This window comes from Stenotrophomonas sp. ESTM1D_MKCIP4_1 (assembly GCF_003086895.1).
Classification (GTDB): Bacteria; Pseudomonadota; Gammaproteobacteria; order Xanthomonadales; family Xanthomonadaceae; genus Stenotrophomonas.
The window spans coordinates 1,846,903-2,301,729 of sequence record NZ_CP026004.1 but is presented as its reverse complement, the minus strand read 5'-3'; the positions used below and the strand labels follow the sequence as shown (position 1 = coordinate 2,301,729).

410 protein-coding genes, 1 tRNA gene and 5 pseudogenes (2 of these 416 cut by a window edge) are annotated in these 454,827 nt (G+C 66.2%); 207 read left to right on the top strand and 209 right to left on the bottom strand.

Translation table 11 applies throughout. The features are described 5' to 3' along the window. Positions 1–768 carry the 3' portion of a crosslink repair DNA glycosylase YcaQ family protein gene (locus tag C1924_RS10625; RefSeq protein ID WP_108765265.1) on the top strand. 342 nt of this gene lie to the left of the window's left edge, so the window shows 768 of its 1,110 coding nt (coding positions 343–1,110); its start codon lies beyond the left edge, outside the window; it ends in the stop codon at positions 766–768. Between the two features lie 15 nt (positions 769–783). On the opposite strand, the gene C1924_RS10620 is transcribed toward C1924_RS10625, so the two are convergent. From C1924_RS10620 to C1924_RS10530, 18 genes are all read right to left on the bottom strand, one after another. Further along, a complete protein-coding gene (locus C1924_RS10620; RefSeq protein ID WP_254051110.1) occupies positions 784–1,077 on the bottom strand; it encodes a hypothetical protein in 294 nt (97 codons plus the stop codon). Between the two features lie 67 nt (positions 1,078–1,144). Next, a complete protein-coding gene (locus tag C1924_RS10615) occupies positions 1,145–2,890 on the bottom strand; it encodes a PAS domain S-box protein (RefSeq protein WP_108765264.1) in 1,746 nt (581 codons plus the stop codon). A gap of 114 nt (positions 2,891–3,004) precedes the next feature. Next, positions 3,005–3,955 (bottom strand): cation diffusion facilitator family transporter, encoded by a 951-nt coding sequence (locus C1924_RS10610; protein WP_108765263.1) that lies wholly within the window; start codon positions 3,953–3,955, stop codon positions 3,005–3,007. Positions 3,956–4,024: 69 nt separating this feature from the next. Further along, entirely contained in the window at positions 4,025–4,657 is a 633-nt protein-coding gene (locus C1924_RS10605; protein WP_108765262.1) for an AprI/Inh family metalloprotease inhibitor, read from the bottom strand. A gap of 380 nt (positions 4,658–5,037) precedes the next feature. Continuing rightward, positions 5,038–7,833, bottom strand: a complete 2,796-nt coding sequence (locus tag C1924_RS10595; protein WP_254051109.1) for a PAS domain-containing protein — start codon at positions 7,831–7,833, stop codon at positions 5,038–5,040. 103 nt (positions 7,834–7,936) lie between these two features. After that, the gene (locus C1924_RS10590) at positions 7,937–8,197 is read right to left on the bottom strand and encodes a hypothetical protein (protein WP_108765261.1); all 261 of its coding nucleotides are present in this window, start codon (positions 8,195–8,197) and stop codon (positions 7,937–7,939) included. Continuing rightward, positions 8,194–9,546, bottom strand: a complete 1,353-nt coding sequence (locus tag C1924_RS10585; RefSeq protein ID WP_108765260.1) for a hypothetical protein — start codon at positions 9,544–9,546, stop codon at positions 8,194–8,196. Before C1924_RS10585 ends, C1924_RS10590 begins: the two co-directional genes overlap by 4 nt. 21 nt (positions 9,547–9,567) lie before the next feature. After that, positions 9,568–10,707, bottom strand: a complete 1,140-nt coding sequence (locus C1924_RS10580) for an SPFH domain-containing protein (RefSeq protein ID WP_108765259.1) — start codon at positions 10,705–10,707, stop codon at positions 9,568–9,570. A 135-nt stretch (positions 10,708–10,842) separates the two neighbouring features. Continuing rightward, complete coding sequence (locus C1924_RS10575; protein WP_108765258.1) at positions 10,843–11,106, bottom strand: CD225/dispanin family protein; 264 nt, start codon at positions 11,104–11,106, stop codon at positions 10,843–10,845. Positions 11,107–11,179: 73 nt separating this feature from the next. Beyond that, positions 11,180–11,713 carry a lipocalin family protein gene (locus C1924_RS10570; protein ID WP_108765257.1) on the bottom strand — a complete coding sequence of 178 codons (534 nt, stop codon included), beginning with the start codon at positions 11,711–11,713 and terminating at the stop codon, positions 11,180–11,182. A gap of 13 nt (positions 11,714–11,726) precedes the next feature. Further along, positions 11,727–12,800 (bottom strand): class I SAM-dependent methyltransferase, encoded by a 1,074-nt coding sequence (locus C1924_RS10565; protein ID WP_108765256.1) that lies wholly within the window; start codon positions 12,798–12,800, stop codon positions 11,727–11,729. Further along, positions 12,797–13,585 (bottom strand): DUF1295 domain-containing protein, encoded by a 789-nt coding sequence (locus tag C1924_RS10560; protein ID WP_108765255.1) that lies wholly within the window; start codon positions 13,583–13,585, stop codon positions 12,797–12,799. The genes C1924_RS10565 and C1924_RS10560 overlap by 4 nt, the downstream gene beginning before the upstream one ends. Then, positions 13,582–14,127 (bottom strand): DUF2878 domain-containing protein, encoded by a 546-nt coding sequence (locus tag C1924_RS10555; protein WP_108765254.1) that lies wholly within the window; start codon positions 14,125–14,127, stop codon positions 13,582–13,584. Before C1924_RS10555 ends, C1924_RS10560 begins: the two co-directional genes overlap by 4 nt. A gap of 1 nt (position 14,128) precedes the next feature. Further along, the gene (locus C1924_RS10550) at positions 14,129–15,388 is read right to left on the bottom strand and encodes a cyclopropane-fatty-acyl-phospholipid synthase family protein (protein WP_108765253.1); all 1,260 of its coding nucleotides are present in this window, start codon (positions 15,386–15,388) and stop codon (positions 14,129–14,131) included. Next, a complete protein-coding gene (locus C1924_RS10545) occupies positions 15,385–16,152 on the bottom strand; it encodes a DUF1365 domain-containing protein (protein ID WP_108765252.1) in 768 nt (255 codons plus the stop codon). The genes C1924_RS10550 and C1924_RS10545 overlap by 4 nt, the downstream gene beginning before the upstream one ends. Beyond that, positions 16,149–17,426 (bottom strand): FAD-dependent oxidoreductase, encoded by a 1,278-nt coding sequence (locus C1924_RS10540; RefSeq protein WP_108765251.1) that lies wholly within the window; start codon positions 17,424–17,426, stop codon positions 16,149–16,151. The genes C1924_RS10545 and C1924_RS10540 overlap by 4 nt, the downstream gene beginning before the upstream one ends. 2 nt (positions 17,427–17,428) lie before the next feature. Then, on the bottom strand, positions 17,429–18,388 hold the full coding sequence (locus C1924_RS10535; protein WP_108765250.1) for an acyl-CoA desaturase: 960 nt from the start codon (positions 18,386–18,388) through the stop codon (positions 17,429–17,431). A gap of 83 nt (positions 18,389–18,471) precedes the next feature. After that, positions 18,472–19,239 (bottom strand): hypothetical protein, encoded by a 768-nt coding sequence (locus tag C1924_RS10530; protein ID WP_108765249.1) that lies wholly within the window; start codon positions 19,237–19,239, stop codon positions 18,472–18,474. Positions 19,240–19,386: 147 nt separating this feature from the next. Between C1924_RS10530 and C1924_RS10525 the strand changes: the two genes are divergently transcribed. Genes C1924_RS10525 through C1924_RS10515 form a run of 3 tightly spaced genes read left to right on the top strand, consistent with a single transcriptional unit; the run spans position 19,387 to position 21,396 of the window. Next, complete coding sequence (locus C1924_RS10525; RefSeq protein WP_108765248.1) at positions 19,387–20,010, top strand: sigma-70 family RNA polymerase sigma factor; 624 nt, start codon at positions 19,387–19,389, stop codon at positions 20,008–20,010. Beyond that, complete coding sequence (locus C1924_RS10520; protein ID WP_108765247.1) at positions 20,007–20,690, top strand: ChrR family anti-sigma-E factor; 684 nt, start codon at positions 20,007–20,009, stop codon at positions 20,688–20,690. Before C1924_RS10525 ends, C1924_RS10520 begins: the two co-directional genes overlap by 4 nt. 19 nt (positions 20,691–20,709) lie before the next feature. Further along, entirely contained in the window at positions 20,710–21,396 is a 687-nt protein-coding gene (locus tag C1924_RS10515) for an NAD(P)H-binding protein (protein WP_108765246.1), read from the top strand. On the opposite strand, the gene C1924_RS10510 is transcribed toward C1924_RS10515, so the two are convergent. From C1924_RS10510 to C1924_RS10500, 3 genes are read right to left on the bottom strand one after another with little or no spacing between them, the layout of a single operon-like run. Beyond that, positions 21,362–23,767: a response regulator gene (locus C1924_RS10510; protein ID WP_108765245.1), complete on the bottom strand. Its 2,406-nt coding sequence runs from the start codon at positions 23,765–23,767 to the stop codon at positions 21,362–21,364. The two genes, C1924_RS10515 and C1924_RS10510, sit on opposite strands and share 35 nt — an antisense overlap. Beyond that, positions 23,760–24,227, bottom strand: a complete 468-nt coding sequence (locus C1924_RS10505; protein ID WP_108765244.1) for a response regulator — start codon at positions 24,225–24,227, stop codon at positions 23,760–23,762. Before C1924_RS10505 ends, C1924_RS10510 begins: the two co-directional genes overlap by 8 nt. Beyond that, entirely contained in the window at positions 24,224–26,461 is a 2,238-nt protein-coding gene (locus tag C1924_RS10500; protein ID WP_108765243.1) for an ATP-binding protein, read from the bottom strand. The genes C1924_RS10505 and C1924_RS10500 overlap by 4 nt, the downstream gene beginning before the upstream one ends. A 279-nt stretch (positions 26,462–26,740) precedes the next feature. Here C1924_RS10500 and C1924_RS10495 point away from each other — a divergent pair, with 279 nt between their 5' ends. Then, complete coding sequence (locus C1924_RS10495) at positions 26,741–27,040, top strand: hypothetical protein (protein WP_108765242.1); 300 nt, start codon at positions 26,741–26,743, stop codon at positions 27,038–27,040. A gap of 6 nt (positions 27,041–27,046) precedes the next feature. On the opposite strand, the gene C1924_RS10490 is transcribed toward C1924_RS10495, so the two are convergent. Beyond that, positions 27,047–27,532: a TspO/MBR family protein gene (locus C1924_RS10490; RefSeq protein WP_108765241.1), complete on the bottom strand. Its 486-nt coding sequence runs from the start codon at positions 27,530–27,532 to the stop codon at positions 27,047–27,049. 77 nt (positions 27,533–27,609) lie between these two features. Further along, on the bottom strand, positions 27,610–29,796 hold the full coding sequence (locus C1924_RS10485; RefSeq protein ID WP_108765240.1) for a hypothetical protein: 2,187 nt from the start codon (positions 29,794–29,796) through the stop codon (positions 27,610–27,612). Between the two features lie 215 nt (positions 29,797–30,011). Here C1924_RS10485 and C1924_RS10480 point away from each other — a divergent pair, with 215 nt between their 5' ends. Genes C1924_RS10480 through C1924_RS10455 form a run of 6 tightly spaced genes read left to right on the top strand, consistent with a single transcriptional unit; the run spans position 30,012 to position 35,423 of the window. Further along, positions 30,012–30,872, top strand: a complete 861-nt coding sequence (locus C1924_RS10480; protein ID WP_108765239.1) for an STAS domain-containing protein — start codon at positions 30,012–30,014, stop codon at positions 30,870–30,872. After that, positions 30,872–31,234, top strand: coding sequence for an STAS domain-containing protein (locus C1924_RS10475; protein ID WP_108765238.1), 363 nt, complete (start codon positions 30,872–30,874; stop codon positions 31,232–31,234). Before C1924_RS10480 ends, C1924_RS10475 begins: the two co-directional genes overlap by 1 nt. Continuing rightward, positions 31,231–31,632, top strand: a complete 402-nt coding sequence (locus C1924_RS10470) for an anti-sigma regulatory factor (protein WP_108765237.1) — start codon at positions 31,231–31,233, stop codon at positions 31,630–31,632. The genes C1924_RS10475 and C1924_RS10470 overlap by 4 nt, the downstream gene beginning before the upstream one ends. After that, positions 31,623–32,636, top strand: a complete 1,014-nt coding sequence (locus tag C1924_RS10465) for an ATP-binding protein (RefSeq protein WP_108765236.1) — start codon at positions 31,623–31,625, stop codon at positions 32,634–32,636. The genes C1924_RS10470 and C1924_RS10465 overlap by 10 nt, the downstream gene beginning before the upstream one ends. Further along, positions 32,636–33,505: an ATP-binding protein gene (locus tag C1924_RS10460; RefSeq protein WP_108765235.1), complete on the top strand. Its 870-nt coding sequence runs from the start codon at positions 32,636–32,638 to the stop codon at positions 33,503–33,505. The genes C1924_RS10465 and C1924_RS10460 overlap by 1 nt, the downstream gene beginning before the upstream one ends. After that, complete coding sequence (locus C1924_RS10455; protein WP_108765234.1) at positions 33,492–35,423, top strand: response regulator; 1,932 nt, start codon at positions 33,492–33,494, stop codon at positions 35,421–35,423. The genes C1924_RS10460 and C1924_RS10455 overlap by 14 nt, the downstream gene beginning before the upstream one ends. A gap of 31 nt (positions 35,424–35,454) precedes the next feature. Here C1924_RS10455 and C1924_RS10450 read toward each other — a convergent pair whose 3' ends face one another. Further along, the gene (locus C1924_RS10450) at positions 35,455–35,733 is read right to left on the bottom strand and encodes a hypothetical protein (protein ID WP_108765233.1); all 279 of its coding nucleotides are present in this window, start codon (positions 35,731–35,733) and stop codon (positions 35,455–35,457) included. A 227-nt stretch (positions 35,734–35,960) separates the two neighbouring features. Between C1924_RS10450 and C1924_RS10445 the strand changes: the two genes are divergently transcribed. Next, entirely contained in the window at positions 35,961–38,195 is a 2,235-nt protein-coding gene (locus tag C1924_RS10445) for a TonB-dependent siderophore receptor (protein WP_254051108.1), read from the top strand. Positions 38,196–38,240: 45 nt separating this feature from the next. Here C1924_RS10445 and C1924_RS10440 read toward each other — a convergent pair whose 3' ends face one another. Continuing rightward, the gene (locus C1924_RS10440) at positions 38,241–38,936 is read right to left on the bottom strand and encodes an HAD family phosphatase (RefSeq protein WP_108765231.1); all 696 of its coding nucleotides are present in this window, start codon (positions 38,934–38,936) and stop codon (positions 38,241–38,243) included. A gap of 157 nt (positions 38,937–39,093) precedes the next feature. Further along, a complete protein-coding gene (locus C1924_RS10435; protein WP_108765230.1) occupies positions 39,094–39,918 on the bottom strand; it encodes a helix-turn-helix transcriptional regulator in 825 nt (274 codons plus the stop codon). 102 nt (positions 39,919–40,020) lie between these two features. On the opposite strand from C1924_RS10435, the gene C1924_RS10430 reads away from it, so the two are divergent. The 6 genes from C1924_RS10430 to C1924_RS10405 all read left to right on the top strand — a co-directional run bounded on the left by C1924_RS10430 (position 40,021) and on the right by C1924_RS10405 (position 44,883). Next, positions 40,021–40,917 carry an SDR family oxidoreductase gene (locus C1924_RS10430; RefSeq protein ID WP_108765229.1) on the top strand — a complete coding sequence of 299 codons (897 nt, stop codon included), beginning with the start codon at positions 40,021–40,023 and terminating at the stop codon, positions 40,915–40,917. Positions 40,918–41,008: 91 nt separating this feature from the next. Next, on the top strand, positions 41,009–41,800 hold the full coding sequence (gene xth, locus C1924_RS10425; RefSeq protein ID WP_108765228.1) for an exodeoxyribonuclease III: 792 nt from the start codon (positions 41,009–41,011) through the stop codon (positions 41,798–41,800). A gap of 194 nt (positions 41,801–41,994) precedes the next feature. Next, the gene (locus C1924_RS10420) at positions 41,995–42,873 is read left to right on the top strand and encodes an acyl-CoA dehydrogenase (protein WP_254051107.1); all 879 of its coding nucleotides are present in this window, start codon (positions 41,995–41,997) and stop codon (positions 42,871–42,873) included. Positions 42,874–42,986: 113 nt separating this feature from the next. Then, positions 42,987–43,613: a PIG-L family deacetylase gene (locus C1924_RS10415; protein ID WP_254051106.1), complete on the top strand. Its 627-nt coding sequence runs from the start codon at positions 42,987–42,989 to the stop codon at positions 43,611–43,613. Beyond that, a complete protein-coding gene (locus C1924_RS10410) occupies positions 43,610–44,197 on the top strand; it encodes an SAM-dependent methyltransferase (protein WP_108765225.1) in 588 nt (195 codons plus the stop codon). The genes C1924_RS10415 and C1924_RS10410 overlap by 4 nt, the downstream gene beginning before the upstream one ends. Beyond that, positions 44,194–44,883, top strand: coding sequence for a glycosyltransferase family 2 protein (locus C1924_RS10405; RefSeq protein WP_108765224.1), 690 nt, complete (start codon positions 44,194–44,196; stop codon positions 44,881–44,883). The genes C1924_RS10410 and C1924_RS10405 overlap by 4 nt, the downstream gene beginning before the upstream one ends. A 28-nt stretch (positions 44,884–44,911) precedes the next feature. Here C1924_RS10405 and C1924_RS10400 read toward each other — a convergent pair whose 3' ends face one another. Then, positions 44,912–45,778, bottom strand: coding sequence for an SDR family oxidoreductase (locus C1924_RS10400; RefSeq protein ID WP_108765223.1), 867 nt, complete (start codon positions 45,776–45,778; stop codon positions 44,912–44,914). 238 nt (positions 45,779–46,016) lie between these two features. Here C1924_RS10400 and cho point away from each other — a divergent pair. From cho to C1924_RS20465, 4 genes and pseudogenes are all read left to right on the top strand, one after another. Beyond that, a pseudogene (gene cho / locus C1924_RS20705) lies at positions 46,017–46,874 on the top strand (excinuclease Cho). 81 nt (positions 46,875–46,955) lie between these two features. After that, positions 46,956–47,432 (top strand): YetF domain-containing protein, encoded by a 477-nt coding sequence (locus C1924_RS10390; RefSeq protein ID WP_108765222.1) that lies wholly within the window; start codon positions 46,956–46,958, stop codon positions 47,430–47,432. Positions 47,433–47,616: 184 nt separating this feature from the next. Then, positions 47,617–48,780, top strand: coding sequence for a zinc-dependent alcohol dehydrogenase (locus C1924_RS10385; RefSeq protein WP_108765221.1), 1,164 nt, complete (start codon positions 47,617–47,619; stop codon positions 48,778–48,780). A 32-nt stretch (positions 48,781–48,812) separates the two neighbouring features. Beyond that, positions 48,813–49,135, top strand: a pseudogene (locus C1924_RS20465) (hypothetical protein). 24 nt (positions 49,136–49,159) lie between these two features. Here C1924_RS20465 and C1924_RS10375 read toward each other — a convergent pair. Together C1924_RS10375 and C1924_RS10370 are read right to left on the bottom strand one after the other, a co-directional pair. Then, on the bottom strand, positions 49,160–49,348 hold the full coding sequence (locus tag C1924_RS10375) for a hypothetical protein (protein WP_108765220.1): 189 nt from the start codon (positions 49,346–49,348) through the stop codon (positions 49,160–49,162). Between the two features lie 26 nt (positions 49,349–49,374). Beyond that, entirely contained in the window at positions 49,375–49,767 is a 393-nt protein-coding gene (locus C1924_RS10370; protein ID WP_108765219.1) for a response regulator, read from the bottom strand. Positions 49,768–49,922: 155 nt separating this feature from the next. Between C1924_RS10370 and C1924_RS10365 the strand changes: the two genes are divergently transcribed. Next, complete coding sequence (locus C1924_RS10365; protein ID WP_108765218.1) at positions 49,923–50,696, top strand: DUF72 domain-containing protein; 774 nt, start codon at positions 49,923–49,925, stop codon at positions 50,694–50,696. A gap of 160 nt (positions 50,697–50,856) precedes the next feature. Next, positions 50,857–51,279, top strand: a complete 423-nt coding sequence (locus C1924_RS10360) for a BLUF domain-containing protein (protein WP_108765217.1) — start codon at positions 50,857–50,859, stop codon at positions 51,277–51,279. A gap of 18 nt (positions 51,280–51,297) precedes the next feature. Here the strand turns inward: C1924_RS10360 and C1924_RS10355 are convergent, their stop codons facing one another. Both C1924_RS10355 and C1924_RS10350 read right to left on the bottom strand, forming a co-directional pair. Further along, positions 51,298–51,855 carry an isochorismatase family cysteine hydrolase gene (locus tag C1924_RS10355; RefSeq protein ID WP_108765216.1) on the bottom strand — a complete coding sequence of 186 codons (558 nt, stop codon included), beginning with the start codon at positions 51,853–51,855 and terminating at the stop codon, positions 51,298–51,300. Between the two features lie 27 nt (positions 51,856–51,882). Next, complete coding sequence (locus C1924_RS10350) at positions 51,883–52,161, bottom strand: hypothetical protein (protein ID WP_108765215.1); 279 nt, start codon at positions 52,159–52,161, stop codon at positions 51,883–51,885. Positions 52,162–52,327: 166 nt separating this feature from the next. Between C1924_RS10350 and C1924_RS20550 the strand changes: the two genes are divergently transcribed. The 3 genes from C1924_RS20550 (at position 52,328) to C1924_RS10340 (ending at position 53,496) form a co-directional block, all read left to right on the top strand. Next, the gene (locus C1924_RS20550) at positions 52,328–52,450 is read left to right on the top strand and encodes an NAD-dependent epimerase/dehydratase family protein (protein ID WP_254051293.1); all 123 of its coding nucleotides are present in this window, start codon (positions 52,328–52,330) and stop codon (positions 52,448–52,450) included. Continuing rightward, positions 52,417–52,977, top strand: a complete 561-nt coding sequence (locus tag C1924_RS10345) for an NAD(P)H-binding protein (RefSeq protein ID WP_254051272.1) — start codon at positions 52,417–52,419, stop codon at positions 52,975–52,977. The genes C1924_RS20550 and C1924_RS10345 overlap by 34 nt, the downstream gene beginning before the upstream one ends. Positions 52,978–53,058: 81 nt before the next feature. After that, complete coding sequence (locus C1924_RS10340) at positions 53,059–53,496, top strand: hypothetical protein (protein WP_108765214.1); 438 nt, start codon at positions 53,059–53,061, stop codon at positions 53,494–53,496. A 14-nt stretch (positions 53,497–53,510) separates the two neighbouring features. Here C1924_RS10340 and C1924_RS10335 read toward each other — a convergent pair whose 3' ends face one another. Then, positions 53,511–54,434 (bottom strand): GAF domain-containing protein, encoded by a 924-nt coding sequence (locus C1924_RS10335; protein WP_108765213.1) that lies wholly within the window; start codon positions 54,432–54,434, stop codon positions 53,511–53,513. A gap of 225 nt (positions 54,435–54,659) precedes the next feature. On the opposite strand from C1924_RS10335, the gene C1924_RS10330 reads away from it, so the two are divergent. Further along, the gene (locus tag C1924_RS10330; RefSeq protein WP_254051103.1) at positions 54,660–55,088 is read left to right on the top strand and encodes a hypothetical protein; all 429 of its coding nucleotides are present in this window, start codon (positions 54,660–54,662) and stop codon (positions 55,086–55,088) included. Between the two features lie 108 nt (positions 55,089–55,196). Here C1924_RS10330 and C1924_RS10325 read toward each other — a convergent pair whose 3' ends face one another. The 3 genes from C1924_RS10325 to C1924_RS10315 all read right to left on the bottom strand — a co-directional run bounded on the left by C1924_RS10325 (position 55,197) and on the right by C1924_RS10315 (position 57,084). Then, the gene (locus C1924_RS10325) at positions 55,197–55,592 is read right to left on the bottom strand and encodes a hypothetical protein (RefSeq protein ID WP_108765212.1); all 396 of its coding nucleotides are present in this window, start codon (positions 55,590–55,592) and stop codon (positions 55,197–55,199) included. Positions 55,593–55,696: 104 nt separating this feature from the next. Next, positions 55,697–56,380, bottom strand: a complete 684-nt coding sequence (locus C1924_RS10320; protein WP_108765211.1) for a type 1 glutamine amidotransferase domain-containing protein — start codon at positions 56,378–56,380, stop codon at positions 55,697–55,699. 98 nt (positions 56,381–56,478) lie between these two features. Further along, positions 56,479–57,084, bottom strand: a complete 606-nt coding sequence (locus C1924_RS10315; protein WP_108765210.1) for a TetR/AcrR family transcriptional regulator — start codon at positions 57,082–57,084, stop codon at positions 56,479–56,481. Between the two features lie 126 nt (positions 57,085–57,210). On the opposite strand from C1924_RS10315, the gene C1924_RS10310 reads away from it, so the two are divergent. The 5 genes from C1924_RS10310 (at position 57,211) to C1924_RS10290 (ending at position 64,334) form a co-directional block, all read left to right on the top strand. After that, on the top strand, positions 57,211–58,392 hold the full coding sequence (locus C1924_RS10310) for a YbfB/YjiJ family MFS transporter (RefSeq protein WP_108765209.1): 1,182 nt from the start codon (positions 57,211–57,213) through the stop codon (positions 58,390–58,392). 149 nt (positions 58,393–58,541) lie between these two features. Continuing rightward, positions 58,542–59,339, top strand: a complete 798-nt coding sequence (locus C1924_RS10305; RefSeq protein ID WP_108765208.1) for a DUF4198 domain-containing protein — start codon at positions 58,542–58,544, stop codon at positions 59,337–59,339. Between the two features lie 30 nt (positions 59,340–59,369). Next, positions 59,370–60,275 carry a hypothetical protein gene (locus C1924_RS10300; RefSeq protein WP_108765207.1) on the top strand — a complete coding sequence of 302 codons (906 nt, stop codon included), beginning with the start codon at positions 59,370–59,372 and terminating at the stop codon, positions 60,273–60,275. Positions 60,276–60,387: 112 nt separating this feature from the next. Beyond that, positions 60,388–61,839, top strand: coding sequence for a DUF2271 domain-containing protein (locus C1924_RS10295; RefSeq protein WP_159094783.1), 1,452 nt, complete (start codon positions 60,388–60,390; stop codon positions 61,837–61,839). A gap of 125 nt (positions 61,840–61,964) precedes the next feature. Continuing rightward, a complete protein-coding gene (locus tag C1924_RS10290; protein WP_108765205.1) occupies positions 61,965–64,334 on the top strand; it encodes a TonB-dependent hemoglobin/transferrin/lactoferrin family receptor in 2,370 nt (789 codons plus the stop codon). Positions 64,335–64,428: 94 nt separating this feature from the next. Here the strand turns inward: C1924_RS10290 and C1924_RS10285 are convergent, their stop codons facing one another. Beyond that, positions 64,429–66,600 (bottom strand): TonB-dependent receptor, encoded by a 2,172-nt coding sequence (locus C1924_RS10285; protein ID WP_108765204.1) that lies wholly within the window; start codon positions 66,598–66,600, stop codon positions 64,429–64,431. A 218-nt stretch (positions 66,601–66,818) separates the two neighbouring features. Then, positions 66,819–68,462: a fatty acid--CoA ligase gene (locus C1924_RS10280; RefSeq protein WP_108765203.1), complete on the bottom strand. Its 1,644-nt coding sequence runs from the start codon at positions 68,460–68,462 to the stop codon at positions 66,819–66,821. Between the two features lie 129 nt (positions 68,463–68,591). Between C1924_RS10280 and C1924_RS10275 the strand changes: the two genes are divergently transcribed. Further along, positions 68,592–69,266, top strand: a complete 675-nt coding sequence (locus C1924_RS10275) for a response regulator transcription factor (RefSeq protein WP_108765202.1) — start codon at positions 68,592–68,594, stop codon at positions 69,264–69,266. 134 nt (positions 69,267–69,400) lie between these two features. Here the strand turns inward: C1924_RS10275 and C1924_RS10270 are convergent, their stop codons facing one another. From C1924_RS10270 to C1924_RS10255, 4 genes are read right to left on the bottom strand one after another with little or no spacing between them, the layout of a single operon-like run. Next, positions 69,401–72,742, bottom strand: a complete 3,342-nt coding sequence (locus C1924_RS10270; RefSeq protein ID WP_108765201.1) for a PAS-domain containing protein — start codon at positions 72,740–72,742, stop codon at positions 69,401–69,403. Positions 72,743–72,793: 51 nt separating this feature from the next. Next, positions 72,794–73,279, bottom strand: coding sequence for a MaoC family dehydratase (locus tag C1924_RS10265; RefSeq protein WP_108765200.1), 486 nt, complete (start codon positions 73,277–73,279; stop codon positions 72,794–72,796). Continuing rightward, positions 73,276–74,154, bottom strand: a complete 879-nt coding sequence (locus C1924_RS10260; RefSeq protein WP_108765199.1) for an alpha/beta hydrolase — start codon at positions 74,152–74,154, stop codon at positions 73,276–73,278. The genes C1924_RS10265 and C1924_RS10260 overlap by 4 nt, the downstream gene beginning before the upstream one ends. Before the next feature lie 11 nt (positions 74,155–74,165). After that, on the bottom strand, positions 74,166–76,337 hold the full coding sequence (locus C1924_RS10255) for a TonB-dependent receptor (RefSeq protein WP_108767025.1): 2,172 nt from the start codon (positions 76,335–76,337) through the stop codon (positions 74,166–74,168). A 237-nt stretch (positions 76,338–76,574) separates the two neighbouring features. Between C1924_RS10255 and C1924_RS10250 the strand changes: the two genes are divergently transcribed. Next, positions 76,575–77,579, top strand: coding sequence for a PHB depolymerase family esterase (locus tag C1924_RS10250; protein WP_108765198.1), 1,005 nt, complete (start codon positions 76,575–76,577; stop codon positions 77,577–77,579). Positions 77,580–77,710: 131 nt separating this feature from the next. On the opposite strand, the gene C1924_RS10245 is transcribed toward C1924_RS10250, so the two are convergent. Further along, positions 77,711–78,478: a hypothetical protein gene (locus C1924_RS10245; protein ID WP_108765197.1), complete on the bottom strand. Its 768-nt coding sequence runs from the start codon at positions 78,476–78,478 to the stop codon at positions 77,711–77,713. Between the two features lie 172 nt (positions 78,479–78,650). Between C1924_RS10245 and C1924_RS10240 the strand changes: the two genes are divergently transcribed. Beyond that, positions 78,651–79,163 (top strand): hypothetical protein, encoded by a 513-nt coding sequence (locus tag C1924_RS10240; protein WP_108765196.1) that lies wholly within the window; start codon positions 78,651–78,653, stop codon positions 79,161–79,163. Between the two features lie 57 nt (positions 79,164–79,220). On the opposite strand, the gene C1924_RS10235 is transcribed toward C1924_RS10240, so the two are convergent. After that, complete coding sequence (locus C1924_RS10235; RefSeq protein WP_108765195.1) at positions 79,221–80,390, bottom strand: Fic family protein; 1,170 nt, start codon at positions 80,388–80,390, stop codon at positions 79,221–79,223. A gap of 217 nt (positions 80,391–80,607) precedes the next feature. Here C1924_RS10235 and C1924_RS10230 point away from each other — a divergent pair, with 217 nt between their 5' ends. Next, positions 80,608–81,561 (top strand): alpha/beta hydrolase, encoded by a 954-nt coding sequence (locus C1924_RS10230; RefSeq protein WP_108765194.1) that lies wholly within the window; start codon positions 80,608–80,610, stop codon positions 81,559–81,561. Between the two features lie 51 nt (positions 81,562–81,612). Here C1924_RS10230 and C1924_RS10225 read toward each other — a convergent pair whose 3' ends face one another. Genes C1924_RS10225 through C1924_RS10215 form a run of 3 tightly spaced genes read right to left on the bottom strand, consistent with a single transcriptional unit; the run spans position 81,613 to position 85,520 of the window. Then, positions 81,613–83,001, bottom strand: coding sequence for a c-type cytochrome (locus C1924_RS10225; RefSeq protein ID WP_108765193.1), 1,389 nt, complete (start codon positions 82,999–83,001; stop codon positions 81,613–81,615). 10 nt (positions 83,002–83,011) lie between these two features. Continuing rightward, positions 83,012–84,787: a GMC family oxidoreductase gene (locus C1924_RS10220; RefSeq protein ID WP_108765192.1), complete on the bottom strand. Its 1,776-nt coding sequence runs from the start codon at positions 84,785–84,787 to the stop codon at positions 83,012–83,014. Positions 84,788–84,791: 4 nt separating this feature from the next. Further along, a complete protein-coding gene (locus C1924_RS10215; protein WP_108765191.1) occupies positions 84,792–85,520 on the bottom strand; it encodes a gluconate 2-dehydrogenase subunit 3 family protein in 729 nt (242 codons plus the stop codon). A gap of 187 nt (positions 85,521–85,707) precedes the next feature. On the opposite strand from C1924_RS10215, the gene C1924_RS10210 reads away from it, so the two are divergent. Further along, complete coding sequence (locus C1924_RS10210) at positions 85,708–86,637, top strand: LysR family transcriptional regulator (protein WP_216821591.1); 930 nt, start codon at positions 85,708–85,710, stop codon at positions 86,635–86,637. Positions 86,638–86,712: 75 nt separating this feature from the next. On the opposite strand, the gene C1924_RS10205 is transcribed toward C1924_RS10210, so the two are convergent. Continuing rightward, the gene (locus tag C1924_RS10205) at positions 86,713–87,612 is read right to left on the bottom strand and encodes a LysR family transcriptional regulator (protein WP_108765189.1); all 900 of its coding nucleotides are present in this window, start codon (positions 87,610–87,612) and stop codon (positions 86,713–86,715) included. A 124-nt stretch (positions 87,613–87,736) separates the two neighbouring features. Between C1924_RS10205 and C1924_RS10200 the strand changes: the two genes are divergently transcribed. From C1924_RS10200 to C1924_RS10175, 6 genes are all read left to right on the top strand, one after another. After that, a complete protein-coding gene (locus tag C1924_RS10200; RefSeq protein ID WP_108765188.1) occupies positions 87,737–88,792 on the top strand; it encodes an NAD(P)-dependent alcohol dehydrogenase in 1,056 nt (351 codons plus the stop codon). A gap of 12 nt (positions 88,793–88,804) precedes the next feature. Beyond that, positions 88,805–89,842 (top strand): alpha/beta hydrolase, encoded by a 1,038-nt coding sequence (locus C1924_RS10195; protein ID WP_108765187.1) that lies wholly within the window; start codon positions 88,805–88,807, stop codon positions 89,840–89,842. Beyond that, on the top strand, positions 89,839–91,050 hold the full coding sequence (locus C1924_RS10190; protein WP_108765186.1) for an MFS transporter: 1,212 nt from the start codon (positions 89,839–89,841) through the stop codon (positions 91,048–91,050). The genes C1924_RS10195 and C1924_RS10190 overlap by 4 nt, the downstream gene beginning before the upstream one ends. Positions 91,051–91,086: 36 nt before the next feature. After that, the gene (locus C1924_RS10185; RefSeq protein ID WP_108765185.1) at positions 91,087–91,566 is read left to right on the top strand and encodes a cupin domain-containing protein; all 480 of its coding nucleotides are present in this window, start codon (positions 91,087–91,089) and stop codon (positions 91,564–91,566) included. A 76-nt stretch (positions 91,567–91,642) separates the two neighbouring features. Then, positions 91,643–92,308, top strand: a complete 666-nt coding sequence (locus C1924_RS10180) for a carboxymuconolactone decarboxylase family protein (protein ID WP_108765184.1) — start codon at positions 91,643–91,645, stop codon at positions 92,306–92,308. A gap of 46 nt (positions 92,309–92,354) precedes the next feature. After that, positions 92,355–92,783, top strand: coding sequence for a hypothetical protein (locus C1924_RS10175; protein ID WP_108765183.1), 429 nt, complete (start codon positions 92,355–92,357; stop codon positions 92,781–92,783). 20 nt (positions 92,784–92,803) lie between these two features. On the opposite strand, the gene C1924_RS10170 is transcribed toward C1924_RS10175, so the two are convergent. Beyond that, the gene (locus tag C1924_RS10170) at positions 92,804–93,364 is read right to left on the bottom strand and encodes a fasciclin domain-containing protein (protein WP_108767024.1); all 561 of its coding nucleotides are present in this window, start codon (positions 93,362–93,364) and stop codon (positions 92,804–92,806) included. A gap of 300 nt (positions 93,365–93,664) precedes the next feature. On the opposite strand from C1924_RS10170, the gene C1924_RS10165 reads away from it, so the two are divergent. Then, positions 93,665–95,038 (top strand): EAL domain-containing protein, encoded by a 1,374-nt coding sequence (locus C1924_RS10165; protein ID WP_108765182.1) that lies wholly within the window; start codon positions 93,665–93,667, stop codon positions 95,036–95,038. 55 nt (positions 95,039–95,093) lie between these two features. Here C1924_RS10165 and C1924_RS10160 read toward each other — a convergent pair whose 3' ends face one another. Continuing rightward, a complete protein-coding gene (locus C1924_RS10160; RefSeq protein WP_159094781.1) occupies positions 95,094–95,501 on the bottom strand; it encodes a BLUF domain-containing protein in 408 nt (135 codons plus the stop codon). 628 nt (positions 95,502–96,129) lie between these two features. Between C1924_RS10160 and glgX the strand changes: the two genes are divergently transcribed. Continuing rightward, the gene (gene glgX, locus C1924_RS10155; RefSeq protein ID WP_108765180.1) at positions 96,130–98,274 is read left to right on the top strand and encodes a glycogen debranching protein GlgX; all 2,145 of its coding nucleotides are present in this window, start codon (positions 96,130–96,132) and stop codon (positions 98,272–98,274) included. A gap of 40 nt (positions 98,275–98,314) precedes the next feature. Here the strand turns inward: glgX and C1924_RS10150 are convergent, their stop codons facing one another. From C1924_RS10150 to C1924_RS10135, 4 genes are all read right to left on the bottom strand, one after another. After that, positions 98,315–98,848 carry a hypothetical protein gene (locus C1924_RS10150; protein ID WP_216821590.1) on the bottom strand — a complete coding sequence of 178 codons (534 nt, stop codon included), beginning with the start codon at positions 98,846–98,848 and terminating at the stop codon, positions 98,315–98,317. A 69-nt stretch (positions 98,849–98,917) separates the two neighbouring features. After that, entirely contained in the window at positions 98,918–100,480 is a 1,563-nt protein-coding gene (locus C1924_RS10145; RefSeq protein WP_254051271.1) for a histidine kinase famiy protein, read from the bottom strand. 260 nt (positions 100,481–100,740) lie between these two features. Beyond that, a complete protein-coding gene (locus C1924_RS10140; RefSeq protein ID WP_108765177.1) occupies positions 100,741–101,634 on the bottom strand; it encodes an SDR family oxidoreductase in 894 nt (297 codons plus the stop codon). Between the two features lie 38 nt (positions 101,635–101,672). Beyond that, positions 101,673–103,514 carry a glycoside hydrolase family 15 protein gene (locus C1924_RS10135; protein ID WP_108765176.1) on the bottom strand — a complete coding sequence of 614 codons (1,842 nt, stop codon included), beginning with the start codon at positions 103,512–103,514 and terminating at the stop codon, positions 101,673–101,675. Between the two features lie 221 nt (positions 103,515–103,735). On the opposite strand from C1924_RS10135, the gene C1924_RS10130 reads away from it, so the two are divergent. The 4 genes and pseudogenes from C1924_RS10130 to C1924_RS10115 all read left to right on the top strand — a co-directional run bounded on the left by C1924_RS10130 (position 103,736) and on the right by C1924_RS10115 (position 107,948). Continuing rightward, positions 103,736–105,079, top strand: coding sequence for an alpha/beta hydrolase (locus tag C1924_RS10130; RefSeq protein ID WP_108765175.1), 1,344 nt, complete (start codon positions 103,736–103,738; stop codon positions 105,077–105,079). Then, positions 105,079–106,605: pseudogene (locus C1924_RS10125) on the top strand (GMC family oxidoreductase); the annotation flags it as partial. The gene C1924_RS10130 and the pseudogene C1924_RS10125, both read left to right, overlap by 1 nt. Before the next feature lie 50 nt (positions 106,606–106,655). Continuing rightward, positions 106,656–107,459, top strand: a complete 804-nt coding sequence (locus tag C1924_RS10120; protein WP_108765173.1) for an SDR family oxidoreductase — start codon at positions 106,656–106,658, stop codon at positions 107,457–107,459. A gap of 69 nt (positions 107,460–107,528) precedes the next feature. Beyond that, the gene (locus C1924_RS10115; RefSeq protein ID WP_108765172.1) at positions 107,529–107,948 is read left to right on the top strand and encodes a hypothetical protein; all 420 of its coding nucleotides are present in this window, start codon (positions 107,529–107,531) and stop codon (positions 107,946–107,948) included. Between the two features lie 29 nt (positions 107,949–107,977). On the opposite strand, the gene C1924_RS10110 is transcribed toward C1924_RS10115, so the two are convergent. The 4 genes from C1924_RS10110 to C1924_RS10095 form a co-directional block, all read right to left on the bottom strand. Then, positions 107,978–109,225 carry an arsenic transporter gene (locus C1924_RS10110; RefSeq protein WP_108765171.1) on the bottom strand — a complete coding sequence of 416 codons (1,248 nt, stop codon included), beginning with the start codon at positions 109,223–109,225 and terminating at the stop codon, positions 107,978–107,980. 15 nt (positions 109,226–109,240) lie between these two features. Next, positions 109,241–110,473, bottom strand: a complete 1,233-nt coding sequence (locus C1924_RS10105) for an MFS transporter (RefSeq protein ID WP_216821589.1) — start codon at positions 110,471–110,473, stop codon at positions 109,241–109,243. A 110-nt stretch (positions 110,474–110,583) separates the two neighbouring features. Continuing rightward, on the bottom strand, positions 110,584–111,834 hold the full coding sequence (locus tag C1924_RS10100) for a DUF2254 domain-containing protein (RefSeq protein ID WP_108765170.1): 1,251 nt from the start codon (positions 111,832–111,834) through the stop codon (positions 110,584–110,586). Positions 111,835–111,883: 49 nt separating this feature from the next. Further along, positions 111,884–112,648: an EAL domain-containing protein gene (locus C1924_RS10095; protein WP_108765169.1), complete on the bottom strand. Its 765-nt coding sequence runs from the start codon at positions 112,646–112,648 to the stop codon at positions 111,884–111,886. Positions 112,649–112,853: 205 nt separating this feature from the next. Here C1924_RS10095 and C1924_RS10090 point away from each other — a divergent pair, with 205 nt between their 5' ends. Further along, positions 112,854–113,582 (top strand): hypothetical protein, encoded by a 729-nt coding sequence (locus tag C1924_RS10090; RefSeq protein ID WP_254051251.1) that lies wholly within the window; start codon positions 112,854–112,856, stop codon positions 113,580–113,582. Positions 113,583–113,648: 66 nt separating this feature from the next. On the opposite strand, the gene C1924_RS10085 is transcribed toward C1924_RS10090, so the two are convergent. Both C1924_RS10085 and C1924_RS10080 read right to left on the bottom strand, forming a co-directional pair. Then, positions 113,649–113,990 carry a hypothetical protein gene (locus C1924_RS10085; RefSeq protein ID WP_108765168.1) on the bottom strand — a complete coding sequence of 114 codons (342 nt, stop codon included), beginning with the start codon at positions 113,988–113,990 and terminating at the stop codon, positions 113,649–113,651. 246 nt (positions 113,991–114,236) lie between these two features. After that, positions 114,237–114,593 (bottom strand): hypothetical protein, encoded by a 357-nt coding sequence (locus C1924_RS10080; RefSeq protein ID WP_108765167.1) that lies wholly within the window; start codon positions 114,591–114,593, stop codon positions 114,237–114,239. A 706-nt stretch (positions 114,594–115,299) separates the two neighbouring features. On the opposite strand from C1924_RS10080, the gene C1924_RS10075 reads away from it, so the two are divergent. After that, positions 115,300–115,674 carry a hypothetical protein gene (locus tag C1924_RS10075; protein WP_108765166.1) on the top strand — a complete coding sequence of 125 codons (375 nt, stop codon included), beginning with the start codon at positions 115,300–115,302 and terminating at the stop codon, positions 115,672–115,674. Positions 115,675–115,799: 125 nt separating this feature from the next. Then, the gene (locus C1924_RS10070; protein WP_108765165.1) at positions 115,800–116,318 is read left to right on the top strand and encodes a nuclear transport factor 2 family protein; all 519 of its coding nucleotides are present in this window, start codon (positions 115,800–115,802) and stop codon (positions 116,316–116,318) included. Positions 116,319–116,462: 144 nt separating this feature from the next. On the opposite strand, the gene C1924_RS10065 is transcribed toward C1924_RS10070, so the two are convergent. Further along, the gene (locus C1924_RS10065; RefSeq protein WP_108765164.1) at positions 116,463–117,041 is read right to left on the bottom strand and encodes a histidine phosphatase family protein; all 579 of its coding nucleotides are present in this window, start codon (positions 117,039–117,041) and stop codon (positions 116,463–116,465) included. Between the two features lie 208 nt (positions 117,042–117,249). Between C1924_RS10065 and C1924_RS10060 the strand changes: the two genes are divergently transcribed. The 3 genes from C1924_RS10060 (at position 117,250) to C1924_RS10050 (ending at position 121,599) form a co-directional block, all read left to right on the top strand. Next, complete coding sequence (locus C1924_RS10060) at positions 117,250–117,960, top strand: hypothetical protein (RefSeq protein ID WP_108765163.1); 711 nt, start codon at positions 117,250–117,252, stop codon at positions 117,958–117,960. 658 nt (positions 117,961–118,618) lie between these two features. Then, on the top strand, positions 118,619–119,287 hold the full coding sequence (locus tag C1924_RS10055; protein ID WP_343125676.1) for a response regulator transcription factor: 669 nt from the start codon (positions 118,619–118,621) through the stop codon (positions 119,285–119,287). Continuing rightward, on the top strand, positions 119,284–121,599 hold the full coding sequence (locus C1924_RS10050) for an ATP-binding protein (protein ID WP_343125675.1): 2,316 nt from the start codon (positions 119,284–119,286) through the stop codon (positions 121,597–121,599). Before C1924_RS10055 ends, C1924_RS10050 begins: the two co-directional genes overlap by 4 nt. 1 nt (position 121,600) lies before the next feature. Here C1924_RS10050 and C1924_RS10045 read toward each other — a convergent pair whose 3' ends face one another. The 14 genes from C1924_RS10045 to C1924_RS09980 all read right to left on the bottom strand — a co-directional run bounded on the left by C1924_RS10045 (position 121,601) and on the right by C1924_RS09980 (position 139,206). Continuing rightward, positions 121,601–122,356, bottom strand: coding sequence for a SapC family protein (locus C1924_RS10045; protein ID WP_108767020.1), 756 nt, complete (start codon positions 122,354–122,356; stop codon positions 121,601–121,603). Between the two features lie 111 nt (positions 122,357–122,467). Then, the gene (locus C1924_RS10040) at positions 122,468–122,740 is read right to left on the bottom strand and encodes a hypothetical protein (protein WP_079221882.1); all 273 of its coding nucleotides are present in this window, start codon (positions 122,738–122,740) and stop codon (positions 122,468–122,470) included. A gap of 204 nt (positions 122,741–122,944) precedes the next feature. Then, entirely contained in the window at positions 122,945–124,981 is a 2,037-nt protein-coding gene (gene fusA / locus C1924_RS10035; protein ID WP_108765161.1) for an elongation factor G, read from the bottom strand. 583 nt (positions 124,982–125,564) lie between these two features. Then, entirely contained in the window at positions 125,565–126,314 is a 750-nt protein-coding gene (locus tag C1924_RS10030; protein ID WP_108765160.1) for a hypothetical protein, read from the bottom strand. 126 nt (positions 126,315–126,440) lie between these two features. Next, positions 126,441–127,202, bottom strand: a complete 762-nt coding sequence (locus tag C1924_RS10025; RefSeq protein WP_108765159.1) for a heme ABC transporter ATP-binding protein — start codon at positions 127,200–127,202, stop codon at positions 126,441–126,443. Positions 127,203–127,215: 13 nt separating this feature from the next. Then, positions 127,216–128,259: an iron ABC transporter permease gene (locus tag C1924_RS10020; RefSeq protein WP_108765158.1), complete on the bottom strand. Its 1,044-nt coding sequence runs from the start codon at positions 128,257–128,259 to the stop codon at positions 127,216–127,218. Continuing rightward, positions 128,256–129,308 carry an ABC transporter substrate-binding protein gene (locus C1924_RS10015; protein ID WP_108765157.1) on the bottom strand — a complete coding sequence of 351 codons (1,053 nt, stop codon included), beginning with the start codon at positions 129,306–129,308 and terminating at the stop codon, positions 128,256–128,258. Before C1924_RS10015 ends, C1924_RS10020 begins: the two co-directional genes overlap by 4 nt. Before the next feature lie 53 nt (positions 129,309–129,361). Beyond that, positions 129,362–130,741 carry a YncE family protein gene (locus C1924_RS10010; protein WP_108767019.1) on the bottom strand — a complete coding sequence of 460 codons (1,380 nt, stop codon included), beginning with the start codon at positions 130,739–130,741 and terminating at the stop codon, positions 129,362–129,364. Between the two features lie 121 nt (positions 130,742–130,862). Next, on the bottom strand, positions 130,863–131,873 hold the full coding sequence (locus tag C1924_RS10005) for an alpha/beta hydrolase-fold protein (protein WP_108765156.1): 1,011 nt from the start codon (positions 131,871–131,873) through the stop codon (positions 130,863–130,865). A 162-nt stretch (positions 131,874–132,035) separates the two neighbouring features. Further along, positions 132,036–132,410: a DUF805 domain-containing protein gene (locus tag C1924_RS10000; RefSeq protein ID WP_108765155.1), complete on the bottom strand. Its 375-nt coding sequence runs from the start codon at positions 132,408–132,410 to the stop codon at positions 132,036–132,038. Positions 132,411–132,552: 142 nt separating this feature from the next. Continuing rightward, positions 132,553–133,830 carry a replication-associated recombination protein A gene (locus C1924_RS09995; protein WP_254051250.1) on the bottom strand — a complete coding sequence of 426 codons (1,278 nt, stop codon included), beginning with the start codon at positions 133,828–133,830 and terminating at the stop codon, positions 132,553–132,555. A gap of 291 nt (positions 133,831–134,121) precedes the next feature. After that, a complete protein-coding gene (lolA, locus tag C1924_RS09990) occupies positions 134,122–134,760 on the bottom strand; it encodes an outer membrane lipoprotein chaperone LolA (protein WP_108765153.1) in 639 nt (212 codons plus the stop codon). Between the two features lie 111 nt (positions 134,761–134,871). After that, positions 134,872–136,809: a DUF3857 domain-containing transglutaminase family protein gene (locus C1924_RS09985; protein WP_108765152.1), complete on the bottom strand. Its 1,938-nt coding sequence runs from the start codon at positions 136,807–136,809 to the stop codon at positions 134,872–134,874. A gap of 36 nt (positions 136,810–136,845) precedes the next feature. After that, positions 136,846–139,206, bottom strand: coding sequence for a DNA translocase FtsK (locus tag C1924_RS09980; RefSeq protein ID WP_108765151.1), 2,361 nt, complete (start codon positions 139,204–139,206; stop codon positions 136,846–136,848). 233 nt (positions 139,207–139,439) lie between these two features. Between C1924_RS09980 and trxB the strand changes: the two genes are divergently transcribed. Continuing rightward, on the top strand, positions 139,440–140,411 hold the full coding sequence (gene trxB / locus C1924_RS09975) for a thioredoxin-disulfide reductase (RefSeq protein WP_108765150.1): 972 nt from the start codon (positions 139,440–139,442) through the stop codon (positions 140,409–140,411). Here trxB and C1924_RS09970 read toward each other — a convergent pair. Further along, positions 140,381–141,352 (bottom strand): N-acetylmuramoyl-L-alanine amidase, encoded by a 972-nt coding sequence (locus C1924_RS09970; protein WP_108765149.1) that lies wholly within the window; start codon positions 141,350–141,352, stop codon positions 140,381–140,383. The genes trxB and C1924_RS09970 overlap by 31 nt on opposite strands. 3 nt (positions 141,353–141,355) lie before the next feature. Further along, a complete protein-coding gene (locus tag C1924_RS09965; protein ID WP_108765148.1) occupies positions 141,356–142,051 on the bottom strand; it encodes a hypothetical protein in 696 nt (231 codons plus the stop codon). Between the two features lie 169 nt (positions 142,052–142,220). Between C1924_RS09965 and C1924_RS09960 the strand changes: the two genes are divergently transcribed. From C1924_RS09960 to C1924_RS09945, 4 genes are all read left to right on the top strand, one after another. After that, positions 142,221–143,345 carry a GNAT family N-acetyltransferase gene (locus C1924_RS09960; RefSeq protein WP_108765147.1) on the top strand — a complete coding sequence of 375 codons (1,125 nt, stop codon included), beginning with the start codon at positions 142,221–142,223 and terminating at the stop codon, positions 143,343–143,345. Positions 143,346–143,455: 110 nt separating this feature from the next. Then, positions 143,456–144,196 carry a leucyl/phenylalanyl-tRNA--protein transferase gene (gene aat, locus C1924_RS09955; RefSeq protein WP_108767018.1) on the top strand — a complete coding sequence of 247 codons (741 nt, stop codon included), beginning with the start codon at positions 143,456–143,458 and terminating at the stop codon, positions 144,194–144,196. A gap of 86 nt (positions 144,197–144,282) precedes the next feature. Beyond that, complete coding sequence (infA, locus tag C1924_RS09950; protein WP_005409596.1) at positions 144,283–144,501, top strand: translation initiation factor IF-1; 219 nt, start codon at positions 144,283–144,285, stop codon at positions 144,499–144,501. A gap of 202 nt (positions 144,502–144,703) precedes the next feature. After that, positions 144,704–145,096 carry a hypothetical protein gene (locus C1924_RS09945; RefSeq protein ID WP_108765146.1) on the top strand — a complete coding sequence of 131 codons (393 nt, stop codon included), beginning with the start codon at positions 144,704–144,706 and terminating at the stop codon, positions 145,094–145,096. Positions 145,097–145,172: 76 nt separating this feature from the next. On the opposite strand, the gene clpA is transcribed toward C1924_RS09945, so the two are convergent. Both clpA and clpS read right to left on the bottom strand, forming a co-directional pair. Next, positions 145,173–147,455 carry an ATP-dependent Clp protease ATP-binding subunit ClpA gene (gene clpA, locus C1924_RS09940; protein ID WP_108765145.1) on the bottom strand — a complete coding sequence of 761 codons (2,283 nt, stop codon included), beginning with the start codon at positions 147,453–147,455 and terminating at the stop codon, positions 145,173–145,175. A gap of 240 nt (positions 147,456–147,695) precedes the next feature. Further along, positions 147,696–148,022, bottom strand: coding sequence for an ATP-dependent Clp protease adapter ClpS (clpS, locus tag C1924_RS09935; RefSeq protein ID WP_079221861.1), 327 nt, complete (start codon positions 148,020–148,022; stop codon positions 147,696–147,698). Between the two features lie 109 nt (positions 148,023–148,131). Here clpS and C1924_RS09930 point away from each other — a divergent pair, with 109 nt between their 5' ends. The 6 genes from C1924_RS09930 (at position 148,132) to C1924_RS09905 (ending at position 152,549) form a co-directional block, all read left to right on the top strand. Further along, a complete protein-coding gene (locus C1924_RS09930) occupies positions 148,132–148,620 on the top strand; it encodes a hypothetical protein (protein WP_108765144.1) in 489 nt (162 codons plus the stop codon). A 1-nt stretch (position 148,621) separates the two neighbouring features. Further along, on the top strand, positions 148,622–149,083 hold the full coding sequence (locus tag C1924_RS09925; RefSeq protein WP_108765143.1) for an NUDIX hydrolase: 462 nt from the start codon (positions 148,622–148,624) through the stop codon (positions 149,081–149,083). Further along, on the top strand, positions 149,080–150,222 hold the full coding sequence (gene mnmA, locus C1924_RS09920; RefSeq protein ID WP_108765142.1) for a tRNA 2-thiouridine(34) synthase MnmA: 1,143 nt from the start codon (positions 149,080–149,082) through the stop codon (positions 150,220–150,222). Before C1924_RS09925 ends, mnmA begins: the two co-directional genes overlap by 4 nt. Continuing rightward, on the top strand, positions 150,219–150,833 hold the full coding sequence (gene hflD / locus C1924_RS09915; RefSeq protein WP_108765141.1) for a high frequency lysogenization protein HflD: 615 nt from the start codon (positions 150,219–150,221) through the stop codon (positions 150,831–150,833). Before mnmA ends, hflD begins: the two co-directional genes overlap by 4 nt. 214 nt (positions 150,834–151,047) lie before the next feature. After that, positions 151,048–152,238: a methyl-accepting chemotaxis protein gene (locus C1924_RS09910; protein ID WP_108765140.1), complete on the top strand. Its 1,191-nt coding sequence runs from the start codon at positions 151,048–151,050 to the stop codon at positions 152,236–152,238. A gap of 98 nt (positions 152,239–152,336) precedes the next feature. Further along, on the top strand, positions 152,337–152,549 hold the full coding sequence (locus C1924_RS09905) for a hypothetical protein (RefSeq protein WP_108765139.1): 213 nt from the start codon (positions 152,337–152,339) through the stop codon (positions 152,547–152,549). A gap of 294 nt (positions 152,550–152,843) precedes the next feature. On the opposite strand, the gene C1924_RS09900 is transcribed toward C1924_RS09905, so the two are convergent. Beyond that, entirely contained in the window at positions 152,844–155,582 is a 2,739-nt protein-coding gene (locus C1924_RS09900; protein WP_108765138.1) for a GGDEF domain-containing phosphodiesterase, read from the bottom strand. Positions 155,583–155,714: 132 nt separating this feature from the next. Here C1924_RS09900 and C1924_RS09895 point away from each other — a divergent pair, with 132 nt between their 5' ends. Beyond that, positions 155,715–157,817, top strand: a complete 2,103-nt coding sequence (locus C1924_RS09895; protein WP_108765137.1) for a PAS domain-containing sensor histidine kinase — start codon at positions 155,715–155,717, stop codon at positions 157,815–157,817. Between the two features lie 3 nt (positions 157,818–157,820). Next, a complete protein-coding gene (locus C1924_RS09890) occupies positions 157,821–159,596 on the top strand; it encodes an EAL domain-containing protein (protein ID WP_108765136.1) in 1,776 nt (591 codons plus the stop codon). Positions 159,597–159,768: 172 nt separating this feature from the next. On the opposite strand, the gene C1924_RS09885 is transcribed toward C1924_RS09890, so the two are convergent. The 4 genes from C1924_RS09885 to flgA form a co-directional block, all read right to left on the bottom strand. Next, positions 159,769–160,986 carry an ATP-binding protein gene (locus C1924_RS09885; RefSeq protein ID WP_108765135.1) on the bottom strand — a complete coding sequence of 406 codons (1,218 nt, stop codon included), beginning with the start codon at positions 160,984–160,986 and terminating at the stop codon, positions 159,769–159,771. Positions 160,987–161,080: 94 nt separating this feature from the next. After that, the gene (locus C1924_RS09880; RefSeq protein WP_108765134.1) at positions 161,081–161,419 is read right to left on the bottom strand and encodes a flagellar protein FlgN; all 339 of its coding nucleotides are present in this window, start codon (positions 161,417–161,419) and stop codon (positions 161,081–161,083) included. Further along, positions 161,416–161,721 (bottom strand): flagellar biosynthesis anti-sigma factor FlgM, encoded by a 306-nt coding sequence (gene flgM, locus C1924_RS09875; RefSeq protein ID WP_108765133.1) that lies wholly within the window; start codon positions 161,719–161,721, stop codon positions 161,416–161,418. Before flgM ends, C1924_RS09880 begins: the two co-directional genes overlap by 4 nt. A 75-nt stretch (positions 161,722–161,796) precedes the next feature. Continuing rightward, on the bottom strand, positions 161,797–162,453 hold the full coding sequence (gene flgA / locus C1924_RS09870; RefSeq protein ID WP_108765132.1) for a flagellar basal body P-ring formation chaperone FlgA: 657 nt from the start codon (positions 162,451–162,453) through the stop codon (positions 161,797–161,799). 231 nt (positions 162,454–162,684) lie between these two features. Between flgA and C1924_RS09865 the strand changes: the two genes are divergently transcribed. The 67 genes and pseudogenes from C1924_RS09865 (at position 162,685) to C1924_RS09535 (ending at position 239,038) form a co-directional block, all read left to right on the top strand. Next, positions 162,685–163,629 carry a chemotaxis protein gene (locus C1924_RS09865; protein ID WP_108765131.1) on the top strand — a complete coding sequence of 315 codons (945 nt, stop codon included), beginning with the start codon at positions 162,685–162,687 and terminating at the stop codon, positions 163,627–163,629. A gap of 276 nt (positions 163,630–163,905) precedes the next feature. Beyond that, positions 163,906–164,301: a flagellar basal body rod protein FlgB gene (flgB, locus tag C1924_RS09860; protein WP_108765130.1), complete on the top strand. Its 396-nt coding sequence runs from the start codon at positions 163,906–163,908 to the stop codon at positions 164,299–164,301. A 3-nt stretch (positions 164,302–164,304) separates the two neighbouring features. Beyond that, entirely contained in the window at positions 164,305–164,712 is a 408-nt protein-coding gene (flgC, locus tag C1924_RS09855; RefSeq protein ID WP_079221843.1) for a flagellar basal body rod protein FlgC, read from the top strand. 23 nt (positions 164,713–164,735) lie between these two features. Continuing rightward, positions 164,736–165,416 carry a flagellar hook capping FlgD N-terminal domain-containing protein gene (locus C1924_RS09850; protein ID WP_108765129.1) on the top strand — a complete coding sequence of 227 codons (681 nt, stop codon included), beginning with the start codon at positions 164,736–164,738 and terminating at the stop codon, positions 165,414–165,416. A 32-nt stretch (positions 165,417–165,448) separates the two neighbouring features. Then, positions 165,449–166,672, top strand: a complete 1,224-nt coding sequence (gene flgE / locus C1924_RS09845; RefSeq protein ID WP_108765128.1) for a flagellar hook protein FlgE — start codon at positions 165,449–165,451, stop codon at positions 166,670–166,672. A gap of 32 nt (positions 166,673–166,704) precedes the next feature. Then, positions 166,705–167,454 carry a flagellar basal body rod protein FlgF gene (locus tag C1924_RS09840; RefSeq protein ID WP_108765127.1) on the top strand — a complete coding sequence of 250 codons (750 nt, stop codon included), beginning with the start codon at positions 166,705–166,707 and terminating at the stop codon, positions 167,452–167,454. Between the two features lie 102 nt (positions 167,455–167,556). Then, complete coding sequence (gene flgG, locus C1924_RS09835; RefSeq protein ID WP_108765126.1) at positions 167,557–168,342, top strand: flagellar basal-body rod protein FlgG; 786 nt, start codon at positions 167,557–167,559, stop codon at positions 168,340–168,342. Between the two features lie 22 nt (positions 168,343–168,364). Then, entirely contained in the window at positions 168,365–169,057 is a 693-nt protein-coding gene (flgH, locus tag C1924_RS09830; RefSeq protein WP_108765125.1) for a flagellar basal body L-ring protein FlgH, read from the top strand. A gap of 2 nt (positions 169,058–169,059) precedes the next feature. Further along, positions 169,060–170,202, top strand: coding sequence for a flagellar basal body P-ring protein FlgI (locus C1924_RS09825; RefSeq protein WP_108765124.1), 1,143 nt, complete (start codon positions 169,060–169,062; stop codon positions 170,200–170,202). Position 170,203: 1 nt separating this feature from the next. After that, positions 170,204–171,424: a flagellar assembly peptidoglycan hydrolase FlgJ gene (gene flgJ / locus C1924_RS09820; RefSeq protein ID WP_108765123.1), complete on the top strand. Its 1,221-nt coding sequence runs from the start codon at positions 170,204–170,206 to the stop codon at positions 171,422–171,424. 8 nt (positions 171,425–171,432) lie between these two features. Next, the gene (gene flgK, locus C1924_RS09815; RefSeq protein ID WP_108765122.1) at positions 171,433–173,313 is read left to right on the top strand and encodes a flagellar hook-associated protein FlgK; all 1,881 of its coding nucleotides are present in this window, start codon (positions 171,433–171,435) and stop codon (positions 173,311–173,313) included. Next, positions 173,310–174,512 carry a flagellar hook-associated protein FlgL gene (flgL, locus tag C1924_RS09810; protein WP_108765121.1) on the top strand — a complete coding sequence of 401 codons (1,203 nt, stop codon included), beginning with the start codon at positions 173,310–173,312 and terminating at the stop codon, positions 174,510–174,512. Before flgK ends, flgL begins: the two co-directional genes overlap by 4 nt. A 99-nt stretch (positions 174,513–174,611) precedes the next feature. Beyond that, positions 174,612–176,018, top strand: coding sequence for a flagellin (locus C1924_RS09805; RefSeq protein ID WP_108765120.1), 1,407 nt, complete (start codon positions 174,612–174,614; stop codon positions 176,016–176,018). Positions 176,019–176,246: 228 nt separating this feature from the next. Next, entirely contained in the window at positions 176,247–177,656 is a 1,410-nt protein-coding gene (locus C1924_RS09800) for a flagellin (protein ID WP_108765119.1), read from the top strand. 181 nt (positions 177,657–177,837) lie between these two features. After that, complete coding sequence (gene fliD, locus C1924_RS09795; protein ID WP_108765118.1) at positions 177,838–179,202, top strand: flagellar filament capping protein FliD; 1,365 nt, start codon at positions 177,838–177,840, stop codon at positions 179,200–179,202. Positions 179,203–179,345: 143 nt separating this feature from the next. Beyond that, a complete protein-coding gene (fliS, locus tag C1924_RS09790; protein ID WP_108765117.1) occupies positions 179,346–179,765 on the top strand; it encodes a flagellar export chaperone FliS in 420 nt (139 codons plus the stop codon). A gap of 3 nt (positions 179,766–179,768) precedes the next feature. Then, on the top strand, positions 179,769–180,074 hold the full coding sequence (locus C1924_RS09785) for a hypothetical protein (RefSeq protein ID WP_108765116.1): 306 nt from the start codon (positions 179,769–179,771) through the stop codon (positions 180,072–180,074). Beyond that, the gene (locus tag C1924_RS09780; RefSeq protein ID WP_108765115.1) at positions 180,071–180,649 is read left to right on the top strand and encodes a PilZ domain-containing protein; all 579 of its coding nucleotides are present in this window, start codon (positions 180,071–180,073) and stop codon (positions 180,647–180,649) included. The genes C1924_RS09785 and C1924_RS09780 overlap by 4 nt, the downstream gene beginning before the upstream one ends. A 91-nt stretch (positions 180,650–180,740) precedes the next feature. Next, positions 180,741–181,373 carry a response regulator transcription factor gene (locus C1924_RS09775; protein ID WP_025879002.1) on the top strand — a complete coding sequence of 211 codons (633 nt, stop codon included), beginning with the start codon at positions 180,741–180,743 and terminating at the stop codon, positions 181,371–181,373. Positions 181,374–181,790: 417 nt separating this feature from the next. Continuing rightward, positions 181,791–183,200 carry an RNA polymerase factor sigma-54 gene (gene rpoN / locus C1924_RS09770; RefSeq protein ID WP_108765114.1) on the top strand — a complete coding sequence of 470 codons (1,410 nt, stop codon included), beginning with the start codon at positions 181,791–181,793 and terminating at the stop codon, positions 183,198–183,200. Between the two features lie 14 nt (positions 183,201–183,214). Further along, complete coding sequence (locus tag C1924_RS09765) at positions 183,215–183,592, top strand: response regulator transcription factor (protein ID WP_108765113.1); 378 nt, start codon at positions 183,215–183,217, stop codon at positions 183,590–183,592. Further along, positions 183,589–185,094, top strand: coding sequence for a sigma-54 dependent transcriptional regulator (locus C1924_RS09760; RefSeq protein WP_108765112.1), 1,506 nt, complete (start codon positions 183,589–183,591; stop codon positions 185,092–185,094). Before C1924_RS09765 ends, C1924_RS09760 begins: the two co-directional genes overlap by 4 nt. A gap of 179 nt (positions 185,095–185,273) precedes the next feature. Then, positions 185,274–185,690 (top strand): hypothetical protein, encoded by a 417-nt coding sequence (locus C1924_RS09755; protein WP_108765111.1) that lies wholly within the window; start codon positions 185,274–185,276, stop codon positions 185,688–185,690. A 221-nt stretch (positions 185,691–185,911) separates the two neighbouring features. Then, a complete protein-coding gene (gene fliE / locus C1924_RS09750; protein WP_108746650.1) occupies positions 185,912–186,280 on the top strand; it encodes a flagellar hook-basal body complex protein FliE in 369 nt (122 codons plus the stop codon). Between the two features lie 13 nt (positions 186,281–186,293). Then, positions 186,294–187,940: a flagellar basal-body MS-ring/collar protein FliF gene (fliF, locus tag C1924_RS09745; protein ID WP_108765110.1), complete on the top strand. Its 1,647-nt coding sequence runs from the start codon at positions 186,294–186,296 to the stop codon at positions 187,938–187,940. 7 nt (positions 187,941–187,947) lie between these two features. Next, on the top strand, positions 187,948–188,934 hold the full coding sequence (gene fliG / locus C1924_RS09740) for a flagellar motor switch protein FliG (protein ID WP_108767017.1): 987 nt from the start codon (positions 187,948–187,950) through the stop codon (positions 188,932–188,934). A gap of 29 nt (positions 188,935–188,963) precedes the next feature. After that, positions 188,964–189,572: a FliH/SctL family protein gene (locus C1924_RS09735; protein ID WP_174208989.1), complete on the top strand. Its 609-nt coding sequence runs from the start codon at positions 188,964–188,966 to the stop codon at positions 189,570–189,572. Continuing rightward, positions 189,569–190,945, top strand: a complete 1,377-nt coding sequence (locus C1924_RS09730) for a FliI/YscN family ATPase (RefSeq protein WP_108765108.1) — start codon at positions 189,569–189,571, stop codon at positions 190,943–190,945. The genes C1924_RS09735 and C1924_RS09730 overlap by 4 nt, the downstream gene beginning before the upstream one ends. 12 nt (positions 190,946–190,957) lie before the next feature. After that, positions 190,958–191,425: a flagellar export protein FliJ gene (gene fliJ / locus C1924_RS09725; RefSeq protein WP_108765107.1), complete on the top strand. Its 468-nt coding sequence runs from the start codon at positions 190,958–190,960 to the stop codon at positions 191,423–191,425. Next, positions 191,425–192,573 (top strand): flagellar hook-length control protein FliK, encoded by a 1,149-nt coding sequence (locus C1924_RS09720; RefSeq protein ID WP_108765106.1) that lies wholly within the window; start codon positions 191,425–191,427, stop codon positions 192,571–192,573. Before fliJ ends, C1924_RS09720 begins: the two co-directional genes overlap by 1 nt. Before the next feature lie 127 nt (positions 192,574–192,700). Next, on the top strand, positions 192,701–193,216 hold the full coding sequence (locus tag C1924_RS09715; RefSeq protein WP_108765105.1) for a flagellar basal body-associated FliL family protein: 516 nt from the start codon (positions 192,701–192,703) through the stop codon (positions 193,214–193,216). Between the two features lie 12 nt (positions 193,217–193,228). After that, positions 193,229–194,233, top strand: a complete 1,005-nt coding sequence (gene fliM / locus C1924_RS09710; RefSeq protein WP_108765104.1) for a flagellar motor switch protein FliM — start codon at positions 193,229–193,231, stop codon at positions 194,231–194,233. After that, complete coding sequence (gene fliN, locus C1924_RS09705; protein WP_108765103.1) at positions 194,230–194,565, top strand: flagellar motor switch protein FliN; 336 nt, start codon at positions 194,230–194,232, stop codon at positions 194,563–194,565. Before fliM ends, fliN begins: the two co-directional genes overlap by 4 nt. Continuing rightward, positions 194,562–194,969: a flagellar biosynthetic protein FliO gene (gene fliO / locus C1924_RS09700; protein WP_108765102.1), complete on the top strand. Its 408-nt coding sequence runs from the start codon at positions 194,562–194,564 to the stop codon at positions 194,967–194,969. Before fliN ends, fliO begins: the two co-directional genes overlap by 4 nt. Position 194,970: 1 nt before the next feature. Then, on the top strand, positions 194,971–195,747 hold the full coding sequence (fliP, locus tag C1924_RS09695) for a flagellar type III secretion system pore protein FliP (protein ID WP_108765101.1): 777 nt from the start codon (positions 194,971–194,973) through the stop codon (positions 195,745–195,747). Positions 195,748–195,817: 70 nt separating this feature from the next. Then, positions 195,818–196,087: a flagellar biosynthetic protein FliQ gene (locus C1924_RS09690; RefSeq protein WP_005413254.1), complete on the top strand. Its 270-nt coding sequence runs from the start codon at positions 195,818–195,820 to the stop codon at positions 196,085–196,087. 13 nt (positions 196,088–196,100) lie between these two features. After that, entirely contained in the window at positions 196,101–196,892 is a 792-nt protein-coding gene (fliR, locus tag C1924_RS09685) for a flagellar biosynthetic protein FliR (protein ID WP_108765100.1), read from the top strand. 178 nt (positions 196,893–197,070) lie between these two features. Continuing rightward, the gene (locus tag C1924_RS09680) at positions 197,071–199,200 is read left to right on the top strand and encodes a bifunctional diguanylate cyclase/phosphodiesterase (RefSeq protein ID WP_108765099.1); all 2,130 of its coding nucleotides are present in this window, start codon (positions 197,071–197,073) and stop codon (positions 199,198–199,200) included. Positions 199,201–199,307: 107 nt separating this feature from the next. After that, complete coding sequence (locus C1924_RS09675) at positions 199,308–201,140, top strand: AAA family ATPase (protein ID WP_108765098.1); 1,833 nt, start codon at positions 199,308–199,310, stop codon at positions 201,138–201,140. 2 nt (positions 201,141–201,142) lie between these two features. Beyond that, the gene (locus C1924_RS09670; protein WP_108765097.1) at positions 201,143–201,796 is read left to right on the top strand and encodes a 4Fe-4S single cluster domain-containing protein; all 654 of its coding nucleotides are present in this window, start codon (positions 201,143–201,145) and stop codon (positions 201,794–201,796) included. Then, positions 201,768–208,130, top strand: coding sequence for an AAA domain-containing protein (locus C1924_RS09665; RefSeq protein WP_254051269.1), 6,363 nt, complete (start codon positions 201,768–201,770; stop codon positions 208,128–208,130). The genes C1924_RS09670 and C1924_RS09665 overlap by 29 nt, the downstream gene beginning before the upstream one ends. After that, the gene (locus C1924_RS09660) at positions 208,127–209,485 is read left to right on the top strand and encodes a hypothetical protein (protein WP_216821588.1); all 1,359 of its coding nucleotides are present in this window, start codon (positions 208,127–208,129) and stop codon (positions 209,483–209,485) included. The genes C1924_RS09665 and C1924_RS09660 overlap by 4 nt, the downstream gene beginning before the upstream one ends. Before the next feature lie 101 nt (positions 209,486–209,586). Next, the gene (flhB, locus tag C1924_RS09655) at positions 209,587–210,717 is read left to right on the top strand and encodes a flagellar biosynthesis protein FlhB (protein WP_108765095.1); all 1,131 of its coding nucleotides are present in this window, start codon (positions 209,587–209,589) and stop codon (positions 210,715–210,717) included. Further along, complete coding sequence (gene flhA / locus C1924_RS09650; protein ID WP_108765094.1) at positions 210,714–212,819, top strand: flagellar biosynthesis protein FlhA; 2,106 nt, start codon at positions 210,714–210,716, stop codon at positions 212,817–212,819. The genes flhB and flhA overlap by 4 nt, the downstream gene beginning before the upstream one ends. A 145-nt stretch (positions 212,820–212,964) precedes the next feature. Continuing rightward, positions 212,965–214,650: a flagellar biosynthesis protein FlhF gene (gene flhF / locus C1924_RS09645; RefSeq protein WP_108765093.1), complete on the top strand. Its 1,686-nt coding sequence runs from the start codon at positions 212,965–212,967 to the stop codon at positions 214,648–214,650. Then, positions 214,637–215,524 carry a MinD/ParA family protein gene (locus tag C1924_RS09640; protein WP_108765092.1) on the top strand — a complete coding sequence of 296 codons (888 nt, stop codon included), beginning with the start codon at positions 214,637–214,639 and terminating at the stop codon, positions 215,522–215,524. The genes flhF and C1924_RS09640 overlap by 14 nt, the downstream gene beginning before the upstream one ends. Next, positions 215,521–216,264, top strand: a complete 744-nt coding sequence (locus tag C1924_RS09635; protein ID WP_108765091.1) for an RNA polymerase sigma factor FliA — start codon at positions 215,521–215,523, stop codon at positions 216,262–216,264. Before C1924_RS09640 ends, C1924_RS09635 begins: the two co-directional genes overlap by 4 nt. Positions 216,265–216,321: 57 nt before the next feature. Continuing rightward, entirely contained in the window at positions 216,322–216,714 is a 393-nt protein-coding gene (cheY, locus tag C1924_RS09630) for a chemotaxis response regulator CheY (protein WP_053520063.1), read from the top strand. Continuing rightward, on the top strand, positions 216,714–217,319 hold the full coding sequence (locus C1924_RS09625; RefSeq protein ID WP_108765090.1) for a protein phosphatase CheZ: 606 nt from the start codon (positions 216,714–216,716) through the stop codon (positions 217,317–217,319). Before cheY ends, C1924_RS09625 begins: the two co-directional genes overlap by 1 nt. 2 nt (positions 217,320–217,321) lie before the next feature. Continuing rightward, positions 217,322–219,157: a chemotaxis protein CheA gene (locus tag C1924_RS09620; protein WP_108765089.1), complete on the top strand. Its 1,836-nt coding sequence runs from the start codon at positions 217,322–217,324 to the stop codon at positions 219,155–219,157. 101 nt (positions 219,158–219,258) lie between these two features. After that, on the top strand, positions 219,259–219,999 hold the full coding sequence (locus C1924_RS09615) for a flagellar motor protein (RefSeq protein ID WP_108765088.1): 741 nt from the start codon (positions 219,259–219,261) through the stop codon (positions 219,997–219,999). Between the two features lies 1 nt (position 220,000). Then, a pseudogene (motD, locus tag C1924_RS09610) lies at positions 220,001–220,879 on the top strand (flagellar motor protein MotD); the annotation flags it as partial. Between the two features lie 145 nt (positions 220,880–221,024). Beyond that, the gene (locus C1924_RS09605; RefSeq protein ID WP_108765086.1) at positions 221,025–221,807 is read left to right on the top strand and encodes a ParA family protein; all 783 of its coding nucleotides are present in this window, start codon (positions 221,025–221,027) and stop codon (positions 221,805–221,807) included. Then, positions 221,804–223,018, top strand: coding sequence for a chemotaxis protein CheW (locus tag C1924_RS09600; protein WP_108765085.1), 1,215 nt, complete (start codon positions 221,804–221,806; stop codon positions 223,016–223,018). Before C1924_RS09605 ends, C1924_RS09600 begins: the two co-directional genes overlap by 4 nt. 362 nt (positions 223,019–223,380) lie before the next feature. Then, positions 223,381–223,689: an STAS domain-containing protein gene (locus C1924_RS09595; RefSeq protein ID WP_108765084.1), complete on the top strand. Its 309-nt coding sequence runs from the start codon at positions 223,381–223,383 to the stop codon at positions 223,687–223,689. Continuing rightward, a complete protein-coding gene (locus C1924_RS09590) occupies positions 223,686–224,051 on the top strand; it encodes a response regulator (protein WP_070207889.1) in 366 nt (121 codons plus the stop codon). The genes C1924_RS09595 and C1924_RS09590 overlap by 4 nt, the downstream gene beginning before the upstream one ends. A gap of 51 nt (positions 224,052–224,102) precedes the next feature. After that, complete coding sequence (locus C1924_RS09585) at positions 224,103–226,103, top strand: chemotaxis protein CheA (protein ID WP_108765083.1); 2,001 nt, start codon at positions 224,103–224,105, stop codon at positions 226,101–226,103. A gap of 382 nt (positions 226,104–226,485) precedes the next feature. Continuing rightward, positions 226,486–228,726 carry a methyl-accepting chemotaxis protein gene (locus tag C1924_RS09580; protein ID WP_108765082.1) on the top strand — a complete coding sequence of 747 codons (2,241 nt, stop codon included), beginning with the start codon at positions 226,486–226,488 and terminating at the stop codon, positions 228,724–228,726. 180 nt (positions 228,727–228,906) lie between these two features. Further along, positions 228,907–229,680, top strand: a complete 774-nt coding sequence (locus C1924_RS09575) for a flagellar brake protein (protein ID WP_108765081.1) — start codon at positions 228,907–228,909, stop codon at positions 229,678–229,680. A 372-nt stretch (positions 229,681–230,052) separates the two neighbouring features. Continuing rightward, on the top strand, positions 230,053–230,544 hold the full coding sequence (locus tag C1924_RS09565) for a chemotaxis protein CheW (RefSeq protein WP_108765080.1): 492 nt from the start codon (positions 230,053–230,055) through the stop codon (positions 230,542–230,544). Between the two features lie 138 nt (positions 230,545–230,682). Continuing rightward, entirely contained in the window at positions 230,683–231,066 is a 384-nt protein-coding gene (locus C1924_RS09560) for a hypothetical protein (RefSeq protein ID WP_108765079.1), read from the top strand. 96 nt (positions 231,067–231,162) lie between these two features. Beyond that, the gene (locus C1924_RS09555; RefSeq protein ID WP_108765078.1) at positions 231,163–233,529 is read left to right on the top strand and encodes a methyl-accepting chemotaxis protein; all 2,367 of its coding nucleotides are present in this window, start codon (positions 231,163–231,165) and stop codon (positions 233,527–233,529) included. A gap of 307 nt (positions 233,530–233,836) precedes the next feature. Beyond that, positions 233,837–234,103, top strand: a complete 267-nt coding sequence (locus C1924_RS20310; protein ID WP_159094780.1) for a hypothetical protein — start codon at positions 233,837–233,839, stop codon at positions 234,101–234,103. A 101-nt stretch (positions 234,104–234,204) separates the two neighbouring features. Then, positions 234,205–236,472 carry a methyl-accepting chemotaxis protein gene (locus C1924_RS09550; RefSeq protein ID WP_108765077.1) on the top strand — a complete coding sequence of 756 codons (2,268 nt, stop codon included), beginning with the start codon at positions 234,205–234,207 and terminating at the stop codon, positions 236,470–236,472. A gap of 33 nt (positions 236,473–236,505) precedes the next feature. Further along, a complete protein-coding gene (locus tag C1924_RS09545; protein WP_108765076.1) occupies positions 236,506–237,375 on the top strand; it encodes a CheR family methyltransferase in 870 nt (289 codons plus the stop codon). After that, entirely contained in the window at positions 237,372–237,968 is a 597-nt protein-coding gene (gene cheD, locus C1924_RS09540) for a chemoreceptor glutamine deamidase CheD (RefSeq protein ID WP_108765075.1), read from the top strand. The genes C1924_RS09545 and cheD overlap by 4 nt, the downstream gene beginning before the upstream one ends. Further along, the gene (locus C1924_RS09535; RefSeq protein ID WP_108765074.1) at positions 237,965–239,038 is read left to right on the top strand and encodes a chemotaxis response regulator protein-glutamate methylesterase; all 1,074 of its coding nucleotides are present in this window, start codon (positions 237,965–237,967) and stop codon (positions 239,036–239,038) included. Before cheD ends, C1924_RS09535 begins: the two co-directional genes overlap by 4 nt. Positions 239,039–239,121: 83 nt before the next feature. Here C1924_RS09535 and C1924_RS09530 read toward each other — a convergent pair whose 3' ends face one another. The 6 genes from C1924_RS09530 to C1924_RS09505 form a co-directional block, all read right to left on the bottom strand. Next, the gene (locus tag C1924_RS09530; RefSeq protein ID WP_108765073.1) at positions 239,122–240,012 is read right to left on the bottom strand and encodes an amidohydrolase family protein; all 891 of its coding nucleotides are present in this window, start codon (positions 240,010–240,012) and stop codon (positions 239,122–239,124) included. Beyond that, on the bottom strand, positions 240,012–241,034 hold the full coding sequence (locus tag C1924_RS09525; RefSeq protein WP_108765072.1) for an amidohydrolase family protein: 1,023 nt from the start codon (positions 241,032–241,034) through the stop codon (positions 240,012–240,014). Before C1924_RS09525 ends, C1924_RS09530 begins: the two co-directional genes overlap by 1 nt. Positions 241,035–241,058: 24 nt before the next feature. Further along, positions 241,059–242,342, bottom strand: coding sequence for a carbohydrate porin (locus tag C1924_RS09520; RefSeq protein ID WP_108765071.1), 1,284 nt, complete (start codon positions 242,340–242,342; stop codon positions 241,059–241,061). Between the two features lie 88 nt (positions 242,343–242,430). Next, positions 242,431–243,744 carry a C4-dicarboxylate transporter DctA gene (dctA, locus tag C1924_RS09515; RefSeq protein WP_108765070.1) on the bottom strand — a complete coding sequence of 438 codons (1,314 nt, stop codon included), beginning with the start codon at positions 243,742–243,744 and terminating at the stop codon, positions 242,431–242,433. 43 nt (positions 243,745–243,787) lie between these two features. Next, positions 243,788–244,843, bottom strand: a complete 1,056-nt coding sequence (locus tag C1924_RS09510; protein WP_108765069.1) for a 4-oxalomesaconate tautomerase — start codon at positions 244,841–244,843, stop codon at positions 243,788–243,790. Further along, entirely contained in the window at positions 244,836–245,507 is a 672-nt protein-coding gene (locus C1924_RS09505) for a 4-carboxy-4-hydroxy-2-oxoadipate aldolase/oxaloacetate decarboxylase (protein ID WP_108765068.1), read from the bottom strand. Before C1924_RS09505 ends, C1924_RS09510 begins: the two co-directional genes overlap by 8 nt. Before the next feature lie 100 nt (positions 245,508–245,607). Between C1924_RS09505 and C1924_RS09500 the strand changes: the two genes are divergently transcribed. Next, positions 245,608–246,855: a LysR family transcriptional regulator gene (locus C1924_RS09500; protein ID WP_108765067.1), complete on the top strand. Its 1,248-nt coding sequence runs from the start codon at positions 245,608–245,610 to the stop codon at positions 246,853–246,855. Positions 246,856–246,976: 121 nt separating this feature from the next. On the opposite strand, the gene acnB is transcribed toward C1924_RS09500, so the two are convergent. The 8 genes from acnB to C1924_RS09460 all read right to left on the bottom strand — a co-directional run bounded on the left by acnB (position 246,977) and on the right by C1924_RS09460 (position 255,707). Next, entirely contained in the window at positions 246,977–249,568 is a 2,592-nt protein-coding gene (acnB, locus tag C1924_RS09495) for a bifunctional aconitate hydratase 2/2-methylisocitrate dehydratase (protein WP_108765066.1), read from the bottom strand. A 43-nt stretch (positions 249,569–249,611) separates the two neighbouring features. Beyond that, entirely contained in the window at positions 249,612–250,010 is a 399-nt protein-coding gene (locus tag C1924_RS09490; protein ID WP_108765065.1) for a type II toxin-antitoxin system VapC family toxin, read from the bottom strand. Positions 250,011–250,016: 6 nt separating this feature from the next. Further along, positions 250,017–250,241, bottom strand: a complete 225-nt coding sequence (locus tag C1924_RS09485) for an AbrB/MazE/SpoVT family DNA-binding domain-containing protein (RefSeq protein WP_108759291.1) — start codon at positions 250,239–250,241, stop codon at positions 250,017–250,019. Between the two features lie 65 nt (positions 250,242–250,306). After that, the gene (locus tag C1924_RS09480) at positions 250,307–251,719 is read right to left on the bottom strand and encodes a porin (protein WP_108765064.1); all 1,413 of its coding nucleotides are present in this window, start codon (positions 251,717–251,719) and stop codon (positions 250,307–250,309) included. Positions 251,720–251,839: 120 nt separating this feature from the next. Further along, entirely contained in the window at positions 251,840–252,616 is a 777-nt protein-coding gene (locus C1924_RS09475; protein ID WP_108765063.1) for an ABC transporter permease, read from the bottom strand. Beyond that, entirely contained in the window at positions 252,600–253,433 is an 834-nt protein-coding gene (locus tag C1924_RS09470) for an ABC transporter ATP-binding protein (protein WP_108765062.1), read from the bottom strand. Before C1924_RS09470 ends, C1924_RS09475 begins: the two co-directional genes overlap by 17 nt. A gap of 14 nt (positions 253,434–253,447) precedes the next feature. Next, positions 253,448–254,509 carry an ABC transporter substrate-binding protein gene (locus C1924_RS09465; protein WP_108767016.1) on the bottom strand — a complete coding sequence of 354 codons (1,062 nt, stop codon included), beginning with the start codon at positions 254,507–254,509 and terminating at the stop codon, positions 253,448–253,450. Positions 254,510–254,585: 76 nt separating this feature from the next. Then, positions 254,586–255,707 carry a 4-oxalomesaconate tautomerase gene (locus C1924_RS09460; protein WP_108765061.1) on the bottom strand — a complete coding sequence of 374 codons (1,122 nt, stop codon included), beginning with the start codon at positions 255,705–255,707 and terminating at the stop codon, positions 254,586–254,588. A gap of 108 nt (positions 255,708–255,815) precedes the next feature. Here C1924_RS09460 and C1924_RS09455 point away from each other — a divergent pair, with 108 nt between their 5' ends. The 9 genes from C1924_RS09455 (at position 255,816) to C1924_RS09415 (ending at position 268,062) form a co-directional block, all read left to right on the top strand. Beyond that, a complete protein-coding gene (locus tag C1924_RS09455) occupies positions 255,816–256,718 on the top strand; it encodes a LysR family transcriptional regulator (RefSeq protein ID WP_049455867.1) in 903 nt (300 codons plus the stop codon). A 171-nt stretch (positions 256,719–256,889) separates the two neighbouring features. After that, positions 256,890–259,643 (top strand): aconitate hydratase AcnA, encoded by a 2,754-nt coding sequence (gene acnA / locus C1924_RS09450; protein ID WP_108765060.1) that lies wholly within the window; start codon positions 256,890–256,892, stop codon positions 259,641–259,643. 398 nt (positions 259,644–260,041) lie between these two features. Further along, positions 260,042–260,416: a type II toxin-antitoxin system Phd/YefM family antitoxin gene (locus tag C1924_RS09445; RefSeq protein ID WP_108765059.1), complete on the top strand. Its 375-nt coding sequence runs from the start codon at positions 260,042–260,044 to the stop codon at positions 260,414–260,416. Then, entirely contained in the window at positions 260,416–261,048 is a 633-nt protein-coding gene (locus C1924_RS09440) for a hypothetical protein (protein ID WP_108765058.1), read from the top strand. Before C1924_RS09445 ends, C1924_RS09440 begins: the two co-directional genes overlap by 1 nt. Before the next feature lie 219 nt (positions 261,049–261,267). Next, a complete protein-coding gene (betI, locus tag C1924_RS09435; RefSeq protein ID WP_108765057.1) occupies positions 261,268–261,858 on the top strand; it encodes a transcriptional regulator BetI in 591 nt (196 codons plus the stop codon). Between the two features lie 43 nt (positions 261,859–261,901). Beyond that, the gene (gene betB / locus C1924_RS09430) at positions 261,902–263,374 is read left to right on the top strand and encodes a betaine-aldehyde dehydrogenase (protein WP_108765056.1); all 1,473 of its coding nucleotides are present in this window, start codon (positions 261,902–261,904) and stop codon (positions 263,372–263,374) included. A 104-nt stretch (positions 263,375–263,478) separates the two neighbouring features. Continuing rightward, on the top strand, positions 263,479–265,161 hold the full coding sequence (betA, locus tag C1924_RS09425) for a choline dehydrogenase (RefSeq protein ID WP_108765055.1): 1,683 nt from the start codon (positions 263,479–263,481) through the stop codon (positions 265,159–265,161). 191 nt (positions 265,162–265,352) lie between these two features. Then, positions 265,353–267,029, top strand: a complete 1,677-nt coding sequence (locus tag C1924_RS09420) for a long-chain fatty acid--CoA ligase (protein WP_108765054.1) — start codon at positions 265,353–265,355, stop codon at positions 267,027–267,029. 160 nt (positions 267,030–267,189) lie between these two features. Then, positions 267,190–268,062, top strand: coding sequence for a crotonase/enoyl-CoA hydratase family protein (locus C1924_RS09415; protein WP_108765053.1), 873 nt, complete (start codon positions 267,190–267,192; stop codon positions 268,060–268,062). A 113-nt stretch (positions 268,063–268,175) separates the two neighbouring features. Here the strand turns inward: C1924_RS09415 and C1924_RS09410 are convergent, their stop codons facing one another. The 7 genes from C1924_RS09410 to prfB all read right to left on the bottom strand — a co-directional run bounded on the left by C1924_RS09410 (position 268,176) and on the right by prfB (position 279,077). Further along, the gene (locus C1924_RS09410) at positions 268,176–270,347 is read right to left on the bottom strand and encodes a response regulator (protein ID WP_108765052.1); all 2,172 of its coding nucleotides are present in this window, start codon (positions 270,345–270,347) and stop codon (positions 268,176–268,178) included. Continuing rightward, complete coding sequence (locus C1924_RS09405; protein WP_108765051.1) at positions 270,344–271,489, bottom strand: two-component system response regulator; 1,146 nt, start codon at positions 271,487–271,489, stop codon at positions 270,344–270,346. Before C1924_RS09405 ends, C1924_RS09410 begins: the two co-directional genes overlap by 4 nt. Before the next feature lie 201 nt (positions 271,490–271,690). Further along, the gene (gene lysS / locus C1924_RS09400; protein WP_108765050.1) at positions 271,691–273,202 is read right to left on the bottom strand and encodes a lysine--tRNA ligase; all 1,512 of its coding nucleotides are present in this window, start codon (positions 273,200–273,202) and stop codon (positions 271,691–271,693) included. Positions 273,203–273,381: 179 nt separating this feature from the next. Then, positions 273,382–275,022 (bottom strand): acetolactate synthase large subunit, encoded by a 1,641-nt coding sequence (locus C1924_RS09395; protein WP_108765049.1) that lies wholly within the window; start codon positions 275,020–275,022, stop codon positions 273,382–273,384. Positions 275,023–275,085: 63 nt separating this feature from the next. Further along, positions 275,086–276,471 (bottom strand): NAD-dependent succinate-semialdehyde dehydrogenase, encoded by a 1,386-nt coding sequence (locus tag C1924_RS09390; RefSeq protein ID WP_108765048.1) that lies wholly within the window; start codon positions 276,469–276,471, stop codon positions 275,086–275,088. 652 nt (positions 276,472–277,123) lie between these two features. Beyond that, positions 277,124–277,906 carry a helix-turn-helix transcriptional regulator gene (locus C1924_RS09385; protein ID WP_108765047.1) on the bottom strand — a complete coding sequence of 261 codons (783 nt, stop codon included), beginning with the start codon at positions 277,904–277,906 and terminating at the stop codon, positions 277,124–277,126. Between the two features lie 45 nt (positions 277,907–277,951). Beyond that, a protein-coding gene (gene prfB / locus C1924_RS09380) for a peptide chain release factor 2 (RefSeq protein ID WP_108765046.1) occupies positions 277,952–279,077 on the bottom strand; the annotation gives its coding sequence in 2 pieces (ribosomal slippage) (positions 277,952–279,001 and positions 279,003–279,077; 1,125 coding nt in all). A gap of 180 nt (positions 279,078–279,257) precedes the next feature. Between prfB and C1924_RS09375 the strand changes: the two genes are divergently transcribed. Then, the gene (locus tag C1924_RS09375) at positions 279,258–279,998 is read left to right on the top strand and encodes a M48 family metallopeptidase (protein ID WP_108765045.1); all 741 of its coding nucleotides are present in this window, start codon (positions 279,258–279,260) and stop codon (positions 279,996–279,998) included. 33 nt (positions 279,999–280,031) lie between these two features. On the opposite strand, the gene C1924_RS09370 is transcribed toward C1924_RS09375, so the two are convergent. Continuing rightward, complete coding sequence (locus tag C1924_RS09370) at positions 280,032–280,934, bottom strand: LytTR family DNA-binding domain-containing protein (protein ID WP_108765044.1); 903 nt, start codon at positions 280,932–280,934, stop codon at positions 280,032–280,034. A 135-nt stretch (positions 280,935–281,069) separates the two neighbouring features. On the opposite strand from C1924_RS09370, the gene C1924_RS09365 reads away from it, so the two are divergent. From C1924_RS09365 to imm45, 3 genes are all read left to right on the top strand, one after another. After that, positions 281,070–282,275, top strand: a complete 1,206-nt coding sequence (locus tag C1924_RS09365) for an acyltransferase family protein (RefSeq protein ID WP_108765043.1) — start codon at positions 281,070–281,072, stop codon at positions 282,273–282,275. 91 nt (positions 282,276–282,366) lie between these two features. After that, complete coding sequence (locus tag C1924_RS09360) at positions 282,367–283,347, top strand: phosphatase PAP2 family protein (protein WP_108765042.1); 981 nt, start codon at positions 282,367–282,369, stop codon at positions 283,345–283,347. Beyond that, positions 283,344–283,586 (top strand): Imm45 family immunity protein, encoded by a 243-nt coding sequence (imm45, locus tag C1924_RS09355; RefSeq protein WP_216821587.1) that lies wholly within the window; start codon positions 283,344–283,346, stop codon positions 283,584–283,586. The genes C1924_RS09360 and imm45 overlap by 4 nt, the downstream gene beginning before the upstream one ends. 181 nt (positions 283,587–283,767) lie before the next feature. On the opposite strand, the gene C1924_RS09350 is transcribed toward imm45, so the two are convergent. The 3 genes and pseudogenes from C1924_RS09350 to C1924_RS09345 all read right to left on the bottom strand — a co-directional run. Then, positions 283,768–286,677 (bottom strand): VIT domain-containing protein, encoded by a 2,910-nt coding sequence (locus C1924_RS09350; protein ID WP_108765041.1) that lies wholly within the window; start codon positions 286,675–286,677, stop codon positions 283,768–283,770. Between the two features lie 314 nt (positions 286,678–286,991). After that, complete coding sequence (locus tag C1924_RS20305) at positions 286,992–287,417, bottom strand: hypothetical protein (RefSeq protein ID WP_159094779.1); 426 nt, start codon at positions 287,415–287,417, stop codon at positions 286,992–286,994. A 56-nt stretch (positions 287,418–287,473) separates the two neighbouring features. Beyond that, positions 287,474–287,662 (bottom strand): annotated as a pseudogene (locus tag C1924_RS09345) (IS3 family transposase); the annotation flags it as partial. A gap of 461 nt (positions 287,663–288,123) precedes the next feature. Here C1924_RS09345 and C1924_RS09340 point away from each other — a divergent pair. Beyond that, positions 288,124–288,480, top strand: a complete 357-nt coding sequence (locus C1924_RS09340; protein ID WP_108765040.1) for a hypothetical protein — start codon at positions 288,124–288,126, stop codon at positions 288,478–288,480. A 75-nt stretch (positions 288,481–288,555) separates the two neighbouring features. Further along, positions 288,556–288,897, top strand: coding sequence for a hypothetical protein (locus C1924_RS09335; protein WP_159094778.1), 342 nt, complete (start codon positions 288,556–288,558; stop codon positions 288,895–288,897). Positions 288,898–289,073: 176 nt separating this feature from the next. On the opposite strand, the gene C1924_RS09330 is transcribed toward C1924_RS09335, so the two are convergent. The 15 genes from C1924_RS09330 to tssI all read right to left on the bottom strand — a co-directional run bounded on the left by C1924_RS09330 (position 289,074) and on the right by tssI (position 305,271). After that, positions 289,074–289,583: a hypothetical protein gene (locus tag C1924_RS09330; RefSeq protein WP_108765038.1), complete on the bottom strand. Its 510-nt coding sequence runs from the start codon at positions 289,581–289,583 to the stop codon at positions 289,074–289,076. Further along, on the bottom strand, positions 289,576–290,184 hold the full coding sequence (locus C1924_RS09325; RefSeq protein WP_216821586.1) for a pentapeptide repeat-containing protein: 609 nt from the start codon (positions 290,182–290,184) through the stop codon (positions 289,576–289,578). Before C1924_RS09325 ends, C1924_RS09330 begins: the two co-directional genes overlap by 8 nt. Before the next feature lie 106 nt (positions 290,185–290,290). After that, positions 290,291–290,971, bottom strand: a complete 681-nt coding sequence (locus C1924_RS09320) for a hypothetical protein (RefSeq protein ID WP_159094777.1) — start codon at positions 290,969–290,971, stop codon at positions 290,291–290,293. Positions 290,972–291,056: 85 nt separating this feature from the next. Next, a complete protein-coding gene (locus C1924_RS09315; protein ID WP_108765036.1) occupies positions 291,057–291,899 on the bottom strand; it encodes a hypothetical protein in 843 nt (280 codons plus the stop codon). Positions 291,900–292,076: 177 nt separating this feature from the next. Then, positions 292,077–292,547 (bottom strand): SMI1/KNR4 family protein, encoded by a 471-nt coding sequence (locus C1924_RS09310; protein WP_108765035.1) that lies wholly within the window; start codon positions 292,545–292,547, stop codon positions 292,077–292,079. Beyond that, on the bottom strand, positions 292,544–292,963 hold the full coding sequence (locus C1924_RS09305) for an Imm12 family immunity protein (RefSeq protein ID WP_159094776.1): 420 nt from the start codon (positions 292,961–292,963) through the stop codon (positions 292,544–292,546). Before C1924_RS09305 ends, C1924_RS09310 begins: the two co-directional genes overlap by 4 nt. 32 nt (positions 292,964–292,995) lie before the next feature. Beyond that, positions 292,996–293,664: a hypothetical protein gene (locus C1924_RS09300; protein WP_216821585.1), complete on the bottom strand. Its 669-nt coding sequence runs from the start codon at positions 293,662–293,664 to the stop codon at positions 292,996–292,998. Between the two features lie 214 nt (positions 293,665–293,878). Further along, positions 293,879–294,310: an Imm26 family immunity protein gene (locus C1924_RS09295; RefSeq protein ID WP_108765032.1), complete on the bottom strand. Its 432-nt coding sequence runs from the start codon at positions 294,308–294,310 to the stop codon at positions 293,879–293,881. A gap of 451 nt (positions 294,311–294,761) precedes the next feature. After that, positions 294,762–295,208: an SMI1/KNR4 family protein gene (locus tag C1924_RS09290; protein ID WP_108765031.1), complete on the bottom strand. Its 447-nt coding sequence runs from the start codon at positions 295,206–295,208 to the stop codon at positions 294,762–294,764. Between the two features lie 294 nt (positions 295,209–295,502). Beyond that, a complete protein-coding gene (locus C1924_RS09285) occupies positions 295,503–295,892 on the bottom strand; it encodes a hypothetical protein (protein ID WP_159094775.1) in 390 nt (129 codons plus the stop codon). A gap of 423 nt (positions 295,893–296,315) precedes the next feature. Then, positions 296,316–296,714 carry an Imm12 family immunity protein gene (locus C1924_RS09280; protein WP_108765029.1) on the bottom strand — a complete coding sequence of 133 codons (399 nt, stop codon included), beginning with the start codon at positions 296,712–296,714 and terminating at the stop codon, positions 296,316–296,318. 15 nt (positions 296,715–296,729) lie between these two features. Beyond that, positions 296,730–301,247, bottom strand: a complete 4,518-nt coding sequence (locus tag C1924_RS09275) for an RHS repeat-associated core domain-containing protein (protein WP_254051248.1) — start codon at positions 301,245–301,247, stop codon at positions 296,730–296,732. A gap of 19 nt (positions 301,248–301,266) precedes the next feature. After that, positions 301,267–301,395 carry a hypothetical protein gene (locus C1924_RS20665; RefSeq protein WP_301554019.1) on the bottom strand — a complete coding sequence of 43 codons (129 nt, stop codon included), beginning with the start codon at positions 301,393–301,395 and terminating at the stop codon, positions 301,267–301,269. Continuing rightward, positions 301,392–303,008, bottom strand: a complete 1,617-nt coding sequence (locus C1924_RS09270; protein WP_108765028.1) for a hypothetical protein — start codon at positions 303,006–303,008, stop codon at positions 301,392–301,394. The genes C1924_RS20665 and C1924_RS09270 overlap by 4 nt, the downstream gene beginning before the upstream one ends. Positions 303,009–303,027: 19 nt before the next feature. Continuing rightward, positions 303,028–305,271 (bottom strand): type VI secretion system tip protein TssI/VgrG, encoded by a 2,244-nt coding sequence (gene tssI / locus C1924_RS09265; RefSeq protein ID WP_108765027.1) that lies wholly within the window; start codon positions 305,269–305,271, stop codon positions 303,028–303,030. Positions 305,272–305,491: 220 nt separating this feature from the next. On the opposite strand from tssI, the gene C1924_RS09260 reads away from it, so the two are divergent. Next, the gene (locus C1924_RS09260; RefSeq protein WP_108765026.1) at positions 305,492–306,547 is read left to right on the top strand and encodes a DUF1176 domain-containing protein; all 1,056 of its coding nucleotides are present in this window, start codon (positions 305,492–305,494) and stop codon (positions 306,545–306,547) included. A gap of 53 nt (positions 306,548–306,600) precedes the next feature. Here C1924_RS09260 and recJ read toward each other — a convergent pair whose 3' ends face one another. The 6 genes from recJ to dapB form a co-directional block, all read right to left on the bottom strand. Further along, entirely contained in the window at positions 306,601–308,358 is a 1,758-nt protein-coding gene (gene recJ / locus C1924_RS09255) for a single-stranded-DNA-specific exonuclease RecJ (protein ID WP_108767014.1), read from the bottom strand. A 94-nt stretch (positions 308,359–308,452) separates the two neighbouring features. Beyond that, positions 308,453–309,370, bottom strand: coding sequence for a phosphoglycerate mutase (locus C1924_RS09250; protein WP_108765025.1), 918 nt, complete (start codon positions 309,368–309,370; stop codon positions 308,453–308,455). Between the two features lie 4 nt (positions 309,371–309,374). Beyond that, positions 309,375–309,839, bottom strand: coding sequence for a transcription elongation factor GreA (gene greA / locus C1924_RS09245; RefSeq protein ID WP_174208988.1), 465 nt, complete (start codon positions 309,837–309,839; stop codon positions 309,375–309,377). A gap of 8 nt (positions 309,840–309,847) precedes the next feature. Then, the gene (gene carB / locus C1924_RS09240; protein ID WP_108765023.1) at positions 309,848–313,090 is read right to left on the bottom strand and encodes a carbamoyl-phosphate synthase large subunit; all 3,243 of its coding nucleotides are present in this window, start codon (positions 313,088–313,090) and stop codon (positions 309,848–309,850) included. 149 nt (positions 313,091–313,239) lie between these two features. Continuing rightward, on the bottom strand, positions 313,240–314,367 hold the full coding sequence (gene carA, locus C1924_RS09235) for a glutamine-hydrolyzing carbamoyl-phosphate synthase small subunit (RefSeq protein ID WP_108765022.1): 1,128 nt from the start codon (positions 314,365–314,367) through the stop codon (positions 313,240–313,242). A gap of 329 nt (positions 314,368–314,696) precedes the next feature. Then, positions 314,697–315,428 (bottom strand): 4-hydroxy-tetrahydrodipicolinate reductase, encoded by a 732-nt coding sequence (dapB, locus tag C1924_RS09230; protein ID WP_108765021.1) that lies wholly within the window; start codon positions 315,426–315,428, stop codon positions 314,697–314,699. Positions 315,429–315,500: 72 nt separating this feature from the next. Here dapB and C1924_RS09225 point away from each other — a divergent pair, with 72 nt between their 5' ends. Together C1924_RS09225 and C1924_RS09220 are read left to right on the top strand one after the other, a co-directional pair. Continuing rightward, complete coding sequence (locus C1924_RS09225; RefSeq protein ID WP_108765020.1) at positions 315,501–316,280, top strand: 3-oxoacyl-ACP reductase; 780 nt, start codon at positions 315,501–315,503, stop codon at positions 316,278–316,280. 130 nt (positions 316,281–316,410) lie between these two features. Next, positions 316,411–316,872 carry a DUF4304 domain-containing protein gene (locus C1924_RS09220; protein ID WP_108767013.1) on the top strand — a complete coding sequence of 154 codons (462 nt, stop codon included), beginning with the start codon at positions 316,411–316,413 and terminating at the stop codon, positions 316,870–316,872. Positions 316,873–316,925: 53 nt separating this feature from the next. Here C1924_RS09220 and C1924_RS09215 read toward each other — a convergent pair whose 3' ends face one another. Genes C1924_RS09215 through C1924_RS09205 form a run of 3 tightly spaced genes read right to left on the bottom strand, consistent with a single transcriptional unit; the run spans position 316,926 to position 319,284 of the window. After that, on the bottom strand, positions 316,926–317,171 hold the full coding sequence (locus C1924_RS09215; RefSeq protein WP_108765019.1) for a DUF6587 family protein: 246 nt from the start codon (positions 317,169–317,171) through the stop codon (positions 316,926–316,928). Beyond that, a complete protein-coding gene (feoB, locus tag C1924_RS09210) occupies positions 317,171–319,033 on the bottom strand; it encodes a ferrous iron transport protein B (RefSeq protein WP_108765018.1) in 1,863 nt (620 codons plus the stop codon). Before feoB ends, C1924_RS09215 begins: the two co-directional genes overlap by 1 nt. After that, positions 319,030–319,284, bottom strand: coding sequence for a FeoA family protein (locus tag C1924_RS09205; RefSeq protein WP_108765017.1), 255 nt, complete (start codon positions 319,282–319,284; stop codon positions 319,030–319,032). The genes feoB and C1924_RS09205 overlap by 4 nt, the downstream gene beginning before the upstream one ends. 119 nt (positions 319,285–319,403) lie before the next feature. Between C1924_RS09205 and C1924_RS09200 the strand changes: the two genes are divergently transcribed. The 6 genes from C1924_RS09200 to C1924_RS09175 all read left to right on the top strand — a co-directional run bounded on the left by C1924_RS09200 (position 319,404) and on the right by C1924_RS09175 (position 325,936). After that, positions 319,404–320,192: an enoyl-CoA hydratase/isomerase family protein gene (locus tag C1924_RS09200; RefSeq protein WP_108765016.1), complete on the top strand. Its 789-nt coding sequence runs from the start codon at positions 319,404–319,406 to the stop codon at positions 320,190–320,192. A gap of 177 nt (positions 320,193–320,369) precedes the next feature. Then, positions 320,370–321,263, top strand: coding sequence for a hydroxymethylglutaryl-CoA lyase (locus C1924_RS09195; RefSeq protein WP_108765015.1), 894 nt, complete (start codon positions 320,370–320,372; stop codon positions 321,261–321,263). Then, positions 321,260–323,824 carry an EAL domain-containing protein gene (locus tag C1924_RS09190; RefSeq protein WP_108765014.1) on the top strand — a complete coding sequence of 855 codons (2,565 nt, stop codon included), beginning with the start codon at positions 321,260–321,262 and terminating at the stop codon, positions 323,822–323,824. Before C1924_RS09195 ends, C1924_RS09190 begins: the two co-directional genes overlap by 4 nt. A 200-nt stretch (positions 323,825–324,024) precedes the next feature. After that, on the top strand, positions 324,025–324,795 hold the full coding sequence (locus C1924_RS09185) for an SDR family oxidoreductase (protein ID WP_108765013.1): 771 nt from the start codon (positions 324,025–324,027) through the stop codon (positions 324,793–324,795). 48 nt (positions 324,796–324,843) lie between these two features. Further along, positions 324,844–325,410, top strand: coding sequence for an elongation factor P-like protein YeiP (gene yeiP / locus C1924_RS09180; protein WP_079221730.1), 567 nt, complete (start codon positions 324,844–324,846; stop codon positions 325,408–325,410). Further along, a complete protein-coding gene (locus C1924_RS09175) occupies positions 325,400–325,936 on the top strand; it encodes a hypothetical protein (protein WP_108765012.1) in 537 nt (178 codons plus the stop codon). Before yeiP ends, C1924_RS09175 begins: the two co-directional genes overlap by 11 nt. Positions 325,937–326,074: 138 nt before the next feature. Here the strand turns inward: C1924_RS09175 and C1924_RS09170 are convergent, their stop codons facing one another. The 4 genes from C1924_RS09170 to C1924_RS09155 form a co-directional block, all read right to left on the bottom strand. Beyond that, positions 326,075–326,536 carry a hypothetical protein gene (locus C1924_RS09170; protein ID WP_108765011.1) on the bottom strand — a complete coding sequence of 154 codons (462 nt, stop codon included), beginning with the start codon at positions 326,534–326,536 and terminating at the stop codon, positions 326,075–326,077. Positions 326,537–326,636: 100 nt separating this feature from the next. After that, the gene (locus C1924_RS09165) at positions 326,637–328,433 is read right to left on the bottom strand and encodes a DUF4105 domain-containing protein (RefSeq protein WP_108765010.1); all 1,797 of its coding nucleotides are present in this window, start codon (positions 328,431–328,433) and stop codon (positions 326,637–326,639) included. Positions 328,434–328,473: 40 nt separating this feature from the next. Beyond that, positions 328,474–328,773 carry a DUF2388 domain-containing protein gene (locus C1924_RS09160; RefSeq protein WP_108765009.1) on the bottom strand — a complete coding sequence of 100 codons (300 nt, stop codon included), beginning with the start codon at positions 328,771–328,773 and terminating at the stop codon, positions 328,474–328,476. A gap of 62 nt (positions 328,774–328,835) precedes the next feature. After that, complete coding sequence (locus C1924_RS09155; RefSeq protein WP_108765008.1) at positions 328,836–330,224, bottom strand: FAD-binding oxidoreductase; 1,389 nt, start codon at positions 330,222–330,224, stop codon at positions 328,836–328,838. Positions 330,225–330,395: 171 nt separating this feature from the next. Between C1924_RS09155 and serA the strand changes: the two genes are divergently transcribed. Then, on the top strand, positions 330,396–331,637 hold the full coding sequence (gene serA, locus C1924_RS09150; protein ID WP_108765007.1) for a phosphoglycerate dehydrogenase: 1,242 nt from the start codon (positions 330,396–330,398) through the stop codon (positions 331,635–331,637). A gap of 107 nt (positions 331,638–331,744) precedes the next feature. On the opposite strand, the gene C1924_RS09145 is transcribed toward serA, so the two are convergent. After that, positions 331,745–332,359: an NUDIX hydrolase gene (locus tag C1924_RS09145; RefSeq protein WP_108765006.1), complete on the bottom strand. Its 615-nt coding sequence runs from the start codon at positions 332,357–332,359 to the stop codon at positions 331,745–331,747. A 130-nt stretch (positions 332,360–332,489) separates the two neighbouring features. Here C1924_RS09145 and C1924_RS09140 point away from each other — a divergent pair, with 130 nt between their 5' ends. From C1924_RS09140 to mtnC, 5 genes are all read left to right on the top strand, one after another. After that, a complete protein-coding gene (locus C1924_RS09140) occupies positions 332,490–333,962 on the top strand; it encodes an amino acid permease (RefSeq protein ID WP_108765005.1) in 1,473 nt (490 codons plus the stop codon). Positions 333,963–334,046: 84 nt separating this feature from the next. Continuing rightward, positions 334,047–335,474: an amino acid permease gene (locus C1924_RS09135; protein ID WP_108765004.1), complete on the top strand. Its 1,428-nt coding sequence runs from the start codon at positions 334,047–334,049 to the stop codon at positions 335,472–335,474. A gap of 585 nt (positions 335,475–336,059) precedes the next feature. Continuing rightward, positions 336,060–336,701, top strand: a complete 642-nt coding sequence (locus C1924_RS09130) for a methylthioribulose 1-phosphate dehydratase (RefSeq protein ID WP_108765003.1) — start codon at positions 336,060–336,062, stop codon at positions 336,699–336,701. Between the two features lie 91 nt (positions 336,702–336,792). Then, the gene (locus tag C1924_RS09125; protein WP_108765002.1) at positions 336,793–337,350 is read left to right on the top strand and encodes an acireductone dioxygenase; all 558 of its coding nucleotides are present in this window, start codon (positions 336,793–336,795) and stop codon (positions 337,348–337,350) included. Between the two features lie 3 nt (positions 337,351–337,353). Continuing rightward, positions 337,354–338,049, top strand: a complete 696-nt coding sequence (gene mtnC, locus C1924_RS09120; RefSeq protein ID WP_108765001.1) for an acireductone synthase — start codon at positions 337,354–337,356, stop codon at positions 338,047–338,049. A gap of 119 nt (positions 338,050–338,168) precedes the next feature. On the opposite strand, the gene C1924_RS09115 is transcribed toward mtnC, so the two are convergent. The 6 genes from C1924_RS09115 to C1924_RS09090 form a co-directional block, all read right to left on the bottom strand. Beyond that, complete coding sequence (locus C1924_RS09115) at positions 338,169–340,787, bottom strand: glycoside hydrolase family 2 protein (protein WP_108765000.1); 2,619 nt, start codon at positions 340,785–340,787, stop codon at positions 338,169–338,171. A gap of 57 nt (positions 340,788–340,844) precedes the next feature. Then, positions 340,845–342,071, bottom strand: coding sequence for an AGE family epimerase/isomerase (locus C1924_RS09110; RefSeq protein WP_108764999.1), 1,227 nt, complete (start codon positions 342,069–342,071; stop codon positions 340,845–340,847). Further along, positions 342,068–343,063 carry a carbohydrate kinase gene (locus C1924_RS09105; protein ID WP_108764998.1) on the bottom strand — a complete coding sequence of 332 codons (996 nt, stop codon included), beginning with the start codon at positions 343,061–343,063 and terminating at the stop codon, positions 342,068–342,070. The genes C1924_RS09110 and C1924_RS09105 overlap by 4 nt, the downstream gene beginning before the upstream one ends. A 7-nt stretch (positions 343,064–343,070) precedes the next feature. Next, positions 343,071–344,384 (bottom strand): L-fucose:H+ symporter permease, encoded by a 1,314-nt coding sequence (fucP, locus tag C1924_RS09100; RefSeq protein WP_108764997.1) that lies wholly within the window; start codon positions 344,382–344,384, stop codon positions 343,071–343,073. A 63-nt stretch (positions 344,385–344,447) separates the two neighbouring features. Beyond that, positions 344,448–345,497, bottom strand: coding sequence for a LacI family DNA-binding transcriptional regulator (locus C1924_RS09095; protein ID WP_108764996.1), 1,050 nt, complete (start codon positions 345,495–345,497; stop codon positions 344,448–344,450). A 96-nt stretch (positions 345,498–345,593) separates the two neighbouring features. After that, the gene (locus C1924_RS09090) at positions 345,594–348,137 is read right to left on the bottom strand and encodes a GH92 family glycosyl hydrolase (RefSeq protein WP_254051247.1); all 2,544 of its coding nucleotides are present in this window, start codon (positions 348,135–348,137) and stop codon (positions 345,594–345,596) included. A gap of 930 nt (positions 348,138–349,067) precedes the next feature. On the opposite strand from C1924_RS09090, the gene C1924_RS09080 reads away from it, so the two are divergent. Beyond that, positions 349,068–352,154 carry a TonB-dependent receptor gene (locus tag C1924_RS09080; protein WP_108764994.1) on the top strand — a complete coding sequence of 1,029 codons (3,087 nt, stop codon included), beginning with the start codon at positions 349,068–349,070 and terminating at the stop codon, positions 352,152–352,154. Between the two features lie 217 nt (positions 352,155–352,371). On the opposite strand, the gene C1924_RS09075 is transcribed toward C1924_RS09080, so the two are convergent. The 14 genes from C1924_RS09075 to hisS all read right to left on the bottom strand — a co-directional run bounded on the left by C1924_RS09075 (position 352,372) and on the right by hisS (position 365,969). Next, positions 352,372–353,109 (bottom strand): copper homeostasis protein CutC, encoded by a 738-nt coding sequence (locus C1924_RS09075; RefSeq protein ID WP_108764993.1) that lies wholly within the window; start codon positions 353,107–353,109, stop codon positions 352,372–352,374. Next, a complete protein-coding gene (locus C1924_RS09070) occupies positions 353,106–354,104 on the bottom strand; it encodes a N(4)-(beta-N-acetylglucosaminyl)-L-asparaginase (RefSeq protein ID WP_108764992.1) in 999 nt (332 codons plus the stop codon). The genes C1924_RS09075 and C1924_RS09070 overlap by 4 nt, the downstream gene beginning before the upstream one ends. A gap of 56 nt (positions 354,105–354,160) precedes the next feature. Continuing rightward, entirely contained in the window at positions 354,161–355,204 is a 1,044-nt protein-coding gene (locus C1924_RS09065) for a glucokinase (protein WP_108764991.1), read from the bottom strand. A gap of 107 nt (positions 355,205–355,311) precedes the next feature. Further along, complete coding sequence (locus C1924_RS09060; RefSeq protein WP_108764990.1) at positions 355,312–356,901, bottom strand: calcineurin-like phosphoesterase family protein; 1,590 nt, start codon at positions 356,899–356,901, stop codon at positions 355,312–355,314. 64 nt (positions 356,902–356,965) lie between these two features. Next, entirely contained in the window at positions 356,966–357,586 is a 621-nt protein-coding gene (gene hisIE, locus C1924_RS09055) for a bifunctional phosphoribosyl-AMP cyclohydrolase/phosphoribosyl-ATP diphosphatase HisIE (RefSeq protein WP_108764989.1), read from the bottom strand. Continuing rightward, positions 357,576–358,352 carry an imidazole glycerol phosphate synthase subunit HisF gene (gene hisF / locus C1924_RS09050; protein ID WP_108764988.1) on the bottom strand — a complete coding sequence of 259 codons (777 nt, stop codon included), beginning with the start codon at positions 358,350–358,352 and terminating at the stop codon, positions 357,576–357,578. The genes hisIE and hisF overlap by 11 nt, the downstream gene beginning before the upstream one ends. Next, on the bottom strand, positions 358,346–359,080 hold the full coding sequence (gene hisA, locus C1924_RS09045) for a 1-(5-phosphoribosyl)-5-[(5-phosphoribosylamino)methylideneamino]imidazole-4-carboxamide isomerase (RefSeq protein WP_108764987.1): 735 nt from the start codon (positions 359,078–359,080) through the stop codon (positions 358,346–358,348). The genes hisF and hisA overlap by 7 nt, the downstream gene beginning before the upstream one ends. Beyond that, on the bottom strand, positions 359,077–359,679 hold the full coding sequence (hisH, locus tag C1924_RS09040) for an imidazole glycerol phosphate synthase subunit HisH (protein WP_108764986.1): 603 nt from the start codon (positions 359,677–359,679) through the stop codon (positions 359,077–359,079). Before hisH ends, hisA begins: the two co-directional genes overlap by 4 nt. After that, the gene (gene hisB, locus C1924_RS09035; RefSeq protein WP_108764985.1) at positions 359,676–360,749 is read right to left on the bottom strand and encodes a bifunctional histidinol-phosphatase/imidazoleglycerol-phosphate dehydratase HisB; all 1,074 of its coding nucleotides are present in this window, start codon (positions 360,747–360,749) and stop codon (positions 359,676–359,678) included. Before hisB ends, hisH begins: the two co-directional genes overlap by 4 nt. Next, positions 360,746–361,840, bottom strand: coding sequence for a histidinol-phosphate transaminase (hisC, locus tag C1924_RS09030; RefSeq protein ID WP_108764984.1), 1,095 nt, complete (start codon positions 361,838–361,840; stop codon positions 360,746–360,748). Before hisC ends, hisB begins: the two co-directional genes overlap by 4 nt. Further along, positions 361,837–363,132, bottom strand: coding sequence for a histidinol dehydrogenase (gene hisD / locus C1924_RS09025; protein WP_108764983.1), 1,296 nt, complete (start codon positions 363,130–363,132; stop codon positions 361,837–361,839). Before hisD ends, hisC begins: the two co-directional genes overlap by 4 nt. Then, a complete protein-coding gene (hisG, locus tag C1924_RS09020; protein WP_108764982.1) occupies positions 363,129–364,040 on the bottom strand; it encodes an ATP phosphoribosyltransferase in 912 nt (303 codons plus the stop codon). The genes hisD and hisG overlap by 4 nt, the downstream gene beginning before the upstream one ends. A 35-nt stretch (positions 364,041–364,075) precedes the next feature. Next, positions 364,076–364,384, bottom strand: a complete 309-nt coding sequence (locus C1924_RS09015; protein WP_108764981.1) for a YerC/YecD family TrpR-related protein — start codon at positions 364,382–364,384, stop codon at positions 364,076–364,078. Positions 364,385–364,574: 190 nt separating this feature from the next. Next, on the bottom strand, positions 364,575–365,969 hold the full coding sequence (hisS, locus tag C1924_RS09010) for a histidine--tRNA ligase (protein ID WP_108764980.1): 1,395 nt from the start codon (positions 365,967–365,969) through the stop codon (positions 364,575–364,577). Between the two features lie 138 nt (positions 365,970–366,107). Between hisS and C1924_RS09005 the strand changes: the two genes are divergently transcribed. Beyond that, positions 366,108–366,860 (top strand): helix-turn-helix domain-containing protein, encoded by a 753-nt coding sequence (locus tag C1924_RS09005; protein ID WP_108764979.1) that lies wholly within the window; start codon positions 366,108–366,110, stop codon positions 366,858–366,860. A 124-nt stretch (positions 366,861–366,984) separates the two neighbouring features. Here the strand turns inward: C1924_RS09005 and thrC are convergent, their stop codons facing one another. From thrC to thrA, 3 genes are read right to left on the bottom strand one after another with little or no spacing between them, the layout of a single operon-like run. Next, positions 366,985–368,274, bottom strand: a complete 1,290-nt coding sequence (gene thrC, locus C1924_RS09000; protein ID WP_108764978.1) for a threonine synthase — start codon at positions 368,272–368,274, stop codon at positions 366,985–366,987. 29 nt (positions 368,275–368,303) lie between these two features. Beyond that, on the bottom strand, positions 368,304–369,218 hold the full coding sequence (locus tag C1924_RS08995) for a homoserine kinase (RefSeq protein WP_108764977.1): 915 nt from the start codon (positions 369,216–369,218) through the stop codon (positions 368,304–368,306). Continuing rightward, positions 369,215–371,719 carry a bifunctional aspartate kinase/homoserine dehydrogenase I gene (thrA, locus tag C1924_RS08990; RefSeq protein ID WP_108764976.1) on the bottom strand — a complete coding sequence of 835 codons (2,505 nt, stop codon included), beginning with the start codon at positions 371,717–371,719 and terminating at the stop codon, positions 369,215–369,217. Before thrA ends, C1924_RS08995 begins: the two co-directional genes overlap by 4 nt. 27 nt (positions 371,720–371,746) lie before the next feature. Here thrA and C1924_RS20300 point away from each other — a divergent pair, with 27 nt between their 5' ends. Continuing rightward, the gene (locus tag C1924_RS20300) at positions 371,747–372,070 is read left to right on the top strand and encodes a hypothetical protein (RefSeq protein ID WP_159094774.1); all 324 of its coding nucleotides are present in this window, start codon (positions 371,747–371,749) and stop codon (positions 372,068–372,070) included. 9 nt (positions 372,071–372,079) lie between these two features. On the opposite strand, the gene C1924_RS08985 is transcribed toward C1924_RS20300, so the two are convergent. Next, positions 372,080–373,030, bottom strand: coding sequence for a DMT family transporter (locus C1924_RS08985; RefSeq protein WP_108764975.1), 951 nt, complete (start codon positions 373,028–373,030; stop codon positions 372,080–372,082). Positions 373,031–373,182: 152 nt separating this feature from the next. Continuing rightward, entirely contained in the window at positions 373,183–373,884 is a 702-nt protein-coding gene (locus tag C1924_RS08980) for an AraC family transcriptional regulator (RefSeq protein WP_108764974.1), read from the bottom strand. A gap of 101 nt (positions 373,885–373,985) precedes the next feature. On the opposite strand from C1924_RS08980, the gene C1924_RS08975 reads away from it, so the two are divergent. Then, on the top strand, positions 373,986–374,771 hold the full coding sequence (locus C1924_RS08975) for a hypothetical protein (protein ID WP_108764973.1): 786 nt from the start codon (positions 373,986–373,988) through the stop codon (positions 374,769–374,771). Here the strand turns inward: C1924_RS08975 and C1924_RS08970 are convergent. The 6 genes from C1924_RS08970 to C1924_RS08945 form a co-directional block, all read right to left on the bottom strand. Further along, entirely contained in the window at positions 374,768–375,820 is a 1,053-nt protein-coding gene (locus C1924_RS08970; RefSeq protein WP_108764972.1) for a linear amide C-N hydrolase, read from the bottom strand. The two genes, C1924_RS08975 and C1924_RS08970, sit on opposite strands and share 4 nt — an antisense overlap. Before the next feature lie 111 nt (positions 375,821–375,931). After that, positions 375,932–376,360, bottom strand: a complete 429-nt coding sequence (locus tag C1924_RS08965; RefSeq protein WP_108764971.1) for a BLUF domain-containing protein — start codon at positions 376,358–376,360, stop codon at positions 375,932–375,934. Between the two features lie 83 nt (positions 376,361–376,443). Continuing rightward, the gene (locus C1924_RS08960) at positions 376,444–377,583 is read right to left on the bottom strand and encodes a hybrid sensor histidine kinase/response regulator (protein WP_108764970.1); all 1,140 of its coding nucleotides are present in this window, start codon (positions 377,581–377,583) and stop codon (positions 376,444–376,446) included. Next, complete coding sequence (locus C1924_RS08955; RefSeq protein ID WP_174208955.1) at positions 377,580–378,152, bottom strand: chemotaxis protein CheB; 573 nt, start codon at positions 378,150–378,152, stop codon at positions 377,580–377,582. The genes C1924_RS08960 and C1924_RS08955 overlap by 4 nt, the downstream gene beginning before the upstream one ends. Beyond that, positions 378,152–378,976 (bottom strand): CheR family methyltransferase, encoded by an 825-nt coding sequence (locus C1924_RS08950; RefSeq protein ID WP_108764968.1) that lies wholly within the window; start codon positions 378,974–378,976, stop codon positions 378,152–378,154. Before C1924_RS08950 ends, C1924_RS08955 begins: the two co-directional genes overlap by 1 nt. Continuing rightward, positions 378,973–382,071, bottom strand: coding sequence for a response regulator (locus C1924_RS08945; RefSeq protein WP_108764967.1), 3,099 nt, complete (start codon positions 382,069–382,071; stop codon positions 378,973–378,975). The genes C1924_RS08950 and C1924_RS08945 overlap by 4 nt, the downstream gene beginning before the upstream one ends. A gap of 151 nt (positions 382,072–382,222) precedes the next feature. Here C1924_RS08945 and C1924_RS08940 point away from each other — a divergent pair, with 151 nt between their 5' ends. Further along, positions 382,223–383,380, top strand: coding sequence for a PAS domain-containing sensor histidine kinase (locus C1924_RS08940; protein WP_254051245.1), 1,158 nt, complete (start codon positions 382,223–382,225; stop codon positions 383,378–383,380). Beyond that, positions 383,373–383,732, top strand: a complete 360-nt coding sequence (locus C1924_RS08935) for a response regulator (RefSeq protein ID WP_108764965.1) — start codon at positions 383,373–383,375, stop codon at positions 383,730–383,732. The genes C1924_RS08940 and C1924_RS08935 overlap by 8 nt, the downstream gene beginning before the upstream one ends. 79 nt (positions 383,733–383,811) lie before the next feature. On the opposite strand, the gene C1924_RS08930 is transcribed toward C1924_RS08935, so the two are convergent. From C1924_RS08930 to C1924_RS20660, 3 genes are all read right to left on the bottom strand, one after another. Then, the gene (locus C1924_RS08930) at positions 383,812–384,501 is read right to left on the bottom strand and encodes a MarC family protein (protein WP_108764964.1); all 690 of its coding nucleotides are present in this window, start codon (positions 384,499–384,501) and stop codon (positions 383,812–383,814) included. A gap of 103 nt (positions 384,502–384,604) precedes the next feature. Continuing rightward, a complete protein-coding gene (locus C1924_RS20460; protein WP_216821584.1) occupies positions 384,605–384,715 on the bottom strand; it encodes a DUF3827 domain-containing protein in 111 nt (36 codons plus the stop codon). A gap of 88 nt (positions 384,716–384,803) precedes the next feature. After that, positions 384,804–384,938, bottom strand: coding sequence for a hypothetical protein (locus C1924_RS20660; RefSeq protein ID WP_301554017.1), 135 nt, complete (start codon positions 384,936–384,938; stop codon positions 384,804–384,806). A 633-nt stretch (positions 384,939–385,571) separates the two neighbouring features. On the opposite strand from C1924_RS20660, the gene umuD reads away from it, so the two are divergent. Together umuD and C1924_RS08910 are read left to right on the top strand one after the other, a co-directional pair. After that, complete coding sequence (umuD, locus tag C1924_RS08915; protein WP_108764962.1) at positions 385,572–386,054, top strand: translesion error-prone DNA polymerase V autoproteolytic subunit; 483 nt, start codon at positions 385,572–385,574, stop codon at positions 386,052–386,054. Next, positions 386,038–387,288, top strand: coding sequence for a Y-family DNA polymerase (locus C1924_RS08910; protein WP_108764961.1), 1,251 nt, complete (start codon positions 386,038–386,040; stop codon positions 387,286–387,288). Before umuD ends, C1924_RS08910 begins: the two co-directional genes overlap by 17 nt. 21 nt (positions 387,289–387,309) lie before the next feature. Here C1924_RS08910 and C1924_RS08905 read toward each other — a convergent pair whose 3' ends face one another. Next, positions 387,310–388,488: an ATP-binding protein gene (locus C1924_RS08905; RefSeq protein WP_108764960.1), complete on the bottom strand. Its 1,179-nt coding sequence runs from the start codon at positions 388,486–388,488 to the stop codon at positions 387,310–387,312. A gap of 67 nt (positions 388,489–388,555) precedes the next feature. On the opposite strand from C1924_RS08905, the gene C1924_RS20295 reads away from it, so the two are divergent. Further along, a complete protein-coding gene (locus tag C1924_RS20295) occupies positions 388,556–388,711 on the top strand; it encodes a hypothetical protein (RefSeq protein ID WP_159094773.1) in 156 nt (51 codons plus the stop codon). A gap of 474 nt (positions 388,712–389,185) precedes the next feature. On the opposite strand, the gene C1924_RS08900 is transcribed toward C1924_RS20295, so the two are convergent. From C1924_RS08900 to C1924_RS08885, 4 genes are read right to left on the bottom strand one after another with little or no spacing between them, the layout of a single operon-like run. Next, on the bottom strand, positions 389,186–389,959 hold the full coding sequence (locus C1924_RS08900; RefSeq protein WP_108764959.1) for a hypothetical protein: 774 nt from the start codon (positions 389,957–389,959) through the stop codon (positions 389,186–389,188). Positions 389,960–389,962: 3 nt separating this feature from the next. Next, the gene (locus C1924_RS08895; RefSeq protein ID WP_159094772.1) at positions 389,963–392,125 is read right to left on the bottom strand and encodes a hypothetical protein; all 2,163 of its coding nucleotides are present in this window, start codon (positions 392,123–392,125) and stop codon (positions 389,963–389,965) included. Positions 392,126–392,134: 9 nt separating this feature from the next. After that, the gene (locus tag C1924_RS08890; protein WP_108764957.1) at positions 392,135–392,521 is read right to left on the bottom strand and encodes a hypothetical protein; all 387 of its coding nucleotides are present in this window, start codon (positions 392,519–392,521) and stop codon (positions 392,135–392,137) included. After that, entirely contained in the window at positions 392,518–393,168 is a 651-nt protein-coding gene (locus C1924_RS08885; RefSeq protein ID WP_108764956.1) for a hypothetical protein, read from the bottom strand. Before C1924_RS08885 ends, C1924_RS08890 begins: the two co-directional genes overlap by 4 nt. Before the next feature lie 147 nt (positions 393,169–393,315). On the opposite strand from C1924_RS08885, the gene C1924_RS08880 reads away from it, so the two are divergent. From C1924_RS08880 to C1924_RS08870, 3 genes are read left to right on the top strand one after another with little or no spacing between them, the layout of a single operon-like run. Next, positions 393,316–394,782, top strand: coding sequence for a DNA cytosine methyltransferase (locus C1924_RS08880; protein ID WP_254051244.1), 1,467 nt, complete (start codon positions 393,316–393,318; stop codon positions 394,780–394,782). Then, entirely contained in the window at positions 394,769–395,104 is a 336-nt protein-coding gene (locus C1924_RS20545; protein WP_254051243.1) for a hypothetical protein, read from the top strand. The genes C1924_RS08880 and C1924_RS20545 overlap by 14 nt, the downstream gene beginning before the upstream one ends. 17 nt (positions 395,105–395,121) lie before the next feature. Then, positions 395,122–395,952 (top strand): site-specific integrase, encoded by an 831-nt coding sequence (locus tag C1924_RS08870; RefSeq protein WP_254051242.1) that lies wholly within the window; start codon positions 395,122–395,124, stop codon positions 395,950–395,952. Here the strand turns inward: C1924_RS08870 and C1924_RS08865 are convergent. From C1924_RS08865 to C1924_RS08855, 3 genes are all read right to left on the bottom strand, one after another. Continuing rightward, positions 395,935–396,735 (bottom strand): HIRAN domain-containing protein, encoded by an 801-nt coding sequence (locus C1924_RS08865; protein WP_108764954.1) that lies wholly within the window; start codon positions 396,733–396,735, stop codon positions 395,935–395,937. The genes C1924_RS08870 and C1924_RS08865 overlap by 18 nt on opposite strands. Further along, positions 396,732–397,670, bottom strand: a complete 939-nt coding sequence (locus C1924_RS08860; protein WP_108764953.1) for a hypothetical protein — start codon at positions 397,668–397,670, stop codon at positions 396,732–396,734. Before C1924_RS08860 ends, C1924_RS08865 begins: the two co-directional genes overlap by 4 nt. Positions 397,671–397,803: 133 nt before the next feature. Further along, positions 397,804–397,880, bottom strand: a tRNA-Arg gene (locus C1924_RS08855). A 115-nt stretch (positions 397,881–397,995) separates the two neighbouring features. Between C1924_RS08855 and C1924_RS08850 the strand changes: the two genes are divergently transcribed. The 6 genes from C1924_RS08850 to C1924_RS08825 all read left to right on the top strand — a co-directional run bounded on the left by C1924_RS08850 (position 397,996) and on the right by C1924_RS08825 (position 403,894). Then, the gene (locus C1924_RS08850) at positions 397,996–398,634 is read left to right on the top strand and encodes a phosphatase PAP2 family protein (protein ID WP_108764952.1); all 639 of its coding nucleotides are present in this window, start codon (positions 397,996–397,998) and stop codon (positions 398,632–398,634) included. 83 nt (positions 398,635–398,717) lie between these two features. Beyond that, positions 398,718–399,080, top strand: a complete 363-nt coding sequence (locus C1924_RS08845) for a hypothetical protein (protein WP_108764951.1) — start codon at positions 398,718–398,720, stop codon at positions 399,078–399,080. An 80-nt stretch (positions 399,081–399,160) separates the two neighbouring features. Then, entirely contained in the window at positions 399,161–400,270 is a 1,110-nt protein-coding gene (locus C1924_RS08840) for a polysaccharide biosynthesis/export family protein (RefSeq protein ID WP_108764950.1), read from the top strand. Positions 400,271–400,280: 10 nt separating this feature from the next. Next, positions 400,281–400,949 (top strand): YjbF family lipoprotein, encoded by a 669-nt coding sequence (locus tag C1924_RS08835; RefSeq protein WP_254051241.1) that lies wholly within the window; start codon positions 400,281–400,283, stop codon positions 400,947–400,949. A gap of 3 nt (positions 400,950–400,952) precedes the next feature. After that, positions 400,953–401,705, top strand: coding sequence for a capsule biosynthesis GfcC family protein (locus tag C1924_RS08830; protein WP_108764949.1), 753 nt, complete (start codon positions 400,953–400,955; stop codon positions 401,703–401,705). Beyond that, on the top strand, positions 401,705–403,894 hold the full coding sequence (locus C1924_RS08825; RefSeq protein WP_108764948.1) for a YjbH domain-containing protein: 2,190 nt from the start codon (positions 401,705–401,707) through the stop codon (positions 403,892–403,894). Before C1924_RS08830 ends, C1924_RS08825 begins: the two co-directional genes overlap by 1 nt. A gap of 67 nt (positions 403,895–403,961) precedes the next feature. Here C1924_RS08825 and C1924_RS08820 read toward each other — a convergent pair whose 3' ends face one another. Further along, positions 403,962–404,396 carry a low molecular weight protein-tyrosine-phosphatase gene (locus C1924_RS08820; RefSeq protein ID WP_108764947.1) on the bottom strand — a complete coding sequence of 145 codons (435 nt, stop codon included), beginning with the start codon at positions 404,394–404,396 and terminating at the stop codon, positions 403,962–403,964. 115 nt (positions 404,397–404,511) lie between these two features. Next, positions 404,512–405,969: an undecaprenyl-phosphate glucose phosphotransferase gene (locus C1924_RS08815; RefSeq protein WP_108764946.1), complete on the bottom strand. Its 1,458-nt coding sequence runs from the start codon at positions 405,967–405,969 to the stop codon at positions 404,512–404,514. Positions 405,970–406,351: 382 nt separating this feature from the next. Here C1924_RS08815 and C1924_RS08810 point away from each other — a divergent pair, with 382 nt between their 5' ends. The 7 genes from C1924_RS08810 to C1924_RS08780 all read left to right on the top strand — a co-directional run bounded on the left by C1924_RS08810 (position 406,352) and on the right by C1924_RS08780 (position 413,051). Then, the gene (locus C1924_RS08810; RefSeq protein ID WP_108764945.1) at positions 406,352–407,884 is read left to right on the top strand and encodes an aldehyde dehydrogenase family protein; all 1,533 of its coding nucleotides are present in this window, start codon (positions 406,352–406,354) and stop codon (positions 407,882–407,884) included. Then, on the top strand, positions 407,884–408,717 hold the full coding sequence (locus tag C1924_RS08805; RefSeq protein WP_108764944.1) for an SDR family oxidoreductase: 834 nt from the start codon (positions 407,884–407,886) through the stop codon (positions 408,715–408,717). Before C1924_RS08810 ends, C1924_RS08805 begins: the two co-directional genes overlap by 1 nt. Before the next feature lie 216 nt (positions 408,718–408,933). Then, positions 408,934–409,218 (top strand): DUF4190 domain-containing protein, encoded by a 285-nt coding sequence (locus tag C1924_RS08800; RefSeq protein ID WP_108764943.1) that lies wholly within the window; start codon positions 408,934–408,936, stop codon positions 409,216–409,218. A gap of 5 nt (positions 409,219–409,223) precedes the next feature. Beyond that, positions 409,224–409,994, top strand: coding sequence for a class I SAM-dependent methyltransferase (locus tag C1924_RS08795; protein ID WP_108764942.1), 771 nt, complete (start codon positions 409,224–409,226; stop codon positions 409,992–409,994). Between the two features lie 8 nt (positions 409,995–410,002). After that, the gene (locus C1924_RS08790; protein WP_108764941.1) at positions 410,003–411,058 is read left to right on the top strand and encodes a quinone-dependent dihydroorotate dehydrogenase; all 1,056 of its coding nucleotides are present in this window, start codon (positions 410,003–410,005) and stop codon (positions 411,056–411,058) included. Between the two features lie 8 nt (positions 411,059–411,066). Then, a complete protein-coding gene (murB, locus tag C1924_RS08785) occupies positions 411,067–412,131 on the top strand; it encodes a UDP-N-acetylmuramate dehydrogenase (protein ID WP_108764940.1) in 1,065 nt (354 codons plus the stop codon). Positions 412,132–412,181: 50 nt separating this feature from the next. Beyond that, entirely contained in the window at positions 412,182–413,051 is an 870-nt protein-coding gene (locus C1924_RS08780) for a DMT family transporter (RefSeq protein ID WP_108767011.1), read from the top strand. 36 nt (positions 413,052–413,087) lie between these two features. On the opposite strand, the gene C1924_RS08775 is transcribed toward C1924_RS08780, so the two are convergent. Both C1924_RS08775 and C1924_RS08770 read right to left on the bottom strand, forming a co-directional pair. Continuing rightward, positions 413,088–414,095: an aminoglycoside phosphotransferase family protein gene (locus C1924_RS08775; protein WP_108764939.1), complete on the bottom strand. Its 1,008-nt coding sequence runs from the start codon at positions 414,093–414,095 to the stop codon at positions 413,088–413,090. Positions 414,096–414,221: 126 nt separating this feature from the next. Next, positions 414,222–414,833, bottom strand: a complete 612-nt coding sequence (locus C1924_RS08770; protein ID WP_108764938.1) for a TetR/AcrR family transcriptional regulator — start codon at positions 414,831–414,833, stop codon at positions 414,222–414,224. Between the two features lie 103 nt (positions 414,834–414,936). Here C1924_RS08770 and C1924_RS08765 point away from each other — a divergent pair, with 103 nt between their 5' ends. Then, the gene (locus tag C1924_RS08765) at positions 414,937–416,013 is read left to right on the top strand and encodes an MBL fold metallo-hydrolase (protein WP_108764937.1); all 1,077 of its coding nucleotides are present in this window, start codon (positions 414,937–414,939) and stop codon (positions 416,011–416,013) included. Positions 416,014–416,034: 21 nt separating this feature from the next. On the opposite strand, the gene C1924_RS08760 is transcribed toward C1924_RS08765, so the two are convergent. The 3 genes from C1924_RS08760 to C1924_RS08750 form a co-directional block, all read right to left on the bottom strand. Further along, entirely contained in the window at positions 416,035–416,535 is a 501-nt protein-coding gene (locus C1924_RS08760; RefSeq protein WP_108767010.1) for a DNA-binding protein, read from the bottom strand. A gap of 31 nt (positions 416,536–416,566) precedes the next feature. After that, positions 416,567–416,809, bottom strand: coding sequence for a hypothetical protein (locus C1924_RS20540; protein ID WP_108764936.1), 243 nt, complete (start codon positions 416,807–416,809; stop codon positions 416,567–416,569). Between the two features lie 184 nt (positions 416,810–416,993). Then, entirely contained in the window at positions 416,994–417,773 is a 780-nt protein-coding gene (locus tag C1924_RS08750) for an NAD(P)H-dependent oxidoreductase (RefSeq protein WP_108764935.1), read from the bottom strand. An 84-nt stretch (positions 417,774–417,857) separates the two neighbouring features. Here C1924_RS08750 and C1924_RS08745 point away from each other — a divergent pair, with 84 nt between their 5' ends. Then, the gene (locus tag C1924_RS08745) at positions 417,858–418,754 is read left to right on the top strand and encodes a LysR family transcriptional regulator (protein WP_108764934.1); all 897 of its coding nucleotides are present in this window, start codon (positions 417,858–417,860) and stop codon (positions 418,752–418,754) included. Between the two features lie 114 nt (positions 418,755–418,868). On the opposite strand, the gene C1924_RS08740 is transcribed toward C1924_RS08745, so the two are convergent. The 9 genes from C1924_RS08740 to C1924_RS08700 form a co-directional block, all read right to left on the bottom strand. After that, on the bottom strand, positions 418,869–419,840 hold the full coding sequence (locus tag C1924_RS08740) for an ABC transporter substrate-binding protein (protein WP_108764933.1): 972 nt from the start codon (positions 419,838–419,840) through the stop codon (positions 418,869–418,871). A gap of 16 nt (positions 419,841–419,856) precedes the next feature. Further along, entirely contained in the window at positions 419,857–421,608 is a 1,752-nt protein-coding gene (locus tag C1924_RS20700; RefSeq protein ID WP_108764932.1) for an amino acid ABC transporter permease/ATP-binding protein, read from the bottom strand. Next, on the bottom strand, positions 421,605–422,165 hold the full coding sequence (locus C1924_RS08730) for a GNAT family N-acetyltransferase (protein WP_108764931.1): 561 nt from the start codon (positions 422,163–422,165) through the stop codon (positions 421,605–421,607). The genes C1924_RS20700 and C1924_RS08730 overlap by 4 nt, the downstream gene beginning before the upstream one ends. Then, on the bottom strand, positions 422,162–423,382 hold the full coding sequence (locus C1924_RS08725; RefSeq protein WP_108764930.1) for a M20 aminoacylase family protein: 1,221 nt from the start codon (positions 423,380–423,382) through the stop codon (positions 422,162–422,164). Before C1924_RS08725 ends, C1924_RS08730 begins: the two co-directional genes overlap by 4 nt. A 4-nt stretch (positions 423,383–423,386) precedes the next feature. Then, positions 423,387–424,730, bottom strand: a complete 1,344-nt coding sequence (locus C1924_RS08720) for an LLM class flavin-dependent oxidoreductase (RefSeq protein ID WP_108764929.1) — start codon at positions 424,728–424,730, stop codon at positions 423,387–423,389. A gap of 16 nt (positions 424,731–424,746) precedes the next feature. After that, complete coding sequence (locus tag C1924_RS08715; RefSeq protein WP_108764928.1) at positions 424,747–425,724, bottom strand: MsnO8 family LLM class oxidoreductase; 978 nt, start codon at positions 425,722–425,724, stop codon at positions 424,747–424,749. A 14-nt stretch (positions 425,725–425,738) separates the two neighbouring features. Next, positions 425,739–426,101, bottom strand: a complete 363-nt coding sequence (locus tag C1924_RS08710; protein ID WP_108764927.1) for a DUF3088 family protein — start codon at positions 426,099–426,101, stop codon at positions 425,739–425,741. Positions 426,102–426,269: 168 nt separating this feature from the next. After that, the gene (gene msuE / locus C1924_RS08705) at positions 426,270–426,851 is read right to left on the bottom strand and encodes an FMN reductase (RefSeq protein ID WP_108764926.1); all 582 of its coding nucleotides are present in this window, start codon (positions 426,849–426,851) and stop codon (positions 426,270–426,272) included. A gap of 50 nt (positions 426,852–426,901) precedes the next feature. Further along, positions 426,902–429,481: a TonB-dependent receptor gene (locus C1924_RS08700; RefSeq protein WP_108764925.1), complete on the bottom strand. Its 2,580-nt coding sequence runs from the start codon at positions 429,479–429,481 to the stop codon at positions 426,902–426,904. 331 nt (positions 429,482–429,812) lie between these two features. Here C1924_RS08700 and C1924_RS08695 point away from each other — a divergent pair, with 331 nt between their 5' ends. From C1924_RS08695 to C1924_RS08685, 3 genes are all read left to right on the top strand, one after another. Then, a complete protein-coding gene (locus C1924_RS08695; RefSeq protein ID WP_108764924.1) occupies positions 429,813–430,805 on the top strand; it encodes a helix-turn-helix domain-containing protein in 993 nt (330 codons plus the stop codon). 159 nt (positions 430,806–430,964) lie between these two features. Further along, positions 430,965–431,249, top strand: a complete 285-nt coding sequence (locus C1924_RS08690) for a hypothetical protein (protein ID WP_108764923.1) — start codon at positions 430,965–430,967, stop codon at positions 431,247–431,249. Next, the gene (locus tag C1924_RS08685; protein ID WP_108764922.1) at positions 431,246–431,530 is read left to right on the top strand and encodes a type II toxin-antitoxin system RelE/ParE family toxin; all 285 of its coding nucleotides are present in this window, start codon (positions 431,246–431,248) and stop codon (positions 431,528–431,530) included. The genes C1924_RS08690 and C1924_RS08685 overlap by 4 nt, the downstream gene beginning before the upstream one ends. Positions 431,531–431,581: 51 nt before the next feature. On the opposite strand, the gene C1924_RS08680 is transcribed toward C1924_RS08685, so the two are convergent. From C1924_RS08680 to C1924_RS08670, 3 genes are all read right to left on the bottom strand, one after another. After that, complete coding sequence (locus C1924_RS08680; RefSeq protein WP_108764921.1) at positions 431,582–432,067, bottom strand: hypothetical protein; 486 nt, start codon at positions 432,065–432,067, stop codon at positions 431,582–431,584. 91 nt (positions 432,068–432,158) lie between these two features. Further along, complete coding sequence (locus C1924_RS08675) at positions 432,159–432,746, bottom strand: TetR/AcrR family transcriptional regulator (RefSeq protein WP_108764920.1); 588 nt, start codon at positions 432,744–432,746, stop codon at positions 432,159–432,161. A 183-nt stretch (positions 432,747–432,929) separates the two neighbouring features. Beyond that, positions 432,930–433,865, bottom strand: a complete 936-nt coding sequence (locus tag C1924_RS08670; RefSeq protein WP_216821583.1) for an AraC family transcriptional regulator — start codon at positions 433,863–433,865, stop codon at positions 432,930–432,932. A 96-nt stretch (positions 433,866–433,961) separates the two neighbouring features. Here C1924_RS08670 and C1924_RS08665 point away from each other — a divergent pair, with 96 nt between their 5' ends. The 5 genes from C1924_RS08665 to C1924_RS08645 all read left to right on the top strand — a co-directional run bounded on the left by C1924_RS08665 (position 433,962) and on the right by C1924_RS08645 (position 439,431). Continuing rightward, positions 433,962–434,795, top strand: coding sequence for an oxidoreductase (locus C1924_RS08665; RefSeq protein WP_108764919.1), 834 nt, complete (start codon positions 433,962–433,964; stop codon positions 434,793–434,795). 116 nt (positions 434,796–434,911) lie between these two features. Further along, the gene (locus C1924_RS08660; RefSeq protein WP_254051238.1) at positions 434,912–436,504 is read left to right on the top strand and encodes a sensor domain-containing diguanylate cyclase; all 1,593 of its coding nucleotides are present in this window, start codon (positions 434,912–434,914) and stop codon (positions 436,502–436,504) included. A gap of 123 nt (positions 436,505–436,627) precedes the next feature. Next, on the top strand, positions 436,628–438,394 hold the full coding sequence (locus C1924_RS08655; protein WP_254051237.1) for an EAL domain-containing protein: 1,767 nt from the start codon (positions 436,628–436,630) through the stop codon (positions 438,392–438,394). Further along, a complete protein-coding gene (locus C1924_RS20645; RefSeq protein WP_108764918.1) occupies positions 438,309–438,959 on the top strand; it encodes a chemotaxis protein CheW in 651 nt (216 codons plus the stop codon). The genes C1924_RS08655 and C1924_RS20645 overlap by 86 nt, the downstream gene beginning before the upstream one ends. A 172-nt stretch (positions 438,960–439,131) precedes the next feature. Continuing rightward, positions 439,132–439,431 (top strand): hypothetical protein, encoded by a 300-nt coding sequence (locus C1924_RS08645; protein WP_108764917.1) that lies wholly within the window; start codon positions 439,132–439,134, stop codon positions 439,429–439,431. Between the two features lie 25 nt (positions 439,432–439,456). Here the strand turns inward: C1924_RS08645 and C1924_RS08640 are convergent, their stop codons facing one another. Genes C1924_RS08640 through C1924_RS08630 form a run of 3 tightly spaced genes read right to left on the bottom strand, consistent with a single transcriptional unit; the run spans position 439,457 to position 440,976 of the window. Next, complete coding sequence (locus C1924_RS08640) at positions 439,457–439,804, bottom strand: nuclear transport factor 2 family protein (protein WP_254051236.1); 348 nt, start codon at positions 439,802–439,804, stop codon at positions 439,457–439,459. A 5-nt stretch (positions 439,805–439,809) separates the two neighbouring features. After that, on the bottom strand, positions 439,810–440,211 hold the full coding sequence (locus C1924_RS08635; RefSeq protein ID WP_108764916.1) for a VOC family protein: 402 nt from the start codon (positions 440,209–440,211) through the stop codon (positions 439,810–439,812). 21 nt (positions 440,212–440,232) lie between these two features. Further along, positions 440,233–440,976: an SDR family oxidoreductase gene (locus tag C1924_RS08630; RefSeq protein WP_108764915.1), complete on the bottom strand. Its 744-nt coding sequence runs from the start codon at positions 440,974–440,976 to the stop codon at positions 440,233–440,235. Positions 440,977–441,109: 133 nt separating this feature from the next. Between C1924_RS08630 and C1924_RS08625 the strand changes: the two genes are divergently transcribed. The 4 genes from C1924_RS08625 (at position 441,110) to C1924_RS08610 (ending at position 444,534) form a co-directional block, all read left to right on the top strand. After that, complete coding sequence (locus tag C1924_RS08625; RefSeq protein ID WP_108764914.1) at positions 441,110–441,997, top strand: AraC family transcriptional regulator; 888 nt, start codon at positions 441,110–441,112, stop codon at positions 441,995–441,997. A 152-nt stretch (positions 441,998–442,149) separates the two neighbouring features. Further along, a complete protein-coding gene (locus C1924_RS08620) occupies positions 442,150–443,226 on the top strand; it encodes a Shedu immune nuclease family protein (protein ID WP_108764913.1) in 1,077 nt (358 codons plus the stop codon). A 560-nt stretch (positions 443,227–443,786) separates the two neighbouring features. Beyond that, positions 443,787–444,146 (top strand): hypothetical protein, encoded by a 360-nt coding sequence (locus tag C1924_RS08615; protein ID WP_108764912.1) that lies wholly within the window; start codon positions 443,787–443,789, stop codon positions 444,144–444,146. A 46-nt stretch (positions 444,147–444,192) separates the two neighbouring features. Continuing rightward, entirely contained in the window at positions 444,193–444,534 is a 342-nt protein-coding gene (locus tag C1924_RS08610; RefSeq protein WP_108764911.1) for a hypothetical protein, read from the top strand. Positions 444,535–444,588: 54 nt separating this feature from the next. Here the strand turns inward: C1924_RS08610 and C1924_RS08605 are convergent, their stop codons facing one another. Both C1924_RS08605 and C1924_RS08600 read right to left on the bottom strand, forming a co-directional pair. Then, the gene (locus C1924_RS08605) at positions 444,589–445,371 is read right to left on the bottom strand and encodes a 3-hydroxybutyrate dehydrogenase (RefSeq protein ID WP_108764910.1); all 783 of its coding nucleotides are present in this window, start codon (positions 445,369–445,371) and stop codon (positions 444,589–444,591) included. A 75-nt stretch (positions 445,372–445,446) separates the two neighbouring features. After that, positions 445,447–445,758, bottom strand: a complete 312-nt coding sequence (locus C1924_RS08600) for a hypothetical protein (protein WP_108764909.1) — start codon at positions 445,756–445,758, stop codon at positions 445,447–445,449. Positions 445,759–446,159: 401 nt separating this feature from the next. Here C1924_RS08600 and C1924_RS20285 point away from each other — a divergent pair, with 401 nt between their 5' ends. Beyond that, on the top strand, positions 446,160–447,038 hold the full coding sequence (locus C1924_RS20285) for a Swt1 family HEPN domain-containing protein (RefSeq protein ID WP_159094770.1): 879 nt from the start codon (positions 446,160–446,162) through the stop codon (positions 447,036–447,038). 269 nt (positions 447,039–447,307) lie between these two features. On the opposite strand, the gene C1924_RS08595 is transcribed toward C1924_RS20285, so the two are convergent. The 6 genes from C1924_RS08595 to C1924_RS08570 form a co-directional block, all read right to left on the bottom strand. After that, positions 447,308–448,816 (bottom strand): class I SAM-dependent methyltransferase, encoded by a 1,509-nt coding sequence (locus tag C1924_RS08595; RefSeq protein WP_216821582.1) that lies wholly within the window; start codon positions 448,814–448,816, stop codon positions 447,308–447,310. Continuing rightward, complete coding sequence (locus C1924_RS08590) at positions 448,813–449,472, bottom strand: restriction endonuclease (RefSeq protein WP_108764908.1); 660 nt, start codon at positions 449,470–449,472, stop codon at positions 448,813–448,815. The genes C1924_RS08595 and C1924_RS08590 overlap by 4 nt, the downstream gene beginning before the upstream one ends. A gap of 199 nt (positions 449,473–449,671) precedes the next feature. Next, the gene (gene guaA, locus C1924_RS08585; RefSeq protein ID WP_054171531.1) at positions 449,672–451,237 is read right to left on the bottom strand and encodes a glutamine-hydrolyzing GMP synthase; all 1,566 of its coding nucleotides are present in this window, start codon (positions 451,235–451,237) and stop codon (positions 449,672–449,674) included. A 102-nt stretch (positions 451,238–451,339) separates the two neighbouring features. Then, positions 451,340–452,797: an IMP dehydrogenase gene (gene guaB / locus C1924_RS08580; protein WP_079225191.1), complete on the bottom strand. Its 1,458-nt coding sequence runs from the start codon at positions 452,795–452,797 to the stop codon at positions 451,340–451,342. A gap of 268 nt (positions 452,798–453,065) precedes the next feature. Further along, positions 453,066–453,941 carry a bifunctional methylenetetrahydrofolate dehydrogenase/methenyltetrahydrofolate cyclohydrolase FolD gene (folD, locus tag C1924_RS08575; RefSeq protein ID WP_108764907.1) on the bottom strand — a complete coding sequence of 292 codons (876 nt, stop codon included), beginning with the start codon at positions 453,939–453,941 and terminating at the stop codon, positions 453,066–453,068. Positions 453,942–454,214: 273 nt separating this feature from the next. Continuing rightward, a protein-coding gene (locus tag C1924_RS08570) for a monovalent cation:proton antiporter-2 (CPA2) family protein (protein WP_108764906.1) crosses the window boundary here: on the bottom strand, positions 454,215–454,827 show its final stretch. Its footprint extends 1,223 nt past the window's final position; only the last 613 of its 1,836 coding nucleotides appear in the window; the start codon falls outside the window, past its right edge — the gene reads right to left on this strand; its stop codon occupies positions 454,215–454,217.

Here is a 454,827-nt window from a genome sequence, read left to right as displayed (position 1 = left end):
GTGCAGGCGCGCGGCAGCGTGCATCCGCGCGAGGTGGACCAGGCCTTCGCTCATGGCCGGGTGACCAACTACTGGGGCGGCACCAGCAATGCCAGCACACACCTGCTCGACGGCATGCATTACCGCGGCATGCTGCGCGTGCAGCGGCGCGACAGCGGTACCCGCATCTACAGTGTGGCGGCCCATGCCGAAGCCGAAACGGGCACGGCGGCGCAGGCACAACGCGCCTCGGCCCTGATTGATCTGGTGGTGGGTACCTACGCGCCACTGCCCGCTGCCAGCCTGACCTACCTGGTGCGCCTGCTGGGCTATGGCGCCCCGCATCTGGCCGTGCCGCTGCAGCAGGCGCTGCGTGATGCACGGAACACGCTGGCCAGCGCCACGGTGGATGGCATGACCTGGTACTGGCCGGTAGAAGAGAACCCGCGTTCGCGGCGCTTCCTGTCGCAGGAACGCGTGCGGTTGCTGGCCCCGTTTGATCCGGTGGTCTGGGACCGCCGACGCTTTGAGCGGCTGTGGGGCTGGGTGTACAAGTTCGAGGCTTATACCCCTGCGGCGAAGCGCCAGTTCGGCTACTACGCGCTGCCCTTGCTGTGGCGCGACCAGGTGATCGGCTGGGCCAACATCAGTGCGCGCAATGGCAGCCTGCAGACGGACGTTGGCTATGCCAAAGGCAAACCACCGCGCGAGGTCGCCTTCCGCACTGCGCTGGAGGATGAGCTGCAGCGTATGAGCGCGTTCCTGTTCGGGCCCAGCGACGCGCCCTGAACGACGCGGCGACGGTCAGCTGCGCCTGCGTCCGGGCAATGGCATGCGACCCGCGCTGACCGGTGCGGCAGTGGCCATTACGTGATCGCACTCCTGCAGCCGCGCATTGGCCACCGCCTGGGTGGCGCCGCACTGGGCGCAGGACAGGATGGTGCCGCCATTCAAGCGGGCGATCTGAGCACCCTCGGAACGGGTGACCTCGCCACAGGCCTCGCAGCGCAGGGCCATTGAACGGACATCGACAATGGCGCCTGCCGGATCCCTGTCGGCGTCGAGGGCCAGTACGAAGAATCGACCGGTATTGGGCATGGGGGTATCTCCGTGAAGCCTGGTGACAGAGTGCCCGCAGCGCGGGATGCGTGGCGTGATGGACGGCTCAATCCGGTGTGGACGCGGTCGTATCAGGCGCCCCCGCGCCGGCATCGCGGTTGCCCCGGCGGACCCGCTCGCGGGTGCTGTAGAGGCCATTGTCGGCCCGGTGGATGGTGTCGGCCACGGCCTCGCCGCGTGCGTGCGTGGCTGCCCCCATGGAAAACGCGATGGGGGCCAGCCCGGCGTTGGATCCGTACCAGTCCAGCAGCGCCTGCAGGCGCTCCGGTGCGGGCTGCACCAGCACGACCATGAACTCGTCCCCGCCCAACCTGATTTCGTTCTCGCCCGCGCCCAGGGGGGAACGTAAGAATGAGGCAAACTCGACCAGGATGGCGTCGCCGCGGCGATGGCCCTGGGTGTCATTGACCTGTTTGAAGTGGTCCAGATCGAACACCACGCAGGCCCAGGATTCGGTTTCCAGCTGTTCCAGCCGATGCAGGAAGCGGCGGTTGTGGCACAGCGTCAGCGGGTCGCGCAGGGACAGTTCACGCAGGCGCTCTTCCTGCTGGCGCAGCGCGGTGACGTCCTGCGCGTGGCCCAGCACGAACGGCGGGTGGGCTTCGCTGTCCAGCACGTTGTTGTACGCCCAGTAGCGCCGGCTGCCGTCGGCCGCCATCAGTTCAATGACGCCGGCATCGGTGTGGTTGGTCGCGATGCGTGCCAGATAGGCCTTGAAGGCATCGCGCTTCTCCGGCGGCATCAGGTCGCACAGGCTGCGGCCCACCATCTGGCTTTCAGGAAAGCCCAGCGACTGCACCGCCGCCGGGTTCACCGAGGTGAGGGTGCCATCAAGGGTATGCGTGCAGATCAGGCCCAGGCTGTAGTGGAACAGGCGCCGGTAGCGCACTTCGCTGGCTTCCAGCGCGTCCAGTACGGCGCGTTCTTCGGTGATGTCCTGGATGGCCCCGACCAGGCGTGGCCGCCCCTCGATCTGCTGCCGGCTGCCGACCACGCGGGTCCAGATCGCGCGTCCGTCGGCGGTGGTCATCGGCAGCTGCACCTCCCACGGTGTGCCCATCTCGATGCAGCGCTGCACCGAGGCCTGGATGATGGCGCGGCTGTCCTGGCGGTAGAAAGACAGGGCACTGTCCAGTGTCGGCTGGTAGCTGGAACGGACGCCGTGGATCTGCTTGGTTTCGCGGGTCCAGCGCACCTCGTTGCTGGTCAGGTCCAGTTCCCAGCCGCCCACCCTGGCAGCGGTATTGGTGCGTTCGAGAAAATCCTCGCTACGCTTGAGATCATCGTGCAGATGCTGCGCCTGCTCGACTTTCTGCAGCAGCGCGGCGCGCTGTTCCAGTACCTGCGTGGTGACCCGGCCAAGATGCACCATCAGCTCGCGCTGTGAGGGCGAGAGCACGCCAGGCAGCGTATCGAGCAGGCAAAGCGTGCCGATGCGGGCGCCGTGCGCCGTGCCCAAGGGGATGCCGGCGTAGTGGCGGATGCGGGGGCCACCGGTGACCAGCGGGTTGGTGGCGAACAGCGGGTCCTGGTGCGCATCGGGGATTTCCATCAGCGCATCGCGTTGGATGGCGTGGGTGCAGAAGGAAATGTCGCGGGGGGTTTCCGTGGTGCCGGGCAGGCCGATGTTGGACTTGAACCACTGCCGATGCTGGTCAACGATGGAGATCAGCCCCATCGGCATGCCTGTGGCAGCTTGGGCGGCGGCGACGATGGCATCGAAGACCGGTTCGGAAGGCGTGTCGAGCACGCCCAGTCGGTTGATTTCGCAGAGTCGGAAAGCTTCATCCATGGCTGGCGCGCGGGCTTCAGTCGGGAAGAGCGGGGCAGGCCCCACGCTAAAGAGGGGGGTGTTAGCATTCCGCGTTTTCGGGTGACGCCCGCGTGAGTCTGGTCGGCGCGGGTGTCAGGTGGTTCTTCTCAGCGCTGCCAGCCGAGCGGCGAACACTTCCGGAGTCTGCGGTTTGACGAACAGTGCCACCAGTTCGGGAAATTCGTCCTTGACCGCCGTCTCGATACGGGTGATGCAGGCTTCGATCTGTGGTGTGCGCCGATCATCCTCGAATTCGGCGCTGAGCATGGCCACGACCTGTTCCGGCCCCATCTGCATGGTGGTCACGCCATTGGCACGCAGCAGGTCGGGATCGGTTTCCGCCACCGCCATGATCCGCTGGGCCACCGCAGGATGTGCCGGCTCTCCCACCAGCAGCCCCTTGGTTTCGCGTGCCAGCAGGAACGCGGTGACGGCGAGGACGGCGGCGATGCACAGCGATGCGACGCCGTCGAGCATCGGCATGTCCAGCAACTGCGCCGCCAGCAGGCCGGCGAGGGCAAACCCCAGGCCCAGCAGCCCGGCGCTGTCTTCCAGCAGGACGGTGAAGGTGGAGGGATCCTTGCTGCGCCTGAACGCCTCGAAATAGCCCATGCGCCCCTTGCTGCGGCGGAACTCGCGCAGCGCGATGTACCACGAGGTGCCCTCGAACAGCAGCGAGACCCCCAGCACCGTGTAGCTCAGCACGTGGTGCGTGGCCGGCTCCGGGTGGCGGATATGCTGGATGCCTTCGTAGGCCGATACGCCCGCACCCGCGGCAAACACCAGCAGGGCGACGATGAAGCTCCAGAAGTACAGCTCGCGCCCATAGCCGAAGGGGTGCAGCGTGTCGGGCGATTTCTCCGCGCGGTGCAGACCGTACAGCAGGAGGATCTCGTTGAGCGTGTCGACCAGCGAATGCACGCCTTCGCTGAGCATGGCCGAACTGCCGGAAATACCGGCGGCAATGAACTTGGCGATGGCAATGGCGAGATTGCCGAGCAGTGCGGCGTAGACGACCAGGCGCGAGCCTGTGGGAGCGGCCATGTCAGGTTGCGAAGGGAACGGACGGCCCATGGTGCGGTGCGCGGCGTCCGTGCCGCGTGTACAGCAGGGTCAGCGCCGCGCGGGGTTAAGGTAGAGGCGGGCGCCGTCCGATTCGCGGTGGCCGGACCAGCGTCCGCCACCGCTGGAACGGAAGCGCCCGATGACCTGGTTGTTGGTATCGGTCAGCAGCAGCTGGTTGCCTGACAGCAGCCAGCGGTTGACCGCGAAGAAGCCGTCGGGACAGCCGGCCGGCACCCACGCGCCGTAGCCGCCGAACCACGGGCTGTCCTTCAGGGTGATGGTGCAGCTGCTGCCGTTTTCCTGGCCCAGCGTCCAGTCACCAAACAGATAGTCTTCGCGCGACGGCATGCGGCCGTGGCGGCGATCACCGTCCAGGTCATCGTCATCCTCCCTGTGGTAGCCGATATCCAGTTCGACGCTGCTGTTGTCGCTGCGCGAGCTCGAACGCGAGTTGCCTGTGGTTGTGGTTTCGGTCGTGATCGCGTTGCCGCTGCCGACAGCGGATTGCGGTGGGTCGCTGGCCGTGGTCGAGCGAACGGTTTCGCTGGTGCTGGACGTGCTGGACGAGTGCGTGGTGCTGGCCTGGACAACGCCGGAAGCAGCATCCTGCGCCCCGGCAATGACAGGCATGGCAAGGCCGCACAGTGCCAGCAGCCTTGGATACGGAAAGCGCGTGGCCATCGTTGAATCCTCGTTGGGGCAGCATTGCAGCCGCCTTGGCGCATGCAGGGAGGCAAGGCCCTGCAGGGCAGAGGATAGTGCCGGGCAGGCCGGGTCGATGTGAGGATGGACGACGGCGGGTCGCCCCAACCACCGCACATGGCCCGGCGCTGCGCTAAAGGTCAGCTGCGCGGGCGCAGGTGCAGGGCCATGGCCACCACCAGCACCCCGGCGGCCACGCTGGTGTGGCCGGAAAACTGCGCCAGGCCCAGGCCAGGACCCTGCCTGGCGATACACACGGCCAGTATGACGCAGCGGCAGCGACGGCTGAATTCGAGCTGGGCATGCTGGCGCTGATCCGGGGCGCGGTGGCCATGCTGCCCGAGCTGCCGCGCTGAGACTCAGTGCTCCGCCGACAGCACCGCGCGCACGCGTGTAGCCAGTTCACCGATGGTGAAGGGCTTGCCGATCAACTGTACGTGCGCATCCAGCACCCCGTCGTCCACCAGCGCATTGCGGCTGTTGCCGGTGGCGAACAGCACCTTCAGGTGCGGGTGCCGTGCCAGCGCCTGGTCCGCCAGCTGCCGGCCGTTGACTCCCGGCATCACTACGTCGGTGAACAGCAGGGCGATGCCGGGATGGGCCTGCAGCAGGAGCAGGGCGCTGGCAGCGCCGTCGGCCGACAGTACCTGGTAGCCCAGTTCGGACAGGGCGTCCACCGAAAAGGCACGCACCGCCGCATCATCATCAACCACCAGGATCTGTTCGGCGCCACCACCCGACAGCGGCGCCGCGTCGGTGGCGGGCATGGGCAGCGCATCCACCTCGGCCAACAGCCTCGGCAGGTAGACCAGCACCGTGGTGCCGGCGCCGGGGGTGGACAGCAGGCGGACGTGGCCATTGGACTGCTGCACGAAGCCATAGACCTGCGACAGGCCCAGGCCGGTGCCCTGGCCGACCGGCTTGGTGGTGAAGAACGGATCGAACGCGCGTGCCACCACCTCGGCCGGCATGCCGCTGCCGGTGTCGGTGACCGCGATGCGTACGTAGTCGCCGGCCGGAATGCCGCCGTGCTCGGCCACATCGGCCAGGTCGATCTTGCGGTTGCTGGTCTGCAGGGTCAGGCGGCCGCCGCCGGGCATCGCATCACGCGCGTTCACGGCCAGGTTGAGGATGACGTTCTCCAGCTGGTTGGCATCGGCGTGGGTCCACCACTTGCCACCGCCAAGCACGGTTTCCAGGATGACGCTGCTGCCGAGTGAGTGCACCAGCAGGTCGGTCATGCCGGCCACCAGGTGGTTCACATCCAGCGCAACCGGCTGCAGCGGTTGCTGGCGCGAGAAGGCCAGCAGCCGCTGGGTCAGCTGGGCGGCACGCTGGGCGCCGTCCAGGGCCATTTCGATGTAGCGCACCGCGCGTGCATCGCTGTCGCCGATGCGCAGGGCCAGCAGGTCCAGCGGGCCGATCACCGTGGCCAGCATGTTGTTGAAATCGTGAGCAATGCCACCGCTGAGCTGGCCGACCGCTTCCATCTTGCGGCTCTGCCGCAGCACGTCCTCAACGCGCATGCGCTCGGCCACTTCGGCGCGTACCCGCGCCTCCAGCTGTTCGTTCAGCTCGTGCAGGCGCGCATCGGCGGCCTTGCGCGCGGTGATGTCGATGGCCACGCCCAGCATGCGTACGCAGCGGCCCGCCTCGAAAATGCCGCGACCCTTGGCCGCCACCCAGCGCACGATGCCGTCTTCCTTGCCGACGGTGCGGTATTCCACATCGTAGTTGGCGCGCCGCTGCGGATCGGCCGATGCGTCGAGCGCGGCAAGGGTCGCCGCGCGGTCATCCGGGTGCAGGCCCGCGCGGAAATCCTCGATCGTCACGTCCGCATCGGATGAGATGCCGAACATCGCCTTGGTGCGCGGTGGCCAGAGCAGGATGTTCTGCACCAGATCCAGATCCCAGAGCCCGAGTTCGCCGGCCTCGGTGGCCAGGCGCAGGCGCTCCTCGCCCTCGGCCAACGCGGCTTCGGCCGCCTTGCGCCCGGACAGGTCGAGCATGGCGCCGATCATGCGCAACGGGCGCCCGTCGGCATCACGCAGCACTGCGCCACGGTCGAGCACGGCGGCATAACTGCCATCGGCGCGGCGGAAGCGGTACTCGCCAGTCCACGTGGTGCCATCACTTTCGATGACGCCGTGGATGTTGTGGTCGATGCGGTCACGGTCCTCGGGATGGATATGGTCCAGCCACCACTGCGCGCTGGTTTCCATCAGGTTGTGGTCGAACAGGCTGGACAGCGCCTCGTTCCAGACCACGTGGCCGTCGGCCATGCGCCAGTCCCACACGGCATCATTGGTGGCCTGCGCGGCCAGCCGGTAGCGCTCCTCGATATCGAGGCGCTCGGCCTCGGCGGACTTGCGGTCGGTGATGTCCAGCGAGGTGCCGACCAGGCCGATCACTTCGCCCTCACCGTTGCGCAGCGGCGCCTTGGTCGACAGCCACCAGGCGCGGCGTCCATCGGCGAAATTGATTTCCTCTTCGAGCTGTTCGCTGCGGCCGCTGGCCATGATGCGCTCATCGGTGGCCATGACCGCCGCGGCCTGCGCCGCATCGCCCAGCAGCTCGGCATCGGTGCGCCCGACGTACTCGGAGGGCGGCCGGCCGATCAGTTCGGTGGCGCCGTTGTTGCCGATCAGCAGGCGGCCCTGGCGGTCCTTGGCGTACATGACGCCCGGCGCGGCTTCCACGAACGACCGCAGCAGGGCCTGGGCTTCGTCGCGCTCGGCCTGCACCCGCAGTCGTTCGCTGATGTCGATCAGGACCCCGGGAAAGCCGGTGGCCCGGCCGTGCTCATCCAGATCGACGCGGCCGATGCTTTCCAGCCAGTGATAGCCGCCCTCGGCATCCTGTGTGCGGTACTGGTGCGCGAAGCGACCGCCGTGCTGCACCGCGTGCTCGATGGCGGCCACAAGGCCGGGCAGATCGTCCGGATGCACCGCGCCCAGCACGTCGTGCAGCTGCAGCCGGCGATGCGCCAGGGCAGGGTCGAGGCCGAACGCGCGGGCCAGCGCTTCGTCAACGGTCAGGTGGTCGTTGGGAACATCCCAGAACCAGGTGCCGACGATGGCGCCGGCCGCCAGCGCCATGTTCACGCTGTCGGTGGCATGGGTTTCGTGCGGCGGGGAAGCAGGAGGCTGGTTCACGGACGATCTCGAACGGCGGGCCACTGCCTGCCCCGGTCAGGGGCAGGCAGATTCAGGGCCGCCAGTCTAGATCACGACCGCGTCACGGCCGCGTGGTGCCGCTTCAGTTGTCGTCGGGCTTCACCCGTGCCACGCGCCGTCGATAGTCGTAGACATTGTCACCGTCGATCCGCGTGGCTTCGGTGCCACGCACCTGGCCCACCTTCTTGTTGGAGCCGGTGACCGGTTTCGCCTTGACCTCGGTCTCGTGCTCGAAGGAATGCGATTTGTCGGTGTTGCGGTAATAGCGGTACAACGCCCAGTACAGCGCCGTAGCGCCGGCCGGGCCGGCCGCCAACAACCAGAGACCACTGTCGTCACTCATGTTGTCGCCACCAGGAAGGCAATTGCGAGGGCTTCGATGACGGTGCCGGTGGCCAGCGCCGCCAGCAGCATCTTCCATTGCTGCACGGGCACGCTGCCCATGGTTTCGCCGGTACGGCCGTTCACCGCGATGTAGTGCAGCATGCCGCCGTTGGCGCCGGGCTGGTGGTAGGAATACAGCCATACCGGCAGGTACATCGACACCCAGCGGGTGCCATGCACCTCCAGCTGTTCCTGTTCCCAGCGCACGCCGCGGTTGTAGCCACGTACCGAAGCCTCCACCTGTGAACGCGCGATGGACAGCAACTGGTCCTCCAGCCGTGGGCGCAGCTTTTCCACATCCAGGTTGCGCTTCTCGGAGGTGAAGCCGGCCAGGTACGATGCGTTCCACTTCACTGCGTTCTTGGTGTCGAACGGCTGGATGGTGTTGATGATGTTGTTGGTGTTGGCGCGGACGTCGAGGTTGCCGCGTTCGGCCGAGGATTCCAGCGGCAGGTCGTCAACGGTGAAGTCGACCTGGCGGTCGATCGCGTAGATGTCAGCGTCATACACGGTGCGCTTGTTCTTTTCGCTGCCTACCGTGTATTGGCGGGTCTGGATCTCGCCCTTGCCGGCCACGGCCGCGCTGACATTGCTGTCCACGATCATGTACGGCAGATACACACCCACCACATTTTCCGGGGTGAACTGGTCCTTGAACGCCTTCAGCGCGAACATCCGCCGCTTGTCCACGAACTGGCGGATGCGTGCCACCGCATCGTCCTTGCGGATATGGAAGGGCAGCACCGCATCGGGCACCGCGCCATTGCTGATCTGCTCGTTCACGCCAAACACATGCCGGCACCAGTGGCAGCGTGCGGTCATCGTGCTTTCGGTGTTCACGGTGACTTCGGCGCCACACCCGGTGCACTTGAAGGTCATCAGTGCCGAGGTGTCGGCATCGATGTCGCGCGCGCCGGAAGCGATGATCGTGCCATGCAGCTGGTCCAGCGCATCGCCCAGCCCGAATTCCTCTTCCACCCGCGCGCCATGCCATTCGTGACGGCAGTACAGGCAGACCAGGATGTCGGTGCCGAGCTTGGGCCGGATGTCGGTGGCGCCGCACTTCGGGCAGCGGTTCAGGCCGTCCTTGAGTTCCGTGGCCGAAGTGTCGATGGCCAACGGGTCGGGCGCTTCCACTTCATCGCGGATGGCCTGCGGCAGCGTGCTGGTATCCAGCGGGAAGCTGCCGGGCAGGGGCGGGACATCCTGCGGCGAGCCCGGGCCGTCCAGCTTCGCCGCCGGCACGGGCGGGGGCGAAGCGGGCGTCGGCTGGGGCAGCGGCGGAGGGCCGTTTCTGGGGTCTGACATGGTGTCTGCGCGTCCTGCGTCTTACAGCCCCAGCGCCTTGGCCTTCAATGCGTCGTAATCGCTCTGGGTAATCAGGCCCAGATCCAGCATTTCCTTGGCCTTCTTCAGCTTGGCCACCGGATCATCGGCGGCCGGCGCAGTCGGCTGCTGCAGGTTGCCCGTGCCGAACATGCCCGAGGCCATGCCCACGCCGACCAGGCCCGCCGCGCCTCCGTTCTCGCCGGCCGACTGGATGCCCTGGGCCACGCTGGCCTGCAGGTTGGAATTGCCACGCGAACCGGACAGCGCATCGGCGCGCTGCACGGTCTTAAGCAGCTCGCGGGTGTTGGCGTCATATTCAATGGAAACGATGGCGGTCTTGACGATGGCCAAGCCACGGTCGGACTGCCACTGGTAGGCCTGCTCGACCGCCGCCGACAGGCTCTGCGCGAAGCCGATCGAATCCTGCTGCAGCTTGGTGATGCGGTTGCCCTTGGCCGGGTCGTTGGTATACAGGCTGAAGGCCGGTGCCAGCGAACCCACCACTTCGTTGAACAGCTGCGTGGCAGCGGCATTGTCGAGGTCGGTGAAGTCGAACACCTGGCCCGGCTGCAGGTAGCTGGCCGGCACGAAGTTCTTCACGAACAGGATCGGGTCGACGATCTTCAAGGTGTACGAGCCACGCGTCACCGCGCCGACTTGGGTATTGAGGAAGCCGTCGTCCCAGTAGATTTCCGACTGGGTACCGAAGCGGTTGTCCGGCAGTTCCTTCAGCGAGACGAAGAACGCGGCCTGCTGCGCGCCCGGCTGGCCGCCGAACTTGAAGCGTTCCCAGCTCTGCTTGATGAAGGTGCTGACCAGGCCGTCGCCGGCAAAGATCGACTGCGAGTTCAGATCGTCCGAACGCCACTCGTAGCCACCCGGTTCGGCCACGAAGGCGGTGATCGCGCCGTCCTGGAACAGCAGCAGGCCGTAGCCTTCGGGCACCACGATCTTCGAGCCGTTGGTGATGATGTTGGACGAGCCGTGGGTGTTGGAACCCCGGCCGGCATTGGTGCCCTGCGGGACGGCGGCAAACAGCGCCGCCGTCGACGGCAGGCCCGTCGGCACAGTGTAGAAGTCCTTCCACTGGTCGGCCAGAACACCGCCCACTGCACCCTTCACCGCCTGTACCAGACCCATGACCTGCTCCCTGTAATCAACCGGACAGGCACCATGCCTGTCGTGCTCGGCTGACTATAGAGGAGCGGGGCCATGCCCCGCTACCGGGGCGGCGGGCGCGTATTCATGCGGTGCACGCCGGGCCGCCCCGAACGCTTACGCCATGGCGCGATTGATCAGGCCGTAGCCGATGAGCACGGCCAGCAGGGCCGGCAGCGTCACGAACGAGGCGATCATCCAGCGCAGCGTCTTGCGCGAGGCGATGGACGCCGGGCCGGTCTGGCCGGCGGCGTTCAGCGACGAGGTCTTGTTGGCATACACGGTGGCGACGATGCCGAATGGCCAGAAGCCACAGAAGATGCTCAGGACGGCCAGGAACAGGTAGTCCTTGGGCGGAACAGTGGGTGCTGCGATCTCCATGAAAACGATTTCTCCTTGATGGGGGCGGGATTATGCCGCACCCCCATCGGGGACGCACAGCGTGCCGTGGCGATCAGCGCACCGATTGCGGCACCCGTCGCAGCTTGCTGGTGTCGTAGCCCATCGCAGCGATGCGGTCGACGGCCGCCTGGTAGTCCTGCGCGGACACCTGCGGCGTGCGCGCCATGTACCAGACATAGTCGCGCTTGCTGCGGCCCACGATCGTCTGCTGATAGCCGCTGTCCAGCCAGGCGATGATGTATTCGGCCTGGATGGGCCAGACGAACTGCATGCCCCAGACGGCGCCGTTGCCTTCCTTCTCCACCCGGCCGATGGGGTGCATGCTCTTGAACGGTGCATCGAAGCTGCCATTGCGGTAGGTGAAGGTGGTGCGGATGCGCCCGTCGGGCTGCAGGGCATAGCTTTCCACGGCATCGAAGGCTTCGCGCTCCGGCCAGGAAGGTATATGGGCAATGACGTACCAGTCGCCCATGAAGCGCGGTACGTCCACCGATGCCGCGCGTGGCAGCGGCCGGGTGTCCTGGCTGCTGCAGCCGCTGCCGAACAGGGCCACGGCAAGGAGTGAAAGCAGGGGCAGGGAGCGCATGGTGGTATCTCCTTCAGCGCGGGCGGAACAGATAGTGAGCGACCAGCCACTGCTGGCCGTCGTCATAGCCGAACAGTTCGGCGCAGGCCATCCAGAACATGCGCCAGCGCTGCCACCATATGCGTGCGGCGGCCTCGCCATAAGTCGTCTGCAGCACCGGCATCAACTGCGCGCGTGCCGCGTCCTGGTTGTCCAGCCAGTGGTTGGCGGTGCGCTGGTAATGGGTGCCGTCCAGCAACCAGCGCTGGTCCAGCTGCAGATGCTGCTGGAAGTGCAGCAGCGTATCGGCCGCCGGCATCAGGCCACCGGTAAAGAAGTGCCGCCCCATCCAGTTGTCGTCACCCTCGGTCTCGAACGGATACATCAGCGTGCGGTGGGCGAAGATGTGCACGAACAGCGCACCGTCGGGACGCAGCCAGCCGGCGATGCGCTGCAGCAGCTGCGCGTAGTTGCGCACATGCTCGAACATTTCCACCGACACGCAGCGGTCGAAACGGGCCGACGGCAGCTCCAGCAGGTTCACATCGCGGGTGAGTACCTCGACATTGCGCAGGCCGCGCGCCTGGCACTGGCCCATGATGTGCTCGCGCTGGCTGTGCGAATTGGACACCGCCGTGATGCGCGCATGCGGGAAACGTTCGGCCATCCAAAGGGTGAGCGAGCCCCAGCCGCAGCCCAGTTCGAGGATGTCCTGGCCGTCGTGCAGTCCAGCACGTTGCGCATACAGCTCCAGCATCGCGTCCTCGGCCTGGTCCAGGGTTTCGTGACCGGTGCGGTAGTAGCAGCTGCTGTACTTCAGCCGCTTGCCCAGGCAGGCCTGGAAGAAGGCGGCCGGCACTTCGTAGTGCTGGCGGTTGGCGGCATCCACATGCAGGGCGAGCGGGCTGCCGGCCAGTTCGGCAATACGCCGCTGGAAACGCACAGATTGCGCCGACTGGCCTCCGTCGGTTTCTTCCTGCAGGCGCTGCGCGCAGAGACGGCGGATGCCCGCGCGCAGGGCGATATCCGGAATCCAGCCGCGTTCGGCCCATCCGGTCAGGCCACCTTCGATCTCGACGGGCGGGTGCGGGGTGGTGATGGCGTTCATGGTGTGCGGTCCTGGGAAGGGGAGGTGCGGGGGAACCACGGGAAGAAGATCGGGGTGCTGCGCTGGTACGCGCGGTAGTCTTCGCCGCGGCTGCGCAGGGCCTGCTTTTCAGTGAAGGGCACGCCACTGAGGTAGCGCAGGAACAGGTACATCAGCACCGGGCCGGACCATGCCAGCCACCACAGTGGTGAACCGACCGCCAGCAGCACGTAGGTGAACCAGTGCAGCCACTCGAAGAAGTAGTTGGGATGCCGCGAGTAGCGCCACAGCCCCTGGCGGCAGGTCCTGCCCTTGTTTGACGGATCGGCGCGGAAGCGCGCGAGCTGGCGGTCGGACAGCGCTTCGCCCCCCACACTGAGCAGCCAGACCGCAACGGCAGCGGCGATCCAGCTGATGTTGCCGGATGGGTTGCGCGCCACGGCCAGGAACGGCAGCGCGAACAGCACCACCAGCAGGGCCTGGGCCATGAAGAAGCCGAAGATCTTGCCCTGGTGGCCCTTCCAGTGTTCGCGCAGGTAGCGGTAGCGGCCGTCCTCGTCTTCGCTGCGCACGCGGTGCCAGAGATGCAGGGCCAGCCGGCTGCCCCACAGCCCACCCAGCACTGCCAGCGCGATGCGTGGCTGCGGGGCACCATCGCCCAGCCAGGCCAGCAGCAGCGCGCCGGCCGCTACGCCCTTGGCCCAGAGCACGTCCACCACGCCGATGTTGCGATGGCGGCGCTGCCAGGCCCAGCCCCAGCACATCACCAGCACCGCATAGAGAAGAACCCAACCGAGCAGACTCATGTGCGTGCCCTCATGTGCGTGCCCTCATGCGTGTGTGCGCCCCGACGTGCCAGCGTGCACAGCAGGGGCAGGGCGATGCTCCAGCCCAGCCCCAGCAGCAGCACGCCCTGCCACATGGGTTCGGTGAAGTGCACCGCCTGGAAGCCGCGTGCCGCCGACAGATAGGCCAGCGGTGCCAGCAGCAGACCGAAGGCGACCGGCAGCAGGCGATGCCGTTGCAGGAAGGCCATCGACGCCGTCAGCGTCATGGCGAAGGATGCCCACAGGGCCATGATCCACGGCGGCGGTGCCCACCCCAGCGGCGCGGCGGCATAGCGCACGATGCCGCTGGCTGCCGCGACACCATCCACCAGCCAGGCGCAGGCCAGGGCGAGCAGCAGCAGTCGCAGGTCGACCCTGGGCACCGGGCTGGTCAGCAGTTGGCTGGCGATGTACAGCGCCGCCGCCAGCAGGGCCGGCCATTGCCAGCCGCGCCCCGCACCAGCCACAGCGCACAGCCACACCACTTGGTTGCCGAGCAGGTTGCCCCAGGTGCGCGCCATGTCAGGCCTCGGTGCCGGTGGCAAAAGGAGGGAGGTAACCGGGCCGGGCCAGCAGCAGGTGCGAGACACCGATGGAGCGCTCGAGGAAACCGCCCTCGCAATAGGCCAGATAGAAGTCCCACAGCCGGCAGAAGCGCGCATCGAAGCCCTGCGCCTGCACGGCGGCCTGCTGGGCCAGGAAGCGTTGGCGCCAGGCGCGCAGGGTGAGCGCGTAGGATAGGCCGAAGTCCTCCTGCGCCACCAGCTGCAGATCGCTGGCCCGGGTCTTGGCCGCCATGATGGCGTTGATGGAGGGAATGAAGCTGCCGGGGAAGACGAAGCGCTTGATGTAGTCCACGCTGCGCCGCGCCTGTTCGTAGCGGTGGTCCTCGATGGTGATGGCCTGCAGCAGGGCCAGGCCATCCGGTTTCAGCAGCCGCTGCAGGGTGCCCATGTAGGTGTCGAGGTATTCCGCACCAATGGCCTCGATCATCTCGATGGAGACCAGCTTGTCGAACTGCCCCTGCAGATCACGGTAATCCTGCATCAGCACGGTCACCCGGTCCTGCAGCCCGGCGTCCTGCACACGTTGCACGGCCAGCGCATGCTGTTCGGCGGAAATGGTGGTGGTGGTGACGTGGCAGCCATGATGGCGTGCGGCATGCAGCGCGAAGCCGCCCCAGCCGGTGCCGATCTCCACCACGCGATCACCCGGCTGCAGGCGCAGCCGCTGGCAGATGCGGTCCAGCTTGCGGGTGGAGGCCTGTTCCAGCGGTTCGTCGGGCCGGGCGAACAGGGCCGAGGAATACATCAGGTCCGGCGACAGGAACAGGGCGAAGAAATCGTTGCCCAGGTCATAGTGGGCGGCGATGTTGCGGCGGCTGCCCTCGCGGCTGTTGCGGCGCAGCCGGTTCCAGCCACGCAGCAGCCAGCCGGCGGCACGCGCGGGGCCGCGCTCCATGCCGTCCAGCAGATCGCGGTTGCGCACCAGCAGGCGCACCAGCGCCACCAGATCATCGCAGCGCCACTCCCCGTGGATGTAGCTTTCGCCGGCACCGACGCTGCCTTGTGCGGCCACCTTGCGGTAGAACGCGGGGTCGTCGATGGTCACCGTCGCCTGCAGCGGGCCCTTGCCATCGCCCAGCAGCACGTCGCCGAAGGCATCGCGTACGCGCAGCTGGGCATCGTGCAGCGGGGCCAGCTGGGCCAGCAGGCGGCGGCGCAGGAAGGCATCCAGTGTGCCGGCGCGGGGCAGGGCCACCGAAGGCGTCAGGTTGTTCATCGCGGTTTCTCGGCAAGGGAAGGGTGGTCGTGCACGGGGTTGCGCTTCAGCCACAGGCGCAGGGCCTGCCAGTGGATGGCCGCCACCACCTGCACGGTCATCAAGGGGTACGCCAGCAGCACCCGGGCCAGGCCGCGGCCGTCCAGCGGGCGGCGCTGCATGGTCTGGGTGGCATCGAACTGGCGAACGCCGTCGCGCCAGACCTCCATGTGCACGCGCAGCGCATCACCGGGGGCGTTGAAGCGCCAGTCGTAGCGGCAGTCCATCGGCATGAAGGGGGACACGTGGAAGCATTTGTCGAACTGCCAGCGCAGGCTGCCGCCACCGTGCTGTGCCTGCGCGACCGGCAGCACATAGGCATGCCGTTCCTTCCAGGGGGTGTTGGTGATGTCGGCGACGATGCAGTCCAGCGTGCTGCCGTCTTCGCGGTAGCAGTAGTAGAAGCTGACCGGATTGAAGACGTGGCCGCCAAAGCGCAGGTGAGTCAGCAGGCGGACGGGGCCGGCCGGGCGTCGGCCGAGTACGCTGGCCGCATGGTCGCGTACGGCGTCGGCCAGCGGTACCTCGGGCGCGCCCAGGTAATCGCTGCGGCGGAACTCGGCCAGGTTGCGGCGATTGACCGACCACAGCCAGCGGCCGGCAAACACCTGGTCCAGTTCGTCGAGGTCGAGCAGCAGCTGCGCCACCGGGTAGCGGAACGCGTGCGCATGCGGATGGTGCCGCCGGTGCTGCACATGGCCGAAATAGAGCGCGCTGGCCGTCATGCCACGATCTCGGTGGGGCGCATGGGTGAGGCGATGCCGGTGCGGGCCCGCAGGGCGTCGACCATGCGTCGAGCGCTGGCGATGCCATCTTCGTGGAAGCCCCAGCCCCAGTAGGCGCCGGCGAACCAGGTGTGGCGATGCCCTTGGATTTCGCCCCAGCGCCGCTGCGCACGCACGGCAGCATGGTCGTGCACGGGATGGGCATAGTGCAGGCGGCGCAGCACCTTGGACGGATCGATGGCATCGCTGCGGTTGAGGGTCACCACCAGCGGGGTGTCACCGGGCAGGCCCTGCAGCAGGTTCATGCAGTAGCTCACCGTGCAGGCGGCGCCCGGGTCCGCCGGCACATGTGCATTCCAGGCGGCCCAGGCCTTGCGGTTGCGCGGCAGCAGCGAGGCATCGGTGTGCAGCACCGCCTCGTTGGGCTGGTAACGGATGGCGCCCAGCACGGCATGTTCCACCGGGTCGGCATCGGCCAGCAGCGCCAGCGCCTGGTCACTGTGGCAGGCCAGGATCACCTCATCGAAGCCCTCGATGCCGGCTGCGCTGTGCACGCGCGCGCCCCATGGCATGCGTTCGACCGCCTGCACGGGGCACTCCAGCCGTTCGTGCACGCGCCAGCGGCGGCGCAGCGCATCCACGTACCGGGCCGAACCGCCCTTGACCACGCGCCAGGGCGGGCGGCCGGTCATCTGCAGCATCTGGTGGTTGGCCATGAACTGCACGAGGTAGCGTGCCGGGAAGTCGAGCACCGTGGCGGTCGGCGACGACCACAGGGCCGAGGCCATCGGCAGCAGATGCTCCTCCACGAACGCCTCACCGAAGCGCTGCTGCCGCAGGTACTGGCCCAGTGTCGGGCCTTCCGCCTCGGCCAGCAACCGCGGGGCATCGCGGTAGAAACGCCGCAGGTCGGCCAGCATGCCCCAGAAGCGCGGCGACAGCAGGTTGCGGCGCTGGCAGAACAGCCCATCCAGCGAGGTCGCGTTGTACTCCACGCCGCTGTGGTCGCTGTGCATCGAGAAGCTCATCGTGGTCGGTTGCGAGGCCACGCCCAGTTCGTCGAACAGCGCGCTGAGCAGCGGGTAGTGCTGCGGGTTGAACACGATGAAGCCGGTATCCACGGCCAGCTGACGTCCTCCCACCTCGACCTGATGGGTGTGGGTATGGCCGCCCAGATAATCGTTGGCCTCATACAGAGTGACTTCGTGCTCGCCATCCAGCCAGTACGCGCTGGCCAGCCCCGCAATGCCCGAACCGATGACCGCGATGCGCATGCTCAGTCCTTCGCCTTTGCTTTTGCCAGCACCCAGTCCGGTATCGGCTTGAGTCCGTGCACCAGCCCCATCGCGGCCAGCAGGCGCAGCCCGTACCAGGTCAGGTCCACCTCCCACCAGCGGAAGCCCTGCCGGACCGTGCCGGGAAAGAAATGATGGTTGTTGTGCCAGCCTTCGCCGAAGGTCAGCAGGGCCAGCCACAGGTTGTTGCGGCTGTCATCGCGGGTGTCGAAGCGGCGGCTGCCGAAGCGATGGGCCAGCGAATTTATGGTGACCGTGGCATGGAACAACACGACGGTGGAGATGAAGAAGCCCCACACCAGCAGCTGCGGGCCCGAGGTCTGCAGGCCGGGCGCCACGCGTTCCAGCACGGCGCCGAGGGCGTACAGGGCGGCGGCCAACAGCACGGGCACGGCAACATCGAACCGGTCCAGCCAGCGCAGTTCGCGGTAGCGGGCCAGATCGGGCACGCGCGCCAGATCGGTGGCGAAAGCTTCGCGGGTGAGGAACCAGCCCATGTGGCTGCGCCAGAACCCGCCTTCGTTCGGCGAATGCGGATCCTGCGGCTGGTCGGCGTGGCGATGGTGGTGGCGATGATGGGCTGCCCACCACAGCGGGCCACGCTGCACGCTGGCGGCACCGATCACCGCGAAGACGAACTGCACCGGCCGTGAGGCCTGGAACGTGCGATGGGAAAAATAACGGTGGTAGAACCGGGTGATGGCGAACATGCGTACGGCATACAGGGCCAGCGCCACCAGTACGGCGGTCCAGGATACGCCTACCCAGATCACGCCCAGGCAGGCCAGGTGCAGCAGCACGAAGGGCACGGCGCGCAGCCAGTCGATACGGCCGCGCTCGACAGGATCGCTCTGCGCGGCAGCGGCTTCGGTATCGAACCAGCGACGCAGGGTACGCAGCAGGCGCTCACGTCGGCGTGGGAGGGGCGCAGCTGCGGACATGGGCGGCTTCTCGAAGGCGTGTCTGACTACCTCTACGCGACAGCGTGTGGATTGGATGCAACGACGTCGCATTCCATCCGGCTTCACCCGCCGCTCACGCTGCATTGGGGGACCAGTGGCTGCGCCCATGCCTGTTGCCACTTCGCCATCGGCTGCGCGGTTGCAGGTGCTGCGAAACGGACGACGACGACCGGATACGCACCGCGGGCATCGCGCAGGTTGCTGGTGCCGCGGAATTCCAGCAGCCGGCGGTCATCGTCGGCATAGACCAGCGACAGCCGCGGCGCGACGGCGCCGTACCAGGTGGCCAGCCGTACCTCGATGACCTGGGCCGGAATGCCCCGCCAGTCGCGTGCGGCCGTGCGGCGTACCGTGACCGGGTAGAAGCGCTGCCGGCCCGGCACCAGAAAGGGCAGGCGGACCTCGCTGCCCTGCATCAGGGCCGGCCAATGCGCCCGCACCGCCGCGTCGAAGCCCGTGTCGATCACCGCATCGGCGGGAAGTGGCAATCGGGTACGGCGCGCTGCGTCCGCTGCGGCTTCCTTCCAGTCAATGCTGACCTGCCCGGCGGCCACTGCCACGTGGACGGTCTGGCCACTGCGTGCATCCTGCAGCTGGTAGCCGCGCGCCAGCGGCTGCCCGGTGGCGGGCAGTGTCTTGCGTGCGAACGGGCGGCCGTCCGGGCACAGGTACTGCACCCAGTGCTGCGCCCCTTCGGGCGCGCCGCGCCGCCAGTGCACCTCGCGGTAGGCCGGGCTGCCATCGGCCAGGCTGGCCACGCCCTCGCTGCGCAGCAACGGCGTGGTGCTGGCCACGGTGGAAAGGGAAAGCAGCAGCGCGGCGGTGTGCATGGCGATCCTGGCGGGTGGGCCTGCAGGAGATACGCGCCACAGGCCGGTCTGGATGCACGCTGGCGGGCTGCATCCGGCACTGCATCCAAATGGGCTCCTCCTGCGTACAGCACACAGACCCCCTTCACCTGCCTGATCGCCGCCCGGATGTACCCTGACGCCGCCAGCCCTCCCTTTGACTTCGACTCCGCGCGCATCGTGTCCAGTTCCCAGCAGCCGAGCAACGAGCCGACGAACTGGACCGGTGACATGGACGGTGTGGCACGCCTGCGTGACCGCACCTGTTTCATGCGCATCTACGATCATTTCATGCCGCGCCTGTGCGTTTACCTGCGCGGCCTGGGGGCGCCGGATGCGGTGGCCGAGGAACTTGCCCAGGAATGCCTGCTGCGCCTGTGGCTGCGCGCGGCCGACTACGATGCGGCGCAGGGCGCACTGAGCACCTGGCTGTACCGCATCGCGCGCAACCTGCAGATCGACCGGGTGCGCCATGAGCGCAGCTGGATGCAGGTTCAGGCCGCCGTGGAACAGGCTGCGCGCAGCGATGCCCCCGCGTACAGCAGCGCCGAGCAGTATGCCGACCAAGCGCGCCTGCGCCAGCGCATCAATGAACTGCCGGCCGTGCAGGCGCGGCTGGTGCGCATGTCCTATTTCGAGGCAAAGAGTCACGGCGAGATCGCCGAGGCGTTGGGAATGCCGCTGGGCACGGTGAAATCGCACCTGCGCCGGGCCTTCCTCCTGCTGCAGTCCAAGGTGGGGGGCGCGCCATGAACCCGCACCACCACCTGCATGAATCGACCCTGCTGAGTTATGCCGCAGGCGCATTGCCGGCGCCGCTGAGCGTGGTGGCAGGCACCCACCTTGAACAATGCGCCCTGTGCCGCCAGCGCCTGGGTGAGGCCGAGGCCATCGGTGCGGCGCTGATGGAACAGACCCAGCCCGTGGCCGTGGGGGCACGCAGCGAGGCGCTGCGTATCGCCATGCTGGCCGAGCTGGACCGCAGCGAACCGGCCGTGGCCGCCGTTGCCGTGGCCCGGCCTGCACCGCAGCCGGTGGATCGCCCCGAAGTGAGCGCGGACCATCTTCCCGCCTCCCTGCACCCGTATTTTGGTCCCTCGTTGGCGGCGCTGCGCTGGCGCTGGATCGCGCCGGGCGTGCATTGCATCCGCGCGGCGGACATGCCGTCGCTGATCATGCTGCGGATCGCGCCGGGCAAGTGCCTGCCGATGCACAGCCATGGACGCAGCGAACTGACCCAGATCCTGCGAGGCGCCTACAATGATGCGCTGGGTCTGTTCGCGCCGGGCGATGTGGCCGATCTGGACGAGGATGTGGAACACCAGCCGGTCACTGCACCGGGCGTGCCCTGCATCTGTGTGTCGGCGCTGGATGCCCCGCTGGTGTTCAGCGGTTGGCTGGCGCGGAAGATCCAGCGTTTCGTCAAACTCTAGAACGCTGGAGGCAAGGCCCATGGACAACGGCAAGGCATTGCGGGTGCTGGTGGTCGGCAGCACCGGCCTGGTCGGGCAGGGTGTGCTGCAGGCGTGCCTGCAGTCCGGCGCAGTGGCCCGCGTGGGTGCGCTGGTGCGGCAGCCGGGCAGCGTGCCGGGCAACGTCGATGAGATTGTCCTGCCTGACTTCCTGCAGGCGGCCACGCTGGGCCCGGCGCTTTCCGGATGGGATGCCTGTTTCTACTGCGCCGGCGCGCCGCCCGTGGGGACGCCCGAAGCCGAGTACCGTCAGGTGACCCTGCAGGTGACCCGCGCCGTGGCGGAGGCCTGGGCAGCGGCCAATCCCTCAGGCACCTTCCTCTATATATCCGGCGCACACGCCAATCCGCGCAGCGGCCTGATGCCATTGCGGGTGAAGGGTGAGACCGAGCAGGCGTTGGCGCAGCTGCCGGTGCGCGCGGTGATGCTGCGTCCGGCCGGCGTTCGTCCGGTATCCGGCACCGGCACGCGCCACGCGCTGCTCAAACCGTTCTATTGCGTGGCCCGACCGTTGATGGCCGTGGCCGAAGGGCTGCTGCCGGCGTTGGCCACCAGCAACCGCGCCATTGGCCAGGCCATGATCGCCCTGGCCCTGATGCCGGCACCGCCCGCTGTGGTCGAGTGCGCGCAGATCAACCGGCTGGCGCGTGATCCTTCAGTGCGCTGACCACTGACTCCGCCAGATCGCTGCGGGTAAAGGGCTTGGACAGCAGCGGCGCGGGGCGGCCCTTGGCGCCGGCCGCGTCGTGGTCGCGCGGGTAGCCGGAAGTGAACAGCACGGCCACGTGCGGCCAACGTTCGCGGACTTCGCGGCCCAGTTCCCAGCCGGACATGCCCGGCATCACGATATCGGAAAACAGAAGGTCGACGCGTGCGTCAGGCCGTTCCAGCAGGCGCAGCGCGGAGGGCCCATCGTGTGCTTCCAGCACCCGGTAGCCCAGCTGGCGCAGTGCTTCAACGGTATAGGCGCGCACATCGTCATTGTCTTCCGCAACCAGGATCGTTTCCTCGCGCGGTTCGTAGCTGGCGAACCCGCCCGCCGGTGCCGTCGTCTCGCTGGGCAGCGGCAGGGCAGAGCGCGGGAACATCATCGTGATGCGGGTACCGTCGCCTTCCACTGAATCGATCAGCACGTGCCCGCCGGACTGCTTGACGAAGCCGTGCACCATCGACAGGCCGAGGCCGGTGCCGCGGCCCACCTGCTTGGTGGTGAAGAACGGTTCAAAGACCTTGGCCAGGGTGTCGGGCGACATGCCATGGCCGTTGTCGCGCACACGCAGCATCACGTATTCGCCCGGCGTCGCATCGGGGAACAGCGCGGCGTAGTCGTGGTCCAGATGGCTGTTGTCGATCTCCACCACCAGGCGGCCACCGCCGGGCATGGCGTCGCGTGCGTTGACCGCCAGGTTCAGCACCGAAGCTTCCAGCTGGCTGAGGTCCAGTTCCACGCACCAGATACCGTCGGCGGTACGGATGTCCAGCTGCACCAGTTCGCCCAATGCGCGCTGCAGCATGTCCTGCATGCCCAGCAGGGCATCGTTGAGATCGACCGCCTGGCTGTGCAGCGGCTGCTTGCGGGCGAATGCGAGCAGGCGCTGGGTGAGGCTGGCCGCGCGGCCGACACCCTTCAGCGCGTTGTCCAGCGCACGCGCGGTGAGGTTGCCGCCCTGGCTGTCACGCTGGCTCATCAGCAGCGCGTGTTCGACGTTGCCGGCAATCACCGTGAGGATGTTGTTGAAATCGTGGGCGATACCACCGGTCAGCTGGCCGACCGCCTCGATCTTCTGTGCTTGCCGCAGAGCGTGCTCGGCGTGGATGCGCGCGGTGGTTTCCACGGCTTCGGAGACCACGGCGGTCACCGTGCCGTCCGCACCCTGCAGCGGGCGGAAGGAAAAATCGAAGCTGCGGCGCCCGGTGGGCAGCTCCAGTTCCATGGCGTGCAGGCTGGTGTTGCCCTCTGCGGCATCGGCCACGGCGCGCTGGACCTCGGGCGCGAGTTCCGGCGTGCCGGCGAACCAGGGCGAGCCACAGAACGCGTAGCCCACCACGTCGCTCTTCTCGGCCAGGACCGCTGCGAGCGAGGCGACGTTGGCATCGACGATGGCGCCCGTAGTTTCCAGCAGCACCTGGTGCTGGAAACTGGACTCGAAGATGGCCTGCAGGCGCCGCTTGCTGGCCTGCAGTTCGGCCGTACGCGCCTGCACCTGGCGTTCCAGTGATTCGTTGTCCTCGCGCAGCGCCAGTTCGGCACGCTTGAGCGTGGACACGTCGCTGCCGAGGCAGGTGTAGCCGGTCACGCGGCCATCGGCAGCGCGTTCGGGCACGCAGTCCATCTGCACGAAACGTGACTCGCCACTGCGGTGTGCCAGGGTGACCTCGAACCGCACCCGCTCGCCTGCAAGCACGTGCTGCAGGTGGGGCAGGGCATCGGCGAAGGCGTCGGTACCGCCAACCTCCGCCGCAGTACGCCCTAGGATGCCGTGCAGATCGGCGCCGTGCCAGTCGAGGAAGGCCTTGTTGGCAAAGCGGTAGCGGTGGTCGGTATCCAGGTGGGAAATCAGTGCCGGCACGGCATCGGTGATCTGCTGCAGCTGCGCCTGGCTTTGTTCCAACGCCGCCTCGGCCTGGGCAAGCTGGTTGCGCTCGCTGGCTTCCTGGCGCGCCCGGCGGATGGCATCGGGCAGCCGCTGCAGGCGCTGCTTCACTACATAGTCGCGCGCGCCACGGGTGAGTGCCTGCACGGCCAGCTCTTCGGTCAGCGTGCCCGAGACGAAGATGAAAGGAATCTGTGGTGCGCGCTCGCGCGCGAGTTCAAGCGCGGCATCGCCGTCGAAACCGGGCAGGACGTGGTCGGCCAGGATGACGTCGAAGGCGCCAGTGTCGATGGCATCGATGAACTTCTGGCGGGTCCACAGGCGCTCGACCTGGAAATCGAGCCCGGCCCGCTGCAGCTGCGACGTGATCAGTTCCGCGTCCAGCGCACTGTCCTCCAGCATGAGGATGCGCAGGCGGGGCGCGGACAGTGCTGCGTCACGCATCGCGTGGACCCTTGGCAGTGCTGCGGTGGGGCGGCGGCTGGTTGGTGATGCCCCAGAACATGCCGAGGCCCTGGATGGCATCGAAGAATTCCTTGAAATCCACCGGCTTGACCACGAAGGCATTGACGCCCAGCTGGTAGGCGCGCACCAGGTCGGGCTCCTCGCGGGAAGACGTGAGCATGACAACCGGCGTACTGCTCAGTTCCGCATCGCCGCGGACCTGTTCCAGCACTTCCAGGCCGTTGACCTTGGGCAGTTTCAGGTCGAGCAGCACCACCACCGGACCGCCATGCTGCGCGCCAGCGTAGGCGCCCTCGCAGCGCAGGTAATCCAGCGCTTCGGCACCATCACGCACGTGCACGACATCGTTGAGCAGCTGGCAGCGGGCCAGTGCTGCCATGGTCAGTTCGGCATCCTTGGGGCTGTCTTCAACCAGAAGGATGGGCCGCAGATCCCTCATGGGTGTTCTCCGTCTTGATGGGGCAGGGTGAAATGCAGGGTGGCGCCCTTGTCCAGCGCGCCTTCGGCCCAGGTACGGCCGCCATGGCGGCCGACGATGCGGCGCACATTGGCCAGGCCGATGCCGGTGCCTTCAAATTCCTCGACGTGGTGCAGGCGCTGGAACACGCCGAACAGCTTGTCGACGTAGCGCATGTCGAAACCACAGCCGTTGTCGCGCACGAAGAAGACGTCCTCCGTCTCTTCACGTTCGCAGCCCACCTCGATGACTGCGTGCGGCCGTTCGCGGGTGAACTTCACCGCATTGGACAGCAGGTTCTGCCAGACCAGGCGCATCATGGTCGGGTCGGCCTCGACTACCGGCAGCGGGCCCACCTTCCAGTCGATCTCCCGACCGGCGTAGTCGAATGCCAGCGTCCGGCGAACGTCGGTCACCAGTGCCGCCATGTCCACGCGCATCCGGCCCAGGGTCGAGCGGCCCATCTGCGAGAAGCTCAGCAGATCATCCACCAGTGTGCCGGCCGACTTGGCCGATTCAACGATGGTGTCCAGGAAGCGGCGCTCCGTATCGTTCAAGCGCTCGGCGGCCGAACTGCCCAGCAGTTCGGAATAGCCCACGATATGGCGGAACGGCGCGCGCAGGTCATGGCTGACCGAGTAGGAGAAAGCTTCCAGTTCCTTGTTGCTGCGCAGGAGCTGTTCGTTGAGTTCGGCCATTTCTTCGGCCTTGCGCAGCACGATGTCGACAATGGCGGCGCGCATTTCGTGCGCGGCATCGCGGTCGGCATCGGTCCACGGCAGGCTGCGCTGCTGCACGGTTTCCTTCCAGGCCTCGAACGAATGGCGTGGGGAAAGCACGCTGCCCGGCGCCACGGTCTTGCGCGGATCACCGCCCCAGCGCACGGTCCGCACGACTTCAGGACGGAACCACATCAGGAAACTGTCGTGCAGCTGCGAGATGGAGACGGCCAGCACCCCGCTGGCCACATCGCTCAGCGCGGCGCCCCGTTCCCATTCACTGGCAAGGTGGTCGGTGGCGTACACCTCATCCCCCGCATGCCCGTCGGCCAGCCAGTGGGCGATATCCAGCACGTCTTCGCGGGCCGGGCACTGGCCCACCCGCACGCAGTCGCCCTTGTGCACGATCGCAGCACCCTGCGCATTGGTCAGCGACATCAGGCTGCCCGGGTCCTGCCGAAGTGCCGCCATGAATTCTTCGTCGCCCGCCATGCGGCCCAGCAGCTTGACCAGCACCGAGCGGCGCTGGATGCGCTCTTCCACGGCATGTGCGCGCTGCTTGAGCGCAATCTGCAGCGACACGATCTGGCCCATGAACTCGCAGGCGGTGCGTACCGGGTACGGCAGGCGGCGTGCTTCGGCGCTGTGGCAGGACACCAGGCCCCAGAGCTGGCCTTCGTGCATCAGCGACACCGACATGGACGAACCGGTGCCCATGTTGCGCATGTACTGCAGGTGGACCGGGGAGACGCTGCGCAGCACCGACAGGCTGAGATCGGTAGGCGCTGCCTGCGCATGCGCCGGGTCGCGCACCAGCGGCACGGGCGTATACCGGGCATCGGCAATGAGGCGCACGCGGTTGCGGCGATAGAGCTCGCGCGCCTGCGCCGGGATATCCGACTCAGGGAAGCGCAGGTCCAGATAGGACGGCAGCACGCCATTGCCATCCTCGGCGAGGACGATGCCGTTCCAGCCGCTGTCGAACTGGTAGACCAGCGTCCGGTCGAAGCCGGTCATGGCGCGCATGTGCTCGGCAGCGATCTGGCAGAGTGCTTCGACCGTGCCCGCCGATTCGATGGCTGCCATCAGTTCGCGGATGGCCGGGTACAAGGCTTCCAGCGAGGTCGGCTGGCCGGGCACCGGGGATTCCAGTTCCAGCAGCAGCCCCTGCGCGGAACGGTGGGCCAGGATCTGATGCAGCCCATGGCCCGGCACATCGGTGGAGCCGACATGCGCGGAGCTGTCCATGGCCACGTGGCCGATCCGCTCGACGAAGCCCGCCAGAACGCCGCCCAGCACCGCATCCAAGGGGTGGCCGAGAGGATCACCGAAGCGTTCGAGCAGTGCCGGATCGCTCACGGCGCGCTCAAGCACCTTCAGTGACTCCGCATCAATGACCAGCAGCACGCCGCAAGGCTGGATGGCGCCCGGCGTGTGGATGGGCTCCTGCGCGCACAGATGCAGCGCCGCGTCCTGCGCGCGTTCAGTGGATGACATCAGCAGGGATGCTCGGAGTGCGGGAAGAGTTGGCAGCGCAGGACTGCGTGCCACGACGCAGCGCTGTGTCGGGAGAAAATGCCATGGCGACATGGTGAAGTAAAAACATGATTTCGCCTACCTCTGTTCATGCAGCCGTCGCTGCGTTGGCGTGCTGAACAATTCAGGTAACGCCAGGCGGGATGCGCCGCCGCCTTCGCAGGCAGTGCATCGGTGCTGCACACGTACTGCACGGCGCACCCCTTACCTTGCAGTGACCCTCCCCTCCGGCGATGCCACGTGGACCTGCAGACGTTCGTACCCCTGTCTTTCCCCCGCCGCGCGATGCCGGACAGCAGCCGCTTCGAGCTGCTGGATATCGATGCACTGCAGGATCCCTGCAGCGGGCGCATCGTGCATCTGTATGCTCTGGTAGCGCGCTGCATGACGTGCGAGACGGTGTTCCGGGCCGAAGAAGGGGCGGGACTGATCAGTACGGCCAACGCCCGCGTGCTGCGATGCCCATCGAATTGTGGCCAGCAGACGTTCACCGGGGCCGCACTGCGGCAGTGGCGATCCACCGCCGCGATCGTGGCCTGACGGCGCCTACAGCACTGCAGGATTGAGCTTCCAGACGGTGTAGCACAGCGCCGAAGCGAAGCTGACCCAGGCCAGATAGGGAAGCAGCAGCCACGCTGCCAGTGGGCGGCGTCGCGCAAAGGCAAGCATCGTGGCGACGATCAACGCAAGCAGCACCACGATATCGGCGAAGGCGGCCGCGCCCAGTTTCCAGGAGAAGAACAGCCAGCTCCACAGCACGTTGACCGCCAGTTGCGCGACAAAGAGGCCAAGGGCCGCACGATTGGCCCTCCATCCGCCTTGGCGCCAGACCAGCCATGCGCTGATCGCCATCAAGACATACAAGAGTGTCCACACCGGGCCGAACACACTGGCCGGTGGCGCCCAGCCTGGCTGGGTCAACTGGCCATAGAACGCCGCAGCCGTGATGGAGGCGCGGGCGCCGAGCGCCGCGGCGGCCAGGGTCAGCAGCAGCCAGCCCACCAGGCCGAACAGTTGTCGTCTCTGATTCATCTCTGTCCTTCTCCAACGTGTATCAATGCCGTGCGTATACGCCTGCGGTTGGCAATTGGATGCAACGCCGCTGCCTGTCAGTCCGCCGCTCCGGGCTGGCCGTCCGCAGGGAGCAGGGCGGGTCGTCCATCAAACCATTCACGCGCCCCGGCCAGATGCCATTGGCGTTGCTTGCCATCCAGTTCAATGCCGGCGCCGAGCAGGCCCCAGCGCAGATAGAGGTCGCCACGCTTGTTCTGGTCAACCAGGTCGAGCCGCGCCCGCAGGGACAAGCGCTCGTTCTCGGCCTGCAGGCCATCCAGCGTGAGGTGCCCCGCCTGCCAACGCAGCCGGGTGGAGGCATTCACCTGTCCGGCATCCAGCAACGACAGCACCCAGCGCGGGTAGTCGCCGCGCTCGGCGAACACGCCCAGCAGCGGCCCGGCATCGCTCATCGTGAGGTCGGCACTGGCATCCACCCGGAACGGGGCCTGCGCGTCGATGCGCCCCTGCTTGAACAGCACGCGCCCCTGCCAGGGCGCCTTGCGGTCCTGCTGGCCCACCTGCACATCGCGCAGCCGCACCGATGTGCCGGACAGGTCGAAATAGCGCTGCTTGAAATCGCCACGGCGCAGGGTGGCATCCACTTCCGCATTGCCGAACAGGTCCAGCCCGGCCACGCGCATGCGGGCGCCATTGCCGCGCAACGATGCCGTGCCATGTCCCACCCGGCCATCGGTATCCAGGGCCACATCACCGGTCAAGGTGCCGGTGCCGCCCAGCAGGCGCACCTGTTCCTTGCCCAGGTAACGGTTGTAGGCCGTCAGGTCGGGGATGATGGCGTTGTTGAAACGCAGGCGCGCGCGCATGTCCCTGCGGAACTCGCGCAGGCGACCGTCACCACTGAGCTGCAACGACAGATCGCGGCCATCGAACAGGGTGTCTCCCTTCGCCCCCCCGGCGCGGGCGTTGAAGCGCGGTACCCGTACATCCAGCGTGGCGCGGGTGGGGGTGCCGGGCTTCAGTTCGCCGTGTGCGCTGGCCGTACCGGTCATGCGCACGCCCGCCACCTCGGCGGTGGCCGCGGCTTCGGGAATGTCCACGGTGCTGCCCACCGCAAGCTCACCCTGTTTCAGCTGCAGATCGGCGCGCACCGTGCCGCCGCCGTCCAGCTGCAGCCAGGGCTCACGCAGGAACAGGGCAGGTACCCAGTCGAGCGAGGTGAATGTCCACTCGCCCTGCACCCGGCCGGAGGTGCGCTCGATCAGCTGGCCCGGTTCGCGGAAGGGGATCTTCCGCCCCGCGATGTGCAGGTCGGCATCCAGCGCGGCGCCGGTACCTTCGCGCGGCGGCAGGCGTGCCTGCAGGCGGATGTCGCGGGCGGCGTCCATCTGCAGGGCCAGCGTGCCGCGATCGGGCGCGCCTGCGCCGGCCTGCAGCGGCACGCGCCAGATCACCCGGCTGCCGGGCTGCAGGGTGCCGCCCGCGAGGGTCACGTCGGCCTGCAGCTGCCCGGTGCTGGGTGAGCTGGATACGGCCAGCGTGCGCGCATCGGTATCCACGCGGAGGCCATGGCTGCGCGCATCGACCTTCAATGCACCGTGGATGATCTCGAACTTGGCGATACCGGGGGCCTGGTCGCGGTAGTGCCAGGGGTAGCCGAAGCGCGCGTCCACGTTCAACGCATCCAGCAGCTGCACGCCGTCGTAGCTGGCGAGGGCGTTGTGGAAGGACACCTGCGAGTCATACAGTTCCGACGGGCCTCCGCGCAGCTGTTTGCGGAACCCGACCGTGCCACTGCCCTTGCCGATGATCAGCAGCTTGCCAAAGCGCGCGTGCTGGATGGAATCGGTGTGGATGGCATCAAAGCGCAGCGTCCAGCCCTGGTCGCCGCGCGGCGGCGGCGGCACGGCCTCCTCGACCCGGGTCACCTCGGCCGATACGCCGGTGGCCTGCAGGCGGGGCACGCGCACTTCCCGCCGGAACAGCGGCCACAGCGCCAGCCGCGCACTGGCCCGTTCGGCGTGCAGCACATACACGGTATGGTTGACATGCCCACGCATGTGCACGTTCCAGGCGATGACATGTCCCGGCAGCAGGGTGATGGCTGGCCCGGTGCGCATCACGAACTTGTGCGGCTTGTGGTTGGTCACCCGGTCGAACAGCGGCGTGTTGAGGAACACATTGCCCGCCAGCAGATACAGCGCGTACAGGCCGGCCACAGCCCATGCCAGCGCCCGCCAGGGGCGTGGCCATTGCTTGAATCGTGTGGAAAACGGCGGCATTCAGGCTCATCGCGGTGCAGGTCGTGCGTGACTATCCCGAAGCGGGCTGCGGCGTGGCGTGAATGCGCGGCGCCGGGCGCCTGCGGCACGACGAACGCGCATGCGAATCTTCACGTGGCGAGAACGTCTTCACGGTGCTTAATACGCTTTCTGACGAGTAGGGGGCTCGTCCTGCAGGTCGGCTCCCGGCGTTTCCTACTACCTGGACCGTACCCATGGCGGCTTTGCAGCAGCGCACCATCCAACTCATCCGCGAACACCAGGCGTCGCTCATCGCACAATGGCGCGACAACCTCAATGCCGCCGGCCAGAACGACGACAGCCGCATCGCGGCGCGCGATCTGGACATGCAGGTCAATGAGTTCTGGCAGTTGCTGCTGCCCGCGCTGTCCGCGGCCGACGCAGCGCAGCTGCACGGCGCCGAGTGGCAGGCCATCCGCCATTTCCTCGAAGACCTGTCACGCGACCGCGCGATCAAGGGCTTCACCTCGTCGGAAACCGCGACCTTCATCTTTTCCCTGAAGCGGCCGTTGTTCCAGTTGCTGCAGCAGCACCACAGCACCGACCCGCAGGCGCTGGGCGAGCAGCTGTGGTCGATTTCCGAACTGCTGGACGTGCTGGGCCTGCACACCGTCAAGGCTTTCCAGCGCACCCGCGAGGAAGTGATCCAGCGCCAGCAGGAGGAAATGCTGGAGCTTTCCACCCCGGTGGTGAAGCTGTGGGATGGCGTTCTGGCGCTGCCCATGATCGGCACGCTGGATTCGCAACGCACCCAGGTGGTGATGGAATCGCTGCTGCAGCGGATCGTCGATACCGGCTCGGAAATCGCCATCATCGACATCACCGGCGTGCCGACCGTCGATACCCTGGTCGCCCAGCACCTGCTGAAGACCGTCACTGCGATCCGCCTGATGGGCGCCGATGCCATCATCAGCGGCGTGCGCCCGCAGATCGCGCAGACCATCGTGCATCTGGGCCTGGATCTGCAGGGCATCGTGACCAAGGCCAACCTGGCCGATGCGCTGGCGCTGGCGCTCAAGCGCACCGGCCTGACCGTGACCCAGGCCAGCCGCTGATGGACCGCATCCCGATCCTTCAGATGGGGGACCTGCTGCTGGTCACCATCCAGGTGGACATGCACGACCAGCTGGCGCTGAATCTGCAGGACGACCTGAGCGAGCGCATCCGCCGCACCTCCGCGCGCGGCGTGCTGATCGACATCTCTTCGCTGGACATCGTCGATTCCTTCATCGGCCGCATGATCGCCACCATTTCCGCGCTGTCGCGGGTGATGGATGCCACCACCGTGGTGGTCGGCATGCAGCCTGCCGTGGCCATCACCCTGGTCGAACTTGGGCTCGACCTGAGTGGTGTGCGCACGGCATTGAACGTGGAGCGCGGCATGAAGCTGCTGCGCCGGAGTGATGAGCTGCCATGACCGAGCGCCAGGGGACGCTGCCGGTACGGGTCGAACAGGACGTGGTGCTGGCACGCCAGGCGGTGCGCCAGGCCGCCGTGGCCTGTGGCCTGCGCCTGGTCGACCAGACGAAACTGGTGACGGCCGCCAGTGAACTGGCCCGCAACACGGTCATCTATGGCGGTGGCGGGCAGATGGAGTGGCAGTTGCTGGAAGATGGCCTGCGCCGCGGCGTGCGCCTTGTGTTTTCCGACCAGGGGCCGGGCATCGCCAACATCGAGCAGGCGTTGACCGATGGCTGGTCGTCCGGCAAGGGCATGGGCCTGGGCCTTTCCGGCTCGCGCCGGCTGGTGGATGCCTTCGAGCTGGACAGTGCGCCAGGACAGGGAACGCGGGTCACCATCACCAAATGGACATGAATTTCAGCGGCCACGTCACCCGCGTCGTGGCCGTGGAGGAAGCGACCCAGGTCGGGCAGGTGCGGCGCGAGGCGCTTGCGCTGGCCGCGCGCAGCGGCTTTGACGAAACCGACAGTGGCCGCGTCGCCCTTGCGGCGAGCGAGTTGGCCAGCAATCTGCTGCGCCATGGAGGCGGCGGCAAGGTCCACCTGTCGGTCGTGCAGGGCCGGGGGCATCGCGGCATCGAGCTGTACACGGTCGATGCCGGCCCGGGGTTCGTACTGTCGCAATCGCTGGTGGAAGGCTATTCGACCGGCGGCAGCCAAGGGCTGGGGCTGGGCGCGGTGCGTCGCCAGGCCACCGTGCTCGACAGCTGGTCCGACGCGCGTGGCAGCATCGTGGTGGCGCGCATCTACCCCGAGCGCGCCGGCCCGCGTGTGGACGCGCCGTATGGCGCCCTGCGCCTGGCCATGCGCGGCGAAGAAGCGTGTGGTGACGCCTGGCATCTGTCCATCGCTGACGATCGGGCGACGCTGACCCTGATCGACGGGTTGGGTCATGGCCTGCCGGCCACGGATGCCGCGCAGGCGGGCGCCCGTGCCGCATCGGACGCTGGCACCGACATGCCGACGGCGGTCATCGAAGCCCTGCACCGGGCGATGGGTGGCACCCGCGGCGGGGCGGCGGCGGTGGCCACGCTGCCACTGGCAGGCGGCGAACTGGCGTTCGCAGGCATCGGCAACATCAATGCCGGCGTCGCCGATGCCACTGGTTTTCGTGGCCTGGCCTCCCTGCCGGGCATCGTGGGCGTGCAGTACCGCAAGGCCCAGGCATTCCACGTTCACGCCGCAGCGGGCACGCTGCTGATCATGCACAGCGATGGCCTGCAGTCACGCTGGCGGCTGCAGGACTATCCAGGCCTGGTGCATCGCCATCCCGCACTGGTGGTGGCGGTGCTGCAGCGGGATTTCGACCGCGGGCGCGATGATGCGAGCATCGTCGCCCTGCGCATGGGAGCGTGGTGATGGGCGAGCAGCCGATGCAGGAAGAGAATGCCCGCCTGGCGGCGGAAAACGCGGCGCTGCGGGCCGAGCTGGAAGAAACCAACCAGGGCGTGCTGGCGCTGTATGCCGAGCTCGACCAGCAGGCCGCGCAGCTGCGTGAGGTCTCCGACCTGAAGAGCCGGTTCCTGTCCTACATGAGCCATGAGTTCCGCACGCCGCTGGGTTCCATCCTGAGCATGACGCGGTTGCTGGAAGATGGTTTCGATGGGCCGCTCAACGATGAGCAGCTGCGCCAGGTGCGGTTTGTCAGCGCGTCGGCATCCGAACTGCGTGAAATGGTGGACGACCTGCTCGACCTGGCCAAGATCGAGGCCGGGCGCATCACCATCTCGCCGGCCTGGTTCGACCTGATGGACCTGTTTGCTGCCCTGCGCGGCATGTTCCGGCCGCTGGTGGACAGCAACCAGCGCATCGACCTGGTGTTCGAGGGGCCGGCACCGCTGCCGATGTTGTACACCGACGACAAGAAGCTGGCGCAGATCCTGCGCAACTACATTTCCAACGCCATCAAGTTCACCCCGGAAGGGCAGGTGGTGGTGTCGGCGGCGATGGAAAACGATACGGAGGTGCGCTTCACCGTGCGCGACACTGGCATCGGCATCGCACCGGAACTGCTGCCGGCGCTGTTCGAGGATTTCGTCCAGGTGGATTCCCCACTGCAGAAGCGCCTGCGCGGCACTGGCCTGGGCCTGTCGCTGTGCAAGCGCTTCGCTGAGCTGCTGGGCGGTCGCGTGGAAGTAGAAAGCCTGCCTGGCAAGGGTTCCGCCTTCCATGTCATTCTGCCGGTAGCGCTGCACGGGGCGACGGAGGCCGCCGATGCCACACTCTGATCATGTACTGGTAGTGGATGACAACGCCGCGACGCGCTATTCGGTGCGGCGCGTGCTGGAACACCACGGCTACACGGTGAGCGAAGCGGGCACCGGGCAGGAAGGCCTGGATCGGCTGGCCAGTGCAGATTTCGGTGCATTGGTGCTGGACGTCAATCTGCCGGACATGAGCGGGTTTGACGTGGTGCGCCAGCTGCGCGTGCAGTCCCGCACCCAGCTGCTGCCGGTGGTGCACGTATCTGCTGCGTCCATTGCGACCGGCGACATGATCACCGGGCTGGACAATGGCGCCGACGCGTACCTGATCCATCCGGTGGATCCCGATGTCCTGCTGGCGACGCTGCGCAGCCTGCTGCGTGCGCGGCGGGCCGAAGAGGCATTGCGTGATGCGGATGCGCGCTTCCAGGAGATCTTCAGCCAGGTCAATGCGCCCATCGCCGTGCTGGATGAGCAGCTGCAGGTGCGCGAGTCCAATTCTGCGTTCGAGCGGCTGCTCAGTGAGGGGGATGCCGACGGTTCGCTGTTTACCCTGCTGGGCGGTGACAAGGAATTCGTCCTGGACCTGCAGGATGCGCTGGCCCGGCAGGAACGCTGGCAGGGTGTGCTGGCCGTATCCAGCCGCAACGGCATACGCAATACGCAGTGGCGGCTGACCCCGGACCGTCGCACCGGCCATGGGCTGGTGGTCGTGGAAGACGTGACCGAGCACCACCAGCGCGCCCGCGAACAGCGCGCCGAACTCGAAACCGCCACGACGGAGCTGGCCCACCAGATCGCCGAGCGCACCCGCACCGAAGGTGAGCTTTTGCAGGCGCAGAAAATGGATTCGCTGGGCCAGCTGACCGGCGGCATCGCGCACGATTTCAACAACCTGCTGACCACCATCATTTCCGGGCTGGACATGATCGAGCTGGCTGTCGCCACGTCCAAGCTGGACAAGGTGCCCCAGTACAGCAGCATCGCCGCGGCCTCGGCACAGCGGGCCGCCGCGTTGACCCAGCGCATGCTGGCCTTCGCCCGCAAGCAGCCGCTGGATGCCAGGCCCTTCGACCTGGTGGCACGCACGCATTCGCTGGAAGACCTGCTGCGCCGCTCGATCGGGGAGAACATCGAACTGGAATTCGAGTTGGGCGATGCGCCGCTGATCGCCATCGCGGACGTCAACCAGTTCGAAAACGTGGTGTTGAACCTGGTGATCAACGCGCGCGATGCGCTGGCCGGCCGTGGCCTGGTCCGCCTGCGCGCCGAGGCCTGCACGCTGCAGCGCGAAAATGAGTTGGCGCCTGGCCGCTATATCAGCCTGAAGGTGATCGACAACGGCCCCGGCATTCCCCCGGCGCTGCTGGACAAGGTGTTCGAGCCGTTCTTCACCACCAAGCCGCAGGGCGAGGGCACGGGACTGGGCCTGTCGATGACCTACGGCTTTGCCCGCCAGTCCGGCGGTCTGGCGCGCATCGCCAGCGAGCCGGGCGAGGGCACCGAAGTCGAGCTGCTGTTGCCTGCGGGCGAGCCGGTGCATGCCGAAACAGCGGCGGAACTGGCGGCACCACCGCGCGGCCAGGCCGAGCGCATCCTGCTGGTGGACGATACCGATGCAGTGCGGATGATGGTGGGTGAGATGCTGTCGGAAGCCGGCTACCAGGTCACCCTGGCCGCCGATGCCCGGCAGGCGCTGCGCCACCTGCGGCAGGATCCCGGTTTCGACCTGCTGCTGTCCGATGTCGGCCTGCCCGGCATGGATGGCCGCGAACTGGCCGACGCCTCACGGGAGATCAACCCGGTGCTGCCGGTGCTGTTCATCACCGGCTACACCGAGCGGGCCGCAGTGCGCGAAACCTTCCTGGGCACGGGAATGAGCCTGCTGCCCAAGCCCTTCAGCCTGCTGGAACTGCTGGCGGCAGTGCGCGCGGCCCTGTAGGGCCGCGCGCACTGCGCCTGTATTGGACCTGTCAGCCGGGCAGCTCGCACTGCATCCTGCCGTCAACGTAATAGGGTTTCGGCACGTTCGGATTGTCGCTGGTCTTCTCGAAGACCACCTCGAACGACTCGGCTGCGGCCGTGCCTTTGCGGTCGGTGCAGGCGTCGGTGAGCTTCTTCTTCACGGCGGCAATGCCGGCTTCGCGGGTGGCGCCGTCGGCGCTGTTGGTCAGGTTCACCGTTTCGGCCAGGGCCAGCGGGCTGAGGGCCAGCAGGCTGGCGGTGACGATCAGGCGGTGCAGGTGGGTCATGCCATCTCCTTGTGCGTTCCATTGCGGATGCGCCACAGGCGCGCGGCGCGCAGCCAGAATAGGCATGGTTGGTTAAGGCACCGTGCTCGCCCGGTGATCCCGGCGGCCCGCGACCGATTGTCGCGCCGATGGTAGTGGGAACCATTCGCATCTGGTATGATTTAACGCGTCTTTAATCAGCGCCACTGCCGCCGCCCCCAGGCGCGCTCATTACCAGCAGGTCCCCCATGTCCACTCTCCGTTCCATTGCCCGCGCACCCATGCGCTCGCTGTTGACCGTGTCCGTCGCTTCGCTGCTTGCCCTGCCGCTGGGCGCGCTGGCGCAGGCCAATGCACCGGACGGCGCCACGCCCACCGATCTGGACGCGGTGCACGTCAATGCCTATCGCACGGTTACCCACAGCTCGGGCGCCACCAAAACCGACACTCCGGTGGCGGAGATGGCCAAGTCCGTCTCCGTGATTGCGCGTGAGGAACTGGATGCCCGCGGCGTGCAGACCCTCAACGATGCGATGCGCTATGTGGCCGGCGTGTCGCTGGAAAGCACCGGCATCGACAACCGCGTGGATGACTTCCGCATCCGCGGCTTCGATGCCGGCAGCTGGAGCAACAACGTCACCATCGATGGCATGCGGGCACCGCAGGGTGGGCAGTGGAACCGCACCATGATCGACAGCTGGAACCTGGACCGCGTGGAAGTGCTCAAGGGGCCTTCGGCGGTGATGTACGGCCAGGTGGCCCCGGGCGGCATGGTCAACCAGGTCAGCAAGACGCCCACCCCGGACCAGCAGCAGGTGCTGCAGTTCGGCGTGGATGGCAACGGCCAGTACAACGCGGCCTTCGACCTCGGCGCGGCAAGCACGGACAACCGCCATCTGGGCCGCCTGGTCGGCCTGTACCGCGAAGGCGACACGCAGATCAAGCACACCGATCAGGAGCACTGGTTCCTCGCCCCCAGCTACACCTTCCAGATGGCCGAACGCACCCGGGTGACCGTGCTGGGCCTGTACCAGCGCGACGATGGCGGTTCCACCTACCAGTTCCTGCCGATGGCCGGCACCCTGGTGGCCACGCCCTACGGCCACATGAAGAACAGCACCTTCATCGGCGAGCCGACCTGGAACACCTACGACCGCACCCTCTGGTCCGGCGGCTGGCTGTTCGAGCACGCCTTCAACGATCACTGGACGCTGAGCCAGAGCGCGCGCCGGCTGAACGTGGATTCGACCTTCCGCACCGTGGTGACCAACGGCGCGCTCAATGCCGATGGCCGTACGCAGAAGCGTCGCGCCACCTGGGGCGAGGGTGATTCGCGCGGCGACACCGCCGACACCCGCCTGACCGGCAAGTTCAGCACCGGCGCGGCCGAGCACACCCTGCTGCTGGGCGTGGACTGGCAGAAGGCCGACTGGACCGCCGCGCGTGGCGCGATGGGAACGGCCACCGATACGCCCACCGCCATCGACATCTTCAACCCGGTGTACAGCGGCTACATTCCGGCCACCACGTCGATCAGCTACTCCGGTGGCATCAACCGCCAGACCGGTGCCTACCTGCAGGACCAGATCGCGCTGGACAAGTGGCGTTTCACCGTGGGTGGCCGCTATGACTGGACCAAGGATGACACCTGGACCCAGGCCTACACAGTGGCCAGCAACCGCTACGGCGCACGCGCGCCCAGCCACATCAAGAGCGAGGCTTTCAGCGGCAACGCCGGCATACTGTACGTCGCCGACAACGGGCTGACCCCGTACCTGAGCTATGCCGAATCGTTCCAGCCGGCGGGCAGCACCGCCACGCAGTCGTTCGACCGCACACCGTTCGATCCGATCACCGGCAAGCAGTGGGAAGCGGGGTTGAAGTACCAGCCGGCCAGCTTCGATGGCCTGATCACCCTGTCGGCGTACGATCTTCGCCAGCAGAACGTGCTGACCGACGACCCGGACAGCAGCCACAACACCTGCGGCACCACCGGCACCAGCCAGTGCCAGGTGCAGGACGGCGAAGGCCGCGTGCGCGGCGTCGAGCTGGAAGGGCGCGTCACTCCGCTGGCAGGCTTCAGCGTGATCGGTGCCGCGTCGTGGATGGAATCGGAAGTCACCCGCAGCAACAACGGCTACGCCGGCAAGGAACTGGCGATGGTGCCGGACTGGACGGCCGCACTGTGGGGTGACTACACCTTCCAGGGCGGTGCGCTGGAAGGCCTGAGCCTGGCGGCCGGCATGCGCTACAACGGCAAGAGCTACGGCGACAGTGCCAACCTCTACCGCATTCCGTCGTACAGCCTGTGGGACGCCGCCATCCGTTACGACGTCGGCCACTACGGCGCGGTGGGCACGCAGTTGTCGTTGAATCTGAGCAATCTGGCGGACAAGCGTTACGTGTCGACCTGCACGGGCGTGTCGTCGTGCTATTACGGCAGCGGCCGCACCGTCACCGCGACGGCACGCTTCAGCTGGTGACGCCTTGCCACCGCCGCGCCTGTGCCGGCGCGGCGGCGGCAGTGATCAGGCGGCAGGGTCCGCCGTGTACGCCGCCAGCACGGCGGGCAGGTCAGCCATGGATTCGAAGATCACGTGGGCCCCGGCCGCACGCAGCGCCTCGGGCGAGCTGTGGTACTGGCCGCCCGGGCTGTAGCCGAACACCGTGGCGCCGGCAGCAACGCCCGCGGTGGCGCCGGTCACCGTATCTTCGATGACCGCACAGCGCGCCGGGTCGACGCCCAGCGCCGCAGCGGCCGCCAGATAGACATCCGGGTGCGGCTTGGTGCGCGGCTGGTCCTGGCCGCTGAAAATCTGCCCGGCAAAGGCATCGAGGATGCCGATCTTGCCCAGCTGCAGGCGCACCTTCAGCAGATCGGCACCGGACGCGCAGGCAATCCTGCCACCCGTGGCGGCCTGGATCGCACGCACGGCGGCGGGCGCACCGGGAATTTCGGTCAGATCGCGCTCCAGCGCCACGTTGCGCTGGTGGCGGAATTCGTCCAGCCACTCGTGGGTGAACGGCTTGCCGGTGCGCTCCTCGATCAGATCGGCCAGGCCGGCCACCGATTTACCGAGGAAGATCTCGCCGGCCTGTTGCTGGGTCAGCGGCCAGCCACGTTCGGTCAGCATCTCCGACAGCACACGGGCCACCAGAGGCTCGGAATCGACAAGGACGCCATCGCAGTCGAACAGCACGGCATCGAAGGGGAAGGGGGGCATCGGGTACTCCTTGCAACAGGTTGTGTAGCGTCGAGCTTGCTCGACTGAAGGCAATCCCCCAGTAGAGCCGAGCCCACGCTCGGCTGCTCTTCGCGAAATACTGAGCCGAGCATGGGCTCGGCTCTACAGGGGTGTGGGCAGTCGAACAAGACCGACCCTACGAAGCGCGCCGCGCGTCGATGAAAGCGGCAATCCGCTGCTGCGTCTGCGCATTGCCTGCGTTGTAGACAATCATCGACAGGTCCGGCCGCGCCTCCACGGCAAACGTCGAGAAGTCCAGCTCCAAAAGCCCCAGATCCGGGTGTTTCAGCCGCTTGCTGCCGTCGCCCTCGCTGGCCACATCATTGCTGCGCCAGAGCGCGGCGAACTCGGGACTGCTGGCCGAGAGCTCGGCCGCCAGCTGCGCAACCTCATTCTCGGCCCCGGCGCGGATCGCATCCGCGCGCAGGGAGGCCACCACGAAACAGGCGACACTGCTCCAGTCCTCCTGCGCGGCGCGCACCCGATGGTTGCTGAAGATGAAGCGCAGGATGTTGCGCTCATTGGCTGGCACCTGAGCGTAATCAGTCAGCAGCACCGTGGCAGCATGGTTCCAGGCGACCACGTCCCAGGTCGGGGTGCGGATCAGCGCGGGGCTGTAGGGCAGGGCATCCAGCACCCGCTGCAGCCGGGGCGAGATGCTGTCGCCGCTGCGGTATTTCACTTCGGGTGGGCGGCCAAGCCCCAGCATGTACACATGCTCGCGTTCGGCATCGGTCAAGCGCAGGGCGGAGGCGATGCGGTCCAGCACCTCGGCCGACGGTGCGCCACCACGCCCCTGTTCCAGCCACGTGTACCAGGTTGGGCTGATGCTTGCCCGTTGCGCCACTTCCTCGCGACGAAGGCCCGGCGTTCGCCGTCGGCCGCTTGGGAAGCCGAAACTGGCCGGATCCAGCCGTGCGCGCCGGCTCTTGAGGAATTCCCCGAGCGAGTGCTGATTCATGCCGATGCCTGCCTGTCAGTAGGTATACCTGTATAACCTCACTACTTTAACAGGATCGATACGGCTGGATACTGGGCCGACTTTCCAGCGGAGCGGTATCCCATGCGTGTATTCCTGACCGGTGCCACCGGCTTCATAGGCAGCCGCGTACGCGAGCAGTTGCAGGCAGCAGGCCACGAAGTCATTGGCCTGAGCCGATCGGAAGCGGGTGCGAAGGCGCTGCGCGCTGCAGGTGCCCAAGTGCAGCGCGGCGACCTGGGCGACCTGGCCAGCCTGCGTGCTGGCGCGGCGTCGGCCGATGCGGTGATCCACACCGCCTTCGACCATGACTTCAGCCGTTTCGCCGCCAACTGCGAGCGGGACGCGGCGGTGATCGGTGCGCTGGGCGCGGAACTGCGGGGTTCGCCGCGTCCGCTGCTGATCACCTCCGGCGTCGGCATGGGTGAGGTCGCGCGCGGCCAGCCGGCCCTGGAAACCGTGTTCAATCCTGGCCATGGCAACCCGCGCATCGCCTCTGAACGCGCGGGGACGGCACTGCTGGACGCTGGCGTGGATGTGCGGGTGATGCGCCTGCCGCAAGTGCACGATGCATACCGTCAGGGACTGATCAGCTACTACATCGATATCGCGCGCGAACAAGGCGTAGCCGCTTACGTGGGGGAGGGCGGGAACCGGTGGTCTGCCGCACACGTGGATGATGTGGCCTGTGCGTACCGCCTTGTGCTGGAACGCGGCCGCGCGGGGGAGCGTTACCATGCTGTGGCCGAGGAGGGCGTCGCCGCACGCCGCATTGCCGAGGTCGTGGGCGCGGGGCTGGGCGTAGCAGCGCGCAGCATTGCTGCAGAGGAGGCGGCAACGATGTTTGGCTGGTTCGCGCTGTTTGCTGCCATGGACCTGCCGGCATCAAGCGCACTGACGCAGCAGCGACTGGATTGGCATCCGGTGGGCCCGACGCTGCTGCAGGATCTTGAGCAGATGGACTACCGCGCCCCGCGCTGACGGTGGGTGAATGGCCCTGCACCGCGCCTGCATCCGGCGGCGTGGATACTGCAGGCCATGGATCCCTGTGCGGGGGTCGCCGAGGCCGCCCATGCCACGCCGCAAAGAACTGCGCATCGCCACCTTCAACGTCAACGGCATCGGCCCGCGCCTGTCGCATCTGCTGGGCTGGCTCGATCGCGAAGCGCCGGATGTGGTGGCCCTGCAGGAGCTGAAGGCGACCGATGCCGCCTTCCCGGCAGCCGAACTCGAACAGGCGGGATATGGCGCGATCTGGTGTGGGCAGGCGCGCTGGAACGGCGTAGCGATCCTCGCGCGGGACGCGATGCCGGTTGAAAGCCGTCGACGGCTGCCCGGTGAGCCGGAAGATGCCCAGAGCCGCTATCTGGAAGCGGCCGTGCACGGCATCGTCGTTGGCGCACTTTATCTGCCCAATGGCAACCCGCAGCCTGGCCCGAAGTTCGATTACAAACTTCGCTGGATGCAGCGCTTGCTGCGCCATGCCCGATCACTGGTCGATCTGCCGCACCCGGCGGTGCTGATGGGCGATTTCAATGTCATCCCCACCGACCTGGACGTGTACGACGCAAACGCGTGGAAGCGCGACGCGCTGTTGCAGCCCGCCGTGCGCGAGGCCTTCGAGCGCCTGCTCGCGCAGGGTTGGATCGATGGCCTGCGCAAGGTGCACGGAGAGAAGGTCATCTACACGTTCTGGGATTACTTCCGCCAGCACGCCGAGCGCGATCGCGGCCTGCGCATTGATCATCTGCTTTTGAATCCGGCATTGGCGCCGCGGCTGCAGGACGCTGGCGTTGACCGCTGGGTGAGGCTGCAGGAGAAGGCCAGTGACCACGCGCCGACCTGGATCACGGTCAGCACCTGAACGTTTCATCATCACGGCGGTGGGCGCCGTGAACATGCAGCGCCACAGCGTTCATGCAGCCGACACATCGGCAAGACAGCAACGTGATCGCGCAGCGCCTACGTTTCAGGTCCGTCCCCTGCGATTGCCTCCAGATGCTTGCGCCGGTATTGCCGCCCCCGTTGTCCAACCTTGCCCGGCAACGTCTGTTGCAGATGCCGGACCTTCCACTTCCCGGCCGCGGCCACACGCTGGAGCGTTGGCGGGCCCTGGCTGCCATGGGCCATGAAGACCTCTGCCTGGCCAAAGTGCTCGAGGCCCACCACGACGCCGTAGCGATCCTGCACGAACTGCGCGCGCCCGTCCCTGCGGAGCAGCTGATGGCAGTGTGGGCGGCCGAAGGCCCTGCCTGCACGCTGCGCGCCGACCACACCGGCCGCCTGCGCGGAGACAAGCCCTGGTGCTCGGGCAGCGATCTGGTCGATACCGCACTGGTGACGGTACGCACTGAATCCGGCCTGCAGTTGTACAAGGTTGATGCCTCGCAGTGGCATGGCATGGACAAGGAACCCTGGCCAGCCGCGGGCATGGCTGGAATACCCTCTACCACGGTGCGTTTCGATGATGCACAGGCCGAGGCGGTGGGGCCCGTCAACAGCTACCTCGAACGTCCTGGTTTCTGGCATGGCGGCGCAGGCATCGCCGCCGTGTGGTTCGGTGCGGCAACGGCTGTTGCCGAGCGCATGCAGCACGCGTGCAGCGAGGGGCTGCGCGCACGCCTGCTGGGCAAGGCCGATCTCGCCTTGGCACCGGCGGCCGCGCTGTTGCGCGAACTGGCCATTGCCATCGACGCCGCACCTCAGCTGACCCACCGGGTGCAGGTGGTGCGCGTGCGCAGTGTGGTCGAGCGCGCCGCTGCGCGGGTACTGGACCTTGCAGGGCGGGCACTTGGCCCCGCACCCATGTGCATGGAAGATGCCCACGCCAAGCGATGGGCCGATCTGACCGTCTTCATGCGCCAGAGCCATGCCGACAAGGACTGGGAATGGCTGGGAGAGCAGTGCGCCAGGCAGGTGATGCCATGGGCGCTGTAGCCACGATTCATGGAAAGGGTTCGGCGGAACACGCGTGGGAACACTGTGATTGGCTCTGGCAACAGCCTGAGACCGCACTCGACGACCTCATCGCCGGGGCTGGGCGGATCGTTGTGGTCGCGCCGCACCCGGATGACGAGGTGCTGGCCTGTGGTGGATTGATGTGTGCGGCCGCACGCCAAGGCATGGACGTTCTGGTGGTGGCGGTGACCGACGGCGAGGCGTGCTATCCAGGCGAATCCTGGTGGACGCCGCAGCGCCTGCGACAGGCGCGCCGCGAAGAACTGCGCAATGCGCTCGCCGAACTGGCCATCGGAGCCGGGGCCATCGTGCATCTGGGCATTGCCGATGGCGGGGTGAGCGCTCACGAATCGGGCCTGGAAGACTGGCTGTGGCAGAGCCTGCGTGAGGATGACCTGGTGCTGGCGCCGTGGCGCTTTGATGGCCATCCAGACCATGAGGCGGCGGGCCGTGCTGCCTGGCGCGCGGCGCGCGCCGCCGGATGCAAGCGTCTGGAGTATCCAGTCTGGGGCTGGCACTGGCTGGATCCAGGCTGCGCTCACATGGCCTGGGAGGCGCCGCGCCTGCTCGATATTTCGTCCGTCGCCGCACGCAAGCGCGAAGCCATCGCCCAGTTCCGCACCCAGACAGGCCATGTGCCCGGACTGCAGGCCGAGCCGATCCTGCCGGCGCATGTGCTCACCCGTTTCCATCGCACCCACGAGGTCTACTTCGCATGAGCGCCCAACCCTACTTTGACGAACTGCACGCCAATGATGATCCCTTCGGCTACCGCACGCGCTGGTACGAAGAGCGCAAGCGCGATCTGCTGATGGCCAGCCTGACCCGCCCAACTTTCCAGCGTGGCTGGGAGCTGGGGTGCTCGAACGGTGTCTTGACCGAACGACTTGCCGGGCGGTGTGAACGCCTGCTGGCCACCGATATCAGCCCACGCGCCGCCTTCCAGGCGCGCCGTGGACTTTCCCATCTGCCGCACGTGCAGGTGCATTGCGCGCAGCATCCGCAGCAGTGGCCCGCCGGGCGCTTCGATCTTATCGTCTGCGGTGAAATGGGCTATTACCTGGGGCCCGACGCGCTGGTGGAACTGCGCGGCGGGCTGCATGCTGCCATGAAGGACGACGGCCTGCTGGTCGCCTGCCACTGGCTCCCGTCGTTCCCTGGCCGCGCCAGTCGCAGTGCGTTGGTGCATGAGCGCCTGGGCCATGGACTGCAGGAGGCCTTCTGCTATCGCGACAGCGATTTCATCCTGCAGGGCTGGACGCGCATGCCGCTCTCCCTGGCCAGCAACGAGGGGCTGCGGTGATCGGCGTGCTGGTGCCGGCGCACAACGAAGCCGAGCACCTGGCGGCGTGCCTGCGCTCGCTGGCTGTCGCCGCTGCGCACCCGGGGCTGGCGGGCGAGGCCGTGCAGGTCATCGTTGCGCTGGATGCCTGCACGGACGGCAGTTCAGACGTCTGTTCCCGGTCTGGGGCGGAAACGGTCGACCTGCAGGCGCGCTGTGTGGGCGCCGCGCGCTCAGCGGCTGCAGGGTTGTTGATCGAACGCGGCGCCTCATGGCTGGCGAGCACCGATGCAGACAGCACGGTGCCCGCCGATTGGCTGGTTGCCCAGCGCAGCGCGGGCGCCGATGTCTTCTGTGGTGTTGTCGATCTGGGCGAAGTGCCGCCGCCGCAGGTGTGGCTGCGCAGTTGCTTCCGGCAGGGCGAGCGCTGGGGCGAGGGCCATGGCCGCGTCCACGGCGCCAACATGGGCGTCTCCACGGCAGCGTATCTGCGCGCGGGCGGATTTTCGGCCCTGCGATGTTCGGAAGACGTGGACCTGTTGCATCGGCTTCATGCGGACGGTGCATCGATCTGCTGGGCCGGGGCGCCCGTAGTGACGACCAGCGCTCGAATGGTGGGCCGTGCGGCGGGCGGCTTTGCAGACCATCTGGCGGCCCTGGCTGGGATGAAGGGTTCGACACGCCCTCGGCTGGCGATGGCCAGCTGAGGGCGTGGCAGCGATCAGCGGCGGCCGGTTACAGCGTAACGGCGCCACCGGACACGGTAAGCAGCGCGCCCGATGTGTAGCTGGCACTGTCAGCGGCCAGCATCACATAGGCTGAGGCGAGTTCGGCGGGCTGGCCGGGGCGACCAAACGGCGTCTGGCTGCCGAACTGTTCCACTTCCTCCGCAGCCATGCCTGCCGGAATGAACGGCGTCCAGATCGGGCCAGGCAGAACCGCGTTGACCCGGATGCCTTTTTCGGCCAACAGGCCGGCCAGGCCGATGGTGAGGTTGGCCACCGCGCCCTTGGTGGCGGAGTAGGGCAGTATGTTCGGGGTGGGCTTCTTTGAGTTGACCGAGGCGGTATTGATCACCGACCCACCGTCCTGCAGGTGGGGGACGCTCAGGCGCGTCAGGTTGAACAGGGCGTGGACATTGGTGTCGAACGTCTTGCGCCAATCGTCCATGGAGATTTCATCAAACGACTCGTAGTAGCGCTGGTAAGCCGCATTGTTCACGAGGATGTCCAACCCTCCGAGTTCATGCACCACCCGTTGGATCAGGTGCTCAGCCTGCGCCTCATCGCTGATGTCGCAGGGCACCAGTACCGCTTTCTGGCCCGCTTCCTGGATCAGCTTGCCGATCGCGGCAGCATCATCCTGTTCGCTCTCGAGAAAGGCGATGGCAACGTCGGCGCCTTCCCGCGCGTATGCAATGGCAACGGCTGCGCCTATACCGCTGTCCCCACCGGTGATCAGTGCCTTCTTGCCCTGCAGTTGGCGGTGGCCCTTATAGGTGTTTTCACCGTGGTCCGGCCTGGGGTCGAGCTTGCTGGTCTTGCCGGGAAAGGACTGCTGCTGTGCCTTGAACGGCGGCTTCGGGTAGTTGGGGACTGGCATGCGTGCGTGTTCCGTTTCGGTGGTTAGCCCCAACTCTGGACACCGGACAGTAAACACGGTGGCCTGGTGATGTCGGCACGACGTGGACGGGGCAGTTTGACGCAGGAGCCAGACATCACGCCGGGTGCGTGATGCTTCAACGTGAAGCATTCAGTCCGGTGAGCCACCGCGCATTGGCGTCCCTGCAGCGCGTGCCTATCATGCTGGGCTGGTTTCCTCCACGTGTCTGCCGCTTTCAATGCCTTCCAGCGCGCAGGCCGCGCGGCGTTCCGCCCGCGCCGCCGGGTATGTGTTTCCCGAACACCTGCGCGAGCAGGCCCAGGCGCTCCCCGGCCAACCCGGGGTCTATACCTTCGATGGGCGCGAGGGTGGCTTGCCGCTGTACATCGGCAAGAGCATCAATCTGCGCACACGCGTGCTGGATCATCTGCGTACGCCCGAAGAAGCGGCGATGCTGCGCCAGTCCGAGCGCATCAGCCATCTGCCGATGGCGGGTGATCTGGGCGCACGGCTGCTGGAAGCTGCGATGGTGAAAGCGGAGCGCCCGCTGTACAACCGTCTGCTGCGCAGGCTGCCGCGTCAGTTCAGCCTGCGCTTGTACCGGGGTGAGATAAGCGTGGTGAATTCGGCAGACGTGGATCTGACCTCCACCCCGATGCTGTACGGCGTCTTTTCCAGTGCCCGCGCTGCCCGCGAGTCGCTGCGCCGGGTGGCAGACGAGAATCGGCTCTGCTACGCGTTGCTGGGCCTGGAGCGTCTGCCGTAGGGGCGCCCCTGCTTCCGCTCGATGTTGCGCCAGTGTGCCGGTGCCTGCAGCGGCGCTGAAAGCCTGAGCGAGCACCAGCAACGCTTGGCCGATGCGCTGCTGTTGATGGAGATTGCCGAATGGCCCTACGCAGGGCCGGTTGCCATCGAGGAGCGTGGCGCGACCATGCGCCAGTTCCATGTGGTCGATAGCCGGTTCTACCATGGCAGCGCAAAGACCCTGGCCGCTGCCCGGCGTCTGCGTCGCAGTGATCCCGTGTTCGATCACGATGCGTACCGGATCCTGCGCAAGGGGCTTTCATCGGGCCAGTGGGCGCTGCACCCGCTGTAGAGCACCGCTTGGCTGCCAGGTCACACGACGTGGACGATCCCTCAGGTATCCCTCTGGTCACGCAATGCATGGGGTGAGAACATGACTGACCTGTTCGATCTGGGAATGCCGTGGTTCGAGTTCGTGCTGCGGGCCACCGCCGTGTATGTGGTAGTGCTGCTGATGACGCGCCTCAGTGGCAAGCGCTCGATCGGCCAGTCTGCACCGTTCGACATGCTGGTCATCGTACTGCTGGGTACGGCTGTGCAGAACTCCCTCATTGGCGAGGACACATCGCTGGCAGGCGGGCTCATCCTGGCCGCGACGCTGCTTGGACTGAACTGGCTGGTCGGTTTTGTGACTGCACGCAGCCGCCGCCTGCATCGATGGGTCGAGGGCGCTCCCGTCGTGCTGGTGCGCAATGGCAAGGTCTTCTGGGAGCAGCTCCGGCGCTGCAACGTCGCCCCGAAGGATCTTGATGTCGCCATGCGCAAGGCCGGCTGCGATGGACATCACGACATCGCTTTGGCGATGCTGGAAACGTCCGGCGAAATCAGCATCGACTCCCGCGGGCGCTGAAAGCAGTCCATATGCCGCTTGAAAGGTGGCGGACGCAACGCATTGCCGCAGGTTCCAGCGCGCCGCGCTGCAGCGATCGTTAACGGCTGCATGCAGCGTAGTGCACGCGCCGAACACTCCGGTGTCACCGGGCATGCAGCGGGGGCGTGCCACGCTGGTGCCATCTACCGGACGGAGAGCGACGATGCAGGCACTGACCTACCACGGCCGCAAGGATGTGCGCGTTGAAAGCGTGCCCGATCCGGTACTGGCTGCAGATGACGACCTGATCCTGCGCGTCACCGCAACGGCAATCTGCGGCTCCGATCTGCATCTGTACCGCGGAAAGATCCCTGATCTGCATACCGGCGACGTTCTGGGTCACGAGTTCATGGGCGTCGTCGAGGAGGTCGGCAAGGGTGTCACCCAGGTGCGACCGGGCGATCGGGTAGTCATTCCGTTCGTCATTGCCTGCGGCGAGTGCTTCCACTGCCAGCTGGCCGAGTATGCGGCCTGCGAGACAACCAATCCGGGCAAGGGTGCCGCACTGAACGGCAAGGGGCTGATGCCTCCGGCTGCTCTGTTCGGCTACAGCCATCTTTACGGCGGCGTAGCAGGGGGACAGGCCGAGTTCGTGCGCGTGCCCAAGGCCAATGTCGGCCCTCTACGCATCCCAGAGGGTGTGGCCGATGAACAGGTATTGTTCCTCTCCGACATCCTGCCCACCGGGTACCAGGCCGCCCTGAATGCCGGGGTGAAGCCGGGCTCGACCGTCGCCATCTTCGGCGCTGGCCCGGTTGGTCTGATGAGTGCGGCGTGCTGCCGACTGCTGGGCGCGGAGACTATCTTCATGGTCGACCATCTGCCCTACCGTCTGGACTTCGCCCAGCGGACCTACGGCGTGACACCCATCGACTTCAGCAAGGTTGATGACCCTGCCGACTATATCGTGAGCCAGACGAGTGGCCGTGGCGTGGATGCGTGCATTGAGGCGGTCGGCTTCGAGGCCGAGGGCAGTGCGCTTGAAAGTGCTCTTACTGCCGTGAAGCTGGAAGGTAGCAGCGGCGTGGCCATCCGCCAATGCATCGCTGCCGCGCGTCGCGGCGGCATAGTCAGCATTCCCGGGGTCTATGCCGGCTTCATCCACGGCTTCCTGCTCGGTGATGCCTTCGACAAGGGGTTGACCTTCAAGATGGGGCAGACGCACGTGCAGGGATTGATGCCGGAACTGCTGACCGCCATCCTCGAGGGCAAGCTTGATCCGGGCAACATCATTTCCCACCGGCTGACGCTGGCCCAAGCGTCGGACGCCTATGCCATGTTCGATGCCAAGGATGACGACTGCCGGAAGATCGTGCTGACCCCATGAGCGCAGCACGCATCAGGTCGAGCAGCGCTGACATGGACAGCGCCGGTGCACCGCCACTGACCCCGGATCGGCGTTACCTGGTGGTGCGCGGCCGTCTGTGGCGGGCCACCAATCCCAACCTCTCAGCCGTGGAACGGGCACGGTGGGTGGCAGCATTGATGGATGCACGGCGCGCCGTGCATTCGGCGATGCGCAGTGGGAATGACGCGGAACTTGGCAGGGCCCGGCGCGCAGTGGATGCGGCCAAGCGTGCCCCGGGGAACGGGGGCCGGCATGGTGGTCGGATGGCAGCAAGGACTACAACCGGCATCTGGTAAAGAACACGCCGTACGCTGAATGGTTCAACACACTTTGATCCTCGCGCCGGGCGCGTGCTGGATCAGTGCCGCGGCTTTCCACCGGTAGGGTCAGCGGGCGGCCGTTCGTAATCGTCCGGGTGCGCGGTTCCTTCCTGCTCCGGCATGTCCTTGCCTTTTTTCCAGCTCTGATCGGTGCGCACCTTGTCTGGCGTGTGGGCCTTGTCCTGGTCGCTGGCATCGCCTGTAGGATTGAATGGCAGCTTGCTCATGGAATTTCTCCTGGGGGCAGAGCGGGTCACGTTCGCCTGGCGTCAGACTGCGCCAGTGTCGCACTGACCGCTTCCTGCAGTTGCGGGATATGGAAAGGTTTGGCAATGAAGCGCGCTTTCTGATGTCGTGCGGGGACCACCTGGTCATAGACTGCCGATGCGAAGACAAACGGCACGCCCAGTTCCGCGAGGCGATCGGCAACCGGGAACACGACGCCGTCACCCAGCTCGATGTCGAGGATGGCTGCATCGAACGTTCCCTCCCGAAGCAGCGAAAGGGCCTCGAACACGCTGTCGGCGTGCGTGACCTTGCTGCCATCGTCGGCAAGCGCATCCTCGACCAGTTCTGCCAGGTCCAGCTGATCCTCCACCAACAACAAACAACGTTCCTTTGTTGGCTTACTTCCGTACGTCTGCATACCTGGCCGTGCTCTTCATCGGTTTGTTGTGGACACTGTGGTCCTGTCGGCATCAAGACAACGGATGCCCTCCGTGTGCAGCATGCGAAAAGCCTTCACGCGGAAGCCGCCCTCGGTTCACCGTGTACGTACCGGGGGCGGGCGAACGTGCATGAATGACAGCTGTGGGCACTCCGGGTATCGCCCCGCGTATCGAGCCAATTCACGTTGGCTGCGCTGGCTGGTCCCTGCCGGCCGCGCAGGCGGGCGGGTTTGGCGACGGGAACAGTGTGCTGCAGCGCTACGCAACGCGTTTCACTTGTGCAGAGATCAACTCATCGTTCTACCGTCCCCACAAGCCGGAAACCTACGCGCGATGGGCGGATGCGGTACCGGATGGATTCCGGTTCTCGGTGAAAATCCCGCGAACCATCAGTCATGAGTCTGGCCTGCGCGGTGCAGCGCCCTTGCTGGATCCGTTCCTGCGCGCGGTGCACCACCTGGGTGAGCGGCTGGGGCCGCTGCTGCTTCAGCTTCCTCCGGGACTGGCGTTCGATGCCCACGTGGCCTCCGCGTTCTTTCGGGCACTGCGGAACCGTACGAATGCCGCGGTTGCGTGCGAGCCTCGACACGAAAGCTGGTTCACTGCGCCAGCGGATGCATTGTTGAAGCGCCATGGCATCGCACGCGCGGCCGCAGATCCGGCACGCGTTCCCTCGGCCGGCGAGCCCGGCGGTTCGCTTCAGTGGACCTACTGGCGCTGGCACGGGCGGCCCCGGATGTATTACAGCCGATACGAGGAAGGCGATCTGCAGGCCTTGGCCACGGCCGCGACGGTTGCCGCACGGGATGGGCCAGCCTGGATCATCCTGGACAACACCGCGCATGGGCACGCCGTGCCGAACGCGCTCTGTCTGCAGGCGCTGGTGGAAACAATCCGGAATGGCTGACGCTGCATCCGTTGCCCTGCGGTGTGCAGGCCAGCGCGCTCCATGGACGGGCTGACGCTGCCAGGGAACGTGCCTTCACGAGAAGGCCAAGGCACGAAGACCCGGAGTTGACAGTGGGTAGGTAAAGTCGTGGATAAGGCAAACTCACTCTCTCGTATCCATGGCAAACCGCGCAATCGCTTACGCCAGCGAAGCTGTTCCCGACCTTCCCGAAGACCGCCTGGCCGCTCTGGTCGAGGATGCCGCACGATTCAACCGGGACGCGGGCATCACCGGCATCCTGCTGTTTGATGGGCAACGCTTTCTCCAGTACATCGAGGGGCCCGAGGACGCGTTGGGGGTAGCATACGGCCGCATCCTCGGCGCCGGCAGCCACCACGAGATCGTCGAGCTTGCGCGCGGGCGGGTTGGCCGGCGGATGTTTCCTTACTGGTCCATGCGGCTGCTGCCCACCGGCGCCCGCGAGCTCAGCCAGGCGGCCTATGCAGACTGGCGCGGCTTTGTGCGCAGGGCAGGGCGCGAGGGCCGTCCAGTGGCGGCGATGGACCATCTGGCGGCCGTGGTCGCCCCGCACCTGGGCTGATCAGGCGCAGGGCCCGTCTCAGCCGGCATCCAGCAGGGCGATCACCCCTCGATCATCCAGCACTTTGACGGCGCCGGAGCGTTGCAGCAGCCGCAGGGCGGCGTGGCGACGGTCAGGCAGGGATGCGGTGGCTTGCCAGGCAACAACGGTTTCATACTCGCGGGAATTGGCGTCAAGCGCGGTTGCAAGCACGCACGAATCCAGGGCCATGCCAGCAAGTACCAGCCGTTTGACGCAGAGCTTGGCCAGCAGCACAGGCAGCGGTGTGGCGAGGAATGCGGAGTGCTTGGGCTTGAGGATGAAGTAGTGATGGGGCTCCGGTGCCAGGATGGAGGCGATATGCGCTGCCGCACCTCCCTGCTCGCGGCAGGCATCCACCAGTGCAGGAAAGTCACGCTTCCACTGGCCAAAGTTGTCGTTGGCATGGATGACCGGAAGACCGCGCGCGTCAAAGGCGCTGCGCAGCTTCGCAGCCCGATCTGCAGCGTGGGCTGCAATGGGAGCCAGACGTGGTCCATCTGGAAAATCGAACAGGCTGAACAGGTCGATGATGATCAGGGCGGTAGGCGCGTCCATCGTCGTGCTCCATGAGATGTCTACCGGTCAGCACGGCGGAGGCGCCGGGTATCGGCGACGGCGGCGCCATGCCAGCACCTGGCCTGCCACTGCGGTCAACAACAGCAGGGCGTTGGTGACCACGAACACGGTCGACCCCAGCATCGCGCTGTACACGATGAAGAGCGCCGAAGCGGTCATCTGCCCAACGAACAACCACCGTGATACGACCTCCGGATGCGGCGATTGCCATTGTTTGATCATCTGCCGGATCAGCGTCGCCATCAGAATCACCGTGGCGCCCCAGCCAAGCACGTGCGGATGCATGAACGTCCTCCATGCGGATCGCGTTGAGTACGCCCCACCTTATTCCGCAGGTCGTTTGCCAGACTGCGGTGGCAGGTGAACGACCCATGCAGGTGCGCCCTGCGATCACGCTGCGTTGGAACGCCGCCCGCCACACTGGGCACCGCTCCCTCACACAGGATCCCCAATGAGCCAGATACTCATCGTCGGCGCCGCCGGCAACGTCGGCCGTGCATTGGTACAACAGGCCAGCGCACGCGGCCACCGCGTACTGGGCTGCACCGCGCACAGGAACAGGCTGCCGAACTGAACGCGCTGGGCGCGCGGCCGGTCCAGGGTGACCTGCTGGAACTGGATGTCGCTTCACTGGCGGCACACATGCAGGGCTGCGATGTGGTCGTTTTCACGGCGGGCGCGGGCGGCAAGGGTGGGGCGTCGATGACCGACGCCATCGATGGCCGCGGGCTGGAGCTGGCCGTCGCCGCGGCACAGGCGGCCGCCGTGCCGCGCTTCCTGCTGGTGTCGGCGTTCCCGGAAGCCGGGCGCGGAAAGCATCTCTCCGATACGTTTGAAAACTATATGGCGGTGAAGAAGCGCGCCGATGTGCACCTGGCGGAGAGTGCGCTGGACTGGGTGATCCTGCGCCCGGGCACGCTCACCGACGAACCGGGCACCGGCCGGGTACGCGCCGGCTTGGCCATTCCCTATGGCAGCATCGCCCGCGCCGATGTCGCGGCCACGCTGCTGGGCCTGATCGAACACCCGCAGGTGCGCCGCTGCATCATCGAACTCACCGAGGGCGAAACGCCCGTGTTCGATGCCCTGCAGGCGCTGTAACAGCCCTGAGTGCCTGCCGCCCACACCGTCCTGAGCCAATGCTGGGTAGACTCCACGCAACGGACACCGCCAGGAGGGCCGATGGACGCGATCATGATGGGCTGGAAAAGCGCGCGCACCCACGTACTGGTGCTGGTGGCGGCGCTCTCCGGCTGCAGCACCATGGGCGGCGGCGGCCGCTCCTCCGCATCCGCGCTGCAGCTGGTGAAACTGACGCCGGACGCCTCGATGGTCTGGCTGACCGCTTCGGCCACCGGCACGATCCAGCCGATGGGTGCGTGCGTCTACTTCGTTCCCGCTTCAGGCCGCCAGCAGCTGGCGCTCTGGCCCGCCGGCTTCGAGCTGGAATGGCAGGCCGGCGTGCCCATCGGCGTGCGCAGCACCCGCAGCGGCAACCGGGTGGGCTTCGGCGAGACGCACACCTTCGGCGGTGGCGCAATGGCGCTGTCGCCCGGCAACGTAGCCGGGCCCGTGCCTGAAACCTGCAGCGGGCCGGCCATGATGCTCTACTTCGAGTGAGGTGACCGAACGCCTCAGCGCAGTTCGTCCTTGCGCGCACTCAGTTCGCGGTCGGCGCGCAGGAACACCGCGCTGGTGCTCTCTTCGCCGGTTCCACCGGCAGCCCCCAGCAGCAGCGGCCGGGCCAGTCGCGAGGACGCCTCATCGGCCACCGCCTGCAGGGCGGCCACGGTTACGTTGGCCTGGTCGCTGCCCAGCACCGCGATGAACTCGCCGCTGCCGGTCACCCGGTTGATGCTGTCGCCGCGCTGCGTATCCAGGCAGTGCTCAAGCGCCACATCAAGCTGCTGCAGCTGGCGTTCCAGGCTGCGCTCGCCCATCTGGTCGGCCAGCGCCGCCATGTCCTGGAGCTCAAGAATGACCACCGTGCAGGCGGTTCCGGTGGCATGAGCGGCTTCCACCAGCGGGCTCTGCTCCAGAATCGTCGCCACTTCCTGCTGCCGCTCGCGGCTGCGCGCCTCCATCAGTGTCATGGTCAGGCGGGCCAGGGCCTGCAGGGCGTCGCGCTGTTCCTGGCTCAGCGAGCGCGGCGACAGATCCACCACGCAGACAGCACCGACGGCTGCGCCTTCGCGCGTGACCAGGGGCATGCCGGCGTAGAAGCGCGCGCCGATCTCGTTCAATACGGGGTTATCGACGAAGCGGCTGTCCTGTTTCAGGTCACCCACCTCCAGCAGCCGATCAGGCTGCCGGATCGTATGGTCACAGACCGCCACGTCGCGGTCGGTTTCGCTGCCCTCGACGCCGACCTTGGCCTTGAACCATTGGCGGTCGCGATCAATCAGCGTCACCAGTGCCATCGGCGTACCGCAGACGGCGGCGGCCACCTTCACGATGTCATCGTAGGCCGGCTCGGGCAGGCTGCCGACCACGTGCAGCGCGTCCAGCGCCTGCTGGCGTTCGGTTTCAGTGAATGCGGCAGCAGAATGATCCGTCATGGGTTTCCTGGGCAGTCAATGGGCATGGCCCATGCTAGAGCAGGGTTGTGTGGAATGGATGAACCACCGCCGCACTCATGCCGTACCCTGGCGCATGTCCGGCGCGTCGCACGGTCTCGGCAGCGCGGCCGGTTTCGGGCAGAATCGAAGGCATGCAGGGGGCATCACCGTGACGCGTCACGCGTAAAGACCTTTGCGGTTTCCACTTACGGAACGAGGCGCCACATGGATGTTCGCACGCTGCTGCTGGGCTGGCTGCTGGCCGCCGCACTTCCGGCGACCGCACAGCAGATCCACTCCGCGACCGGTCCTGCACGGAAGCCGTTGCCTGCTGCCCCGAAGGCGTCGTACAACTCGATGTCGAAGACGACCACGCCCTTCAACTGCGAACAATACGCGTGGCCTGACCACCCACACACGGGGATGAAAGCGTACTGCGCCAGCATCGAGGCGAGCACGCTGCAGAGCGAAGCCCGCCAGGCGGGCCGGCCGGGTCCGTCCAGTGAAGTGCGCGTGCTGCCGGCGCTGGGTTCGGCGGAAGCCAAACGCACTGGTACTGCCTGCATCGGCGGCCAAGCGTTCCGGCGGCTGGCCAATGGCTGGGAACAGGTGGCCTCGCCATCAGGCGGCTGGCTGCGCTGCCGCGAGCGCTAGAGCGTTTGACCCGGTACGGCTTTTGTTTCTGGTTGTGCCGTGCCAGTCGAGCAAGCTCGACTCTACAGTTGTGCCGTGCCAGTCGAGCAAGCTCGACTCTGCTAAAGCTCAGAGCCTGCCTTCGGCTTTGTAACGCGCCGCACCTGCGTCCACCAGCGTCTTCAACTGCGCCAGAAATTCGGCATCGAAGCGCTCAAAGTTGAAGCAGGATTTGCCCTGCATGCGCTTCTTCAAGGCCGGGCTGATGTCCGCCAGCAGCTCGGGAAAATCGTAGACGGGCATGAAGTGGAACGCATGCTTGCGACCAGACACTTTCACTGCGCCGAAAAAGTGCGGCTTGCCGTTCGCCGCAGGCGTGCGGCAGTTGGCGTAGACATGTTCCGGCGTATCGTGGACAACGCTCAGGCCATCGCGGTGGTGCAGCAGCAGCCGGCGCAAAGCATCGAACAGGTCCGGTGGCAGGGGGGTGTCTGCCGCAGTGGCGGTGGCCGGGGTGCGTTTCATGGAATCTGCCGATAGGAAGGAATCTGCACGCTGCCTCTGCCCGCACCGTAGCACGCATGCGGGTGCGATCCAGGCCTCCGACGCGGATCGCACCCCGTGTGCCCTCAGGTCGGGTCTACCGCCTGGATCAGTACGGCCGCGGCTTCGGCCGAGGAGCCCGGGTTCTGCCCGGTGATCAGCAGGCCGTCGCGCAGCACGTAGGAGCCCCAGTCCGGGCCCTTCGAGTAGTCGCCGCCCAGGTCCTTCAGCATCTCTTCCACCAGGAAGGGCACCACATTGGTCAGGCCCACGGCGTCTTCTTCGCTGTTGGCAAAACCGGTGACCTGCTTGCCCGCTACCAGCGGCCGGCCGTCGGGCGCCTTGACCTGGCGCAGCACGCCCGGTGCATGGCAGACCAGACCGACCGGCTTGCCGCTGGCAACGAACGATTCGATCAGCGCGATGGAATGGGTGTCGTTGGCCAGATCCCACAGCGGGCCGTGGCCGCCGGGGTAGAACACGGTATCGAAGTCGGCGGCATCCACGCTGTCCAGGCGGACGGTGGCGGCCAACTGCGCCTTGGCGTCGGCGTCGGCTTCAAAGCGGCGGGTCAGTTCCGTCTGGAACGCGGGCTCGTTGCTCTTCGGGTCCAGCGGCGGCTGGCCGCCCTTGGGCGAGGCCAGCACGATCTGCGCGCCCGCATCCTTGAAGGCGTAGTAGGGGGCGGCCAGTTCTTCCAGCCAGAACCCGGTCTTATGGCCGGTGTCGCCAAGCTGGTCGTGCGAGGTCAGAACGATGAGGACTTTCATGGGGATGCTCCGGTTGTAGAGGGCTAACAAGTAGACCGGTCGTCTAGATTCCGCTCAAAAAAACACGACGGGCAGAGTGTGCCGCAGGCACGGCTCGCTCAGCGTGAGGGGTGCAACATCTGCTGTGTGGTTGCCAGCGCGCTCTCGAAGGGCTGCGGGCCGCGCACGATCTTCACCATGATGCTGGCGCCCAGCCACAGCTGGTACAGGCTTTGTGCCAGCGCGTGTGCGGACCCGTTGCCGGCCACAGAACCCTCGGCCCGGCCGTCCTCGATCGCCTGCGCGAGGCGTTCGATGATGCCGGCAGTTCCGGTGCGCAGCGCCGCGCGCATGGCGGGCGATAGATCAGCCACCTCGGCACCCAGCTTCACCGCCAGGCACTTGCCCTGGCAGTCCTCGAAGGACTGGCTGTCCATCCACGCAGCGAAGTAGTGGTCCAGCTGTGTGGCCCGGGTCTGGCCGGGCGCACGGAATATCTGGTCCATTTCGCCCAGATATTCGTCGAAGTAGTCCTGCAGCAGAGCCTCGCCGAACGCGTCCTTCGAGCCGAAGTAGTGGTAGAACGAGCCCTTGGGTACGCCGGCCGAGTTCAGAACCTCGTTCAGGCCCACCGCCGAGAAACCCTTGCCGCCCATGGTGCGACGGCCGCTGGCCAGGATTCTCTGGCGGACGTCGGTGCCTGCGGTGTCGTGGGCAGTGTTCATTGGGTCAACAATACGCCTGATTAGACCGGTCGTCTAGTGCTCGCGTGCCCACTACTTTTGCGGCATGGCCCCGGCACGAATGCAGGTGATACGGTCCGGGAACGCTGGCACCCGCAACGGAAGACGATGACCCAGGTAGGAAGCGCGCCCCACGTCACGCCATATCGCGTGATCCTCGCCGGCATCTGCGCGCTGGTCCTCACCGTCGGGCTGGCCCGCTTCGCCTACACGCCGATGCTGCCGATCATGAAGGCGCAGGCGGGCCTGGGCTACGTGGCGGCCGGTTGGCTGGCGGCCATCAACTACGCCGGTTACATGGCCGGCACCCTGCTGGCCGCTACAGCCGGCACGCTGCATACGCGCTACGTGCTGTACCGCATCGGCCTGGTGGTGGCCGTGGCCAGTACCGTCGCCATGGGCCTGACCCGCGATCCGGTTGCCTGGGGTGTCCTGCGCTTTCTGTCCGGGCTGTCCAGCGTGGCGGGGCTGCTTCTGGCCTCCGGACTGGTACTGAACTGGCTGCTGCAGCACGGGCGTCGCCCGGATCTCGGCCTGCACTTCACTGGCATGGGACTGGGCATCGTGGTTTCCGGCGCGGCGGTGGTGCTGACGCTGCCGGCGCTGGCGTGGTCGGGACAGTGGATCGCATTGGGTGTGCTCGGGCTGGCGTTCTTCGTGCCGGCCTGGTGCTGGATGCCTGCCCCGGCGTCGCCCCCCGCTGCTGCCAATCCCCAGGCTTCGCCGTCAGCCGCAGCGTCGGGCGCGTGGATGCGTCTGCTCAGCGCGGCTTACCTGTGTGCAGGCTTTGGCTTTGTCATCGGCGCCACCTTCATTGTTGCCATTCTCGAAACGCTGCCCGTGCTGCAGGGCAGGGGAGGCTGGGTCTGGGTCATCGTCGGCGTGGCGGCGCTGCCCTCCACCTTCGTCTGGGACCGCATCGCCCGCCGCTCCGGTGCCACCCGCGCGTTGGCGGCGGCCTACGTGTTGCAGGGCGTCGGCATGCTGTTGCCGGCCGTTTCATCCAGCGCGGCCGTCAATCTGCTGTCGGCCGCGTTGTTCGGCTCCACCTTCGTCGGCATCGTCAGCCTCACCCTGGCGCTTGTGGGGCGGCACGCGCCGTCCAACCCGTCCAAGGGCATGGCCCGCATCACGCTGGGCTACGGCGTGGCACAGATCATCGGGCCGATCATCGCGGGGTACATGGCCAAAGCGACCGGCACCTACCAGGGGGCACTGGTGGCGACGGCGCTGTTGATGGGCTGCGGAGCGCTGCTGCTGTACGTCGCAGATCGCCAGGAACGGCGTTGAGCGTCGTGCAGTCGATACAGGCCGTGTGAGAGCGACACACGCCGAAGAATTTCACTAATTGATAACCAATCTCACTTAACTTAACATTCCGTCCGCCAGCCCCGGACCTCCGTCTCGCCAGCGCCCACGCTCACCGACACGAAGGTCCCATGAAGACGCATTCCCTGCTTGCCGCCGCCGCGCTGGCGCTGGCCGCATCCCTGCCGGCATACGCCCACACGCCTTACCTGGTCCCCAGCAGCTTCACGCCGCGGGCAGGGCAGACCATTGCCATGGACGCCTCGTTCGCCGAGACCTTCTTCGTACCGGAGACGGCGTTCGACGGCAGCCAGTTCACCGTGACCGGTCCGGACGGCAGCGAAGCGCCGCTGGCTGCGCAGGCCATGAAGACCCGTACCGTGGCGGAATACACGCTGCCGGCAGGCACCGGCACCTACCGCCTCAGCACCGGCCCGCGCCTCGGCGCGCTGTTCCGTACCTGGGAACAGAACGGCAAGCGCGCAAGCTCGCGCGACCCGGCGGTGAAGATTCCCGCTGGTTCCAAGGTCATCTCCGATTTCCAGTCGCTCACCCAGGCCGACAGCTACGTCACCGTGGGCAACCCCGATCACGCCGCGCTTGCGCCGCGCAACAAGGGCGTGGAACTGGTACCGGTCAGCCACCCCAGCGATCTGTACGTGGGCGAGACCTTCGATTTCATCGTGCAGTACGACGGCGCGCCGCTGGCCAACCAGGCCGTGGAGATCACCGAGGCGGTCTGGAGCTCGGACCGCACGCCGCAGGTCGTCACCCTGAAAAGTGATGCCGCCGGGCACGTGCGCATGCCGCTGTCTGCGGCCGGCACCTGGGTCGCGCTGACCCGCCACCGCACGGCCGCACCGGCGGGTGCGCAGGTTGCCGAGTACAGCAACAGCGTGACTCTCACGTTCCGCGTGCTGAATCCCTGATTTCCCAGTAACACCGCCTTCGAGGTCGACATGAAAACTACCGTGCTTGCCAGTGCGTGCGTTGCCGCGCTGCTGGTTTCCTCCGCTGCATCCGCACATACCGCCCCCGCCGCGCGACCGCTGGTTGGCGGCCACGGCAACAATGTGCAGGCGTTCATTGCCGAACATGACGACAACAACGATGGTCGCGTGACCTGGCAGGAATTCGAGACCTTCCGCCGCGCGCGCTTCGATGCCACCGATACCGACCGCAACGGCACCGTGGAAGAGGCCGAGTATGTGGCCGAGTTCGATGCCCGCGTGGCTGCGGAGATCGAGCGCGAACGCGCCGCGCAGGTGGAACAGACCAAGGCCCGCTTTGCCGCGCTGGATACCGACAGGAACGGCCTGGTCTCACGTGCCGAGTTCGATGCTGCCGGTGAGAAAACCTGGCAGGGTGGGCAGAAGGCACTGGCCAACAAGGCCACCGAAACCAAGGATGCGCCGAAGCACGAGGCCAGGACCGCAGCCGGTGCACAGCGCTTCGACAGCCGGCGCCGCAGCCGTCTGGGCATGCCCACCAGCCATACCGCGGCCGGCTTCCTGGAGCTGTACGACGAAAACGGTGATGGCAAGGTCGACCGCGCCGAGTACGATCGCGTGCGTGCGGCGCAGTTTGCCCGCACCGATGGCGATGCCGACGGCCAGCTCTCGCTGGATGAGTACCTGGCCGAATTCGAGACCCGGGTGGACCGCCGCATCGACGCGCTGGACCAGGGCGGCGACCGCCAGGTGCACGTGCGTTTCGGCGTGCTGGACGCCGACAAGAATGGCCACATGACCTTCGCCGAATACCAGGTGTCCGGCAAGCGCCTGTTCGACACCGCCGACCGCAACAAGGATGGCGTGGTCGACGCTGTCGACGCCACGCTGCCGCCGCCGCAGCCCCGTCGCTGATACATCGGGCCGCCCGTCTGCGGTGGCCCGGTGCTCCACCTTTTGTTCCGTCTACCGGCCGGGCCGCCTGCAATGGACCGGTCGGGCGGCCCTGTGCCTGATCGAGCCTTCGATGAAGCAATTTCCCCTCCTGCTGATGGTCGCCTGCATCATGCTGGGCGGCCTGCATGCCAGCACCGCCGCGGCAGCCGCGCTGCATCGCGATGATGTGCTGGGCACCTCGCTCGACCTGCGCATCGATGCGCCTGCTGCCCAGGTCGCGGCAGGCGAACGCGCGGCATTGGCAGAGATCGAGCGCCTGGATTCGGTGCTCAGCCGCTGGCGCGAAGACAGCGAACTGAGCCGTTTCAATGGCAGCACAGGACCGCAGGACCTGTCGCCGGATCTGCGTGCGGTGTTGGGACTGTGCGAACACTGGCGCGTGCGTACCGAAGGCCTTTTCAGCTGCCGGTTGGGCACGATGGCCGCGCGCTGGCGGCAGGCGCAGGCCAGTGGCACGCTGCCGGCGCGAGAGGAACTAAGGACGTTGGCCTCGGCAGCAGCGGCCGCTGAATTCAGTCTCGAACGCGACCAGCGCGTCACCCGTCCCGCAGCCATCGTGTTCGATGTGGATGCGCTGGCCAAGGGTTACATCATTGACCGTGCGGTGGACGCTGCGCGTGCAGCGGCACCGGCAGCGATTGCCATTGCCCTGGATATCGGGGGTGACGCGCGCCATTGGCAGGCCAGCGGGGCAGGGCAACCCTGGCAGGTGGGCGTGGCCGACGCGCGCGCACCGCGCGACAACCGGCCTGCGCTGGCAACGGTCGCACTTCGTTCGCAGGCCATCGCGGCCAGTGGCCATGCTACCCGTGGCTACACGGTGGGCCGCCGCCAGTACAGCCATCTGCTCGATCCCTGGTCGGGCTGGCCGATGCAGTTCGCGCCCTCGGCGACGGTCGTCGCCACCGATGCCAGCAGCGCCGATGCACTGGCCACGGCACTGTCGGTAATGCCGATCCGCGCCGGCCTGCAACTGGCCGACGCGACGGCCGGTGCGGCCGCATTGATCCTCAGCGATACCGGCACCGCTTTCGCCTCACAGCGCTGGCCCGCGCTGCTGGCAGCCGCCGACGGGCAGGCCATGGCCCCCGAGCAGCGGGTCATCGACTACCAGGTGCCCGCGCTGGACAGCGAGCGCTACCACGCGCCCTACCTGGCCCTGTGGATCGCGCGCGAAGATGGCAGCCCGGTGCGCCAGTTGCTGGTGCTGGGCGAGCGCTCGCGCTATCTGCAGGATCTGCCGCAGTGGTGGCGCCGTTATGGCCGCGATGATCTGCCGGCCATCCAGGGCATCGCGCGCCCCACCCGCATGCCAGGCCGCTATTCGGTCGCGTGGGATGGCCGCGACGACCGTGGCCAGGGCGTTCCGCCCGGCACCTACCAGCTGCAGGTCGAGGCGGCGCGGCAAGGAGGAGGTCACGAATTTCTCTCGCTGCCCATCACAACCGGGCAGGGCAGTGGCTTGCCCGTCCACGCACAGGGCCGCAGCGAAATCGGCACCGTGCAGATTTCCCGACCCTAGCCAGAACTCTTTCCAGACACCTCCCAGCAACGCAGACCGCGCCGTATCCCGGCGCTCCGCAGCCAGGAACGCCCCGGGTATCCCAGCCCGCGGCATCACCACCTTCCACAACTGCGGAGTCTCCGATGAAACTGCAACCCTCCCTGCTGGCTCTGGCCGTCGCCACCAGCCTCGCCCTGCCGACCCTCTCCCGCGCCGCCGCGCTTGATGCAGACAGCACCCTCGACACCATCCAGGTGACCGAGACGCGCAAGAAGTCCGACAACCAGAACGTCACCACGCTTTCGGCCAAGACCCTGCGCCAGCAGGGCGCGCAGAGCATGGAGGATGCCATCCGCTATGTGCCGGGTGTGGAGATGGTCGATCTCGGCCGCGCAGGCTTCAATGGCTTCAACATCCGCGGCCTGGAAGCCGACCGCGTTTCGATCACCCTGGACGGCCTGAGCTTCCCGCAGAGCATGGACCCGGGCACCTACCAGCCCTACGAGTTCTTCCGTTCGGGCCGCGGCAGCGTCGATCTGGAAGCGGTGAAGGCCGTTGAGATCATCAAGGGTGCCGACGCGATCACCGCCGGCAGCGGCGCGCTCAGTGGCGCGGTGATGTTCACCACCAAGGACCCGGCCGATTTCCTCAAGGCCAGCGGCAACGACAGCTTTGGTTCGGTGAAGTACGGCTACACCGGTTCCAGCGACGAGAACATGGGCTCGCTGACCCTGGCCAACCGCACGGGCAGGTTTGAATCGCTGCTGGTCTACACCAAGCGTGATGGCCACGAGACTGAATCCTGGTACGACACCACGGTCGACCGCCTCGGCCCGGGCCGCCGCACGCCGGACCCGGTCGACCGCGAAAGTGACAACCTGCTGTTCAAGGTCAACTTCCTGGCCACTGACACCCAGACCTTCGGCGTTGTGTACGAGCGCGCCCGCGCCACCAACGATGTCGACAACTGGACCCGCAGCGATGGCACCGGCTCGTACTTCTTCCGCAGCGCCGAGGACCGCAGCGACCGCGATCGCTACGGCCTGAAGTACACCTGGCGTGCCGGCAACGCGCTGTTCGACAGCATGGAAGCCACCGCCGATCACCAGAAGAACTACATCCAGGGCCAGACCAATGTGCTGGTGGCCAACGGCACCGCTGCCACCTACGGTACGCGCTGCTCGATCACCGATCCGTGCTCGCGCCAGGAAGACCGCTGGGATACCCAGAAGCGCAACCGCATCGCCCTGGACTTCGACAAGAGCGTCGAGGCCGGTGGCGTGCGCCACGATATCGTCTATGGCGCGGCGTGGCAGCAGGCGAAGATTCACTGGAATTCGGTGGATTCACGCTGGGGCAACGATGGCAGCCTGTTCACCCGTGACACCGATCCGTCGCTGTGGCCCGATACCCGCGAAACCGATCTGACCGCCTACGTGCGTGACCGCGTGCGCCTGCTCGATGACCGCCTGAGCCTGACCGGTGGCCTGCGCTACGACAGCTACAAGTACACCCCGGAAACCTCGGTCGGTGGCAACGGCCAATCCGGCTACGAAGACGGCGGTGGCAGCGTCGGCGTGTCGAAGTTCTCCTCCCCCACCTGGAACCTGGGTGCTGAATTCAAGTTCACCGACAGCCAGTCGCTGTGGGTGCAGGGCGGTCGTGGCTTCCGCGCGCCGGGCGTGAATGACATGTACGGCACCTCGTCCACCACCGAGGTCACCCGCGTGTCCGACGGCGCCACCGTCACCGTGCCCGATGGCAAGAGCAACCCGGACCTGGATGCCGAGCGCAGCCTCAACCTGGAACTGGGATGGCGCTACCAGAGCGACCGCCTGCGCCTGGGCGTTTCGCTGTTCCGTGACAAGTACAGCAACTTCATCGACACCGCGCAGTTCGTCGCCGACGCAGGCACCCAGTACAGCACCACCACCCGTGGCGTGACCACGGTGACCAACGGCTACACCTACACCATGCCGATCAACCGCGGCAACGTGGAAGTGAAGGGCGTGGAAGCCGAGGGCATGTGGCTGCTGGCCGACGACTGGCTGGCCCGCGTGGCCTACTCGTACAACGAGGGCACCGACAATGACGGCGAGCCGCTGGCCAGCATCATCCCGGCCAAGGCGGTGGGCGGCCTGACCTACAACGCCCCGTCGCGTCGCTGGAGCATCACCGCCAACGTCACCCACCAGCAGCGCAAGGACCCGTCCGACTACGGCAAGAGCATCACCAACGGCAGCTATGGCGTGGAAGTGGTGCCGTTCTACGCCTACAAGGCGCGCGAATACACCCTGCTGGATGTGTTCGGCAGCTATGCCATCACGCCGAAGATCAACCTGACCGCTGGTGTCTACAACGTGTTCGACAAGGAGTACTACCTGTGGAACCGCGTGCGCACCGCCGGTGCCGGCACGGCCATCTTCCAGGGCGCCACCAGCCCTGATGGCATCGGCCGCTGGTCGCAGCCGGGCCGCAACGTGCGCTTCACCCTCAGCTACGACTTCCTGTAAGCAGGGCAGGGGTCGGAGCCCTTTCCAGCTGGAAAGGGATCCGACCCCGATGGCGTGGATGAACTGCCGGGAATCATCCACGCATGGCGTGGATCTACAACTGCTTTTCGTACTGCAACCTGATGCCCAGCTTGCTGTCGCTGGCGTACCCGCGCGATACCTCGCCCTCCCCATCGCGATACACCACGCGCGAGGTCTGCCGCTGCTGCAGCAGGTTCGACAGCGCCACACTCACACGGCTGCCGGCGTCCAGCTTCCAGTCGGCAGCTACATCCAGCGTGCGCTCCGGGCTTGATGCCCGCGTCCATTCCGCGCTGAGCCGGTTCGTGCCACCCCCGCTGTAGCTGTAATCCACACGGGTCGAAAGGCGCTTTGAAACCTGCCAGTGCACACCCACGTTGCCGCTCAGAGGCGTCTGGTCGGCCAGCTGGTTGTCCGGCCCCGGCACGGAAGCGACCCGCGAATCGTTATACGTCACGTTGGCGGTGAACTGCAGGTCGCGGTCGGTCTGCATCAGATCGGCCAGCGCGAAACGCGCATCCAAGGTGAGCCCCTGCGTCGTCGCCCGGCCGGCGTTGTAAGGCGTGGTGACCCACAGCCCATCCTGTTCATGGAGCGCGCGCAGGATCACAGCATCAATGCGGCGTGCATACGCCCCCACACTGACCAGCCCGTCCTTGCCGAAGGAATGCTCGTACGCCGCATCCACACCCCAGGCCACCTCCGGCTGCAGCGCGGGATTGCCCTGCTGGTCCGGATTGGTCGGGCCGTTGCCGTTGTTCACCGAGTAACGGCGCGGCAGCAGTTGCCAGGGCTGTGGCGCACTGAACGTACGGGCCACCCCAAAGCGGAACTGATCCCGGCTCGCTGCGGAGGGTTTGAATACCCATTGCGCGATGGGGCTCAGCACGCTGGCGCGATTGTGCAGGGTGCCCGTGAGGCGGCTGCCCACGGCCGTATCCAGACCTTCCCAGCGCACGCCAAGATAAGTCTGCAGGCGCGACGACGTGCGCCACTGGTCCTGCGCATACAGCGCAATGCGCCGGATCCGGGCACCGTAATCGTCGTCGATCAATCCCAGCGAACGGCCATCGGCGGCCTGGTCGCGCTGCACGCGATGCTCGTCGCGATCGGTGTAAGCCCAGTCCCAGCCGAAGGCCAGATCATGCCGCTCGTTGACGCCGCTGATGTACTTGCCGGTACTGGAGTAGGCCGTGTGGGTTGCATGGGTGAGCACGCTGCGGTCCAGTGCGAAGTCGCCCGCAGGAGCGAAGCCCAGAAACGCGAAGTCGATATCGCGGCTGAAGTGCATCACCCCGAGCTTCATCTCCAGACGGTCGTGCTCGCCGATCTGCCGCTTCCATTGGCCATCGCTCCTGGCGGTCCAGGTACGCGAATCGTTGCTCCAGCGATTGCGAGGATAGTCGCTGGGGCCGCCGTCCAGCACGGTTTCGTTGCGATCACGGGTCCACGCCTCACGCCTGTACTGCAGCAGGCTCTGCCAGCTCACTTCGTCGCGATCGCCGAGTGTCCAGGTCAGCCGTGGCGCGAGGTTGAAGGTGGAGGTCTGGCCGTCATAGCGCTCACGCGTGCGACGGTCATGAAGCAGCGCGCCCTGCGGGTCGCTTGCCTGCTCGTCGATGACGGCGTCACGGCGCTCTTTCGGGGCCGAAGCGGTGGCGCTCAGGGACCACGCCAGGGCCTTTCGCTTCCCCGACAATAGCAGCGTAGCGGCGGGTGTGACACCTCCGCCCTGCTGCGCGGCGCTGAGTTTGAGGGTGCGCTGGCGCGCCTCGCTTTGGCGCCGCAGCACGATGTTGATCGTGCCTGCAATCGACCGCGTGCTGTACTCGGCAACGGCGGTGGGCAGGATTTCGATGCGTTCCACCAGCTCCGGTGCGATGGAGTCAATCGAAAATCCGGCCGGCGCCGGGTCACCATCGATCAGGATCTGCACGTAATCGCCGCCCAGCCCACGCATGCGGATGCCCTCGGCGGTGACCGTCACACCGGGAAGGCGCCGCAGCACACTGCCAAGCCGGTCATCAGGGTGGCGCAGGATGTCCTCGCGGCCGATGCTGATGCGCAGGGTGGGTTCCTCGCGTCGCAGCTCCGCCGCCGTGGGGCCGGTGACCTTGACGGCCTGCAGATCAGTCGGGCGAGGGTTCTGCGCGGGCGGATCGGCGGCCTGCGCGGGTCCGGCGATGGCCAGGGCCAGGCTCACGGCCAATACGTGCCGTTGCGGGCAGAGCAGGGGGTTTCGCACGCATCCATTCCTTCAGGGGGCGGGGGCATCCCAGCCCCAGCAACCCTATCCAGCCCGACCCGCGTGCAGAAGCGGAATGTTGTTGCAGCACCCATGAGCAGGATTCATGGCGAAGACACGTGCAGCGGGGTCAGAGCCCTCTCCTGCGGAGAGGGGTCCGACCCCGGCGCTGAGCGGTTCGGGCCCCCGTAGAGTCGAGCTTGCTCGACTGCTTTGCTCTACGCGGGGTCATGCATTCCGCGCAGCTTCTTCTTGTTGATCTTTCCCACGCTGGTCCGTTCCAATGATTCCACGAACGTGACGCGCTCTGGAATCGCATAGCGCGACAGATCGCCGGCCCGGCTGCGCGCGGCAATCAGCTCGATGATCTCGGCCTCGCTCACCTCGCTGTCGGCATGCCGCACCACCAGGGGCAGGGGGCGCTCGCCCCATTTCGCATCGGCGATGCCGATCACCGCCACTTCGTTCACCGCCGGGTGCAGCGCGATGATGTCTTCCAGCGCCAGCGAGGAAATCCATTCGCCCCCGGTCTTGATCACATCCTTGATGCGGTCCGTCACCCTCAGGTAGCCGCCGCCATCAATGTGGCCGATGTCACCGGTATGCAGGTAGCCCCCGGCCCACAGTGTGGTCGAGGCCACCGGGTCATGCAGATACCCCTGGGTCAACCAGGGCGCGCGGACTACCACCTCACCGGTCGCAACGCCGTCGTGAGGGACGTCCCGCATCTCCGCGTCGACGATGCGCAGGTCCACCAGCGGCACCGGAATGCCGGCCTTGGTCCGCAGCGAGAGGGCTTCATCGGCGTCGTCCAGCGTGTCCACATCAACCTGCGCCAGCGTCAGCAGCGGGCAGGTCTCGGACATGCCGTAGCCACCGAAGATGTCGACCCCCAACGACAGCGCCCGCTGCGCCAGCGCCCGGGGCAACGCCGCGCCACCGATGATCACCTTCCAGCGGCTCAGGTCGGTCTGCGCAGCGCTGGGATGTTCCAGCAGCATGTGCAGGATGGTCGGCACGCAGTGCGAGAAGGTCACCTGCTCACGCGCGATCAGCGCCAGCAGGTTGCCGGGCAGGTAGCGGCCGGGATAGACCTGTTTGATGCCCATCAAGGTGGCCACGTACGGTACGCCCCACGCATGCACATGGAACATCGGGGTGATCGGCATGTACACATCACCCCGGTGCATGCGGCCCTGCGTTGCAGGGCTGGCCAGCGCCGCCATGGCCGCCAGCGAGTGCAGCACCAGCTGCCGGTGGCTGAAGTACACGCCCTTGGGCAGGCCGGTGGTGCCGGTGGTGTAGAACAGGGTGGCGCGCGTGTTCTCATCGAAATCAGGGAACGCCGTGGTCGGTGCTGCTTCCCGCAGCCCCGCTTCATACTCGGTCACGAAACCCGGTGGCAGCGCGCCATCGGCATCGTCCAGCAGGATGCGCGTGCGCAGGTCCGGCAGGTGTTCCTCGATGCACTCCAGCAGCGGCAGGAAATCGCGGTTGGCCAGCAGCACGCGGGCGCCACTGTGGTTGAGCGTGTAGGCGATCTGGTCCGGTGCCAGGCGGATGTTCACCATCATCAGCACCGCACCGATCATCGGCACCGCGAAGTAGCTTTCCAGGTAGCGGTTGCTGTCCCAGTCCATCACCGCCACGGTATCGCCGGGCTTCACCCCCAGTGAGATCAACAGGCCCGCCAGCTGGCCGATGCGGGCCTGCAGGGTGCGGTAGTCGAAGCGGACCGTATCGCCGTAGACGATCTCCTGCCCGGGATTCACCGCCAGCGGCGTGTGCAGCAGCTGCTTGATCAGCAGCGGATAGGCGTTGGCATCGGCGGAGGAGGGGGCTGCAGCAGGGGCGGATGACATGGACGGTCCTTGTGGTCGGCGCATCGGCGGCCGTTCTTCATGCAGCCACACTAGCCATCGGTGCGTCGCGCACCAGCGTACCTAGGTACCTGTGCCTGGCCCCGGATGTTTTGCTAATCTCGCTTGAACATGCCCACCCTGCTCATCGCCGATGACCACCCCTTGTTCCGTGCCGCGCTGCATCGCGCGGCCGAAGAGGCGGTTGCCGACCTGCAGATCAGCGAAGCCGATTCGCTGGACAGCGTGCTGGAAATCCTGGAACGACACTCCATCGACCTGATGCTGCTGGACCTGCACATGCCGGGCAACCACGGCCTGGCGGGGCTGGCCACGCTGCGGGCGCTGCAGCCAGGGCTGGCAATCATCATCGTATCGGCCAATGAGGAACCGCAGGTGATCCGGCGTGCCATCGATCTGGGGGCTGCCGGTTACCTGCCGAAGAGCTCGGGCCTGAGCGAACTGCAGTTGGCCCTGCAATCCGTGCTGGAGGGCGAGCGCTGGATCCCGGCGATCCTGCGCGAACCGGTGGCGCGCATCGCGCCCTTCAGCAAGGATGCCGACCTGGCCGCGCGTCTGGCCAGCCTGTCCGCGCACCAGTACAAGGTGCTGGGGCTGGTGGCCGAAGGCCTGCTCAACAAACAGATCGCCGACCGACTGGGCGTGCAGCTGCGCACGGTGAAGGCACACATGACCCGTATCATGGAACGGCTGGGTGTGCGCAACCGCGCGCAGGCCATCCGCGTGCTGCACGAAATGGGCCTGAGCGATCCGTCGCGGCACATCGAGAATACGCAGGACGCGTGATGGCGCACGCGGGTTTGGCGCCAACCAAGGTTGGCAGCTACCAGAGCAGGGCACCACGCCGGTTATTGGTAGGTGTCGACCTTGGTCGACACACACAGCGCCAACCAAGGTTGGCGGCTACCAGAGCATGGCACCTACGCCTCCGTGCTGCGGGACTCCGCCGTCGCCAGCAGATGGTTGATCGCCCAGCGCAGCGCCAGCGGCTTGAACGGTTTGTTCAACAGCGAGAGCCCGGCGCCGCGCACCGCCTCGCGCGTCTCACTGCCGGTATCCGCGCTGAGCAGCACCGTCGGCCGCGGGCCGTGCGTGGCCACCAGGCGCTGCCAGAGCGCCACACCGGTATCGCCATCATCGAGGTGGTAGTCGAACAGCCACAGCGCGGCCTCCCCGGCAGCCGTGCCTACCGACGCAGCATCGGCCACCGCCACCACCTCGCAGCCCCAGGCCAGCAGCATCTGCCGCATGGCCTCCAACGCATCGGCATCGTTGTCGACCACCAGCACGCGCAGGCCCTTGATGGTGCTGCTTCCGCCGGCCATCGGTGCGCTGCGGGGTGACAGTGGTGGCGTTGCCCGCGCCACGCTGATCGAGAACACCGAACCGCGCCCCGGCACGCTGCGCAGCTGCAGCGGTGCATGCAGAAGATCTGCGATGCGGTGCGCAATGGTCAATCCCAGGCCCAACCCCTGGCCGTTGCTGCGGTCCACCCGGTGGAATTCCTCGAATACCACCGCCTGCTGCTCGGGCGCGATGCCCGGCCCACTGTCATGCACGCCGATCGACAGCCGATCGCCGCAGCGGCGCACGCCCAGCAGCACGCCGCCACTGCGGGTATAGCGGATGGCGTTGGCCAGGAAGTTCTGCAGCACCCGGCGCAGCAGCAGGGGATCGCTGTGCACCCACGCACGGGTGCCGACGTAGCCGAAGTGCAGGCCACGCGCCGCCGCCAGCACCGCGAACTCCTGCGCCAGCGGATCCAGCACGGTGGACAAGGCAAACGGGCGCGGGTCCGCCACCAGTCCCCCGGCTTCCAGCCGCGAGATGTCCAGCAGCCCCGAAAGCAGGTCATCGGTGGAATCCAGCGCGCCGCGGATCTGCCGCAGGAAACTGTCCAGGAACGCCGATTCAATGTGCTGGGACATCGCATCGGTCAGCAGCTGTGCTGCATGCAGCGGCTGGATCAGGTCGTGCCCCACCGCCGTCAGGAAGCGTGTCTTGGCCACGTTGGCCCGTTCGGCCTCATGCACCGCCTGTTCCAGCCGGGCCGTACGATCCTGCACGCGGCGCTCCAGCGTTTCGTTGCTGCGCTTGAGCGCATCCTCGGCGCGGCGGAACGCGGTCACGTCGGTGAAGGTCGCCACGTAGCCACCGCCGGGCATCGGATTGCCACGGATTTCAACGATGGTGTCGTCCGGGAATATGCGTTCGGACAGGTGCGGCGTGCCACGTCGCATGTGCACCACACGGCGCTGCAGTGCCTTCTCCGGGCTGTCGCCGGGCACATGGCCGATCCGCAGCTGGCCCAGCGCCCACGCGGTCAGATTCGCTACCGGCTGCCCGACCTGCAGCAGCTCGGGCGGGAACTTGAACAGCGCCGCATACCGGCTGTTCCAGGCCACCAGCTGCAACTGCGCGTCGACCACGCTGATGCCCTGGCTCATGTTTTCCAACGCGGCTTCCAGCAGGCGCTGGTTGAAGCGCAGCACCTGCGTGGCTTCACCCACCGCGCGGGTCACCGCATCCAGCGGCGCCGCACCGCCATCACGCGCCGCCTCCACCAGCAGGCGCGCCATGCCGGCACCGACCACGGCGGTCAGTTCGCGCTCGATGGCGGTCACCCGCTCATCATCCAGCACCTGCCCCGCGTGGCCATCCATCAGCTGTCGCGCCCGCTCCGGCCCCAGGAAGCGGCCCGCCGTCTTGCGCAGCGATACCGCTGCCACTGCGTCGCGCTGCCGTGGCAGCGGCGGCCGCACCGCGCGTGCCACCAGCACCACGGCCAGCAGGTTCGCCGCCAGGCTGGCGCCCATGCTGATGGCGATGTGGCCCGGCTGCAGCCGCACCGACAGCAGGGCCAGCCAATGCACCCCGTCGGTGTCCGTGCCGGGCGGCACGGCGGGCACGACCATCGGCAGCAGCACCAGCCACAGCCACACCAGCGACCCCACCACGATGCCGGCAATGATGGCCGGCGAAGGCGTGCGCGGACGGTACACCGCCAGCAGCACCGCAGGTGCCAACTGCGAAAGCGCGGTGAACGACATCAGGCCGAAATCACTGAGCGCTTCGGTATCGCTCATCGCCCGGCTGTACAGCCAGGCCATCAGGAACACCGCAAGAATGCCCGCACGGCGGAACGCCAGGACGCGCGGCCGCAGGTCGCTCCCCGCCACGCCGCCATCGATGCCACCCAGCAGGCGCGTGCCCACGCCATGGTTGCCCAGCATGATCGACAACGTCAGGCCGGACAGGATCATCATGCCGGTGGCGGCGCTCAGGCTTCCCAGGTAGGCCACCAGTGCCAGCAGGTGATGGCCACCGGCCAACGGCAGGGCCAGCACGTAAAGATCCGGCGATACCGACGCCGGCAGCTGCGAAGCGCCATACAGGGCCATCGGCACCGAGGGCAGGCCGATCAGCAGCAGGTACATCGGGAACAGCCAGCGTGCCGTCTTCAGGTCGGACGGCTGGCGCAGTTCCACCACACCCACGTGAAACTGGTGGGGCAGGGTGAACGCAGAGATCGCCCCCAGTGCCACCATCGTCAGGTAGTCCGGCACCACGGCCGGGGGCGGCAGCGTTGCCATCTTTTCCAGCAGCGGCGCGCCCGCATGCTGCACCGACAGCCCGGCATACAGGCCGATGGCCAGCAGCGCCACCAGCTTCAGCACCGATTCCAGGCCCAGCGCCACCACGATGCCCCGGTTATGTTCGGTGGCCGAGGCCTTGCGCGCGCCGAACAGCAGGGTGAACGCTGCCATCGTCAGCGCGAACCAGAACGACATGTCCAGCTGCCACCCGGCCGGCGTGAAGCGATCCCCCAGCAGCGCGCCCAGCCCTTGGCTCACCGCCTTCAACTGCAGGGCGATGTACGGAATGATGCCGAACAGCGCGACCACGGTGATGGTCACCCCCAACCCCTGGTCGGCCCGCAGCCGCGCTACCACCAGGTCGGCGATGGTGGCGCTGTTGTGCTGCTTGGCCAGGCGCCCCAGGCGAGCCAGGAAAGGAAGCCCGAACGCAAAGATCAGGGCCATGCCCACCAGCGTGGGCGGAATCGGGAAGCCCCACTGCACGCCCTGCGAGGCGGCGCCGTAGTACGTCCATGCCGTGCAGTGCACGGCCAGCGACAGCGCGTAGATCGCCGGCCACACGCGCGCGAGCCGGTGCCCGTGGCGCTCGCCCCACAGGGCCACGCCAAACAGCAGAACGGTCCACGCAATACAGGCGAACAGGACGATGGAAGGCGTCAACATCGCTCCAGTGTAGAGAGAACCGCGGCAGGCGTGCAGCGGGGCAGGGCGCGCTCAGCCGGCCAGCACCACCAGCGCCAGCTGCTCGGCCACCAAGGCCACGTCATCGCCGGGCACACGCTCGACGGTCTTGCGCTGGGTCAGCAGCCATTGGCCGGGCCCACGTGGTTCCAGTGCCACCAGTTGCGAACGCACCCGCACCTGTGTGCCACTGGGCACGGGGGCCAGGAACCGCACCTTGTTCAGGCCGTAGTTCAGTGCATGTGACACGCCGGCAAAACCGCTCAGCACGGCCACATCCTCGTCCACGGTCAACGACAGCAGCAGGAAGCCATGGGCGATGGTCCGCCCGCCCGGCAACTGCGCCTGCGCCCGCGCCGCATCGACATGGATCCAGTTGTGGTCGCCCGTGGCCTCGGCGAACGCATCGATGCGTGCCTGCGTGATGAGCGTGGGCGCGCCCAGACGCTCCGAAGCGGCCCACTGCTGCAGGGCATGCAGTGCATCGGGCAGCGCCGTGTTCGCGGCTGCCGCACTCATCGCACGCCATCCAGCAGCCCGAGGATGGCGCCACGCGCCTCTGGCTCGGACAGCATCGGCGCATGGCCGACGTCCGGCACTTCCACCAGCCGGGCGCTGGCCGAGCTCGCCGCCATCTGCCGTGCCACGTCGGCCGGCAGGATGTCCGACAACGCGCCGCGCACCACCAGCACCGGCACCCGCGCGGTCAGCCTGCGCACCGCACGCCACAGCACCGGGCGCAGCAGCCACAGTACCCACGGCCGCGTGGTGCGGATGATGGCCGGGTCGTAATCCAGTTCCATCAGTCCATCGCTGCGCTGGCGGAAGGTCCGCAGCGCCATGGCCTGCCAGTCCTCATGGGTATAGCGCGGAAACGCCGCCTTGCCGATGGTGCCCATGTAGGTCGCGGCCTGCTGCAGATCCATCGGCGGCACCGGCTTGCCGGCGTACTGGCCGATCCGCGCCAGCGCGGCGCGCGGTACCCGCGGACCGGCATCGTTGAGCACCGCCGCCAGCACCCGTTCCGGCGCGCGCGAGGCCACCGTCAGCGTCACCAGTACGCCCAGCGATGTGCCCACGAAGACCGCCGACGCGATGTTCTGCGCGCGCAGCAGCGCCACCATGTCATCGGCATAGGTGCGTGCGTTGTAGCTGGCCGGGTCACGCGCACGTTCCGATCCGGCACGGCCGCGCAGGTCCACCGCGATCACCCGCCAGCCGTCGTCCGTCAGCGTCTGCGCCAGGGCATCGAAATCGGCCGCATTACGGGTCAGGCCTGGGATGCACACCACCGTGCCGCGCGGCGCCAGCCCCACGGCGGGGGCGTGGTCGCGCGCGTGCAGGCGCAGGCCGTCATCACTGTTCCAGTACAGATCGTCGTAAGACTGCGTCATGCAGAAGCTTCCTAGAAATCGTAACGGGCACTGAGACTATACTGGCGCGGCGCACCGTAGAAACCGATCAGCGTGCCGACCGCGGGGATGTTGTAGCCGGTCGTGCGGTACTCTTTGTCGGCCAAGTTGGTGCCCTGCAGCGACAGCGTCCACGCATCGTCCACGCGCCAGACCACACCGGCATTCACCAACCCGTAGCCGCCCTGGCGGATCACCGGGCTCAGGTCGGTGGTCGGCCACACTTCGCTCTGGTAGCTGTAGCTCACCCGTGCGGACAGGTTGCCGCCGTTGGCCAGCGCGGTACGGTATTCCACGTTCAATGCACCGGAATACTCGGGCGCATTGGTGAACTTCATCTGCCTGGCCACGTTGATGCCGCGGTCCATGTATTCATCGTACTTGGCATCCAGCCAGGCCAGGTTGCCCGAGATCAGCCAATGCTGCGTGGGCAGGTACTGGTACTCGATTTCCAGGCCGTTCACCGTGCCCTTGCCGGCATTGGTGAAGTCACCGAAGAACGAATCGTCAACGCCGTCGCCATTGGTGTCGATGCCCGTGAACACCGACAGCTGGATGTCTTTGTACTTGTTGTGGAACGCCGACAGATTCAGGAACAGGCGCTGGTCGAAGAAGCCCATCTTGCTGCCGATCTCGAAGCTGTCCACGGCCTCGTCATCGAACGGCTCGGCCGAGCGCGGCACGGCCACCGCATTGGCGCGGATGTTGTAGCCACCCGACTTGAAGCCACGTGTGGCCAGGCCATACACCATGATGTCCGGGGTGATCTGGTAATCCAGCGAGACCTTGGGCGAAACGTTGCTGAAGTTGGTCTTCTTGTCGAAGTCCGCGGTCACCGCCACCGGACGGGTGAAGCCGGGGTCCGCATAGAGCCGGTTCAGCACGATCGCGCGCTTGTCCTCATCGGTGTAGCGCGCGCCCACGTCCAGCTTCAGCTTCTGGGTCAGGTCGAAGGTCCAGTCGGCATACAGCGCGATGCTGTCGGTCAGGACCTTGCCCTGGTTGTCGGCGAACTGCACGCTGAAGTAGTTGTTCTGGATCTGCCCACCGGCCTCGCCCTTGAACTGGTACAGGCCCACCACGCCCCGCACGCGGCCACCGGCATCGTAGTTCAGCTGCAGCTCGTTGCTCACCTGGTTGTCGTCATAGGTGCCGCTTACATCGGCCAGTTTCACCGGTGTGGTATCGAAATCAACGTTGCCCTGGCTGTCCGATTCGCGCTTGGCAATCACGTATTTCAGCGCGACATCCTCATTCGGCCGCCAGTTCACCGTGGCCGAAGCGCCCTTGCTCTCCACGTTGTTGAGGTTGCGCATGCCCGAACGGATGTCGTAACGGCTGTCCATCGGCGGGTAGCCGGGCAGGAACGGGTTGGGCGCCAGCATCTTCGATCCACGCATGCCGGACCGGTCGTCCGTCCAGTCCAGCGCGAACTGCACATCGAAATCATCGCCGGCATAGGCGCCCAGGTTGAAGCGCGCCGCGTTGATCTGCTTGTCGCTCACCGGCTGGCCGTTGAAGGTGTTCTCACCGAAGCCATCGTTGTTCATGCTGGCCACCGCCACGCGCGCGCGCAGGCCACTGTCTGCGCCGCCGATCGGGCCGCCGATGGCCGCCTTCGCATCCAGCTGGCTGTAATTGCCCACCGTGATCTGGGCGAAGCCCTCGGTTTCGGTGGGCAGGCCACGCGAGATGTACTTGATGGCACCGCCGATGGTGTTCTTGCCGTACAGCGTGCCCTGCGGGCCGCGCAGCACTTCGATGCGGGAGACATCGAACACGTCCAGCAGGGCACCCTGCGGCCGCGCGATGTAGACGTCATCCAGGTAGATGCCCACGCCCGGGTCGGACCCCCAGGTCGGGTCGGACTGGCCCACGCCGCGGATGTAGGCGGTCACCGTGCTGCTGGCGCCGCGTGCCGCGTAAATGGTCATGTTGGGCACCTGCGGGCCCAGCGCACTGATGTCCTGGACATTCAGCTTGTCCAGTGCCCCGGAGGTGAACGCGGTCACCGCCACCGGCACTTCCTGCAGGGTTTCCTCACGCTTGCGCGCGGTCACCTTGATGCTGTCCAGGTTGGTGGCCGAGACGGCCTTGCCGGCCGTCGATGCAGGCGGCGCCTCCTGTGCCAGCACCGGCCCGGACGCCAGCAGCACGCCGATCATCAGGCTCAAGCCATTCCGTTTCATTCATTCCCCCCCAAGGGCATGTCCATTGCAGATGGCCCATTGCCACCCATGGCGCCTAGGCTAGCCGCGCCCCGGCACCGGCTGCGAGTGGACCTAGGTCCAGTCGGCATGGCCGGGCAGATGCGGATACTGGCCCCATCCCCACACGACGGTGCCGAACGGCACCGCCTCCCGACACGACGTCTTCCACCACGCACGCATGAGGATCCGGGCATGAACGCTGCAATCACTTCAATCAGGACGTTGCTGCTTGGGCTGTGCACGTGGCTGGCGATGAGCGCCACGGCCGCTGCGGCCGATACGCCGGGGCACTGGGATTTCGGTGTCTACGGCAACGTCTACGGCGCCCGCGAGTACCAGGTGTGGGTGCCCGCCAACTACCAGCCCAGCCAGCCGCTGCCGTTGCTGCTGGTGCTGCACGGCTGCGTCACCGGCCCGAACCTGATGGGTGAGGCGTCCGGCTTCAACGATGTGGCCGATACCGAAGGCTTCATCGTCGTCTACCCGCGGCAGAACGTCACCGCCAATCCCATGCGCTGCTGGAACTTCCCGTTGCCGGTCAACCAGGCGCGCGGCAGTGGCGAGCCCTCCATCCTGGCCGGCATCGTGGATGAAGTGAAAGCCGGCTACGCCGTCGATCCGCGCCGGGTCTACGTCACCGGCATCTCTGCCGGCGGCGCGATGACCGCAACCATGCTGGCCTGCTATTCGGATGTGTTCGCGGCGGGCGCCATCCATGCCGGCGGCATGTACAAGGGCGCGACCACCGTGTCCGGCAGTGCGTATGCCCTGTTGGCCGGCAGCATCTACTCGCCGGACAGCAACGGGCGACTGGCGTGGCAGTGCTCCGGCTCGCCGAAGCCGCGGCCGTTGCCGGTGCTGGTCTTCCATGGCAGCGCCGATTCCACCGTCAACCCGATCAACGGCCAGCAGGCGGTGCGTCAGTTCCTGCAGACCAACGATCTGGCCGACGATGGCCTGGACAACGATTCGGTGAAGTACGTGCCCACCAGCACCTACCAGGGGCAGGTGCCGGGCGGCCGCAGCTACACCGTGGATACCTACGCCTACAACGGCAGGGTGCTGGCCCAGCATTACGTGGTGCAGGGCATGGGCCACGCCTGGAGCGGCAGCCAGACCGGCCTGCCGTTCACCGACGCACAGGGCCCGGACGCCACGCTGATCACCTGGTTGTTCCTGAAGGACAACCAGCGCTGACCTGGCGGGGTTGGATCATCCACGCATGGCGTGGATCTACTGGTAGTTGCCGACCGTTGGTCGGCACAAATGCAACCTGGTAGGTGCCGACCACCCAGACATGGTAGGTGCCGACCGTTGGTCGGCACGTCTCAGCGCACCCGCTCCAGCTCCTTCAGCTTCGCCTTGCTGCGGTCCAACCACGGCGCATTGTGGCTGCGCGTATGGCGCGACCAATGCTGGGCATCGTCCAGAATGCTCGCGAATACGCTTCGGCTTTTCTCACGGTCCGCCGCCCCCGGCTGGGCCAGCAGCCATTCGGCATACAGGCAGCGCGCCGCTGCATCGTTGCCACATTCCACGGCACGCTCGAACGCCGCTTCGGTGCCTGTCGCATGGGTGGCCGCCAGAGCCTGCGCGTACAGCAGGGTCTGCTCGGGCTTGCGGCGCACCTCCGGGTGGCGCGCAAACAGACCGTCAAGCGCCTCTGCGGCAAGAGCGGCGTGCCCGGATTCAAGGCGCGCACGCGCCAGCCCGGTCAGGATGTAAGGGTCGTCGCCAAGTGGCGAGCTCGCGGCCTGCTCAAACAGCGTTCTGGCCTCCTCGGCCTGGCCGGAAGCCAGCAGCTCCATGCCCAGGCGGACACGGTTCTGCACCGTCGGGGTGCGGGCCAGCTCGGCCCGCGCAGTGCGCACGTCCTTGCCCGGATCGATGAACTGCTTGGCCGAATGGACCACCTGGCGGGCGCCGCGGGAATGGCGGGCCTCCGGCAGATAGATCGCCACGAAATAGACCACGCTGCCCAGCAGCGGGAACGAGAACAGCAGGAGAAGCCAGTACAGGCTCTGGCCTGAGCGGATGGCGTGCACCGCGAAGTAGATCGCGGCGATGAAATGGAGTCCGATTCCAAGGTAGGGCATGGTGCGCCGACTGTTCCGTCTGAAGAGGGAAACTATAGAGGATCGAGCCCCTGCCGCCTCCCCTTCACCACGGACTGGCAATTCCCTACATTCCAACAAGCACTTTTCCTACGCTGCACTGTCCCGCAATCAGGCGCAGAATCCGCCCCATCTCCCGGCAAATGGCAACGCGATGACCAGGATGCTCACGGTGTTGTTCTCCGCCATCGCCTTGTCTGCATCGGCTGCAGCGGCGCCACCACCAGCCAAAGCCGACACCTGGGTGCCCGCCGACCTCGACCAGCTCAGGAAAGACCCGTGGCGCAGGGAGTCGGCCACTGCCTATGCCCGCGTCAAGCTCGACATGAACGGCGATGGCCTCAAGGACGATGCCATGCTCGTCACCAACCCCGTGCGCCACAGCTCTGCGTTGCGCATCTGCCTTGCCGCGAAGGACCCGCAGGCGACCCGCGCATGCCACATACTCGGCGAGGAGGATGACGAAACGGGCTACGAGGTGATGGGCCTGCAGGTGGAGGCGCCGGGCTGCTTCGACTACTTCGCGTTGAACGATAGCCCGGACATCGAGGGCAGGATCTGCACACGGGCCGACGTGCTGGATTACTTCAGGGAAGGCAGCTCGGCGTCCTACTACATCTACGACCGGAAGACCGGCACGTTCAATCGCTACTGGTACTCGGATTGATGCACGTGGTGTCCATGAAAGAGCGTAGTCGAGCGCGCTCGACGCTGCACGCCCCCTTCAGTCGACCGGGTCGTCGAGTGAGTCGCCAATGCCAGAGCGTACTTCATCGATTGCATAGCGCGTGTTCCGGCTCCCACCGGGCAACCGGCGCAGGCAGCCCTTCTCGACCAGATCGGCGAGATGACGGGTGGCCGTGGCCTTGGATACCTTGGCCACGGCCTGGTACTGGCTTGCGCTGATGCCTTGCTCGAAACCGCGCTCGCCGCCGTCGAGCATGCGGTTGAGAACCTTGATCTGCTCGGCCAAGAGCGCATGCTGGCGATGGCGTTGCCAGAAGCGCGCCTTGGCCAGCACGCGATCAATGCGCCGCAGGGCCTGGGAAAGACTGTCGTGCAGCGTGTGCAGGAACCACAGCAGCCACGCGGTAATGTCGAGGCCAGCTTTCTGGCTGTCCTCGAGGATCCGGTAGTAGCCGGCCCGATCGGCGAGGATGCTGGCCGACATCGCGTGGAAGCGGATGACCTGCGGCTGCGCCTGGGCAAGGGCGAGATCGGTCAGTGCACGGGTGAGGCGGCCGTTGCCGTCGTCGAAGGGGTGCAGCGTCACGAACCAGAAGTGCGCGATGGCAGCGCGGAGGAGTGGGTCGATGTCGCCATCATTGCCGCTGTCCGCAAACCACTGCAGGAAGGCGTCAACCTGGTGCTCGAGGCGTTCCCGAGGTGGCGCCTGGAAATGCACCGTCGGGTTGTCGATGCGGCCGGAGACAACCTGCATGGGCTCGGAGCCTCTCAGATCACCCACCCGGATCCGGTTCGGCAGCAGATCGTCGTCGGCTGCAAACAGCCAACGGTGCCATTGCAGAAGGCGGCCCAGGTCCAAGGGACGATCCGCATGCCGGGTAGCATCCAGCATCAGGTTGGCCAGGCCTTCCGCGCGCGCCGTTGCGCGGCGGCGGCCTTCTTCGGCGACGCCCAGCCTGCGCGCCAACGATGAGCGGACCGAGCCGACGTCCAGACGTTCCCCCTCGATGGCAGACGAGGTCACGATATTCGACAGCAGCGTATCCAGCGCATCTTCGGCCTGAAGCTCGCGGCTTTCTGCTGCCGCCATGCCCAACAGTTGGCCCTGCAGCAATTGGCAGGCGCGCAACGGGGCCGCGACCGCCTGCGCATTCCAGGCAAAGCGTGGCCAGTCGCTGTGTTGCCAGATCCAGTGAGGAGTGGACATCGGCTGATCTCCAGGTGAGCCGAATGGCCAGGTTATTCGGCTCATTCAGTGAGCCGAATAATAGCATTATTCGGCTCACGTCACCCCGAACCACCGCCCAGCCCCGATCCCGCACATCCATCCAAGACGATCAATCAAGTTTTGCGGACCATCCATCACCGATGCGCTCCGCCGTGGGCGCACAGTACGTCCCACCACCCAACGCGAGTTTCCCCCCATGAAAACCCTCACCCGCACCTTGGCCGCCACCGCGCTGGCCCTGTCCCTGCAGGCCGGCCTGTCCGCCCAGGCCGCTGAACCGGCCAAGCCGACCGCCGTCACCAGCATCGCCCGCACCGCCAGCTACATCACCACCGCCGACGGCGTGCAGCTGTACTACAAGGATTGGGGCCCGAAGGACGGTCCGGTCGTCACCTTCAGCCACGGCTGGCCGCTGAACTCGGACAGCTGGGAATCGCAGATGATCTTCTTGGCCAACCACGGCTACCGCGTCATCGCCCATGACCGTCGTGGCCACGGCCGTTCCAGCCAGCCCTGGGATGGCAACGACATGGATCATTACGCCGATGATCTGGCCACCGTCATCAACACCCTGGACCTGCACGACGTGACCCTGGTCGGCTTCTCCACCGGTGGCGGTGAAGTGGCGCGCTACATCGGCCGCCATGGCACCGGCCGGGTGAAGAAGGCGGTGCTGATCAGCTCGGTGCCGCCGTTCATGCTGAAGACCGCCGACAACCCCAACGGCCTGCCGATCGAAGTGTTCGACGGCATCCGCAAGGCGCAGATGGAAAACCGCGCACAGTTGTACAAGGATATTCCGTCGGGCCCGTTCTACGGCTTCAACCGCCCGGGCGCGAAGGTGTCGCAGGGTCTGATCGACGCGTGGTGGGCGCAGGGCATGCAGGGCGGCCACAAGAACACCTACGACTCGATCGCAGCGTTCTCGGCCACCGATTTCCGCGCGGACCTGAAGAAGTTCGACGTGCCGACCCTGGTCATCCACGGCGATGACGACCAGATCGTGCCGATCGACATCTCCGGCCGCCAGTCGGCAAAGCTCATCAAGGGCGCCAAGCTGATCGTGTACCCGGGTGCGCCGCACGGCCTGACCGACACCCACAAGGACAAGGTCAACCAGGACCTGCTGACCTTCCTGCAGGAAAAGTAAGCAACAGGAGCCCCGGCCGATGCCGGGGCTCTTTTCGTTGCGGGCCGTGCGTTACTTCGCGGAGGCTTCGTCCGCCGACGCATCGGTCGGGTCGTGCGCCACATCGTCATGGCGCCGTTCTTTTTCCAGCTGCGCCCTTACGTCCTTCGCCTGGCTGGCACGCACGGCCGAGGCGTGGTTGCCGAACTCCTGGCGTACGAACGTCGCCAGCTGCGCGATCTCTTCATCGCTGAGGCGGTCGGCAAACCCCGGCATGCCCAGGTTGGATGGGCGCTTGGCGGTGGAGGGCAGGGCGCTGCCGTGCAGCAGCAGGCGCACCAGGCTGACCGGATCATCCGCCAGCACCGTCGGGTTGCCGGCAATGGCCGGGAACACCTGCGCGTAGCCCTTGGCATCGGTGCGGTGGCACGCTGCGCAGTTGTCGGCATACAGCTCGGCGCCGCGGCTGTCGTTGATGCCGGCCTGCAGCTTGCGTGCCGTGGCATCGTCGGCCGTGTAGGACGACGGGTCATGCGCACTGGCGGGCAGGCTCTTCAGGTACACCGCCATGGCCTGCAGATCGGCCTCGGTCAGGTGCTGGGTGCTGTGCATCACCACGTCGGCCATCGGCGTGCCCACCACCGCGCTGTGCGCATTGCGGGCGGTGCGCAGGGTGTCCACGATGTCCCCGGTGCTCCAGCGGCCCAGGCCGTCGGCCGCGTTGCCGCGCAGGTTCACCGCATTCCAGCCGTCGATGATCTGGCCACCGGCCAGGTACGCACTGCCGCTCTCATCCAGTGCCTGCTCCTGCAGCGCAAACCCGCGCGGGGTGTGGCAGCTGCCGCAGTGGCCCAGCCCCTGCACCAGGTAGGCACCGCGGGCCAGTTCGGCACTGCCGTAGCGACTGGGATCAAACGTCACCGCATCCGCTTCAGGCGCGAAGGTCTTGCGCCAGATGGCCAGCGGCCAGCGCATCGACAACGGCCAGGGAATGTCCGCCGCGCGGTTGGGCTCCCTCACGGGCGCGATGTCGCCGTGCAGGAAATAGGCATGCAGCGCACGCACATCCTCGTCGGTCAGCCGCGCGTAGGAGGGGTAGGGCATGGCCGGGTACAGCGTGCGGCCATCGGGGGTGATGCCATGGCGCAGGGCACGGTCGAAGTCATCCAGCGAATAGCCGCCGATGCCGGTGTCTCTGTCCGGGGTGATGTTGGTGCTGTAGATGTTGCCCAGCGGCGAAGCCACGGCCAGACCGCCCGCGAAGGGCTGGCCGCCCGGCCGGGTGTGGCAGGCGGTGCAGTCGCCGGCCGCAGCCAGGTAGCGGCCGCGGTCGATCAGCGCGGCATCCGGTGCCGGGCCCTGGGCCAGCACGCGGGTGCGGGTGGGAAGGAAGGCGTAGGCCAGTGCCAGCAACAGCACGATCAGGGCCAGCGCCACACACCACAGGAGAAGCTTCTTCATCGGCGTCTCCTCAGGCCTGTACCAGCGGGCCCGGATCGGGCAGGTACTTTTCGCGGATGGCCGTGGCCGCCCAGTACGCCAGCCCACCCACCAGGCCGGTCGGGTTGTAGCCGTTGTTCTGCGGGAATGCGTTGGCGCCGATCACGAACACATTGGGCACATCCCAGCTCTGCAGGTAGCGGTTCAGCGCCGAGGTCTTGGGGTTGTCACCCATGATCGCGCCGCCGCAGGTGTGCGTGCTCTGGTATTTGGTGATGTTGTAGTGCTCGCCGTCCTTCTTGGCATCGCCGCTCATCGACAGCGGGTTGAGCGTACGGCTCATTTCCATCGCCTTGCCGACAAAGAACTGCGACGCCTTGATTTCGTTCGGATGCCAATCGAAGGTCATGCGCAGCAGCGGTCGCCCGAAGCTGTCCTTGTAGGTCGGGTCCAGGCTCAGGTAGTGCTGGCGGTAGGCCATGCACGCGCCCTGCACCTCGTAGTAGAAGTTGTGGCGGAAGTTGTCCGCCGCCGCCTTCTTCCACGCCGCACCCCAGCTGGGCGTGCCGCTGGGAACGTTGATGCCGCGCACCGGGCCTGCGCCCGGCTGCCGCGCCCACACCAGGCCGCCGCCGACGAAGCCCGCCTTGGCGTTGTCCAGCTGGTTGCCGTTGAGGTCGTCCATGGTGGTACCGGCACCACCGATGCCGATGAAACCGTTGGCCTGCACGTCCTTGTCGAAGAACAGCACCACCCGGTTGAGGTTCTGGTAGGAGTAGTTGCGGCCCACCGTGCCGGTGTTCGATTCCGGGTCGTACGGCGTGCCGATGCCGGACAGCAGCATCAGGTGCACGTTGTACAGCTGGAAGGCGCACAGCAGTACCAGATCGGCCGGCTGCTGCACTTCACGGCCCTGCGCATCCAGGTAGGTCACCCCGGTGGCCTTGCTGCCGGTGCTGTCCAGGTCCACCTTCAGCACCTGCGAATGCGTGCGCAGCTCGAACTTCGGGCGCTGCCGCAGCACCGGCAGGATGCAGGCATTGGGGCTGGCCTTGGAATAGTTCAGGCAGCCATAGTCGCTGCAGAACCCGCACGCATTGCACGGGCCCAGCTGGCAGCCATAGGGGTTCACATAGGGGCCCGAAGCGTTGGAAGCGGGAATGGGGTAGGGGTGCCAGCCCATTTCCTTGGCCGCCTTGTAGAACAACTCACCGCCCAGGTAGTTCGGGTTGGGGCCCAGCGGGTACTCGGCCGAGCGCGAACCCTCGAACGGATTGCCGCCGGCCTGCACCACCCCGTTGATGACACCGGCTTTGCCGGAGGTGCCACACACCAGCTCGAACATATGCAGGTGCGGTTCCAGCTCGGCATAGGTCACCGGGAAATCCTGGATGGTCATGTCGGCCGGAATGAACCCCTTGCCGTAGCGCTCTTCCACGTTCGTGCGCAGCTTCATGTCTTCCGGCAGCGGCCGGAAGTGCGCCCCCGACCAGTGGCTGCCCGCACCACCCACGCCGGTACCCGGCTTGAACGAGCCCATCTGCCGGTACGGCACGGCCGTATCGGACGGCGTGTGGCGGATGGTCACCGTCTCCTGCGAGAGGCTCTGCAGGTAGCGGCGGTGCACCGAACCTTCCAGTTCGTCCACCACGTTGGGGTAGGCGAAATCAGGCTGGGTATCGCGGTCGCCACCGCGCTCCAGCGCAACCACATGCAGACCGGCGTCGGTCAGTTCCTTGGCCAGGATCGCCCCGGTCCAGCCCATGCCGACAATCACCGCATCAACTTTCGGTTTCGTGATGGCCATGCGCTCAGCCCCTCCGCCCGGCCAGATCGACCGGCGGCAGCGGGTATGCCTTGTCGCGCACGCCAATCCAGTCCAGGTAGTCGGCACGCATGCCCGGGTAGCCGATCATTTTCCACGCGGCCATGCCCTTGTTGGCTCCGTACTTGGGGTCGGCGAAGTAACCGTTCTTGACCTCGCCCAAAAGATTGGAGAAGAACAGTTTGCTGGAAATGCCTTCCAGTTCCAGCTTCCCGCTCTCGGCGGCCTTCAGCAGCGTTTCCTGCTGCGCGTGGTCCAGCTGGGCGAAGGTTTTGCCCTGGAACTGCGCCCGGCATTGCGCATCAAAGGCGCCGATACCCACGCGCAGGATATCGCGCAGCGCCAGCTTGCCCTGGTAGCCGAACTCGCTCGGTGCTTCCAGGAAAGGGCCCTGCATGTACCAGATATCGCCCGCCGCGTACGGCGTCTGCATGTGCCGGTCGAGGAACTCGGGCACGCCGGATTCAACGGCGCCGGGGCCGGTCTCATCGGCCGGAATCAGCCGGTCGCAGGCCGCCTGGACGAAGGCCCACTCGGCCGCGTTGAAGAACTGCGGCGTGTAATTCGCTGCAGCTGGTGCGGTGCCGTGGTCCGCAGCGGGTGCGGCGGCAGGACCGCAGCCGGGCAGGGCGGCGGCTACCGGAATCAGTGTGAGGCCCTGGAAAAAGCGGCGGCGGGTCAGCGCCGGGGCGCCCTGGTCTGGTCCATCGGTCATGGGTCTGGCTACCTGAAGGGTGGCTAGGGCACAGCATGGCGCGCATCCCGTCGCGGCAGTGTGCGTAATGAAGTCATTGCGGCCCACATTCCCCGGTGGCCACCAAACGCCTCATTGTGTGGATGTACGACTGTTTCCGGAATGGCAATATGGGAAATGCACTCTTGCCAAACAAGAAACCATCACCGTGATCGAGGACCTCAACGAGCTGCGCACCTTCGACCGCATCGTGCACGGCGGCAGCCTCTCGGCAGCGGCGCGCGAGCTGGGCATCTCATTGGCGGTGGTCAGCAAGCGCCTGTCCGCGCTGGAACGGCGCCTGCAGGTGCGCCTGCTCAACCGCAGCACCCGACAAGCCTCGCTCACCGATGAAGGCCGGCTCTTCCTGCAGCACTGCCGCCATGTGCTGGACGCGGTGGAAGCTGCCGAAGCCGCACTCGAGCAACGGCAGGACGTCGTGGCCGGTGTGCTCACGCTCACCGCGCCCAATGGTTTCGGCCGCCGTCACGTCGTGCCGGCCGTACGCAGCTTCCAGCGGGCCCACCCCGGCGTGCGTGTGCACCTGAGCCTGCGCGATGAGATCGTGGATGTGGTGGGCGAGGGCATCGAACTGGCGCTGCGCTACGGCGCCCTCGATGATTCGCGGCTGGTGGCGCGCGAGCTGGCGCCCAACCGTCGCGTGCTCTGCGCATCCCCGGACTATCTGCGCGAGCGCGGCGTGCCGCGCAGCCTGGCCGATCTGCAGCAGCACGACTGCATTGCCAGTGGCAGCCCGCCGGTCAGTCACTGGCGGTTTGCCCAGGGCGACGGCACGGTGTCGGTGCCACTGGCCGCCACCACGCTGTGCGATGACGGCGAAGCGGCGCAGCAGCTGGCGGTGCAGGGTGCCGGCATTGCCCGCAAGTCCATCTGGGATGTGGCCGAAGATCTGCACGCCGGCCGCCTGGTGGAAGTGCTGGCTGACCACGTGTTGGCCACCTCGCCGCTGAGTGCCGTGCATGGCCCCGGCAAGCAGCTGGCACCACGGGTGCGCGTGTTTCTGGAACATCTGCTGCGGCACCTGCAGGGCACGGTGGCGTGGGGCTATGCGGTCGCTGGACCGTCCGCGCACCCATGACGTGCACGCATCAACGTCAGTGGCGCGCGCCTGCCGGAGGCCGCGTTGAAAATGACGGGCCGTTAATCCGCCGCGTCATCCTTGCCCCGTCACCCGCAGGGCCTCGATGACCAGGGCAAACGCAGGTGAGTGCTGCTTCCGGCTTGGGTAGTACAGGTGGTAGCCGGAGAAGGGCGGGCACCAGTCCTGCAGCGTACGCACCAGCTCCCCCTGTTCCAGGTAGGGCGCGAACTCCTCCTCCGGCAGGAAGGCGATGCCCAGCCCCTGCAGCGCGGCCAGCACGATGTGCGGTGAACTGTTGAAGGTGGCTTGCCCGTCCACCCGCACGTTCACCTGCCTGCCGCGTCGCTCGAATTCCCACACGTACAGGCCGCCCGTGGTGGGGAAGCGCATGTTGATGCAGTTGTGCGCAGTCAGGTCGGCCGGCACCTTGGGCGCGGGGTGCCGGCTGAAGTAGCCCGGCGTGGCCACCGCGGCCATGCGCAGCCGGGGGCCGATCGGCAGCGCGACCATGTCGCCGTCGATGCTCTCGCCCAGGCGCACGCCTGCGTCGAAGCGGTCGGCCACGATGTCGCGCAGGCCGTAGTTCACATCGAACTCGATGTTCACGTCGGGGTAGCGCTGCATCAGCGGCAGCAGCCGTGGCAACAGAACCGTGCGCAGGACATGGTCGCCGCAGGTAATCCGTACCGTGCCGGCCGGCTTGTCGCGCAATTCGGTCAACGCGTCCAGCTCGGCCTCGATCTCATCGAAGCGATTGCCGATGGCCTCGAGCAGGCGCTCGCCCGCAGGCGTTGCGGACACGCTGCGCGTGGTGCGGGTCAGCAGGCGGATCTGCAGGCGCTCTTCCAGCGCCTTGATGGCCTGGCTGAGCGCCGATTGGGAAACGCCCAGCACCGCCCCCGCACGGGTGAAGCTGCCCTCGCGGGCAACCGTCACGAAGGCAAGAAGATCATTGAGGTTGCGTCTGGCCATGGGCGAAGTGTGGCACGCCCCATTGATTAGCGCAGCTAATAGACCCTAAAAGGGTCCATTGGCTAATCAAGCCAATGTCGGCCCGGCAGAATGGCCCCACTTTCCCTTCCCGGATCACTCGGCCATGACCCTCTCCGTCAAAGCCTACGGCGCCCACGCCGGCGACCGCCCCCTCGAAGCCATCGACATCACCCGCCGGGCGCCGGGCGTGGACGATGTCCAGATTGCCATCGCCTATTGCGGCATCTGCCACTCGGATCTGCACCAGGCGCGCGCGGAGTGGGCCGGCACCCTGTTTCCCTGCGTACCCGGCCACGAGATTGTTGGCCGCGTGGTCGCTGTCGGCACCCAGGTGCAGGGCTTCACGCCGGGGGATCTGGTGGGCGTGGGCTGCATCGTCGACAGCTGCCGTCATTGCCAGGACTGCGGCGATGGCCTGGAAAACTACTGCGACGGCATGGTCGGCACGTACAACGGCGCCACCCGCGACGCACCGGGGCATACCCTGGGCGGCTACTCCGAACAGATCGTCGTGCACCAGCGCTACGTGCTGCGGGTACGCCACCCGGAAGAGCAACTGGCCGCAGTTGCACCGCTGCTGTGCGCCGGCATCACCACCTGGTCGCCCTTGAAGCACTGGAATGCCGGCCCCGGCAGCAAGGTAGGCATCGTGGGCATCGGCGGCCTGGGCCACATGGGGGTGAAGCTGGCCCATGCGCTGGGCGCACACGTCGTGGCCTTCACCACGTCGGAAAGCAAGCGCGAGGCAGCGTTGGCGCTGGGTGCCGATGAGGTGGTGGTGTCGCGTTCGCAGGAAGAGATGGCCGCGCACGCCGCATCGTTCGATCTGATCATCAACACCGTGGCCGCACCGCACGATCTTGACGCCTTCCTGGTGCTGCTCAAACGCGATGGCGGCATGGTGCTGGTGGGTGCGCCAGCAACGCCACACCCGTCACCGGCCGTGTTCAACCTGATCATGAAGCGCCGCACGCTCGCCGGCTCGATGATCGGCGGCATCGCCGAAACCCAGGAAATGCTTGATTTCTGCGCCACGCACAACGTGGTGGCCGACATCGAACTGATCCGCGCCGATGAGATCAACGCCGCCTACGAACGCATGCTCAAGGGCGATGTGAAGTACCGCTTCGTGATGGATACCACCACGCTTTCTGCCTGAAGGGGCCCGACCATGAAGAACCTCCTCCTGCTGGCCGGCCTGCTGGCCGGCTCCATCACCGCCTCCGCGCAGGATCTCAGCCACGGCGCCGACAACTTCTATCGCACCGAACGCGTCAACGTGCAGAAGGTGACCTTCCGCAACCAGTACCAGATGAAGGTGGTGGGCAATCTCTTCCTGCCCAAAGACCGCACGCCGGGCACGAAGTACCCGGCCATCGTGGTCGGCCACCCCATGGGCGCGGTGAAGGAACAGAGCTCCAACCTGTACGCACAGAAGCTGGCCGAGCAGGGCTTCATCACCCTGGCCATCGATCTTTCCTTCTGGGGGGAGAGCGAGGGGACGCCCGGCCACCTGGTCGCACCGGAGATCTACGCCGATGACATCAGTGCCGCCGTCGACTTCCTCGGCACGCAGTCGCTGGTGGATGCCAGCCGCATCGGCGCGCTGGGCATCTGCGGCAGTGGCAGCTTCGTCATCAGCGCCGCCAAGATCGATCCCCGCATCAAGGCCATCGCCACCGTCAGCATGTACGACATGGGCGCCGCCGCACGCAACGGACTGAACTCATCGCAGAGCCTGGCCCGGCGCAAGGCGATGATCCAGGCGGCCATCGAGCAGCGGCAGGCGGAATTCAGTGGCGCCGCACCGCGCTACGTGCCCGGCACTGTGACCGAGCTCAGTGCGGACACGCCGGACGTGCAGCGCGAATTCTTCGACTTCTACCGCACCCCGCGCGGCGCCTACGCCACGCCGGGACAGCCGGCGGACCAGACCACCATGCCGCTGTTCAGCAGCCTGGTGAAGTTCCTCAACTTCTATCCCTTCAGCGACATCGAGACCATCGCACCGCGGCCGATGCTGTTCATCAGCGGTGACCAGGCCCATTCGCGCGAGTTCAGCGAGGATGCCTATCGGCGTGCCGGCGAACCGAAGGAACTGTATTGGGTGAAGGGGGCAGGGCACGTCGACCTCTACGACCGCACGCAGCTGATTCCCTTTGCCAAGCTGACCGGTTTCTTCCAGAAGGGACTGGCGGCGCCGCGATGAGCGAGGTCCAGCCCGCGCCCGAACGCGCGCATTGGGGCGGCGTGTTCGCGATGACGCTGTGCGTGTTCGCCCTGATCGCTTCCGAGTTCATGCCGGTCAGCCTGCTCACACCGCTGGCCACCGACCTGCGGGTGAGCGAGGGCCTGGCCGGCTACGGCATCGCCATCTCCGGCGCATTCGCCGTCCTGACCAGCCTGTCCATCGCACGCCTTGCCGGGCGGCTGGACCGCAGAACGGTCCTGCTGCTGTTGACCGCGCTGATGGCAACCTCGGGCGTAGTGGTGGCCACCGCCGCAAACTACCCGATGTACATGGCCGGGCGCGCGCTCATCGGTGTGGTGGTCGGTGGGTTCTGGTCGCTGTCGGCCGCCACCGCCATGCGTCTGGTGCCAGCGGCACAGGTCCCGCGCGCGCTGGCCATCTTCAATGGCGGCAATGCGCTGGCCACCGTGGTCGCCGCGCCGCTGGGCAGCCATCTGGGCGGCATCATCGGTTGGCGGGGAGCGTTCTTGTGCCTGCTTCCGGTGGCCGCCATCGCCTTCGCCTGGCAGTGGGCCAGCCTGCCGCGCATGCCGGCGCGCAACGCCGCCACCCGAGGCACAGTGCTGGCCCTGCTGCAGCGGCGGCCGGTGCGGTGGGGCATGGCCGCCTGCGGCGCGTTCTTCATGGGCCAGTTCACGCTGTTCACCTATGTCCGGCCGTTCCTCGAAACGGTCACCCGCGCAGGCGCCACCACACTTTCGATGGTGCTGCTGGCCATCGGCGTATCCGGCTTCATCGGCACGGTCCTGGTGGGTCGCGCGCTGGCGGGCGGGCTGTACCGTACGCTGGTGGGCATCCCCCTGCTGATGGCGGCCATCGCGCTGTTGCTGGTGCCATTGGGCGCCCAGCTCTGGCCGGTCGCCGCGCTGCTTTCCGCATGGGGCCTGCTGGCGACGGCGGCCCCCGTGGGGTGGTGGAGCTGGCTGGCCGACACCTTCAAGGACGATGCCGAGGCCGGCGGCGGCCTGATGGTGGCCGCCGTGCAGTGCGCCATCGCCATCGGCTCCACGTTGGGTGGCGCGCTGTACGACCGCGGCGGCCACGGCAGCACCTTCATCGCCAGTGCCGCCGTGCTTGGCCTGGCGGCGGTGCTGGCGTGGCGCACGGCAGCAGGCCAGCAGCAGCCCCAACCGCATGTCACCCGTACGCAGTCCGAACCCGCCTGATCAGATCGGGCCGAACCTTCCACAGGAGCCATCCCCATGACTGTTTCCGTCCTCATGCTCGCCCTTGGCGCCACGGCACTGCCCACGCCGCAGGCCGACATCGCCGAACCGGGCCGACAGACCATCAGCCGCGCAGGCGAGCAGGCATCGCAGCCCGGGCCAGAGGCGTACTTCACCGGCCGCGTGCGCATCGACCCGGTCTGGCCGGCCGAGGGTGGCATCTCTGCCTCCGGCGGCCTGGTCACCTTCGAGCCGGGTGCGCGTTCGGCGTGGCATACCCATCCGGCGGGCCAGCGTCTGGTGGTCACCAGCGGGGTGGGGCTGGTGCAGGAATGGGGAAAGCCGGTGCAGATCATCCGCCCCGGTGATGTGGTCTGGTGCCCGCCCGGCGTGAAGCACTGGCACGGTGCCGCGCCGGATACCGCCATGACCCACCTTGCCGTGACCGGAACGGTTGATGGCCGCAACGTGGAATGGATGGAGAAGGTGGACGATGCACAGTACAGCGCCCGCTAGAACCACTGCGTGGCTGCTTGTGGCCACACTCATCCTGGCGGGCTGGCCCGCCGCGAACGCACGGCAGCCGCATTCCATGAACACCCCCACCCGTAACGAAACAACCTCGCTCACGTCGCTCAGCCCCCATCAGCAGGCACTCGCCCTGATCGCGGCGTTTGCCGCATCCGGCAACGCCGCGCGCTTGAAGCCCGCGCTGGAAGCCGGCCTCAATGCCGGCCTCAGCGTCAGCGACGTGCGCGAAGTGCTGCTGCAGCTCTATGCCTATGCAGGATTTCCGCGCAGCCTCAATGCACTGGGCGAGCTGATGGGCGCGGTCGAGGCACGCAAGGCGAGGGGCCTGCACGACGATCCGGGCCGGGCGCCCAGCACGCCGGCATTGCAGGGCGACGCGCTGCTGAAAGCGGGTACCGCCAACCAGACCTTGCTCGCAGGTGGGCCGGTGGCGGGTCCGCTGTTCGATTTCGCCCCCGACGCCAACACCTACCTGCGCACCCATCTGTTCGGCGACATCTTCCAGCGCGACAACCTGGACTGGCAGACCCGCGAAGTCGCGACCGTCAGCATGCTGTCCATGATCGAAGGCACCGATCCGCAACTGCAGGCGCACATCCGCATGAGCATGAACATCGGCGTGGGGCAGGGTGCCCTGCTTCAGCTGGCGGACGTGCTGGACGCCCACGTGGCGGACACAGCAGCGCAACGGGTCCGGAAAGCGCTGGAGGGAAAGGCGCAGCAGTAGTTCCGATGTCTCAGGCCGTGAGATCACCTTCCGTATCCTCATCGGCATGCGCCCTTCCTCTTCCTATCAAGACCTCCGCACCGCACCCATCCGCACCGGCTGGGTGCAGACCGGCGAACGCTGGGCGCTGTGGTGGAATGCCCGCGCAGTGGCCACCGTCGCCCCGGACGGCGCACCAGGCGTCCGTCTCTGGATGGAAGGACAGAAGATGTGGCACACCAAGGTTGCGCGTGCTGCCAGCATCCGCCAGGGCAAGCGCTTTGCCGAGCGCTGGTGCGCTGCCCGGCTGTACCCCGGCATGCCGCTGCGCGAGGCCGTGGAGCGGCTGGTGAATGCAGCGGCGCACCGCCCGGCACAAGCGCAGCTCAGCCCCTTGGAACAGCAGCAGGTGCGTCGCCTGGCCGATGCAGCCGACCAGGCCACCGCGCGCATCAAGGAAGCCCTGGATGCGCGCGGGCAGGCGAGGACGCACTGAGGCCGCTCAGCGGCCCCGCATCATTTCGGCATCAGGACGCTGTCCACCACGTGCACCACACCGTTGGACTGCATCACATCGGCCGTGGTCACCGCCGATTTGCCACCCTTGGCATCAATCACCCATACCTTGCCGTCCTGCAGTTTCACCGTCAGCGGCTCACCCTGCACGGTCTTCAACGTGCTGCTGCCGCCATGGCTGCGCGCCGCCGCCGTCAGCTGGGTGGATGTGTAGGTACCCGGCACCACGTGGTAGGTCAGCAACCCGGTCAGCTTGGCCTTGTTCTCAGGCTTCAGCAGGGTCTCCACGGTACCGGCCGGCAGCTTCTCGAACGCCTGGTTGGTCGGCGCGAACACCGTGAACGGCCCCTTGCCGCTGAGCGTTTCCACCAGGCCGGCCGCCTTCACGGCGGTCACCAGGGTGCTCAGGTTCGATGCGGTGGAAGCGTTCTGCACGATGGTTTTGTTGGCGTACATCGGCGCGCCGCCCACCATCGGGTTATCGGCGGCAAACGCGGCAGGGGCAGTACAGGCAACCGCAATGCCTGCAGCAAGGGCAAGACGCTGGATCTGGCTACGCATGTTCGTATCCTCGTTGGGCGAGGCCACCTCGGCCTCTTCATGAATGCAGGAAAGCCTGCGGAAAACGCGCCAACAGGTCGTCACCCAGCGCGTTGTCCCTCTCTCTACGTGCCATGCAGGGCGGTTGGATGCGCCGCATCGCAGCCGTCTCTTGAATGGTTCAACGAGGTTGATGTGGCGTGACGGTGGGGCAGAGCGTATGCCCTCAACGCGCCAGAAAATCGACACTATTTGGCTCCGGCGCAGCCTTTGCTACCCTTCCTCGGCAACGCAGGCACGTATGCCTGGCACGCCCACAGGATGCTTCGGCCGATGCCCCACAGAGCAACACGGAAATGGCAGGGCCTACCCAAGTTCCAGGAGGCACCGCGCCGCGCAAAAATCGGCACCATCCTGTCACTGGCAGGCGTTTCATGCGTGTTGCTGGGCGTTGCCTGGACGCTGTGCTATCTGTACTTCGGTCGCGCCGAACTGGCCGCGCCTTTCATCGGCGTGATGGCCGTAGGCGTGCTGGCGGTCATCCGCAGCCGCCGCGCCGATGCCACCTCCCTGCTGATCGTCGCCCACGGCGTGTTCCTGTCCGTGGTGGGCGTGGCCATCATCGATGCGCCCATTGCCTGGGTGCCACGGTCGGGCCATCTGTTCCTGCTGCCGCTTGCCGCAGGCGCTGCCTTTACCTTTGATGCCCGCGAACGCTACGGCTCGCTGGTGTTTCCGCTGGCCTGCCTCGCCACTTTTGCAGGGTTTGCCACAGGCGCGCTGGACTTCCTGGCGCCCGGCACCTCGCCGCCGCTGGAAGTGCGGGTGTGGGGCGCGCATTCCAATACCGTGCTGTCGATGATCCTGCTGGCGGCGATCTTTGCCATCTACCGCGCCGACATCGGCAACCGCCTGCGGCTGGAACGTGAGCTGGGCCGGGCCGTGCGCAACGGCGACATCGAAGTGCACTACCAGCCGCAGGTACGCGGCAACGGTGTGGTGACCGGGGTGGAAGCCCTGGCGCGCTGGCGGCGCCCCTCCGGAGAACTGCTGCCGCCGGGCGCCTTCATCGCGCAGGCGGAGGAGAGCGGGGCCATCCGTGATATCGGCCTGGAGGTGCTACGGCAAGCCTGCGATCTGCTGATTCAGTGGGCGGGCCAACCAGCCACGCGAAATCTGCGGGTGGCCGTCAACATCAGCCCCATCCAGTTGCTGGACCCCGGTTTCGTGGCCGCAGCCAGCGCTGTCATCCGCGATGCAGGTGTCAATCCTGCCTTGATCGAGTTGGAGCTGACCGAGTCGGCCCTGTCGGCGGAAACCGCCGAGACCATCGAAAAGATGGAAGCGCTGGAGCAGTTTGGCGTCACCTGGGCACTGGACGATTTCGGCACTGGCTTCTCCGGCCTATCCACGCTGCGCGCGCTGCCGGTGAGCAAGCTGAAGATCGACCGGAATTTCGTCGTCGAAGCCACCACCCAGGAGCGCGCGCAGCACCTGCTGGGCAAGATCGTGGAAATTTCCCAGGTAATGGGCATGAGCGCGCTGGCCGAAGGCGTTGAAACCAGCGCGCAGCGCGATCTGCTGGTTGGCCTGGGGTGCGATCACTTCCAGGGGTACCTGTTCGCACGGCCGATGCCGAAGGCAGAACTGGCTACCTGGCTGCAGACGCACTGCCTGCTGGCCGCATCCGGGTAGCGTCGAGCTTGCTCGACTGCCGTCGCTCTTCTGCGGCCGGCGCCGATAGCAGCTGTCAGCCCATCAACCGCCGAAGCAGCAGCACCCCCCCCACGGGGTCGCCGGCCTCATCAAGGGCATGATCCAGGCTTCCCCAGTGAGCGACGAACAGGCGGTCCAGCACCGTGTTCGGCTGCATGAGGCAACTCATGTCCCACGCCGGAAACCGGCGCGCGTCGATCCGGGCATCCCCCATCGTGTGGAGCCGGTCGTGGTCTTTGCTGGCCCTGATCCGCCCGATGGCGCCCTCGATACCATCGTCCGGCCCCTCGACGTACTGCAGGAAGCGCGAACCATCGAACAGCATCGCGCCGGTGACACCCGCCATGCGATTGAAGCGCTGCGCCCCCTGCACGATACGTTCAAGGCGCGCCGAATCCATTCCTGGAACGGCAACACTTCGATAGACAACAGCACGCAGCATGCGGCGACCCAGTAATGAATTCAGATCAGAATACCCCGTTGCGTGGAAAGACGCTTTACCCATTCCGTCCTGTGCGCCGCCTGCCCGCTTTCACACCAGGATCAACGACGCAGCACGTCCTGTTCTCCCTCGAGGGAGGATGCTCCCGCAGACCCCAACACTTGGATTCTGCATGTGCGAACACGATGGACATCACAGCTGCGGGGTGGCCGGCGAGACAGGCCGTTTTCGACTTCACCAGGTTGAACGTCGGAACTCCGATCCTGCGGGCGTTCGACAGATAGAGAGGGTTCACGCGCACTGTCACGCATGTGCCAGCGATTTCGTGGCAAGCGAGCCGCTTGGCCTCACGTTGGTTTGCGGCGGAGCTGTACTCAGCTGCACCCATTGCAATAACCGACAGGCCATCGGGCAAGGGGTTTTCGACAGCCTTCCGTCGCAGGACCCACCGCACAGTCACTCCATGGCAACGAGGATACGTCGCCCATGAACACCGGAAACCCAGGCATGCCGCCGCTGCCCGCCTGCAAATCCGCGTGATGCCACCGCCACACGGCCTCGACAAGCAGACCGTGATGCTCCCCGGTCAACGGCTGCACCCCCGCAACCGCTAAACCGAGCCTCCCCCATGCGCGACCAGGTCAGATCCTCCCGCTACACCTCCGCTTCCCGTGTCCGCGAGGGCCGCCCCTTCCCCCAAGGCGCTTCTTTTGATGGCCAAGGCACCAACTTCGCCCTGTTCAGCGCGCACGCCACCAAAGTCGAGCTGTGCCTGTTCGATGATGACGGCAACGAGCAGCGCATTGAACTGCCCGAGTACACCAACGAGATCTGGCACGGCTACCTGCCCGACGTAAAGCCCGGGCAGCGCTACGGCTATCGGGTGCATGGACCCTATGCCCCAACCGAAGGCCATCGCTTCAATCACCACAAGCTGCTGCTCGACCCATACGCGCGCGAAATCGATGGCGACCTGACCTGGGCCGATGAGCTTTATGGCTACACCATCGGCCATCCCGACGGCGACCTGAGCTTTGATGAACGTGACAGCGCACCGTTCATGCCCAAAGCCGTCGTGGTGGAAGACGCCTATGACTGGGAAGGGGACGAACGTCTGCTCACCCCCTGGAACCGCACGGTCGTCTACGAAACCCACGTGCGCGGCTACACCCAGCGCCATCCTGACGTCAGCGAGGAAATCCGCGGCACCTGCGCCGGCCTCGCCCAGCCTGGCGTGCTGGATTACATCCACGGCTTGGGCGTGACCGCCGTGGAGCTGTTGCCGGTCCATGCGTATCTGGACGACAACCATCTGCTCGAAAAGGGCCTGCGCAACTACTGGGGCTACAACACCTTGGCCTTCTTCGCGCCCAAGCGCCGCTATCTGGCCAGCGGCCACCGCGACGAGTTCCGCGACATGGTCAAGGCCATGCACCGGCAGGGGCTGGAGGTCTTCCTGGACGTGGTCTACAACCACACCGCCGAAGGCAACGAGCTCGGCCCTACGCTGTCATTCAAGGGCATCGACAATGCCAGCTACTACCGGCTGGCCGATGACAAGCGGTATTACATCAACGATACCGGCACCGGAAACACCTTCAACCTCAGCAATCTGCAGGCCATCCGCTTCGTCTGCGATTCCCTGCGCTACTGGGCGCATGACATGCACGTCGATGGCTTCCGCTTCGACCTTGCCACCATCCTGGGGCGCGAGCCGACCGGCTTCGACCAGCGCGGAGGCTTCCTCGATGCCGTCGGCCAGGATCCCCTGCTGAGCCAGGTGAAGCTGATTGCCGAACCCTGGGACTGTGGACCGGGTGGCTATCAGGTGGGGCACTTCCCGCCGGGCTGGGCAGAATGGAACGACAAATTCCGAGACACCGCCCGCAGCTTCTGGAAAGGCGACGAAGGCAAGCTGGCGGAGTTCGCCACGCGCCTGACCGGCTCGGCAGACCTGTTCGATCGCCGCGGCCGCCGCCCGTGGGCATCGGTCAACTTCATCACGGCACACGACGGGTTCACGCTGAACGATCTTGTCAGCTACAACGAAAAGCACAACGACGCCAACGGTGAAGACAACCAGGATGGATCCAACAACGATTCGTCCTGCAACTATGGCGTAGAGGGCCCGACAGACGATGCAGGCATCACCGCGCTGCGCGAGCAGCAGATGCGCAATCTGCTGGCCACGCTGCTGCTTTCACAGGGGACGCCGATGATGCTGGCCGGCGATGAGCGGGCGCAGACGCAGGGTGGCAACAACAACACGTACTGCCAGGACAACGAGACGGCCTGGATCGACTGGTCACGCGACAGCACCGAGGGCAGGCTGGCCCAGTTCGTGCGTGATCTGCTGTCGCTGCGCCAGCGCCATCCGATTCTCACCCGTGGCCGCTTCCTCAACGGCCAGTACAACGAACAGGCCGACGTGCGCGATCTCACCTGGCTGAACCCTGCAGGCCGGGAGATGACCGAGGACGACTGGAACGAAGCCGGCGCGCGCTCGGTCGGGCTGTTGCTGGAGGGCAGGGCACAGGTGTCGGGCGTGCGTGAGCATGCCAACGACGCCAGCGTGCTGGTCATCATCAATGCCTATCACGAAGGCGTTGACTTCGCGCTGCCTGATGATGAAGGCGCCGCGCTCAGCTGGTCGATGCTGCTCTCCACGGATGCAGGTCTTGCGACTGACGCTGCCCTGCAGAGCGGCGCTCAGTTCCTTGCCCCGCCGCGCAGTTTCACCGTCTTCAGGTGCGGGGCAGAAGCCGCGGGCTGAACGCTGCAAAGAAGCCCCGCTCACGCGGGGCTTCTGCTGTTTACGCGATATCCCACTTGTGGGCGGCAGCGGGCTTCTGCTTGTAGATCTCACCCGCGAAGTCCACGTGCAACTCCATCCAGCCGCCGTCCTTCTGGCGAGCCAGTATTTCAAAGTGCCTGGGGTGACGCTGCGGCTCACCCGCAGACCGCCATCCTGCCTGCTTCACGGCTGCCAGCGCTGCGGCGGGATCCGCGTCCGCATGCCTGCCGGCGTGATGCCCAGGCCCATGATGCGGCTTCTTGTGCACGATCAGCACCGGCTTGCCACCGGACCGGGCAATGCTGAGCACCTTGATCTCCGAGGGTCGGCGCTCGCCTTCCAGGTCGATCGCCAGACCGGGCTTGAGGGTAAAGGCATCGGCACCCTTGGGGCCAAGGTCGGCCAGGTAAGGCTGGCCATCTGCCAGCAGGGTGAAGCGATGGACGAACACGTGTTCGATGACGCCTGACAGCGCGATTTCTTCATGGTGCGGCATGTATTTCTCCTGAGAGCGCCCATGCTCGGGCGCAGATATCAGGTGGGTGCAGCGCATCACGCGCGCAATGACGCTGCGCGATGGGGTTCAGCCACGGTTGCCCGCCGCAGCAGGCCGGGGCAGCGCTCATCCAACGCCAGTGGGTCCCTCCAGAACCAGCCGCACTTTGCGCAGCAGCTGTTGCCGGTTGAACGGCTTGTTCAATACCTCGTATTCGGAACCGCCCGCGTCAGTGCGTTCCAGGCCCGCCTCCGCGTAGCCCGTGGTCAACAGGACCTTCAGCTTGGGCAGGCGACGCTTCGCCTCGCGTGCCAGCAGTACGCCGTTCATGCCGCCGGGCATGATCAGATCGGTGAACAGCAGGTCGAACACCTCGCCGCGCTCCAGAACGGCCAGTGCAGATGCCCCATCGCTGGCGACCTGCGTCTGGTAGCCGCCAGCTTCCAGCAACATCTGCGCAAGTTCCGCCACATCGTCGCGGTCCTCGACAATCAGGATGCGCTCACTGCCACCCCGGTCCATCGCCATTTTCGAGGGCGCGGCATCCCGGGTCAGCGCATCGGTGGTCGCAGGGAAGTAGAGGCTGACGGTCGTCCCCACACCCGGCTCGGACGCAATGCGCACGGTACCGCCGGACTGCTTGACGAAACCGTAGACCATCGACAAGCCCAGCCCTGTGCCTTCACCCTCATCCTTGGTAGTGAAGAAGGGATCCATTACCCGGCGCACGATGTCAGGCGACATGCCGCTACCGTTGTCCTGCACCGAAACACAGACCAGCCGCCCCGTCGGCAGGTGATCGAGATCCCCATCAGCCGCCGTCTGGGAAGCTTCCACATTGCGCGTGGCAAGGAGCACCCGCTGGTCCGGCCGGCCTTTCAGCGCGTCGCGCGCGTTGATGACCAGATTGAGGATGGCCACCTCGGCCTGGGTGGTATCGATCCTGCAGTTCCACAAAGACGGCGCCAGGTTCATCTGCAGATCCACGTCGGCACCCACGCGCTGCGCGGCCAGGTCCACCGTAGACGACACCAGGGCATTGAGATTGACCGTGCGGCCTTCCAGCTTCTGTCGCCGCGAGAACGCCAGCAGCTGCTGGGTCAGCACTGCCGCCTTGTTGGCTGCCGACTGCGCCTGCGTCGCCGCGCGCCGCACGAAGCTTCCAGGCGGAAGCTCTTGTTCGGAAGTGCCAGTAATCATCTCCAGATAGCCGGACATGACCTGCAGGAGATTGTTGAAATCGTGCGCGATGCCGCCCGTCAGCTGGCCGAGCGCCTCCATCTTCTGCGCCTGGCGCAGCGAGTCCTCTGCATCGCGCCGGCGCGACACGTCCAGCTGCGAACCAAAGAAATACACCAGCGCGCCGTCGTCATCGAACACAGGCGACACGAAAAGCGCATTCCAGAAGGTCGAACCATCCTTGCGGTAGTTCAATACCTCCGTCGCCGCCTCACGGGTCTCGGCAATGGCCTCGCGGATCTCGGCGATCGCATCGGCATCGGTGTCCGGCCCCTGCAGGAACCGGCAATTACGGCCAATCAGTTCATCGCGCTCGTAGCCGGTCATTTCCACGAATGCCCGGTTGGCAAAGATGATGGGATTATCGGGCTGGTGCGGGTCGGTGATGATCATCGGCATCCGCGTGGTTTCCACCGCGCTGAAAAAGATGTCGGACCGCTTGTCACCCACGCCGCCGTGCTGATGGCTTCTGACCGCAGGCGAGGGAAATCCCTTGAACTGATCGTTCGACACGCACTTCCTTTAACTGGCGGGGAACGGCTCCGCAAGACCCCTGGAGCTCGAAAGGCGAACACAATGCCACAGACGAAAGTTTGTAACTGCATTCATCATTAACAGTTCAGAAAAAGCGAAAGTCTCTTCACGGCAGTGCCACGTAATGCCAAGCAGACGCGACGGGCGCAGGCATTTACCTGCGCCCAGGTGCTGCGTCAGGCGATGCCCGCGCCACCGGTCACGCCGAACACCTCGCCGGTCAGATAGCTGCCTTCCTGGCTGGCCAGCAGCACGTAGACCGGTGCGATTTCGACCGGCTGTCCGGGGCGCTTCATCGGCACCTGCGTGCCGAACTTGGTCACCGCCTCGGTCGGTTGTCCACCCGAGGACTGCAGCGCCGTCCAGAACGGGCCGGGCGCCACTACATTGGCGCGGATTCCCTTTTCAACCAGCTGCGCCGACAGCGCCTTCGTATACGCCACGATGCCGGCCTTGGTCGTCGCGTAATCCAGCAGAATGGCAGACGGGTCGTAGGCCTGCACCGAGGCGGTGGTGATCACCGCTGCACCCGGCGGCAGGTGCGGGACGGCCGCCTGGCAGATCCAGTGCATGGCGTAGAGATTGGTCTTCATCGTCTTGTCGAAGTCCTCTGCACTCAGCTCGGCGATGCTGTCGCGGTACTGCTGGCGAGCCGCATTGACCACCAGGATGTCCAGGCCGCCAAAGGCCTCCACCGTGCGCTCGACCATCGCATTGCACCATTCCGGGTCGGTGATGTCACCCGGCAGCGCCAGCGCCTTGCGACCCTCGGCCTCGATCAGCGCAAAGACTTCTTCGGCATCAGACGCCTCGGATGGCAGGTAGGACAGCGCCACATCGGCGCCTTCGCGTGCGTAGGCAATGGCGGCAGCGCGGCCGATGCCACTGTCGGCACCAGTGATCAGCGCCCGGCGCCCAACCAGCTTGCCGGAACCCTGGTAGCTGGTTTCGCCGTGGTCCGGTACGGGATCCATAGCCGCAGCCTTGCCGGGCAGCGGCTGCGGCTGGGCGGGGAAGGGCGGCTGCGGATACTGAGTGCGCGGGTCCTGCATCTTCAGACGATCATTCATGGTCGATCCTTATCGTGGGTCGGGGGAGGGTGGGTTGCTCAAGGGCAACCCTGGGTATCTGCAATGGTGGCCATGGCCATCACCTGGGCCAGATGGCTCAGGCCTTGTGGGGTGTTGCCGAGGTAGTGGCCAGTCGCGGGGTCCACCATTTCGCTCAGCACGCCCTGGCAGCGGCCAAGGGCGCCGTTCAACGTGTCCACGCGCGTCCTGGCGTCCTCGACGAAGCCCAGCCGTGCGTATGCCTCGGCCATCCAGTAGGAACACGCGATGAAGCAGCCTTCTTCGGCGGGCATGCCCGAGTAGCGGTAGTGGAAGCCCGACTGGCCCAGCTCGCGGTCGATGGCCCGCAGGGTGGCCAGCAGCCGGTCCCGGCCGTCGAAGCGGAACCGCACAGCCAGCGCCAGCGCAGCGTCCAGTTTGTTGCTGCCGGGAAACATCTCGAACGCCTGCAGCGCATCGGACCAGCAATGGGTCTCGATCCAGTCGCTGATGCGATCGCGCTCGCGCTGCCATCGGTCACGGCACGTCGTAGGCAGCTGGCCCTGGTCGGCCAGTTCCACGGCCCGTGCCAGCGCCTGCCAGCAGCTGATCTTGGACATCGTGTAGTGCTCCAGCTCCGGCAGTTCCCAGATGCCGGAATCCTTGGCGCGCCAGTGGTCCGCGCACAGGTCGGCGATCTGCGAGAGCAACTCCGCACTGGCGCCGTCGAGGATGTTGCCTGCTGCCACGAAACAGAACGCGGTCTCGAAGATATCGCCGTAGATGCCATGCTGGTGCTGCTCGCCCGCCAGATTGCCTTTCACCACCGGCTGCGTATCGCGGTAGCCGCGCATCGGCAGTTCCTGCACCGGCTCCACCTTCCCGCCATCCAGCGTGAAGACCACCTTCGGGCCATGGCGGCGCAGCTGGCGCAGCAGCCAGGTGAACGCCGCCTTGGATTCCGCTTCCAGCCCAGCGGCCAGGAATGCCTGGATGGTGTAACCGGCGTCGCGGACCCACGCGTAGCGATAGTCGAAATTCTTGTCGCCACCGATGCGCTCCGGAAGCGAGGTCGTGGCAGCGGCCGCAATGGCGCCCGAGGGCGAGTACAGCAGCAGCTTCAATGCCAGCGTGCTGCGCACGAACGTGGCGCGATCCCAGCCGCCGTAGGAAACGTTGCGGGCCCAGGCTTTCCACTCGCGGTCGGTCAGGTCGATGCGGCCATCCACTTCCTCCACCGACGGCGCCACCAGTGGCTCATCCTCACCGACCACCAGCGCGACAGTGACACGCTCGCCTGCACCGACGGTGCACTCACCGCGTGCGCCCTCGTCAGTCCACTGCAGCTGCAAGGCGGGATGATGGATCACCACGCCCAGCAGCCGCTGCACATGAAACACGGTGTGCTCGCCAATGGAGGAACAGTAGGGACTGGCCGACTGCGCGCGGGTGCTGGGGTACATGCGTACCACGAAGGTCACTTCGCCCTCCAGGCCTTCGATGCGCCGCGCCAGCTCGCACCACGGCAGCCGGCCGGCGTTGCCGCTGTTCAGTGATTCGGTCAGCGATGCACGGCCGGACGCGGTGGTAAACACCGTTTCCAGCACATTGCTTTCAGTGCGGTAACGGCGCTCGACGGTACAGGGTTCGGTGGGCGCGATACTGAAATACCCGCCATTGCTCCCATCCAGCAGACGATCAAACAACGGCGGGCTGTCCATGTTGGGCGCACACCACCAGTCGATCGAACCATCGCAGCCGGTCAGGGCAACGGATCGGCCTTCGCCCAGCGCCGAGTATTGTTCGATGGGTAACGCGCCGTCGCCCCTCCGTTCAATCGCAACCGGCGCTTCGTCGCGGGCGCTCTTCCCGGGGGAGACAGCTTCGGGCAACGTCGACATCAACGCATCTTCCGGCAAGCATGCAAAGCTGCCGGAACAGCAGTAAGGGTGCACATGATGAACATCCAGACGTGGGGTGCAACGAACCTAGACAGCGCCATGCACATACAGGGTGAGGCAGAGTTCAACAGCACGTGATCATTGCGCTGCGTTGACACCGCCTTGCACGCCCTGTGGACAGCCGGACGACCATGCTCGCGCCGCTACACGTCGAGGTCGCGATGCAACGTCCCACTCTTTTTCTGCTGCACAGCCTGGGCGCAAGCCGCCGCGAATGGAGCGGCCTGAGCTACGCCCTGGGCAACCGGTTCGACTGCGTCGCGCTGGATATCCCTGGGTTTGGCGGCACCGCCGCCGGCAGCGCTACCCATCTCGATGGGCTGGTGGACTGGCTCCAGCAGGAGGTCACCGCCCACGCACCGGCCTGCTGGTTCGTGGTGGGCCACAGCATGGGCGGCAAGATCGCGTCACTGCTGGCCGCCCGCAGCCGCGATGGGGTGCAGGGTCTGGCCGGCCTGGCCGGCGTTGTGCTGGTCGCCGCCTCGCCGCCTTGCCCGGAACCCATGCAGGAATCCCGCCGCGAAACCATGCTTGAGTGGTTCAGCGCAGGCGGCCCTGAACGCGCGGATGCTGAAGCATTCATTGATGCAAACACCCATCGGCCACTGCAGGGGGCCGACAGGGAAATGGCCATTTTCGATGTACTGCGCACCGATCCCATCGCGTGGCGCGCCTGGCTGGAGCAGGGCAGTCGCGAACACCGACAGGCGGAGGTCGCACGCCTGCGGCTGCCAGCGCTGATTCTGGCCGGCGCTGAAGATGGCGATCTGGGGCAGGCGGCGCAGCGCGCATTGAACGCCCCACACTATCCGCACGCAACCTTCGATGTTGTACCCGATGCCGCGCACCTGATCCCGCTCGAGCAGCCGCAGTGGCTCGCGCAGCGCATTGCCGCGTGGGCATCGCCACTGGCCGCACGCGCCTTGCCGCCGGCATTCATCAGGCTGCTCAATGCGGCGCGCGTCGCACCGCGCATGCGCGCACGTCTGCTGGCACGACATGCCACACCGCTGCCCGTGCCGGAGTCGGCGCTGTGCACACGCCATCTGGACCTGCTGGCCGCGTTGGCAGCGTGCCTGGTTCCCTGCACCGACGCGCATGATCTGGCGTTGCGCGTCGGTCACGCGCTGATCAATGGCGAGGGTGATGGCTGGCGCTTCGCCAATCTGCCCACTGACATGGTCGCGTGGTGCCAGGCCATGGATCAGCTGGATGACGCTGCCGGCGGATTCAGCGCCTTGGATGCTGACGCGCAGCACCAACTGCTTGAGCAGCTTCAGCAGGGCCGCGCCACCTTGCCCGGCAATGCGACGCTGGACTCAGCCCAATGGGCCCACTGGTTTGAAGATGCAAGAGCGCTGTTTGCCCGGACCTGGATGAGCCTGCCATCCACCTGGGCAGCCATTGACTATGACGGCTTCGCGGTCGGCGGCAAGGGCGCGCGAAGCCCCGGCTACGAGCACACTGAAGCGGGCACCGTCGACAGTTGGCAGCTCCCATGCTGATGCACTCCGCGCAGAAGCACGAAGCGGACGAGACCGTGGATGCCGTCATCATCGGCAGCGGTGCTGGCGGCGCGCCCTTGGCCGCGCGCCTGGCAGAAGCCGGCGTGTCGGTGCTGGTGCTGGAAGCGGGGCGCTCGTTCGCGCCCGATGATCACCTTGCCGACGAATTGGCCACCGATATCTATTGGATGGAAGAGCGCCTGAGCGGCGGCCAGACGCCCACGGCCTTCGGCGCCAACAACTCCGGGCAGGGAGTGGGCGGCTCCACGCTCCACTGGGGCGCGTTCTGCCCACGGCCCGACGCGCGTGACCTGCGCCTGCGCTCGCTGACAGGGCAGGGCGCCGATTGGCCCATCGCGGAAGCCGAACTGCTGCACTACGTACAGCGCGTGGAAGGCTTCATCGGCGTATCTGGTCCCGATCACTACCCATGGGATTCCATGCGGAAGTATGACTACCCCCCGGTCGCGCGCAATGCATCGGCGCAGGCCATGCAGCGCGGGTGCGAGTCTCTGGGCGTCCGCGCCACCGATGCACCTGCCGCTTTGGTGAGCCAAGCAAGGCAGCAGCCCCACTGGGGGCTCCGGCAGCCGTGCAACCACTGCGGCGCCTGCCACCAGGGGTGCAGCAATGCAGCCAAAGCCAGCATGGATACCTCATGGCTGCCCTGGGCCACGGCGCACGGTGCGCGCATCCGCGATGAAAGCCGGGTGGTGGACCTGGAGCGCGATGCTCTTGGCCGCATCAGCGCCGTGGTCTACCAACGTGGCCACCGCCTGCACCGCGTGAAGTGCTCGGCCGCCTTCCTGTGTGCGGGCGGCGTGGAAACCCCGCGCCTGCTGCTCAACCTCGGGCTGGCCAACAGCAGCGGGCAGGTCGGGCGGAACTTCATGGCGCACGTCGCAACCCAGGTCTGGGGTTCGTTCGAGGCGGACATGTGCATGAACCGCGGTTACCCGTCTTCGCTCATTACTGAGGATTTCGTTCGCCCGCGCGATGCTTCGTTCGTTGGCGGCTATCTGGTGCAGAGCCTGGGCGTGCAGCCGGTCACCCTGGCCAACACACTGGCCCGTGGCGCAGGTCTCTGGGGCCGGCCGTTGGTGGATGCATTGGCGTCGTACCGGCATCTGGCCGGTATCGGCATCAATGGCGAGTGCCTGCCGCAGGAGGGCAACCAGCTCACCCTCAGCGATGAAAAGGACGCCTTCGGCATGCGCCGTGCACGGGTCGATTTCAGCTATGGCCCCAACGAAAAGGCGCTCGACGCCCACGCGCAGGCCCAGCTACGCCGCATCTGGGAGGCCGCTGGCGCGCGCGGCATCTTCGCCGCCGCGCGCTCTGCCCACACCCTGGGGACCTGCCGCATGGGCGATTCGGCAGACACCGCCGTGGTGGACGCGGACGGCCGCAGCTTCGACATCCCCAATCTCTTCATCTGCGACAACTCCATCTTCCCCAGCGCACTGGCCGCCAACCCCGCCCTGACCCAGATGGCGCTGGGCCTGCGCACCGCCGAGCGGTTCCTGCAGACGCTTCCGCCGCGCGGCACCACATCCTCCCCGCAAAAGGACACATCATGGATCTCGGAATAAAAGGGCGCATCGCGCTGGTCAGCGGTGCCGATTCGGGCATGGGCAAGCAAACCGCACGCGAGCTGCTGCAGGCCGGCGCACGCGTCGCCATCACCGACCTGCCCGATGGAACGCTCGACCAGGCGCTGCAGGAACTGACACCACTCGGCGAGGTGATGGCTGTGGCCGGTGATGTCACCCAAGCCAACGATGTCGAGCACATCTGGGCCGCGGTGCGCAGCACCCTGGGCGATCCGGATATCTACGTCAACGCGGCAGGCGTCACCGGTGCCACCGGAGACTTCCTCGACGTGGACGACGATGGCTGGCTGCGCACCCTGGATATCAACCTGATGGGTGCGGTGCGCATGTGTCGCCAGGCCATCCCCGCCATGCGTGACAAGGGCTGGGGCCGCATCGTGCTGTTTGCCTCTGAAGATGCCGTACAGCCCTACACCGACGAACTGCCGTACTGCGCGTCCAAGGCGGGCGTGCTGAGCCTGGCCAAGGGGCTGTCGAAGGAGTACGGCAAGCACAATGTCATGGTCAACACCGTGTCCCCGGCCTTCATCCATACCCCGATGACCGACGCGATGATGCACAAGCGCGCCAAGGAAAAGGGCATGTCCTTCGAGGAGGCCATCCGCACATTCCTCGACGAGGAACGCCCCGGCATGGTGCTCAAGCGCCGTGGCCGCCCTGAAGAAGTGGCCGCCGCCGTGCTTCTGCTCTGTTCGGAGCGCGCCAGCTTCATCAACGGCGCCAACATCCGCGTCGACTCCGGCTCGGTCTTCACCCTGGCCGGGTAGAGCCGGCCGCTGGCCGGGCACCCCCTTCGGGGGACTACAATGCCCGGCGCCCCACGCCGCACTGAACCCATGACGCACCCCATCGCCACCGCCGCCGACTGGAAGAACGCACCGTTGCCCGCCCGCCACGTTGCGCTGAAACTAGACTTCTGGCTCGATGCCGTGGACTCAGCCTGTGTGCGTCGTGGGCTCATCCCCCTGGAAATGGAGGACAAGTGGTTCCTCTACTGCGCAGGCAACACACTGTATCTGCATCGCAGCTGGACCGGGCTGTGCATCGCCCGCGTGCATTTCGTACCCGATGGGGAAGGGTTGCGAGCGGTCAGCGCGGAGGTCAACCGCGATCCGGAGCAGTACGCCGGCACTGACGACGCAGCGGATGTCGCGCTCATCGAAGGCATGGTGCGCGGCCTTGGTGCGTCCCAGCAGTACCGGGCCGCAAGACTGGCCAGGGAGCACGGGTGGCTGACCATTACGCCTCCGGAGTGACGGCAACCAGACCAGCCGTCTGCGGGCGGTCACAACAGCAGCAACGCTCCCAGCAACGCGGGGGGCATCACCAGCACGCCTGTCCGCAGGAAGTCCAGCCCGCTTACATTCTCGCCCTCGCGCCGCAGCGCCACCAGCCAGAGCAGGGTGGCCAGGGAGCCGGTCGCCGACAGGTTCGGGCCAAGGTCAACGCCGACCAACAGTGCTGCACGCACCTGAGCCGGCAGATCTGCCGCCTGCGACAGCGAACCTGCCACCAGCCCTACCGGCAGGTTGTTGGCCACGTTGCTCAACAGGGCCGCGCCAATGCCGGCGGCCCAGCTGGCCTGGCCTGAAGACGTGCGCGCCATTCCTTCCAGGGCGGCGGCCACCTGCTGGATCACCCCTGTCTGTGCGACCGCCTCCACCAGTACGAACAAGCCGGCGACCAGCGGCAACACACTCCACGAAACATGGCGTAGCAACGGCACCGGGTTGCGCCGCTGCGACAGCGCAACCACGGCAGCGCTGAGCAGGCCCGCGCAGAAAGTCATCAGGCCCAGCGGACCGTTGAGCGCCGAAGTCAGCACCAGAACGATCCCGGTGAACACGACGCCCGCCGCCGCAAGCCGACCACCGCGCGACAGCGGCTGCTGTGGTGGCGAGACCCGCAGCGGCTGAGTGATCTGGCGCCGGTACAGCAGCCTCAACACCACGTAAGTGGCAGCGATGGCAACCAGCGAGGGAAGCGCGAACTGCTTCAGCCAGGCCAGCAACGGTGGCATGTGCGCGCCGAATACCACCAGATTGGCAGGGTTGGAAATGGGCAGAACGAAGCTGGCAGCGTTGGCGATGAACGCGCAGACGAACAGATAGGGCAGGGGAGCGACCCCGGCCGCTCTGCATGCCGCATAGACCGCAGGCGTGAGCACCACGGCCGTGGCATCGTTCGACAGAAGGACCGTCACCACCGTACCGACCAGAAAAACCAGATCGAACAAACGCCGCCCCGAGCCAGCCGCATGCTGCACCGCGTACATCGCCAACCAGTCGAACACACCTTCGCGACGCGACAGCTCGGCCAGCACCATCATGCCCACCAGGAACAGGTAGACATCGTAGCCTTCGGCCACTGCACTCACGAACGTGGCAACGGACAGGGCTCCGGACAGCGGCAAAAGCAGCGCCGCCCCAAGCGCCCACACGTATTCGGGTATACGGAAGGGGCGGAACAGCAGGCCGGCGATGGTGACGCCTACCGCCGCCCAGATGATGGCCGCTGATGGATCCAGATGCATGTACTGCCCAATGTCTCAGTTACGTGTGGTTGCAGGGATGCTGCGCGTCTCCGGAACCTGCCAGGCCAGCAGCACGGCCGCAGCTGCAATGACCGCCAGGGTCAGGAACGCGGCATCATAGCCTGCGCGCTGCACGATGACGCCCGCCAGCGCGGGGCTGAGCGCGCCGCCCACTCCAAACACCGTGGATACCGCACCCAGCGTGACGTTGAAGCGTCCCGTGCCTTCGCTCAGGTCACTTACTATGATGGGAATGAGCGCACCGAAGATGCCCGCGCCGATGCCATCCAGCAGCTGCACGCCCAGCAGCCAGGCGGGTGCGTCGGACAGGGGGTACAGCGCGGCCCGGATGGGCAGGATCAGAAACCCCGCCAGCAGCAGCGGGCGCCGCCCCCAGCGATCGGCGCGCGCACCGACCAGCCACGCCATGGGAATCATCACCAGTTGCGCGGCCACGATGCACCCGGCCGTCATGGTGGTGGCCAGGGCCGGGCTGCTCAACGAGAGCTTCTGGCCCACCAGGGGCAGCATCGCCGCGTTGGCCAGGTGGAACAGGCAGCTGCACGCCGCCAGCAGCAACAGCCGGCGGTCACGCAGCAGCAGCCGCCCGGAAGAGGGCGCGGCAGCTCCCGCTGCCTCGGCCACCGAGCCGCGCGCTCGCGCATCATCGATGGCTGCCGCCGGGATCACACCGGTGGCCACTACACTGGCCACTGTCATTACCGCCATCAGGTAGAACACCACCGTTGGCCCCCACAGGTAGGCCAGCCCACCGGCCAGCAGTGCTGCCACCACGTTCCCCGCATGATTGAACGTCTCGTTGCGCCCCATGCGCCGGGCAAAGGCGCGCGGACCACTGACGCCCAGCGAGATGGCCGCAATGGCCGGGGCAATCACCGACGCCGCCACCGCGCTGAGTGCCTGGGTTGAAGCCACCACCGCAAAGCCCTGCGTCCACGGCAGCAGCAGGCAGCTGGCCGTTACCACGATGGCCGCGATGGCCAGTGTCAGCCGCTTGGCATGGACGCGGTCCATGAACGCGCCTGCAGGCGTCTGGGTCAGCAGCCCAATGATGGCGGCCACGGTCATGACCACGCCGATGCTGGCGGGTTGCCAGTGGTGCACCGAAAGCAGATAGATGGCCAGATAGGGTCCCAGGCCGTCGCGCACGTCCGCCAGGAAGAAATTCAATCCATCCAGGCCGCGCTCGGCGCGGTTCTGGTCACGGGAATGTGCGCGTGCGGTCACGGGGTACGGCCAAAGATATAGAGAGGGCGACCAGCGCCAGCCGCCGTGTTATGCGCGAGATGCCGTGATGATGGCGTCGCGCCGACCTGCGGCCTTCAAGCGCGCCCGTCTCAGGGTGGCGGAATCACCGCCGATGCCCGAAGTGCCTCGCGGTCCGCCGCGAAGGACAGCCGCTCCAGGGCCCGCGCCAAGGCCACCTGCGCATGCCGGCGCGCCTCTCCTGCAATGGCAGGGTCGGGCGCCTGCAACAGGGCCGCGAACCCCTTCTGCAGGCGGATGTTGACCTCCAGCGAACCGGCTGCATCGCGGGCAATGGGCGTGAACACATCCTCGAACAGATCGCTGGCCTGCAGCGGGGCGACATGTACATTCGGGTAGCGCACCTCAGCGGCCGCTGCACCCGTGCTGTGTTCGGCCCAGCGATGCAGCAGCCGCACGCAGGTGCCGATGACATCAATGCAGGTACCGGGGTCATTGATGGCCGAGGACATGGAGCGCTGCCCGATCTCGGACAGGATGACCAGGCCGTAGCGCGGGTCATTATCGATGGCGCGGGCATCGCTGCAGCTCAATGCCTCCAGCAGATGGGCACGTGTTTCATCACTGACCACACCCTCCACCTCCATCACTGGCCGGGCCGGCGTCGCGAACGTGCCGATCTGGCATTGCAGATGGATACGCAGATCCTTTTCCTCGGCCACTGACTGCAGACGGCCCATGTCGATATGGTCAACATAGGCAATGCGCTCATCCGTCAGGGCGACAGCACCAGGCGCCGCCTGCCGTGGCGCAGCCCCGCCCAGCAGCGGATCGGCAGCGCGACGCTTCATGGCCGCCTGCGTAGCGCGCTCCACCAGGTCGATGGTTTCGCCCAGCCGCCCGAACCTGGAAAACTGCTCGATGGCGCGCAGCAACGTCACGGTAATCACCACGATCACGCCCACTGTCGCGCCGAACAGCACCAGCCGGCCACTGTCGCCGTACAGCCCGGTGCTCAGGGCAATCAGACCCACAATGGAGAACAGGAACGCGCCGATGAACGTGGCCAGCGCCCCCTGCGCCCGACTGTCCTCGATCAGCAGGCGCGCAGCACGCGGGGTCGCGCTGTTGGAGGCCGAGCCATACGCCGACACCATGGTCGACAGCGAAAACGTAGTCACCGTCAGCATCGACGCGGCCAGGATGCCGAGAATGTTGCCGACCGAATCGGCACCGATCCGGGTTGCCAGCCCCGCTGGAATGAGAAATTTCAGGAAGGCGCCCGCCAAAGCGGTAGCCACGCCCATCCCGCCGTACAGGGTGGAACGGAACCACATCCGTCGGGTCAGGCGGCCCAGTTGCAGCTTCCATCGGGTCAGCATCGCATGCGCTCCAGAGGATCAGTCAGCGTGGCGGGGAAGGGGCCGTATATCAGGTCAGCCACGGGACACTGCTCTCCCGCACGAGCCCCTCGAACACAGGTCGGCCAAACAGGTAGCCCTGCATAAGCCTGATCCCCAGATCGGCCAGGCACCGCGCCTCCTCAGCCGTTTCGATGCCTTCGGCGATGACATCAATGGAAAGCTCGGCGCACATGGCCACCACCCCAGCCACGATGGCCCTGCGCGAGGGGCTTTGATCGACATTGCGGACCAGCGCCATGTCCAGCTTGACGATATCCGGCTGGAAATCCGCCAGCAGGTTCAGCCCGGCGAAGCCCGCACCAAAATCATCAATGGCCGTCTTGAATCCGATGCGCTGGTATTCGCGCATGATTTCCGCCAGCCACCTGCCATCGCTCACCTGTTCGCCTTCCACTGTCTCGAAAATGATGCGTTCCAATGGGAAGCCATGGCGTTGCGCCGCCTGCAGCGTCGAGCGGATACACACTTCAGGCCGGTAGATGGCGTTCGGGTAGAAATTGATGGAAAGGTACGATTCCATCTGCAGACGTGCCGCAATCTGGATGGCCTTTTCCCGGCACGCCTGGTCGAAGGTATAGCGGTTCCGGTCGGTGATGCGCGACAGCACCGTAGCCGCACCTTCACCCGCCGTGCCGCGCACCAGCGCCTCATGCGCGAACACCGTTCGTGCGGTTACATCCACGATAGGCTGGAAGGCATAGCTGAAATCGAATCCCAGCGGCTGCGCATCCCGGCACAGGGCGCACCCGGCACGGCTCTCGGGGCTGGGCATACAGGGCGCTCTCTGGCTGGCTGGGGGCCCCAGCGTAGCCACCGCCGCGCCAAGGCCAGGTGCAGAACCCGACCATCCCGCCCCGCCCGCCGCCCCGTAGAGTCGAGCTTGCTCGACTGCGCCTCCCCCTTACACTCGAACCCGCTCAACCAAACGCCCCCAGAAAGCGCCATCATCCACCCACACGCACGGACCGCCACTACCCATGGGCAACGCAATGGACACGCAATACCTGGATGTCACTCCAGCCACGCCGCAGCTCCGGGAAGAGGCGCTGAGTTTCCACTGGCTGTACAAGCGTGTGCAGGACCTCGCCAGCACAACCATCTACACCAAAGCCGGCCCCGTCGAAAAATGGGCGTACCGCGTGGGTGCAGCGGCAGCACTCATCGGCCTGGCAGGCGGGCTCCTGCTGGATCGCTGGATACCCGGCCACGTCCTGCTCCTACTGGCGCTGGCCTGCCTGGCCATCGAAATTGTGGGCTTCCTGGTGGGTGGCTTGCTGACGCTGCGAAGGGAGTACCGGCAGTACATGCAGCCCCGGCTCTCCCACGCCATGGAAATGGACAACGATTTCCTGCAATGGGCAACCGTCATCGCCGAACTCCGTCAGTTTCCGAAAGACATTAGGGAACAGCGCCTGCGATTTGTAAGCGCGCTGCGAACCCGGATGACCGAGCGCATGGGCATCATGTACGGGGGACTTCAGCGTCTTGGTCCATTCCCCGTGCTGATCGCGCTGTACCTGCAGTTCCGTGATTGGCGCTGGGGTGATTGGACCGGCGTGTTCGATATCGGCTGGGCGGGGGCCATCCTCATCTTTGCCGTGGTTCTGCTTTACCTACTCGGCTGGCTGCTCATCGCACAGAGATCTCGCCTTGATAGCTATGTGTCCCTGCTCGAAGCCTCCCTGCAGGAACCCGCCACCCCGTAGAGTCGAGCTTGCTCGACTGCTCTACCATGGCCACCGCCGAATCCCGGTAAATTCATTGGGGCTCGACTACTCCTCCACCGAAGGCCCCGAATGCACCACCCATATCCGGAAATGCTCACGCAACCGTAGAACATCCGGCGCCAGCGGCTCCGCCCCCGCCGGCACCCGAATCACCAGCCCATCCGCCGCGTTCTCGGCCACCAATACAGCCCGCCCGCGATGGCGAATCTGGAACCATGCCTCCGGTGTTCCGCCTGTTTCCAGCGCATACCCCTCATACGCTTTCGCACTGACGAACGCTTGTGCATGGCTCTGCAGAATCTCGAACTCCCTGGGGTGCAGAATCCGCATCGTCTCAACCTGCGCAGACGCAGGCCGGGCATCAACAGACGGCAAGGGCAGCAACATCACCAACCCCAGCAGTACGGTCGAGCAAGTTCGACCGCACCTACCCGGTAGAGTCGAGCTTGCTCGACTGAGCCTTCCCCGTAGAGTCGAGCTTGCTCGACTGCGCCTTCCCCGTAGAGTCGAGCTTGCTCGACTGAGCCTTCCCCGTAGAGTCGAGCTTGCTCGACTGAGCCTTCCCCGTAGAGTCGAGCTTGCTCGACTGCGCTTTCCCAGTAGATTTCCTCGCCAGCTCATACCATCACCTCCTCAGGCAGCCGGCCACACGCGTTCCTGGATGAAAACAGTCAACGCAAGGCACGCCATCGCCAGGCCCTCCATCACCCGATCACCCACATACTGATCCGGATCACCATTCTGGCGGGCGCGCTCTGCAGCCAGCAGAATCTCCTGCACCACACGCTGGCCCGCCAGCGCGCAATCGGCATCTGCCAAGGCAATCCTCCGTCCCGGCACCAACTGGCGCTCAGGCCAGGGTCGGCCATCGGACGCACCACCGGCACCAATGCTGTGCAGGATGGCAATGAGACTGGTGGGATCGAGGACGGGTTCAGAAGCGGCCGCTTCACCGATGGACGTGCGGGCAGCGGAGTAGGGCTTGCTCATGGTGTGGCTCCTAACGTGCAGGCAGAAGCCGCCACCGATAAAGGTGGCGGACGATGCGTGGCTCGAAACCCGGTGTTCGCTAGACCGGCAGGCACAAGGCCTCCACGCACCGCCCGCCATAGCCGGCCGACGGATTGCCAGCCGGCACCACACAGGGTGATGCCGGCTGGCAAGCGTTTACTTCAGCGAACTACCGGGGTTTCGAGTCCCGACCACCCGTTTTCGGTGGCGTGGCTAGGATTACGCCCGGTTGTGCGCTGTAGCTAGGGGTTGGGGTCAAATCCGCCAACTTCCATGACACTTTTAGCATTGTCGCATAGGCGGGAAATTGGCCGTCAGCCTTGCTGCGCTTGGGTTGGGGCGCCTTTCAGGATCGCAGGTAAAAACCAGCCCTGGCTGTGAGGAAAGGTGCCTGTGGCAGGCCAAACGCGACAGCCGCACGAACCTCACCTGCATACCACCGGATACCCCAGCTCGCGGACGTCCCCCGTAGCAAAATCGACCGCCGACGAGCAATTGGCGTTAATGGCCTTCATCGCGGCTCTTACGAGGAGCATCATAAGAGAACCCTAGAAGACGTTATGCTCACCCTGAACCAAGCGCGTGATTTACTGAGGATGCTTGAATCACCCAACCTTCCTAACCTGAAAGCACACGAAAAGTACGTCCAACTAACCAGCAGCACGGATTCCACCAAGGGAGTTACATGCTCATCCAAAAGCTGCTGATAGTGACAGTGCTAACCATCGCCGCTGCAAGCTGCCAGATTTCCCTTGCGAAGCCTGCCGAAAATGCAAAGGAAACGCTGATGGAGGTCGAAGGTGTCATGGAAGTCTTCCCCGGAGGGCATGGACTGGGCTACGTCACCCTGGATGACGGCAAGTGCTATGACCTCGCACTTCCTGCCAAAGTGCTGAAGAGAAGCAAGCACTGGGATGCGAGACGGGTCCAGATCATCGGATCGCTTCAGTTCCGGCCAAGAATGGAGGAAATGATGTGGTTTGACGTCAAAGATCGAAAGATCGAAGGGTTCGGCTGCTCGGAAGATGTAATCTACGTGGAATCGATCAGAATGTTGTAAGCAACTCATTTACCCCGTCAGGAATCGCACTTGGGACGGAGCGTGCCAGCCAGCACCTTTAAATGGCCCAACCCGGGAGCTAGCCTCGCTGCTATCGACGCCACCCTCTCCGAGGACTCCTGCCGATGCTCTCAGCCAGCCCGCCCGCCTCCAACGTGTTCCGTCGCGCATCGCGCGCCTGGTGTGTCGTCGCACTGCTGGTCGCGGGCAGCGCGAGCGCCGCACAGCCCGCCGTGGACGCCCGTACCGCGCCGTCATGCACCACGGCACAGGCAGAGCAGAACCGGCGGATCGTGCTGGAATTCCAGCAGACGTTCTTCAACGACCATGACCTTGGCGCCGCTGACCGACTGGTTGCGCCCGGCTATGTGCAGCACAACCCTGGCTACCCCGACGGCCGCAAGGCACTTGTAGACGCCTTTGCCAAGGTGTTCCAGCAATACCCGCTGGCCCGCGCGGAAGTCATCCGCTCTGCCGTCGATGGCGATCTGGTATTCGTCCATGTTCATTCCCGCCTGTCTCCGGACGACCGCGGGCGCGCCATCGTGAACATTTTCCGGGTGGCGGACGGGCATATCGTCGAGCATTGGGACGTCATCCAGAACGTTCCGGAACACGCGGCCAACGACAACACGATGTTCTAGTGATGAGGGGCGGGCGAGGGCGACGCCCCCCAAGCCCTTTTTTAGTAGTACAGCGAGCAGCCAGCGCTGGCAACCCCGAAGCAGAGTAGGGCGTACGACCCGGCAACCTGTCGGGTAGAAGACAGCCGCAAGGAAGCGCGTGGCTCACCCAGCAACGAGCTGATATTGCTGGCAGTGCTTGACTTGCCGCTCCAGATCCATTGCCCTGAAGTGGCGCATTGATTCGGAATCGACCGGCCGCGCCGGCTCTTCCTGAAGCCAGCGCACCATCTGCATGAACTGGCCATGGCAGAAGACGATGACATTCCCAGAGCTGCGCGAACCCGCACTGACCAGGAAGCCCCTGGCCCGTTCAACAAACTCACGGAACGTTTCAGCGCCGGGGCCGTCGCGGAGATCGGGATCGCTTAGATCCCAATACTCCAGCACCCACGCACGCCTGGACGCAGCGGTCGTTCCAATACACTTCGACGGAGAGAGATAGGTAAATTCCTGCACGGACGCCGTCTCCACCGGCAGGTCGAATCGCCGAGCAAGCGGTTCTGCCGTTTGCATCGCCCTCAGAAATGGGGAGCTGACAATCGCCGATGGTCGAACAGCCCATTCCTTTGCGAAGTCACCAGCCTGCCGCTCACCCAATGCGGTGAGGGCAATGCCATCAGGGCTATCAGTGGGCAGCCCAGCGTTGGCTGCACTCTCAGCATGTCGTACCAGAATGATCATTTCCCAACTCTAGCGGCATCAATCGGCAAGGACCAGCCAGCGCTTCCAATCTGCAGGAGCTGACCGATGCCGCGCCTTGGATCGAGTGCGTAACGTAGGCGATTGAGGGCAGGGGAGCAGGGCGTGCCTCTAAGAGGCATCCTGCTGATTCTGACCATTACAATCGGCTATCGGCGGGACTTATCGGCCATCCACTGGAAGGAAATGCATGGAACGTGCAGAAAGAGAGTTTACGCTGGCCAGCGTCGCCGGATGGGGCTCCGCTCTTGCCACCTTCGGTCTTGTTCAAGGCTCGCTCTATCTGAAGTCCTTCTGGGGACGTTTTGGCTTGGACCCATTCCAGTTCGTTGCAGTAAGCGAGTTGACGCTGGCGGGACTGGCAGCCATGGGTGTCGCCTTGTTCCTGATGGCCATGGCAATGCTGCTGGGCGGATGGATTGAGGCGCGACTGACAGAGGAGACCACCAAGGGGCCGCTTCGCGCGTGGCTGTCTCCGGTTGCTTTCTTTGGCGCACTGGGCGCGCTCATCTGGTGGGCCAATGCGTGGCCCATCTTGATTGGAATGGTCTTGACCATTGCGTGCGCCGTGGCGGTACAGCTCTCGCCTGTAGTTCCGCGCGCGGTGAAGGAATCGCCGTGGCTGATTTACTTTCTGGTGATGGCGGTCTATGTGTCAATCGCCTCCGGCTGGCTTGGCTACGAGCGCGCAGGAAAGATCGCCAATGGTGGCGGAACGTACACGGCAACCGTCAGCACAGAAGCTGGCGCTCGTGGTGGGCTGAATCTGATCGGGCGACTTGGAGACACTTACGCGCTCTGGGACCCTGGCCAGAAGGCCACGACCCTGGTTCCGGCTGGCGACGTCAAGACAATCGAGATCAAGCGAAAAGCAGCTACAGAAGCGAAAGTGGCAAAGTAGCTGGACGGTGCAGCAGGCCTGAGAGCAGGCAAGCTGAAACGAATCCATCATTTCGCATAATGTATATTATGTTCAATAAAGGACAGCTGGGACTCACCCGACAGGCTTCCGATCCGTTCAACACAGATGATGCCCTCTGAGCACCCACAGTCTCGATCGTCTGGTCGTAGATGTATCCCCCGCATCTTCCCCGGCATTCCGGCCTGCGGTCGAAACCTCAGCGGTCCATCCAGCGCGGCGCGTCGGCCACCCCAGCGTTCCCGTCGCTTCTCGATGGCATCGGGCTACGCCGTGCCAATCCAATGCACCGGCCATCCGTCAGCCGGACCGAGCCCAGCGCTCGGCCAGCCAGGCACCTGGCTTCGAGCCTGCAGATCCCGCTGGCCCAGCCAACCTCATTCCACCAGCAGCCGTGCACAACAGCCATCGCGGACCAGCACCCACCGCCAGACGCCAACACAGTCCATTCCGGCGTGACGCGTCACGTTAATGACCTGAATTTGCTTGAATTCTGACCGCCCATGCAGGGCCTTGACCCTCAGATTTCAAGACTCAGGACGCGCCACCATCAACCCAGCCCGTCGCATCCGAGTCCATCGCATAGGAATAATCGCAAAAATCGTACAAATTCGATGCACGCCGCGACGGCGGCGCCAGAATGGGTGTCACGCCCCTGTGGGCGAAGATCACCTCACCGCGCATGGATGGACTCCCAGCACTGCCTCCGCTCCGGTTGGCGCTGCTCGACGATCATGACGTTGTCCGACGCGGTGTCGAGCTGCACCTTGGCGCAGACCCGCGCTTCCAGATCGTCGCCAGCCACGGCCACAGCGAACCGCTGCTGCAGCACCTGGCGCACAACCCCGTGGATGTGGCCATCATCGACATCACTCTGGGCTTGGATGACCTGTCCGGCCCGGAACTGGTTGTGAAACTGCGCGAATGTGCACCACTGGTTTCGCTGCTGGCGTTCGCCGGGCAGTCGTCGAATGCCAGCATCCACGTGCTGCTCGATGCCGGCATCAGCGGCTTTGTCCACAAAAGCGAGCTACTGGCGGAACTCTCCGACGCCGTCATCCGGGTCTCACAGGGACTCTGGCGGCTGCCGCCCGGCTGCAAGGTACCCACAACGCGCGAACCCCTCAGCCGCAACGAGCGCGAAGTACTGCATCTGCTGCTGGAAGGAAAAACGGTGTCGGAAATTGCGCTGCAGCGCCACCGAAGCATCAAGACGGTCAGTACGCAGAAGAGCTCCGCACTGCGAAAGCTCGGGCTGCGCAACGACGCAGAGTTCTACGCAATGCGCACCCAACTGGAGGTGCTATGACCTGTATGAGGTGGGCGCGCCTGGCCACTGCAGCGCTGTCCCTGTGCCTGCTGGCCAGCGCCACGATCGAGGCGCCCCAGTCGCAACCCTGGCACGAAGGGCGCGGGGTGCGTGTCGCAACTGGCCCGGTGCTGCGACCGTTCCCCGATCAGGCACATCCCGATACGCCGCCGACCATTGCCCATCGTTATGCGAAATTGGTGACGCAGCATTCCGGCCTGTCCTTCATCGAGCTGCCACACGACAGCACACTGGCTGCCACCACTGCCGTCTGTGCAGGCCAGGCCGACCTGGTGCTGGTGCAGGGTTCGACCAGCGATGTGCCTCTGCCCTGCCCCGGCCTGATTCAATCACGCCCATTCCGCGGCGGCGACACCGTATTGGCCGGGCGGATGGACAGCACCCTGCCCCACGATGCGGGCAACCTGCGCAATCTGGCGCTGGTGGCCGTGGATGGTGGCCCCTACCCCGCCTGGATGGCCGAGCGCCATCCGGACGTAAAGATTCTGGCTGCGCCCAACATGCACGCTGCACTGGCCATGGTTGAAGCGGGCGCGGCAGACGCGGCCATTGGCCTGGAAGCGAGCCTGCGCCCGGTGTTCCGGCGCGACTACCGATCCAGCCTGCGGCTGCAGGCGATGCGTGGCCAGTTCCCCCAGGAGCTTCACCTGCTGGCCCGGCACACGGACCAGCACCTGCTCGACCGCATCGAACTGGCCCTGCAGCAGATCAGCATTGAAGAGCATGCGGCGCTGCTGCAGCACTGGGCCCGGCAGACACTGAGCGATGGCCTCCAGGGCACCGCATCCATCTCGGCCCGCTGGCTGGTGCCAGCAGTAGTGGCCGCCGCGTCGGCCCTGCTTGTGCTGATGCACCTGGCCCGACATAAGCGCCGGCGCGCGCGGGCCCGCAAGCGCGAGCAGGCCCATGCCTCGAGCATGGTCAATCATGAAGTGCGCAATGCGGCGCAGGCCATGGTGACGGCGGTCGACCTGCTGTGCCAATCAGCCCTTCCTGCCGGTGCGCAGGAGCTGGCATCGATCGCCGCAACGGCTGGACAGAGCCTGCGCCGGCTGCTCAATCGCGCCCTGGATTTTTCGCGACTGGCCAGCGGCACTTTCCAGCCGCGGCCGGAACCGTGCGCTGTGGCTGCGATGTGCACGCAGGCGCTGAACACGGCCATGCCACAGGCCCAGCAGAAGCGCCTCAGTCTGCGGTTGCATTGCAAGGACACCCTGCCGCCGGTTCTGATCGATCCGGAGTGCCTGCGTCAGATTCTGGACAATCTGCTGGGCAACGCTCTCAAGTTCACCGACGTTGGCGGCGTGGACCTTCGCGTTGAACTGGACGCGGCCGCCGAGCCCGCTCAGCTGCAGATCGAGGTGGTTGATAGTGGCATCGGCATTCCCCCTGCACAGATGGCCGGGCTGTTCTCGCCTTATCGGCAGGCTGATGGTGGTCGTGAGCGCGGCGGTAGTGGCCTGGGTCTGTCGATCTGCCGCCAGCTGGCACAGGCGATGGGCGGCAAGCTGGACGCGCACAGCGTGCACGGACGCGGTAGCCGCTTCACCCTGCGCGTGCCGGTACGGATGCTGGATGACGATGTACTTGAGGATGGGCGGGCGGATGCGCTGGCACCCCTGAGCGGATTGCGGGTGCTGCTGGTGGAGGATCATGCACTCAATCGCAAGGTGATCGCCGAACGACTGCTGCTGCTGGGCGCCCAGGTGCAGGAGGCCGACGGCCCCGCTGCGGCACTCGCTCGCCAGGCGGCCTCGCCGGCCTCGGTCGTGTTGCTGGATATACAGCTGGACGCGATGGATGGCTATGCGCTGGCCGCGCAGCTGCGCGAACTGGAAGGCATGCAGGCCCATCGCACACGCTTGTTTGCACTGTCGGCACACAGTGGCGATGACCATCTGGAACGCTGCCGGCATGCGGGATTCGACCAGGTACTGACCAAGCCACTGCAGATAGAGCAGCTGCTGGCCGCGCTGGAAAGAACCGACGCCGGCTTGCCAACAGCTGGCCAACTGCCGCCGCAGTTGTTGGCCGATTACGAAGAGGATATCCGTGCCGGGCTGGCGCAGTTGCAGGCGGCGGTGGATGGGGAGGATGCGCAGCTGCTGCGGCATCACGCGCACCGCCTGCAGGGCGTGCTGCAGATGCGCGGCATGGCGGCCATGCAGGACGTGGCGGGGGAATTGTGGGGCGTGGGCAACGCCGCCGTGCCGGACTGGTCCGAGGCACGGCGGCTGCTGCGGGTGCTGCTGGTCTGGCGCGGTGCGCTGGGCGCCGCGCCAGAGCTGTGACTCAGGCGGCGTTACGCTCGGCCTGGCGACGGGTCAGATCGTTGAAGCGACCCAGCGACATCAGGTGCTGGTGGATCAGGGCCAGCCAACCGCTGCGGTGCCATTCGACCACCGTGGCATCCGGCAGGGCGACGAACTTCTCCACGTCCACCACGAAGAAACCATTGAGGTTGAACTCGCGGCCGTCCGGCAGGCGGATGGTGGCATTGCGTTCGACCAGCAGGTCGTTTTCCAGCAGTGCCTTGGAGAACGCACGGGTCTGTTCGTGTTCGCGGGTGAACTGGCCGCAGAACTCCAGCGCCTGCTGCACGATGTCGGTGGCCTTGCCATCGACGAACAGCGGCTGGCCTTCGTCGCCGCCACGCACGATGCGCGGGCTTTCTTCGTCGATGCCCAGCAGGAAGTCGTTGTCCGCGCCGGTATCGATGAAGATGAAGGGGTGACGACGCAGATAGGCCGGGATGTAGGCTTCATCCGACCACAGGCCATCGGTGATGAACAGATTTTCGGTGGTGATGCCGACAGCGGCCATCGGCACGGCGGTCGGGCCAGCGAACAGGATCGGGAAGTGATGCAGCGCCAGCGAGAATTCGCCGAGCACCAGCGGGATCGAGTTGCTGCTGGCAGCGAACTCCAGCTTGCCCGGCAGGATGCGCACATCGGCATGCACATCGGCCTGCAGCGGCACCGGGCGGGTGTAGAACAGGGGTGCGCCGCTCTGTGCAGCTTCGGTGGTGGTGTCGCTGGTGGTGGTCATCGTCAAAGCCATGTCGAACATGCACGCCTGCCATCCCGGGCGCGCCAGCGGGAACAACCTGAATCCCGCATTATCAACAAGCCGGGTGGCAAGAGCCACCCTGACACTGAATTATTTGAGCTGCAGCGGGTAACGCTGCCACAGAACGTGCACCAGGAAGCCGGCCAGTTCGGTGTCGCGGGCACTGACGGCCGCGCGGATCTTGTCCAGCAGCACCATGTCGCTGCACGAGCGCACATCGGCATGGTTCGCCTGCCCTGCCCTGCGTGCACGGTAACGTGCAGCGCGCTGCGCATCGCTCATGGCGTACCCGAACTTGGGCGGCCGACCGCGCTTGCGCGGCAGGGTCAGCTCCAGGGTTCCGGGGTCATTGTCATCACGCATGGCGGGTGCGGTCGGCGGCAAATCAACTGGGGGTGCGCAATTTATCGTGAGGCATCACTTTAATCCAGCTTTTTCTGCAGTTTTGTTGCATTGCAACGCGCAAAAACCCATCCACCCCCATCTCCGGTAGATCCACGCCATGCGTGGATACGCCTTCCCAAAAAGCAAAAAAGGGAGCCCGCGAACGGGCTCCCCCTCGATGCATCACGCAGCGCGCACCGGCTCATACCCGTGCAGATGCGCTTCACTGCTGGCCCGCCCCTGGCTGAGCGAGCGCAGCGAGGTGGTGTAACCCACCAGGTTGGCCAGCGGCGCAAAACCACTGACTTCGGCGCGACCTTCCTGGTCATCGATGCGAGCGATACGGCCGTGGCGACGGTTGAGGTCGCCCACCACATCACCCACCGAGGCCGACGGCGAATGCACCGTCACTGCCATCACCGGTTCCAGCAGCTGCGTACCGCCCGTGGCCAGCGCGGCCTTGATCGCCTCGCCGCCTGCGCGGTGGAAGGCCATTTCCGAGGAGTCCTTGGCGTGGGTTTCACCATCCACCAGGCTGATCTCGATGCCAACCACCGGATGTCCCTGCGGCCCGGTCGTCAGCGCCGCACGCACACCCTTTTCCACTGCGGCGATGAAGCCGCGCGGTACGACGCCACCGACGATGCGGTCGTTGAACACCACTTGGTCGTCGTCACGCGGCACCACGTCCAGCACCACATGGGCGAACTGGCCCTGGCCACCGTTCTGCTTGGACACCCGGCCAACCGCACCGGACACCGCGCGCAACGGCGTTTCCTGGTAGGCCACGCGCGGCGCGCCAACGCCGACATCGACCTTCCACTCACTGCGCAGGCGCTCGACCATCACCTCAAGGTGCAGCTCGCCCATGCCCCAGACCAGGGTTTCACCACTGTCGCGCTCGGTTTCCACCTTGAACGACGGGTCTTCCTGGGCCAGGCTGGCCAGCCCCTGCGCCATGCGGATCAGGTCGGCCGCACGTGCCGGCTCCAGCCGCCAGGCCAGTACCGGCGCCTGCGACTGGATGCTTTCCAGGCGCAACGGCTGCCCTCGCCCGCTCAGCGTTTCACCGCTGACGGCATCCTTCCAGCCCAGCACCGCGACGATATCGCCGGCCACGGCCTGTTCGATGTCGTGGGTCTGGTCCGCCTGTACGCGCACCAGCCGGCTGACGCGGCGCCCTTGCGGGTGCTGCGAACTGGCGATGGCGTCACCAACCTTCAAGGTGCCCGAGTACAGCCGCACGAAGCTGAGCGCGCCGTGCTGCTGGTGGGTGATCTTGAACAGCAGGCCCGCCAGCGGACCGTCCGGGTCCGGCGGCAGCGACACGTCGCCCTGCTCGGTCTGGGCAGTGACGGCGGGGCGATCCAGCGGCGACGGCAGGTAATCGACCACCGCATCCAGCAGCGTTTCGATGCCCTTGTCCTTGAAGGCCGCACCTGCCAGCACCGGCACACCGGCACCGGCCAGCGTTGCCCGGCGGATGGCCGCGCGCAGCATGTCCGCGTCGATCACGGCGCCTTCCAGCCACGCGGTGGCCAGCACGTCGTCGTGGTCCGCCACGGCTTCGATGAGCGCCTGCCGTTCGGCCTGCCACTGCGCACGTTCGTCCTCGCCCCACGGGGTGATGGATGCCACGCCAGCGTCCTGCCACTGCAGCACGCGCTCATCGACCAGATCGACCCAACCATGGAAGTCGCCTTCGTTGCCCAGCGGCACACCCAGCGCCCACGCCCGCGCCTGCAGCTTGTCCTGCAGCTGTTTCAGCACACGGTCGAACGACGCGCCGAAGCGATCCATCTTGTTGACGAAGGCGATGAGCGGCACACGATGCCGGCGCGCCTGGCGCCACACGGTTTCGGACTGCGGCTGCACGCCATCGACGGCCGAGAACACCGCCACGGCGCCGTCAAGCACGCGCAGCGAACGCTCGACTTCAATGGCGAAGTCGATGTGGCCGGGGGTGTCGATGAGGGTCAGCCGATGCGGCGGCAGATCGCGCGGCGCCCATTGCGCCTGCACGGCAGCCGCACCGATGGTGATGCCGCGTTCGCGCTCGATCGCCGAGAAATCGGTGGTGGCATTGCCATCGTGCACTTCGCCGACGCGGTGGATCTCGCCGCTTTTCCACAGCAGGCGTTCGGTCAGCGTGGTTTTGCCGGCGTCGATGTGGGCAATGATGCCGAGGTTGCGACGGCGGGAAAGGGTCAGGGTGTTCATGAGATAGGTTCCTGCAAAGCCAACTTCGAGGGCCGCGCACCCCGGTTGGCGACAGGGCGCGCGGCTAGCGTTCGGTCTCGGCGATCTGGTGCATGGCACGTTCTCCTTCGCGTTACTGAAAGGTAGCGTCGACCGCTGGTCGACTGATCAAGGTAGCGTCGACCGTTGGTCGACTGATGGTTGAGGTGGTCGACCCACGGTCGACGCTGCAAAGCACAAACGAAAAGAGCGCCCCGGAGGGCGCTCTGTGGATGGTCCAGCGGCAGCCGTATCAACGGCCCCGTGGCACTCCAGGCAGGCATGCCCGTTCCGCGCTTGCGCGGGTCAGGGTGAAAAACTTCAGGAGCGGCATCCGGTTCATGGGGCGCATTGTAGACCTGCCAATCTGGCGCGCAAGGGGTTATTGCGCGCATGGATGGAACGATGAGGCGTATTGGGGTGAGAGCCCTTCACTTCGCGCAGGGATCCGACCCTGGGGTGGAATGGGGTCAGAGCCCTTCGCCATGCGAAGGGATCTGACCCCGGCCAGCTTGGGGTCAGATCCCTTGGCACAGCCAAGGGCTCTGACCCCACCCCCGCAGACTCACTCGCAGCCGTTGATCCGCCGTGCCTCGGCCACCGTGGCAGCATGGTCGCCCGTCACCGACACCCAGTCCGTCAGTGCGTAGTCGGCATCGATCTCGCCGCGACGGGGCGTGTTGTGGAAGGTCACCTCGGTCCAGCTCCCCACGGCGCCCAGCTCGCTCAGCCGCGCCGCCTGATCCTCATCGCTGCTGAAGGTGTCATCCGGCTTCGACGGCGTTGCCGTGTTCACCGTTGCGGTCTTGAGTGCGCGCACGCGCAGTGCGCCATGGGGCATGCGCTGGCTGATCACATCGTAGCGTTCAACGCCATATGCCCAGCTGCGCTCGGCCTGCTGATGCACTTCGCTGCCGTCGCTGGCCACATCCACGGCGCCATCGACCAGGCCTGCCACGGCGGCGACGCCGGTGATGCCTGCCATCATGGCTTGGTAGCCGATCATCTGCCGCTTATCGAGGGAAAGTTCGCTTGCCGCCGGATTCATGCCCGGCATCTTCAGATACGCGGCCTTCTTGCACAGCACCAGGACGCGGTTACCGCCCCAGGCCATCATCATCTCACCGCCGGCGTAGTAGTGCGTGGTGAACAGCTCTGGCGTGGCGCCCTTGCCCGCGGCGTGGCGCGTCTCGATCGACGTGGCCTGGTCGGATGCAGCGCTCAAGGACATCGAGGTGGTTGCTGCGGCGTTGGTGATGGCAGCGGCGCCGAGGATGGAAGCAAGCACGATGGTGCGCGGGAGACGGTGTTTCATAAGGTCAGTCCATTGAGAAAAGCGAACCGCTCATGGTACGGGGTGGCGCGGGTTCACGCCTTGCTCAATGGGGCCAGAGCCTTTCGCTGCGCGAAAGGATCCGACCCCGGGATCTGACCCCGCTGATCAGGTGACTACCACCAACGGCACGCCGCGACGTGGATGCTGCAGCACTACGACATCCTGCTGGTACACGCGCTGCAGATGGGCTTCGGTCAGCACCTGCGCAGGTGTGCCGTCGGCCGCCACCCTGCCCTGTTCCAGCAACACGATGCGATCGGCGTAGCCTGCCGCCAGATTCAGATCGTGCAGCACCACGATCACGCAGGCGCCTGCTTCGGCGCATGCACGCACGCTGCGCAGGGTGCGTTCCTGGTGACGCAGATCGAGGGCGGCGGTCGGTTCGTCCAGCAACAGCAGCGGCGTGTCCTGCGCCAGCACGCGCGCGAACGTGGTGCGCGCTGATTCGCCACCGGACAGCTGCTGCACCTCGCGCAGGCGCAGTGCCTGCAGTTCGGCCGCGTCGATGGCGGCTTCCACGCGCGCATCGTCCACCGCCGGATCCGGCGGGTGCGGCAAGCGCCCCATCGCCACCACTTCTTCAACACTGAAGGCGAAGCGCACACCATGCTCCTGCGGCATCACCGCGCGTTCGCGCGCCAACGGGCCTGACTTGTAGCTGCGCAGCGGCGCGCCATGCAGCTGCACTTCGCCAACATCGGGCCGCAGGTCGCCAGCGGCCACCGCCAGCAGGGTCGACTTGCCAGCACCGTTCGGGCCCACCAGCGCGGTCACCGTGCCGGGCGCGAACGCCAGGTTGATGCCATGCAGGATCTCGCGCTGCTGGCGGCGTACCACCACCTCGCGCAACTGCAGGAAATCGCTCATGGCGCGCTCATGCTCATGGCACGTCCTTGCGGCGCTGCTGCAGCACCAGCCAGAGGAAGAACGGCGCGCCCAGTGCAGCGGAGAACAGGCCAAGCGGAATTTCCGCGGGCGGATCCAGCGTGCGTGCGGCGGTATCGGCGATGACGATCAGCAGTGCGCCGAGCACGCCTGCCACCGGCAGCAGCCAGCGATGGCCAGGGCCAACCAGCAGGCGCGCGACATGCGGCACCACCAAGCCCACGAAACTGATCGAGCCGGCAAAGGCCACGGCTGCGCCCACCAGCAATGCGCTGAACGCCACCAACAGGCGGCGCGTGCGTGCCACATCCAGCCCCAAGTGCTGCGCCTGCCGCTCGCCCAGTGCCAGCATGTCCAGCGGCGTAGCCAGGCGAAGCAGTGCGACCACGCCGATGGCGAACAGCGGCAGCACCGCCACCACGTCCGCCCAGTTCGCGCGCGCCAGCGAACCCATCTGCCAGAACACCAGCGACTGCAGTTCGCTTTCGCTGGCAATGTAAGTAAGGAATCCGATCAGCGCCGAACAGAACGCGGCCATCGCAATACCCACCAGCAGCAACGTCGCATTGCCACTGCCCTTCCCCGGGCGCGCCAACGCGTAGGTCAGGCCGATGGCCAGTGCGCCACCGCCAAATGCAGCCACCGGCACCAGCCAGCCTGCCGCACCTGCCGCGCCCAGCACGATCGCCGCTACGGCGCCCAGCGCCGCGCCCTGGCTGACGCCGACGATGCCAGGGTCGGCCAGCGGATTGCCGAACAATCCCTGCAGGCTCGCACCGGCCATCGCCAACGCCGCCCCCACCATGGCCCCCAGCAGGGCGCGCGGAATGCGCAGCTGCCACACCACGGCGAGGTCGCGGCGACTGACCGCCTGCGGATCGACCAGGCCCAGCTTCACCCCCAGGGCCTGCACCACTTCCAGCGGCGGCAGGCGCAGCGGCCCCATCGCGAACGACGCCAGCACGGCGCCCAGCAGAGCCAGCAGCGCCACCAGCAGAATCACCCGCCCGCGACGGCGGCGCCGATCAGCCGGACTCATGCCGGCGGCAGCGCCGCCAGGGCCTTGGCCAGCGCCAGCGCACCCGCACCCGTGCCCACGCTGGTGTACTTCAACTGCACATCGGGCATGACCCAGACCCGGTTGGCCGCGCCGGCCGGCGTCTGCTTCAGCGTCGGGTAGGCTTTCCACAGACCGTCGGCGCCGCCGAACTGCTGCAGATCGTGTTCAGTCACCAGGATCACCTCCGGTGCCGCGGCGATCACGCCTTCATTGCTCAGCTGCGAGTAGTTCTTTACCCCGGCTTCGCTGCCCACGTTGATACCGCCCGCCAGGGCGATCATTTCGGCCGACGCACTGTCGGCGCCCGCCACGGTCGGGGTGCCGCCACCGCCGGTGGCCGACACATGGATCACGCGCGGCGCATGGGCCAATCCCTTGCCGATAGCGGCCGCTTCATCCAGTTGGCGCTGCACTTCGGTGGCCAGGGTCTGCCCGACATCGGCCAGGCCCACCGCGGCGGCCACCTTGCGCACCTTGTCTGGCGCCGGCTGCAGGTCGTCGATCACCACGGCCGATTCACCCACCTCGCGCAGCTTGCTGGCCAGTACGGTGTGACGGCGCAGGCTGTTGCCGAGGAACAGCGATCCGTGCAGGCTCACCACGCCTTCCACGCCCGTGGTGCGGTTGAACAGGAACTGGTGCGGCGCGGCCTGCCCGGCCTGCGTGGTGGTGTTGGTCGGCGCGGCGAACACCTGCTTGCCCAGGCCCAGCGCCTCCAGCACGGCAATGACATCGTCGCCACCGGCAATGATGCGGCTGATATCGCTGACCTCGGCCTGCGCGCCATCGTCGGACTGCACCGCGGTGGGCAGCGCCGGCGACTGCCCGGTCAGGGCCGGCACTTCGGCGCCTGCGACGCGCTGCCAGCCTGCGGGCAGTTCAACGGCCGCCGGCTGGCCTTCAGCCGTGGCTGGAGGTGCTGCGGTGTCAGTGGCTGCAGAGGGCGCGCTGCTGCCCCCGCAGGCGGCCAGCGCCAGCGAGACGGCCAACGGAAGCGCACACAGGCGCAGGCGGGAAGCGATGTTCATGCGGAATCTCCTTGCTGGCCGGGCGAAGGCAGGGCCCTCGCCCGGCACGTGGGTTACGGCTGGCGCAGGGTGATGCGGGTGATGCGGTCGCCCTTGGCATCGTCGGCGCCGCGCGACTTGTTCACCGCGAAGACGCTGCCCTTGCCGTCGGCGCGGACATGGTTGGGGAAGGTGCCGCCATCGAGATTGCCGACCACCTTGCCGTCGCGATCGACGACGGTGACGGTACCCGCGCCGCGATTGGTGACGTAGGCCAGGCCGCTCTTTTCATCGAACGCAACGTTCAGCGCGCCGGCACCCACCGGCACATCGTGCACGACCTTGCCGCCGGCCACATCGACGATGAGCAGGTTGTCGGTGCCCTGCGAGGCCACGTACAGGCGGTTCTTCTGTGCATCGAAGGCCACGCCCGAGGCGCTGATCGAATTGCCCAGATCGATGACCTTGTCGACCTTGCCGGTGGCCACGTCGATGACGGCGGCTTCCGGGGTGCCGATGCTGACGGTGAACAGCTTGCCGGCCTTCTCGTCCAGCACCAGGCTCATCGGGGTGAACTTGCCTTCGTCCACGCCCGATTCGAGGGTGATCGACGGCAGTTCCTTCAGCGTCTTCGCATCGAACACCGACAGGTGGTCCTCGCCGGTCGCCGAGGCAAACACCTTGCCGTGGGTGCCATCGACGACGACGTCGCGCGCATGCGGCACCGTGTCGACCGGGAACTGGTGGACCAGCGACAGATCCTTCTGGCGATATACGGCGATGGAGTTCTGGCGGGTATTGGTGACCCAGACGTTGCCGTTGGTGTCATCCACGCCCACGCCATAGACCGCATACACCGCACCATTGGTGGTGCCGGGTACCTGTGCCGGGGTGATCGCCTTGGTGACCTTCAACGTCTTCGGGTCCAGCTTCAGCAGCTGCGACTGGGTGACCGGCGGGCGGCCGACGGCCGAGGTCACGTACACGGCATTGCTGGCGGCACTGTAGGCCGACTGGTACAGGCCCGGCACCAGCTTGTTGGAGTGGGTGGCGAACTGCTGCTGGCCCGACAGCGGCAGCTGCGGCGAGACGCGCAGCTTCAGCACCGTGGCGGCGGCCGGCTGGGTGGCGCGCACGACCACCGGATGGGTACCGGGCACGGCATCGGCCGGAATGGTCAGCTGGGTCTTGAAGTTGCCATCGGCATCGACCACCACCGGCTGGGTGTTGAGGACGCTGTCGCCACGCTGCAGGCTGATCTGCTGGCCGGGGACGAAGCCGCGGCCGATGACATCAGCGGTACTGCCGGGGACCACGTTCTCGCCGCGCGAGATGACGGTGCCCTTGAAGGTGGCGTTGGCAGGCTGGTCGAACACCGGCTGGGCGCTGGCGGTCACTGCCAGCAGCAGGCCGGCGGCCAGGGACGTCAGGCGGAGGGACGGACGAAACGACATGAAAGGCTCCTTGCACACGTAGGCCGCGCCACGTGGCGCGGGATTCATCGGTTGCCTGGGCCGCTGCACATCGACAGTCGCGCCTGGGTAGTGGGGTTGCACGGCCGGGCCGTGCGCGGGATCACTCTGCAGTGTTGGCCGGCGACGGCGCGTTGCCGTCGTCCGCGCTGCGGTCGGTGACGCCGTACAGCTCATGCAGGGCGGCGTGGAACGACGCCGGCAGCATCGGGCCGTGGCCGAGACCGGGGAATTCGCGGTACTGCACGCTGAGGCCGGGAACCTTTGCCAGGCGCGCGGACAGCTGCATCGCGGCATCCGGCGTGGCACCGCCGATGCGGCGCAGGTGCGCGACCACGCGCGGATTGGTCATGTCGCGCTTGCCGCGATCCCCCACCCGCTCGGCGCCGCCCAGCATCAACCAGACTTTGGCCGGCTGGCCATGCACGTTCTGCACGAACTGCTGCTCCGGGTCGCCCAGTGCTGCACCCTGGCTCCACCACAGCGACGGGCTGGCCGCCAGATAGCGCTGGAACGCGGCCGGCCGGGTGTACAGGGCGTTGAGCACGAACAGGCCGCCCAGTGAATGCCCCCACAGCGCCTGCTGGCGGGTATCGATGTTGGCGCGGCGCGCGACTTCGGGCTTGATGCGGCGTTCGATGAGGTCGAGGAACGCGTTGGCGCCACCACCGACGGCCTGGGTACTGCCGCCTTCGTCATCGGCGCGATCGATCCAGGCGGTGTAGTCGCGGGTGCGGGCCGGCGAGTCGATGCGCAGTTCGTTGTCGTAACCGATCAGCACCAGGACCGGCGGCGCGCGCGTTGCGGCGAGTTCGGCCAGCAGCGACTGGTCCAGCACCATGGCAACGGCATTGCCGTCGAGCGCATACAGCACCGATGAGGGCGCGGTGGCGGCCTTGGTCGGGATGCCCACATTCACCCGCCAGCGGCGCTGCTGGTCTGGACTGCTGACCACGAACCGCTCGAAGCGATAGCTGGCCGCCGGCTCGTCGAGCACGGTGTGGCCCATCAACTGCTGCGGATTGCGCTGCTGCGCGTGGGCGTAAGGAGCAACCATCACCAGGCCGATCATGAGGGCGGCCAGACAGCCGAAGGAGCGTGCGGAAAGCGTCATGGGTGACGGATACGGCGGGCCTTGCCGCCTCTTCATCAAGGGACCGCAGTCTACCTTAAACGCGAATGATTATCACATCGCCCAGACGTCACGCTGTGTATCGCGCGCGCGACACCCTAGATGCCGCCGGGCGCTGTCCGGCGAGCCCGGCGCGGCAGGGAATCAGCCGAACTCGGGCGGCACAGGGCCGAAACGGTTTTCTTCCGGCGTGCCCGGCAGCAGCGTGAACACGAAGATCACCAGACCGCCGAACGGAACGAATGACAGCAGGTACAGCCAGCCCGACTGGTTGCAGTCGTGCAGGCGGCGTACGGTGACGGCGATGACCGGCACGATGGTGGCCAGCCAGAACAGCACGAACAGAACGCCCATCGCGATCATCAGGCCCTGCGACTCCATCAACGCCGCAATGACGAACGGAATCATCAGTACGAACGTGGCCAGGACCAGGAACAGCTGGAACATCCAGTACTCGCGGCGGTTGGCACGGCCGTCGAACTGGGCGTAGCGCTTCAACGGAAGAATGAGCTGATCCATGGCAGAACACGTCCTTGAAAAAAGAAGGCGCGCAGTCTGCCAAATGCCGGCGCGCGCGACAAACGCACCTGCTCTTCGTAGAGTCGAGCTTGCTCGACTGGCATGAAAGCAGTCGAGCAAGCTCGACTCTACAAAATCCAGGTCAGCGGCCTTTTGCTGCTCGCGCGGCCTCACGCTCCGCGCGCAGCCGATCCAGCTTTTCCTTCAGCTTGATTTCCAACCCGCGCGGGACCGGCTGGTAGTACACCCGTTCACCCATGGCATCCGGGAACCCGGTCTGGTCCAAGGCAATTCCGCCCTCGGCGTCGTGGTCGTACTGGTACTCGGCACCGTAGCCGAGTTCCTTCATCAGCTTGGTGGGTGCATTGCGCAGGTGCAGCGGCACTTCTTCCGTGCCGCTTTCGCGCACGTCGGCCTTGGCCTGGTTGAACGCGGCATAGCCGGCGTTCGACTTGGCGGTACTGGCCAGGTACAGCACCAGCTGGGCGAACGCCAGCTCGCCCTCCGGACTGCCCAAGCGCTCGTAGATGTCCCATGCCTCCAGCGCCATGCTCTGCGCGCGCGGATCGGCCAAGCCGATATCCTCGATGGCCATGCGCGTCAAACGGCGTGCCAGATAGGAGGGATCGCAGCCGCCATCGAGCATCCGGGTCAACCAGTACAGCGCGGCATCCGGGTTGGAGCTGCGCACCGATTTGTGCAGCGCCGAGATCTGGTCGTAGAACTGCTCGCCGCCCTTGTCGAAACGACGCGTGCGGTCGGCCAGCACCTGGGTCAGGGTCTGCGGGGTGATCCGCCCCCCTTCCCCACCGGCCAGTTCGGCCGCGATTTCCAGCAGGGTGAGGGCGCGACGCACATCACCATCGGCGGCGGTGGCGATTTCCAGCAGCAGTTCGGGGGCAACGTCGATGCGCTCTTCGCCCAGGCCGCGCTCGCGATCACCCAGTGCGCGATCCAGCGCCTCGACGATATCGGTGGGCGAAACGCCTTCCAGTACGTGCACGCGACAGCGCGACAGCAGCGCCGAGTTCAGCTCGAAGGACGGGTTTTCGGTAGTGGCGCCCACAAACAGGATGGTGCCGCGCTCGATGTGCGGCAGGAACGCATCCTGCTGCGCCTTGTTGAAGCGGTGCACTTCGTCGACGAACAGCACGGTGCGCCGGCCCTCGGCAAAACGCTGCGCGGCCTCGGCCAGCACCTGGCGCACCTCCGGAAGACCGGACAGTACCGCCGAGATGGCGCGGAACTCGGCATCGGAATACTCGGCCAGCAGCAGCGAAAGCGTCGTCTTGCCGCAGCCCGGCGGGCCCCACAGGATCATCGAATGCACGCGGCCCGATTCGACCGCACGGCGCAGCGCGCTCTCAGGCGCCAGCAGGCGCTTCTGCCCCACCATTTCGTCAAGCGTGCGCGGGCGCATGCGCTCGGCCAGTGGGCGCAGATGTACCCGATCAACGCTCAGCAGATCGGGGCCGGGGAAGGAAGTGGAACGATGTCTTGGCACCCGGCCATTGTACCGCGAGGCCCATGGCCGGTGCCGGCCCCGGATCGGTAGTGCCGGCCGCTGACCGGTAGATCAACATCGTGTCAACCAAGGTTGACACCTACCGAAGCAGAGCAGAAGCGTGCCAACCAACGGTTGGCACCCACCGGGGTGGACGGTTGGCACCCACCCGAGCAGGTAGCGCCGGGCCACGCCCGGCGGCTGCGATCAATTGCCGATGACGTCGGTGCCCTTCGGCGGGGTGAAGCTGAAGGTGCCTGCAGCGAAGCCCGGATTGCGCTTCCAGCCACTGAAGGTGATCACGGTGCGCTGGCCGACCGCGTCGGTGATTTCCATCTTGGCCAGGCCCTGCGCGTTGAAGCCCAGTGCGGCGTACTGGAAGCTGGCTTCGGTATCGCGCTTGGGCGACAGCGAGAGCCACTGCAGGCCGTCACGCTTCGCGGCTTCTTCGCTCAGGTCGTACTGCTGCTCCAGCAGCGCAGGGTTGATCAGCGCGGTGAGCGGGCTGTTCTGCTCTTCCTTGCCCTGCTCGCGCACGGTGGCCTGTTCCAGGTCCGGCTCGTACATCCAGACCTTCTTGCCATCGGCCACGATCAGCTGCTCGTGCGGGCGGACGTATTCCCAGCGGAACAGGCGCGGGGCGGACAGGGCAACGCGGCCACTGGTCGATTCCTTTACCTTGCCGCGGCTGTCGAACACCTGCTGGCTGAACTGGCCATCGAGGCCCTTCAAGCCGCTGGTAAAGGCTTTCAGATCATCGCGGGCGCCCGCCCAGGCGCTGCCGGCGGCCGCGCAGGCGACGGCCAGGGTGGTGGTGGCAAGGAAACGTCGGATGGGGATGTTCATGCAGGGATCCTGTGGGCGCACGCGCCAGGAAAGTTGGAGGCCAGTGTGCCCGGCGAAAGATGAATGGGCGATCAGGGCGACATTATGCCGCCCCGCGCATGCAACGGCGATTCAGCCGCCCGCGCCCGGCAATCTGCCGTACAGCACCTGTCCACGGAAGCCGCGCCGGACCTCGCGGTACAACGCGCGGAACGCCGGGTAATCCTGAGGCTGGCACAGCGCGTTGGCGCCGCGCACGGCGCTCTGCCGCAGGCGATGGCGGACGATCACCTGCTGCCCGTCGCGCGCCCAGTCCACCCGGTACTCACCGGCGGCGTTGCGGAACTGCTGGCTGCGCGGGATGGCGATGATCGGCACGCTGGCCGGAAACTGCAGGCGGTAGGTCTCTTCGCGCAGGCTCGCATTGCAGTAGAACGGCGTCTCATTGGCCGGGGCCGACGCCGTGGCGTACAGCCCGCGCACCGATTCGCCGCCTGGCGGGTCGGGCACGGCCATGCCGCCGGCCACGCTGAAATCCACGTAATCCTCGGCCTCGAAGGCCATGCGGTAGCCGAATGCGTGGGTCAGGTCGACCGGCACGCCCTGCAGCTGCAACTGGCCACGCCCGTCGAAACCGGAGGCGGCCATGATGGATTCTTCGGCGCGGGCGCGGTTCTGCGCGTTGAGCTGGGCGAACTGCGCGCGCATCCCGATCTCGGCGTTGTCACTCAGCTGCGGCACCGTCTCACCCTGCAGGTTGCCCTGCGCATCGAAGGTGAAGCGCACGTCCATCACCGTGGCGTTGCGCTGCGGGTCGTTGTCCGGCGTGCGCGCCAGCGAGGCATCGCGGGTACGCAGCGCGGGGGCGCCAAGGTCACCATCGGGCAGCTGGCCAAAGCGTGCCCAGGCACTGGTCGAATCCAGGTACAGATCGAACTCGGGCACGTAGGTGATGGCATGGTTGAACCGGCCCAGCACCGGAATCTTCGGCAGCGTCGGGCCACCGCCTGCGCCGATCAGCACGGGAGAACTGGCGATGCCCTTGGCCGCCAGCAGCGCCTCCAGGATCGCGACATGGTCCTTGCAGTCGCCATAGTGGTTGTCGAGGATGCTCTGCGCGCTGTTCGGCTCCAGCCCGCCGTTGCCCAGGTACACGGCCACGTAGCGGATGTTCTGCGCCACCCAGCGGTACAGCGCGTCGGCCTGGGCCCTGCGGTCATCGAGGCCGGCGGTCACTTCATCGGCCAGCGCCTGGATCTGCGGGGTGACCGTGGCGGCCTCGCCGGCCTTGACCTGGTAGGCGCGCCCGACCTGGGCCCAGTCACGATACGTGCTGGCCATGATGTTCGGCCCGAACTCCCAGACCGCCGCCGCCCAGTTCTGCGCCTGCATGGGGTCGCGGCGCTGGTAGCGCCAGCGCCACTGCGCCTGGCCGTTCTTCGCCGTCGGGGTGTCGCTGCCCTGCACGCCACGGCTGTCCACGTACATGGGCAGGCTGGCCGGCGCGCTGAGGGTCACTTCGGCGTCGTCGTACTGGGTGAACACATTGAAGGTTTCCCACAGGCCGAAGTAGCCAGGGAAATACGGGGTCTGCTGGGTCCGGCGCACCCGGTAGACCAGGCGCGTGCCCGGCGCCAGGTTCGGGAACACGATCACCCGCACCTTGCGGTCGGCGTACATGGCGGCCGCCGCGCTGGAATAGCTTTCCTGCGTATAGATGCGGTCGGCCGGCACGTCCCGGCGCTGGCCGTCGGCAGTCAGCGTATAGGCGCTGACCACGTCCAGGGTTTCCATCTTCTCGCTGTAGCTCAACCGCACCTGGCTGAACTGCTCCACTGCGGCCTTGGTCTTGAGCAGGATTTCGTAGGTTTCGGTCTGTACGTTGCCGGCGTCGGGACGCACCACGTAGTCCGCGCGGTAGCGCACGAAACTGAAATTGTTGCTGGCCTCGGCATCGCTGCCGACCGACGGCGGCGCCGGGGTGGGCGCCGAGGCCGGCGCGCCGGCAACCGCCGGGCTGGCGGCAAGTGCGCAGGCCAGCGCCAGCACGCAGGAGGCGGTTCGGAACATGCGTCGGATCCTTGGACGTCGTTGGCGTGGCGGGGCTTACTTCGGTGGCGGCGGTGCCAGCACCGTGCGGTCGCCGTTGTGTTCCGGGGCACTGACCACGCCGGCCGCTTCCATGGCCTCGATCAGTCGTGCTGCACGGTTGTAACCGATCTTCAGGCGGCGCTGCACGCCTGAAATGGACGCGCGGCGGGTCTCGGTCACCACGCGCAGCGCCTCGTCGTACAGCGGGTCTGACTCGTCGCCCGCCGCGCTGGTTTCCGGCAGGCCGGTGGCGCCGACCACCACGCCGTCACCCATCGTCTGCACTTCGTCCAGCACGCCATCGATGTAGTCGGCCGGCCCCATCGCCTTGAGGTGCTCGACCACGCGATGCACCTCATCGTCGGAAACGAAGGCGCCGTGCACACGCTCGGGCATGGCGGTGCCGGGCGGCAGGTACAGCATGTCGCCGTGGCCCAGCAGGGTTTCGGCACCGGACTGGTCGAGGATGGTGCGCGAGTCGATCTTCGAGCTGACCTGGAAGGCAATGCGGGTGGGGATGTTGGCCTTGATCAGGCCGGTGATGACATCCACCGAAGGGCGCTGGGTGGCCAGGATCAGGTGGATGCCAGCCGCACGTGCCTTCTGTGCCAGGCGGGCGATCAGCTCTTCGACCTTCTTGCCGACGATCATCATCATGTCGGCGAATTCGTCGATGAAGATGACGATGAACGGCAGCGTCTCCAGCGGGCGCGGCGCCTCACCCAGCTCCGGGTTCGGCTTGAACAGCGGGTCCATCAGCGGCTGGCCGGCGTCCTGCGCATCCTTCACCTTCTTGTTGAAGCCGGCCAGGTTGCGCACGCCCACCGCGCTCATCAGCTTGTAGCGGCGCTCCATCTCGGCCACGCACCAGCGCAGGCCGTTGGCGGCCTCCTTCATGTCGGTGACGACCGGCGCCAGCAGATGCGGAATGCCCTGGTACACGCTCAGTTCGAGCATCTTCGGGTCGATCATCAGCATGCGCAGGTCTTTCGGCGAGGCCTTGAACAGCAGGCTGAGCACCATGGCGTTGACCGCCACCGACTTGCCCGAACCGGTGGTACCGGCCACCAGCAGGTGCGGCATGCGCGCCAGATCGGCCACGGTGGAGCGGCCGGCGATGTCCTTGCCCAGCGCCAGGGTCAGCACGCTGGCCGACTTGTCGTACTCCTTCGAGCGCAGCAGCTCGGAGAGGTAGATCATTTCGCGGGTGACGTTGGGGATTTCCAGGCCGATCACCGACTTGCCCGGAATGACGTCGACCACGCGCACGGACTTCACCGACAGGCCGCGGGCAATGTCCTTGTCCAGCGAGCTGATCTGGCTGACCTTGATGCCCGGTGCCGGCTCGATCTCGAATCGGGTGATGACCGGGCCGGGATTGGCGCCGACCACCTGCGCGTCAATGCGGAAGTCCTTGAGCTTGAACTCGATCTGCCGCGACAGCGCGTCCAGGGTGTCCTTGTCGTAACCCACCGGCTGCGGCTTCGGATCATCCAGCAGGGCCAGCGGCGGCAGATCCGAGCCATCGCCATTGACGCCACGGAACATCGGGATCTGCGTGTCGCGCTTGGCCCGATCGCTCTTCTCGATCACCGGCTCCGGGCGCGGCTCGATCTTCACCGGCTCGCGCTTGGCGCGCACTTCGGCATCGGCCTTGCGCACTTCCTGGCGCTCCTCGCGCATGGCGCGGGTCTGCTGCCATTCGGTGGCCTGTTCCTTCTTGCGTTCCAGCAGCGGCGCCAGCGACATCACGCCACGGCCGATCTTTTCCATCACCGCAAACCACGACAGGCCAGTGGCCAGGGTGATCGAGGCCAGCAGCAGCACCAGCACGAACAGGTTCGCACCCAGCGCACCGAAGCCGACGGTGAGCGAGTTGCCGACCAGTTTGCCGAGGATGCCGCCCGCGCTGGACACGTCGCCACTGAACAGGCGCACGTGCAGGAAGCCGGTGCCGGCGATCAGGAAGCCGACCAGGCCGACCAGGCGCAGGGCGGGATCGAGATCGTTCTCGCCCTTGCTCTCGCGCTTCAGGCCGAACATGGCGATCCAGGCCAGCGCGCCGAGCACGACCGGCAGCAGGAAGGCGATGTAGCCGAACAGCTGCAGCAGCACGTCGGCGATCCACGCACCGGCGCGGCCACCCATGTTGTGCACGGGCGCGACCACGCTGCCGGTGTGCGACCAGCCCGGATCACTGGCTGAATAGGTGAACAGGCTGGCGGCCAGATACAGCAGCGCCGGCGCGATGGCGATCAGCCCCAGGTCGCGCCAGAGGCGCTGACGGCGGGGATTGTCGGTTGGAGCCGCTGCCGCCGAGCGACGCGACGCCTTTTTGTCGTCGGACTTGGAGCGTTCGGGCACCTGCTTCGCCACCTTAGACCATACCTTTGGAATGCGCTGTTAGTGTTTGATAATAAACGACACGGCGTCAGTTTTCAGTCACCGGTGGCATCCAGGGTGCCGACAGGCGCCAAAACCACCCGTGGGTGACGGCGTTCTGTTCATCGGCTTGAATCACCCCGCCCCAGCCGCCACTCTATGACCTGCCGAGGATGCTGCGCAAACATCGCCAGCGCCTTGTCCCATCTACCTTTTCGCGAGTTTACATGAGCACCAGCCTGCCCTCCCGCCACCAGCGCCTCGTCATCCTCGGTTCCGGCCCGGCCGGTTGGACCGCCGCCGTCTACGCCGCCCGCGCCAACCTGAAGCCGGTCGTCATCACCGGTCTGCAGCAGGGTGGCCAGCTGATGACCACCACCGAGGTGGACAACTGGCCGGGTGACGCCCACGGCCTGATGGGCCCGGACCTGATGGCGCGCATGCAGGCCCACGCCGAGCGCTTCGAGACCGAGGTCATCTTCGACCACATCCATACGGCCGACCTGTCCCAGCGTCCGTTCAAGCTGATCGGCGACAGCCACGAGTACACCTGCGATGCGCTGATCATCTCCACCGGCGCCACCGCCAAGTACCTGGGCATCCCGACCGAAGAGACCTTCAAGGGCCGCGGCGTCTCCGCCTGCGCCACCTGCGACGGCTTCTTCTACCGAGACCAGGACGTGGTCGTGGTCGGCGGCGGCAACACCGCTGTCGAAGAAGCCCTGTACCTGTCCAACATCGCCCGCAAGGTCTACCTGGTCCACCGCCGCGACTCCCTGAAGGCGGAAAAGATCATGCAGGACAAGCTGTTCGCCAAGGTCGCCGCCGGCAAGATCGAGACCGTCTGGCACCACCAGGTGGAAGAAGTGCTTGGCAACGACGCCGGCGTGACGGGTGTGCGCGTGAAGTCGACCCTGGACGGCAGCACCCGCGACATCGATGCCCATGGCTTCTTCGTGGCCATCGGCCACCACCCGAACACCCAGCTGTTCGACGGCCAGCTGGCGATGAACAACGGCTACCTGGAAATCCGTTCGGGCCTGGGCGGCAACGCCACCCAGACCTCGGTGGAAGGCGTGTTCGCCGCCGGCGACGTGGCCGACCAGCACTACCGCCAGGCGATCACCTCGGCCGGCTTCGGCTGCATGGCCGCGCTGGATGCCGAGCGCTACCTGGACGCACAGGGCAAGGCCAGCTGAGGCTTCAACCGCCATTCCTGTAGCGTCGAGCCATGCTCGACGAAAGAAGAACGGGCGCGAAAGCGCCCGTTCTCTAAACCTGCCGTCGCCGCCTCGACCCCGACAGGGGCACCAGGACGTGCGACCGCACCTCCGGGCCTGCGGATGCACTGCACCCAGTGCCGCACCGGCGGAGACTTCACGCCATCATCGTCGACCACCTGGGTGTCCCAGAGGATCGGCGCGCTTCCAGCGTTCTCGCAACGCAGCGTGATCTGGCTCGGCTTCGCATCCGGGGTCTCGATGCGTACCCGCCCATCCGTGCAGGTCCAGCCCGGCGGGCAACCGACATTGGTGGTGATCAGCTGGATCGGATACTGAGGATAGCCCTCGAATGCAACGTCCACCTGTTGCGAGTCCCCCTGGGAGAGATTGATGCTGCCGATGGGCGCCGCCTTTAGCGGTAGGCAGCCCTTGCCCTCGCGGAAGAGCCGATAACCCTTCTCGACGCCTTTCATCGAGGCAGTACGGAAGAGGGGATCCTGGAGGGCTGCGGCATCTACGGGATTTGTATGGAAGCCCATCTCCACAATCACGGATGGCATTTCCGACAAACGATTCTCCCCTTTGTCCACCTGGAACGGCTCTCCACCCACAGGGAATTCGCCATACCCCTCGGCGCTCTGTATCAGCTCCTTCATGTAACAAAGGATGCTACGCCCCAGCACAAGATCGTCCGGTCGACCGGGCTGAACGACAGCACGTGTTCCTGAGGCAGAAGCATCGTCAGCGCCATTCGTATGAAGGTGCAATGCCACGCCTGCGCCTACATGATTTGCCATGAGCGGACGGCTGTTGATGTCCTCATCGTAGTCTCTGGTGGGATAGATTCGATCACCCTTTAAGTTCCATATCTTCGGATTCTCCGGAAACCTCTCCTTCAGTGCATATCTCGCAGCCATCTGCTACCAAGGCTGCATGGCTTCTGGATGCGGAATTTCGATGAGAAGCGATCGTGGCCGCGTCGTCACCACGCTTGGCCCGCGCCGAGCAAGCCACACTTGAAGCTCATCGGCATACTCCAGCGCAATGAAGTCCTCTTGAACCCCGTGATACGGATCGCGCTGCAACACCCACTTCTTCCAGCCATGATGGTAGTAGTACCCCTGGGACGCCGATACAAAGGCATGGCCGCCCTGAGACCTCCTTTCGCGTGCCCTCTGAGCATCCTCCGCCTCCTTCCTGACCTCCGGAAAGTACGCTTCGATCTCTCGACCGTCGTAGCGGAATATGATTTCCTTTACTGGCGCAGCCTTCTGCGCAATGTGCGTCAAGCTGTGACGAAAGTCGTCATGCTGATCTGCAAAGCTGGCGCCGTAGTCATCCGGCAGTATTCCAGGGCCAAAGTAAACTCGAAGCGCGCCCGCCCCGAAGTCGAAAACCACCTGCACGCGGATGTCCTTCGACTGGCCCTGAAGGCGCTTCATCCGGTCCAGAATCTCCTGCGCCCTGACGGTCAGGATCGCATCAAGCTGTGCATCGCTGTGCTGAACGTTGGCCGCAGCCGAGCCAGCAACCGCCAATGATGGCAGGGGAGCGAAAAGCGATGCGATTGCAAAGCAAGTGCCCGGCGCGCAGCGAAGCAGTCGGGTCAGTGTCATGTGTTAGTCCTCCGGTTCGACTCTTTGCAGCCGATGCGCTGCTTCATCAACGTGACTTCCAACCGGGATGATCAACGGGACGAACTTCACGCATCCATGAAATTGCAAGAATCCTCAAGGCATTCACGACACCCGGCAAATCGAACCCCACCTGCCCTATCCTCTCCCCATGCTCTCCGCCCGCTTCCTCGACTACCTGCAGGCCATTCCCGACACCGACTGGGATGCCCTGCACGACGGCCATAACCCCTTCGTCAGCCACGCCTTCCTGTCCGGGCTGGAGGCCCACGGATGCCTGCGCGAGGACTGGGGCTGGCAGCCCCGGCACCTCACCCTGTGGGATGACGACACCCTGGTCGGCGCCATCCCTGGCTACCTGAAAACCAACTCCCACGGTGAGTTCGTGTTCGATCATGCCTGGGCGAACGCCTATGCGCGGCACGGTCGCGACTACTACCCGAAGTGGCTGGGCGCGGTGCCGTACTCGCCTGTGACGGGACCCCGCCTGCTGGCCCGCGAGGGCGTGGACCGGGCTGCGCTGCTGTCGGCGCTTGGCGAGCAGATGCACGGGCTGGAGGTGTCTTCGGCACACATCAATTTCCACACCGCCAGCGACGACGACGCCTTCAGTGACGATTGGCTGCTGCGCGAAGACGTGCAGTTCCAATGGCAGAACCCGGGCGACTGGACCACGTTCGATCAGTTCCTTGGCGCGATGGACCACAAGCACCGCAAGAACATCCGCCAGGAGCGGGCGAAGGTGACCCGGCAGGGAATCACGTTCCGGATGGTGCATGGCGACGAGGCCAGCCGCGCCGACCTGCAGGCGATGTACCGCTTCTATCTGCAGACCTTCCTCGAGTACGGCAATGCGCCGGCACTCACCGAGACCTTCCTGCGCCACCTGGCCGTATCGCTGGGGCGGGGGCTGGTGCTGTTCCTGGCCGAACATGAGGGCGAGCCGATCGCTGGCGCGTTGTGCCTGCGCGGGGGCGACACGCTGTATGGCCGCTACTGGGGTGGCGCCACCCTGCCCGGCCTGCACTTCGAGGCCTGTTATTACCAGGGCATCGAGTACTGCCTGCGCGAGGGACTGCGGCGTTTCGAGCCGGGCGCACAGGGTGAGCACAAGCTGGCGCGGGGATTCCTGCCGACGCTGGTGCGCAGCCGGCATTGGGTGGCCGATGCGGATTTTGCCGAGGCGCTGCAGGAGTGGTGCCAGCAGGAGCGGCGCGATGTGCGCCGGTACCAGCAGGAACTACAGGGGCACAGCCCGTTCCGCGCAGGCCCTTAGCGTCGAGTTTGTTCGACTGAGGTGGCTCTGCCGGCCAGCGGCCGGCACTACCAGCAAAAGTGCAAAGGCGCCAGACCAACGCGCGGGGCAGCGACGCCTACAATGCCTGCATGACCCGACCGCTGCCGTGGCGCCTGGCCGATGCGCCGGACGCGCCCTTTCCGCCTGCCGATACTGCCCTTCGCACGCCCGACGGCCTGCTGGCAGTAGGGGGCGACCTGCACCCGTTGCGCCTGCTCAATGCCTACGCCGGGGGCATCTTTCCGTGGTTCAGTGAGGGTGAGCCGATCCTGTGGTGGTCGCCCGACCCGCGCATGGTGTTCCATACCGACGGCGTGCATCTGTCGAGCCGATTCCGACGCCAACTGCGCCACTGCGAGTGGGAAGTGACCGCCGATACGGCCTTCAACCGGGTGATGCGGGCCTGCGCTGCGGCGCCACGCCCCGGACAGGACGGCACCTGGATCAGCCCGGACATGGTGGACGCGTACAGCCACCTGCACGACCTCGGCTTCGCCCACTCATTCGAGGTGTGGGACCGGCAGACCCTGGTCGGCGGCATCTACGGGGTGGCCATCGGCACGATGTTCTTCGGCGAAAGCATGTTCAGTGATGCCAGCGGCGGCTCCAAGATCGCCCTCGCCGCGTTGGCGGCCACCCTGCACCGCTGGGGGTGGCAGCTCATCGACGCCCAGGTGGAGAACCCGCACCTGCTGCGGATGGGGGCGGTTCACCTGCCGCGTGCGGATTTCCTGCAGCATGTGGATCTGGCGGTGCGCCAGCCCGGCCGCGAAGGCCCCTGGACCCAGGCGGTGGGGCGCTGGCCGGCCCGTGATCTGGCGGGGGTTTAACCAGATCTTTGCAAGCTGGACGAAGGGCGCGTAAAATACCGCGCCTTAGGCCCAGCGTGGCCGTTTTCTGAACCGCACAGGACTACATGTCGAAAGACGATTCCATCGAGTTCGAGGGCACCGTCAGCGAGACGCTGCCGAACACCACTTTCCGCGTTCGCCTGGAAAATGGGCACGAAATCATCGCCCACATCTCCGGCCGCATGCGCAAGAACTACATCCGCATCCTCACCGGTGACCGGGTCAAGGTCGAAATGACCCCGTACGACCTGACGAAGGGTCGTATCACCTACCGCATGAAGTAAGCGGTCGGCGTTCCGTGCCACCCTGACAAGGCCAGCCCTGGTTGCTGGCCTTTTGTCATGCCTGCAATCCGGCCCTGCCGGAGGTCACCCTGACCGAACACACCGTGGCATCGGTCAGGTGGCCTTGAGGCAGATTCGCATTCGCGTCCGCGGCGGCAAGGTGGCAGCCGATCCAGTCCGGATCGCCATCCCCTGCCCCGCCATGAACATGCATTCCCTGCCCGCTCTGTTCGCCGCGCTGGCGCTCTCTGCCGCCACCCTTTCCGCGATGCCGGCCCACGCCGCTGATGCACCGGCCGCCGGAACCGACGACTGCATCCAGCTGGGCAGCGACCAGCAGCTGGTGCGCGCCAACGCCTCGCGCAACGTTTTGCTGCGAAACGGCCAGGACCACTATGTGGTGCACTTCGAGAGCGACTGCGGCAAGGCGGCGTACTCGCGCAAGCTGGCCTTCGTCACGGACGGCCAGGAAGGCCGGGTCTGCAGCGCGGGCCGCACCGAGCTGCGCATGGAGGGTGCCGCCTGCAGCGTCGCCCGTATCGAGCCGATCGATGCGGCCACGTTCAAGCAGAAGGCACGCCAGCGCACCCGCTGAAAGCAGACACGACAAGGGCGGCCGAAGCCGCCCTTGCCTTTCACTCCCCAGCCGGGCGATGCCCGACCGGCGCCCCTTACTCCACCGTGGCCGGCAGCAGGCGTTCCGGTTCTGCGTGGGTCTCCACCACCAGCTCGTCGTCGCGGACGTCGATGCTCACCTTGCCGCCATTGACGAGCTTGCCGAACAGCAGTTCGTCGGCCAGCGGGCGCTTGATCTTGTCCTGGATCATGCGCGCCATCGGGCGGGCACCCATCAGCGGATCGAAGCCGTGGTGGGCCAGCCAGTCGCGCGCGGTCGGGGTGGCCGACAGGCTGACGTGCTTTTCCTGCAGCAGCATTTCCAGCTCGATCAGGAACTTGTCGACCACGCGCAGGATGTGCTCGAAGCCCAGCGGCTGGAACTGCACGACCGCGTCAAGGCGGTTGCGGAATTCCGGCGTGAAGCTGCGGCGGATGGTCTCCATCGCGTCGGTGGCGTGGTCCTGCTTGGTGAAACCGATCGAACGCCGCGAGGCCTGCGCCGCGCCGGCATTGGTGGTCATCACCAGCACCACGTTCTTGAAGTTGGCTTCGCGGCCGTTGGTGTCGGTGAGCACGCCGCGGTCCATCACCTGCAACAGGATGTTGAAGATGTCCGGATGCGCCTTCTCGATTTCGTCCAGCAGCAGCACGCAGTGCGGCGTCTTGACGATCTTCTCGGTCAACAGCCCGCCCTGGTCGAAGCCGACGTAGCCCGGGGGCGCACCGATCAGACGACTGATCGAATGCGGCTCCATGTACTCGGACATGTCGAAGCGGACCAGCTCGATGCCCAGCTGCAGCGCCAGCTGCTTGGTCACCTCGGTCTTGCCCACACCGGTGGGGCCGGCGAACAGGAAGTTGCCGATCGGCTTGTCCGGGTTGCCGAGGCCGGAACGGGCCAGCTTGATGGCAGATGCCAGGGTGCCGATGGCCGGATCCTGGCCGAAGATCACCATCTTCAGGTTGCGCTCGAGGTGCTGCAGCACGTCCTTGTCGGTGGCACTGACCTGCTTGGCTGGGATGCGCGCCATCTTGGCGATGATCGCCTCGACTTCCTCGACGTCGATCAGCTCCTTGCGCTGGCCTTCCGGCAGCAGGCGCTGGCGGGCGCCGGCCTCGTCGATGACATCGATGGCCTTGTCAGGCAGCAGACGGTCGGCGATGTGCTTGACCGACAGGTCCACCGCCGCCTGCAGTGCCTCATCCGAATAGGTAACCCCGTGGTGGGCCTCGTACTTGCCCTTCAGGCCCTGCAGGATTTCGTAGGTTTCACCCACGGTCGGCTCGACGATGTCGATCTTCTGGAAGCGCCGGGCCAGGGCACGGTCCTTCTCGAAGATGCCGCGATATTCCTGGAACGTGGTCGAGCCGATGCAGCGCAGCTCGCCCGAGGCCAGGGCCGGCTTGATCAGGTTGGAGGCATCCATGGTGCCTCCCGACGCCGAGCCGGCACCGATGATGGTGTGGATCTCGTCGATGAACAGCACCGCGTTGGGCACCTTCTTCAGCGCGGTGAGCACACCCTTCAGGCGCTTCTCGAAGTCGCCGCGGTACTTGGTGCCGGCCACCAGCGCGCCCAGGTCGAGCGAATAGATGATGGCGTCGGCCAGCACGTCCGGCACCGAACCTTCGACGATGCGGCGGGCCAGGCCCTCGGCGATCGCAGTCTTGCCCACGCCGGCCTCACCCACGTACAGCGGGTTGTTCTTGCGGCGGCGGCACAGGACCTGGATGGTGCGCTCGATCTCATCGGCGCGGCCCACCAGCGGGTCGATTCGCCCGGCCCGGGCCTGTTCGTTGAGGTTGCTGGCGAATTCGGTCAGGGCGTCGCCCTTGGGCTCCCCGTCCCCACCCTCCATGCGGCCCTCGCCTTCCGGGGACGACGGCTGCTCGCCCTCCTCGCCCAGCTTGGCGATGCCATGGGACAGGTAATTGACCACGTCCAGCCGGGTGATGTCCTGCTGGTTGAGGTAATAGACGGCGTGGGAGTCCTTTTCGCCGAAGATCGCGACCAGCACGTTGGCGCCGGTCACTTCCTTCTTGCCCGAGGACTGCACGTGGTACACGGCCCGCTGCAGGACGCGCTGGAAACCCAGGGTCGGCTGGGTATCGCGGCCGTCATCTTCGGCCAAGCGGGACACGGACGCCTCGATGGCCTGCTCCAGTTCCTGGCGGAGGCGGTCGGCGTCGGCGCCACAGGCCTTGAGGACGGCCTGGGCGGACGGATTGTCGAGCAGTGCCAGCAGCAGGTGTTCGACCGTCATGAATTCATGCCGGGCCTCACGGGCGCGCTTGTAGCACTGGCCGATGGTGTGTTCGAGGTCTTTGCTGAACATGGATTACTCCGGCGGCAGATGGGGACAATATGCGGCCTGACTACGCGATTTCCATCACCCTAGCGGATTGCTGCGTTCAGATGGCGTTAGTAGTGCAAATTGTTTGCCGTGGTTCACACCGGGTATTGCAGGACAGCACGCAGGCCGGGGGCAGGACCGGCCAGGCGGGAGGGGGAGGTAGAGTCGAGCTTGCTCGACTGCGGGGTCCAGTCGAGCAAGCTCGACTCTACGGGAGACCGGTCAGGCCTTTTCCATCGTGCACAGCAGCGGGTGCTGGTTCATGCGCGAGTACTCGTTGACCTGGGCGACCTTGGTCTCGGCCACTTCACGGGTAAAGACCCCGCACACGCCGCGGCCACGGGTATGCACGTGCAGCATCACCTGCGTGGCCTTGTCCAGGTCCATGCTGAAGAACTGCTGCAGGACGTCCACCACGAAATCCATCGGGGTGTAGTCGTCGTTGAGGATCATGACCTGGTAGAACGGCGGCGGCGCCACTTCCGGGCGCGCGGGCTCCACGGCAATACCGTGGTCGTGATGGGATTCGGGGGAGGACTCGCGGGGCATCCTCACATTATAGGGGGTGAGACAGCCCTGCGCCGGCCTGCCGCGGATTGGACGGCGCGCACGGCCGCCGTCACAATTACCACCTGTTCCCATGTTTCACAGGTTTTTCATGAAAAGGACCCTTCTGCCTGCGCTGCTGATCGCCCTGGCCTTTACCGGCACGGCCGGTGCAGCGCCCGCTGCGGAGAGCAGCAAGGCGGATGCCGCCATCGCCCGTCACCTGGAAAAGCTGGGTTACACGTTCGAGGTGGACGAGGACGGCGACTACCAGATGGTGTTCGACGTGGAAGGGGACCGCACGCAGATGGTCTACGTGCGGTCGGCCGTTGAGGATTTCGGCAGCCACAACATCCGCGAAATCTGGTCGCCCGGCTACGTTTCCAAGGACAAGCAGTTCCCCGAAGCGGTGGCCAACCGCCTGCTGGAGGATTCCCAGGACGCCAAGATGGGCGGCTGGGTAAAGCAGGACAAGACCGCCATGTTCGTGGTGAAGATCGACGCCGATGCCACCACCGACCAGCTCAGCGACGCCATCGATGCGGCCATCCGCACCGCCGATGCGATGGAGCTGGAGCTGACCAAGAAGGACGATCTCTGAGTTGGACGCTGAGCAGGACCCGCGCTGGGCACCGCACGCCACTGTCGCCACCGTGGTGGTGGACGGCGGCCGCGTGCTGCTGGTGGAAGAGACCATCGAGGGCCGGCAGGTGCTGAACCAGCCCGCCGGCCACCTGGAACCGGGCGAGAGCCTGGCCGCCGCCGCCCTGCGCGAGACGCGCGAGGAAACCGGCTGGACCGTGGAATTGACGGCCTTCATCGGCTGTTACCAGTGGACCGCCCCTGACGGCACCGCGTTCCTGCGTTTCTGCTACGGCGCCCGCCCGATCTCGCACGACCCGGACCAGCCGCTGGATACCGGCATCGACCGCGCCCTGTGGCTGGAGCCGGCCGAACTGCAGGCGGCCGGGCCGCGCCTGCGCAGCCCCTTGGTCTGGCGCGTGGTGGCCGACTATCTGGCCGGCCAGCGCCACCCGCTTTCCCTGGTGCAGGAGGTCGCATGAGCAGCCCACGGGTGATGGTTGGGGTGTCCGGCGGCGTGGATTCGTCCGTGGCCGCATGGCGGCTGGTGCAGCAGGGTGAGGCGGTCGCCGGTCTGTTCATGCAGAACTGGGCCGACGATGGCAGCGGCGACTGCCGCGCCGAGGATGACCGCCGCGACGCGGTGGCGGTCTGCGGCCTGCTCGGCATCCCGTTCCACTTCCGCGATTTTTCCAGCGAGTACTGGCAGGGCGTGTTCGAGCACTTCCTGGCCGAGTATGCCGCCGGCCGCACGCCCAACCCGGATGTGCTGTGCAACCGCGAAGTGAAGTTCAAGCACTTCCTCGATGCCGCCCGCGACCTGGGCGCCGAGCGCATCGCCACCGGCCACTACGCGCGCATCGCCCAGCGCGGCCAGCAGTGGCTGCTGCTGCGCGGTGCGGATCGTTCCAAGGACCAGAGCTATTTCCTGCACCAGCTGGGGCAGGAGCAACTGGCCGCCACCCTGTTCCCGATCGGCGACCTGGAAAAGAGCGACCTGCGCCGCATTGCCCGCGACGTAAGCCTGCCGACCCATGCCAAGAAGGATTCGACCGGCATCTGCTTCATCGGTGAGCGCGACTTCCGCGAGTTCCTGGGCCGTTACCTGCCGGCCCGGACCGGCCAGATCCTCGACCCGGCCGACGGCAGCGTCATCGCCGAACATCCGGGGGTGTTCTACTTCACCCTGGGCCAGCGCGAGGGCCTGAACATCGGCGGCGTGCGCGGCCGCCCGGCAGCGCCGTGGTACGTGGTGGGCAAGGATGTCGCCAGCAATGTGCTGTACGTGGACCAGGACCGCGACAGCCCGTGGATGCTGTCCGACCGCCTGCGCTCGGAAACCGCGCACTGGATCGCCGGCGCCCCGCCGGCCCGCCGCTTCGAGTGCACGGCGCAGACCCGCTACCGGCAGCCGGACGAGCCGTGTACGGTCGAGGTCCTGGACGATGGCAGCGTGCAGGTGACGTTCGCCCGCCCGCAGCGCGCCGTGACCCCCGGCCAGTCGCTGGTGCTGTATGACGGCGATGTCTGCCTGGGCGGCGCGGTGATCGCCGCCACCGATGCGCCGCTGGAACAGCGCCTGCGCACCACCCCTTCTCCTTTTGAGGTAATCGCTGCATGAGTTTCACTGTCGACGACCGCGTCCTGGCCTTGGCCGGCATTGCACAGGCCCTGCAGCAGGTACGCCGTATCGCCGATACCGGCCATTCCGATGCCGCCGCGGTACGCACGGCGGTGGACAGCGTGTTCCGCATCGATGCCGCCTCCCCGCAGGAGGTGTTTGGTGACCGCGACGCGCTGAAATCCGGCCTGCGCCTGCTGCACAACTACCTGCGCAACCAGGGCCAGGACCCGATCCTGCCCAAGCTGGCCCTGTCGGTGCTGCAGCTGGAACGCCGCTTCGTGCAGGACGGCGCCACCGTGAACAAGGTAGCGTCGGGCATCGAGCGTGCCCAGCGCCAGGCGGCCGACCTCGGCGACAGTGCCCACCCGGAGGTGCTGGCCAGCCTTGGCGGCCTGTATGCGGACACCATCAGCCACCTCAAGCCGCGCGTCATGGTGCAGGGCAACCCCCACTACCTGGGCCAGGCCGGGGTCGTGGCCGAGATCCGCGCGCTGCTGCTGGCCGCCGTGCGTTCGGCGGTGCTGTGGCGGCAGCTGGGCGGCAGCTATTGGGATTTCCTGCTCAGCCGCAAGGCGATGAGCGAAGCGGTGGACCGGCAGCTGGGCTGAGCGCCTCCCCTGTGGGGTCAGGGCCCTTTCCGTAACGGAAAGGGATCCGACCCCGGTTGGACGGCGGTGGGGCCGGATCCCTTTTCCATGGAAAAGGGCTCTGACCCCAGAACCCCGGCAGCGACGGAAATCCGGCGCGTCCAGAAGGCACATCGACGTTAAAGAGAAGGGGCGTACGGCCGATACATCCTCCGTGCACCTCCCGAGAACGTCCATGTACTCACGCATTTTCATCCGTCTGGCCGCCCCCCTGGCCCTGACTCTGCTGCTCCCCTTTGCCATCGGCTTTGAATGGCCGGCCGCCCTGCGTTGGGCGATCCTGACCACGATGACGCTGAGCTGGCTGGGCTTTGCGTGGTGGACCACCCGCGCCCAGGCGCATCGCTCCCCGGAACATGCCCGTGTCCTGCGTGAGCAGGACCAGCTGCTGACCGAGCTGCGCAATTTCGTCGGCAATGAGATCGACGGTTCGCGCGGCGAAGTGGAACGTGCCCGCGATCTGATCCGCCAGGCCGTTTCCAGCCTCGGCGGCAGCTTCGATGCGATGAACCGCAAGTCGCGCCAGCAGAGCCAGGCACTCTCGCGCATTGTCGACCGCGCCGGTGACGAAGGTGGCGCTGGCCTGGATGTCGCCCGCTTCGCCCAGCACGCCAGCAACCGCATGGAACAGCTGGTGGAAGCGCTGGAACAGGTGAGCGGCCAGAGCAGCACCACGGTGCAGCACATCGACCAGATGGCCCAGCACCTGGACGGCATTTTCGCCCTGCTGGAAGACGTCAAGTCGATCGCCGACCAGACCAACCTGCTGGCACTGAACGCCGCCATCGAAGCGGCCCGTGCCGGCGAGGCCGGTCGCGGCTTTGCCGTGGTGGCCGACGAAGTGCGCAACCTGTCCGAGCGTTCGACCACCTTCAACGAGCAGATCCGCAAGCTGGCCCACAGCTCCAAGGACGCCATTGCCAAGGTGCGCGAGACCGTTTCGCACATGGCCTCGCGTGACATGGACCGCTCCCGCGAAGCCCGCCAGGAAGCGGCGGCGATGCTGGACAACGTGGCGCAGATCAATGCCTCGCTGGGCGACGGCATGCGCGAAGTGTCCGAGTGCGCGCGTTCGATTGATGGCAGCGTGGCCGAAGCCGTGCGCGCCCTGCAGTTTGAAGACATCGCGACCCAGGCTCTGGGTGGCGTGCACACGCACCTGGACCGCCTGACCGCGATCAACCGCGAGGCCGTGGCGCTGCAAGAGCTGCTGCACCGGAATGGCGGCGTGTTCGACGAAGAGATCGCCACCGCCCTGCAGCGCACCGGCAGCCGCCTGCGCGAACTGCGCAGTGAATGGGAGCGCCCGCCGCACAAGCCGGTCGCCCAGCAGAACATGGGCGCCGGCACGGTCGAGCTGTTCTGATCCTGATGTCCGCTGCCTTTTCCGGCAGCCCCGAAGGCCCCGGTAGTTCCGGGGCCTTTGCCTGTACTCTTCCATTGGATGCCCCTGACCCGCGCGCCATGACCCTGATCCGCGCCCTGCCCCCGATCGACCCCGACCAGCGCCCCCGCAACCCGGGCGTGCGCGAGCAGCTGCAGGCGCTGGAAGCCGTGGCGCGCGAGGAGATCGAGGAACTGCGCCAGCTGGCCGATGCCCGCCCCGCCCCGCCCGTGCTGGCCGTTGAGCTGCTGGGGATGGCGTGGGATCTTGGGCTGGATGGGGAAGCGCTGTAGATCCACGCCACGCGCGGATGGGCCTGTCCTGCTGCAGTAGACGGCCCTGCAGGGAATGCGGTTTATGCCCGGGTTCATCCACGCATGGCGTGGATCTGCCTGGGCAGAGCTGTTGCGCGGCATTATGCTCAGGTCCCGCTCGTGGAAAACCGATGGCCCAATTGACGCCGTGTGCGCACGAGTGCGGCAGGAATTCCGTCGCGGTTCATGAACCCACCGCGGTAGATCCACGCCATGCGTGGATGATTGCGGGTGCGGGCATCAGTGCCGACCAACGGTCGGCACCTACCGGGCTTACCGGGCCAGGGCGATGGCCGGGGGGGCGTGCTGCTGGCGCAGCCACAGCGCCAGGTCGCGCGGGCTCAGCGGGCGTGAGTACAGGTAGCCCTGGATCTCATCACAGCCCTGGCGACGCAGCAGGTCTTCTTCCTGGTGCGTCTCCACGCCTTCGGCCACGACCTTCATGCCCAGCGCATGGCCCAGATGGACGATGGCCTGGGTGACTTCCGCCGTACCCGTGTCATGCAGCATGCCCTGCACGAAACTGCGGTCGATCTTCAGCCGCCCCACCGGGAACCGGTTGAGGTAATGCAGGTTGGAGAACCCGGTACCAAAGTCGTCCACCGCCAGCGGCACGCCGTGCCGTTCCAGCACGTCGAAACAGTGGCGCAGGATGTCGGTGTCACGGATGAGCGCCGATTCGGTCAGTTCCAGCTCCAGCCGCTGCGGCGGCCAGCCATGGGCGTGGCAGATCTCGATCACGCGCTCGGCGAACCCGCGGTCACGCAGCTGCACGGCCGAGACGTTCACCGCGATGCGTTCGAAACGCAGGCCGGCACGATCCCACGCTGCCGCCTGGCGGCAGGCTTCGGACAGCACCCAGTCGCCGATGCGGACGATCTCGCCGCACTTCTCGGCAATGGGAATGAACTCGGCCGGGCTGCAGTAGCCCACGCCGGGGCGATGCCAGCGCAGCAGTGCTTCAATGGCCGGCGGCTCACCGTGGTGGGCGTGCAGCAACGGCTGGTAGGCCAGGCTGAATTCCTCACGCTCGATGGCGCCGTGCAGGCCGTGCTCGATCTCCAGCCGGCGCTGGATGCGCGCCAGGGCGTCCTGGCTGTAGTACTGATAGGTGTTGCGGCCGGCTTCCTTGGCTGCGTACATCGCCGCGTCGGCGGCACGCAGCAGGGAGTCGAAATCAGTCTGGCTGTCGCCCAGCATGGCGATGCCCACGCTGGCGCCGACCTTCAGCGTGGTATCACCACGGCGCAGCGGCTCGGCCAGGGAGCCGATCAGCTTGCGCGCCACGTGGCCGGCGTCTTCTGGCTCGGCCAGGTCGCGCAGCACCACGATGAACTCGTCGCCGCTGAAGCGGCCGAACAGATCGTTGTTGCGCAGGTTCTGGTGCAGGCGGGTGGCTGCGGCCTTCAGCAGCGCATCGCCGGTGGCGTGGCCGAAGCTGTCGTTGATGTTCTTGAAGCCATCGAGATCGATGAACAGCATCGCCAGCGAGGTGCCGCGGTCACGGGCCTCCTCGATGGCCTCGGCGGTCTGCTCGCCCAGCAGTACGCGGTTGGGCAGGCCGGTCAACAGGTCGTAGTGGGCCAGCAGCTCGATGCGCTCGTTGGCTTCGCGCTCGCGGGTGATGTCACGGAACAGGACCACGAAGCGCGGCGGCAGGCCGTCGCGGCGATCCAGTTCAATCAACACCTGCACCCACACGCGCAGGCCGGACTGGCGGTAGAAGCACAGATCCAGCTGTTCGGGCAGGCCACCACCGGCAATACGCAGCAGTGCGGCTTCAAAGTGCGCGCGCGAATCCTCGGTGTACAGCGCCAGCGCCTGGTCCAGGGTGATCGGCTCCTTGCGCAGGCCGTGGATGCGGTAGCACTCCTCGGTCCACTGCATGTGCCGGGTGCTGACTTCGATCTCGCAGCCGCCGATGCGGCCCAGGGCGGAAACACGGTTGAGCAGTTCGGTCCGCCAGCGGATGAGCGCATCGGTCTGGTGCTGTTCGGTGATGTTCTGCACCTGGCCGAGCAGGCGCTTGGGATGGCCGTCCATGTCCAGCAGTGGCTGCATCCACAGCCGCAGGTGCTGCGACGGCTCGCTGCCGCGGGTCAGCTCCAGCTCAAGGTTGGCCGCACGGCCATCACGCCAGAGCCGGCGCCATGCCGCGCGCAGCGCGCCGCGCGAACGCGGATGCAGCTGCTTGAGCCAGCGCCGCTGCCCGGGCACTTCGCCCGGCGCAAGGGCCAGCAGGGAGCGTAGCTCCGGCGACCACCAGAACCGATGGTTGGTAGGGTCGAACGACCAGCTGCCCATGCTGGCGATGCGCTGTGCCTCGCTCAGGTGCAGCTGCTGTTCCTGCAGCAGTGCTTCCAGCTGCTTCTGCTGTTCGATATCGGTATGGGTGCCGACCATCCGCAGCGGCTGGCCATCGGCAGTGCGGGCGACCACACGGCCACGATCCAGCACCCAGCGCCACTGGCCATCTTCCTGGCGGAAGCGGAACTGCGCGCTGTACTGTTCGCTCTGTCCACGCAGGTGTTCGTCCAGTGCGGCACGCACGTCGGCCAGATCATCGGGATGCACCCGGGAGAGGATGACGTTGGCCGTCTCGTCCACCAGCGCCGGCGTGCGCAGCACCCGGTTGCTGGGAATGTCCCAGTCCCAGAGGCTGTGGCCGGCACTTTCCAGCGCCAGCTCCCAGCGCCCGCCCGTATCCACCGGTACCGGCTCGGGCACGCTGAGGGTAAAGGCCAGCAGGTTGCCACTGCCGTCGTGAACCGCGCGCAGGTAGCCATCGAAGTGGCCGCGCGGGCCGCCCGGCAGCGTGCAGGCCACGATGCCTCCGTCGGCTGCCAGCAGCCGCAGGTCCTCAAGCATCGGCGCATAGGCCGCCACCGTCGCCGGCAGGGCGTGTTCGCGCGCCGCCGGATTGGCTGCAAGCGGACGGCCGCCACGGTCGACGATGACCAGCGCCGAGGCAAGCGGGTGCTGCAGCAGGCTGGCGATGATCCCTTGGTCCACGCGATGTTGCTCCGGATTGGCGCACCCGACAGCGGGGTACGCAGTGGTTAACGGCGCGGCCGGCGGATAATTGAGTGCCTCGGCGCACCTGCGCGTTAATATGGCTGGCGTCCCCCCCTTCGCGCCCTGTCCATGCCCGCAGAACCCACCGGCACCGTCCCCGCCCCCGACCCGCAGATGGCGAAGGCGCTGGGTCGTGACCGCCGTCGGGTCGTGCTGAGTTACCTGATGCTGGCGCTGGCGTGGATGATCGCCACCGACGGCGCCATGGCGGCCCTGGTGCCGGACCCGCAGCAGCTGGCGTTCTGGCAGACCGTGAAGGACTGCTTCTTCGCCTTTGCCAGCGCAGGGCTTCTTTACCTGCTGCTGCGCCCGCTGGCCGAGCACGTGCTGCGTACACACGCGCGCCTGCAGGGCTCGGAGCTGCGCCTGCGCCAGCTGTTCGAGGGCAACCCCGGGCCGATCCTGGTCTACGACCTGGACAGCCTGGCCATCCTCGATGCAAACCCGGCCGCCTGCCTGGCCTTCGGCTGGGAGCGCGAGGCGCTGCTGGAGCAGAGCATCGACGTGCTGTGGCCGCCCAGCGACCGGCAGGTGCTGCAGGCCAAGCTGGAAGCCATCCGTGAGGCGCCCGACCAGATCTGCATCCTGCGCACGCCGCTGCAGCTGCGTGATGGCAGCCGCCGGCAGATGGAACTGCGCTCCAACGCCATCGACTACGACGGTCACAATGCCCGCCTGCTGATCGCCATCGACCGCACGGCCGAGGATCTGGCCCAGCTGCGCCGCGACCAGGCGCTGGCACGCGTGGAAGAGGCACACGAACTGGCCCGCATCGGCGCCTGGGAACTGGACCCGTCCAGCGGCCTGGGCCGGTACTCGACCCAGGTCTACCGGCTGCTGGGCCGGCGCCCGCCCGAGGCGCGCCGCTGGCACCGCTTCGACGAGCTGCTGGTGCCGGCCGACCCGACGACCGCGGCGCAGACCGAGCAGTTGCTGGCCGAACTGTGCAGTGGTTCCTCGGTGCAGGTGGACGTGCTGCTGCCCGTCCTGTCGATGGATGGCCGCGCGCTGATGGTGCACCTGCGCGCGGCCAGCGGGCTGGACGAGGCGGGCCGCGAACGCGTGCTGGGCACCCTGCAGGATGTGACCGAACGCGAGCAGTCGCGGCGGCTGCTGCGCGAGCGCGAGGAACAGTTCCGGGAGCTGGTGCGGGTGCTGCCCGACGGCGTGGTGATCCTGTCCGACGAGCACGTGCTGTACGCCAACGCCTGGGCAGCAGCGCTGTTCGGTTATGGCAGCCATACCCTGCTGGGCGAACCGCTGGATGCGCTGGTGGACCCTGCCGAGTACGACCGGGTGCGCCTGCAGCTGCGTGCCGGCCAGCCGCAGCACAGCCCCGGCCACAGCAGCGTGGTGGTGATGCAGCGTGCCGATGGCCGCCGCTTCCACGCCGGTCTGGCTGTGGGCGAGGTGCGTTACGGCGGCCGCGACTGCAAGTTGCTGATCGTGCGAGACCTGAGCGAATCCGAGCGCACGCGCACAGCACTGGAAACCAGCAACCGCGAACTGCAGGCCATGGCCGGCCGCCTGTTCTCGCTGCAGGAGGACGAACGCCGCGCGATCTCGCGCGACCTGCACGATGACATCGGCCAGGCCATCACCGCCATCAAGCTGTCCGCGTATGCGGCGCAGGATGAAGAGGACTCGCAGCGCCGCGGCGAAGATCTGGCGCAGATCGTCAGCCTGGCCGATACCACGGTAGCCAAGCTGCGCGACATCTCCACGCTGCTGCGCCCGCCACAACTGGATGCGCTGGGCCTGGAAGCGGCACTGAGCTGGCAGGCGCGGGTTCTGTTCCGTTCCTCGCCGGTGGAGCTGCTGGCCGAGATCAACACCCTGCCCTCGCGCCCGGACAACAGCATCGAGCAGGCCTGCTTCCGCATCGCCCAGGAAAGCCTGACCAATGTGCTGCGCCACGCGCGCGCCAGCCAGGTGCAGCTGCAGCTGCGCGATGTCGACCAGTGCGGCCTGCACCTGCTGATCCGCGATGACGGCGAGGGCTTTGATCCGGACGGCCCGCGCGGGCTGGGCCTGATCGTGATGCGCGAGCGCGCGCAGAGCGTGGGTGGGCATGTCCGCATCGAGTCGGCGCACGGCGCCGGCACCCTCGTCGATGTCCATCTTCCTTACCAGGCGGCCAGCGTGGCCGCCACTGATTCCCCGGAATACTGAGCCATGTGGAACCCCAACATGCCGCTTGTCAGCATCGATGACGCCCCTGACCGACTGGGCGCCGGAAACCCCGAGCTGCAGGCCATGGTTACCGAAGCCGCCTCGGGCGGCACGCCGCTGATGCTGATGCACGTGGATATCGACCACTTCGCATCGGTCAACGAAAACATGAGCGCCGAGGTCGGCGACCAGGCCCTGGTGCTGGTTGCCCAGCGGCTGCAGTCCTACCTGCGCGGTCGCGGCAAGCTGTGGCGCCACGGCAGCGATGAATTCCTGCTCGCGGTGCCGCGCACCGCCGAACTGCCGCTGCCGGAGGATTTCGCCGAAGAGATCCGCCAGCAGATGGAGCTGCCACTGTCGGTGCTGCCGTACACGCTGTTCATGACCGGCAAACTGGGTGTGAGCCTGTGCCCGGAACATGCCAGCAGCGCCTCGCGCCTGCTCGACCATGCCGAGGATGCGCTGTACCAGGCCGCCCGCGAAGGTGGCAATGCGGTGCGCATCCACGCCGTGGATACGCCGCCCAGCGCGCACAGCGAAAGCATCATCGCGCGGCAGATCGTCGACGCGATTCCCAATGGCGAACTGAAGCTGCGCTACCAGCCGCTGGTCAGTGCCCGCGACGGCCACGTGGTGGGCATGGAAGCGCTGCTGCGCTGGCAGTCGCCGACGCTGGGCATGCTGGTGCCGGAGCGCTTCATGCGCACGGCCGAGCGGCTGGGCATCATCGTGCAGATCGGTACCTGGGTGCTGGAGGGCGCGCTGAAGCAGGCCCGGCTGTGGCGCGACCAGGGCTTTGATGACTTCACCATCGCGGTGAACGTGTCGACGCTGCAGCTGCTGCGCCCGAACTTCTTCGCCGAGGTGATGTCGCTGATGCAGGCTGCCGGTGTGCCTGCGCACATGCTGACCCTGGAGATCAACGAAAGCGCGCTGACCAACAACGTCAACTTCGTGCACGAAACCCTGGCCAACCTGCGCAACGAAGGCATCAGCCTGAGCCTGGACAACTTCGGCACCGGTGATTCCAGCCTGAGTGCACTGGTGCGCTATCCGGTGGACAAGCTGAAGATCGACCGCAGCTTCATCAAGAGCGCGCCGGCCGGCAACCGCGAGGCCGCCATCGCCCGCGCCATCATTGCCATGGGCCATCAGCTGGGCATGACGGTCATTGCCAATGGTGTCGAATCGCAGGCACAGCTGGGGTTCCTGCGCCGCAACGACTGCGATGTGTTCCAGGGCTATCTGTTCGGCGAGCCGATGTCGGCCGATGCGGCGGGCATGACCCTGCGCCGCCGCTACCTGCGCCCGGAGGCCTTCGCCGAAACGCGCCCGGACCGCACCCTGCTGCTGCTGGACGATGAGGAGAACGTGCTGCGGTCGCTGGTACGCCTGTTCCGCCGCGATGGCTACCGCATCCTGGCGGCCGGCAATGTGCGCGATGCGTTCGACCTGCTGGCGATCAACGACGTGCAGGTGATCCTGTCCGACCAGCGCATGAGCGACATGAGCGGCACCGAGTTCCTGGGCCGGGTGAAGATGCTGTACCCGGACACGATCCGCCTGGTGCTGTCCGGCTATACCGATCTGAACACGGTGACCGATGCGATCAACCGCGGCGCGATCTACCGGTTCCTGACCAAGCCCTGGAACGATGATGAGCTGCGCAAGCACATCCACCAGGCGTTCCGCACGTATGAGGAACAGCGGCGCAGCAACGCCGGGCCGACGGCAGTGGAAGCCGGGGATGCAGGCGAGGATCGTACGCCGTTGCGGTGATGGCCCTGCCCGGTAGAGCCGGCCGCTGGCCGGCAGCTGCAGCGGTAGAGTCGACTGTCAGTCGACTATCGCGCGTACAGCAGTCGACTGTCAGTCGACTATCGCGCGTACAGCAGTCGACTGACAGTCGACTCTACCAATCAAGCGCGTCCGATCAAGCGCGTCGCCGCGCTCAGCGCGGCTGCTTCACCGGCAACACCACGCGGAAGCGTGAGCCGACACCCGGGGTGCTTTCCAGGTCGATGCGGCCGTGGTGCTTGTTGATGATGCTGTAGGAAATCGACAGGCCCAGACCGGTACCACTGCCGACCGGCTTGGTGGTGAAGAACGGATCGAAAATGCGCTGGCGCAGCTCCGGCGAAATGCCGCCGCCGGTGTCCTCGAATTCCACCCACACGGTTTCGCCGTCCACGCCGGTGCGCACCGTGATGGTGCCGCGCTCGGCGATGGCGTGGCCGGCGTTGAGCAGCAGGTTCATGTAGACCTGGTTCAACTCCGAAGGCAGGCACTCCACCAGCGGCAGCTGGCCGAACTCACGGTGCAGGGTGACCTTGTACTTGAGCTCGTTCCAGATGATGTTGATGGTCGATTCCAGGCCGGAATGCAGGTCCACCAGCTTCCACGACTCATCACGGCCGGAATACGAGAAGTCCTTCAGATCGCGCACGATGCGGGTCACCCGCTCGATGCCTTCACGCGATTCGGCCATCAGCTGCGGCAGGTCGCGGCTGATGAAATCAATGTCCAGGCGGTCGCGGATGTCGTCGATTTCCGGGATCAGCGCCTTCGGATCGGGGGCACGCAACGCCCGCTCGTAGGCCTCGATGACCGTGAACAGGCTGCGCAGGTATTCCTGCAGGCTGCCCAGGTTGGAATGCACGTAGCCGATCGGGTTGTTGATCTCGTGCGCCACGCCGGCCGCGAGCTGGCCGATGGACGCCATCTTTTCCGATTGCAGCAGCTTCTCCTGGGTGCCGTTCAGGCGCAGATAGGCCTGGCGCAGTTCGGCGTGGCGCTGCTGCAGCTCGCGTTCGTAGTCTTCCTGGCCTTCGATGGGGCGGAACAGGGCCAGGTAGTGGCCGCTGCCGGGTTGCCCGTGGTGGTACAGGTGGGCAATGACCACGCCCTCGCCTACAGGCAGGCTGCCATTCCACTGGCCATGCAGGCGTGCCTGTTCCAGCGCGTCCGGGGGCAGCAGCTCACGCAGCCGCTGCGGCGCGGGCGCGCTGGCCTCCACGCAGCCCAGCAGATTCTGCGCGGCCGGATTGGCCAGGGCCACCTGACCGTCTTCGGTAAACAGCAGCAGCCCTTCGCGCACGCGCTCAAGCAGAGCCTGCAGTACCGGCTGCGGCGGAAGGGGGGCGGTAACCAGGGCGTTGGCGACAGACACGGCGACTCGGGGGCTTGCGAACAGGCGCCCAATATACGCGTTGCTGCGCCAGCGCAGCAGCCCACCGGCAGCTGCCGGGGGCGGATGGGGCCGCTCAGGCGACGGCGAGCGGCCGTCGTGCGTTGACCGTATGCGCCTGTCCCTTGGCATCGTACGAGGACGACGCCTCGGTACGGCCGAGCTGGCGCAGCGCCCAGTCCACCTCGCGGCGGCGGCGCGACAGCAGCACGCCATTGGCGCGGTTGCGTTCGGCCAGCTCCTGCAGCTGCTCGCCCTCGCCTACCGGCGGCGTCGAATCCAGGGCACGCAACGCCTCCAGCTTGGCGCCGGTCGCGCGGATCAGCGCGTGCACATCATGTTCGACCAGGGCCTGGTGCTCGACATCGAGGGCCTGGGCAAGCCGCTGAAGATGTTCACTCATCGCCGCGGTCATCCCTGCAGCTGCTGGTCCAGTTCAAGCATGCGCGATGCGATCGCGTCCGGGTCGATCTTGTAGCTGCCGTTCTGCAGCGATTCGCGCACGGCGGCGACACGCTGGGCGTCGATGGCCGGGGCGGTGCTCAGCTCACGCTGCAGCGCCTGCAGATTGGTGGCCTCGCCGGTCAGGCGCAGGCTGTCAGCAGCCTCGACCGGCCGCGCGGGCGCATCGCCACTGACGCCAGGCTTGGCGACCGGGGTCGTCACGCTGCGCAGTGCCTGGGGGACCTGCAGATTGCCGTCGATTTTCTGGCTCATGGGGTGTCCTGGAGTTGCCGTTCACAAGGGATAACGGCCGCTGGGCCGTGATCTTTAGGGATATCGCTTACTTTTTCAACGCGCCACGATTACGTCACCATGGGCGTCCACCGTCCCCTGCACGATGCGGCGGGAGGACAGGTTTTCCACGGAAACACGGTCGTTCTCGCCCGCATCTCCCATCGCGCGACCCGCGATACGCACCTCGACCGAACCGCGCCGCGACACCAGGGCCACATTGTCTCCTCGCTTGATGAGACGCTCGGTCACCAAGTCGTTGGCGGACAGCAGGCTGCCCGCCTGCAGCGGCCGGCGGGCAATGCGCCCCACAGCAGCGGCGGGATCGGACAGCACGGCACCGGCGATACGCGCCGCATCACGCTGGGCAGTGCTGATATCGGCCGCCGCCAGGGTTTCTCCAGTGGCAATGCCACGGGTGAGCACCAGCACGGCCTGGTTGTGGCGCACCTTCACCGGCACGAACAGGCGCCAGCCACCGGCATCCGGGCAGCTGACTTCCACGGTGGTGTTGGCGGTGGGCTGTACCTGCAGGGCCGCTCCGCAGCGCGGCAGGCGCAGGGCATCGGCCACCACGGCCTCCCCCTCGCTGCCGGCAGGCAGGGTGGACAGTGCCGCCGCGCGGATGCTGGCAACCGGCTGCCAATCGACCGCAGCGGCCCAGGGCGACGCAAGCGCCAGCGCAAAGCCCACGAGATATGTGATCCGGCGCATGGCGCCTCCTGTTCGGTATGACCTGGCGGGTGCGTGCAAGCTGCGTGCCAGACCTCCTCGGTAGAGTCGACCGTTGGTCGACTGGGCTAACCCTGGGTAGAGCCGACCGTTGGTCGACTGGTCAGACCCTGGGTAGAGTCGACCGTTGGTCGACTGCACCGGCCAGAACGGTCGACCCTACCCATACAAATACGCCTCAAGTTCAGCCGCCCCCACGCCGATACAGCAGCCATGTCCCATGACCTGCTCAACCGGATCGACCAGCGGACCCGACTGGCCGGCCACAATCGCCTGGCGCTGCTGCTGTTCCGTCTCGGCGGACGTCAGCTTTTTGGCGTCAACGTCTTCAAGGTGCAGGAAGTCCTGCGCCGCCCGGAGCTGTTCCAGGTACCCGGCCTGCCCGGCCAGTTCGCCGGCGTGGCCGACGTGCGCGGCCGCTCGGTGCCGGTGCTCGATCTGGGCCTGGCCATCGGCCACCCGGAGCGGGAGCCTGACGCGGACTCCGCCCCCGGCTATCTGGTGGTCACCGAATTCAACCGTTCGATCCAGGGCTTCCTGGTCAGCGGGGTCGAGCGCATCGTCAACATCGCGGTGGAGGATATCCACCCGCCGCCGGAACTAGGCGCCGAATCGAGCTACCTGACCGCGGTGACCCGCTTCCAGGGCGAGCTGATCCAGGTAATCGACGTGGAAAGCGTGCTGGCGGACATCGCGCAGATCCGTGGCGAAGCCGTGCTGGACCCGGCCATGGCCATGCCCGCCGACGCGCCGCAGCTGCAGGTGCTGGTGGTGGACGATTCGCGCGTGGCCCGGCAGCAGATCCGCAGCGTGCTGGACCAGTTGGGCGTGGGCGCCACCCTGCTGTCCGATGGCAAGCAGGCGCTGGACCACCTGCTGCAGATCCACGCGTCCGGGGAAAACCCGGCCGACCGCTACGCCATGGTGATCTCGGACATCGAGATGCCGGCCATGGACGGCTATACGCTCACGACGGAAATCCGGCGCCACCCCGGCCTGGCCGGGCTGTATGTGCTGCTGCACACCTCCCTGTCGGGCGTATTCAACAATGCGATGGTGGAGCGCGTGGGCGCCAACGCCTTCGTGGCCAAGTACTCGCCGCACGAACTGGCGGACTTCGTGCTGGACCGCCTGCGCAAGGTGGCAATGGCGGCCTGAGGCCGCATGATCCGGGATTTGGCACCGCTGGGGTCGGATCCCCGCCAGGGGCTCCGACCCCGATCTGCGGCGCCGACCCTGTTGGGGTCAGAGCCCCTTCGGGGATCTGACCCCGTATCCGGCCAGCGGCCGGCACTACCGCCAGGAATTGGCAGCACTGGGGTCAGAGCCCCTTCGGGGATCTGACCCCGCAGCCGGCCAGCGGCCGGCACTACCCTCCGCTGATTTGGCACACCCCTTGCAGCTTCCTGGGCATCGTTCCCGTGGGAGTGCACCGTGCGCAACCTGATTACCGACTACCTGGGCGTGCATGCCCAGGCCATGCCGTTGCGCGAACAGCGGATGAAGCTGATCGCCAGCAACCTCGGCAATGCCGACACTCCCGGCTACAAGGCCCAGGACCTGGATTTCGATGCCGCCCTGCGCAACGCCCAGGGGCTCGATGCCAACGGCCTGATGACCACCACCAACGAGCAGCACTACGAAATCAGTAGTGGCCTGAACCCGTTCCAGGTGGCCCGCGAGGGTGTGCAGCCCAGCCTGGACGGCAACACCGTCGACCCCGATGCCGAGCGCGCCGCCTATGGCCGCGCCGCGCTGGAATACCGCGCCTCGCTCAGCTTCGTCGAGAGCAAGGTGCGTTCCATGCTCACCGCGATCACGGGGCAATAAGCCATGAGCAACCTGCCGATCTTCGATATTGCCGGTTCCGCGCTGCAGGCGCAGTCGGTGCGCATGAGCACCATCGCCTCCAACCTTTCCAACGCCGACAGCATCGCCGGCTCGGCCGATGCGGTCTACAAGCCGCTGGAGCCGATCTTCCAGGCGGTGACCAGCAAGACCGATCCGAACATCACGTCGGTGAAGGTCAAGGAAATCACCCAGAGCGATGCCGCACCGATCAAGCGTTACGAGCCCGGCCATCCGCTGGCCGACGCCGACGGCTACATCTACCAGCCCGATGTCGATCCGGTGGCGCAGATGGTCAACCTGATCTCGACCTCGCGCAATTACCAGGCTGGCGTGGAGATGTTGACCACTGCCAAGGAACTGGCCCTGGCCACTCTGACCATGGGCCGCTGAGGCGCGCCCGCGAGGACTACACGATGACCACCGTCACTACCCAGACCAGCCAGGACGTCTACGCCGCGCTTGGCCTGACCGCCCCCAACAGCAACGCAAGCACGCGCAAGAGCACCCTGGACCAGGCCGATTTCCTGCGCCTGATGACCGAACAGCTGCAGCACCAGGACCCGCTGAAGCCGATGGACAACACGCAGATGGTCGCGCAGATGGCGCAGATGTCCACGGTGCAGGGCATCACCGATCTGAACACCACCGTGCAGGGCTTCCAGCAATCGATGGCCAGCGACCAGGTGCTGCGCGGTGCCGCGCTGGTCGGCCACGAAGTGCTGGTGCCGTCCACCAAGATGGTGCTGGGCGAAGAAGGCGGCAGCAGTGGCGTGGTGGCTGCGCCGGCCGCCGGCATCGTCAACGTGACGGTGAAGGACGCCAACGGCGCCACCGTGACCCAGCTGAGCGTGGAGGCCAGCGCTGCCGGCGAAACCGCCTTCGAGTGGGATGGCAAGGACGCCAACGGCAACCGCGTGGCGGCCGGCGATTACACCATTTCCGCCACCCACACCGACACCGCCGGTACGCAGACCACGCTGTCCACCTACGTGCAGGCCCCGGTCGAAAGCGTGACCGTGGGTTCGGACGGCCTCTACCTGAACCTCAAGGGCCTGGGCACGGCCCCGATCGACTACGTGCTCCGCGTCAGCTGAGCCGCACACCCGCATCTACCAGGAGCAATCCCATGGGCTTCAACATCTCGCTGTCCGGCATCAACGCCGCCAACACCGACCTGAGCGTCACCGCCAACAACGTCGCCAACGTCAACACCACCGGCTTCAAGGAGTCGCGCGCCGAATTCGCCGATCTGTTCGCGGCCACCAGCTATGGCCTGGCCCGCAACCAGGTCGGTTCCGGTGCACGCGTGTCCAACGTTGCCCAGCAGTTCCTGCAGGGCAACAACGAGCAGACCGGCCGCAGCCTGGACATGGCCATTTCCGGTGAGGGCTTCTTCACCATGAACATGAACGGCGACCGCGTGTATTCGCGCGCCGGCAACTTCCAGACCGATTCGGCCGGCTATGTGGTCAACCCGCAGGGTGCACGCCTGCAGGTGTTCGCGCCGAACGCCGATGGCACCAGCTTCGACGCTGGCCGCCTGGTCGACCTGCAGCTGCTGACCACCGACAGCCCGCCCAAGCAGACCAGCGAAGTGAAGGTGGGCTTCACCCTGCCCGCCAACGCCAAGGAACCGACGGTCGCCGATTTCGACCCGACCGATTCCAACAGCTACAACCAGTCCAGCGGCGGCATCACCGTCTATGACTCGCTGGGCGTCAGCCACACCCAGGTGTCCTACTTCGTCAAGACCGCCAACGCGAACGAGTGGGAGGTGCGCAACTACGTTGACGGCCAGGCCGTCGGTGAGCCGACCCTGCTGTCGTTCAACAATTCCGGCGCACTGACCACGCCTGCCGACGGCAAGATCAGCCTGGGCACGTTCACCCCGACCACCGGTGCCGGCACGCTGAGCATGAGCCTGGATGTGTCCGGCTCGACCCAGTACGGCGAGAAGTTCGCGCTGCGCAACACCCAGCAGGACGGCTATGCGGCCGGCAAGCTCAACGAGATCACCGTCTCCGAGAGCGGCGTGGTCTACGCGCGCTACTCCAACGGCGATGACAAGGCACTGGGCCAAGTGGCCCTGACCAGCTTCAACAACACCCAGGGCCTGGAACAGAAGGGCAACAACCTGTGGGTGGAAACCTTCGATTCGGGCACCCCGCGCACCGCTCCGCCGGACAGCTCCAACCTCGGCAAGATCCAGTCCGGCGCACTGGAATCGTCCACCGTCGACCTGACCGAGCAGCTGGTGAACATGATCACCGCGCAGCGCAACTTCCAGGCCAACGCGCAGATGATCACCACGCAGGACCAGATCACCCAGACCGTCATCAACATCCGTTGATGACCTGCTGACCCTGTCACGGAACACCCGCCATGGATAAAGCCCTTTACGTTGCGATGACCGGCGCCCGCGCCTCCCTGCAGGCGCAGGGAACGCTCAGCCACAACCTCGCCAACTCGGACACCCCCGGCTTCAAGGAAGCGCTGGCCAACACCGAAGCCTTCCCGATCCGCGGCCAGGGCTTTGCCTCGCGGGTGGATGCGCTGCACGTCGACGCCGGTTTCAACCGCGTGGCCGGCGCGCAGCACATCACCGGCAAGCCGCTGGATCTGTCGCTGCAGACCGGCACCTGGCTGGCCGTGCAGGCCACCGACGGCAGCGAGGCCTACACCCGCGGCGCCGCACTGTCGGTGACCCCGAACGGCCAGCTGGTGACCTCCAGCGGCCGGCCGGTGCTGGATGACAACAACAACCCGATCGCCATCCCGCCCTACCAGGCCATGGAAGTGGGCAACGACGGCACGATCTCGATCATCCCGCAGGGTGAAGGCCCGCAGACGATGGCGATGATCGGCCGCATCAAGATCGTGCAGGCCGCTGACGATCGCCTCGAGCGTCGTCTCGATGGCCTGTTCCGCAACACCGATCCGCAGCAGCCGTTCGCACAGGCGCAGGGCCCGACCGTGCACAGCGGCCAGCTGGAAGGCAGCAACGTGGATGCAGCCGGCGCGCTGGTGCAGATGATCCAGCTGCAGCGCCAGTACGAAATGCAGGTGCAGGTGATCAAGCACGGCGACGAGAACGCGCGCAGCGCCAACAGCCTGTTGCGCCTGGGCAGCTGACGGAATTCCGGCACCGGCACGCGCCGTTGCTGGCACGCCGCTTGCACTACCTCATTCAAGGGCCGCACCACGCGGCCGGCTTCAGCAGACAGGACTCCGAAGATGAACCAGGCACTGTGGATTGCGAAAACCGGACTGGACGCGCAGCAGATGCGCATGTCGGTGGTTTCCAACAACCTCGCCAACACCAACACCACCGGCTTCAAGCAGGATCGCGCCAGTTTCGAGGATCTGCTGTACCAGCAGGTGCGCCAGCCCGGCGGCTCTTCTTCGGCACAGACCCAGCTGCCGACCGGCCTGCAGATCGGTACCGGCGTGCGCGTGGTCGCAACCGCCAAGAACTTTGAACAGGGCAGCCAGCAGCAGACCGGGCGCGCACTGGACGTGATGGTCAACGGCCGCGGCTTCTTTGAAGTGCAGATGCCCGACGGCAGCTCGGCGTACACCCGTGATGGCTCGTTCAAGATCAACCAGGACAGCGAGCTGGTGACCAACAGCGGCTACCCGGTGCAGCCGGGCATCCAGATTCCCGAAGGCGCGCAGTCGGTGACCATCGGCAGCGACGGCACCATCAGCGTGAAGATGGCCGATGACGCGGCCTCCGTTGAAGTGGGAGCGCTGACGCTGACCGACTTCGTCAACCCGGCAGGCCTGCAGGCCCGCGGCGAGAACCTGTTCCTGGAAACCACCGCCTCCGGCCCGGCCCAGAACGGCAATCCCGGCCTCAACGGCCTGGGCACCGTGGTCCAGGGCGCGCTGGAAGGCAGCAACGTCAACGTGGTGGAAGAGCTGGTGTCGATGATCGAAACGCAGCGCGCATACGAAATGAACGCCAAGGCCATTTCAACCACCGACTCGATGCTCGGTTACCTGAACCAGAACGTCTGACCGTCGCCAACGGGATACCGCCATGTCGCCCCTCTCCACAATTGCCCGCATCGCCCTGCCCTGCGCCGTGGCCGCCCTGCTTGGCGGCTGCGTGATCGCCGGCGACGTGCGCCCGTACCCGGCGATGGCACCGATCCAGCCGATCATGCCGCCGCAGGCCGCGCCGACCGCCGGTGCGATCTACGCCGCCGGCCCGACCCTGCAGCTGTATTCGGACCGTCGTGCCCGCGACGTCGGCGACCTGCTGACCATCACTCTGCTGGAAAACACCACCGCCACCACCAGCGCGAACACCGCCACCGCCAAGGAGTCGGACCTGAGCATCGGCACGCCGTCGATCTTCGGTGCACCGGTCACCCTGGGCGGCAAGGACATCCTCAGCGCGACCGCCAGCGGCAAGCGTGATTTCACCGGCAAGGGCAACAGCGCGCAGAGCAACCGCCTGCAGGGCAGCGTGACGGTCACCGTGGTGCAGCGCCTGCCCAACGGCAACCTGGTGGTGCAGGGGCAGAAGAACCTGCGCCTGAACCAGGGCGATGAACTGGTGCAGGTGCAGGGCATCGTGCGCCCGGGCGACATCGCACCGGACAACAGCATTCCGTCCAGCCGCGTGGCCGAAGCCCGCATCGTCTACGGCGGCCGTGGCCCGGTTGCGCAGTCCAATGCAATGGGCTGGCTGAGCCGCTTCTTCAATTCCGCGCTGGCGCCGTTCTGAGCATGGCCATGAATTCTTTCTTCTCTTCAGTGTGGCAGCGACGCGCGGCGTCGCTCTACGGGTCCATTTTCCTGGTGATGGCGGTGGTAGCACCGGCCAGCGCAGAGCGCATTAAGGACCTGGCCCAGGTGGGCGGCGTGCGTGGCAATGCACTGGTGGGCTACGGCCTGGTGGTGGGCCTGGATGGCAGCGGTGACCGCACCAGCCAGGCGCCCTTCACCGTGCAGAGCCTGAAGAACCTGCTGGGCGAGCTGGGCGTGAACGTGCCGGCCAACGTCAATCCGCAGCTGAAGAACGTGGCCGCCGTGGCCATCCACGCCGAACTGCCGCCGTTCGCCAAGCCGGGCCAGCCGATCGACATCACCGTGTCCTCCATCGGCAACGCGGTGTCGCTGCGCGGCGGTTCGCTGCTGATGGCCCCGCTGCGTGGCGCCGACGGGCAGATCTATGCCATCGCCCAGGGCAACCTGATCGTCGGCGGCTTCGGCGCACAGGGCAAGGATGGTTCGCGCGTTTCCGTGAACGTGCCCAGCGTGGGCCGCATTCCCAATGGCGCCACGGTCGAGCGCGCCCTGCCCGATCCGCTGGCCAACGGCGGCGACATCACCCTGAACCTGCACAACAACGACTTCACGACCGTCTCGCGCATGGTTGCCGCGCTCAACAACGCCTTCGGCGAAGGCGCTGCACGTGCCGTCGATGGCGTGACCGTGGCCGTCACCGCCCCGACCGATCCGGGTGCACGCATCGGCCTGCTGGCCCGCATCGAAAACCTGGAACTGACCCCGGGCAGCGCACCGGCCAAAGTGGTGGTCAACTCCCGTACCGGCACCGTGGTCATCGGCCAGCAGGTGCGCGTGGGCCCGGCTGCCATTTCGCACGGCTCGCTGACGGTCACCATCCAGGAAAACGCCAACGTCAGCCAGCCCAACGCCTTTGCAGGCGGGCAGACCGTGGTCACCCCGCAGTCGACTGTGACCGCCACCAACGATGGCAGCCGCATGTTCAAGTTCAACGGTGGCACCTCGCTGGATGAAATCGTGCACGCCGTGAACGCCGTGGGCGCCGCTCCGGGCGACCTGATCGCAATCCTGGAAGCACTGAAGCAGGCCGGCGCGCTGAGCGCCGAACTCGAGGTGATCTGACATGCGCATCACGCCCGCCTTCGAGTTGAATCCCGTACAGCAGACCGACCCGGCCAAGATCGACAAGGTCGCGCGGCAGCTGGAAGGCCAGTTCGCGCAGATGCTGGTGAAGAGCATGCGTGACGCCAGCTTCGGTGATTCGCTGTTCCCCGGTGAAAACAAGATGTTCCGGGAGATGTACGACCAGAAGATTGCCGAGGCGATGACCCGCGGCAAGGGCCTGGGCCTGTCGTCCATGATCAGCCGCCAGCTGTCTGGCCAGCAGGCCGAGGGCCCGGCGCTGGACACCCGCGTGGATCCGGCCAAGGCCAGCCGCGCGTACCAGCTCAATGCCCCTGCCGCCGCGGCGCCGTCGCTTTCGCTGGATGATGCAAGCCAGGCCGTGCGCATGCTGCAGCAGATGGCGGCGGGCGCACAGGATGGCGCGCAGGCCGCCATCAGCCCCGCGCTGGCCCCCATGGAACAGGCGCTGGACCTGATTGCCGGCCGCGACAGCAGCAGCATGCACCGCTCGCTGGGTACGCACGACCCGTATGCCAGCAGCATTGATGGCAGCGACGGCAGCGACTGGGCCACCAGCAACGACCAGTGGGCGGCCACCGCGAGCAACCGCGGCAGCATGGCCAACCCGGCCGATGCCCTGGCCACCCGCACTGCCGTGGCCCAGCTGGGCGCCAATACGCCCGAAGGTTTTGTCGCAAGCATCTGGCAGCACGCGCAGAGTGCAGCCAAGGAGCTGGGTGTGGACGCCCGCGCCCTGGTGGCCCAGGCCGCGCTCGAAACCGGCTGGGGCAAGCGCCAGATCAAGCACGCCGATGGCAGCACCTCGCACAACCTGTTCGGCATCAAGGCCACCGGCTGGAAGGGCCAGAGCGCCGTGGCCGGCACCCATGAGTATGTCGATGGCGTGCGCCGCAACGAAACGGCCAGCTTCCGCGCCTACAGCACCCCGGCCGAGAGCTTTGCCGACTACGTGCGCCTGCTGAAGACCAGCCCGCGTTACCAGCAGGCCTTGCAGGCCGGCACCGATGTCCAGGGTTTTGCCCGCGGCCTGCAGCGCGCCGGCTATGCCACCGACCCGCGCTACGCGGCCAAGATCGCCGCGATCGCCGGTGGCCCGACCATCGAGCGCGCCGTGGCCGCCGTGGCCGACGCCGGCACGCGCCTCGGCCAGACCTTCGCCAGCACCGCGACTGCGGCGCTGGGTATCACCCGTCGTTGAGGAACCCCATGTCCAGCGTCCTTTCCACCGGTACCAACGCCCTGCTCGCCTTCCAGCGTGCGTTGGCGACGACCAGCCACAACGTCGCCAACATCAACACGGCCGGCTACAGCCGGCAGAAGGTCGACTTCGCCACCGCCGATCCGCAGAACTACGGCTACGGTGACGTCGGCAACGGTACCCGCATCGTCGACATCCGCCGCACCGCCGACCAGCTGGCGATCTCGCGGCTGCTCGACAGCAGCGGCGAACTGGCGCGCCTGAAGCAGCTGTCGACCATGGCCGACCGCGTCGATGCACTCTTCTCCGATTCGGCCACCAATGTGGCCGGGGTCTGGTCCAGCTTCTTTGATTCGGTCAGTGGCCTGTCTTCCAATGCGTCCGGCAGCGCGGACCGGCAGAACGTGCTGGACAGCGCCAACACCCTGGCCAACCGCTTCCAGCAGCTCAACACCAGCCTGGATACGCTCAACAGCGAGGTCAACAACGGTCTGACCGCTGCGGCCACGGAAATCAACCGCCTGGCGGCGGAGATCGCCCAGCTCAACGGCGCCATCGGCGGCAATGCCACCAACGCTGCGCCGGACCTGCTTGATCGCCGCGACCAGCTGATCGCCAACCTGGTGGGCTATACCGGCGGCACTGCGGTGGCCCAGGACGGCGGCACGCTCAACGTCTACACCGCAGGCGGCCAGGCACTGGTGGTCGGCACCACGGCCTCAAAGGTGACCACCGTTACCGACCCCTACCAGCCCGAGCGCCTGCAGCTGGCGCTGGAGAGCCAGGGCGTGAAGATCACGCTGGACCCGAAGTCACTCGGTGGCCAGGTCGGCGGCATGCTCGAGTTCCGCGAAACCGTACTGACGCCGGCCCAGTCCGAACTCGGCAAGCTCGCCATCGGCCTGGCCAGCACGTTCAACGACGCCCACCACAACGGCGTGGACCTGTACGGCAACATGGGCGGTGATCTGTTCAACATCGGCAGCCCGCGCGTCACCAACAACACCAGCAACACCGGCACCGCGTCGATCACCGCCAGCTTTGGCGATCTGTCCGCCCTGGACGCGCAGAACATCGTGCTGAAGTACAACGGCAGCCAGTGGCAGGCCGTGCGTTCGGATACCGGCGCCAGCGTGGCCATGACCGGCACTGGCACCGCCGCCGATCCGCTGGTGGTCAACGGCGTGGAGCTGGTGGTCAGCGGCACCCCGGCTACCAATGATCGCTTCCTGCTGCAGCCGACCGCGGGTGTGGCCGGCAGCATCAGCGTGGCCATCACCGATACCTCGCGCCTGGCGGCGGCTGCGCCGGTCAAGGGCAGCGCCGCGCTGACCAACACCGGTACCGGCAAGCTGACCGACGTGAAGGTGACCGACCCCGGCAATGCCGACCTGCGCAATGCGGCCGCCATCGTGTTCACCTCGGGCACCGAATACACCATCGATGGCGACGGCCCGTTCACCTACACGCCGGGACAGACGATTTCCGCCAACGGCTGGAGCTTCGTGCTGGACGGTGCGCCGAAGGCCGGCGACGTCTTCAACATCACCCCGACGCCGGTCGGCTCGGCCGACAACAGCAATGCGCTGGCCATGGCCAAGGTGGAGGACGCCAAGGCGTTCAACGCCGGCACCATCACTCTCAGCGGTGCACTGGGCGGGCTGACCACCCAGGTGGGTGCTGCTGCACGCGCCGCCGAGTACTCGCTCGACGCACAGCAGGTGATCACCGACCAGGCGCAGTCGGCACGTGACTCGATTTCCGGCGTGAACCTCGATGAAGAGGCCGCGGACATGCTCCGCCTGCAGCAGGCCTACCAGGCGGCTTCGCAGCTCATTTCCACCGCCGACAACATGTTCCAGACCATCCTCGGAGCCGTATCGCGATGAACAACCGAATCTCCACCGGCATGGTCTTCAACCAGTCTGTATCGCTGATGATGGCCAAGCAGAGCAAGATGAACCATCTCGAACAGCAGCTGGCCACCGGCAGCAAGCTGGTCAGCGCCAAGGACGACCCGGTCGCTGCGGGCACCGCGGTGTCGCTGGACCGTGCCGTGGCCGCGCTGGACCAGCTTGGCAAGAACGCCAACGTGGTGCAGAACCGCCTGGGCCTGCAGGAAAACGCGCTGGCCGAAGCTGGCGAAATGATGTCCCGCATCACCGAACTGACCCTGCAGGCCAGCAATCCTGCGCTGTCCAGCGCCGACCTGAAGGGCGTGGCCTCCGAACTGAGTTCGATCAAGGAATCGCTGCTGGCGCTGGCCAACAGCACCGATGGCACCGGCCGTTACCTGTTCGGTGGCACCAACAGTGACGCCGCGCCGTTCTCGCTGTCCAACGGCACCGTCACCTACAGCGGGGACCAGACCCAGCGGCAGGTGGAAGTCGCGCCGGGCACGTTCGTTGCCGATGCCCTGCCCGGCAGCGAGATCTTCATGCGCCTGCGCACCGGGGATGGCACCGTCGATGGCAGCGCCAGCGCCAGCAATGCCGGCACCGGCGTGCTGACCAACATCGGCCGCGACGGCACGTCGAGCTGGAATGGCGAGAGCTACACCATCGCCTTCACTGGCACCGACGCTTACGAGATCCGTGATGCCAACGGTGCCGTGCTTTCCACCGGCACCTACACCGCTGGCGAGGACATCGTGTTCGGCGGCATGCGGGTCACCCTCGAAGGTGCACCGGCAGCCGGCGACACCTTCAGCGCGGGCCCGTCCACCACCCGCGACATCTTTGCCACCGTCGATCAGCTGGTGGCCGCCCTGGACATGGATACGTCCACCCCCGAAGCCCGCGCCGCGCAGCAGAACCTGCTGCAGACCGGGACCCGCGACGTTGCCCGCGCCGCGGAAGCCATGATCGATGCGCGTGCTTCGGGCGGCGCGCAACTGACTGCGATCGACAACGCCGAATCGCTGCGGGAATCCAATGCCGTCAGCCTGAAGACAACGCTCTCTGGAATGCGTGACCTGGATTACGCCGACGCCATCAGCCAATACAAGCTGGAAAGCGCCGCACTGCAGGCCGCACAGACCATGTTCTCGCAGATGCAGACCATGTCGCTGTTCAACATGATCCGCTGATACCGCTTCCTTCAACACCGTTTCAGGGCATTCCGCCCTCCCCTACCGCTTCGTATCCGAAGACCGACGCTGTAACGCCACACTCACTGGAGAAACACCATGGCACAAGTCATCAACACCAACATCATGTCGCTCAACGCACAGCGCAACCTGAACACCTCCGGTGCGTCGTTGGCGACCTCGATCCAGCGCCTGTCTTCGGGCCTGCGCATCAACAGCGCAAAGGACGATGCCGCCGGCCTGGCGATCTCCGAACGCTTCACCACCCAGATCCGCGGCCTGGACGTGGCTGCACGCAACGCCAACGACGGCATCTCGCTGGCGCAGACCGCCGAAGGCGCGATGACCGAAATCGGCAACAACCTGCAGCGTATCCGTGAACTGGCCGTGCAGTCGGCCAACGCCACCAACTCCGACACCGACCGCCAGGCCCTGCAGGCGGAAGTGTCGCAGCTGGTTGCCGAAATCGACCGCGTGGCCACCCAGACCGACTTCAACGGCACCAAGCTGCTGGACGGCTCGTTCTCCTCGCAGATCTTCCAGATCGGTGCCAACGCCGGCCAGACCATCAGCATCGACAGCATCGCCAACGCCCGCGCATCCGCACTGGGCCAGTACCAGGGCGTGAACGAGAAGAGCATGGCCATGGCCGCTGCCAGCGACACCGCCAGCGCCAAGGCCATCACCATCGGTGGCACGGTCTACAACCTGGGCACCGTGGCTGACGATGCCAAGGCCATCGCCGCCGCGCTGACCAGCCAGAACATCGCCGGCTTCCAGGCCACCGCCAATGCCGCCCGCGCCGTGGGCACCAGCGCTGCCATCGCCGGCACCGCAGGCGATGTCGATGTGATGACCATCAACGGCACGCAGATCAACCTGACCAACACCGGCAACGCTGCCAGCAACCGCGCCAACGCCATCGCGCAGATCAACGCGCAGTCTGCCAAGACCGGCGTGCGCGCCGAGGACAACGGTTCGGGCATCGCCCTGGTCTCCGACGGTCGCAACATCACCACCGAATTCACCGGCGCTGGCGTGGGCGACTACGGCCTGCCGGCCGATGGCACGGTGGGCGGCACGCTGAACATCAACTACGTGGCACCGGACAACGTGCAGGGCACGATCGAATTCACCACCGGCTTCGACGACATCGATTGGGATCCGCTGGCCATCGCCAGCACCGGCACCTCGGTGGCCGCGTTCGACATCAGCAAGGTGGACGGCGCCGAAGCCGTGCTGCGCTCGGTGGACGCCGCGCTGCAGACCATCAACTCCTCGCGTGCCGACCTGGGTGCGGTGCAGAACCGCTTCACCTCGACCATCGCCAACCTGCAGACCACCTCGGAAAACCTGTCTGCTTCGCGCAGCCGTATTCGTGACGCCGACTACGCCAAGGAAACCGCTGAACTGACCCGCACGCAGATCCTGCAGCAGGCCGGCACCGCGATGCTGGCCCAGGCCAACACCTCCACCCAGAGCGTGCTGAGCCTGCTGCAGCAGTAAGCGTTACTGACAGCTGGACCACCAGGGCCCTCCATTGGAGGGCCCTGTTCGTTCAGGGAGGCCAGATGCCCGGCGCGTGCGCGGCCTCACGAATTGTCAATTCCCTCTAAAGGCCCGCGATGGGTTGCCGTTATTGGTATCAGCAGCGGCATTGCAGACTCTCCCCGCCCAGCTGCAAAGGTACCGGACACAGCTTCCGGGTCTAACGCCAAAGAGGAAATCGCCACCATGGCACAAGTCATCAACACCAACATCATGTCGCTCAATGCCCAGCGCAACCTGGGCACCAGCGGTGCTTCGCTGGCTACGACCATCCAGCGCCTGTCGTCCGGCCTGCGCATCAACAGCGCCAAGGACGATGCTGCCGGCCTGGCGATCTCCGAGCGTTTCACCACCCAGATCCGCGGCCTGGACGTTGCCTCGCGCAACGCCAACGACGGCATCTCGCTGGCGCAGACCGCTGAAGGCGCGATGACCGAAATCGGCAACAACCTGCAGCGTATCCGCGAACTGGCTGTCCAGTCCGCCAACGCCACCAACTCCGACACCGACCGCGCCGCCCTGCAGGCCGAAGTCACCCAGCTGGTCTCGGAAATCGACCGCGTTGCCACCCAGACCGAATTCAACGGCACCAAGCTGCTGGACGGCAGCTTCGGCAGCAAGTCCTTCCAGATCGGCGCCAACGCCGGCCAGACCATCGCCATCTCCGGCATTGCCAACGCCCGCACCTCGGCGCTGGGCCAGTACCAGGGCGTGAACGCGCTCGACAAGGGCATTGGCACCGCCAGCGACACCGCTGCAGCCAAGTCGATCAACGTCGGTGGTACCGACTACGATCTGGGCACCATTGCCAATGATGCCGCCGCAATCGCTGCTGCCATCACCAGCAAGGGCATCGCCGGCATGCAGGTCACCGCCAATGCTGCCAAGGTTTCGGGCACTTCCGGCGCCGCTGGCACGGCCGGCGATGCTGACTCGGTGCAGATCAACGGCGTCAACATCAACCTGACCAACACCGGCGATGCAGCGTCGAACCGCGCCAACGCCATGGCGCAGATCAACGCCCAGTCGTCCCGCACCGGCGTCCGCGCCGTTGACAATGGTTCGGGCCTGGACCTGATCGCTGACGATGGCCGCAACATCACCACCGCATTCACCGCGGGCGATGCAGCAACCTCGGCTTCGTACGGTATTGCCGCTGACGCCACCACCGGCGGCACGCTGAACATCAACTACGCGGCCCCGAGCAACGTGAATGGCACCATGGCCTTCACCGGCTTCACCGTCGGTGGCGATGCTTCGGTCGCCATCAGCGACACCGGCACCGCCGTGTCCGCCTTCGACATCAGCGACGTGAAGGGTGCTGAAGCCGTGATGCGTTCGGTCGACGCCGCACTGCAGACCATCAACTCCTCGCGCGCCGACCTGGGTGCCGTGCAGAACCGCTTCACCTCGGTGGTTGCCAACCTGCAGACCTCCTCGGAGAACCTGTCGGCCTCGCGCAGCCGCATCCGCGACACCGACTACGCCAAGGAAACCGCTGAACTGACCCGCACGCAGATCCTGCAGCAGGCCGGTACCGCGATGCTGGCCCAGGCCAACAGCTCCTCGCAGAGCGTGCTGAGCCTGCTCCAGTAAGAGAAGGCCTTCAGCCCGATCTCCATGAAGCCCGCGCAAGCGGGCTTCATGCGTTCTGGCACGCCGGTTGCAGGAGCGGGTGCATGACAACACTCCGAATGGCTCAAGTGGGCCACGCACCGGCCGATATTCCCTTTGGGCCGGCGGTGTTCGGAATACCGGCATCTCGCAAGGAACTCCCATGGCACTAAGCACTGTAGGCTCCGGCCTCGACGTCACTACCATCGTCGCCCAGCTGGTTGCGGCCGAACGCAAGCCGACGGAAACCCGGATCAATACGGCCGGCACGGCGGCGACCGCCAAATTATCGGCGCTGGGCAGCATCAAGAGTTCGCTCACCAGCCTGCAGACTGCCCTGGAGACCTTCTCCAAGAGTGCATCGCGGCCGACGTTCAAGGCCACGCCCGCAGAGAACGCCGGCTTCACCGCCGCCATCGTCACCGATGCCACCACCGGCAAGACTGCGGCGACCGCCGGCACCCACAACATCGAAGTGGTCAGCCTGTCGCAGAACCAGAAACTGACCTCCGCTGCGTTCAGCAAAGACACCCAGATCGGCACGGGCACGCTGACGGTTGCCTACGGTGACAAGACGCTGTCCATCGACGTGTCGGACAAGGGCACGCTGTCGGACATCGCCTCGGCCATCAACAGCGCCGCCGGCGGCAAGGGGGTCAGCGCCAGCGTGATCACGGCCGACGACGGCCAGCACCTGGTGCTGAATGCCGTTGATTCGGGCACGAAGGGTGCCATCACGCTCAGCAGCAGTGGTGGCAATGGCGGCCTGGACCAGTTGACCTGGGACGGCACCTCCGGCGGCCTGACCCAGACCGTCGCACCCACCGATGCCGTGGTGAAGGTTGACGGCTTCACCCGTACGTCCAGCAGCAACACCATTGCCGACATCATCCCGGGCGTGACCCTGACGGTGACCAAGGCAGAGGTCGGCACCACCAAGACCCTGACCGTGGCGCAGGACAACACGCCGATGAAGACCAACCTGCAGGCCTTCATCGCCGCCTACAACGCCACCAGCAGCATGCTGAAGTCGGCCAGCGCCTACGATGCCACCACCGAAACGGCCTCCGTGCTGACCGGCGATTCCATGGTGCGCGGCCTGCAGCAGCAGCTGCGCGGGCAGATGAGCGCCAACGTCAACCAGCTCAAGGCGCTGGGCGTGACCATCGGCAAGGATGGATCGCTTTCATTCGACTCGGCCGCGTTCGACAAGACCATGGCTGCCGATCCCGCCGCCGCGGATGCACTGTTCGGCGAGAAGGGCACGCTGACCACCAGCATGCAGACGATGCTGAAGAGCCAGCTCGACAGCACCCAGGGCACGCTGACCCAGCGCACTACCGCGTTGAACAAGCAGATCAAGACGCTGGAAAAGGAGCTGGATGACCTGGACGCCCGAATGGAAAAGGTCTCTGCGCGCTATACCGCCCAGTTCACGGCCATGGACCAGCTGGTGGCGCAGATGCAGAGCACCAGCGACTACCTGACCCAGCAGCTGGCATCGCTGCAGGCCAAGACCAGCAAATGACCGTAACGGGCCACTCAAGAGTTGGCCCGACCGCGCCGATATCAAGAACAACCCGACGCCAGGCGCGAATCACGCATGCCGTCGCCAGTGGTTGGAACGCGTCCACCCGTGCGCGCCACTGACAGGATCCAGGAGAAGAAACCATGCACGGCACCAGCCGCCAGTTCGCTGAGCAGTACCGCAAGGTAGGTGTTTCCAGCAGCGCCACCGAAGCCGACCCGCACAAGCTTGTCGCCATGCTGCTGGGCGGCGCCTGCGAGCGCGTGCGACGCGCCGAAGCAGCGCTGAGCCAGGGCGACCAGGCGCGCAAGGGCCGCGCCATCGGTGAAGCGTGCGCGATCGTCGGCCACCTCAATGGCTCCATCGACCACGAGGCCGGTGGCGAGATCGCGGGCAACCTGTCCTCGCTCTACGAGTACATGCTGCAGCGCCTGACCGAGGCCAACCTGCACAACGATCCGGTCGCGCTGCAGGAAGTGCTGGGGCTGCTGGTGGAGATCGAGTCCGCATGGGCCGCCATCCCCGCCGACCAGCGCCACGCCGCCTCGCCGGCGGAGGCCTGATCGATGGACGTTTCTGCGAGCATCCAGGCGCTGGCACAGTCGCTGGAGGGCCTGCGCACGGCGGTGCACAGCGGTTCCCATGACGAAGCCGAGCGGCTGGTGGAGAGCTACGACCGCGACGTGCGGGGTCTGTTCGCCCATCCGATCTCGCCGATCTCCATCCAGGAAATCACCCGCCTGCTCGCCCTGCAGCACGCCGTAATGGACGAAATGTGCGAACTGCGTGATACCGCTGCCCGCCACCTCAACGCCGGGCGCACCTCCCTTCGCGCCGCCCATGCGTACCGCAAGGCAGAATCGCTGGCATGACCCTGCTGCCGACCACGTCGCTGCACCACCCGGCCGAGAGCGAGCTGTTCGACGAAACGCTCAGCTGCGAGCTGGCCCTGCCGGCCGAGTTCCAGGCCGGCAGCGCCTTCGGCCGCACCAGCAGCGCCGAGGGCCTGCTGCGCAGCCTGGCGCTGGTGGAAGACAGCCGCGTGGACGAGCACGATGAGCGCAGCGAAGCCACGCTGCAGATCCAGCGGCTGGAAGCCAAGCTTGACCTGACCCTGGTGCTGCTGGGCCGCCTGGTGCGCCAGCAGGGTCACGACCTGCCCCTGCGCCCGGTGCGCTGGTCGCGCCGTGGCATCCGCCTGCAGCTGGGCCCCCGCAGCGGCGCCCTGCCCGGCCAGGCCGGCGTGGTGCGCCTGCAGCCCAGCGAGTGGTTGCCGGACAACATCGACCTGCCCGTGGACGTCATCGCCGAAGCGGCCGATGGCAGCGGCGGCCATTTCCTGTGGCTGCGCTTCAACCGCCTGGGCGATGGCCTGGAAATGGCCATGGAACGTCACTTGTTCCGTTTGCATCGGCGTCAGGTTGCCGAAGCGCGACGCACGCGCTGAAACCTGCCACCCGGAAGCGGGACGGACTGCTCTTGGCGTGCCCGTTCAGCTAAGTTAAGGTGGACTCCCCTTACGGACCTGCAACGTGCCTGTGCGAGTTCTCATCGTCGACGATCACACCCTGGTTCGCGCTGGCCTGGCGCGGCTGCTGCAGGGGTTTGCCGACGTGCAGCTGGTGGCCGAGGCCAGCAACGCCGAACAAGCGTTGCAGATGGCCCTGCAGCACGCACCGGACGTGGTCCTGATGGATCTTTCGCTGCCCGGCCGTACCGGCCTGGAAGCGCTGAGCGACATCCGCCTGCGCGCGCCAGGTACGCGCATCGTGATGATGACCATGCATGACGATGCCGCCCATGTGCGTGATGCACTGGACCGTGGCGCCGTGGGTTTCGTGGTGAAGGATGCCGCCCCGCAGGAGCTGGAACTGGCGCTGCGCGCCGCGCATGCCGGCCAGGTGTTCCTCAGTCCGCAGATCTCGGCCAAGATGCTGGCGCCCATGCTGGGCCGCGAGAAGCCCACCGGCATTGCCGCGCTGTCACCCCGGCAGCGGGAAATCCTGCGCCGCATCGGCAAGGGTGAGAGCAACAAGGAAATCGCTGCAGACCTGGGCATCAGCGTAAAGACGGTGGAGACGCACCGCGCCCGCATGATGGAATCGCTCGGCTGCCGCCGCGCCAACGATCTGCTGCTGCTGGCAGCGCGCCACCAGCACGAGCTGGAATGACCGGTTGCGCGGCGGATGACCCGCCGGCCCGGTAGAGTCGACTGTCAGTCGACTGCTCTTCGTAACAGGCCCGGAAATCACGCGCTTCGCGCGGAAGTCGACCAACGGTCGACTCTACCCCGCCGGGTGCCGGGTGCCGAGCGCAGGGTTGGGCACCCGCAGGCGCCGGAATGCCGTCACCCTGACACCCCCTGACGGAATTCCGTACGCGCACGCGGTGCCAGGCCGCCCGTCGCGCACCACAAATCAACAACTTGGCGCCAGCCTTCGTCAACTTCCCGCGCCGATGTAAGGAATACCCCTACACCCTGTCGGGACCACCACCAACTCACTCAGGAACCCCCCGATTCCGCCTGTCCGGGATCAGAAGCAAGATGTGTTCCACAAGGCGTCGGGGAGCGGCGCCGGGGAACTGTCATGAAGGCTGCACTTTCGACCCAGCTGGGCCAGACGCTTCACATCACGCCGCAGTTGCTGCAGTCCATCCGGCTGCTGCAGCTGGATGGCCTGCACCTGGAACAGGAAATCCAGCGGTTGCTGGATTCCAACCCGCTGCTGGAAATCGAGGAGGCCGAAGCCCCGGCTGCCGACCCCACCGACGCCACCGCCACCACGCTGGAAACGGCTGCCTTTGATGAGCTGCCCGAGTCGTCGATGTGGGACGTGGCCGGCACCAGCTGGCAGGACGGCGACGACGACCGGATGGCCCGCATCGCCGCCGGCGAGTCCACCGACCCGCAGCTGCGCGTGCTGCAGCGCCTGGCGCTGGATCTTGACGAACGCGAGCTGGCGGTCGCGGCATTCTGGCTGGAACACTGCGACGAAGCGGGCTACCTGCAGGCCCCGCTCGACCAGCTGCAGCTGCTGGCCAGCGCTCAGTTCGATATCGACGGCGCTGGCGTGGAAGCCATCCGCCAGCAGCTGCTGCACGGCGAACCGGCCGGCATGGCCGCGCAGGATCTGCGCGAGTGCCTGCTTGCACAGCTGTACAGCCTGCACGGCGTGGTGCCGGCCCGCCACCTGGCCGCGCGCATCCTGGAAGGCGCGCTCGATGCGCTGGCCGCCCATGATTACTCCGCCCTCGCCCGGCAGCACGACGCCGAAGTGGATGACGTACGCGAAGCGGTGCGCCTGATCCTCTCGCTGCAGCCCCGCCCGGGCGACAGCCTGCTTCCCGAGCGCAATGCCGTGGTGGTGCCGGATGTGGTCGCCTGGCACGCCGACGACCAATGGAAAGTTGCGCTGAACCCGGCCACCAGCCGCCGCGTGTCGATCAACACCCAGTACGAGCAGGCGCTGGCCGAGACCAGCGATGCGGCCCCGGCCCTGCGCGAGATGCTGCAGGAAGCGCGCTGGTTCAGCCGCGGCCTGTCGATGCGCTACGACACCCTGCTGCGCACGGCGCGGGTGATCGTCGAACGTCAGGCCGCGTTCCTGGTGCGGGGTGAAGAAGCCATGGCCCCGCTGACCCTGAAGGAAGTGGCGGAGGAGATCGGCATGCACGAATCCACGGTGTCGCGTATCACCACCGGCAAGTTCCTGCAGACCCCGCGCGGCACGTTCGAGCTGAAGCACTTCTTCGCTGTGCGCCTGGAAGGTGCCAGCGTGTCCGGCCAGGCCGTCAAGGCCATGGTGCGCCGCCTGATCGACGCCGAACCGGCCGGTCGCCCGCTGGCTGACGAGGCCATTGCCGCCCTGCTGTCCCGCCAGGGGGTGAACATTGCCCGCCGAACCGTCGCAAAATACCGCGAACAACTGGATATCGCCCCGGCCCGCGAACGGCGCCGGCTCAGCGCCAGGCAACCACAGCTGGCCCGAGTGGGCTGAAAAGGATGTTGGACATGAACAAGCTCACAGTCCTGCTGGTCGATGACCATGAGGGATTCATCAACGCGGCGATGCGCCACTTCCGCAAGATCGACTGGCTGCAGATCGTCGGCAGCGCCGGCAACGGCCTGGAAGCCATCGAGCGTTCCGAGTCGCTGCGCCCGCAGGTGGTGCTGATGGACCTGGCGATGCCGGAAATGGGTGGCCTGCAGGCGACCCGCCTGATCAAGTCGCAGGATGATGCCCCGTACATCGTCATCGCCAGCCACTTCGACGACGTCGAGCACCGCGAACATGCGCTGCGCGCCGGCGCCGATAATTTCGTCAGCAAGTTGTCGTACATCCAGGAAGTCATGCCGATCCTGGAAGGCCTCAGGGAGAATCGATCGTGAGTGAATCGCGCATCCTTGTGCTGGACAACGACGCCGTGCGTGCCGAGCGCACCGTTGCCCTGCTGGAATTCATGGATTTCAACCCGCGCTGGGTCTCCGACGCAGCCGATTTCGACCTGGGCCGGCAGCGCCAGAATGACTGGATGGCGGTGATTGTCGGCAGCCTGGACGACAGCGCGGCCAGCACCGCGCTGTATGCCTGGCTGGGCGGCAGCAGCCTGCCGCCGCCGGTGCTGCTGGCCGATGGTGAAGCTGCGGCATTTGCCCGGCAGCACGGCCTGCACGAAGCCAACATCTGGCCGCTGGAAGCCCCGCTGCGCCATGCGCAGATGGAAGCCCTGCTGCGCCGGGCCAGCCTGAAGCGCCTGGATGCCGAGCACCAGGCCGGCGCCGTGCAGGACCAGGGCCCGACCGGCAACGGCCCGGCCGTGACCGGACTGCGCACCATGATCGAACAGGTGGCCGCCTTCGATACCACCGTGCTGGTGCTGGGCGAATCGGGCACCGGCAAGGAAGTGGTCTCGCGTTCGATCCACCAGCGCTCGCCGCGCCGGGATGGACCGTTCGTCGCGATCAACTGCGGCGCCATTCCCGCCGACCTGCTGGAAAGCGAACTGTTCGGTCACGAAAAAGGCGCTTTCACCGGCGCGCTGACGGCTCGCAAGGGTCGTTTCGAGATGGCCGAAGGCGGCACCCTGCTGCTGGATGAAATCGGTGACATGAGCCTGCCGATGCAGGTCAAGCTGCTGCGCGTGCTGCAGGAACGCAGCTTCGAGCGCGTGGGCGGCAACCAGACCATCCGCTGCAACGTGCGCGTGGTCGCCGCCACCCACCGCGATCTGGAAACCCGTATTGCCGAAGGCAAGTTCCGCGAGGATCTGTTCTACCGCCTCAACGTGTTCCCCATCGAAGTGCCGGCACTGCGCGAGCGCCGTGAGGACCTGCCCGCGCTGGTGGAAACCATTGCCATGCAGCTCGGCCGCACCGGTCGCGGCGAAGTGCGCTTCACCCCGGAAGCGCTGCAGGCCCTGGCCAGCTACGAATGGCCGGGCAACGTGCGCGAACTGACCAACCTGGTCGAGCGTCTGGCGGTGCTGCACCCGGGTGGTTCGGTGCGCGTGCAGGATCTGCCCGCCCGCTACCGTGGCGACGCCGCACTGGCACCGGTAGCCGCCCCTGCACCGGCACCGGTGGCCGCTTCCGAGGAGCGCCTGGACCTGCGCAGCTTCTCCTTCCACACCCCCGGCAGCGGCGGCCAGCCGGCGCTGGAACATGGCATCGCCGTGAACCGCGGCAATGCCCCGGCCGCCCTGCCCGACGACGGCCTGGACCTGCGCAACCACATGGCAACGATCGAACTGGGCCTGATCAACGAAGCACTGGAACGCACCCAGGGCGTGGTCGCCCATGCCGCCCAGCTGCTGGGCCTGCGCCGCACCACCCTGGTGGAGAAGCTGCGCAAGTACGGCATCGAACGTGAGCAGGCCGAACTGGCCAGCTGAGCACCCGCCACCGGGGTCGGATCCCTTCCGCAGGAAGGGCTCTGACCCGAGCGATCCCACAGGGGTCGGATCCCTTTCCGTCGGACAGGGATCCGACCTCTGTGCATTTGCAAGTCGTCCTACAGACAGCAGCCAACGCGACTGCGGAGCATGAGCGGACCATCCCAAGGAGATGCTTCATGTACCGCATCACGTTGTTTGCCGCCCTGCTCTGCCCCGCCCTGGCCATGGCCGCCGACTGCACCCTGCCTGTCACCCTCGATCGGCGCCAGTTCACCAACCTCAGCGACCCGCTGTACGCATCCGACAATCCCAATGCCGGCCGCATGGTGCAGGTCAGCTTCGGCGCTGCCGCCTACACGCTTGACGTTCTGGGCACCGGCATCCGCATCGGCGGCAACTACCGCTATCGCCGCCTGGCACCGCATATCGCGGAAGTAGAGATGAGCGAGGCCCATCCTGCGGGTCCCGCCCGCTACACCCTGCTGCTGAGCTGCCTGACCGATCGCCAGGGGCGCTTCATCTATACCCAGCACGACGGCCCCCTGGCACCGCGCCAGCGCCAGAATTCCGGCCACTGGACGTTGCAGCCCTAGGCCAAAAAACCGACGCCGGGGAACTGGCGCCTGATGCCCGGGTCAGAGCCCGTTGCCGCGCAACGGGATCTGACCCCATTCGGCGGCGCTGCGGTTGCCGGCCAGCGGCCGGCGCTACCGGATACAGGCCCTCACGTCACTGAATCGAAAAGGCGTTTCGGCACGCCGCTTGCACTGCTTCCAGACGAATACCCCCATCCCTGTTTCTGGAACCGTTGCAGATGTCCCACTCCGTCACTTCGATCCTCTCCCAGATCCGCTCCTATCAGACCCAGATGGGACAGCCGGCGGCGCTCAACCCGCTGGCCGAAGCGCCGCGTAGCAATGCCCTGCCGGGCACGGTGCTGGACGCACCGCAGGTCCAGCCCGCCAGCTTCACCGAAACCCTGCGCGGCGCCATCGCCGGCGTCAACGATGCGCAGCAGAAATCCGGCGCGCTGGCCAAGGCCTTCGAGCTGGGTGAGCCCGGCGCCGACCTGGCCAAGGTGATGGTCGCCTCGCAGCAGTCCCAGATCGCCTTCCGCGCCACCGTGGAAGTCCGCAACCGTCTCGTCCAGGCCTACCAGGACGTGATGAACATGCCGCTGTAAGGAACATTGACGCATGGCACTGACGCTCTCCAAGGAAACACTGAACGCCGAAAAGGCCGGGCAGTGGTTCGACCGTCTGCAGAGTCTGCAGATCACCCGCCGCCTGGGCCTGATGGCGATGATCGCGGTGGCGGTGGCGGCAGGCCTGTTCGTGTTCTTCTGGTCGCAGAAGCCGGGCATGGTTCCGCTGTACACCGGCCTGGACCAGAAGGCTACGGCTGAGGCCACCGACCTGCTGCGCGCCGCGCAGATTCCGTTCGAGCTCGATCCGGCAACGGGTGGCATCACCGTGCCGGAAAAGAACCTGCACGATGCGCGCCTGAAGCTGGCCGGCTCCGGCCTGACCGACAGCGGCAAGCTCGGCTTCGAGCTGATGGAACGTGACCCAGGCTTTGGCGTCAGCCAGTTCGTGGAAAGCGCGCGCTACCAGCACGCGCTGGAAACCGAGCTGTCGCGCACCATCAACACCCTGCGCCCGGTGCGCGATTCGCGCGTGCACCTGGCCATTCCCAAGCCCAGCGCCTTCACCCGCCAGCGTGACGTAGCCAGTGCCTCGGTCACCCTGGAACTGCGGGGTGGCCAGCAGCTGGAGCGCAGCCAGGTCGATGCCATCGTGCACATGGTGGCCGCCAGCATTCCCGATCTGGCCCCCGAGCGGGTGACCATCGTCGACCAGAGCGGCCGCATGCTCAGCGTCAGCGACCCCAACAGCGAAGCCGCGGTGAACGCGGCCCAGTTCGAGCAGGTGCGCCGCCAGGAAACCTCCTTCAACCAGCGCATCCGCGAGCTGCTGGAACCGATGACCGGCCCCGGCCGCGTCAATCCGGAAGTGAGCGTGGACATGGATTTCTCGGTGACCGAGGAAGCCCACGAGCTCTACAACGGTGAACCGCAGAAGCTGCGCAGCGAGCAGATGAGCGAGAACACCACCAGCACCCCGGGCCCGCAGGGCGTACCGGGTGCCACCAGCAACAGCCCGCCGGGCCAGCAGGCCGCACCGCCCACCGCGCAGGCACCGACCGAAAGCAGCAAGAACGCCACCCGCAACTACGAGCTGGACCGCACCCTGCAGCACACCCGCCAGCCGGCCGGCCGCATCAAGCGCGTTTCGGTGGCGGTGCTGGTGGACAACGTGCCGCGTGCCGGTGCCAACGGCAAGGTGACCCCGCAGCCGCTGGCCGCCGCCGAACTGACCCGCGTCGAAGCACTGGTGAAACAGGCGGTGGGCTTCAATGCCGAACGTGGCGACACCGTGTCGGTGATGAACGCGCCGTTCGTGCGCGACACCACCCCGGTGGAAGGCCCGGCCTGGTGGGAGCTGCCATGGGTGTTCGACGCCGGCCGCATGCTGCTGGGCGCAGTGGTGGTGCTGGCGCTGCTGTTCGGCGTGCTGCGCCCGGCACTGCGCGGCATCACCGGGCAGAACAAGAAGGACGAGGACGCTGCACTGGAACCGCATACCGCGGACGTGCAGCTGGTGGACGACGATGGCACCCCGCTGCCGGCGCTGGGCGCCGACCGGGCCAGCCTGGGCGGGCCGGAAGCATTGGCCCTGCCGGTGGATTCATATGAGGAACGACTGCGGATGGCCCGTGAAGCCGTGAAGACCGACTCCAAGCGCGTGGCCCAGGTGGTCAAGGGCTGGGTGGCCAATGACTGATGTACCGCTGACCGGCGTGCAGCGCGCTGCCGTGCTGCTGCTGTCCCTGGGTGAATTGGATGCGGCTGAAGTGCTGCGCCACATGGAACCCAAGGAAGTGCAGAAGATCGGCATCGCCATGGCCACCATGACCGACATCACCCGCGACCAGGTGGGCCGGGTGATGGACCAGTTCACCCAGGAACTGGGCTCGAAGACCTCGCTGGGCGTGGGCTCGGATGACTACATCCGCAACATGCTGATCCAGGCGCTGGGCAGCGAGAAGGCCAGCGGCCTGATCGACCGCATCCTGCTGGGCCGCAACACCACCGGCCTGGATGCGCTGAAGTGGATGGACCCGCGTGCGGTGGCCGACCTGGTGCGCAACGAGCACCCGCAGATCATCGCCATCGTGATGGCCCACCTGGAAACCGACCAGGCCGCCGATGCCCTGAAACTACTGCCCGACCGTACCCGCGTGGACGTGCTGCTGCGCATCGCCACCCTCGACGGCATTCCGCCGAACGCACTGAATGAACTGAACGAGATCATGGAACGCCAGTTCGCCGGCAACCAGAACCTGAAGTCGTCCAACATCGGCGGCGTGCAGTGCGCGGCCAACATCCTCAACTTCATGGAAAGCGGCCAGGACCAGGCGATCCTCGGCGAGATCGCGCGCATCGATGCGCCGCTCAGTGGCCGCATCCAGGACCTGATGTTCGTCTTCGACGATCTGGTGGACCTGGACGACCGCGAAATGCAGCTGGTGCTGCGCGAAGTGAGCGGCGAGCGCCTGGGCCTGGCCCTGCGTGGCGCGGACATCAAGGTGCGCGACAAGATCACCCGCAACATGTCGCAGCGTGCCGCCGAAATCCTGCTGGAAGACATGGAAGCCCGCGGGCCGGTGCGCCTGTCCGACGTGGAAGGTGCGCAGCGCGAAATCCTGGCCATCGTCAAGCGCATGGCCGATGAAGGCACCGTCACCATCGGTGGCAGCGCGGAGGCCATGCTGTGAGCAACGTCGTGCGCTGGCTCGCCCCTGATCTGCTGGCCCAGCCGCAACCGGCGCTGGAACCGGAAGATGTTTTCGCGCTCACCGAACCGGATCCCGAGCACGAACCGGAGCCGGTCCTGCAGCTGCCGACGCTGGAGGAAATCCAGGCCATCCAGGACAGCGCCGAAAAGGAAGGCTTCCAGCAGGGCCATGCCGATGGCTACGGCCAGGGCCAGGCGGAGATCCGCCGCCTGATCGCACAGATGGAAGGCATCCTGGACAACTTCAGCCGGCCGCTGGTGCGACTGGAAAACGAAGTGGTCGGCGCGCTGGGCGAACTGGCGGTACGCATTGCTGGTGCGCTGGTGGGTCGCGCCTACGAAGCGGACCCGGCACTGCTAGCACAGCTGGTGGGCGAAGCGGTGGATGCCGTGGGCGGCAGCACGCGTGAAGTGGAAGTGCGCCTGCACCCGGATGACATCGCCGCGCTGGCGCCGCTGATCACCCTGTCACCCACCCAGCGCCTGGTACCCGACACCAGCCTGAGCCGTGGCGACCTGCGCGTGCACGCCGAAGCCGTGCGCATCGACGGCACCCTCGAAGCCCGCCTGCGCGGCGCCCTGGACGCCGTGATCCGCCAGACCGGAGCCACTCCATGACCCCTGAAGCGAACCTGCCTCCGCCGCCCACCGATTGGGCCATGGCCCGCAACCTGCGCCTGGCCCGCCGCCTGGACGGCCTGCGCGTGGACACTGCCCATGGCCGGGGCCTGATCCGCGAAGGCGTGCTGCGCCGCGCGGTCGGCCTGACCCTGGAAGCGGTCGGCTGCGAAGCCCCGCTGGGGGCCAGCTGCAAGGTGGAAGTGGTCGATGGCGGCTGGGTCGATGCGGAAGTGGTCGGCTTTGCCGGCGAACGCACCTACCTGATGCCCAGCGCCGAACTGCATGGCCTGCTGCCCAACGCACGCGTCGTGCCCTCGGCGCGCCGTGGCGGCGTGGAAGTGGGCGAAGGCCTGCTCGGCCGCGTGATTGACAGCGATGGCGTGCCGCTGGATGGCAAGGGTCCGATCCGCGCCGAAGGCCATGTCGGCATGGCCGGCGTCTCCATCAATCCGCTCGCGCGCGAACCCATCACCCAGCCGCTGGACGTGGGTGTGCGCGCCATCAATGCCCTGCTGCCGATCGGCCGCGGCCAGCGCGTGGGCCTGTTCGCCGGTTCCGGCGTCGGCAAATCGACGCTGCTGGGCATGATGACCCGCTACACCGCCGCCGACGTCATCGTGGTCGGGCTGATCGGTGAACGTGGCCGCGAAGTCCGCGATTTCGTCGAAACCACGCTGGGCGAGGAAGGCCTGCGCCGCGCCGTGGTGGTGGCCAGCCCGGCCGACCGACCGCCGCTGGCGCGCCTGCATGGCGCCTACCGCGCCACGGCCATCGCCGAGTGGTTCCGCGACCAGGGCCTGAACGTGCTGCTGCTGATGGATTCGCTGACCCGCTTTGCCCAGGCCCAGCGCGAGATCGGCCTGTCGGTAGGCGAGCCGCCGACCACCCGCGGCTACCCGCCCTCGGTGTTCGCCAAACTGCCAGCGCTGGTGGAACGTGCCGGCAACGGCGCCAAGGGCCGGGGCTCGATCACCGCGTTCTACACGGTACTGACCGAAGGCGACGACCCGCAGGACCCGATCGCCGATGCGGCGCGCGCCATCCTTGACGGCCACATCCTGCTGTCGCGCCGGGTCGCCGACAGCGGCCTGTACCCGGCCATCGACGTCGAATCGTCGGTCAGCCGCGTGGTCACCGAAATTGCCGACGAACCGTGGCGCCTGCGCATCCGCAAGCTGAAGCGGCTGGTCTCGGCCTATTCCTCCAACCGCGACCTCATTGCGATCGGCGCCTACCAGCGCGGCAACGACGCCGCCACCGATGAAGCCCTGGAACGCTGGCCGGAAATCATGGAGTTCCTGGGCCAGGACGTGGCCAAGGCCGCCGATCTTCCGCACAGCCAGGCCGCGCTGCAGCGCCTGGTGGATTAAGAGAGCCGAACCATGACACAGTCCAAGCGCATCGATCCGCTGCTGAAGCGGGCCCAGGAACACGAAGACGCCGTGGCACGCGATCTGGCCGAACGCCAGCGCGTGCTCGATACCCATCTGTCGCGCCTGGACGAGCTTCGCCGTTACGCCGAGGAGTATGCGAATGCACAAATGGCGGCCACCAGCCCCGCACAGCTGCTGAACCGGCGTGCCTTCCTCGACCGCCTCGACAGTGCGGTGGAACAGCAGCAGGCCACTGTGAACGGCAACCGCGAGAAGGTGGAAGCCGAACGTGCGCGCCTGATCCTGGCCAGCCGTGACAAGGCCGTGCTGGAACAGTTGGCCGCCAGCTACCGGGCCCAGGAGAAGGTGGTGACCGACCGCCGCGACCAGCGCGAGATGGACGACATCGGCGCCCGCCGGGCTCGGCTGGCGCAGACCGCCGAGCCCGACGGTGGCGAACAGGGGAGCCGGCCGTGATGCCCTCCGCCTTGTCCAGCAGCACCGGCACCGGCGGCACCGCCAGCAGCACGCCCAGCACCGCGCGCAGCACGGGCAGCGGCAAGGACTTCGGGCAGATGCTGCAGGGCGCGCCCGAAACAGCGGCGAAGCCCCAGCCGGCCAGCAAGGCCCCATCGCCCAACAGCGCGCCGGCCAACCCGGACGGCGGCGCGGACACGCCTGGCAGCAGCGCCCCGGACAGCGACGCCGCGGCCACCGAAACGACGGCCGCTGGCGCGCCGCCCGCCCAGACTTCGACGGACGACAAGGACACAGCGACGGAAAGCGAAGACGCGCCGTGGCCGCCACTCGGCCTGGCCGGCTTGGTGCTGGCCGTGCCGGTGCCCACCGACGCCGTCGCCGCGACACCCGTGGCAACGACGGAGGGCGGCGACGCGGACCTGGCTGCCGCAGCCCCGTCATTGCCGGCCACCGGTCTGCCCACGGCGGCGGCGCTGGCTGCCGGCACGGCTGCGGCCACGGCTACCACCACCGCAGCGGCCGACACTGATGGCGACATCGTCACCCAGCCGCTGCCGGACATGGTCCTCGGCCAGCAGGCGCTGGATGGCGCCGACGACAGCGACGGCCTGCTGATCGGTGATCGCACCCCACCCACCCCGCTGCAGCTTCCCCTGCCCCCCGCGCTGCAGGACCTGAAGGCCGCGCTGGCCAGCACGCCGGTCTTCGATGGCGAACCGACACCCACGCCGACCCTGGGTGACGACGGCTTCGACCAAGCGGTCGGTGCGCGCCTCAGCTGGCTGGCCGACCAGAAGATCGGCCACGCCCATATCCGCCTGAACCCGGAAGACCTCGGCCCGGTGGATGTGCGCCTGCAGATGAATGGCGACAAGGTCCACGCCAGCTTCAGCAGCCCGCACGTGGACGTGCGCCATGCGCTGGAAAGCAGCCTGCCGCGCCTGCGCGAACTGCTGGGCGAACAGGGCTTCCAGCTGGCCCATGCCGATGTCGGCCAGCAGAACAGCGGCGACGGCAATCCGTCGGCGCAGCCCGGCGGCACGAGCGGCCTGGCCGGCGGCGACGGAGAACCGTCGCGGGGCGACACCACGGTGTCGGCCGCACAGCTGATGCGCCAGCGCGGGCTGCTCGACGCCTACGCGTAACCGGCGGCCAACCAAGGTTGGCCACTACCGGAACCGGGGCACCGACGGAATTCCGTCGCACCCCTCCCCCGCACTGCGGCACACCCCTTGCATATCCCGGTGAAGCAACCCTCAGGAGCTTCACCTCGTGGCCGCAGCCGCTGACAAAACCAAGAAGACCGCCGACAAGGACAAGACCGCCAAGACGCGCAGTCCGCTGTTGATCACCGCCCTGGTGGCCGTGCTGGCCGCAGGTGCCGCTGGCGGCGGCGTCTGGTTCTTTACCCAGTCCTCGCACGAAGAAAAGAAGGCCGATACCCCGAAGAAGGGCGCGACCCCGGCCCCGGCCCAGTACTTCGCGCTCGATCCGGCCTTCGTGGTCAACCTCAACGGTTCGCTGGACGGCCCGCGCTACCTGCAGGTGGAAGTGCAGCTGATGACCCGCGACCCGGCCGCGCTGGAAGCCATCAAGACCCACGCCCCGGCCATCCGCGCACGGCTGCTGATGCTGTTCTCGCAGGTCACCTCCGATCAGATCGCCGACATCGCCGGCAAGCAGAAGCTGCAGGCCGATTCGCTGGCCGAAGTGCAGAAGGTGCTCAAGGCCGAAACCGGCAGCAACGGCGCCGACGATCTGCTGTTCACCAGCTTCGTGACCCAGTAAGGGCTGCCCCCGATGAATGACCTGCTGTCCCAGGATGAGATCGATGCCCTGCTCCATGGCGTGGACAGTGGCGCGGTCGAAACCGAACCGGATGTGCCCAGTGGCGAGGCGCGGTCGTACGATTTCGCCAGCCAGGACCGCATCATCCGCGGTCGCATGCCGACCCTGGAAATGGTCCACGAGCGTTTCGCGCGCCTGTGGCGGATCGGCCTGTTCAACCTGATCCGACGCTCGGCCGAACTGTCGGTGCGCGGCATCGAACTGATCAAGTTCAACGATTACATGCACTCGTTGTATGTGCCGACCAACCTCAACCTGATCCGCTTCAAGCCGCTGCGTGGCACCGGTCTGATCGTGTTCGAGCCCACCCTGGTGTTCGCCATCGTCGACAACTTCTTCGGCGGTGACGGGCGTTACCCCACGCGCATTGAAGGCCGCGAATTCACCGCGACCGAAATGCGGGTGATCCAGCTGCTGCTGAAGCAGACCTTCGCCGATCTGCGCGAGGCCTGGGCGCCGGTGATGGAAGTGGATTTCGAGTACATCAATTCGGAAATCAACCCGCACTTCGCCAACATCGTGACGCCCCGCGAATACGTGGTGGTGTGCCGCCTGCACGTCGAGCTCGACGGCGGTGGCGGTGACATCCACGTCACCCTGCCCTATTCGATGCTCGAGCCGATCCGCGAACTGCTCGATGCCGGCATCCAGAGCGACCGCAACGACCGCGATGCCAGCTGGGGCGTGATGCTGCGCGAGCAGCTCAACATCGCCGAAGTGACCCTGTCCAGCGTGCTGGCCAGCAAGCGCATGACCCTGCGCGACCTGACCCAGCTGAAGGTCGGCGACATCCTGCCGATCGAGCTGAACCCGCAGGTGCCGCTGTGCGTGGAGAACATCCCCGTGTTCACCGGCGAATTCGGCATCGCCAACGGCATGAACGCCGTAAAGATCACCGCTACCCATCCGCCGGGCACCCGTCCGCGCGTACCCGTCATCCAGGAAGACCCGCAATGAACGATATCGACGCCATCGAACCGACCCCGGCCCAGTTCGGCAACCTGCAGGCTGATGAGTCGAACGGCCCGGACCTGAACCTGGACGTGATCCTCGACGTGCCGGTGACCCTGTCGCTGGAAGTCGGCCGCGCCCGCCTGCCGATCCGCAACCTGCTGCAGCTCAACCAGGGCTCGGTGGTGGAACTGGAACGCGGCGCGGGTGAATCGCTGGACGTGTTCGTCAACGGCACGCTGATCGCCCACGGCGAAGTGGTAGTGATCAACGATCGCTTCGGCGTCCGCCTGACCGACGTGGTCAGCCCGAGCGAGCGCATCCGGAGACTGCGTTGAGCCTGCTGCTCGCCACTGCCCAGGCCGCCGCCAGAACCTCGCCGCAGATCGGCCAGCATGCGGCCAGTGCCCCCAGCCTGTTCGGCGCGGTGCTGGCCCTGGTCGCGGTGCTGGCGCTGGTGGTCGGCCTCGGCTGGCTGCTCAAGCGCATGCCGGGCAGCGGCTTCCGCCCGCCGGAAGGCATGAAGCTGGTGGCCAGCCTGAACGTAGGCGCCAAGGAGCGCGTGGTGGTGGTGGAGGTCAATGGCCAGCAGCTGCTGCTGGGCGTGACCGCCGGCAGCATCAACACCCTGCACACCCTTTCCGAGCCGCTGCCGCCGCCCGCGCCGGTGCGCGTGCCGGACCTGAAAAACCTGTCGAATTTCGCCCAGCTGCTGCAACAGCGGCTGCGCAAGGACCCCTGACATGCGTGTCGCCCGTACCCGCCCCGCCACCGCACTGACGTGGCTGCTGTTGATCGCCCTGTGCCTGCTGCCCGCGCTGGCCTTCGCCGCGCCCGGCGCGCCGGCCGCACTGCCCGACGTCAACGTCGGCAGGATCGGCGGCCAGCCGGTCAGTCTGCCGCTGCAGACCCTGCTGCTGATGACGGCGATCACCCTGATCCCCTCGATGCTGCTGGTGCTGACCTCGTTCACCCGCATCATCATCGTGCTGGGCCTGCTGCGCCAGGCGCTGGGCACCGGGCAGACGCCGTCCAACCAGGTGCTGCTGGGCCTGGCCCTGTTCCTGACCGCCATGATCATGCTGCCGACCTGGGACAAGGCCTGGAGCACGGGCATGGCGCCCTACCTCAACGGCGACATCGACTTCCAGACCGCCTGGACGCTGACCACGCAGCCGTTGCGCGGCTTCATGCTGGCGCAGATCCGCGAAACCGACCTGATGACCTTCGCCGGCATCGCCGGGCATGGCACCTATGCCAGCCCCGACGCGATTCCGTTCCCGGTGCTGGTCGCCTCGTTCGTCACCAGCGAACTGAAGACCGCCTTCGAGATCGGCTTCCTCATCTTCATTCCGTTCGTGATCATCGATCTGGTGGTGGCCAGCGTGCTGATGTCGATGGGCATGATGATGCTGTCGCCGATGCTGGTCTCGGCGCCGTTCAAGATTCTGCTGTTCGTTCTGGTCGATGGCTGGGTACTGACGGTGGGTACGTTGGCGGCCAGCTTCAATCCGGCGTGAATCAATCCAGCGTGATTCAAGCAACGGCAGTCGAGCAACGCTCGACGCTACAAAAGCAGATGGAACCCGAATGTCTCCCGAACTTGCCTTGACCGAACTGCGTGGCGGCCTGATCACCGTGTTGTGGGTGGCCGGCCCGCTGCTGCTGACCGTGCTGGTGGTGGGCGTTGTGGTGGGCGTGGTCCAGGCCGCGACCCAGCTCAACGAGCCGACCATCGCCTTCGTCGCCAAAGCCGCCGCATTGACGGCGGTGCTGTTCGCGCTGGGCAGCCTGCTGATCGGCCATCTGGTCGAATTCACCACGCTGCTGTTCCAGCGCATTCCCCACCTGATCGGCTAGGACGGGCGCGCTGATGGATGCCGCCACGCAGATGGCTGCCGACGGCCTGCAGGCCTTCGGCATGATTGCCACGGTGCTGTGGACGATGCTGCGCATCGGCGCCGTCGCGATGGCCATGCCGATGATCGGCACCCGCGCGGTGCCGGCACGCATCCGCGTGATCCTGGCCGGCACCCTGTCCATTGCCCTGGCGCCCCTGCTGCCGCCGGTACCGGAATGGACCGGTTTTGATGCCGCCACCGTACTGACCATCGCCCGCGAACTGGCCATCGGCGTGTCCATCGGCTTCATGCTGCGATTGATCTTCGAGGCCGGCGCAATGGCCGGCGAAATGGTCGCGCAGGGCACTGGCCTGGCCTTCGCACAGATGAGCGATCCGCTGCGCGGCGGCAGTTCCGGTGTCCTCGGCCAGTGGTTCTACCTGCTGTTCGGCCTGCTGTTCTTTACCGCAAACGGCCACCTGGCCCTGATTTCGCTGGTGGTGGACAGCTACCGTTCGCTGCCCATCGGCGCGCCCCTGCCCGACCCGCATGCGTTCTTCAGCATTGCCCCCACCCTGTTGCTCACCGTGCTGCGCGGCGCACTCACCCTGGCCATCCCGCTGACCGTGGCGATGCTGGCGGTGAACCTGGCCTTTGGCGTACTGGCACGTGCCGCACCGGCATTGAATCCGATCCAGCTGGGCCTGCCGGTGTCGCTGCTGCTGGGCCTGGTGCTGCTGGCACTGCTGGTGGGCGAGATGGGGCCGCCGGTGCAGCGGCTGTTCGATGCGGCCTTCGAGGCGGCGGGCGCCGTCACACGGTGACGCGCATCCGTAGAGCTGAGCCCATGCTCGGCTCTACCCCTCCGCCCCTGCTTCGCGCTAGAGTGAATGCGCGACGACCAGGGGGACGCCGCATCTGGCAGCCGCACGCCGGGCTGCCTGCCTCATCCATGCCCCAACGTAGTTTTTCCGTCGACAGGAAGGTCCGGGAGAAAGACGCATGCTGGTAGGCACGTACAACCCGTGGCTGGTGGCCATCTCGCTGCTGGTCGCTGTGATGGCGTCATACACTGCGTTGGCCATGGCCGGCCGTACGGTCACCGCACCCGGCAGAGGCGCCACCTGGTGGTGGCGGCTGGGCGGCGGGTTCGCCATGGGCCTGGGTATCTGGTCCATGCACTTCATCGGCATGCTCGCGTTCGACCTGCCGATTCCGCTGGGCTACGACCTGCCGATCACCCTGCTTTCGCTGGCCATGGCCATCGCCGCCTCGGTGTTCGCGCTGTGGCTGGTCTCGCTGCGCACACTGCCACACCCGCGCCTGGCCGGGGGCGCGGTGCTGATGGGCACAGGCATCGCCGGCATGCATTACGTCGGCATGGCAGCGCTGCGCATGCGCCCGGGCATCGATTACGACCCGATCTGGCTGGCCCTTTCACTGCTGGTGGCCGTCGCCGCATCGTGGGTGGCGCTGTACGTCGCGTTCCGGCTGCGTGCGCAACATACCCGCAGCGTCGACCGCTTGGCCGCAGCGGGCCTGCTCGGCCTGGCCATTGTCGGCATGCACTACACCGGCATGGCCGCCGCCCGCTTCCCGGAAGGCAGCGTCTGCGGCGCGGCGGTGGGCGATGGCCTGCAGAACACCTGGCTGGCGATGCTGGTGGTGGTGCTGACCGTGGCCATCCTGGCGGTGGTGCTGGTGGTGTCCTGGATGGACCAGCGGCTGGAAGCGCAACTGCTGCGCCTGCGCAACTCGATGCTCAGCACCTCGCTCACCGATGCCCAGCAGGAACTGACCCAGGCCGCACTGCACGATCCGCTCACCCGCCTGCCGAACCGGTTGCTGCTGCAGCGGGGCATCGTGCAGGCGCTGGCCGAGGCCGAACAGGGCGGCAGCCGCTTCGCGGTGATGTTCATGGACCTGGATGGCTTCAAGCAGGTCAACGATGCCTATGGGCACCAGGCCGGCGATGCGCTGCTGGTGGCCGTGGCCGAGCGTACCCAGCAACTGCTGCGGCCCAATGACCTGCTGGCCCGGTTGGGCGGCGATGAGTTCGTGATGGTGGTGCGCATCGACCACGACGAGGATCTGCCGACCCTGGCCCGGCGCATCCTGCAGGCCGTAGGCAGCGCACCGTTGCTTGCCGACAGCGACCTGCAGGTGACCGCCAGCATCGGCGTGGCGATCTGCCCCGACCACGCCGCCAGCGAACGGCAGCTGATGGCGTTCGCCGATGCGGCGATGTACCAGGCCAAGGAATCGGGCCGCAATGCCTTCGTGATGTTCGCCGATTGGATGAATGACAGCGCCGAGCAGCAGTTCCGCCTGCTGGCCGACCTGCGCAAGGCGATCAGCAGCGATCAGCTGTTCCTGCACTACCAGCCCAAGATCCAGGTGGCCACGCAGAAGGTGGCCGGTGCCGAAGCCCTGATCCGCTGGCGCCATCCCGAACATGGCCTGGTTCCGCCGGACCGCTTCATCCGTCTGGCCGAACGCAGCGGCGCCATCAACGAGATCGGCCGCTGGGCGCTTGACCAGGCGTGTGCGCAGCTGCGCCGATGGCATGATGCCGGCCACGATGGCTGGTCGATGTCGGTGAATCTGTCCCCGGTGCAGTTTGGTTCGCCGCACCTGCTGCAGGATGTCACTGAAGTGCTGGAACGCCACCGCATCGCCCCGCGCCAGCTGGTACTGGAAATCACCGAAAGCACGGTGATGCGCGATACCGACACCAGCCTGCGCCTGCTGCAGGCGCTGTCGGCACTGGGTGTAGGCATTTCCATTGATGATTTCGGTACCGGCTATTCCAGCCTGCTGTACCTGAAGCGGCTGCCCGCCACCGAGATCAAGATCGACCACGCCTTCGTGCGCGATCTGGAACACAGCGCCGAGGACGTGGTGATCGTCTCGGCCATCGTGGCGCTGGGCCATGCGCTGGACATGGACATCGTGGCCGAGGGTGTGGAAACGGCGGCCCAGCGCGCCTACCTGGAACGGCTGGGCTGCGACTACCTGCAGGGCTTCCTGCTGGGCCGCCCGGTGGATGCGGCCCGCTTCATGCAGCTGCATGACCTGCCGCGGCCGCGCATCGAACTGGCGCAGAGCCCGCCGCCGCCGAATCCGACGTAGCGCCGGACCGAAATGGACGCTGAGGGCAGTGCCCCGCCTTTTCCTGCTGGCAATTGCGGGAAGCGCGCAATACGCTTCACTGGTACAAGGGCGAGCCGGGAAGAGAGATGTCAGGGAAGAACCAGTTCGAGAAACCGCGATGGGTGCGGGACGTGGTCCGTTTCCTGCCCCTCAAGAGCCAGTTCGTGCTCTCCGGCAACGTGCGCGATCTTCAGGCTGGCGAGCTGCAGCCGGGCCTGGTGACCGCACAGGGCTTCAACCAGCAGCTCTGCACGACCCTGCTTGACGAGGGCTTCAGCCGGGTCCTCAGCTGGGATCCACTGGCCGGCTTCCGTGTGTTGGGTCGGCCCGGGTCCGAGCCGGGCGAGGATGATGCCCTGCTGCGGGAGCTGGGCCTGACCCCTGCCAATGGTGCCGCCGCAGCGGGTGTCGACCTGCTCTCGGCCACCCTGCAGCGTCTGATCAATCGCAGCGGCGAACCGATCGCACTGATCGTGGACTTCGCCTCGCGCCTCAGCATTCGCAGTGACAACCTGAGTGCAGCGGAGCATCAATTGTTCACCCACGCCCTGGTGCTTGCCCACCAGGCGCGCAGCCGCCCCGCCACCGCAGCACGCAGGCCATTCTTCAACAGCGTGCTGTGGGTGGTCGAAAAGGAAGGCGACCTTCCCGATTGGCTGGTGGTCGGGAACCCACGCCTGCACCCGGTTACGGTCAGCAAGCCCGACCAGCGGATCCGCCGCGCGTTGGCACCTGCCTTGCTGAAAGGCCTGCCAGGTGCAGCAACAGCACTGCCGGACGTGCTTGCGAAATCCGTCGATTCATTCGTCACCGAGACCGAAGGCCTGCTGCTGCTGGACCTGACAGCGATCGCGCAGCTGGCCCGTGTGGAAGGCGTTGGCGTGGAGCAGATCAGCGATGCGGTGCGTCGCTACAAGATCGGCGTCACCGAAGACCCTTGGCTTCGCATCGACCGTCCCCGTATCCGCGCGGCGCAGAGCTATGTGCAGCAGCGGGTGAAGGGCCAGGACCATGCGGTGACCCACATGCTGGACATCGTCAAGCGCGCGATGACCGGCGTCGGAGTTCGCCGCAAGGGCAACCGGCCGCGCGGCGTAGCCTTCCTCGCAGGCCCGACCGGTGTCGGCAAGACCGAACTGGCAAAAACCATTACCAGTCTGCTGTTCGGGGATGAAGGGGCTTACATCCGCTTTGACATGTCCGAATTCAGTGCCGAGCATGCCGACCAGCGCTTGACCGGTGCGCCTCCCGGCTATGTTGGCTATGACGTCGGCGGCGAGCTGACCAATGCGATCCGTGAGAAACCCTTCAGCGTCGTGCTCTTTGACGAGATCGAAAAGGCGCACCCGCGCATCCTCGACAAATTCCTGCAGATCCTCGACGACGGCGTGCTTACCTCCGGCCGCGGCGACCGTGTGTACTTCTCCGAGGCGCTGATCGTCTTCACCTCCAATCTGGGCATCTACCGCCAGGGCGAACACGGCGAACGGGTCCCCAACGTGCTGCCCGGCGAAGCATTCGAGCAGGTTCAGGAAAAGGTCCACGCCGAGATAGACCGCCACTTCAAGCTGGTATTGAACCGGCCGGAGATCCTGAACCGGATCGGTGAGAACATCATCGTGTTCGATTTCATCCGCGACGAGGTCGCTGTGCAGATCTTCGAGCAGATGGTCGAGGCCACCCTGCAGGATCTGCTGGCCCAGCAGTTGACCGTGACCCTGGCGGCTGATGCCCGAGATACGCTGCAGGCGCAGTGCCTGCAGGACCTTTCCAACGGCGGCCGTGGCATCCGCAACCAGCTTGAGGCGCGCCTGCTCAACCCGCTGGCACGCGTCCTGTTCGACCAGGACGCGCAACCCGGCGAACACTTCATCATCACCGCCGCGCAGCCTGGCGGACTGGCCGTAGAACGGGCCTGAGCATGCAGGTCAGTCTGTCGCGGGCGCACTTTCCCGTCACCACGCTGGGGCCGGGCCAGCGGCTCGGCATCTGGTTCCAGGGCTGCAGCATCCGCTGCCCCGGCTGCATCTCCGCCGATACATGGGGACCGGGACATCGCCGCATCGAGGTAGAGGATCTGCTTGAGCAGCTTGCCCCTTGGTGGCAGCAGGCCGACGGGGTGACGATCTCCGGCGGCGAGCCGTTCGACCAGTTCGATGCACTGCGGGCTCTGTTGAGAGGCCTGCGTTCGCGTGGCCCAGGCGATATCCTCGTGTACAGCGGTCATTCGCTGGAGACGCTGCAGGCACCGTTGCGCCGCGCGGCAGGTCTGATCGATGGACTGATGAGCGACCCCTACCTGGCCGCTGCCGGGCAGACCCGGGCGCTGCGCGGAAGCGACAACCAGCGGCTGAGCCTGCTCACCGACCTTGGCCGCGACCGGCTTGCGGGGCTTGATCGCCTGCATGCGCCCTCAGACAACGTGCTGGACATCATGTTTGACGAGGATGGCAGCTTGTGGATGGCCGGAATCCCCCGACACAACGATCTGCTGCGCCTGCGCGGAATGCTGCGCGCGCAAGGTCATTACCTACAGACCAGCGCGCATGCCCCCAGCGGCGACGACGTGGAGTAACTGCATGATCCGATTCTGCCCGAACTGCCGTACCGAACGCGGCCTGCATGAACTGTTCTGCGAAGGCGAGGTCGGCGCGCATCCCTGCGGCTGGGATCTGGCTGGCGAGCCCATCCATGCCGATGGTTGGCGCCCCCAGATCGTGCGGACCCAGGATCAGGTCTCCGAGGCGACGCACGACGTGCGCGTCGATGCCCTCTGCAGCAACGGCCATGCACTGGAAGCCGGTGACCTGATGTGTCTGCAGTGCGGCGCCGAGCCCGCAGCCGTTGACGCGCCGGCGATGCCGCCTGCTGCCGGGACCGTCCCTGAAACACCCCACGATGGCGACGCAGGCAGTGCCGAAACGGTCATCGACCAGTGGCGGCTGTTGAGCCAGATCAGCAGCACCGATGGCATCCGCGAGCGTTACCACGCCGAGCATGCGCAGACTGGACAGGCGGCGGTGCTCACCCTGTACCGCGCTGGCGCTGAGCCCGACCCCGCGATCTACGATGTCATCCGACGGCTGCCACGTGAGCATGTGCCGGACATCATCGCGACCGGGCGCTGGGATGACCGCGCCTATGAGGTCGTGGAAATGCTTGCCGCCGGCAGCCTGGCAGACCTCGGCAGTGTCATCGCCGATCGTGAGGCGGTACGTCATGTTGTGCGGGAGCTGGGACAGGCCCTGCACGCTTTCAACGAAGCCGGCCTGCGCCACCGTGACCTGCGTCCGGCCAGCCTGCTGGTCCGGTCGCGCGACCCTCTGGACATGGTCATCAGTGGGTTCGGCTCAGCGCGTCTGTCCGAGTTCGACCTGGACATCGTTTCGCCGCTGGAAACCAGCCGTTACATGGCTCCCGAAGCGATCGCCGGCGGCGTGGCCGCCGCGTCGGACTGGTGGAGCCTGGGCATGATCCTGCTGGAGCAGCTGACCCAGGGCCGCTGCTTCGAGGGTACCCACACCAACGCCTACCTGATCCACGTGCTGGCCAATGGCGTACCCATTCCGCCCGATATCGATCCGGACCTGAATCTGCTGCTGCGCGGCCTGCTGGTGCGTGACCGCCACCAGCGCTGGCAGTGGCCGGAGGTGTCGGATTGGCTGGCCGGCATTACAGTGGCCGCCCCGCCCTCGCCTGCGCAGGAGCGCGATGAGGGCGACGGGGCAAGCCTTCGCCTGGGTGAGCGACGCTTCCATCGTCCTGCGTCCTTCGCCCTGGAGGCTGCACAGTCCGAGCACTGGGACGAAGCACGTGACAGCCTGTTGCGCGGCGTCATCGTCACCTGGGCGGACCAGGCTGGGCTTGCTCCTTCTACCGTGTCCGCGCTGCGCCAGGTGGTACAGCACGAAGGCGTGGAAGAGGACTTCAAGCTGATGCTGGCTTTGAAGATCCTCAATCCGGAAATGCCGCTCATCCACCGCGGCAGCATCGTCACGCCTGGTTGGCTGCTTGAAAACCCACTGGAAGGGTACCGCCTGATCAGCGGATCGGTACCGGACCTGCTCGAACAACTGCAGACCGACGCGTGGCTGTCGAGATTGAAGCTGCGTGCGCACAATGTGCGGCAGCGTGCGCTGCACCAACAGATCGACCTCATCGAAGAAGTGCTGCGGGTGTACCTGCTGTCCACCTCGCGGGCCCGCCTGGCCAGCCAGTGGCAGGAGCGCCAGCGGCTGCTGCCCGATACGGAGCACCCCGGCCTGGCGGCCCTGGCCGAACGCAGACTGGTCACCGAAGAAGACCTGATCGTCCTGCTCAGTGCCGCCATCGGTCAGTTCCGCTCGGTAGACGCCATCGTCGCCGACGCCACTGCACTGGCAGCCAAGGCAGGTCTTGCCGAATGGGATGCCGATGCGGCCACCCTGCTGCTGCAACACCCACGCACCGATCTGTACCGCGCGATGGACGAGCGAATCCTCGGCTTCGCGCGATCCGGCATGCCGGTCATCGACAGCTGGGCCGAACAGTTCCGCCTGGAACGGCGCATGCCACTGGCGCGCGCGCTCGTGGTGCTGGCCGTTCCCGGCAGCCGCTGGCAGCAGCCACAACGGCAGCAGTACGTGGCCCAGATCCTGGACTTCTTCGAGAAGAAGGTGGTCACCGCTGTCATGCGCGGGCCGCTGGTCCGGATGAGCATCGGCAAGACCACCGCGCGGGTGGATATCCACGAACTGAACTGTGTGCGACGCCCGGCCGCCGCCCTGCTCGACCACCTCATGCAGCGCAACGCACGCGCCGTCGCTGTCGATCCGGAAGCTCTCCAGCGCACCCCGTCGGTTGAGCAGCGGCTGCGCTCGCTGCTGCGCCAAAGCACCCTCTACAAGCGCGATACCGGCATCGATGGCCTGTACCTTGGCTTTCCCTTCCTGCTCAGCCGCGATCCGCGCAGCAACGCGCGCGCCCGCATCGTTCCGCTGCTGTTGTGGCCGGTAAAGCTGGACATGGGACTGGCCCAACGCTACCAGGCCAACCTTGCCTTCGATGGCGAGCGCGAGGAGGTGCGGATCAATCCAGCACTGGAAAGCATCCTCGGTCCTGAGATGTTCCGCCGCTGGCAGACATCGGCCGATGAGCTGCTGGGCCGGTCGTCGCTGCGCGCGTCCGACGTGATGGATGCCTTCGGCATGCTGGCCCGTGTCCGCTCGCGCACCCTGACGGCCCTGCCAGGCCCGGATGTGGCGGTGGATCCACTTGGCGACGAACTGGAATGTGCCGCTGTCCTGTTCCATGTCACCTTCATGGGCCAGGCGATTGGCGAGGACCTTCGCCAGTTGAAGGTGCTCCCGCCCAATGGCACCGGCCTGGAGACCGCCCTGCGCCTGGCGCCGCCTGCGGACCATGCAGCCCCGACCTCCGCGCCAGGTGAGCTGGATCGCTACTTCACTGTCGCCAGCGATCCTTCGCAGGAGGCGGCGGTGCTGCAGGCCCGGCAAGGCCCAGGCCTGTTGATCGAGGGGCCACCCGGCACCGGCAAGAGCCAGACCATCGTCAACATGGTGGCCGATGCCATCGGTCGCGGTCGCAGCCTGCTCATCGTGTGCCAGAAGCACGCTGCCCTTGAAGTGGTGCACAAGCGTCTGGTTGCCGAAGGTCTGGGGCAGCGCATCGTCATGGTCAACGACGTCAACCAGGATCGAGAGCCCGTCATCCGCGCGATACGCGAGCAGTTGGAACGCTTGTTCGCCGAGGGCAGTGGTGACCCGGACGGGCGCGCAGCGCGCGAGCGTACCGCCGTACGCATCGAATCGCTCGAGGGTGAACTGGATCGCTTCCAGCACAGCCTGCATCGCATCGATCCGCTCAGCCACCTCAGCTATCGGCAGTTGCTGGGCGAGCTGATCGAACTGGAGACGGGCCTGCCGCCCCTGGAGTTTCCCGCGCTGCGGCAACGCCTGGGCACACTGGACATGGCCCAGCTCACGGCGCTTGAAGAGCAGTGTGCACCGCTGGTGCGCTGGTGGCTGCCGGCGCGCTACGAAGGCAGTGCTCTGGCGGATCTTCGGCCGTTTGCCGCCGATAGCGCCACGCTGGACGCCTTCGCCGAAAGCCTGCATGCCTTCGTGCAGGCCGAACGGCAACGCCAGCAGGCATTGGCCGACCATCCTGCCAGCTTCGAGATCGAAGACGCGGCGCCCTATCGGGCCTGGATCAGCGCGCATGTGACCACGCTGCTGGCCCTGCGTGACGAACAGCGCCAGCGTCTCGCCCGCTGGCTGCCGCTCTTCCGCAGCCCAAGCGGCGGCGATCCGGTGAAGGGCGACAGCCTGGTCGTCCAGCTGCGGCGGGTCGAGCAGCAGCTTGGCCAGGTCGCTCACGGCAGCGGGGTACCCGGTCTCTCCAGCACATTGGCCAGACTGGATGAAGCCACATTGCGCCGGCATGAGCAGGACTGCATGAGCGTGATCGCGCGAACCACCTGGTGGTCCCGCCTGAATCCACGCCACGTCGTTCAGCGCGGCCGCCTTGATCGCCTGCTGCGCGACCATGGCGGCGTCACCCGCGATGGGGCCCTGCCGGCCCTGCTGGGCGCAGTGCGCCTGGAGCTGCAACTGGCGCCGTTGCGCAGCCATTACAACAGCGGCCGCTTGGCACTGGGGCTGCCCGCCGTCGCTGAAGACGGCGGCGCCGACCTGCTGCCTCAACTGCAACAGGACCTTGCTGGGCTGCTGGAAGTGCAGGCTCTGGCGCGTGCACTTGCCCAATCCCCACGCGCCCAGCAGACCGATACCGCCATGCTGACCGGCGACAAGGCCCAGCTGCAGATGCTGCTGGATGACTTGGACGCCTCCCTGTTGAGGCACGCTGCGCGCCAAGCGAGCCTGCACCAGCTTGCATCACTCCAGGACTGGCTCGACGACCGGCTGGCCCAACAACTGCGGCATAACGTCCTGCACAACCTGGACAACCAGCTTGCGCTGGACCGGCTGCAGGGCGCGCTGCCAACCCTGCCGGCCTATCAGCGGTTCCGTGGCCGCGCGGGCCAGCTGGATGAGGCTGCACTGCAACTGCTGGGACAGCTGCGCCAGCGTGAGGCACAGCTGGATGCACTGCCACCCGACCAGCTGGAAAGCGCCGTACGCCGGTTGTTGAACCGCGAAGCACGGCTTGGCTGGAAACATCGTATCGAGCACGAGCTTCCCGAACTGCAGTTCAGCCAGGACGAAGCACAGGCGAAGATCAGCTCTCTGGCCGAGGCCGACCGGCAGATGCGTCGCCTTAACCGCGACCTGCTTGGCAGTCAGCTGGATATGGACTCTCTGGGCAATCGCAAGCAATGGGAAGACGTTACCCGGCTGACCGGACGCCGCTCGCGGCGCCTGCGTGAGTTCATCGAGCTGGGCAGCGCACTGGGCCTCATGCACCTTCGCCCAGTCTGGCTGATGAACCCGGATGTGGCCAGCCGGGTGCTGCCACTACAGGCCGGCCTGTTCGATACCGTGATCTACGATGAGGCTTCGCAGATGCCGGTGGAGTACGCCCTCCCCACCCTGTTCCGTGGCAAGGTCACGGTCGTCAGCGGTGACGAAAAGCAGATGCCGCCCACGGCGTTCTTTTCCAGCCGCGTGGAAAGTGATGAAGCCGAAGTGTTCGATGGCGAAGAACCTGACGCAGAGGCCGACGAGGCGCAGCGCGAGGCGTTCGAGGACGATTGGAACCGGCGCGAGATCAAGGATTGCCCTGATCTGCTGCAGTTGGCGCGCACCGTGCTGCCCAGCACCACCCTACAGATCCACTACCGCTCGGCGTACCGCGAGCTCATCGGTTTCTCCAACGCATCCTTCTATGGCAACCGTCTCAACGTACCCGTCCGTCACCCGCAGGCACGCATCCAGCAGGTCAAGCCGCTGCAGCTGATCCAGGTCGATGGCCTGTACCAGAACCAGAGCAACGCGCTGGAGGCCGAACGCGTGGTGGCCTACCTCGAGAACCTCTGGCAGTCGCCCCATGCGCAGCGTCCCTCGGTGGGCGTGGTGACCTTCAACCGCAAGCAGGCCGAGCTGATCGAGGACCAGCTGGAACTGCGGGCCAGCGAGGACGAGTCGTTCCGCGTGGCCCTGCAGCAGGAACGTGAGCGCATCGTGGAAGGTGAAGACATGTCGGTGTTCATCAAGAACGTGGAGAACGTTCAGGGCGACGAGCGCGACGTGATCGTGTTCTCCACCACCTTCGGCCGCAATGGCCAGGGCACGTTCCGCCGCAACTTCGGTGTGCTCGGCCAGACCGGCGGCGAGCGGAGACTGAACGTAGCCGTCACCCGTGCTCGACAGAAGGTGGTGATGATCACCTCGATGCCGATCAACGATGTGTCGGACATGTTCAATACCCAGCGCGCCCCCGCCACCCCGCGCGACTATCTGCAAGGCTACCTGGAGTATGCACGTGCCCTGTGTGCGGGCGAGTTCGAGGCGAGCACCAGCCTGCTGAACCGCCTGCAGACCGACCGCAGCACGGTTCCCAGCACGGCACGCAGCGCACAGGACGGCTTCGTCGCCATCGTCGGGGACTACCTGCGCTCGCTGGGCTGGGCCGCCAATCCGGCCAGCGAAGGGGATGCCTTCGGCCTGGATTTCGCCATCGAAGACCCGCGCACAGGCCTGTACGCCATCGGCATCGAATGCGACGCACCGAGCCATGGCCTGCTGCAGCGGGCGCGCGCCCGCGAGATCTGGCGCCCGACCGTGCTCGGGCGCGCCATTCCACGGCTGCATCGTGTGTCGTCGCAGGGCTGGTACCACGACGGTGATGGCGAACGCGCACGCCTGCGCCAGGCGGTGGAGCAGGCATTGGAGATGTCCGCCCCACCCCCTGAGCGAGAGCACGTTCCTGCCCCGGAGGCCTCCGCATGAGCGGCCCGAAAGTCGTCCGTTTCCGGTCCGAAGCCGAACTCCGCGCCCTCCGCGAGCAAATGCTGCGCCTGCTGGAACGCGAGGTGCAGCGTTGGCAGCAACGTGCCCAGCAGCTGCAGAGCCTGGAACAGGCCCAGCTCACCGCCGTACTGGCACGCCGTGACACCCTGCGCGCGGCAGCCGCCGAAAGTGACAATGCGTTTTACGATTCCCAGGTGAAGGCCGAGATGGCCTGGCTGCGCGCTGACCTCGCTGAGCGCGAGGAACGCGCGACAGAACAGCGCATCGCCCAGCGACAACGCGTCCGGCAACAGCAACAGAATGCCGCTACCGTCCTCAGAGCACTGCATGAGGGCGGCGTAGCCGTGGATGCAGAACTGTCCCGGGCGCTGACCCGGCTGGCTGAGGGTGGTGCCGAAGCCGATGCCGAAACGCTGCTGGCACGGGCCACGCTGGCGCTTTCCCCGCCCGAACAGGGCGAGGCACTCAGCCAGGCACAGCGCGATATTGCCGACGTCCTGCGTGAGGATGCCTCCGGACGCTCCACTGCCTGGCACCCGGCGCCCATCACACGTGACCCGCGGCTGCTGCGTATTGATCGGCACATCGCCGAACTGCAGCTGCTGCAGGGAGAAGGCTTCTCCGCGGCATTCCAGGCAGCGCTGCGTGCGGCCGAGGCCGAGACCGACGCGCAGCGACGCAACCTCCTCCTGGACAGTCTGGTACTGGATCTTGCCAGCGCCGCCACGACCCTTCGCCAGCAGCGCGAGCACCTGACGCACCTGCAGGATCTGGCCCATATCCTCGGTACGCTTGATGCGGACACCCACGGCGGGCTGCTGCGCGAGGTCGCCGCAGCCGATACCGACGTGCCGGCCGCCCGCCTCCGTGCCCTGGCCGATGCTTGCCAGCGCGCCATCGATGATCACCATCAGGTCCAGGCGGCCGCTTCGCGTCGCGCCGCCCTGCTGGCCGGGCTTGCCGAGCTGGGCTACGAAGTGCATGAAGGCATGGCAACCGCCTGGTCCGACCAGGGGCGCGTCGTTCTACGTCGACCCGCCAGCCCCGGCTATGGCGTGGAACTCGGTGGCACTGCCGGAACTGGTCGATTGCAGGTGCGCGCCGTGGCGATGGACACCCAGCGCGACCGCAGCCGCGACCGCGACGTGGAAGCACTCTGGTGTGGTGACTTCTCACGCCTGCAGGCACAGCTGAACGCGCAGGGCAGCGACCTGCAGATCGAGCGGGCCCTGGGCGTGGGGGAAGTGCCACTGAAGGAAGTGGAAGGTCTTGCCGAGCCTGCCCGGTCAGTCGCCGATACCGCCAAACGCTCTGGAGACAGCCCGCCGCGCTGACGGGCACGACGATGGGCTGCGGGTAACGCCGGGCCCTGCCCGGCGGCCGTCACGGAACAGTTCTTGCATGCACTCCGGCACCTCCAGCCGCAGTGCCCGTGATGTCCGAGAACGAAGACGCAGGCGAAAAAACCGAACAGCCAACAGAAAAACGCCTCCGTGAAGCCCGCGAACAGGGCAACATCCCGCGCTCGCGTGAGCTGGCCACCGTTGCAGTGTTCGGCGCGGCGGTCATCGCCATCATGGCCAGCAGCGCCTCGCTCGGCGCCGGCGGCCGTGCCTGGATGCGCGCCGCGCTCAGCCCCGAACCGGGGTTGTGGCAGAACCCGCAGCTGCTGTTCGGTCACTTCGGCATGCTGTTCCTGCGCCTGCTGCTGGCCTGCTGGCCGTTGCTGCTGGTCTGCGTGCTGGCCAGCTTCCTGTCGCCCCTGGTGATGGGCGGCCTGCGCTGGTCGAACAAGTCGCTGATGCCCGACCTGAAGCGTCTCAGCCCCCTGGCCGGCATCAAGCGCATCTGGGGCGCCGAAGCCGTGGCCGAGTTCATCAAATCGCTGCTGCGCGTGGCCTTTGTGGGTGTGTCGGCCACCCTGGTCTTCGCCGCCAGCTTCGACAGCCTGCGCGGCCTGCTCAACCAGCCGCTGGAAACGGCCATCGCCCATGGCCTGGGCTTCACCCTGAAGCTGCTGCTGGCCGCGGCCGGCTCGATGCTGGTGCTGGCCGCCATCGACGCGCCGTACCAGCGCTGGAACTGGATGCGCAAGCTGAAGATGACCCGCGAGGAGCTGCGCCGGGAAATGAAGGAAAGCGAGGGCAGCCCGGAAGTGAAGGGCCGCATCCGGCAGATGCAGCAGCAGCTGGCCAACCGCCGGATGATGGAAGCCGTACCCACCGCCGACGTGGTGGTGGTCAACCCGACCCACTACGCCGTGGCACTGAAGTACGAAGGCGGCAGCATGAACGCCCCCACCGTGGTCGCCTTGGGCGTGGACGAAACCGCCCTGCGCATCCGTGAAGTGGCCGACGGCAACAAGGTCGCCATTGTCTCTGCCCCGCCTTTGGCACGGGCCTTGTATCGGGAAGGGCAACTCGGCAAGGAAATTCCCGTGAGACTGTATTCAGCCGTCGCCCAGGTGCTGTCCTACGTCTACCAGCTGCGCAGCTGGCGGACCGGCCCGATGCCGTCCGCCCCGCATGTCGACGTGGATGAGTTCGGCCAGGGAGGTCGCCCATGAGCGCGCAGGCCTCCGGCTTCAACACCCGCCGCGCCCTGGAGATGATCCGCCAGGGCCTTGGCGCGCCGCTGATCGTGCTGGCCCTGCTGGCCATGGTGGTGGTCCCACTGGCCGCGCCGGTCCTCGATGCCCTGTTCACCTTCAACATCGCCATCTCGCTGATGGTGCTGCTGGCGGTGGTCTACGTGAAGCGTCCGCTGGACTTCACCATCTTCCCGATCGTGCTGCTGGTCACCACCATGCTGCGGCTGGCGCTGAACGTCGCCTCCACCCGCGTGATCCTGCTCAACGGCCAGAACGGCCACGACGCGGCCGGCAAGGTCATCGCCGCCTTCGGCGAGTTCGTCATCGGTGGCAACTACGCCGTCGGCATCGTGGTGTTCGCCATCCTCACCATCATCAACTTCGTGGTCATCACCAAGGGCGCCGGGCGCGTCTCGGAAGTGACCGCGCGCTTCATCCTCGACGCCATGCCCGGCAAGCAGATGGCCATCGACGCCGATCTGAACGCCGGTTTGCTGACGCGGGAAGAAGCCAAGGCCCGCCGTGAGGAGGTCCGCGAGGAAGCCGACTTCTACGGTGCGATGGACGGTGCGAGCAAGTTCATCCGCGGCGATGCCATCGCCGGCATCCTGATCCTGTTCATCAACATGCTCGGCGGCCTGGCCGTGGGCGTGCTGCAGCATGGCATTCCGTTCGGCGATGCCGCTGCCACCTATACCCTGCTGTCCATTGGTGACGGCCTGGTGGCGCAGCTGCCGGCCCTGCTGATCTCCAGCGCCGTGGCCATGCTGGTCACCCGCGCCTCGCGCTCGCAGGACATGGCCCAGGCGATGACCGGCCAGGTGTTCGGCCAGTACCGCGCACTGGCCATCACCGCCGGCATCATCGGCCTGGTCGGCCTGGTGCCGGGCATGCCGAACGTCGCTTTCCTGACGCTGGCCGCGATCCTCGGCTTCATCGCCTGGAAGCTGTACCGCAAGCAGCAGGCCCCGGCCGCCGACGAGGCCGCCAAGGCCGGCGAAAACGGCCCGCTGAACGCCCTCGGCCGCCCGACCGCAGCCGCCCCCACCGCCGAACTGAGCTGGGACGAACTGCGCCCGGTCGATCCGCTGGGCCTGGAAGTCGGCTACCGGCTGATTCCGCTGGTGGATGCCAACCAGGGCGGCGAACTGATGGCGCGCATCAAGGGCGTGCGCCGCAAGCTCACCCAGGACGTGGGCTTCCTGATCCCGTCCGTGCACATCCGCGACAACCTGGAGCTGCCCGCCAACGGCTACCGCGTGCTGGTGCATGGCGTGCCGGTGGCCACCGCCGACATCCACCCCGACCGCGAACTGGCCCTGGACCCGGGCAGTGCGCTGGGCCCGCTGGATGGCATCGCCGGCAAAGACCCCGCGTTCGGCCTGGATGCCACCTGGATCCAGCCCCACCAGCGCGCCCAGGCCGAGACCATGGGCTACACGGTGGTGGACCCGGCTACGGTGGTCGCCACGCATCTGTCCCATCTGATCCGCGAACACGCGCCGGAACTGCTGGGCCACGAAGAAGTGCAGCACCTGCTGGCCAACCTGGGCAAGAGCGCGCCCAAGCTCGTCGAAGATCTGACGCCCAAGGCGCTGCCGCTGTCGGCGGTGGTGCGCGTGCTGCAGAACCTGCTGGTGGAGCGCATCCCGATCCGCCAGCTGCGCAAGATCGCCGAAGCGCTGGTCGAGCACGCGCCGATGAGCCAGGACCCCGCCACGCTGACCGCTGCCGTGCGCACCGCGCTGGGCCGCTTCATCGTGCAGGAGATCGCCGGAATGTCGGCGGAGCTGCCGGTGTTCACCCTCAACCCGCAATTGGAACGTGTCTTGCAGGAGTCCACGCAGGGCAACGGCGCCGCGCTGGAACCCGGACTCGCAGAGCGACTGCACCAGAGCCTGGCCGAATGTGTCAGCAAGCAGGAAGCGCGAAACGAGCCGGCGGTCGTGCTGGTACCGGGCCCGGTGCGTGCCGCGCTGGCCCGCCTGGTCCGCCACAGCGTTCCGTCGCTGTCGGTCCTGGCCTACAGCGAGGTGCCGGAAGACAAGCGCCTGAAGCTGGTCGGAACGATCAGCTGACACCCGCCTGCCACGCGCCAGAAAACAGACACCACTTTCAAACCGCACCACACGACAGATTCCAAGGGGAACCCGAACCGTGCAGACCACCGACCATCCGCGTTCTCCGACCGCCACTCCGCCGACCGCGTCCCGTGACCACAGCATGAAAATCAAACGATTCGTCGCCGCCGACATGCGTTCGGCCATGAACCTGGTGCGCAAGGAACACGGCCCGGATGCCGTGATCCTGTCCAACCGCCGGATCGAGGAAGGTATCGAGATCGTCGCCGCGGCCAACTACGACGAAAGCGCCGTGCAGCGCGCACTGGAAGCATCGCGCCGCGACGTTGCTCCGCCGCCGCCGAAGCCGCGCACCGCCGCCGACGCCGTCATTGCCGCCGTGACCCGCCGCCGCAGCGCTACCCCGGCCGCCGAACCGGTTGCCGCGACCACCTCGGCCGTGGCCGCCCTGGCACGCGCCGCCGTCGGCGCCACCGGCCGCACCCTGGACAGCGCTGACGAAATCGTGCCGACCCGCGGCAGCACCGGCTTCGCCGCCACCCTGGCCCGTGCCAGCGTCAACGAATCGGCACTGCCGGAACAGATCTTCGCCCCCTATGCCGACGCCATCGTGGCACCGCCGACGCAGGCACCGGTCGCCGCCGCGCCGATCAACCGCGCACGCTTCCTGATCGATCCGCCGCTGGAAGACACCGCCGCCGTCGTGCCGCCGCCCATCCCGGCCCCGGCCCCGGCCCCGGCCGCCAGCGTCGCCGCCGCTCCGCTGGAAGCCCCTGTTGCCCCGGTCCAGGCCGTTGCCCCGGTCATCGAAGTGCCGGTTGCCGAAGCCCCCGCCAATGATCCGGCGCCGCCGGTCGCGCCCCTGCCGGCGCCCGCCCCGCAGCTGGCTGCCGCCCCGGCGCTGACCATGGTCGCCGCCGATGACGGAGAGATCCGCCAGCTGCGCCAGGAAGTGGCCGGCATGCGCCAGGTGATCGAGCGCGAGATGAACCGCTTCACCGATGAGCGCCTTCGCGGCTGCCCGGTGCGCGCCACCGCCCTGGACCTGATGGACGAGTACGGCTTCGACGCCGGCCTGTCGCGCGACGTGGCCATGCAGATCCCGCTGGACACCGAAGCCCATCGTGGCCGCGGCCTGATGCTGGGGCTGATCTCGCGCAAGCTGCCGATCGCCCCGGTCGACCCGCTGGAAGAAGGCGGCGTGATCGCCTTGGTCGGCCCGACCGGCGCCGGCAAGACCACCACCATCGCCAAGCTGGCCTCTCGCTTCGCCGAAAAGCACGCCCCGCGTGACGTCGCCCTGGTGACCACCGATACGATGCGCATCGGCGCCCGCGAGCAGCTGTACGGCTACGGCCGCCAGCTCGGCATCGCCGTCCACGAAGCCAACAGCGGCACCGATCTGGACCAGCTGCTGGAGCGCCTGCAGGATTACAAGCTGGTGCTGATCGACACCGCCGGCCTGGGCCCGCGTGACCGCGCCCTCGCCGCCCAGCTGCAGTGGCTGCGCGCCGCACGCCAGGTGCGCACCCTGCTGGTGCTGCCGGCCAACACCAGCTTCGGCGACATGGACGAGGTCGTCCGCCGGTTCGGCGCGGCCAACCTGCAGGGCCTGGTGCTGAGCAAGCTGGACGAGACCGGCCGCTTCGGCAACGCCCTTTCGGTGGCCGTCGACCACGCCCTGCCGATCACCTGGGTGACCGACGGCCAGGACGTGCCGGAGGACCTGCACCGGGCCAGTGCAGCCAATCTTGTACTTCGCCTTGAAGATTTGCGCCGAGCGGCCGATATGCCCTGCAACCCGGAGTTGAACCATGCCGTCGCGTGAGTACGCCAAGCTGACCACTACCTTCCCGCTGTCGGCCACCCGCAGCGAGCCGCTTGGCCCTGTCCGCACCATTGCGGTGACCGGCGGCAAGGGCGGCGTGGGCAAGACCAACGTGTCGGCCAACCTGGCCGTGGCGCTGGCGGGCATGGGCAAGCGCACCCTGCTGCTGGACGCCGACCTCGGCCTGGCCAACATCGACGTCATCCTCGGCCTGAACCCGAAGTTCACCCTGGCCGACCTGGTGGCCGGCCGCTGCAGCCTGGAAGACGTGATCATCGAAGGCCCCAACGGGGTGCTGGTGGTCCCGGCCGCGTCGGGCCGCCGGCACATGGCCGAACTGGCCCCGGCCGAACATGTCGGCCTGGTCAACGTGTTCTCCGAACTGGAACGCGAGCTGGACATCATGGTGGTGGACACCGCCGCCGGCATCACCGATGGCGTGCTGACCTTCTGCCAGGCCGCGCAGGACACGGTGGTGGTGGTCTGCGACGAGCCGGCCTCGATCACCGATGCCTACGCGCTCATCAAGGTGCTCTCGCGCGAACGTGGCGTAGACCGCATCCAGGTGGTGGCCAACATGGTGCGCGACCCCAACGAAGGGCGCGTGCTGTATGAAAAGCTGACCCGCGTCTGCGAGAAGTTCCTCGCCGATGTCTCGCTGAACTACCTGGGCTGCGTCCCGCAGGATGACTGGCTGCGCCTGTCGGTGCAGCGCCAGCAGCCGGTGGTCAAGGCCTATCCGTCGAGCCCGGCCGCACTGGCCATCACCGAGATTGCCCGCCGCACCGCCCGCTGGCAGGCGCCGACCGAACCGCGCGGTGGCGTTGAATTCTTCCTGGAACGCATCCTCAAGCAGCGTGGGGTGACCGTATGAAAGGCGCAGCCCAGTACAAGGAAGTCCAGCGCGCCAGCGCGACCGATGTGATCGTCCAGCACTCGGACCTGGTGCGCCGCATCGCCCACCATCTGGCCGCCCGCCTGCCCGCCAGTGTCGAGGTGGACGATCTGATCCAGGCCGGCATGATGGGCCTGATCGAAGCCTCGCGCAGCTATGACGCAGACCAGGGCGCCTCGTTCGAGACCTACGCCTCGATCCGCATCCGCGGTTCGATGATCGACGAGATCCGCCGTGGCGACTGGGTGCCGCGCTCGGTCCACCGCCGCGCCCGCGACGCCGCCGCCACCATCCGCCGGCTGGAACAGACCAGTGGCCGTGCGGCCAGCGCCACCGAAGTGGCCGCCGCGATGGACATGCCGCTGCCCGAGTACCTGCGCCTGATGGAAGACGCCTCGCGTGGCCAGGTGTTGAGCCTGGAATCGCGCATCGAGGACCAGGGCGAGCTGGACACCGTCGCCCAGGGCGGCCCGACCCCGCAGCAGGTGCTGGAACGCGGCGAGTTCGGCCGCGAACTGGGCAAGGCCATCGGCCACCTGCCTGAACGCGAACAGCTGGTGCTGTCGCTGTACTACGAGCAGGAGCTGAACCTGAAGGAGATCGGCGCGGTGCTCGGCGTCAGCGAGTCGCGGGTCTGCCAGATCCACGGCCAGGCCGTGCTGCGCCTGCGCGGCCGCCTGAAGATCTTCGAGGCCGTCGATGCCGGCCTGGAAGAATGAACATGCACGAGGCGGCTGCCCCCGGCCGCCCGTAGTGAACAACAAAGGAACTCTGCTTTGAACAAGAACATGCGCATCCTGATCGTCGACGATTTCTCGACCATGCGTCGCATCGTCAAGAACCTGCTGGGCGATCTGGGCTTCACCAACACCGCCGAAGCCGAGGACGGGCATGCCGCGCTGTCGATGCTGCAGAGCCAGCCGTTCGATTTCGTGGTCACCGACTGGAACATGCCGGTGATGACCGGCATCGAACTGCTCAAGGCCATCCGCGCCGATGCCAAGCTGAAGACGCTGCCGGTACTGATGGTCACCGCAGAAGCCAAGCGCGAGCAGATCATCGAAGCCGCCCAGAGCGGCGTGAACGGCTACATCATCAAGCCGTTCACCGCGCAGACCCTGGAAGAAAAGCTCGGCAAGATCTTCGAGCGCCTGGCGGCCAGCGCCTGATGGATACCCCGGTCGACAGAAGTGCCCTCGCCCTGCGCCTGCAGGAGGCTCTGGATGCCCTGGAATCGGGTGACGAGGCCGCCTGGCGCCAGCGCATCGACAGCCTGGTGGCCGCGCGCACCCAGCCGATGATGAGCGGCCTTTCACGGCTGGCCCGCGAACTGGGCCAGGCGCTGGGCGAACTGCCGACCGTGCCCGACGAGGCCGGCGAGCTGGACGACGCCTGCGCCCGCCTGGACCACGTGGTGGCCATGACCGAACAGGCGACCCACCGCACCCTGGACCTGGCCGAGGAATGCCGGGCCCTGACCGAACAGCTGCGCGCCGACGGCCTGCAGCCAGGCCAGGATGCCCAGCTTGAACGCATCCGCCACAACCTGACCGAAATCGCCCTGACCCAGAGCTACCAGGACCTGACCGGCCAGATCATCCGTCGCGTGGTCGGCATCGTCCGCCGCGTGCACGAAGGCTTCGGCGCGCTCGGCCTGCCGCCGGAACAGCATCGCACCGACCCGGAACTGGCCGGGCCGGCACTGAAGGGGCTGGACCGCCACGCGGTCTCGCAGAACGACGCCGACGACCTGCTGTCGGATCTGGGGCTGTAAGCATGAGCGCTGTTGCCGACGACATCACTGCCGATTTCATCATCGAGGCGCAGGAAATCCTGGATCGCCTGGGCGAACAGCTGGTGTCGCTGGAACAGGCACCGCGGGACAACGACCAGCTCAACGCGGTCTTCCGGGGCTACCACACGCTCAAGGGCGGCGCCGGCTTCCTCGGCATCACCGCCATGGTCGAACTGTGCCATGCCGCGGAAGAAGCGCTGGGTGCGGCACGTGCCGGCCAGGCCGTGCTGCAGGCCCATCACTTCGATGCCGCCCAGCAGTCGCTGGATTACCTGCAGTCGATGCTCGACGCGGTGTCCGCCGGCAGCGAGCCGGGCTACGCCCCGCCGGAGCTGATCGCCCAGTTCGATGTGCACGGCAGTGCGGCGCCGGCAGCGGGTACCGCTGCAGCGGCCCACCCGGCCGCCGCCGGCAGCGACCTGATCACCGATGACGAATTCGAGGCCCTGCTCGACCAGCTGCACGGCGGCAACGCCCCCACAGCAGTCGCTCCGGCAAAGAAGGCCGACGACGGCCTGATCAGCGAAGACGAATTCGAGGCCCTGCTCGACCAATTGCATGGCGGCGCGGTACCCGGCGCCAAGCCGGTGGCCGCCGTCCCGGTGGTGGCCCCGCCAGCGGCCGTACCGGCCCCGCGTGCAGCGGCCAAGCCCGCGGCAAACAAGCCGGTGGCCGAAGCCGAACATACCGTGCGCGTGGACACCAAGCGCCTGGATGCCATCGTCAACCTGATCGGCGAACTGGTGCTGTCACGGAACCGGCTGAAGACCCTGCGCACGCGCCTGCGTGACGAGGAGCTGGACCGTGCCGTGTCGACGCTGGACATCGCCACCGCACGCCTGCAGTCGGCGGTCATGCGCACCCGCATGCAGCCGGTCGGCAAAGTGTTCTCGCGCTTCCCCAAGGTGGCCCGCGACGTCGCCCGTTCGCTGCAGAAAGAAGTGGACCTGGAACTGATCGGCGCCGAAACCGAACTGGACCGCAACCTGGTCGAAGCGCTGGCCGATCCGCTGGTCCATCTGGTGCGCAACGCCATCGACCACGGCGTGGAAATGCCCGACCTGCGTGAAGCCCAGGGCAAGCCGCGGATGGGCCATGTGCGCCTGTCCGCGCAGCAGGAAGGCGACTACGTCAGCATCGAGGTGCAGGATGACGGCGCCGGCATCGACCCGGAAAAGCTGCGTGCCAAGGCGCGCGAAAAGGGCCTGATCGATCCGGAAGCCGCCGCCCGCCTGAGCAGCGAAGAGTGCCTGCACCTGGTGTTCCTGCCCGGCTTTTCCACCAAGCAGCAGGTCACCGACATTTCCGGCCGTGGCGTGGGCATGGATGTCGTGCAGTCGCGCATCCGCGAACTGAGCGGACAGATCCAGATCCAGTCCGAACTGGGCCGTGGCAGCCGCTTCCTGATCCGCGTGCCGCTCACCCTGGCCATCCTGCCGACCCTGCTGGTGCAGGCCGGCGAGGATGTCTACGCCCTGCCGCTGGCCCGCGTGATGGAAGTGCTGCACGCCCCGCGCACCTCGCTGGGCTGGTTCGATGGCCGTGCCGTGCTGGACCGCCGCTCGCACACCCTGCCCCTGGTCGATCTGCGCCAGTGGCTGGATGTGACCCCGGCCGCCTCCACCCTGCTGACCATCGTCGTGCTGCAGGCCGGTGAAGCCCGCTTCGGGCTGGTCGTGGACCAGGTGCGCGGCCGCGAGGAAGTGGTCATCAAACCGCTGCCCAAGGCCCTGCGCGGCCTGCGCGGCTATGCCGGCGCCACGTTGATCGGCGACGGTCGCATGGCGCTCATTCTCGACGTGGACGGATTGCGTTGAAGCCCGCCGGGGATCGCCCGGCACCCCGAAAACTGTGACTACCGTCTGTACCCGATCACCCGGTGTCTCAAGTCCCATTCACATAAGCCGATACCGGACCCATGGATAGACTCAGCCTCATTGGACTCTTTCTGGCCCTGGCCTCACTGGTCGGTGGCAGCATCCTGAAGGGCGCCGGCCTGGCCTCGCTGTGGTCGCCGGCGGCCTTCGTGATCGTGATCGTCGGCACCGTGGCAGCCATCCTGCTGCACACCGCACCGGCGGTGTTCAAGCACGCCTTCAAGATCGTGCGCTGGGTCGTGCGCCCGCCGCACAGCGACCGCCAGGAACTGATCAAGCAGATTGTCGAGTGGAGCAACATCGCCCGCCGCCAGGGCCTGCTGGGCCTGGAATCGCAGGTGGAAGCACAGCGCGACCCGTTCCTGCGCAAAGGCCTGCAGCTGCTGGTCGACGGCGTGGAACCCGAATCGATCCGGCACATGCTGGAAATCGAGCTGGGCAGCCAGGAACACCAGGACCAGGCCGGGGCCAAGGTCTTCGAGGCCATGGGCATCTATGCCCCCACCCTGGGCATCATCGGTGCCGTGCTCGGCCTGATCGCGGTGATGAAGAACCTGGCCGACCCGAGCAAGCTGGGCCACGGCATCGCCGCCGCGTTCACCGCCACCATCTACGGCATCGCCTCGGCCAACCTGCTGTTCCTGCCCATCGCCGCCAAGCTGAAGGGCGTGATCGCGCACAACACCCGCGACCGCGAAATGGTCATCGAAGGCCTGATCTCGATTGCCCAGGGCGAAAACCCGCGCAACATCGAAACCAACCTCACCGGTTTCCTGCACTGACATGGCCCGCCGCAAGCACCACGAAGAGCACGCCAACCACGAGGCATGGGCCATCCCCTATGCCGACCTGATGACGTTGCTGCTTGCCTTCTTCGTGGTCATGTATGCCATTTCCTCGGTCAACGAGGGAAAGTACCGGATCATGGCTGACGCCCTCACCGATGCCTTCGGCGGCGCGCCGCGCACCATCAATCCGGTGCAGGTGGGCAACAAGCAGGTACAGGGCGGCGGCTGGGACAGCCCGTCGGTCATCAAGTCGGGCACGAAGATCGGCCCGTCCGCCCCGGCACCCACCCACGACCCCACCCTGCTGCCGGCGATGGCCTCGCAGATGCGCATGCCGGTGTCGGTGCACAACCAGGAACAGATCGCCCGCGCCGAGCGCCAGCTCAACAGCATCGCCGATCGCCTGACCGCCGCACTGTCGCCGCTCATCGACCGCGGCATGATCAGCGTGCGCCGCACCGAGCTGTGGATCGAAGTGGAGATCAACAGCGACATACTGTTCCCGACCGGCTCGGCCGCGCTGGACGTGCATGCGCGGCAGACCCTGGCCAGCCTGGCCGACGTCCTGCGCGACGTGCCCAACAGCGTGCGCGTGGAAGGCCACACCGACAACGTGCCGATCGCCACCGCCGCCTTCCCGTCCAACTGGGAACTGTCGGCCGGCCGCGCCGCCAGCGTCGTGCATCTGTTCGCCGACCAGGGCGTCGAGCCCTCCCGGCTGGCGATGGTCGGCTATGGCCAGTTCCGCCCGCGCGAGGAAAATGACAGCGCGCAGGGCCGCAACCGCAACCGGCGGGTGATGGTCATCATCCTGGCCGACACCAGCCACGCGGTCGACCCGCTGGGCACTCGCCTCAACGCGGCCGCCAGTGGCATTGATGGCGCAGCGGGTACGCCCGCCGATGCCGCCGCCCCCCGCACCAACCCCGTTTCCCCCAACGCACCGGTGCAGTTGCCGCCGGTGCCGGCTGGCAGCCGTGTCGGCGCCGCCGTTCCCCCGGCAATGAAGGAGTAAACCGATGCGCATCTGGGCAGTCGCCAACCAGAAGGGTGGAGTCGGCAAGACCACCACCACCCTCGCCCTCGGTCGCGGCCTGGCCGCACAGGGCCACCGCGTGCTGTTGATCGATCTGGACCCGCACGCCTCGCTCACCCGCGCCTTCGGCGTGCCGGTCGAGCCGGCGCCGGCCGGCGTACTGGACCTGTTCGCTGCACCGCCGGTCGAACTGACCGCACTGACCCACCCCAGCAGCATCGGCGGCCTGGATTACGTGTGCGCGCAGGCCTCGCTGGCCACCCTGGAACGCCGCAGCGCCAACCAGCCCGGTCTTGGCCTGGCGCTGCAGCATGCGCTGGCCCGCCACCAGGGCCAGCACGACTACATCCTGCTGGATTGCGCGCCCACCCTGGGCCTGCTGATGATCAACGCGCTGGCCGCCGCCGACCGCCTGATCATTCCCACCCAGGCCGAGCCGCTGGCCCTGCACGGTCTGGATGGCATGGTGCGCACCGGCGAGATGGTCGAACGCTCGCGCCGCCGCCCGCTGCCGATTTCGATCCTGCCGACCCTGTTCGACCGCCGCACCCGCGCCGGCAACGAATCGCTGCGCAGCATGCAGGACCGCCACGGTGCCCGCGTGTGGGAAGACGCCATTCCGATCGATACCCGCATCAGCAACGCCGCCGGCCTGACCCTGCCCAGCGTGGGCGAGGATTACCCGGGTCGTGGCCTGGCCGCTTATCGCCGCGCCCTGAACTGGATTCTGGGCGAGGATGCACGCGCCCTGGAGCAGGCGGCATGAACACCTCCGGCGTGCTGGATGACTATCTGGACGAACTGCTGGGCGAAGCCGTGGCCATTGCCGCACCGGCAGCTGCCATTGCGGCCGCCGCGCCCGAGCGCGAACCGACCTGGGACGACCTGCCGGACGAAGTGATCTACGAGACCGGCGACAGCACCGTAGCCGCCGCTACGGATGACGCCTCGCTGGAAGCCGCCTTCGAGGCGGCTGCCGTCGCCGCGCCCGAACGCGAGCCGACCTGGGACGACCTGCCCGACGAGGTCATCTACGAGACCGGCGACAGCACCGTAGCCGTCGCCACGGATGACGCCTCGCTGGAAGCAGCCTTCGAGGCTGCTGCCGTCGCCGCGCCCGAACGCGAACCGACCTGGGACGACCTGCCCGACGAGGTCATCTACGAGACCGGTGACAGCGCAGCAGCGTCCGGATCCAGCGAAGAACCGGCCGCTGCCAAGCCGACCTGGGACGACCTGCCGGACGAAGTGATCTACGAAACCGACGGCGCTGAGAGCCATCACCTGGCGCACACCGACAGCCCGGCGTTGCAGGCCGCCTTCGAGGCCGCCGCCGTCGGCGGGGCGGTTCCGCCGCATGTTCCTGCCGCAGCTGCCGCACCCGCTCCGGCGGCGCCACGCCCCGCACCGCCGCCGGCCAGCCGAACCGCCGCACCGCCGCCGCGCGTCTCCCTGGATGCGCCGGCCGGCAACCGCCCCGGCAGCTGGCAGGAACTGCAGGCACAGGCCCACCAGCCACCACACGGCACCCACCCGCACAACCGCCGCGCTGCCGAACGCACGTCACGCTGGCTGCGCCTGCGCTGCGGCACCCAGGCCTATGCACTGGAGCTGTTGAAGGTGCAGGAAGTGGTACTGCCCGTGCCCCTGCTGCCACTGCGCGGCACCGCTGCAGCCATGCTGGGCATCATGAATCTGCGCGGACAGGTGGTACCGGTGATGGACCTGGGCATCCACCTGGGCACGGTCACGGCTGAAGACGATGCACAGACCCGCATCGTGGTGCTGGAAGAGAATGGCGAAACGCTGGGCCTGCGTGTGTCGGCGGTCGAAGATGTGGCCAATCTCACCGATTCGCAGATCGAACCCCCCGATACGGCGCGCATCTGCCAGATCTCCAACGACCTGTTCCGTGGCGTGGCCCGCATCAGCCAGCGGCCGATGATCCTGCTCGACGCCACCCGCCTGCTGGGCTGACGCCGCATCCACGCATGGCGTGGATCTACTGCACACCGGTAGATCCACGCCATGCGTGGATACCCCACACCCCACCACCCCGGTAGATCCACGCCATGCGTGGATACCCCACACCCCACCACCCCGGTAGATCCACGCCATGCGTGGATACCCCTCACCCCACCCCCCAGGTATATCCACGCCATGCGTGGATACCCCTCACCCCACCCCCCAGGTAGATCCACGCCATGCGTGGATGCCCCTCACCCCACCCCGCCAGGTAGATCCACGCCATGCGTGGATGCCCCCTCCCGCCGATTCAACCCTAAAGAACCCCCGCCAGGTGCCGTTATGGATCTCGGAACCGTTTGTCCGGAGCAACGATGAGCACTGTCGAACTAGGTGACGATCTCGGCATCGAGAACAGCACCGAGCTCAAGAACCGCCTTTCGCCCCTCGTGGCGGAAGCAGACGAGCTGACCCTGGACGCAAGCCAGGTCGGCCGCATCCACACGGCCAGCGTGCAGGTGCTGTGTGCGTTCGTGCAGGCGCGCCGCGAGGCGGGCCTGGGCACCGGCTTCCACGGTTGCACCGCAACCTTCCGTGACGCCGCCCGCCTGTTGGGCGTCACCCAGGCCCTGGGCCTGGACGTACCCCATGACAACCTGAAATCTGTGGAGAACGCTGCATGAGCGCACGTATCTTGGTGGTGGACGATTCGGCGTCGATGCGCCAGATGGTTTCCTTCGCCCTCACCTCGGCCGGTTTTGCCGTCGAAGAAGCCGAAGATGGCGCGGTCGCGCTCGGTCGCGCCAAGGGCCAGCGCTTCAACGCGGTGGTCACCGACGTCAACATGCCGAACATGGATGGCATCAGCCTGATCCGCGAACTGCGCCAGCTGCCGGACTACAAGTTCACCCCGATGCTGATGCTGACCACCGAATCGGCCGCGGACAAGAAGTCCGAGGGCAAGGCCGCCGGTGCCACCGGCTGGCTGGTCAAGCCGTTCAACCCCGAACAGCTGGTCGCCACCGTGCAGAAGGTGCTGGGCTGATCGCCCCGCACGTCTGAGCCCCCTACCCCCCGTTTCCGGATTGCCTCTGCCATGAGCATGGACCTGCAACGCTTCCACGCCACTTTCTTCGAGGAGAGCCGCGAAGGCCTCGATGCGATGGAGGCCGGCCTGCTGGCCCTGGAATCGGGACAACAGGACGCGGAGATCATCAATTCGGTGTTCCGCGCCGCACACTCCATCAAGGGCGGCGCCGGTACCTTCGGCTTTGATGCGATCGCCGGCCTGACCCATGTACTGGAAACGCTGCTGGATGAGCTGCGCGCCGGCAAGCGTGCGCTGGAACCTGCCGCCGTGGATGCCATGCTGTCCTCGGTGGACGTGCTGCGCGCCCTGCTGCGCGAGGCCGAACACGGGCAGGCCGCCGATCCGGCCGCCGTCGCCGCAGTAAAGGCGCGCCTGGAAGCGGTGCTGTCCGGCCAGGCCGCCGCCAGCACCCCGGCAGCCCCTGCAGCCAAGGTCGACGACACGCCTGAAGCCTGGCAGATCGGGTTCACCCCGGCGCCATCGCTGTTCATGAGCGGCAACGACCCGCTGCGCATCATCCGCGAGCTCGAACATCTGGGTTCGCTGCAGGTCGCCGCGCGCATGGAACGCCTGCCCGGCTTTGCCCAGCTCGACCCGCTGGAGGCCCACCTGGCGTGGGACCTCGGCCTGGTCGGCAAGGTGCCGCGCAGCAAGATCGAAGACACCTTTGCCTGGGTGCTGGACGATTGCGAACTGGACATCCGTCCGGCCGCACCGCCAAGCCTGGCCACCCAGGCACCCGCTGCACCCGCCACTGCCCCTTCCACTCCCGCTGCACCGGCGGCTCCTGCCGCCGCAGCCGCACCCGCTGCATCCGGCAGCAGCAACCAGGAAGCCGAAACCTCGATCCGCGTCAGCGTGGACAAGGTCGACGCGCTCATCAACCTGGTCGGCGAACTGGTCATCACCCAGGCCATGCTGAAGCAGGTCTCGCACGCACTGGACCCGGTGCACGCTGAAAGCCTGTTCGCCGGCCTGGACCAGCTTGAGCGCAACACCCGCGACCTGCAGGAAGCGGTGATCGGCGTGCGCATGCTGCCGGTCGATGCGGTGTTCCGCCGCTTCCCGCGCCTGGTCCGCGATCTGTCCACCCGGCTTGGCAAGCAGGTGCGCCTGCGTACCGTCGGCGAAGGCACCGAACTGGACAAGGGCCTGATCGAAAAGATCGCCGATCCGCTGGTGCACCTGGTCCGCAACTCGATCGACCACGGCCTGGAAATGCCGGACGTGCGTCGCGATGCGGGCAAGGATGAGACCGGCACGATCACCCTGGCAGCATCTCACCAGGGCGGCCACATCGTCATCGAAGTCAGCGACGACGGCCGCGGCCTGAACCGCGACAAGATCCTGGCCAAGGCGCAGGAACGCGGCCTGAGCGTGCCGGACAACCCGACCGACTCGCAGGTCTGGGACCTCATCTTCCAGCCCGGCTTCTCCACCGCCGATGCCGTGACCGATCTCTCCGGCCGTGGCGTGGGCATGGACGTGGTCCGCCGCAACATCCAGGCACTGGGCGGCGAAGTGCAGATCGAAAGCAGCCTGGGCAGCGGTACGCGCACGCTGATCCGCCTCCCGCTCACCCTGGCCATCCTCGACGGCATGACCGTGGCCGTGGCCGGCGAAACCCTGATCCTGCCGCTGGCCTACGTGCTGGAAGCGCTGCAGCCGCAGCCTGAAGACATCCGCAGCATGGCCGGCGATGGCCGCGTGCTGCGCGTACGCGGCGAATACCTGCCAATCCTGTCGCTGAGCGAGTACTACGGCTATGGCGCCCGCACCGCCCACAGCGAATCGCTGGTGGTGGTGGTGGAAGGCGATGGCCAGAAGATCGCCCTGGAAGTGGACGAACTGGTGGGCCAGCAGCAGGTGGTGGTGAAGAACATCGAGAACAACTACCGCCGCATCGGCGGGGTCTCCGGCGCCACCATCCTCGGCGACGGCCGTGTCGCGCTGATCGTCGACATCGGCGGCCTGGTGCGCTCCCTGCGCGTACCGCAGGCCGCCTGACCCAACGCACCGCGCAGCATCCGGACCGCCGCCCTCACGGGCGGCGGTTTTTGTTTGTGTCGGCACCCAAGGGTCGCCGGGGTCAGATCCCTTTGCGCAGCAAAGGGCTCTGACCCCAACCTCCAGCGCACTGTGATCTCCGTCGCCCGCACGGTTTCTCCTGCAACCACACCATCAATCGAAAGCGCCCGCCCCACAAGGCTTTCGCACGCTTTGGCGCGACAGAAACTAATGTGACATCCATCCATAAAGTCCGCGCAGGCCACGCCGCTATCTCGCTTTGACGGCCGTCACCGAACCCCCACCGGCACCACCGTTCCCCTCTGCATTTCCCGGGCCCCGCCTGCGCGCCGGCCCCCTGCCCACCTGGAGCATCCCCTGCATGAAGTGGTTCCATGATCTGCCCATCGCCCGCAAGCTGGCCGTGGGGTTCACCCTGACAACGCTGATGACCCTGGTCCTGGGCCTGTTTGCTCTTGTCCGCCTCAGCGAAGCCAACACCCAGCTTGGCGAAATGGCCAGCAACGATATTCCCTCGGTGCAGCACCTGGGCGAAGTACGTTCGCAGCTTGGCGAGTTCCGCACCTATGAGATGGCCCTGCTGACCATGCTCGACCAGCCGGAAAAGGTGGCCGACTACAACAAGCGCATGGACGACAGCGCCGGGATCGTCCGCAAGGAGCTGGCCGCCTACGCCGCCCTGCCGACCGGTGACAAGGAACGCGCGCTGTACCAGCCGGTGAAGGCCGGTGTGGACGCCTACTTCGCCGCCAACGCAAAGCTGCGCGCGGCCGCCAACGCTGGCGACGGCGTGCTGGCCCAGCAGGTATCCGATGAGCAGTCCCGTCCGGCGCGCCGCAAGGCCTTCGAGGAACTGAAGGCACTCAGCGCCTTCCTCGGCACGCAGATGCAGGGCAAGATCGACGCCGCCAATGCCACCCACCGCAACAGCATCATCGCGGTCGTCAGCTGCATCGTGCTGCTGTCGCTGGTCGCCGCCGCACTGGCCGTGGTCATTTCGCGCGCGGTCACCGTCCCGCTCGGCAAGGCACTCACCGCCATCCAGGCCGTGTCCCGTGGCGACCTCAGCGTGACCACCCAGGCCACCAGCAAGGATGAAGCCGGTCGCATGCTCAGCGCCACCAGCGAGATGACCACCATGCTGCGCCGCTTCTCCGAGCAGACCCAGCTGATGGCGCAGATGCATGCCGGCCCGGACATCAGCCATCGCATCCCCGAGGACTTCCCCGGCGTCTATGGCCAGCTGGCCGGCGGCATCAACACCGTCATCTTCGAGCACCTCGATTCGATCCGCGCCGCCATCGACGTCCTGAACCAGTACGCCGCCGGCAACCTGACCCAGGATGCGCAGCGCCTGCCGGGCACCCGTGCCTTCCTGCATGAGGCGATGGATGCGGCCAAGGCCAGCCTGCTGGCCATCAACACGCAGATCCAGCAGCTGGCCAATGCGGCTGCCGCAGGTGATTTCAGCGTGCGCGGCGATGCCGCTCGCTTCGACCACGACTTCAAGGTGATGATCGAACAGCTGAACTCGATGATGCAGGTGGCCGATGGCAACCTCGGCCAGCTCTCGCAGCTGCTGCAGGCCATCGCCGAAGGCGACCTGACTGCACGCATGGACGGCCAGTTCCACGGCGTCTTTGCCCGCATGCGCGACGACGCCAACACCACCGTCGCCCAGCTGACCCAGATCGTCGGCCAGATCCAGGCCAGCGCCTCCAGCATCACCCTGGCGTCCGGCGAGATCGCCTCCGGCAACAGCGACCTGTCGCGCCGCACCGAACAGCAGGCTGCCAACCTGGAAGAAACCGCGGCGTCGATGGAAGAACTGACGTCCACCGTGCGCCAGAACGCCGAGCACGCCCGCCAGGCCAACCAGCTGGCCATCGGCGCGCACGGCGTTGCCTCGCAGGGTGGTGAAGTGGTCGGCCAGGTGGTCACCACCATGTCGGCCATCGAAGCGTCCTCGAAGAAGATTGCCGAGATCATCAGCGTCATCGACGGCATCGCCTTCCAGACCAACATCCTGGCACTGAACGCCGCCGTCGAAGCCGCCCGTGCCGGTGAGCAGGGCCGTGGTTTCGCCGTCGTCGCCAGCGAAGTACGCACCCTCGCCCAGCGCTCGGCGGCCGCCGCCAAGGAGATCAAGGGCCTGATCGATGATTCGGTCGGCAAGGTCGCCGAAGGTTCCAGCCTGGTCCACCAGGCCGGCGCCACCATGGGCGAGATCGTCGCCTCGGTGCAGCGCGTCACCGACATCATGGCCGAGATCTCCGCCGCCTCGCAGGAACAATCGGCCGGCATCGAGCAGGTCAACCAGACCGTGGTGCAGATGGACGAAACCACCCAGCAGAACGCCGCGCTGGTGGAAGAAGCCACCGCCGCCGCACGGGCGATGGAAGACCAGGCTGCGCAGCTGGGCGAAGCCGTGGCCCGCTTCCGCCTGGCCACGCCCGGGCTGAGCGCCGCCGCGCCGCGCGCCGTCGCTGCAACGCCTCCCGCACGTAGGCCGGCCCCGGCCAGCAGCGCGGCCCCGGCACGGGCACGCAAGCCGGTCGCACAGCCCGCGCTGGCCGGCGACGGTGAGTGGCAGGAGTTCTGACGGGCGAGGCCGGCAATGGGTCAGAGCCCCTTCTCATCGGGAAGGGGCTCTGACCCCGCGGGATCACAAAACACCATGGAAAGTGATGAACTTCACACTTCATAATTTCCAATCCCGGCCGATACTGCTTTCAAGCCGCGCGCCAGCGCGTGTCGGCCCCCGCCCCAGAACCAAGATTCCATGTCCGACGGCCACGACACTGATCTGCACGATGCCCACGCGGCCGACGCCGCCGACGAACGCTTTCTGGTGCGCAATCCCCGCCAGCTGCGCCAGCTGCTGCGCTCACTGATCGAGCACCGCTCGCTGATCAATGCCCATATCGACGGCCGGGACCGGTCCTTCCCCACCGCCCTGCTCGACCTGGACGAAGACGAGGATGTCCTGCTGCTCGATGGCAGCCCGCAGGAGGCCTCCAACCGCGCAGCCGAACAGGCCGACCACCTGCTCTGCTTCGCACAGCTGGAACGGGTACTGGTGCGGTTCCGTCTGCAGGGCCTGCAGCGGGTGAACAACGATGGGCACGTGGCGTTCCGCGCGCCGCTGCCCGAAGAACTGGTGCATCTGCAGCGGCGTGAACTGTACCGGCTGGAAACCCCCATCACCGATTCACCGCAGCTGACCCTCCCCGCCGGTGAAGCCGGCAGCGACGCCCTGTCCATGCGCGTGGTCGACATCAGCGGCGGCGGCCTGGCGGTCGCCGTGCCCAGCGACTGCGCAGTGTTCAGCCTGCAGAAACGCTACAACGCCCTGCTGTCGATGCCCGATGGCCCCGACCTGCCGATCAGCCTGGTGGTCTGCAACATGCTGCCGCAGCGGCAGCCCAACGGCATCGAGGTCAAGCGCATCGGCATGCGTTTCGACGATCTGCCACGCGGCGGCGACAGTGCCATCCAGCGTTACATCTTCCGCATCGACCGCCAGCGCAAGGCACGCCAGAACGGCGAGATGTAGTGCCGGCGCCCCGGTAGATCCACGCCATGCGTGGATGCCCACCACCCCGGTGGATCCACGCCATGCGTGGATCCCCACCACCCCGGTAGATCCACGCCATGCGTGGATGCCCACCACCCCGGTAGATCCACGCCATGCGTGGATGCCCACCACCCCGGTAGATCCACGCCATGCGTGGATGCCCACCACCCCGGTAGATCCACGCCATGCGTGGATCCCCACCACCCCGGTAGATCCACGCCATGCGTGGATGCCCAACACCCCGGTAGATCCACGCCATGCGTGGATGACGTCCCGGACCACCTAAAGTCCCCCCGCGCAAGGCCGATATCGAGCCTGACACCGGGACTTCCGGCAGACCAGGACCCCTCGATGAACGACAAGACCAGTTCCACCGCCAGCGCCGGCGGCGAATTCCTCAGCTTCACCCTCGGCGCCGAGCACTACGGCGTGGACATCCTCAAGGTGCAGGAAATCCGTGGCTACGACGCGGTCACCCGCGTGCCGGACGCACCGGACTACATCAAGGGCGTCATCAACCTGCGCGGCACCATCGTTCCGGTCATCGACCTGCGCCTGAAGCTGCGCCTGGAAAACGCGCGCTACGACGCCTTCACCGTGATGATCGTGCTGAACGTCGAAGACCGCGTGGTCGGCATCGTGGTGGACAGTGTCTCGGATGTGATTCCGCTGTCGGCCGAGCAGATCCGCCCCACCCCGGAATTCGGCGCCGCCGTCGATACCCGCTTCATCTCCGGCATCGGCACGCAGGACGACCGCATGCTGATTCTGCTGGACATCGAGACCCTGCTGGACAGCGCCGACATGGGCCAGGCCAGCGTGGTCGAAGACGCCGCGGCCTGACCGCACGGACTTCCCTCACGTTTCTGCAACCGCGCCCTTCAGTTCCCCGCAGCCGTGCCGATAGGGGGACAGAAGCCCGGTCGCGCAGGAGCGCGCAGAACCGGATCGACCATCCCACATCCCCGGAGAACCACCCCGATGAAGTCCCTGCTTGCGTTCGTCTCTGCCGCCGTCCTGGCCACCACCGCGTCCTCCGCTTTCGCCCAGGCGGCCGACATGATCCCGCCGGAACTGGCCCCGCGTTCGGTCGGCAAGGACGGCATGGTCTGCGGCAAGGTCGAAAAGGCCCGCTTCGCCGAAGGTTCTGAAGGCCAGCCGACCTTCCTGTACATGGGCGGCGCCTTCCCGCGCCACACCTTCTCGGCCCGCATCGCCGGCGAAAACCGCAGCAAGTTCAACTTCCCGCTGGAAACCCTGGAAGGCAAGACCGTGTGCGTGCTCGGCAAGATCCAGCGCGATGCCTCGCGCGCTGAAATCGAAGTCAGCTCGCCGGCAAGCCTGAAGCTGGCCAACATCAAGTAATCCGCTGTCCATCACCACGCTGGCGCTTTGCCGGCGTGGTCTGCTGCAACCGGGCCAGACGCCCGGGCGCGTCTGCCTTAGGAGATCGCAACGCCCATGCCGTGGATCAACAACCTCAAACTGATGCCGAAGCTGCTGCTGACCTTCGGCGTCGTCCTGCTGGTGATGCTGCTGCAGGGCATCGTCGCCTATCGTGGCCTGCATTCGCTGAACAACGTGACCACCGAGCTGGCGGGCACGCGGATGGAGAGCATCCGCATGGCCGGCGAGATGCGCGGCATGATCGGTGAGATCCGCAACTCCGAATACCAGCAGCTGGTCCGCGCCAGCGCCGATGTGAAGGCCGACGCCCACGCCCGCGTCGCTGAACTGCGCACCAAGCTGGACAAGGCGATCAAGGACTACCCGACCCTGATCGACAACCCGCAGCAGAAGAAGCTGTTCGACACCTTCGCCAACGACTGGAAGGACGCCGTCGCCTCCTACAACAGCGTCAACGAGATGCTGGAACTGGAGCTGCCTGACGATGCCATCGATACCTTCGTCGGTGAAACCCGTACCAAGCACCGCAAGGCCACCGCTTCGCTCGAAGCGCTGATCGCCGAAGACAACCGCCTGTCCCGCGCCGCGCGTGACGAGGCATCGTCCACCTACTCCGCCTCCGCCACCCTGATGGTGATCGCCCTGTTCGGCGGCGCCGCGCTGGGCCTGGTGCTGGTGTGGCTGTTTGCCCGTGCCCTGGTCGGCAGCGTGCGTGGCGCCGTCTCGGTCGCCAACGACGTGGCCGGCGGCAAGCTCGACGGCCATATCGACGTCAGCCGCCAGGACGAAGTGGGCGAACTGATGCAGGCCATGCAGCGCATGCAGCGCGACCTGCGCGAACGCATCGAAACCGATGCCGCCGTCGCCCGCGAGAACCTGCGCATCCGTACCGCACTGGACTCCAGCTCGACCGGCGTGTACCTGACCGACCCGAACAACGTCATCGTCTACAGCAACCGCGCCCTGCAGCAGACGCTGGCGCAGTACCAAGACGAAGTGCGCCGCGATCTGCCGGACTTCGACGCACAGGCGTCGCTGGTCGGCAAGCCGGTGACCGTGCTGGAACACCGCGGCGAGATGGACGCGACCCTGGTGGCCAACCTCAAGGCCCATGGCGTTGCCCGCCGCCCGATGCAGTACGGCGATGCGCAGTTTGCCCAGGTGGCATCGACCATCCGCAACGAAGCCGGTGACACCGTAGGCTACGTGGTCGAATGGCGCGACCGCACCCAGGAAGCCCAGGTCGAAGCTGAAGTGGCACGCGTCATCGCCCAGGCCGCCGCAGGCGACCTGTCCGGCCGCATCGATTCCATCGGCAAGGAAGGCTTCTTCCTGCAGCTTGCCCAGCAGATCAACGGCCTGCTGGACGCCAATGCCGGCAGCATCGAACAGATCTCCGGGCTGCTGGCTGCCCTGTCGCAGGGTGATCTGACCGTACGCATGCATGGCGATTACCAGGGCGTATTCGCCCGCATGCGTGACGATGCCAACGCCACAGCCGCGCAGCTGAGCGAAATTGTCACCCGCATCAAGCAGTCCAGCCGCGCCATCAATTCGGCGGCGGGCGAAATCGCCTCCGGCAACAGCGACCTGTCGCGCCGCACCGAACAGCAGGCCGCCAACCTGGAAGAAACTGCGGCGTCGATGGAAGAACTGACCTCCACCGTGCGCCAGAACGCCGAGCACGCCCGCCAGGCCAACCAGCTGGCCATCGGCGCGCACGGCGTGGCCTCGCAGGGCGGCGAAGTGGTCGGCCAGGTGGTCACCACCATGTCGGCCATCGAAGCGTCCTCGAAGAAGATCGCCGAGATCATCAGCGTCATCGACGGCATCGCGTTCCAGACCAACATCCTCGCACTGAACGCCGCGGTTGAAGCCGCACGTGCCGGCGAACAGGGTCGCGGTTTCGCCGTCGTCGCCAGCGAAGTGCGCACCCTCGCCCAGCGCTCGGCGGCTGCCGCCAAGGAGATCAAGGGCCTGATTGATGATTCGGTCGGCAAGGTCAACGACGGCTCTGCGCTGGTGCACAAGGCCGGCGCCACCATGGGCGAGATCGTCGCCTCGGTGCAGCGCGTCACCGACATCATGGCCGAGATCTCCGCGGCCTCGCAGGAACAGTCGGCCGGCATCGAGCAGGTCAACCAGACCGTGGTGCAGATGGACGAAACCACCCAGCAGAACGCCGCGCTGGTGGAAGAAGCCACTGCCGCCGCACGGGCGATGGAAGAACAGGCCGGCCAGCTGAGCGAAGCTGTCTCGATCTTCGTCGTGGACGAAGCCGAGACCGTGGTCGCCCCGCGCGCCCCGGCACCGCGCGCTGCCGCCCCGGCACCGGCACCGGCCGCACCGCCGGCGCGCCGCAGCACCGGTGGCCGCCCGATGGCTGCAGAACTGGCGGACGGGGACTGGCAGGAGTTCTGATTCCTGCCCCCGGGGTCGGATCCCTTTTCCAAAGGAAAAGGGCTCCGACCCCAGATGTTCCGAACACGCCCTGGCCCGTGCCGGGGCGTGTTCGTTTACGGGGATCCCGGATCAACAGCCAACGGCGAAGCCCCTCGGGGTGGATGCGCATCGTGCTGGGATTTTGTGGGTTGGCCGGGCGGGTGGGCTGCGCCGGGGGACGCTGCAAGTACGTCCATGTAAGCTCGGTCGCCGCATCCATGCGGCTCACGCCCCCGCGCAACCCACCCACCCGGCCTCGGACAGTTTTCCGCGCGTCCACCCCGGAATGAAGAAAGAAAAGCAAGAGCAACAACTGCACGCTTCCGGGGTCAGATCCGTTTTCCGCAGGAAAACGGCTCTGACCCCCAATTCCGCCCCGACAACAACACCGCTCCTGCCGTCCGGCCGCGCGATGCACGAAGAGGCAGGCCGGCCTGCCTCCCTCGACCTGACGAAGCGCCGACCAACCGCTATTGCCGTTGCTGTTAGAAGCCTGCCGCAGGCAGCGCCGCAGCCGCCGCTGCAAGGAACCCTGAATACGCAAAGTGCGTAACCCTCAAATCTCCCCGCCCCCGGCCGATAACCGTTCTGTCACGGCCGGTCGCGCCATGACCGGTACTGGCGCCGCCCGCCCGTCTCGACCTGGCCTGCTTCATGAACCTCCTGCATCGCTGGCAACACTACTTCAGCAACCTCTCCGTCCGGCGCAAGCTCAACCTGCTGACGCTGCTCATCGCGATCGGCGTGGTCGCGCTGTCGGTCATCGCCGCCCGCATGCAGTACCTGGACCTGACCCAGACCCGCAAGGACGCCCTGAAGACCCAGGTCGAACTCACCTACGGCGTACTCGACCACTACAAGCGCCTCGGCGACAGCGGCGAACTCAGCGAAGAGGCCGCCAAGGCTTCCGCCCTGCAGGCGCTGAACGTGATGCGCGCCAACAACGATGCCGATTACTACAACGTGCTGGACACCCAGTACCGCGTCCTGATGCACCCGTTCGCACCCAAGCGCGTCGGCACCGTGCAGAAGGACTACACCTCCGATGACGGCGTGCCGATCTACTACCTGCAGGTCGGCATGGCCCGCCTCGGCGGCGGCTTCACCTATTACAAGACCGGCAAGCCCGGCAGCGAAGGCCTCATCGACAAGATCACCTACGCCGGCATGTACGCGCCCTGGCAGTGGGTGGTCACCACCGGCGTCTACATGGATGACGTGCAGCGCGAAGCCTGGGCCTTTACCGGCGTGATGGCCCTGTCCGGCGGCGCGCTGGTGCTGATCGTGCTGTGCCTGAGCTGGATCATCGGCAACCGCATCGCGCGCCCGCTCAAGCAGGCCACCGCCGTTGCCGAAGGCATCGCCGCAGGCCGGCTGGACAGCCACATCGGCCCGCAGCCACAGGATGAGACCGGCCGCCTGCTGCACGCCATGTCCGGCATGCAGCAGCAGCTGCACGCCGTCATCAGCGGCCAGCGCGAGATGGCCAGCCGCCACGATGCGGGTGAACTGAGCTACCGCATCGACGCCAGCGCCTTCCCCGGCGAGTACGGCCTGATGGTGCAGGAAACCAACGCCCTGGTCGGCAGCCACGTGCAGACCCTGCACGACGTGCTGAATGTGGTGCAGCAGTACGCCGTCGGCGATCTCAGCCGCGACATCGCCCGTTATCCAGGCGAGAAGGCCGCCATGACCACGACCGTGGACACCGTCAAAGCCAACCTCGGCCGCATCAATGCCGAGATCAAGCAGCTGGCCGCCGCCGCGGCCGCCGGTGATTTCAGCCGGCGCGGCGATTCCCAGCGCTTCGATCACGATTTCCGTCTGATGCTGGAAAACCTCAACGCCATGATGGCGGTCAGCGATGACAACCTGGGCAAGCTCTCGCAGCTGCTCTCGGCCATCGCCGAAGGCGACCTCACCACCCGCATGCACGGCGATTACCAGGGCGTGTTCGCGCGCATGCGTGACGATGCCAACAGCACCGTCAGCCAGCTGACCCAGATCGTCGGCCAGATCCAGGCCAGCGCCTCCAGCATCACCCTGGCCGCTGGCGAGATCGCCTCCGGCAACACCGACCTGTCACGCCGCACCGAACAGCAGGCCGCCAACCTGGAAGAAACCGCGGCGTCGATGGAAGAACTGACCTCCACCGTACGCCAGAACGCCGAACACGCCCGCCAGGCCAACCAGCTGGCCATCGGCGCACACGGCGTTGCCTCGCAGGGTGGTGAAGTGGTCGGCCAGGTGGTCACCACCATGTCGGCCATCGAAGCGTCCTCGAAGAAGATCGCCGAAATCATCAGCGTCATCGACGGCATCGCCTTCCAGACCAACATCCTCGCGCTGAACGCCGCCGTCGAAGCCGCCCGTGCTGGCGAACAGGGCCGCGGTTTCGCCGTGGTGGCCAGCGAAGTGCGCACCCTCGCCCAGCGCTCGGCGGCCGCCGCCAAGGAGATCAAGGGCCTGATCGATGATTCGGTCGGCAAGGTCGCCGAGGGTTCCAGCCTGGTCCACCAGGCCGGCAGCACCATGGGTGAAATCGTCGCCTCGGTGCAGCGCGTCACCGACATCATGGCCGAGATCTCCGCCGCCTCGCAGGAACAGTCGGCCGGCATCGAGCAGGTCAACCAGACCGTGGTGCAGATGGACGAAACCACCCAGCAGAACGCCGCGCTGGTGGAAGAAGCCACCGCCGCTGCACGGGCGATGGAAGACCAGGCCGCGCAGCTGGCCGACGCTGTGGCGATCTTCCGCCTCGACAACCAGGTCGCTGCCGCAGTGAAGGCGGTCACCGCCCGCATCGAGCCGGCCCCGCCGGTCGTGGCGACGCGCCGTCCGCAGCCCGCGCCGCCTGCCCGTCGTCCCAGCTCCAGCTCCAGCACCGTCGCCCCCAGCGATAGTGACTGGCAGGAATTCTGATCCCGGCGGCGGCTTCGGCCGCCGCCCTCGCCGATGGACACGTCCCCCGTGCAAAGTCCTACTCCCATCGTCACCGGCCCCCGCGAATTCGAGTTCGCCGACCGTGATTTCCGCCGTGTCTGCGACCTGATCTACCAGCGCGTGGGCATCGCACTCGCCCCGGCAAAGCGCGACATGGTCTACGGCCGCCTGTCGCGCCGCCTGCGCACGCTGGGCATGCGCAGCTTCCAGCAGTACCTGGACCATCTCGAACAGGACGGCGGTGATGAGTGGCAGGCGTTCACCAACGCACTGACCACCAACCTCACCTCGTTCTTCCGCGAACCGCACCACTTCGACAAGCTGCGCGAGGAACTGCAGCAGCGCTCGAGCCGCAGTCCGCTGCTGCTGTGGTCGTGCGCCGCCTCAACCGGTGAAGAGCCCTACTCCATGGCCATCACCGCCTGCGAGGCCTTCGGCACCCTGAAGCCGCCCGTGCGCATCGTCGCCACCGATGTGGACACCCAGGTACTGGCCACCGCCAGCCGCGGCGTCTACAACATCGACCGCGTCACCAACCTCGACCCGGACCTGCGACGCCGCTACTTCCAGCGCGGCAGCGGCCCCAATGAAGGACAGTGCCGTGTCCTGCCCGCGCTGCGCGAGCTGATCGACTTCCGCCCGCTCAACCTGCTGGCCCCGCGCTACGACGTCGGCGGCCCGTTCGATGCGCTGTTCTGCCGCAACGTGATGATCTACTTCGACAAGCCCACCCAGCGCGCCATCCTCGGCCGCCTGGTGCAGCACCTCAATGAAGATGGCCTGCTGTACACCGGCCACTCGGAGAATTACCTGCACGCGGCCGACCTGATCCAGCCCTGTGGCCGGACGCTGTACCGCCGTGCACAAGGGGCCGGCGCATGAACGCTTCGCTGCGCACCGACGAGGTGATGCGCTACCAGGATGCGCGCTTCAAAACCGTCGCCGCCAAGCTGCTGCCCACCCAGTACCTGGTGGTGGATGACGCCACCGCGCTGACCACCACGCTGGGCTCCTGCGTGGCGGCCTGCCTGCGCGACCCGGTGCTGAAGATCGGTGGCATGAATCATTTCCTGCTGCCCGAAGGCAATGCCGGCGATGGCGCCCCCGCCCGCTACGGCAGCTACGCCATGGAACTTCTGATCAACGACATGCTCAAGCGCGGCGCACACCGCAAGCGCATCGAGGCCAAAGTGTTTGGCGGCGCCAACGTGCTGAAGGGCTTCACCAGCAACCCGGTAGGCACGCGCAACGCCGAGTTCGTGCGCCAGTACCTGCAGGCCGAGCACATTCCGATCATCGCCGAGGACCTGTGCGGCATCCACCCGCGCAAGATCTGGTTCTTCGCCGACACCGGCCGCGTCGTGGTGCAGCGCCTGCCCCACGCACACGAAGCCGAAGTGGCTGCAACCGAATCGGCCGTACGTGCCCGCCTGTCCAAGGCGCCGGTCACCGGTGGCGTGGAGCTGTTTGAATGAACGTGCCCGGCAACGCCCCCTGCCGGGTCCTCATCGTCGACGACTCTGCCGTCGTGCGGCAGATGCTCACCGAAATCCTGTCCAGCGATCCGGGCATCGACGTGGTCGGCACCGCCGCCGACCCGCTGCTGGCGCGCGAAAAGATCAAGCGTCTGGCCCCGGACGTCATCACGCTGGACGTGGAAATGCCACGCATGGACGGCCTGGCGTTCCTGGAAAACCTGATGCGGCTGCACCCGCTGCCGGTCGTGATGATCTCCTCGCTCACCGAGCGCGGCGCCGACACCACCCTGGAGGCCCTGGCCCTGGGCGCGGTCGACTTCGTCTCCAAGCCCAAGCTGGACGTCGCCCGCGGCCTGCAGGGCTATGCCGATGAAATCATCGCGAAAGTGAAAATGGCCGCGCGCTCGCGCGTGCGCCCGCTGATGCGGACCACCGCACCCAAACTCATCCTCGATACCAGCCCGTCGCTTCGCCCGGCCGCACCCCACTTCCGCACCACCGACCGGCTGATCGCCATCGGCTCGTCGGCCGGCGGCACCGAAGCGCTGCGCGTGGTTCTCGAGGGTCTGCCGGCCGACGCCCCGGCCGTGGTGATGACCCAGCACCTGCCCGCCAGCTTCAGTACCGCGTTCGCCGAACGCCTGGACCGCCACTCAGCGATGGCCGTGCGCGAAGCCAGTGATGGTGAAGCGGTGCTGCCTGGCCATGCCTACCTTCCACCCGGCGGCAAGCACCTGCGCATCATCCGCGATGGCGCACGTTGGCGTTGCCGCATCGACGACGGCCCGGCAGTGAACCGGCACAAGCCGGCGGTGGACGTGCTGTTCCGTTCGGTGGCACAGGCCGCGGGTGGCAACGCCATTGGCGCCATCCTTACCGGCATGGGTGACGACGGCGCACGCGGCCTGCTGGAAATGCGCCAGGCCGGCGCGCCCACGTTGGTGCAGGACGAAGCCACCAGCGTGGTCTGGGGCATGCCCGGTTCCGCGTTCAAGCTGGGCGCGGCCGAGGAACAAGTGCCGCTGGAGCGGATTGCCGAACGGTTGCTGGCGCTGGCGCGCGGCTGATCAACATCACGGATTGCCGGCCAGCGGCCGGCACTACCATCTGGCTGGCAGCGAACGGTAGTGCCGGCCGCTGGCCGGCAACCTCAGTTACCCCAATACAACCGCATCGGATTGTCCACCAGCAGCTTCTGCTGCAACGCCGACGTCGGTGCGATGTGTGGAATCACATCCACCAGATGCCCGTCATCAGGCATGTGATCCTTCATGTTCGGGTGTGGCCAATCGGTGCCCCACAGCACGCGATCCGGGAAGCGCTCCACCAGATGCCGGGCGAACGGCACGACGTCGGCATACCCCGGCGGCCCCACCCGCGACAGCCGCTCGGGGCAGCTGACCTTGCTCCACACGTTGCCGTGCTCGGCCATCAACTGCACGAACCTCTGGAACTCCGGCCCGTCCACCGGCTGGCTGACATCCGGCCGGCCCATGTGGTCCACCACCACGGTGGTCGGCAGCGAAGTGAAGAATTTCCAGCGCTCGGCCAGATCGGCCGCTTCAAAGTAGACCACTACGTGCCAGCCCAGCGGCGCGATGCGGTCGATGATCGCGTGGTAATAGGCATCCGGTTTGGGATCGACCAAGCGGCGCACGAAGTTGAAACGCACACCGCGCACACCGGCCGCATGCAGCTGCTGCAGTTCCTCGTCGCTGACCGTGTCACGCACGGTGGCCACGCCCCGCGCCAAGCCCCCGCTGGCCTGCAGCGCATCGACCAGGGCGCGGTTGTCGGCACCATGGCAGGTGGCCTGCACGATCACATTGCGGCTGAACCCGAGGAAGTCACGCAGCGCGAACAGCTGCGCCTTGCCGGCGTCGCACGGCGTGTACTTGCGCTCGGGCGCGTACGGGAACACGTCGCCCGGGCCGAACACGTGGCAGTGCGCATCCACCGCACCCGGCGGCGGTACGAACCGTGGGCGGCTCGGCTGGGCGCAGTAGTCCAGCCAGTCGGCATCCTTCTGGAACGCGCCCATTACAGCCCCCTCGCCTTCAGCTGGTCATCCAGCCGCGGGTACACGCGGCGTGCATTGCCCTCGAAGACCTTGCAGCGGTCCGCCTCGGACAGCGCCAGTGCATCGACGTAGCGGCGGGTATCGTCGAAGAAGTGCCCCGTCTGCGGATCGATGCCGCGCACCGCGCCGACCATTTCCGAACCGAACAGGATGTTGTCGATGTCGATCACCTCGAACAGCAGATCGATACCGGGCTGGTGGTACACACAGGTATCGAAGTAGACATTCTTCATCACATGCTCGGCCAGCGGCGGCTTGCCCAGCATGTCCGCCAGGCCCCGGAAGCGACCCCAATGGTACGGCACCGCGCCGCCGCCATGCGGGATGATGAAACGCAGCTCCGGGAAATCACGGAACAGATCGCCCTGCAGGAACTGCATGAAGGCCGTGGTATCGGCGTTCAGATAATGTGCGCCAGTGGCGTGGAAGTTTGCGTTGCAGCTGCCGGATACATGCACCATCGCCGGCACGTCCAGTTCGACCATCTTCTCGAAGAACGGGTACCAGGACCGATCGGTCAGCGGCAGACCGTCCCAATGGCCACCCGAGGGATCCGGGTTGAGGTTGCAGCCCACGAAGCCAAGCTCGTTCACGCAGCGCTCCAGTTCAGCCACCGAATGCGCGATCGGGACACCCGGCGATTGCGGAAGCTGGCAGACACCGATGAACTGTTCCGGATACAGCTGCACCACCCGTGCGATCAGGTCGTTGCAGTGGCGCGTCCATTCGGCGCTGACCTGCTCATCGCCGATGTGGTGCGCCATGGTGCTGGCACGCGGCGAGAAGATGGTCATGTCCGCGCCGCGCTCGCGCAGCAGGCGCAGCTGGTTGGCTTCCACGCTGTCGCGCAGCTCGTCGTCGCTGATTGCGGGATAGACCGCTGCCGGCAGCGAGCGGTCGTTAAAGTGGGCCACCTGCGCCTTGCGGAAGGCATCGTGGCCCGCAGGGGCCGTGGTGTAGTGGCCGTGGCAGTCGATGATCATGGGGGGATCTCCTGGGGCGATGGATCACCAGCCGAACAGCTGGGCGAAATGCACATCCACGCGCAGGCCGACAATCAGCGCGTCGGGGATGTTGGTGGTGCGCGTGGGCGCGTAGATCGGGTCAGGGTTGATGACGTACTGCAGGTTCGGCATCAGGCGGATGCCCTTCTTCACCGCCCAGCCGTAGCTGAGCTCGGTGATGATCTCGTCGGCATGCGGTGCACCGGTACCGCCGTAGCGGCTGCGGCGATCACGCAGGAAGCCGATCTGTTCGTCGCTGAAATGCGTATTGGAAACAAACAGGGCCAAGGTGTCCTGGTCGCGGCCAGCAAATGTGCCGGTCTTGACGAAGCCGGCCGACACGAAATGATCGACCGGGGCCTCGTTGCCGGTATTGACGTACACACGCCCGAACACAGCCAGATTGCGCTTGCCCGCGCCACGCCAGACGGTCTGGTCGCCCATGGCGTACCAGCCCATGCGCGCGCCGTCCTGCGCAGCGGTCGGCTTGCCGGTCAGCGCTGCCGAGTTGCCATTGGCATCAAAGTACGGGCTCCTGCCACCGTCGCTGTTGCGATACATGCCCACGCGGTATGCACGCGGCAGGCGATCGTTGGCGAAGCTGGTCTGGTAGCCGACTTCGTAGGCGCTGATGGTGCCGGTGCCCTCGCCCAACGAGAAATCCACGCCGTTCTTGCCGGCCTTGTTCAGTTCATTGTTGTAATCGAACACACCAGCCTGTGCGTACCAGCGGTCATCCACGTCGTAGCGCACAATGCCGGCCCAGGACGAGTTCGGGTAAGCAGTGATGCCCAGATCGGTGATCGCACCATAGGACGTCAGGCACATCGCATTGCTCATGAACACGCAGTTGAGCGGCGAGTTGTTGAAGTAGCTGTTCACTGGCGCGCGGCCAGCGGTGATGCTCAGGCCGTTGTCGAAGCGGTGGCGGATGGTCAGCCGGGTCAGGCGGCCGCCGGCCACGGGCCGCCAGGTCTGCTGCGCACTGATCGAATTGCCGATCTTCTCGCGCGCCAGGTTGCGCCCGGCAAACCAGGCCCACTGTGCATCCACCTCGGTGCCGTGCACGCCGAACAGTTTATCCAGGTCGAACTTCGACTGGGCCATCACCCAGTACGAGCCTTCGGTGCCCTGTTCGACACCACCAACCGGGTTGTGGGCCACATTGCCGACCAGATCCAGGGTCAGGTCAATGCCTTCGGGCACGCTGTGTTCAGCGGCGAAAACGGGCGCTGCCAGCGCGCTGGCCAGCAGCAGGTACAGCGGGGTGCGCAGGAACTGCGACATGTTCTCTCCCTTCCCGGCGCCGCAGGCGCCAGGTCGATGCGTTCAATGGAGGCCACGCGCGGTGGCCGTCAGTCGTCAGGCCATGCCCTCAGGCAGGCTGCGCGCCAAGCAGGCGCTGCCGGGTCCGGCGGGTGCCGATCTGTTCGGCCATGGTCTTTTCGTCCAGCTTGCCTTCCCACTTGGCAATCACCAGTACGGCAATCGCATTGCCGATCAGGTTCACGAAGGTCAGGCCTTCGGCCAGGATGCGGTGGATGCCCAGGATCAACGCGATGCTGGCGACCGGGATGGTCCCGGTGGTGCCCAGCGTGGCGGCGAGCACCACGAACGCCGCACCCGCAACGCCCGCAGCACCTTTGGAGGTCAGCAGCAGCACCGCAATCAGGCCCAGCTGGTGCCACACGGTCAGCTCGGTATTGGTGGCCTGCGCCAGGAAAATCGCTACCGTGGTCAGGTACAGGCAGGTGCCATCGAGGTTGAACGAGTAGCCGGCGGGAATCACGAAGCCGACCACGCCTTCCTCGCAGCCCAGCTTCTTCATCTTCTCGATCAGACGCGGCAGCACGGTCTCGGTCGAGGTGGTCGCCGCCACGATGACGATCTCATCGCGCAGATAGCCCAGCAGGCGCCACAGGCTGGCACCGGTCCACCAGCACACCGTGCCCAGCACCAGCACGGTGAACAGCCCACAGACCACGAAGAACTCGATGATCAGCTCGCCCAGCGACAGCAGCGAGGCAGCACCGAACTGACCCACGGTGAAGGCGATGGCACCGAACGCGCCTATCGGCGCCACGTACATGATGTAACCGATGATCTTGAACAGCGCACCGGAGACACTCTCGATCACGCTCATCACCGGCTTGCCGCGCTCGCCGATGGCGGCCAGGGCCACACCGAACAGCACCGCGACGAAAAGCACCTGCAGCACATGGGCCTCGGTGAAGGCACTGACCAGCGTATTGGGGATGATGGCCATGATGTAGGCCACGATCGACTGGTCATGGGCAGTGTGCACGTAACCCTGGATGCTGGCCATGTCGATGGTGGCCGCATCGATGTTCATGCCCGCACCGGGCTTCCACAGATCCACCGCCACCAGCCCGACGATCAGGGCAAGGATGGTGATCACCTCGAAGTAGATCAGCGACTTCAGTGCCAGGCGGCCCACGCTGCGCATGTCACGCATGCCGGCGATGCCGTGCACCACGGTGACGAAGATGATCGGCCCGATCATCATCCGGATCAGCTTGATGAAGCCATCGCCAAGCGGCTTCATCGCCGAACCCAGGTCCGGCTGCAGCCAACCCAGCAGGACGCCGATCACGGTGCCGGCCAACACCTGGAACCACAACTGGCCAAAGATTCCAAAGCGGCCCGGCCGCTTCCCTACCACGGTCATAACAACCCTCCCAGGTCGCAGAGAATAGAAAGGCGCTGCCTGTTCAGTCGAACAGTTCGCCGTCGAACAGCTTCCGTGCGGTGCGCAGCATGGCCGCGCGGGCCACCTGGCCGTCCTCATCCAGTTCAATCACGCAGGTGGTGGCCCCGCTGGGGTGCTCTACCGCCAGCGTCTGTGTATCCCCACCCGGCAGGCGGGCCAGTGCATGGGCCGGTGAATCCGGCAGCAGGCACGCCGTGGCCACCGTCACCGCCCCCAGCACGCCGATGGAGGCGTGGCAGCGATGCGGGATGAACGAGCGCACGCAGATCGCGCCGCCATCGGCCGGCGCGGCCACCAGCATCATCTTGGGCACCGATTTCTCCGCCACGTCGCCCAGGTTCATCTTCGGCCCCGCCTGCAGGCGGATCGCCTCCAGGCGCGCCTTCAGTGCCTCGTCGGCATCCAGCGTGACGCGGTCCTCATGCCCGGTGATGCCCAGATCCGACGCCCGCAGCACCACGCAGGGCATGCCATTGTCGATCAAGGTCATCGCCACACCGTCAATCAGGTCGACCGCGTTGCCGGTCGGCAACAGCGCACCGCAACTGGAACCGGCGGTGTCCTCGAACGCCAGCGGCACCGGCGCGGCACTGCCCGGCACGCCATCGATGCGCGCCTCACCGGCATAGTTCACCTCGCCACCCGGCGTCTGCACGCTGGCGGTGGCCAGGGTGCCGGTGTTGGCCATGAAGATCCGCACCGGGGTGACACCGTCGCGCGCCGGCACCAGGCCGCGCTCGATGGCGAACGGGCCCACACCGGCCAGCATGTTGCCGCAGTTCTGTGCGTCGCTTACCAGCGCCTGGTCCACGAAAACCTGCAGGAACAGGTAGTCGACATCCGCATCCTCGCGCTGCGAAGGCGAAACGACCGCGACCTTGGAGGTCAGCGGGTCGCCACCGCCCATCCCGTCGATCTGGCGCATGTCAGGCGAACCATAGGCGCGCAGCAGGAACGCGTCGCGCGCGGCCGCGTCTGCGGGCAGGTCCTGGGCGAGGAAGAACCCGCCCTTGGACGTGCCGCCGCGCATCCACATCGCACGCACGCCCTTATTCATAGCGCAGGCCCTTGGCAGCCAGGCGCTCGCGCATCGCGTAGATGTCCAGGCCAAGCTCGCCACGCGCCAGGCGCTCGCGCTTGTCAGCCTCGCGTGCTTCGCGCGCCTGGGCTTCGGCGGCCACCCGCGCCGCGTCGGCACGCGGAACGATGCAGACGCCGTCATCGTCGGCAATCACCACGTCGCCCGCGTTGACCAGAGCACCGCCACAGACCAGCGGCACGTTCACCGAACCGAGGGTCTCCTTCACCGTGCCCTGCGCGTGCACGGCACGGCTCCACACCGGGAACCCCATCGCGGTCAGTTCGCGCACATCACGCACACCCGCATCGATGACCAGGCCGCGGCAACCGCGGGCCTGCGCCGAGGTCGCCAGCAGATCGCCGAAGTAACCATCGGTGCAGTCGCTGGTCGGTGCCACCACCAGGATGTCGCCCTCGCCGAGCTGCTCGATGGCCACGTGCATCATCCAGTTGTCGCCCGGCGGCACCGACACAGTGACCGCGCTGCCGGCAACGCGTGCACCGCTGTAGATCGGGCGCAGGCGCGGATGCAGCAGACCGCTGCGGCCCTGCGCCTCGTGCACGGTGGCCACGCCGGCCTCGGCCAGTGACTGGATCAGCGCCGGTTCGGCGCGCTCGATGCGGGTGATGACGCGGGACATCCATCCATCCTTCGTTGGTGATGGCGCAGTCTGTTCCGCGCCCTACCTCCCCTCAAGATCGTTTTTCGTGCGTGCCATTCAATCTGGTTATAGTTGTGGCATGGATGTGCTTCCCGACCTGAACCTGAAACACCTGCACGCGCTGGTGGCCGTGCACGCCCACGGGGGCGTCAGTGCCGCGGCACCGCACATCAATCTGTCCCAGCCCGCTCTTACCCAGGCGATCGCACGGCTGGAACGGCAACTGGATGCGCCGCTGTTTGATCGCCAACCCGGCGGCATGGTCGCCACCGAAGCCACGGTTCTGCTGGCGCCGCGGATCGAGCGCGCTCTGGCCTATCTGGCGCGCGGCGTACGCGCCGCCCGGCGTGCCGCACGCCTGCCCGCACTGGCGAGCATCGAACGGAGGCTGACCCTGAGCCAGCTGCGCGCCCTGAACGCCGTGGACAGCGCCGGCAGCTTCACCCTGGCGGCAGCGCGCGCGGGAATCTCACAGCCGGCCATGCACCGCGCGGTGCGCGATCTGGAAGCGGTGATTGAAGTGCCCCTGCTGCAGCGCCGGGGCAAGGCGCTGCTGGCTACCCCGGCTGCCACCCGCCTGCTGCGCTGGGTGCGGCTGGCCCTGTCCGAGCTTGCAACCGGGCTGGATGAACTGGCCGCGACCCGCGACCAGCACGGCGGCCGCCTGGCCATCGGGGTGATGCCGCTGGCGCGTGCCCTGCTGCTGCCGCAGGCGCTGGCACGCTTCGCGCGGGCGTGGCCCGCAGCCACGGTGAATGTGGTTGAAGGACCCTTCTCGGAACTGCTGTCCAACCTGCGCGAAGGCAGCCTGGATCTGCTGGTTGGCGCGATGCGCGACCTCAGTGCCGTACCCGACGTCGTGCAGGAAGGCCTGTTCGACGATGACCCGGTCATCGTCGGTCGCGCAGATCATCCCTTGGCCGCGCAGCAGCCGTGGCGCTTCGAGCAACTGCTGGATTACCCTTGGGTCATCCCCGCCACCGGTGCACCGGTGCGCGCACGCTGGGAAAAGATGTTCCGCGACAACGGTCACGAGCCCCCAGTGCTGCGGATCGAATGTGGCTCGCTGGTGATCACCCGCGGCCTGCTGCTGGAAGATGACTGGCTCACGTTGATGTCACGCGATCAGTTCCTGATCGAGCGCCAGGCGGGCCTGCTGGCCGATCTGGGCCTGGCCGGCCACGCCCTGCGTCGCCGCATCGGCCTGACCACCCGCGCCGACTGGCACCCCACGCGGCCGCAGCAGGCCTTCCTGCAGACCTTCCGCGACGTCTGCGCCGAGCGCAGCAACGACGGCCCCGACGCCTGGCCGTTCCGCTACCGCTGAGGCCGCCGGGGTCAGACCCGTTTTCCGCAGGAAAACGGCTCTGACCCCAATTGAACGACCACAAAAAACCCCCGGCTCGCACCGGGGGTTCTTCGTTTACCGCATCAACCGACCCGCAGGATCAGGCAGCGACCGTCTTGGCCACGTCCTGGTATTCCTCGATCTGATCGAAGTTCATGTAGCGGTAGATTTCCGCACCGCTCTTGGCGATCACGCCCACATCGGCCATGTACTCCTCCTTGGTCGGGATGCGGCCCAGACGCGAGCAGATCGCGGCCAGTTCGGCCGAACCCAGGTACACGTTGGTGTTGCGGCCCAGACGGTTGGGGAAGTTGCGGGTCGAGGTCGACATCGCGGTGGAACCTTCGCGGATCTGCGCCTGGTTGCCCATGCACAGCGAGCAGCCCGGCATTTCCATGCGCGCGCCGGTTGCACCGAACGTGCCGTACACGCCTTCCTTGGTCAGCTCCGAGGCGTCCATCTTGGTCGGCGGGGCCACCCACAGGCGGGTCGGCAGATCGCGCTTGCCTTCCAGCAGCTTCGCAGCCGCGCGGAAGTGACCGATGTTGGTCATGCACGAACCGATGAACACTTCGTCGATCTTGGCGCCGGCCACTTCAGACAGCGTCTTCACGTCGTCCGGGTCGTTCGGGCAGGCCACGATCGGCTCGTGGATGTCGGCCAGGTCGATGTCGATGACGGCGGCGTATTCGGCGTCGGCATCCGGCTCCAGCAGCTCCGGGTTGGCCAGCCACGCTTCCATCTTCTCGATACGGCGCTGCAGCGAACGCGGATCCTGGTAACCCTCGGCAATCATCCACTTCAGCAGGGTGATGTTGCTGGTCAGGTACTCGATGATCGGTTCCTTGTTCAGGCGCACCGAACAACCGGCCGCCGAACGCTCGGCCGAGGCGTCGGACAGCTCGAACGCCTGTTCGACCTTCAGCTCCGGCAGGCCTTCGATTTCCAGGATGCGACCGGAGAAGATGTTCTTCTTGCCGGCCTTGGCCACGGTCAGCAGGCCCGACTTGATGGCGTACAGCGGAATCGCGTTGACCAGGTCACGCAGGGTCACGCCCGGCTGCATCTGGCCCTTGAAGCGCACCAGCACCGATTCGGGCATGTCCAGCGGCATGACGCCGGTGGCAGCGGCGAAGGCGACCAGACCCGAACCGGCCGGGAACGAAATGCCCACCGGGAAACGGGTGTGCGAGTCACCACCGGTACCGACGGTGTCCGGCAGCAGCATGCGGTTGAGCCAGCTGTGGATCACGCCATCGCCCGGACGCAGCGAGACGCCGCCACGGGTGGAGATGAACTCCGGCAGGGTGTGGTGGGTCTTCACGTCCACCGGCTTCGGGTACGCGGCGGTGTGGCAGAACGACTGCATCACCAGGTCGGCCGAGAAGCCCAGGCAGGCCAGGTCCTTCAGCTCGTCGCGGGTCATCGGGCCGGTGGTGTCCTGCGAGCCCACCGAGGTCATCTTCGGTTCGCAGTAGGTGCCCGGGCGCATGCCCTGGCCTTCCGGCAGGCCACAGGCGCGGCCGACCATCTTCTGCGCCAGCGAGAAGCCCTTGCCGTTGTCGGCCGGCTGCACCGGCAGGCGGAACAGATCGGTCGGGGCCAGGCCCAGCGCTTCACGCGCCTTGCCGGTCAGGCCACGGCCGATGATCAGCGGAATGCGGCCACCGGCGCGCACTTCGTCGAACAGCACTTCGCTCTTCACTTCAAACTCGGCGATCACTTCGCCGTTCTTCAGTGCCTTGCCGTCGTACGGACGCAGCTCGATCACGTCGCCGTGCTCCATCTGCGAAACGTCCAGCTCGATCGGCAGCGCGCCGGCATCTTCCATGGTGTTGTAGAAGATCGGCGCAATCTTGCCGCCCAGGCAGACGCCACCGGCGCGCTTGTTCGGGATGAACGGAATGTCATCGCCGGTCCACCACAGCACGCTGTTGGTGGCCGACTTGCGCGACGAACCGGTGCCGACCACGTCGCCCACGTAGGCGACCAGGTGACCCTTGTCCTTCAGCGAGAGGATCTGCTGGATCGGACCGCGTTTGCCGTCTTCTTCCGGGGTGAATGCTGCGTCGTCGCGCTTGTTCTTCAGCATCGCCAGGGCGTGCATCGGAATGTCCGGGCGGGTGGTCGCATCCGGGGCCGGCGACAGGTCGTCGGTGTTGGTTTCGCCCGGCACCTTGAACACGGTGACGGTCAGGCTCTGCGGCACTTCCGGGTTGCTGGTGAACCACTCGGCATCGGCCCAGCTCTGCAGCACGGCCTGCGCATTGGCATTGCCGGCCTTGGCCTTTTCCTGCACGTCGTGGAAGGCGTCGAAGACCAGCAGCGTCTTCTTCAGGCCGTCAGCGGCGATGGTGCCGATGCTGGCATCGTCCAGCAGCTGCACCAGCGGGGCGACGTTGTAACCGCCGAGCATGGTGCCCAGCAGTTCGGTGGCGCGCTCACGGCTGATCAGCGGGTTCTGCTCGCTGCCCAGGGCGATCGCCGCCAGGTACGAGGCTTTGACTTTGGCAGCATCGTCGACGCCGGCCGGCACGCGGTGGGTCAGCAGGTCGAGCAGGAACTCGGCCTCGCCCTGCGGCGGGTTCTTCAGCAGTTCGATGACATCGGCCGTCTGCTGCGCGCTCAGCGGCAGCGGCGGGATGCCAAGCGCAGCGCGCTCGGCGACGTGGTGGCGGTAGGCTTCCAACATGACAACTCCCGGGTAATGCGTAGGTTGAAAAAACAAGATGGGCTCAGGCTTGCGGCACGATCAGCTTCAGGCCCTTGAAGTAGTCGCGGTAAAACGTGTCGTTCCAGGTGATCAGGCCATCGCACTGCAGCAGTGCGTGGGCGCCGACCATGAAATCGTCCAGGCTGCGGCGGCCGCCACTGCGCTGGCGGTGGCGGCGGTGCATCTCGCCCGCGCGCAGGGCCGACTTGGCTTCCAGCGCATTGAAGTGCACGCCCATTTCCTCCAGTGCTTCAAGCACCTCGGCGCCGCCGCGCAGCGAGGCGCAGACTTCAGCCAGCGTCGCCCCGCAGACCACCACGCGGCCGCCGACCAGGCTCTGCCGCAGGCAGGCCTCCACCGCATCGGCCTGCGGGCCGTTGCTCAGCAGTTCGACCAGCACCGGGGAATCGACGGCGATCATCACGGCTCAGTCCTCGTCGCGCACAGCGCGTACGGCCGCCTCGGCCGAATCGAAGCCATCGAGCGCGAACTTGCCGCGCGCCCGTGAAATGGCATCGTCAACACTCTTGCGCAGAATGATACGGCTGCCGTCCAGCTCGACCTTCAGCTGGGTGCCCTTGGTCAGGCCCAGCGCATCACGTACTGCCTTGGGCAGGGTGATCTGTCCGCGCTCTGCAACAGTGGCTTCCATGGGTAGGCCCTCTTCGGTATGCACGAATTATACATACCGAAGGGGCCATACCGCCAGCCACGTACTTAGAAGACCAGCTGGAGGCGGGTATTGAAGGTGGTGCCCTCGTCCCGGCTTTGGCCGCTGCCGCTGCGGTTGTAGGTCTGCCAGCGGATCGCCTCGAACATCAGGCGGCTGTAGTCGTTCAGGTACCAGTTCGTTCCCAGCGTCCAGGCGTGGCCGGTGCCGCCGGTCGGCAGCTCCGCGTAGTCCACGTCCTCGTAGCGGGCCTTCAGCTCCCAGGCCCCGACGCCGCCGTCGGTCACCGGGTCGGCCACCTTCACCTTGCCCCAGGTGCCAGCCTTGCCCGAGTAGGCGGGCGTGGCGCCGGCCAGGAACCAGCCCGCCGACACCGCCCAGGCCTGGTGGTCCAGGTCATAGCGGCCGCTGGCGTCGACCCCGCGCAGGGTGCGCGTGCCCCATTCACCGGTCGCCCACGCCGGGCCGAAGAACCCCGCGGCCTCCAGGCCGTAGGCCGTGCTGCGCTCGGCGCCCACCAGGGTGCCCGGAGCGATCTTCACCAGGTCATTGAAATGCCCGGCGATGGCCGAACTGCGCAGCACGCCGCTGGCACCGGCGGCGATCTCTTCATGGAAGGCCCACGCGCCCAGATGCACGGTGGCTGCCTTGCTCGCCACCGGGTTCCAGTGCACGCGCGTGGCCCAGGTCTGGCTGTCGTTGTCGTTGCCGGCGTTGTTCAGATCGTTGCCCGCCACCGACAGGCTGGCGTGCCAGCCCTTGCCGTACACGCGTTCGGTCAGGCCAACGCCGAACAGGCCGCGCTGCGGCAGCATCAGCGTGCCGACCACGTTGCGATCGGGGAACGGCGTATTGGACGTGCTGCTGGAACCGTCGATGCCGCGGTCGTTCAGCCGGTTGCCGACGGTCAGATCGGCCGGCAGCCCGAACAGGGTGTGGTCCACGGTGGCATAGACCGATTTCCAGGCCACCGCGTTATCGGCGAAGTCGCCCTCCACCGCCCAGCCAAGGATGCCGTAACGGCCTTCTGCACCCAAGCGCACCGAACGGATCTCGGTACCGGAGATATTGCGGTCGGACACCGACGAGCCATCGGTGCTGGAGCCATCGACGAACAGGCGGCCGCGCGGGCGGAATGCCACCTTGCCATCGGCGCTGCTGAATTCCGGTGCGCCCTTGGCCCAGGACACCTTGGGCACCTTGGACTGGTTCGATTCCAGCGTGGCAACACGGGTTTCCAGCGCTGGCGCCGGGGTGGCAGCCCCCCCCTGCCCGCCTTCAACGGCGCGCAGCCGGGCTTCCAGCTGCTGGATCTGCAGCGCCTGCTGCTGCACCAGCGCCGACAGTTCGGCCTGGCTCAACGGGGCCGGCGCGGACTGCGCCCCGGCGTGGCCGCTGGCCAACAGCAGGCCGAGCGCAACCGACAGCGCTGCGCGGGGCAGCACGGTGTGCGTGTTCATGGGTTCTCTCTCCGGCCAGCCGGCCCCCTGGCCTGGCGCTGGCCTGTTGCGGTGGTGCGGGGGAAGATCGGGGGAGGCAGCGCGCGCCGCCAGGCCAGCCTGGCGGCGCGGCAGCAAGGCTCAGCTGGTGGCTTGAGCCTGGGCGTTGGGACGCCAGGTGATCAGCTTGTTCTCGACCACATCCAGCAGGGCGTCGATGACCAGCACGAAGGCGGCCAGGATGATGATGCCGGCGAACACACCCACGGCATTGAAGTTGCCCTCGGCCTGCGCGATCAGGTAACCCAGGCCGGCCGAGGCCCCCAGGTATTCGCCGATGATGGCGCCCACCACGGCAAAGCCCACCGAAGTGCGCAGCGAGGACAGGATCCAGCTGGCGGCTGCCGGGAAGTACACGTGGCGCAGCAGGTCGCTGCGGCCCGCACCGAGGATGCGCGCATTGGCCAGCACCACCGGGTTCACTTCACGCACGCCCTGCATGGCGTTGAAGAATGTGGTGAAGAACACCAGGGTGACCGCCAGGGCCACCTTCGACCACAGGCCCAGGCCCAGCCACAGCACGAAGATCGGTGCCAGCACCACGCGCGGGATCGCATTGAAGCCCTTGATGAAGGGGTCCAGGATGCGCGCCGAGCGGCGGCTCAGGCCCAGCCAGACACCGCCGGCCACACCCAGGCCGGTACCGATCAGGTAGCCCAGCGCGGTCTCGGTCAGGGTGATGTACACGTGCTGGTAGAACGAGGTATCGGACAACCAGGTCCAGGCCTGCTGCACGATCGCCGTCGGCGAGGGGAAGAAGAACGGGTCGATCACGCCCAGCGCGATGCCACCTTCCCAGCCACCGAACACGGCGATGACCAGGGCCAGCTGGATGAATTTGTCAGTCTTGGCGTGCATAGCTCTTCTCCACTTCGCCGCGCAGGCAGGCCCAGATGTCGCGGTACAGGTCGGTGAAACGTTCGTCCAGCTTGATTTCGGCGACATTGCGCGGCCGTTCCAGATCCACGTCGAAACTGCGCACCACGCGGCTGGCGGGGCCGGAGGACAGCACCACCACGCGATCACCCAGGGCGATGGCTTCTTCCAGATCGTGGGTGATCAGGATCACCGAGCGCCGATCCTCCTGCCACAGACGCAGAAGTTCGTTCTGCATCAGGTGGCGGGTGTGGATGTCCAGTGCCGAGAACGGCTCGTCCATCAGGATCACCTTCGGCTCGACGATCAGCGCCTGCGCCATCTGCACGCGCTTGCGCTGGCCACCGGACAACTGGTGCGGGTAGCGATGCTCGAAGCCGGCCAGGCCGACCTTGGCCAGCCAGGCATTGGCCTTGGCCTTGCGCTCCGCCTCGGGCACGCCACGGAAACGCAGGCCCAGCTCGACGTTCTGGTAGGCGGTCTTCCACGGCAGCAGCGCGTCCTGCTGGAACAGGTAACCGACCGACTCCTGCACGCCGCTGACCGTGCGGCCGTCGATGGCCACTTCACCCGACGAGGGCTTGAGCAGCCCCGCCACGGAATTGAGGATGGTGCTCTTGCCACAGCCGGTGGGGCCAACGATGGCAAGGAACTCGCCGTCGCCCACCTGGATGTCGACATCACGCACGGCGGTGAATTCGCCGAAGGACATGGTCACCTTGTTGATGGCGACCATGGTCTGTGCAGGCTCCAGCTGCGGCGCGCCGTTGAGCTGGCGCACGGTGGCATTGAGGGCCATGGGGTTACCTCCGCTTACGGTTGGGCAGCCGGCGCCGCAGCGTGGGCACGCTCGACGAAGGCATTGGTGTAGGTCTTGGACAGATCGATGTCGGCGTTGGCGACATCATTGTTGAACTCGCGCAGCACCTTCAGCGGCGTTTCCAGATCAGCCGCAGTGAAGTGGCCGTCGGTGGTGAAGATCGCGCGGGCGTTCTCCACGGCACGGGCGTAGGTGGCCCGGTCACCGGAGACGTAGCTGTCGGGCAGCGCGGCGACAATCTCCTCGGCGCTGTGGTCGGCGATGAACTTCAGCGCCATCTGCTCGGCGCGAGCGATCTTCTCGGCCGCTTCCGGGCGCTGTTCCAGGAAGCTGCGGTTGGCATACATCACCGACGTCGGGTACAGGCCGCCATACACCTGGCGGGCGCCTTCGTCGCTGCGCGCGTCGATGATGATCTTCCCCACCTTGCGTTCGGTGATGAGCGTGGCGGCCGGATCGTAGTTCACCAGCAGGTCGATCTTGCCCTGCTCAAGCGCCGCCACCGCAGCGGCACCCGAACCGACGCCGATCAGCGAGATGCTGTCCACCGGAATGTCATGCTGTGCCAGGAAGTGGCGCACGAAGAAATCCGAAGAGGAACCCGGTGCGGTGATGCCCACCTTCTGGCCCTTGATCGTGTCCGGGCGTGCCGGGTCGAAGGTCGCATCATCGCGGCCGGCCATCACCAGCCCTGAATTGCGCGACAGCAGCACAAACCCCACCACGTCCTTGCGCTTGGCCTGCATCTGGATGGTGTGGTCGTAGAAACCGACCGCCACATCGGTGGAGTTGGCCACCAGCGCCTGCAGCACCTTGGAACCGCCCTGGGCGAAGTTCTCGGTCTTCACGTCAAGACCGACCTCCTTGAAATAGCCCTTGGAATCGGCAATGAAGAACGGCAGGTTGTTGAGGTTGTAGGACCCCACGCTGATCCGCACCGGAGTAGTGTCGCCACTGGCGGCGGCCGTGCCGTGCGCATCGGAACCGGTGTTGCTGCACCCGGCCATGGCCAGGCCAGCCGCGCACAGCGCGGCCATGAACATCTGCTTGTACATCATCCCTCCCAGGAGTGAAGCATCTACGTTGTGGTGGCCGGCCACGCGCGGCTGCGCGGGCTCGACCGGTTTCAGGTCATGCCGCTGAAGTCCATTGGCGGGCTTGGGTGGAACAGGTCTCGGCGGTTGCGGGCGAGGTCGCGAACACGCGGCCTTCAAACAGCCGGCGGGCGGTACGCACCACGCTGGCAACCACCGGCGCATCGTCCGAGCTGCGGCTCAGGCCCACGTCCAGGGCCCCGCTCGGATGTTCGAGGGTAATGCTGCCGGGCAGGCCCAGGCATCCGACAAAAGTGTTGGCCAGCGTGCCCGGCGTGACGGCGGCCGTCGCCAAGCCCACGCCCCCGGTGATCGCCAGCGCGGTGTGGCACTGGTGGGGCATGAAGTAGCGCACCTGCAGATGGCCGCCATGCAGCGGTGCAGAAAGCAGCACCGGCTTGGGAATGACTTTGCTGCCGGCATCGGCGATCCCCATCCGCGCACCGGCTTCGATGCGCAACGCTTCCAGGCGCGCAAGGAACGCCGCATCCGCATTCAGTTCGGCCGGCGACGCATCACCGCGCACCCCCAGGTCCTCGGCGCGCACCAGCATCATCGGCATCGCGCAGTCGATCAGGCTCACCGCCACGCCATCGATGGTTTCCTGCGCGTGGCCACTGGGCAGCAGCTTGCCGGTACGGGCACCGGCGGCATCCAGGAAGGACAGCCGCACCGGCGAGGCCGAGCCCGGCGCCCCGGCAATACGCGTATCCCCGCGGTAGACCACTTCGCCGCCCGGCGTTTCCACCGTGGCCACGATCAGCTTGCCGGTGTTGACGTTGAAGATGCGCACCCGCGTCTGCGGATCCTGCGCCTGCACCAGGCCCCGTTCGATGGCGTACGGACCGACCGCGGCCAGCATGTTGCCGCAGTTGGGCGAGGTATCCACCACCTGCTGTTCCACCCGCACCTGGGCGAACAGGTAGTCCACGTCCGCATCGCTGCGGCTGGAACGGTCGATGATCGCCACCTTGCTGGTCAGGGCGTTGCCGCCGCCGATGCCGTCGATCTGCAGCGGATGGCCCGAGCCCATTACTTCCAGCAGCAGGCGGTCGCGCTGGGCGGTGTCCGCCGGCAGGTCGGATGCCAGGAAGAAGGGGCCTTTGGAGGTACCGCCGCGCATGAGCACGCAGGGAATGCTGAGCAGATCGTTGGACATACGTGTGCTAGATTGATGCGTATAGGGGATGAATACCCCTCTGTGATTCGATACTGGCATGGCCCAGATTGATCTGTGAATTGCTGATTTTTGGATGATTGATACCCAATGAGCATCAATTGCGAAATCCTCGACCTCCGCGCTTTTCTTCTCGTTGCTGAAACGCGCAGCTTCCACCGGGCCGCTGAAAGCCTGCATGTCTCCCAGCCCGCCCTCAGCCGCCGCATCCAGAAGCTGGAACAGGCCGTCGGCTCACCCCTGCTGGAACGCACCACGCGCAGCGTCAGTACCACCGCCGTCGGCGAAAACCTGCTGCCACTGGTGCGGCGCATGCTGGAAGAATTCGACGGTTCGCTGTTCTCGCTGCGCGGCCGCGAAGACACCCGTGGCGCCACCGTCACCATCGCCTGCCTGCCCACCGCCGCGTTCTACTTCCTGCCCAGCGTCATGGCGCGCTTCCACGAAGCGCATCCCAACGTGCGTTTCCGCATCCTCGATATTCCGGCCACCGAAGGCCTGCAGGCGGTGGAACGCGGTGAGGTGGAATTCGGCATCAACTTCATGGGCGCCAACGACCCCAATCTGGATTTCGACGTCCTGGCTGAAGACCCGTTCGTGCTTGCGTGCCGCCGCGACCACCCGCTGGCCCGCAAGCGCAAGGTGGAATGGGCCGACCTGGCCCAGCACCAGCTGATCACTGTGCACCGCACCAGCGGCAACCGCACCCTGCTCGACGGCGCCCTGGCGCGCGAGAACCTCAAGCTCAGCTGGCATTACGAGGTGACCCACCTGTCCACCTCGCTGGGCATGGTCGAAGCCGGCATCGGTGTGTCGGTGCTGCCGAAAATGGCCACCCCTGATGGCGACCACCCCATCCTGGTCACCCGGCCGATCGGCAACCCGGTGGTGTCGCGCACCATCGGCATCGTGCGCCGCCGGGGCGCCCTGCTCTCACCCACCGCTGAACGTTTCCTGCAGATGCTGATGAGCCAGTGGCGCGGCAAACCGTGACATCGGCACTACATACAGCCATGTAACCTTGCGTCCTGCGCCAAGGGCGTTCCAGGCCCTCCCTGCTCGGCCATACTGGCAGGGATCCGGCGGCCGGAACGCCACCGGCATACGCAAGCAGGTCCGTCGTAGCGGGCCAGTGCAAGCCATCCGCAAGAGGAGTCATCCCGCATGAGCGATTCGTTCTCCACCCGCAGCCAGTTGGACGTCGGCGGCAAGACCTACGACTACTTCAGCCTTCCCACGCTGGGCCAGCGCTTCGACATCTCCCACCTGCCCTACTCGATGAAGATCCTGCTGGAGAACCTGCTCCGGCACGAGGACGGCGGCGCGACCGTCGGCCCCGACCACATCGAAGCGGTGGCACGCTGGCAGCCCAGCGCCGAGCCGGATACCGAAATCGCCTTCATGCCTGCACGCGTGGTCCTGCAGGACTTCACCGGCGTGCCCTGCGTGGTCGACCTGGCCGCCATGCGCGACGCCGTGGTCAAGCTGGGCGGCAAGCCCGAGCAGATCAATCCGCAGATCCCTTCCGAACTGGTCATCGACCACTCGGTGCAGGTCGATGTCTTCGGCAAGCCCGATGCACTGGATCTCAACGGCAAGATCGAATTCCAGCGCAACCAGGAACGCTACGGCTTCCTGCGCTGGGGCCAGAAGGCCTTCGACAACTTCAAGGTGGTGCCGCCCAACACCGGCATCGTCCACCAGGTGAACCTGGAAAACCTCGCCCGCGTGGTGATGACGGCGGACAAGGACGGCAAGGCGGTGGCCTACCCCGATACCGTGTTCGGTACCGACAGCCACACCACAATGATCAACGGCATCGGCGTGCTCGGCTGGGGCGTGGGCGGCATCGAAGCCGAAGCGGCGATGCTCGGCCAGCCGTCCTCGATGCTGATCCCGCAGGTGGTCGGCTTCAAGCTGACCGGCAAGCTGCCCGAAGGCGCAACCGCCACCGACCTGGTGCTGACCGTCACCCAGATGCTGCGCAAGCTCGGCGTGGTCGGCAAGTTCGTCGAGTTCTACGGCGATGGCCTGCAGCACCTGCCCTTGGCCGACCGCGCCACCATCGGCAACATGGCCCCCGAATACGGCGCCACCTGCGGCATTTTCCCGATCGATCACGAATCACTGAACTACCTGCGCCTGTCCGGCCGCAGCGACGAACAGATCAACCTGGTCGAGGCCTACGCGAAAGCGCAGGGCCTGTGGCACGAACCGGGCAGCGCCCCCGCCCAGTACAGCAGCACGCTGGAACTGGACATGGGCACGGTCAAGCCTTCCCTGGCCGGCCCCAAGCGCCCGCAGGACCGTGTGCTGCTGGAAGACGTGCAGAAGAACTACCGCGAATCGCTGGTCGGCCTCACCGCCAACCGTGACAAGCGCAGCGCCGATGTCTCCACCTTCGTCAGCGAAGGCGGCGGCGCAGCCGTCGGCAACGAGCAGCTGGCCAAGGGCTATGCGGACATCGAGACCGAAGGCCGCAAGGTCCGCCTGAAGGACGGCGCGGTGGTCATCGCCGCCATTACGTCCTGCACCAACACCTCCAACCCGGCGGTGATGATCGGCGCCGGCCTGCTGGCCCGCAACGCCGCCGCCAAGGGCCTCAACCGCCAGCCGTGGGTGAAGACCTCGCTCGGCCCAGGCTCGCGCGTGGTCACCGATTACCTGGAAAAGGCCGGCGTGCTGAAGGAGCTGGAGAAGATCGGCTTCTACGTGGTCGGCTACGGCTGCACCACCTGCATCGGCAACTCCGGCCCGCTGCCGACCGAAGTCAGCGCCGGCATCGCCACCGGCGATCTGGTGGTGACCTCGGTGCTGTCGGGCAACCGCAACTTCGAGGGCCGCGTGCACCCCGAAGTTAAGATGAACTACCTGGCCAGCCCGCCGCTGGTGGTGGCCTACGCCATCGCCGGCACCACCGACATCGACCTGACCACCCAGCCGCTGGGCACCGGCAGCGATGGCCAGCCGGTGTTCCTGCGCGACATCTGGCCCAGCAACAAGGAAATCGGCGACGTCATTGCCGCCACCATCGGCCCGGAGATGTTCAAGCAGAACTATGCCGACGTCTTCAAGGGTGACAGCCGCTGGAACACCATCGCCTCGCCGGACGGCAATCTGTATGAGTGGAGCGATGCCTCCACCTACATCAAGAATCCGCCGTACTTCGATGGCATGACCATGCAGACCGGCAGCATCGACGACGTGCACGGTGCACGCGTGATGGGCCTGTTCGGCGATTCGATCACCACCGACCACATCTCCCCGGCCGGCAACATCAAGAAGGATTCGCCGGCAGGCCGCTTCCTGCAGGAACGCGGCGTGCAGCCGGCCGACTTCAACAGCTACGGCAGCCGCCGCGGCAACGATGACGTCATGGTCCGCGGCACCTTCGCCAACATCCGCATCAAGAACCTGATGTTCGGTGGCGAGGAAGGCGGCAACACCTTGTACTACCCGGCCAGTGGCGGCCAGCCGGAGAAGCTGGCGATCTACGACGCGGCCATGAAGTACAAGGCCGACAACGTGCCGCTGGTGGTGCTGGCCGGCAAGGAATACGGCACCGGCTCGTCGCGTGACTGGGCGGCCAAGGGCACCCTGCTGCTGGGGGTGAAGGCCGTGGTAGCCGAAAGCTTCGAGCGCATCCACCGTTCCAACCTGGTGGGCATGGGCGTGCTGCCGCTGCAGTTCCGCAACGGCGACAACGCACAGTCGCTGGGCCTGGATGGTTCGGAGACGATCGATATCACCGGCCTGGACGATGGCGCCAGCAAGCGCGCCACGGTCACGGCGACCAAGGCCGACGGCACGAAGAAGACCTTCGAGGTCTCGGTGATGCTGCTGACCCCGAAGGAAGTCGAGTACTTCCGCCACGGCGGCCTGCTGCAGTACGTGCTGCGCCAGCTGGCAGGTCGCTGAACCGTCACGTGGCATCAATCGGGCGGAAGCCCGGCCCCCGCGCCAGCGCGGGGGCGCTGCGGGGCGTGCGAACCGGTGGTTCGCAGGCACGCCTCCTCGCCCACCACGGCGGCCTGCTGCAGTACGTGCTGCGCCCGCTGGCAGGTCGCTGAACCGTCACGTGGCATCAATCGGGCGGAAGCCCGGCCCCCGCGCCAGCGCGGGGGCGCTGCGGGGCGTGCTGCGCCAGCTCGCGGGCCGGTAGAGTCGAGCTTGCTCGACTGATGTACCAGGAGCGGCCGGATCCGCCACGATCCGGCCTTTTTCTTCATTTCGCACAATATTCATATTTTTCCCGATTCATGCAATTCGCATGAAACAGGCGTAAGGTGGGCCCATACCCCCGCTGGAGCTCCGCCATGCTTCATCTCCCCGTCCGCTTTGACCCGATCAACGAGCTGACCCACACCACCGCCTCGTCGGTGAAGGAGCACTGGCGCAAGGTCATGCAGGAGGTCCGCGACCAGCGCATGGTGGTGGTCACCAACCACAACGAGCCGCAGGCGGTCATCGTCTCCATCGAGCAGTACCGCGCCCTGCAGGCCCGCGTGGAAGCGCTGGAATCCTCGCTGGAAGAACTGCGCGGGCAGGCCCCGGGCCTGGCCGAGCTGCGCGCAGGCTTCGACCAGCGCCTGGCCGTGCTGCAGCAGGCCCAGGCCGGCGATGCCGCGCGCGCCCTGCTGCGCCGCCCGGCCCGCCTGAAGGGGCAGGTCAAGGCTGGCACGGGGCACTGATGGCGCGACCGTTCCTGTATGTCCTTGCCGGCGTCAACGGCGCCGGCAAGAGCTCGGTGGGCGGCCACGTGCTGCGCGAAGCCGGGCTTGACTGGTTCAACCCGGATACCTTCGCGCGGGGATTGCGCGAACTGTCGGGCCTGTCGCAGGGCGAGGCGAACGCCCAGGCCTGGCAGGAAGGGGTCAACCGCATCCGTGATGCGCTGGACCAGCGCCGCAACCACGCCTTCGAGACCACGCTGGGCGGCAACTCCATCGCCGCGCTGCTGCATGAAGCCAGCCACAGCCACGACGTGCTGATGTGGTTCTGCGGCCTGTCCAGCCCGGAGCAGCACATCGCCCGGGTCCAGGCCCGGGTCCGCAGCGGCGGCCATCCCATCAACGAGGCCGACATCCGCCGCCGCTGGCCGCTGGCCCAGCAGAACCTGGTACGGCTGATGCCGGTCCTGGCCCAGCTGCAGGTCTATGACAACAGCGCCGACGCCGCCCCCGGCGAAGCCGTGCCCGACCCGCAGCTGCTGCTGCAGATGGAGGGCGGCGAGGTGCTGTACCCAGACGCGGACGACCTTGCCCAACTGGCGTCGACACCCGCCTGGGCCGCCCCCTTGCTGGAAGCCGCCCTGCGCCTGTGAGCCGGGGTCGGATCCCCACCGCCCGCACCCGCAGTCGAGCAAGCCGGCGTCGGATCCCTCTCCGCAGGAGAGGGCTCTGACCCCACCGCCCACACCCCGTAGTCGAGCAAGCTCGACGCTACGAAGCCCACACCCTCTTCACTTTTTATTGATTGAACGTTCAATCAACAAACGCGATACTGTCCACCTCGGGCCCCGGCCCATGCCCCAGGTGAGACCGTGCCGAAGAAAGGCATCGAACCGATCCGCCGCGAGCAGTTGATCCAAGCCACCTTCCAGGTGATCCACGATATCGGCCTAGCCGACGCCACCGTGGCCACCATCGCCCGCCAGGCCGGCCTGTCCACCGGCATCGTCGCCCACTACTTCGGCGACAAGGCCGGCCTGCTCAACGCTGCGATGCGGCAGATCCTCAGCGCGCTCAAGGACGCGTTCGCCAATTGCCGGGCAAACGCCGCCCCGGACCCACGGTCGCAGCTGCGCGCGCTGGTCGATGGCAACTTCGACCCCACCCAGACCAGTGGCCCGGCAATGCGGGTATGGCTGACCTTCTGGGCTGCGAGCATGCATCAGCCGGAACTGGCCCGCCTGCAGCGCATCAACGACCAGCGGCTGTACTCCAACCTGGCCCACCAGTTCCATCGCGGCCTGCCCGCGCAACGCGCCCGCGATGCTGCCCGTGGCCTGGCCGCGATGATCGACGGCCTCTGGCTGCGCGGCAGCCTCGCCGGCGGCCCGTTCGATACCGCCGCCGCACGCGCGCTGGCCTACGCCTACATCGACTTCCAGCTGCCGCCCGAGGGCGTATAAGCAGCTTCGAGCCCTTCCCCCTTTGTTTCCAGGAGTGCCCCCCATGACCCACCTGCCCGTCCAGCCGCTGTACATCCACGGCCAGCGCGTCGACGCCACCAGCGGCAAGACCTTCCAGACCATCAACCCGGCCAACGGCCAGGTGCTGGCCGAGGTGCAGATCGCCAGCCAGGCCGACGTGGATCGCGCGGTGCAGAGTGCGGCCGAAGGACAGAAGGTGTGGGCCGCAATGACTGCGATGGAGCGCTCGCGCATCCTGCGCCGCGCAGTGGACATCCTGCGCGCGCGCAATGATGAACTGGCCCACCTGGAAACTCTGGACACCGGCAAGGCTCTGTCCGAAACCACCACGGTGGACATCGTCACCGGCGCCGATGTGCTGGAGTACTACGCAGGCCTCGCCACCGCCATCGAAGGCATCCAGCTGCCGCTGCGCGAATCGAGCTTCTTCTACACCCGCCGCGAACCGCTGGGTGTGGTTGCCGGCATTGGCGCCTGGAACTACCCCATCCAGATCGCCCTGTGGAAGTCGGCACCCGCGCTGGCCGCCGGCAATGCCATGGTGTTCAAGCCTTCCGAAGTGACCCCGCTGACCGCGCTGAAACTGGCGGAGATCTACAGCGAAGCCGGCGTGCCGGACGGCGTGTTCAACGTCGTGCAGGGCCCGGGCGGTGAGATTGGAAACTGGCTCACCGAACACCCGCTGATCGAAAAGATCTCCTTTACCGGCGGCGTGGCGACCGGCAAGAAAGTCATGGCAGCGGCGGCTTCTTCCTCACTGAAGGAAGTCACCATGGAGCTGGGTGGCAAGTCGCCGCTGATCATCTGCGATGACGCCGATCTTGACCGCGCCGCCGACATCGCGGTGATGGCCAACTTCTTCAGTTCCGGCCAGGTCTGCACCAACGGCACCCGCGTGTTCGTGCCGCGCGCACTGCTGGCCGCGTTCGAGGCTGCCGTGGTCGAGCGCGTGAAGCGCATCCGCATCGGCGACCCGCAGGCGGCCGACACCAATTTCGGCCCGATGGTCAGCTTCCCGCACATGCAGAACGTGCTGCGCTACATCGACAGCGGCAAGGCCGAAGGCGCGCGCCTGCTGGTCGGCGGTGGCCGCGCGGAGCACGGGGCACAGGCCGAGGGCGCCTATGTGCTGCCGACCGTGTTCTCCGATTGCCGTGATGACATGACCATCGTCCGCGAGGAGATTTTCGGACCCGTCATGAGCATCCTGGCCTACGACGACGAGGACGAAGCCGTGCGCCGCGCCAACGCGACGACCTTCGGGCTTGCAGCGGGCGTGGTCAGCCGTGACATCAGCCGCGCCCACCGCATCATCCACCGCCTCGAAGCCGGCATCTGCTGGATCAACACCTGGGGCGAATCGCCGGCCGAAATGCCGGTCGGTGGCTACAAGCAGTCCGGTGTCGGCCGCGAAAACGGCCTGTCGACGCTGGGGCACTACACCCGCATCAAGTCGGTGCAGGTCGAACTGGGCGACTACGCCAGCGTGTTCTGAGCCGCAGGGCCCCACCCGCCGCACCGCCCGGCCCGCGCGCCGGACCGATATCCCCGCCAGGACGACGCCTGTACCGCACGCGTCCCGGCCAGCAGGAGAACCCCATGAGCACCCATAACGAGTACGACTACATCATCATCGGCGCCGGCTCGGCCGGCAACGTGCTGGCCACCCGCCTCACCGAAGATACCGATGTCAGCGTGCTGCTGCTGGAAGCAGGTGGTCCGGACTACCGCCTCGACTTCCGCACGCAGATGCCGGCCGCGCTGGCCTACCCGCTGCAGGGCAAGCGCTACAACTGGGCGTACAAGACCGACCCGGAGCCCTTCATGAACAACCGTCGCATGGATTGCGGCCGCGGCAAGGGCCTGGGCGGTTCGTCGCTCATCAACGGCATGTGCTACATCCGTGGCAACGCCCTGGATTACGACCACTGGGCCAGCATGCCGGGCCTTGAAGACTGGACTTACCTGGACTGCCTGCCCTACTTCCGCAAGGCGGAGACACGCGACATCGGCGCCAATGACTACCACGGCGGCGACGGCCCGCTACGGGTCACCACGCCCAAGGCCGGCAACAACGAACTGTTCGCCGCCATGGTCGAAGCGGGCGTGCAGGCCGGCTACCCGCGCACCGACGACCTCAATGGCTACCAGCAGGAAGGCTTCGGCCCGATGGACCGCACGGTCACCCCGCAGGGGCGACGCTCCAGCACCGCCCGGGGCTATCTGGACCTGGCAAAACCGCGCCCGAACCTGACCATCGTCACCCACGCGCTCACGGACCGCATCCTGTTCTCCAGCAAGCGCGCGGTGGGCGTGCAGTGGCTGCACAACGACCAGCCGCAGCGCGCCAGCGCCCGCCGCGAAGTACTGCTGTGCGGCGGCGCCATCGCCTCGCCGCAGATCCTGCAGCGCTCCGGCGTCGGCCCGGCCGAGCTGCTGCGCAGCCTGGACATCGAGCTGGTGCATCACCTGCCCGGCGTCGGCGCCAATCTGCAGGATCACCTGGAAATGTACCTGCAGTACGAGTGCAAGAAACCGGTCTCGCTGGCGCCGGCCCTGAAGCTGTACAACCAGCCGGCCATCGGTGCCGAATGGCTGTTCCTCGGCACCGGCATCGGCGCCAGCAACCAGTTCGAGGCCGGTGGCTTCATCCGCAGCGACGCGTCCTTCGACTGGCCCAACCTGCAGTACCACTTCCTGCCGGTGGCCATCAATTACAACGGCTCCAACCCGATCAAGGCGCACAGCTTCCAGATGCACGTCGGCTCGATGCGCTCGCCCAGCCGCGGCCGCGTGCATGTGCGCTCCAAGGATCCGCGCGAGCACCCCAGCATCCTGTTCAACTACATGTCGCACGAGCAGGACTGGCGCGAGTTCCGCGCCGCCATCCGCATCACCCGCGAGATCTTCGCGCAGCCGGCGCTGGCGCCCTACAGCGGGCGCGAGATATCGCCCGGCCGCGAGCTGCAGACAGATGCGCAGATCGACGGTTTCGTCCGCGAACACGCCGAGACCGCTTACCACCCCTCGTGCACCAACAAAATGGGCCACGCCGATGACCCGATGGCGGTGGTCGACGGCCAGGGCCGCGTGCACGGACTGGAGGGCCTGCGCATTGTCGATGCCTCGATCATGCCGCAGGTGGTCACCGGCAACCTCAACGCACCCACGATCATGATGGCCGAGAAGCTGGCCGACGTGATCCGCGGCCGCACCCCGCTGCCACGCAGCACCGCCGCCTATTACCAGGCCAATGGTGCCCCGGCGCGCAGTCGCGGCTGACGCGAATCGCCCGCAAACGGCGGACACCGATTTCCGGTAGTGCCGGCCGCTGGCCGGCACCTCGATGTCCCCGGAGACGCGTTCTTCGCGCCCTCTTCGCGTTTTCCCTACGGAACGGTATGCTGCCCGCAGCGGTTTCGGCGGATACTGTCCGCGCCGCACCCATCAAAAACGATTCCTGGAGGGGGAATATGAGTCTGGATCGTCCCTGGCTGCAGAGCTATCCGAAAGGCGTTCCCGCCGAAATCGACATCAACGAGTTCCACTCGGTAGCCTCGGTCTTCGACGCTTCCGTCGCGAAATTCCGCGACCGTCCGGCCTACTCCAGTTTCGGCAAGGTCCTCACCTATGGTGAAACCGATGCCCTGGTCGAGCAGTTCGCCGCCTACCTGCTGGGTGAGCTGAAGCTCAAGAAGGGTGACCGCGTCGCCCTGATGATGCCCAACTGCCTGCAGTACCCGATCGCCACCTTCGGCGTGCTGCGCGCCGGCCTGACCGTGGTCAACGTCAACCCGCTGTACACCGCGCGCGAGCTGAAGCACCAGCTGGTCGACGCCGGCGTCAGCGCCCTGGTGGTGGTGGACAACTTCGGCGACACCGTCCAGCAGGTCATCGCCGACACGCCGGTCAAGCACGTCATCACCACGGGCCTGGGCGATCTGCTCGGCCTCAAGGGCACGATCGTCAATTTCGTGCTCAAGTACGTCAAGAAGATGGTGCCCAACTACCATCTCAAGGGCGCGGTCCGCTTCCGCCAGGCGCTCGCGCTCGGCAGCCGCCACACCCTGCCCAAGGTCGAGATCGACCATGACGACGTCGCCTTCCTGCAGTACACCGGCGGCACCACGGGCGTGGCCAAGGGTGCCATGCTGACCAACCGCAACCTGATCGCCAACATGCAGCAGGCCTCGGCCTGGATCGGCGCCTCGGGCATCGAGCCGGGCAAGGAGTGGATCATCACCGCCCTGCCGCTGTACCACATCTTCGCGCTGACCGCGAACGGCCTGGTCTTCATGAAGTTCGGTGGCTGCAACCACCTCATCACCAATCCGCGCGACATGAAGGGCTTCGTCAAGGAGCTCAAGTCGGTGCGCTTCACCGCCATCACCGGCGTCAACACGCTGTTCAACGGCCTGCTCAACACGCCCGGCTTCGATACCGTCGATTTCTCCTCGCTGAAGGTCACCCTGGGCGGCGGCATGGCCGTGCAGCGTGCGGTGGCCGAGCGCTGGAAGAAGGTGACCGGGGTGACCCTGGTGGAAGCCTACGGCCTCACCGAGACCTCTCCGGCAGCCTGCATCAACCCGCTGGACCTGAAGGAATACAACGGCGCCATCGGCCTGCCGATCCCGTCCACCGATGCCTGCATCAAGGACGACAACGGCAACACCCTGGCCATGGGTGAGGTGGGTGAACTGTGCATCCGCGGCCCGCAGGTGATGAAGGGCTACTGGCAGCGCCCCGACGAAACCTCCAGTGCCATCGACGCCGACCAGTGGCTGCACACCGGCGACATGGCGAAGATGGACGAACACGGCTTCTTCTACATCGTCGACCGCAAGAAGGACATGATCCTGGTGTCCGGCTTCAACGTGTACCCGAACGAAGTCGAGGACGTCATCGCGATGATGCCGGGCGTGCTGGAAGTGGCTGCCGTCGGCGTGCCGGACGAGAAGTCCGGTGAAGTGGTGAAGGTGGTCATCGTCAAGAAGGACCCGAACCTGACCGCCGAAATGGTCAAGGAACATGCGCGGGCCAACCTGACCGGCTACAAGCACCCCAGAATCGTAGAATTCCGAAAAGAACTGCCGAAGACCAACGTGGGCAAGATTCTGCGTCGCGAACTGCGCGATACGCCCGCCCCGTAAGGCTCTGCTCCAGATTGAAGGCTCCCGGGCCCGGGTCGGCAACGACCCGGGCCTTTTCGCATGCGCGGCCCCGTGCCCGGTGTAGCATCGCCGCGTGTGTGGACCGTTCGGCCCGCCGGCCACCACTTCTCTTTATGGGCCGCATGCCGAGGACACTTCAATGAGCACCATCGAAAAGCTGCCGACCAGTGGTTCGCCCTACTCCACCATCCGTACCGACGACCGCAATGACGACACGGCCCACTGGCTGTTCATGCATGCCGACGCAGCCACCGGCATCCGCCCGTGCTGCCGCAAGGACATGCTGGATGAAATGTGGAGCTACATGAGCGCCATCACCCGCGGCCCGGCGCAGCGCCACAGCGGGCAGCTGCGCCACTTCGTGCTGGCTTCCGATGCCGCGGCGTACAACCTGGGCGGTGACCTGGACCTGTTTACCCGCCTCATCCGCGAGGGCAACCGGGATCTGCTGCTGACCTACGCCCAGCGCTGCGTTGAAGGCGTGCACCACCTGCACACCGGCTTCGGCGGCGACGTGCGCTCCATTGCCCTCATCCAGGGCGATGCCCTGGGCGGCGGCCTGGAAATGGCCCTGGCCTGCCACACCATCGTGGCCGAGGAAGGCTGCGGCATGGGCCTGCCGGAAGTGCTGTTCGGCCTGTTCCCGGGCATGGGTGCGTACTCGTTCCTGTGCCGCCGGGTGTCGCCGCAGCTGGCCGAGAAGATCATCCTCGACGGCCGCATCTACTCGGCCGAGGAAATGCACGCCATGGGCGTGGTCGATGTGCTGGTGAAGAAGGGCGAAGGCCGTGCCGCCGTGGAAGACATGATCCGCCACCAGCAGCGCCTGCCGCAGTCGTACCTGGCGATGAACGCGGCACGCAACCTGGCGCAGGCGGTCAGCTACGACGAGCTGCTGGAAATCACCAAGGTGTGGGTCGATTCCGCGCTTGCGCTGGGTGACCGCTCGCTGCGCACGATGGACCGCCTGATCAAGGCGCAGACCCGCCGCGCCGGCCTCGACGCGGCCTGATTGTTCCTCTCCCCCTCTGGGTTCAAGCCCGGCTGGTCACCGGGCTTTTTTTCGCAAAAGGTGGATTCACGCCATGCGTGGATGCGTTCCCTCGCGCACCGCCACGCTCGACGCTACCGCTCCATGTCGTCGGCGGCGCCGCGTGCCTTGCGCTCGGCGCGGGCGTCCAGGGCCTGGCGCCCTTCCTTGATCGCGCCCTGCAGCACGGCCAGGCGTGCACGCCACTCTGCCTTGAGCTGCCAGTCGGCCATCCGCATCAGTTCACCGGCGCGGTTCGCGGCCCGCACCAGGCCCAGGTTGCCGGCCACGCCCTTGATCGCATGCGACTGTTCACGGAAAGCGCCCCAGCGCCCCGCCTCGCCATCGCCTTCCGCCTTGCGCAGGCAGCTCTCGGCGTCTTCCAGGCACTGGCGGATGAACTCGCGCTCGAAGCCATCGCCCATGCCCAACGACGCCAGCTCATCCAGCACGCCGGTATCCAGCACGCCATCAAGGCTGGTGGCGGTGCGCACGATCGGCGGCGCCGAGGCCTTCAACTGGGCGTTGTTGGCAATCTCGGCCAGGGTATCCAGCAGGCGCACGGCCACGACGGGCTTGGCCAGGAACGCGTGCGCACCGGCCTGGGTGCAGCGCTGGATCGCCTCGGGGGTGACATCCGCACTGAGCACCAGCACCGGCGTGCGCGGGCCACCACCGGACTGCATCACGCGCAGTTCCTTCAGCATGTCCAGCCCGCTCATGCCCGGCATGTGCAGATCGACGATCGCCGCGTCGTACTCACTCTCGGCCAGCGCATCCAGCACCGCCTCGCCGCCGTCGACGCACATCACCTTGTGCCCGGCCTTCTGCAGCAGCCGCTGCAGCACCATGCGGTTCGCTTCGTGATCGTCGGCCACCAGGATCTGCATGCTGCGCACGCGGGCGCGGTGGCGCAGGAACGGGTCGGCGAACGCAATCACATTGCCGCCCGTACCCACCTCGTCGTTGACGGCCACGCTCGGCACCGCACCCGGCACCACCGGCTGCGGCGGCGCGAACGGCAGCTCCACCCAGAAGTGGCTGCCCTGTGGCGGGTTGTCCAGATAGCCGATCTCACCGCCCATCGCTTCCACCAGGCCCTTGGCGATGGTCGTGCCCAGGCCGGTGCCCTCGTGGCGACGGGCCATGCTGACGTCGGCCTGCTCGAAGGCCTCGAACAGCCGTGGACGCATGGCCACCGGCACCCCGATGCCGGTATCGATGATGTCAAAGCGCAGGCGCACCGTGCCGTGGGTGTCGGCATGGACCAGACCCACCCGCACTTCCACCTTGCCGTGGTCGGTGAACTTGACCGCGTTGCCCGCCAGGTTCAGCAGGATCTGCCGCAGATGGCCGACATCGCCCCGCAGCGTGGCGGGCACGTTCGCAGCCACCTTGACCCGGTACTCGAGATGCTTGGCCTTGGCCTGCGGCAGCAGGATCAGGCCGATGGCCTGGACCACGTCGGCCAGGACGAAATCCTCTGCGACCACCCGCAGCTTGCCGGCCTCGATGGCGGAGATGTCCAGCACCTCCTCGACCAGCGCCAGCAGGCTGCGCGACGAGGCCTGGATGGTGTTCAGGCACTCGCGCTGCTCATCGTCCAGGCGCGTGGTGGCGAGCACTTCGGTCATGCCGCTCAGACCGTTGAGCGGGGTCCGGAACTCGTGGCTCATGTTGGCCAGGAACCGGCTCTTGGCCTCGCTGGCACGCCGTGCCTCGGCCATGGCCTTGGTCAACTGCTTCAGCAGCGTCGAGAAGTACAACGGTACGGCGGCCAGGCCCAGCCACAGGCCGATCGCAAGACGGAGGTTGCGCTCCCAGTACGGCGTCAGCGCCACGGTACTGCCAAAGCTGACCATCGCCATCGCCACGGCGACGTAGAGGTAGTTGTTGCCATAGCGCATGCCGTTGCCGACGGTCACCCACATCACCACGATGTAGACCCACGACAGCGGCTCGCCCATCTGCACCATGCCCGCGGCAATCAGCCCATAGTCGGCCAGCATGCCCAGCACGCGGCGCGGGTCCGAGCGCCCCGGCTTCCACAGCAGCCAGCCGAACAGCAGCAGCGACAACGACAGGCCGGTGAGGACGATGGCCAGCACGCCCACATACTGGTCGTGCGGCAGATCGTGGCGCGGCGCCGGCAGCAGCACATAGGCCAGGATCAGGCTGATCAGGACGATGCGGACGATCTGCTGTCCGTGCTCGCTGTCGTGGCGCTGGGACAGCCGCAGGCGGATCCGCGACAGCAGCGATGTCACGCGCCCATCCCCGGCCGCGCCGACGCGGTGGAATGCTCGGCGCAGATCTGCTCCAGCGGCTCGCGGCCGCGCAGCAGCGCGTCCACGCAGCGTGGGTCGAACAGGCGGCCACGCTGGGCGTACAGGTACGCCAGGGTCGCCTCCATCGTCCACGCCTCTTTGTAGGGGCGCGGCGAAATCAGGGCATCGAACACATCGGCCACCGCCACGATGCGCGCTTCCAGCGGAATCGCGTCGCCGACCAGGCCATCCGGGTAACCACTGCCGTCGTAGCGCTCGTGGTGGCGCAGCGCGATCAACGCGCCGACCTGGATGAAGCGGTTCTGGCTGCCGCTGAGCAGCTCGTGGCCGATGCGCGGATGCCGGCGCATGATCGCCAGTTCCTCGTCGTTGAGCTTGCCCTGCTTCAGCAGCACCGCATCGGGAATGGCGATCTTGCCCATGTCATGCAGCGGCGCCGCCATCTCGATCAGCTTGACCTCTTCCTCGGGCAGTCCCAGCTGTTCGGCGATCAGCCCGGCCACGCGCGCCATGCGCTCGAGATAGGCGCTGGTGCCGGCATCACGGAACTCGATGGCGCGCGCCAGCCGTGAGAGGGTCTCGCGTTCGCGCTCTTCCACCTCGTGCATGCTGGCCAGCAGCCGCTGCTCCAGCGACAGCGCGCGTTGCTTCACATTCTCGGCCTGCTGACGCAGCTGCAGCAGGTTGTAGCAGCGCGCGCGCAGCTCGCGCGGCCGGATCGGCTTGACCAGGAAATCGATGACGCCCGCTTCCAGTGCCGCCTGGCGGATCGGCTCGTCGCCGACCACGGTGATCAGGATGACCGGGATGTCGCGGTGCTTGGGCAGGCGACGGAAACGGCGGGCAAATTCCAGCCCGTCCATTTCCGGCATGCGGTAGTCCAGCAGCAGCAGATCGACCGCGTTGGATTCGCACCAGGCAAGCGCGGTGAGCGGATCACCGAAATCATGCACGCTCAATTCGGGCGCGATGTCCTCAATGACATGGCGCAGCATCGTCCTTGCGGACGTCTGGTCATCAACGATGACGATGTTCAAGGCGTTCTCTGCCTGCCTTCTCGACCACACTGGAAGATCAGCCTGCGAGGATACCCCGCCGCTGTGCACACTGGCCCCTTGCATCGGCACGACTCCCGTCACGAGCTCCCCGGTTCATGATCGTCGTCACAATGTGAAGCGGGTTCTCCACATCGACCCTCCCCGACTCCATCAAGCCATAGCAGGTGTCAAGGCCGTGCAACCACCATACGCCGAGTGCGGGAGGCGTCAATCGCGCCGGCCCGATACGGGGACGGCGCGCACAATCATGGGCCGGACCGGGCCTTACTGCTCGGGGCGCATGTAGGGGAACAGCAGCACGTCGCGGATCGAGCTGCTGCCGGTCAGCAGCATCACCAGGCGGTCCACGCCGATGCCCAGGCCACCGGTCGGCGCCATGCCGTACTCCAGCGCACGGATGTAGTCGGCGTCGTAGTGCATGGCCTCGTCGTCGCCGCCTTCCTTCGCCGCCACCTGGGCCTGGAAGCGCTGCGCCTGGTCTTCCGGATCGTTCAGCTCCGAGAAGCCGTTGGCCAGCTCCTTGCCGTTGACGAACAGCTCGAAGCGGTCGGTGTAGCCCGGATCGTTGTCGTTGGCACGGGCCAGCGGCGAAACCTCCACCGGGTGATCGGTGATGAAGGTCGGCTGGATGAGGGTGTGCTCGACGGTGGCCTCGAAGATCTCCAGCAGCAGCTTGCCCCAGCCGTAAGACGGCTTGACGCGGATCTTCAGGCGCTCGCAATGGCGCAGCAGCGCCTCGCGGTCGGTGCAGTCGGCCGCGGAGATTTCCGGGTTGTGGTGGCGCACCGCCTCGTCCATGCGCCAGCGGCGGAACGCCGGGCCCAGGTCGATCTTCGCGCCGTCCCATTCCACCTCGGTGCCGCCGTTGACGGTGGTGGCCACGTCACGGATCACGCCCTCGGTCAGGTCCATGATCTCGTTGTACGTGGCATAGGCCTCGTACAGCTCCATCATGGTGAATTCCGGGTTGTGGCGGGTGCTGACGCCTTCGTTGCGGAAGTTGCGGTTGATTTCGTACACCCGCTCCAGGCCGCCCACGGTCAGGCGCTTGAGGTACAGCTCCGGCGCCACGCGCAGGTACAGGTCCAGGTCCAGCGCGTTGTGGTGGGTGGTGAACGGCTTGGCCGCCGCGCCGCCGGGGATGTAATGCATCATCGGCGTCTCGACTTCCAGGAAGTCGCGGTTGTCCAGCCACGCGCGCATGGCGCGGATGATCTTGGAGCGCTTGATGAAGACCGCGCGCGACTCCGGGGTCACGATCAGGTCGACGTAGCGCTGGCGGTAGCGCTGCTCCACGTCGGCCAGGCCATGCCACTTGTCCGGCAGCGGGCGCAGCGACTTGGTCAGCAGGCGGATAGACTCGGCCTTGACCGACAGTTCGCCGGTCTTGGTACGGGTCAACGCGCCTTCCACCGCGATGATGTCGCCCACATCCCAGCCCTTGAAGGCGGTGTAGGCATCACCCAGCGTGCCGCCCTGCAGGAACAGCTGGATGCGGCCGGACTCGTCCTGGATCTGCGCGAAACTGGCCTTGCCCATGATCCGCTTGGCCATCAGGCGACCGGCCATCTTCACCTGGCGGCCGTTGCCTTCCAGTGCCTCGGCGGTCCAGGTGTCGGCATCGGCGAATTCGGCCTGCAGCTGCCCGGCGAAGTCCTCGCGACGGAAGTCGTTGGGGTACGCGATGCCCTGCCCACGCAGCGCTTTGAGTTTCTCACGGCGCTCGGCGATCAACTTGTTTTCGTCGACGGGGGGGGTATCGGTAGCTTCGCTCATGGATCTGCGGGAATCGTGTAGTGAGGGGGGGATGCTGCGACCGGCACAGCCGGTTGCACAGCATACCAAAACCGCCCTGCCCCAACCCCGCCGGCCGCCCCTGCCCCGGTAGTCGCCAACCTTGGTTGGCGGTCGCTGTGTCGACCAAGGTCGACACCTACCAGAGCGGGAGGCTGGCCTCAGCCGCTCCCCGGGAAAGCCTGCCGCAGTTCATCCACCAGCACCCGCTGGTTCTCCGAATAATCCACCGGCACCGACACCAGGTGCACCCCGCCTTCCTGGAAGGCCGCTTCCAGGGCCGGAATGAACTGCTCGATGGCAGTCACTTCGTGCCCGCGGCAACCGTAGGCCTCGGCGTACTTCACGAAATCCGGGTTGCTGAAGGTCATGCCGTAATCGGTGAAGCCGTCCACGGCCTGCTTCCAGCGGATCATCCCGTACGCGCCGTCGTTGAGGATCAGCACCACCAGATTCAGGCCAAGCCGTCGCGCCGTCTCCAGCTCCTGGCTGTTCATCATGAAGCCGCCATCGCCACAGACCGCCAGCACCCGCCGTTGCGGATACAGGATCGCAGCCATGATGGCCGACGGCAGGCCCGCGCCCATGGTCGCCAGCGCATTGTCCAGCAGCAGCGTGTTGGCCACCTGGGTGCGGTAGTTCCGCGCGAACCAGATCTTGTACATGCCGTTGTCCAGCGCCACGATGCCGTCCGGCGGCATCACCTGGCGCACGTCATGGACCAGGCGCTGCGGGGTGAACCCGTCCTCCCCGGCACGATCAGCCAGGTGCTCCAGGATGGTCGCACGCAGGGGCAGCAGCGCATCGGCATGGGCCACCCCGCCTTCAATGCGGTCGGCCAGCTGGGTCAGCGAGCGGCCGATATCACCGATCACCTCCACCTGCGGGAAGTACACCTGCTCCACCGCCGCCTGCGAATAGCCGATATGGATGACCGTCGGGCCGCCCGGACGCATGACGAACGGCGGCTTTTCGGTCACTTCATGGCCGATGGTCACGATCACATCGGCCTGGTCGATGGCCATGTGCACGTAGTCGCGTTCGGTCAATGCGGCCGTGCCCATGTACAGGCCCGAGCCACCGGCCACTGCGCCCTTGCCCATCTGCGTGGTGAAGAACGGGATGCCCGCGCGCTGCACGAAGGCCGACAGCGCCTCGCTGGACTGCGGCCGCGACGCCGCCGAGGCGATCATCAACAGCGGCCGCTTCGCGCCGCGGATGATCTCGGCCGCACGGTCCAGCGCTTCCGGGCTGGCAATCGGCCGGTCCACCGCATGGGTGGGAATGAGGGAAACGCCTTCCACCTCGGTGGCCGCGATGTCCTCGGGCAGCTCCAGCAGCACCGGGCCGGGGCGCTCCTCTTGGGCCACGCGGAAGGCCTCGCGGACGATGGTGGGAATGGTGCGTGCCGAGACGATCTGCCGGGCCAGCTTGGTCAGCGGCTTCATCGTGCTGACGATGTCCACGATCTGGAAACGCGCCTGCTTGCTGGCGACGATGCCCTTCTGGCCGGTGATCATGATGACCGGCCACGCCCCCAGCAGCGCATACGCCGCGCCGGTGGTGAAGTTCAGCGCGCCCGGCCCGAGCGTGGCCAGGCAGACGCCCGGCTTGCCGGTGAGGCGCCCGTAGGTAGCGGCCATGAACACCGCCGCCTGCTCGTGGCGGGTGATGACCAGTTCGATGCTGGAATGGCGCAGCGACTCGACCACGTCGAGATTCTCTTCGCCGGGAATACCGAAAATGCGCTCGACGCCTTCGTTCTCAAGTGCGGCGACAAGCAGATCTGAACCCTTGGACATTGGAATGCCGTCCCTTTCGCTGGACTGATGGTGGATCGTTGCAGGAAGGATGGAAGCCGCGCGTCAACGCTTGTCGAACCAGACGGTCTGCGCGTTGACGAACTCACGGATGCCGAAATGCGAGAGCTCGCGGCCGAAACCGCTCTTCTTCACGCCACCGATCGGCACGCGCGGGTCGGAGGCGGAGAAACCGTTGACGAACACGCCACCGGTCTGCAGCCGCCGGGCCAGCTGCATGGCGCGTTCCCGGTTACCGGTCCACAGGTTGCCGCTGAGGCCGAACTCGCTCTGGTTGGCCAGTTCCACCGCATGGTAGGCGTCGCGTGCACGGGTGATCGAGGCGACCGGGCCGAAGGTTTCGGTATCGAAGGCCTGCATGCCCGGTTCCACCCCGGCCAGCACGGTGGGCGCGTAGAAACTGCCCGCGCGTTCCAGCTGATGACCGCCGACCAGCAGCTGCGCACCGGCATCGACTGTGGCCCGCACCTGCGCATCCAGCTGTTCCAGCAGGTCCTGCCGCGCCATCGGACCGATGCGGTTGCCGGCCTCGCGGCCATCACCGACGGTCAGCGCCTGTACCTTCTGGCAGAACTGCGCCACGAAACGCTCGTAGACCGCGTCTTCAACGATGATGCGCTTGCCGGCAATGCACACCTGCCCCGTGTTCTGGAAGCGCGAGGCCACGGCCGCATCCACGGCGGCATCGAGATCGGCATCGGCCAGCACGATGAACGGATCGGAGCCGCCCAGCTCCAGCACCACCTTCTTCAATGCCTGCCCGGCCTGGGCGGCGATGCTGCGGCCTGCGGCGACGCTGCCGGTGAGGGTGACGGCGGCGATGCGATCATCGGCGATGGCCGCACTGGTGCCCTCGCGGCTGATGTTGGCGGCGATGAAGGTGCCGTCCGGCAGCCCAGCCTCGCGCCAGGCCGCATCGAGCAGCTGCGCGGTGCCGACGATGTTCTCGGCCGGCTTCAGCAGGAAGCCATTGCCGCCCATCAGGATCGGCACGGCCGCGCGCATCACCTGCCAGTACGGGAAGTTCCACGGCATGATGCCCAGCACCACGCCCAGCGGCAGGTAGGACACGTAGGCCTTGTCATTGGCCACCTGGGTGGGTTCGTCGCGAAGGAAGGAGGCACCGTTTTCGGCATACCAGTCGCACAGCACGGCGCACTTCTCGATCTCGGCCAGCGCCTCGGCGTGCACCTTGCCCATTTCGGCGGTGGCCAGCGCGGCCAGCGGCTCGCGGTCACGCCGCAGCACGGCAGCCATGGCGCGCAGCACGCCAGCGCGCGCGTCCAGCGACTGGGCGCTCCAGGCGGCAAAGCCGGCCTGTCCGCGTTGCAGGATGGCTTCCAGTTCAGCGGGGGTGGCGAAGGAGTAGTTGGCGATGACCTGGCCGGTGGCCGGATCGCGGGAAATGGCGGTGGTGGGGGCAGCGGACATGCAGGTCTCCTGTTGTCTCGACAACGGGCAGGCCGCCCGTTTCCTGTACGGGAATGTGGACCTGATCGCGGGCAGCAACAAGGCGTCTGCTTATCCTGTGACCTGCACTTACCTGTATAGGGAGGGGGGTTATGGCAGGGCTGCGCCCTGCACCCGCTCAATGCAAGGTCAACGTCAACGTCAACGTCAACGTCAAGTGCGTGCATTCCGTAGGTTGGCGGGGCAGGTCCGGTTGAGGGGGACGGCGTGAATACGTCCATGTAGCCTCGGTCGCGCCATCCATGGCGCTCACGCCCCCTCAACCGGACCCACCCCGCCTTCGACAGATTTTCGCGATCTGTCGGAACGGCACGGGGTCGGATCCCGTTGCTGCGCAACGGGCTCTGACCCCATTTGAATACCGACATCTGAAAGATGTGCCGACCAACGGTCGGCACCTACCAACAGCCGCGTGAACCTGTCAGGGGCGGGGCGGTGTGGGCTTGCAGGACCGCAGGCGCCATGGATGGCGCCTACGAGCCCCCATGGATGGGTTTACGGCGTGTCCTGCAAGCCCACACCGCCCCGCCATCCCACGGAATGCCCTCTGTTGCTGTTGCTGTTGCTTTGAGCAGGCGCAGGTGCAGGGCTGCAAGCCCTGCCGAACAACCCCCTACTTCCGCGGCAGGTAGGTCACCAGCGAAAGATCGTGCCGGCTCTCCGGCACCAGGGCCACGTACTGCAGGTCCAGCAGACCGCGGGTGGGGTGCATCAGCTTCTTCGCCCCTTCGTCGAAACGACGGACGTCATGCTCCGGCCACCACCGCCGGAATTCCTCGCTGTGCGCCGAAATATCCTCGGCCAGCGCCAGGAAGGGCGTCTTGTCCGGCGCCTGCGCCATCGCCGCGCGGAACCCGGCCAGCAGCCCGCGGGTCATCTCCTCCCAGTTGAGGATGCGCTCGCGGTAAGGCGCGTACAGGAACATCAGCCACAGCGTATTGCGCTGGTTCGGCGGGAACTGGCTGTAATCCACGAACAGATCCGCAATCGCCGCGTTCCACGCCAGGATGTCAAAGCGCGTATTGCGCACGTAGGCCGGAATCGGCTGCATCGCCTCCACCAGCTGGCGCAGACCCTCGGTCACGCTCTCGTCCGGCGATTCCAGCGGCACGCCGTAACCGGACAGTGCAAAGGCATAGGCGCGCTCGTCATCGCTCAGGCGCAGCACCGTGGCCAGGCGCTCGAGCACTTCCGGTGAGGCGCGCACCTCGCGGCCCTGCTCGATCCAGGTGTACCAGCTGACGCTGACCCCGATGGCCAGCGCCACTTCCTCGCGCTTCAGCCCGGGGGTGCGCCGACGCCCGGCCGGCAGGCCGAGCGTGGCGGGATCGACACGGGCGCGGCAGGCTTTCAGGAAGCCGCCAAGTTCCTTCCGTTCGCTTTCGCTGCGCATCATCGCCCTCCGTTGCGGAAGGCGATGACATCCGCGCAGGCGCCTGGATCAGGCATCGCTGCGCTTGGAACCGACCGCCAGACCGGCCTTCAGGCTGGCCTCGACGAACTCGTCCAGGTCGCCATCGAGCACCTTCTGCGTATCCGAACGCTCGATGCCGGTGCGCAGATCCTTGATGCGGCTCTGGTCGAGCACGTAGTTGCGGATCTGGCTGCCCCAGCCGATATCGGACTTGGTGGCTTCCACGGCGTCCTTTTCGGCGTTGCGCTTCTGGATTTCCAGCTCGTACAGCTTGGCGGCCAGCATCTTCATCGCGTTGTCGCGGTTCTGGTGCTGGCTGCGGCCGGTCTGGCAGGCCACGACGATGTTGGTCGGGATGTGGGTGATACGCACCGCCGACTCGGTCTTGTTGACGTGCTGGCCACCGGCACCGGACGAACGGTACACGTCGGTACGCAGGTCGGCCGGGTTGATGGTGATATCGATGTTGTCATCGATTTCCGGCGACACGAACACCGAGGTGAAGCTGGTGTGGCGGCGGTTGTCCGAATCGAACGGCGACTTGCGCACCAGGCGGTGCACGCCGGTCTCGGTCTTCAGCCAGCCGTAGGCGTAATCACCTTCCACGCGCAGGGTGGCCGACTTGATGCCGGCAACGTCGCCACCAGACACTTCCATCAGCTCGGTCTTCCAGCCGCGCGATTCGCACCAGCGCAGGTACATGCGCAGCAGGATTTCCGCCCAGTCCTGGGCTTCGGTACCACCGGCACCGGCCTGGATATCGACGAAAGCGGCAGCATTGTCCATCTCGCCGGAGAACATGCGCTGGAATTCCAGCTTCTCCACGTGTGCCTGGTGCTTGTCCAGATCGGCGACCACGGCCAGGGCGGTATCTTCGTCCTGTTCGGATTCAGCCAGTTCCAGCAGTTCGGTCGCGTCGGTCAGGCCGTCGAGCACCGAGGCGATGCCGCCCACGGTCTTTTCCAGGCTGGAGCGCTCACGGCCCAGGTTCTGTGCGTATTCGGCGTTGTTCCAGACGTCGGGGCTTTCCAGCTCCCGCGTTACTTCTTCAAGACGCTCTTTCTTGGCGTCGTAGTCAAAGATACCCCCTGAGCGACACCACACGATCGGTCAGATCGGTGATGCGCTGGCGGACAGGATTCAGTTCGATCATGTCGGCGGTTATGCACTAAATAGATGACTGGCAATGATACCGCAGGCGCTGGGCCTCCGGCGAGGCAGGCCAGGGGCCCCGGCCTGCGCTGCACACCCGGCCACACGATCCCGGTAGACTTCCCCACCACCGCGGGAACAGGGGCCACGCGGGTCATTCCAACCAAGGAGCACCATTTCAATGACGATCATCCGTTCCACCCTGTGCCTGGCCGCCTGCCTGCTGGCCGCCAATGCCTCGGCCATCGACCTGAAGGGCCTGACCAGCACCGGCATGAAGGCCGGCAAGGCCCTGACCCTGTCCGACGCGGAAGTCTCGGCGGCCGCCGACCAGGCCTGCGCCTACATGGACAAGGAAAACCAGGTGGTGACCGGCAACGACCCCTATGCCCAGCGCCTGGCGAAGATCACCCAGGGCCTGGCCAACGAGGACGGCCTGAACCTGAACTTCAAGGTCTACCGCACCGCCGACGTCAATGCCTGGGCGATGGCCAACGGCTGCGTACGCGTTTACAGCGGCCTGATGGACATGGCCAGCGACGACGAAGTGCGTGGCGTAATCGGCCACGAAATCGGCCATGTGAAGCTCGGCCACAGCAAGACCAAGATGCGCACCGCCCTGCTCACCTCGGCCGGCCGTGAAGGCCTGGCCGCGTCCGGCAACGGCAATCTGACCCAGCTCAGCCAGGGCCAGCTCGGCGAACTGGGCGAGAGCTTCATCAACGCCCAGTTCTCGCAGAAGGAAGAAAGCGCCGCTGACGAGTACGGCTACCAGTTCATGAAGCGCCACAACTATGATCCGGCGGCCCTGGCCAGCATGTTCCGCAAGCTGTCCAGCGAAGGCGGCCTGATGTCCTCGCACCCGGGCTCGGAAGCCCGCGCCGCGCGCATCGACACGATGATCAAGAAAGACAAGAAGTAAGCCTTGCGCGGGCGGGCCCAGCGGCCCGCCCGTTCAGGCACCTGCCAGCGCCTGCCGCAGCAGCGGCAGCTGCCGCCGGCTGCAGGGCACCCTGGCGCCGTCGGCCATGTGCAGCAGGGCTTCACCCCCGTCCAACGGCTCGATCGAGCGCAGGTGGCCGCGGTGGATCAGCCAGCTGCGGTGCGGGCGCAGGAACACGGCCGGATCCAGGCGCTGTTCCAGCACCGCCATGGTGATGCGCAGCGGATAGTCATGGCCGCGCACCCGCAGGTTCACATAATTGCCCGCCGCCTGGGCGTACTCCACATCCGCGGTGGCAACCAGGAATTCCTTGCCCAGCTTGCGTACCAGGAAGTGCTGCGGGCGTTCGACCGGTTCAACTGGCGGGCCCTCCTCGGGCGGCGCCAGCAGATGCGCTTCACCCTGCCGCTGGCGTCCGAACCAGGCCACGGCATGCACCGCGATCACCAGCAGGCTGTACGTCTGCACGTCCTTGAAGAACTCATAGAACCACTGCGCCGGCCAGTCGCCGTAGGTGTAGTGCTGGCCAAGCAGGCCGAACGCCAGCTTGCGCAGCAGCACCATCGCACTGACGTGCAGCAGCCACCAGGCAATACCTCCCAGCACATAGAAGCCGATGCGCTGCCGCCAGGTATCGGCATGCAACGGCCATCGCCGCGCGGCCCCATGCAGCAGCACCAGCAGGCCCAGGCTGGCCAGCGCACTGCTGAACTCCTCGATCGAAATCGCCCCGGCCGGGAACGGCTGCTCATCACGCAGCGCCCGCATCCACTTCGCCAGAACGTTGCCCGAGGCAGTGCCCAGGAACAGCAGCGACCAGAACAGGGCGTCCAGCACGGGGCGTCGCAGCCGTTCTGCATCAAGGGCGGGCGACGCCGCCGGATCTCCATTATCCATCCGCCCATTGTTGCCCATCCGGGCCCAGACGCATCCGCCATTGGTCCCAGCCAACCCGCCATTGGCCCCTGCGCACCCGCCACTACACCCCGTCCAATGGCGCCCAGGCCTTGCCCGGCGGAAGGTGCAGCGTCCTCCTGATGCCTGCCGCCCATGCACCGTCGCCACGATCTCGACACCCTGCGCGTTGCCGCCTTTGCCTTGCTGATCCTCTACCACGCCGCCATGGCTTACGTGGCCGGCTGGAATTTCCACCTCAAGAGCGCCTACACCGCCGAGTGGCTGCAATGGCCGATGATCGCAATGAACCGATGGCGCATGCCCCTGCTGTTCGCCATCAGCGGCATCGCGCTGGGCCTGTCCCTGCCCGACCACGGCCGGCTGCGGCATACCCTGCGTCGTTGCTGGCGCCTGCAGCTGCCCCTGCTGTTCGGCATCGTCGCGGTCGTGTCCCTGCAGGCCTACTGCGAGGCGCTGGACAAGGGCGACGTGGCGCCGGGGCTGGCCCGGTTCCTGTGGCGCTACTGGCAGTTCCGGCCCTGGCCCGGCGCGCACTTCACGGGTGCCGAGTACGGCTTCACCTGGAACCACCTCTGGTACCTGGCTTACCTGCTGCCCTACACCGTCCTGGCCGTGGCGCTGGCCAGCCTGCTGCGGCCACTGCGCGGAGCGCTGCCGCGCTGGCAGCCGGGTGACCGCGTGCTGGGCGGCCTGCTGCTGGTGCTGCCGGTCGCGTGGCTGGCCTGGGCGCTGCTGGTGTTGATGCCACGTTGGCCGCCCACCCACGCCCTGTTGAACGACGTCTACGTGCACGCCGAATCGCTGCCCCTGTTCCTCGGTGGATTTCTTGCAGCCCGCTGGCAGCGCGGGTGGGACCTGCTGGTGCGCGGACGTCGCCTGACCCTGGCCCTGGCCCTGCTCGGGGTGTGCCTGGAGCTGGGCATCCGTGCGCTGGCGCGGTTGCCGGACGTGGGCGACCTGGATGCCTGGGTGTTGGCGCTGCCGTGGGGCCAGACCGAACGCATCGGCCGCGCGCTCTACACGTGGTGCATGCTGCTGGCCTTGTTTGGTTGGGCGCGGGTACTGCTGTCGCGGCCGTGGCCGGGCCTGGCTTATTGCCGGGAGGCCGTTTTCGGCTGGTACATCCTGCACCAGACCGTGCTGATCGTGCTCCTGTATGCGTTGCGTCCGTTGCAGCTGGGTCCCTGGCTTGAGCCTGCGCTGCTTGTGGCCGGCACCTTTGGCGGCTGCCTGCTCATCCACGAACTGCTCATCCGCCGCGTGCGCTGGCTGCGGCCCCTGTTCGGCCTGCGTGCCGGATCGTCAACGCGGCCCGTAGCGCGCGTTGCGCCGCTGTAGTGCCGAGTCCACACTCGGCTGCGCTGGCCATGAGCCGAGCATCGGCTCGGCTCTACCTGGCCTGACGACCCACGGACGATGAGGACAACGGATGTTCCAGACGCAATGGCACCTGTGGTTGCAACACACTTTCGACAGCGGCTGGGTTCTGTCGCTGATGCAGTTCATCAGCCTGCTCGGCTACGAGATGGCTTATACCGCGCTGATCCTGGTGTGCGCCTTCGGGGCACGACTGCGCGCCGGTCTCTGCGTGATGCTGGCAGTGCTGCTGATGGCCTGTGCCACGCATGCGATCAAACAGAGCGCCGCCCTGCCCCGCCCTTCCGACGTGGATGCGGCGGTGCTGGACAAGGGCGAGCCGTCCCATCCGTTCGTGGTGGATGGCGGCGGCCGCACCTTCTGGGCACTGCCGGATGCACAGGCCACGGCGATGCTGAGAGCGCAGCCCGACGCCGATTACGGCTTCAATAGTGGCCATGTCGGCGTGGCGACGGCTGCGTGCGTGGGTCTGCTGTGGGCCTTCGGCATCCGCCGCCGCTGGCCGCGATGGACGCTGGCGTTGGGCTGGCCGCTGCTGATGGCCATCTCGCGCATGTACCTGGGCCGGCACTTCCTGGCCGACGTGCTGGCCGGCTGGCTGATCGGCATCGGCGTGGCCGTGCTGGCCTGGCAGTTGATGCCGGGGCTGCGCGCGGCCCGGCGCTGGCAGGTGCCGGTTCTGCTGGGCCTGGGCGTGTCGCTGGCCTGGGCCTCGCTGTGGACACCGCTCGTACCGCTGGGCGAAGCCGCACGCCTGCTCGCACTCGCGCTGCTGGTGGCATGGCTGCAGTGGCGTGGCTGGCCCGCCGACCCACAGGGCGTCGTGCCACGCGTGCTGCGGGTGCTGGGCGTTGTGGTGGTCTACCTGCTGGCGCGGCCGGTGATTGAATGGCTGGCGCAGAGGATTCCGTTGCCGGATGCACCCATCACCGAACTGCTGTGGCACACCGTCGGCACACTGCTGATCCTCGGTGGCGGCATTGCGCTGGCGCGGTGGATTCCGCGGCAGCCGCAGCCCGGCGCATCACAATGACCGCGTCCCCTCGCCCCCTGATCCAGCTCACCGACGATGTACTGAGCCATGGAACCGTCTTCCGCTTTCCAGCGGCATGGCCTTATGAAGCGTTGGTCGACCTCATCCTGTTCGACAACCCTGATGAAGCACGACCCCATGGGCTGATGGTCAGCACGGGACAGAAAGCCGGACTCATCCTGGTCCTGCTCCCGTCGGAATCCGCGCATCCGCACGTTCGCGGCGTGCGTACCGAATAGCTCGTCACACAATGGACGCACTGGGTTTACCCAGAATGCCCGGTCGAGCAGGTCCAGGTCCTCCGCCGCTATTCCGCGCCGGTTCCCCACGCACCCGCGATGCAGGACGGGCCCCGGTAGATCCACGCCATGCGTGGATCGGCCGTTCCGACGCCGTGCAGCAGCCACGCATGGCGTGGCTCTACTGCACCTCGAATTCGCCCACCAACACCGTCTCGGCTCGGTCCTTCAGCCGCAAGGTGACCATCTGATCCTTCTGCTGCGGCGTGCCCCAGTGCGTGGTCAGGCGCAGCATCAGCGTGGTGGCACCGGTCACCAGCTGCTGGCGACTGCCGAAGTAGTTGGCCTCCACCTTGTATTTGCCCGGCTTGGCATCGCGCAGTGAGAACTGCTCGGGGCCATAGCCGCCAGTGAAGTCCTGCGACATCTGCCCGCCTTGGTAGGTAAGGCGGTTACCGTAGTACGCGCGCTCACCGTTGGGGTCGGTCACCCACAGGTCCATGTCGCTGTTGTCGGCATCCCAGGCCAGCACCACCCGCAGGTCCAGCGGCATGGGCTGCAGCAGACGCGGGTCGATTCCCCGGGTGTCCAGCTTCGGGCGGCTGCGTGATACCAGGTTGGTCAGTTCGTCCAGCGCGATCAGGGCGATCCCATCGAAGCGGCCATCCCACGGACGCACCACGACCTGGTACAGCGGTTCGAGCGCCTGCTGCGGCTTGCCGGCCGCCGCCAGCGCCAGGCCCAGATCGCGGAAGCTCTGCGGCTCTTCCTGACCCATCGCCAGCACCTGCTCGAACACCGGCACGGCCAGTGCCGGTGCGTCGGCCTGCAGCAACCGATAGCCGAGCACGCGCAGCAGATGGCGATTGTCCAGGTCCATCTCCGCCAGGTTGGAGAGCACGCGCAGTGCCAGCTCACGCTGGTTCTGCTGCAGCAGCAGGTCAGCCACGTCCAGGAAGAACGCGCTGCTGTCGGCATGCGCGGCGCGCTCGGCCAGGTAGCGCTCGTACAGCTGGGCGGGCGGGCCTTGCCGCAGGCGCCGGGCTACCGGCGAGTCCGGCTGCCACGCTGCCAACTGGATGCCGAGCTGGCCGCCGTTGGCGGGCGAAGGTGCTGCCTCGGCAGCCGATGCACTCGCACCCGTGGCATCCAGTGATGCTGCCTCTGACGACGGGGCCTGCCGGCGCGCACGCGCGGACTCCATCCGCGATTCGGCCGCCATCATCGGCGCGGGCGGCGGCGGTGCCGCGGGTGCTGGCGCGGCAAGCAGGGCCATCGGTGCACTGGCCGCCGCATCGTTGGCCAGGATCTCCTTGGCCGCAGACGGCGGCGCCTGCTTCGGCCAGCTGCGGTTCCACCACTGCTGGCGCTCATTCCACTGCGCGGCAACCTTGTCGAGGCGGCGGCGATCCTCGGCCGCACGATCGGCGACCTGGCGGGCATATCCACGGTCATAGTCGGCGCGCAGCGCTCCGGCGGGGCGGATCGCATAGCGCAGGTAGTCCTGCAGCGTCTCCAGAACGATCAGTGACGTGTCCGGCCCGACCATGCCGAACTGCTGGGACAGACGGTGCATCGCCTCGCGGTTGCTGCGCCGGTCCACCGCCAACTGCTGCAGGCGCGCCTGCGCCCACAGCCCGGCCAGCAGATCTCCGTCGTCACTGCGGCGGGCAGGTGGCAGCGCCTGCCACTCACCAACGGCAACCCGCACGCGCATCGGCACGCCATCGGCGGCCAGGCGCGCATGCAGCCACACCCAGCCCTGCGCTTCACTGCGGCGATCGATCACCACATCCTGTACGCCACGCCCGGCATCGATCTGGATGTCCAACGGTGCGGACAGCAGTTCGCGGGCGGCGGCATCCACGTCCGTACCCACGGGCACGAAACGCCCACCATGCGCCTCGCTCCAACCCCGCAGGCGGGTGGTGTCGGTGCGGGCGCCAGCGCTGCTGATTGCGAACAGGCGTTGATCCGCCGCCAGGACGGGCAGCGTCTGCGGCCCATAGGTCAGCAGGCCGTCGCTGAGCAGCAGATATTCCTTTACGGTCGGCTGCGGCTGCCATCCGGCCAGCGCACTGGCGCCATCCGGGCGAACCGCCTGCAGTGCCGCGCGCAGCGCACTCCAGTTGCCACCCTGGATGCGGAAGCGACGCACCGGCTCGGCGCGGTCGCGCAGCACGGTCAGCGCGACCGTGCCATTGCCCATGGCAGCGAAGTACCGATCCAGCAATGCGAACTCGCGCGTGCGGTCGCGCTGTCCGGACGATCCCGAACCGTCCCACAGCAGGCCAACCTCGCCTGGCACGGTGCGCGGCGCGCGGCTCACCGGCACCGGCAACTGCGCCAGCAGGTAGTGGCCGTCCTCCCACTTTGCCACCTGCACGTCTGCCCGGCGTGCGGCGGGAAGGTTCCATTGAAGCTGCGCCGGCAACTGAGACCCCTTGCCCCGCCACTGCAACCGGCCCGCGTCGATGCGGAACGGGGCGATTCCTGCAGTGACTTCGCCCGGCGCCTGCAGATTCAGCTCAACCGAGGCGGCGTTGGCCGCGAACTGCAACGGCAGCATCCACCGCCAGCCTTGGTTGGAGAAGGCCAGCGGCTCGCGCAGCACCAGCTGCACGCGACGAATGCCACCGGCCGGCAGCGGGTAGATGCGCAGGCGGAACTGGTTGCCGGCCGTCTGCTCCAGCAGACCCGGGTCGACCCCGCGACGGGCGATCTCCTCGAAGACCTGGCGGCCACGATCCTTGGGCACGGGCACCGCATCGCGCAGCTCGCCATTGATGTCCAATGCAAAGCCGCTGATCTGCTGGCCTTCGGCCAACGGGAACTGCAGCTCGCCTTCCATCGCGCGCCGGTTCGGGTTGTGGAACTGCAAGGTGATGCGGGTCTGGGCGACGCCGGCGTGGACCTCTCCCTCGATGCTGGCCTGGCGCAGCTCGATGGCCTGCTCGGCACCGGCAACCTGCAGCAGGGGGGCTGGAGCAAGCGCCCGGACGGCCGGGCGAGACTGTGCGTAGGCAGACCCGGCCAGGGTGCCGAGCAACAGGGCCAGCACACGGGGGGCGTTGCGGAGGACGAGGGGCATTGGACGGCTCCAGCGGGAGGGTGGAGGGTTCAACGCCTGGGTGCGGGGAATGGGGTTGCTGGGAAGGCAGTGCGCAGGAAGAAGCTCTCGATTTGATCGCCAGTCAGAAGGGCAGTCATCATCTACCCGCAGCGTCCCGCAATTCGTCGACCACTTCAGTGAAGAACGTCAAGATGGGCTGAGGAAGGGAGAGCATCCTTCCCACGGTGACTCCGTCGTCACAACCGATGAGCAGCTGGCTTCCATTCATTGCCAGGGAGGTTATCCGGGCCTGATATCGGGGACTCGGAATGACGACATGAAGCCCTTCGTCTTTACGAACAAAGCGTAGCGACCTGGGAGCACCCTTCAAACACGCGGGTGATGTAGCACGTTCTTATGACACCGTTCTCGCAGGCCACATCGATCTTGTCATCGGCAGCGCCTGCTGTCAGGCCAGAGTTCTGCAACAGCGCAGACACAAGTCCGAAAATAAGATGATCGAAGGCACTTACTGCAGATAAATGATAATCGACAGGATTATCCTTGACGGCGAACGTCAATTTCAGTGCGCCACCCGGCTGGTCGACCACTACATCTGCAACAGCGGCCAGGGCGCGATCTCCTCCTGGATTCTGATCGACAAAGAACCTTGAACTGGTGCCCATGTAGTAGAGCGCAGGGACAGCCCCCAAGCGGACCTCTGCCCATCGAGGGTCATATGAGAAGACGGACGACGTTGGATAAAGCAATTTCTGCATGCATTTTCCGGCAAGGTCCATGATCGATCTGATCTCTGCTTACTTCACCCACTGGAGTAGCCGTAAACCGTCCCGCTCGCCAGCCAGGCGTGGTTGATCAAACTGCGGATACGATCATCTTCACGACGACGCGATCTGTGTGGATTGCCCGCCCATGCGCAGTATCCGCTACGGCTAACGCCAAGGACTCGACACATTGCAGTCAACCTGAATTGCTTCAGATGCTCACGCATGTGCTTACACGTTCCTACGGGAAGAACCCTTCAATCTGTCGTATTCGCCCTAATTTCAGCACGCCTCCCAGTATGCGCTGCTTGGGGATTTTGTCTGCCTTCCGGGGCCGGCCGGGCCAAGTCCGGCAAGGCTTTCGGCTCGATTCCGAGCTATGCGACAATGCCGAAAGCGTCATGGGAGTTGGCGGATTTGCCCCTACCCCTTGGCACGTTGCGTAACCGGGCGTAATCCTAGCCAGGCCACTGAAAATTAGTGGTCGGGGCGTCGAAACTCCGGTTATGCAATCGTAAAAAGCGCTTGTCAGTCGGCATCACTCCCTGAGTGGTGTCGGCTGGCAACCGTCGGCCGACTATGGCGGGCGGTGCGTGGGGGCCTTGTGCCCGCCGGGTTGATTGCATGCCGGGTTTCGAACCACGCATCGTCCGCCACCTTTATCGGTGGCGGCTTCTGCCTGCACGTTAGGAGCCACACCATGAGCAAGCCCTACTCCGCTGCCCGCACGTCCATCCGTGAAGCGGCCGCTTCCGATCCCGCCCTCGATCCCAACAGTCTCATTGCCATCCTGCACAGCATTGGTGCCGGTGGTGCGTCCGATGGCCGGCCCTGGCCTGAGCGCCAGTTGGTGCCGGGACGGAGGATTGCCTTGGCGGATGCCGATTGCGCGTTGGCGGGCCAGCGTGTGGTGCAGGAGATTCTGCTGGCTGCGGAACGCGCCCGTCAGAATGGCGATCCGGATCAGTATGTGGGTGATCGGGTGATGGAAGGTCTGGCGATGGCTTGCCTCGCGTTGACCGTTTTCATCCAGGAACGCGTGCGGCCGGCTGCCTGACGAGGTGATCGTATGAGCTGGCGAACAAGTGAGTGGTGCAGTCGAGCAAGCTCGACTGCGTTGCTGGGGTTGGTGATGCTGCTGCCCCTGCCGTCGGTTGAAGCCCAGCCTGCGTCTGCGCAGGTTGAGACGATGCGGATTCTGCACCCCAGGGAGTTCGAGATTCTGCAGAGCCATGCGCAGGCGTTCGTCAGTGCCAAGGCATATGAGGGGTATGCGCTGGAATCGGGTGAGACGCCACAGGCGTGGTTCCAGATTCGTCAGCGCGGACGGACTGTGCTGGTGGCCGAGAATGCGCCGGGTGGGCTGGTGATTCGAGTGCCGGCGGGGGCAGAGCCGCTGGCATCGGATGTTCTACGGTTGCGTGAGCATTTCCGGATATGGGTGGTGCATTCGGGGCCTTCGGTGGAGAAGTAGTCGAGCTGGCTCGACTCTGCTGGTGTGCGCAGGGGGCCATGGGAGAGCAGTCGAGCAAGCTCGACTCTACGGGGCTGGGCTCCGCATTCACCGACCGCAAGGCCAGCAGACCCCTGCGGTCGCAGTTGAATTCACACTGCAGGCACCTGCACAACGCCTATTGCAGAGAACCCTTCTCATCTTGAATCAAGACAGCCAATTGATGCCGCTTCCGTCTTGAGTGCCAGCATGAATGATGAGATATCAAGGCCATCAAATCTGTACTTTCTCAATGAATCCTCAGTGAACTTGAAAAAACAGGACGCCACGACGGCCCTTTGCCCCTCAACATCCATGTCTTTCAGCAAATCCTCTGAGAAGCACATATCAAGGTAGAGGACAGCCTCAGCTTTTGAAAATCGACGGGACGACTTCCTGCCAAGTTGATCTGGAAGCCAGCGAAATACAAAGAAAACCTCGATGTCGACCGAGTGAAAATCCGAGTGCAGCATTGAAAGCACCGGAACAAGCTCATTTGAGATTTCATAGACGCGAGTTTCGCCACCTGTGGCGGTGGACAATCCAAACTTCATATCGCCCTCAATGTCTGCAATCAATCTCGTCGACGGAAAAAGAGATGCGCTGGCCGCGCGGCGCGCCTCTTCGTAGTGAGCCGAGGGCATCACCTCCCAGATCAGATCAAGCAATAACAACCCCCTCTGTAACGCACGCCAAGAACACATCATGGATATTACAGTCAAGGAATTTGCTCTTCGCTACAGATCCGGACAGCATCCTGGCGCCAGTGAAGTCACATCGCTCAAATACACAACTGATGAAATGGAGTTTTGACAAGTTCGCCCCAACAAAGCTGCAGTCAACGAATCGGCAGTCCGTAGCAAATGACCTGGAGAGATTGGCGCTCGAGAAGTCACAGCCAATGAACTCACCACCCAGCCGCGCGCCATTCAGTCTGGCCCCAACAAAGCTGCATGAAACAAATCTTCTTCTCACGAAAACATTGCGCATGTCTATGCGATCAAACCTGCACTCCGTTGCCTCAGACTCGTTAACGCTGGCGCCATCCTTGAAAATGGCGTCAGAGAGATCAACTCTTTCAATATCCAGATACCGAACAGGCGTGGCGAGCGTGATCCCCCGGTAGTCCTCAACTCCTTCATCACAATGTCCGAATGGAGATCCAGGCATTGCCGACATCCTCATCGCCTTGGCCCCATCGCGAAGACGACCTTCTATCAGCCGCAACTGCTCTGCTTGCCATCTTGCACGCGCCTCTCTGGCCTTCATTGATCATATCCTCGGGGGGCCATGACCAGCATCCCATATCAGCGAACACGACTGAACGATGGACCTGAATGTCGCTTTCACAAAGCTCGCTTCTGCACAAGGCATGTCAAGCCCTCCGTACAGGCGCTGCCCGCAAGCCTTTGACGATCCTTATCGCCGACGACAACGGGTAGTGCTGCTGCGATAGATCGTATGGGCGAGCAATTTTATTCATCAGATTCAAATTGTAGCCAACCTGATTGACGTCAGGCAGACCAACGCCCAACGCAAATGAATCTGCAATCAATGCCGGGTATCGAGAGAGAAATTGCGCAATGAGTGCATGGAGTTTGCGGGCGATTCTGGCATCAGGATCAACCAGCGACTCCACCTCGATCTGGAAGAGTTCAACGCCCGCCTGTACAAGCGCGTCCATATGCGAAACTCTTTTGAGTAGAGAGAGGTCATCCCTCAGCAGGAAAAGCCCGTTGGCAATCTTGCCAACGCCCAGCGCGGACAGAGCGCGCAGCTGCGCCGCGCTCCGCTCGATCTTCTCTGGATCAACAACGGTGAACTCCAGATACCGGGGCTTCAATTCTTCAAGCAACTCCCTGCAAAATCCGATGTCATCAAAACCACCAACCGGATAGACGGCATACGCGCAGTCAAGCCCGCTGCAGAGACTTCTGCATTGCTCTACTTCCAATGAATTCACAGAAGAAGAGCGTCCCACAGAAAAACCCGCGACATCGATGGGTGAAAGCTTCGCAATCTCATTAGCTGAATTTATTTGACTGACCTTTATCACGCCCCCTCCCAGCTAGCAAACAGGCCTCTGGCTACATCTCACTCTCTGCAACTACAGGGCCGCCCCCCGATGCGCCCCCCAAGGGTCACATCGTAGCTCCAACCGTCCTCTTTTGAAGCGAAATGACTTTCGCGTCAATTTTATCCAGACCCAACTTCCCACATCCCACGATCTTCAACTCACGAAGCGTGGCAAGATCATTGGTGGTCTCGATATTTGCTATCTTTTTGCAGTACTGGATATCGAGCACCTTGAGATCTCCGAGGCCGGACAATGCGCGAACATCTGCCAGCGAACTCAGATTCTTCAGCCGCACTGCCTCCAAATGGGCAAGCTTCTCGAGTCCATCAAGGCTCTTCAGCTTCGTACCTCCTAGAAGCCCTAGACGCTTAAGGCCACCAGCTGATGAGGCAAGGATATCGAAGATCTCTTCACCTACGGGCACGTTCAGAAGGTTCAGCTCCTCAAGAGGTGAACCTAGAACCTGCCTCAGATTCTTCAGTGACTTGTCGGGATAGATCGAAAGATTCCTCAACACTGGGAAGCTCGACGCATCGAAGCGCACAGGCACGTCAACGTACAACGTCCTTAGATTGGGCAGCACAACACTCGGCCACACCAACGTTCCCGTTCCAAGGTGGATGCTCAGCGCCTCGATTCCCTCAGGCAGGAGTCCGTCCTCAAGCCCATTCATGATAGATGGCGCAATGGATCCGGGCCCTATGCTGAGGGACTTGAGGCCTCGCATCTCCCTGAGTATCTCTGGCAACGCCTCAAGCCTTTCACCGGGCGGGGACCAGAGATGAGCCTGCTGAATTTTGGCAAGCTTGCCGCGATTGAAGGGGACATTGAAGAACACCAGCTCAGCGCCAGGCGTCGGGAATGCTGCTTGGTGTCTGGCATCCATCAGAACAACGCTGTGCTTCATGTTCTTCGCCTTCAATGACCTGGAACTTCTCGCTGCGGACGAGATCACTGTACATCCGCAGAGCCCCAATTCCTCAGATCTCTGCATCGCGATACTGGTGGATAGACCGTCTTCGTAGTCGAAGAAGATGCCGCATGCGCCTACCTCAACTGCACAAGCGGCGAATGCAGCGCGCTGTCACCCAACCTGACGAACAACCTCCATGAGGAACCCGAAAAAGGATTCTGAGAAGGGCTCGAATTCGCCGGTGTTGTAGTCGAACCTTAGAACTGGATACTCCCCATCCTTCAGGCCACCGCGCGTATCGAAGTAGAAGGCTTCATCGGAATCCGGAACAAAAACAGGGATCATGCCCGATGGAGGGAATCCACTCCCATCGACCAAGCGAGCGTTGTAGATCAGATCATCATCTGCCATGTCTCGATGTTCGATCTCTGCAAGGCCAAATACCGGGTCTGGGCCGATGAACAAGTTCCCATACTCAGCCAGCCAGAATTTGTATGAAGCGGGCAAAGGCAAGCCAAGCTCCCTCTCCGCATCCTCCACTAGATCGGGAGGAGCAGCACGGCCAGGAAAAACCCTCACGCGTGATGATCCAGCGATCATCGCGCCAAGGCGCTCGAAAGCGGAGTTCCAATCAGAGCTCACCGGACCTCCCGGGCCAATCCCGTGAAGCGCGAATTCAAGGCATCAACAGCGCCCGATAAACCGATGCTGCCAGCGCTTCGAGGCAGCGCCGCACTTTCAAAGCCACGAACCAGCCAACCCTCAATTGCAGATGCGATGGAGCCATCATCGATGCGCGAGGCCTCTTCAATTGCAATGCAGATGGTGATACGCACACTTCTCTTTCTGGCAGAGAACTTCGTCGACGATGAGACGCCTGCCGCACAATAGTCGGTCACACTACCACTGATCCACAGCTCGACATCGATCACATCCAAGCCGTCAACGAATACTTCTTCTAGGGCAGATTTCAGCCTAATGCGAGCCTGGACAATTCCAGCAAGGAACTTCACGACCATCTCCGGACCACCCATCCTGCCACCCAGGGGCACTTCCATGCGTCCTCCAGATGCCTGGCTGCGACAACTGCTCATTCTGAGGCAATGCCCAAGCGCCTCAACTCCGCGATCCCGCCTGCCCAGTCTTCCCGGCGATTCCTGGCAGCGGCCAAAGGCACCACTAGCAGGACCGCCTCGGCATCCGAGTCACTGAAGATGCTCAGCCTCGTATGCGTCTCAGGGAAAGCGTCCGCGAATTGTGATCCCAACATGTCGAGTCCGCCGAAGTCCCGCTTCCGGATGATGACCTGAGTCTGCGGATCTCTCCTGATCAGGTCGAGAGGTACACCCTTGCATGCGAAATCGACAAATCTTGCCCGACTGATATCCAGCGCCCAGTTCGTAGCCTCATAGAATGCCGAACGCTGCTCTGCGAATGCAGCGAGAACGCCCGCATCAGTGCAGAACGCAAAAGGTTCAAGATTGATTTTGATCTTTCCAATCTTTCCCGCAAGGGAGACCCTTCTGAAGAAACAGGACCAAAGGAGGAGGATTGGATTCACATCCAACCCGTCGATCTGAACATCCTCAAGCACCGTTGGACCAATCTCACAGTTGATCACCTTGCAGTTCGAGACATGAACATCGCGGACGGCGCTCATCCTGGAAGGCCGCTTTGAAAGCGACATTCCACAGTTGTCAAAAGAGCTGTTCGCTATTCGAAGCGCCTCGAAAGCACTGCCGCCAGTGTCGAACTTCATGCTGAACTGCTGCGCGCCAATGTGCTGCATAACTAGACCCAGGGCGGAAGCACCATGACCACATCTCAGCATGGACCGGCCAGTATCATCAAGTCCTTAGCAACCAGCAGACCCGGGAAGATCAAGACCCGCAACAACCTCTGGCAGCTTATGCCAAGCGGTTCAAGCGGTGGCCCGACATCCCTGACGACTTCGTCGTGTAATGCGAACTGGCCTAGGCCCGACCCGCCAGTGCCTCCTCAAGAACTTCGGCGATGTACTCCGCAAACTGCGGCATGGACGATGCGCAGCTTCTTCCGGGGCACGCTGGCACAACCTCTCCGTTGAGGTCAACGTAGGCGCGCTTTCCGCCGAGCCCCCGATAGAACACCAGCGACTTCAGATCCGGTAGTGATTCCATCACCCCCTTGCGCAGAATCGGCCAACCACCATCTTCGATACGGCGTGTCACTATATTGTGTACAGGCATCACGTCGCCAGAATCAAAGATCGCATCAATCATCTCCGGGACGTCCAACTGCGCGTCGATGAACTGCGCCAGCCTCCATCGCTCTGAAACGTGAATCATCCGACCCACTCCATACCCGCCTTTGGGCAGCGGAATCGCAAAGACGTCACCAACCTCAGCCTTGATCTTCTTTGGCATCCAATCTCTCTCACGTTTTCGCCACGCGTGTCCATGGAGAGTCAACCCCAGCTGCACGCTTCAGCATAGTTGGCATCGGAATCCAGCGGGACGCCCTCCACTGCGCCATTCCAACTGCCGCTTGCCTGCTGTTCGTTGATTCGCTTGAAGTAGTGCGAGTCCTCGGTGGATCCAATGCACTTCGCTTCGCCGTTCTAACCTACTGATCCAACTGGTTGTCCAGTGCATGAAATTCCGTGCCCGCGAAGTCCACTCTCGGGTCGATGTGCCGCAACAGCCCTTCGGACTCGCCATAGGAGCACTCGCCCGCACCCCGGGCGCAGGCGCTGCGCTGGCTCAGACAGCCACCACGACCTGTCACAGCGCGCTTCAAACACGTGGACCGAATCCTTTGCATTCAAGCTCTTGTCGGCCTTGGGCCAAGTAGAAATGCGCGACGTACCTGGCAAACTCAAGCCAGCCGGATAATTTTCCCCAGGAAATGCCGAAAATTTTCGGCAAACGGCTCGTATCTGCCATCAAACCAATCGCGCCTGACAACCGGGTACTCGCCATTGATCAGGCCGTTGCTCGCATCAAAATAGAAAGACTCATCTGTATCCGGGAGGTGGAGCGAGATGTATCCGACAGGCAACCCACCATCTCGAGCGTCCAATCTGAAGTTGTAAATCAAATCACTGTCAGATATGTCACGCACATCCCTCGGCGCAAGCGTCAGCACAGGATATGCGCCCACCCTAAGATTTCCGAAATTGAGGAGCCATTCCTTATACGATTCTGGCAGCGGGATTCCCAACTCATCCTCTGCATCCTGAATAAGACCAGGATCGACTTGACGACCGGAAAACACCTTGACCCGTGGCCGCTGCGCCACCAGCGCCTCAAGATCATCAAACATAAACACACCTCAGTGAACCATAATCGCATTAGGCCGCGCATGTGGGGCTCCGCAACTCGACAACCTATCCCTGCACATCATAGACGAAATACTTCTGCAGCTGATGGCAAGAATGGCGAACAGCCGGGGGCGTAATACATGTGACGCGCGCAAGCTTGTCGCAAATAAAGGCGATGCGCACAAGGCTGGGCCATCCCTCAACAACTACTGAGAGGCCAGACGATTGCAGCTATCCGAGGGGAACTCAGGCTACAGCCGCAAGCTCAACGGCTACGGAAAGAGACGACTTCACCTTCAGTCAATCCAACCAATTGATGCCGCCTCCCTCTTAAGTGCAAACATGAAGGATGCGACATCAAGACCTTCAAATTTATACTTTCCCAGCGAGTCCTCAACGTAATTGAAGAAATATTTCGCAACGACAGACCTTTGCTGCTCAACATCCATGTCTTTCAGCAAATCCTCTGAAAAGCACATATCAAGAAAGAGAACAGATTCAGCCTTCGAAAAACGACGTGATGACTTCCTGCCCAGCTTATCTGGAAGGCATCTGAAGACGAAGAACACCTCGAGACTGATCAAGTGCAAATTTGATTCTAGAGCTGGGAACACCGAAACAAGCTCATTCGCAACTTCATAGACGCGCGTTTCGCCACTTGTGTCCGTGGACAATCCAAATTTCATGTCTCCCTCAGCGCTTGCATTCGAAGCTTTCGACGGTGAGCGCGAGGTCCTGCCCGCTCGTCGCGCATTTTCGTAGCGAACCCCCGACGCCTTGCGATGCCTGAATGCACAACCTCCCAGACCCGAGCAATTCTCCTCGACCAAGCGAGCATTCTGGACCGGAACATCATCTGCCGCATCTCAATTTTCGGGCTCTTCAATGAGGAGCACCTAATCTGAACGGAAGAAAGGGTTCCCACACTCCCGCAGCCAGGATCTGTAAGAAGCAGGCAGAAGCAAGCCAAGCTCTCTCCTCCTCCTCCGCGAGATATGGAGGAGCAAACACGAACAGAAAAAACCTCGCACACAATGATCCTGCGATCATCGCGCCAATGCGCTCAGAAGCAAAACCCCAACCAGTCCTCGCCGGATCTCTCAAACCAATCACTTGAAGCAAGATTTCAATGCATCAACAGCACCTGAAAATTCGATTTTGCCAGCACTTCGAGGCAATTTTACGCTCTCGAAACCGCGAATCAGCCAGTCGCCAATTGCAGATGCAGTGGAATCATCATCAACGGCAGCGGCGTCATCCTTCGCAATGCAGATGGCAAGCACAACACTTTTCTTCTTGGCTGAGAATCTAGCCGAAGAGGAGAGGCCTGCCGGGCAGTATTCAGTCAAGCTTCCACTGATCCACAACTCGACATCAATCGTCTCCAGACCTTCAATGGACACTACTTCAAATGCTGATTTCAGCCTGGCGCGAGCCTGCACGACTTCAGGAAGATACTTCACCCCCGTCTCTGGCCCGCCCATCCTTCCACTCAAAGTTACATCCATCTGTCCTCCATAGGTCTAGCTGCGACAGCCGGCGGCAGCCGCAAGTCTCTTGGCCAGGTCATCGGCCGCCGCCAATGCATTCTTCGCAGCCGAGGATAGCGTTGCACTTGGGTTGCTACCAGCCCAGCTTTCAAAATTCCTCGGTCCCGGCAGTGCGCTTGTCAACTCCCGTTCAAGATTGAGCATGTCCTGCCTAGTCCCTCTGGCCACCTCAATGACGTCCCAGTCTCGCGGAATTGAACTACCGTATCGAGCCCTCGGATTTGCCACTTCTTGAGTGATTCCCCACTTCTGGAAAACGCCGGATTCGTCGTACTGCGCGTACAACACTGAGGGCTTAGTTGACGTCTTCGAATTGCCATGAACACTCGGCTTAGGCTTAGGCTTAGGCCCGGGCTTTCGTGCAAATTGGCCATTCTTTCGATGTTTGTTCCATAGCCCCAGGGGATCGACAAAGCACAGCGTATTGGACCCGAACTCATACACATTTGCTACGCCAGAATCCAGGCCAATTGGATCCTGCGAGATGTAGCCTCCGGCCCAAGGATCGTAGTACCGATGCCGATTGTAGTGAAGACCAGTTTCTTCGTCGTAGTACTGCCCGAGCAGGCGCAGAGGTTGTTCCAGTCCGCAGCATTCAGAGACATATGCAGCGCCGAGGCCCGTGAACTGTGCCTGCCACAGCAAAGCCCCGCTTGAATCCAGAACTCGAGCTGCTGCCCCATTCGGGTCGAGTTGGTAGAGCAGTGCTATGGTCGCCGGAATATCCTTTCCGGCCGCTTGAATTCGCCCATCCAGACCATCAAGCGCCCCTTCTCTCGATGGATCGGCTGCCGAACCATCTCCGATGGCGTAGGAGCGGAACTCAGCACTGCCTTCCTCTGGCACCGTAGCAATGGCAGCTATCGGCTCACCCAAAGCGACCTGGCCCAACGCTCCAAACCCGTTGCCACCGGTCGAGCCCATCAACGCGGGTCTCTTCCTGAGGGCCGTGGCAGGTTCAACTCTTGCTTGGCCGCAGGGCGCACTACGCACTACAGTCGGAGTCTCGTAAGCACATCCCTGCTTCTGCTTCACGAGCAGTACTAGTGGTTCAAACGTCCCTGGGTAGTACACATACTCCCGCACCCGCTCATGCAGCTTTTCCAACCGCCGCTGCCGGCGCCTTACCTCTACCAGGCTCGCCACATTACCCACCCAGACCGGCGCCGCCTCTTCGGCATCGTTGGCCTGCTGCACCTCACCCAGCAACGCATCTCCATCCCAGAAGAACCACGTCGTCTGCGTCGGATTGCGCTTGAACACCCGCCGCCCCAGCGGGTCATAGCCGTAGTACGTTGACTGGCCGTTGCGGCGGCTCTCGGCCAACCGATGGTTGGCATCCCAGATCAGCGTCAGGTCATCCGGCGCATCCCCATGCGGCACGCCCTTGCGCACCAGGTCGCCTGCCCGGTCAAACACGTAGTGCATGCCCTGGCAGGAGCCTTCGCGCGTCCAGGTGGTCAGGTCGTCATCGTCGCCGCCCACCACCTTGCGCGCCTGCACCTGCTTCACCTCGGTGCGCAGCCGGTCGCCCGCCGGGTCGTTGAAGTAGCGCTCCACCTTCCCCTTGGGGTCGATGTGCTGCAGCAGGCGCCCGATCGCGTCGTAGCGGTACTCGTCCACGCCCTGTGCGCTGTCGCTGCGCCGGGTCAGGTTGCCACTGCGGTCATAGTCATAACGCGTTTCGAACAGCGGCGCGGCATCCTTCAGTACCGATTGCGAGGTCAGCAGGTTGCGGCTGTCATAGGTGAAGTCGCGCTGTAGATGCGGACTCAGCTGCTCGCGCGTCGTGCGGCCCAACGCGTCGCGCTCAATGGAGATCGGCGACTCGTCGTTGATCGCAACCGACACCGTCTGGTCGCGCAGGTCGTAGCCAAACGCCACCCGGTTACCCGCCGAGGTCTCCCGCAGGACCTCATTTCCCACTTCATCGTAGCCATAGCCCACGCGGAAGCCATCCTGCAGCTCCTCCAGCAGCTGGCCCAGCGGGTCATACACGCGCTTCACCGTACGCGCTGGATTGCGCAGCTCGACAATCTGCCCCTGCACGTCGTAGACAAAGTGCTCCTGCACCTGCTGGCCGGGATGACGTACATCCGGCAGCGTCTTGCGGGTGATGCGCCCAAGCTTGTCGGTGGTAAAAGCGATGCGCTGGCCTAGTGGATCCATGGTCGCCGTCAGCCGCCCGGCAGCATCGTAGCTGTAACGCCGTGATTGCCCCCAGTAGTCCACTTCCTCGACGATGCGGCCCAATGCATCGCGTACGAGCTGATAGGTCTCGCCGCGCTGGTTGATGACCGCGATGAGCTGCTCTTCGGTGTCGTAGCGGTACTCCACGCTGTGGCCATCGGCCTGCAGGCGCTTGCCGATCTGTCCGATGCCCACGTACTGCAGCCGCGTCTGCGCGCCCACTTCATCGGTGTAGCGGACCAGCTGATCTTCGGCATCGTACTCGCAGCGCACACCGTTCCCATCGGGGCCAGCGGTGGCCAACAGGCGTCCCTTGGCGTCGTACTCGTAGCGGCTGGTCTGTCCCAGCGGATCCACCTGGCGCAGCAGATTGCCCAGCGGATCGTGATCGAAGCGACTCTCATGGCCTAGCGCATCAATGACAGCCGCCACCAGGCCATGACGGTCGTAGCGCAGTTGCGTAACCGCCTGCCGCGCGTTGGTCTGCGCTTTCAACTGGCCCTGTGGGTCGTACTCGAAACGGGTGGTCGCACCCAACGGGTCGGTCTGGCTGATCAACTGACCCTGCCCGTCATACGCCTGTTGCCAGTCGGCGCCATCCGGCGTCCGCAGCGACACCATATGGTCGTCCAGGTCGTATTCCATCTGGATCGACGTGCCATCGGCGCGGGTCAGGCAGACCAGATTGCCCTGCGCATCATAGGCAAACGCGGTGCGCAGCCCCTCCGGGTCGGTCACCGCAACGGTGCGCCCAAAGTCGTCGTACTCGAACAGCGTCACGCCATCGAGCGGATCGATCTCGCACAGCGGCAGCTGGTTCTCGTCGAACTTCACCACGCTCAGGTGGCCGAGCGAGTCGGTCACCCGGGTCTCGCGCAGCAGCGCGTCGTACTCAAAGTGGTAGTCGTACAGGCCACCATCGCCCCACGAGTGCACTACCCTGCCCTGCGGGTCGAACGCGTAGTGGAATGACAGGCCCACGCGGTCGGTGTGCCGCACCAGGCGATGCTGTTCGTACGCGAAGGTGCGCGGCGCACCCAGCGCATCGACAGCCGCCAACAGATCACCCTCGCCACTGTAGCGGTAGCTCACCAGCGGATGCACCAGGCCGGTGGCCGGGTCATGCAGCGCCATCCGGTCGATGCGGCCGTGGCGCGCCTCCACCTCGATGAAGCGCCCCTGCAGGTCACCGACGCCACTTTCGACAATGCGCACCAGATGGCCGTCGCGGCGCTCGAACCGCCAGTGGTTGCCGTGGGCATCCTCGATGCGCTCGATCGGCCACGACTGCGGATTCGGCAGCGCGCTGACGCCTGCGGGCAGATCGCCGCCGAACACATACTTCAGGCCGCTCTTGAAGCGCACCTGCCATTGCCCGCGCCGCCGCAGCAGGCGTGCGCCATCGACGAAATCGAGGATCGCCCCGGCCTCGCCGTCGGCCGGTGGCAGCTCGGGGAAGAAGGCGGCCTGGTCCGGGCCGGACAGCCACACGCTGCCGTCGTCCAGCAGTTCCAGGCGGATATCGGCCGGCGTCTGCCAGCCGGCACCGCACAGACCCGGCTCACCCGCCCGGCGCGAGCCATAGCTGCGCTGCCAGGCGAAGGACAGCCGCCCCGGAATGTCGAAGTCCTGGTGGCTGACCACCACGCTGCCATCGCGGATATCCACCGGTTCGGCGCGCAGCACCTTGCACTTCAGGAAGCTCGAGGGCAGATGGCCCCATTTGCCACGCCGCCAGTTGGCGAAGGCATCCATCTTCTTGCGGAAGAAGGCACTCTTGCGCAGCTTGCCCAGCCCGGCAAACGCGGCGCGGAACGCCAGCGCGGTCCAGGACACCGTGGGCGGCCCGCCGATGGTGACGCTGGTGGGGATGGCCACGTTCAGGCCGGTGGGCAGCGACATGGCGCGCAGCGGCTTCTTCGGCTTCTTCACCCGGAACGGGTTGATCATGCCGGCCAGGTTGCAGTCCAGCACCGGCATGGCCAGCCGCGAGAACGGCTCGCCATCGGCCGACACCGTGCGGCTGCCCATGAAGATTTCTTCGCCGTCGAACTGCGGCCCCATCGGCGCAGCCAGCGGCGGTCCCCACACGCCCAGTGGAATGTGGATGTCCAGGCCGCCGGTGCCGGCGGTGCCGCGATGTACACCGTTGACCTTGATGGTCGAGCCGATGAACGGGATGTAGTCGAACGGATCCAGCACCAGGCCGATATGCGGCGTCGGCAGCGGGCACGGCGGCACCGCGTACATGTGGATGTCGATGCCCAGCTGCGGATCGAAATGCTTGGCGGCGATGCTCACGGCAACACTCCCTGTTGCTTTACAAGGCGCGGAACAACGCGCGCAGGAACGCCTTTACTTCGTCACGGTACTCGGCGCTGATCCAGGTCACGACGATGATGCCCAGCACGATGGCCACCACCATCACCACGGTCTTGTTCGACTTCATGCAACAGCAACTCCTGTAACGGTCGTTCCCGCGCGTGCGGCCACAGGCGGCTGCAGCAGGCCCGACGGGTCGGGCAGCGGCTGCATCGCCGGCGGCTCGCTCCACACCGGAATGTCATGGTCGAGCGGGTGCTCGATGGCTGGCAGGCCATTCCAGCCTGGGTCGAGGAAATCGCGACCGACAGCCACGATCTTGCGGAAAAACTCATCGCCGCCCTGGATCAGGCGCTCGCGCTCCTGCTGGGCACGGTGGAAACCACGCTCCAGCGTTGAATCCAGCTCGGCGTCGATCGCATCCAGTGCCGGGCGTGGCGGCTGCGGCCCGAGCGCACGCCCCTGCGCGTCGGCCTTTTCCAGCAGGCCGGTACTGGCCTGCAGGTAGTCGCTGGCCACCTGCTGCAGCGATTCGCAGCGGCGCGCATCCTGCAGCTGCAGCAGGTCCCACAGCGCCTGCGGCAGCGTGGTGGCCTTGCGGTCGGCCGGCGCCAGTGGCTTGGCGATGCGGATGGCCTCCAGCAACTGGGTCCGCGCGGCCTCGCGCTGGCCGGCCTGCAACTGGCACCAGCCGGCCATGCGCTGGCCTTCCAGCGCGAACATCGGGTGCGGAATGCTCGCCGCCGACGTCGATGCCTGCAGGTAGGTCTGTGCGGCGCGCTCGGGCTGCTTGGCGGCCAGCCAGCAGCCGGCCTCGCCGAACCAGCTCTGCATCACCAGTTCCGGTGCAGCGGGGTTGCCGCTCATGCGCGCGCCCTCGGCCGCGCTGCGCGCCTGCCGGTAGCTGTTGATCGCCTGCCCGTGGTCGCCATGCTTCAGCCACGCGCCGGCCACCATCATCTGCACCACCGACTGCTGGTCCTGCCAGCCATGCCGCTGCGCCAGCCCCTGCGCGCGCCCGGCGCGGGCAACGACCTGCGAGGGGCTGCCGCGCTCAAGCAGCAGCATCAGGTCTGCCAGCAGCTGCCGGTACAGCACTTCCGGGCCACGGCCGCCGGACTGCGCTGCGGTGTCGCGGGCGATGCCGAACATGTCGACCGGGGCGCTGACCACACGCGCCAGCGCGCCGTGACGGTCCAGCAGCGACTGCCAGCGCGGATCTTCTTCGGTATCCACCAGCACCAGGCGCAGGCGCGCGCCGGGGCCGGCGGCCAGCGCCGCGTCAACCCAACGTTCGAAACCCTCGCCCGGCACGCAGCGCTCCGGCTCGAGCACCGCCGCCAGCAGCCGCAGGTGCTCGCCATGGTGGTCGATGAAGCTCTCCAGCACCTGCACCACGCCGTGCGCGCTGTCCGGGTGCGCCTCGTGCGGGCCACGCCAGCCCAGCGGCACCTGCTGCGCGCGCAGATCGTCCTGGCTGGCCAGATACCGGTCCAGCAGATCCTGCTTGACCTGCCGGCTGTAGCGGAAGCCCAGTTCGTAGGCGGTATCGATGCGCAGGAAGTAATCCGGCGTATCGCGGCCAGCATCGTTGCGCTGCATCTCGAAGAACGCGGCCAGCAAGCGGCTGGCGGCGGCTGGCAGGCGCCAGACCAGCAGCCGCCGGCTGCGGTCGGCGCTGGCCTCCAGCCAGGCATCGCGCAGTGCGTTCAAGCCGCGCAACATGGGGGTGTCCTGCATCGTGCTTCTCCCTGGCGGCTCAGCAGTTGAGCTTGATCTCGCTGCCGTTGACCGATACACCGCCTGCGTCGATCACCACCTCCGAGCCGCCGGCGGTGATCTTGATCGCGCTGTCGGTGATCTCGATGACCGAGCCGCCGACCTTGCTGGTGAGCTTGACTGCGGACTCCAGGCTCATCGCGCCGTCCGAACCCTGGCTGTGGGTGCCGGTGGCATCCTGGCTGAAGTTGCCGGTGACATCGATGACGCGCGCACCGACGTTGCTGTCATCGACCTTGCCCTGCACCTTGCGCTTGTCCTGCCCGGTGATCGTCACCTCACGGGCGGCCTGCAGCGTTTCGGTGACCAGCCCGCCCACGGTGCGGCTGGAGGTGGACGTGACCGTTTCCGCCCAGGTGCCGGTGCGCTGGCTGGTGTAGTTGCCGGTCAGGGTGGTCTTGAAATCCCCGGTGATGGTTTCGGTGTAGCCGGCGGCCACGATCGTCTTGGTTTCGCCGGTCTCGTATTTTTCCGTGACCGCACCGGTGACGTTGGTGGTGCGGGTACCGGTGACACCCAGCGTGTCGGTACCGGTCACGGTGATGCCGCGGTTGCCGCCGACACTGATGTTCTGGTTGGCGCCCACACCCATGGTGTGGTTCACCGCCACCGTGGTCGACTTGTTGTTCTGGATGTCGGCGTTCTGGTCGTTGAGCACGGTGGTGACCATGTCACGCTGGGCGCGCATGTTCAGCAGCTCGCCACCGGCACCATCGTGCATGGTGATTTCATTCCAGCCTGCGCCCTTGACGGTCTTTGACTTCAGGCCGCTGACCTCCATGCCGAACGGCGGCATGTTGTCTTCGTTGTAGACGCGCCCGGTGATGATCGGGCGGTCCGGGTCACCATCGAGGAAATCAACGATGACTTCCTGGCCCACGCGCGGCGGCGACACGCCCCCCATGTCCGCACCGGCCCAGGGGCTGGCGCTGCGGATCCAGCACGAGGCGTTCTCGCGCCGGTCGAGCTGGCGGTCCCAGTGGAACTGCACCTTGACCCGGCCATAGCGGTCGGCATGCAGTTCCTCGCCCGGCGGGCCGACCACGGTGGCGGTCTGCGGGCCCGGCATGCGCGGCCACGGGGTGAGGCGCAGCGGGCGGTACGGAATGCGCCGCCGCAGCACTTCGGCCTGCACTTCCACGCTGGGTGCTTCGGCGCTACCGAAATCGGCGGCGAAGTTGTTGTGGCCCTCGCGCTGCACGCTGACCACGAAGAAGCTGCGGTCGGTGTCATCGCGGCCGATGAAGTCCGGATGCCGTTCCAGGTCGAAGCAGCTGCCCGCCTCCATTTCACCGGCATTGCCCGCGCACTCGAACAGCTTGGTCGGCCAGGTCACTTCCTCGTTGCGCACCGCGGCCAGCGCCGTACCGATGCGACTGTTCATGAAGCGCGCGGCGCCGTCGTAACGGTACTGCTCCAACGGGGGCAGCAGGCCCAGCGGCACCTGGTTGCCCTGGTTGCCATCCAGCCGTTCGCCCGGCTGCTTGAAATCGAAGCTGCGCAGCGTCTGCACGCTCGGGCCGACCCGGCGCCGCGCGCCCCAGCGATGCAGGCCCGTGCTGGCCAGCGTGCCCTGGTCGGACACGAAGGCGATCGGCTGCGGCTCGCCGTGGGCGGTGCTCAACGTCGAATCGTCGCTGATCACCATCTCGTGGCCTTCTTCGTCATGGACGAAGCTGTAGTACAGGCCTGCGTCTTCCAGCAGGCGGCTGACGAAGGCGAAATCCGATTCGTTGTACTGCACGCAGTACGGCAACGGTGCCAGCTTGCCGGGGTTGAGGTCGTAGCGGTAACGCGCCAGCTGCGCATAGCCCTCGAAGACTTCCTCGATGATCTGGAGCGCGGTGCGATCCTGGAAGATGCGGCAGTTGCAGGTGTAGTCGAGGAAGGCGAACCACGGCGCCAGTTCGGCACGGTAGGCACTGAACTGTGCCTGCTGCCCAGTGCTGGCGAACTCGCGCACGTAGCCATGCACGCTGCGGTTGCCGAATTCATCCCCCAGCTGCAGGCGCAGCGGCTGCCCGACCAGTTGCTTCAACTCCAGCCGCGGCTGGATGGAAAGCAGGTCGATGCGGTAGGTGAACGGATTGGACACCGACGCGATGCCATCGAAACGCTTGACCAGAAACGTGTCCGGGTCCAAAGCGGTTTCGACGCGGATCAGGCGTCGGTCCTGGTGCAGGCGCTGCAGCGCGGCGCCGGGGAGCAGTGATTCGGCGTACATCGGGCGTTCCGTCGTCCCATGTTGGTCGTGGGCCGACTGTGCCATCCAGACGTGACACGCGCCAGCTTTTTGACGGTGATAGCGCCAGATAACGAGATGAATTCATTAAGGTTTTCCGCAGGAGTGTGCATCACGTCACACATATCGGGTAGCCGCATGGCTGGTCAGCGCTGCACGTGAGCGGCACCATAGCGGCCGGATTTCCCCCATAAGGATGTGCATGCGCCCGTTGTTCCTGTCTGTGCTGATGGCGGCTTCGTTGCCTGCCGCTGCTGCCTCGACCGCGCCTTTTCCGTTCACCCACAACGACTGGACCCTGTCCTGCGACAACACGCGGACCTGCCGTGCGGCGGGTTACCAATCCGATGAAGCGGACGGCCCGGCGGTGTCGGTGCTGTTGACCCGCGCGGCCGGCCCGGGCCAGCGCGTGCAGGGCCAGCTGATGCTGGGCCAGTACGATGAGGACGCGCCGAAGCTTGCGGCGCAGGCCACGGCCCATCTGCAGATCAATGGCACCGACCTGGGCCGACTGGCGTTGCAGGATGGCACTGGGGCGCTGACTGCGGCCCAGACCGATGCGCTGCTCGCCGCCCTCACCCGCACCAGCCGCATCGAAGTGGTGGCCGGCGGCGGCCGCCAGCGCTGGACCCTGTCCGACAGTGGCGCGTCGGCGGTACTGCTGAAGATGGATGAGTTCCAGGGCCGCCTTGGCACACCCGGCGCATTGGTACGCAAGGGCACCGGCAGCGAGGACAAGGTGCTGCCAGCCCTGCCGGCACCGGTGGTGACGCCGGCGAAACTGCCGGCCACGCGTGCGGCCGACACCGCGCTGGCACAGACCCAGGCCGCTGCCCTGCGCACGGCGCTGCGCGCGGTCACGCCCGCCGATGATTGTTCGGCGATCAGCCCCGAAGGTGACCCGATGATCGACGGGCCGGAGGAGCTGACCATCACCCGCCTGTCCAGCGACAAGGTGCTGGTCTCTACGCTGTGCTGGCGCGCCGCCTACAACGAGGGCTACGGCTTCTGGGTGGCCAACGACAAGGCACCGTTCAAGCCGGTGCTGGTCACCACATCCGGCAGCGACAACGATGGCGCGGTCATCAATGCCGCCCACAAGGGTCGCGGCCTGGGAGACTGCTGGCACACGTCGGACTGGACCTGGGACGGCAAGCGCTTCGTCAAAACCGGCGAAGCGACCTCCGGCCTGTGCCGTCTGGTGGCCGCCGGCGGGGCCTGGGAGATGCCCACCGTGGTCAGCAAGGTCCAGCCCTGAGCGCTTGAGCGGAGCGCTGCGGCCTGTGCACCGGCACGGGCCGGGCGCCAGGGTCAGGCCGGCAGGCAGTGCTCGATGATGAGCTGGATGGCCGAACCACCACGATAGTCATCGCAGGCCAGGCGGTACGCCAGATGCACGTGGCGGCCCGGCGCATTGCCGTGCCAGCCACTGAAATGGATCGCATTGAGGGTGCCCGGCACGCCGGGCAGACGCAGTTCGAGCTTGAGGTGGCGCTCTTTCAGCACACGCCAGTTGGCCACTTCAAAATGGCCGTCGAACAACGGCTCAGGGAAGCCCTGCCCCCACGGACCGGCCAGGCGCAGGGCATCGGCGTGGCGATGGTCGAGTTCGTGCGCGGCCAGCTCTCCGTCGCTGAGAACCTGCTGCTGCAACGCAGCCGGATCCAGCACCTCCTGCACGATGGCGGCGAAGGCCGCCTCGAATGCTGGCAGGTGCTCCAGGCGCATGCTGAGCCCGGCCGCCATGGCGTGGCCACCGAAGCGTTCGACCAGGCCGGGATGGCGTGCATCGACCAGCGCCAGGGCATCACGGATATGCAGGCCGGGAATGGAACGGGCGGAACCGCGCAGTGTGTCCGCACCCGGTTCGGCAGGTGCGAAGGCGATCACCGGGCGATGCAGGCGGTCCTTCATCTTCGATGCCACCAGACCGACCACGCCGGGGTGCCACTCGGCATCGAACAGGCAGGCGGCCACCGGGCGCTGGCCATCGGTCTGCAGCACCACGCGCGACAGGGCCTGCTCGGCATCATCGGTCATCGATTGCTGTACCGCACGGCGCTCGGCGTTGATCTGTTCCAGGGTCTGGGCGATGTCGCGCGCCTGACGCGGGTCTTCGGTCAGCAACAGGGCAATGCCCAGTGCCATGTCTTCCAGACGGCCGGCGGCGTTCAAGCGTGGGCCAAGCGCGAAACCGATGTCGGTGGCCGTCAATCGTGCGCTCTCGCGGCCACTGGCTTCGATCAGCGCCTTGAGCCCGACGCAGCCCTGCCCTGCGCGAAGGCGGCGCAGGCCGGCGCTGACCAGGGCGCGGTTGTTCGCATCCAGCGCCACCAGATCGGCCACGGTGCCCACCGCCACCAGGTCCAGCAGCGTGGTCAGGTCCGGCCCTTTGCCATCGGCAAACACACCGGCTTCGCGCATCTGCCGGCGCAGGGCCATCAGCACGTAGAAGATGACGCCGACACCCGCCAGCGATTTGCTGGGGAAATCGTCGCCTTCCAGGTTGGGATCGACGATGACATCGGCCGGCGGCAGTTGCGGCCCCGGCAGATGGTGGTCGGTCACCAGCACCTGCCAGCCACGCGCCTTGGCTGCGTTGACACCGGCATGGCAGGCAATGCCGTGGTCGACGGTCACCAGCAGATCGGGCTGCAGTTCAACCAGTTCTTCCACCAGCGAGGGCGACAGGCCGTAGCCGTGCACCATGCGGTTGGGCACGGCATGGAACACGTGGCGCGCGCCGAGCATGCGCAGGCCCCGCACGCCGACCGCACAGGCGGTGGCGCCATCGCAATCGAAATCGCCCACCACCAGGATGCGCTTGTCGTTGGCGATGGCCTCCACCAGCAGCGCAACCGCCGCGTCCATGCCGGTCAGCAGTTCCGGCGCATGCAGGTTGCCCAGCCGAGGCAGCGCCAGATCCGGCGTGGTGGCGCCACGGCTTGCATACAGGCGGGCCAGCAGCGGCAGCGTGTCATCCGGCCACGGGCCCGGCAGCACCGGCTCGCGGCGGCGGATCATCGGAACGTCGGACACGGGCAGCGCAGCATCGGCGGCAAGGGACATCGGCATCGCCGGTTGCGGAAGACGTGACCATGATAACGCGGGGCCGGAGACGGGGGTCAGAGCCGTTTCCCGGGGAAAACGGATCCGACCCCGCTCAATCATGCAGCTGGCGTGGCTTCTTCCAGAACTGCCAGCGCTGGCGCTTGTCCAGCTGGAACTGCAGGCCGTCCTCGAAATCCAGCACGAGGCGCTGCAGTTCACCGCGCTGCAGGGCAGCCAGCAGCGGACGGATGGCATCGTTGCCCAGCTGCTGCAGCGAGCGCAGCTGGCGCAGGTCGACCAGGGCGTCGACGGCCTGTTCGCCATCCACCGAAACACCCGCGGCCAAGGCCAGGCCCTGCAGCAGGGCATCGCGGCTGCGCACCTGCACGTGCGGGGTGGTCACCGACACCGGCATGACGCCGCCGCCCCAGAACCACAGCGAATTGATCGGCTGCTGGCCCTGCGCGGCGCGCTGCTGGTTCCAGGAATGGTTGTGCAGCAGCACCTGCGCTTCGGTCATCAGCGCCCGCCAGCGGCGGCCACCCTCACCTTCCGGCAGGTGCGAGAACAGATCATCGCCCAGCACTTCGTCGGGGCTGTCGAAGACCGGCAGCTCGATGTCGATCGGCAGGCGCAGGTACCAGCGCGCGGGGTCCGGCGCATCCAGCACGAAACCCGCTTCGGCGAACAACGGCTGCAGCACCGGCAGCAGCGCCAGGCTGTCGGCCAGCGTCGGCCGCAGGGTCTCGCCATGGCCCATCATCCGTGCGCCGTGCATATCCGGCACCATGCAGGCCGGGTCGGCCCGCAGCCAGCACGCGCCTGCGGCATCGCCGACGTCACGCTGGCGGGTCAATGCGGCGACCGGCCAGTGCGACGCCGCCACCGTGAAATGACGCTGCAGCTGGGCGCGTTCGCCCGCGTCCAGCTGTACCGCAGTGGCGCGGCCCAGGGCACGCGCCACCTCGTCTGGCAATGCAGCCGCCGCAAAGCGGCTGCGTGCCGGCAACAACAGGGTCGCCGTTGCCACCCGGTCAGTCCACGTAGCTGACGCTGACGATCTCGTACTCGCGCTGGCCGGCCGGGGCGTCGATCACGATCGAATCACCTTCCAGCTTGCCGATCATCGCGCGGGCCACCGGCGAGGAAATGGCGATCAGGCCCAGCTTGATGTCCGCTTCCAGGTCTCCGACGATCTGGTACTTCTTCTCTTCGTCGGTTTCCACGTCCGCCAGGGTCACGCTGGCGCCGAACACCACCTTGGAGCCGGCATTGAGCTTGCTCACGTCGATGATTTCAGCGTGCGACAGTTCGCCTTCCAGCTGCTTGATGCGGCCTTCGATGAAGCCCTGCTCTTCGCGCGCGGCGTGGTACTCGGCGTTTTCCTTCAGGTCACCGTGCTCACGCGCTTCGGCGATCGCAGCGATCACCTTGGGCCGCTTGACCGACTTCAGGTGATCCAGTTCGTCACGCAGCTTCTGCGCACCCTTCAGGGTGATGGGGGCTCTCATGCATTCAACTCCTTGTGCAGCTCCTGCAGCGACCAGACAGGGCCGGTGCCGCGGAATTCCAGTGAATCCACCAGCGCCTTGGCGCCGGCAATGGTGGTCGAATAGGTGACGCGGTGCTGCAGCGCCTCGCGACGGATCGAGAACGAGTCGTTGATCGCGGCACGGCCTTCGGTCGTGTTGACGATATAGACGATCTCGCCGTTCTTGATCGAATCGACGATGTGCGGACGGCCTTCCACCACCTTGTTGATGATTTCGCAGTCCATGCCGTGCTGCTGCAGCCACGCGGCAGTGCCACGGGTGGCCACCAGGCTGTAGCCACGCGCCAGCAGGGCCTTGGCCACCGGCAGCACGCGCTTCTTGTCCGGGTCGCGCACCGAAACGAAGGCCTTGCCGACCGGCGGGGCCTTGATGCTGCCCGCTTCCTGCGCACGTGCGAAGGCGGCGTTGAAGGTACGGCCGACGCCCATCACTTCACCGGTGGAGCGCATTTCCGGCCCGAGGATCGGGTCGACGCCCTGGAACTTGGCGAACGGGAAGATCGCTTCCTTCACCGAGTAGTAGTCCGGCACGATCTCTTCGGTCGCGCCCTGCTCTACCAGGGTCTTGCCGGCCATGCAGCGCGCGGCGATCTTGGCCAGCGCCATGCCGGTGGCCTTGGACACGAACGGCACGGTACGCGACGCACGCGGGTTCACTTCCAGCAGGTAGATGGTGTCTTCACCTTCTTCGCTGGTCTGGATCGCGAACTGGGTGTTCATCAGGCCGACCACGTTCAGGGCCTTGGCCAGCTCCACCACCTGGCGGCGCAGCTCGGCCTGGGTGCTGGCCGACAGCGAGTACGGCGGCAGCGAGCAGGACGAATCGCCCGAGTGCACGCCGGCTTCTTCGATGTGCTCCATCACGCCGCCGATCAGGACGTTGCCATCCTTGTCGGCGATGATGTCCACATCGCATTCCACGGCGTTGTCCAGGAAGCGGTCCAGCAGCACCGGCGAATCGTTGGACACCTTCACCGCATCACGCACGTAGCGGGCCAGGTCGGATTCGCCGTAGACGATTTCCATCGCGCGGCCACCCAGCACGTAGCTCGGGCGCACCACCAGCGGGTAGCCGATCTCGCGGGCCAGCAGCAGGGCTTCCTGGTCGTTGCGGGCAATGCGGTTCGGCGGCTGCTTCAGGCCCAGCGAATCCACCAGCTGCTGGAAGCGCTCGCGGTCTTCGGCCAGGTCGATCGAATCCGGGCTGGTGCCGATCACCGGCACGCCGTTGGCTTCCAGCGCGCGCGCCAGCTTCAGCGGGGTCTGGCCGCCGTACTGCACGATCACGCCCTTGGGCTGTTCCAGTTCGACGATTTCCAGCACGTCTTCCAGGGTCAGCGGCTCGAAGTACAGGCGGTCGGAGGTGTCGTAGTCGGTCGACACGGTTTCCGGGTTGCAGTTGACCATGATGGTTTCGTAACCATCCTCGCGCAACGCCAGTGCCGCGTGCACGCAGCAGTAGTCGAACTCGATGCCTTGGCCGATGCGGTTGGGGCCGCCGCCGAGGATCATGATCTTGTCACGGTTGGTCGGCGCGGCTTCGCACTCGTCCTCGTAGGTCGAGTACAGGTAGGCGGTACCGGTGGAGAATTCACCGGCACACGAGTCCACGCGCTTGTAGACCGGGCGCACCTTGTGCGCACGACGCAGCGCACGGATGGCCGCTTCGTTGGTGCCGGTCAGCTGGGCCAGGCGGGCGTCGGAGAAACCGGCACGCTTCAGCCTGCGCAGGCGCGCGGCGTCCAGCGCGTCGATGCCACCGGCAGCCACTTCAGCTTCCGCAGCGATGATTTCCTCGATCTGGTCCAGGAACCAATGGTCGATGAAGGACAGCGCGTAGATCTCTTCCACGCTCATGCCGGCGCGGAACGCATCGGCCACGTAGAACAGGCGCTCCGGGCCCGGGGCCTTCAGCTCGCGGCGCAGGGTCTGCAGGTCGTCCTCATTGGCCAGGTCCAGCCCGGTCGGGTCGAAGCCCACCTTGCCGGTCTCCAGGCCACGCAGGGCCTTCTGCATCGACTCCTGGAAGGTGCGGCCCATCGCCATCACCTCACCCACAGACTTCATCTGGGTGGTCAGGCGGGCATCGGCGGCCGGGAACTTCTCGAAGGCGAAGCGCGGGATCTTGGTGACGACGTAATCGATGGACGGCTCGAACGAGGCCGGGGTCAGGCCGCCGGTGATCTCGTTCTTCAGTTCGTCCAGGGTGTAACCCACGGCCAGCTTGGCGGCGACCTTGGCGATCGGGAAGCCGGTGGCCTTGGAAGCCAGTGCCGAGGAACGCGACACGCGCGGGTTCATCTCGATCACCACCACACGGCCGGTGGTCGGGTTGATGCCGAACTGCACGTTCGAGCCACCGGTATCGACGCCGATCTTGCGCAGCACGGCGATGGAGGCATCGCGCAGGCGCTGGTATTCCTTGTCGGTCAGGGTCTGGGCCGGGGCCACGGTGATCGAGTCACCGGTGTGCACGCCCATCGGGTCCAGGTTTTCGATCGAGCAGACGATGATGCAGTTGTCCGCGGTATCGCGGACCACTTCCATCTCGAATTCCTTCCAGCCCAGCACCGATTCTTCGACCAGCACTTCGGTGGTCGGCGACAGTTCCAGGCCGCGGCTGACGATCTCGACCAGTTCTTCGCGGTTGTAGGCGATGCCGCCACCGCTGCCACCCAGGGTGAAGCTGGGGCGGATGATGGTCGGGTAGCCGACGCGGGTCTGGATCTCCAGCGCTTCGTCCAGGGTGTGGGCGACGGCGGCGGTCGGGCATTCCAGGCCGATTTCACCCATGGCGACGCGGAACAGCTCGCGGTCTTCGGCCATGCGGATCGCGTCGCGCTTGGCGCCGATCAGTTCGACGTTGTACTTCTCCAGCACGCCGTTGTCGGCCAGGTCCAGCGCGCAGTTCAGCGCGGTCTGGCCACCCATGGTCGGCAGCAGCGCATCGGGCTTTTCCTTGGCGATGATCTTCTCGACCGTCTGCCAGTTGATCGGCTCGATGTAGACGGCGTCGGCCATCTCCGGGTCGGTCATGATGGTGGCCGGGTTGCTGTTGACCAGCACCACGCGGTAACCCTCGTCACGCAGGGCCTTGCAGGCCTGGGCGCCGGAGTAGTCGAACTCGCAGGCCTGGCCGATGACGATCGGGCCAGCACCGATGATGAGGATGGTCTTGAGGTCAGTGCGCTTGGGCATTTTCTTCTCTAAGTCAGTACAGCGTGACAAGGGGAGTGATCGCACGCTGTCGATCAGGAATCTTGATCCGCAGCGCCGCGCCGGAGGCAGCAGCGATGCGGGGGCTTACGGTCCATCGCGACGCCACCGGCAGGCCGGCGGCGTACTGATCACGCCTTGCTCTGTTCCATCAGGGCCACGAAGCGGTCGAACAGCGGGCCGACGTCGGTCGGGCCGGGCGACGCTTCCGGGTGGCCCTGGAACGAGAAGGCCGGCACATCGGTGCGCGCGATGCCCTGGTTGGTGCCGTCGAACAGCGAACGGTGGGTCACGCGCAGGGTGGACGGCAGGGTCGATTCATCGACCGCGAAACCGTGGTTCTGCGAGGTGATCATCACCCGGCCATTGTCCAGGTCCTGCACCGGGTGGTTGGCACCGTGGTGGCCGTGACCCATCTTCATGGTCTTCGCGCCCGAGGCCAGGCCCAGCAGCTGGTGGCCCAGGCAGATGCCGAAGGTCGGGATCTTCACGTCGATGAAGGTCTTGATCGCTTCGATGGCGTAGTCGCACGGTTCCGGGTCACCCGGGCCGTTGGACAGGAACACGCCGTCCGGCTTCAGTGCCAGCACTTCCGCAGCCGGGGTCTGCGCCGGCACCACGGTCACTTCGCAGCCGCGCTCGGCCAGCATGCGCAGGATGTTGGTCTTCACGCCGAAATCGTAGGCCACGACCTTGAACTTCGCCGGCACGCTGACGAACGCGTTGGCGTCCAGGTCCAGCTGGCCTTCGGTCCAGGTGTAGGTCTTCTCGGTAGTGACGACCTTGGCCAGATCCATGCCCTTCAGGCCCGGGAACTTGCGGGCGGCTTCCAGTGCCTTTTCCACGTCGATGTCGCCAGCCATCAGCGCACCGTTCTGCGCGCCCTTCTCGCGCAGGATGCGGGTCAGCTTGCGGGTGTCGATGCCGGCGATGGCGACCACGCCACGCTGGATCAGCCAGTCCTGCAGCGACACCTGGCTGCGCCAGTTGCTGGGACGGCGCGGCACGTCGCGCACGATCAGCCCGGCCGACCACACCTTGGACGCTTCGTTGTCCTGGTCGGTCATGCCGGTGTTGCCGATGTGCGGATAGGTCAGCGTGACCATCTGCCGGGCGTAGGACGGGTCGGTCAACACTTCCTGGTAACCGGTCATGGCGGTGTTGAACACCACCTCACCGACGGACAGGCCGGGCGCGCCTACGGATTCGCCCTCGAATACGGTGCCGTCTTCGAGGACGAGGATTGCGGCTTGGGTCACGGAAATCTCACTTTGGCTACCGAGGGGGCTGCCGAAGTCACGCCTGCGCTTCACGGAAATCCGGTTGCAAAAAAGCGCGGACGTACGGTCTGGGACCGGTCCGGCTTTCGTGATTCGGCGAGTGCGAATTGTAGCGCTGCCGGCGCGCTCGCGCCAGCGGTTATATCGCTTTATGAACAGGCGATTGCGTATTCATTTCAATCCGGCGGCGTATGCGGCGCCCTCGCCCGGGGTCGGATCCTTTCCCGGACGGGAAAGGCTCTGACCCCGGATGCCCGCAGAGGGGGTCAGAGCCCTTTCCGCTGGAAAGGGATCCGACCCCGGGCGATTCAGCCCCGCGGGCCGTCAAGCAGATCGCGCACCCGGTAGCTGCCGGCCGCGCGGGCCTGCAGCTGACGCGCGGCAAACAGCGCGCCACGGGCGAAGATGTCGCGGTTGGTCGCGCGGTGCACCAGCTCGATGCGCTCGCCCAGCCCCGTGAACTGCACCAGATGCTCGCCGACGATGTCACCGGCGCGCAGGCTGGCGTAGTGCGGCTCCGCCCCGCCCCGCTGTGCGGCCGCGCCCAGGGTCAGCGCGGTGCCCGAGGGCGCGTCCTTCTTCTGCGTATGGTGCGACTCGACCACATCACAGTCCCAGCCGGCCAGCGCCTGCGCAGCGCGTTCCACCAGTTCGTCCAGCACGGCGACGCCGAGACTGAAGTTGGAGGCCCAGACCAGCGGGATCGCCGCCGCAGCAGCCTCCAGCGCCTGGCGCTGCACCGTAGAGATCCCGGTCGTGCCGGACACCAGGCCGGCGCCACGCTCCACGCACAGCGCCAGCATCGGGTCGAAACCCTCGGGCAGGCTGAAGTCGATCGCCACATCGAAGTCCGGCACACCTGCCAGCTCGCTGGCGGCAAAGTACGGCACGCCGTCGATCACGCGCTGGGCGGGCGCGCGGCCGGTCACCGCAGCCACGACCTGCAGGGATTCGGGGTGTTCGGCGGCCAGGCGCAGCAGGGCCTGGCCCATGCGCCCGGAAGCGCCGTGGATGAGCAATCGCAGGGGAGTCTGGTTCATGCACGCAGGCTAGCGGCAGCGTGGTGGATCGGGCAAGCACCAACGCTGCTACGCTGCATGCCCTTTCAGGCAATGGAACGCATTCCCATCATGCAGATCAGCGAACAACTGGTCCTGGTTACCGGCGCAGGACGCGGCCTGGGCACGCATATCGCCCGCGCATTCGCCGCACAGGGCGCGCGCGTGGTCATCAACTACCAGCGCAGCGAGACGCCCGCGCGGGCACTGGCACGGGAGCTGGGTGGACAGGCCGTGGCCCTGCAGGCCGATGTCACCGATCGCGACCAGGTCGAGGCGCTGCTGCAGCACGCACAGGCGCATTTCGGCCAAAGCGTGACCACCGTGGTCAACAACGCGTTGGCCGCGTTCTCCTTCAACGGCGATGCACGCGACAAAGCCGGCGACATCGGCTGGCCGGCGTTCCAGGCGCAGTTCGAGGGCAGCGTGCGCGGCGCACTGAATACCGTGCAGGCGGCCCTGCCCCGCATGCAGGCGCAGCGCTTCGGCCGGATCATCAACATCGGCACCAACCTGTTCCAGAACCCGGTGGTGCCCTACCACGATTACACCGCCGCCAAAGCCGCCCTGCTCTCGTTGACCCGCACCCTGGCCGGCGACCTCGGCCCGCACGGCATCACGGTGAACATGCTGTCCGGCGGCCTGCTGCGCAGCACCGACGCCAGCGCGGCCACGCCCGAAGCGGTGTTCGACTACATCGCCGCCAACACGCCACTACGCAGCGTGACCACGCCGGCCGAGTTTGCCGATGCCACGCTGTTCTTCGCCAGCCCATGGGCACGCGCGGTAACCGGGCAGAATCTGGTGGTCGATGGCGGGCTGGTCAGGGACTGAGCGGCGCTGCCGGCAGGAGGTCCGGTAGATCCACGCCATGCGTGGATGAATCACGTGTCGCATTCGCCCATTGACGGCAAAGCCCCGCCCCTCAACGCTGTTGGCCACCTTTCCGGCCGGGACAGCGTCCATGAAATCTTCAACAGTCTTCAGCAAATGTGCGAGGAAGACGGGCTTTGCCGGGACGACCACCACCCGTTACCGGCTGCTGGACGGCGCCTCGCTCGTGGTGAACCACCAAGCTGCCACGCCGGACAGGGGCTTCTATGTGAACGCCGGGCTCTACTTCCCGGAGCTGCTCGAGCAGGCACTCACGCCCACCGACCTCGAAACCGCGTTCAGGTACCGCAGCAGCATCCCCACCCCGCATGTGGACTGGCGGATAGAAGAGACACCCGGCCTGCGCCGGACCTTCATCCAGCAGGATCTAGATGACCTGCTCGCGGCCGGCGATCGTGAGCAGCTGCAGGCCCTGCTGCTCGGCGCCCTCGCCGATGTCGCCGGCTTCGTCGCGGCCCATGGAAACCGGCAGACGGTGCGGCGACTGTCGCAGCACGGCGCCTTCCGCGCGATCATCCGCAAGGAGGTGTAGATCCACGCCATGCGTGGATGGGACCCAACCAACGCAGCCGAGCAAGCTCGACTCTACCGCTTGGTCGGTCCGCAGCTGTCGCAGCCGCCACATGCGCCACCGCCGCCGCTGGCCGGGGGAGCGATCTTCCGCCCCAGCGCCTGCATCCAGGCGGCGCGGCCCGGCTTGAGCAGGGCCAGCGCCAGGGTGCCGCGCAGCCTGCGCGCCGTACCGGGGAACTGCTTTTTCAGCACCACCCACGCACTGACCAGCACGGCCACCGCGATGATGAGGTACTGCACCAGCAGGCCGGCGTCCATCAGCCGCCTCCCAGCGCCACGGTCACCTGGTAGGTGATCAGCGCCGCCACGTAGGCCGCAGCGAACAGGTACAGCGCCGAGAAGCCCATCGTCTTCCACGAATTGGTTTCGCGCTTGATGGTGGCCAGGGTGGAAATGCACATCGGTGCGTAGATGAACCACACCATCAGCGCCAGGCCGGTAGCCAGCGACCAGCCGTCCGCCACCACGGGCGACAGCGCCGAGATGGCTGCATCATCGTCCGCCGCCGACAGCGCGTAGACCGTAGCCAGCGAGGACACGGCCACTTCGCGTGCGGCCAGGCCCGGGATCAGCGCGATGCAGATCTGCCAATTGAAACCCAGCGGCGCGAAGATCGCCGTCATCGCATGGCCGATCTGCCCGGCGTAGCTGTAGTCGATGGCCGGCATGGTGGCGTCGGCCGGGGCACCGGGGAAGGTCAGCAGCACCCACAGCAGGATGGTCAGGGCCAGGATGATGCCGCCCACCCGGCGCAGGAAGATCATGCCGCGCTCATACAGGCCCACGGCCAGGTCGCGCACGTGCGGCAGGCGGTAGGACGGCAGCTCCAGCATCAGCGGGTGTTCGCTCTTGTCGCGTCGCCACTTCTTCATCACCCACGACATCACCAGCGCACTGAGGATTCCCGCCACGTACAGGCCGAACAGGACCAGGCCCTGCTGGTTGAAGATGCCCACCTTGCCGGCCGGGATGAACGCGCCGATCAGCAGCGCATACACCGGCAGGCGCGCCGAACAGGTCATCAGTGGCGCCACCAGGATGGTCGCCAGGCGGTCACGCGGGTCCTGGATGCTGCGCGTGGCCATGATGCCGGGCACCGCGCAGGCGAAGCTGGACAGCAGCGGGATGAACGAACGACCCGACAGGCCGGCGCCGGCCATCATGCGGTCGAGCAGGAACGCGGCGCGTGGCAGGTAGCCGGATTCTTCCAGGGCCAGAATGAAGGCGAACAGGATGAGGATCTGCGGCAGGAACACCACCACGCCGCCGAGGCCGGCGATGATGCCGTCGGTCAGCAGGCTGGTCAGCGGACCTTCCGGCAGTACGCCACCAACGGCCTCGCCCAGCCAGCCGAAGCCGGCTTCGATGCCGTCCATCAGCGGCGTCGCCCAGGCGAACACCGCCTGGAAGATCAGGAACATGACCACCACCAGGGTGATCAGGCCGAACACCGGATGCAGCAGCCAACGGTCCAGCGCGTCGTCGATCTTCGCGGTGCGCGCCGGCATGGTGACGGCAGCCGCGAGGATGCTGCGCACCTTGGCGTGGTAATCAATGCCGCCTTCCACTGCGGCCAGCGGCGCGTCCAGGTGCGGCACCATCGCATCGAGGCGATCGACCAGCGCCTTGGCGCCCTGCTTGCGCACCGCCACGGTCTCCACCACTGGCACGCCGATCTCGCGCTCCAGCGCGGCCACGTCGATGCGGATGCCACGGCGCTGGGCCGCATCGACCATGTTCAGCGCGATCACCATCGGCTTGCCCAGCTCGCGCAGCTCCAGGGCGAAACGCAGATGCAGGCGCAGGTTGGTGGCGTCGATGACGCACAGCAGGACGTCCGGCGCGGCCTCGCCCGGGTAGAAACCCCGGCACAGGTCGCGGGTAATCGCCTCATCCAGGCTGGCCGGCTGCAGGCTGTAGGCGCCGGGCAGGTCGAGCACGGCGAACTCACGGCCGGACGGCGCACGCAGGCGGCCTTCCTTGCGTTCGACGGTCACGCCGGTGTAGTTGGCAACCTTCTGCCGGCTGCCGGTCAGTTGGTTGAACAGCGCGGTCTTGCCACTGTTGGGGTTGCCCACCAGCGCGATGCGCAGCGGTGCGGTGTTGACGGCGGCGTTCATGCGCGGGCCTCTGCGGAAGCGGTACCGATGACGACCCGCTTGGCTTCGCTGATGCGCAGCGCGAACCGGGTGAACCCGACCTGCACCAGCAGCGGCTCGCCGCCGATTGGCCCCTTGGCTACCAGGCGCACTTCTTCGCCCTTGACGAAGCCCAGCTCGCGCAGGCGCCTGGCAATGGCATCGTTGGCGTGCAGGTCCTGCACGGAATCGACCACGGCCGGGGTGTGCAGGGGCAGTTCGGACAGCGTCATCTAGCGCGATCTCAGCTGGATGTAAATGGTTCTCGATTCTAACATTCCCGCGTCGCGTCATGGCCCATGACCAATGGCCCGCTATGATCCATACAGGTATGGAGTGACCCCGGATTCCCATGAACGATGCTTTGCTGATCGAGCGCGATGGCGCCGTCCTGACCCTCTGGCTGAACCGGCCGGAGCTGCACAATGCGTTCGACGCCAGTCTGATTGCCCGGCTGACCGATGCCCTGGACGCCGCCGGCCGTGACCCGGCGGTGCGGGTGGTGGTGCTGGCCGGCCACGGCCCCTCGTTCTCGGCCGGTGCCGACCTGCAGTGGATGCGCGGCATGGCCGCCGCCAGCGAGGCCGAGAACCGCGAGGATTCGCTGGCGCTGGCGCGGCTGATGCGCACCCTGGACGAACTGCCCAAGCCGACCCTGGCCCGGGTCCATGGCGCGGCCTTCGGCGGCGGCGTCGGCCTGGTGGCCTGCTGCGATATCGCCATCGCCACTCCGGCGGCCCGCTTCGGCCTGACCGAAAGCCGTCTGGGCCTGCTGCCGGCCGTGATCTCGCCCTACGTGATCGAGGCCATCGGCCCGCGCCAGGCCCGCCGCTGGTTCGCCACCGGCGAGCACTTCGACGCCGACACCGCGCTGCGCATCGGCCTGGTCCATCAGGTGGTCGAGCCGGAGCGCCTGGACGACGCCGTGCAGCGCCAGCTGGCCCTGCTGGACAAGGCCGGCCCGATTGCCTCGGCGTCGGCCAAGGCGCTGGTCCGCCAGGTCTGCAGCAGCCACGACCGTGACACCCTGGACCGCGACAATGCCGCCCTGATCGCACGGCTGCGCGTGTCTGCCGAGGGCCAGGAGGGCCTTGGCGCCTTCCTCGACAAGCGCGCCCCGCACTGGGTGACGGAGACCTGAGCCTCCCGCCCTGCCGCGTCGCAGAACCTTGATGTGGCCGCTTTCGCGGCCGACCTGCGTATCCCTGTTGGCAGCCCGGTGGAGACCGGGCCGCCCCCGTTCTCCAGGAACCCTCGTGATCGAATCCGCTTCCGCCCCTGCTGCCCACCTCACCCTGCCCGCCACGGAGGTGCGTCGATGAGCGATTTCGTCCGCATCGTCGAAGTGGGCCCACGTGACGGCCTGCAGAACGAAAAGCAGGCGGTGACCACCGCCGACAAGATCGCGTTGATCGACCGCCTGTCCGCCACCGGCCTGCGCACCATCGAGGCCACCAGCTTCGTCAGCCCGCGCTGGGTACCGCAGCTGGCCGACGCCGCCGAGGTCTATGCCGGCATCGACCGCCGGCCCGGCATCGCCTACCCGGTACTGGTGCCCAACGAGCAGGGCTATGACCGTGCACGCGCCGCCGGCGTGCAGGAAGTGGCGGTGTTCACCGCCGCCTCTGAAACCTTCAACCGCACCAACACCAACGCCGGCATTGACGAGTCACTGCAACGGTTCGCTCCGATCCTGCGCCGGGCAGCCGAAGACGGCGTGCGCGTGCGCGGCTATGTATCCACCGTACTGGGCTGCCCCTACCAGGGCGAGGTGCCGCTGGCCGACGTGGTGCGGGTGGCGCGGGCGCTGCACGACATGGGCTGCTATGAAATCTCTCTGGGCGACACCATCGGCGTCGGCACGCCGCGCAAGGCACGGGCCATGCTGAAGGCTGTCGCCGCCGAGATTCCGATGGACGCACTGGCAGTGCATTTCCACGACACCTACGGCCAGGCCATCGCCAACATCAGCAGCTGCCTGGAAGAAGGCGTCCGCGTGGTGGACAGCGCGGTGTCCGGCGCGGGCGGCTGCCCGTACGCCAAGGGCGCCAGCGGCAACGTGGCCAGCGAAGACGTGGTCTACCTGCTGCAGGGCCTGGGCCTGGACTGCGGCGTTGAGCTGCCGGCACTGGCCGACACCGGGCGCTGGCTGGCCGCGCTGCTCGGCCGCAGCACCGCCAGCCGGGTCGGGCAGGCCCTGGCGGCGACATGAACGACAGCGGCCCGCGCGACGTTCCGGCCTACGGCGAAGCATCCGCCGTGACCGACGACGCGCTGGCCGCACTGCAGGCTGCGCTGGCCAGCGCCCCGCCGGCCGCGCAGGCGCGCCTGCTGCGGCAGGCCATGGAGGCCCTGATCGACGCCCGCCTGCGCATGGGCGAAGCCCAGGAGCGCTACGCCGCCCTGTTCGATGCGGTTCCCGATCCGGTCAGCATCCTCAGCGCCGACGGCGTGGTTCTGGACGTCAACCGGGCCGGCATCCACGCCTATGACCGGCCCCGTGAGGCCATCGTCGGCCAGCCGATCGAACTGCTCAATCCCGACCTGCCCAGCGACCACCTGCAGCCGGTCTGGGAAGCCCTCAACCGCGGCGACACCTACGTCATCGAAGTAACGAACATGCGCGGTGATGGCAGCCGTTTTCCGGTGGAAGTGCACTCGGCTGGCTTCCAGGATCACGGACAGCCCTGCATCGTCGCGGTGGCGCGCGACCTGAGCGGGCGCTGGCGGGCCGAATCGCGCTACCGGCTGCTGATGGAATCCATCGACAAGGGCGTGATCCTGTTCGACCGCGATCTGCGGGTGGTCTCGGCCAATCCAGCCGCGCACCGCATCCTCGGCGTGACCAGCAATGGCAACGGCTTCCACACCCTGCTCGACCCGGACGCCTGGCTGATCGTGGACGAGCACGGCAACACCCTCACCCAGGCACAGTGGCCGACCATCCGCTGCTTCCAGGCCGGGCGGGTCATCCGCAGCACGATCATCGGCCTGTACCACCGTCCGCGCGGGCGCATGCTATGGCTGTCGACCACCAACGTGCCGGTGTTCGGCACCGGCTGCGACCAGGCCGACCATGTGTATTCGATGTTCAGCGACATCACCGAGCTGAAGCGCAACAACCTGCTGTTCGCGCGGGCGCAGTCGCTGGCGCACATCGGCGGCTGGGAATGGGACCGCAGCCTGCAGCGGCTGTACCTGACCGACGAGGCACGGCGCATCGTCGGCCAGCCCGACGACCTGCAGGACATGACCGACCTGCTGGACTGCCTGCGCAGTGATGACCGCGCCTCCCTGCAGCAGGCCCTGGCCGACACCATCGAACACCGCAGCAGCTTCGGCCTGGAACTGCAGGGCCAGCGCCGCGACGGCCACTCGTTCTGGATCCGGATGATCGGTGAGGTGTCCACCGGCGATGTCGATGCCGCCCGCATCACCGGCACCCTGCAGGACATCACCGAACGCAAGCAGGCCGAGGAGACCCTGCGCGTACAGGCGCGCACCGACCCGCTGACCGGCATCATGAACCGCGATGCGGTGCTGAACGATCTGGGCGTGCGTATGGGCAGCCCCGGGCACGACCGGGTGGCCGTGCTGTACATCGACCTGGACCGGTTCAAGGTGGTCAACGATCTGCTCGGCCACAATGCCGGCGACGAGCTGCTGATCGAAGCGACCCGGCGCATCGCCTCGGCCATCGGCACCGAAGGCCTGCTCGCCCGCTTCGGCGGGGATGAATTCCTGGTGATCTGCGACCTGCGCGACCAGCCGGACCAGGCCGAGCAGTTGGCCGAACGCATTACCACCGCGTTCTCTCCGCCCTTCCAGTTGGGCAGCGACGAATTCCAGGTCACTGCCAGCATCGGCATCGCCAAGGCCCCCGGCGATGGCGACCGCCCGCAGCAGCTCATCCAGAACGCCGACACCGCCATGTACGAGTGCAAGCGCCGCACCCGCAACGGCTGGCACGTGTTCTCGCAGGAACTGGCCGAGCGCCAGAATGACCGCCTGCAGATCGAGAGCCGCCTGCACAAGGCGCTGGATGGGGACGAATTCCGGCTGGTGTACCAGCCACAGATCAACCTGCGCACCGGGGCCATCACCGGCTGCGAGGCCTTGATGCGCTGGCACAACGGACAACTGGGGCAGATGCGCCCGGACCTGTTCATCCGCCACGCCGAGCACACCGGGGACATCGTACGGATCGGCCAGTGGGCGTTGCGCGAGGCCTGCCGGCAGGTGCGGCAATGGCAGGACGATGGCCTGGCGCCGATCCGGGTGGCGGTGAACGTGTCCTGGCGCCAGTTCGTCGGCGAGGATCTCGCCCGCTGGGTGCGCCAGGTGCTGGATGAGTTCAACCTGCCCGGCACGGTGCTGGAACTGGAGTTCACCGAGCGGGTGCTGATCGAGGATGCGCCCGATACCCTGCGCACCTTTGCCCGCCTGCGCGAGATGGGCGTCATGCTGACCATCGACGACTTCGGCGAGGGTTACAGCGCACTGAACTACCTGCGCCGGCTGCCGATCCATGGCCTGAAACTGAGCCAGCTGTTCGTCGAGGGCATCCCGCGCAACCGCTCGGACGTGGCGGTATGCGAAGCGGTGTGCGCCATCGCCCGCAGCCTGGGCCTGGGAGTCGTGGCCGAGGGCGTGGAAACCGAGGCCCAGCGCCAGTGCCTGCTGGGCCTGGGGGTCACCATCGGCCAGGGCTTCCTGTTCGCCCCAGGCCTGCCCGCCGACGAGTTCGAGCGGCGACTGCGCCCCACCCCGTAGCACCGACCCAGCTCGCCCGCCTTTTCTGTAGAGTCGAGCAAGCTCGACCACCGCTTCTGTAGAGTCGAGCTTGCTCGACTGGCTTTAGCAAAGAGCAGTCGAGCAAGCTCGACTCTACCCCCCCAATTGCAGCACCGCACAACGGCGCCCGCCCTGGCTTCCGTTAGAATCGGCGGCTCTCGAACCTGCAGGACCGTTCAATGCAGCTGTCTTCCGTACGTGCCGTGATCACCGGCGGCGTTTCCGGCCTCGGCCTGGCCGTGGCCCAGCACCTGGTCGCCCACGGCGGCAAGGTCGCCCTGTTCGACCTCAACGACGACAAGGGCGCGACCGCCGTCACCGGACTGGGGGCAGGCAACGCCCGCTACTTCAACGTCAATGTCAGCGACGAGACGGCCGTAGCCGCTGCCATCGACCAGGCCCACGATTTCCTCGGCGGCCTGAACGTGGCGATGAACTGCGCCGGCATCCTCGGTGCCGGCCGCGTGCTTGGCAAAGAGGGCCCGATGCCGCTGGCCGGCTTCCAGGGCACGGTGATGGTGAACCTGGTCGGCAGCTTCAACGTGGCCAAGGCCGCCGCCAATCGCATGCAGCACAACGACGCCGGCGACGATGGCGAGCGCGGCGTGATCATCAACACCGCCAGCATCGCTGCCTATGAAGGCCAGATCGGCCAGGCGGCCTACGCCGCCAGCAAGGGCGGCGTGGTCTCGATGACCCTGCCGATGGCCCGCGAGCTCTCGCGCTTCGGCATCCGCGTCAACACCATCGCGCCGGGCGTGTTCTGGACGCCGATGGTGGACGGCATGCCCGAGGCCGTGCAGCAGTCGCTGGCCGCCTCCATTCCGTTCCCGTCGCGCCTGGGCAAGCCGGAAGACTTCGCCAGCCTGGTCGGCTTCATCCTCGGCAACACCTATCTCAACGGCGAGACCATCCGCCTGGACGGCGCTACCCGCCTCGCTCCGAAGTGATTCCCCCGGGCGCCGGGACGGCGCCCACCCCCAACGACCAACAACATCATGAAAGCCAACGACATCAAGAAGGGCAACGTCGTCGAGTACAACAACGGCGTGTACCAGATCCGCGACATCGAGCGCAGCTCGCCGCAGGGCCGCGGCGGCAACGTCCGCTTCCGCTTCATCATGTACAGCGTGCCGGGCGGCAACAAGCTCGACGCCAGCTTCGATGCCGACGACAACCTGGTCGAGGTCGAACTGCTGCGCCGCCAGTCCACCTATTCGTACAAGGATGGCGATGCCTTCGTGTTCCTCGATGATGAGGACTACACCCCCTACACCCTCGATGCCGACGTGATCGGCGACGACGCCGGCTACATCACCGACGGCCTGACCGGCATCTACGTGCAGGTCATCGACGAACAGCCGGTAGCGATCCAGCTGCCGGCCTCGGTGGTGCTGGAAGTGATCGAAACCCCGCCGGAACTGAAGGGCGGCACCGCCACCAAGCGTCCGAAGCCGGCCAAGCTGAACACCGGCATCGAGATCATGGTGCCCGAGTACATCGCCAACGGTGAGCGCGTGCTGGTAAACACCGCCACGGGCGAATTCGCCGGCCGTGCCGACTAAGCGCCTTGCGCTGATCGCTTGCCTGTCCCTGCTTGCGGCGTGCTCGCCGCAGGCAGCGGACAGCACGGCCACGGCCACGCCGAAGGCTGCAGCCAGCGATCCGGCGGCACCGCCTGCGGCCGATACACCGGCAACGCAGCCGACTTCAGCCCCGGCGTCCGACGCACTCCCGCCTTCGGGCGATGAGGCGTTGGACCGTGCGCTCGCCGCTGCAGGCTGTACGGTGCCCGGGGACGTGTATGAGGTCGAGGACGTGCGCATCTACTGCCAGATGCCAACCGACGTACAGGCCCTCCTCGCGCGCGAGAACACTTGCCAGCATTTCGCTGGCGAAGAAGCCTACGACGAAGAGCGCCGCCGCGAGCTGGAAGCAGCGAGCACCACGTACTGCGAAGGACGCGAAAGAATCTTCACCGATCTGGTTGCGCGCCATCGCGACGACTGCGCGATCCGCTCAGCACTGATCGACATCAACGGTCGCTACGACCTGGTGTTCGAGCTGGACCTGCAGCCCTGCGCGGGCTGATTCATGAACGCCGGGCATGGCCCAGCGGTGGTTTTTCTGTAGAGGCGCGGCCACGCGCTCGACTGCATTTCCTTTTTCTGTAGGGCCGAGCCCGCGCTCGGCTGCTTTTACGGCAAGAGCAGTCGAGCAAGCTCGACTCTACGGTGCGGCATTGCCGCCGCAGCCGTGGTACTGGCGTGCACCGACGGTCAGCATCGCGGTGGCCTCAAACGCTTCGCCACTCATATCGTCGTGGCAGAGGGTGCGCACGTAGGTCAGTTTGACCTCGGTGCCATCAGCGGCCTTGCCGGCCCATCCATCGGCACCGGCAGTGGGCGCGGCCACCTGCAGGCGGCGCTCGCCGTAATCCACTTCGACCCGCAGGGCCGGCGGATTGCCATCGACCACGGCCAGCCAGCCCGGCTCATTGCCACGGGCGCGGAAGGCGGTCGTGCCGGCGCCACTTTCCGGGCTTTCGCTGCCCGCACGCGACGGCGTTTCCGGGTCGGGTACGGGTGTTGGTAGATCGGCGGCACTGGCCGCAATCGGTGCGGCCTGGGGCTGGCACGCGGCGAGGAGGATGCCCAGGGAGGCTGCCAACAGGCTGGAAACAACACGCATGGCTCGACTCCTTGTCGATACTGCTGAGGACACCCGACCGTACCACCTCGCCGCCCACGGGGACTGAAAGGCGCCTGACCGGGCTCCCGCTGCGCCACGATCAGCGAACAGACACCTCCGCAACCGGCGCAGCCGCCTGCTCACGCAGGTACTGGCCGAGAGCCGCCAGATTTGCGTCGATGTCATCCAGTTCCTGCCGCTGCCCGGCTGGCAGCTGCGCACGCAGCTGCTGGCGCAGCGACTGCCAGGCAGGCACGGCCGTGGCACTGGCCGCGGCAACGGCTTCAGCTACCCGGCCCTGCTCCTCATCCAGCGGCAGGCCATAGCCCGCATCGGCCAGCACCTGGCCAGGCCGCAGCCACTGCCCGCTCTGCTCCAGCAGGCCACGCAACTGCACCGTCGCCGGGCTGTCCGGCGCAGCGAGCAGGCGGCGCTTCAAAACATCACGCGCGCGCAGCTCGGCGCGGCGCTGTGCGGCCTGTTCCAGCAGCAGCAGGCCGGCGCTGGCGCGCACATCGCCCTGCCGCAGCCAGGGTGCGCGCTGCCGTGCAGCCAGTCTCAGCCAGGCGCGGACATCATCCGCCGGCAGGGCGTTCTGTGCCGCAGCCACCGCAAACAACTGCTGGTAGTGGTCGCGTGCCGATGCGAAATAGTAGCCCTGCGCCTGCGCGGCGGCGCGGTCGTCCAGCACCCGCTCGTCCAGCGCGTCCAGCCGCACCAGCCGGCGGCGCAGGCCACGCGGGGTCAGTTGAGCCAGGCCAGCCTCGCCCAGGCGCGGCACCCCGGCCTGCAGCAGCTTGGCCGTTTCCACCGCGCAGTTGTTGCTGACGAAGAAATAGCGCCCGTCATAGCTCCAGTGCACCTGTGCGGTGCGTTCGAGCAGGCTGGCGATCTCGTCGCGGTCGAGCTTCAATGGCAACGACTGCAGGCCGCGCAGTTCGACCTTGGTGTATTCGTCCACCACCTGCTGCAGCGGCAACACGAACAACCGTGACGGGTAGCCACCGGTCAGTCCGCGCCAGTTGGAAATCTGCACGTCGCCGACAAAGGCACGGAAGGACAGGACGCGGTGCTCGGACAGATCCAGCCGGCACGCGGGGCCCGGTGCGCGGCCCGGGCGGCAGATGACCAGCCGCAGCATGCTGTGGCCCCACCGGCTCATCGGCTGCGCACTGCCTTCGGCAAACAGGTAATCCACGGCGTAGACGCGTGCCGGATCCAACTTCAGCAACGAGGCGGCGCCTTCTTCGGCCTCCGCCTGCAGCAGCGGCACCGTGCGCTCGCACTGCGGCGTGGGCACGGCAGGTGGGGCACCGAAGTGCTGCTGGTACCACTGGGCCAATGCAGGCCGTCTGCATGCAAATTCGGAATCCAATACGAAGTGCTCGGCGTTCACCGCCAGATACTCGGCAGGATCCTCCAGCTCATAGCGATCCGGGCTGCGGTCGCTGAAATGGTTCGCGTCGCGCCCCAGGTGCCAGGGTCTGCGCTGCCATCCGGCAAGATCGCGCCAACGCGCGCTGCGTGACCAGTTGGCGCCGCTGCGGTCTGCGATGTGGGTGAGCTCATGGACCAGCGCCGCGCGGCGTGCGTGGTTCCCGCCCGCCGCATGCTCGTCCAGCAGGTCCCGGCGCAGCGCAATGCGACCGGCGAATGCGCGGCCATGCACCTGGCCAGGCAGGTCGTCAGGCCAAGTCACCTGCACCTGCGCGGGCAAGGCCCGCAGCAGGCCCTCGGGCAGCAGCGCCTGCACATCGTCCAGCGTCTGCTGGGCCAGCCGCTGCTGCGGCCCGCTCAAACCGGCAGGATCCAGTTGCAGGCGATCGGACGCATGCGCAAGGTGCGCCATCAGCAGCAGGGCCACGCCATGCGTGGCTGCATTCCGTGCGGATGTCATGGAGTTGCCGGCCAGCGGCCGGCACTACCGGAACGCCGGATCAACGCGCCAGCAGCGCGCGTGCCAGCTGCAGGTCGCTCTGCTGCTGGGCCGCAGCATCCTGCTCCCGCAGGTGTGCCAGCGCGGCCTGCAGGCGCGCGCCACGGATCTGGCCATCGCTGGCAACGAAGGCCGCAGCATCGTCGCGCGCAGCCAGCACCACCTTGTCATCACCCGAGCTGCTGCCCGAGGAACCGGACGACGCGCCCGTGGCCGAGCCGGCCGAAGTGCCAGCGAAGCTGGATGCGAAGCCGGCCAGCGGCAGGGACAGCAGGGCGAGCAGCAGAAGCGGACGGGTCATCGGGGTCAGGCCATCAAGGGAGTTGCGTGGAGCGTAATGGTTGCGTGAAGTCTTTGCCTGCATCAGGCATCGAAGACCTTGCCGGGATTCAGCCGCGCTTCCGGATCGAACGCGCGCTTGACCGCCTTCATCAGCGTGATTTCGGCCGGCCCACGGGTGCTGTCCAGATAGCCTTTTTTCACCAGGCCGATGCCATGTTCGGCGGAAATGCTGCCATCGAAACGGGCCAGCACCTGCGCCAGCAGCTTGGTGACGTGCTCGCACTGGGTCACGAAATCGGCATCGCTGGTGTCATCCGGCTTGAGCACGTTGATGTGCAGGTTGCCGTCGCCGATATGGCCGAACCAGACGACATCGAAGTGCGGATACGCCTGGCCGATCAGCGCCTGGGTCTCGGCCAGGAACGCCGGCATCGCCGAAATCCGCACGGAAACGTCGTTCTTGTACGGCTTGTAGCGCGCCAGCGCCTCGGTGATGCCCTCGCGCAGGCGCCACAACTGCGCCGCCTGCGCGTCGCTGGCACTGATCACGCCGTCGCTGACCCAGCCATTGCCCATGCAGTCCTCGAAGGCCGCCATCGCCGCGGCCTCCTGGGCCTCGTCATTGGCGGCAAACTCGGTGACCACATAGTAAGGATGCACCTCGTCGAACGGCGCCTGCGCACCATGCGCCAGTACGTGTTCGAGCGCCCGCTCGGTGAAGAACTCGAAGGCCTGCAGCTGCAGGCGTGCCCGGAAAGCAGCGAAGACCTGCATCAGCACATCGAAGCTGGGCACGGCCAGCAGCATCACGTTGCTGGCCGGCGGCGGATCGGTCAGCTTCACCGTGGCCTCGACAATCACGCCCAGCGTGCCTTCCGAACCGATCATCAGCTGGCGGAAGTCATAGCCACTGGAATTCTTGATGAGGCCCTTGTTGAGTTCCAGCAGCGCGCCATCGGCGGTGACCACCTTCAGACCGGCGATCCATTCGCGGGTGTTGCCGTAGCGGATCACCCGGATGCCGCCGGCATTGGTGGCGATGTTGCCGCCGATCGAGCACGAGCCGCGCGCGGCGAAATCCACCGGATAGATCAGTCCGTGTTCCAGCGCCGCGTTGTGCACGGCCTCCAGCGGCATGCCGGCCTGCACCACCAGCGTGCGGTCGACCGCGTCATAGGCCAGCGCCTTGTTCATGCGTTCCAGGCTCAGCACCAGCTCGCCGTTCGCGGCCACCGCGCCACCGGACAGCCCGGTGCGGCCGCCCGAGGGCACCACCGCCACGCCCTCGGCCGCACTCCAGCGCATCACCGCCTGCACTTCCTCCACCGTGGCCGGCAGGGCAATGGCCAGCGGCGCGGGGGTCCAGCGCCGGGTCCAGTCGCGGCCGTAATGCTCCAGGTCGGCAGGGTCGGTCTTCAGCTTCAGGCCGGGACAGGCCTGCTGCAACGAGGCGATGCGGGAATCGGTCATGACGGTCCAGCGCGGTGCGTGAAGAACGGGCAAGCGTGCCAGTGGCGGGGGCCAGCGTCCAGCCCCGGCACGCTGCGGAAATGGCTACGGATGCAACTATTTCCGCAGTGCACCATGGCCCTGCCGATCTGGCATAGTGGTCAGCCCCTGTCCCACTGGCCGTGCCGTACCATGTCGCCGAAGAAGACCTCGTTCCCGAAGCAGGATATCCGCGTGCTGTTGCTGGAGGGGGTCAGCCAGACCGCCGTGGAGGTATTCAGTGCGGCCGGCTACAGCCAGATCGAAGCGCACAGCAAGGCGCTGCCCGAGGATGAACTGAAGGCCCGCATCGCCGAAGCGCACATCGTCGGCATCCGCTCGCGCACCCAGCTGAGCGCCGACGTTCTGGCCGAGGCCAAGCGCCTGATCGCGGTGGGCTGCTTCTGCATCGGCACCAACCAGGTGGACCTGGACGCGGCCGAACTGGCCGGCATTCCGGTATTCAACGCCCCCTATTCCAACACCCGCAGCGTGGCCGAGCTGGTCATCGCCGAGGCCATCATGCTGACCCGCGGCATTCCGCAGAAGAATGCCGAATGCCATCGCGGCGGCTGGTCGAAGTCGGCCAGCGGCAGCCATGAGGTGCGCGGCAAGACGCTGGGCATCATCGGCTACGGCCACATCGGCACCCAGGTGGGCGTGCTGGCCGAATCGCTGGGCATGCAGGTGATCTTCCACGACGTGGAAACCAAGCTTTCGCTGGGCAATGCCCGTGCCGCGGCCAGCCTGGACGACCTGCTGTCGCGCGCCGACATCGTCACCCTGCATGTGCCGGAAATCCCGTCCACGCAGTGGATGATCGGCGCCACCGAACTGGCGAAGATGCGCCGCGGCGCGCATCTGATCAATGCCGCGCGCGGCACCGTGGTCGACATCGATGCCCTGGATGCGGCCCTGGCCAGCGGCCATATCGGCGGCGCCGCGCTGGACGTGTTCCCCATCGAGCCCAAGGGCAATGGCGATCGCTTCGAGTCGCCGCTGACCCGCCACGACAACGTCATCCTCACCCCGCACGTGGGCGGCAGCACCCTGGAGGCGCAGGACAACATCGGCGTCGAAGTGGCGGCAAAACTGGTGCGCTACAGCGACAACGGCAGCACCCTGTCGGCGGTCAACTTCCCCGAAGTGACGCTGCCGGAGCACGCCGACAGCCTGCGCCTGCTGCACATCCACCAGAACGTGCCGGGCGTGCTGTCCAAGGTCAACGAGATCTTCTCGCGGCACAACGTCAACATTGATGGCCAGTTCCTGCGTACCGACCCGAAGGTGGGCTACGTGGTGATCGACATCACCGCCAGCGAGGAACAGGCCGGCGCCGTGCGTGACGAGCTGGCCGCGATTCCGGGCACCCTGCGCACCCGCATTCTGTATTGACCGGGCGGCCCTGCGCCATCCACGCATGGCGTGGATCTACCGGGTTGCTATCGCGTGGCGTGGATCCATGGGCTTGCAGTAGATCCACGCCATGCGCGGATGCCCAGTCAGCGCGCCAGCCAGCGGTTGGCCATGCGCTGCATCGACTCATCCGACGCCGGATCGGTGGCAACCTCGGCCACCGGGCGCCAGGCCAGGTCGAGGGACTCCTCGCTCAGGACGAAGGTCTCACCACCCACCGCGCGGATCACGAAACGCACGTCGTAATGCCAGTGCCCGGGCACGCCCTTGTGCTCGGGAATCCAGTGCTTGTCCAGATCGAAGATGGCAGGATCATCCAGCACCAGCCCGGTCAGGCCGGATTCTTCTTCCGCTTCCTTGAGCGCCACCCGGGCCAGGTCGCGGTCGCCATCGGCATGCCCGCCCAGCTGCAGCCAGCGCTGCAGCTTGCGATGGTGGGTCAGCAGCAGGCGCTGGCTGTCGGCACTGACCAGCCAGCAGCTGGCCGTGAAGTGGCCTGCCAGACGTTCACGGCAGAAAGAATCCTCCACATCGTCGATCAATGTGCCGAATTCGGCAGCCAGAGCGCTGTGCGATGGCTGTCGGCGGGCATAGTCCTGCAGCAGCCCGCGCAGTTGATCGTCAAGCGTGGCAAGGGTTTCGGCAGGCTGGTTCATGAATGCGCGGAGATTGGAAAAATACAGTCCATTATCGCCGGTCATTGTTGCGATTGCGCTTGTGCGGTGGCTTCAGCTTTGGCTAAGGTACAGCGGGCCGTTCGCGCGGTCTTCACCACTCCAGGCCGCCGGCAACGCATCGGCGGCCCCAATCCGATCATCAGGAAAGTTCTGCATGCTGAAAGCTCTGTTGAGGGTCAAGCCGGTACAACCGGCCGGGCACGTCGATGCTGGCGAACCCATCGAAGGCAGCCTGGACGGCGAAGCCACGTTGAAACGGACCCTCACGGCCAAACACCTCATCATGCTCGGCATCGGTGCGGTGATCGGCGCAGGCATCTTCGTGCTGACCGGCCAGGCCGCGGCCAACCATGCCGGCCCGGCGGTCATGCTCTCGTTCGTCATCGCCGGCTTCGCCTGCGCGCTGGCCGGCCTGTGCTACGCCGAGTTCGCGGCGATGATGCCGGTCTCCGGCAGCGCCTATTCGTACTCGTATGCCACCCTCGGCGAGGGCATGGCCTGGTTCATCGGCTGGTGCCTGGTGCTGGAGTACCTGTTCGCCTCGGCCTCGGTCGCGGTGGGCTGGTCGGCCTACCTCATCAGCTTCCTGACCACCACGCTCAACATGCCGTTCCCGGATGCGCTCAGCGCAGCGCCGATCGCCTGGACGGGCAGCGAGTTCGTCTCCTCCGGCAAGCTGTTCAACCTGCCGGCGGTGCTCATCATCGCCGCCGTATCGGGCCTGCTGTATGTCGGTGTGACCCAGTCGGCCTTCGTCAACGCGATCATCGTGGCCATCAAGGTCACCGTCATCTGCCTGTTCATCGGCATCGGCGCGGCGCACATCGACCCGGGCAACTGGCATCCGTTCATCCCTGAGAACACCGGCCCCGGCGAATTCGGCTGGAGCGGCATCTTCCGCGCCGCCACCATCGTGTTCTTCGCCTACATCGGCTTCGACGCGGTCTCCACCGCTGCCGGCGAAACCAAGGACCCGCAGCGGAACATGCCGATCGGCCTGCTCGGCTCGCTGGCCGTGTGCACCATCGTCTACATCATTGTCTGCGCGGTGCTGACCGGCATGATGCCGTACCACCTGCTGGGCACCGACAAACCGGTGGCCACCGCGCTCGAACCCTTCCCCACCCTGTCGTGGCTGAAGACCGCCGTGGAAATCGGCGCCATTGCCGGCCTGTCCTCGGTGATCCTGGTGATGATGATGGGCCAGACCCGCATCGCCTATACGATCTCGCGTGACGGCCTGCTGCCGAAGTTCTTCGGCAAGGTGCATGCCCGCTTCCGCACCCCGTACTGGGCCACGATTGTCGTGGGCGTGATCGCCGCTGCACTGGCCGGCCTGGTGCCGCTGAACGTGCTGGGTGAGCTGGTGTCGATGGGCACGCTGCTGGCCTTCGCCACCGTCTGCATCGGCGTGCTGGTCCTGCGCTACAGCAAGCCGGACCTGCACCGCCCGTTCCGCGTGCCGGCCGTCTGGATCATCTGCCCGCTGGGCGCGGCCACCTGCCTGTTCCTGTTCTGGCAGGCCTTCGTGGTGCATTGGCACCTGTTCGTGGGCTGGACCGTGCTGGGCCTGCTGATCTACCTCGGCTACGGCATCCGCAACAGCAAGCTGGCCAAGTCCTCCTGATCCGCCTACGGGCCGGCCTCTGTGCCGGCCCGTCCGTTTTCCCCCGCGTGCCTGCAACGGCGCGCTTCGACAAGATCGACACACATGTTCAAGCAACTGTGGGCCACCAAGCATCCGCATGCCGCCCATGAAGACGCCAACGGCCTGAGCCTGCGCCGCCACCTCGGCCCCTGGGGCCTGACCGCCCTGGGTATCGGCGCGGTCATCGGCGGCGGCATCTTCGTCATCACCGGCCAGGCTGCGGCCAACCACGCTGGCCCGGCCATCATGCTGTCCTTCGTGCTGGCTGCGGTCTGCTGCGCCTTCTGCGCCCTGGCCTACGCCGAGTTCGCCTCGATGGTGCCGGTCTCGGGCAGCGCCTACACCTACACCTACGCCACCTTCGGCGAGCTGTCGGCCTGGTTCATCGGCTGGATGCTGGTACTGGAGTACGGCGTATCGGCCTCGGCGGTGGCGGTCAGCTGGACCGGCTACTTCCTCAGCCTGCTCAGCCAGTTCGACATCCACCTGCCAGCGGCCCTGGTCAGTGCCCCCTTGGACGCACAGCTGCGGCCCACCGGCGCCATCGCCAACCTGCCCGCTGCCATCCTGGTGCTGCTGCTGACCTGGCTGTGCTACGTGGGCATCAGCAAGTCCTCGGCGATGAACATGGCGATGGTCGTGCTCAAGACCGGCCTGATCGTGCTGGTCATCGTGGTCGGCTGGAAGTACATGGACACCAGCAACTGGACCCCGTTCATTCCGGCCAACGAGGGCCCGGGCAAGTACGGCATGGAAGGCGTGCTGCGTGGCGCGGCCATGGTGTTCTTCGCCTACATCGGCTTCGAGGCGGTGTCGGTGGCGGCGCAGGAATCGAAGAACCCGCAGCGCGACATGCCCATCGGCATGATGCTGTCGCTGGCGATCTGCACCGTGCTGTACATCGCCATGGCGGCGGTGATGACCGGCCTGGTGCCGTACCAGCTGCTGGGTACGGACGAACCAGTGGTGACCGCCGTGGCGGCGCACCCGCAGCTGGGCTGGCTGCGCTGGGTGGTCGAGGTGGGCGCCCTGGTCGGTCTGTCCTCGGTGGTGCTGGTGATGATCATCGGCCAGCCGCGCATCTTCATGATCATGGGCCGCGACGGCCTGCTGCCGCCGGTGTTCACCAAGATCCACCCGAAGTACCGCACCCCGCACATCAACACGGTCATCACCGGCATCGGCATCGCGCTGCTGGCGGCGCTGTTCCCGCTGGACATCCTGGGTGAACTGACCTCGATGGGCACGCTGATCGCGTTCGCGGCGGTGTGTGCCGGCGTGCTGATCCTGCGCCGCACCCAGCCGGATCTGCCGCGTCCGTTCCGCATGCCGATGGCGTGGCTGATCTGCACCCTGGGTGTGCTGAGCTGCCTGGCGCTGCTGTCGGCGATGACGATGCACAACTGGATGCTGATGGGCGTGTGGACCGTGGTCGGGTTCGTGATCTATTTCGGTTACGGGTTCAGGCACAGCCGCCTGCGCGGTCAGTAAGGGTTGGGTATTGCAGGGCCTGCGGCCCTGCACCCGCTGGAGCAACGTCAACGGCAACGGCTGGGTTGAGGGGTTGGCGGGGAGGCATGGGTTCGCGGGGGACGCCGTGAATCCATCCCTGGAGGCTTGTCCGCAGCATCCATGCCGCGGACACCCCCGCGAACCCATGCCTCCCCACCCCTGACACTCTCCCGGCGCGTCCGGTAAATTCACGCAATGCGTGGATGAGATCTGTCTGGGAAACGATGCTTCGGTGGTAGATCCACGCCATGCGTGGATGAACCCTGTCCGGCGAACGAAGCTTCTGTAGAGCGGAGCCATGCTCCGCTGCGAGCAAGCGCAGCGCCGCGACCCGCTTTTGCTCTTCCTTCTTCACTCCGTGGCTGGCGCGCACGGAACCTGTCCGTGGCCGGGCGGGTGGGCTGTGCAGGGGTGTCCGCGGCATGGATGCCGCGGCCAAGCCCCCAAGGACGGGTTTACGGCGTCCCCTGCACAGCCCACCCGCCCGGCCCAAAGCGGGAAATCCAGCCTCGCCGCCCGCCACGAGGGGCTCAGCCGTTTGCCGAATCCAGTAAAATCGTCCCCATGAGCACCCCCACCTTCCCCTACGACACCGCGCGCCTGAGCGAACTGGCCCAGCTGCTGATCGACAACGTCCGTGAGCTGGCGCACGCCGGCTGGACCCCGGCCACCAGCAGCAACTTCTCCCACCGCCTGGACGACCGCCACGCCGCGATCACCGTTTCCGGCAAGGACAAGGGCCGCCTCATCGAGGACGACATCATGGTGGTGGACTTCGACGGCCAAGCCGTCGGCCGCCCGCTGCGCCCGTCCGCCGAAACCCTGCTGCACACCCAGCTGTACCGCCGCTTCCCGGACATCGGCTGCGTGCTGCACACCCATTCCCCGGTGCAGACCGTCGCCTCGCGCCTGTATGCGCCGCAGGGCCACATCCGCCTGGAAGGCTACGAACTGCTGAAGGCCTTCGCCGGCAACAGCACCCACGAAATGGCCATCGATGTCCCGGTGTTCGCCAATACCCAGGACATGAACGTGCTCTCGGCACAGGTCGATGCCCTGCTCGATACGCAGACCCTGTGGGGCTACCTGATCGACGGCCATGGCCTGTACGCCTGGGGCCGCGACATGGCCGAGGCGCGCCGCCACATGGAAGCCTTCGAGTTCCTGTTCCACTGCGAGCTGGAACTGCGCAAGCTGCGCGGCTGAGCCAGCGCCGGGTGCAGATTCCAATCCGGAATCTGCGGCCCTTCACCACCCTGTTACCCTGTCTTCCCCCCGAGACGTTCAAGCTGCCGCCATGAGCCGACTGCGCATCTACGACGACACCCGCCCTGAATCGCCGCTGCTGGACACCCAGGACGGCGAAGTCATCACCACCGAACTGCAGAAGATCGGCGTCACCTTCGAGCGCTGGCAGGCTGCCGCGCCCGTCGCGCCGGGCGCCAGCCAGGACGAGGTGTTCGCCGCCTATCGCGCGGACATCGACCGGCTGGTGGCCGAACGCGGCTTCAAGAGCGTGGACGTGGCGTCGATCGCCCCGGACAACCCGAACCGCGCCGAACTGCGGAAGAAATTCCTCGACGAACACTTCCACAAGGAAGACGAGGTGCGCTTCTTCGTTGCCGGCTCCGGCCTGTTCACCCTGCACGTGGCGGACAAGGTCTACGAGATCGAGTGCGTGAAGGACGACCTGATCGCCGTGCCCGATGGCACCACCCACTGGTTCGACATGGGCGATGAGCCGAGCTTCGTGGCCATCCGCTTCTTCACCGAGCCGGACGGTTGGGTCGGTCATTTCACCGGCACCGACATCGCACAGAAGTTCCCCCGTTACATCCCTACCCAGGCATCCTGATCCATGCAGCCCCGCGTCATCCTGACCGACATCGAAGGCACCACCAGCAGCATCTCGTTCGTCAAGAACGTGCTGTTCCCCTATGCCCGCCAGGCGCTGCCGGCGTTCGTGGCCGAGCACGGCCAGCAGCCTGACGTGCGTCGCTGGCTCGACGCAGTGGCCGCCGAGATCGGTGGCGCCTGCCAGGACAGCCTGGTGGCCGAGACGTTGCAGGGCTGGATCGACCAGGACCGCAAGCACACCGCACTGAAGGCCCTGCAGGGCCTGATCTGGGATGCCGGCTACCGCCGGGGCGACTACACCGCGCACTTCTACCCGGAAGTGGCGCCCGTGCTGAAGGGCTGGCACGCCTCGGGCCTGCCGCTGTACGTGTACTCCTCCGGCTCGGTGCCGGCGCAGAAGCTGTTCTTCGGCTTCAGCGATGCCGGCGACCTCAGCCCGCTGGTGTCGGGCTGGTTCGATACCGAGATCGGCGGCAAGCGCGAGGCCGACAGCTACCGCAACATCGTGCAGGCGATCGGCGTGCCGGCCGCTGAAATCCTGTTCCTTTCCGATGTGGTGGAGGAGCTGGATGCCGCCCGCGAGGCTGGCCTGCAGACGCGCCTGATCGACCGCCTGGATGACTACCCGATGCCGCGCACCGGCCAAGCCGCCAACGGCCACGACCGCGTCGAGAATTTCCAGCAGATCCAGCTGTAACAGAAAGGGTAGATGCCAACCTTGGTTGGCACTTCCGGGTGTGCCAACCAAGGTTGGCACCTACCAGGGCAGAAGGTAGATGCCAACCTTGGTTGGCACGTACCAGAGCGGTGCGGCCCTCAACGATCGTTGAGGGTTCTCACCTTCAACGCGTCGCGCAGGGTCGCCAGATCCACCGGACCGCGTACCGCGATGTCCCGGCTCTCACCGGGCAGCAGGTCGAGCAGGTTGTCGTCCACCTGCACGTCCAACGCCCCGAAATCGATCCATGCCGCACGCACGTATGCTGCACTCTGCAGGCGCAGCCGGTAGTGCTCACCATCAATGGTCAGCGCTGCTTTCAACCGCTGCTTCGGCAGCACCTGGTGCTTGGCTTCGACAAAGCCGACCACCTGACGTGCACTCACCCTGCCTTCCTGCAGCAGCTCAAACACCGCCACGGTCCGCGCCGGGTCCGCGCCAGCCAGCAATTCGGCGTCGGCGAAATCACCGACCGCACTCACGCCTGCGGCAGCCAGGGTCACAGGCACCTCGCGCCGACGCAGCACCTTGCCCTCCACATCCATCACCCGCAGCCGCCAGCGCGCGTCGACGGCCGCGCCATCGTTGATCAGCCGCACCCGCGTGCGGCCCTCATCACGCAAGGCCGCCAGGGTCACCGGCGCAAAGAAGCGGCGCGCGGCGAAGTGCAGCGCCTTCCAGCGCCCGAAGTAATCGACGCTTGACCACGAGGCACCCGGCCACACATCGTTGAGCTGCCAGTACAGGGATCCCATCGTGTAGGGTCGCGAGGCGCGGTGGTGCAGCGCGGCCAGGGCAATGCCTTCGGCCTGCATCACCTGGCTCAGGTAGACGAAATCCTCGAAGTCCTTCGGGCTGCCGTAGCCGCGTTCGATGTACTGCAGCAGGCGGCTGTTGCCCTCGCCGGCCATGAATTTCTGATGTGCGCGGATCACCGGGCTGTCGATGCGCTGTTCGGCACGGGTAGCGATCTGGTCCACCGTCGCCACCGCCGGCCACGCCTGCAACCCATACTCGGACATGAAGCGCGGGGTTTCGCGAAGGTACGCCTGCACCGGCAGCGCCGGATTGCCCCAGACCTGCCAGTAGTGCTTGTCGCCCCGGGTGGAGTCGTTGGCCTTCTCGTCCAGGTCATTGCTGGGCGAGCTGGACCAGTACGGCACCCCGAGCCCCTCCTCACCGACGACCTGGCGCAGATCGTTGCCGAACAGATCCACATAACCCTGCCAGACCCTGGACGCGAACGCCGGATCAGCTGCCTTCAGGTCGCGGCCGTGGCCCCAGTCCTTCCACGCGGTTTCTTCTTCGTTGTTGCCACACCACAGCACGATGCTGGGATGGTGGCGCAGACGACGCACGTTGTCGCGCGCTTCGGCCACGACGCTGGCGCGGAAGGCAGGGTCATAGCCCGGCTGCATGCCGCCGCCGAACATGAAATCCTGCCAGACCAGCAGGCCCAGCTCGTCGGCGATGTCAAAGAACGCGTCGTCTTCGTAGTAGCCGCCGCCCCAGTTGCGCAGCATGTTCATGTTGGCGTCGCGCGCGGCGGTCAACACCTGGCGCAGACGCGCAGCGTCGACGCGCGCGGGGAACGCGTCGAACGGAATCACGTTCGCGCCCTTCGCAAAGATCTCCACGCCGTTGATGACGAAGGCGAAGCCCTGCCCACCCTGGCCGTCCTCATCGCGGCGCAGCTCGACGCTGCGCAGGCCGATGCGCTGTTCGCGTGCGTGCGCCGCATCACCTCCGCCATCCAGGCGTGCCTGCACCGTATAGCGGTCCTGCGCGCCGTAGCCTACCGGCCACCAGCGGCGCGGGGCGGCCAGTTCGACCGGCAGTTCGATGCTGTTCTGCCCCGGCTGCAGCAGGACCGTGCGCTGCAGCTGGGCCACGCTGCGGCCCTCCGGGTCACGCACATCCAGCGCGACCCGCGCCGAGCCAGCAGCACTGCCCTGCTCCACCTGCAGCAGCACCGCAAGCTTAGCCTGCTCGCCATCCAGCGCATCGGTGCGCACCGCCAGATCGGTCAGCCGGTGCGTATCCCAGGCCTGCAGATCGACACCGCGCCAGACGCCCGCAGTGACATAGCGCGGGCCCCAGTCCCATCCGAAGTGATAGGCCGGCTTGCGCGCGAAGTTGCCGACCATCGCGTCTTTCGGCTCGTCGCCATAGGGCGAAGGGTAATTGCCTGCAATCCTGTGCGGCATCGTCTGCACACCAGGCAGCAGGGTCCGGATGGACGAACGGAACACGATCAGCAGTTCATTGCCCGTGGCCTGCAGGCGTCCTTCCACGCGCGCAGTCCAGGTCCGGTGCGCGTTGTCCGCGCGCAGCAACGGCGTACCGTTGAGGGTGACCTCGGCGTAGGTATCCAGGCCGTCGAAGCGCAGCTCGGCATGGGGCTTGGCCGGGGTCGCCGCGTCCACGTCGAAGCGCGCGCGGTACTCCCAGTCAGCCAGGCCGATCCATTGCAGCTCTGCTTCGGCCGCGCCCACGTACGGATCGCGGATCAGATCATGGGCAAGCAGATCGGTGTGCACGCTGCCGGGCACGGTGGCGGCACGCCACTGCTGCAGGCCAGGGTGGGAGGCGCCCTGGGCATCGCCGGGCAGCAGGCGGAACTCCCACTGTGCCTGCAGAGGCGCGGCGGCAGCGGGAAACGCAACCGCCGCGACGAGCAGCAGGAGCAGACGGACAACGAGGGGAAGACGATGCACGTGATGCTCCTGTTTTTCTGCCAGGCATGGCCTGGCACTACTGCATTCGGGCGATGTTCAACGGACGACGTTCAACACTTCGTAGCACGCGCCCATGGTGTGGTAATCCACCTTGCCGGCCGGGCTTTTCTCATCGCTGTACTTGCGGTTGTCAGCATCCAGGATGCGGAACCACGCGCCGTACTGGTGGTCGACGAAGTGTTCCCACGAGTACGCCCAGATGCGCTCGTACCACTGCCAGTAACGGTCGTCGCCGGTACGCTTGGCCATCAGCGCGGCGGTGGCCAGGGTCTCGGCCTGCACCCAGAAGTACTTGTCGTCGTCACAGACGAAGCTGTCGCCGCCGATCGGTGCGCCGTCCATGCCCGGCTGGCGGCGCGATTCCGGCGCGAAGCCGTAGTACAGGCCACCACGTGCCTCGTCCCAGCTGCGCTCCACGGCCACATCGAACAGATGCTGCGCCGTCGGCACCAGCCAGTCAGCCTGCACGTGCCGGTCCAGGATCAGCAGCAGCTTGGCCCACTCGGTCTGGTGGCCGGGCTGGAAGCCCCACGGGCGGAACAGGTGCTTGGGATTGTCGAGGTTGTAATCCCAGTCGATCTCCCAGTTCACATCGTAGTGTTCCCAGACCAGGCCACCGGCCTTGGCGGCCTGGCGGCGGGTCATGTTGTCGGCCAGCTGCAGCGCGCGGGCGACGTAGCGCTGCTCGCCACTGGCCTCGAACGCGGCCAGCATGGCCTCGCACATGTGCATGTTGGCGTTCTGGCCGCGGTAGCCGGTGAAGTTCCACTGGCCATCCGCCTCGTCCTTGTACAGGCCGTGCTGCGGCTCCCAGAAGCGCGCTTCCAGCAGCTGCCAGGTTTCGTCCATCCACGCGCGGGCCTGCTCGACACCGGCTTTCAGCGCGCAGCTGTAGGCCAGCAGCACGAAGGCCACGCCATAGCAGTGGTTCATATCGTCCTCGACCTTGCCGTCGCGCAGGGTCCAGGCATAGCCCCCGGTGGCCGGGTTGCGGTGCACCTCGCGCAGGTAGCGCACGCCGTGCTCGACCGCCTCGCGGTACTCGGCATTGCGGAACTCGCGGTAGGCCATCGCGTAGTTGAAGACGAAGCGTGTACTGCTCACCAGATGACGATGGCTGGCGTCGTAGATGCTGCCGTCATCACGGAAGTAATGGAAGAAGCCGCCGTTCGGGTCGATGCAGCGCGGGTGGTAGAACGCCATCGTGTCGGCGATGTGCGCACGCAGGAAGGCGGGCGAACGGAAATCGGGCGCGGTGCTCATGCGGGAAGATCCTGTGCCTGCAGCAGCTGCTGCACTTCATCAAGTGAGGGCATCGCGGCGAACGCGCCCTTGCGGGTAACGGCCAGTGCACCCACGGCGGCGCCGAAGCGCAGCGTGGCAGCGATGGCCTGCGGGTCCTGGCAGAACGCGGCGAAGCCGGCGCCGGCACCGCCGCGCTCCAGCAGGCCGACCAGCACGCCGCCCACGAAGGCATCGCCCGCCGCGGTCGTATCAACTGCGGCCACGTTGAAGCTGGTCACCTGGCCCTGCTGTTCGCGGGTGTACCAGTGCAGCGTTGCGGCGCCGTCGGTGACGATGACCCAGCGCGCCTGCGCGGCCAGCAGGCGCTGCAGGACAGCAGCCTCGCCGCCAGCGCCGAGCGGTGCGGCCAGGTAATCCAGTTCTTCGCGCGACAGCTTGACCAGGTCGGCACGCTCCAGCGCCTGCCACAGCCAGGGCGTCGGATCGACGTCGGCCGGCCACAGCGCCGGACGCAGATTGAGGTCCAGGCTGACCACTGCACCGGCCGCGCGGGCACGGTCCATGCCGGCGAAGGTCGCCTCGGCGATGGCCGGTTCGGTCAGGCTGTTGGAGCACACATGGAAGCACTGCGCGTTGTCCAGGCAGGCTGCCTGGAAATCGCTGTCACGGAACAGCAGGTCCGCCGCCGGGGGGCGGTAGAAACTGAAGCTGCGTTCGCCGGTCGCGTCCAGGGCGACGAAGGCCAGCGCGGTCTTGGCCGCATCGGTGCGCACGATGTAGTCGGTGCCCACGCCGTGCTCGACCAGGCTTTCCGCCAGGAAGTCACCGAACATGTCGCGGCCCAGCATGCCGACGAACTGGGTCTTCGCACCCAGCCGCGCGGCGGCCACAGCGACGTTGGCCGGCGCACCGCCGGCGTACTGCAGGAACGCGCGCGGGGTGTCGGCCGAGGCCGGCGGCTGCGCTAGTAGATCGATCAAAATTTCGCCGAAGCAGACAATGGCACCCATTCCGGACTCAGCCTCCCTGCGCGCCGACGGCCGGCGGGCGCGAGCCCACCAGACCATAGAAGATGATGTAGACGTAGCAGACCACCGGCAGCACGAAGCTCAGGTGCAGGCCGATGCGATCGGCCAGCATGCCCTGCAGCAGCGGAATGATGGCGCCACCGACGATGGCCATGATCAGCAGGCTGGACGCCTTGTTGGTCAGCGGACCCAGGCGTTCGATGGCCAGCGAGAAGATGGTCGGGAACATGATGGAATTGAACAGGCCGGTGGCCACGATGCCGTACAGCGCAACCTTGCCGCCCGAGCCCAGGGTAACCGCCAGCAGCACCACGTTGGCCAGCGCGAAACCCGCCAGCAGGCGGCGCGGCGAGTACTTGGCCAGCAGCCACGCGCCTGCGAAGCGGCCGATCATGGCGCCGCCCCAGTACATCGACACGTACCAGGTCGCCTGCGCCTCGGACATGCCACCGATCTCAGGCAGTGCCAGATAATTCACCATCAGGCTGCCGATGGACACCTCGGCACCCACGTAGAAGAAGATGGCCAGCACGCCGAACAGCACGTGCGGGTGCTTCAGTGCATCCAGCAGGGTGTGGTGGCTGGTGTCGGCCTGCTCGGTGGATTCGGTCAGGCTGGGCAGGCGGAACAGGAACACGAACACCGCCAGCAGCACCAGCGCGATGGCCAGGCCCACATAAGGACCCTGCACCGACTGCGCTTCCGCAGCGCGGTAGGCCAGCTGCTCGGCCACCGGCATCGCCTTGATCTCATCACCGCTCTTCACCGCGGTGCTCAGGATCAGGAAGCCGCCGAACATCGGCGCCAGCGTGGTCCCCAGCGAGTTCAATGCCTGGGCCAGGGTGAGGCGACTGGAGGCGGTCTTTTCCGGCCCCAGCAGCGCTACGTACGGGTTGGCCGCCACCTGCAGCACGGTAATGCCGGTGGCCAGCACGAACAGCGAGGCCAGGAAGGCGTCATAGGTGCGCAGCGCCGCCGATGGCCAGAAGCCGAGCGCACCGACGCTGGCGATCAGCAGGCCGGCGATGATGCCCTTCTTGTAACCCAGCCGCGCCACCAGCCGGCCGGCCGGCACCGACATCAGGAAGTACGCGCCGAAAAAGGTGAACTGCACCAGCATGGCGCGGGTGTAGTTCAGCTCGAACACCGCCTTCAGGTGCGGGATCAGCACATCGTTGAGGCTGGTCAGGAAGCCCCACATGAAGAAGATGGTGGTGGCCACCCACAGGGCCGCGCGGGCATTCATCACCGGCGCCTGGCTGCTGTTGGATCCCGATGGACGGGGCGTTGCGGAAATCGGCATGCGGTTCGCGCCTCGATGCGCGTGTAGGTCGTTGGTACGTGGAAGGGAAAAGGTCGTAGAAGATCAGTTCGGCCGCGCGGCACTGCTTTCGCGGATGCGCAGCTGCACCGGGGCGACGGTGCGCTGTGGCGGTGCATCCGGGTCGTCCAGGCGCTGCAACAGCAGTGCCGCAGCCTGCCGGCCCCGCTCGCGCGGATCGGCGGTGAGCGTGGTCAGCGGCGGTACCGCCACCGACGCTTCGGAAATGTCATCGAACCCGGTGACCGCGAAATCGCCACCCGGACGGATCCCGCGCGAGTTCAGGCCCAGCATCAGCCCCAGCGCGACGGTGTCGTTGTAGCAGACCGCAGCACTCGGCCGGTGGCCATCGACGAACAGTTCGTCGGTGCGCGCGGCGGCTTCCAGACGGTTCGGCGCCGATTCGATCATCCAGCCCGGCGGCAGCGACAGCCCAGCCTCGGCCAGCGCCTGCTGGAAACCGGTACGCCGCTGATGGCAGGAACTGGAATCGGCATGCCCGCCGAAGAAAGCGATCTGGCGGTGGCCACGTTCGATCAGGTGGCGGGTGGCCAGGTAGGCGCCGTGCTGGTTGTCCAGGGTCAGGAAGTCCCAGTCGGCACCTTCAAGCTCGCGGTTGAACAGCAGCACGTTGGCATTGGCGCCCAGCGCCTGCCGGACCCGCGTCGCATCGCTGCCTTCGGCAGGCGACAGGATCAGGCCTGCCGGGGTGTGTTCCATGAGGGTGGACAGCACCGCCTGCTGGCGTTCGGGCGACTCACCCGTGCTGCCCAGCAGGGTCACGTAACCGCGCCCGCCCAGTGCCTCGTCCACGCCGGAAGCGAATTCGGCGAAAAATGGATTGGACAGGTCGTTGATGACCAGCGCGATGCTCGACGAGGTGCGTCGACGCAGATTGGCCGCTGCACGGTTGTAGACGTAGCGCTGGCGGCGCAGCTCGGCCTCGACCTTGGCCCGGGTATCAACGTTGACCAGCGGGCTGCCGCGCAGCACCAGCGACACGGTCGCGCGCGAAACGCCGATGGCACGGGCGATGTCAGTCACCGTCACCGCCTTGCCGGAACGCTTGCTGGAACTGTCGCTGGTGTCGTTCATCGTCTTCCCGGACTCCGCTGGAGCCTCAAGCCTAATGGATCGTGACCCGGTCGTGCCGTGCCGTTCGCTGGATAGCCGCGAACGGCACAGCGCCGATCATCGCAGCTGGCTGCCTGGTGCAGCGCACCACGACACCGGCAGATCGGCCACGGCCGTGCCCCAGCCCTGCGTCGGCGCCTGGCCATCCAGGGCAAAACGCACGCGCGGCCCCTGCTGCAGGCGGTCCCAGTCCAGCCACACCGGCGCATGGGCCTGGCCATCGACCTGCACGCCCTGCACATACTGCAGGCGACGGCCGTCGGCGCCCGGCGCGTCGATGCGCAGGGTCCGGCCGTTGCCCATGTCCACTTCCACCTTGGCAAAGCGCGGGGTGTGCAGCAGGAATTCACCGCTGCCCGGCACCGCCGGATACACACCGATGGCGCTGAACAGGTACCAGGCCGACATCGTGCCCAGGTCGTCATTGCCGGTCACGCCGTTGGGCGCATTGGTGAACAGCTGCTGCGCAGCGCGCAGGACGTTCGCCGTCTTCCAGGGCTGGCCGATGAGGGTGTACAGCCACGGCGAATGCAGATCCGGCTCGTTGTTGGGGTTGTAGCGGAACTGGTTGTAGTAGCTGTACGGGCCGACCACCCACTCGCGTCGCGCGGCATTGAGCGGATCGGCCTGCAGCGCATCCATCGCGAAGAAGGCATCCAGGCGGCGGCCGGCCTGTTCACGGCCGTCCATCGCTTCCACCAGGCCCGGCACGTCCTGCTGCGCCAGCCACTGGTACTGCCACGCGGTGCCCTCATGGAAGCCGTGGTGCGAGCGCGGGCTGTAGTGGCCGTCTGCAGGCGTGTACCACTGGCCATCCTCGGTGCGCGGGCGCGGGAAGCCGGTAAAGCCCGTCTCGGCGTCGCGAACCTGCGGATCCCATACCTTGCGCCAGTTGCGGCCACGTTCGCGCAGCGTCGCCGCATCCTGGGCGTGACCCAGGCCATCGGCCATCTGCGAGAGCGCGCAGTCGGCCACGGCGTATTCCAGCGTGGCCGAACCGCCGTGATGCGGATCGACATCCATGCCCTTGGACGGGAACGCGCGGTCGTAGACCACATAGCCCTTGTCCAGGTAGGTGGGATTGCCCGAACGCCCGGCCATCCGCGAATTCAGCGGTGGCGTGCCGAACGCGTTGCGGCGCAGTGCATCCCAGGCCTGCGCTTCGCGGCCCTTGAGCGCGCCGAAGCGCCACAGGTCGACCATGAAGGGCGTGACCGGGTCGCCGGTCATGATGTTGGTCTCGAAGTTGGCGTAGCCCCAGCGAGGCAGCCAGCCGCCCTGTTCGTCGATGGCCAGCAGGGTGCGCCCGATGTCGCGCGCCACGTCCGGGCGGGTCAGTGCCAGCCACTGGTTCTGGGCACGGTAGGTATCCCACAGCGAGAAGTACTCGTAATAGGTCCAGCCATCGGCGCGGTGGATGCCATCGTCGTAGCCGCGGTAGCGGCCGTCGGCATCGCTGCCGGTCAGCGGCTGCAGCAGCGTGTGGTACAGCGCGCTGTAGAAGACGGTGCGGTCATCACCGCTGCCGCCCTGCACGCGCACCCGCGCCAGCTGTTCGCGCCAGGCCTGCTGGGACCGCGAACGCATCCGGTCGAAACCGATCAGTGCCCCGCCCTGCATGCCCTCGACCCGCAGGTTGGTGCGTGCACCCTCGGCATCCACGTGCGAAATCGCGCTCACGGCGGTGACCGACTGGCCCTTGGCCAGGTCGAAGGTCAACCAGGCGCCGTTTGGCTTCTGCTCGCCTTCCATGCTGTGCCGCGCGTTGGGCAGGCCGCCGCCCTCACCCCAGGTGCCATGCGCCTTGAACGGACGGTCGAACTCGACGCGGAACCAGGTGGTGTACTGGTGCCCGCCGCAGAAGCTCTTGGTGACCAGCTTGCCTTCCACCACGCGGTCACCGACCACGTCGATCACGCTGCCGATGACCGAGTGACGTTCGTTGGCCTGACCGACGTTGACCAGCACATGGCCTTCGCCGCCACGCTGGCTGAAGGTATAGCGCTCGGCCGCCGCGCGGGTGCGCGCGGTGGCTTCGGCATCGATGCCGCCGTAGCTGGTCAGGCGCACCTTGTAATAGCCGGCCTGGCCGACTTCACCGTCATGCGTGTACGCCGAGGCGTAAGCCTTGTGATCGAACTGCTTGGCATTGGCGGTATCGAAATCGCCTCCCGGGCCGATGCTGCCGGTGACCGGCAGGATCGAGACCTGCCCGCCCTGTTCCCAGCAACCGGCGCCGGACAGGAAGGAGTGGCCGAAGCCGCGGATCTTCTCGTCGTCGTAGCGCCAGCCCGAGTAATGGCTGCCGATGGGGCTGACCTGGATCAGGCCGAACGGGGCCGATGCGCCCGGGAAGGTGTTGCCGTCATCCTTGCTGCCGATGAAGGTGTTGACCTCACGTTCCAGGGCGGCCGGTGCGGCCTGCAGCCAGGGCGTGACCGCCAATGCCAGCAGGCAGGCAACGCGGGCCAGCGGGCGCTGGGACAGGGCCGGCAAGCGGCGGGCGGACAGACGGCGGGACAACCTGGTCACGGACAGGACTCCTTGGCGGCAGGGCGGCAGCGAAGCGCCGGCCGTCAGGGCCGAACGCCTCGTTTCCATCGGTACAAATCCGCACCCCGGCGGATTTAGATCGATTGAAGTAAAGCAAAGCCGCGCTGCCGTTGCATTCTGCGCCGCAGCAAAAGAGGGGGGTCTCTTGCAGGGCTTGCAGCCCTGCACCTGCTGCAAGCCAAGGCAACGTCAACGTCAACGTCAAGAGCTGGAGTCCTGTGGGTTGGCGGGGTGGGTCCGGTTGAGGGGGACGGCGTAAATACGTCCATGTAGCCTCGGTCGCGCCATCCATGGCGCTCACGCCCCCTCAACCGGACCCACCCCGCCTTGGACAGTTCTCCGCGATCTGCCGGAATGACGGGGTCGGATCCCGTTGCTACGCAATGGGCTCTGACCTCAGATGAAGTTCGATATCTGACAGATTTCGTCGACAGCTGAAGTGATGTTCCAACCGTCACCAGGAAACTGTCGGGGGTGGGGTGGTGTGGGCTGGCAGGACCGTTGGCGCCATGGATGGCGCCATCGAGCCCCCATGGACGGGTTTACGGCGTGTCCTGCCAGCCCACACCGCCCCGCCCAACCAGCAGAAAGCCAGAGCCGCCTTTGATCTTGCTTCGGCTTCGACTTCGGCTTCAAACAGGTGCAGGGCTGCAAGCCCTGCCGAACCCCCCTCCCCCTTTTGCGCATGTAAACGATTCCAGTCCATTTCAGCGAATCATCATTCGCCAGACACGTCACTGCAATATTGCGTAGCAGCATGCGCAACCCTTCCGGCCATGCTAAAAATCGCCCCGCCATCGCTTAGATCGATCCAAGCGGATTCAGGAGATGGCCCGGCGTTGGGGACCGGAACAACACGTACACGAGCACGAGCGCGCCGCCCCAGGCAGCCGCGCGGCTTCAGCAAAATCGGCATCACAGATTAGATCGATTCAAGTTCCGCGTCAGTCACCGGATCAATCCAGGAGAGAGGGAGAGATGGCAATCAAGCATTCAACTCATACGCACGGTCGCGACGCCTTGTCGCTGGCCGTCGCGCTGGCCCTGGCTGCAGCTGTCGCGCCCCTCGGCGCCGCTGCCCAGCAGGCCACCGCACAGACCACCACCGGCAGCAGCGATGCCACCACCCTGGACAGCGTCCAGGTCACCGGCTACCGCTACGCCATCGAAAAGAGCCTGCAGCAGAAGCGTGACGCCAACGCCGTCGTTGAAGTGATCACCGCCGAGGACGTCGGCAAGTTCCCCGACAAGAACGTGGCCGACTCCCTGCAGCGCGTGCCTGGCGTGGTCATCACACGCGACGGCGGCGAAGGCAAGAGCGTCAGCGTGCGCGGCCTCGATCCGGACCTGACCCTCACCCAGTTGAACGGCAACTACATCGCCACCTCCGAAACCAATGACGAGGCCAGCCGTTCGTTCAACTACACCCTGCTGCCGTCGAACATGCTGTCCAGCGCCGAGCTGTTCAAGTCGCCGGAAGCACGCATCGACGAAGGCGGCATCGGTGGCACGGTCATCCTGCACACCCGCCGCCCGCTGGAAATGGAATCCAACTCCGGCTACGTGACCCTGGAAGGCGTCTCCTCCGATACCCACCAGGATGTCGACCCGCAGGCGTCGGCGCTGTACTCGTGGCACAGCAAGGACGAGCGCTTCGGTGTGCTGGTGGGCGTAACCCAGCAGAAGCGCACCAGCCGCACCATGGAAGTGACCACCGAGAACTACCAGTGGTACGGCACCGACGTCGACGCCCGTGATGCCAACGGCAATGCCCTCACCCAGGGCGGCATCAACTACTGGTGGGGCAACTCCGGCTTCAACGACCAGTTCGGCAACAACTACACCGACTTCTTCATGCCCACCTCGGTGAACTTCGCCGTGAAGGAAGAGAAGCGCGAGCGCAAGGGTGGCCAGCTGACGTTCCAGTTCAAGCCGGTCGACAACCTGACCCTGACCGCCAACTACTTCCGCTTCCAGCTGGACGGCGACTATGCGCAGAACATGCTCAAGGTGCCCGAATGGAACATGGCCCGCTACAACGGTGACGGCAACTGGGCCGGCGGGCGCCTGCTCAATGGCCTGACCTTCGACCCCAGTGGCACCGTGGTGACCGGCGCCCAGTTCGAGAAGCTGCCGGGCAAGGCCTACTACTGCAGCGAAGACGAAGCCGCGGCCGCCGGCCTGGCCCCGGGTGGCTGGGGACCGGACGACTGCACCATTCCGACCCCGCAGCTGACCGGCGGCTACAGCCGTGAAAAGGCGCTCTCGCAGACCGCCGACCTGACCATCGACTGGGATATCAGTCCCCTGTGGAAGGCCTCCTTCAGCGGTGGCCGCACCTGGTCCGAAGGCGGTCCGTCGATGAACTTCCGCATGTCGGCGAAGCCGCGCCGCCGCGTCAACGGCGTGTGGGAATCGGGCAACCAGTACACCGCATGGGATTTGACCGGCACGCCGACGCTGACCGTCTCGCCGAACCTGCAGGAGGTGCTGATGAATGGCATCGCCGAGGTCGATACCGGCTCGACCGACTCGTCTTGGATGCAGACCGAGGTCAAGCAGAGCCATTTCCAGGCTGACGTCACCAAGATGTTCGAGAGCGGCTGGCTGGACTCGATCCAGTTCGGCGCCAAGTACCGTGACGGCAAGGTCCATCGCAACACCGGCAACACTTACTGGGTGTGCAAGGGCGCCGATCCGAACGACTACGACAGCCGCTACCAGGCGGGCTGCGACAACACGGCCGGCATCGCCCAGCCGGGCTTCTTCCTGTCCAACCCGATCACCGGCCTTGGCCACGGCTTCAATGCCAATGTGTTCCCGGGCATCAACTACCCGGCTTACATCGACTACCTGAACAGCACGTACGGCCAGTCGCACAACCGCGTGGAAGACGACTTCGTCTACAACGTCAACGAGAAGATCTATTCCGGTTACTTCCAGGCAAACTTCCGTACCGAGCGCCTGCGCGGCAACGTGGGTGTGCGCGTGGTGCGTACCGAGCAGTTCGCCCAGTCCAGCGATTCCATCGAACGCTTCAACGACTACTTCCTGGACAACGCTTCCGGCGCACCGATGTCCTGCGATGATCCGGCAGCGGCCGCCTACCCCACCTACGGCTGCGAAAGCGGCTTCGTGCGCCTGCCGGACAATCTTGCACGCGAGAAGAGCTACGAGCTGATCGGTTCGGACCGCACCTACACCGACGTGCTGCCCAGCTTCAACATCGCCTGGGACATCACCGACTCGCTGGTCCTGCGCGGTGCGGCATCGAAGGTCGTGGCGCGCCCGAGCTACACCAGCATTGCCTCGCCGGGCAGCCTGAGCTACTACAGCGCCGAGTACGTCAATGACCGCCGCGTCGCCGGCGGCGCACCGACCGAAGGCTGGGCCGGCAGCGGCAGCAACAAGAATCTGGAAGCCTTCGAGGCCACCCAGTACGACCTCGGCGTCGAGTGGTACTTCATGCCGGGCGCAGTGGCGGGCGTGGGTCTGTTCCGCAAGGACATCAGCAACTTCACCGTGCCGATCGTGCGTGACGTGCAGATGGAAGTCGGCGGCGAGATGGTGACGGTGCAGAACTACAGCACCCAGGCCAACGGGCGCGATGCGGTGTCGCAGGGCGTGGAACTGTACGGTCAGTACACCTTCGACTTCGGCCTGGGCGTGCAGGCCAACTACACCTACAACGACACCAACCTGGCGTCGATCGAGCTCAATGGCGAGAACCTCGGCGCATCGCCGCTGGTCGGCAGCGCCAAGAACCAGGCCAACCTGACGGTGTTCTACGAAACCGACCGGTTCCTGGCCCGTGCCTCGTACAACCGTCGTGGTGAAGTGGTCGGCGGCCTGGTCAACGGCATGACCCAGTACAGCGAACCGTACGACCAGCTCGATCTGAACGTGGCCTACAACTTCACCGAAGCGCTGACCTTCACTGCCTCGGTGCTCAATGCCACCAAGTCCGAGCAGCGCATCTACCTGGGCAACGACACCCAGTCGCGCCTGATCTCCAACCTGTACTCGGGCCGACAGATCTACTTCGGCGCGACCTACAAGTTCTAAGGCGCCATCGGGGTCGGAGCCCTTCTGCGAAGGGATCCGACCCCGCGCAACGGTCCTCCACGACAGTCACGCTTTTACAGGTGGCTGCCGTTCTGTTGTGCGCAAAGCGCGGCCGAGCGTGGGCTATGCCGGTCGTCCTGACCGGCACCCTGCGGGCCGTCGCAAGCGACGTTGGCAGCGGCTCCTGCCGCTACCTTCGGCTCTACGGAAAAGCGGGTTACCGCGCGGCGACCAGCGCCTTGCGCAAGGCCGCAACCGTGGCGGTGCTGGTCTGGCTCCAGTCGGGGTCCAGCCCACGCAGCACCGGGTTCTGGAACTGCATGGCCGAACGCCGCAGACCCTTGGCAGACGCGTGCAGTTCGCTGCAACCGGTCTGCCGGGCCACCGCGGCGATGTTGGCCGGGCCCAGCCCGGCGCCGGCCATCACGCTGATGCGCCCCGCGGACTGGCTGACCAGCGCAGCCAGCACCTTGCTGCCGGCCTCGGCACTGACCTGCCCGCCCGACGTCAGCACGCGCTGGCAGCCGAGGCCGATCACCTGCTCCAGCGCCGCGGACAGATCGCGGGTCGCATCGAAAGCGCGATGGAACGTGACCTGCAGCGGCCCGGCGGCCTGCACCAGCTCCCGGCACAGCGGCAGGTCGATGTCACCCTGCGCATCCAGCGCGCCCACCACCACGCCATCACAGCCCAGTGCACGGCACTGCGCGATGTCACGCAGCATCAGCTCGGTTTCCAATGCGTCGTAGTGGAAGTCGCCGGCACGCGGGCGCACCAGCACGAACAGCGGAATGGTCAGCCGCTCGCGGGCAATGGCGATGCTGGCAAAAGACGGCGTGGTGCCGCCCTCGGCAAGATTGTCGAACAGTTCGATGCGGTCGGCACCACCAGCCTGCGCGGCAAGCGCCGAGGCCACCGAATTGCTGGCGATTTCCAACCCCAGGCGCACGCTCACGCCTGGGTGCTCGTGTAGATCGACGGCGAATCGCGCAGGTCATCCTGGCGCTGTGCATCACAGACGGCGTAGACGAAGCCGCGATGCAGCGCGTATGCGCCCACCTCACCCTGTTTGCTCATGGCCAGGAAGCAGACCTGCAGGGTCCTGCTGGCTTCGGGGCGCTTGCGCACCACCCGCTCGATCGCCTCGCGGCAGGCCTGCGCAGGCGTGCGCCCCTGGCGCATCAGCTCGACCACCAGGAACGAGGCCGCATTGCGGATCATCTCTTCGCCCACGCCCGAGGCCGTGGCCGCGCCCACTTCGTTGTCCACGTACAGGCCGGCGCCGATGATGGGGCTGTCGCCCACGCGCCCGTGCAGCTTCCAGGCCATGCCGCTGGTGGTGCAGGCGCCGGCAAGGTTGCCCTTGGCATCCAGCGCCAGCATGCCGATGGTGTCGTGGTTGTCACTGTTGCCGGGGATGCCGCGACGCTCGGCGTTGATCTGCGGCTGGTACTGCTCGGTCTTCAGCCACTCGCGCCAGGCCGCTTCAGCCTGCGGGGTCAGCAGGTGCTGGCGCTCGAAGCCCTGCTGCACCGCGAACTGCTGGGCGCCCTCGCCCACCAGCAGCACGTGCGGACTGTTCTCCATCACTTTGCGGGCCACCGACACCGGGTGCAGGATGTCCACCAGCGCAGCCACCGCACCGCAGCGGCCATCGCCGTCCATGATGCTGGCATCCAGGCTCAGCACGCCGTCGCGATCCGGGTTGCCGCAATGGCCGACCGTGGGATTGCACAGCTCGCTCTCTGCCCAGCGTGCGCCCGCTTCCACCGCATCCAGCGCGCTGCCGCCGCCGGCCAGCACCTTCCACGCCGCCTGATTGGCCGGCACGCCGAAATCCCACGTTGAAACGACCTTCGCCCCGCCCTGGCTGCGTGCCTGCACGCCCGGCAAGGCTGCGATGCCTGCGGCCAGTGCTCCGGCCTGCAGGAACTGCCTGCGATCCACCATGTCCGCCTCCGTCGTTCGATCCGCCGCCGGCAGGCTGCCGGCAGCCCTTGCTGTTGTCAGGCGGCCCGGCGCGCCGCGTGCCAGACCGCTGCGCCCAGCACGCCCAGCTGGCCATGCTCGACGCGCCACACCGGCACCTGCCGCAGCACGTCGGTCAACACACCCTTGTTGAGGAAACGCTCGCGGAAGCGGCCATCGGCAAGGAAATCCTGCACGTGCGCGGAGATGCCGCCAGCCAGATACACCGAACGCGCACCGACGGCGATCGCCGCATCACCGGCCAGGCTGCCCAGCCAGGCGCAGAACACCTGCAGGGTCTCCACCGCCAACGCATCCTCGCCACTGCGCGCTGCGCCGATCAGCGCCTCGGTGCTGGTCCACTGCGGCGTCACACCGCGCAGCTCGCACAGGCAGGGGTAAAGGTTCATCAGGCCACTGCCGGACAGCACGCGCTCGTTGTCCACGTGCGGCCAGCGCTGCAGCAGCCTGCCCAGTACCTGCAGTTCCAGCGCGTTGCCGGCCCCCAGGGCGGCATGGCCGATCTCGCTGGCCAGCACCGGGCGCTCACCATCGGCGAAGCGCAGCGCTGCCCCCAGGCCCGTGCCGGCGCCCAGCACCAGCGCCGGGAACGCCTGCGATGGATCGGCATCGCCGTTCAACGGAACGAGCGTGTCAGCCTGCAGATACGGAATGGCCAGCGCCACCGCCTCGAAATCGTTGATCAACTGCAGTTCCTGCAGCCCGGACTGCGCACGCGTGGTCGACAGCGAGACCGTCCAGGGCAGGTTGGCGTTGATCAGCACATCGCCATCGAGCAGGCCAGCAATGGCCACGACCGCCGTGCTCACCGACTGACCGAGGCTGGCGGTGAAATCGGCGAGGATTGCAGCCAGGCTCGGGTGGTCGGCACAGGCATATGTGCGGTAGCTGCCCAGGCGCGGGGTCTGCCCTGGCGTGGTCTCGGCCAGGGCCAGGCGGGCAAAGGTGCCACCAACATCGGCCACCACCAGGCTGCGCGGATCATGGCCGTGGGGGGCACCGCTGCCAGCGGAAGGGCTGGCCAGATCGGAAAGTACCGGGGACGCTGCTGCAACGTTCACACTGGCCTGCTTGAATCGATTGAATCGTGTCGATTCTCAGGCATTGCACGCGCTTTGCCAACGCTGCGGGACCGGGTGCAGCGAACCTGCACCCGGACCGGCCTGGATCAGGGCTGTGCCGTCTGCAGGCTGTAACGGGTGGTGGCGGTGAACACCGCGCCATCGGGCTGGGTCGAGCGAACCTCGACCTTGTGGCTGCCCACCTCGAGGTTGGTCGGCAGCGCGCCACGCCACAGGTGCGGCGATGCGGTGGCTTCCGGCGAACGATCATAGCCGCGCAGGGCGTCGGCCGTGTCATCGGCGACGTTTTCGACCAGCAGGCGCGGATCCGGCTGGCTGACCTGCTTCATCGGCTGCCATGCGCCGCCATCGACGCGGAACTCCACCACGCTGGTGTCCTCACCCATGTAGACGTTGGCGTACACGCCCCACGCCGGGTAGGCCCCCTGGCGCAGCACCTTCGGTGCATGCAGGCCGATCTGGTCGCTGGCCGGGGCACCGGCCACGCGGTACTGCAGGCGGTAGCTGCCGTTGCCGGCCACGTCCAGCAGCGCATAGCCCTTGGGCGTACCGTCACTCATCGTGCTGTCCGGCACGCCAGCGGCGCTCTTCACGCCCGACCAGAACGCACCGCAGTTGGCGCCGACGTTGTACTCGTGCAGCGGCTTCTCACCCTGCCAGCCCTCCGCCTTGCCGTGGTAGACGTGCTGCTGGGTGTGGCTGTGGCCACTCAGCACCAGCACGTTGCGGAAGTCCTTGAGCAGGTCGAACAGGCGCTGGCGGTCTGCATGGCGGAACGTCTCGCGCCCCGGTGCGGCATCGAACAGCGGGATGTGCATGCCCAGCACCAGCAGGCGGTCCTTGTGCAGGCCCTTCAGGTAGCCGGCAAGGAAAGCAAACTGGTCTTCGCGCAGGCCACCAACGTACTTCGGCTTGGCGTTGGGGTCGTACACCACGTCATCCAGGAAAACGAAGCTGGCACCGCCCTCTTCCACCGCATAGGTATCGGGGCCGTAGATGTTGCGCCAGCTGTCCAGCGAGTGGTCGTCGTTGGCGGCGTCGAAATCCAGATCGTGGTTGCCCGGCACGTGGAACCACGGCACCCCCAGCTGGGTGGTGACCTTGTTGATGGCCGGGTACAGGCTGAGATCATCATTGACGATGTCGCCCAGCGTGGTGCCCAGGCGCGCCTTGGTCTGGCCCACCAGCGGGGCCACGATGGCCTGCTGGTAGTAGCCGATGTCCTTCAGGGTGGCCGTCTGCGAATCGGTGAAGACCAGCATCTGGAAGCCGCGGCGGCTGTCATGGCGGTCGGACTGCAGGGCGAAATCCCAGCCACGGCCGGCCTCACCGGTCGCGGCGATGCCACCGTACTTCAAGGCGGGCGATCCGTTCGGGCGGTAGTGGCGCCAGAACGCAGGCAGTCCATCAGCCGCCTTCGGGAACGTGTAGGCATCGGGCTTGATCACGAACACCGTCTGCCCGTCGCGCACCGGCAGGCTGTAGCTGCCATCGGCAGCGGTCTTGACGATGGTTTCTCCGTTGGAGACCTGCACACCGGCCAGGCCCGGATCGGTCGCACCGCGCCCGGGCTTGCCGTCGCGTTCGAGATAGACCTTGCCACTGACCACCGTGTCGGCGGCCCAGGCCGGCGACGTCAGCAACAGGCAGCACAGCCAGGCGGCGGGCAGTTTCATGGAGGCGGTCCGGGAAAGAAAGACGCCATATTGTAGGTGCGGACCGTTGGTCCGCACACCCGGTTCAACGGTGGCGCTGTTCCAGCACCGCCCGCGCATCATCCAGCGACAGCCCACGCGCGCGCAGCAGCACCAGCAGGTGGTACAGCAGGTCGGCCGATTCACCCAGCAGGGCCGCATCATCCTGGGCGACGGCCGCCAGCGCGGTTTCCACGCCCTCCTCGCCGACCTTCTGTGCAATGCGGCGGATACCGCCCTCGAACAGTGAGGTGGTGTAGCTGCCCGGCGGACGCTGCGCGTCGCGCACGGCGACCAACTGGCCAAGGCCGCCCAGGAAATCCTTCGGTGCGCCATCAAAGCAGCTTTCGGCACCGGTGTGGCAGGTCGGCCCGGCCGGACGGGCCAGCACCAACACGGTATCGGCATCGCAGTCCACGCTGATCGACTGCACCGCCAGCACGTGGCCGGACTGTTCGCCCTTGGTCCACAGGCGCTGCTTGCTGCGGCTGTAGAACGTCATGTGCCCGGTGACCTGGGTGATGTGCAGCGACTCGGCGCTGACATAACCCAGCATCAACACCTGCAGGGTATCGGCATCCTGCACCACGGCCGGCAGCAGGCCATCGCCCTTTGCCCAGTCCAGCGTTTCCAGCGCCTGCGGCGATGGGCGTACTTCAATAGACATCTCGAACCTCGATCTGCTGCTCGCGCAGGTAGCGCTTCAAATCCGGAATGGCGATGGCACCGCTGTGGAACACGCTGGCGGCCAGCGCACCGTCCACGTCGGCCTGGTCGAAGGCCTGCGCGAAATGCTCCATCGCGCCGGCACCGCCGGAAGCGATGAGCGGCACGTTGCACACCGCACGCGCCTGGCGCAGCTGCTCCACGTCATATCCACGGCGCACGCCGTCGCTGTCCATGCAGTTCAGCACGATTTCCCCGGCACCGCGGCGCTGCGCCTCGATGATCCAGTCCAGCGTGCGCAGGGGCACCGCCTGGGTCTTGCTCGGGTCGCCGGTGAAACGGCGCACCCGCCACTGCCCATCGTCCTCGCGCACCGAATCGACGCCCACCACCACGCACTGCACGCCGAACTCCTCGGCCAGTTCACTGATCAGTTCCGGACGGCCCAGCGCGGGCGAATTGATCGACACTTTGTCCGCACCGGCAAACAGCACCCGGCGCGCGGTCTCAACGCTGTCGATGCCACCCGCCACGCAGAACGGAATGTCGATCAACCGGGCGATGCGCTCGATCCATGCCACGTCCACCGAACGTGCCTCCGGGCTGGCGCCGATGTCATAGAACACCAGCTCGTCGGCGCCCTGGTCGCGATAACGCTGGGCCAGCTCGGCGATGTCACCCATATCGACGTGATCGCGGAAGCGTACGCCCTTGACCACGCGGCCATCGCGCACGTCCAGGCAGGGAATGATGCGGCGGCTCAACATGCCAGTGCCTCGCCCAGGTCCATGCGCTGTTCCAGCAGTGCTTTGCCGAGAATGGCGCCACCACAGCCGGCCGCACGCGCCTCGGCCACGTCCGCCACGTTGCGGATGCCACCGGAGGCCTGTACCGCCACGCCGGGCAACAGGGCCGACAGATGCGCATACAGACTGATGTTGGGCCCGGCCAGCATGCCGTCACGGGCGATATCGGTGCACAGCAGATGGCGCATGCCGGCCTTCGCATAGCGCAGGGCCAGATCATCCAGCGTCACCCCGGCATTCTCGGTCCAGCCGTGCACCGGCAGCTGCCACTGGCCTTCGGCATCCTGGCGCGCGTCGAGGGCGACGGTGATGCGCTCGGCACCGAATTCTTCCAGCCAGCCCAGCACTTCATCAGGGCGGCGCACGGCCAGCGAGCCGACCACCACGCGGTTGGCACCGGCATCGAGCATGCGTGCGACGTCGTCACGACCGCGCACGCCGCCGCCGGTCTGCACCTGCAACGGGGTCTGCAGGCGGATCGACCCCAGCAGCGGGGCCAGGGTGTAGCCACCGGCACGCGCCGCATCCAGATCGACCAGGTGCATCCACTGCGCGCCCTGCGCGGCGAAGGCCTGCGCGCGCGGCAGCGGATCATCGCCATAGGAGGTTTCCTGCGCGTAGTCGCCCTGGCGCAGCCGCACCACGCGGCCTTCGCGGATATCCAGTGCGGGGTAGACGGTGAAACTCATGCAGCAGTGCCCTCGAGGAAATTGCGCAGCATCAGCGAACCGGTATCGCCGGAACGTTCGGGGTGGAACTGGGCGCCGAAGTAGCGGCCCTGCTCGGTCACAGCGGTGAACAGGCCACCATGGTCGCAGGCAGCGACGGTATGGGCATTCAACGGTGCGGCGTAGCTGTGCACGAAGTAGGCACTGGCGCGGTCGGGTACGCCCTGCAGCAGCAGCGAAGGACGCAGCGCCAGCAGCCGGTTCCAGCCCATGTGCGGCACGCGGATGCCACAGGCCGGTACCAGCTTGCGGACCACGCCGGGAATCAGCCCCAGGGTATCCACGCCGGCTTCCTCGGAACGCTCGAACAGCAGCTGCATGCCGAGGCAGATGCCCATCAGCGGCACCTCCAGGCGGCGCAGCGGTTCAACCAGGCCCTGTGCATGCAGGCGCTGCATGCCCGGTGCCGCGGCACCGACGCCGGGCAGGATCACCCGCTGTGCGCCGACCAGGCCCTCGGCATCGCGTACCAGGCGCACATTCGCGCCCAGTCGCTCCAGCGCGTAGCGCACCGAACCGAGGTTGGCACCGCCGGCATCGATCAGTGCAACCTCGCTCACAGCGCCCCCTTGGTGGTCGGCAGCGCGGTGCCCTGCCGGGCCAGCGCCGGGCGCAGTGCACGCGCCAGTGCCTTGAAGCAGGCTTCCACCTTGTGGTGGTCGTTGTCGCCGCGCACCTGCAGGTTGAGGTTCAGGCCGCTGGCATCGCACAGCGAACGGAAGAAGTGCGGCACCAGCTCGGTCGGCATGTCGCCCACGCGCTCGCGCTTGAACTCGCCTTCGAAGACGAAATACGGGCGGCCGCTGAAATCCAGCGCGGCGCTGGCCAGGGTCTCATCCATCGGCAGGGTGAAGCCGTAGCGGCCGATGCCGCGCTTGTCACCCAGCGCCTCGCGCAGCGCCTGGCCCAAGGCCAGGCCGGTGTCTTCGATGGTGTGGTGCTCGTCGATGTGCAGGTCGCCCTCGGCCCGGATGTCCAGGGCGAAGCCGCCGTGCTTGCCGATCTGCTCCAGCATGTGGTCGAAGAACGGCAGGCCGGTCGAAATGTGCGCGTCGCCGACGCGATCCAGGTCCAGTTCGACGCGGATCTTGGTTTCCTTGGTATTGCGCTGGACCACGGCGGTGCGCGGTGCATCGGCCAGGGCGTGGGCGATACCCGCCCAGTCCCATTCACCACCGAACTGTTCGGTGCGCAGCTGGAAGCCACGGATGTTGAGGTTGTCGGCGAACTGCAGGTCCGTGATGCGGTCGCCGACCATGCCCGAACGCGCCCAGTCGATGCTGCGGTCCTGCAGATAGGCGGTCATCAGGCCGATGCCCGGCTTGCGCGTGGGCGCGTTGTCCTGCGGCCAGCTGCAGTCCACCAGCACGTCACGGAAGGTGATGCCCTGGCTCTCGAAGATCTGCAGCATCAGGTCGTTGGGACCCTCGAAGCTGGCACGCGGGTAGCTCTCGCTGCCCAGGCCATCCTGGTTGGTGACGATGACGAACTGGTAGCCGGCATCGCGCAGCTTCAGCAGCGCCGGGATCACCTGAGGCACGAAGCGCAGCTTTTCGTAGGCGTCGATCTGGAAATCGGCCGGCTCTTCGATGAGGGTGCCGTCGCGGTCGATGAACAGGATGGGGGTCATGCAGCAGCCCTCCGGGCCGACAGGGCCGCAAGTACGCGGTCGTTTTCTTCGGGGCTGCCGATGCTGATGCGCAGTGCATCGCCCAGCTGCGGCGCGGCGCGCTGGTCGCGCACCACTACGCCTGCGGCCAGCAGCGCATCGAACGCGGCCTGTGCATCGGCAAACCGGACCAGCAGGTAGTTGCCGGACGAGCGGTACACGCGGCGCACGCCGGGCAGCCCCGGCAGGGCCGCGAACAGACGCTCGCGCTCGGCGATGACCGTGGCCACGCGCTCGGCGGTGCGCGCCAGCGCAGCCGGCTGCAGCGCCTGCACGGCAAGCTCGGCACACGGGGTCGGCACCGGGTACGGCGCCTGGCAGCGGCGCAGCACGGCAATCAGTTCGGGCGCGGCGATGAGGGTGCCGATGCGCGCGGCCGCCAGCGCATGCGCCTTGGACAGCGTGCGCAGCACCGCCAGGTTGGCGTACGCGGACAGCAGCGTGGTCGCCGATGCACGCTGGGCGTACTCGACATAGGCCTCATCCACCACCACCAGCGCCTGCCCGCGCAGTGCGGTGGCGACGCGCGCGATATCGGCCAGATCGATATCGCTGCCGGCCGGATTGGACGGCGCGCAGAGGAAGACCAGCGTTGCGCGCTGCACCTGCGCCGTGCTGATGACCGCGTCGAGATCGGCATGCAGGCCGTCCTCGCCGTCCACCAGCGGCACGTCGATCAGCGGCGCACCCTGCAGGCGCGCGCAGACCGCGTACATGCCGAACACCGGCGAGGTCACCAGCACACCGTCGCGGCCGGGCACGCACAGGGCGCGAACCAGCAGATCAATCGCCTCGTCGCTGCCACGACCGACCAGCAGCTGTTGCGGCTGCACGCCGTACAGGGCAGCCAAGCCTTCGCGCAGCGCCAGCGGCTGCGGCTCGGGGTAGCGACGGCTGCTGCCCGCGCTGTCGGCTGGATTGGCCCACGCCGATTCATTGGCGTTCAACCAGACCTCGCCCTGCACTGCCGCACTGCGTGCCGAGCTGTAACCGGCAAACGCCTGCAGATCGGGGCGAACCAGTGCCAGCATCTCATCAATGCCTGCGTTCATGCCGCAGCCTCCATGCGCAGGGCCACGGCGCGCTCGTGCGCATCGAGGCCTTCGGCGCTGGCGATGATGCGCGCACAGCCGCCGATCGCGGCCAGGCCGGCGGCGCTGGCGCTCTGCACGCTGATCAGGTTCTGGAAGCTGGCAACGCTGACGCCACTGTAGGCGCGCGCAGCACCGGCGGTAGGCAGCACATGGTTGGTGCCACTGCAGTAGTCGCCCAGCGCTTCGGGGGTGTAGTCGCCGAGGAACACCGAACCGGCCGCCTGCACCTGGTCCAGCCAGTCACGCGGCTCGCGCAGGGCCAGGATCAGGTGCTCGGGGGCATAACGGTTGCTGATGGCAAAGGCATCGGCCAGCGCATCGACCTGGATCAGGCGCGAGGCCGACAGGGCCTGGCGCGCGATCTCCTGCCGCGGCAGCAGCGCAACCTGGCGCTCCACTTCCGCCTCAACCGCAGCCAGCATCGCCGCGTCGTCGGTCAGCAGCAGCACCTGCGAATCCGGCCCGTGCTCGGCCTGCGACAGCAGGTCCGCCGCGACGAATGCCGGATTGGCGCCCGCATCAGCGATCACCAGCACTTCGGAAGGGCCAGCCGGCATGTCGATGGCGGCGGCGCCATCCTGTGCCACCTGCTGCTTGGCCTCGGTAACAAAGCTGTTGCCCGGCCCGAACAGCTTGTCGCACGCCGGAATGCTGGCCGTGCCATAGGCCATCGCGGCAATGGCCTGGGCGCCGCCCAGCTTGAATACGCGCTGCACGCCGGTCAGTCGCGCGGCGACCAGTACAGCCGGATCGGCCGTGCCATCGGAGCGCGGCGGCGTGCACAGCACCACCTGCGGGCAGCCCGCCAGCTGCGCGGGCACGCCCAGCATCAATGCGGTGGACGGCAAAGGCGCGCTGCCCGCCGGCACGTACAGGCCGACGCGGCCAATCGGCCGCAGCATGCGTTCGCAGACCACGCCGGGCGCGGTTTCCACCGCATAGCCCTGGCCCATCCCGGCCTTGTGGAAGCGCGTGATGCGCTCGGCCGCTTCAACCATGGCCTGGCGCAGCTCGGCCGGTACGGCGGCGTCGGCTGCGGCGAACTCTGCGTCGCTGACCTCGAACGACGCGAGTTCGACGCGATCGAAACGGGCGGTGATCGCACGCAGCGCCTCGTCACCCTGTTCCCGCACCTGTGCAATCAGCGCCGCCACAGCGTCGCGGGTCTGCTGCGCGACGGTCTGCACCGGGCGGGTCAGCGCGGCACTGCGGGCGGTTTCATCAAGTTGTGACCAGATCAGACGATTCATGCCAGCGACCGCTCCACGCTCAGTACCATCAGGCCCTGTGCGCCGGCGCGCTCCAGTTCTTCCATGCGCTGCCAGGTCAACGGACCCGGGCACATGGTCTGCAGGCGCAGTGCACCGCCATCAGCAGGCAAACGCACCAGCGGCTCGGCATCGGCCAGCAGCTGCGCCAGTGCATCCACGCGGTCTTCGGTGGCACGGAACATCAGCAGCTTGCGATCCTGCTTCTGCACCACGCCGTCCAGGCGCCGCAGCAGCATGCTGCGCAGCCCGGCACGGGCGTCATCGGGCACGCGCACCGCACCGGCCAGCACGGCTTCGCTGTCCAGCAGGTTGTGCACCGGGGTCAGCTGGTTGGCGCGCAGGGTGGCGCCACTGGAAACCAGGTCGCAGATCAGGTCGGCCGTGCCGAGGCGCGGGGCGATTTCCACCGAACCGGAGAGTTCGACGACCTGGGCGTCCACGCCCTGCTCGGCCAGCCACTGCTTGAGGATGGCCGGGTAACTGGTCGCGATGCGGGTACCGGCCAGCTGCGCCGGGCCCTGCCACTGCCATTCCTCGGGCACGGCCAGCATCAGCCGGCACTGGCCGAAACCGAGCCCGCGCAGCGCCTGGTAGGCGTCGGGCAGGCCGATCTGGCGGCGCGCGGCGGCCTGTTCGTCCAGCTCGTTGCGGCCGACGATGCCAAGGTCGCAGACGCCGTCGGCGATCAGGCCGGGGATGTCATCGTCGCGCACCAGCAGCAGATCCACCGGCAGCGATTCGCCGTAGCAGAACAGCTTGTCGCGGCTTTCGCGCCAGCTCAGGCCACAGGCGCTGAGCAGGTTGCGGGCGGGTTCGGCCAGACGGCCACTCTTCTGGATGGCGATACGCAGCCGGTCACGTGCCGGCGCTGCCTGGGTTGCACTCATGGGGGGAGGTCTCGAAGTTCGGAACGGGGCGCGGATCAGCGCGAAGCAAGGCGGTCGACGGCAGCGGCGTAGCCTCGATGGCCATGCTCGAGGGTGCGTGCCACCCGCCCGGTGGTGGTCACGCTGACCCCGGTGCGTTCGTGGATCTCGCGATAAGGGATGCCCTGCTGCAGCAACGGGACGACCTTCCAGCGGTCGGCCATGGCTTCCAGTTCGGCCGGGGTGCAGAGGTCACGCAGGAAGGCCAGCACCTGTTCCGGCTCGCGCAGCGCGGCAAATGCCTGCGCCAGCGATTCCAGGTCGGCACGGGGGTCTTTGGCGGCGATGTCGGGGCGGGCTTTCACGGGGCGGGAGTCTTGCATCAATGTAATAGCGCGCTAGTACATTAGCGCATTCTTGCGCAGTGCGTCAAATCCCCGGCTCCCACGCCCGGTAGTGCCGGCCGCTGGCCGGCAAGGGGGTCGGGGCCCGGAAACGAAAACGCCCACCATGTGGTGGGCGTTTCCTCGAACCTCGGGTTGTTGCCAGAGGCAGTTACATCACCTTCGATTGTTCCAGCTCGACCTGCAGGGTGCTCGCCAGTTCATCGCGGGACACTTCAAACTGCTGCTCACGCACCAGGTCCTTTACCGCCACCACGCCGCGGGCGAGTTCGTCTTCACCGGCCAGGACCACGAAGCGGATACCTGCCTTGGCCGCATACTGGAACTGCTTGCCGATTTTCTTCGGCTCCATCTGCACTTCGGTATTGATGCCACCGCTGCGCAGGCGGCGGGCGATATCCAGCGACTGGGCCATGCCCTGCTCGTCCATCAGCGCCACCAGCGCCTGCACGCTGCTGGCTTCGATGCCGTCGATCAGGCCGGCTTCGCGCAGCTGCCAGAACAGGCGCGACAGGCCGATGGAGATACCCACGCCTGGCAGCTTGGACTTGCTGTAGTGGCTGGCCAGGTCCTCATAGCGGCCGCCCGAGCAGATCGAGCCGATCTGCGGGTGGTCGGTGAGGGTGGTTTCGTACACGGTGCCGGTGTAGTAATCCAGGCCGCGGGCGATGGAGAAGTTCAGGCAGTACGCGGTTTCCGGCACGCCCAGCGCCTGCACCAGCTGCAGCACCTCGCGCAGTTCGGCCACGCCGGCGCACAGGGTGTCCGACGAGGCCGCACCGGATTCCAGCGCGTCCAGCTGCGCCAGCGCATCCGCATGGCCCTTGGAACGCACGGCAACGAAGGCCAGGATTTTCTCGACCTGCTCTGCCGGGATGTCGAAGCCCTCGCCCACCAGCGTCTCGCGCACGTAATCGGCGCCGCGCTTGTCCAGCTTGTCCACTTCGCGCAGCACGGCCAGCTGGCGCTCGCCCTCGGCCACGCCCAGGCTCTCGAAGAAGCCGCGCATCAGCTTGCGGTTGTTCAGCTGGATGCTGAAATCACCGATGCGCAGTTCCGAGAACACCGCATGGATGACGGCCAGCACCTCGGCGTCGTAACGCACGCTCAGGCTGTCCTTGCCGATCACGTCGATATCGCACTGGTAGAACTCGCGGAAGCGGCCGCGCTGGGCGCGCTCACCGCGGTACACGCGCTGCATCTGGTAGCGGCGGAACGGGAAGGTCAGTTCGTGCTCGTGCTCGGCCACGTAGCGGGCCAGCGGCACGGTCAGGTCGAAGCGCAGCGCCATTTCCGGCAGCGAACGGTCACCCGATTCGGCGGCGTTGGCCAGCGCACCGGTCGACTGCACGAAGTAGACCTGACGCTCGGTCTCGCCACCGGATTTGGTCAGCAGCACATCGGACAGCTCGAACACGGGCGTTTCCACCGGCAGGAACCCGAAGCGCTCGTAGTTGCGGCGGATGACGTCCAGCATGCGCTGGAACGCAATCTGCTCGCGCGGCAACAGTTCAAGGGTGCCGGGCGGGGTACGGGGCTTGATCACGGGCGGAACTCCTGCAGGAACGGGAACGTGGGAGGGGGCGACATTCTACCGCCCCGCATCGCTCAGCCGCCGATAAGGGGCCATCAGGCCGCATGAAGTATCATAAAGCCCTCCCCGCCCGTGATACGCCTCCGCACCATGTCCCGGCCCTCCGGCGCCCTGCCCTCCAACCACGAAGCTGCTGCGCCGTCCTGCACCACGCTGGACTGCCTGCACTGCTCGGTCCGCCACCTGGCGGTCTGTTCGGCGCTGTCGCCCGATGAAGTGCAGGCACTGGAACAGGTGACCGTGTCGCAGCAGGTCAGCATGGGCAGCACCTTGGCCCGCACGGGCGAAGAGCGTCAGCATGTCTATACATTGACGGCGGGCGCGCTGCGCCTGGTGCGCACGCTGGCCGATGGCCGCCGCCAGATCAACGGCTTCGTGCTGCCCGGCGATTATCTGGGCCTGAGCGGCAGCGACCACCATCGCCATGACATCGAGGCCATCGCCGACAGCCGTGTCTGCCGGGTGGCGCTGCCACAGATGAAGGCGCTGCGCGGCCGCTACCCGCACCTGGAACGCAAACTGCTGCAGCGTGCCTGCCAGGAGCTGGACGCCGCGCAGGATGCCGCACTGGCCCTGGCCCGCCTGCAGCCGGCGGAAAAGCTCGCCGATTTCCTGCTGCGGCTGGCTGCACGCGAAGCCAAGCTGGGCGGCGACGGCCTGCGCGTATCACTGCCGATGGGCCGTGGCGATATCGCCGACCACCTGGGTCTGACGATGGAAACGGTGAGCCGCACCTTCACCAAGCTGCGCCAGCAGGGCCTGATCGCCCTGCCCCATCTGAACGTGGTGGAGATCCTCAACGAGGACGGGCTGCGCGAACTGGCGGGCGAAGGCCTGGCCTGAGGTGGCGTTGCCGGCCAGCGGCCGGCAATCCCCGTTTCGACCCGCCCCCGGTAGTGCCGGCCGCTGGCCGGCAATCCCGTCCTACCTGATCGGCACCCCATCCGCGCATGGCGTGGATCCACCGTCAGCGCAGCAGCACCTCGCGCAGGGCCGCGTAATCCGCCGCCAGCGGTTCGGCATGCGCCGGGCGCTGCAGCAGTGCATCCAGCGCCGGTGGCACCGCCACCGGCTCGCCGATCAAGGGCTCCACCACCGCCTCGAACTTGGCCGGATGCGCCGTCGATACCACCGCCCAGTCGCCCTTGGCGCCGCGCCCGCGCAGGTCCTGCAGCACCTTCACCGCCGTGGCGGTATGCGGGCAGAACACCTCCCCGCTGCTGGCATAGGCACTGGCAATCGTCGCGCGGATGGTCACGTCATCCACAGCGAACGCCCGGAACGCGGCACGCAGCTCCGCATCATCGTCGGCGTACAGCCAGCGCAGCCGCTCGAAGTTGCTCGGCGCCCCTACATCCATCGCGTTGGCGACCGTGGCGACACTTGCCTGCGGCTGGTAAGCCGCACCATTGAAGTACGCCGGCAACACCGCATTGGCATTGGTGGCCAGCACGATCTGCCCGATGGGCACGCCCAGCGTGCGTGCCAGCACGGCCGCCATCGCGTTGCCCAGGTTGCCGGTCGGCACCACCAGATTGAGGCGGCGCCGCGTGCGGGCGTGGTGGTTCAGTGCGGCATGCGCGTAGTAGCTCATCTGTGGCAGCAACCGGCCCAGGCTGATGCTGTTGGCCGAGCTCAGCGGCACCTGCGCCTGCAGCACCTTGTCGGCCAGGGCCTGCTTCACCATCGCCTGGCAGTCATCGAACGAACCCGCCACACGCAGCGCCTGGATGTTGTCACCGAAGCACCCCAACTGGTGCGCCTGCCGCGGCGACACCCGGCCATCGGGATACAGCACCACCACGCGCACGCCCGGCTGGCGATGGAAGGCGGCCGCCACGGCGGCCCCGGTGTCGCCCGAGGTGGCCACCACGATGGTCAGGTCACGCGGCTGGCCTGCCTGCAGGCGCGACAAGGTGCCGGCCAGGAAGCGGGCGCCAATGTCCTTGAAGGCCGCCGTCGGGCCATGGAACAGCTCCAGCACATGGTCGCCCTCGCGCCCGAGCGGGCGCAGCGGCACCGGGAAATCAAAGGCCTCAGCGCAGATCGCGGGCAGCGCCTGTGCAAGCGGGTCACCTTCAAAGAACGGCGCCAGCAGTCCTGCAGCGGTCTCGGCGAGGGTCTCTCCGGCCTGCAGTTCGCGCGGCGCGGGCAGCACTTCCGGAACGTACAGCCCACCATCCGGCGCCAGACCGGCAGCGATGGCGGCACTCAGGCCAACAGCGGGCGCGTGGCCACGGGTCGAAACGAATTGCATGAGATCGGTATCCAGCAAGGGGGAAGGATTCAGCACAGTCGCGCTCCCGCAGCATCCAGCGGAGACACCCAGGCATCGCTGTCGAAGCCGGCCGCAGCGAAGGCCGCGCGCACGGGCGCCGCTGCGGCACGGGCCTGGTCGCCATCTTCAAACCAGGCAAAGACGCTGGGCCCGGCACCGGAAATGCCTGCACCCATCGCGTTGGCCGCCAACGCCGCATCGCGCGCAGCGTCGAAACCCGCGATCAGCGCAGCCCGGCGCGGCTCCACCAGCACGTCACGCAGGCCGGCCCGCACCAGGGCCGCATCGCTGCGATGGCAGCCGCTGAGCACCAGCGCAAGGTTGGCGCTCTGGGCAACGAATTCACTCAGCGCATAGCTGCCCTGTAGTGCCGCCCGCGCGCGCCGGGTTTCAAGCACCGCATGCGGGTGGACCAACAGGCTGTGCCAGCTGGCAGGCACCGGTATCGGCAACAGGCGATCGGCCGTGCACAGCGCCAGGCCGCCCAGCAGCAGCGGCCCCACATTGTCACCATGGCGCCCACCACTGGCCACCGCTTCGCCATCCAGCGCGTAGGGGTACAGCGCTTCGCGCGGCAACGGTACGTCCAGCAGCGCATTGGCCGCGACGAGTGCCGCCACGCACGACGCCGCCGAACCGCCCATGCCCGAACCGAACGGAATGCCCTTGTCGATCTCGAGCGCAAAGCCATGCGCCAGGCCGAGCCCCTCGCGCATCGAGATCAACGCTGCCCCGGCCGTATTGCCCGGCGCATCCAGCGGCAGCTCGACCGCACTGCCGCGGATGGCATCGATGCGGACGGTCGGCTCGTCAATGCGACGCACCGTCACGGTATCGCCGATACCGGCAATGGCATGGCCGAGAATATCGAAGCCCACCGCCACATTGGCGACCGAAGCGGGGGCAAACGCACGTGCGATCACAGCCGCGCTCCTTCGCCGGCCGCCACCCGCAGCAGGTCGGCAAACACACCGGCAGCGGTGACTTCCGGTCCCGCGCCAGGCCCCTGCACCACCAGTGGGTTGTCGCAGTAGCGGCGCGTGCGGAACTGCACCACGTTGTCGGTCAGGCGCAGGTTGGCAAAGGTGTGGTCAGCCGGCAGTTCCTGCAGGCCCACCGAAGCGCCATCCGCGCCGAGGCGGGCGACATAGCGCAGCACCGCGCCGCGCGCCCGCGCATCGGTGAGGCGCTGCAGGAGGCCGGCATCGGACTCACCCAGGCGGGCCATGAAGTCGTCCACGCTGCCCTCGCGCAGCCGCGCCGGCACCAGGCTTTCCACCTGCACCTGTTCCAGGCTGAGCGCGTGGCCGGCTTCGCGGGCGAGGATCACCAGCTTGCGCGCCACGTCCACGCCCGAAAGATCATCACGCGGGTCCGGTTCGGTGTAACCCATCGAACGTGCCTGCGCGACCAGCGCGGAGAACGGCTGGCTGCCATCGAACCGGTTGAACAGCCACGCCAGCGTGCCGGAGAAGATGCCTTCCACGGCCAGCACTTCATCACCGGTATCGACCAGATCACGCAGCGTGGTGATCACCGGCAGCCCGGCACCAACGGTGGCCTCATAGCGGAAGCGCGCCCCGCTGGCGGCGGCAGCGGCACGGATCCGCTGGTAGCGCGGCAGCGGGCCAGAGCCGGCCTGCTTGTTCGGGGTGACCACATGGATGCCTGCTGCCAGCCAGGCCTCATAGCGCTCGGCGACGTCCGCGCTGCCACTGCAGTCGATGACCACGGCATGCGGAAGGTGCGCCGCCAGCAGGTGTTCGGTGAACCGGTCCAGATCGCTGGCCACGCCATCATCGTGCAGCGCCTGCCGCCAATCGGCGTGCAGACCATCCACTTCCAGGCGCATGCGTGACCGCGAGGCCAGCGCACGCAGGCGCAGGTCGACGTTGGCCTTGGCCAGCAGGTGTGGACGCGCGGCCAGCAACTGGTCCAGCAACGCGGCACCGACATTGCCCGGCCCGATCACCCCCACCGCGAAGGTCTGCGGCGAGAGCCAGAAACCCGCATGCGCGGCACGCAGTGCGCGCGTGGCATCGGCGCTGGCCACCGCCACCGAGATGTTGCGCTCGGACGACCCCTGCGCGATCGCCAGGATGTTGACCTGGGCGCGGCCCAGCGCCTCGAACAGGCGCGCGGCCACGCCAGGCTGGCCCGCCATGCCATCACCCACTGCCGCCAGCACGCTCACGCCCTCGCCGACCTGCACGCGCTGCACCTGGCCGACGGCCAGTTCGTGGGCGAAGGCCTGCAAGAGTGCATCACGGCCCCGCGCGGCTTCACCGGCCCGCACCACGCAGCAGATCGAATGCTCGGAGGACCCCTGCGAGATCATCACCACCGACACCTGCGCCTGGCGCAGCGCCGAGAACACGCGCTCGGCGGTGCCCGGCACGCCCATCAGACCGGTGCCTTCCAGGTTCAGCAGCGCCAGGTCGGGGCTCAGGGTCAGGCCCTTCACCGGCCCACGCGGCGAACGTTCAGCGCTGATGCGCGTGCCGGGATGCGCCGGGTGGAACGTATTGCGGATGAAGATCGGCAGGCCGAGGCGGATGGCCGGCGACATCGTCTGCGGGTGCACGACCTTTGCGCCGAAGTACGCCAGCTCGCAGGCCTCGTCATAGCTCAACGCGTCCAGCTGCACGGCCTCCGGCACCAGCCGCGGATCGGCCGACAGCACGCCATCGACGTCGGTCCAGATATGCAGTTCATCCGCATTGAACAGGGCGGCGAAGATCGCGCCGGAATAGTCGCTGCCGTTGCGGCCCAGCGTGGTGATGCGGTCTTCCCGGTCACGGGCGACGAAGCCGGTGGCGACCACGCGCGACTGCGGGTGCTGCAGGCGCCATTTGGCCAGACGGTCGGCACTGGCCTCCCAGTCCACGTCCACACCCAGTTCGCCATGGCCCACCACCAGCACTTCGCGAGCATCCAGTACCGCGCAGTCTTCGCCAAGCGCCTGCAGATGCGTGCCCAGCAGCTGCGCGGAAAACACTTCGCCCAGCCCCTGCACGCGGTCCAGCACCTCGCGCGGCAGCTCGCCGATCACCGCCAGCGCGCCCAGTACTTCGGCCAGCTGATCGAAACGCACGTCGATCCATTCCACGGTCTCGCCCACCTGTTCACGCAGCAGGGCCACGGCGGCGCCGCGGTGGCGGGCACGCAGCGCATGCCAGGCCTCGCGCCAGCCTGCATCACCGCGCGCCGCCAGCTGAGCCAGTTCGATCAGCGCATCGGTGACGCCCTTCATCGCCGAAACGACGGTGACCTGCAGCGGCTCAGGCCGGGCCAGAAGCAGACCGGCCACATGGCGATAGCGTTCGGCGCTGGCGACCGACGTACCACCGAACTTGTGCACGACGGTGGACGGTGCGGCCAGATCGGCCGGGGCAGCAGAATGGGCGGGGGCGTTGAAAGACATGCAGACCTCTGTGGGAGGCCCCGTCGCATGCAGGTGATGGGTTTCCCCGCCACCTGGATGGTGCGGGGCCGTTGTTTTCGGGAGTTACACGAAGACGACGGGCCGCACCAGGGCAGTGGTGGCGGTGGTGGTAATAATGGTGGTGGTGGCGGCAACCGGCGCAGCCGAACCGCCCGCAGTAGCGGCGGCAATCAGGCTGGCGAGGGCGGCATCAACGACCATGCCGCACAGAAAACACCGTGCACCGGGCGGCTGTCAAGTGCTGCGATGCAAAATTTATTTGTTTCGATCATCGCCCAACGTGCAGCCATTTGGTTGCAATTGAGACAAAGCAGGCATCAGGGCGCTTGAAGCAGGCAATCAGCCGGCATGTTCGGCGATCGCGCGCGGCGTGCGATGTGCATGCGCACACAGCAGCACGCCCGCCACCAGGAAGACGATTGCCAGCGCCTCCAGCAGAGTCGGCCAGCGCCACTGCCAGGCAAACGCGTAGAGCAGCGCAAACAGCGTTTCAAACACGATCATCTGCCCGGTGAGGGTCAATGGCAGCAGCCGGCTGGCACGGTTCCAGAACGCGTTGCCGAGAATCGACGCCACGACGGCAACGCCCGCACTGATGCCCCAGAACAGGCTCCACTGGGCCGGCGTGTGGCCCGCCGCCTGGCCGACGAAGGCCATCGGCACCAGCAGCAGCGACAGGCCGCCGGTGGTCACGCCGGTCAGCAGCGACCAGTCATGGCTGGACAGATCGGCACGGCGCGCAAGCCAGCGGCTGTTGCCCACCGAGTACAGCGCCCAGGAGAACAGCGCACCAAAGGCGCACAGCAGCCCGACCAGGCGTTGTCGCCAAGGCGTGGCGAGATGCTCGGACATCAGTGATTCCCAGCCAACCAGAGCCACGCCAAGCACGCACAACCCCAACGCCGGCAGCAGTTGAGCGAGCGGCACCGCTCCCTTCTCGCGCACGCCCACCAGGGTCACGACCACCGGGATCAGGCCGACAATGAGCGAGGCCGCCGCTCCACCGGCCCATTGCACGGCCGTTGCCAGCAACAGGAAGTACACCAGGTTGCCCGCCAGGCTGAGCCAGAGCAGGCCCTTCCATTCGGCGCGCCCCAGCGTCGGCGCCAGCCGTTTCCAGCGCGGCAGCAGCAGCACGGCGGCAATCAGGCCATAGACCAGATAGCGACCGGCCGACAGTTGCAGAGCATTGAAGGAGTGCAGCACGGCGGGGGCGAGGAAGACCACGCCCCAGAGCGCACCGGCGGCAACGCCATTGGCGATGCCCAGGGCCATCGGGTTGTTGCGCATTTCAGCTGCTTCGCGGAGGAGAGAACAGGCCGCGCAGTGTAGGCGGCGACCCGCGCGGCGTCTTGACCGAGGCTACTGGCCAGCCGGTAAGTAGAGTCGAACTTGCTCGACTGCGTTCAGTCTCGACTGCGTTCAGTCGAGCAAGCTCGACTCTACAAAAGCGCGTTCTGCCGCCGCCAGGCGCTCGGCGTGAGACCCGTCTCGCGACGCAGGGCACGGGTCAGTGCGCTCTGCTCGGAATACCCTGCGGCCAGCGCGATATCGCTGATCGGCGCCGCACTGTTCAACAGCGCATGTTTGGCCCAGCGCAGCCGGCTGGCACTGAGCCACGCCTGCGGGCTGACCCCGAACTCGCGCTGGAACAGCGCATGCAGACGACTTCCGCTGACACCAACGAATGCCGCCATCCGCGCCACCGGCCATGCCTGCCCAGGCGCGGCCTGCACCGCCGCACACAAGCCTTGCATGCGTGCGCCACTGCCGGCCGGCGCAAACACCCGCAGCAGGTCCGGCAGCAGTTCGGGCATGTCTCCCCCACCCTGCACCTGGGCCAGCCGCTGGCGCAACGACAGCGGCAGGTGCAGCCAGCGCTGGCGGCTGAGGTGTTCCTGGGTCAGATCGTCGAGCACACCGGGGCCGCAGTCGACGATCACGAACCCGTTCGGACCGTGCGCCATCTGGTCATGCGCCTCGCCCGCCGCAACGAATGCCCCCTGCAGCAGATCCAGGCGACCACCACGACCTTGCAGCTCGAACTGCAGCTCGCCCTGCAGCGGCAGCACCCATTGCGCATAGTCGTGCCGGTCCAGGCCGGTGGCCTGGCCGTAATGCCGCAGGTGGAAGATGGCGCCCATCACGGCAGTGTGCGCGTGCGCAGCCCGGCCTGCAACGCGGTCATCAAGGGGAAACGGCTGCGTGGTATGGTCGGGCGCATTCACCCCGCATGGATTGCACGATGAATGTCCAACCGTTGCTGTTGGCGCTGACCCTCGCCAGCCCCGTCGTGACCCCGCTGCACGCGCAGGAAGCGCGTACACCCCCCGCACCGGCCTGCCTTGATGCGCGCGATGTGCAGCAGGTGGAGCAGGACACGCCCGGCTCCATCGCTGTCGCAGACGGCCAGGGCCGCGCCTTCCGCATTGATTTCGCCGCCGCCTGCCCGGGCGTCAACGAAGCCGACACCCTCCGTCTGGAAGCACCGCAGGGCTGGGCCTGCGGCCAGCCGGGCGAACGGGTGGTGGTCGACGACCGCACCTGCGTGGTCCGCGCGGTCACCCCCATCGACAACCGCAGCTTCGCCACCATCGCCCGCGAAAGCAGCCGCCAGTATGCGGCCACCCTGCCCGGCGTGACCGTGAGCGCCAAGGGCCGCGGGCGCCGCAGCGGCGACACCCCGCACACCTTCCAGACCTCGTCCGCCGTGTGCTTCGCCACCCGCAACGTGCGCGGCTGGAGCGAGACACCAGGTGGCGTGGTGGTGGAAACCAACCCGCGCCGCAACGGCGGCCATCGCTACTACCAGGTAGAGCTGGCCAGCAGCTGCTCGATCCTGGCCGGCGCCTCCGAGGTGGACTTCCAGTCCGGGCTGCAGAATGGCCTGATCTGCGGTAATCCCCGCGACCGCATCGTCATGATGCCCTCGGGAATCGAAGGCGACGGCCGCTCCTACACCCCGAGCTTCGCCCGCCCGGGCTGTGACATCCTGGCGGTCTACCCGAAGGACGACAGCCGCGCGCCCTAGCCGTCGGTGCCGAGGAAGGCGAACGGCTGGCTCGGCACGAAGTGCGACAGCGCATCACCGGAGAAGGTGTTGCGCTGGTCCCGCCCGAGGTCGAGCTTGAGCACCTGCCCGCCGAAATCGACCTTGTTGAGATCGACCCAGAACGTATTGGGCGTCAGTGCCGATTCAAAGAAGTAGAGCCGGCGCTTGTGGTCGGCGACCGTGCGCCAGCGCGTCGAGGAAATGTTCGGCTCGCCCGGCGTGGTGATGCCGAAGGGCACCGAAACGTTGCGGATGACGCTGAACACACTGGCCAGCGCCTCGACCGGATCTTCAGCCTTGGGAATGGCGTTGATGTAGAAGGACGCCCGCGCAAAGCGGTCCGCCGAGCGGTTGGTGCCGGGCAGCATGACCGTGCCGCCGATCTGCTGCCAGTACGCATTGAGTGCGAGCTGCTGATCGAAGATCGGCGAATTGGTCATCACCTGGTAGCGGCGGTCATGGTGGATGACCTGGCGGCCACCGATGTACTCGACGATGGCGCTGTCGCCGGACGCATCGGACAGCGACAGGTGCAAGGTGGCCTGCCGGTCCTCGCCGGGCACCTTGTCGGTGACGATGGCGAACGGCTCGCGCTCGAGCGCGGCCACGGCTTCGCCCACGGTGGCGAAATTGTCCAGTACGTACTGCGCCCACAGCGATATGGCCAGGCCGGGTTTGTTACCCCGCTGCTGCGGGTACTCCGACTCCACCAGCCACAGCAGGTTGGCGACGAGCCCCTTCTCGTTCATGCCATCGGTGGTGGACACATCGTAGCCCGTGGCAACGACGCTGCCGTACCGTGCCGTCCATGCCGCCGACTTCGGTCCGGCCTGGCCCGTGCGTGCAATGCCGCGCGGCAGAACATACAGGTTGGTGGCCACATCCACCTTCCAGTCCATCGAGCGGGCGGTGATCACATCCCCGTTGTCACCCAGGTAGACCGCGCGCGTACATGCCCATGCCGGTACACATGCCGACGCCAGCGCCATGGCCAGCACCGCCTTTCCTTGCCACGTCATCCGCTTCATGCTCCGCTCCTTTCCCCAGGAAGCTCCGATGGGAACGCGGCAGGGGTGACAGCAAGGTGAAGCCCAGAATCGGTAGAGTCGAGCCTGCTCGACGGTTGTCGGCTTCGTACGTCAGCCTGCGCTGAGCAGCGGTCGCACGATATCACTCAGTAGATCGACGGCGGTCGGTTCGGCGGGGTCGCCATCCACGGTGCGCGAGAATCCCGACCAGTCCCCGGCGGTGAGTTGCCGCAGCTTCGGCGCATCCACGGCCAGCACGCGCATCGACCAGTACGGGAACTGACGCTGGCCAAGGCGGCTGCGCGCCAGTTCAACGATGTCGACGTGGCTGCCCGCCTGCAGGATGCGTTCGTACACCGAGTCGAGGCCATCGGGCGGACCTTCGATGTACTGCAGGAAACGCTGCCCGTCATGCAGCAGCACGCCGGTCACACCGGCCAACCTGTTGAACCGCGCCGCATCGTCAACCACCGCCTGCAGCCGTTCGGCGGAAAGCTCCGGCCGGGCCTGGCTGACGTAGGCGATGGCGCGTAGTGGCATGGAGCGTCCTTGGCAACAAGAGTGGCCACGGTAGCAGCTACGGACGAGTCCGTCTCAGTTCGCTCCGGCGCTTGCTGAAGAATTCAGAATGCGCCCATTCCGCGTGCATCGGTACGCCGCGGCAGCACCGCCTCGAACACCACCTGGCCCTGCTCGTTGCGTGCCCCCAGGCGCCCACCATGCGCGGCCACGAACTGATCGACGATGTACAAGCCGAGCCCAAGGCCCTTGCTCTGGTGGAAGCTGGCCTTGAACGGCTCGAACAACCGCGGCAGCAGTGCATCCTCGATGTGCCCGGCATTGCGCACGCGCAGGGTCACCACGCGCGCGTCGCTGCCATCGACGGCAACATGCACCACGTCCTTGCCGCCATGGGTGAGCGCATTGCCCACCAGGTTGGCCACCACCTGCCCCAGGCGGTCCATGTCGCCATGCAGCGTGGCATCCCCCAGGGCATCGAAAGCGATGCGATCGCTGCCGTGCGCGCTGCCCGCCTCGGCAATCACCGCGCGGGCGAGCACCTCCAGGTCGCAGGGACTGGCTTCCAGGCGCAGACCACCGCTGCGGATGCGCGAGAAATCCAGCAGCTGCTCGACCATGCGCGCCATGCGCACGGTGCTGGCCTCGAGGTGCTGCAGGGTCTGCTGGGCGCTGGTGTTGCCCGGCGGCAGTTCCAGCGACAGCTTGTCGGCGCAGAGCAGGATGGCCGACAGCGGCGTGCGCAGATCATGGGTCAGCACGGCCGCCATCGTCTCGTTCAACTTCAGCGCGCGCTCCAGCGCGTCGTTGCGCGACTTCAGCAGCTGGCGCTGCTGGTAGAGCTCGATGAAGACGTTGACCTTGCTCAGGATCACCTGCGGCGCTACCGGCTTGTGCAGGAAATCGACCGCGCCGCTTTCGTAGCCCTTGAACGCGCGCACCGGGTCATCCGGCGAGGCGGTCAGGAAGATGATCGGCACATCGCGGCTGCGCTGCGAACCTCGCATCAGTTCGGCCAGCGTGAACCCATCGATCTCCGGCATGTGCACGTCCAGCAGCGCCAGCGCCACCTCGTGTTCCAGCAGCAGCTCCAGCGCCTGCGCGCCCGAGCCGGCCAGCAGCAGATTGACGCCCTCGCGGCGCAGCAGCGCCTGCATGGCCACCAGGTTCTGCGGCACGTCATCGACGATCAGCAGGTTGACCGGGGTCTGCGACTGCGCAGGGTCCGGTGGCAGCAGGTTCATGCGAACAACTCCTTCAAACGACGACACATCAATTCAAGAGGCAGCACGGCGTCGGCGCCGGCGTGCTGCAGTGCAGAGGCCGGCATCATCGATGCCTCGGCCTCCTCGGGACATTGCAACCAGGCACGGCCACCCGCGCTGCGCACGGCGGCCACACCTTCACTGCCATCGCTGCTGGCACCGGTCAGCAGCACAGCCAGCAGCTGCGGCCCGAACACGGCCGCGGCGGATTCAAACAACGGATCGATGGCCGGGCGCGAAAACAGCACCGGCTCATCCATCGACAGCGCGATGGTCTGCGCGTCCTCCACCAGCAGATGGTAATCCGGCGCAGCGAAGGTCACGGTCGCCGCCTGCAGCGGCTGCTTGTCCTCCGCTTCGCGCAGGTCCAACGCGCAGTAAGGCGCTAGCACTTCGGCGATGCGGCTGCTACGGTCACGCGGCAGGTGCAGAACCACCAGCACGGGAATCGACAGGCCCGCCGGCAGCGCCCCCAGCAGCGTCTGCAGTGCCGCAACGCCGCCAGCCGAAGCACCCACGACCAGCAGATGCGGGCGCGAAGCACCCATCAGACCACCTTCCGGTACAGCCGATGCTCGCGCGAGCAGGTCTCGAACGCATCGTGGTGACGCCCAAACTGCAGCGATTCCTTGCTGCCCAGGCCGAGAAAACCCCGGTGCACCAGCGCTTCACGGAACAGGCCGACCGCACGATCCTGCAGATCGCGGTTGAAGTAGATCAGCACGTTGCGGCACGACACCAGGTGCACCTCGGAAAACACCGTATCGGTGGCCAGGCTGTGGTCGGCAAACACCACGTTGCGGCGCAGCTGGCGATCAAACACCGCACCGTCGTAGGCGGTCGCGTAGTAGTCGGACAGCGAGCCGGTACCCCCGGCAGCCAGGTAGTTCCGGCTGAACTGGGCCAGCCGGTCGATGCCATAGGCACCTGCTTCGGCCGTCGCCAGCGCCGCCGGGTTGATGTCGGTGGCGTAGACGATGCTGCGGTCCAGCAGGCCTTCCTCGTGCAGCAGGATGGCCAGCGACCAGACCTCTTCACCGGTACTGCAGCCGGCCACCCACAACTTCACCGAGGGGTACGTGCGCAGCACCGGCACCACCTGCTCGCGCAGCTGCTTGAAATAGGCCGGGTCGCGGAACATTTCCGACACCTGCACGGTAAAGAACTGCATGGCCTGGGCGAACAGATCCGGCTCGTGCAGCAGCCGATGCTGCAGGTCCACCAGGCGCTCGCACTCATAGCGCTGCATGGCCTGGCGGATGCGCCGCCGCAGCGAGGACACCGCATAGCTGCGGAAATCGTAGTGGTAGCGCTGGTACAGCGCTTCCAGCAGCACCTTCAGTTCCAGGTCGAACAGCGCCTGTTCGTTCATTGGCGGGAGCACCAGACCCGGCACAGCGATACCAGCTTGTCGACGTCGATGGGCTTGGCGATGTAATCGTTGGCCCCTGCCTGCAGGCAGCGTTCGCGGTCATCGGGCATGGCTTTGGCGGTCAGCGCGATGATCGGCAGGTCCTGCAGGTGACGCTGTGCACGGATTTCGCGCATGGCGGTCAGGCCATCCTTCTCCGGCATCATGATGTCCATCAGCACCAGATCCACCTCGCGCTGGGCCAGGCGATCGACTGCCTCCTGGCCGTTGCGGGCGATCTCCAGGGTCACCCCCAGCGGCTCGAGCACGCTGGACAGGGCAAAGATGTTGCGCACATCGTCCTCGGCCAGCAGTACCGTGCGGCCATCGAGAACGGTGTCGCGGCGGCGCGCCTCGCGCAGCAGGCGCTGCTGGTCGCTGGGCAGGCTGGCTTCGACGCTGTGCAGGAACAGGGTCACCTCGTCCAGCAGGCGCTCGGGCGAGCGTGCGCCTTTGATGATGATGCTCTTGGAGTAGCGGCGCAGGCGCTGCTCTTCCTCGCGGCTGAGCGCACGGCCGGTGTAGACGATCACTGGCGGGAAGCCCACATCGTCATTGCCGGCCATGTGTTCCAGCAGATCGTAACCACTGCCGTCGGGCAGCGAGAGGTCCATCACCATGCAGTCGAACGTGACCGTACTGAGTTGCTCCAGCGCCGCTGCCAGCGTACCCACCGCCACGATCTGCAGCTGGTCGCGTCCCAGCAGCAGTTCCAGGTTGCGGCGCAGGTCATTGTCGTCCTCGACGATCAGCAGGCGACGCACATCGCGCTGGCTGGTCTGTTCCAGCTGCTCGATCGCTGCCACCAGGCGCTCGCGCGTAGCCGGCTTTACTGCGTAGCCGATCGCACCAAGCTCGCGCGCCACCTGGCTGCGGTCCATGGCCGAGACCACGTGCACCGGAATATGACGGGTTTCCGGGTTGCGCTTGAGGCGTTCGAGCACACTCAGGCCCGACACATCGGGCAGGCCGATATCGAGCAGGATGCCGTTCGGCCGCAGTTCGCTGGCCAACGCCAGAGCTTCTTCCGCCGTCGTCGCGACCACGCAGTCGAAATCCAGTTCGTGGGCCAGCGACACCAGCGCCTCGGCGAAACTGGCATCGTCTTCGACTGCCAGGATCAGGCGCCCGGCGCGCTGGCGGCGACCACGATCGTCGGCGACATTGGCCGCGACCACAGGCGCTGAGCACGGCGCCGGGCCTGCCGCAGCCGGGACCGGAGCGGCCACTGGCGCAATCGCAGCATCGGCGTCGCGCAGCTCGGCCGCTTCCACGGCCGGCGCGCCCTGCAGCGGCAGCTCCAGAATGAAGCAGCTGCCGCGACCGGGCTCGCTGTCCACCTGGATATCACCGCCCATGCGCACCGCGAGGTCGCGCGAGATCGACAGGCCCAGGCCGGTCCCGCCGTAGCGGCGGCGGGTACTGCCGTCGGCCTGGCGGAATGCCTCGAAGATCACCTGCAGCTGGTCACGGGCAATACCGATGCCCGAATCGCACACCTCGAAACGGATGCGACCATTGCCACCGGCACGCACATGCAGGCTGACCTTGCCGTGTTCGGTGAATTTCAGTGCGTTGGCCAGCAGGTTCTTCAGGATCTGCTGCATGCGCTGGTTGTCGGCCACCAGCTGTGTGGGGGCCAGCGCATCGGCCTCGATCTGCAGGGCCAGGCCCTTCTGCCGTGCCATCGGCTCGAAGGTCTCGCGCAGGCGATGCAGCACGCTGTCCACCACCACCACTTCATCGGACAGCTCAACGTGCCCGGCTTCGATGCGTGACAGATCGAGGATGTCGTTGATCAGCGCCAGCAGGTCGTTGTTGGAGGACAGGATCGCACGGGCATACTTCACCTGCTCATCGGTGAGGGTGCCGTCCTTGTTGTCGGCCAGCAGCTTGGCCAGGATGAGCGAGCTGTTCAGCGGCGTGCGCAGCTCGTGCGACATGTTGGCCAGGAACTCGGACTTGTAGCGCGAGGTCGCGGCCAGTTCGTTGCTGTTGCGCACCAGCTGGCCCTGCGCCACCAGCAGCGCCTGCTTCTGCGCTTCCAGCTCGTGGGTGCGCTCTTCCAGCTGCACATTGCTCTGTTCCAGCTCGGCCTGCTGCTGTTCCAGGTGGCCCTGCGACTGCATCAGGCTGCGGCTCTGCTCTTCCAGTTCTTCATTGGCCACGCGCAGCTCTTCCTGCTGGGCCTGCAGCTCTTCGCCCTGCCGCTGCGATTCTTCCAGCAGCACCACCAGCTGCGCGCGCAGCAGCGAAGCACGAAGCGCCATGCCCAGGGTATCGCTGCAGCGCTCCAGCAGCTCGGCATCCAGCGTGCGCTGGCCGGCCGGCTGCGCGCGGCCAAGTTCGATGACACCCACCACCGTTCCATCACTGCTGATCGGCGCCAGCACGCGTTCGCGCACCGCCACCTGGCCCAGGCTGGACTGCAGCTGCAGCGCATGTTGCTCATCGCCCTGTACGTGGCGGATCTGCTGGTCGCGTGCGGTCTGGCCCAGCAGCCCCTCCTGCAGGGTGACCGATCCGGGCAATCCACTGGGCAGCGAGACGCCACCGGTCAACTGCAGGCGCCCGCCTTCGATGCGGTACATCACGCCGACGTCGGCCTTCAGCTGGGACGCCAGGCTGACCATGGCCGCATCTGCAATCTGCTCAGGCCCCAGATCACCACGCAGGCTCATCGACACCGCATTTTCAGCTTCCTGAAGCCACAGCGCACGCATCGCCTCGCGCCGTGCGGTGATGGCGCGCGAAACGATCAGCGCGATCATCAGGAAACCGACCCCGCCAATGGTGCGATTGACGAACGAGAACGAGGAATTGGTGCTGGCCGGCGCGATGTTGTAGCCGATGGCCAGCAGCCCGCAGGCGATGACCGCGACCATGAACGGCGCCCGCGCACTGCGCTGGAACACCGTGACGCCAACTGCCATGAAGTAGGTCAGCCATGCGGCATAGCCCAGCGGCACCACCACTTCCATGGCAATGGTCGTCGCCAGCAGTACGGCGGCAGCCAACCAGATCCAGCGGTCACGCGTGGTTGCACCAGGACGCATGCGGGTCGGTTCCAGATCACGAAAGGTGGGTGATGGTACTCCGTGTCGCATTCAGCCGCATACGACGAATGGCACAGGCCTCGTGTGCACGCATTCTTCACACTTCACTGCCTACGGTCTCGTCCCTCACAGGGGTAATGCTGATTTCCACGTGGACGCTGCTGCTTCTACGCCGTCGGTACTGACCGACACCTCACGACAACTGCGGCTGCTGATCGACAGCGTGCGCGACCATGCGCTGTACCTGCTCGATCCCGAAGGCATGGTGTGCAGCTGGAACCCGGGCGCCGAGCGCATCAAGGGCTACCGCGCCGACGAGGTCATCGGCACCCATTTCAGCCGCTTCTACCTGGCCGATGAACGCGACGCCGGAGAGCCGGAACGCCTGCTGCGCCTGGCCGCGCAGAACGGCCACGTGGCCAGCGAGGGTTGGCGGGTGCGCCGTGACGGGTCGTCGTTTCGGGCCAGCATCGTCATCGAAGCGGTCCGGGAGCACGGCGAGCTGCTGGGCTTCGTCAAGATCACCCGCGACATCACCGAGCAATGGCAGGCCCAGCGCCTGCTGCGCGATGCCCAGCGCGCCCTGCGCCAGACCCAGCAGTTCGAGACCGTGGGCCGGCTCAGCCGCGGGCTCTCGCACGAATTCAACAACCTGCTGACCACGGTCGGCAACGCACTCGATCTGTTGTCGCTGCGACTGGGCAGTGATGCCCGTGCCACCGAGCTGCTGGCCACCGCCCAGGCGGCCACCGACCGCGGCGCCCTGCTGACCCGGCAGCTGCTGGCCTTCAGCACCGGCCAGACCCTGATCCGCGAGACGCTGGACATCAACCAGCAGATCCGCGAATGGCTGCCCGGCCTGCGCAGCGCCTGCCCGCCCGGCGTGACCGTGGAAGCGGCGCTGACCCCGGGCCTGCCGTTGCTGAATACCGACCCGCTGCAGCTTCAGACCGCCATCGCCAATCTGGTGGCCAACGCCGCCGAGGCTACCCTCGACGGTGGTCGCGTACTGGTGGCCACCGCGCTGGAGCATCGCCTGGATCCTGATGCCGACACCCCGCTGCAGCGCCGATATGTGACACTAAGCGTCTGCGATGAGGGCCATGGCATGGCCCCGGATATCGCGGCACGGGCCACCGAACCCTTCTTCACCACCAAGGACATCGGCAAAGGCAGTGGTCTCGGCCTGAGCCAGGTGTTCGGTTTTACTACCCAGAGCGGCGGCTTCGTCGATGTGTCCACCACGCCCGGTGTCGGCACCACGGTCAGCCTGCTGCTACCCGCAATGGAGGACCCTGCCCATGACTGATGACCCGATCCGCGTATTGATGGTGGAGGACCAGTCCGATCTGCGCGAGATGATCGGCCTGGCGCTGCGCGATTTCGGCATTGACGTGGCAACCACGGCCGATGGCCATGAGGCGGTGGCCCTGATGCAGGGCGGCGAACGTTTCGATGTGGTGTTCAGCGACGTCAGCATGCCCAATGGCATGTCCGGCATCGAGCTGAGCGAGCACGTCGCCCGCAACCAGCCGCACGCACGGATGATCCTGTCGTCCGGCTACGCACGTTCGCAGCTGCCGCCACTGCCGGACCAAGTGGAGTTCCTGCCCAAGCCGTACCGCCTGCGCCAGCTGGTGGAGCTGCTGCAGCAGAGCTGATCTCCGGCCCTGGCCGTTGCCCTTCGTAGAGTCGAGCGTGCTCGACTGCTCCTGGCCCATCCGTCGAGCAAGCTCGACGCTACGCTGCGGCGGCAAACGTCTCGTGATTGAGGTCGACCCAGCCTGCCCACATCAGCTGAATGCCGATGCACAGCAGCACGAACGCCACCAGCTGCTGCATGACCACCGCACCGGTCGGCCCCAGCCGGGTGACCAGCACGATGGAATTGCGCAGGATCAGGTAGATCACCGCAACGACCAGCATCGCCCCGCCCACGGCCACCACCACGCCGGACAGCAAGTGCAACGGGGTGACCGATTCAACATGGGTCCCCAGGGTGATGCACGCTGCAATCGTGCCCGGGCCGGTGGTCAACGGGAAGGTAAGCGGAAAGAAACTTTTCTGCTGCAGCTCATGGCCTACCATGGCCGAGGCCTGCGCCTCGGCGGCACTGGGCGGATCGTCCACGCGCGCACCCAGCATGCGCCAGCCCGCGGCCGCCACCAGCAGGCCGCCGCCGATGCGCACCACCGGCAGCGAGATGCCGAACAACGAAAGCACATAGGTGCCGACCAGCATCGCTACGACGATAACCACGAAGCTGTTCACGGCAATCTGCCGGGCCAGGCGCTTGGCGACATCCCGGCGGCCACCCACTGTGGAAACGAAGATGGACGCCGTACTGAGCGGGTTGATGATCGGCAGCAGGGTGACCGGCACCAGGATCAGCTCGCCAGCCACCGTAGCAAGCACGTCAGGCAAAGGCATGGTGCGCTCCGCTGCGATTTGCTTGTGTAGCGTCAAGCTTGCTCTACCGGGGGTGTAGAGTCGAGCTTGCTCGACTGTCAAGCTCTACAAAGGCGGGCCCGCGTCACCAGTACTGCGTGACCAGGATCAGAGCGATGACGGCCACCACCCCAGCCACGATCCACAGGCCGTGCCGCTGGCGGAAACTGGGTTTGGGAGTGCCTGGGGTGTTCATTGCATGCATCCTGAGTGGGGGCGTGCAATCACCCTGCTGCAGCGCCCGTGCAACGGGCGTGCATGCAATGCAGTCGTGTCGTGAGTGCTCAGCGGGCGTCGTCGCGCTCGCCACGGTCCACCCGCAGCCGACTGACCCGCCAGCCCCCGTGCGAATTGAAGCGCCCGGTGTCACCGGTCAAGCCATAGCGCAGGGCCAGCCAGCCCGCGCGTACCGCGCCCACATGCCATTCCCGCACTTTCCTGTACGCGTACCGAAAACGACGTGCTTGCATGGGCACACCCCAAGTGTGATGGTCATCACGATTTGCGGACGATAGCGCGAAAACATTCTCCCCGGAAGACGCCCCACCCCTGGGCGCTTCAGCGCTTGCGACGGCGCCAGACCCGGTCGCCGACATGCACCAGCCCGAGCAGGCAGGCGAACACCAGCGCTACCTCACCGATGGCGAGCAACAGGTCCACGGGATACTCCGGCCGACTGGAATGCGGTCAGGCTACTGCCGTGGAATAGACGGCCAACCTGTGCTGCAGGACCACCGTAAGCGCAAACAGAGGGGTCTTTCTGCAGAGTGATGCGCATTTCCGGCAATGCAATGCGGCTGAATGCGACAACAGATTGGGCAACTGGGACGTGCCACGCAGAAGAATGGTGACCCCGGCCCGATTCGAACGGGCGACCTTCCCCTTAGGAGGGGGGCGACCCGCCTATATATTGCAACGGTTCTGGGACGGTCTGTGCCAAAGTTGTGCCAATTTGGGCACCGCGACAGCCATTTCACGACCCAAAATTAGTATTTGTACTAACATGCGCGCCATCGCAGCAGGTGAGACCTGCCTTCTCCAGAGTACGCGCCATGCAGTCCCTACCCTATCCCCACACTCTGGCGAAGCCCATTGGCCCCGCGCTAATCGACGGCCCGGCGCAGTTCGTGCCCCTCGCCTCCGCGCGCGCGCGGCTAGGCTTCCCGTCGCCCGCCGACGACTTCATGGACGAAGCGATCTACCTGCACCGTCTGCTTGTACGCAACCCGGCCGCCACGTTCCTGTACCGGGCCGATGGCTGGTCGATGAGCGGCGCAGGCGTCAGCGATGGGGACATCCTGGTGGTGGACCGGTCGGTCACGCCGCTGGCCGGCGACTTGGTCATCGCCATCTGGGATGGGAACCAGCCCACCTGCAAGGTGCTGCAGCTGTTCGAGAGCCACATGGAGCTGCACTCGGCCAACCCAGACTTCCCCCCAATCCTGCTCGAGCAGCCCACCGAGGTGGAGGTGTTCGCCGTGGTCGGCGTGGTTCGCCAGGTGAAACGCCGAGGCCCCTATGTTCGGGCTCGTTGACGGAAACAACTTCTACGCCAGCTGTGAGCGTGTGTTTCAGCCAGCGCTGCGCGGCGTGCCGCTGGTGGTGCTGAGCAACAACGATGGCTGCGCGATCGCGCGCTCGGCCGAGGCCAAGGCCCTGGGCATCAAGATGGGCCAGCCGGCCCACGAGCTGAAGCACCTAGTGCGGCGCCACGGGCTGCAGATGCGCTCGGCCAACTTCGGCCTGTACGGCGACATGAGCGCGCGCGTCGTGGCCATCCTGCGAGAAGCCGCGCCGCGAGTGGAGGTATACAGCATCGATGAGAGCTTCATCGACCTAGATGGCGTGCCCAATCGCGAGCGGTTCGCCCGGGATCTGCGGCAGCGCGTGCACCGATGGACCGGCATTCCCAACTGCATCGGTATAGGCCCCACGAAGACATTGGCCAAGCTGGCCAACAAGGTCGCCAAGAGCGCCGACGGGGTGATCGACCTCGGCGACGTCGGCTACCGTGAAGTGGTGCTGGGCACCTTCCCCGTCGGGGATCTGTGGGGTGTGGGCCGCCGGCTGGCGCCGCGGTTGGAGGCGATGGGCATCACCACTGCTGCCGGGCTGCGCGATGCGCCGACGGACGACATCCTGGCAGCCTTCGGTGTCACCCTGGCGCGCACACAGCGCGAGCTGCAGGGCCATCCCTGCATGGAGCTGGAGGAAGTGGAGCCGGACCGCCAGCAGATCATGGTCAGCCGATCGTTCGCTGACCGAGTCGAGGACCACGGAGCCGTGGCCCAGGCGTTGGCTACCTTTGCCGTGCGCGCATGCGAGAAGCTGCGTGCCCGGGGCTTGGTCACTGCGGGCGTCTGGGTGTTCGCCCAATCCGACGTATTCCGGCCGGAGCTGCGGCAGCACAACGCCAGTAGAACCGTTGGCCTGCCCGCGTCGACCGCAGACACCACCGTGGTGCTGGGCATCGTGCGCAAGCTGCTATGCGGCCTGCTCCGCGACGGCATTGGATACAAGAAGGCCGGCGTGGCGCTGCTCGACCTGGCCCGGCCAGATGAGCTGCAGGCGGATCTGTTCGGACCGACGGTTGTCGGCAATGAAAGGCTGATGGCTACCATGGACCGGATCAACCAGAAGTTCGAGCGCGGCACGGCCGGCCTTGGCGCATCGGGTTGGCAGGCTCGGCCAGCGTGGGGCATGCGGCAGCACATGCTTTCGCCAAACTACACGACCTCTGTGCACGAGATCCCGGCGGCGCGATGCTGAAGGGTACGCCACCTCTTGCATCTAATCCCACGCCTCCCGATACGCCGAAACGTAATCTAGAAGCTTTTTAGAGGCAATGGATCCATCAGGATCGAAATAGAAACAATCATCCCAGGCGAATGATCGGAAAAGATCGGTCATTAGACTCTGAGCAACGGGTGAAATTTCATTGATTGAAAGATCTAGTGATTCGTATATCAGCGGCCCGAAACAGAGATCCCGCTCGTCGGTGAGATGCGAGTGATACTCCAAGCCATCTCGATCCTGAGCACCAAGACAATAGCCGTTTACGTTTACGTAACTCATGTAAAGCAACCCTGGACCGCTCACGCCAGCGAGCTCAGATGCCCTCGCGGCCTGCGGCAAAAGATCTATGAGTTTAATGGCCGTGTCCAAAGATTTAAGAACCTTAGCTTCACCAAACTCGTACGCTACTGACCAAGCCATCTCAACGATACCGTTTCGATGAAACTGAAAATAGGGTGGAGAAGGTCGGGTTCCTGCGACGCTCTGGCTTGCCATCATCCCGCGATAGTTAAATCTATTGAAGAGGATTGAGCCGTTTGCCCGAAAAGTCCTGCTACGCAAAACAGATAGATCCGACGAGGCTCCAGCATGGAATGCTGAAAATGGCACCAAGTGAACCAGAGCGTAGCGCCAATTGGCCTGTCTAATACTCGAAGAAACTTCTGAAACTCGCTGTGATACCCACTGTTCCATTCGAGATTCAGCGGAAGCCCTCAGGGAGAAGGCGTCATAAAGTTGCTGATAGCTCATTACAGCATTCCTCACTCCTGCCCTGATTGGAAAAGACTGCCAGTCGCCAACTTCAACTTGGTAGGGACCTCCGAACTGGCTAGGAATGTCTATGACTATTAAAGACGCATCCCCCATATGTATCGGCTGAACCACAACTCCACTCAGCCTAGGAAATATCCCGCCAATGATTTTTGATTGCATCCATACGGATATCTGATCGGCATTACCTTCAACGGGACAAACTGCTTTCGCTCGCCCCGCACCATCCTCGGAGATGCCATAAATAATTCGACCACCACGCGCATTTGCAAAAGCGGCAACATCTTTCAAGAAAGGCTTAATTCCGACGTCATCCTTGGACGGGACTGCCCTTTTAAAATCAAGGACTGCACTTTCAGCTTCACGGTCAGCTAGAAGCGCGGAGATCCAATCCGGATTCATTCGTTCAGTCCTTTAGGTTTGAACGTAGCTTAAGGCGATATGGCGATTCGAACAAACACAAGTCTGCATGGAGGCCGATAAGATCGATGACTGGATGGCAGCCAGTGGACAAGACACGATGCTGCTGGCCAGCACGCCCCCGTCGATGGAGGCGTACCGGGCCTGCCGGGCGGTTAACACGCCGCGGAACAACGCCGAGCAGCTGCTGACGCCCGTCGGCTGAACACCATCACTCTTCGACGTCAGATCCGCGATGCAGGCGGGACATCCTCCAGCCACCGTGCGACTTGAAATATCCGCTGTCACCAGTCAGGGAGTACCTGATTCCTGCAACGATCGACGCTGGAACCGACCCGTGCCAGCTGCGTGCCTTCTGATAGGCGTAACGGAAGGAGCGCATCAATCTGCCCTTCCCTTCCGCAACCTGGCTTGGCACTTCGGGGATTTGAACAACGCGACCGCGCTGTGCAGCAGCCCAACGACAGCTGCTCCGAACAACACCGCGAAGGCGAGAGACACTAGAAGATTCATGGCGAATACCAGCTCTGACATATGGGGGTCGACAGCCCTGCAGCACGTCCAGCGACTGAACGTGCGGCAGTCCCCTGTTCGCCGGCATTGAACATCGCGGCAGCGCGGTTAGCGCCACGTGAAAACGCTGAACGATCCGTTGTTCTCTCTCACCGTCTGGCCCGCCCTAGAAGACCGTGATCCCTCGATCAGCCATGCGAATGTTCTTCGACCTGGCGTAGATGGCGGCCAAGTCCTCCGGGGAGACGATGTAGTCGTAGGCAATGACCTCGGCTACTGACACGCCGCGATCGTATGGCGTGCCAGTGGGCGGCGCGTAGTACGCGTTGCCGATACCCAGGCCCCGGGCGGAAGCGGCATAGGCGGACGCCATCGTCCCGCTGACTGCGGTTGCGCCACCGACGGAACAGCGCCAGGTCTTCGCGGGGCCGTCCACCTGCATGCAGAGGAAGATCCACCTGCCCAACGCGCTGGGAATGTTGCTTGCCGGCATCGCCGTGCCGGACCCATTCGGACGCAGCAGGTGCTGGATGGTGTCCGAGGTCGGCCCCCGCAGCAGGCCCCAGCCCTTGGCGTCTCCGTTTGCCGCCTGGGTCGTCCCGGCGTAGATCACGGCCTTTCCGTTCTGCACGTCGTAGCGGGTGACCATGCACACGGTAAACGCCGGCGACCCTGCGATGTTGCTGGCCAGGCCATTCAGCACGCCGTCGACCGTGGTGAGGTAGTTGTCCTGGAAGACGGGAGCAGCAGCAGCTGGAGCGAACGCAGCAACCCCCTTCAGGCCATACAGCGAGTCGTCGCTGCCACCGAACAGGAAGTGATCCAGCGCACCGTCCTCGCCACGAATGGGGTAGACGGGTTTCAGGCTGGACGGGTTGAGAGGCGGAACACCCGGCCGGCGGGGAATGCCTTTGAGGGTGGGAAGAAGTACCTGAAGCATGAATCAACCTCCGATAGAAATGAGCTGGTGACACAGGGCCTTGTGCATCCGCAGACCGCCGCACTCTGGGCTCCACTGCCCGATGGATGCGACGCTCCGGATGGTTGAACGGGGGATGGTTGCTGCCTCTCGCGGTACGCCGCTGGTGTGCCCGACGACCGCAGCGCCGACCTGTGAAACTGCTGCGGCATCCGGCACCGTGATGGTGACCTGGCTGCCGCTGACGGTAACTGATTCGACCGTGCCCACGTCGACGGAGATGCCAGCATTCGCAATGTCAGGTACCGCCCACGATGCGTCCCGCACTGCAGGCTCACTCAGCTGGATCTGGATCTGGGTCGCGCTGAGCCTGGTGGCGGAGACCATGTGCAGCGGGCGCCAGTACCCAGTGCGCTCCATCACCTCCACGGCCCGGTCGAAGAACTCACCGCGCATGGCATGGCCGATGCTGGTGTTGTGAAGGAAATCGCTGTGGAAGGGATAGCAGTAGGTGGGGCCGAGGCACCAGAAGTCGCCCCACTTCTGTTCGATGGCCAGCGCCTTATCCAGCACCGACCGGGGCGACTGAGAACCTCCGATGAAACTGCTCATCTGGCTGGTCATCATGCGCAGCGGAACGGTCTGCCCGGTGATCGGATAGATCGCAGCCTGATGGGCCTGAAGCAGGCTGTAGTGCTTGTCGCCAATCAGAGCGTCGCTCGAGTTGCTCTCCATCTGCGCCATGTTCAGCCATGCGTGTGCGAAGCGCTTGCCCTGCACCGCAAGGATCTGGGTGATGCGGGTAACGGTGGCGATGACGTTGGCGAAGTAGAAGTATCCGGCCGGCGCGCCAGGCATCATGTTCTGGATCGACTGCCCTCCTTCACCGTTCGTCCAGACCACCACGGAAGGAGCCCAGCCGTTCAACTCCGCCGCCGCTCGGCGCACGTAGCTACGTCCTGCAGCCTCTTCGGCCACGGTGCCGTGCTGGTTGGTCGAGGCGATGGTGCTACGCAGGCGGGTAAGGCCAGTGATTGAGGAGGGCAGCAGTTCAGTGGAAAGCCCGCCTTGAGTGGGTGTGCCCATCCAGACGTTGTTGGCAGCAGTGGCCGGCATCAGCAGCTTGCTCGGGAACTCGTAGAGCTCACCGTAGACAATGGACCGGTTGGATGATCCGGCCTGGCCAGCGGCATTGGACTGTCCTGCGCCGGAGATGCCGCGCACCACATCAACCGGGTATCGATTTGCCGATCCGAGCCCAATGCGCACAGCGTGCGCCGCGCCCTGCAGATCCCGGAACACTCCCTTGCCGGTGCCGCCCTCGGTCTGCACCTGGAGCCAGATACGCGACGCATCTGCATCCACGATTCGATCACCCAGCCCGCCCACGCTGCGCAAGGTACCGTTTTCGATGTAGGCGACGTTGTCGTCCTCAGGCACCGCACCTTGGCCCCCACCACCCGGGTAGAGCCGATCCTCGCTGATGCTGTAGTAGACCAGTGGGTAGACCTTGCCATCAGTCGGATCACGGGTGGCCAGCAGCGGAACAACGTCCCCATCGACAGTGAACAGGCGGGCCGTTTCTGGAACGGCTTTGGCCAGATTCGTCAGCGCAATGCTGTTGATGCTTGGATTGTCCGGGGCGAACCAGGCGAGCAATTCGCCAGTGGACACACGGAACGCAGCCAACGGTACCCCGGTCACCGGGTCAATCGCGCCGATAGGCACCAGGTCATCGCTCGCGGCATAGAAACTGAACTGCTCGAACGGGACCATGACGGCATCAATCTTGGTCGCCACCAGCGAGTTGGAGGCCTTGAGCAGAAGCTCCGAGCGATCGGCCTTCTGGCTCAGCAGGTCGGCACGGGAGAACACCCAGGACGAGCCATTCCAGATGTATTGCCCAGCGCCCGAGCCGTTGTTTACAAAGGCTCCCTGACCCACATAGGTGCCCGCGATGGCCTGCAGCTGGGGCAGCGTGTCCGCGTAGATCGCGTTCGACTGCTGGCCTGCGGTCAGCGCATCGATCTGCGCCTGAGCCTGCTTGGGTGTCGGCAGTTCGCTAAGCCGGAAGGTCGCCAACACGTCGCCAGCGCGAACCACGCCTACCAGTCCATCATCCACGCCCGCATATCGCTGTGGCAGATCAGATGCAGGAATTACCTGCCGCCCATCAATCGTCGTCATCTCTCCCCCTTAAAGAACAGCCGAGGCATCCACCGCCCCGGTATTGATGTTGGCAAGCTGCAGCGCCTGGCGAATGCTCACGTCCAGCAGCACCTGGGCGGACCAAGCAACAAGCTCCGGTGGCTCGCCAAGCAGCGCCAGCAGGACGTCCCTGGCCACCTCATTGGCCTTGTCCGGCCTGGGGTCGGTGTGCTGGAACTCGCGCGCGATCGGCAGCCCATCCGCGCCGACCACAACCGTGCCCTCGGGCGTCACAGCACGCGCCTTGCCGCGGAACAGGATCTGTCCGCCGAGCAGTGTCCGCGTGCACACGACCGCCACCAGCTCGCCGGTGTCCAGTTCCACCGCCGTTTCGCCCTCGGCGACCGGCAAGCCTTCTTTCTTCGCATAGCTCATATCGGCACTTCCTCAAATGCAGGATTTCTGGACCCGCCACTACCGCCGCCACCACCGATGCCGCCCCCACCACTGCCAGAGGCACCTGCAGCCGGGAAGGTGATCTGGAGCGAGCTGATCGCCACGTTGCCGTTGGCGTTCGCGGTTTCCACGATGTTGGTGGTCAGCATCAGCTGACGGCTGCCGCCCACCAGCTGCGGATCGACGTAGTAGAGGTAGACGGTGACCTTCTGCCCGGCCGTGCCGGTCAGGGTGGCGCTGCTGGCGGCGTAGGACACCTGCACGGAGCCGATGATCAGCGTGCCGGCCGTCACACTGACGGTGGCAACCGACGCACCTGCAGCATCGCTGGACGCAGCGAAGGTGACCGACGTGGTCATGTCCCACATCGATTGCTGATTGCCGATGTTGGGCAACGCGGCGGCGCCGACACGGTTGGTGTCCGGCACGTCGACGGCGACGTCTACCCAGGCCGATGCGCGGCCGTTGGTGCCAACCGAGCGCATCTGCATTTCGTAGGGCGTGCCGCGTTGCAGCTCGCGCACCACAAACACCGTGCCCGCCACCTGGCTGCGGTACTGCCAGGCTGCGTCGGGTGCGCCGACAGCGCGGAATCGCAGCTCGTACGAGGCGATTGGGACCGACATTACAACGCCTCCGTCACTGTGGCGTAGCCGTGCCGCGGCGCCGTGCCGATGCGCACGACAGCGGTAGGAATACCCGCGTCGTCCACCTCATCGTTGACTGGCGACGACACCGCGACGGTTACCTGCGGCGCCGCCGGCAGGCCGTAGTTGCGTCCGCTGACCTCGCTGATGATCTCCGCCGGCGGGTTCTTCCAGTATGTAGTTGAGTGGCGCAAGCTGGTGGCCAGCGACTACGGTGCCGGCACCAGCCGCGAGCGCCTGTTCCTGCTCGCGCGCCGCGACGGCGAGGCCATCGTGTGGCCGGAGGCCAGCCACGGCCCCGCGCCAGACCAGACGCCGCGCGTCACTGCCGCCGACTGCCTGGATTTTTCCATCCCCTGCCCGTCCATCTTCACCCGCGGCAAGGCGCTGGCCGATGCCACCATGCGCCGCGTCGCCAAGGGCGTCATGCGCCACGTCATCAACTCGGCCGATCCCTTTATCGTGCCGGTGACGCACCAGGGCGGCGACCGCGTCCACGACGTGCGGGATCCCATGCGCACCATCACCGCGGCCAACCGCGGCGAACTGATGCTGGCGGCGCCCGAGCTGGCACCCTTCATCGCTGAGCATGCGAATAGCAGCCATGCGCTCGGCTCCATGCGAGCCGACGAGCCGCTGCGCACGGTCTGCGCAGGCGTGAAGGGCGGCCACTTCTCCGTGGTGGCGCCAACGCTGGTACAGACCGGCTACGGAGAGCGCGAGGGTCAGGCCCCGCGCGCGCTCGACCTGCTGCAGCCGCTGGGCACCGTAGTTGCCGGCGGCGTGAAGCATGCGGTGGCAGCCGCCCACCTGGTCAAGTTCCGCGGCGACAGCTCCGGCGCGGCTGCCACCGAGCCGGTGCCAACGATCACCTCTGGTGCTGGTGCCGCGCGACCGGCCGGCGCCGCGCACGCCCTCGGCTTGGCCGCTGCCTCGCTGGTCACCTTGCGGCGGAACATGGTCGGCGCCGACGCGCGCACGCCGCTCACCACTGTGGCCGCTCAGGCAGAGCACCACGCCGTTTCCAGCGCCTTCATGGTCCAGGCGGCACACGGTGAGGGGAAGCCTGGCGGCGTCCAGCGCTGGGGCAACGGCAGCAAGGATGCGCGCGCACCCGTCGGCACGGTCACTGCCAGCGGCAATGGTGGACACGCCATGGTCCAGGCCGAACTGGCGCAGCTGACTCCCGATCAGGAGGCGGGCGCGCTGCGCGTCGCCGCCTTCCTGGTGAAGTATTACGGCAGCGGCATTGCGGTCGACCTGCACGACCCGGTGGACACCATCACCACCAAGGACCGCCACGCACTGGTCACCGTCCAAATCCAAGGCGTGCCGCACGTCATCGTGGATATCGGGCTGCGCATGCTCAAGCCACATGAGCTGTACCGCGCACAGGGCTTCCCGGTTGGTTACATCATCGATCGCACGGCCAACGGGACGCCGCTCAGCACCAGCGCCGCCGTGCGCATGGTCGGCAACAGCGTCAGCCCGCCGCCGTTGCGCGCCTTGGCCGAGGCCAATCTGGATCGAATGGCAGCAGACACGTTGGTGGCAAAGAGGAAGGCTACAGGAGGCATCCATGGGAGCCGCTGAAAAGCTCGACCTCTCGGGTAAGGACTGGCTGACGGTCGAGGAAGCCGCCCACTACTGCGGAGTTTCCAACAGTCAGTTCAGGAAGAACGCCATGGGCTACGGGCTCACGCCCCGGCGCTTCATGGGAAAGCAGTTGTACGAAAAGGCGGCGCTCTATGCCGCGATAGAGGGTGCAGAGGAATGGCAAAGGTTCGACTCTACTGGCGCGGCAGCAAGGCATACCTCGACTGGTCGGAAGGCGGCGAGCGCTTTCGCAGGTCCATTGGGGAACCTGACGCCCGTGAGGCGGAGAGAATACGTGCCGCGAAAGAAGCAGAACTGATCCATGGGGTCCGGATCTTGGCGCGCCTCCCCAAGGTCCGCGACTACCTCGAGTGGTATCTGGACTGGTACGAGGCCGAGCACCCGACCACGATCTCGAAAGCCAGGAGCGAGGTGAAGCGCTTCATCGAGCGCTTCGGACACCGTCCGATCGACAGCATCCGAGCGGTCGAGGTGGAGCAGTACAAGCGCGCCAGGCTGCTGGACGACAAGGCTGCTAAGGAAACTGTGGGGAAGGAGATTCGACGGCTGAAGGCGGCGTTCAACCGCGGCGTCGAATGGAAAGAGCTGGACGTGAACCCGCTCGCCTCAGTGAAGGCGCCTCGCGGCGTGCGGAGCGTGGCAGTCAAGTTCTATGACCGGGCGGCGATGCGCCGGCTGTATAAGGCGAACCCTGAACGGGCGCCGCTGTGGCTCTTCATGGCCCACACCGGGCTACGGCGGGGCGAGATCATCGGCCTGGAGAAGAGCTCGGTCGTGGCCGGCCGCCTGCTGGTGGAGAGCGACCCGGACGAGAGCGGCGAGGGCCGGACGAAATCCGGAAAGTGGCGGGAGGTTCCTCTCAACCGCTATGCCCGATGGGCATTGCGCCACCTGCCTGATCCGCTCGTCACGGTACACAAGGACACCGTGTCGGACTGGTTCAAAAAAGACTCGGAACGCGCCGGCGTTGGCGGGCACCTACATAGGCTCCGCCACACCTTCTGCGCGCACATGGTGATGGCTGGGGTGCCATTACGTCGCGTCCAGCTACTTGCGGGTCATGCAGATTATGCGACTACCGAAAAGTACTATGCCCACCTTACTCCGGATGGAGATGACGGTGCAGTATCAAATCTCAAATTTTGACGATGCTTCTTGAGGGACGGGGTGAACGTTATCAGGCAAGTCAACAAGCAACTCAAAGTCACCCCCCCTGCACGCATCAAAGCTATCAGGCCAATTTGTTTCAAATTGACATAAAACGCGAAATGCATACGGCGCATCAGGATTAACCCTTTGCACAGTTACGCTAACCTCCCGACTAGACCTTCTCATCAGAAAACTAAAGTCTTTAGAGAAATAGCGGGGAACATACCCGACATGATGCGCCGATCCATGCCTCTTCAGCAAAAGAGCATGACGATCCGATTCATTATTAAACTCAGGGACAAGAACTAACTCATCCCCATCCTTCAAATGAGAAAATTCTAATTGCTCTTTTGCGGAAAGATAGCGAACACCATGCACGAAAAAAGACACCCGATACATTCCATCAGGCGAACGCTCAGGAACGGGAATTAACTCGATCGAATCCGTTCCACGCTGACCGCCAGTAACAGCAAGCTCATCAAAGAATGTTAGCTCAGACTCCTTCTTTCCCAACCAACGAGCAAAGGAGGAAAAATCAGCACGATTTCTAGAAATAACTCGGTTTTTCAGAAGCGGAAAAAGACCCACTGAAAAATAAGCAGCGGTGAGATCAGCCATGCGCCCGAACCCGCCAAAATCGGCGAACTTATTAACACCTTTGGTGTAACGCAATAAGTACACATCCTCGCTCAAATTTTCCGGCTTAAGGCGATCGACGCGCGCGACCGGAAACCATGAGCGAGTTACAGAATCTTGCAATGCTAGATAAATTTTCTTCATAGCGTTAACGCCAGCAACCTCTTCCTATTTTCCATCAAGAGTTGAACTGCAAACTCGCGACCTATATCCGTGATATGTGAATCTGGAATAAGCGAGAAGAGGTGGCGGAAAAATTGTTCATCTAGGTTTTTAAGTTTTCCTAACCAATAAAGGGAACTCTCCCTACTGTTGCTGGCAAAGTCCAGGAACGCGTTCACCGTTGTCAACCGCTCTCCAGTCTTCCTATCGAAGAGTTGACTCAACGCCTTAGAGGCGTAGCCCACAACATTGTGGCGATCGTCCTTGGGTGCAAGCTTCATCTTACGACGAGCATCCGTGAGCTCACGGCCGAGGCTAGAGGCATGGTCAAAGGTCGGCGCCAAATAGACCCTTCGCTGGTAAGTCACGAAGCCCCAGTTCTCCTCGTGTCGATCTTGATTTCCAATGAGCACATCCAACATCAAATAGCCGGCCATAACCCCCACGGGAGTCATGGTCGACACCGGCGCAGGCCATCCAAGTGGAAGCTCTAGGGAAGGCATGCCCACCAATAGCCTATGAATGCGTGCAGCCGTGTGAAAAAGCTTGCGCTGAGCCGCTCTTACCGCCCTAGCCGCAGAGGTGCCAGGTGGTGGGCCGATCAGCTCGTTACCGACGACAAGGCGGCCACCATCAACTGGTGTGAAATTTAGGCTCCGAACGCCCCTTGGCTCTCGCTCGGGCTCACCCACCACCGGGTCCGGGAGATTGATTGCTTCGGCGAGGTCATACAAGGCGTATGGCAGCCCCAGCTCCTTGGCGATTAGCGCGGCGACGACTTCGGCCCAGTCCTCACCCGTGTCCTTGCGACGTGCCTTGAACAGGTACTTCCGGTCGTCGTACCAGAACTTGTCCTTACTACCCAGCTGTTCAAAGGTGTCAAGCTCATCCGCGTTCACCGTCACCACTTGCAGCACTTTGCACTCCTGTCGTCGCACAGCATGCGACTGGTGGCGGCTGATAGGTGTGCCAACTGTGCCATTCAGGCCAGGAAACCTACCTAGATATGGCGACATAAACTGCCACACACCCAGCTAAGTCATTGAAATATGGTGACCCCGGCCCGATTCGAACGGGCGACCTTCCCCTTAGGAGGGGGACGCTCTATCCAGCTGAGCTACGGGGCCATCGGCAGCAGGCAAGCATACCGCGTCTGGCTGAACGGACCAAGCCGCGCACCCTCACGACCGTTGCCGACGCGGCTATTCTGTCCGCCCCTCTTCGCCCCGGCACCGCCGCCAGATGATGACCCTCTGGGAGACACTGTCCGCACTCGGCGACAGTCGCGCCCTGCTTCCCCTTGCCGTCGTTCTGGCCCTGTTCGCGCCACCTGCGCACCACCGCCTGCTGTGCCGCTGGGCTGCAGCGGTCGCGCTCGTCGCCGTCGCCACGCTCGCCAGCAAGATCGCCTTCATGGGTTGGGGCCTGGGCATCGAATCGGTGGATTTCACCGGCATTTCCGGCCATGCCGCGATGTCCAGCACGCTTTACCCCGTGGCTTTCTGGCTGCTCGCCAGCGGTCGCAGCCGGCACCCCCGCGCCTGGGCCGTCGCAGGCGCCGGACTGGCACTGGCGATCGCCTGGTCAAGAGTGCCGCTGCGCGCGCACTCGTTGTCGGAGATCATCATCGGGCTCAGTCTGGGCATGGCCGCGTCCGCCTGGGTTCTGCGTGGCCTGCGCGCGCCTGCCGGCCTGATGCCGGTGCGTATCCGCGGGGTGCTGCTGGCCATCGCGGTTGCTGCAGCCGTGCCGATACTGCTGGCAGACCTGCACACCCATGACCTGGTGAAGGCCACCGCAAAGGCCTTGTCCGGCCGCGAGCGGGCGCTGGAGCGCCACGACCTGCGCCGGCATGCACCGCCCGCTCATCGGCAGCATTGAAATGAAGTGCCGCAAACCTTGACAGCCACGGTTCATCCATCGAACATACAGATGGAATTTTCCCTGACGGAGCAGGCCTCCCCATGTTCAAGAAGACGATCGCAGTTGTGGCCCTGGCGGCCTTTTCCGCCTCCCCGATGATGAGCTTCGCGCAGGATGCGCAGGCGGCAGCTGGCGCAGAGCCCTCCTCGGAAGCCGCTGCGGCTGAAGTCGCCGGCGCAGAAGCTGCGGGCGTCTCCACGGCTGCCGTGGTTGGCACCACCGTGATTGCCGTTGCGGCTGCCGCTGTGGCTTACAGCGTCGGTGGCGACAGCACCAGCGGCAGCAACGATGGCGGCGGCGGCACCGATCCGGGTGGCCCGGGTCCGGGCGGCCCCGGCACCGGCGGCACCGGCGGTACCGGTGGCACTGGCGGCACCGGTGGTACGGGCGGCACCGGCGGCTGATCGGCGCACTGCGTACCACACAGGCCCTCGCCGGGCGCGACCCGGCGGGGGTTTTTTATGCCTGCCAGAATCCCATTGCCATGAACAACACCACTCCCCGCCTTCTTGCCGCCGCGCTCACCGTACTGGCGCTGTCCGGCTGCGCACTCGCGCCGGGCCAGCACCTGCGCCGCAGTGACGTCGCCCTTGACCGCCACAGCGGCGATGGCCAGCTGGAAATCGTCACCATCACGCCGAAGCTGATCGCACAGGAGAATGCCGCGCGCGCTGAGAAGACGCTGCCGGCTGCGCTCTTCGATTTCCAGCCCCAACCGTACAAGGTGGGCGTGGGCGACATTCTCTACGTCACCGTCTGGGACCACCCGGAGCTGACCGTGCCTGCCGGCTCGCAGCAGGCAGGCGCCCTCGCAGGCCGCCTGGTGCAGAGTGATGGCACGCTGTTCTACCCGTACATCGGCAAGGTCAAGGCATCGGGCAAATCGCCCGTGGAGATCCGCGAGGAAATCAGCCGCCGCCTGGCCCAGTACGTGGAATCGCCGCAGGTCGATGTGTCCGTCCTCACCTACGGCAGCCAGCGCGTCTGGGTGACCGGTGCGGCCGAACGCTCCTCGCCCATCGCGCTTGGCACCTCGCCGCTGACGCTGGCCGATGCCATCAGCCAGGCCGGCCTCAACAGCGCCCAGGCGGACCTGTCTGGCATCCAGCTCAGCCGCGACGGCACCACCTACACCATCAACCTGGAAACCCTGGCCCGTGAGTTCGGCGGTCGCCAGCTGTACCTCAAGGATGGCGACTCCATCTTCGTTCCCTACCTGGATCGCAAGGAGATCTTCGTGGTGGGCGAGGTGAACCTGCCGGGCGCCTACAGCTTCCGCACCGGCGACGTCTCGCTGAACCAGGCGCTGGGCCGTGCCCGCGGCCTGCTGCAGCAGACCGCCAACGGCAACGCTGTGTACGTCATCCGCGGCAGCACCGACCTGCAGCAGGAGCCCTCGATGGTCTACCAGCTGGAGGCGCGCTCGCCCACCGCGTTCGCTACCGGCAGTCAGTTCCACCTGCAGCCGGGCGACGTCGTGTTCGTCGGCGCCGCCGGTGTCAGCCGTTGGAACCGCTTCGTGAACCAGCTGCTGCCCTTCACCAGCATCCTGTACAACGCCGCGCGTACCGGTACTGAAGTCAGGGACAACTGACGTGGCCCGCATGGACGCGGCCCGCCACCGGCCGGCATACCGCGCGCTCGGCTTGCTGGCCGTCGCCGCCAGCCTGTTGGTCACCGGCTGCACCGTGGGCAGCCGGTCCACTGCGGAAACGTTCCGGCTGATCACCCATCGCCCGGCGCAGGCCACCGCCGAGGGCGTGGCCAGCGTCCGCTTCCCGCAGTTGCAGGTGGAAACGCCGGACATCGTAGCGGTGGCCGTGCTCGGCTACATCGATGACGGCCGCCAGCAGTGGTACGCCGGCTCGCATGCGGTGTTCGAGATGGATCGCCACGGCCTGCTGCTGGGAGGCAGCGGACTGGGGCAGCAATGGCGCGCCCGCATCAAGGGGCCTTCGCCGTTTGACGACCTGCGCGCCGTGACCACCCCGGTCACCGTGCAGCGCCGTTACGACTGGGTGCCGGCCTACCAGGTCGGCGTGGCCGTGACCGGCACCCTGCGCAAGGGCGCACTGGAGCAGGTGGACATCCTTGGTACGCGTCGCACCCTGCAGCGTTTCGACGAACAGCTGCAGGGCGGCGGCATGCACGGCCGCAATGTCTACTGGGCCGATCCGGCCACCGGCTTCATCTGGAAGAGCCGCCAGCACCTGGCGCCCGACCGCGTTGCGGAGCTGACCCAGCTCAAACCCTATCGCCCGGCCAAGGATTGAGCCATGACGTATCGATTTTCCGGCTTGGTGATGATCGCCGCCTTGTGCGCGGCCAGCACGGCGCAGGCCACCGAGGTGCGCATCGAGGGCGCGGCTGAAGCGCAGGGCGTGCATACGATGCCCGCCACCGCACGCCTCGCCGACGCCCTGCTGAAGGCCCGCCCACGCGCAGACGCCTATCTGCTGGCGACCCGCTTCGAGCGCCCACAGGCCATGGACGCACAGGTGCGCCTTCGCGCCGGCCTGCTGTATGGCGCCAGCCAGCTGACCGGTTCCAGCGATGCGGACGTGTCGACCCTGGCCCGGACGCTGCACGATTGGCTGGACACGCACCCGGCAACCGGGCGGATGCCCATCACCGGCCCCGCGCGACTGATCCAGGCGCAGCCCGCGCACAATCCGGTGCTCGCCAACGGCGATACGCTGCGCTTCCCGCTGCAGCCGCGCACGATCACCGTCATGGGCGCGGTCGGGCAGGCCTGCGTCCTGCCGCACGTACCGCAGCGGGACGCACGCGACTACCTGCGTGACTGCCGCCCCAGCCGCCTTGCCGACCGCAACGACATCTATGTGATCCAGCCCGACGGGCAGGTCCAGCAACTGGGCATAGCGCTGTGGAACCGCGCCGACCCGCAGGCCATCGCGGCCGGCGGAACGCTGTTCGTTCCCCTGCGTGCCCCGCTCATCAAACGCATCGACCCGCTGTTCAACAGCGATTTCGCCGCGTTCATCGCCACCCAGCCTGTCAGCCCGTGATGACCCAGCCCTGCCCGCGTGCGCGCCTGGCGCGCCCCGCCCGTTTCGCGCTGAGCGCGCTCGCCCTGTCGCTGTCCTGCGCGTTGCATGCGCAGGAAGCGCCGCCTCCCACCGCCAACGAATGGGGTGGCATCGGCCTGCTGCAGACACCGACCGCGCGCATGGCCGATGACGGCGACCTCAGCTTCACCGCGTCCTACAACTCGCCTTACGCACGCTACAACCTCACCCTGCAGCCGTTCCCATGGCTGGAAGCGTCCTTCCGTTACATCAACGTCAACAACCTCTATTACGGGCGAAGCTACGCCGGCAACCAGCACTACAAGGACAAGTCGATCGACTTCAAACTGCGCCTGTGGGAAGAGTCGCGCCTGTTGCCGGAAGTGGCCTTCGGTGTGCGCGATCTCGGCGGCACCGGGTTCTTCTCCAGCGAGTATCTGGTCGTCAACAAGAATTTTGGCCCGTTTGACGCGTCGGTCGGCCTGGCCACGGGCTACATCGGCAACCGTGGCGACTTCTCCAATCCACTGGGCCTGATCGATGACCGCTTCAAGGGTCGCCGGTCGGTAGGCAGCAGCGATATCACGCAGGCCGGCAAGTTCGGCCTCAGCAACATGTTCAAGGGCCCGGTCGGCATCTTCGGCGGCATCACCTACCAGACGCCGATGGACGAGCTGCTGCTCAAGGTGGAGTACGACGGCAACGACTACCGCCGCGAGCCCCGCAACAACAACCTGCGGCAGCGCACCCCCATCAACGTGGGCCTGGTCTATGTCCCGAGCCGCAATGTCGAGCTGACCGCCGCCTGGGAACGAGGCGATGCAGCCATGTTCTCGCTCACCCTCCGTGGCAACCCGGGCAACACGCCAGCCGCACCCAAGCCGTTCGATCCGCCGCCGCAGCGCCTGCTGCCCGAAACTGCGGTTGCCGAACAGCGCGCGGTCGCGGCCAGCAGCGATGCTTCCGCCGATGCACCGGCCATCGGCCCCGACTGGGCGGCCGTCAGCGCCGAGCTGCAGCGCAACGCCGGCTTCCGGGTCGAACGCATCTCCCGCCGCGGTGACGAGCTGTACGTGGACGGCTACCAGATGCGCTACCTGCATGCCGCCAAGGGTCTGGGTCGTGCCACGCGCATCCTTGCCAATGCGACCGGCGATGACTACGACTGGTTCACCCTGCGCACCACCCGCGTGGGCATGCCCATCGCCGACCTGTCGATCAACCGCGAAGCATTCGCCGGCTACCTGGACGGGACGGTCAGCGAAGATGTACTGCGGCGAAGCACGGAACTGCAGGCGCCCGACGCACGTGCGCGCGAAACCCTCTACACGCCCAAGCGCAGCCCGTTCGGCGGCGGCTTCAACGTCGGCTACCGGCAGAATCTGGGCGGCCCCGATGGCTTCATCCTGTACCAGGTCGCGGCCAACTATTCGGGCAGCCTGTTCCTGCGCGACAACATCTGGCTGACCGGCACGGTCAGTGCCGATGTCACCAACAACTACCACAAGTTCAAGTACAACGCCCCCAGCCGCCTGCCGCGCGTGCGCACGGACATCCGCCAGTACCTGACCACGTCCGACGTCATGCTGCCCAACCTGCAGGCCAACATCGCCGGGCGGTTGGCACCGGACCTGTACGGCATCGCCTACGCGGGCTATCTGGAATGGATGTACGCCGGCGTCGGTGGTGAGCTGCTGTATCGCCCCAGTGGCGAGCGCTGGGCCGTCGGTGCCAATCTCAACCGGGTGCAGCAGCGCGACTACGACCAGCACTTCGGCCTGCGCGACTACCGCATCACCACCGGCCACGCTACGTTCTTCTACGCGTTCGACGCCCGCGAGCGCATCATCGGCTCGCTGTCGGTCGGCCAGTACCTGGCGGGTGACAAGGGCGCCACCTTGGACCTGGCCCGCGTGTTCGACAACGGCGTGACGATGGGCGCCTACGCCACCAAGACCAATGTGTCGGCGCGCGATTTCGGTGAAGGCAGTTTCGACAAGGGCATCTATTTCAGCATTCCGCTGGATGGCTTCCTGCCGCGCTCCACGCGCGGTCGTGCGGCGTTCAACTGGAACCCGCTGATCCGCGACGGCGGCGCGATGCTTGGACGCAAGTACGGCCTGTACGGCATGACCGGCGACCGCGACGAGCGCTTCTTCTACGACAACCTGCGCACGGTCGGTGAATGAAAAAGGCCGGGAGCCACGCGGCTCCCGGCCTTCTGCCCGCAGCGCAGCGGCAACCGCGCGCGGGCACTCAGAGGTAGCGCACCCAGCTCTTCACGCTTTCATCCATCAGCGTGTAGACGTGCTCGAAGGCCGCGCGCTGCTGCCGGTACGGATCGGGAATCTCGCGATCAGCCTGCCACTTGCCCAGCAGGAAGGTCTTGCCCGATGCCTCCGGCGCGATCTCGATGATGCGGTGAACGTGCTTGCGCTCCATCACCAGCACCAGATCCGCAGCGCCCAGGATGCTGCGGTCGATCTGCCGCGCGCGATGGCTGCTGCCATCCAGGCCATGCTCGGTCAACAGCGCCTGCGCCGTAGCATCCACGCCGTGGTTGACCAGAGCCCCCAGGCCGGCCGAGGACACCGTGATGCCCTTGCCCTGCACTGCTTCACGCAACATCACCTCAGCCGATGGGCTGCGGCAGATGTTGCCGACACACACAACCAGAATATTCTTGAACACAGACAACGGCTTCCGTCAGTTCTTCATCACATGAAACGCAGCGCCCGGCCGCTGCTGCGAACCGGGCGCTTCCACGCGGGCGGGACCGGCGCGAAGCCGGTTACCACCTCGATGCCTAGTATGCCGACTTCTGGCCCAGCACCTTGAATGCCGTCATCACGATGATGCGCACATCCAGGGTCGGGCTCCAGCGGCGGATGTAGTCGATATCGTACTGCACGCGCTTCTTCATCGAGCGCAGCTCCGGCGTTTCACCGCGCAACCCGTGCACCTGCGCCCAGCCGGTGATGCCCGGCTTCACATAGTGACGGTGCATGTAGCGGTCGATCAGGCGCTCGTAGTGGTTGTTGTGCTGCACGGCGTGCGGCCGCGGCCCGACCACCGACATGCTGCCCCCCAGCACGTTGAAGAACTGCGGCAGCTCGTCCAGGCTGCTGCGGCGCAGGAACGCACCAAAGCGGGTCACACGTGGATCGTTGCGCGTGGCCTGGGTGATCTTGTCCGACGAACCTTCCGCGTGCACCCGCATGGAGCGGAACTTCAGCATCGAGAATTCCTTGCCGCCCAGGCCATGACGGCGCTGGCGGAACAGCACCGGACCGGGCGAGCTCAACTTCACGCCAATGGCCAGCACGGCGAACACGGGGGCCAGCGCGATCACCGCCAGGCCGGCCACGATGATGTCCTCCACACGCTTGGCCAGCCGGAAATTGTGGTCGGCCAGGCCCTGGCGCACACCAATCATCGGCACGTTGCCGACCTGATGCACACCCGGATTCAGCGTGCCCCAGCCGGTGGTATCCGGAATCAGCCGCACCGGCACCGGGAAGCGCTCGATCTGCTTCAGCATGGCCTTCATGTCGCCCGCGTCGCCGGGAGTCATCGACACCCACAGCTGGTCGAACTCACCGCGGTGCTGGTCCATGTAACGGGGCAGATCGGCCAGTGCGCCCAGGCAGCGCGGCGCATCGCCACCACGGCGGGTCGCCACATCCCCCTTGGCGGAGAAGTAACCCACCACTTCCTTGCCCAGCTCGGGCTTGCCGCGCAGCAGGCGGTGCAGCTTCAGTCCCGACGAGCGCAGGCCCACCAGCAGCACGCGCTCACGGTCCAGGCCGCGCGAGCGCAGGCGATGCAGCTGCACGCGCAACGCCACCCGCGTGCCGATCATCAGCGTCAGGCCCGCGCCAAACCAGCCGAGCAGCCAGCGCGTCGGCACCGAACCGGCCATGTCGACCAGCACGGCGTAGACCGAGAACAACGCGAACGAAGCGGACCACGCCAGGAACAGGACCCAGAGGTCGGTGATCAGGCCGCGCGCGCGCCAGTTGCGGTACACCGGCGCGATCATGAAGCACACCATCGCGCTCAGCAGCAGGGCACCGAACACGATGCGCTGCGACGGGTCCGGTGCGGCCGAACCATAGAACACCATGTGGGACAGCACAGCGGTGAGCGGAACGGCCGCGAGATCGCCCAGGCGCAGTGCCAGTTCAAGTGCAGCCCGGGCCTCTACGCGGCGACGGGCCCGGCTCGGGTGGCTGGAAAGATCTTCTACGGATCCATGTAGCACAGATGTTTCTCCTTCAGACGGTTCCGCGGATCCGGACGTGATCCCAGGCAGCACCGATCTCCCCAGCCGATGCACACACTTGATTGCGGTTTGATTGACTCCGCTTGGATTGTGTCTGAACTGCGTCACAAAAGATAGCGGCCAACCGGCATTCATTTGACGCAATCAGCCCGGTAAGCGAGACATAGAGCACTGATTTCTATCACTTTGACCCGGCCCGGACCGCCCGGTAATCGTGACGCCCCGTCAAGCCTTTGGCGCCTCTCACCCCGCACTGCACCAAGCCCCGCCGCAACCCTCTGTTACCATCGCCGGTTCAGTCCGCCACAACCCCCACCTGCCCGTGGCGGCACCTACACCGTAACGAAATACAGGAGTCTGCATGTCTTCCGAGCTGCTCAAGTCCCTTGGTCTGGACGCGGTCAACGCTGGCACCTACCTGGGCAACGGGGAATGGTCGAGCGCCACCGGTGGTGAGCTGATCACCCCGGTCAACCCGACCACCGGCGAGCCGATCGCGCAGGTCCGTGCCACCACCGAGGCCGAGTACGAGACCGTCATCGCCCGTGCGCAGGAAGCCTTCAAGACCTGGCGTACCACCCCGGCCCCGCGTCGCGGCGAAGCCGTTCGCCTGTGCGGCGAAGCGCTGCGCAAGCACAAGGACGCGCTGGGTTCGCTGGTCGCCCTGGAAATGGGCAAGAGCAAGCCCGAGGGCGACGGCGAAGTGCAGGAGATGATCGACATCGCCGATTTCGCCGTGGGCCAGAGCCGCATGCTCTACGGCTATACCATGCATTCCGAGCGCCCCGGCCACCGCATGTACGAGCAGTACCACCCGCTGGGCCTGGTCGGCATCATCTCGGCCTTCAACTTCCCGGTCGCGGTGTGGAGCTGGAATGCGTTCCTGGCCGCCATCTGCGGTGACATCTGCATCTGGAAGCCGTCCAACAAGACCCCGCTGACCGCCATCGCCTCCATGCGCATCTGCAACGAAGCGCTGCGCGAAGCCGGCTTCCCGGACATCTTCTTCCTGGTCAACGACGCCGGCACCGCCCTGTCGGAAAAGCTGGTGGACGACCGCCGCGTACCGCTGATCAGCTTCACCGGCTCGACCCAGGTCGGCCGTACGGTCAACGAAAAGGTTGCCCGTCGCCTCGGCCGCTGCCTGCTGGAACTGGGCGGCAACAACGCCATCATCCTGGACGAGACGGCTGACCTGAAGCTGGCCGTGCCAGGCATCGTGTTCGGTGCCGTCGGTACCGCCGGCCAGCGCTGCACCACCACCCGCCGCCTGATCGTGCACCGCTCGATCTACGCCGACGTGCTGGCCACGCTGGTCAAGGCCTACAAGCAGGTGGAAGGCAAGATCGGCGACCCGACCGATGCCGCCAACCTGATGGGCCCGCTGAACAGCGACGGCGCCGTGCAGCAGTTCCTCGATGCCATCGCCCAGGCCAAAGCGGCCGGCGGCACCATCGAAACCGGTGGCACCCGCATCGATCGCGCCGGCAACTTCGTGCTGCCGGCCATTGTCTCCGGCCTGAAGAACAGCGACGCGGTGGTCCAGCACGAGACCTTCGCACCGATCCTGTACGTCATGCCGTACGACAGCATCGATGAAGCCTTCGACATGCAGAACGGCGTGCCGCAGGGCCTGTCGTCCTCGATCTTCACCCAGAACCTGAAGACCGCCGAGAAGTTCCTCTCGGCCGCCGGCAGCGACTGCGGCATCGCCAACATCAACATCGGCACGTCCGGTGCGGAGATCGGCGGCGCCTTCGGTGGCGAAAAGGACACCGGCGGTGGACGCGAGTCGGGCTCGGATGCGTGGAAGGTCTACATGCGCCGCCAGACCAACACCATCAACTACTCCGATTCGCTGCCGCTGGCCCAGGGCATCAAGTTCGACCTGTAATGGCCAACAGCACGACCATGCCTGTGGGTCAGAGCCCCTGCGGGGATCTGACCCAGGGTCGGATCCCCGCAGGGGCTCCGACCCTGGACTTCAGCGGCCGCCGCGTGCTCATCGCTGGCGGCAGCAAGGGCATCGGCCGTGAACTCGCGCTGGCGTTTGCCGGCGCCGGTGCCCGGGTATCGGCCTGCGCCCGTGGCCTGCCCGGCCTGCAGCGCCTGCAGGCCGACGCAGAAGCGCAGGGCACGCCGCTGCATGTGTTTACCGCCGATCTGGCGGATATCGATCAGATCAGCCTTTGGCTGCAGGCATCTGCCGATGCGCTCGGCGGCATCGACGTACTGGTCAACAATGCCACCGGCTACGGCATGGCCGATGATGAGGACGGCTGGGCGGCAAGCCTGCAGATCGACCTGATGGCTGCCGTACGCGCCTCCCGCCTGGCCCTTCCCTGGCTGCGCGCATCCGACGACGCCTGCATCCTCAACCTGTCCTCGATCGCCGCCCAGCAGCCGCGTCCGGGAGGCGCCCCGTATGCGGCGGCCAAGGCCGCGCTCTCGCACTACACCACCTCGCAGGCGCTGGCACTTGCCGCGGATCGCATCCGGGTCAACGCCATCGCGCCGGGCTCCATCGCATTTGCCGACGGCCTGTGGGACCGTCGCCGCGTCGACGACCCTGACCTGTATCACGCCACGCTGGCGCGGATTCCGTTCGGCCGCTTTGGCCACCCCCGCGAGATCGCCGACGCCGCCCTGTTCCTGTGTTCACCGCTGGCGCGCTGGATCACCGGCCACGTCCTCAACGTGGATGGTGGCCAGGTACTGATGGGCTGACGCCCACGCTTCGGTAGCTGCCAACCTTGGTTGGCGCCTTCCGTCGACCAAGGTCGACGCCTACCAAAGCCGCAGCTGCGATTCCCCGGTAGCTGCCAATCTTGGTTTGCGCTCTCCGTCGACCAAGGTCGACGCCTATCCAGGCCGCGGCGCCGCTGCCCATGGGCTTGGCGGCCCACAGGCACTATCATGTGCACACTGCCAAGGAGGACCCCCATGAGCGTGGCACCCCGACAGACAAGTGCCCTGGCCGTCCTCAGCCTCGTGCTGGGCATCGCCAGCTGGACCGTACTGCCCTTCGTCGCCAGCATCGTCGCCATCATCACCGGGCACATGGCGCGCAAGGAGATCCGCCTCCGCCCCGCCGAGCTTGAAGGCGACGGGTTGGCGCTCACCGGTCTGATCCTGGGCTGGGTGAACGTCATCATGCTGGGCCTGGGCCTGCTGGCCATCGTCCTGTTCTTCGGCGGCCTGGCTTGGCTGGCCACCCTGTCGAACTGACGGCCATGAGCGCGTCGGACAGCACTGAACGCTTCAGCAGCCGGGTCGCCGACTATGTGCGCTACCGCCCGGACTACCCCGCTGCGCTGATGGACTGGCTGCACGGCCCGATGGCCGTGCCCGTCCCGGCGTTGGTTGCCGACATCGGCGCGGGCACCGGTATTTCCAGTCGTGCATTCCTGGCCGCCGGCCACCCGTTGGTGGCAGTGGAACCCAATGCAGCGATGCGCGCGGCCGCCGAGCACTGGCTGGCCCCGCAGTATCCGTTGTTCCGCGCCGTGGACGGCCGCGCCGAGGCGACCGGACTGGCCGCTGCCAGCGTCGATCTGGTCAGCGCCGCGCAGGCCTTCCACTGGTTCGACACCGTGGCGGTGCGTGCCGAATGGCAGCGCATCCTGCGCCCGGGCGGGATGGCCCTGGTCTACTGGAACTCGCGACTGCTTGATGCCAGCCCGTTCCTGGTTGGTTACGAACAACTGCTGCTGGACTACGGCACCGACTACACCGCCGTGGCCGAGCGCTACCAGGACGATGCCACCATGCAGGCATGGTTCGGCGCCGGCCTGCGCGGCATGATCGAACTGCCCAACGTGCAGCTGCTGGACTTCGACGCCCTGCGCGGGCGCCTGCTCTCTTCTTCCTACGCACCGCAGTCCGGGCACGCGCGCCACGCGCCGATGCTGGCGGCGTTGCAGGACCTGTTCAACACCCACGCGGTGGATGGCCAGGTCGCCTTTGAATATCGAACCCGAGCCTTCCTCGGCACGCTGGATTGAACCAACGCATGTATTCGCTTGCCCGCCCCTTCCTGTTCTCGCTCGACGCCGAGCGCGCCCACGGCCTCGGCCTGTCCGCACTGGACCTGGCCTACCGCACCGGCACCACGCCGCTGCTGGCCGCACGCATCGCGCCGATGCCGAGCACCGTGTTCGGGCTGACCTTCCCCAATCCGGTCGGCCTGGCCGCTGGCCTGGACAAGAACGGCGAGCACATCGATGCCTTGTTCGCGCTGGGTTTCGGCTTCGTCGAGATCGGCACCATCACCCCGCGCGCGCAGGAGGGCAATCCGAAGCCGCGCCTGTTCCGGCTGCCGGCGCACCAGGCCATCATCAACCGCATGGGCTTCAACAATGCCGGTGTCGATGCGCTGGTACGCAACGTCGAACGCGCGCGCAACCGCCGCGGCCTGCTGGGCATCAACATCGGCAAGAACAAGGACACCCCCAACGAACAGGCGGTCGATGACTACATCACCTGCCTGGACAAGGTGTATCCGCTGGCCGACTACATCACCGTCAACATTTCCTCGCCCAACACCGCCGGCCTGCGCGAGCTGCAGGAAGAGACCGCGCTGCGCCAGCTGGTCAGCCAGCTGCGCGACCGCCAGGAAGCACTGGCCGCACAGCACGGGCGCCGCGTACCGATGCTGGTGAAGGTCGCGCCGGACCTGAGTGAGCGCGACATCGACGCTGCCGCCCGCGTGCTGGGCGAACTGCAGGTGGACGGGGTGATCGCCACCAACACCACGGTCGATCGCAGCGGCATTGCCGGCGACCCGCTTGCCAACGAAGCAGGTGGCCTGTCCGGTGCACCAGTGCTGCACCAGTCGACCCTGGTGCTGCGCCGCCTGCGCGCTCGCCTGCCCGAATCGGTACCGCTGGTGGGCGTGGGCGGCATTCTGTCCGGCGCCGACGCCGTGGCCAAGATGGCCGCCGGCGCTGCCCTGGTGCAGTGCTACAGCGGCCTGATCTACCGGGGCCCGTCGCTGGTGGCCGAATGCGTGGAAGCGATCCGTCGCCGCCGCGAAGCCCCCAGCCGTGGCGCGGTGGCACCGCTGTGAGCGCGCCCATGGATACCGTCGACGGCGCTGCCGTTCCGTTGCGCTGGACCCTCACCGAAAACGCGCCGCTGCAGGCACTCAATACCTTCCACGTACGTGCCCAGGCTGCACAGCTGCTGGAACTGCACGACCCTGCCCTGCTGCCCGACGTGCTGGCCCTGCCCCGCGTGGCCGATGGTCCGCTGCTGGTACTGGGCAGCGGCAGCAACGTACTCATCGCCGACGATCTGCCGGGCACCGTGCTGGTGTTCGGCAACCGCGACATCAGCTTCCTCGAACATCGCGCCGACCATGCGGTCATCCGTGCCGGCGCAGGTGTGTCCTGGCATGGCCTGGTGATGTGGTCGCTGCAGGAAGGCCTGTCCGGCCTGGAAAACCTCGCGCTCATTCCCGGTACCGCCGGCGCTGCCCCCATCCAGAACATCGGCGCCTATGGCGCACAGGTGGGCGAGTTCATCCAGACGGTGGAAGCATGGGACTGCCAGGAGCAGACCTGGGTGCGGCTGGACAACGAGCAGTGTGGCTTCGCCTACCGCGACAGCGTGTTCAAGCAGCAGCAGGACCGCTATCTCATTACTGCCATCGAGCTGAAGCTGCCGCTGCTGCACGATCTGCGCATGGACTACGCCGGCATCCGCGAGGAACTGCAGGCGCAGGGCGTGGAGCTGCCCAGCGCGGTGGACGTGGCCAACGCGGTCATCACCATCCGCCGCCGCAAGCTGCCCGACCCGGACGTGCTGGGCAATGCCGGCAGCTTCTTCAAGAACCCGGTGCTGCCCCTGGAACAGGTGGAGGTACTGCAGCAGCACTTCCCCGATCTGCCCGTGTTCCCCGGTGAGCGTGATGACCAGCGCAAGGTCTCGGCGGCCTGGATGATCGACGCGTGTGGCTGGAAGGGCTACCGCGAAGGTGATGCGGGTGTGGCCCCCAGCCATGCACTGGTGCTGGTGAACCATGGCAATGCCACCGGTGCCGAACTGCTGGCCCTGGCCCGGCGCATTTCCGCCTCGGTGCTGGAGAAGTTCGGCGTGCCCATCGAACCGGAGCCGCGCCTGCTCGGCGCCCAGTGGTGAACGCCAGCGTCAGGCCCGCGCTCGCCACCCCGGCGCGGGCGGCGCTGCTGATGCTGGCCAGCACGATGGCGTTCGGCCTGATGGCCGTGGCGATCCGCTATGCCACGCGCTACGTGCCCACCCAGGAAGTGGCGTTCTTCCGCAACGCGTTCGGCCTGCTGGCCCTGCTGCCGATGCTGCTGCGTCCGGGGCGTGCACCGCTGAAGACCCAGCAGCTGCCGCGCTACTTCGTGCGCAGCGCGATCGGCCTGGGCTCGATGTTGTGCGCGTTCTGGGCACTGGGCCACCTGCCCTTGGCCCAGGCCGTATCGCTGTCCTATTCAACGCCGTTGTTCGTCACCATCGCCGCAGTGCTGTGGCTGGGCGAAACCGTCCGCGTGCGACGCTGGGCGGCCGTCGTCGTGGGGTTCATCGGCGTACTGGTGATTGTCCGGCCCGGCATGGCCGGATTCTCCGCCGGCAGCCTGATCGCCGTGGCCGCTGCCCTGCTCAGTTCGCTGGTGGCCATCCAGATCAAGCAGCTTACCCGCGTCGACAGCGCCGACACCGTGGTGCTTTACACCTATGTGTTCTGGGTGCCGCTGTCGCTGGTACCGGCGCTGTTCGTCTGGGTCTGGCCCACCGGCATGGCCTGGCTGTGGCTGGTGGCCACTGGCGTGATGGGCACGGTTGGCCAGCTGCTGTGGACACGCGCGTTGCGGCTGGGTGAAGTCTCGGCACTCACACCCATCAGCTTCCTGCAGCTGCCGCTCGTCACCGTGTGCGGCTGGTTGTTGTTCGATGAAAGCGTGGACCGCTGGACCCTGGTCGGTGCCGGCATCATCCTGGCCGCCAACGCCTACATCGCGCACCGGGAGGCGGTGCTGGCCCGGCGTGCCGCGAGTGTGGCCGCGACAGCGGCAGCCAAGCCGGCTGAATGACGCCCCCAATCACAGCCATCCACGCGTGGCGTGGATCTACCCGGCGGTAAAAGCCCGCTCGGCCGCGCAGAACACATTGCCTGGCGCGAACAGTTCGCCCAGATGGTGCAGCGCCTGCCGTCGCTGCTGCGGTGGCCGGTAGCCGCCATCGCTGCCCATCAGCATCTGCTGGAACTCCACCAGGTCCTGCAGGATGCGAACGTGCCGGTACCAGGCGATCCATTGCGGATCGCCCAGATCATCGCCATAGCCCTGCACGAACCCCTGCGGACGCTCGCGCCCCCATCGCCCGCCCACGGCAGCGCCCACGAACATCAGGTCGCGCTCGCGCGGCGCCAGCGAGAGGCCATCCCAATCGATCAGGTGCAGTGCCCCGTCCTGGCCCATCAATACATTCCCCGCGTGCAGGTCGGTGTGGCACGGGTGCAGTTGCGGCACACGGTCAGCCAGCGCCTGCTGCAGACACCGCGCGCGCTCGTGCAGCACGGCGATGCGGTCGCGCTGGCGCTCCCACACGGCGTGGAACGCCCGGCCCCAGCGATCCTCTGCCACCGGCAACGTCATTGGCTGCTGCAGCCAATGGCCCACCGTATCCAGTGCATCGCAGGACAGCGACTGCCGGGGCAGGCCCTCGGCCAGCGCCTCCGGCAGTTCTGCGGCATGCAGGCGGCGCATCACGTCCCCCAGGCGCTGCCACTGCCGCGCGCTCAGCGGCGCTTCAAACCCGGATTGTCCTTCGATGTACGGGAACAGAGTGAACTGCAGGTCCCAGCGCTGCACCGAGGCGCCACCGGTCATGGCCGGCCACGGCGCCACGATCTCCTCGATGCCCAGCGTGCCGCGCAGCCAGTGCAGGCCCTCCCACACCACGGGTGCGACCTGGTAGCGGCGGCACTTCAACCACCATTGGCTGTCGCGCGCATCGATGCGGAACACGCCCGCGCTCGCGTCGGCACCCACCGCGCGCGGCACCACCGCAGTGGCAGTGATGCCGTAAGACTGCTGCAGGACGTCACTGATCTGCTGCGCCGACGCGAAAGACATGGGAGGGGCTTGCCATGGAATCTGTACGCAGTGTCGCAGATGCCCACGTCCCTTCGCAGGCAATCCGGTCACAACATGACGCCACTGCACAACACCGCGCGGCTGCATCACCACAGCGCGCCCGACTCAGCGTGCGTAGAAGCCCAGAAACATCGCCACCGCCGATTCGGCCACCTTGCGCCGTTCAGCCGGGCCCAGCGGCGGCTGGCCCATGGTCACCTGCGGCCAGAATGCAAAGCCCTTCACCAGCCCCTGCAGCTGATGGTCAGCAAACTCCGGATCAACCTCGCGCAATCGTCCATCAGCGATGGCCGCGCGGATCCACGCGCTCACACCGCCCTCCTTCTCGCCCAGGCGGCAGACGATGGCCTGCGCCCGCTCGGGTGAATGGATGATCTCGGCCATCGCCACACGGGCGAGGTCGATGAAGTTGGCATCGCCCAGCAGATCCAGCTTCTGCCCCAGCAACTGCAGCAGCTGTACCTCCAGCGGCTGGTCGGCGCGATAGGGCAGCACCACCGCGGCCATGCTGCTTTCCCACAGCGCTTCCAGGATGTGGGCGAACAGCTCTTCCTTGCTCGGGAAGTGGTTGTAGACCGTGCGCTTGGACACCCCTGCCGCTGCCGCGATGCGGTCCATGCTGGTCGCCTCGTAGCCGGCACTGCGGAACTCTTCAACCGCCGCGCGCACGATGGCCTCGCGTTTGCGGTCGGTCAGGCGTTGCGGGGCTCGGGACATGAAAAGACCGGGAAGCTGAACGATGACGCGCATTTTACACTGGCCGGTGTACTTTCTCGAATGCGGAAACTACACTGTGCAGTGTACCCAGCGGACGTCCCCGATGAAGCGCCTGCTCCTTGTCCTCCTGTTCGGAACCCTTGCCGTGACCGCCTATACCTTCTGCAAGTCCTGGTCCCTGCCCGATTTTCCCGATTCGCCGCACTACATCGACGGCAAGTTCCGCAATGCCCTGCCGAAGCCGGCGATGGGCCTGCGTGCCGGCGTCGAACTGTGGTGGACCTTCCTCTTCAACCGGCCCAAAGGCACCGTGCCGACCGCGCCCATCCCGGTAACAGCCCTGGATCGTGCCGCGCTGGACGCCGCACCGGATCGCAGCCTGTTCCGGCTGGGCCACTCCACCCTTCTGCTGAAGCTGCGCGGGCATTACTGGCTCACCGACCCCGTGTTTTCAGAACGCGCCTCGCCCGTGCAGTGGATGGGGCCGGCACGCTTCCATGCACCGCCGATCAGCATCGAGGAGCTGCCGCCCATCGCCGGGGTGATCCTCTCGCACAACCATTACGACCATCTGGACCATGCCGCCGTCATGCAGCTTGCTGGCAAGACCGCACGCTTCATCGCACCGCTGGGTGTGGGTGACCAGTTGATCGCCTGGGGCGTGGACCCCGCCAAGGTCGAGCAGCTGGACTGGTGGCAGTCCACCGAAGCCAGCGGCCTGCGCCTGACCGCGACCCCGGGCCAGCATTTCTCGGGCCGCGGCCTGGGCGACAGCGACCGCAGCCTCTGGGCCTCGTGGGTCATCCAGGACGACGACTTCCGCATCTTCTTCAGCGGCGATACCGGCTACTTCGATGGCTTCAAGGCCATCGGCGAGAAGTACGGCCCGTTCGACCTGACGATGATCGAGACCGGTGCCTACGACAAGCGATGGGCCTTCGTGCACATGCAGCCCGAACAGACGCTGCAGGCCCACCTGGACCTGCGCGGCAAGTGGCTGCTGCCGATCCATAACGGCACCTTCGACCTCGCCCTGCACGCATGGCAGCAACCCTTCGAGCGCATCACCGCGCTGGCAGCGGCGAAGAACGTAGCCGTGGCCACTCCCGTCATGGGCGAGAGACTGGACATGCAGGCGCCCAGCGCCGGGACCCGCTGGTGGGAAACGATGGAGCGCTGACGGGCAACCGCGGCGGTTGCTTCATCCGGGCTGTCGCAGCAACCGTTCCTGCTCTTTCGCCACGTTCACCTTCAGCGCCGCAGCGGCGAGCTCCAGCAGCTCGCTGCTGACCTTCTGGCTGCCGCGCGACTGCAGCCACGAAAGAACATCGGCGAGATGCCAGATCGAGGCGCTTCCTTCGTGGACCGGGGCCGGGAACGTCTGCGGGTGTGCAAGCAGCAGCTTGCGCATGTTCTGTCGCGACATGCCCAGCAGATCAGCAACGTCGGTCAGCCCGACCAGGTCAGGACTGACTTCGATCAGCTCAGCACCGGGTACCGCCTGCCGCACATCGGCCAATGCAGACAGCACGGCATCCTGCGCGCTGGCGGCCTGCCGGCAGAATTCCAGGGCCAACCTGCCCGGCCGGCCGATGCCCAGCAACGCATCGTCGCAGCCCGCCTCGGCCAGTTGCTGCTCGAGGGTGCCCGCGTCGGTGCTGATGTCGGGCAGGCGGTATTTGAGCGTGAAGGTGAATTCCATCATGGTTTCTCTCCGGGACATGGCAGGTGCGTCATTGCTCGCGGCTGCAGTTTTCAACGACGCGGCACAGGGCTCTTGCATGATCCAGCGCATTCCGGGGTGTGCTCCAGATGCTCACAACGCAGAATTCCCCGCACCTGCACTCTTTGTCGTTCCACGGGCAGTACATGCGCCCCCAGGCATGGCTGCCGCCAATGCGTAACCGCCAGCCTCGCGATTCGGCGAAACGGAGTGCGGCTTCGATGTCTTGGTCTGGATGGCGCGAACGAAGCATTCCTTTCCCTCGGAGTCTGGCAAGCGTCGCCAAGGTTGTCAAGTGACAACCCGCTTCAGCAATGCTCGGGCTTTCGACCCTACTGCCTGTCAACGCCAGCGCCAGAGCCAACGGCGACACGCGCGTCCCCGTGGAAGCCAGCCTTGGTCTGCCAAGGCCGACTGCCATGGCGACGTCGGGCCGATCACCCCTGATGGTGAATCCCCAACCCCACTCCTTCCCCGCCCAGGCCAGGCCGCAGCTCGAGCGAGGGAATCAGGTAATCACCCGCGTTCTGCCTCCGGTACGGAATGACCGCGTCGCGGGCCAGCCCGTCCAATCGCTTGCCGAGCCCTTCCAGCACATCTGCAAGGTTCTGCTCACCCACCCTGCTGCTGCGGTAGATCACGTGCGGCGGCAGCACATCGAAACCGGGATAGAACAGGATCCCGTGCTGGATGGGGAACAACAGATCGTCGATCGGACCATTGATGCCGCGCGGGCCGTAATGCGATTCCCAACCACCGGTAGTGACCACCAGCATTGCGCGCTTGCCGGCCATCGCACCCTCACCGTAGCGGTCACCCCAATGGTGGTCGGAATGTTCCCCCACGCCGTAGGCGAAGCCATAGGCATATACCCGGTCCACCCACCCCTTCAGGATGGCCGGCATGGAGAACCACCACAGCGGAAACTGCAGGATCACCGCGTCAGCCCAGCGCAGCTTGTCCTGCTCGGCGGCAATGTCGTCACGCTGCCGGCCAGCGGCGTAGGCATCGCGCGAATCCAGCGAGGCATGGAACGGGCGCTCGGCATCACGGCCTGGATGGTCTTCGGCGTCGATCTGCGCCTTCCAGCGCATGGCATACAGATCTGAAACCTGCACGGTGTGGCCGGCCGCCTGGAGGCGCTGCACGGTGAAGTCCTTCAGCGTGCCATTGAGGGAGGTCGGTTCGGGGTGGGCGTAGACAAGAAGAACGTTCATGAAGCACCAGCGTGTGGGATGCCAATGAAGATAGGCAGCCCCACGCTATAGTAGAAATGAATTCACGCAATTTAATCCATAGCCATGGACAATACCCTACGCCGCATCGACCTCAACCTGCTGGTCACCCTGCAGGCGTTGCTGGAAGAGCGCAACGTCACCCGGGCGGCCGAGCGCCTGCATCTGGCGCAGCCCACGGTCAGCATCCAGCTGGCGCGGTTGCGCGATCTGTTCAATGACCCGCTGCTGCTCCCGGCAGCGCGCGGCATGCGGTGCACGGCGCGCGCGGATGCACTTCGCGAGCCTTTGGCCGAAGCCCTGGATGCGGTGCGGCGCGCTGTCGCACCGGTACAGCCATTCGATCCTGCCAATGCCCGGCAGACCTGGCGCATCATGGCCTCGGATTTCGGCGAATCAACCGTGGTCCTGCCCGCGCTGCCGGCACTCCGCGCTGCTGCGCCCGGTACACGCTTGGCCGTGGTCAGCCTGGCCCCCGCACAGATGGTTGCACAGAGCGAACGTGGGGAGATCGATCTGGCCATCCACATCGCGTCGGAAGCGCCGCCGTCCCTGCACCACCGCCCGCTCTTCCAGGAGCGCTACGTGCTCGCAGGCCGGCGTGACCACCCTCGGCTGAAGCGTCGGCCAACCCTCAAGCAGTTCTGCGCGTTGCAGCACGCCATCGTGTCACCCGATGGAGGCGGATTCCACGGCAAAACAGACACGGCGCTGGCGCATGCGGGTGTGCGCCGCGACGTGGTGCTGTCGGTGCCGCATTTCCTGTTCCTGCGCAATGCGCTGCTGAGTACCGATCTGGTGGCGATGATGCCCTCACGCCTGGTGGCTGCTGACCCTGCATTGAAGGCAGTGGAGGCACCGATCGACGTACCAGGATTCGAGATGGTGCTGTTCTGGCACGACCGCGTGCACCGTGATCCGGCACATCGCTGGCTGCGGGAACACATGGCTGCCATGGCGTGAAAGGCGCCACGCGCGGGTGAACTTCAATGACGGCTGGCGCGTATCGCGTTCTGGTAGAAGCCAACCTTGGTTGGCGCTTTCCGTCGACCAAGGTCGACGGCTACCACAGCGTGCTCAAAGAGACGGCAATCCGGGGGGATTGGTCTGCGACTGCGGCACGGCTTCCTCGGCCAGGTTCCAGCGCGTCAGCGCCTGTGCGTACGTTCCGCTGCGGATCTGCGTGTTCAATGCTGCGGTGATCGCATCGGCAAGCCCGCTGCCCTTGCGCGTGGTCGCTGAAATCGCCGCGGCATCCGGCCAGCCACCGGGGAACAACCCCACCCGCCGCACCTTGCCGTCGCGGGCGGAGTAAGCCCCCGTGGCGTTGGGCTCGAAGGACACATCCGCGCGGCCGGTGATCACCGCCAGGCGCCCCACCACCGCATCATCGAAGTACTGGTACTCCACCGGCTTCAATCCAGCGGCGATGTTCTGCTGGTCCCAATGCCGCAGGATCTGGTCCTGGTTGGTGCTGGCACCCACCACCACCTTCAGCCCCGCCACGTCGGCCGGCCGCTCGATCTTCCGGATCGGCCCGTCGGTGCGCGTGTAGATGCCCAGAAGATCGAACCGATAGCTGGAAAAATCAAACTTCTTCTTGCGCTCTTCGGTCACGGTCACGTTGGACAGCACCGCATCGTATTTGCCCGATTCCAGCCCCAACGGCCAGTCCGCCCACGCCACCGGTACCAGCTCCAGCTTCAGGCCCAGCCCGTCGGCAATCAGCTTGGCGATGTCCGGCTCCACACCCACTACCTGCTTGCTGTCGGCACCATAGTCGGCCAGCGGCAGCTGCGCCGGGTGTGTTGCCACGGTCAGTACGCCGGGGGTCACGAAACGGTAGCCCGCAGGGATCAGGGCCTGCGCGGCAGGGTCGGGTGTCCCGCTCAACGCAGGGGCATCGGCACCTGCCAGCGTGGCAGGGACCGGCGCTACGGCGGCCGGCGTACGCACGCGGGCATAGACGATGCCCGCGATGCCGATGACCAGCACGGCGCCGATCAGGACCGTGCTGCGCGAGGGACGACGAAATGCGGCAGAACTCATGGGCATCCTCGAAAGATCACAGGGTCTTGGCCAGGAAATCAGCGGTGCGTTGCTGGCGCGGCCGCTCGAACAGCGCCTCGGCACTGCCCTGCTCGATCACCCGGCCCTGGTCCATCATCACCACGGTGTCAGCCACGCGGCGGGCAAAACCCAACTCGTGGGTGACGATCACCAGCGTGGTGCCCGACCGTGCCAGCTCCTCGATCACGCTGAGCACCTCGGTGACCAGCTCCGGATCCAGCGCCGAGGTCGGCTCGTCGAACAGCAGCACCTTCGGCTGCAACGCCAGTGCGCGGGCGATGGCGATACGCTGCTGCTGGCCGCCGGACAACTGGCGCGGGAAGGCGTCGGCCTTGTCGGCCAGTCCCACCCGCTGCAGCAGCTCCCGCGCCTGCTGCTCCGCCTGGGCACGTGGAATGCCGCGCACGGCCATCGGCGCCTCGATGATGTTTTCCAGAGCCGTCAGGTGCGGGAACAGATTGAAGCCCTGGAAGACCATGCCTGTTTCGGCCCGGCGACGGCGGATCTCGCGCTCCGGCAGCTCATACAGCGTATCTCCCTCGCGGCGGTAGCCGATCAACTGCCCACCCACGCTCACATACCCGCTGTCGGCACGTTCCAGATGGTTGATCAATCGCAGCAGAGTCGACTTGCCGGCACCCGACGGGCCGATCAGCACCGTCACGCTGCCGGCGCGCAGTTCCAGGTTCACATCGTCCAGCACGGTCTGCCCGCCGAAGACCTTGCCCACCCCTTGCAGTGAAACGGCCGCGCCCTGCCCGGCCTCGATCTGAACGGCAACGCGCGGCCGATCAGCCGTCGTGGGTGCCGCCGTCGGCCGCGGGCGCACGGGCGAGGAAACACGCGACACACTTCGCTCGCGCTGCAGCTGGCCACGCGCGAAGCGCTGCTCCACCCTTCGCTGCAGCAACGACAGCACGGTCAGAATCACCAGGTACCAGACCGTTGCCACCATCAACAGCGGCACCACCTCCAGGTTGCGCCGGTAGATCACCTGCACGGTGTAGAACAGTTCCGGAAGCGCCAGCACGTAGACCACCGAGGTGCTCTTGGCCAGGCCGATGACATCGTTGAAAGCCGCCGGCAGGATCGATCGCATCGCCTGCGGCAGGATGATGCGGCGTATCTGCCGTCCGCGTGGCAGACCCAGCGCGGCAGACGCCTCGTACTGCCCATGGTCCACCGACAGAATGCCGCCGCGGATCACTTCCGCCGAGAACGCCGCCTGGTTCAGGCTCAGGCCCAACACCGCCGCGGTGAACACGCCGATCAGCTGGGTGGTCGGGTACGAGAACAGGCTGTAGCCGGTGAACGGCACCCCCAGTTCAATCGTGCTGTACAGGTAGCCCAGGTTGTTCAGCAGCAGCAACAGCACCAGCAAAGGGATCGAGCGGAACAACCACACATAACCCCAGGACACAGCCGACAGCAGCGGTGAGCCCGATACGCGGGCCAGCGCCAGCAGCGTACCGAGCGCGAAGCCCAGACCGGTGCCCAGCGCGGTCAGCAACAAGGTGCGACCAAGCCCTTCCAGCACCGGGCGGGCGAAGAACCATTCCGCGAACGTGCCCCAGCCCCAGCGCGGGTTGCCCAGCACCGACTGCAGCGCCAGCAGAATCAGGGCCAGTGCCAGCACCGTACCCACCGTCTGCAATGGATGCCGCGCGGGCACGATCTTCAAGGCAGGTGTCGGCGTCGTTGCCGGGCGCGCCCCAATACCGTCCAGCGCAGTCGATGGCGTGCTCATGCGTGTACTCCATGCCGCAGCGCCTCATCGGCAACCGCCACGCGCGCCTGGCTGTGCAGGCGCTTCTCGAATGGCAGATGGGCGATGGTTTCCGGGTCGGCCTGCAGATCGAACAGCGCCGTGTAGCCATGGCTCAGGTAGAGGCCCACGGCTTCAGGCTGGCGGAAACCCGTGGTCAGGAACACACGTCGATAGCCCTGGCGTGCAGCCTGGTCCTCCAGTTCCTGCAGCACACGACGGGCGATGCCCTGGCGGCGCAGGCCTGGCAGCGTCCAGATGCGCTTGAACTCGGCGGTGTCCGCATCGCGGTGTGGCATGAAGGCACCGCCCGAAATCGCCACGCCGTCGCGCAGCAGCAGCACGAACGCACCCACGGGTGCGGCGAAGGCCTGCGCGGGATAGCGCTGCAGCTCCTCGCGGGCACTGCCACCGATACGCCGCCGCACATCGGCGTAGCGGCTGTCGTACTCCTGCTCCAGGCCGTCGAACAAGGGCCGTGCCAACGGATCATCCACCGAGGTGTAGAGGAACCGCTCGCTGTGGAACTGCACGCTCATGCCGCGTCCTCCACCAGGTAGTGCTCGGCCAGCCTCGCCCACAGGCTGGCAGCGGGGGCGATGGCCGCATCGTTGAACACGTAGCGCGGGCTGTGCAGGGGTGCGCTGTCACCATTGCCGACGAATACGAAACTGCCGGGGAGTGCCTGCAGCAGGAAAGCGAAATCCTCGCTGGCGGTGCGCGGTGCGAACGTCGGCACCACCTGTGCCGCGCCAAAGCCCTGCAGCGCCACCTCACGGATGTAAGCGGTCTGATCGGGGTGATTGATCACGCTGGGGAAACCGCGCGGAAACTCGATCTCCGCACGGGCACCAAAAGCCGCAGCGGTATGCCCGGCGATGTCCGTCACCCGCTGCCGCAGCGTGTCGCGTACCTCCGGCAGATAGGCACGCACGGTCAACTTCAGTTCCACCACGTCCGGAATCACATTGGCGGCCTGCCCGCCATGGATCGAACCCACGGTCACCACGCCCATCTGCCGCGGGTCCACGTTCCGCGACACCACGCTCTGCAGCGCCGTGATGATGTGCGCCGCCACCAGGATGGGATCGACGCTGCCCTGCGGCTCCGCGCCGTGGCCACCCTTGCCGGTCACGATCAACCGCGCCCAATCCACCGATGCCATCGCCGGCCCATCGACGAACCCAAAGTGACCGACCGGAACGCCCGGCCAGTTGTGCAGCCCATAGATGGCATCCACCGGAAAGCGCTCGAACAGACCGTCTTCGATCATCTTCAAGGCGCCCGATCCGGTTTCCTCTGCGGGCTGGAACACCAGCTGCAGGGTGCCGTCGATCTGCCCGTGGTGGGCCAGGTAGTGGGCGGCCGAAAGCAGAATGGCGGTGTGACCGTCATGCCCGCAGGCATGCATCAGGCCCTCGTTGCGGCTGGCATAGGCCAGGCCGGACTGCTCATGGATCGGCAGCGCGTCCATGTCCGCGCGCAGGCCCAGCCGACGGCTGCCTTGCCCGCGCTGCAGCGTGCCCACCACACCGGTTCCCCCAATACCGGTGGTAACGGCATAGCCCCACTGCTGCAGCAGCTCGGCCACCCGGGCGCTGGTGCGGTGCTCCTCGAACGCCAGTTCGGGGTGACGGTGCAGGTCGTGGCGCAGCGCGATGGCGTCTTCCGCGCGTGCAGCGATTTCGGGCAGCACGCCCGCAGGTGCGGGATTGCGCTGGATCTGGCCTGGGGCAACCGCCAGTTCTCCGCTCATCGCCCTACCCCGCCTTCCGCGCCGGCTCGGCGTCGGTCGCATGGCGGCTGGCCTTCCTCGGCAGCCCCAGGTGGTCGCGCAGCGTCTGCCCTTCCAGGTCGCGTTGGTGGTAACCACGCGCCTGCAGGATCGGCAGCACCAGCCTCACGAAATCATCCAGGCCCTCGCGTTGTGCGGCAAAGCCCAGGATGAAGCCATCACTGGCACCGGCATCGAACCAGCGGATAAGTTCGTCGGCCACGTGCTGCGGCGTGCCGATGAAGTTCGGCCGCGGGCTCACCGCCTGCAGCGCCACCTGGCGCAGGCTCAGGCCCTGCTCGCGGGCATCCTGCTTGATGCGATCGGTGGTGGAGCGGAACGAGTTGCTGCCGATGTCCCCCAGTTCCGGGAACGGCGCATCCGGATCGTACTGGCTGAAATCGTGGTGATCGAAGAAGCGCCCCAGGTAGGCCAGCGCATCGTCCAGGCTGGCCAGTGCGGCAATGGCCTGGTACTTGGCCTCGGCCTCCTCGGCCGTGTTGCCCACGATCGGGCCGATGCCCGGAAAAATCTTGACGTCGTTGCCGCTGCGGCCATGGGCAATGGCCGAGTTTTTCACCTTCTGGGTGAACGCCCGCGTTTCCTCCAGCGAGGGCGCATGGGTGAACACTGCATCGGCGTACTTGCCCGCCAACGCAATGCCATCGTCGGATGAACCGGCCTGGAAGATCACCGGCTGGCCCTGCGCCGAACGCTGGATGTTCAACGGACCTTCGACCTGGAAGAACTTCCCCTTGTGATCCAGGCGACGGAATGCCTCCGGTGCGAAGAACGTCCCGCTGTCACGCTCGCGCACGAAGGCATCGTCATCCCAGGAGTCCCACAGCCCCTGCACCACCTGCAGATACTCATCGGCAATCTGGTAGCGCAGCGCATGCTCCGGGTGCGGCCGGCCATAGTTGCGGCCCGAGCCTTCCAGCGGCGACGTCACCACGTTCCAGCCGGCACGGCCGCCACTGAGCAGATCCAGCGACGCAAACTGGCGGGCAACGGTGAACGGATCGCTGTAGGACGTGGACAGCGTGCCGGCCAGGCCGATCTTCTTCGTCGCGGTGGCCAGTGCGGACAGCAGCGAGATCGGCTCGAAGCGGTTGAGGAAGTGCGGAATGGACTTCTCGTTGATGTACAGGCCGTCGGCCACGAAACCGAACGCAATGCCGTTGTCCTCGGCGGTACGCGCGATGTCGATGTAGAACGGCAGATTGACGCTGGCGTCGGTCGGGTTGGAAGGATGCTTCCACGCGTGCATGTGGCTGCCGGGGCCCTGCAGCATGATGCCGAACGGAATGGGGCGCGGGGTCGTGCTCATGGGGTCGCTCCTGGGGTCAGGCCACCGCCGCGCGGGGCGCGGGCGACAGCAGTTCAAGGGAGGTCAGGCGGGCATCCAGATCGGCCACCGGGGCGTCGAGGATGAATTCACCCACGCCGAAGCGGCGGTGGAGTGCGTCCAGTTCACCGCGTACGTGCGCGGCATCGCCGGACAGCACGCTGGGCTGCGTTTCCTCGATGCGGAACTCGCTCACGCCCACCTGCCGCGCATACTCGGCAGCGGCGTCGGCACTCGGCAGGTTGACCGTCTGCCCCGGGCCGAGATGCAGCTTATAGACGCGCAGCGCACCGACGTGGCGCGCCGCCGCCTCTGCCGTCGCTGCAGCGAAAGCCACGGTGGCCAGCAGTGGTGGCTGCGTGGACAGCGTGCGGTAGGCCTCGAACGCGGCTTCGATATGGGCCGGGTCGCCATCGAAGTGCGCCGCATAGACGAAGCGCCAACCCAGCTCTGCCGCCTGGCGCGCGCTCTGCGGGCTGGCGCCCAGCAGGAAGCGTTCGGGCGCGGCCTGCGGCACCGGCCGCGCCTGCGCGTCATCGTGCGTACCCGACAGATAGCCTTCCAGGTCACGCAGCTGCTGGTTGAAATCGGTGAAAGGAGCGCGGCCTGCGGCCAGCGCCGCCGTCGAGGCCGGCAGGCCGCCGGGCGCCTTGCCCACGCCCAGGTCCACACGGCCCGGTGCCAGCGCCGCCAGCAGATTGAAATTCTCGGCCACCTTGTACGGTGCGTAATGGCGCAGCATCACCCCGCCGCTGCCGATGCGGATGCGCCGGGTCTGCGCCAGCACCCACGCCGCCAGCACTTCCGGGGCCGGGCTGGCCAGGGTCGGCGCGGCGTGGTGTTCTGCAAACCAGTAGCGGTGGTAGCCCAGCTGTTCGGCACGCTGCGCCAGCTGCAGGCTGTTGCGCAGTGCCTGTTCGGGCGTGCCACCCTCGGCCACCGGGCTTTTGTCCAATACGCTGATCAGGTAGCTCATCGTCGCGTCCTCGCTCAGGGGTGGGCCACGGGAATGCCGAGCAGGCCATTCAACGCTGCCAGGATGGGTTCGGCGCCGGACACGTACTGGCGCTCGTGGTGCGCACCGTTGGCATGTTCGCTGTGCACGCCCTGCGGCAGCACCAGCTTGGGCAGCGACTGGTCCTGCTCACCGATCTCGGCGATCACCTCGCGGCGCGGCCGGGCAAAGCCGATGCGGCGCACGTCCAGTTGTGCATCCAGGCCATCGATGCTCGACAGCGCACCCTCAAGCAGCAGGCTGTGCCGGCAGAAGAAGCGCTGCCCGGGCAGCTGGCCATCCTCGAACTCGCGGTCGAGCAGGAACAGGATCGGTTTATGGGTTGCGTCTACAGCCACGAGGGTGTCCTCATCAGGTCCGGCACCACCGTGCCGCTTCGTCTTCGATGCTAGAGAAGGCCGGCGCTGCCTCGGCGCCATCGCACGACAATCGGCGGTCACATCCGGCCACGCAGATGCGCCTTGGCCATAAGCAGAACGCCACCGGTTATGCCGCGCGCCGTGGGTTCAGGCGATGCGCCGCAACGGCGCGGGTGAAGCCACCGCCGGTGCTGCCAGGTGGCCCGCCGCACGCTCGGCGGCCAACGCAATGCGCGCCTGCAGCGCCGCGCTGCTGATCTGCGCACCGTCGAAGTCCGCGGGGGTGGCGTACACCCCGATCGGCAGCGTGTGCGCCTGCAGGAAACTGAACAACGGACGCAGCTGGTGGTCGATCACCAGCGCATGGCGCTCGCTGCCCCCGGTCGCCGCCAGCAGTACCGGCGTGTCCACCAGCGCCTCCAGCCCGATGAAATCGACCAGGTGCTTGAACAGCCCCGGGTAGGAACCGCGATAGACCGGCGCGGCCACGATCAGAAGATCCGCCGCTTCCACCGTGGCCAACGCCCGCTCCACGTCCGGCTCCACTTCCGCACGTGACAACGACTGCCCCAGCGATCGCGCGATCGGCGCCAGCTCCACCAGCGTCGCGCTGGCGTGCAGCCGCTGCTGCAGCGCCTCCAGCAGATGCCGCACCAGCAGCAGCGTCCGCGACGTCGCCGAACTGGTGGGCGAACCTATCAATGCAACCACGTTCAATGCAGATGACATGCAACACTCCTTCGGTAGAGTCGAGCGTGCTCGACTGCTCTTCGCTTCAATCAGAACCGGTAATTCACCCGCCCATACCAGAACGCGCCCACCGTGCTCAGCACATCGCCGGTATCCCAGGTGGTCTCGATGCTGGCCACGTCGGTCGCGCTGCGCGCGTACTCAGGCACCTTGCGGGTGCGCTTGTCGAACAGGTTGTTGATGCCCAGCGCCGCGCTCCAGCCGCCGCCCAGTTCCACCCCGCCAGAGAGGTTGGTCACCAACACGGGCGGCTGCTTGTAGGCCACGCCGTTGTTCAGCCGCTTGATCGGGCCGTAATAGGTGAAATCCAGGTTTGATCGCCAGCGGCCGTTCTGCCAGCCCAGCCCCGCCACCTGGGTGTAGCTGGGCGTGCGGAAGCGCAGCGCGTACTCGCTCGATCGGGTCAGCAGGTTGATGTTCGGCAGGCCCTGCAGCGCCGCAGGGATGGCACTGACCTTCTGGATGGTGGTGCGGCCGACGTTGGCCGCGTACGTCCAGCGCAGCTTGCCCCACGCTGTCTCCTGGTTCGCTTCCAGGGTCAGCTCCACGCCGCGTGTGCGGGTGTCGCCCACGTTGGTGAAGTAGCTGGCATAGAAGGCGTCACCCGGCAGGATGCTGATGCCGGCCGTACCCAGCAGCGCATCGATGGTGTTCTTCTGCGCGGCAGTCAGCACCGTGCCGCTGTTGTCGGTAATGCGTGCCGGGTCCTGCGCGTTGTAGCCGATCTGGCTGGACTGCCCCAGTTGGCCGCGGATGTCGATCTGGTACGCATCCACCGCCAGGTGGAAGGCCGGGCTCGGGTCCCAGGTCACGCCCAGGCTGTAGTTGGTCGCCTTTTCCGGCTTCAGCGGCGTTGCGCCCAGGGCAACGGCAGCCGGCGATGCAACCTGCGCCACCAGCGTGGTGCCGCACGGGCAGCTGCCCGTCGCCTGGTAGAACTGCGCCCCCAGGCTGGGCGCGTGGAAGCCATTGCTGACCGTCGCGCGCACACCCAGTGCATCGGTGAAATCAAAACGCGTGGTCAGGCGCCCGGTTGACACACTGCCAAAATCCGAATGGTCTTCCCAGCGCGCGGCCGCATCCAGGTACCAGCGCGCGGTGATGTTGCTGGCCGCCCCCACGTACACCGCCTTGCTGTTGCGGGTGGCCTTCACCGCATCGGCCGTCGAGTAGCCCACGAACGCAGCCGCACCGAAGCCGGTGTACGACTCCCACTGCCCTGCCCCGCGTTCGTACTGTTCGTGCTGGTATTCGGCACCGGCACTGACCTCCAGCGGCGACGCCAGCGCTGCCACCTCGAAACTGCGGCGAAGGTCCAGGTTGGCGATGCCCTGCTGGTAGTCCAGCTTGCCGTCATAGAAATCGGTGGGCGAACCCGGGTACGGCAACGAGAAGTTCGCCGAGTTGCGCGTATAGGTGCGCACCGTGCTGCGGTTGCCGGTCAGGCTGGCGTCGTAGTCCCAGCCAGCCAGCAGCCCCTTCACACCCGCGCTGCCGGTGTACTGTTTTTCCTTGGTTTCCAGCACCGGCAGGAAGCCATCGGGCCACACGCTCAGCACGCTCGGCGCTTTGTAGGTGGTGAAGATGGTCGCCGGCAGGCGGAAGTTCTGGATGGCCTGCGCGGTGCGGTCGCTGGCTGTGGCCGTGGCGTAGAACTGGGCGTTCTCACCCAGGCCATGGCCGGCATTCAGTGCGAAGGCGCGCAACGCGTACGAAGGCGAGCTGAGGATGGTATTGGCCTCTGCATCGCGCGTGGCTTCGGCCGGGTTCGGCGTCGCCCCGGCCGGCAACTGGTTGTTGGGGCGCAGCGCCACCAGATTGCCGCTGGCATCCACCGCCGGGTAGCTCAGGTAGCCATCGATGTAGCGGCGCGTACGAATGGCATGATGCTGGCGGGTGGTTTCGCCGGAAAGATTGACGAAGCCATCCTCGCCCCACGGCAGCCCGACGTTCGCGCGCACACTGGTGCGGGTGCCATCGCCGTCGGTGCTCTGCCCGCTTTCCACCGACACATCGCCACCGTGCGCCTGGGATTTGAGGATCACGTTGACCACGCCGGTGATGGCATCGGAACCATAGATGGCCGACGCGCCGTCGCGCAGCACTTCCACATGGTCGATGGCGGCCACCGGAATCAGCGCCAGATCGGCCCAGGCGTGGCCGGGGTAACCGCCACCGTTGGCACCGCTCACGTAGGCACTGGCGTTGCGGCGCTTGCCGTTCACCAGCACCAGCGTGTAGCCCGGCGACAGGTTGCGCAGCTGGTAGCCGCGGATGAGGCTTTCCTGGTCGCTCTGGTAGCCACCAATCTGGCTCAGCGAAGGCAGGCTGCGCTGCAGCGCCTCCAGCAGATTGGCCTGGCCGGTGGCCGCCAGATCCTCGGCGGAGATCACATCGATGGGGGTAGAACTGTTCTTGACCGTGCGGGTGCTGGTGCGCGAACCAGTCACCACCACCGCATCCAGCGTGGAGGCCGCCAGGCTGGCCGAGGTGGCGGTGGTGGAACTGGCCGGCGCATCGGTTTCGGCCGCGTGGGCGGTCGCTGCGCCCAGCGACGCTGCAATCAGAACCGCGAGAGTGGTGAGGACAGGCGAATGGGTAGCAGGCATGGGGGCTCGTGGGGGTGGGCCGGAGACACAGCCCCATTCAAAGACGCCGGCCCGCCACGCAACAGCCGATATCGCGCCACCCGGCCGTCATATCCGGCCAGCCACATGACGGCTGGTAATGACCTTACGCAGGCAATGCGTACGGGGTCGGATCCCTTTCCACAGGAAAGGGCTCTGACCCCACAAATGACCCCCGAACGAGCCATGCCCATGCATCGGGGTCGGAGCCCTTCCTGCGGAAGGGATCCGACCCCTGCCATATACCGCGCTGGCATCTCCACATACCCGCGCGCCACTGCGCGCACCACAGCCGCGCCGGTAGCATCAGGCCATGAGCATCGACCCCACCGCGCCTACTGTTGCCATCGTGGCCTGCCACGGCCAAGGGCTCTTCGAGTTCGGCTGCGCGGTCGGCCTGTTCGCTCCCATCCGCCCCGAACTGGGGGTGGCGTGGTACCGCACCCAGCTCTGTGCCGGTGAACCCGGAGCGCTGCGCATGCTCGGCAGCGCGCAGGTGCAGCTGCCCTGTTCGCTGGATGCCGTCGATGACGCCGACATCATCGTCATCCCCGGCTGGCGCGATCCCAGCGAACGCCCACCGCAGGCGCTGCTCGATGCGCTCATCCGCGCCCACGCACGCGGCGCACGCATCACCTCCATCTGCTCGGGTGCGTTCGTACTGGCCTGGGCCGGGCTGCTCGATGGCCGCCAGGCCACCACGCACTGGCGGCTGACCGAAGCGCTGGCGCGCGACTTTCCCCGCATCCAGGTGCGCGACGATGTGCTGTACGTCGATACCGGCGACATCATCACCTCGGCCGGCTCGGCCACCGGGATGGACATGATGCTGCACCTGGTGCGCAAGGATTACGGCGCACGCGTGGCCAACCTGGTGGCCGAGCGCCTGGTGCTGGCACCGTGGCGCGATGCCGAGCGCAGCCAGCGCGTCAGCCGGGCCATTCCCAACGGCGAACCCACGCGGCTGGCGAAGCTGATGGAATGGATGCGCCACAACCTCCGCCACGCGCATTCGCTGGGCAGCCTGGCCGAACAGGCAGCGCTGAGCCAGCGCACCCTCCAGCGGCAGTTCCTGGAAGCCACCGGGCTGTCGCCCATCGACTGGCTCATCCGCGAGCGCGTGGCCCTCGCCCGCGAACTGCTGGAAACCACTGACCGCCCACTGCAGTGGGTGGCCGAGCAGGCGGGGTTTGGTTCGCAGGAATCCTTCCGCCGGCATTTCCGGGGGCTGGTCGATGCCAGCCCGACCGAATACCGCAGCCAGCATCGCGGTGCACTGAGTGCGGATCGGCTGGTGGGCTGTTGAGCGAGCAGCCAACGAGCTGACGCTTCCGGCCTCGCGCCACGCCTTTGGCCGCGTTAGCCTTCACCATCGAACGATCTCCGTACGCGGGTGCCCGATACTCACAGGTCAGGATACTGACCTGTGTTACGTTGTTACCACGATGTAACACAGGAATTCATCATGAACGAAGCCACGTTTACTTTCCGCGTTGACGAAGATCTCAAGCAGGCCTTTGGGGACGCGGCCAAAGCGCGGGATCGCACCAGCGCACAGTTGCTGCGCGATTTCATGCGTGCCTTCGTGCTGCAGCAGCAAACGACCGACAATGATGCCGAGTTCCGTCTGCAGGTGCAGGCAGGGCTCGATTCCGCAAACGCGGGCAGGTTGATACCCGCTGACCAGGTGGAAGCACGATTTGCCGCACGTCGTACAGCAACAAGACGCAGGCTTGAAAGCACCAAGTGAAAGAACTGTTCTGGACACCAGAGGCGAGCGATGACCGCGAACTGATCTACACCTTCATTGAAGCAGACAGCCCCAGTGCGGCGCTCGCGCTGGACGAACTGTTCAGTGAGCGAGCGGCTTACCTGGTGCGCCATCCAGGCATTGGTAAGCCAGGGCAAATTCCGGGTACACGGGAGTGGGTTGTTCATCCCCGATATGTGCTTGTCTACGACGTCGTGCAGACGCACGTTCGAGTTCTGCGCTTGCTGCACACAGCACGCGCCCCAGTGGATCGCGCCTGACCTAACTGGGCACGTTCGGCCTGCGCGTGTGCTGAACGCCCAGCCTATCCCTCATCTGCGCGATCGAATCCGCCAGCACTGCGCTGCGAACCCCACTACGAACAGCACCCCACATACCAGCAGCGTCTGCAGCACCACCGGCGCCAGCGGCGCAGCGGCAATCGGGTGGCCCACCGGCAGCCGCGTCAGCGTTTCATTGGTGCCCGGTACCAGTGAAAGCAAAAAACTGAAAGACAAGGCGAACGTTGAAAGGTATGGCGCCGCCCGGCCAAGGACGCGCAGCCGCCCCGCCAGCACGCCACCGAAAGCCACCAGCAGCACGATGACACCGAAGGCATGGCCGGGGTTGAGGCCGCCCGTACTGGACACGGTGAACGACGTCGCCACCGACAAAACCAGGCCCAGCAGATAGAGCTTGCCCGCACGTGTCGCGGGGGCGATGGCGCGATGGCGGACGAAGCCGTACAGGCCGGCCAGGATCGGCACCAGGCTGACAGCGGTGTGGATCGCACCGAGGGTGGACAAGGGATGTGCCATGGGAATCTCCGCTGGTTTTTGAACCTACTAGTAGGTAGGCATTAGGGGTAAAACAAAGGCCCGCACCATCGCAGGCCTTTCCAGGAAAACGTCAGGCGGCCGCGCTTACCCGCGCAATGGCCAACCGGGCCAACGCCGCGAACGTGGTGGCATCACCCAAGCCGCGCGCGGCCAGCATCGCGCCGTGCACCGATGACATGAAGGCCTTGGCCTCATCGGTCGCACTGCCCTGCAGCCGAAGCTGACCCAACGCCGCCCCTTTTTCCAGGGTCAGCGCCAGCCAGCCGCTCAGGTCCTCGAAATGGCCGCGCACTTCATCGGCAATCTCAGCCGGAATCAGTGGCGCTTCCGCGGCCAGCATCGCGCAGATGCAGAACGAGGATGTCCCGCCGGCAATGCAGCTGGACCAGTAATCGACGTAGGCGTTCAACTCCTTCAGCGGATCGCCCAGTTGGCGGTCGAGCAGGGCCAGGCCTTCCCGCGCCTCGGCCCGGTACAGCACCACCACCGTGCGCACCAGGTCCGCCTTGCTGGGGAAGTGGTGGTGGATGCTCGCCTTGCTGATGTTTACCCGCGCCGAGATGTCGGCGTAGCTGAAACCGTTGTAGCCACCGGCTTCCAGCAGGGAACGGGCATGGGCGAGGATCTCGTGGGCTTTGGGGGAGAGCGGGTCTTTCATGGGTGTAAACCTACTAGTTGGTAGGGATGATGTCAAATCTGCGAGGCTGCCACGTTTGCCGGCCAGCGGCCGGCACTACCGGCGGGGTGGGATGCGTCGGTTGCCGGGCGGAGTGGGATGCACCGGTTTCCGAGCGGGTGGGAAGCGGTGGTTGCCGGGTTGGGCGGCGTTTTGGCCTGCACCTCAATGTGAGGACACATACACCGCGTCGGCAGGCGCGGGCGGCAAGGCGAAACTGCGCCTCATACGCGCTGCTTCTGCGGCAGGCGGCAACCCGAACAGGCGCTTGAATTCGCGGTTGAACTGCGAGGGGCTGGCGTAGCCCACCGCCAGCGCTGCCGCTTCGGCGGTCATGCCCTGCCGCAGCATCAGCAGCCGCGCCTGGTGCAGCCGGGTGGACTTCACGTACTGCATCGGCGTGGTGCCGGTGATGTCACGGAAGTGCGCGTGGAAGCTCGGCACGCTCATCTCCGCTTGCGCCGCCAGCGCGTCCACGTCCAGCGCGGTCGCATACGCAGCATGGATATGCCGCAGCACGCTGCCGATGCGGCCAAAGCGCCCACGCATGGCCAGCGCCTCACGCATCGCGCCGCCCTGCGCACCGGTCAGCACGCGGAAGTACAGCTCGCGCACCAGCGCCGGGCCCAGCATCGCCGCTTCCAATGGGTCAGCCAGCGCGTCCAGCAGCCGCAGCACGGTGGTCTGCATGGCCGGCTGCATCGGGCTGGCCATCATGCTCTGCGCGACAACCGGCGCCGGGGGCGCGTGCCCATCCAGTTCCAGCATCAGCGCAGCGGCCAGCGAAAGGTCCAGGTGCAGGTAGATCGCCAGCAGCGGCTGCTCGGCCGTCGCTTCGGTTTCCATGGTGAACGGCACCGGCACCGACACCGCCAGGTAGTGCTGCGCGTCGTACTGGTAGACCTGCCCGCCCAGATAGCCACGCTTCACCCCCTGGCAGACGATCACGATGCCCGGGTCGTACAGCACCGGGGTCCGCGCCAGTGGCCGGTTCGAGCGCAGCAGGCGTACGCCCGGCAAGGCCGTCAGCGTGTAGCCCTCCTCCGTGGCCAGCGCCTGCAGCCGTTCCACCATGCGTTTCTGCAGCAGCATCTGGCTCATGGATTCATAGGAATAGGCAAGAACGCTCGAAGCCTAGGCCTGGGCCGGGCACCGCGCAAGCACTAACGTGCAAGTCCCACCTCAAGGCTGCATCGCATGAACACCTCCCGCCTCTTCCTCATCACCGGCGTCAGCAGCGGCTTCGGCCGTGCGCTGGCCCAGCAGGCCCTGCACGCCGGCCATCGCGTGGTCGGCACCGTGCGCAGCGAAACCGCCCGCCTCGCCTTTGAAGCCCTCGCCCCCGGCCGCGCCCACGGTCGCCTGCTCGACGTCACCGATGCCGGCGCCATCACCCAGCTCGTGGCGGACATCGAAACCGAACTCGGCGCCATCGAGGTGCTGGTCAACAACGCTGGCTATGGCCACGAAGGGGTTCTTGAAGAATCCACCCTCGATGAACTGCGCCAGCAGTTCGAGGTGAACGTGTTCGGCCCTGCCGCGCTCATCAAGGCAGTGCTGCCGCACATGCGCGCGCGCCGCCGTGGCCACATCCTCAGCATCACCTCCATGGGCGGTTTCATCACCATGCCCGGCATTGCCTGGTACTGCGGCAGCAAGTTCGCGCTGGAAGGCATCAGCGAAGTGCTGGCCAAGGAAGTGGCCGGGTTCGGTATCCATGTCACCGCCGTTGCGCCCGGTTCCTTCCGTACCGATTGGGCCGGCCGCTCCATGGTGCGCTCGCCACGTGCCATCGCGGATTACGACGCACTGTTCGACCCCATCCGCAACGCGCGCGAAGCCAAGAGTGGCCACCAGCTGGGCGATCCGGAAAAGGCCGCGCAGGCCATGTTGCAGATCATCCACAGCGAGGCCCCGCCCACCCACCTGCTGCTGGGCAGCGATGCCGTGCAGCTGGTGCGCGGCAAGCTGCAGGATCTGGCTGCGGGCATTGATGCGTGGGAAGCCCTGAGCCGCAGCACGGACGGCTGAGCACGCATCGAGGTTGCCGGGCAGCGCCCGGCACCACCAGAGCGGTGCGCGTGAAGGGTTCCCTTGCACCCTCGGCGCTACGCTGAGCTCCACGCAGCCGCCAGGGAGGCGCAGGGGTGAACGCATCGATCCGGCAGGTGAACCTGCAGCGGCTGATCCTCGCGCTGGCGGCGCTGTCCGCCCTCGTCATGCTGGGGAACGCGGTCTGGGCCAGCTACCAGGTGCAACGCCAGGAACTGCTCGGCAAAAGCCTGGAAGCCAACCGCGTGTACGCGCACTCGCTGGCCCAGTCCACCCAGCATTTCGTGTTGAACGCGCAACGGCAACTGGCGGTGGGCGCTGAACGGCTCAGCCGCAACGTCGGCCAACCCACCGCGCACGATGATGAAGTGGAACGGGTCAAGCAGCAGACCGACGCCTTCAACAGCGTCATCTCGGTCAATGCCCAGGGCGTGGTGGTAGGCGCCTCGCCCGCGCTGCCGGAACTGCAGGGCAAGGCGCTTACCAGCGTCGCCAACCAGAAAGCGCTGCAGCAGCGGCTGCCGATGGTCAGCGATCCCTTCATCGCCCACACCGGCAACCTGGTCGTCACCCTTTCCCACCCCGTGTTCGATGGCGAGGGTGATTACGCCGGCTACATCACCGCCTCCATCCACCTGCGCGATCCCAACGTGCTGCATTCGCTGCTCGGCACACATCCCTACGAGGATGGTTCGTACCTGTATGTCGTCAGCCGCGACGGCACCGTGCTCTACCACCCCGAGCCCGACCGCGTCGGCCAGGCTGCCACCCGCAACGCTGCCGTCGATGCTCTCAGCGAAGGCCGCGCGGGGGCGGTGCATTCCCACAACCGCCACGGTGTGCACATGCTGGCCGGCTTCGCCCCGGTGCCCGCGGCCGGCTGGGGCATCGTCGCCCAGCGTCCCGCCGAATCCGCCGCCGCCCCCGCAGGCAGCCTGCTGGCCACGGTGCTGCGCAATGCCGCGCCGCTGGGCCTGCTCACCCTGCTGCTCATCTGGCTGTGCTCGCGCCGCATCGCTGCGCCGCTGCAGCAACTGGCCCAGCACACGAAGGAAGGCGATGTCGGCGCCGCCATCACCCAGGTCAAGGCGGTCAATTCCTGGTACTACGAAGCGGCCCAGCTCAAGCAGGCCGTGCTGGTCAGCTTCCGCAACCTCAACGAGCGCATCGGCCTTCTCGATCAGGCCACGCTTACCGACCCGCTCACCCAGCTGCTCAACCGGCGCGGGCTGGAACGCGCGCTCAGCGCGCTCAATGCCTCGGGCATGCCGTTCGGTGTCATCACCCTGGACGTGGACCACTTCAAGGAGGTCAATGACCGCCATGGCCACGACACCGGCGACCAGGTGCTGGCCGGCATCGCCCAGTGCATGCGGGCCAATGCGCGCCCGCAGGATGTGCTGTGCCGCCTCGGCGGTGAGGAATTCCTCGCCCTGCTGCCCGATGTGGGCGCCGACACCGCGCTGCAGGTGGCCGAACGCCTGCGCAGCGTCATCGAAGCCCATGCCTTCCCCACGGTCGGGCACGTCACCATTTCGGCCGGCGTCAGCCATTACCCGGAAACCCAGGCCGATGCCGATCTGGTCATCCGCCAAGCCGACAAGGCGCTGTACCGCGCCAAGCACGCCGGCCGCAACCGCACCGTGCTCTACCGCAGGCGCAGCCATCGGCGAGACGCGCCGTCTTAACGCCATGCTTGCCGTTTCTGCACAACGCCACCGCTCCCCACCTGCAACCCTGTCATCACCGCCGTGCCGCCTGCACGGCACTGCCTCGGCTCTATGGCGCCCCTGTTCAACTGGAACACGCACATGGCCCCTACCCGTACCGAAGAACGCATGTCGACGCTGGACAGCCTGGACGTCCTGGATGACGTCGCCGGGGCCTCGCTCGATCGCCTGACCGATCTGGCCGCACGCACCTTCCACGCGCCGGTCGCCTTCGTCTCGCTCATCGAAGTTGACCGCCAGCGGCTGATCTCAAGCCAGGGCCTGGCCGTGGCCGAAACGCATATCCGCGATTCCATCTGCGCGCACACCATCGGCTCCACCGCCGGCCTGGTCATCAACGACCTGCGCGTGGACCCGCGCTTTTCCAGCCTGCCGCTGGTGGCCGGCCCGCCGCATCTGCGCTTCTATGCCGGTACCCCGCTCATCGCCGCCAACGGCGTGGCCATCGGTGCGCTGTGCGTGATGGACAGCGTGCCCCGGCAGTTTTCCGCCGATGACCGCCGCCAGCTGCAGACGCTGGGCATGGCCGTGATGAACGAACTGGAGCTGCGCACCCTCAGCGGACGTCGTGATCCAGTCAGCGGCCTGCCCAACCGGCACCAGTTCGCCATCGATTACGCCGCCCGTTCCCTGCGGTCGCCCGGGCAGTACTGCTACGCGGTCATGATCGACGTGCTGGATGTGCCGCGCGCCAACGAAGCCGGCCAGGTACTGGGCATGGTGCCGCTGGAAGCGCTCATCCGACGCGCGGGCGTGCGCATCAACCTCGCTCTGGACGGCGTGGCCCAGGTCTATCACGTGGGCGCCACCCGCTTCGCCTTCGTGGTGGACCTGCCCGACCGCACCGCCATCGAGCGCCTGGTCGAAATGCTGCATGAAGACCTCATCCGGCCCATGATGGCCGCCGCTGTGCCGCTGGCCCCGCAGTTCCATGCCGGCCTGTGCCAGACCACGCTGGGCCGCGACAGCGCCGACGACGCCCTGCGCAAGATGATGATCGCCCTCGGCTCGGCCGTTGCCGGGCAGGTCAGCTGCTGCTGGTATTCGCCCACCCGCGATGAACGGCTGCAGCGCAGCTACCGCCTGGCCACCGATGCCCAGCAGGCGCTGCAGCAGGACCAGTTCCACCTGGTCTATCAGCCACGCTTCCGCGCCACAGACCTCGCCCCGGTGGCCGCCGAAGTGCTGCTGCGCTGGGACCACCCGCAGCTGGGCGCGGTCAGCCCGGCCGAGTTCATCCCCGTGTTCGAGCGCACCGCGCTGATGGATGGCGTCACTGCCTGGGTGCTGGAACACGCCTTCAGCCAGCTTGCCCAATGGCGCCGCGAAGGACTTACGCTCACCCTGTCCATCAACCTCTCCGCGCGCGATGTGTCCCGCAAGGGCATGGCCGATGCGTTCATATCTGCCCTGCTGTGCAAGGGCCTGTCCTGCACCGATGTGGAAATCGAAATCACCGAAGGCGAATGGCTGCGCGCCGATTCGCTGCCCGGCGAACAACTGCAGCAACTGGCCAACGCGGGCGTGCGCGTGGCCATCGATGATTTCGGTAGTGGCTACAGCAATTTCGGTTACCTCACCGAACTGCCCATCCACACCATCAAGCTGGACAAATCCATGATCGACGACCTGCCCACCGACGCCCGCGCGCAGTTGAAGGTGCAGGCCGTCATCAGCCTGGCCCATGGCCTGGGCTACAGCACCGTGGGCGAAGGCGCGGAAACCGCGGACCAGGTGGCCCTGCTGCGCGCCTACGGCTGCGATGAAATCCAGGGCTTTGCGCTGTCGCGGCCGATCAGCGCGTTGGACCTGGCCGCCCGGCTGGACGCTGCCGACGCCCGCGCCTGAGCCTGAGCCCCAGCGTTGGCTGAACAGGATTTTCGGCATTCATCTTGTGCTGACACTGTTGAGCCCGCCAAGGCGGCATCATGGCGCCGCCGCAGCATTGCCTTCTTTTGGATTTCCTTTGCAGCCGTCTTCCCCTTCCGCCGGTTCACCCGCTTCGCCGTCGCGTCGCTTCTTTGAATACCTGGCCGTACGGGCCGGTGAGCAGTGGTTTGCCGTGGACGTGCAGGCCACGGTCGAGATACGCGGCGCGGAAACCTTTGATCGGCCCATCATCGACGGCGGCCCCACCCTGACCGTGCGCGATAAAACGCTGCGCGTGTCCGATCTGCGCCGTCTCAGCGGGCTCACCCCGTTTACCTACAGCTGCCCCGCCATGGCGCTGGTGCGCGCCGGGGTGGAGGTCATCGGCCTGGCCGTGGACGAAGTGGGCGAGATTGAAAGCGTACCCAGCAAACAACTGCGGGCCGACAATCCGCTGGGGTATGTGTTCTGCAGCCAGAGCATTGCGATGGCCGGGAATGTCGAAATACCGCTCATCGTCCCGATGCTGCTGATCGCCGCGTAACCAGGGATTACCTGCGGAGCCGAGCCTGGGCTCGGCTATACAGTCCCTCGACCTGCCTGCTGCATGCAACGCGTGAGCGCGCTGGCGCGCGCGTGCTGTATGGTGGTTCCATCTGGCTCCTCTGTGGTGCGAATCCTTCGCCCCCCTGTCTAGCCCTTTACCGGCTCGACACATGAACGCTCCTTCCGCCTTCCGGGTGCTTCGCATCCGGCCGCTGCTTCGCCCCAACGGAACCGTCGAGCGGGTAGAAGCGCTGCACTGCGCATGCGCGAGCTGTGGAAGTGAACGTCGCTATTCCGAACCCGGTGGTCTCCGGCAGGTCGGCCCAGACATCGAACTGATTTGCCCCGACTGCGGCAGTACCGGCATGTTGAGCGAGGCGCGGATGTTTGCCGCGTGGGTACAACAAGTCCGGCGGGACCGCGTGCTCGTCCTGGCCGGGCTCGACCCGGAAGCGCTTTACGGTCCCTAGGCAACCCCCGGTTCCGCGTAAGCGTTCAATCCAGATCCGCATCGATACGCCTGATGCGCCCCGCCGCGTCCAGCGCCATCACGAGGCGTCCCGTCTCGTGGCCGAAGTCGCCTTTGAAATCCACCCGCACGCACGCCCGCGCGCGGGCCTCGGGTTCCACCGAAAGAATGCGTGTCACCGTGTGGTAACCCACGAAGTAGCGCTCGATGTACGCGCGCACCCCGGCAGCGCCGTCAAAGCGCTGACCGGTAGAGGGGTCATCAATCACCGCATCAGGCGTAAACAGCGATACCGCTCCATCAACATCAAACGCATTGGTCGCCGCCGCAAGGGTCTCGGCTACGCGCTGCATCAGCGCCATCGAAACAGGCATGCGCATCATGCTCCGTGTTGCCAGGGCTTGTGCACGAACTCCAGGCTGTAGCCATCCAGATCCCGCACCTGCGCAGCGTAGTAGCGCGGCTCATAGTGCAGCTGTGCACCCGGCGGATGAATGACCGTTGCGCCCGCAGCCAGTGCCGCCGCGAACGCCGCGTCCACCAGCGCCGTCGATGCAGCGGCAAAGCCCACATGCACGGCCTGCGGTGCCGGCAGCCCCTGCCGCAGCCAGAAGAACACCCGCCCGTCCGCCCCAAACCCTTTCAGATCCGGGTGCCCCGGTGGGCCCTGCCGCCCGTCGTAATCCAGGCGGCGGTCAATACCCAGCACCGGCAGCACCTGCGCGTAGAACGCAATGGCGCGTTGCGTATCGGCAACGGTCAGAAATACATGGTCCAACATCAGACACCTCCTTCGCCGTGGTCAGATGACATAGCCGCCAGACACGTCCACGCTCTGCGCCGTCACCCAGCCGCTGTCCGCGCCCAGCAGCGCTGCAATCACCTTGGCCACCTCGTCCGGCTCGCCTACCCGGCCCAGCGCCGTCTGCGCCGACAGTGCCGTCTCGAAGGCCGCGTCCAGGCCGCCGCCCAGTTCGGTCCGGATCGGCCCGGGCGAAACGGAATTCACCCGGATGCCCTGCGGACCAAACTCCTTGGCCATGTAGCGCGTCAGCACCTCCAGCCCGCCCTTGAACGCCGCATACGGCGCTACGCCGGCGGTGGCCACCCGCGTGGTGGCGCTGGTCACGTTCACGATGGACGCCTGCGGGCCCAGCAACGGCAGCAACGTCTGGGTCAGGAAGAACGGGCCTTTCAGGTGCACGTTGAACAGGCCATCGAACTGCGCCTCGCTTACCGTGGCGATGGGGTTGAACAGACCATGCCCGGCGTTGTTCACCAACCCGGTCAGCTGCCCGTTCGGCCATGCCGATGCCAGCGTGCGCTCCACCTCCGCGCGGAACTCCCCAAACGTGTGTACCTGGCCGACATCCAGCGGCAACGCCACCGCCAGGCCGCCTTCATCGGCAATCTGCCGCACCACCGCCTGGGCAGCAGCAGCCTGCGTCTGATAGGTAAGGATGACGCCGTGGCCACGGCGCGCACAGGCCAACGCCGTGCTGGCGCCAATGCCACGGCTGCCGCCGGTGATAAGGGTGATGGACATGGGGATTCCGTGTTGAGGACAGGCCCTCACGATAGGCAGCCGGGCCCCGGCCAGCTGCCCGGATCCTCGCCCATTCCTGCCCAATCCTGCTTTACCGCTTGCACCGGCCCGGTGCGCAGCGTCCAATGCGGCCATGGAAAGCCTGCTTGAAGAACTACGCGCACTGACCGCGCATGCCCAGAACCGCCGCACCGAAACCGGCATTCCACGGGTGTCCATGGTGCAGGGCGCCGTGCCCGAACATGAGTTGGCGGCGGTGTACGAGCCGATGATCAACCTCATCCTGCAGGGCAGCAAGTCGATGACCGTCGGCGAGCAGACCCTGCACTACGACCCGGCCACGTACTTTGTGATGTCCATCGATCTGCCCGCGGCGGGCGTCGTGCGCAGCAGTCCCAGCGGTGCACCCTACCTGGCCGTCGCACTCAGCCTGGACCCGATGCTGCTGGCCAGCCTGTTGAACGACCTCCCCGAAGCTGCGCCCGCCCCGCAGGCAAGAGGGTTTTCCGTTGCCTCGGTCACCCCGCAACTGCTGGATGCGTGGCTGCGCCTGCTGCGCCTCATGCAGCACCCGGCCGACATCGCCGCGCTGGCCCCCGCCTACGAACGTGAAATCCTGTACCGCGTGCTGCAGGGCCCCATGGGCTGGATGCTGCGCGATATCGCCAGCCCGGACAGCGCCCTGGCGCGCGTCAACCAGGCCATCCAGGCCATCCGCCGCGATTACGCCCGCCGCTGGCGCGTGGAAGATCTGGCTGCGGATGCGGCCATGAGCGTTTCCGCCTTCCACCGCCACTTCAAGGCGGTCACCTCGCTCAGCCCGGTGCAATACCAGAAGCAGGTGCGCCTGCTGCAGGCACGCACGCACCTGCTGGCCTCCGGTTGCAGTGTCATCCGCGCCGCTCACACCGTGGGCTATGAAAGCCCTACCCAGTTCAGCCGCGAGTATGCGCGCGCGTTTGGCCACCCACCGGCCAAGGATGTCGCACGGATCCAGCAACGCAGCCGCAGCAGCCGGTGATTGCATCCACGTTCGAGTAGCGCCGGGTGATGCCCGGCGAATGCAGCGGCCGCTGTCCGCACCATCGCGCCCCTGTAGGGCTTTCCTGATTGCCACCGCGCAGAACGACACCTAACGTCTGCGCGCCCGCAGAAAAGGAACCCGATGGCCGCATGAAGATCATAGACACGGTACTGAGCTACGCCCGCGATTACCCGCCCACCGCGAATGGCATGTGCCGCCTTCGCGTTTTCGCCACGGAAGGCGGCACGGGCGTGCTCATCACCGACCTGGGCGACTCCAACGATGGCCCTTCAGTAACCAATGCCATCAAGACCGTCATCACCCGTATTGAAGAGGGCGGCCTGGCCCTCGGCGCGCAGGTCTACATCGAACATTACGAAAAGGACGATGCATCCGGCGATACCTTCGACCAGGTGCGTATTGCCCCTGGCATCACTTGGCAGCCCATATGCAAGGATGACGCCATCGCACTGCTGGGCTGCGACCCGGACGAACTTCTGGATCGCACCAGCAACAATCCGCGCATCCTCGGCGCCGCCGAAAAGCTGCGCCTGTCCAGGCGTCCCTTCGATGGCTCGCCCTGGCCGGAAGATGCCCGCATCACCAAGCGGAAGCTGGATATTGCCGACCGCATGATCACCGCCGCATCGGTGCGGGCGCTGGTGGAGGCCGGCAGCGGCGAACGCGAGCTGCAGCGCCTGCTCAAGCAGGATCTGTCCATCATGGCCGAAGGGCTGAGCGCGCCGGCTGGCGAATACATCTGTTTTTCAGAGCTGCCCATTGGCGATGGCTATGTGGATTTCGCGGTATTTACCGGGCGCTCGCGCATGGACGTCATCCTCATCGAGGTGAAAGGCGCTGAGTTCAATCTGGTCAACAGCAACCACTACCAGGCGTTCAACCACAAGGTGCAGCAGGCGGCTGGCCAGCTGCGTGACCGCGCTGCGTACTGCTACCGCAACCCGGACCGTGTGCCGTGCGAGCTGCACCGCATCCGGGCGGAGGCCGAGCGTGGCAGCCCGTTGTACAACGCGTTTCTGGGTCCGGTGGGGCCGCTGCAGGTGGACCCGGACAAGGACATCAACATCCGTTCGATCGTCATCGGCGGGCGCACCCGCGACGATCTGCCGGAAAGCCGCAAGCGCCACGAGTACGAACTGCAGACCACGCCGCGCGTGCGGGTCGAATCGTGGGATACGTGGCTGCGTCGGCTGCAGCGGGCGTGATGGTGCCATGGCACTGTCGCATCTGGCACGTTCGTGTGGCTGGATGCGAGGTTTTTTGGGTTAGTCGCGCTTTTCGTGGGAATGGTTCATGCAACGCTTCGCAAGCGGGAAGCGTCACGTGTTGTGTGGGTTGTCGGGTTGCTTGCGTCATTTGATGTCGATGTAGACCGCTCGGTGGCGCTTTCGCGTCTTGTGTTGTCGTTCTTGCCATTGGGCAGACATGCGACACTTTTTGCAGTGCTGACGATTCCTACGAAGCTTTCCGATTTTTCTCATTGAATCGAAAGTGCAGCCGTACACAACATGGCGCGCCACCGGAAAAGGGTGGCCGGGTCTGCAAACCCGCGTTGCAAATGTGCTTGTTGTATGCGTTTGCCCGCCGGCACCGTCCTGAAGCGGTGCCGGCGGGCAATCCGTCGGCCTCTATGGCGGGCGGTGCGTGGGGGTTTTCGGACCCACCGGCTAATGGCACATTGGCATCCCGGTTTGCAGCCACGTACCGTCCGCCACCCGTCTTTCGCACGGGGGCGCTGTTAAGTACAGCTACGGAAGCCGACACCATGACGAATCGCAAGGGCCCGCCCTTCCCCGCCCAAGATCCCATCAACGACGACGACGACAACCCCGTCTCCGAACTGAGCACCTTCCAGGGCTGCCTCAGGCGCATCCGAGACGGCGAAGGGTCTGACGGCATGCTCTGGCCGGAAGAACGCCTCACCGAAGGCCGCCGCCAATCCCTCGCCCGCATCGACCGCGCCGCCGTAGGCATTCTCACCGCAGTGGAAATGCTGCACGCGGCCAGCCGCTGCCAAGCCGTGGCGTCGCCAGAACGGCATCTGGATGAAGGCGTGGTGGAAGGGTTGTTCTTCACCTGCAGGGAATTGGCCGAGCTGGTGTGCAGGGAAGTCAGGCCTGCCTGACAAACCGCGCCCGCCACGCTTTCGACGCTCTGAATGGATATCTGCCATGTCCCTGCCCCCTCCCCCCATCCCTTCCAAACTGCGTGACACGCTCAAGGACTATCCTGAGCACATCGAGGAGCTGCAGAAGGCGCTCGATTCTGTGAAAGACAGACGAATAAGGTCCTTCCCTGCCTTTCACTATGCGGCGTGGAAGCTGGAAGACTGTCTGGCCGACTTTATTGCTGAAGCACGCGCCGAGGTCGCAACGGCCGCAGCATCCGGCGATCCCAACGCGATTGAGCGTGCGAAGGAGAAGGAAACGCTGATGACATACGCGCGATCCTCCTGCACCGGTCTGGCCAGCCTCAGCGAGCTACGCGCATACTTTGCTGCAAACAAGGGCTGAGCTGATGGCCGCCAGAGCACCATCCGCTGATCCCACAACTCCGGCACGCCTCGGTTAGCGTGCCGTCCAACCACCATCCATCGGAAGCGCCGTGCCCGTCACCTGGGCGGCGGCTTCCGATGCCAGAAACGCCACCATGTCGCCCAGCTGCTCCGGCGTCACGAACTGCAGCGAGGGCTGCTTCTCAGCCAGCAGCTCCCGCGCGGCGGATTCCTGGTCGGTTCCTTCCCGCTCCGCCAGCGCGGTGATCTGCTGTTCGACCAGCGGCGTCCGCACCCAGCCGGGGCAGATGGCGTTGGCGGTGATGCCCGTGCCCGCGTTCTCCAGCGCGGTCACCTTGGTAAACCCGACCACGCCATGTTTGGCCGCCACATAGGCCGACTTGTTCACCGAGCCCACCAGCCCGTGTACCGATGCGATGTTGATGATGCGGCCGAACCCCTGCTGCTTCATGTGGGGCAAGGCCGCTGCCGTTGCGTGGAACACCGCTGATAGGTTCAGCGCCAGGATCGCGTCCCACTTCTCGACGGGGAACTCCTCTATGGACGCGGTGTACTGGATGCCCGCGTTGTTCACCAGGATGTCGATACGGCCCATGGTGGCCACGGTCCGGGCGATCATTTCGCGTACTGCTTCGCCACGGGAAAGGTCGGCACCGTCGTGCGCTACCCGTACACCGAACTCAGTCTCCAGGTTGGAACGGATGTGTTCGATGTCCTGCGCATCCCCAAAGCCATTGAGCACGATATCGGCCCCCTGCCGCGCCAGTGCCGTGGCGATGCCAAGACCGATACCGCTGGTGGAGCCGGTGACTACCGCGACTTTGCCAGTGTACATGGGCGAGCTTCCGTAGGGGGGAAGCCCAGTGTAGATCCACGCCATGCGTGGATGCTCTGCCTGCGTCGGCCGAAGCTAGAACCGGACGCCCGCCCGGTCAGCGGTCGCGAGCGGATTGGCCTTCCGCACCACCTCAATGAAGAGCAGGAAGTCTCGGTTGAACAAGGTCAGGTTGTTGGTGAACGTGACGCACCTGCGACCCGCTGCCCTGCTGAAGCACACCTGCCAGACGTAGCGCCCGTAGATGACATCGGAGGTTCGTGTGACTGAGGTGATCTGCGAGAGCGGAACCGCCGTGAGCGCAGGCCCCCGCCGCATGTAGAAGGCTGTTGTGTCGAAGAAGTAGTGCTCCCGATCCTCTTTCCCATCGACCATCACCAAGGTCATGGATGTACCGGAAATCCGGCGAGGGGCATTCACACTCAACCCTGAACCCAACGCGGAACGCACGCTCGGCGCCCCTCGCCGATGGATGAACCAAATCGTCAGCAACGGAAGCGCAGCGGACACAACAACGGCGGTGGTTTTCAGAACGACTATCAGAGTGCTTGGCAGACATATCTCCTGGACCAACGTTCAGCATCGGCGAATACCCGCTCGCAGGATCCGGTTGAACTCCGGCACGCCGAATGTAAGCTACATGAATGGCGTCTCGACATGAGCTGCCATGATCGCTCACACTGCCGGTTAACGGCCGATAGCGCTGGGAATTCTTCAGTACACCCTTAAAGACAACATGTCACCATCAAAAATTTATTGACCAAAACTCACAAGGCCACAGGTCAGAAATGAAAATTAATGACGACGAATTTTTTGAGGCCAGCGGCGCAAGCGCTGCACTACGACAAGTTGAGAATAGCTTACGGGACGCCATTCAATTCACACTTCGCTCCACGCTAGGCGAGAGCTGGATAGAATCCAGCGGGGTGACTCTTGACCGGCTTGAGAATTGGAAATTCCGTGCGGCTCAGGAGGCGAAAAAGAGAGGCGGGGTCGATCCCCGCCTTATCTACTACGCGGATTTTTACGACCTATCAACAATTATCAAAAAGAACTGGGAAAAAGGAATTTCAACGATATTTCCCAATCTTCGCGAGCTAGAGTGCCTACTAAAAATACTCGGAGACCTGCGCAACCCAGATGCACATCGTAGAGATTTCATGCCGCACGAAATACATCTGGCGATAGGAATCTCAGGAAAAATTCGCTCGGAAATCACGAGGCATTTTAGCAAAATGGAAACTAGCGAATCATATTATCCGCGAATTGAAATGGCTCAAGATAACCTTGGGAATAACTACTCATTAGGGGGCGGAAAGTCAATCGAGACCCAATCAAAACTACGCCCAGGCGACAGACTCGAATTCAAAATTGTCGGAAGTGATCCGCAAGGCCAGTCCGTCGAGTATTTAGTCTATCCCAATTCAATAAGCACGGTAAATGACATTCGAACAAGGGGGGCTCAATGGAACAGCCACGGAAACTTCTCATTCGATATTACTGAGGAATATGTGGGAAATTCGTTTTGGTTTGTCGCAGCTACGCGCAGTGGCCGAGCGCACCACGCCGAGAGAGAACATCTTATCGGACCTATTGACGACAAGGTAATGTTCAAATACGAAGTGTTGCCACCACGCGATGCATTTTCTGCACCTCCAGAAGATTAGGGTAGATTTCTATTTTCACAGGCCAGAGCCTCGCTTCTGGCCCTGCTGAGCCGTTGGCACAAGCTGTGGCAAGAAGTCCCAGACCGCCCGAAAGGCCTGGCAGCCGCAAGGCCTATCTCGGCTACCCAGTTGATCGCCTCGACCTTGAACTCATCCGTGCACTGCTTGCTTGCCATGCGCACCCCTCTCGCTACGAATATAGATACGAGCGTCGATTGTGGCTTCAGATTGTTTACGAATTCGCAGTAGGTTAACTTTAACGCTAATGTTCAGTTCTGTTCACACCGGGAGGTGGTTACCTTTACAGTGCTCAGCAAACATCCACTCTCGCCAGAACGGTCCGCGTCAACAGGCTCGCCACCAACCCTAGACCAGTCGAACTTGTTCAGCAGCGAAGATTTGATTGGGCGCTTCTCATCCCAAAAAATCATGGACTGCAGAACCGCCAAGCCTTCCGAGCTCGTAATTTGGGTTATTGCCTGGCGCGCGTCCAGTTCATTCTCGAACGAGACGTAGTAGACCGTGTCGTCGAACATGATTGGCCGCCCATCCAGAGGACCGAGTAGTCGAAAATTCAGCTTCTTGTAGAGTCCGCAGATCGCAATTCGCCATGGCCGAAAAGCATAATCACCGATACCAAATATAGAAAATCTATGACCCTTGGCGTAAATTGAACTTCCACGATTATCAAGCACCTCAGAGTGCCGCTTGAGATATCTCCACGTAAGCGGCGCATCCTCGCGGATATGACTGGTGTCTTCGCCAGTTCGCGTCTGCGTTACAAGCACATACTTGTCCCGCCAAGAACGGCTGGAGCCGATATCCGAACCCTTCATGAGCGGATAGAGGTATTTGGGCTCAATGTCCACCACCTCACCGTAGCCATTTATAAGACCAGCGTCGCTTCTAGTAAGCTCCATCACTGATGACGCATCGTGCTTGACGCCTGAACGCCACTTCTGCGGACTATCCCCAATCAGAGCCTCAAGGCGATCAAAATTATCCAGATCACTTATCATCATGCCTTTTCGATGTCCGACTTTCGCAGACTGCCTGGCATCGATGGATGGAAAAACTTCGTACTCCAAGCTGGCGGAAGACACTTCGCCCGAAAATCGGATAACCAGCAGGGAGGCATCCACAGCAGCGCCAAAATGCTTCTTTGCATCGATGCTGTACATCGCCGCCAGGTCAACACCCAGCCCGATATTCTCTACATAATTTATCACTTTTCTTGCAGTGGCGGTCTTCAATAGCATCGCCAGGTCGTACCTGCGGTCATGTAACGAGCGTATCAGCGCGAGCATCATCCACTCGGATATATCAAAGTTCGCCTTTCCAGTAATTGCGTCAAATCCCTTGTAACCAAGAAAATTTGACTTCCTGGGAAGGTTTCCACCACCTATCGCACCCAAAGCTGCACTGGTAACCCATGGCAAGTTCCCAAGAATCAGAAGAGATCCTTTGCACGACCTTTCAATTTCCAATGACCAGTCAACGTCAAAGAAGTTGGCGTGATTCAGGTGGACCGGCTCTTCGTCCAAGGATAAGCGCGCACGGAGGAGATCCAGATATTCCTCATTGATCTCGTACCCATGAATACTGGCCGCCGGAAATTCACTTCTGGCAGCCTGCACAAATGCGCCCACTCCACACGTAGGCTCAAGAACGGAGCCAGGTGAAATGCCGATATCTTGCAACACCCTGCATACCTGAGCAGCCAAACTGCCGGGCGTCTGAAAATCACCAAACTCAATCTTTTTTTTACTTTGGCTCATTTTGTTTTGTAGACAGAATAGACACCATCAACAGTACCCGCCTTTTCAATTGCACGCTTGTACTGAAGCCTCCACTGCAAAGCCGGAGAAATTGTAAGATAGCCCTGCTTTGGAGGCGAAGAAAGAATCTCTTCAGAAAGAAGCATCAAATGATTGTAATCATCAGTGAGGGATCGAGTCTGCATGAAAGAGGCAAGTTCCTCCACGTTTCCATCATTCCTTAAGATCTCGAGCAATCCACTCGTCATCGTAAAATCTGCAGTCTGATCAGCCTCAACGAAAATGGTATCCATGATTGTCAGAGTCGACGTCTCACTCTTGGCGTCGTCAGATTTCGAGTAAACGAAAACGATCAATCCGTACCCCAAACCGTAAACTTTCTGCCTGATTGACCGGAATGGGCATGAAGACTGAGGCTGCTTGATACTCGTTACTTTGATATCGATACCCAGCGATGGGATATCCAAGCCACTCGCCGCGTTGCCGCGCGCAAAGACATAGCCCTTGGCTAGCAAATATCCAATGAACTTCGCTTCCAGGTATGTACCAACCGCCTTGCCATCAGTCACACCATACAGTGAATGTTCTTGATGGCTGCTCTCCATACTTGAGAAATCATGAGCTTCATTTCTCAAAAGCTCGGCGGTAAGTTCCATGGCAGTGCCTCTGTTTGATTTTTGAGCCTTTGATTCTCGCTGATGCTTGATCGAAGGGGAAGCTCTCAGCCCGTAAGACAATGCAGCCGGAGACGCCCCTAAGGGCAGTACGCCGCAGCCAATTGAAAGATTGCGCGACGACGCCTCGTCAATTGCGCCATAAAACTAGGGCGCCTTTCGGCGCCCCAGTCCTATCAACTCATTCCCACTCAATGGTCGCCGGCGGCTTCCCCGAGATGTCATAAACAACCCGCGACACCCCCCGCAACTCATTGATGATCCGGTTGCTCACCGTCCCCAGGAACTCATACGGCAGATGCGCCCAATGCGCGGTCATGAAATCAATCGTCTCAACCGCCCGCAGCGCAATCACCCACTCATAAGCCCGCGCGTCGCCCACCACGCCCACCGACTTCACCGGCAGGAACACCGCAAACGCCTGGCTGGTCTTGTCGTACAGATCTGCCTTGCGCAGCTCATCAATGAAGATGGCATCGGCCTTGGCCAGCAGTTCGGCGTATTCGCGCTTCACTTCGCCCAGGATACGCACGCCCAGGCCCGGGCCCGGGAACGGATGGCGGTAGACCATGGTGCGCGGCAGGCCGAGTTCGACGCCCAAGCGGCGCACTTCGTCCTTGAACAGCTCGCGCAGCGGCTCCACCAGGCCCAGCTTCATGTGTTCCGGCAGGCCGCCCACGTTGTGGTGGCTCTTGATCACATGCGCCTTGCCGGTCTTGCTGCCGGCCGACTCGATGACGTCCGGGTAGATGGTGCCCTGCGCCAGCCACTTGGCGTTCTTCAGCTTGTTCGACTCTTCGTCGAAGATCTCGACGAACAGATTGCCGATGATTTTGCGCTTGGCTTCCGGGTCACTCACGCCTTCCAGCGCGCTGAAGTAACGGTCGGCGGCATTCACGCGCACCACCTTCACGCCCATGTGCTCGGCAAACATCGCCATCACCTGGTCGCCTTCCTGCCAGCGCAGCAGGCCGGTATCCACGAACACGCAGGTCAGCTTCTCGCCGATGGCCTTGTGCAGCAGCGCGGCCACGACGGACGAATCGACGCCGCCGGACAGGCCCAGGATCACTTCGTCATCACCCACCTGTTCGCGCACACGGGCGATCTGGTCGTCGATGATGTTGGCGGCGGTCCACAGGGTCTGGCAGCCGCACACATCCACCACGAAGCGGCGCAGCAGCGCCTGGCCCTGCAGGGTGTGGGTCACTTCCGGGTGGAACTGCACGCCGTACCAGCGCTTTTCTTCGTTGGCCATGGCGGCCACCGGAATGCGGTCGGTGGTGGCGGTGATGGTGAAGCCCGGCGGTGCGACGGAGACGTGGTCGCCGTGGCTCATCCAGACATTCAGCTTCGGCTCGCCGCCGTGGTCGCTCAGGCCCTTGAACAGTGCATCGGGGTTGATGACGTTCACTTCGGCGTGGCCGAATTCGCGCTGGTCCGCCGCTTCGGTGGCACCGCCCAGCTGGGCCGCCAGGGTCTGCATGCCGTAGCAGATGCCAAAGATCGGCAGGCCGCTGTCGAACACTTCCTGCGGTGCGGCCGGGGCGCCCGGCAGCGTGGTCGATTCCGGGCCACCGGACAGGATGATGCCCTTGGCGCCAAACGCCGCGATCTCGGCCGGGTTGTGGTCCCAGGCCCAGATTTCGCAGTAGACGCCCAGCTCGCGGATGCGGCGGGCGATCAGCTGCGTGTACTGCGCGCCGAAATCGAGGATCAGGATCTTGTCGTTATGGATGTTGGTCATGGCGCCCTGGCAATGCAGTAGGGAAAACGAAATCAAATGTGGCGGCAGATGGAAAAAGAGGAACGGGAATCAGCTTCCTCGTTCCTCTTTGCCCGGCCCGCATCAGGCGCGGTAGTTCGGCGGTTCCTTGGTGATCGTCACGTCGTGGACGTGGCTCTCACGCTGGCCGGCGCCGCTGATCTTCACGAACTTGGGCTTGGTGCGCATGTCGTCGATGGTGGCGCAGCCCACGTAGCCCATGGTGGCGCGCAGGCCGCCCATCAGCTGGTGGATGATGCCGCCCACCGGGCCGCGGTACGGCACGCGGCCTTCGATGCCTTCCGGCACCAGCTTGTCGGCGGTGGCGGCGTCCTGGAAGTAGCGGTCCTTGGACCCCTTTTCCATGGCGGCCAGCGAGCCCATGCCACGGTAGCTCTTGTACGAGCGGCCCTGGTACAGCTCGGTTTCGCCCGGCGATTCTTCGGTACCGGCCAGCAGGCCGCCGACCATGATGGTCGAAGCACCGGCGGCCAGCGCCTTGCCGATGTCGCCCGAGTAGCGGATGCCGCCGTCGGCGATCAGCGGGATGCGGTCCTGCAGCGCTTCGGCCACCAGGTCGATGGCGGTGACCTGCGGCACGCCGACACCAGCGACGACGCGCGTGGTGCAGATCGAGCCCGGGCCGATGCCGACCTTGACGGCGTCCGCGCCGCTGTCCAGCAGCGCCAGTGCGGCTTCGCCGGTGCAGATGTTGCCACCGATGACCTGCACGTTCGGGAAGTTCTTCTTCACCCAGGCCACGCGGTCCAGCACGCCCTGCGAGTGGCCATGCGCGGTATCGACCACGATGACGTCCACGCCGGCAGCAACCAGTGCTTCCACGCGGCGATCGGTATCGCCACCCACGCCTACGGCAGCGCCGACCAGCAGGCGGGTCGACAGATCCTTGGCGGCGTTGGGGAAGTCGGTGTTCTTCTGGATGTCCTTGACGGTGATCAGGCCACGCAGGGCGAAATCATCATTGACCACCAGCACCTTTTCGATGCGGTTGCGGTGCAGCAGCTGCAGCACTTCATCGCTGGCGGCGCCTTCCTTCACCGTGACCAGGCGATCCTTCTTGGTCATGATGTGGCGGACCGGATCGTCCAGCTCGGTTTCAAAGCGCATATCGCGGTGGGTGACGATACCGGCCAGCAGGCCGTCGCTGCCCACCACCGGCACGCCGGAGATGTTGTGCGCCTGGGTCAGGGCCAGCACGTCGCGGATGGTGGTTTCCGGGCCGACGGTGATCGGGTCGCGGATGACGCCGGCCTCGAACTTCTTGACCTTGGCCACTTCCGCGGCCTGCTGTTCCAGGCTGAGATTCTTGTGGATGATGCCCATTCCGCCGAGCTGGGCCATGGCGATGGCCAGGCGGGCTTCGGTGACGGTATCCATGGCCGCAGACAGGATCGGAAGCTTGAGCTTCAGGTCGCGAGTCAACCGCGTTTCGAGGTTGACGTCCTTGGGCAGGATGGTCGAATGGGCGGGGACGAGCGAGACGTCGTCGTAAGTGAGTGCTTCAGCCTGGATGCGCAGCATCGGCATACCCGAGATGTGGGGAAGCGCGACATTTTACCCCTTTTTCACGGCCCGTGGGAGGGGGTGCATGCGACGCAGTGTCGCGCGGGCGGCGCCTTTGGTAGATGCCAACCTTGGTTGGCACCCCCAATCGGCGCCGCTACCCCCGGACGGGCCAATGACAGCCCCGTGCCAACCAAGGTTGGCACCTACCAAGAGCGGGTCATGCGGGCCGACACCGCCCCGGTAGCGCCGGGCCACGCCCGGCGAGCGCAGCGGCGCGGTTGAATCAGGACGCTTCCGCCGCTTCCAGCGTGTTCTGCATCAGCGTGGCCACGGTCATCGGGCCCACGCCACCCGGCACAGGAGTAATCCAGCTCGCCCGCTCGGCAGCCGCTTCAAACCCGACATCGCCCACCAGGCGGCCGTCGTCCAGGCGGTTGATGCCGACGTCGATGACCACCGCGCCCGGCTTCACCCACTCGCCCGGCACGATGCCCGGGCGGCCCACGGCCACCACCAGGATGTCGGCGTTGCGCACGGCCTGTTCGAGCACGTCCTTGGGGGTGAACTTGTGGCAGCTGGTGACGGTGCAGCCGGCGATCAGCAGTTCCAGGCCCATCGGCCGGCCGACGTGGTTGCTGACGCCCACGATGGTGGCGTTGCGGCCGCGCACGGGCTGGTCGGTGTGGCCCAGCAGCGTGGTGATGCCGCGCGGGGTGCACGGGCGCAGGCCGAATTCACGCAGGGCCAGGTGGCCGACGTTTTCCGGATGGAAGCCATCGACATCCTTGCGCGGGTCGATGCGCTGGATGAGGCGGCGCGCATCAGGGATGCCCGGCAGCGGCAGCTGGATGAGGATGCCGTTGATCTTGGGGTCGGCGTTGAGCTGGTCGATCAGATCAAGCAGTTCGGCCTCGGTGGTACCGGCCGGCAGATCGTAATCGTAGGCTTCGATGCCCACCTTTTCGGCCGCGCGGCGCTTGTTGCGCACGTACACGGTCGAGGCCGGATCGCCGCCCACCAGCACCACAGCCAGGCCGGGGCGGCTGCCACCGGCAGCCACACGCGCATCGACGCGCACCTTCAGGCTGTCGAGCAGGTCCTCGGCAATACGGCGGCCATCGAGGATGCGGGCAGGAAGCTGGGGGGCGGAGTCAGTCATCGAGTGCAGGGCGGGCGTGGGCGGGGACGCTATTGTCCCTGATTCAGGCCCCCTCGCCCACCGGCGCATGCCCGGTAGTGCCGGCCGCTGGCCGGCAACCTCATGAACCCCGGACGCATCGCGCATCTGCCGGCCAGCGGCCGGCACTACCAAAGGGGCGACCCGGCTGGGGTCGGATCCCTTTGCCACAGGCAAAGGGCTCTGACCCCACAGGGCCGATCCGACAACGGGGTCAGAGCCCTTTCCGCTGGAAAGGCATCTGACCCCTTGCGGTTATTCCTCTTCTTCTTCCGGCACCTGGTCCGCATTCAACGTGCGGGCCTTGCGCTTGGGCGCGGTGAACGGGGTCGGGGTGGGCACGCCCGGCAGGGCGCTGCCAAACACCATGTGCGCGCCGGCACGCAGGCTGCCTCCGGCCATTTCCAGCTCGAACCGCTCGGCATCGCGCTCGCGGATCTGCTGTGCAATCTCCTGCGCGTCCTCTTCTTCCGCACCCAGTTCCATCAGGGCGGCCTGGCCGAACAGCAGGGCCGATTCAAACGTTTCGCGGATCTGGAAGTCCACACCCGCATGAATCAGGCGCAGCGAATGTTCGCGGTCGAACGAGCGCACCAGCAACTTGGCCTGCGGGAATTCATGCACCACCAGTTCCACGATGCGATCGGCATCCTCGGCATTGTTCACGCACACGGCAATCGCACGCGCGGTACCGGCGCCGGACGCATGCAGCACATCCAGACGGGTGCCATCGCCGTAATAGATCTTGAAACCAAAGCGCTCGGCGTTATGGATCATCTCCACATCGTTGTCGATGATGGTGACGTCCACGTCGCGGGCCAGCAGCGACTGGCTGGCCACCTGGCCGAAGCGGCCAAAGCCGATCATC

What these genes read in the sequence shown, in the direction of transcription:
- C1924_RS10220 (WP_108765192.1), bottom strand. Translation starts at nt 84,787, where the DNA reads ATGGCCATCACGAAACCGAAAGTTGATGCGGTGATTGTCGGCATGGGC.
- C1924_RS10195 (WP_108765187.1), top strand. Translation starts at nt 88,805, where the DNA reads ATGAAGAACCTCCTCCTGCTGGCCGGCCTGCTGGCCGGCTCCATCACC.
- C1924_RS09385 (WP_108765047.1), bottom strand. Translation starts at nt 277,906, where the DNA reads ATGATGCGCAGCGAAAGCGAACGGAAGGAACTTGGCGGCTTCCTGAAA.
- flgK (WP_108765122.1), top strand. Translation starts at nt 171,433, where the DNA reads ATGTCCAGCGTCCTTTCCACCGGTACCAACGCCCTGCTCGCCTTCCAG.
- acnA (WP_108765060.1), top strand. Translation starts at nt 256,890, where the DNA reads ATGAGCGATTCGTTCTCCACCCGCAGCCAGTTGGACGTCGGCGGCAAG.
- C1924_RS09360 (WP_108765042.1), top strand. Translation starts at nt 282,367, where the DNA reads ATGTTCCAGACGCAATGGCACCTGTGGTTGCAACACACTTTCGACAGC.
- C1924_RS09455 (WP_049455867.1), top strand. Translation starts at nt 255,816, where the DNA reads ATGAGCATCAATTGCGAAATCCTCGACCTCCGCGCTTTTCTTCTCGTT.
- hisF (WP_108764988.1), bottom strand. Translation starts at nt 358,352, where the DNA reads ATGTTGAGCCGCCGCATCATTCCCTGCCTGGACGTGCGCGATGGCCGC.
- C1924_RS10365 (WP_108765218.1), top strand. Translation starts at nt 49,923, where the DNA reads ATGACAGCTGTGGGCACTCCGGGTATCGCCCCGCGTATCGAGCCAATT.
- C1924_RS09530 (WP_108765073.1), bottom strand. Translation starts at nt 240,012, where the DNA reads ATGGGCGCGTTCCAGAAGGATGCCGACTGGCTGGACTACTGCGCCCAG.
- C1924_RS09335 (WP_159094778.1), top strand. Translation starts at nt 288,556, where the DNA reads ATGCTGCTGCCCCTGCCGTCGGTTGAAGCCCAGCCTGCGTCTGCGCAG.
- acnB (WP_108765066.1), bottom strand. Translation starts at nt 249,568, where the DNA reads ATGTTGGAAGCCTACCGCCACCACGTCGCCGAGCGCGCTGCGCTTGGC.
- folD (WP_108764907.1), bottom strand. Translation starts at nt 453,941, where the DNA reads ATGACTGACTCCGCCCCCCAGCTTCCTGCCCGCATCCTCGATGGCCGC.
- C1924_RS10505 (WP_108765244.1), bottom strand. Translation starts at nt 24,227, where the DNA reads ATGAGGGATCTGCGGCCCATCCTTCTGGTTGAAGACAGCCCCAAGGAT.
- C1924_RS09640 (WP_108765092.1), top strand. Translation starts at nt 214,637, where the DNA reads ATGCCGTCGCGTGAGTACGCCAAGCTGACCACTACCTTCCCGCTGTCG.
- C1924_RS08665 (WP_108764919.1), top strand. Translation starts at nt 433,962, where the DNA reads ATGAACACCTCCCGCCTCTTCCTCATCACCGGCGTCAGCAGCGGCTTC.
- C1924_RS09535 (WP_108765074.1), top strand. Translation starts at nt 237,965, where the DNA reads ATGAACGTGCCCGGCAACGCCCCCTGCCGGGTCCTCATCGTCGACGAC.
- C1924_RS09675 (WP_108765098.1), top strand. Translation starts at nt 199,308, where the DNA reads ATGTCAGGGAAGAACCAGTTCGAGAAACCGCGATGGGTGCGGGACGTG.
- C1924_RS09970 (WP_108765149.1), bottom strand. Translation starts at nt 141,352, where the DNA reads ATGGCTGCGAGATATGCACTGAAGGAGAGGTTTCCGGAGAATCCGAAG.
- C1924_RS10240 (WP_108765196.1), top strand. Translation starts at nt 78,651, where the DNA reads ATGACCAGGATGCTCACGGTGTTGTTCTCCGCCATCGCCTTGTCTGCA.
- C1924_RS08770 (WP_108764938.1), bottom strand. Translation starts at nt 414,833, where the DNA reads ATGTCCCGAGCCCCGCAACGCCTGACCGACCGCAAACGCGAGGCCATC.
- C1924_RS08825 (WP_108764948.1), top strand. Translation starts at nt 401,705, where the DNA reads ATGACCCAGCCCTGCCCGCGTGCGCGCCTGGCGCGCCCCGCCCGTTTC.
- C1924_RS09985 (WP_108765152.1), bottom strand. Translation starts at nt 136,809, where the DNA reads ATGTTCCGAACCGCCTCCTGCGTGCTGGCGCTGGCCTGCGCACTTGCC.
- fliP (WP_108765101.1), top strand. Translation starts at nt 194,971, where the DNA reads ATGCGTGTCGCCCGTACCCGCCCCGCCACCGCACTGACGTGGCTGCTG.
- C1924_RS09270 (WP_108765028.1), bottom strand. Translation starts at nt 303,008, where the DNA reads ATGCAGGACACCCCCATGTTGCGCGGCTTGAACGCACTGCGCGATGCC.
- C1924_RS08595 (WP_216821582.1), bottom strand. Translation starts at nt 448,816, where the DNA reads ATGAGCCAAAGTAAAAAAAAGATTGAGTTTGGTGATTTTCAGACGCCC.
- C1924_RS09805 (WP_108765120.1), top strand. Translation starts at nt 174,612, where the DNA reads ATGGCACAAGTCATCAACACCAACATCATGTCGCTCAACGCACAGCGC.
- C1924_RS10135 (WP_108765176.1), bottom strand. Translation starts at nt 103,514, where the DNA reads ATGTCGACGTTGCCCGAAGCTGTCTCCCCCGGGAAGAGCGCCCGCGAC.
- fusA (WP_108765161.1), bottom strand. Translation starts at nt 124,981, where the DNA reads ATGAACACCCTGACCCTTTCCCGCCGTCGCAACCTCGGCATCATTGCC.
- C1924_RS10070 (WP_108765165.1), top strand. Translation starts at nt 115,800, where the DNA reads ATGCTCTCAGCCAGCCCGCCCGCCTCCAACGTGTTCCGTCGCGCATCG.
- C1924_RS10260 (WP_108765199.1), bottom strand. Translation starts at nt 74,154, where the DNA reads ATGACGCAGTCTTACGACGATCTGTACTGGAACAGTGATGACGGCCTG.
- C1924_RS09305 (WP_159094776.1), bottom strand. Translation starts at nt 292,963, where the DNA reads ATGGAAGTGCCCCTGGGTGGCAGGATGGGTGGTCCGGAGATGGTCGTG.
- C1924_RS10185 (WP_108765185.1), top strand. Translation starts at nt 91,087, where the DNA reads ATGACTGTTTCCGTCCTCATGCTCGCCCTTGGCGCCACGGCACTGCCC.
- infA (WP_005409596.1), top strand. Translation starts at nt 144,283, where the DNA reads ATGTCGAAAGACGATTCCATCGAGTTCGAGGGCACCGTCAGCGAGACG.
- C1924_RS09165 (WP_108765010.1), bottom strand. Translation starts at nt 328,433, where the DNA reads ATGACATCCGCACGGAATGCAGCCACGCATGGCGTGGCCCTGCTGCTG.
- C1924_RS08655 (WP_254051237.1), top strand. Translation starts at nt 436,628, where the DNA reads ATGGCCCCTACCCGTACCGAAGAACGCATGTCGACGCTGGACAGCCTG.
- C1924_RS10245 (WP_108765197.1), bottom strand. Translation starts at nt 78,478, where the DNA reads ATGCCCTACCTTGGAATCGGACTCCATTTCATCGCCGCGATCTACTTC.
- C1924_RS20300 (WP_159094774.1), top strand. Translation starts at nt 371,747, where the DNA reads ATGCAGGTGATGGGTTTCCCCGCCACCTGGATGGTGCGGGGCCGTTGT.
- C1924_RS09880 (WP_108765134.1), bottom strand. Translation starts at nt 161,419, where the DNA reads ATGACCGCGGCGATGAGTGAACATCTTCAGCGGCTTGCCCAGGCCCTC.
- C1924_RS10190 (WP_108765186.1), top strand. Translation starts at nt 89,839, where the DNA reads ATGAGCGAGGTCCAGCCCGCGCCCGAACGCGCGCATTGGGGCGGCGTG.
- C1924_RS09110 (WP_108764999.1), bottom strand. Translation starts at nt 342,071, where the DNA reads ATGAGCACCGCGCCCGATTTCCGTTCGCCCGCCTTCCTGCGTGCGCAC.
- C1924_RS08780 (WP_108767011.1), top strand. Translation starts at nt 412,182, where the DNA reads ATGCTGGCCAGCACGATGGCGTTCGGCCTGATGGCCGTGGCGATCCGC.
- C1924_RS10385 (WP_108765221.1), top strand. Translation starts at nt 47,617, where the DNA reads ATGCAGGCACTGACCTACCACGGCCGCAAGGATGTGCGCGTTGAAAGC.
- C1924_RS10360 (WP_108765217.1), top strand. Translation starts at nt 50,857, where the DNA reads ATGGCAAACCGCGCAATCGCTTACGCCAGCGAAGCTGTTCCCGACCTT.
- C1924_RS10230 (WP_108765194.1), top strand. Translation starts at nt 80,608, where the DNA reads ATGAAAACCCTCACCCGCACCTTGGCCGCCACCGCGCTGGCCCTGTCC.
- C1924_RS10000 (WP_108765155.1), bottom strand. Translation starts at nt 132,410, where the DNA reads ATGGATCAGCTCATTCTTCCGTTGAAGCGCTACGCCCAGTTCGACGGC.
- lolA (WP_108765153.1), bottom strand. Translation starts at nt 134,760, where the DNA reads ATGAACATCCCCATCCGACGTTTCCTTGCCACCACCACCCTGGCCGTC.
- C1924_RS20540 (WP_108764936.1), bottom strand. Translation starts at nt 416,809, where the DNA reads ATGCTTCGTTCGCGCCATCCAGACCAAGACATCGAAGCCGCACTCCGT.
- C1924_RS10150 (WP_216821590.1), bottom strand. Translation starts at nt 98,848, where the DNA reads ATGCGCTGCACCCACCTGATATCTGCGCCCGAGCATGGGCGCTCTCAG.
- C1924_RS09005 (WP_108764979.1), top strand. Translation starts at nt 366,108, where the DNA reads ATGTCCCGGCCCTCCGGCGCCCTGCCCTCCAACCACGAAGCTGCTGCG.
- flhF (WP_108765093.1), top strand. Translation starts at nt 212,965, where the DNA reads ATGAAAATCAAACGATTCGTCGCCGCCGACATGCGTTCGGCCATGAAC.
- C1924_RS10545 (WP_108765252.1), bottom strand. Translation starts at nt 16,152, where the DNA reads ATGACGGCCAGCGCGCTCTATTTCGGCCATGTGCAGCACCGGCGGCAC.
- cheD (WP_108765075.1), top strand. Translation starts at nt 237,372, where the DNA reads ATGAACGCTTCGCTGCGCACCGACGAGGTGATGCGCTACCAGGATGCG.
- C1924_RS09215 (WP_108765019.1), bottom strand. Translation starts at nt 317,171, where the DNA reads ATGGACGCCGGCCTGCTGGTGCAGTACCTCATCATCGCGGTGGCCGTG.
- C1924_RS08975 (WP_108764973.1), top strand. Translation starts at nt 373,986, where the DNA reads ATGAATGTCCAACCGTTGCTGTTGGCGCTGACCCTCGCCAGCCCCGTC.
- dctA (WP_108765070.1), bottom strand. Translation starts at nt 243,744, where the DNA reads ATGACCGTGGTAGGGAAGCGGCCGGGCCGCTTTGGAATCTTTGGCCAG.
- C1924_RS08695 (WP_108764924.1), top strand. Translation starts at nt 429,813, where the DNA reads ATGAGCATCGACCCCACCGCGCCTACTGTTGCCATCGTGGCCTGCCAC.
- C1924_RS10075 (WP_108765166.1), top strand. Translation starts at nt 115,300, where the DNA reads ATGCTCATCCAAAAGCTGCTGATAGTGACAGTGCTAACCATCGCCGCT.
- C1924_RS09370 (WP_108765044.1), bottom strand. Translation starts at nt 280,934, where the DNA reads ATGGGCAACAATGGGCGGATGGATAATGGAGATCCGGCGGCGTCGCCC.
- C1924_RS09930 (WP_108765144.1), top strand. Translation starts at nt 148,132, where the DNA reads ATGAAAAGGACCCTTCTGCCTGCGCTGCTGATCGCCCTGGCCTTTACC.
- C1924_RS10280 (WP_108765203.1), bottom strand. Translation starts at nt 68,462, where the DNA reads ATGTCATCCGCCCCTGCTGCAGCCCCCTCCTCCGCCGATGCCAACGCC.
- C1924_RS20665 (WP_301554019.1), bottom strand. Translation starts at nt 301,395, where the DNA reads ATGAAGTCGAACAAGACCGTGGTGATGGTGGTGGCCATCGTGCTGGGC.
- C1924_RS10520 (WP_108765247.1), top strand. Translation starts at nt 20,007, where the DNA reads ATGAACCCGCACCACCACCTGCATGAATCGACCCTGCTGAGTTATGCC.
- C1924_RS09545 (WP_108765076.1), top strand. Translation starts at nt 236,506, where the DNA reads ATGGACACGTCCCCCGTGCAAAGTCCTACTCCCATCGTCACCGGCCCC.
- C1924_RS08970 (WP_108764972.1), bottom strand. Translation starts at nt 375,820, where the DNA reads ATGAAGCGGATGACGTGGCAAGGAAAGGCGGTGCTGGCCATGGCGCTG.
- C1924_RS08750 (WP_108764935.1), bottom strand. Translation starts at nt 417,773, where the DNA reads ATGAACGTTCTTCTTGTCTACGCCCACCCCGAACCGACCTCCCTCAAT.
- C1924_RS08885 (WP_108764956.1), bottom strand. Translation starts at nt 393,168, where the DNA reads ATGTCGGTCCCAATCGCCTCGTACGAGCTGCGATTCCGCGCTGTCGGC.
- C1924_RS10375 (WP_108765220.1), bottom strand. Translation starts at nt 49,348, where the DNA reads ATGAGCAAGCTGCCATTCAATCCTACAGGCGATGCCAGCGACCAGGAC.
- C1924_RS09595 (WP_108765084.1), top strand. Translation starts at nt 223,381, where the DNA reads ATGAGCACTGTCGAACTAGGTGACGATCTCGGCATCGAGAACAGCACC.
- msuE (WP_108764926.1), bottom strand. Translation starts at nt 426,851, where the DNA reads ATGTCATCTGCATTGAACGTGGTTGCATTGATAGGTTCGCCCACCAGT.
- fliS (WP_108765117.1), top strand. Translation starts at nt 179,346, where the DNA reads ATGCACGGCACCAGCCGCCAGTTCGCTGAGCAGTACCGCAAGGTAGGT.
- C1924_RS20310 (WP_159094780.1), top strand. Translation starts at nt 233,837, where the DNA reads ATGAAGAAAGAAAAGCAAGAGCAACAACTGCACGCTTCCGGGGTCAGA.
- C1924_RS10455 (WP_108765234.1), top strand. Translation starts at nt 33,492, where the DNA reads ATGCCACACTCTGATCATGTACTGGTAGTGGATGACAACGCCGCGACG.
- C1924_RS09615 (WP_108765088.1), top strand. Translation starts at nt 219,259, where the DNA reads ATGGATAGACTCAGCCTCATTGGACTCTTTCTGGCCCTGGCCTCACTG.
- C1924_RS09605 (WP_108765086.1), top strand. Translation starts at nt 221,025, where the DNA reads ATGCGCATCTGGGCAGTCGCCAACCAGAAGGGTGGAGTCGGCAAGACC.
- C1924_RS09765 (WP_108765113.1), top strand. Translation starts at nt 183,215, where the DNA reads ATGAACAAGCTCACAGTCCTGCTGGTCGATGACCATGAGGGATTCATC.
- C1924_RS09205 (WP_108765017.1), bottom strand. Translation starts at nt 319,284, where the DNA reads ATGACGCTGTCCGAACTGCCCCTGCACACCCCGGCCGTGGTCGATTCC.
- C1924_RS09190 (WP_108765014.1), top strand. Translation starts at nt 321,260, where the DNA reads ATGAACGACAGCGGCCCGCGCGACGTTCCGGCCTACGGCGAAGCATCC.
- fliN (WP_108765103.1), top strand. Translation starts at nt 194,230, where the DNA reads ATGAACGATATCGACGCCATCGAACCGACCCCGGCCCAGTTCGGCAAC.
- C1924_RS10575 (WP_108765258.1), bottom strand. Translation starts at nt 11,106, where the DNA reads ATGGAGATCGCAGCACCCACTGTTCCGCCCAAGGACTACCTGTTCCTG.
- C1924_RS08630 (WP_108764915.1), bottom strand. Translation starts at nt 440,976, where the DNA reads ATGTCCATCACCCTTATCACCGGCGGCAGCCGTGGCATTGGCGCCAGC.
- C1924_RS10140 (WP_108765177.1), bottom strand. Translation starts at nt 101,634, where the DNA reads ATGAATGATCGTCTGAAGATGCAGGACCCGCGCACTCAGTATCCGCAG.
- C1924_RS09580 (WP_108765082.1), top strand. Translation starts at nt 226,486, where the DNA reads ATGAAGTGGTTCCATGATCTGCCCATCGCCCGCAAGCTGGCCGTGGGG.
- C1924_RS09390 (WP_108765048.1), bottom strand. Translation starts at nt 276,471, where the DNA reads ATGTCCGCTGCCCCCACCACCGCCATTTCCCGCGATCCGGCCACCGGC.
- hisB (WP_108764985.1), bottom strand. Translation starts at nt 360,749, where the DNA reads ATGACCCCCATCCTGTTCATCGACCGCGACGGCACCCTCATCGAAGAG.
- flgG (WP_108765126.1), top strand. Translation starts at nt 167,557, where the DNA reads ATGAACCAGGCACTGTGGATTGCGAAAACCGGACTGGACGCGCAGCAG.
- C1924_RS09910 (WP_108765140.1), top strand. Translation starts at nt 151,048, where the DNA reads ATGTACTCACGCATTTTCATCCGTCTGGCCGCCCCCCTGGCCCTGACT.
- C1924_RS09840 (WP_108765127.1), top strand. Translation starts at nt 166,705, where the DNA reads ATGGATAAAGCCCTTTACGTTGCGATGACCGGCGCCCGCGCCTCCCTG.
- C1924_RS08590 (WP_108764908.1), bottom strand. Translation starts at nt 449,472, where the DNA reads ATGGAACTTACCGCCGAGCTTTTGAGAAATGAAGCTCATGATTTCTCA.
- C1924_RS09135 (WP_108765004.1), top strand. Translation starts at nt 334,047, where the DNA reads ATGTTCAAGCAACTGTGGGCCACCAAGCATCCGCATGCCGCCCATGAA.
- dapB (WP_108765021.1), bottom strand. Translation starts at nt 315,428, where the DNA reads ATGAACCAGACTCCCCTGCGATTGCTCATCCACGGCGCTTCCGGGCGC.
- fliJ (WP_108765107.1), top strand. Translation starts at nt 190,958, where the DNA reads ATGACACAGTCCAAGCGCATCGATCCGCTGCTGAAGCGGGCCCAGGAA.
- C1924_RS08795 (WP_108764942.1), top strand. Translation starts at nt 409,224, where the DNA reads ATGAGCGCGTCGGACAGCACTGAACGCTTCAGCAGCCGGGTCGCCGAC.
- C1924_RS10255 (WP_108767025.1), bottom strand. Translation starts at nt 76,337, where the DNA reads ATGATCGGCGTGCTGCTGGCGTCCGGGCCGGTGCTGGCACAGGAGGCG.
- C1924_RS09480 (WP_108765064.1), bottom strand. Translation starts at nt 251,719, where the DNA reads ATGAACACGCACACCGTGCTGCCCCGCGCAGCGCTGTCGGTTGCGCTC.
- C1924_RS10290 (WP_108765205.1), top strand. Translation starts at nt 61,965, where the DNA reads ATGAAACTGCAACCCTCCCTGCTGGCTCTGGCCGTCGCCACCAGCCTC.
- C1924_RS10045 (WP_108767020.1), bottom strand. Translation starts at nt 122,356, where the DNA reads ATGACCACCACCAGCGACACCACCACCGAAGCTGCACAGAGCGGCGCA.
- murB (WP_108764940.1), top strand. Translation starts at nt 411,067, where the DNA reads ATGGATACCGTCGACGGCGCTGCCGTTCCGTTGCGCTGGACCCTCACC.
- fucP (WP_108764997.1), bottom strand. Translation starts at nt 344,384, where the DNA reads ATGCCGATTTCCGCAACGCCCCGTCCATCGGGATCCAACAGCAGCCAG.
- flgC (WP_079221843.1), top strand. Translation starts at nt 164,305, where the DNA reads ATGAGCAACCTGCCGATCTTCGATATTGCCGGTTCCGCGCTGCAGGCG.
- C1924_RS09225 (WP_108765020.1), top strand. Translation starts at nt 315,501, where the DNA reads ATGGAACGCATTCCCATCATGCAGATCAGCGAACAACTGGTCCTGGTT.
- C1924_RS10030 (WP_108765160.1), bottom strand. Translation starts at nt 126,314, where the DNA reads ATGAAACACCGTCTCCCGCGCACCATCGTGCTTGCTTCCATCCTCGGC.
- C1924_RS08840 (WP_108764950.1), top strand. Translation starts at nt 399,161, where the DNA reads ATGAACAACACCACTCCCCGCCTTCTTGCCGCCGCGCTCACCGTACTG.
- C1924_RS10565 (WP_108765256.1), bottom strand. Translation starts at nt 12,800, where the DNA reads ATGAACGCCATCACCACCCCGCACCCGCCCGTCGAGATCGAAGGTGGC.
- C1924_RS10165 (WP_108765182.1), top strand. Translation starts at nt 93,665, where the DNA reads ATGCTTCGGCCGATGCCCCACAGAGCAACACGGAAATGGCAGGGCCTA.
- C1924_RS09155 (WP_108765008.1), bottom strand. Translation starts at nt 330,224, where the DNA reads ATGACCGATTCCCGCATCGCCTCGTTGCAGCAGGCCTGTCCCGGCCTG.
- C1924_RS09585 (WP_108765083.1), top strand. Translation starts at nt 224,103, where the DNA reads ATGAGCATGGACCTGCAACGCTTCCACGCCACTTTCTTCGAGGAGAGC.
- C1924_RS08895 (WP_159094772.1), bottom strand. Translation starts at nt 392,125, where the DNA reads ATGACGACGATTGATGGGCGGCAGGTAATTCCTGCATCTGATCTGCCA.
- C1924_RS09445 (WP_108765059.1), top strand. Translation starts at nt 260,042, where the DNA reads ATGCTTCATCTCCCCGTCCGCTTTGACCCGATCAACGAGCTGACCCAC.
- C1924_RS10615 (WP_108765264.1), bottom strand. Translation starts at nt 2,890, where the DNA reads ATGGATGAAGCTTTCCGACTCTGCGAAATCAACCGACTGGGCGTGCTC.
- C1924_RS09520 (WP_108765071.1), bottom strand. Translation starts at nt 242,342, where the DNA reads ATGTCGCAGTTCCTGCGCACCCCGCTGTACCTGCTGCTGGCCAGCGCG.
- C1924_RS09280 (WP_108765029.1), bottom strand. Translation starts at nt 296,714, where the DNA reads ATGGATGTAACTTTGAGTGGAAGGATGGGCGGGCCAGAGACGGGGGTG.
- C1924_RS08645 (WP_108764917.1), top strand. Translation starts at nt 439,132, where the DNA reads ATGAACGCTCCTTCCGCCTTCCGGGTGCTTCGCATCCGGCCGCTGCTT.
- C1924_RS09620 (WP_108765089.1), top strand. Translation starts at nt 217,322, where the DNA reads ATGAGCGCTGTTGCCGACGACATCACTGCCGATTTCATCATCGAGGCG.
- C1924_RS10055 (WP_343125676.1), top strand. Translation starts at nt 118,619, where the DNA reads ATGGGTGTCACGCCCCTGTGGGCGAAGATCACCTCACCGCGCATGGAT.
- C1924_RS10020 (WP_108765158.1), bottom strand. Translation starts at nt 128,259, where the DNA reads ATGAGTCCGGCTGATCGGCGCCGCCGTCGCGGGCGGGTGATTCTGCTG.
- C1924_RS10430 (WP_108765229.1), top strand. Translation starts at nt 40,021, where the DNA reads ATGCGTGTATTCCTGACCGGTGCCACCGGCTTCATAGGCAGCCGCGTA.
- C1924_RS10085 (WP_108765168.1), bottom strand. Translation starts at nt 113,990, where the DNA reads ATGTTGCTGCCCTTGCCGTCTGTTGATGCCCGGCCTGCGTCTGCGCAG.
- C1924_RS09295 (WP_108765032.1), bottom strand. Translation starts at nt 294,310, where the DNA reads ATGCCAAAGAAGATCAAGGCTGAGGTTGGTGACGTCTTTGCGATTCCG.
- C1924_RS09780 (WP_108765115.1), top strand. Translation starts at nt 180,071, where the DNA reads ATGACCCTGCTGCCGACCACGTCGCTGCACCACCCGGCCGAGAGCGAG.
- C1924_RS08740 (WP_108764933.1), bottom strand. Translation starts at nt 419,840, where the DNA reads ATGAGTTCTGCCGCATTTCGTCGTCCCTCGCGCAGCACGGTCCTGATC.
- C1924_RS09300 (WP_216821585.1), bottom strand. Translation starts at nt 293,664, where the DNA reads ATGAAGTTCGACACTGGCGGCAGTGCTTTCGAGGCGCTTCGAATAGCG.
- C1924_RS09315 (WP_108765036.1), bottom strand. Translation starts at nt 291,899, where the DNA reads ATGAAGCACAGCGTTGTTCTGATGGATGCCAGACACCAAGCAGCATTC.
- C1924_RS09690 (WP_005413254.1), top strand. Translation starts at nt 195,818, where the DNA reads ATGTCTCCCGAACTTGCCTTGACCGAACTGCGTGGCGGCCTGATCACC.
- C1924_RS09550 (WP_108765077.1), top strand. Translation starts at nt 234,205, where the DNA reads ATGAACCTCCTGCATCGCTGGCAACACTACTTCAGCAACCTCTCCGTC.
- C1924_RS10340 (WP_108765214.1), top strand. Translation starts at nt 53,059, where the DNA reads ATGGACGCGATCATGATGGGCTGGAAAAGCGCGCGCACCCACGTACTG.
- betA (WP_108765055.1), top strand. Translation starts at nt 263,479, where the DNA reads ATGAGCACCCATAACGAGTACGACTACATCATCATCGGCGCCGGCTCG.
- C1924_RS08765 (WP_108764937.1), top strand. Translation starts at nt 414,937, where the DNA reads ATGAAGCGCCTGCTCCTTGTCCTCCTGTTCGGAACCCTTGCCGTGACC.
- C1924_RS08930 (WP_108764964.1), bottom strand. Translation starts at nt 384,501, where the DNA reads ATGCCTTTGCCTGACGTGCTTGCTACGGTGGCTGGCGAGCTGATCCTG.
- C1924_RS10335 (WP_108765213.1), bottom strand. Translation starts at nt 54,434, where the DNA reads ATGACGGATCATTCTGCTGCCGCATTCACTGAAACCGAACGCCAGCAG.
- C1924_RS10620 (WP_254051110.1), bottom strand. Translation starts at nt 1,077, where the DNA reads ATGCCCAATACCGGTCGATTCTTCGTACTGGCCCTCGACGCCGACAGG.
- C1924_RS10475 (WP_108765238.1), top strand. Translation starts at nt 30,872, where the DNA reads ATGGACCGCATCCCGATCCTTCAGATGGGGGACCTGCTGCTGGTCACC.
- C1924_RS10435 (WP_108765230.1), bottom strand. Translation starts at nt 39,918, where the DNA reads ATGAATCAGCACTCGCTCGGGGAATTCCTCAAGAGCCGGCGCGCACGG.
- C1924_RS10540 (WP_108765251.1), bottom strand. Translation starts at nt 17,426, where the DNA reads ATGCGCATCGCGGTCATCGGTTCGGGCATTGCGGGGCTGGCCAGCGCG.
- C1924_RS09960 (WP_108765147.1), top strand. Translation starts at nt 142,221, where the DNA reads ATGCTCTCCGCCCGCTTCCTCGACTACCTGCAGGCCATTCCCGACACC.
- C1924_RS10100 (WP_108765170.1), bottom strand. Translation starts at nt 111,834, where the DNA reads ATGCTGACCCGATGGAAGCTGCAACTGGGCCGCCTGACCCGACGGATG.
- C1924_RS09665 (WP_254051269.1), top strand. Translation starts at nt 201,768, where the DNA reads ATGCCCCCAGCGGCGACGACGTGGAGTAACTGCATGATCCGATTCTGC.
- flgJ (WP_108765123.1), top strand. Translation starts at nt 170,204, where the DNA reads ATGCGCATCACGCCCGCCTTCGAGTTGAATCCCGTACAGCAGACCGAC.
- C1924_RS10205 (WP_108765189.1), bottom strand. Translation starts at nt 87,612, where the DNA reads ATGGCCAGACGCAACCTCAATGATCTTCTTGCCTTCGTGACGGTTGCC.
- C1924_RS08680 (WP_108764921.1), bottom strand. Translation starts at nt 432,067, where the DNA reads ATGGCACATCCCTTGTCCACCCTCGGTGCGATCCACACCGCTGTCAGC.
- C1924_RS10445 (WP_254051108.1), top strand. Translation starts at nt 35,961, where the DNA reads ATGTCCACTCTCCGTTCCATTGCCCGCGCACCCATGCGCTCGCTGTTG.
- C1924_RS10200 (WP_108765188.1), top strand. Translation starts at nt 87,737, where the DNA reads ATGACCCTCTCCGTCAAAGCCTACGGCGCCCACGCCGGCGACCGCCCC.
- C1924_RS09170 (WP_108765011.1), bottom strand. Translation starts at nt 326,536, where the DNA reads ATGCGTGTTGTTTCCAGCCTGTTGGCAGCCTCCCTGGGCATCCTCCTC.
- C1924_RS10580 (WP_108765259.1), bottom strand. Translation starts at nt 10,707, where the DNA reads ATGGGTCTGGTACAGGCGGTGAAGGGTGCAGTGGGCGGTGTTCTGGCC.
- C1924_RS10050 (WP_343125675.1), top strand. Translation starts at nt 119,284, where the DNA reads ATGACCTGTATGAGGTGGGCGCGCCTGGCCACTGCAGCGCTGTCCCTG.
- C1924_RS09465 (WP_108767016.1), bottom strand. Translation starts at nt 254,509, where the DNA reads ATGTACAAGCAGATGTTCATGGCCGCGCTGTGCGCGGCTGGCCTGGCC.
- C1924_RS20285 (WP_159094770.1), top strand. Translation starts at nt 446,160, where the DNA reads ATGAAAATTAATGACGACGAATTTTTTGAGGCCAGCGGCGCAAGCGCT.
- C1924_RS09195 (WP_108765015.1), top strand. Translation starts at nt 320,370, where the DNA reads ATGAGCGATTTCGTCCGCATCGTCGAAGTGGGCCCACGTGACGGCCTG.
- thrC (WP_108764978.1), bottom strand. Translation starts at nt 368,274, where the DNA reads ATGCAATTCGTTTCGACCCGTGGCCACGCGCCCGCTGTTGGCCTGAGT.
- glgX (WP_108765180.1), top strand. Translation starts at nt 96,130, where the DNA reads ATGCGCGACCAGGTCAGATCCTCCCGCTACACCTCCGCTTCCCGTGTC.
- flgA (WP_108765132.1), bottom strand. Translation starts at nt 162,453, where the DNA reads ATGCGCCGGATCACATATCTCGTGGGCTTTGCGCTGGCGCTTGCGTCG.
- fliF (WP_108765110.1), top strand. Translation starts at nt 186,294, where the DNA reads ATGGCACTGACGCTCTCCAAGGAAACACTGAACGCCGAAAAGGCCGGG.
- flgH (WP_108765125.1), top strand. Translation starts at nt 168,365, where the DNA reads ATGTCGCCCCTCTCCACAATTGCCCGCATCGCCCTGCCCTGCGCCGTG.
- C1924_RS20545 (WP_254051243.1), top strand. Translation starts at nt 394,769, where the DNA reads ATGGGAGCCGCTGAAAAGCTCGACCTCTCGGGTAAGGACTGGCTGACG.
- C1924_RS09475 (WP_108765063.1), bottom strand. Translation starts at nt 252,616, where the DNA reads ATGCACGCCAAGACTGACAAATTCATCCAGCTGGCCCTGGTCATCGCC.
- C1924_RS08830 (WP_108764949.1), top strand. Translation starts at nt 400,953, where the DNA reads ATGACGTATCGATTTTCCGGCTTGGTGATGATCGCCGCCTTGTGCGCG.
- clpS (WP_079221861.1), bottom strand. Translation starts at nt 148,022, where the DNA reads ATGCCCCGCGAGTCCTCCCCCGAATCCCATCACGACCACGGTATTGCC.
- C1924_RS10065 (WP_108765164.1), bottom strand. Translation starts at nt 117,041, where the DNA reads ATGATCATTCTGGTACGACATGCTGAGAGTGCAGCCAACGCTGGGCTG.
- C1924_RS10080 (WP_108765167.1), bottom strand. Translation starts at nt 114,593, where the DNA reads ATGAGCAAGCCCTACTCCGCTGCCCGCACGTCCATCGGTGAAGCGGCC.
- C1924_RS10110 (WP_108765171.1), bottom strand. Translation starts at nt 109,225, where the DNA reads ATGCATCTGGATCCATCAGCGGCCATCATCTGGGCGGCGGTAGGCGTC.
- C1924_RS08950 (WP_108764968.1), bottom strand. Translation starts at nt 378,976, where the DNA reads ATGAACGAACAGGCGCTGTTCGACCTGGAACTGAAGGTGCTGCTGGAA.
- C1924_RS10120 (WP_108765173.1), top strand. Translation starts at nt 106,656, where the DNA reads ATGGATCTCGGAATAAAAGGGCGCATCGCGCTGGTCAGCGGTGCCGAT.
- C1924_RS09285 (WP_159094775.1), bottom strand. Translation starts at nt 295,892, where the DNA reads ATGAAATTTGGATTGTCCACGGACACAAGTGGCGAAACGCGCGTCTAT.
- C1924_RS10390 (WP_108765222.1), top strand. Translation starts at nt 46,956, where the DNA reads ATGACTGACCTGTTCGATCTGGGAATGCCGTGGTTCGAGTTCGTGCTG.
- C1924_RS08745 (WP_108764934.1), top strand. Translation starts at nt 417,858, where the DNA reads ATGGACAATACCCTACGCCGCATCGACCTCAACCTGCTGGTCACCCTG.
- flhB (WP_108765095.1), top strand. Translation starts at nt 209,587, where the DNA reads ATGTCCGAGAACGAAGACGCAGGCGAAAAAACCGAACAGCCAACAGAA.
- C1924_RS09470 (WP_108765062.1), bottom strand. Translation starts at nt 253,433, where the DNA reads ATGGCCCTCAATGCCACCGTGCGCCAGCTCAACGGCGCGCCGCAGCTG.
- C1924_RS09160 (WP_108765009.1), bottom strand. Translation starts at nt 328,773, where the DNA reads ATGACCCGTCCGCTTCTGCTGCTCGCCCTGCTGTCCCTGCCGCTGGCC.
- C1924_RS08625 (WP_108764914.1), top strand. Translation starts at nt 441,110, where the DNA reads ATGGAAAGCCTGCTTGAAGAACTACGCGCACTGACCGCGCATGCCCAG.
- C1924_RS10305 (WP_108765208.1), top strand. Translation starts at nt 58,542, where the DNA reads ATGAAGACGCATTCCCTGCTTGCCGCCGCCGCGCTGGCGCTGGCCGCA.
- C1924_RS09260 (WP_108765026.1), top strand. Translation starts at nt 305,492, where the DNA reads ATGCGCCCGTTGTTCCTGTCTGTGCTGATGGCGGCTTCGTTGCCTGCC.
- C1924_RS10610 (WP_108765263.1), bottom strand. Translation starts at nt 3,955, where the DNA reads ATGGCCGCTCCCACAGGCTCGCGCCTGGTCGTCTACGCCGCACTGCTC.
- C1924_RS08905 (WP_108764960.1), bottom strand. Translation starts at nt 388,488, where the DNA reads ATGAATCCGGATTGGATCTCCGCGCTTCTAGCTGACCGTGAAGCTGAA.
- C1924_RS09130 (WP_108765003.1), top strand. Translation starts at nt 336,060, where the DNA reads ATGAGCACCCCCACCTTCCCCTACGACACCGCGCGCCTGAGCGAACTG.
- C1924_RS10320 (WP_108765211.1), bottom strand. Translation starts at nt 56,380, where the DNA reads ATGAAAGTCCTCATCGTTCTGACCTCGCACGACCAGCTTGGCGACACC.
- C1924_RS09340 (WP_108765040.1), top strand. Translation starts at nt 288,124, where the DNA reads ATGAGCAAGCCCTACTCCGCTGCCCGCACGTCCATCCGTGAAGCGGCC.
- C1924_RS10115 (WP_108765172.1), top strand. Translation starts at nt 107,529, where the DNA reads ATGACGCACCCCATCGCCACCGCCGCCGACTGGAAGAACGCACCGTTG.
- C1924_RS10510 (WP_108765245.1), bottom strand. Translation starts at nt 23,767, where the DNA reads ATGCGTGACGCAGCACTGTCCGCGCCCCGCCTGCGCATCCTCATGCTG.
- C1924_RS10180 (WP_108765184.1), top strand. Translation starts at nt 91,643, where the DNA reads ATGAACACCCCCACCCGTAACGAAACAACCTCGCTCACGTCGCTCAGC.
- C1924_RS09095 (WP_108764996.1), bottom strand. Translation starts at nt 345,497, where the DNA reads ATGAACGACACCAGCGACAGTTCCAGCAAGCGTTCCGGCAAGGCGGTG.
- C1924_RS08980 (WP_108764974.1), bottom strand. Translation starts at nt 373,884, where the DNA reads ATGGGCGCCATCTTCCACCTGCGGCATTACGGCCAGGCCACCGGCCTG.
- C1924_RS10315 (WP_108765210.1), bottom strand. Translation starts at nt 57,084, where the DNA reads ATGAACACTGCCCACGACACCGCAGGCACCGACGTCCGCCAGAGAATC.
- mnmA (WP_108765142.1), top strand. Translation starts at nt 149,080, where the DNA reads ATGAGCAGCCCACGGGTGATGGTTGGGGTGTCCGGCGGCGTGGATTCG.
- C1924_RS08985 (WP_108764975.1), bottom strand. Translation starts at nt 373,030, where the DNA reads ATGCGCAACAACCCGATGGCCCTGGGCATCGCCAATGGCGTTGCCGCC.
- C1924_RS10005 (WP_108765156.1), bottom strand. Translation starts at nt 131,873, where the DNA reads ATGACGCTTTCCGCACGCTCCTTCGGCTGTCTGGCCGCCCTCATGATC.
- C1924_RS08600 (WP_108764909.1), bottom strand. Translation starts at nt 445,758, where the DNA reads ATGACCTTGGTGATGGTCGATGGGAAAGAGGATCGGGAGCACTACTTC.
- hisD (WP_108764983.1), bottom strand. Translation starts at nt 363,132, where the DNA reads ATGAATCGTCTGATCTGGTCACAACTTGATGAAACCGCCCGCAGTGCC.
- C1924_RS09060 (WP_108764990.1), bottom strand. Translation starts at nt 356,901, where the DNA reads ATGAAACTGCCCGCCGCCTGGCTGTGCTGCCTGTTGCTGACGTCGCCG.
- C1924_RS10270 (WP_108765201.1), bottom strand. Translation starts at nt 72,742, where the DNA reads ATGTTGACGCCTTCCATCGTCCTGTTCGCCTGTATTGCGTGGACCGTT.
- C1924_RS09995 (WP_254051250.1), bottom strand. Translation starts at nt 133,830, where the DNA reads ATGCGCCCGCGCACGCTTGACGAAATGGTGGGGCAGAAGCGCCTGCTG.
- yeiP (WP_079221730.1), top strand. Translation starts at nt 324,844, where the DNA reads ATGAAAGCCAACGACATCAAGAAGGGCAACGTCGTCGAGTACAACAAC.
- C1924_RS09525 (WP_108765072.1), bottom strand. Translation starts at nt 241,034, where the DNA reads ATGATCATCGACTGCCACGGCCACTACACCACGGCCCCTGCGGGCCAC.
- C1924_RS09090 (WP_254051247.1), bottom strand. Translation starts at nt 348,137, where the DNA reads ATGGAAACGAGGCGTTCGGCCCTGACGGCCGGCGCTTCGCTGCCGCCC.
- flgM (WP_108765133.1), bottom strand. Translation starts at nt 161,721, where the DNA reads ATGAGCCAGAAAATCGACGGCAATCTGCAGGTCCCCCAGGCACTGCGC.
- C1924_RS08760 (WP_108767010.1), bottom strand. Translation starts at nt 416,535, where the DNA reads ATGGAATTCACCTTCACGCTCAAATACCGCCTGCCCGACATCAGCACC.
- C1924_RS08955 (WP_174208955.1), bottom strand. Translation starts at nt 378,152, where the DNA reads ATGGGTGCTTCGCGCCCGCATCTGCTGGTCGTGGGTGCTTCGGCTGGC.
- C1924_RS09905 (WP_108765139.1), top strand. Translation starts at nt 152,337, where the DNA reads ATGACCCTGATCCGCGCCCTGCCCCCGATCGACCCCGACCAGCGCCCC.
- C1924_RS09485 (WP_108759291.1), bottom strand. Translation starts at nt 250,241, where the DNA reads ATGGAAGCCACTGTTGCAGAGCGCGGACAGATCACCCTGCCCAAGGCA.
- C1924_RS09185 (WP_108765013.1), top strand. Translation starts at nt 324,025, where the DNA reads ATGCAGCTGTCTTCCGTACGTGCCGTGATCACCGGCGGCGTTTCCGGC.
- C1924_RS08800 (WP_108764943.1), top strand. Translation starts at nt 408,934, where the DNA reads ATGAGCGTGGCACCCCGACAGACAAGTGCCCTGGCCGTCCTCAGCCTC.
- fliM (WP_108765104.1), top strand. Translation starts at nt 193,229, where the DNA reads ATGAATGACCTGCTGTCCCAGGATGAGATCGATGCCCTGCTCCATGGC.
- C1924_RS10570 (WP_108765257.1), bottom strand. Translation starts at nt 11,713, where the DNA reads ATGCGCTCCCTGCCCCTGCTTTCACTCCTTGCCGTGGCCCTGTTCGGC.
- C1924_RS09800 (WP_108765119.1), top strand. Translation starts at nt 176,247, where the DNA reads ATGGCACAAGTCATCAACACCAACATCATGTCGCTCAATGCCCAGCGC.
- tssI (WP_108765027.1), bottom strand. Translation starts at nt 305,271, where the DNA reads ATGTACGCCGAATCACTGCTCCCCGGCGCCGCGCTGCAGCGCCTGCAC.
- aat (WP_108767018.1), top strand. Translation starts at nt 143,456, where the DNA reads ATGACCCGACCGCTGCCGTGGCGCCTGGCCGATGCGCCGGACGCGCCC.
- hflD (WP_108765141.1), top strand. Translation starts at nt 150,219, where the DNA reads ATGAGTTTCACTGTCGACGACCGCGTCCTGGCCTTGGCCGGCATTGCA.
- C1924_RS09670 (WP_108765097.1), top strand. Translation starts at nt 201,143, where the DNA reads ATGCAGGTCAGTCTGTCGCGGGCGCACTTTCCCGTCACCACGCTGGGG.
- C1924_RS08790 (WP_108764941.1), top strand. Translation starts at nt 410,003, where the DNA reads ATGTATTCGCTTGCCCGCCCCTTCCTGTTCTCGCTCGACGCCGAGCGC.
- C1924_RS09635 (WP_108765091.1), top strand. Translation starts at nt 215,521, where the DNA reads ATGAAAGGCGCAGCCCAGTACAAGGAAGTCCAGCGCGCCAGCGCGACC.
- C1924_RS10400 (WP_108765223.1), bottom strand. Translation starts at nt 45,778, where the DNA reads ATGCCAGTCCCCAACTACCCGAAGCCGCCGTTCAAGGCACAGCAGCAG.
- C1924_RS09375 (WP_108765045.1), top strand. Translation starts at nt 279,258, where the DNA reads ATGACGATCATCCGTTCCACCCTGTGCCTGGCCGCCTGCCTGCTGGCC.
- flhA (WP_108765094.1), top strand. Translation starts at nt 210,714, where the DNA reads ATGAGCGCGCAGGCCTCCGGCTTCAACACCCGCCGCGCCCTGGAGATG.
- C1924_RS09325 (WP_216821586.1), bottom strand. Translation starts at nt 290,184, where the DNA reads ATGAAGGCCAGAGAGGCGCGTGCAAGATGGCAAGCAGAGCAGTTGCGG.
- C1924_RS09145 (WP_108765006.1), bottom strand. Translation starts at nt 332,359, where the DNA reads ATGACCGGCGATAATGGACTGTATTTTTCCAATCTCCGCGCATTCATG.
- clpA (WP_108765145.1), bottom strand. Translation starts at nt 147,455, where the DNA reads ATGTTCAGCAAAGACCTCGAACACACCATCGGCCAGTGCTACAAGCGC.
- C1924_RS08720 (WP_108764929.1), bottom strand. Translation starts at nt 424,730, where the DNA reads ATGAGCACGACCCCGCGCCCCATTCCGTTCGGCATCATGCTGCAGGGC.
- C1924_RS10420 (WP_254051107.1), top strand. Translation starts at nt 41,995, where the DNA reads ATGCCGGACCTTCCACTTCCCGGCCGCGGCCACACGCTGGAGCGTTGG.
- carB (WP_108765023.1), bottom strand. Translation starts at nt 313,090, where the DNA reads ATGCCCAAGCGCACTGACCTCAAGACCATCCTCATCATCGGTGCTGGC.
- betB (WP_108765056.1), top strand. Translation starts at nt 261,902, where the DNA reads ATGACCCACCTGCCCGTCCAGCCGCTGTACATCCACGGCCAGCGCGTC.
- lysS (WP_108765050.1), bottom strand. Translation starts at nt 273,202, where the DNA reads ATGAGCGAAGCTACCGATACCCCCCCCGTCGACGAAAACAAGTTGATC.
- C1924_RS09220 (WP_108767013.1), top strand. Translation starts at nt 316,411, where the DNA reads ATGAAATCTTCAACAGTCTTCAGCAAATGTGCGAGGAAGACGGGCTTT.
- C1924_RS08845 (WP_108764951.1), top strand. Translation starts at nt 398,718, where the DNA reads ATGTTCAAGAAGACGATCGCAGTTGTGGCCCTGGCGGCCTTTTCCGCC.
- C1924_RS08635 (WP_108764916.1), bottom strand. Translation starts at nt 440,211, where the DNA reads ATGTTGGACCATGTATTTCTGACCGTTGCCGATACGCAACGCGCCATT.
- C1924_RS09625 (WP_108765090.1), top strand. Translation starts at nt 216,714, where the DNA reads ATGGATACCCCGGTCGACAGAAGTGCCCTCGCCCTGCGCCTGCAGGAG.
- serA (WP_108765007.1), top strand. Translation starts at nt 330,396, where the DNA reads ATGTCGCCGAAGAAGACCTCGTTCCCGAAGCAGGATATCCGCGTGCTG.
- C1924_RS10470 (WP_108765237.1), top strand. Translation starts at nt 31,231, where the DNA reads ATGACCGAGCGCCAGGGGACGCTGCCGGTACGGGTCGAACAGGACGTG.
- flgL (WP_108765121.1), top strand. Translation starts at nt 173,310, where the DNA reads ATGAACAACCGAATCTCCACCGGCATGGTCTTCAACCAGTCTGTATCG.
- C1924_RS10525 (WP_108765248.1), top strand. Translation starts at nt 19,387, where the DNA reads ATGTACCCTGACGCCGCCAGCCCTCCCTTTGACTTCGACTCCGCGCGC.
- C1924_RS10130 (WP_108765175.1), top strand. Translation starts at nt 103,736, where the DNA reads ATGCAACGTCCCACTCTTTTTCTGCTGCACAGCCTGGGCGCAAGCCGC.
- C1924_RS08700 (WP_108764925.1), bottom strand. Translation starts at nt 429,481, where the DNA reads ATGCCTGCTACCCATTCGCCTGTCCTCACCACTCTCGCGGTTCTGATT.
- C1924_RS10025 (WP_108765159.1), bottom strand. Translation starts at nt 127,202, where the DNA reads ATGAGCGATTTCCTGCAGTTGCGCGAGGTGGTGGTACGCCGCCAGCAG.
- C1924_RS09850 (WP_108765129.1), top strand. Translation starts at nt 164,736, where the DNA reads ATGACCACCGTCACTACCCAGACCAGCCAGGACGTCTACGCCGCGCTT.
- C1924_RS10215 (WP_108765191.1), bottom strand. Translation starts at nt 85,520, where the DNA reads ATGACCGATGGACCAGACCAGGGCGCCCCGGCGCTGACCCGCCGCCGC.
- C1924_RS09505 (WP_108765068.1), bottom strand. Translation starts at nt 245,507, where the DNA reads ATGTCCCGCGTCATCACCCGCATCGAGCGCGCCGAACCGGCGCTGATC.
- C1924_RS10490 (WP_108765241.1), bottom strand. Translation starts at nt 27,532, where the DNA reads ATGAATCAGAGACGACAACTGTTCGGCCTGGTGGGCTGGCTGCTGCTG.
- hisA (WP_108764987.1), bottom strand. Translation starts at nt 359,080, where the DNA reads ATGAGTTTCACCGTCTACCCCGCACTGGATATCCGCGAAGGCCGCGTG.
- C1924_RS20645 (WP_108764918.1), top strand. Translation starts at nt 438,309, where the DNA reads ATGAAATCCAGGGCTTTGCGCTGTCGCGGCCGATCAGCGCGTTGGACC.
- C1924_RS08965 (WP_108764971.1), bottom strand. Translation starts at nt 376,360, where the DNA reads ATGCCACTACGCGCCATCGCCTACGTCAGCCAGGCCCGGCCGGAGCTT.
- C1924_RS10450 (WP_108765233.1), bottom strand. Translation starts at nt 35,733, where the DNA reads ATGACCCACCTGCACCGCCTGATCGTCACCGCCAGCCTGCTGGCCCTC.
- C1924_RS09680 (WP_108765099.1), top strand. Translation starts at nt 197,071, where the DNA reads ATGCTGGTAGGCACGTACAACCCGTGGCTGGTGGCCATCTCGCTGCTG.
- flgE (WP_108765128.1), top strand. Translation starts at nt 165,449, where the DNA reads ATGGGCTTCAACATCTCGCTGTCCGGCATCAACGCCGCCAACACCGAC.
- C1924_RS20460 (WP_216821584.1), bottom strand. Translation starts at nt 384,715, where the DNA reads ATGAACACCCCAGGCACTCCCAAACCCAGTTTCCGCCAGCGGCACGGC.
- C1924_RS09890 (WP_108765136.1), top strand. Translation starts at nt 157,821, where the DNA reads ATGTGGAACCCCAACATGCCGCTTGTCAGCATCGATGACGCCCCTGAC.
- recJ (WP_108767014.1), bottom strand. Translation starts at nt 308,358, where the DNA reads ATGTCCCTTGCCGCCGATGCTGCGCTGCCCGTGTCCGACGTTCCGATG.
- C1924_RS08640 (WP_254051236.1), bottom strand. Translation starts at nt 439,804, where the DNA reads ATGCCTGTTTCGATGGCGCTGATGCAGCGCGTAGCCGAGACCCTTGCG.
- fliR (WP_108765100.1), top strand. Translation starts at nt 196,101, where the DNA reads ATGGATGCCGCCACGCAGATGGCTGCCGACGGCCTGCAGGCCTTCGGC.
- hisIE (WP_108764989.1), bottom strand. Translation starts at nt 357,586, where the DNA reads ATGTCTATTGAAGTACGCCCATCGCCGCAGGCGCTGGAAACGCTGGAC.
- C1924_RS08775 (WP_108764939.1), bottom strand. Translation starts at nt 414,095, where the DNA reads ATGTCTTTCGCGTCGGCGCAGCAGATCAGTGACGTCCTGCAGCAGTCT.
- C1924_RS09200 (WP_108765016.1), top strand. Translation starts at nt 319,404, where the DNA reads ATGAACGATGCTTTGCTGATCGAGCGCGATGGCGCCGTCCTGACCCTC.
- C1924_RS10370 (WP_108765219.1), bottom strand. Translation starts at nt 49,767, where the DNA reads ATGCAGACGTACGGAAGTAAGCCAACAAAGGAACGTTGTTTGTTGTTG.
- C1924_RS10015 (WP_108765157.1), bottom strand. Translation starts at nt 129,308, where the DNA reads ATGAACATCGCTTCCCGCCTGCGCCTGTGTGCGCTTCCGTTGGCCGTC.
- C1924_RS09080 (WP_108764994.1), top strand. Translation starts at nt 349,068, where the DNA reads ATGGCAATCAAGCATTCAACTCATACGCACGGTCGCGACGCCTTGTCG.
- rpoN (WP_108765114.1), top strand. Translation starts at nt 181,791, where the DNA reads ATGAAGGCTGCACTTTCGACCCAGCTGGGCCAGACGCTTCACATCACG.
- fliE (WP_108746650.1), top strand. Translation starts at nt 185,912, where the DNA reads ATGTCCCACTCCGTCACTTCGATCCTCTCCCAGATCCGCTCCTATCAG.
- C1924_RS08730 (WP_108764931.1), bottom strand. Translation starts at nt 422,165, where the DNA reads ATGAGCGTGCAGTTCCACAGCGAGCGGTTCCTCTACACCTCGGTGGAT.
- C1924_RS10160 (WP_159094781.1), bottom strand. Translation starts at nt 95,501, where the DNA reads ATGCTGCGTGCTGTTGTCTATCGAAGTGTTGCCGTTCCAGGAATGGAT.
- C1924_RS10265 (WP_108765200.1), bottom strand. Translation starts at nt 73,279, where the DNA reads ATGAGTGCGGCAGCCGCGAACACGGCGCTGCCCGATGCACTGCATGCC.
- C1924_RS08675 (WP_108764920.1), bottom strand. Translation starts at nt 432,746, where the DNA reads ATGAAAGACCCGCTCTCCCCCAAAGCCCACGAGATCCTCGCCCATGCC.
- C1924_RS08810 (WP_108764945.1), top strand. Translation starts at nt 406,352, where the DNA reads ATGTCTTCCGAGCTGCTCAAGTCCCTTGGTCTGGACGCGGTCAACGCT.
- C1924_RS08910 (WP_108764961.1), top strand. Translation starts at nt 386,038, where the DNA reads ATGTTCGGGCTCGTTGACGGAAACAACTTCTACGCCAGCTGTGAGCGT.
- C1924_RS20295 (WP_159094773.1), top strand. Translation starts at nt 388,556, where the DNA reads ATGGAGGCCGATAAGATCGATGACTGGATGGCAGCCAGTGGACAAGAC.
- C1924_RS08805 (WP_108764944.1), top strand. Translation starts at nt 407,884, where the DNA reads ATGGCCAACAGCACGACCATGCCTGTGGGTCAGAGCCCCTGCGGGGAT.
- C1924_RS10500 (WP_108765243.1), bottom strand. Translation starts at nt 26,461, where the DNA reads ATGTCATCCACTGAACGCGCGCAGGACGCGGCGCTGCATCTGTGCGCG.
- C1924_RS10460 (WP_108765235.1), top strand. Translation starts at nt 32,636, where the DNA reads ATGGGCGAGCAGCCGATGCAGGAAGAGAATGCCCGCCTGGCGGCGGAA.
- C1924_RS10325 (WP_108765212.1), bottom strand. Translation starts at nt 55,592, where the DNA reads ATGAAACGCACCCCGGCCACCGCCACTGCGGCAGACACCCCCCTGCCA.
- C1924_RS10010 (WP_108767019.1), bottom strand. Translation starts at nt 130,741, where the DNA reads ATGTCGTTTCGTCCGTCCCTCCGCCTGACGTCCCTGGCCGCCGGCCTG.
- C1924_RS09825 (WP_108765124.1), top strand. Translation starts at nt 169,060, where the DNA reads ATGGCCATGAATTCTTTCTTCTCTTCAGTGTGGCAGCGACGCGCGGCG.
- C1924_RS09125 (WP_108765002.1), top strand. Translation starts at nt 336,793, where the DNA reads ATGAGCCGACTGCGCATCTACGACGACACCCGCCCTGAATCGCCGCTG.
- hisC (WP_108764984.1), bottom strand. Translation starts at nt 361,840, where the DNA reads ATGAACGCAGGCATTGATGAGATGCTGGCACTGGTTCGCCCCGATCTG.
- C1924_RS09865 (WP_108765131.1), top strand. Translation starts at nt 162,685, where the DNA reads ATGTCCCATGACCTGCTCAACCGGATCGACCAGCGGACCCGACTGGCC.
- C1924_RS08890 (WP_108764957.1), bottom strand. Translation starts at nt 392,521, where the DNA reads ATGAGCTATGCGAAGAAAGAAGGCTTGCCGGTCGCCGAGGGCGAAACG.
- C1924_RS10060 (WP_108765163.1), top strand. Translation starts at nt 117,250, where the DNA reads ATGGAACGTGCAGAAAGAGAGTTTACGCTGGCCAGCGTCGCCGGATGG.
- C1924_RS09965 (WP_108765148.1), bottom strand. Translation starts at nt 142,051, where the DNA reads ATGACACTGACCCGACTGCTTCGCTGCGCGCCGGGCACTTGCTTTGCA.
- C1924_RS09560 (WP_108765079.1), top strand. Translation starts at nt 230,683, where the DNA reads ATGAAGTCCCTGCTTGCGTTCGTCTCTGCCGCCGTCCTGGCCACCACC.
- C1924_RS08900 (WP_108764959.1), bottom strand. Translation starts at nt 389,959, where the DNA reads ATGCTTCAGGTACTTCTTCCCACCCTCAAAGGCATTCCCCGCCGGCCG.
- C1924_RS09755 (WP_108765111.1), top strand. Translation starts at nt 185,274, where the DNA reads ATGTACCGCATCACGTTGTTTGCCGCCCTGCTCTGCCCCGCCCTGGCC.
- C1924_RS08865 (WP_108764954.1), bottom strand. Translation starts at nt 396,735, where the DNA reads ATGAAGAAAATTTATCTAGCATTGCAAGATTCTGTAACTCGCTCATGG.
- C1924_RS09460 (WP_108765061.1), bottom strand. Translation starts at nt 255,707, where the DNA reads ATGTCCAACGATCTGCTCAGCATTCCCTGCGTGCTCATGCGCGGCGGT.
- feoB (WP_108765018.1), bottom strand. Translation starts at nt 319,033, where the DNA reads ATGAACGCCGCCGTCAACACCGCACCGCTGCGCATCGCGCTGGTGGGC.
- C1924_RS08725 (WP_108764930.1), bottom strand. Translation starts at nt 423,382, where the DNA reads ATGAGCGGAGAACTGGCGGTTGCCCCAGGCCAGATCCAGCGCAATCCC.
- C1924_RS08615 (WP_108764912.1), top strand. Translation starts at nt 443,787, where the DNA reads ATGACGAATCGCAAGGGCCCGCCCTTCCCCGCCCAAGATCCCATCAAC.
- C1924_RS09895 (WP_108765137.1), top strand. Translation starts at nt 155,715, where the DNA reads ATGCCCGCAGAACCCACCGGCACCGTCCCCGCCCCCGACCCGCAGATG.
- C1924_RS09500 (WP_108765067.1), top strand. Translation starts at nt 245,608, where the DNA reads ATGGATGTGCTTCCCGACCTGAACCTGAAACACCTGCACGCGCTGGTG.
- C1924_RS09415 (WP_108765053.1), top strand. Translation starts at nt 267,190, where the DNA reads ATGAGCACCATCGAAAAGCTGCCGACCAGTGGTTCGCCCTACTCCACC.
- C1924_RS10590 (WP_108765261.1), bottom strand. Translation starts at nt 8,197, where the DNA reads ATGAGTGACGACAGTGGTCTCTGGTTGTTGGCGGCCGGCCCGGCCGGC.
- C1924_RS10515 (WP_108765246.1), top strand. Translation starts at nt 20,710, where the DNA reads ATGGACAACGGCAAGGCATTGCGGGTGCTGGTGGTCGGCAGCACCGGC.
- C1924_RS10235 (WP_108765195.1), bottom strand. Translation starts at nt 80,390, where the DNA reads ATGTCCACTCCTCACTGGATCTGGCAACACAGCGACTGGCCACGCTTT.
- xth (WP_108765228.1), top strand. Translation starts at nt 41,009, where the DNA reads ATGCCACGCCGCAAAGAACTGCGCATCGCCACCTTCAACGTCAACGGC.
- C1924_RS10550 (WP_108765253.1), bottom strand. Translation starts at nt 15,388, where the DNA reads ATGAACAACCTGACGCCTTCGGTGGCCCTGCCCCGCGCCGGCACACTG.
- C1924_RS10330 (WP_254051103.1), top strand. Translation starts at nt 54,660, where the DNA reads ATGGATGTTCGCACGCTGCTGCTGGGCTGGCTGCTGGCCGCCGCACTT.
- imm45 (WP_216821587.1), top strand. Translation starts at nt 283,344, where the DNA reads ATGACCGCGTCCCCTCGCCCCCTGATCCAGCTCACCGACGATGTACTG.
- C1924_RS09660 (WP_216821588.1), top strand. Translation starts at nt 208,127, where the DNA reads ATGAGCGGCCCGAAAGTCGTCCGTTTCCGGTCCGAAGCCGAACTCCGC.
- C1924_RS09510 (WP_108765069.1), bottom strand. Translation starts at nt 244,843, where the DNA reads ATGAATAAGGGCGTGCGTGCGATGTGGATGCGCGGCGGCACGTCCAAG.
- C1924_RS10095 (WP_108765169.1), bottom strand. Translation starts at nt 112,648, where the DNA reads ATGCCCAGCCCCGAGAGCCGTGCCGGGTGCGCCCTGTGCCGGGATGCG.
- C1924_RS10275 (WP_108765202.1), top strand. Translation starts at nt 68,592, where the DNA reads ATGCCCACCCTGCTCATCGCCGATGACCACCCCTTGTTCCGTGCCGCG.
- C1924_RS20550 (WP_254051293.1), top strand. Translation starts at nt 52,328, where the DNA reads ATGAGCCAGATACTCATCGTCGGCGCCGCCGGCAACGTCGGCCGTGCA.
- C1924_RS10175 (WP_108765183.1), top strand. Translation starts at nt 92,355, where the DNA reads ATGCGCCCTTCCTCTTCCTATCAAGACCTCCGCACCGCACCCATCCGC.
- C1924_RS10535 (WP_108765250.1), bottom strand. Translation starts at nt 18,388, where the DNA reads ATGTCCGCAGCTGCGCCCCTCCCACGCCGACGTGAGCGCCTGCTGCGT.
- C1924_RS08690 (WP_108764923.1), top strand. Translation starts at nt 430,965, where the DNA reads ATGAACGAAGCCACGTTTACTTTCCGCGTTGACGAAGATCTCAAGCAG.
- C1924_RS09350 (WP_108765041.1), bottom strand. Translation starts at nt 286,677, where the DNA reads ATGCCCCTCGTCCTCCGCAACGCCCCCCGTGTGCTGGCCCTGTTGCTC.
- fliD (WP_108765118.1), top strand. Translation starts at nt 177,838, where the DNA reads ATGGCACTAAGCACTGTAGGCTCCGGCCTCGACGTCACTACCATCGTC.
- C1924_RS20305 (WP_159094779.1), bottom strand. Translation starts at nt 287,417, where the DNA reads ATGCAGAAATTGCTTTATCCAACGTCGTCCGTCTTCTCATATGACCCT.
- C1924_RS10295 (WP_159094783.1), top strand. Translation starts at nt 60,388, where the DNA reads ATGAAGCAATTTCCCCTCCTGCTGATGGTCGCCTGCATCATGCTGGGC.
- C1924_RS08610 (WP_108764911.1), top strand. Translation starts at nt 444,193, where the DNA reads ATGTCCCTGCCCCCTCCCCCCATCCCTTCCAAACTGCGTGACACGCTC.
- C1924_RS08935 (WP_108764965.1), top strand. Translation starts at nt 383,373, where the DNA reads ATGACTGATGACCCGATCCGCGTATTGATGGTGGAGGACCAGTCCGAT.
- umuD (WP_108764962.1), top strand. Translation starts at nt 385,572, where the DNA reads ATGCAGTCCCTACCCTATCCCCACACTCTGGCGAAGCCCATTGGCCCC.
- C1924_RS09720 (WP_108765106.1), top strand. Translation starts at nt 191,425, where the DNA reads ATGCCCTCCGCCTTGTCCAGCAGCACCGGCACCGGCGGCACCGCCAGC.
- C1924_RS10170 (WP_108767024.1), bottom strand. Translation starts at nt 93,364, where the DNA reads ATGCGTAGCCAGATCCAGCGTCTTGCCCTTGCTGCAGGCATTGCGGTT.
- C1924_RS10440 (WP_108765231.1), bottom strand. Translation starts at nt 38,936, where the DNA reads ATGCCCCCCTTCCCCTTCGATGCCGTGCTGTTCGACTGCGATGGCGTC.
- C1924_RS09420 (WP_108765054.1), top strand. Translation starts at nt 265,353, where the DNA reads ATGAGTCTGGATCGTCCCTGGCTGCAGAGCTATCCGAAAGGCGTTCCC.
- C1924_RS09945 (WP_108765146.1), top strand. Translation starts at nt 144,704, where the DNA reads ATGAACATGCATTCCCTGCCCGCTCTGTTCGCCGCGCTGGCGCTCTCT.
- C1924_RS09290 (WP_108765031.1), bottom strand. Translation starts at nt 295,208, where the DNA reads ATGTTTGATGATCTTGAGGCGCTGGTGGCGCAGCGGCCACGGGTCAAG.
- C1924_RS08715 (WP_108764928.1), bottom strand. Translation starts at nt 425,724, where the DNA reads ATGAGCTACCTGATCAGCGTATTGGACAAAAGCCCGGTGGCCGAGGGT.
- C1924_RS09140 (WP_108765005.1), top strand. Translation starts at nt 332,490, where the DNA reads ATGCTGAAAGCTCTGTTGAGGGTCAAGCCGGTACAACCGGCCGGGCAC.
- C1924_RS09600 (WP_108765085.1), top strand. Translation starts at nt 221,804, where the DNA reads ATGAACACCTCCGGCGTGCTGGATGACTATCTGGACGAACTGCTGGGC.
- C1924_RS10485 (WP_108765240.1), bottom strand. Translation starts at nt 29,796, where the DNA reads ATGCCGCCGTTTTCCACACGATTCAAGCAATGGCCACGCCCCTGGCGG.
- C1924_RS09565 (WP_108765080.1), top strand. Translation starts at nt 230,053, where the DNA reads ATGAACGACAAGACCAGTTCCACCGCCAGCGCCGGCGGCGAATTCCTC.
- thrA (WP_108764976.1), bottom strand. Translation starts at nt 371,719, where the DNA reads ATGTCTTTCAACGCCCCCGCCCATTCTGCTGCCCCGGCCGATCTGGCC.
- C1924_RS09105 (WP_108764998.1), bottom strand. Translation starts at nt 343,063, where the DNA reads ATGGGTGCCATTGTCTGCTTCGGCGAAATTTTGATCGATCTACTAGCG.
- C1924_RS09575 (WP_108765081.1), top strand. Translation starts at nt 228,907, where the DNA reads ATGTCCGACGGCCACGACACTGATCTGCACGATGCCCACGCGGCCGAC.
- C1924_RS10560 (WP_108765255.1), bottom strand. Translation starts at nt 13,585, where the DNA reads ATGAGTCTGCTCGGTTGGGTTCTTCTCTATGCGGTGCTGGTGATGTGC.
- C1924_RS10040 (WP_079221882.1), bottom strand. Translation starts at nt 122,740, where the DNA reads ATGCGTGATGACAATGACCCCGGAACCCTGGAGCTGACCCTGCCGCGC.
- guaA (WP_054171531.1), bottom strand. Translation starts at nt 451,237, where the DNA reads ATGACCAACATCCATAACGACAAGATCCTGATCCTCGATTTCGGCGCG.
- C1924_RS10410 (WP_108765225.1), top strand. Translation starts at nt 43,610, where the DNA reads ATGAGCGCCCAACCCTACTTTGACGAACTGCACGCCAATGATGATCCC.
- C1924_RS08945 (WP_108764967.1), bottom strand. Translation starts at nt 382,071, where the DNA reads ATGCGTCCTGGTGCAACCACGCGTGACCGCTGGATCTGGTTGGCTGCC.
- C1924_RS10225 (WP_108765193.1), bottom strand. Translation starts at nt 83,001, where the DNA reads ATGAAGAAGCTTCTCCTGTGGTGTGTGGCGCTGGCCCTGATCGTGCTG.
- C1924_RS09070 (WP_108764992.1), bottom strand. Translation starts at nt 354,104, where the DNA reads ATGGTGGATCGCAGGCAGTTCCTGCAGGCCGGAGCACTGGCCGCAGGC.
- C1924_RS10350 (WP_108765215.1), bottom strand. Translation starts at nt 52,161, where the DNA reads ATGCATCCGCACGTGCTTGGCTGGGGCGCCACGGTGATTCTGATGGCG.
- C1924_RS09440 (WP_108765058.1), top strand. Translation starts at nt 260,416, where the DNA reads ATGGCGCGACCGTTCCTGTATGTCCTTGCCGGCGTCAACGGCGCCGGC.
- C1924_RS08605 (WP_108764910.1), bottom strand. Translation starts at nt 445,371, where the DNA reads ATGTACACTGGCAAAGTCGCGGTAGTCACCGGCTCCACCAGCGGTATC.
- C1924_RS10250 (WP_108765198.1), top strand. Translation starts at nt 76,575, where the DNA reads ATGAACGCTGCAATCACTTCAATCAGGACGTTGCTGCTTGGGCTGTGC.
- C1924_RS08960 (WP_108764970.1), bottom strand. Translation starts at nt 377,583, where the DNA reads ATGAACCTGCTGCCACCGGACCCTGCGCAGTCGCAGACCCCGGTCAAC.
- C1924_RS09405 (WP_108765051.1), bottom strand. Translation starts at nt 271,489, where the DNA reads ATGCAAGGGGCCAGTGTGCACAGCGGCGGGGTATCCTCGCAGGCTGAT.
- C1924_RS10605 (WP_108765262.1), bottom strand. Translation starts at nt 4,657, where the DNA reads ATGGCCACGCGCTTTCCGTATCCAAGGCTGCTGGCACTGTGCGGCCTT.
- C1924_RS10310 (WP_108765209.1), top strand. Translation starts at nt 57,211, where the DNA reads ATGACCCAGGTAGGAAGCGCGCCCCACGTCACGCCATATCGCGTGATC.
- C1924_RS09785 (WP_108765116.1), top strand. Translation starts at nt 179,769, where the DNA reads ATGGACGTTTCTGCGAGCATCCAGGCGCTGGCACAGTCGCTGGAGGGC.
- C1924_RS08850 (WP_108764952.1), top strand. Translation starts at nt 397,996, where the DNA reads ATGATGACCCTCTGGGAGACACTGTCCGCACTCGGCGACAGTCGCGCC.
- C1924_RS10090 (WP_254051251.1), top strand. Translation starts at nt 112,854, where the DNA reads ATGGGCAACGCAATGGACACGCAATACCTGGATGTCACTCCAGCCACG.
- hisG (WP_108764982.1), bottom strand. Translation starts at nt 364,040, where the DNA reads ATGAGTGCAACCCAGGCAGCGCCGGCACGTGACCGGCTGCGTATCGCC.
- C1924_RS10465 (WP_108765236.1), top strand. Translation starts at nt 31,623, where the DNA reads ATGGACATGAATTTCAGCGGCCACGTCACCCGCGTCGTGGCCGTGGAG.
- C1924_RS10555 (WP_108765254.1), bottom strand. Translation starts at nt 14,127, where the DNA reads ATGGCGCGCACCTGGGGCAACCTGCTCGGCAACCAAGTGGTGTGGCTG.
- C1924_RS10480 (WP_108765239.1), top strand. Translation starts at nt 30,012, where the DNA reads ATGGCGGCTTTGCAGCAGCGCACCATCCAACTCATCCGCGAACACCAG.
- C1924_RS09730 (WP_108765108.1), top strand. Translation starts at nt 189,569, where the DNA reads ATGACCCCTGAAGCGAACCTGCCTCCGCCGCCCACCGATTGGGCCATG.
- trxB (WP_108765150.1), top strand. Translation starts at nt 139,440, where the DNA reads ATGAGCACCAGCCTGCCCTCCCGCCACCAGCGCCTCGTCATCCTCGGT.
- mtnC (WP_108765001.1), top strand. Translation starts at nt 337,354, where the DNA reads ATGCAGCCCCGCGTCATCCTGACCGACATCGAAGGCACCACCAGCAGC.
- C1924_RS10300 (WP_108765207.1), top strand. Translation starts at nt 59,370, where the DNA reads ATGAAAACTACCGTGCTTGCCAGTGCGTGCGTTGCCGCGCTGCTGGTT.
- C1924_RS09365 (WP_108765043.1), top strand. Translation starts at nt 281,070, where the DNA reads ATGCACCGTCGCCACGATCTCGACACCCTGCGCGTTGCCGCCTTTGCC.
- C1924_RS09590 (WP_070207889.1), top strand. Translation starts at nt 223,686, where the DNA reads ATGAGCGCACGTATCTTGGTGGTGGACGATTCGGCGTCGATGCGCCAG.
- C1924_RS08620 (WP_108764913.1), top strand. Translation starts at nt 442,150, where the DNA reads ATGAAGATCATAGACACGGTACTGAGCTACGCCCGCGATTACCCGCCC.
- C1924_RS20700 (WP_108764932.1), bottom strand. Translation starts at nt 421,608, where the DNA reads ATGAGCACGCCATCGACTGCGCTGGACGGTATTGGGGCGCGCCCGGCA.
- C1924_RS10355 (WP_108765216.1), bottom strand. Translation starts at nt 51,855, where the DNA reads ATGGACGCGCCTACCGCCCTGATCATCATCGACCTGTTCAGCCTGTTC.
- C1924_RS10585 (WP_108765260.1), bottom strand. Translation starts at nt 9,546, where the DNA reads ATGTCAGACCCCAGAAACGGCCCTCCGCCGCTGCCCCAGCCGACGCCC.
- C1924_RS09490 (WP_108765065.1), bottom strand. Translation starts at nt 250,010, where the DNA reads ATGATCGCCGTCGATTCCCCGGTGCTGGTCGAACTGCTGAGCAACGGC.
- guaB (WP_079225191.1), bottom strand. Translation starts at nt 452,797, where the DNA reads ATGCTGCGCATCCAGGCTGAAGCACTCACTTACGACGACGTCTCGCTC.
- C1924_RS08835 (WP_254051241.1), top strand. Translation starts at nt 400,281, where the DNA reads ATGGACGCGGCCCGCCACCGGCCGGCATACCGCGCGCTCGGCTTGCTG.
- C1924_RS10530 (WP_108765249.1), bottom strand. Translation starts at nt 19,239, where the DNA reads ATGCACACCGCCGCGCTGCTGCTTTCCCTTTCCACCGTGGCCAGCACC.
- C1924_RS09395 (WP_108765049.1), bottom strand. Translation starts at nt 275,022, where the DNA reads ATGTCCAAGGGTTCAGATCTGCTTGTCGCCGCACTTGAGAACGAAGGC.
- C1924_RS09555 (WP_108765078.1), top strand. Translation starts at nt 231,163, where the DNA reads ATGCCGTGGATCAACAACCTCAAACTGATGCCGAAGCTGCTGCTGACC.
- C1924_RS08670 (WP_216821583.1), bottom strand. Translation starts at nt 433,865, where the DNA reads ATGAGCCAGATGCTGCTGCAGAAACGCATGGTGGAACGGCTGCAGGCG.